At 65.9% G+C, this 447565-nt stretch carries 440 protein-coding genes, 5 tRNA genes and 3 pseudogenes (3 of these 448 only partly in view); 264 read left to right on the top strand and 184 right to left on the bottom strand.

The window, feature by feature from the left end:
- Window positions 1–29, top strand: partial view of an amino acid transporter gene (locus ACFVTD_RS03925; RefSeq protein ID WP_387558307.1) — the 3' end only. The gene continues 1948 nt to the left of window position 1, outside the view; only the last 29 of its 1977 coding nucleotides appear in the window; its start codon lies off the left edge, out of view; the stop codon is at window positions 27–29.
- Here the strand turns inward: ACFVTD_RS03925 and ACFVTD_RS03920 are convergent.
- Window positions 1–411, bottom strand: partial view of a hypothetical protein gene (locus ACFVTD_RS03920; RefSeq protein WP_387558304.1) — the 5' portion only. 3 nt of this gene lie to the left of the window's left edge; the window shows 411 of its 414 coding nt (coding positions 1–411); it begins with the start codon at window positions 409–411; the stop codon falls past the left edge of the window. The two genes, ACFVTD_RS03925 and ACFVTD_RS03920, sit on opposite strands and share 32 nt — an antisense overlap.
- Before the next feature lie 143 nt (window positions 412–554).
- On the opposite strand from ACFVTD_RS03920, the gene ACFVTD_RS03915 reads away from it, so the two are divergent.
- Both ACFVTD_RS03915 and ACFVTD_RS03910 read left to right on the top strand, forming a co-directional pair.
- Entirely contained in the window at window positions 555–1073 is a 519-nt protein-coding gene (locus ACFVTD_RS03915) for a GNAT family N-acetyltransferase (protein WP_387558301.1), read from the top strand.
- An 82-nt stretch (window positions 1074–1155) separates the two neighbouring features.
- Window positions 1156–1524 (top strand): hypothetical protein, encoded by a 369-nt coding sequence (locus tag ACFVTD_RS03910; RefSeq protein WP_387558298.1) that lies wholly within the window; start codon window positions 1156–1158, stop codon window positions 1522–1524.
- A gap of 38 nt (window positions 1525–1562) precedes the next feature.
- Here the strand turns inward: ACFVTD_RS03910 and map (ACFVTD_RS03905) are convergent, their stop codons facing one another.
- Complete coding sequence (map, locus tag ACFVTD_RS03905; protein ID WP_387558295.1) at window positions 1563–2336, bottom strand: type I methionyl aminopeptidase; 774 nt, start codon at window positions 2334–2336, stop codon at window positions 1563–1565.
- Between the two features lie 139 nt (window positions 2337–2475).
- Between map (ACFVTD_RS03905) and ACFVTD_RS03900 the strand changes: the two genes are divergently transcribed.
- The 4 genes from ACFVTD_RS03900 to ACFVTD_RS03885 are packed head-to-tail and all read left to right on the top strand — an operon-like array spanning window position 2476 to window position 5311.
- Window positions 2476–2826 (top strand): metalloregulator ArsR/SmtB family transcription factor, encoded by a 351-nt coding sequence (locus tag ACFVTD_RS03900; RefSeq protein WP_387558292.1) that lies wholly within the window; start codon window positions 2476–2478, stop codon window positions 2824–2826.
- A complete protein-coding gene (locus ACFVTD_RS03895; protein WP_387558290.1) occupies window positions 2823–3524 on the top strand; it encodes an aquaporin in 702 nt (233 codons plus the stop codon). Before ACFVTD_RS03900 ends, ACFVTD_RS03895 begins: the two co-directional genes overlap by 4 nt.
- Window positions 3521–3931 (top strand): arsenate reductase ArsC, encoded by a 411-nt coding sequence (locus ACFVTD_RS03890; protein WP_387558287.1) that lies wholly within the window; start codon window positions 3521–3523, stop codon window positions 3929–3931. The genes ACFVTD_RS03895 and ACFVTD_RS03890 overlap by 4 nt, the downstream gene beginning before the upstream one ends.
- Before the next feature lie 12 nt (window positions 3932–3943).
- Window positions 3944–5311 (top strand): NAD(P)-binding domain-containing protein, encoded by a 1368-nt coding sequence (locus tag ACFVTD_RS03885; RefSeq protein ID WP_387558284.1) that lies wholly within the window; start codon window positions 3944–3946, stop codon window positions 5309–5311.
- 121 nt (window positions 5312–5432) lie between these two features.
- Here ACFVTD_RS03885 and ACFVTD_RS03880 read toward each other — a convergent pair whose 3' ends face one another.
- From ACFVTD_RS03880 to ACFVTD_RS03865, 4 genes are all read right to left on the bottom strand, one after another.
- Window positions 5433–5870, bottom strand: coding sequence for a hypothetical protein (locus ACFVTD_RS03880; RefSeq protein ID WP_387558281.1), 438 nt, complete (start codon window positions 5868–5870; stop codon window positions 5433–5435).
- Between the two features lie 105 nt (window positions 5871–5975).
- Window positions 5976–6803, bottom strand: coding sequence for an oxidoreductase (locus ACFVTD_RS03875; RefSeq protein ID WP_387558279.1), 828 nt, complete (start codon window positions 6801–6803; stop codon window positions 5976–5978).
- 34 nt (window positions 6804–6837) lie between these two features.
- Window positions 6838–7866 (bottom strand): aldo/keto reductase, encoded by a 1029-nt coding sequence (locus ACFVTD_RS03870; protein ID WP_387558276.1) that lies wholly within the window; start codon window positions 7864–7866, stop codon window positions 6838–6840.
- A gap of 9 nt (window positions 7867–7875) precedes the next feature.
- The gene (locus tag ACFVTD_RS03865) at window positions 7876–8757 is read right to left on the bottom strand and encodes an aldo/keto reductase (protein ID WP_387558273.1); all 882 of its coding nucleotides are present in this window, start codon (window positions 8755–8757) and stop codon (window positions 7876–7878) included.
- An 86-nt stretch (window positions 8758–8843) separates the two neighbouring features.
- Between ACFVTD_RS03865 and ACFVTD_RS03860 the strand changes: the two genes are divergently transcribed.
- A complete protein-coding gene (locus tag ACFVTD_RS03860; RefSeq protein WP_387558270.1) occupies window positions 8844–9731 on the top strand; it encodes a helix-turn-helix domain-containing protein in 888 nt (295 codons plus the stop codon).
- Between the two features lie 142 nt (window positions 9732–9873).
- Here ACFVTD_RS03860 and ACFVTD_RS03855 read toward each other — a convergent pair whose 3' ends face one another.
- Window positions 9874–10254, bottom strand: coding sequence for an STAS/SEC14 domain-containing protein (locus ACFVTD_RS03855; RefSeq protein WP_387558267.1), 381 nt, complete (start codon window positions 10252–10254; stop codon window positions 9874–9876).
- Window positions 10255–10382: 128 nt separating this feature from the next.
- On the opposite strand from ACFVTD_RS03855, the gene ACFVTD_RS03850 reads away from it, so the two are divergent.
- A complete protein-coding gene (locus ACFVTD_RS03850; protein ID WP_387558264.1) occupies window positions 10383–10658 on the top strand; it encodes a hypothetical protein in 276 nt (91 codons plus the stop codon).
- A gap of 39 nt (window positions 10659–10697) precedes the next feature.
- Here the strand turns inward: ACFVTD_RS03850 and ACFVTD_RS03845 are convergent, their stop codons facing one another.
- The 3 genes and pseudogenes from ACFVTD_RS03845 to ACFVTD_RS03835 form a co-directional block, all read right to left on the bottom strand.
- On the bottom strand, window positions 10698–11306 hold the full coding sequence (locus tag ACFVTD_RS03845; RefSeq protein ID WP_387558261.1) for a hypothetical protein: 609 nt from the start codon (window positions 11304–11306) through the stop codon (window positions 10698–10700).
- 277 nt (window positions 11307–11583) lie between these two features.
- Window positions 11584–11670 (bottom strand): annotated as a pseudogene (locus ACFVTD_RS03840) (hypothetical protein); the annotation flags it as partial.
- A gap of 253 nt (window positions 11671–11923) precedes the next feature.
- Entirely contained in the window at window positions 11924–12418 is a 495-nt protein-coding gene (locus ACFVTD_RS03835) for a DUF4188 domain-containing protein (protein ID WP_387558258.1), read from the bottom strand.
- 67 nt (window positions 12419–12485) lie between these two features.
- Between ACFVTD_RS03835 and ACFVTD_RS03830 the strand changes: the two genes are divergently transcribed.
- Complete coding sequence (locus ACFVTD_RS03830) at window positions 12486–13061, top strand: TetR-like C-terminal domain-containing protein (protein ID WP_387558255.1); 576 nt, start codon at window positions 12486–12488, stop codon at window positions 13059–13061.
- A 109-nt stretch (window positions 13062–13170) separates the two neighbouring features.
- On the opposite strand, the gene ACFVTD_RS03825 is transcribed toward ACFVTD_RS03830, so the two are convergent.
- The 8 genes from ACFVTD_RS03825 to ACFVTD_RS03790 form a co-directional block, all read right to left on the bottom strand.
- Window positions 13171–13989: an alpha/beta fold hydrolase gene (locus tag ACFVTD_RS03825; RefSeq protein ID WP_387558252.1), complete on the bottom strand. Its 819-nt coding sequence runs from the start codon at window positions 13987–13989 to the stop codon at window positions 13171–13173.
- A gap of 64 nt (window positions 13990–14053) precedes the next feature.
- Window positions 14054–14695 carry a winged helix-turn-helix transcriptional regulator gene (locus tag ACFVTD_RS03820; RefSeq protein WP_387558249.1) on the bottom strand — a complete coding sequence of 214 codons (642 nt, stop codon included), beginning with the start codon at window positions 14693–14695 and terminating at the stop codon, window positions 14054–14056.
- Window positions 14696–14700: 5 nt separating this feature from the next.
- A complete protein-coding gene (locus ACFVTD_RS03815) occupies window positions 14701–15135 on the bottom strand; it encodes a VOC family protein (protein WP_387558246.1) in 435 nt (144 codons plus the stop codon).
- Between the two features lie 330 nt (window positions 15136–15465).
- Window positions 15466–16461 (bottom strand): sensor histidine kinase, encoded by a 996-nt coding sequence (locus ACFVTD_RS03810; protein WP_387558243.1) that lies wholly within the window; start codon window positions 16459–16461, stop codon window positions 15466–15468.
- Entirely contained in the window at window positions 16458–17129 is a 672-nt protein-coding gene (locus ACFVTD_RS03805) for a response regulator transcription factor (protein ID WP_387558240.1), read from the bottom strand. Before ACFVTD_RS03805 ends, ACFVTD_RS03810 begins: the two co-directional genes overlap by 4 nt.
- 5 nt (window positions 17130–17134) lie before the next feature.
- The gene (locus ACFVTD_RS03800; protein ID WP_387558237.1) at window positions 17135–17914 is read right to left on the bottom strand and encodes a DedA family protein; all 780 of its coding nucleotides are present in this window, start codon (window positions 17912–17914) and stop codon (window positions 17135–17137) included.
- A gap of 8 nt (window positions 17915–17922) precedes the next feature.
- Window positions 17923–18681, bottom strand: coding sequence for a phosphatase PAP2 family protein (locus ACFVTD_RS03795; RefSeq protein WP_387558234.1), 759 nt, complete (start codon window positions 18679–18681; stop codon window positions 17923–17925).
- Between the two features lie 254 nt (window positions 18682–18935).
- A complete protein-coding gene (locus tag ACFVTD_RS03790) occupies window positions 18936–19955 on the bottom strand; it encodes a hypothetical protein (protein WP_387558231.1) in 1020 nt (339 codons plus the stop codon).
- A gap of 465 nt (window positions 19956–20420) precedes the next feature.
- Here ACFVTD_RS03790 and paaA point away from each other — a divergent pair, with 465 nt between their 5' ends.
- From paaA to galU (ACFVTD_RS03735), 11 genes are all read left to right on the top strand, one after another.
- Complete coding sequence (gene paaA, locus ACFVTD_RS03785; protein ID WP_387558228.1) at window positions 20421–21416, top strand: 1,2-phenylacetyl-CoA epoxidase subunit PaaA; 996 nt, start codon at window positions 20421–20423, stop codon at window positions 21414–21416.
- A complete protein-coding gene (paaB, locus tag ACFVTD_RS03780; protein WP_255173088.1) occupies window positions 21413–21790 on the top strand; it encodes a 1,2-phenylacetyl-CoA epoxidase subunit PaaB in 378 nt (125 codons plus the stop codon). Before paaA ends, paaB begins: the two co-directional genes overlap by 4 nt.
- The gene (gene paaC / locus ACFVTD_RS03775; RefSeq protein WP_387558223.1) at window positions 21787–22695 is read left to right on the top strand and encodes a 1,2-phenylacetyl-CoA epoxidase subunit PaaC; all 909 of its coding nucleotides are present in this window, start codon (window positions 21787–21789) and stop codon (window positions 22693–22695) included. The genes paaB and paaC overlap by 4 nt, the downstream gene beginning before the upstream one ends.
- Window positions 22696–22697: 2 nt before the next feature.
- Window positions 22698–23222, top strand: a complete 525-nt coding sequence (paaD, locus tag ACFVTD_RS03770) for a 1,2-phenylacetyl-CoA epoxidase subunit PaaD (protein WP_387558964.1) — start codon at window positions 22698–22700, stop codon at window positions 23220–23222.
- 11 nt (window positions 23223–23233) lie between these two features.
- Complete coding sequence (paaE, locus tag ACFVTD_RS03765; RefSeq protein ID WP_387558220.1) at window positions 23234–24460, top strand: 1,2-phenylacetyl-CoA epoxidase subunit PaaE; 1227 nt, start codon at window positions 23234–23236, stop codon at window positions 24458–24460.
- 29 nt (window positions 24461–24489) lie between these two features.
- Window positions 24490–25281: an enoyl-CoA hydratase/isomerase family protein gene (locus ACFVTD_RS03760; RefSeq protein ID WP_387558217.1), complete on the top strand. Its 792-nt coding sequence runs from the start codon at window positions 24490–24492 to the stop codon at window positions 25279–25281.
- Window positions 25282–26042: 761 nt separating this feature from the next.
- Window positions 26043–26336 (top strand): PqqD family protein, encoded by a 294-nt coding sequence (locus ACFVTD_RS03755; RefSeq protein WP_387558214.1) that lies wholly within the window; start codon window positions 26043–26045, stop codon window positions 26334–26336.
- A gap of 4 nt (window positions 26337–26340) precedes the next feature.
- Window positions 26341–27558 carry a PqqD family protein gene (locus ACFVTD_RS03750; protein ID WP_387558211.1) on the top strand — a complete coding sequence of 406 codons (1218 nt, stop codon included), beginning with the start codon at window positions 26341–26343 and terminating at the stop codon, window positions 27556–27558.
- 45 nt (window positions 27559–27603) lie between these two features.
- Window positions 27604–29175: a polysaccharide biosynthesis tyrosine autokinase gene (locus tag ACFVTD_RS03745; RefSeq protein WP_387558208.1), complete on the top strand. Its 1572-nt coding sequence runs from the start codon at window positions 27604–27606 to the stop codon at window positions 29173–29175.
- Between the two features lie 7 nt (window positions 29176–29182).
- Entirely contained in the window at window positions 29183–30097 is a 915-nt protein-coding gene (locus tag ACFVTD_RS03740) for a nucleotidyltransferase family protein (RefSeq protein WP_387558205.1), read from the top strand.
- Window positions 30098–30155: 58 nt separating this feature from the next.
- Window positions 30156–31046, top strand: a complete 891-nt coding sequence (gene galU, locus ACFVTD_RS03735) for a UTP--glucose-1-phosphate uridylyltransferase GalU (RefSeq protein ID WP_387558202.1) — start codon at window positions 30156–30158, stop codon at window positions 31044–31046.
- Here the strand turns inward: galU (ACFVTD_RS03735) and ACFVTD_RS03730 are convergent.
- From ACFVTD_RS03730 to ACFVTD_RS03685, 10 genes are all read right to left on the bottom strand, one after another.
- Entirely contained in the window at window positions 31043–31510 is a 468-nt protein-coding gene (locus tag ACFVTD_RS03730) for a VanZ family protein (RefSeq protein ID WP_387558199.1), read from the bottom strand. The two genes, galU (ACFVTD_RS03735) and ACFVTD_RS03730, sit on opposite strands and share 4 nt — an antisense overlap.
- Window positions 31511–31812: 302 nt before the next feature.
- Window positions 31813–32418, bottom strand: a complete 606-nt coding sequence (locus tag ACFVTD_RS03725) for an LPXTG cell wall anchor domain-containing protein (protein ID WP_387558196.1) — start codon at window positions 32416–32418, stop codon at window positions 31813–31815.
- Window positions 32419–32588: 170 nt separating this feature from the next.
- On the bottom strand, window positions 32589–34343 hold the full coding sequence (locus tag ACFVTD_RS03720; RefSeq protein ID WP_387558194.1) for a DUF4012 domain-containing protein: 1755 nt from the start codon (window positions 34341–34343) through the stop codon (window positions 32589–32591).
- 122 nt (window positions 34344–34465) lie between these two features.
- Window positions 34466–35779, bottom strand: coding sequence for a UDP-glucose dehydrogenase family protein (locus ACFVTD_RS03715; protein ID WP_387558191.1), 1314 nt, complete (start codon window positions 35777–35779; stop codon window positions 34466–34468).
- A gap of 42 nt (window positions 35780–35821) precedes the next feature.
- A complete protein-coding gene (locus ACFVTD_RS03710) occupies window positions 35822–37258 on the bottom strand; it encodes a sugar transferase (RefSeq protein WP_387558188.1) in 1437 nt (478 codons plus the stop codon).
- A gap of 154 nt (window positions 37259–37412) precedes the next feature.
- Window positions 37413–38549: a glycosyltransferase gene (locus ACFVTD_RS03705; protein ID WP_387558185.1), complete on the bottom strand. Its 1137-nt coding sequence runs from the start codon at window positions 38547–38549 to the stop codon at window positions 37413–37415.
- Window positions 38550–38580: 31 nt separating this feature from the next.
- Window positions 38581–39705 carry a glycosyltransferase gene (locus ACFVTD_RS03700; protein ID WP_387558182.1) on the bottom strand — a complete coding sequence of 375 codons (1125 nt, stop codon included), beginning with the start codon at window positions 39703–39705 and terminating at the stop codon, window positions 38581–38583.
- A gap of 19 nt (window positions 39706–39724) precedes the next feature.
- Window positions 39725–40789, bottom strand: a complete 1065-nt coding sequence (locus tag ACFVTD_RS03695; RefSeq protein WP_387558180.1) for a hypothetical protein — start codon at window positions 40787–40789, stop codon at window positions 39725–39727.
- A gap of 140 nt (window positions 40790–40929) precedes the next feature.
- Entirely contained in the window at window positions 40930–41877 is a 948-nt protein-coding gene (locus ACFVTD_RS03690) for a glycosyltransferase (RefSeq protein WP_387558177.1), read from the bottom strand.
- A gap of 181 nt (window positions 41878–42058) precedes the next feature.
- Window positions 42059–43567 carry a polysaccharide biosynthesis tyrosine autokinase gene (locus ACFVTD_RS03685; RefSeq protein ID WP_387558174.1) on the bottom strand — a complete coding sequence of 503 codons (1509 nt, stop codon included), beginning with the start codon at window positions 43565–43567 and terminating at the stop codon, window positions 42059–42061.
- Window positions 43568–43905: 338 nt separating this feature from the next.
- On the opposite strand from ACFVTD_RS03685, the gene ACFVTD_RS03680 reads away from it, so the two are divergent.
- The 5 genes from ACFVTD_RS03680 (at window position 43906) to ACFVTD_RS03660 (ending at window position 51868) form a co-directional block, all read left to right on the top strand.
- Window positions 43906–44733 carry an MBL fold metallo-hydrolase gene (locus ACFVTD_RS03680; RefSeq protein WP_387558171.1) on the top strand — a complete coding sequence of 276 codons (828 nt, stop codon included), beginning with the start codon at window positions 43906–43908 and terminating at the stop codon, window positions 44731–44733.
- 1704 nt (window positions 44734–46437) lie between these two features.
- The gene (locus ACFVTD_RS03675; protein ID WP_387558168.1) at window positions 46438–47712 is read left to right on the top strand and encodes a MinD/ParA family protein; all 1275 of its coding nucleotides are present in this window, start codon (window positions 46438–46440) and stop codon (window positions 47710–47712) included.
- An 85-nt stretch (window positions 47713–47797) separates the two neighbouring features.
- Window positions 47798–49954 (top strand): acyltransferase family protein, encoded by a 2157-nt coding sequence (locus ACFVTD_RS03670; protein ID WP_387558165.1) that lies wholly within the window; start codon window positions 47798–47800, stop codon window positions 49952–49954.
- 316 nt (window positions 49955–50270) lie between these two features.
- Window positions 50271–50474 carry a hypothetical protein gene (locus ACFVTD_RS03665; protein ID WP_387558162.1) on the top strand — a complete coding sequence of 68 codons (204 nt, stop codon included), beginning with the start codon at window positions 50271–50273 and terminating at the stop codon, window positions 50472–50474.
- Complete coding sequence (locus tag ACFVTD_RS03660; protein WP_387558159.1) at window positions 50471–51868, top strand: hypothetical protein; 1398 nt, start codon at window positions 50471–50473, stop codon at window positions 51866–51868. Before ACFVTD_RS03665 ends, ACFVTD_RS03660 begins: the two co-directional genes overlap by 4 nt.
- Window positions 51869–52340: 472 nt before the next feature.
- Here ACFVTD_RS03660 and ACFVTD_RS03655 read toward each other — a convergent pair whose 3' ends face one another.
- From ACFVTD_RS03655 to ACFVTD_RS03640, 4 genes are read right to left on the bottom strand one after another with little or no spacing between them, the layout of a single operon-like run.
- Window positions 52341–53516 carry an alpha-hydroxy acid oxidase gene (locus ACFVTD_RS03655; protein WP_387558156.1) on the bottom strand — a complete coding sequence of 392 codons (1176 nt, stop codon included), beginning with the start codon at window positions 53514–53516 and terminating at the stop codon, window positions 52341–52343.
- A 23-nt stretch (window positions 53517–53539) separates the two neighbouring features.
- On the bottom strand, window positions 53540–54304 hold the full coding sequence (locus tag ACFVTD_RS03650) for an amino acid ABC transporter ATP-binding protein (RefSeq protein WP_387558153.1): 765 nt from the start codon (window positions 54302–54304) through the stop codon (window positions 53540–53542).
- On the bottom strand, window positions 54301–55260 hold the full coding sequence (locus ACFVTD_RS03645; RefSeq protein WP_387558151.1) for an amino acid ABC transporter permease: 960 nt from the start codon (window positions 55258–55260) through the stop codon (window positions 54301–54303). Before ACFVTD_RS03645 ends, ACFVTD_RS03650 begins: the two co-directional genes overlap by 4 nt.
- Window positions 55261–55264: 4 nt before the next feature.
- Complete coding sequence (locus ACFVTD_RS03640; protein ID WP_387558148.1) at window positions 55265–56179, bottom strand: ABC transporter substrate-binding protein; 915 nt, start codon at window positions 56177–56179, stop codon at window positions 55265–55267.
- Window positions 56180–56391: 212 nt separating this feature from the next.
- Between ACFVTD_RS03640 and ACFVTD_RS03635 the strand changes: the two genes are divergently transcribed.
- The 4 genes from ACFVTD_RS03635 to ACFVTD_RS03620 all read left to right on the top strand — a co-directional run bounded on the left by ACFVTD_RS03635 (window position 56392) and on the right by ACFVTD_RS03620 (window position 60483).
- On the top strand, window positions 56392–57093 hold the full coding sequence (locus tag ACFVTD_RS03635) for a GntR family transcriptional regulator (protein WP_387558145.1): 702 nt from the start codon (window positions 56392–56394) through the stop codon (window positions 57091–57093).
- Window positions 57094–57479: 386 nt separating this feature from the next.
- On the top strand, window positions 57480–57833 hold the full coding sequence (locus tag ACFVTD_RS03630; protein WP_387558142.1) for a hypothetical protein: 354 nt from the start codon (window positions 57480–57482) through the stop codon (window positions 57831–57833).
- A 362-nt stretch (window positions 57834–58195) separates the two neighbouring features.
- The gene (locus tag ACFVTD_RS03625; RefSeq protein WP_387558139.1) at window positions 58196–59596 is read left to right on the top strand and encodes a glutamate decarboxylase; all 1401 of its coding nucleotides are present in this window, start codon (window positions 58196–58198) and stop codon (window positions 59594–59596) included.
- A gap of 17 nt (window positions 59597–59613) precedes the next feature.
- The gene (locus ACFVTD_RS03620) at window positions 59614–60483 is read left to right on the top strand and encodes a class II glutamine amidotransferase (protein WP_387558136.1); all 870 of its coding nucleotides are present in this window, start codon (window positions 59614–59616) and stop codon (window positions 60481–60483) included.
- A 6-nt stretch (window positions 60484–60489) separates the two neighbouring features.
- Here ACFVTD_RS03620 and ACFVTD_RS03615 read toward each other — a convergent pair whose 3' ends face one another.
- Window positions 60490–61215, bottom strand: coding sequence for a hypothetical protein (locus ACFVTD_RS03615; protein WP_387558133.1), 726 nt, complete (start codon window positions 61213–61215; stop codon window positions 60490–60492).
- 245 nt (window positions 61216–61460) lie between these two features.
- Between ACFVTD_RS03615 and ACFVTD_RS03610 the strand changes: the two genes are divergently transcribed.
- Both ACFVTD_RS03610 and ACFVTD_RS03605 read left to right on the top strand, forming a co-directional pair.
- Entirely contained in the window at window positions 61461–63680 is a 2220-nt protein-coding gene (locus ACFVTD_RS03610; RefSeq protein ID WP_387558130.1) for a transglycosylase domain-containing protein, read from the top strand.
- Window positions 63681–64178 carry a DUF2127 domain-containing protein gene (locus tag ACFVTD_RS03605; RefSeq protein ID WP_387558127.1) on the top strand — a complete coding sequence of 166 codons (498 nt, stop codon included), beginning with the start codon at window positions 63681–63683 and terminating at the stop codon, window positions 64176–64178.
- Window positions 64179–64183: 5 nt separating this feature from the next.
- On the opposite strand, the gene ACFVTD_RS03600 is transcribed toward ACFVTD_RS03605, so the two are convergent.
- The 5 genes from ACFVTD_RS03600 to ACFVTD_RS03580 all read right to left on the bottom strand — a co-directional run bounded on the left by ACFVTD_RS03600 (window position 64184) and on the right by ACFVTD_RS03580 (window position 68151).
- Window positions 64184–64642: a cupredoxin domain-containing protein gene (locus tag ACFVTD_RS03600; RefSeq protein ID WP_387558125.1), complete on the bottom strand. Its 459-nt coding sequence runs from the start codon at window positions 64640–64642 to the stop codon at window positions 64184–64186.
- 57 nt (window positions 64643–64699) lie between these two features.
- Complete coding sequence (locus tag ACFVTD_RS03595; RefSeq protein WP_387558122.1) at window positions 64700–65440, bottom strand: class F sortase; 741 nt, start codon at window positions 65438–65440, stop codon at window positions 64700–64702.
- Between the two features lie 34 nt (window positions 65441–65474).
- On the bottom strand, window positions 65475–66227 hold the full coding sequence (locus ACFVTD_RS03590; RefSeq protein WP_387558119.1) for a hypothetical protein: 753 nt from the start codon (window positions 66225–66227) through the stop codon (window positions 65475–65477).
- A gap of 120 nt (window positions 66228–66347) precedes the next feature.
- Window positions 66348–66956: a hypothetical protein gene (locus ACFVTD_RS03585; RefSeq protein ID WP_387558116.1), complete on the bottom strand. Its 609-nt coding sequence runs from the start codon at window positions 66954–66956 to the stop codon at window positions 66348–66350.
- A 130-nt stretch (window positions 66957–67086) separates the two neighbouring features.
- On the bottom strand, window positions 67087–68151 hold the full coding sequence (locus tag ACFVTD_RS03580; protein WP_387558113.1) for a sodium:calcium antiporter: 1065 nt from the start codon (window positions 68149–68151) through the stop codon (window positions 67087–67089).
- A gap of 183 nt (window positions 68152–68334) precedes the next feature.
- On the opposite strand from ACFVTD_RS03580, the gene ACFVTD_RS03575 reads away from it, so the two are divergent.
- Window positions 68335–68847, top strand: a complete 513-nt coding sequence (locus ACFVTD_RS03575; protein WP_387558110.1) for a hemerythrin domain-containing protein — start codon at window positions 68335–68337, stop codon at window positions 68845–68847.
- Between the two features lie 15 nt (window positions 68848–68862).
- Here ACFVTD_RS03575 and ACFVTD_RS03570 read toward each other — a convergent pair whose 3' ends face one another.
- The 6 genes from ACFVTD_RS03570 to ACFVTD_RS03545 form a co-directional block, all read right to left on the bottom strand.
- Entirely contained in the window at window positions 68863–69777 is a 915-nt protein-coding gene (locus ACFVTD_RS03570) for a DMT family transporter (RefSeq protein WP_387558107.1), read from the bottom strand.
- 39 nt (window positions 69778–69816) lie between these two features.
- Window positions 69817–70584: a VOC family protein gene (locus ACFVTD_RS03565; RefSeq protein WP_387558104.1), complete on the bottom strand. Its 768-nt coding sequence runs from the start codon at window positions 70582–70584 to the stop codon at window positions 69817–69819.
- 127 nt (window positions 70585–70711) lie between these two features.
- Window positions 70712–71275: a copper resistance protein CopC gene (locus ACFVTD_RS03560; protein ID WP_387558101.1), complete on the bottom strand. Its 564-nt coding sequence runs from the start codon at window positions 71273–71275 to the stop codon at window positions 70712–70714.
- An 8-nt stretch (window positions 71276–71283) separates the two neighbouring features.
- A complete protein-coding gene (locus ACFVTD_RS03555) occupies window positions 71284–72018 on the bottom strand; it encodes a YcnI family protein (RefSeq protein ID WP_387558098.1) in 735 nt (244 codons plus the stop codon).
- A 122-nt stretch (window positions 72019–72140) separates the two neighbouring features.
- Complete coding sequence (locus ACFVTD_RS03550) at window positions 72141–72728, bottom strand: hypothetical protein (protein ID WP_387558096.1); 588 nt, start codon at window positions 72726–72728, stop codon at window positions 72141–72143.
- A 161-nt stretch (window positions 72729–72889) separates the two neighbouring features.
- Window positions 72890–73096, bottom strand: coding sequence for a hypothetical protein (locus tag ACFVTD_RS03545; RefSeq protein ID WP_141159594.1), 207 nt, complete (start codon window positions 73094–73096; stop codon window positions 72890–72892).
- 217 nt (window positions 73097–73313) lie between these two features.
- On the opposite strand from ACFVTD_RS03545, the gene ACFVTD_RS03540 reads away from it, so the two are divergent.
- A complete protein-coding gene (locus ACFVTD_RS03540; RefSeq protein ID WP_387558092.1) occupies window positions 73314–73985 on the top strand; it encodes a peptidoglycan-binding protein in 672 nt (223 codons plus the stop codon).
- 6 nt (window positions 73986–73991) lie between these two features.
- On the top strand, window positions 73992–76433 hold the full coding sequence (locus tag ACFVTD_RS03535) for a hypothetical protein (protein WP_387558090.1): 2442 nt from the start codon (window positions 73992–73994) through the stop codon (window positions 76431–76433).
- Window positions 76434–76784: 351 nt separating this feature from the next.
- On the opposite strand, the gene ACFVTD_RS03530 is transcribed toward ACFVTD_RS03535, so the two are convergent.
- From ACFVTD_RS03530 to ACFVTD_RS03510, 5 genes are all read right to left on the bottom strand, one after another.
- Window positions 76785–78923, bottom strand: coding sequence for a beta strand repeat-containing protein (locus tag ACFVTD_RS03530; protein ID WP_387558087.1), 2139 nt, complete (start codon window positions 78921–78923; stop codon window positions 76785–76787).
- On the bottom strand, window positions 78920–79408 hold the full coding sequence (locus ACFVTD_RS03525) for a hypothetical protein (protein WP_387558084.1): 489 nt from the start codon (window positions 79406–79408) through the stop codon (window positions 78920–78922). Before ACFVTD_RS03525 ends, ACFVTD_RS03530 begins: the two co-directional genes overlap by 4 nt.
- A gap of 1 nt (window position 79409) precedes the next feature.
- Window positions 79410–80546, bottom strand: coding sequence for a hypothetical protein (locus ACFVTD_RS03520; RefSeq protein ID WP_387558081.1), 1137 nt, complete (start codon window positions 80544–80546; stop codon window positions 79410–79412).
- Between the two features lie 76 nt (window positions 80547–80622).
- Window positions 80623–81102, bottom strand: a complete 480-nt coding sequence (locus ACFVTD_RS03515) for a hypothetical protein (RefSeq protein WP_387558078.1) — start codon at window positions 81100–81102, stop codon at window positions 80623–80625.
- 501 nt (window positions 81103–81603) lie between these two features.
- A complete protein-coding gene (locus ACFVTD_RS03510; protein WP_275179969.1) occupies window positions 81604–82065 on the bottom strand; it encodes an Lrp/AsnC family transcriptional regulator in 462 nt (153 codons plus the stop codon).
- Between the two features lie 160 nt (window positions 82066–82225).
- On the opposite strand from ACFVTD_RS03510, the gene pdhA reads away from it, so the two are divergent.
- From pdhA to ACFVTD_RS03495, 3 genes are read left to right on the top strand one after another with little or no spacing between them, the layout of a single operon-like run.
- A complete protein-coding gene (pdhA, locus tag ACFVTD_RS03505) occupies window positions 82226–83452 on the top strand; it encodes a pyruvate dehydrogenase (acetyl-transferring) E1 component subunit alpha (RefSeq protein ID WP_387558075.1) in 1227 nt (408 codons plus the stop codon).
- A complete protein-coding gene (locus ACFVTD_RS03500; RefSeq protein ID WP_387558072.1) occupies window positions 83449–84576 on the top strand; it encodes an alpha-ketoacid dehydrogenase subunit beta in 1128 nt (375 codons plus the stop codon). The genes pdhA and ACFVTD_RS03500 overlap by 4 nt, the downstream gene beginning before the upstream one ends.
- 5 nt (window positions 84577–84581) lie before the next feature.
- Complete coding sequence (locus tag ACFVTD_RS03495; RefSeq protein ID WP_387558069.1) at window positions 84582–86108, top strand: dihydrolipoamide acetyltransferase family protein; 1527 nt, start codon at window positions 84582–84584, stop codon at window positions 86106–86108.
- Between the two features lie 120 nt (window positions 86109–86228).
- Here the strand turns inward: ACFVTD_RS03495 and ACFVTD_RS03490 are convergent, their stop codons facing one another.
- Window positions 86229–87311, bottom strand: a complete 1083-nt coding sequence (locus ACFVTD_RS03490; protein ID WP_387558066.1) for a DUF1648 domain-containing protein — start codon at window positions 87309–87311, stop codon at window positions 86229–86231.
- Window positions 87308–87697: a GntR family transcriptional regulator gene (locus ACFVTD_RS03485; RefSeq protein ID WP_387558961.1), complete on the bottom strand. Its 390-nt coding sequence runs from the start codon at window positions 87695–87697 to the stop codon at window positions 87308–87310. Before ACFVTD_RS03485 ends, ACFVTD_RS03490 begins: the two co-directional genes overlap by 4 nt.
- A gap of 626 nt (window positions 87698–88323) precedes the next feature.
- Here ACFVTD_RS03485 and ACFVTD_RS03480 point away from each other — a divergent pair.
- Entirely contained in the window at window positions 88324–89304 is a 981-nt protein-coding gene (locus ACFVTD_RS03480) for a glycoside hydrolase family 16 protein (RefSeq protein WP_387558064.1), read from the top strand.
- Between the two features lie 12 nt (window positions 89305–89316).
- On the opposite strand, the gene ACFVTD_RS03475 is transcribed toward ACFVTD_RS03480, so the two are convergent.
- The 3 genes and pseudogenes from ACFVTD_RS03475 to ACFVTD_RS03465 form a co-directional block, all read right to left on the bottom strand.
- Window positions 89317–90114, bottom strand: a complete 798-nt coding sequence (locus ACFVTD_RS03475; RefSeq protein ID WP_387558061.1) for an RNA polymerase sigma factor — start codon at window positions 90112–90114, stop codon at window positions 89317–89319.
- 290 nt (window positions 90115–90404) lie between these two features.
- Window positions 90405–90590: pseudogene (locus ACFVTD_RS03470) on the bottom strand (RNA polymerase sigma factor); the annotation flags it as partial.
- Window positions 90590–90925 (bottom strand): YciI family protein, encoded by a 336-nt coding sequence (locus ACFVTD_RS03465; RefSeq protein WP_387558058.1) that lies wholly within the window; start codon window positions 90923–90925, stop codon window positions 90590–90592. The pseudogene ACFVTD_RS03470 and the gene ACFVTD_RS03465, both read right to left, overlap by 1 nt.
- Window positions 90926–91119: 194 nt before the next feature.
- Here ACFVTD_RS03465 and ACFVTD_RS03460 point away from each other — a divergent pair, with 194 nt between their 5' ends.
- Window positions 91120–92571, top strand: coding sequence for an FAD-dependent monooxygenase (locus tag ACFVTD_RS03460; RefSeq protein ID WP_387558055.1), 1452 nt, complete (start codon window positions 91120–91122; stop codon window positions 92569–92571).
- Here the strand turns inward: ACFVTD_RS03460 and ACFVTD_RS03455 are convergent.
- Complete coding sequence (locus ACFVTD_RS03455) at window positions 92515–93744, bottom strand: acyltransferase family protein (RefSeq protein WP_387558052.1); 1230 nt, start codon at window positions 93742–93744, stop codon at window positions 92515–92517. The genes ACFVTD_RS03460 and ACFVTD_RS03455 overlap by 57 nt on opposite strands.
- Before the next feature lie 433 nt (window positions 93745–94177).
- A complete protein-coding gene (locus tag ACFVTD_RS03450) occupies window positions 94178–94915 on the bottom strand; it encodes an ANTAR domain-containing response regulator (protein ID WP_387558049.1) in 738 nt (245 codons plus the stop codon).
- 143 nt (window positions 94916–95058) lie between these two features.
- On the opposite strand from ACFVTD_RS03450, the gene ACFVTD_RS03445 reads away from it, so the two are divergent.
- Together ACFVTD_RS03445 and ACFVTD_RS03440 are read left to right on the top strand one after the other, a co-directional pair.
- Window positions 95059–95703: an acyltransferase family protein gene (locus ACFVTD_RS03445; RefSeq protein ID WP_387558046.1), complete on the top strand. Its 645-nt coding sequence runs from the start codon at window positions 95059–95061 to the stop codon at window positions 95701–95703.
- A 65-nt stretch (window positions 95704–95768) separates the two neighbouring features.
- A complete protein-coding gene (locus tag ACFVTD_RS03440; RefSeq protein WP_387558043.1) occupies window positions 95769–96236 on the top strand; it encodes an acyltransferase family protein in 468 nt (155 codons plus the stop codon).
- On the opposite strand, the gene ACFVTD_RS03435 is transcribed toward ACFVTD_RS03440, so the two are convergent.
- From ACFVTD_RS03435 to ACFVTD_RS03425, 3 genes and pseudogenes are all read right to left on the bottom strand, one after another.
- A complete protein-coding gene (locus tag ACFVTD_RS03435; protein WP_387558040.1) occupies window positions 96225–97019 on the bottom strand; it encodes a cation transporter in 795 nt (264 codons plus the stop codon). The genes ACFVTD_RS03440 and ACFVTD_RS03435 overlap by 12 nt on opposite strands.
- Window positions 97016–97343 (bottom strand): annotated as a pseudogene (locus tag ACFVTD_RS03430) (ArsR/SmtB family transcription factor). Before ACFVTD_RS03430 ends, ACFVTD_RS03435 begins: the two are co-directional and overlap by 4 nt.
- Before the next feature lie 69 nt (window positions 97344–97412).
- Window positions 97413–98951 (bottom strand): LCP family protein, encoded by a 1539-nt coding sequence (locus ACFVTD_RS03425; protein ID WP_387558037.1) that lies wholly within the window; start codon window positions 98949–98951, stop codon window positions 97413–97415.
- A 202-nt stretch (window positions 98952–99153) separates the two neighbouring features.
- On the opposite strand from ACFVTD_RS03425, the gene ftsW reads away from it, so the two are divergent.
- Together ftsW and ACFVTD_RS03415 are read left to right on the top strand one after the other, a co-directional pair.
- The gene (gene ftsW / locus ACFVTD_RS03420; RefSeq protein ID WP_387558034.1) at window positions 99154–100479 is read left to right on the top strand and encodes a putative lipid II flippase FtsW; all 1326 of its coding nucleotides are present in this window, start codon (window positions 99154–99156) and stop codon (window positions 100477–100479) included.
- Complete coding sequence (locus ACFVTD_RS03415; RefSeq protein ID WP_387558032.1) at window positions 100463–101749, top strand: MFS transporter; 1287 nt, start codon at window positions 100463–100465, stop codon at window positions 101747–101749. The genes ftsW and ACFVTD_RS03415 overlap by 17 nt, the downstream gene beginning before the upstream one ends.
- On the opposite strand, the gene ACFVTD_RS03410 is transcribed toward ACFVTD_RS03415, so the two are convergent.
- On the bottom strand, window positions 101746–101892 hold the full coding sequence (locus tag ACFVTD_RS03410) for a hypothetical protein (RefSeq protein ID WP_387558029.1): 147 nt from the start codon (window positions 101890–101892) through the stop codon (window positions 101746–101748). The two genes, ACFVTD_RS03415 and ACFVTD_RS03410, sit on opposite strands and share 4 nt — an antisense overlap.
- A 308-nt stretch (window positions 101893–102200) precedes the next feature.
- Window positions 102201–102953, bottom strand: coding sequence for an ANTAR domain-containing protein (locus ACFVTD_RS03405; RefSeq protein ID WP_387558026.1), 753 nt, complete (start codon window positions 102951–102953; stop codon window positions 102201–102203).
- Window positions 102954–103174: 221 nt separating this feature from the next.
- Here ACFVTD_RS03405 and ACFVTD_RS03400 point away from each other — a divergent pair, with 221 nt between their 5' ends.
- Both ACFVTD_RS03400 and ACFVTD_RS03395 read left to right on the top strand, forming a co-directional pair.
- Window positions 103175–103693, top strand: coding sequence for a MarR family winged helix-turn-helix transcriptional regulator (locus ACFVTD_RS03400; RefSeq protein ID WP_387558024.1), 519 nt, complete (start codon window positions 103175–103177; stop codon window positions 103691–103693).
- Window positions 103694–103755: 62 nt separating this feature from the next.
- Window positions 103756–104250: a hypothetical protein gene (locus ACFVTD_RS03395; protein WP_387558021.1), complete on the top strand. Its 495-nt coding sequence runs from the start codon at window positions 103756–103758 to the stop codon at window positions 104248–104250.
- Window positions 104251–104399: 149 nt separating this feature from the next.
- On the opposite strand, the gene ACFVTD_RS03390 is transcribed toward ACFVTD_RS03395, so the two are convergent.
- Window positions 104400–104723 (bottom strand): hypothetical protein, encoded by a 324-nt coding sequence (locus ACFVTD_RS03390; protein ID WP_387558019.1) that lies wholly within the window; start codon window positions 104721–104723, stop codon window positions 104400–104402.
- A gap of 303 nt (window positions 104724–105026) precedes the next feature.
- Between ACFVTD_RS03390 and trxB the strand changes: the two genes are divergently transcribed.
- The gene (gene trxB / locus ACFVTD_RS03385; protein ID WP_387558016.1) at window positions 105027–106004 is read left to right on the top strand and encodes a thioredoxin-disulfide reductase; all 978 of its coding nucleotides are present in this window, start codon (window positions 105027–105029) and stop codon (window positions 106002–106004) included.
- Window positions 106005–106028: 24 nt separating this feature from the next.
- Here the strand turns inward: trxB and ACFVTD_RS03380 are convergent, their stop codons facing one another.
- Entirely contained in the window at window positions 106029–106370 is a 342-nt protein-coding gene (locus ACFVTD_RS03380) for a hypothetical protein (RefSeq protein WP_387558013.1), read from the bottom strand.
- 196 nt (window positions 106371–106566) lie between these two features.
- Between ACFVTD_RS03380 and ACFVTD_RS03375 the strand changes: the two genes are divergently transcribed.
- The 4 genes from ACFVTD_RS03375 to ACFVTD_RS03360 all read left to right on the top strand — a co-directional run bounded on the left by ACFVTD_RS03375 (window position 106567) and on the right by ACFVTD_RS03360 (window position 109944).
- Entirely contained in the window at window positions 106567–107181 is a 615-nt protein-coding gene (locus tag ACFVTD_RS03375; RefSeq protein ID WP_387558010.1) for a PAS and ANTAR domain-containing protein, read from the top strand.
- Between the two features lie 244 nt (window positions 107182–107425).
- The gene (locus tag ACFVTD_RS03370; RefSeq protein ID WP_387558007.1) at window positions 107426–107857 is read left to right on the top strand and encodes a hypothetical protein; all 432 of its coding nucleotides are present in this window, start codon (window positions 107426–107428) and stop codon (window positions 107855–107857) included.
- 48 nt (window positions 107858–107905) lie between these two features.
- Entirely contained in the window at window positions 107906–109123 is a 1218-nt protein-coding gene (locus ACFVTD_RS03365; protein ID WP_387558004.1) for an MFS transporter, read from the top strand.
- A gap of 119 nt (window positions 109124–109242) precedes the next feature.
- Window positions 109243–109944: an esterase/lipase family protein gene (locus ACFVTD_RS03360; RefSeq protein WP_387558001.1), complete on the top strand. Its 702-nt coding sequence runs from the start codon at window positions 109243–109245 to the stop codon at window positions 109942–109944.
- Here ACFVTD_RS03360 and ACFVTD_RS03355 read toward each other — a convergent pair.
- Window positions 109913–111043: a flavin-containing monooxygenase gene (locus ACFVTD_RS03355; RefSeq protein ID WP_387557998.1), complete on the bottom strand. Its 1131-nt coding sequence runs from the start codon at window positions 111041–111043 to the stop codon at window positions 109913–109915. The two genes, ACFVTD_RS03360 and ACFVTD_RS03355, sit on opposite strands and share 32 nt — an antisense overlap.
- 113 nt (window positions 111044–111156) lie before the next feature.
- Between ACFVTD_RS03355 and ACFVTD_RS03350 the strand changes: the two genes are divergently transcribed.
- The 8 genes from ACFVTD_RS03350 (at window position 111157) to ACFVTD_RS03315 (ending at window position 116335) form a co-directional block, all read left to right on the top strand.
- Complete coding sequence (locus tag ACFVTD_RS03350; RefSeq protein ID WP_387557995.1) at window positions 111157–111810, top strand: TetR/AcrR family transcriptional regulator; 654 nt, start codon at window positions 111157–111159, stop codon at window positions 111808–111810.
- 157 nt (window positions 111811–111967) lie between these two features.
- A complete protein-coding gene (locus ACFVTD_RS03345; RefSeq protein ID WP_387557992.1) occupies window positions 111968–112510 on the top strand; it encodes an alternate-type signal peptide domain-containing protein in 543 nt (180 codons plus the stop codon).
- Between the two features lie 73 nt (window positions 112511–112583).
- Entirely contained in the window at window positions 112584–113207 is a 624-nt protein-coding gene (locus ACFVTD_RS03340; RefSeq protein ID WP_387557989.1) for a SipW-dependent-type signal peptide-containing protein, read from the top strand.
- Entirely contained in the window at window positions 113197–113841 is a 645-nt protein-coding gene (locus ACFVTD_RS03335) for a signal peptidase I (protein WP_387557987.1), read from the top strand. Before ACFVTD_RS03340 ends, ACFVTD_RS03335 begins: the two co-directional genes overlap by 11 nt.
- A complete protein-coding gene (locus tag ACFVTD_RS03330) occupies window positions 113842–114327 on the top strand; it encodes a hypothetical protein (RefSeq protein ID WP_387557984.1) in 486 nt (161 codons plus the stop codon).
- Between the two features lie 274 nt (window positions 114328–114601).
- Window positions 114602–114976 (top strand): VOC family protein, encoded by a 375-nt coding sequence (locus ACFVTD_RS03325; protein ID WP_387557982.1) that lies wholly within the window; start codon window positions 114602–114604, stop codon window positions 114974–114976.
- Between the two features lie 311 nt (window positions 114977–115287).
- Window positions 115288–115929, top strand: coding sequence for an acetyltransferase (locus ACFVTD_RS03320; protein WP_387557979.1), 642 nt, complete (start codon window positions 115288–115290; stop codon window positions 115927–115929).
- A 100-nt stretch (window positions 115930–116029) separates the two neighbouring features.
- A complete protein-coding gene (locus tag ACFVTD_RS03315) occupies window positions 116030–116335 on the top strand; it encodes a hypothetical protein (protein WP_387557976.1) in 306 nt (101 codons plus the stop codon).
- A gap of 4 nt (window positions 116336–116339) precedes the next feature.
- Here the strand turns inward: ACFVTD_RS03315 and ACFVTD_RS03310 are convergent, their stop codons facing one another.
- Both ACFVTD_RS03310 and ACFVTD_RS03305 read right to left on the bottom strand, forming a co-directional pair.
- On the bottom strand, window positions 116340–117245 hold the full coding sequence (locus tag ACFVTD_RS03310; protein WP_387557973.1) for a phosphatase PAP2 family protein: 906 nt from the start codon (window positions 117243–117245) through the stop codon (window positions 116340–116342).
- A gap of 36 nt (window positions 117246–117281) precedes the next feature.
- Window positions 117282–118466: an MFS transporter gene (locus tag ACFVTD_RS03305; protein WP_387557970.1), complete on the bottom strand. Its 1185-nt coding sequence runs from the start codon at window positions 118464–118466 to the stop codon at window positions 117282–117284.
- Between the two features lie 53 nt (window positions 118467–118519).
- Here ACFVTD_RS03305 and ACFVTD_RS03300 point away from each other — a divergent pair, with 53 nt between their 5' ends.
- The 6 genes from ACFVTD_RS03300 to ACFVTD_RS03275 all read left to right on the top strand — a co-directional run bounded on the left by ACFVTD_RS03300 (window position 118520) and on the right by ACFVTD_RS03275 (window position 125325).
- Window positions 118520–119509, top strand: coding sequence for an ATP-binding cassette domain-containing protein (locus tag ACFVTD_RS03300; protein ID WP_387557967.1), 990 nt, complete (start codon window positions 118520–118522; stop codon window positions 119507–119509).
- A gap of 1 nt (window position 119510) precedes the next feature.
- Window positions 119511–121133, top strand: coding sequence for an ABC transporter permease (locus tag ACFVTD_RS03295; protein ID WP_387557965.1), 1623 nt, complete (start codon window positions 119511–119513; stop codon window positions 121131–121133).
- Complete coding sequence (locus tag ACFVTD_RS03290) at window positions 121130–121654, top strand: GbsR/MarR family transcriptional regulator (protein WP_387557962.1); 525 nt, start codon at window positions 121130–121132, stop codon at window positions 121652–121654. The genes ACFVTD_RS03295 and ACFVTD_RS03290 overlap by 4 nt, the downstream gene beginning before the upstream one ends.
- The gene (gene corA, locus ACFVTD_RS03285) at window positions 121651–122667 is read left to right on the top strand and encodes a magnesium/cobalt transporter CorA (protein WP_387557959.1); all 1017 of its coding nucleotides are present in this window, start codon (window positions 121651–121653) and stop codon (window positions 122665–122667) included. The genes ACFVTD_RS03290 and corA (ACFVTD_RS03285) overlap by 4 nt, the downstream gene beginning before the upstream one ends.
- A 120-nt stretch (window positions 122668–122787) precedes the next feature.
- The gene (locus ACFVTD_RS03280) at window positions 122788–124263 is read left to right on the top strand and encodes an aminotransferase class I/II-fold pyridoxal phosphate-dependent enzyme (RefSeq protein WP_387557956.1); all 1476 of its coding nucleotides are present in this window, start codon (window positions 122788–122790) and stop codon (window positions 124261–124263) included.
- A gap of 21 nt (window positions 124264–124284) precedes the next feature.
- A complete protein-coding gene (locus tag ACFVTD_RS03275) occupies window positions 124285–125325 on the top strand; it encodes an o-succinylbenzoate synthase (RefSeq protein ID WP_387557953.1) in 1041 nt (346 codons plus the stop codon).
- A gap of 365 nt (window positions 125326–125690) precedes the next feature.
- Here ACFVTD_RS03275 and ACFVTD_RS03270 read toward each other — a convergent pair whose 3' ends face one another.
- Entirely contained in the window at window positions 125691–126866 is a 1176-nt protein-coding gene (locus ACFVTD_RS03270) for a serine hydrolase domain-containing protein (RefSeq protein ID WP_387557950.1), read from the bottom strand.
- 305 nt (window positions 126867–127171) lie between these two features.
- Here ACFVTD_RS03270 and ACFVTD_RS03265 point away from each other — a divergent pair, with 305 nt between their 5' ends.
- The 5 genes from ACFVTD_RS03265 (at window position 127172) to ACFVTD_RS03245 (ending at window position 134204) form a co-directional block, all read left to right on the top strand.
- Entirely contained in the window at window positions 127172–129238 is a 2067-nt protein-coding gene (locus ACFVTD_RS03265; protein ID WP_387557947.1) for a PhoX family protein, read from the top strand.
- A gap of 229 nt (window positions 129239–129467) precedes the next feature.
- The gene (locus ACFVTD_RS03260) at window positions 129468–130889 is read left to right on the top strand and encodes an extracellular solute-binding protein (protein ID WP_387557944.1); all 1422 of its coding nucleotides are present in this window, start codon (window positions 129468–129470) and stop codon (window positions 130887–130889) included.
- Window positions 130886–131887, top strand: coding sequence for a carbohydrate ABC transporter permease (locus tag ACFVTD_RS03255; protein WP_387557940.1), 1002 nt, complete (start codon window positions 130886–130888; stop codon window positions 131885–131887). Before ACFVTD_RS03260 ends, ACFVTD_RS03255 begins: the two co-directional genes overlap by 4 nt.
- Before the next feature lie 8 nt (window positions 131888–131895).
- Window positions 131896–132798 (top strand): carbohydrate ABC transporter permease, encoded by a 903-nt coding sequence (locus tag ACFVTD_RS03250; RefSeq protein WP_387557937.1) that lies wholly within the window; start codon window positions 131896–131898, stop codon window positions 132796–132798.
- A 32-nt stretch (window positions 132799–132830) separates the two neighbouring features.
- Window positions 132831–134204 carry a glycoside hydrolase family 32 protein gene (locus ACFVTD_RS03245; protein ID WP_387557934.1) on the top strand — a complete coding sequence of 458 codons (1374 nt, stop codon included), beginning with the start codon at window positions 132831–132833 and terminating at the stop codon, window positions 134202–134204.
- Window positions 134205–134246: 42 nt separating this feature from the next.
- Here the strand turns inward: ACFVTD_RS03245 and ACFVTD_RS03240 are convergent, their stop codons facing one another.
- Window positions 134247–135335 carry a LacI family DNA-binding transcriptional regulator gene (locus ACFVTD_RS03240; protein ID WP_387557931.1) on the bottom strand — a complete coding sequence of 363 codons (1089 nt, stop codon included), beginning with the start codon at window positions 135333–135335 and terminating at the stop codon, window positions 134247–134249.
- Between the two features lie 251 nt (window positions 135336–135586).
- Between ACFVTD_RS03240 and menD the strand changes: the two genes are divergently transcribed.
- Entirely contained in the window at window positions 135587–137338 is a 1752-nt protein-coding gene (gene menD, locus ACFVTD_RS03235; RefSeq protein ID WP_387558958.1) for a 2-succinyl-5-enolpyruvyl-6-hydroxy-3-cyclohexene-1-carboxylic-acid synthase, read from the top strand.
- 119 nt (window positions 137339–137457) lie between these two features.
- Here menD and ACFVTD_RS03230 read toward each other — a convergent pair whose 3' ends face one another.
- The 4 genes from ACFVTD_RS03230 to ACFVTD_RS03215 all read right to left on the bottom strand — a co-directional run bounded on the left by ACFVTD_RS03230 (window position 137458) and on the right by ACFVTD_RS03215 (window position 141784).
- Window positions 137458–138234 carry an amino acid ABC transporter ATP-binding protein gene (locus ACFVTD_RS03230; protein ID WP_387557928.1) on the bottom strand — a complete coding sequence of 259 codons (777 nt, stop codon included), beginning with the start codon at window positions 138232–138234 and terminating at the stop codon, window positions 137458–137460.
- Window positions 138231–139190: an amino acid ABC transporter permease gene (locus tag ACFVTD_RS03225; RefSeq protein ID WP_387557925.1), complete on the bottom strand. Its 960-nt coding sequence runs from the start codon at window positions 139188–139190 to the stop codon at window positions 138231–138233. Before ACFVTD_RS03225 ends, ACFVTD_RS03230 begins: the two co-directional genes overlap by 4 nt.
- Window positions 139191–139225: 35 nt before the next feature.
- Window positions 139226–140179, bottom strand: coding sequence for an ABC transporter substrate-binding protein (locus ACFVTD_RS03220; protein WP_387557922.1), 954 nt, complete (start codon window positions 140177–140179; stop codon window positions 139226–139228).
- Window positions 140180–140368: 189 nt separating this feature from the next.
- On the bottom strand, window positions 140369–141784 hold the full coding sequence (locus tag ACFVTD_RS03215; protein ID WP_387557919.1) for an isochorismate synthase MenF: 1416 nt from the start codon (window positions 141782–141784) through the stop codon (window positions 140369–140371).
- Window positions 141785–141901: 117 nt separating this feature from the next.
- On the opposite strand from ACFVTD_RS03215, the gene ACFVTD_RS03210 reads away from it, so the two are divergent.
- From ACFVTD_RS03210 to ACFVTD_RS03195, 4 genes are all read left to right on the top strand, one after another.
- A complete protein-coding gene (locus tag ACFVTD_RS03210) occupies window positions 141902–142678 on the top strand; it encodes a demethylmenaquinone methyltransferase (RefSeq protein WP_387557916.1) in 777 nt (258 codons plus the stop codon).
- A 3-nt stretch (window positions 142679–142681) separates the two neighbouring features.
- Window positions 142682–144013, top strand: a complete 1332-nt coding sequence (locus ACFVTD_RS03205; RefSeq protein WP_387557913.1) for a geranylgeranyl reductase family protein — start codon at window positions 142682–142684, stop codon at window positions 144011–144013.
- A complete protein-coding gene (locus tag ACFVTD_RS03200; RefSeq protein ID WP_387557910.1) occupies window positions 144010–145110 on the top strand; it encodes a polyprenyl synthetase family protein in 1101 nt (366 codons plus the stop codon). The genes ACFVTD_RS03205 and ACFVTD_RS03200 overlap by 4 nt, the downstream gene beginning before the upstream one ends.
- Window positions 145111–145528: 418 nt before the next feature.
- Complete coding sequence (locus tag ACFVTD_RS03195) at window positions 145529–146368, top strand: endonuclease domain-containing protein (RefSeq protein WP_387557907.1); 840 nt, start codon at window positions 145529–145531, stop codon at window positions 146366–146368.
- 116 nt (window positions 146369–146484) lie between these two features.
- Here the strand turns inward: ACFVTD_RS03195 and ACFVTD_RS03190 are convergent, their stop codons facing one another.
- Window positions 146485–146913, bottom strand: a complete 429-nt coding sequence (locus ACFVTD_RS03190; RefSeq protein WP_387557904.1) for a hypothetical protein — start codon at window positions 146911–146913, stop codon at window positions 146485–146487.
- Window positions 146914–146964: 51 nt separating this feature from the next.
- Window positions 146965–147618, bottom strand: a complete 654-nt coding sequence (locus tag ACFVTD_RS03185) for a trimeric intracellular cation channel family protein (RefSeq protein WP_387557901.1) — start codon at window positions 147616–147618, stop codon at window positions 146965–146967.
- A gap of 60 nt (window positions 147619–147678) precedes the next feature.
- On the opposite strand from ACFVTD_RS03185, the gene ACFVTD_RS03180 reads away from it, so the two are divergent.
- The 5 genes from ACFVTD_RS03180 to ACFVTD_RS03160 are packed head-to-tail and all read left to right on the top strand — an operon-like array spanning window position 147679 to window position 153447.
- Complete coding sequence (locus tag ACFVTD_RS03180) at window positions 147679–148536, top strand: sirohydrochlorin chelatase (protein WP_387557898.1); 858 nt, start codon at window positions 147679–147681, stop codon at window positions 148534–148536.
- A 54-nt stretch (window positions 148537–148590) separates the two neighbouring features.
- The gene (locus ACFVTD_RS03175) at window positions 148591–150336 is read left to right on the top strand and encodes a nitrite/sulfite reductase (protein ID WP_387557895.1); all 1746 of its coding nucleotides are present in this window, start codon (window positions 148591–148593) and stop codon (window positions 150334–150336) included.
- Entirely contained in the window at window positions 150333–151097 is a 765-nt protein-coding gene (locus ACFVTD_RS03170) for a phosphoadenylyl-sulfate reductase (RefSeq protein WP_387557893.1), read from the top strand. The genes ACFVTD_RS03175 and ACFVTD_RS03170 overlap by 4 nt, the downstream gene beginning before the upstream one ends.
- Window positions 151094–152041: a sulfate adenylyltransferase subunit CysD gene (gene cysD / locus ACFVTD_RS03165; RefSeq protein WP_387557890.1), complete on the top strand. Its 948-nt coding sequence runs from the start codon at window positions 151094–151096 to the stop codon at window positions 152039–152041. Before ACFVTD_RS03170 ends, cysD begins: the two co-directional genes overlap by 4 nt.
- Window positions 152041–153447 carry a sulfate adenylyltransferase subunit 1 gene (locus tag ACFVTD_RS03160; RefSeq protein WP_387557887.1) on the top strand — a complete coding sequence of 469 codons (1407 nt, stop codon included), beginning with the start codon at window positions 152041–152043 and terminating at the stop codon, window positions 153445–153447. The genes cysD and ACFVTD_RS03160 overlap by 1 nt, the downstream gene beginning before the upstream one ends.
- Window positions 153448–153538: 91 nt before the next feature.
- Here the strand turns inward: ACFVTD_RS03160 and ACFVTD_RS03155 are convergent, their stop codons facing one another.
- Window positions 153539–153979 carry an SRPBCC family protein gene (locus ACFVTD_RS03155; protein WP_387557884.1) on the bottom strand — a complete coding sequence of 147 codons (441 nt, stop codon included), beginning with the start codon at window positions 153977–153979 and terminating at the stop codon, window positions 153539–153541.
- A gap of 70 nt (window positions 153980–154049) precedes the next feature.
- On the opposite strand from ACFVTD_RS03155, the gene ACFVTD_RS03150 reads away from it, so the two are divergent.
- From ACFVTD_RS03150 to ACFVTD_RS03120, 7 genes are all read left to right on the top strand, one after another.
- On the top strand, window positions 154050–155216 hold the full coding sequence (locus ACFVTD_RS03150) for an RtcB family protein (protein ID WP_387557881.1): 1167 nt from the start codon (window positions 154050–154052) through the stop codon (window positions 155214–155216).
- A gap of 130 nt (window positions 155217–155346) precedes the next feature.
- On the top strand, window positions 155347–156477 hold the full coding sequence (locus tag ACFVTD_RS03145; protein WP_387558955.1) for an ABC transporter substrate-binding protein: 1131 nt from the start codon (window positions 155347–155349) through the stop codon (window positions 156475–156477).
- A 26-nt stretch (window positions 156478–156503) separates the two neighbouring features.
- Window positions 156504–157229: an ABC transporter ATP-binding protein gene (locus ACFVTD_RS03140; protein ID WP_387451104.1), complete on the top strand. Its 726-nt coding sequence runs from the start codon at window positions 156504–156506 to the stop codon at window positions 157227–157229.
- Window positions 157219–158184 carry an ABC transporter permease gene (locus ACFVTD_RS03135; protein ID WP_387557878.1) on the top strand — a complete coding sequence of 322 codons (966 nt, stop codon included), beginning with the start codon at window positions 157219–157221 and terminating at the stop codon, window positions 158182–158184. The genes ACFVTD_RS03140 and ACFVTD_RS03135 overlap by 11 nt, the downstream gene beginning before the upstream one ends.
- A gap of 203 nt (window positions 158185–158387) precedes the next feature.
- Complete coding sequence (locus tag ACFVTD_RS03130; protein ID WP_387557875.1) at window positions 158388–158516, top strand: hypothetical protein; 129 nt, start codon at window positions 158388–158390, stop codon at window positions 158514–158516.
- Between the two features lie 87 nt (window positions 158517–158603).
- Window positions 158604–159866, top strand: coding sequence for a uroporphyrinogen-III C-methyltransferase (gene cobA / locus ACFVTD_RS03125; RefSeq protein ID WP_387557872.1), 1263 nt, complete (start codon window positions 158604–158606; stop codon window positions 159864–159866).
- 87 nt (window positions 159867–159953) lie between these two features.
- Window positions 159954–161420 carry an FAD-dependent oxidoreductase gene (locus ACFVTD_RS03120; protein ID WP_387557869.1) on the top strand — a complete coding sequence of 489 codons (1467 nt, stop codon included), beginning with the start codon at window positions 159954–159956 and terminating at the stop codon, window positions 161418–161420.
- Between the two features lie 74 nt (window positions 161421–161494).
- Here the strand turns inward: ACFVTD_RS03120 and ACFVTD_RS03115 are convergent, their stop codons facing one another.
- Genes ACFVTD_RS03115 through ACFVTD_RS03105 form a run of 3 tightly spaced genes read right to left on the bottom strand, consistent with a single transcriptional unit; the run spans window position 161495 to window position 163868 of the window.
- Window positions 161495–162715, bottom strand: a complete 1221-nt coding sequence (locus ACFVTD_RS03115; RefSeq protein ID WP_387557866.1) for an SRPBCC family protein — start codon at window positions 162713–162715, stop codon at window positions 161495–161497.
- Window positions 162716–162743: 28 nt separating this feature from the next.
- Window positions 162744–163574, bottom strand: coding sequence for a DUF1206 domain-containing protein (locus ACFVTD_RS03110; RefSeq protein WP_387557863.1), 831 nt, complete (start codon window positions 163572–163574; stop codon window positions 162744–162746).
- A gap of 3 nt (window positions 163575–163577) precedes the next feature.
- The gene (locus ACFVTD_RS03105; protein WP_387557860.1) at window positions 163578–163868 is read right to left on the bottom strand and encodes a hypothetical protein; all 291 of its coding nucleotides are present in this window, start codon (window positions 163866–163868) and stop codon (window positions 163578–163580) included.
- A gap of 153 nt (window positions 163869–164021) precedes the next feature.
- On the opposite strand from ACFVTD_RS03105, the gene ACFVTD_RS03100 reads away from it, so the two are divergent.
- Window positions 164022–164561 (top strand): hypothetical protein, encoded by a 540-nt coding sequence (locus ACFVTD_RS03100; RefSeq protein ID WP_387557857.1) that lies wholly within the window; start codon window positions 164022–164024, stop codon window positions 164559–164561.
- 69 nt (window positions 164562–164630) lie between these two features.
- Here ACFVTD_RS03100 and ACFVTD_RS03095 read toward each other — a convergent pair whose 3' ends face one another.
- Together ACFVTD_RS03095 and ACFVTD_RS03090 are read right to left on the bottom strand one after the other, a co-directional pair.
- Window positions 164631–165311, bottom strand: coding sequence for a FadR/GntR family transcriptional regulator (locus tag ACFVTD_RS03095; RefSeq protein WP_387557855.1), 681 nt, complete (start codon window positions 165309–165311; stop codon window positions 164631–164633).
- Window positions 165312–165315: 4 nt separating this feature from the next.
- Window positions 165316–166587 (bottom strand): CynX/NimT family MFS transporter, encoded by a 1272-nt coding sequence (locus tag ACFVTD_RS03090; RefSeq protein WP_387557852.1) that lies wholly within the window; start codon window positions 166585–166587, stop codon window positions 165316–165318.
- 135 nt (window positions 166588–166722) lie between these two features.
- Between ACFVTD_RS03090 and ACFVTD_RS03085 the strand changes: the two genes are divergently transcribed.
- Window positions 166723–168309, top strand: coding sequence for a CHAD domain-containing protein (locus ACFVTD_RS03085; protein WP_387557849.1), 1587 nt, complete (start codon window positions 166723–166725; stop codon window positions 168307–168309).
- Window positions 168310–168322: 13 nt separating this feature from the next.
- Here the strand turns inward: ACFVTD_RS03085 and ACFVTD_RS03080 are convergent, their stop codons facing one another.
- The gene (locus tag ACFVTD_RS03080) at window positions 168323–169759 is read right to left on the bottom strand and encodes a PucR family transcriptional regulator (RefSeq protein ID WP_387557846.1); all 1437 of its coding nucleotides are present in this window, start codon (window positions 169757–169759) and stop codon (window positions 168323–168325) included.
- A 168-nt stretch (window positions 169760–169927) separates the two neighbouring features.
- Between ACFVTD_RS03080 and ACFVTD_RS03075 the strand changes: the two genes are divergently transcribed.
- A complete protein-coding gene (locus tag ACFVTD_RS03075) occupies window positions 169928–171358 on the top strand; it encodes an aminobutyraldehyde dehydrogenase (protein WP_387557843.1) in 1431 nt (476 codons plus the stop codon).
- A gap of 29 nt (window positions 171359–171387) precedes the next feature.
- A complete protein-coding gene (gene gabT, locus ACFVTD_RS03070; RefSeq protein ID WP_387557840.1) occupies window positions 171388–172758 on the top strand; it encodes a 4-aminobutyrate--2-oxoglutarate transaminase in 1371 nt (456 codons plus the stop codon).
- 77 nt (window positions 172759–172835) lie between these two features.
- On the opposite strand, the gene rarD is transcribed toward gabT, so the two are convergent.
- Window positions 172836–173855: an EamA family transporter RarD gene (gene rarD, locus ACFVTD_RS03065; protein ID WP_387557837.1), complete on the bottom strand. Its 1020-nt coding sequence runs from the start codon at window positions 173853–173855 to the stop codon at window positions 172836–172838.
- A 119-nt stretch (window positions 173856–173974) separates the two neighbouring features.
- On the opposite strand from rarD, the gene ACFVTD_RS03060 reads away from it, so the two are divergent.
- From ACFVTD_RS03060 to ACFVTD_RS03025, 8 genes are all read left to right on the top strand, one after another.
- Window positions 173975–174970, top strand: coding sequence for a DNA topoisomerase IB (locus tag ACFVTD_RS03060; protein ID WP_387557834.1), 996 nt, complete (start codon window positions 173975–173977; stop codon window positions 174968–174970).
- A 45-nt stretch (window positions 174971–175015) separates the two neighbouring features.
- The gene (locus ACFVTD_RS03055; RefSeq protein ID WP_387557831.1) at window positions 175016–176476 is read left to right on the top strand and encodes an FAD-dependent oxidoreductase; all 1461 of its coding nucleotides are present in this window, start codon (window positions 175016–175018) and stop codon (window positions 176474–176476) included.
- 46 nt (window positions 176477–176522) lie between these two features.
- Window positions 176523–176915 (top strand): tautomerase family protein, encoded by a 393-nt coding sequence (locus ACFVTD_RS03050; protein ID WP_387557828.1) that lies wholly within the window; start codon window positions 176523–176525, stop codon window positions 176913–176915.
- 132 nt (window positions 176916–177047) lie between these two features.
- Complete coding sequence (locus ACFVTD_RS03045; protein WP_387557825.1) at window positions 177048–178388, top strand: GAF domain-containing protein; 1341 nt, start codon at window positions 177048–177050, stop codon at window positions 178386–178388.
- Window positions 178389–178523: 135 nt separating this feature from the next.
- Complete coding sequence (locus ACFVTD_RS03040) at window positions 178524–180047, top strand: aldehyde dehydrogenase family protein (protein ID WP_387557822.1); 1524 nt, start codon at window positions 178524–178526, stop codon at window positions 180045–180047.
- 39 nt (window positions 180048–180086) lie between these two features.
- Window positions 180087–181109 (top strand): alcohol dehydrogenase AdhP, encoded by a 1023-nt coding sequence (gene adhP / locus ACFVTD_RS03035; RefSeq protein ID WP_387557819.1) that lies wholly within the window; start codon window positions 180087–180089, stop codon window positions 181107–181109.
- Window positions 181109–181516, top strand: a complete 408-nt coding sequence (locus tag ACFVTD_RS03030) for a DUF779 domain-containing protein (protein ID WP_387557816.1) — start codon at window positions 181109–181111, stop codon at window positions 181514–181516. Before adhP ends, ACFVTD_RS03030 begins: the two co-directional genes overlap by 1 nt.
- A 175-nt stretch (window positions 181517–181691) precedes the next feature.
- Window positions 181692–183260, top strand: coding sequence for an amino acid permease (locus ACFVTD_RS03025; RefSeq protein WP_387557813.1), 1569 nt, complete (start codon window positions 181692–181694; stop codon window positions 183258–183260).
- Window positions 183261–183320: 60 nt separating this feature from the next.
- Here ACFVTD_RS03025 and ACFVTD_RS03020 read toward each other — a convergent pair whose 3' ends face one another.
- The 3 genes from ACFVTD_RS03020 to ACFVTD_RS03010 form a co-directional block, all read right to left on the bottom strand.
- Complete coding sequence (locus tag ACFVTD_RS03020) at window positions 183321–183956, bottom strand: DUF2461 domain-containing protein (RefSeq protein WP_387557810.1); 636 nt, start codon at window positions 183954–183956, stop codon at window positions 183321–183323.
- Window positions 183957–184094: 138 nt separating this feature from the next.
- Complete coding sequence (locus ACFVTD_RS03015; protein WP_387557807.1) at window positions 184095–185591, bottom strand: catalase; 1497 nt, start codon at window positions 185589–185591, stop codon at window positions 184095–184097.
- A gap of 7 nt (window positions 185592–185598) precedes the next feature.
- Window positions 185599–186084: a Fur family transcriptional regulator gene (locus ACFVTD_RS03010; protein ID WP_141182171.1), complete on the bottom strand. Its 486-nt coding sequence runs from the start codon at window positions 186082–186084 to the stop codon at window positions 185599–185601.
- An 80-nt stretch (window positions 186085–186164) separates the two neighbouring features.
- Here ACFVTD_RS03010 and ACFVTD_RS03005 point away from each other — a divergent pair, with 80 nt between their 5' ends.
- Window positions 186165–187436: an MFS transporter gene (locus tag ACFVTD_RS03005; protein WP_387557804.1), complete on the top strand. Its 1272-nt coding sequence runs from the start codon at window positions 186165–186167 to the stop codon at window positions 187434–187436.
- 28 nt (window positions 187437–187464) lie between these two features.
- Window positions 187465–188331: a zinc metalloprotease HtpX gene (gene htpX, locus ACFVTD_RS03000; RefSeq protein WP_387557801.1), complete on the top strand. Its 867-nt coding sequence runs from the start codon at window positions 187465–187467 to the stop codon at window positions 188329–188331.
- A 187-nt stretch (window positions 188332–188518) separates the two neighbouring features.
- Here htpX and ACFVTD_RS02995 read toward each other — a convergent pair whose 3' ends face one another.
- A complete protein-coding gene (locus ACFVTD_RS02995) occupies window positions 188519–189010 on the bottom strand; it encodes a YajQ family cyclic di-GMP-binding protein (RefSeq protein ID WP_141159686.1) in 492 nt (163 codons plus the stop codon).
- A gap of 185 nt (window positions 189011–189195) precedes the next feature.
- Between ACFVTD_RS02995 and ACFVTD_RS02990 the strand changes: the two genes are divergently transcribed.
- The 3 genes from ACFVTD_RS02990 (at window position 189196) to ACFVTD_RS02980 (ending at window position 190491) form a co-directional block, all read left to right on the top strand.
- Complete coding sequence (locus ACFVTD_RS02990; protein ID WP_387557798.1) at window positions 189196–189450, top strand: hypothetical protein; 255 nt, start codon at window positions 189196–189198, stop codon at window positions 189448–189450.
- Between the two features lie 165 nt (window positions 189451–189615).
- Window positions 189616–189697, top strand: a tRNA-Tyr gene (locus tag ACFVTD_RS02985).
- Window positions 189698–190065: 368 nt separating this feature from the next.
- On the top strand, window positions 190066–190491 hold the full coding sequence (locus tag ACFVTD_RS02980; RefSeq protein ID WP_387557796.1) for a CBS domain-containing protein: 426 nt from the start codon (window positions 190066–190068) through the stop codon (window positions 190489–190491).
- Between the two features lie 92 nt (window positions 190492–190583).
- Here ACFVTD_RS02980 and ACFVTD_RS02975 read toward each other — a convergent pair whose 3' ends face one another.
- Window positions 190584–191582, bottom strand: coding sequence for a LysM peptidoglycan-binding domain-containing protein (locus ACFVTD_RS02975; RefSeq protein ID WP_387557793.1), 999 nt, complete (start codon window positions 191580–191582; stop codon window positions 190584–190586).
- 342 nt (window positions 191583–191924) lie between these two features.
- Entirely contained in the window at window positions 191925–192659 is a 735-nt protein-coding gene (locus ACFVTD_RS02970) for a potassium channel family protein (protein WP_387557790.1), read from the bottom strand.
- 72 nt (window positions 192660–192731) lie between these two features.
- On the opposite strand from ACFVTD_RS02970, the gene ACFVTD_RS02965 reads away from it, so the two are divergent.
- Entirely contained in the window at window positions 192732–193286 is a 555-nt protein-coding gene (locus tag ACFVTD_RS02965) for an acyl-CoA thioesterase (protein ID WP_387557788.1), read from the top strand.
- 93 nt (window positions 193287–193379) lie between these two features.
- Window positions 193380–193814, top strand: coding sequence for a thioredoxin family protein (locus ACFVTD_RS02960; protein ID WP_387557784.1), 435 nt, complete (start codon window positions 193380–193382; stop codon window positions 193812–193814).
- Between the two features lie 68 nt (window positions 193815–193882).
- Here the strand turns inward: ACFVTD_RS02960 and ACFVTD_RS02955 are convergent, their stop codons facing one another.
- Window positions 193883–194161 (bottom strand): putative quinol monooxygenase, encoded by a 279-nt coding sequence (locus ACFVTD_RS02955; protein WP_387557781.1) that lies wholly within the window; start codon window positions 194159–194161, stop codon window positions 193883–193885.
- A gap of 93 nt (window positions 194162–194254) precedes the next feature.
- Here ACFVTD_RS02955 and ACFVTD_RS02950 point away from each other — a divergent pair, with 93 nt between their 5' ends.
- Complete coding sequence (locus ACFVTD_RS02950; RefSeq protein WP_387557778.1) at window positions 194255–195931, top strand: AMP-binding protein; 1677 nt, start codon at window positions 194255–194257, stop codon at window positions 195929–195931.
- On the opposite strand, the gene ACFVTD_RS02945 is transcribed toward ACFVTD_RS02950, so the two are convergent.
- Window positions 195928–196509 carry a hypothetical protein gene (locus tag ACFVTD_RS02945; RefSeq protein ID WP_387557775.1) on the bottom strand — a complete coding sequence of 194 codons (582 nt, stop codon included), beginning with the start codon at window positions 196507–196509 and terminating at the stop codon, window positions 195928–195930. The genes ACFVTD_RS02950 and ACFVTD_RS02945 overlap by 4 nt on opposite strands.
- 146 nt (window positions 196510–196655) lie before the next feature.
- On the bottom strand, window positions 196656–197642 hold the full coding sequence (locus tag ACFVTD_RS02940; RefSeq protein ID WP_387557773.1) for a DNA-3-methyladenine glycosylase family protein: 987 nt from the start codon (window positions 197640–197642) through the stop codon (window positions 196656–196658).
- Between the two features lie 156 nt (window positions 197643–197798).
- Here ACFVTD_RS02940 and ACFVTD_RS02935 point away from each other — a divergent pair, with 156 nt between their 5' ends.
- Window positions 197799–198209 carry a VOC family protein gene (locus ACFVTD_RS02935; protein ID WP_387557771.1) on the top strand — a complete coding sequence of 137 codons (411 nt, stop codon included), beginning with the start codon at window positions 197799–197801 and terminating at the stop codon, window positions 198207–198209.
- Window positions 198210–198230: 21 nt separating this feature from the next.
- Here the strand turns inward: ACFVTD_RS02935 and ACFVTD_RS02930 are convergent, their stop codons facing one another.
- Window positions 198231–199418, bottom strand: a complete 1188-nt coding sequence (locus ACFVTD_RS02930) for an SLC13 family permease (protein ID WP_387557768.1) — start codon at window positions 199416–199418, stop codon at window positions 198231–198233.
- Window positions 199419–199477: 59 nt separating this feature from the next.
- On the opposite strand from ACFVTD_RS02930, the gene ACFVTD_RS02925 reads away from it, so the two are divergent.
- The 5 genes from ACFVTD_RS02925 (at window position 199478) to ACFVTD_RS02905 (ending at window position 204791) form a co-directional block, all read left to right on the top strand.
- The gene (locus tag ACFVTD_RS02925) at window positions 199478–200863 is read left to right on the top strand and encodes a cystathionine beta-synthase (protein WP_387557765.1); all 1386 of its coding nucleotides are present in this window, start codon (window positions 199478–199480) and stop codon (window positions 200861–200863) included.
- A 67-nt stretch (window positions 200864–200930) separates the two neighbouring features.
- A complete protein-coding gene (locus tag ACFVTD_RS02920; protein WP_387557762.1) occupies window positions 200931–202094 on the top strand; it encodes a cystathionine gamma-synthase in 1164 nt (387 codons plus the stop codon).
- 51 nt (window positions 202095–202145) lie between these two features.
- A complete protein-coding gene (locus tag ACFVTD_RS02915; protein ID WP_387557759.1) occupies window positions 202146–202652 on the top strand; it encodes a winged helix-turn-helix transcriptional regulator in 507 nt (168 codons plus the stop codon).
- Window positions 202649–203995, top strand: coding sequence for an MFS transporter (locus ACFVTD_RS02910; RefSeq protein ID WP_387557756.1), 1347 nt, complete (start codon window positions 202649–202651; stop codon window positions 203993–203995). The genes ACFVTD_RS02915 and ACFVTD_RS02910 overlap by 4 nt, the downstream gene beginning before the upstream one ends.
- Window positions 203996–204020: 25 nt before the next feature.
- Window positions 204021–204791, top strand: a complete 771-nt coding sequence (locus ACFVTD_RS02905; protein ID WP_387557753.1) for an SDR family oxidoreductase — start codon at window positions 204021–204023, stop codon at window positions 204789–204791.
- A gap of 33 nt (window positions 204792–204824) precedes the next feature.
- Here the strand turns inward: ACFVTD_RS02905 and ACFVTD_RS02900 are convergent, their stop codons facing one another.
- The 4 genes from ACFVTD_RS02900 to ACFVTD_RS02885 are packed head-to-tail and all read right to left on the bottom strand — an operon-like array spanning window position 204825 to window position 209309.
- A complete protein-coding gene (locus ACFVTD_RS02900; RefSeq protein WP_387557750.1) occupies window positions 204825–206000 on the bottom strand; it encodes an acyl-CoA dehydrogenase family protein in 1176 nt (391 codons plus the stop codon).
- Entirely contained in the window at window positions 205997–207490 is a 1494-nt protein-coding gene (locus ACFVTD_RS02895; RefSeq protein ID WP_387557747.1) for an APC family permease, read from the bottom strand. Before ACFVTD_RS02895 ends, ACFVTD_RS02900 begins: the two co-directional genes overlap by 4 nt.
- Window positions 207487–208698, bottom strand: a complete 1212-nt coding sequence (locus tag ACFVTD_RS02890) for a glutathionylspermidine synthase family protein (protein WP_387557744.1) — start codon at window positions 208696–208698, stop codon at window positions 207487–207489. Before ACFVTD_RS02890 ends, ACFVTD_RS02895 begins: the two co-directional genes overlap by 4 nt.
- Window positions 208699–208700: 2 nt before the next feature.
- The gene (locus tag ACFVTD_RS02885) at window positions 208701–209309 is read right to left on the bottom strand and encodes a Tat pathway signal protein (protein WP_387557741.1); all 609 of its coding nucleotides are present in this window, start codon (window positions 209307–209309) and stop codon (window positions 208701–208703) included.
- Between the two features lie 179 nt (window positions 209310–209488).
- Between ACFVTD_RS02885 and ACFVTD_RS02880 the strand changes: the two genes are divergently transcribed.
- The 6 genes from ACFVTD_RS02880 to yidC all read left to right on the top strand — a co-directional run bounded on the left by ACFVTD_RS02880 (window position 209489) and on the right by yidC (window position 215231).
- Window positions 209489–210142 carry an MOSC domain-containing protein gene (locus ACFVTD_RS02880; RefSeq protein ID WP_387557738.1) on the top strand — a complete coding sequence of 218 codons (654 nt, stop codon included), beginning with the start codon at window positions 209489–209491 and terminating at the stop codon, window positions 210140–210142.
- A 407-nt stretch (window positions 210143–210549) separates the two neighbouring features.
- On the top strand, window positions 210550–212562 hold the full coding sequence (locus ACFVTD_RS02875) for a DEAD/DEAH box helicase (protein WP_387557735.1): 2013 nt from the start codon (window positions 210550–210552) through the stop codon (window positions 212560–212562).
- Between the two features lie 300 nt (window positions 212563–212862).
- A tRNA-Thr gene (locus ACFVTD_RS02870) sits at window positions 212863–212934 on the top strand.
- 61 nt (window positions 212935–212995) lie between these two features.
- Window positions 212996–213069: transfer RNA gene (locus ACFVTD_RS02865), tRNA-Met, on the top strand.
- A gap of 290 nt (window positions 213070–213359) precedes the next feature.
- Window positions 213360–214310, top strand: coding sequence for a hypothetical protein (locus tag ACFVTD_RS02860; protein WP_387557732.1), 951 nt, complete (start codon window positions 213360–213362; stop codon window positions 214308–214310).
- 132 nt (window positions 214311–214442) lie between these two features.
- Window positions 214443–215231, top strand: a complete 789-nt coding sequence (yidC, locus tag ACFVTD_RS02855; RefSeq protein ID WP_387557729.1) for a membrane protein insertase YidC — start codon at window positions 214443–214445, stop codon at window positions 215229–215231.
- Window positions 215232–215238: 7 nt separating this feature from the next.
- Here the strand turns inward: yidC and ACFVTD_RS02850 are convergent, their stop codons facing one another.
- A complete protein-coding gene (locus tag ACFVTD_RS02850) occupies window positions 215239–216138 on the bottom strand; it encodes an SDR family oxidoreductase (protein WP_387557726.1) in 900 nt (299 codons plus the stop codon).
- Window positions 216135–216587, bottom strand: a complete 453-nt coding sequence (locus ACFVTD_RS02845; RefSeq protein WP_387557723.1) for a nuclear transport factor 2 family protein — start codon at window positions 216585–216587, stop codon at window positions 216135–216137. The genes ACFVTD_RS02850 and ACFVTD_RS02845 overlap by 4 nt, the downstream gene beginning before the upstream one ends.
- Before the next feature lie 92 nt (window positions 216588–216679).
- On the opposite strand from ACFVTD_RS02845, the gene ACFVTD_RS02840 reads away from it, so the two are divergent.
- From ACFVTD_RS02840 to ACFVTD_RS02825, 4 genes are all read left to right on the top strand, one after another.
- On the top strand, window positions 216680–217339 hold the full coding sequence (locus ACFVTD_RS02840) for a helix-turn-helix domain-containing protein (protein ID WP_387557720.1): 660 nt from the start codon (window positions 216680–216682) through the stop codon (window positions 217337–217339).
- A gap of 64 nt (window positions 217340–217403) precedes the next feature.
- Window positions 217404–217958 carry a dihydrofolate reductase family protein gene (locus ACFVTD_RS02835; protein ID WP_387557718.1) on the top strand — a complete coding sequence of 185 codons (555 nt, stop codon included), beginning with the start codon at window positions 217404–217406 and terminating at the stop codon, window positions 217956–217958.
- Between the two features lie 71 nt (window positions 217959–218029).
- On the top strand, window positions 218030–218686 hold the full coding sequence (locus ACFVTD_RS02830; RefSeq protein WP_387557715.1) for an SDR family oxidoreductase: 657 nt from the start codon (window positions 218030–218032) through the stop codon (window positions 218684–218686).
- A 21-nt stretch (window positions 218687–218707) separates the two neighbouring features.
- The gene (locus ACFVTD_RS02825) at window positions 218708–220279 is read left to right on the top strand and encodes a Na+/H+ antiporter (protein ID WP_387557712.1); all 1572 of its coding nucleotides are present in this window, start codon (window positions 218708–218710) and stop codon (window positions 220277–220279) included.
- Window positions 220280–220285: 6 nt separating this feature from the next.
- Here the strand turns inward: ACFVTD_RS02825 and ACFVTD_RS02820 are convergent, their stop codons facing one another.
- Window positions 220286–221497 carry an ROK family protein gene (locus tag ACFVTD_RS02820; RefSeq protein ID WP_387557709.1) on the bottom strand — a complete coding sequence of 404 codons (1212 nt, stop codon included), beginning with the start codon at window positions 221495–221497 and terminating at the stop codon, window positions 220286–220288.
- A gap of 96 nt (window positions 221498–221593) precedes the next feature.
- On the opposite strand from ACFVTD_RS02820, the gene ACFVTD_RS02815 reads away from it, so the two are divergent.
- The 5 genes from ACFVTD_RS02815 to ACFVTD_RS02795 all read left to right on the top strand — a co-directional run bounded on the left by ACFVTD_RS02815 (window position 221594) and on the right by ACFVTD_RS02795 (window position 226530).
- Window positions 221594–223309 (top strand): glycoside hydrolase family 13 protein, encoded by a 1716-nt coding sequence (locus ACFVTD_RS02815; protein ID WP_387557706.1) that lies wholly within the window; start codon window positions 221594–221596, stop codon window positions 223307–223309.
- Complete coding sequence (locus tag ACFVTD_RS02810) at window positions 223309–224250, top strand: aldo/keto reductase family oxidoreductase (protein WP_387558952.1); 942 nt, start codon at window positions 223309–223311, stop codon at window positions 224248–224250. Before ACFVTD_RS02815 ends, ACFVTD_RS02810 begins: the two co-directional genes overlap by 1 nt.
- Window positions 224251–224415: 165 nt before the next feature.
- Entirely contained in the window at window positions 224416–225279 is an 864-nt protein-coding gene (locus ACFVTD_RS02805; RefSeq protein WP_387557703.1) for an HpcH/HpaI aldolase/citrate lyase family protein, read from the top strand.
- 27 nt (window positions 225280–225306) lie between these two features.
- Window positions 225307–226248, top strand: coding sequence for a DUF2797 domain-containing protein (locus tag ACFVTD_RS02800; RefSeq protein ID WP_387557700.1), 942 nt, complete (start codon window positions 225307–225309; stop codon window positions 226246–226248).
- A 57-nt stretch (window positions 226249–226305) separates the two neighbouring features.
- Entirely contained in the window at window positions 226306–226530 is a 225-nt protein-coding gene (locus ACFVTD_RS02795) for a DUF3188 domain-containing protein (protein WP_387557697.1), read from the top strand.
- On the opposite strand, the gene ACFVTD_RS02790 is transcribed toward ACFVTD_RS02795, so the two are convergent.
- Window positions 226520–228208 (bottom strand): SulP family inorganic anion transporter, encoded by a 1689-nt coding sequence (locus ACFVTD_RS02790; RefSeq protein WP_387557695.1) that lies wholly within the window; start codon window positions 228206–228208, stop codon window positions 226520–226522. The genes ACFVTD_RS02795 and ACFVTD_RS02790 overlap by 11 nt on opposite strands.
- Entirely contained in the window at window positions 228205–228585 is a 381-nt protein-coding gene (locus ACFVTD_RS02785; protein ID WP_387557692.1) for an ArsR/SmtB family transcription factor, read from the bottom strand. Before ACFVTD_RS02785 ends, ACFVTD_RS02790 begins: the two co-directional genes overlap by 4 nt.
- Window positions 228586–228717: 132 nt before the next feature.
- On the opposite strand from ACFVTD_RS02785, the gene ACFVTD_RS02780 reads away from it, so the two are divergent.
- From ACFVTD_RS02780 to ACFVTD_RS02755, 6 genes are all read left to right on the top strand, one after another.
- Entirely contained in the window at window positions 228718–229179 is a 462-nt protein-coding gene (locus tag ACFVTD_RS02780) for a MaoC family dehydratase N-terminal domain-containing protein (protein WP_387557689.1), read from the top strand.
- A 2-nt stretch (window positions 229180–229181) separates the two neighbouring features.
- Window positions 229182–229619 (top strand): MaoC family dehydratase, encoded by a 438-nt coding sequence (locus ACFVTD_RS02775; RefSeq protein WP_387557686.1) that lies wholly within the window; start codon window positions 229182–229184, stop codon window positions 229617–229619.
- Window positions 229620–229629: 10 nt separating this feature from the next.
- Window positions 229630–230904: an MFS transporter gene (locus tag ACFVTD_RS02770; RefSeq protein WP_387557683.1), complete on the top strand. Its 1275-nt coding sequence runs from the start codon at window positions 229630–229632 to the stop codon at window positions 230902–230904.
- Between the two features lie 51 nt (window positions 230905–230955).
- A complete protein-coding gene (locus tag ACFVTD_RS02765; RefSeq protein ID WP_387557680.1) occupies window positions 230956–232023 on the top strand; it encodes a UDP-N-acetylmuramate dehydrogenase in 1068 nt (355 codons plus the stop codon).
- Window positions 232024–232060: 37 nt separating this feature from the next.
- Complete coding sequence (locus tag ACFVTD_RS02760) at window positions 232061–233164, top strand: winged helix DNA-binding domain-containing protein (RefSeq protein ID WP_387557677.1); 1104 nt, start codon at window positions 232061–232063, stop codon at window positions 233162–233164.
- 152 nt (window positions 233165–233316) lie between these two features.
- On the top strand, window positions 233317–234294 hold the full coding sequence (locus ACFVTD_RS02755) for a type IV toxin-antitoxin system AbiEi family antitoxin domain-containing protein (RefSeq protein ID WP_387557674.1): 978 nt from the start codon (window positions 233317–233319) through the stop codon (window positions 234292–234294).
- 57 nt (window positions 234295–234351) lie between these two features.
- Here the strand turns inward: ACFVTD_RS02755 and asd are convergent, their stop codons facing one another.
- The 13 genes from asd to ACFVTD_RS02690 all read right to left on the bottom strand — a co-directional run bounded on the left by asd (window position 234352) and on the right by ACFVTD_RS02690 (window position 246669).
- Window positions 234352–235482: an aspartate-semialdehyde dehydrogenase gene (gene asd / locus ACFVTD_RS02750; RefSeq protein WP_387557671.1), complete on the bottom strand. Its 1131-nt coding sequence runs from the start codon at window positions 235480–235482 to the stop codon at window positions 234352–234354.
- 104 nt (window positions 235483–235586) lie between these two features.
- Window positions 235587–236003 (bottom strand): hypothetical protein, encoded by a 417-nt coding sequence (locus ACFVTD_RS02745; RefSeq protein WP_387557668.1) that lies wholly within the window; start codon window positions 236001–236003, stop codon window positions 235587–235589.
- Complete coding sequence (locus ACFVTD_RS02740) at window positions 236000–236650, bottom strand: hypothetical protein (protein WP_387557665.1); 651 nt, start codon at window positions 236648–236650, stop codon at window positions 236000–236002. Before ACFVTD_RS02740 ends, ACFVTD_RS02745 begins: the two co-directional genes overlap by 4 nt.
- Window positions 236651–236673: 23 nt before the next feature.
- Window positions 236674–237654: a hypothetical protein gene (locus ACFVTD_RS02735; RefSeq protein ID WP_387557662.1), complete on the bottom strand. Its 981-nt coding sequence runs from the start codon at window positions 237652–237654 to the stop codon at window positions 236674–236676.
- A 113-nt stretch (window positions 237655–237767) separates the two neighbouring features.
- Window positions 237768–237986 (bottom strand): NF038396 family protein, encoded by a 219-nt coding sequence (locus ACFVTD_RS02730; RefSeq protein WP_387557659.1) that lies wholly within the window; start codon window positions 237984–237986, stop codon window positions 237768–237770.
- 4 nt (window positions 237987–237990) lie between these two features.
- Entirely contained in the window at window positions 237991–238575 is a 585-nt protein-coding gene (locus tag ACFVTD_RS02725; RefSeq protein ID WP_387557656.1) for a dihydrofolate reductase, read from the bottom strand.
- Window positions 238572–239375 carry a thymidylate synthase gene (locus ACFVTD_RS02720; RefSeq protein ID WP_387557653.1) on the bottom strand — a complete coding sequence of 268 codons (804 nt, stop codon included), beginning with the start codon at window positions 239373–239375 and terminating at the stop codon, window positions 238572–238574. The genes ACFVTD_RS02725 and ACFVTD_RS02720 overlap by 4 nt, the downstream gene beginning before the upstream one ends.
- A 9-nt stretch (window positions 239376–239384) precedes the next feature.
- On the bottom strand, window positions 239385–239882 hold the full coding sequence (locus ACFVTD_RS02715; RefSeq protein WP_387557650.1) for a DUF1648 domain-containing protein: 498 nt from the start codon (window positions 239880–239882) through the stop codon (window positions 239385–239387).
- Window positions 239883–239884: 2 nt separating this feature from the next.
- On the bottom strand, window positions 239885–241531 hold the full coding sequence (locus ACFVTD_RS02710) for a hypothetical protein (RefSeq protein WP_387557647.1): 1647 nt from the start codon (window positions 241529–241531) through the stop codon (window positions 239885–239887).
- A gap of 77 nt (window positions 241532–241608) precedes the next feature.
- Window positions 241609–242577: an NUDIX domain-containing protein gene (locus tag ACFVTD_RS02705; protein WP_387557645.1), complete on the bottom strand. Its 969-nt coding sequence runs from the start codon at window positions 242575–242577 to the stop codon at window positions 241609–241611.
- An 11-nt stretch (window positions 242578–242588) separates the two neighbouring features.
- Entirely contained in the window at window positions 242589–244838 is a 2250-nt protein-coding gene (locus ACFVTD_RS02700; RefSeq protein ID WP_387557642.1) for an RNA degradosome polyphosphate kinase, read from the bottom strand.
- 130 nt (window positions 244839–244968) lie between these two features.
- Window positions 244969–245937 carry a mycothiol synthase gene (gene mshD, locus ACFVTD_RS02695; RefSeq protein WP_387557639.1) on the bottom strand — a complete coding sequence of 323 codons (969 nt, stop codon included), beginning with the start codon at window positions 245935–245937 and terminating at the stop codon, window positions 244969–244971.
- 33 nt (window positions 245938–245970) lie between these two features.
- Window positions 245971–246669: a response regulator transcription factor gene (locus ACFVTD_RS02690; RefSeq protein WP_133345752.1), complete on the bottom strand. Its 699-nt coding sequence runs from the start codon at window positions 246667–246669 to the stop codon at window positions 245971–245973.
- A 339-nt stretch (window positions 246670–247008) separates the two neighbouring features.
- Between ACFVTD_RS02690 and ACFVTD_RS02685 the strand changes: the two genes are divergently transcribed.
- The 6 genes from ACFVTD_RS02685 (at window position 247009) to ACFVTD_RS02660 (ending at window position 252440) form a co-directional block, all read left to right on the top strand.
- Window positions 247009–247776: a permease gene (locus ACFVTD_RS02685; RefSeq protein ID WP_387557635.1), complete on the top strand. Its 768-nt coding sequence runs from the start codon at window positions 247009–247011 to the stop codon at window positions 247774–247776.
- A gap of 173 nt (window positions 247777–247949) precedes the next feature.
- Complete coding sequence (locus tag ACFVTD_RS02680) at window positions 247950–248558, top strand: FABP family protein (RefSeq protein WP_387557632.1); 609 nt, start codon at window positions 247950–247952, stop codon at window positions 248556–248558.
- A 41-nt stretch (window positions 248559–248599) separates the two neighbouring features.
- Entirely contained in the window at window positions 248600–249337 is a 738-nt protein-coding gene (locus tag ACFVTD_RS02675; protein WP_387557629.1) for a flavodoxin family protein, read from the top strand.
- Window positions 249338–249359: 22 nt separating this feature from the next.
- Window positions 249360–250442 (top strand): YgfZ/GcvT domain-containing protein, encoded by a 1083-nt coding sequence (locus ACFVTD_RS02670; RefSeq protein WP_387557626.1) that lies wholly within the window; start codon window positions 249360–249362, stop codon window positions 250440–250442.
- Window positions 250442–250867, top strand: coding sequence for an ankyrin repeat domain-containing protein (locus ACFVTD_RS02665; RefSeq protein ID WP_387558949.1), 426 nt, complete (start codon window positions 250442–250444; stop codon window positions 250865–250867). The genes ACFVTD_RS02670 and ACFVTD_RS02665 overlap by 1 nt, the downstream gene beginning before the upstream one ends.
- A gap of 52 nt (window positions 250868–250919) precedes the next feature.
- Complete coding sequence (locus ACFVTD_RS02660) at window positions 250920–252440, top strand: DHA2 family efflux MFS transporter permease subunit (protein WP_387557623.1); 1521 nt, start codon at window positions 250920–250922, stop codon at window positions 252438–252440.
- Here ACFVTD_RS02660 and ACFVTD_RS02655 read toward each other — a convergent pair.
- The 5 genes from ACFVTD_RS02655 to ACFVTD_RS02635 all read right to left on the bottom strand — a co-directional run bounded on the left by ACFVTD_RS02655 (window position 252402) and on the right by ACFVTD_RS02635 (window position 256447).
- Window positions 252402–253118, bottom strand: a complete 717-nt coding sequence (locus ACFVTD_RS02655; protein WP_387557620.1) for a GNAT family N-acetyltransferase — start codon at window positions 253116–253118, stop codon at window positions 252402–252404. The two genes, ACFVTD_RS02660 and ACFVTD_RS02655, sit on opposite strands and share 39 nt — an antisense overlap.
- A gap of 27 nt (window positions 253119–253145) precedes the next feature.
- Window positions 253146–254171 (bottom strand): ATP-dependent 6-phosphofructokinase, encoded by a 1026-nt coding sequence (locus ACFVTD_RS02650; RefSeq protein WP_387557617.1) that lies wholly within the window; start codon window positions 254169–254171, stop codon window positions 253146–253148.
- A 184-nt stretch (window positions 254172–254355) separates the two neighbouring features.
- A complete protein-coding gene (locus tag ACFVTD_RS02645; protein ID WP_141159747.1) occupies window positions 254356–254613 on the bottom strand; it encodes a PspC domain-containing protein in 258 nt (85 codons plus the stop codon).
- Between the two features lie 3 nt (window positions 254614–254616).
- Window positions 254617–254874, bottom strand: coding sequence for a hypothetical protein (locus ACFVTD_RS02640; RefSeq protein ID WP_347885419.1), 258 nt, complete (start codon window positions 254872–254874; stop codon window positions 254617–254619).
- 1 nt (window position 254875) lies between these two features.
- Window positions 254876–256447 (bottom strand): PspC domain-containing protein, encoded by a 1572-nt coding sequence (locus tag ACFVTD_RS02635; protein ID WP_387557615.1) that lies wholly within the window; start codon window positions 256445–256447, stop codon window positions 254876–254878.
- Between the two features lie 125 nt (window positions 256448–256572).
- On the opposite strand from ACFVTD_RS02635, the gene ACFVTD_RS02630 reads away from it, so the two are divergent.
- Together ACFVTD_RS02630 and ACFVTD_RS02625 are read left to right on the top strand one after the other, a co-directional pair.
- Window positions 256573–257910, top strand: coding sequence for a PspC domain-containing protein (locus ACFVTD_RS02630; RefSeq protein WP_387557612.1), 1338 nt, complete (start codon window positions 256573–256575; stop codon window positions 257908–257910).
- Window positions 257907–258611 (top strand): response regulator, encoded by a 705-nt coding sequence (locus tag ACFVTD_RS02625; RefSeq protein ID WP_387557609.1) that lies wholly within the window; start codon window positions 257907–257909, stop codon window positions 258609–258611. The genes ACFVTD_RS02630 and ACFVTD_RS02625 overlap by 4 nt, the downstream gene beginning before the upstream one ends.
- 122 nt (window positions 258612–258733) lie before the next feature.
- Here ACFVTD_RS02625 and ACFVTD_RS02620 read toward each other — a convergent pair whose 3' ends face one another.
- A complete protein-coding gene (locus ACFVTD_RS02620) occupies window positions 258734–259951 on the bottom strand; it encodes a pyridoxal phosphate-dependent aminotransferase (RefSeq protein WP_387557606.1) in 1218 nt (405 codons plus the stop codon).
- 279 nt (window positions 259952–260230) lie between these two features.
- Between ACFVTD_RS02620 and ACFVTD_RS02615 the strand changes: the two genes are divergently transcribed.
- The 9 genes from ACFVTD_RS02615 to rplL all read left to right on the top strand — a co-directional run bounded on the left by ACFVTD_RS02615 (window position 260231) and on the right by rplL (window position 266768).
- Window positions 260231–260303, top strand: a tRNA-Trp gene (locus ACFVTD_RS02615).
- 82 nt (window positions 260304–260385) lie between these two features.
- Window positions 260386–260670 carry a preprotein translocase subunit SecE gene (gene secE, locus ACFVTD_RS02610; protein WP_056388913.1) on the top strand — a complete coding sequence of 95 codons (285 nt, stop codon included), beginning with the start codon at window positions 260386–260388 and terminating at the stop codon, window positions 260668–260670.
- 114 nt (window positions 260671–260784) lie between these two features.
- Window positions 260785–261603, top strand: a complete 819-nt coding sequence (nusG, locus tag ACFVTD_RS02605) for a transcription termination/antitermination protein NusG (protein ID WP_387557602.1) — start codon at window positions 260785–260787, stop codon at window positions 261601–261603.
- A 128-nt stretch (window positions 261604–261731) separates the two neighbouring features.
- Window positions 261732–262163, top strand: coding sequence for a 50S ribosomal protein L11 (gene rplK, locus ACFVTD_RS02600; protein WP_018760472.1), 432 nt, complete (start codon window positions 261732–261734; stop codon window positions 262161–262163).
- A gap of 179 nt (window positions 262164–262342) precedes the next feature.
- Entirely contained in the window at window positions 262343–263050 is a 708-nt protein-coding gene (rplA, locus tag ACFVTD_RS02595) for a 50S ribosomal protein L1 (protein WP_159631352.1), read from the top strand.
- A 125-nt stretch (window positions 263051–263175) separates the two neighbouring features.
- A complete protein-coding gene (locus tag ACFVTD_RS02590; RefSeq protein ID WP_387557599.1) occupies window positions 263176–264312 on the top strand; it encodes a GNAT family N-acetyltransferase in 1137 nt (378 codons plus the stop codon).
- A 7-nt stretch (window positions 264313–264319) separates the two neighbouring features.
- Window positions 264320–265438, top strand: a complete 1119-nt coding sequence (locus ACFVTD_RS02585; RefSeq protein ID WP_387557596.1) for a GNAT family N-acetyltransferase — start codon at window positions 264320–264322, stop codon at window positions 265436–265438.
- A gap of 293 nt (window positions 265439–265731) precedes the next feature.
- A complete protein-coding gene (gene rplJ / locus ACFVTD_RS02580) occupies window positions 265732–266313 on the top strand; it encodes a 50S ribosomal protein L10 (protein ID WP_347885426.1) in 582 nt (193 codons plus the stop codon).
- Window positions 266314–266390: 77 nt separating this feature from the next.
- Window positions 266391–266768 (top strand): 50S ribosomal protein L7/L12, encoded by a 378-nt coding sequence (gene rplL, locus ACFVTD_RS02575; protein WP_018760467.1) that lies wholly within the window; start codon window positions 266391–266393, stop codon window positions 266766–266768.
- Window positions 266769–266851: 83 nt separating this feature from the next.
- Here rplL and ACFVTD_RS02570 read toward each other — a convergent pair whose 3' ends face one another.
- Both ACFVTD_RS02570 and ACFVTD_RS02565 read right to left on the bottom strand, forming a co-directional pair.
- Entirely contained in the window at window positions 266852–267349 is a 498-nt protein-coding gene (locus tag ACFVTD_RS02570; RefSeq protein ID WP_387557592.1) for an aminoacyl-tRNA deacylase, read from the bottom strand.
- The gene (locus ACFVTD_RS02565; protein WP_387557590.1) at window positions 267349–268548 is read right to left on the bottom strand and encodes an acetyl-CoA C-acetyltransferase; all 1200 of its coding nucleotides are present in this window, start codon (window positions 268546–268548) and stop codon (window positions 267349–267351) included. The genes ACFVTD_RS02570 and ACFVTD_RS02565 overlap by 1 nt, the downstream gene beginning before the upstream one ends.
- 250 nt (window positions 268549–268798) lie before the next feature.
- Between ACFVTD_RS02565 and ACFVTD_RS02560 the strand changes: the two genes are divergently transcribed.
- From ACFVTD_RS02560 to ACFVTD_RS02520, 9 genes are all read left to right on the top strand, one after another.
- A complete protein-coding gene (locus ACFVTD_RS02560) occupies window positions 268799–269287 on the top strand; it encodes a hypothetical protein (protein WP_387557587.1) in 489 nt (162 codons plus the stop codon).
- Between the two features lie 310 nt (window positions 269288–269597).
- Window positions 269598–273107: a DNA-directed RNA polymerase subunit beta gene (gene rpoB / locus ACFVTD_RS02555; RefSeq protein ID WP_387557584.1), complete on the top strand. Its 3510-nt coding sequence runs from the start codon at window positions 269598–269600 to the stop codon at window positions 273105–273107.
- A 104-nt stretch (window positions 273108–273211) separates the two neighbouring features.
- Complete coding sequence (locus ACFVTD_RS02550) at window positions 273212–277111, top strand: DNA-directed RNA polymerase subunit beta' (protein WP_387557581.1); 3900 nt, start codon at window positions 273212–273214, stop codon at window positions 277109–277111.
- Window positions 277112–277510: 399 nt separating this feature from the next.
- Window positions 277511–277885, top strand: coding sequence for a 30S ribosomal protein S12 (gene rpsL, locus ACFVTD_RS02545; RefSeq protein ID WP_009358312.1), 375 nt, complete (start codon window positions 277511–277513; stop codon window positions 277883–277885).
- A 1-nt stretch (window position 277886) separates the two neighbouring features.
- Entirely contained in the window at window positions 277887–278357 is a 471-nt protein-coding gene (rpsG, locus tag ACFVTD_RS02540) for a 30S ribosomal protein S7 (protein WP_003803829.1), read from the top strand.
- Window positions 278358–278426: 69 nt separating this feature from the next.
- The gene (gene fusA / locus ACFVTD_RS02535; RefSeq protein ID WP_387557578.1) at window positions 278427–280541 is read left to right on the top strand and encodes an elongation factor G; all 2115 of its coding nucleotides are present in this window, start codon (window positions 278427–278429) and stop codon (window positions 280539–280541) included.
- A gap of 253 nt (window positions 280542–280794) precedes the next feature.
- Window positions 280795–281985: an elongation factor Tu gene (gene tuf, locus ACFVTD_RS02530; protein ID WP_141159762.1), complete on the top strand. Its 1191-nt coding sequence runs from the start codon at window positions 280795–280797 to the stop codon at window positions 281983–281985.
- A 101-nt stretch (window positions 281986–282086) separates the two neighbouring features.
- Window positions 282087–282212, top strand: a complete 126-nt coding sequence (locus tag ACFVTD_RS02525) for a hypothetical protein (RefSeq protein WP_387557575.1) — start codon at window positions 282087–282089, stop codon at window positions 282210–282212.
- A 106-nt stretch (window positions 282213–282318) separates the two neighbouring features.
- Entirely contained in the window at window positions 282319–283569 is a 1251-nt protein-coding gene (locus tag ACFVTD_RS02520; RefSeq protein ID WP_387557572.1) for an Nramp family divalent metal transporter, read from the top strand.
- Window positions 283570–283573: 4 nt separating this feature from the next.
- Here the strand turns inward: ACFVTD_RS02520 and ACFVTD_RS02515 are convergent, their stop codons facing one another.
- A complete protein-coding gene (locus tag ACFVTD_RS02515; RefSeq protein WP_387557569.1) occupies window positions 283574–285025 on the bottom strand; it encodes a GH1 family beta-glucosidase in 1452 nt (483 codons plus the stop codon).
- Window positions 285026–285423: 398 nt separating this feature from the next.
- Between ACFVTD_RS02515 and rpsJ the strand changes: the two genes are divergently transcribed.
- From rpsJ to map (ACFVTD_RS02400), 23 genes are all read left to right on the top strand, one after another.
- Window positions 285424–285732, top strand: coding sequence for a 30S ribosomal protein S10 (gene rpsJ / locus ACFVTD_RS02510; protein WP_003803825.1), 309 nt, complete (start codon window positions 285424–285426; stop codon window positions 285730–285732).
- A 17-nt stretch (window positions 285733–285749) separates the two neighbouring features.
- Entirely contained in the window at window positions 285750–286400 is a 651-nt protein-coding gene (rplC, locus tag ACFVTD_RS02505) for a 50S ribosomal protein L3 (RefSeq protein WP_141159765.1), read from the top strand.
- Window positions 286401–286404: 4 nt separating this feature from the next.
- Window positions 286405–287025, top strand: a complete 621-nt coding sequence (gene rplD / locus ACFVTD_RS02500) for a 50S ribosomal protein L4 (protein WP_387557564.1) — start codon at window positions 286405–286407, stop codon at window positions 287023–287025.
- The gene (rplW, locus tag ACFVTD_RS02495) at window positions 287022–287327 is read left to right on the top strand and encodes a 50S ribosomal protein L23 (RefSeq protein ID WP_011692807.1); all 306 of its coding nucleotides are present in this window, start codon (window positions 287022–287024) and stop codon (window positions 287325–287327) included. The genes rplD and rplW overlap by 4 nt, the downstream gene beginning before the upstream one ends.
- Before the next feature lie 29 nt (window positions 287328–287356).
- Window positions 287357–288196, top strand: a complete 840-nt coding sequence (rplB, locus tag ACFVTD_RS02490; RefSeq protein WP_387557561.1) for a 50S ribosomal protein L2 — start codon at window positions 287357–287359, stop codon at window positions 288194–288196.
- 12 nt (window positions 288197–288208) lie between these two features.
- Window positions 288209–288490, top strand: coding sequence for a 30S ribosomal protein S19 (rpsS, locus tag ACFVTD_RS02485; protein ID WP_003803803.1), 282 nt, complete (start codon window positions 288209–288211; stop codon window positions 288488–288490).
- Window positions 288491–288528: 38 nt separating this feature from the next.
- On the top strand, window positions 288529–288894 hold the full coding sequence (gene rplV, locus ACFVTD_RS02480) for a 50S ribosomal protein L22 (protein ID WP_009358304.1): 366 nt from the start codon (window positions 288529–288531) through the stop codon (window positions 288892–288894).
- A complete protein-coding gene (rpsC, locus tag ACFVTD_RS02475) occupies window positions 288895–289725 on the top strand; it encodes a 30S ribosomal protein S3 (RefSeq protein WP_387557558.1) in 831 nt (276 codons plus the stop codon).
- Window positions 289726–290142, top strand: coding sequence for a 50S ribosomal protein L16 (rplP, locus tag ACFVTD_RS02470; protein ID WP_043454603.1), 417 nt, complete (start codon window positions 289726–289728; stop codon window positions 290140–290142).
- 2 nt (window positions 290143–290144) lie between these two features.
- Entirely contained in the window at window positions 290145–290474 is a 330-nt protein-coding gene (gene rpmC, locus ACFVTD_RS02465; RefSeq protein WP_387557555.1) for a 50S ribosomal protein L29, read from the top strand.
- A complete protein-coding gene (rpsQ, locus tag ACFVTD_RS02460; protein ID WP_387557553.1) occupies window positions 290471–290776 on the top strand; it encodes a 30S ribosomal protein S17 in 306 nt (101 codons plus the stop codon). Before rpmC ends, rpsQ begins: the two co-directional genes overlap by 4 nt.
- A gap of 962 nt (window positions 290777–291738) precedes the next feature.
- Entirely contained in the window at window positions 291739–292107 is a 369-nt protein-coding gene (gene rplN / locus ACFVTD_RS02455) for a 50S ribosomal protein L14 (RefSeq protein ID WP_003803789.1), read from the top strand.
- 3 nt (window positions 292108–292110) lie between these two features.
- Window positions 292111–292473 carry a 50S ribosomal protein L24 gene (gene rplX / locus ACFVTD_RS02450; RefSeq protein ID WP_015937845.1) on the top strand — a complete coding sequence of 121 codons (363 nt, stop codon included), beginning with the start codon at window positions 292111–292113 and terminating at the stop codon, window positions 292471–292473.
- Complete coding sequence (gene rplE, locus ACFVTD_RS02445; protein WP_018769138.1) at window positions 292473–293054, top strand: 50S ribosomal protein L5; 582 nt, start codon at window positions 292473–292475, stop codon at window positions 293052–293054. The genes rplX and rplE overlap by 1 nt, the downstream gene beginning before the upstream one ends.
- An 82-nt stretch (window positions 293055–293136) precedes the next feature.
- Complete coding sequence (rpsH, locus tag ACFVTD_RS02440; protein ID WP_018769139.1) at window positions 293137–293535, top strand: 30S ribosomal protein S8; 399 nt, start codon at window positions 293137–293139, stop codon at window positions 293533–293535.
- Window positions 293536–293553: 18 nt separating this feature from the next.
- A complete protein-coding gene (gene rplF, locus ACFVTD_RS02435) occupies window positions 293554–294090 on the top strand; it encodes a 50S ribosomal protein L6 (protein ID WP_387557548.1) in 537 nt (178 codons plus the stop codon).
- 2 nt (window positions 294091–294092) lie between these two features.
- Window positions 294093–294476, top strand: a complete 384-nt coding sequence (rplR, locus tag ACFVTD_RS02430) for a 50S ribosomal protein L18 (RefSeq protein WP_141159771.1) — start codon at window positions 294093–294095, stop codon at window positions 294474–294476.
- The gene (gene rpsE, locus ACFVTD_RS02425) at window positions 294473–295189 is read left to right on the top strand and encodes a 30S ribosomal protein S5 (RefSeq protein WP_387557545.1); all 717 of its coding nucleotides are present in this window, start codon (window positions 294473–294475) and stop codon (window positions 295187–295189) included. The genes rplR and rpsE overlap by 4 nt, the downstream gene beginning before the upstream one ends.
- 2 nt (window positions 295190–295191) lie before the next feature.
- Window positions 295192–295398 carry a 50S ribosomal protein L30 gene (gene rpmD / locus ACFVTD_RS02420; protein ID WP_009358731.1) on the top strand — a complete coding sequence of 69 codons (207 nt, stop codon included), beginning with the start codon at window positions 295192–295194 and terminating at the stop codon, window positions 295396–295398.
- Window positions 295399–295884: a 50S ribosomal protein L15 gene (rplO, locus tag ACFVTD_RS02415; RefSeq protein WP_013601817.1), complete on the top strand. Its 486-nt coding sequence runs from the start codon at window positions 295399–295401 to the stop codon at window positions 295882–295884.
- A gap of 210 nt (window positions 295885–296094) precedes the next feature.
- The gene (gene secY / locus ACFVTD_RS02410) at window positions 296095–297405 is read left to right on the top strand and encodes a preprotein translocase subunit SecY (protein WP_387557541.1); all 1311 of its coding nucleotides are present in this window, start codon (window positions 296095–296097) and stop codon (window positions 297403–297405) included.
- A gap of 5 nt (window positions 297406–297410) precedes the next feature.
- Entirely contained in the window at window positions 297411–297980 is a 570-nt protein-coding gene (locus ACFVTD_RS02405; RefSeq protein ID WP_387558946.1) for an adenylate kinase, read from the top strand.
- Between the two features lie 69 nt (window positions 297981–298049).
- Entirely contained in the window at window positions 298050–298877 is an 828-nt protein-coding gene (gene map, locus ACFVTD_RS02400; protein WP_387557538.1) for a type I methionyl aminopeptidase, read from the top strand.
- Between the two features lie 105 nt (window positions 298878–298982).
- Here map (ACFVTD_RS02400) and ACFVTD_RS02395 read toward each other — a convergent pair whose 3' ends face one another.
- From ACFVTD_RS02395 to ACFVTD_RS02385, 3 genes are all read right to left on the bottom strand, one after another.
- The gene (locus ACFVTD_RS02395; RefSeq protein ID WP_387557535.1) at window positions 298983–300332 is read right to left on the bottom strand and encodes an ABC transporter substrate-binding protein; all 1350 of its coding nucleotides are present in this window, start codon (window positions 300330–300332) and stop codon (window positions 298983–298985) included.
- 76 nt (window positions 300333–300408) lie between these two features.
- Complete coding sequence (locus tag ACFVTD_RS02390; RefSeq protein ID WP_387557532.1) at window positions 300409–301329, bottom strand: carbohydrate ABC transporter permease; 921 nt, start codon at window positions 301327–301329, stop codon at window positions 300409–300411.
- Window positions 301326–302285, bottom strand: a complete 960-nt coding sequence (locus tag ACFVTD_RS02385) for a carbohydrate ABC transporter permease (protein WP_387557529.1) — start codon at window positions 302283–302285, stop codon at window positions 301326–301328. The genes ACFVTD_RS02390 and ACFVTD_RS02385 overlap by 4 nt, the downstream gene beginning before the upstream one ends.
- Before the next feature lie 224 nt (window positions 302286–302509).
- Between ACFVTD_RS02385 and ACFVTD_RS02380 the strand changes: the two genes are divergently transcribed.
- The 8 genes from ACFVTD_RS02380 to ACFVTD_RS02345 all read left to right on the top strand — a co-directional run bounded on the left by ACFVTD_RS02380 (window position 302510) and on the right by ACFVTD_RS02345 (window position 307753).
- Window positions 302510–303445, top strand: a complete 936-nt coding sequence (locus ACFVTD_RS02380; protein ID WP_387557527.1) for a P1 family peptidase — start codon at window positions 302510–302512, stop codon at window positions 303443–303445.
- Window positions 303446–303616: 171 nt separating this feature from the next.
- A complete protein-coding gene (gene infA / locus ACFVTD_RS02375) occupies window positions 303617–303838 on the top strand; it encodes a translation initiation factor IF-1 (protein WP_009358723.1) in 222 nt (73 codons plus the stop codon).
- 71 nt (window positions 303839–303909) lie between these two features.
- Window positions 303910–304023, top strand: coding sequence for a 50S ribosomal protein L36 (gene rpmJ, locus ACFVTD_RS02370; RefSeq protein WP_009358722.1), 114 nt, complete (start codon window positions 303910–303912; stop codon window positions 304021–304023).
- A gap of 184 nt (window positions 304024–304207) precedes the next feature.
- Window positions 304208–304582 (top strand): 30S ribosomal protein S13, encoded by a 375-nt coding sequence (gene rpsM, locus ACFVTD_RS02365; protein ID WP_003803743.1) that lies wholly within the window; start codon window positions 304208–304210, stop codon window positions 304580–304582.
- 54 nt (window positions 304583–304636) lie between these two features.
- Window positions 304637–305038 (top strand): 30S ribosomal protein S11, encoded by a 402-nt coding sequence (rpsK, locus tag ACFVTD_RS02360; protein WP_009358720.1) that lies wholly within the window; start codon window positions 304637–304639, stop codon window positions 305036–305038.
- Window positions 305039–305168: 130 nt separating this feature from the next.
- Window positions 305169–306179 (top strand): DNA-directed RNA polymerase subunit alpha, encoded by a 1011-nt coding sequence (locus ACFVTD_RS02355; protein ID WP_013601812.1) that lies wholly within the window; start codon window positions 305169–305171, stop codon window positions 306177–306179.
- A 69-nt stretch (window positions 306180–306248) separates the two neighbouring features.
- Window positions 306249–306827: a 50S ribosomal protein L17 gene (gene rplQ / locus ACFVTD_RS02350; RefSeq protein WP_387557525.1), complete on the top strand. Its 579-nt coding sequence runs from the start codon at window positions 306249–306251 to the stop codon at window positions 306825–306827.
- A 32-nt stretch (window positions 306828–306859) separates the two neighbouring features.
- Window positions 306860–307753, top strand: coding sequence for a tRNA pseudouridine synthase A (locus tag ACFVTD_RS02345; RefSeq protein WP_387557522.1), 894 nt, complete (start codon window positions 306860–306862; stop codon window positions 307751–307753).
- A gap of 69 nt (window positions 307754–307822) precedes the next feature.
- On the opposite strand, the gene ACFVTD_RS02340 is transcribed toward ACFVTD_RS02345, so the two are convergent.
- A complete protein-coding gene (locus ACFVTD_RS02340; protein ID WP_387557519.1) occupies window positions 307823–309484 on the bottom strand; it encodes a sensor histidine kinase in 1662 nt (553 codons plus the stop codon).
- A 250-nt stretch (window positions 309485–309734) separates the two neighbouring features.
- Between ACFVTD_RS02340 and ACFVTD_RS02335 the strand changes: the two genes are divergently transcribed.
- Complete coding sequence (locus tag ACFVTD_RS02335) at window positions 309735–310517, top strand: response regulator transcription factor (protein WP_387557516.1); 783 nt, start codon at window positions 309735–309737, stop codon at window positions 310515–310517.
- 3 nt (window positions 310518–310520) lie between these two features.
- On the opposite strand, the gene ACFVTD_RS02330 is transcribed toward ACFVTD_RS02335, so the two are convergent.
- The 19 genes from ACFVTD_RS02330 to ACFVTD_RS02240 form a co-directional block, all read right to left on the bottom strand.
- Entirely contained in the window at window positions 310521–311003 is a 483-nt protein-coding gene (locus ACFVTD_RS02330; RefSeq protein ID WP_387557513.1) for an Hpt domain-containing protein, read from the bottom strand.
- 94 nt (window positions 311004–311097) lie between these two features.
- Window positions 311098–311982, bottom strand: coding sequence for a type II secretion system F family protein (locus ACFVTD_RS02325; protein WP_387557510.1), 885 nt, complete (start codon window positions 311980–311982; stop codon window positions 311098–311100).
- 6 nt (window positions 311983–311988) lie between these two features.
- Window positions 311989–312921: a type II secretion system F family protein gene (locus ACFVTD_RS02320; protein ID WP_387557507.1), complete on the bottom strand. Its 933-nt coding sequence runs from the start codon at window positions 312919–312921 to the stop codon at window positions 311989–311991.
- 10 nt (window positions 312922–312931) lie between these two features.
- A complete protein-coding gene (locus tag ACFVTD_RS02315; protein ID WP_387557504.1) occupies window positions 312932–314410 on the bottom strand; it encodes a CpaF family protein in 1479 nt (492 codons plus the stop codon).
- The gene (locus ACFVTD_RS02310; RefSeq protein ID WP_387557501.1) at window positions 314410–315603 is read right to left on the bottom strand and encodes an AAA family ATPase; all 1194 of its coding nucleotides are present in this window, start codon (window positions 315601–315603) and stop codon (window positions 314410–314412) included. Before ACFVTD_RS02310 ends, ACFVTD_RS02315 begins: the two co-directional genes overlap by 1 nt.
- Entirely contained in the window at window positions 315600–316355 is a 756-nt protein-coding gene (locus ACFVTD_RS02305; RefSeq protein WP_387557498.1) for a Flp pilus assembly protein CpaB, read from the bottom strand. Before ACFVTD_RS02305 ends, ACFVTD_RS02310 begins: the two co-directional genes overlap by 4 nt.
- A gap of 26 nt (window positions 316356–316381) precedes the next feature.
- Window positions 316382–317302, bottom strand: a complete 921-nt coding sequence (locus ACFVTD_RS02300) for a pilus assembly protein TadG-related protein (protein WP_387557495.1) — start codon at window positions 317300–317302, stop codon at window positions 316382–316384.
- Window positions 317303–317340: 38 nt separating this feature from the next.
- Window positions 317341–317730: a TadE/TadG family type IV pilus assembly protein gene (locus ACFVTD_RS02295; RefSeq protein ID WP_387557492.1), complete on the bottom strand. Its 390-nt coding sequence runs from the start codon at window positions 317728–317730 to the stop codon at window positions 317341–317343.
- Between the two features lie 87 nt (window positions 317731–317817).
- Window positions 317818–318048 carry a Flp family type IVb pilin gene (locus tag ACFVTD_RS02290; RefSeq protein ID WP_387557489.1) on the bottom strand — a complete coding sequence of 77 codons (231 nt, stop codon included), beginning with the start codon at window positions 318046–318048 and terminating at the stop codon, window positions 317818–317820.
- 259 nt (window positions 318049–318307) lie between these two features.
- Entirely contained in the window at window positions 318308–318940 is a 633-nt protein-coding gene (locus tag ACFVTD_RS02285) for a type II secretion system F family protein (RefSeq protein WP_387557486.1), read from the bottom strand.
- 261 nt (window positions 318941–319201) lie between these two features.
- Window positions 319202–320143: a type II secretion system F family protein gene (locus ACFVTD_RS02280; RefSeq protein ID WP_387557483.1), complete on the bottom strand. Its 942-nt coding sequence runs from the start codon at window positions 320141–320143 to the stop codon at window positions 319202–319204.
- 4 nt (window positions 320144–320147) lie between these two features.
- Complete coding sequence (locus tag ACFVTD_RS02275; protein ID WP_387557481.1) at window positions 320148–321611, bottom strand: CpaF family protein; 1464 nt, start codon at window positions 321609–321611, stop codon at window positions 320148–320150.
- Window positions 321608–322807 carry a CpaE family protein gene (locus ACFVTD_RS02270; RefSeq protein ID WP_387557478.1) on the bottom strand — a complete coding sequence of 400 codons (1200 nt, stop codon included), beginning with the start codon at window positions 322805–322807 and terminating at the stop codon, window positions 321608–321610. The genes ACFVTD_RS02275 and ACFVTD_RS02270 overlap by 4 nt, the downstream gene beginning before the upstream one ends.
- Entirely contained in the window at window positions 322804–323583 is a 780-nt protein-coding gene (locus ACFVTD_RS02265) for a Flp pilus assembly protein CpaB (RefSeq protein ID WP_387557475.1), read from the bottom strand. The genes ACFVTD_RS02270 and ACFVTD_RS02265 overlap by 4 nt, the downstream gene beginning before the upstream one ends.
- Before the next feature lie 54 nt (window positions 323584–323637).
- Window positions 323638–324684 (bottom strand): pilus assembly protein TadG-related protein, encoded by a 1047-nt coding sequence (locus ACFVTD_RS02260; RefSeq protein ID WP_387557472.1) that lies wholly within the window; start codon window positions 324682–324684, stop codon window positions 323638–323640.
- On the bottom strand, window positions 324672–325079 hold the full coding sequence (locus tag ACFVTD_RS02255) for a TadE/TadG family type IV pilus assembly protein (RefSeq protein ID WP_387557469.1): 408 nt from the start codon (window positions 325077–325079) through the stop codon (window positions 324672–324674). The genes ACFVTD_RS02260 and ACFVTD_RS02255 overlap by 13 nt, the downstream gene beginning before the upstream one ends.
- 109 nt (window positions 325080–325188) lie before the next feature.
- Window positions 325189–325383: a Flp family type IVb pilin gene (locus ACFVTD_RS02250; RefSeq protein ID WP_387557466.1), complete on the bottom strand. Its 195-nt coding sequence runs from the start codon at window positions 325381–325383 to the stop codon at window positions 325189–325191.
- A gap of 593 nt (window positions 325384–325976) precedes the next feature.
- Window positions 325977–326171, bottom strand: coding sequence for a Flp family type IVb pilin (locus tag ACFVTD_RS02245; RefSeq protein WP_387557463.1), 195 nt, complete (start codon window positions 326169–326171; stop codon window positions 325977–325979).
- Between the two features lie 279 nt (window positions 326172–326450).
- Window positions 326451–327056, bottom strand: coding sequence for a prepilin peptidase (locus ACFVTD_RS02240; RefSeq protein ID WP_387557459.1), 606 nt, complete (start codon window positions 327054–327056; stop codon window positions 326451–326453).
- A 355-nt stretch (window positions 327057–327411) separates the two neighbouring features.
- Here ACFVTD_RS02240 and rplM point away from each other — a divergent pair, with 355 nt between their 5' ends.
- The 3 genes from rplM (at window position 327412) to glmM (ending at window position 329975) form a co-directional block, all read left to right on the top strand.
- The gene (gene rplM, locus ACFVTD_RS02235) at window positions 327412–327855 is read left to right on the top strand and encodes a 50S ribosomal protein L13 (RefSeq protein ID WP_043454696.1); all 444 of its coding nucleotides are present in this window, start codon (window positions 327412–327414) and stop codon (window positions 327853–327855) included.
- A 38-nt stretch (window positions 327856–327893) separates the two neighbouring features.
- Complete coding sequence (gene rpsI, locus ACFVTD_RS02230; protein ID WP_159631395.1) at window positions 327894–328397, top strand: 30S ribosomal protein S9; 504 nt, start codon at window positions 327894–327896, stop codon at window positions 328395–328397.
- A gap of 216 nt (window positions 328398–328613) precedes the next feature.
- A complete protein-coding gene (gene glmM, locus ACFVTD_RS02225; protein ID WP_387557454.1) occupies window positions 328614–329975 on the top strand; it encodes a phosphoglucosamine mutase in 1362 nt (453 codons plus the stop codon).
- Window positions 329976–330069: 94 nt separating this feature from the next.
- Here glmM and ACFVTD_RS02220 read toward each other — a convergent pair whose 3' ends face one another.
- The 4 genes from ACFVTD_RS02220 to coaA form a co-directional block, all read right to left on the bottom strand.
- Window positions 330070–330732, bottom strand: a complete 663-nt coding sequence (locus ACFVTD_RS02220; RefSeq protein WP_387557451.1) for a methyltransferase family protein — start codon at window positions 330730–330732, stop codon at window positions 330070–330072.
- A 267-nt stretch (window positions 330733–330999) separates the two neighbouring features.
- Window positions 331000–331389 carry a large conductance mechanosensitive channel protein MscL gene (mscL, locus tag ACFVTD_RS02215; protein ID WP_387557448.1) on the bottom strand — a complete coding sequence of 130 codons (390 nt, stop codon included), beginning with the start codon at window positions 331387–331389 and terminating at the stop codon, window positions 331000–331002.
- Between the two features lie 90 nt (window positions 331390–331479).
- Window positions 331480–332340: a D-alanyl-D-alanine carboxypeptidase family protein gene (locus tag ACFVTD_RS02210; protein WP_387557445.1), complete on the bottom strand. Its 861-nt coding sequence runs from the start codon at window positions 332338–332340 to the stop codon at window positions 331480–331482.
- A 5-nt stretch (window positions 332341–332345) separates the two neighbouring features.
- Window positions 332346–333341, bottom strand: a complete 996-nt coding sequence (gene coaA, locus ACFVTD_RS02205; protein ID WP_387557442.1) for a type I pantothenate kinase — start codon at window positions 333339–333341, stop codon at window positions 332346–332348.
- A 104-nt stretch (window positions 333342–333445) separates the two neighbouring features.
- On the opposite strand from coaA, the gene glmS reads away from it, so the two are divergent.
- From glmS to ACFVTD_RS02165, 8 genes are all read left to right on the top strand, one after another.
- Entirely contained in the window at window positions 333446–335338 is a 1893-nt protein-coding gene (glmS, locus tag ACFVTD_RS02200; RefSeq protein ID WP_387557439.1) for a glutamine--fructose-6-phosphate transaminase (isomerizing), read from the top strand.
- Window positions 335339–335478: 140 nt separating this feature from the next.
- Window positions 335479–335826: a holo-ACP synthase gene (locus ACFVTD_RS02195; RefSeq protein WP_387557436.1), complete on the top strand. Its 348-nt coding sequence runs from the start codon at window positions 335479–335481 to the stop codon at window positions 335824–335826.
- Window positions 335827–335841: 15 nt separating this feature from the next.
- Window positions 335842–337425: an NAD(P)H-hydrate dehydratase gene (locus ACFVTD_RS02190; protein ID WP_387557433.1), complete on the top strand. Its 1584-nt coding sequence runs from the start codon at window positions 335842–335844 to the stop codon at window positions 337423–337425.
- Window positions 337426–337494: 69 nt separating this feature from the next.
- The gene (glgX, locus tag ACFVTD_RS02185; protein ID WP_387557430.1) at window positions 337495–339753 is read left to right on the top strand and encodes a glycogen debranching protein GlgX; all 2259 of its coding nucleotides are present in this window, start codon (window positions 337495–337497) and stop codon (window positions 339751–339753) included.
- Window positions 339750–342080, top strand: coding sequence for a malto-oligosyltrehalose synthase (treY, locus tag ACFVTD_RS02180; RefSeq protein WP_387557427.1), 2331 nt, complete (start codon window positions 339750–339752; stop codon window positions 342078–342080). The genes glgX and treY overlap by 4 nt, the downstream gene beginning before the upstream one ends.
- Window positions 342077–343864, top strand: coding sequence for a malto-oligosyltrehalose trehalohydrolase (treZ, locus tag ACFVTD_RS02175; RefSeq protein ID WP_387557424.1), 1788 nt, complete (start codon window positions 342077–342079; stop codon window positions 343862–343864). The genes treY and treZ overlap by 4 nt, the downstream gene beginning before the upstream one ends.
- Window positions 343861–344901, top strand: a complete 1041-nt coding sequence (gene mgrA / locus ACFVTD_RS02170; RefSeq protein ID WP_387557421.1) for an L-glyceraldehyde 3-phosphate reductase — start codon at window positions 343861–343863, stop codon at window positions 344899–344901. Before treZ ends, mgrA begins: the two co-directional genes overlap by 4 nt.
- A 162-nt stretch (window positions 344902–345063) precedes the next feature.
- The gene (locus ACFVTD_RS02165; protein WP_387557418.1) at window positions 345064–346149 is read left to right on the top strand and encodes an inositol-3-phosphate synthase; all 1086 of its coding nucleotides are present in this window, start codon (window positions 345064–345066) and stop codon (window positions 346147–346149) included.
- 189 nt (window positions 346150–346338) lie between these two features.
- Here ACFVTD_RS02165 and ACFVTD_RS02160 read toward each other — a convergent pair whose 3' ends face one another.
- The 4 genes from ACFVTD_RS02160 to ACFVTD_RS02145 all read right to left on the bottom strand — a co-directional run bounded on the left by ACFVTD_RS02160 (window position 346339) and on the right by ACFVTD_RS02145 (window position 352050).
- Window positions 346339–347298: a DUF559 domain-containing protein gene (locus ACFVTD_RS02160; RefSeq protein ID WP_387557411.1), complete on the bottom strand. Its 960-nt coding sequence runs from the start codon at window positions 347296–347298 to the stop codon at window positions 346339–346341.
- A 216-nt stretch (window positions 347299–347514) separates the two neighbouring features.
- Entirely contained in the window at window positions 347515–349191 is a 1677-nt protein-coding gene (locus ACFVTD_RS02155) for a formate--tetrahydrofolate ligase (RefSeq protein ID WP_387557409.1), read from the bottom strand.
- A gap of 104 nt (window positions 349192–349295) precedes the next feature.
- Window positions 349296–350561, bottom strand: a complete 1266-nt coding sequence (gene mshA, locus ACFVTD_RS02150) for a D-inositol-3-phosphate glycosyltransferase (RefSeq protein WP_387557406.1) — start codon at window positions 350559–350561, stop codon at window positions 349296–349298.
- A 76-nt stretch (window positions 350562–350637) separates the two neighbouring features.
- Window positions 350638–352050, bottom strand: a complete 1413-nt coding sequence (locus tag ACFVTD_RS02145; protein WP_387557403.1) for a 6-phospho-beta-glucosidase — start codon at window positions 352048–352050, stop codon at window positions 350638–350640.
- A 90-nt stretch (window positions 352051–352140) separates the two neighbouring features.
- Between ACFVTD_RS02145 and ACFVTD_RS02140 the strand changes: the two genes are divergently transcribed.
- From ACFVTD_RS02140 to tsaD, 6 genes are read left to right on the top strand one after another with little or no spacing between them, the layout of a single operon-like run.
- The gene (locus ACFVTD_RS02140; protein WP_387557400.1) at window positions 352141–353232 is read left to right on the top strand and encodes a carbohydrate kinase family protein; all 1092 of its coding nucleotides are present in this window, start codon (window positions 352141–352143) and stop codon (window positions 353230–353232) included.
- Window positions 353233–353288: 56 nt separating this feature from the next.
- Window positions 353289–354530: an alanine racemase gene (gene alr / locus ACFVTD_RS02135; RefSeq protein WP_387557396.1), complete on the top strand. Its 1242-nt coding sequence runs from the start codon at window positions 353289–353291 to the stop codon at window positions 354528–354530.
- Entirely contained in the window at window positions 354527–355114 is a 588-nt protein-coding gene (gene tsaE / locus ACFVTD_RS02130) for a tRNA (adenosine(37)-N6)-threonylcarbamoyltransferase complex ATPase subunit type 1 TsaE (protein WP_387557393.1), read from the top strand. The genes alr and tsaE overlap by 4 nt, the downstream gene beginning before the upstream one ends.
- A complete protein-coding gene (gene tsaB / locus ACFVTD_RS02125; RefSeq protein WP_387557390.1) occupies window positions 355108–355779 on the top strand; it encodes a tRNA (adenosine(37)-N6)-threonylcarbamoyltransferase complex dimerization subunit type 1 TsaB in 672 nt (223 codons plus the stop codon). Before tsaE ends, tsaB begins: the two co-directional genes overlap by 7 nt.
- Window positions 355780–355823: 44 nt before the next feature.
- A complete protein-coding gene (gene rimI / locus ACFVTD_RS02120) occupies window positions 355824–356294 on the top strand; it encodes a ribosomal protein S18-alanine N-acetyltransferase (RefSeq protein ID WP_387558943.1) in 471 nt (156 codons plus the stop codon).
- Entirely contained in the window at window positions 356291–357382 is a 1092-nt protein-coding gene (tsaD, locus tag ACFVTD_RS02115; RefSeq protein ID WP_387557387.1) for a tRNA (adenosine(37)-N6)-threonylcarbamoyltransferase complex transferase subunit TsaD, read from the top strand. The genes rimI and tsaD overlap by 4 nt, the downstream gene beginning before the upstream one ends.
- A 90-nt stretch (window positions 357383–357472) precedes the next feature.
- On the opposite strand, the gene ACFVTD_RS02110 is transcribed toward tsaD, so the two are convergent.
- The gene (locus ACFVTD_RS02110) at window positions 357473–358624 is read right to left on the bottom strand and encodes a glutamate--cysteine ligase (RefSeq protein ID WP_387557384.1); all 1152 of its coding nucleotides are present in this window, start codon (window positions 358622–358624) and stop codon (window positions 357473–357475) included.
- A gap of 374 nt (window positions 358625–358998) precedes the next feature.
- Here ACFVTD_RS02110 and ACFVTD_RS02105 point away from each other — a divergent pair, with 374 nt between their 5' ends.
- The gene (locus ACFVTD_RS02105; RefSeq protein ID WP_387558940.1) at window positions 358999–360447 is read left to right on the top strand and encodes a glycoside hydrolase family 3 N-terminal domain-containing protein; all 1449 of its coding nucleotides are present in this window, start codon (window positions 358999–359001) and stop codon (window positions 360445–360447) included.
- A 29-nt stretch (window positions 360448–360476) separates the two neighbouring features.
- Complete coding sequence (locus ACFVTD_RS02100) at window positions 360477–361295, top strand: shikimate 5-dehydrogenase (RefSeq protein WP_387557381.1); 819 nt, start codon at window positions 360477–360479, stop codon at window positions 361293–361295.
- A gap of 6 nt (window positions 361296–361301) precedes the next feature.
- Here ACFVTD_RS02100 and ACFVTD_RS02095 read toward each other — a convergent pair whose 3' ends face one another.
- Entirely contained in the window at window positions 361302–362540 is a 1239-nt protein-coding gene (locus ACFVTD_RS02095) for a methyltransferase domain-containing protein (protein ID WP_387557378.1), read from the bottom strand.
- A gap of 54 nt (window positions 362541–362594) precedes the next feature.
- Here ACFVTD_RS02095 and ACFVTD_RS02090 point away from each other — a divergent pair, with 54 nt between their 5' ends.
- The 3 genes from ACFVTD_RS02090 (at window position 362595) to groL (ending at window position 365229) form a co-directional block, all read left to right on the top strand.
- Complete coding sequence (locus ACFVTD_RS02090) at window positions 362595–362975, top strand: hypothetical protein (RefSeq protein ID WP_387557375.1); 381 nt, start codon at window positions 362595–362597, stop codon at window positions 362973–362975.
- A 272-nt stretch (window positions 362976–363247) separates the two neighbouring features.
- Complete coding sequence (groES, locus tag ACFVTD_RS02085; RefSeq protein WP_003805290.1) at window positions 363248–363541, top strand: co-chaperone GroES; 294 nt, start codon at window positions 363248–363250, stop codon at window positions 363539–363541.
- A 77-nt stretch (window positions 363542–363618) separates the two neighbouring features.
- Window positions 363619–365229 carry a chaperonin GroEL gene (gene groL / locus ACFVTD_RS02080; RefSeq protein ID WP_387557372.1) on the top strand — a complete coding sequence of 537 codons (1611 nt, stop codon included), beginning with the start codon at window positions 363619–363621 and terminating at the stop codon, window positions 365227–365229.
- A 64-nt stretch (window positions 365230–365293) separates the two neighbouring features.
- Here groL and ACFVTD_RS02075 read toward each other — a convergent pair whose 3' ends face one another.
- Window positions 365294–365896 carry a dihydrofolate reductase family protein gene (locus ACFVTD_RS02075; RefSeq protein ID WP_387557369.1) on the bottom strand — a complete coding sequence of 201 codons (603 nt, stop codon included), beginning with the start codon at window positions 365894–365896 and terminating at the stop codon, window positions 365294–365296.
- A gap of 57 nt (window positions 365897–365953) precedes the next feature.
- Between ACFVTD_RS02075 and ACFVTD_RS02070 the strand changes: the two genes are divergently transcribed.
- Window positions 365954–367477 (top strand): ATP-dependent DNA ligase, encoded by a 1524-nt coding sequence (locus ACFVTD_RS02070; protein ID WP_387557366.1) that lies wholly within the window; start codon window positions 365954–365956, stop codon window positions 367475–367477.
- Between the two features lie 14 nt (window positions 367478–367491).
- Here ACFVTD_RS02070 and ACFVTD_RS02065 read toward each other — a convergent pair whose 3' ends face one another.
- Window positions 367492–368466: a DUF389 domain-containing protein gene (locus tag ACFVTD_RS02065; RefSeq protein ID WP_387557363.1), complete on the bottom strand. Its 975-nt coding sequence runs from the start codon at window positions 368464–368466 to the stop codon at window positions 367492–367494.
- 117 nt (window positions 368467–368583) lie between these two features.
- Between ACFVTD_RS02065 and ACFVTD_RS02060 the strand changes: the two genes are divergently transcribed.
- The 4 genes from ACFVTD_RS02060 (at window position 368584) to ACFVTD_RS02045 (ending at window position 375827) form a co-directional block, all read left to right on the top strand.
- Window positions 368584–370656, top strand: coding sequence for an acyltransferase family protein (locus ACFVTD_RS02060; protein WP_387557360.1), 2073 nt, complete (start codon window positions 368584–368586; stop codon window positions 370654–370656).
- A gap of 226 nt (window positions 370657–370882) precedes the next feature.
- On the top strand, window positions 370883–372394 hold the full coding sequence (gene guaB / locus ACFVTD_RS02055; RefSeq protein WP_141159834.1) for an IMP dehydrogenase: 1512 nt from the start codon (window positions 370883–370885) through the stop codon (window positions 372392–372394).
- A 111-nt stretch (window positions 372395–372505) separates the two neighbouring features.
- A complete protein-coding gene (locus ACFVTD_RS02050) occupies window positions 372506–373927 on the top strand; it encodes an HNH endonuclease (RefSeq protein WP_387557356.1) in 1422 nt (473 codons plus the stop codon).
- Window positions 373928–373967: 40 nt separating this feature from the next.
- The gene (locus tag ACFVTD_RS02045) at window positions 373968–375827 is read left to right on the top strand and encodes an ABC transporter ATP-binding protein (RefSeq protein WP_387557353.1); all 1860 of its coding nucleotides are present in this window, start codon (window positions 373968–373970) and stop codon (window positions 375825–375827) included.
- A 12-nt stretch (window positions 375828–375839) separates the two neighbouring features.
- Here the strand turns inward: ACFVTD_RS02045 and ACFVTD_RS02040 are convergent, their stop codons facing one another.
- Window positions 375840–376445 (bottom strand): hypothetical protein, encoded by a 606-nt coding sequence (locus tag ACFVTD_RS02040; RefSeq protein ID WP_387557350.1) that lies wholly within the window; start codon window positions 376443–376445, stop codon window positions 375840–375842.
- 110 nt (window positions 376446–376555) lie between these two features.
- On the opposite strand from ACFVTD_RS02040, the gene ACFVTD_RS02035 reads away from it, so the two are divergent.
- The 7 genes from ACFVTD_RS02035 (at window position 376556) to ACFVTD_RS02005 (ending at window position 387541) form a co-directional block, all read left to right on the top strand.
- Window positions 376556–377692, top strand: coding sequence for a GuaB3 family IMP dehydrogenase-related protein (locus ACFVTD_RS02035; protein WP_387557347.1), 1137 nt, complete (start codon window positions 376556–376558; stop codon window positions 377690–377692).
- 100 nt (window positions 377693–377792) lie between these two features.
- Window positions 377793–379532, top strand: a complete 1740-nt coding sequence (locus ACFVTD_RS02030; protein ID WP_387557344.1) for a glycerol-3-phosphate dehydrogenase/oxidase — start codon at window positions 377793–377795, stop codon at window positions 379530–379532.
- Window positions 379533–379570: 38 nt separating this feature from the next.
- On the top strand, window positions 379571–380059 hold the full coding sequence (locus ACFVTD_RS02025; RefSeq protein WP_387557341.1) for a PTS sugar transporter subunit IIA: 489 nt from the start codon (window positions 379571–379573) through the stop codon (window positions 380057–380059).
- Between the two features lie 76 nt (window positions 380060–380135).
- Window positions 380136–381017 (top strand): SURF1 family protein, encoded by an 882-nt coding sequence (locus ACFVTD_RS02020; protein WP_387557338.1) that lies wholly within the window; start codon window positions 380136–380138, stop codon window positions 381015–381017.
- Window positions 381014–381520 carry a DUF3817 domain-containing protein gene (locus tag ACFVTD_RS02015; RefSeq protein ID WP_387557335.1) on the top strand — a complete coding sequence of 169 codons (507 nt, stop codon included), beginning with the start codon at window positions 381014–381016 and terminating at the stop codon, window positions 381518–381520. The genes ACFVTD_RS02020 and ACFVTD_RS02015 overlap by 4 nt, the downstream gene beginning before the upstream one ends.
- A gap of 102 nt (window positions 381521–381622) precedes the next feature.
- Window positions 381623–383212 (top strand): glutamine-hydrolyzing GMP synthase, encoded by a 1590-nt coding sequence (gene guaA / locus ACFVTD_RS02010; RefSeq protein ID WP_387557332.1) that lies wholly within the window; start codon window positions 381623–381625, stop codon window positions 383210–383212.
- A gap of 129 nt (window positions 383213–383341) precedes the next feature.
- Window positions 383342–387541, top strand: a complete 4200-nt coding sequence (locus tag ACFVTD_RS02005; protein WP_387557329.1) for an AAA family ATPase — start codon at window positions 383342–383344, stop codon at window positions 387539–387541.
- Between the two features lie 11 nt (window positions 387542–387552).
- Here ACFVTD_RS02005 and ACFVTD_RS02000 read toward each other — a convergent pair whose 3' ends face one another.
- From ACFVTD_RS02000 to ACFVTD_RS01990, 3 genes are all read right to left on the bottom strand, one after another.
- On the bottom strand, window positions 387553–388281 hold the full coding sequence (locus ACFVTD_RS02000) for an RcpC/CpaB family pilus assembly protein (protein WP_387557326.1): 729 nt from the start codon (window positions 388279–388281) through the stop codon (window positions 387553–387555).
- 110 nt (window positions 388282–388391) lie between these two features.
- Window positions 388392–388664: an FmdB family zinc ribbon protein gene (locus tag ACFVTD_RS01995; protein WP_387557323.1), complete on the bottom strand. Its 273-nt coding sequence runs from the start codon at window positions 388662–388664 to the stop codon at window positions 388392–388394.
- A 110-nt stretch (window positions 388665–388774) separates the two neighbouring features.
- Window positions 388775–389395, bottom strand: coding sequence for a 5-formyltetrahydrofolate cyclo-ligase (locus tag ACFVTD_RS01990; protein ID WP_387557320.1), 621 nt, complete (start codon window positions 389393–389395; stop codon window positions 388775–388777).
- A gap of 105 nt (window positions 389396–389500) precedes the next feature.
- Here ACFVTD_RS01990 and galU (ACFVTD_RS01985) point away from each other — a divergent pair, with 105 nt between their 5' ends.
- From galU (ACFVTD_RS01985) to ACFVTD_RS01970, 4 genes are all read left to right on the top strand, one after another.
- Entirely contained in the window at window positions 389501–390406 is a 906-nt protein-coding gene (galU, locus tag ACFVTD_RS01985) for a UTP--glucose-1-phosphate uridylyltransferase GalU (protein WP_387557317.1), read from the top strand.
- Between the two features lie 4 nt (window positions 390407–390410).
- Complete coding sequence (locus ACFVTD_RS01980) at window positions 390411–391031, top strand: GNAT family N-acetyltransferase (RefSeq protein WP_387557314.1); 621 nt, start codon at window positions 390411–390413, stop codon at window positions 391029–391031.
- Between the two features lie 105 nt (window positions 391032–391136).
- Window positions 391137–392054 (top strand): hypothetical protein, encoded by a 918-nt coding sequence (locus ACFVTD_RS01975; protein ID WP_387558937.1) that lies wholly within the window; start codon window positions 391137–391139, stop codon window positions 392052–392054.
- Between the two features lie 124 nt (window positions 392055–392178).
- Window positions 392179–392251, top strand: a tRNA-Ala gene (locus ACFVTD_RS01970).
- 41 nt (window positions 392252–392292) lie between these two features.
- Here ACFVTD_RS01970 and ACFVTD_RS01965 read toward each other — a convergent pair.
- Together ACFVTD_RS01965 and ACFVTD_RS01960 are read right to left on the bottom strand one after the other, a co-directional pair.
- A complete protein-coding gene (locus ACFVTD_RS01965) occupies window positions 392293–393030 on the bottom strand; it encodes an esterase/lipase family protein (protein WP_387557311.1) in 738 nt (245 codons plus the stop codon).
- Window positions 393031–393063: 33 nt separating this feature from the next.
- Window positions 393064–393456 (bottom strand): nuclear transport factor 2 family protein, encoded by a 393-nt coding sequence (locus ACFVTD_RS01960; protein WP_387557308.1) that lies wholly within the window; start codon window positions 393454–393456, stop codon window positions 393064–393066.
- Window positions 393457–393618: 162 nt separating this feature from the next.
- On the opposite strand from ACFVTD_RS01960, the gene ACFVTD_RS01955 reads away from it, so the two are divergent.
- Together ACFVTD_RS01955 and ACFVTD_RS01950 are read left to right on the top strand one after the other, a co-directional pair.
- Window positions 393619–393771, top strand: coding sequence for an LPXTG cell wall anchor domain-containing protein (locus ACFVTD_RS01955; RefSeq protein WP_387557305.1), 153 nt, complete (start codon window positions 393619–393621; stop codon window positions 393769–393771).
- 100 nt (window positions 393772–393871) lie between these two features.
- Window positions 393872–394627, top strand: coding sequence for a Pr6Pr family membrane protein (locus ACFVTD_RS01950; protein WP_387557302.1), 756 nt, complete (start codon window positions 393872–393874; stop codon window positions 394625–394627).
- On the opposite strand, the gene corA (ACFVTD_RS01945) is transcribed toward ACFVTD_RS01950, so the two are convergent.
- Window positions 394605–395600, bottom strand: a complete 996-nt coding sequence (gene corA, locus ACFVTD_RS01945; protein ID WP_387557299.1) for a magnesium/cobalt transporter CorA — start codon at window positions 395598–395600, stop codon at window positions 394605–394607. The genes ACFVTD_RS01950 and corA (ACFVTD_RS01945) overlap by 23 nt on opposite strands.
- On the bottom strand, window positions 395601–396092 hold the full coding sequence (locus tag ACFVTD_RS01940; protein WP_387557296.1) for an Lrp/AsnC family transcriptional regulator: 492 nt from the start codon (window positions 396090–396092) through the stop codon (window positions 395601–395603).
- Between the two features lie 170 nt (window positions 396093–396262).
- Between ACFVTD_RS01940 and ACFVTD_RS01935 the strand changes: the two genes are divergently transcribed.
- The gene (locus tag ACFVTD_RS01935; protein WP_387557293.1) at window positions 396263–397507 is read left to right on the top strand and encodes an MFS transporter; all 1245 of its coding nucleotides are present in this window, start codon (window positions 396263–396265) and stop codon (window positions 397505–397507) included.
- A 21-nt stretch (window positions 397508–397528) separates the two neighbouring features.
- Here ACFVTD_RS01935 and ACFVTD_RS01930 read toward each other — a convergent pair whose 3' ends face one another.
- Both ACFVTD_RS01930 and ACFVTD_RS01925 read right to left on the bottom strand, forming a co-directional pair.
- Entirely contained in the window at window positions 397529–398032 is a 504-nt protein-coding gene (locus ACFVTD_RS01930) for an Lrp/AsnC family transcriptional regulator (protein WP_387557290.1), read from the bottom strand.
- A 139-nt stretch (window positions 398033–398171) separates the two neighbouring features.
- Window positions 398172–399407 (bottom strand): MFS transporter, encoded by a 1236-nt coding sequence (locus tag ACFVTD_RS01925; RefSeq protein ID WP_387557287.1) that lies wholly within the window; start codon window positions 399405–399407, stop codon window positions 398172–398174.
- Window positions 399408–399504: 97 nt separating this feature from the next.
- Here ACFVTD_RS01925 and ACFVTD_RS01920 point away from each other — a divergent pair, with 97 nt between their 5' ends.
- Together ACFVTD_RS01920 and ACFVTD_RS01915 are read left to right on the top strand one after the other, a co-directional pair.
- On the top strand, window positions 399505–400479 hold the full coding sequence (locus tag ACFVTD_RS01920; RefSeq protein ID WP_387557284.1) for a LysR family transcriptional regulator: 975 nt from the start codon (window positions 399505–399507) through the stop codon (window positions 400477–400479).
- 78 nt (window positions 400480–400557) lie between these two features.
- Window positions 400558–401508 carry an N-acetylglucosamine kinase gene (locus tag ACFVTD_RS01915; RefSeq protein ID WP_387557281.1) on the top strand — a complete coding sequence of 317 codons (951 nt, stop codon included), beginning with the start codon at window positions 400558–400560 and terminating at the stop codon, window positions 401506–401508.
- On the opposite strand, the gene ACFVTD_RS01910 is transcribed toward ACFVTD_RS01915, so the two are convergent.
- Entirely contained in the window at window positions 401505–402524 is a 1020-nt protein-coding gene (locus ACFVTD_RS01910) for a pirin family protein (RefSeq protein ID WP_387557278.1), read from the bottom strand. The two genes, ACFVTD_RS01915 and ACFVTD_RS01910, sit on opposite strands and share 4 nt — an antisense overlap.
- A gap of 237 nt (window positions 402525–402761) precedes the next feature.
- Between ACFVTD_RS01910 and ACFVTD_RS01905 the strand changes: the two genes are divergently transcribed.
- The 6 genes from ACFVTD_RS01905 to ACFVTD_RS01880 all read left to right on the top strand — a co-directional run bounded on the left by ACFVTD_RS01905 (window position 402762) and on the right by ACFVTD_RS01880 (window position 408552).
- Entirely contained in the window at window positions 402762–403862 is a 1101-nt protein-coding gene (locus ACFVTD_RS01905; RefSeq protein ID WP_387557275.1) for an ABC transporter ATP-binding protein, read from the top strand.
- Window positions 403862–404581, top strand: coding sequence for an ABC transporter permease (locus ACFVTD_RS01900; protein WP_387557272.1), 720 nt, complete (start codon window positions 403862–403864; stop codon window positions 404579–404581). The genes ACFVTD_RS01905 and ACFVTD_RS01900 overlap by 1 nt, the downstream gene beginning before the upstream one ends.
- Window positions 404578–405324: an ABC transporter permease gene (locus ACFVTD_RS01895; protein ID WP_387557269.1), complete on the top strand. Its 747-nt coding sequence runs from the start codon at window positions 404578–404580 to the stop codon at window positions 405322–405324. The genes ACFVTD_RS01900 and ACFVTD_RS01895 overlap by 4 nt, the downstream gene beginning before the upstream one ends.
- A complete protein-coding gene (locus tag ACFVTD_RS01890) occupies window positions 405321–406283 on the top strand; it encodes an ABC transporter substrate-binding protein (RefSeq protein WP_387557266.1) in 963 nt (320 codons plus the stop codon). Before ACFVTD_RS01895 ends, ACFVTD_RS01890 begins: the two co-directional genes overlap by 4 nt.
- A 141-nt stretch (window positions 406284–406424) precedes the next feature.
- A complete protein-coding gene (locus ACFVTD_RS01885; protein WP_387557263.1) occupies window positions 406425–407645 on the top strand; it encodes a pyridoxal phosphate-dependent aminotransferase in 1221 nt (406 codons plus the stop codon).
- Window positions 407646–407697: 52 nt separating this feature from the next.
- On the top strand, window positions 407698–408552 hold the full coding sequence (locus ACFVTD_RS01880; protein WP_387557260.1) for a polyphosphate kinase 2 family protein: 855 nt from the start codon (window positions 407698–407700) through the stop codon (window positions 408550–408552).
- 48 nt (window positions 408553–408600) lie between these two features.
- Here ACFVTD_RS01880 and ACFVTD_RS01875 read toward each other — a convergent pair whose 3' ends face one another.
- Window positions 408601–408819 carry an exodeoxyribonuclease VII small subunit gene (locus tag ACFVTD_RS01875; protein WP_387557257.1) on the bottom strand — a complete coding sequence of 73 codons (219 nt, stop codon included), beginning with the start codon at window positions 408817–408819 and terminating at the stop codon, window positions 408601–408603.
- A complete protein-coding gene (gene xseA, locus ACFVTD_RS01870; protein ID WP_387557254.1) occupies window positions 408816–410168 on the bottom strand; it encodes an exodeoxyribonuclease VII large subunit in 1353 nt (450 codons plus the stop codon). The genes ACFVTD_RS01875 and xseA overlap by 4 nt, the downstream gene beginning before the upstream one ends.
- A gap of 161 nt (window positions 410169–410329) precedes the next feature.
- Between xseA and ACFVTD_RS01865 the strand changes: the two genes are divergently transcribed.
- Both ACFVTD_RS01865 and ACFVTD_RS01860 read left to right on the top strand, forming a co-directional pair.
- A complete protein-coding gene (locus ACFVTD_RS01865) occupies window positions 410330–411181 on the top strand; it encodes a hypothetical protein (RefSeq protein ID WP_387557251.1) in 852 nt (283 codons plus the stop codon).
- A gap of 9 nt (window positions 411182–411190) precedes the next feature.
- A complete protein-coding gene (locus ACFVTD_RS01860; protein ID WP_141159869.1) occupies window positions 411191–412270 on the top strand; it encodes a 4-hydroxy-3-methylbut-2-enyl diphosphate reductase in 1080 nt (359 codons plus the stop codon).
- Window positions 412271–412346: 76 nt separating this feature from the next.
- On the opposite strand, the gene ACFVTD_RS01855 is transcribed toward ACFVTD_RS01860, so the two are convergent.
- Entirely contained in the window at window positions 412347–413573 is a 1227-nt protein-coding gene (locus ACFVTD_RS01855) for a DNA recombination protein RmuC (protein WP_387557248.1), read from the bottom strand.
- A 90-nt stretch (window positions 413574–413663) separates the two neighbouring features.
- Here ACFVTD_RS01855 and ychF point away from each other — a divergent pair, with 90 nt between their 5' ends.
- The 7 genes from ychF to ACFVTD_RS01820 all read left to right on the top strand — a co-directional run bounded on the left by ychF (window position 413664) and on the right by ACFVTD_RS01820 (window position 423956).
- On the top strand, window positions 413664–414749 hold the full coding sequence (gene ychF, locus ACFVTD_RS01850; protein ID WP_387557245.1) for a redox-regulated ATPase YchF: 1086 nt from the start codon (window positions 413664–413666) through the stop codon (window positions 414747–414749).
- A 61-nt stretch (window positions 414750–414810) separates the two neighbouring features.
- Window positions 414811–416463 (top strand): cryptochrome/photolyase family protein, encoded by a 1653-nt coding sequence (locus ACFVTD_RS01845; protein ID WP_387557242.1) that lies wholly within the window; start codon window positions 414811–414813, stop codon window positions 416461–416463.
- A 66-nt stretch (window positions 416464–416529) separates the two neighbouring features.
- Complete coding sequence (locus ACFVTD_RS01840; RefSeq protein WP_387557239.1) at window positions 416530–418290, top strand: ABC transporter family substrate-binding protein; 1761 nt, start codon at window positions 416530–416532, stop codon at window positions 418288–418290.
- Between the two features lie 270 nt (window positions 418291–418560).
- Window positions 418561–420249: an ABC transporter substrate-binding protein gene (locus ACFVTD_RS01835; RefSeq protein WP_387557236.1), complete on the top strand. Its 1689-nt coding sequence runs from the start codon at window positions 418561–418563 to the stop codon at window positions 420247–420249.
- A gap of 125 nt (window positions 420250–420374) precedes the next feature.
- Window positions 420375–421304: an ABC transporter permease gene (locus tag ACFVTD_RS01830; protein ID WP_141181986.1), complete on the top strand. Its 930-nt coding sequence runs from the start codon at window positions 420375–420377 to the stop codon at window positions 421302–421304.
- Window positions 421294–422238 (top strand): ABC transporter permease, encoded by a 945-nt coding sequence (locus ACFVTD_RS01825; protein WP_387557233.1) that lies wholly within the window; start codon window positions 421294–421296, stop codon window positions 422236–422238. Before ACFVTD_RS01830 ends, ACFVTD_RS01825 begins: the two co-directional genes overlap by 11 nt.
- Before the next feature lie 11 nt (window positions 422239–422249).
- Entirely contained in the window at window positions 422250–423956 is a 1707-nt protein-coding gene (locus ACFVTD_RS01820) for a dipeptide ABC transporter ATP-binding protein (protein ID WP_387557230.1), read from the top strand.
- Window positions 423957–424041: 85 nt separating this feature from the next.
- Here the strand turns inward: ACFVTD_RS01820 and ACFVTD_RS01815 are convergent, their stop codons facing one another.
- A complete protein-coding gene (locus ACFVTD_RS01815; RefSeq protein WP_387557227.1) occupies window positions 424042–424920 on the bottom strand; it encodes an SGNH/GDSL hydrolase family protein in 879 nt (292 codons plus the stop codon).
- A 270-nt stretch (window positions 424921–425190) separates the two neighbouring features.
- Between ACFVTD_RS01815 and typA the strand changes: the two genes are divergently transcribed.
- A complete protein-coding gene (typA, locus tag ACFVTD_RS01810) occupies window positions 425191–427119 on the top strand; it encodes a translational GTPase TypA (RefSeq protein WP_387557224.1) in 1929 nt (642 codons plus the stop codon).
- A 126-nt stretch (window positions 427120–427245) separates the two neighbouring features.
- Here typA and ACFVTD_RS01805 read toward each other — a convergent pair whose 3' ends face one another.
- On the bottom strand, window positions 427246–427485 hold the full coding sequence (locus tag ACFVTD_RS01805; protein ID WP_387557221.1) for a hypothetical protein: 240 nt from the start codon (window positions 427483–427485) through the stop codon (window positions 427246–427248).
- Window positions 427486–427622: 137 nt separating this feature from the next.
- Between ACFVTD_RS01805 and fdxA the strand changes: the two genes are divergently transcribed.
- The 3 genes from fdxA to ACFVTD_RS01790 all read left to right on the top strand — a co-directional run bounded on the left by fdxA (window position 427623) and on the right by ACFVTD_RS01790 (window position 430642).
- A complete protein-coding gene (gene fdxA / locus ACFVTD_RS01800; protein ID WP_013601705.1) occupies window positions 427623–427949 on the top strand; it encodes a ferredoxin in 327 nt (108 codons plus the stop codon).
- Between the two features lie 14 nt (window positions 427950–427963).
- Entirely contained in the window at window positions 427964–429103 is a 1140-nt protein-coding gene (dapC, locus tag ACFVTD_RS01795) for a succinyldiaminopimelate transaminase (protein ID WP_387557216.1), read from the top strand.
- 252 nt (window positions 429104–429355) lie between these two features.
- On the top strand, window positions 429356–430642 hold the full coding sequence (locus ACFVTD_RS01790) for a citrate synthase (RefSeq protein ID WP_387557213.1): 1287 nt from the start codon (window positions 429356–429358) through the stop codon (window positions 430640–430642).
- Between the two features lie 204 nt (window positions 430643–430846).
- Here ACFVTD_RS01790 and galE read toward each other — a convergent pair whose 3' ends face one another.
- The gene (gene galE, locus ACFVTD_RS01785) at window positions 430847–431860 is read right to left on the bottom strand and encodes a UDP-glucose 4-epimerase GalE (protein ID WP_387557210.1); all 1014 of its coding nucleotides are present in this window, start codon (window positions 431858–431860) and stop codon (window positions 430847–430849) included.
- A gap of 101 nt (window positions 431861–431961) precedes the next feature.
- Here galE and ACFVTD_RS01780 point away from each other — a divergent pair, with 101 nt between their 5' ends.
- Both ACFVTD_RS01780 and ACFVTD_RS01775 read left to right on the top strand, forming a co-directional pair.
- A complete protein-coding gene (locus tag ACFVTD_RS01780; protein WP_387557207.1) occupies window positions 431962–432570 on the top strand; it encodes a TetR/AcrR family transcriptional regulator in 609 nt (202 codons plus the stop codon).
- 114 nt (window positions 432571–432684) lie between these two features.
- A complete protein-coding gene (locus ACFVTD_RS01775) occupies window positions 432685–433296 on the top strand; it encodes a hypothetical protein (RefSeq protein WP_387557204.1) in 612 nt (203 codons plus the stop codon).
- Window positions 433297–433324: 28 nt separating this feature from the next.
- On the opposite strand, the gene ACFVTD_RS01770 is transcribed toward ACFVTD_RS01775, so the two are convergent.
- Window positions 433325–434188, bottom strand: a complete 864-nt coding sequence (locus tag ACFVTD_RS01770) for a hypothetical protein (RefSeq protein WP_387558934.1) — start codon at window positions 434186–434188, stop codon at window positions 433325–433327.
- 16 nt (window positions 434189–434204) lie between these two features.
- Entirely contained in the window at window positions 434205–435233 is a 1029-nt protein-coding gene (dapD, locus tag ACFVTD_RS01765; protein WP_387557201.1) for a 2,3,4,5-tetrahydropyridine-2,6-dicarboxylate N-succinyltransferase, read from the bottom strand.
- 51 nt (window positions 435234–435284) lie between these two features.
- Between dapD and dapE the strand changes: the two genes are divergently transcribed.
- Window positions 435285–436421, top strand: coding sequence for a succinyl-diaminopimelate desuccinylase (gene dapE, locus ACFVTD_RS01760; protein ID WP_387557198.1), 1137 nt, complete (start codon window positions 435285–435287; stop codon window positions 436419–436421).
- Window positions 436422–436514: 93 nt separating this feature from the next.
- Here the strand turns inward: dapE and ACFVTD_RS01755 are convergent, their stop codons facing one another.
- From ACFVTD_RS01755 to ACFVTD_RS01740, 4 genes are all read right to left on the bottom strand, one after another.
- On the bottom strand, window positions 436515–437366 hold the full coding sequence (locus tag ACFVTD_RS01755) for an amino acid ABC transporter permease (protein WP_387557195.1): 852 nt from the start codon (window positions 437364–437366) through the stop codon (window positions 436515–436517).
- On the bottom strand, window positions 437363–438010 hold the full coding sequence (locus tag ACFVTD_RS01750) for an amino acid ABC transporter permease (RefSeq protein WP_141181978.1): 648 nt from the start codon (window positions 438008–438010) through the stop codon (window positions 437363–437365). Before ACFVTD_RS01750 ends, ACFVTD_RS01755 begins: the two co-directional genes overlap by 4 nt.
- A 62-nt stretch (window positions 438011–438072) precedes the next feature.
- Complete coding sequence (locus ACFVTD_RS01745) at window positions 438073–438975, bottom strand: glutamate ABC transporter substrate-binding protein (protein ID WP_387557192.1); 903 nt, start codon at window positions 438973–438975, stop codon at window positions 438073–438075.
- Window positions 438976–439025: 50 nt separating this feature from the next.
- The gene (locus ACFVTD_RS01740; protein WP_387557189.1) at window positions 439026–439781 is read right to left on the bottom strand and encodes an amino acid ABC transporter ATP-binding protein; all 756 of its coding nucleotides are present in this window, start codon (window positions 439779–439781) and stop codon (window positions 439026–439028) included.
- Window positions 439782–439884: 103 nt separating this feature from the next.
- Here ACFVTD_RS01740 and ACFVTD_RS01735 point away from each other — a divergent pair, with 103 nt between their 5' ends.
- From ACFVTD_RS01735 to ACFVTD_RS01720, 4 genes are all read left to right on the top strand, one after another.
- On the top strand, window positions 439885–440667 hold the full coding sequence (locus tag ACFVTD_RS01735; RefSeq protein ID WP_387557186.1) for a TIGR00730 family Rossman fold protein: 783 nt from the start codon (window positions 439885–439887) through the stop codon (window positions 440665–440667).
- A gap of 43 nt (window positions 440668–440710) precedes the next feature.
- The gene (locus tag ACFVTD_RS01730) at window positions 440711–441160 is read left to right on the top strand and encodes a DivIVA domain-containing protein (protein ID WP_387557183.1); all 450 of its coding nucleotides are present in this window, start codon (window positions 440711–440713) and stop codon (window positions 441158–441160) included.
- Window positions 441157–442410 carry a hypothetical protein gene (locus tag ACFVTD_RS01725; protein WP_387557181.1) on the top strand — a complete coding sequence of 418 codons (1254 nt, stop codon included), beginning with the start codon at window positions 441157–441159 and terminating at the stop codon, window positions 442408–442410. The genes ACFVTD_RS01730 and ACFVTD_RS01725 overlap by 4 nt, the downstream gene beginning before the upstream one ends.
- A 233-nt stretch (window positions 442411–442643) precedes the next feature.
- Window positions 442644–442811 carry a DUF3117 domain-containing protein gene (locus tag ACFVTD_RS01720; RefSeq protein ID WP_009357720.1) on the top strand — a complete coding sequence of 56 codons (168 nt, stop codon included), beginning with the start codon at window positions 442644–442646 and terminating at the stop codon, window positions 442809–442811.
- A gap of 57 nt (window positions 442812–442868) precedes the next feature.
- On the opposite strand, the gene ACFVTD_RS01715 is transcribed toward ACFVTD_RS01720, so the two are convergent.
- The gene (locus ACFVTD_RS01715; protein ID WP_141159894.1) at window positions 442869–443501 is read right to left on the bottom strand and encodes an O-methyltransferase; all 633 of its coding nucleotides are present in this window, start codon (window positions 443499–443501) and stop codon (window positions 442869–442871) included.
- Between the two features lie 229 nt (window positions 443502–443730).
- On the opposite strand from ACFVTD_RS01715, the gene sigE reads away from it, so the two are divergent.
- The 3 genes from sigE (at window position 443731) to ACFVTD_RS01700 (ending at window position 445666) form a co-directional block, all read left to right on the top strand.
- The gene (gene sigE, locus ACFVTD_RS01710) at window positions 443731–444345 is read left to right on the top strand and encodes an RNA polymerase sigma factor SigE (protein ID WP_387557177.1); all 615 of its coding nucleotides are present in this window, start codon (window positions 443731–443733) and stop codon (window positions 444343–444345) included.
- 7 nt (window positions 444346–444352) lie between these two features.
- Window positions 444353–445192 carry an anti-sigma factor gene (locus tag ACFVTD_RS01705; protein ID WP_387557174.1) on the top strand — a complete coding sequence of 280 codons (840 nt, stop codon included), beginning with the start codon at window positions 444353–444355 and terminating at the stop codon, window positions 445190–445192.
- A gap of 69 nt (window positions 445193–445261) precedes the next feature.
- A complete protein-coding gene (locus tag ACFVTD_RS01700; protein WP_387557171.1) occupies window positions 445262–445666 on the top strand; it encodes a Sec-independent protein translocase TatB in 405 nt (134 codons plus the stop codon).
- 7 nt (window positions 445667–445673) lie between these two features.
- Here ACFVTD_RS01700 and ACFVTD_RS01695 read toward each other — a convergent pair whose 3' ends face one another.
- Entirely contained in the window at window positions 445674–446831 is a 1158-nt protein-coding gene (locus ACFVTD_RS01695; RefSeq protein ID WP_387557168.1) for an Mrp/NBP35 family ATP-binding protein, read from the bottom strand.
- A 64-nt stretch (window positions 446832–446895) separates the two neighbouring features.
- Window positions 446896–447565 carry the 3' portion of a DUF1003 domain-containing protein gene (locus tag ACFVTD_RS01690; protein ID WP_387557165.1) on the bottom strand. It continues 23 nt past the right edge of the window, so 670 of the gene's 693 nt are visible here — the last part of the coding sequence; its start codon lies off the right edge, out of view; the stop codon is at window positions 446896–446898.

Below are 447565 nucleotides of genomic sequence, written 5' to 3'. Positions count from 1 at the left end.
CCCAGCGGCCCTGGGTCCACGTGGGCTGATACCCGGCTGGCTGATGTGCGGCACCGAGGCCGCAACCCGGGCTGCGTCCGCCAGGCTGGCAGGCGCCTTGTCGCGGAAGGCGGCCTCGGCGTCGTCCTCCCACACGCCGGCGGCCAGCACCACCACGTGCACCATGTCGCCGTAGGAATCGTTGCAGGCCAGGATGTCGCCGGGCACCCTGTGCGCCTCCGGGCCGGCTGACGGCCAGGGCTGGAAGACCACCCACCAGCCCTCGCCGTCCTGGTCGGGGAACAGGTAGCCGCTGGCCGGCTGAAGGGCGCGGCCGTTCAGCCCCCGGCCGCCGTAGCCCTCCACGGCCCCGGCTGCCGCGGCGAACTTGACCCTGCCGCGGTCTTCGGGCGACTCATCCCACCGCATCATTCCGCACTCCCCGGATCCGCACTTTCCCTGCCTTAATGAAAGGTCCGGGCGGGCCCGTCCGGGGCTTGGGAAGCCGTTTCTTGACGCATTATTTACGGCCCGCCGCACCAAGGCTCCGCAGGTCAACGCCCATAATGGGACCCATGGACAGCCCCGTAACCATCCGCCCCATGTGCCCCGACGACTGGGACGCCGTCCACGCCATCTACGCCGCCGGCATCGCCACGGGGGAAGCGACCTTCGAGAGCGAGCCGCCCACCTGGGAAGCGTTCGACGCCGTGCGGCTGCCTGAGCACCGGATGGTCGCCCAGGATGCGGGCGGGGTTTTGGGCTGGGCCGCAGTGTCCCGGGTCTCCTCGCGGGAGGTGTACCGGGGCCTGGTGGAGCACTCCATTTACGTGGCGCCGCAGGCGCAGGGCCGGGGTGTGGGCCGGCTGCTCCTGGCCCCCCTGGTCGACTCCACGGAGGCAGCCGGGATCTGGACCATCCAGTCCAGTATCTTTCCGGAGAATGCCGCCAGCCTGGCGCTGCACCGGAAGCTGGGCTTCCGCGTGGTGGGCACGCGGGAGCGGATCGCACGGATCAATACCGGCCCCAAGGCGGGCCACTGGCAGGACACGCTGCTGCTGGAACGCCGCAGCGCCGTGGCCGGGACCGAGTAAAAGCACTTCCCGAAGTCCGCTTCGGGCCTGGTTCCGGTGCCTAGACTGGACCTATGCGGGTATTTAACCCTTGGGGCTCCCGGTGAGCCTGCAGGCGATGTCCGTGGGTGCCTTGCTGTCCGCCCTCGTGGCTCTGTTCCTGCTGCTGCTCGTGCGGAGGGAGCGGCGCGTAGGAGTTGTGGCCACGGGAGCAATTGCGGCCTTCCTGATGCCCATGGCCTGGAATTCGATCCTGAACTGGACTGGAGCGATCAGCCAGTTCTCCCACGACCTGCCGTTCCCGCCGTTTCCCATCAGCTGGCAGGACACAGGAACCGGGGTGTTCACCCTGGCCGGTGCGGCCGTCGCCCTGATGGCCGGGCCGTGCAGGCGGGACGCGGCCCGGAGCGTGGCAGGGACGGCGGCCCTCACCGCGCTCGCCGCCCTGTTGGTGGATATCTACCTGTACTGAACCGAAGCACTGCCAAACCCGGGCCAGCCGCCCTTGACCTACCGCGAAGGCAGGGTCAGGATCTCGGCGCCGTTCTCGGTGATGGCGATGGTGTGCTCGGTGTGCGCCGTCCGGCAGCCGGTGGCGCTCCTGAGGGTCCAGCCGTCGTCGTCCGTCACCAGCTCAGCCGTGTCAGCCATGATCCACGGCTCCAGCGCCAGCAGCAGCCCCGGCCGGAGCTTGAAGCCGCGGCCGGGCCGGCCCATGTTGGGAACATGCGGGTCCTGGTGCATGGTGGAGCCGATGCCGTGGCCGCCGAACTGGGTGTTGATGGGGTACCCGGCGTCGGTGAGGACCCGGCCGATGGCGTAGGCGATGTCGCCGATCTTGGCCGCCGGCCCGGCGGCGGCGATCCCGGCAGCCAAAGCGCGTTCCGTCGCTTCGATCATCGCGACGCTCTCCGCCGGCCGTGAATCACCCACGATGAAGCTGATTGCGGCGTCCGCGGCTATCCCGTCCTTGACGACGGCGAGGTCCAAGGTCAGCAGGTCGCCGTCGGCCAGTTCGTAGTTGTGGGGGAGTCCGTGCAGCACGGCATCGTTGACGCCGGTGCAGATGTAATGCCCGAAAGGGCCCCGGCCGAATGACGGCGCGTAATCCACGTAGCAGGATTCGGCCCCGGCCTCGGTGATCATCTCCTTGGTCCACTGGTCGATGTCCAGGAGGTTGGTGCCCACGGTGGCGCGGCTCTTCATGGCCTGCAGGATGTCCGCCACCAGGGCGCCGGTGACGCGGGCTCGGGCCACTTCGGCGGGGTTCAGGATCTCGATCATGGGGCGCCCTTCGTGTCCGGTAAAACCTACGGGCCATCCTATTTCCCGTTTCCCCGCTGACCGCAAGGGGATGCGCGAAACGGTGGAATTTGTGCGGGTTGCCAAAGACATAGATGGGTGTAAATATTTATCTGTGTCTATGTCTTTGGAATTGACCCCTGTGGAAGCGGTGGCGTGCTGCGCGCCGCTGGCCCGCGAACCCCTCACCGAGCCGGAAGCGGAGGGGATCGCCCCGTTGCTGAAGGCGCTGGCCGATCCGGTGCGGCTGCGCCTGATGTCCCTGGTGGCCTCGCATGAGGGCGGCGAAGCGTGCGTCTGCGACCTCAATGACGCCTTCGAACTGTCCCAGCCCACCATCAGCCACCACCTGAAAATCCTGCACGAGGCCGGGCTGCTGGACCGCGAGAAGCGCGGCGTGTGGGTCTACTACCGCGCCCGGAGCGAGGCGCTGCAGAACCTCGCCGCCCTGATCGGCGGGCAGGCCGCGTGAACGTCCTGGGCCGCCGTGTTGCCGCGGAGTTCGTGGGCACCGCGTTCCTGGTCATGGCCGTGGTGGGCTCGGGCGTCATGGCCTCGCGGCTTTCACCGGACGACGCCGGGCTGCAGCTTCTGCAGAACAGCCTCGCCACGGGTGCCGCGCTGGTGGCGCTGATCGTGGCACTCCAGCCGGTGTCGGCGTCCTTCAATCCCGTGGTGACCCTCGTGGAGCGGGCGCTGGGCACGATCGACACCCGCACGGCGGCAAGCCTGGCCGGGGCCCAGCTCCTGGGTGGCCTGGCCGGCACGGTGGCGGCGAACCTGATGTTCGGGCTGGACGCGGTGACGGTTTCAGGGCACGTCCGCACCGGTCCCGCGCTCTGGCTGGGCGAGGTGATCGCCACGATTGGCCTGCTGGTGGTCATCTTCGGCAGCGTCCGGTCCGGCCGGGCAGACCGGGTGGCGTTCGCCGTCGGCGGGTACATCACGGCCGCGTACTGGTTCACCAGCTCCACCAGCTTCGCCAACCCGGCAGTGACCATCGCCCGGACGGTCACGGACACCTTCGCCGGCATCGCTCCGTCGTCGGCCCCTGCCTTTATCCTCGCCCAGCTCCTGGGCGGCGCCGCCGGGTACGTCCTGGTCCGGTTCCTTCACCCACCCACTGCAACTCCCGCCGTCGTACCGGCTGACCGAAAGGTGCTCTCATGAGCCAGAAGCCCTCCGTCCTGTTTGTCTGCGTCCACAACGCCGGCCGCTCCCAGATGGCCGCCGCATTCCTCACCAGCCTGTCAAAGGGCGCCATCGAGGTCCGCTCCGCCGGGTCGCAGCCTGCGGAGAAGGTGAACCCGGCCGCCGTGGAGGCCATGGCCGAGGTGGGCATCGACATGTCCGCGGAGATCCCCAAGGTCCTCACCACCGAGGCGGTCAAGGACTCCGACGTTGTGATCACCATGGGCTGCGGCGACGAATGTCCTTACTTCCCGGGCAAGCGCTACGAGGACTGGGTGCTGGAGGACCCGGCCGGCAAGGGCGTGGACTCGGTGCGGCCCATCCGCGACGAGATCAAGGGCCGCGTCGAAGCCCTGATCGCATCCCTTATCCCTGCGCAAAGCTGAATCGAGGACAGCATGACATCATCGGAATCCCTGCCGGTAGCCGTGATCGGCGCCGGTCCCGTGGGCCTGGCCGCCGCCGCGCACCTGCTGGAACGCGGGCTGGAACCGCTGGTCCTCGAAGCCGGTCCCACCGTGGGCGCGGCCATCCGGCAGTGGGGGCACGTCCGCGTCTTTTCCACCTGGAAATACAACCTCGATGCCGCCTCGGTGCGGCTGCTCGAGCGCAACGGCTGGGAAGCGCCACGGCCTACCGCCCTTCCGTATGGGGCGCAGATTGTCGCCGAGTACTTGGAGCCGCTGGCCGCCACACCAGAACTGAAGGACCGGATCCGGACCGGCTCCCGCGTTGTCGCCGTCACCCGGCAGGGCATGGACAAGGGCCGCAGCCAGGGCCGGGACAGTGCCCCGTTCCTCCTGCGCATGGAGCACGACGGCGGCACGGTCACCGAGGTGCTGGCCCGCGCCGTCATCGATACGTCCGGTACCTGGAGCACGCCGGCGCCGCTGGGATCCTCCGGGCTGGCCGTCCCGGGTGAGGCCGAGGCGCGTGCCGCCGGGCTGGTTACCGGCCCGCTGCCGGACGTTGCCGCCGGTGGCTTTGCAGGCCGCCGCACGCTGGTCATCGGTTCCGGGCATTCGGCCGCCAACATGGTCCTCGACCTGGCGCGGGTGGCACGCGCCAACCCCGGGACCGAGGTCCTGTGGGCCATCCGTGCCGCCACCCCGGCCCGGGCCTACGGTGGCGGCGACACCGACCAGCTCCCTGCCCGCGGCCAGCTCGGGGCCCGGCTCCGCACCGCCGTCGAGAGCGGGGCGGTGCAGCTGCTGGCCGGCTTCCACACCGCGTCCATCGACGTGCAGGGTGGCGCCGTGACCGTGCACGCCGCCGACGGCCGCAGCGTTGAGGTGGACCGGGTCATTCCCGCCACCGGGTTCCGACCCGACCTGGCCATGCTGTCCGAGCTCCGCCTGGACCTTGATCCTGCAGTCGACGCACCCAAGGCCCTTGGCCCGCTGATCGATCCGGACTTCCACAGCTGCGGCACGGTCCCGGCCCACGGCGCCCGGATCCTCGAGCAGCCGGAGAAGGACTTCTACCTGGCGGGCATGAAGTCCTACGGCCGCGCGCCTACGTTCCTCATGGCCACCGGGTACGAGCAGGTCCGCTCCATCGCCGCCGCCCTGGCCGGAGACACCGAAGCCGCGGACGCCGTCGAACTTGAACTTCCGGAAACCGGCGTCTGCTCCACATCCATTCCGGACGACGCCGGGGATGCTGCCGCGGACGCCTGCTGCTCCGCTCCGGCGCCGGTGCCCGTGACCATCGGGTTCGCCACCGGACTGCAGCACGGCCGCAGCAGCGAAACCATTTTGGCGTAGGTGCGTTCCAGCCCAGTTACTCCCGGGCGCCCGGGTTCACAGCCCGGGACACACCGTCCGCCGCGGCGCGTCCCTCACGGAGCGGACCGGTAACTGGGCGGGAACGCACGGTGAATCGGGCTTAGCGGGCTGACGGGTCCCCGCCGTCCAGGCCAATGGAACGGCCGCGGGCGAAGTGGGCGTTCGCGATCTCGTTGACCTCGCGGACGCTCTTGCCCGGATTGGCCAGCCGGAGCCACTCGTAGTCCCATTCCTGCATGTCCCGCACGCGGCTTGTCCGTTTGTGGGCCCGCATCTGGGCTGTGAGTTCCTCGCCGCTGGGCACCCGGGGCGGAGCCGGGGGCATGGCAGGTTGCGGCCTGGGTGGGGGTACCGGGGCTGGCCGTGCCGGGGCATTGGCCGAGCGGACCAGCGCCACAGTCAGCGCAACCACCCCCGCACAAATCAGCAGCACCCACCAGTACTGGATGATCAAGGCCACGATGATGAGGACGAAGAAGGGCGCGCACCCGATGGCGCTGCCGCCTCCGCTGCGTGACCGACGCCGTTTCGCTGCCATGGGTGGTTCCTCTTGCGAAGTGATTATTAGGAGTCCACTCTCGCACCGGACCCGCGTCCTGTCATGAGTACCCGGTACTCGATTTTGACGCCCCTCTGGCAGCGCCTAGCCGATGTCAGTGCTGGTGCTCAGTTCCTGCCACTGGTCCAGCTCGGCGCGCTGGGCATCGGCCACCATGCCGAACGCGCCGAAGGCGTCCGTGCCCAGGACCAGCAGGCCCGGCGGGTTGGGGGAATCGACGACGGCGAGGATCGCCTTGGCTGCCTTGTCAGGGTCCCCGGGCTGGTTGCCGTGGGCGGTGTCCACTTCCTTGCGGCGCTTGCCGGCCGTGTCCGCGTAGTCCCCGATCGCCGTCGCGGACTGCGTGAGCGAGCGGCCCGCGAAGTCCGTGCGGAAGCCACCGGGCTCGATGGCGGTGACGTTGATGCCCAGGGGCTTCAGTTCGTTGCGGAGCGATCCGGACATGCCCTCCAGCGCTGCCTTGGTGGCCGCGTAGTAGCCCGAACCGGGCGGGGTGATCCGGGCGCCGATGGAGGAGATGTTCAGGATGGACCCTGACTTGTTGGCGCGCATGCCGGGAACCACTGCCTTGATCATGTCCACGGCGCCAAAGAAGTTGGTGTCGAACAGGCGGCGGATGTCGGCGTCGTCGGCTTCCTCCACGGCGGCGCGGTAGCCGTAGCCGGCGTTGTTCACCAGCACGTCGATGCCGCCGAACTTCTCCTCGGCTGCCTTGACCGCGGCTGCGATCTGCGCCTTGTCCGTGACGTCCAGGGCCAGGGGGAGCGCGGTGTCCGGGAAGCCGGCGGTGATGTCCTGGATGGCGTCAACGTTCCGGGCGGTGACGACCGCGTTGTGCCCGGATGCGAGCACGGCTTCGGCGAGTGCCCGGCCAAGTCCGGTGGAGCAGCCTGTGATGAGCCACGTTGCCATGGGTGTTTCCTTTCGTAGGGTGACGTCAGGGCACTTAGTGCCGGTGCCGCCGTCGTGCGTGTGCTGTCAGTTCATGGGTGCCGTAGCTGTTGTCATCCGGGTTGACGGTGACGCCGGGGGCCACCAGCTGGTCGATGCGGTCCAGTACCTCGGGGGCCAGGTGCGTGTCCGCGGCGGGGAGGTAGGACTCGAGCTGTTCCATGGTGCGCGGGCCAACGATGGCGGAGGTGACGCCGGGGTGGTTGATGACGAACGCGATGGCCATTTCGATGAGTGTGACCCCGGCCCATTCGGCCACCTGCGCCAGCTCTTCCACGATGTCCAGCTTGCGCTGGTTGGCAGGCTGGGTCATGTCGAACCGGGCAGTGGGCCGGCGGGATGAGGTGGGCCGGGACGGGGAGTCCTTCCGCCACCGGCCGGAGAGCCAGCCGCCGGCCAGCGGGCTGTACGTGAGCGTGCCCATCCCGTGGCGCAGCACTGTGGGGAGGACGTCCTCCTCGATGCCGCGGGTGAGGATGGAGTACGGCGGCTGCTCGGTCACGAACCGCTCCAGGTTGCGTTCGCGGGAGGCCCACTGCGCCTCCACGATCTGCGAGCCGGAGTAGGACGACGAGCCGAGGTAGCGGACCTTCCCCTGGCGGACCAGGTCGGTGAGGGCGCCCAGGGTCTCCTCCACATCGGTGTCGGGGCTGGGCCGGTGCACCTGGTAGAGGTCGATGTAGTCGGTGTTCAGCCGGCGCAGCGAGTTCTCCACCTCGCGCATAATCCAGCGCCGGGAGCCGCCGCGCTGGTTGGGGTCCTTCTCATCCATGGGCATGAAGAACTTGGTGGCCAGGAAGACGTCGTCGCGCCTTCCTGCAAGAGCTTCGCCCACGATCTCCTCCGAGGCGCCGCCGGAGTACACGTCGGCGGTATCGATGAAGTTGATGCCGGCGTCCAGGGCGCGGTGGATGATGCGGGTGGCGTCGGCGCGGTCGTCATTGCCCCACGGGCCGAACATCATGGCGCCGAGGCAGAGGGGGCTGACCTGCACGCCGGTGCGGCCAAGCGGGCGGTATTCCATTGTTTCTCCTTAGGCTTCCGGGATGGCCATGGCGAACCGCTCCGGGCGGGCCACATCAGGGTCCGGTCCGCTGCGGACACCGGTATCCAGGGCGTCGATGGTGGCGAGCTCCTCCGTGGACAGCTCGAAGCCGAACACGTCGAAGTTCTCCGCGATGCGCCCCGGGTTGGTGGACTTGGGTATGGCAGAGCGGCCCTGCTGCAGGTGCCAGCGCAGCATCACCTGCGCGGGCGTCTTGCCGTGGGCCTTCGCGACGGCGGCGATGGCCGGGTCCCGCATGACGTTTTTCCGGTTCTCGCCCCAGCCGGGGTAAAACGTGATCCCGCCGATGGGTGACCACGCCTGGGTGAGGATGCCGTGCTCCGCGTCCGCCGCCTGGACTTCCCGCTGCTGGAAGTAGGGGTGCAGTTCGACCTGGTTGACGGCCGGGACCACGCCGGTTTCCTGGAGCAGCTGCTGCAGGTGGTGCGGCATGAAGTTGCTGACGCCGATGGCCCGCACGCGCCCGTCCGCCAGCAGGGTTTCCAATGCCTTGTACGCGGCGATGGTTTTTTCCATCCGGTCCGGGGCGGGCTGGTGCAGGATAAGCAGGTCCAGCTGTTCCACGCGGAGCTTGCCTACGGCCTTGTCCCAGGCATGGAGTGCTTCGTCGTAGCCGTAGTCGCTGACCCACACCTTGGTTTCGATGAAGACGTCTTCGCGCGGCAGCCCGGACCGGCGGATGCCTTCGCCCACCTCGCGCTCGTTGCCGTATGCGGCGGCGGTGTCGATGTGCCGGTAGCCCAGCTCGAGCGCGGTCTGGACGGCCGCCGTCGTCTCTTCCGGGGGACTCTGGAAAACGCCCAGGCCCAGTGCCGGCATGCTGACGCCGTTGTTGAGTTTCAGTTCCATGCCTCCACGCTATTTCGGCGGGCGGGATTGTGGGAGGGCTTGCCAGTCCCTCCTTCCCTCCCAGGGCCGGGGCGTAGCGTGAGGGCATGACCAACAGCGACGATGTGCGGAAATTCCTGACCACCCGCCGCGCCCGGCTCACCCCGGACGGCGCGGGGCTGCCCGCGTACGGCGGCACCCGGCGCGTGGCCGGGCTCCGGCGGGAGGAGGTGGCCATGCTCGCGGGGATGAGCGTTGATTACTACATCCGGCTGGAGCGGGGAAACCTCTCCGGCGCTTCGGACAGTGTCCTCAAGGCCCTGGCGCGTGCGCTGCAGTTGGACGAGGCCGAGACGGCGCACCTTTTCGACCTGGCCCGGGCAGCCTCCGCGGCGCCGCGGGTGCGGCGGAAGCGGAGCCCGCAGGCGGTGCGGCCCAGCGTGCAGCGGGTCATCGACGCGATTACGACGGCGCCGGCCTGGGTCCGGAATGACCGCGGCGATGTGCTGGCCGCCAACGAGCTGGGCCGGGCCCTGTATATGGAGATGATGGCGGATGCGGTGGCCCCGCCCAACAGTGCACGGTTCACCTTCCTGAACCCGAAGGCGCGGGAGTTCTTCCGCGACTGGGAGCGCAGCGCGGACGACATCGTGGCAGTCCTGCGCTCCACCGCCGGGAAAAACCCGTACGACAAGGACCTCTCAGACCTGATCGGCGAACTCTCCACCCGCAGCGAGGAGTTCCGCATCCGCTGGGCCCGGCACGACGTGAAGTACCACCGCACCGGGCGGAAACGGCTGCACCATTCCATCGTGGGGGACCTGGACCTGACCTACGAGGCCCTTGAGCTCCCCGCCGATCCTGGCCTGCGGATCAACATTTACACGGCCGAGCCCGGCACGCCCTCGGAGGATGCGCTCAAGGTCCTGGCGAGCTGGGCTGCGACGCAGGGGGCTGTGGCGGCAGCGCCCGAGGTGCGCGTCCGGGAGAGCTGAACCGCTTTCGGGCTGCGCATCTGCATTTTGGCTGCGCGTATTCCCTGCCGTGGCCCACATTCCGGCCGCGCCACGGAATGTGTGCGTCACAGGCGGTTTTGCGCGTCGAGGACAGCAAACGCGCACGACGGCGGCGGCCGGCTCACACCAGCGGCGCATCCTCCTTCAGCCACGCCATCGCCTCGTCGATTGACGTGAAGTAGCGGGTGGGGTGGGCCGGCTTGTGCCGTCCCATGTAGAAGTCGGCCAATGTTTGGTCGACGGGGGAGGTGCCAAGCACCGCCGCGCACTTCACCGGCCAGGTGCCGGCAAAGGCCTTCAGGGCGGCCTGGTCGATCCATTCCAGGCCGGTCATTTCGACCAGCATCGGAAGGGTGCGGCCTCCGCTGAGCACCCGGGCCCGGTGCATCAGCGCCCTGGCGTCCCGCTCCGTGACCACGTCCCCGGGGGCCCACTTCAGGTGCAGCATCGCTCCGGAGAGTTCGATGGTCCCGGTGACGTCTGCATCCCCTTGGTCTTCCATACCGTCTACTGTGATGGCTTTTTAGCACGAGCGCCACCGGTGAGACGCCCAGGCGCCCCGGACGGCGGCACGCAGGAAATGAGGGGTGGAGTAGGCTCAGTTGAACCACCGCCTGAGGGGGCAGACGCATGGGACACGAGCCGCTGGGTGACCTCACCGAACGGGTTGCCGCACAAAAAGCCAGGGACGAACGCGTTGACAAGGTGTTCGGTTCCTGGGCAAGTGTCATCGCGGCGGTCCTGGTCATGGCGCCTTCGATCTACCGGCTCTCCAGCGGCCCGGTGCAGTGGTACGACGTCGTTTCTGTGATCGTGGGTACCGGCTTGATCGGCTTTCACGCGGTGCGGCTGCTCCGGCTCCGTCGCACCGCTGCGGACGCCCAAACCCGACGCGCAAATTCCTGAAGGCTACCCACATAAGCGCCGCGCCCGGTTTGTGGCGAGTCACAAGGGATTTTGCGGGTCGAGAACAGCAGAACGCGTACGACGCCGGGCCACACCTGCCGCCGCCAGCTTCCGTTCCAGCATTCCCGCCGCACTAAGTTCCGCCCAGTCCCACCGCTCCACGCGGAATCCCAGAGAACGAAGCCGGTTTTCGCGTCTCTTCTCCGCCAGCACTGCCTCGGACGTGGTCCTGCCCTTGAGGAACTCGGGTTTGACGTACTTCTCCTCGCCGTCGAACTCGCCAATGATCCGCGAGTCCTTCCAGTAGAAATCCGAGTACCCCACGAGCCCGGCGGCGTCCGTGAAGCGCTGCTGGAGGAGTGGGGGTTCGAAGCCGGCCACGTGGATCAGCGCGCGGCTCCAGGACTCGCCCGCTGAAGCGGACGCGGGATCGGCAAAAGCGATGGCCGCCCGGATCCGTCTCGCCGCCGCGGCCGAGTAGAAGTTCCCGATGCCCGCCTCCAGTTCAGCCTTGGTCAGGGCAGGCAACTGACGGGCCACGTCCGGCCGCAGTACGTGGTCCAGCGGTGCTATGGCTTCGGCGAAGGGGCTGAAGGCGGCCAGGTCCAGGACAGTCCGGACGCGGTCGGTGACCAGGAGCCTCCACATTGCATGCCCTCAGGCCCGACCGGGCAGCGAAGTGGCGGCTGACTCCGGCACGTGACCTGCCGCCGTCGTTCTTCAACGTGAGGGCCTGAACCGGGTGGTTCTGCCCGATGAATGGGATGTCCCACACGCTGGCTGAGGAGTGCCGGGCGAAAATGGTGGGTTTTTCAAACGTTTCCGCGGCGGCCTGGACCCGGACGCGGTACTGCTGCCAGGGCTTCAGCTCCCGCCATGTTGGTCCATCGACATACACGCCGTGCCGGACCCGGACCAGGGTGCCGGACCGGACGCGCTTGGCCAGGTCGTTGGCGCTGAGCCCATGCAGGATGCGGTCCCGCGAGAGCAGGAAGGGCGGGAGATCGGTCATGCATCAACGGTGGCGTGCAGAACGCATCACGGGAACGGCAGGCGGCGGCTATGTGGATAAGCAGCCGACCGGGCTGGCCAGCTGTGACGTCCCCATCAGGGACGCGCATCTGCCCTGCCGACGCGCATCGACCTTTTCGCACCCCATATTTGGGCCCCGGAAGGGAGCGCCTGCGTCGAGGATGATTCCGCGCGTCGAAAACCGAAGCCGGCGCGCAGCACCAAACCCCCGCCGAAGAGGCCGGCCCTCTACACTAGGCGGCCCGTTCGCCGGTGCGGCCCATCCGCTGCCTGGCGGTGTTGGTCCCGGGGCCGATCGGGAGATGGTTCGTCGCCTTGGCAAGCCCAAAGACCGGCATTCCGCTGTAGACGACCTCGACGCCGGCGGCCGGCACCTGGTACGTCTCATGCCAAACGCCAACGTCCCCGGTCCCGGCAAGTTCCTTCATGAAGCGGCGCCAGGGCTCAAGGTGGGGGGCGTCCCGGTCGGCTGCAAACTTCCGCAGATGCTCCGGACTCTCCCAGTAGCTGACCATCACGGTGGTGCGCCCCGCCCACTGGTGGTAGCCCAGCATTCCCGCCTCCGGGACGGTAGCGAGGTGTTGAAGCATTCGCCCCATGGCGGCGCCCACCCTCCCGACGGTCCCGAGCTTCCACCACCGGTTGGCCCGCATTCCGATCAGGAAGACCGTTACCGATTCCCGTGCGGGATCGGCGGTGTACCGGCCTGGAAATACCTGCTGCGCCATGGGAGCTCCCTTAGTTCGGTCATTTCATAACAACGTTACAAAACAAGGTTATGAAACAATTGGATCCATGGCAAGACCTGTAGTGCATAACGATTCCCTGCGGCAGAACCTCTTGGAGGTCACCGCCGAGTTGGTGGACCGCGCCGGTCCCGAGCGGGTGACGTTGCGGGACGTGGCCGCGGCGGCAAGGACCTCCACCACGGCCGTGTACTCACTGTTCGGCGGGAAAGCCCAACTCCTCACGGCGGTGGTGGAGGACGGGTTCCGCTCCTTCGGCGATTCGCAGCGCGCAGCCGCCGCCGGCGGCCTCCAGGGGCTTGGTGACGCCTACCGGACCTGGGCCCTGCACCACCCGGCTCTTTACCGGCTGATGTTCGGCGGCGCCTTGGCTGCATACGTCGATTGCCAGCCGGACCCCGACGCGGCCATGGATGCCATGCAGCCCCTGAAGGACGCCGTCGCTTCTGCGCAGTCCGCCGGCACCCTGCGTGAGGCACCCGTGGACCTGATCGCGGCCGCCATCTGGGGCCAGGTCCACGGCCTTGTGAGTCTTGAGCTGGCGCAGGTTGGACCGCCCGACGCCGATTGGGCCGGGGTGTACATGCAGGCCCTGGACGCCGTCGGGCGCGGATGGGCCGCCTGACGGTTCCCAAATAGCGCCGGCGGCCTCAGGCAGGAAAGCACGACGGCGGGGCGCGCCGGCAAAGAGCCGCGCGCCCCGCCGTCGGCAACTCCAAGGCCGCTGGGGAGCTTTAGTTCGCGCGGAAAAAGGCCCTGAGCTGGGTGGCGATGGCAGTGGCGGAGACCTGGTGGGTTTGGCCGTCGAGGACGCGGTGCTCGCTGCCGGGAATGGCGGCCGCGATGGTCTTTTGCCCCTGCGCCATGGGGTCCGCGGCTTTCCCGCCCACCATGACCAAGGTGGGCACGGTGATGGTATGGAGCCGGTCCACCGGGGCCACGAAGTTGTTGGTCACCCGGGTTTCGTAGGGCAGGGTGTTCGCCGCCGCGAGCTGCTTCTTCCACACCCCCGGCATGAGGCGCAGCATGTAAGGGAGGAACGCCGGCGCCCCCACCATCTTGACCAGGAAGTAGGACACTGCGCTGCCGCGCTTGCCGTCCCGGAGCAGGGCCTCGAGGTGTTCGCGGTGGCTCCCGGGTGTCCCGTCCGCGCCTTGGACGCCGGTGTAGGGCGCCTCATACGTGGCCAGTCCGCGCATCGGGACTCCCGCTGCGGCCGCCTCGAGGGCCAGGGCCGCGCCGGAGGAGATGCCGTAAACGTACGGGTTCCCGCCGGCCTCGGCAAGCACCGCCTGGAGGTCCTCGATCTCGCGTTCGGTGGCGTACGGCAGGGTCTCTCCGCTGTCACCGCGCCCGCGGCGGTCGTAGAAGTACACCGTGAAGGCATCCTTCAACTCGTTCGCCAGGGCGCGGGAGGGGCCGAACGTACGGCCGCAAAAGGCCCCGTCCACCAGGACCAGGCTGGGCCCGGTCCCCATCCGCTCGACGCTGAGGGAGGTGCCGTCGGGCGAGCGCGCGGTGAAGACTGTGCCGGTTTCCTGGGTTTTCGTCATCGAGGTGCTCCATTCAGTCGCGGGTCACGCGGGAGGGTCAAGGCTGTCGGCTCAGGCTAGCGGGTCAGGCCGCCAGATGGAACGTGTCCGCGAAGCGGTGGAGGAGGTTTCCCTGTCCGCTCAGCACCTGGACCAGTCCGCTCTCGAGGGCGCTGTCTGGTGCGATTTCGCCGGCGATGAGCCGCCGGATCCCCGGTCCGCTGGCGAAGACGAGGTCGGCCGCGCCATCGCCGCGCCGGACATCCAGGCTGGGGCCATCCACCCGGATCAGGAGTTCGGTGGAACCGAGATGCGCCGCGTAGGCGGTGGCCGGCAGGGTTGCGGCCACGTCCGGCCGGAATGTGGTGCGCAGGTCCATGGTCATCGACGCCGGAGTGATGATCTGCTCCTCGCGCGGATCACCCATGGCCTTGAATCCCCACGCGCCCAGCGCGAGGATCACAGGTTCGAGCTCCCGGCCGTACGGCGTCAGTTCGTACACGATCACCCGGGAGCGCGGTGCCCGCCGGATGACGCCGGCAGCCTGGAGTTCCTTGAGCCGCGCGGCCAGGATGTTGGTCGGGATCCGGGGGAGCCCGGCGGCGAGCTCCCCGTAGCGGCGCGGCCCCACCAGCAGGTCACGGACAATCAGGAGGGCCCACCGCTCGCCCACGATCTCCATGGCCTGCGTAATCCCGGAATACTGCCCGTAATCGCGTGCGGCCATGAACCTCAGGCCTGCTGGTTCATGTAAGCCTCAGGGCCCTGCTGGGCGGCTGCCGGGTCCATGTAGCCGAATTCCAGGATGTTGCCGTCGGGGTCCGTGAGCTGGCGCTGGTACATGAAGCCGTAGTCGGAGGCGGGCTGCGCTTCGGTGCCGCCGGCCGCGAGTCCGCTGGTTACGGTGGCGTCCACTGCGTCCCGGCTGTCCAGGAAGATCGCGGTGGTGGCCGACACCGTCGCGGAGGGGTCGCCGATGGGCCGCTCGCTGAAGGTCTGGAAGAACTCGCGGACCAGGAGCATGAAGTAGCTGTGGTCTTCCTCCACCACCACGCAGGCCGCATTGTGGTCCGTGAAGAGCGGGTTGATGCTGAACCCCACCGCCGTGTAGAACGCCTTGGCGCGATCCAGATCGGTCACCGGCAGGTTGACGAACATCGAAGTCATGATGGTCTCTTTTCAAGGGTTGGTGCGGATAGACCTGATACTTGCAAAAAACAAGTGGACCGTCAATACCCCAGTTCCCCGCCTGCGCTTCCCACCAATGCGGCTGCCTTCTCGCGACGCGGATACTCCCTCCCGACGCGCATATTCCTTGGCGCGACTCGCATATGGGTCGCGGAGGGGAAGCTGCGCGTCGAAAACGGAGCTGCGCGTCGATGAGGAGTGTGAGCCGCGGAGGGGAAGGTGCGCGTCGAAAACGGCAGTGCACGACGGCGGCAGGCACCTGAGTGGTCAGTGCACGACGGCGGCACGCACCTCAGCAGTCAGCCCCGGTCAGTCCCGGGCCAGGGGGAGCGCCAGCCGCATGGTGGTCCCCCCTGGTCCGGTGCGGGCAACCTCCACGGTGCCGCCGGCCGCGGTGGCGATGTCCCGGACCAGCGCCAGGCCAATCCCGAAGCTCCGCCGCCCGCCCCGGTCCAGACCAGGGGCGCGGACAAACCGGTCAAAGATCCGCCCCGGGTCCACGCCGGTGATGCCGGAGCCGGTATCGGCCACCAGGATCACCGCCCGGGACGCGTCAACGGAGCAAGTGATGCCCACCCGGCCGCCGGCAGGCGTGTGGGCCAGGGCGTTGTCTGCCAGCGCCAGGACAGCGCGGCGCAAAGAACCAGGGTCAACGCGGACCATCGCCGGGCCACTCCCGGAGAACTCCACCGCGACACCCTGCTGCCGGGCCAGGTCCTGCAGGCTTTCCGCAACAGCCTCGGCCACCGAAGCAACGTCCACCGGCTCGGCACCGGCAGAAGGACCGGCGGAAGAGCCAGCGGGAGCGGACGCCGTCGCGGCCAGCAGCAGCTCGTTGACGATCCCCGTCAGCGTGGCGGTGTCTTCCCGGATCCGGGCCAGGGCCTGCGCCGGTTCGGACTCGGGCTCGGCCTTGCGCTGCGCCAGCTGGATGCGGGTGTCCAGGATGGCCAGGGGCGTGCGGAGTTCGTGGCTGGCGTCCTGGACAAACCGCCGCTGCCGGGCCAGGGCCTCGCCCAGCGGCCGGATGGCACTGCGGGCACTGACCCAGCCCACCACTCCGGCCAGCACAATCCCGGCCAGTCCGGCCAGGATCATCCCCTCGATCAGGTCCCTCGAATCGAGGTAGGTGTACGCCGGGGATGTGGGTACCGAGGGGTGCGCCAGCTTATTCATCAGGAACACGGTGGCGGCGGCGAGCAGCACCAGGACCAGCACGGCCACGCCGGCACTGATCCGCAGCGCCACCTTGAGCGACGCGCGGCGGAGGGTGTCGCGGTCCGGATCAGAAGGGCCAGAGGTCATGACGGGTCGCCAATCTGGTAGCCCACGCCGTGGACGGTGCGGATCACTGTCCGGGAAATCTTGCGGCGCAGGTGGTGGACGTAGGTATCGATAACACCCGGCTGGTCCGTGGACTGGAAGTGCGCGGCGAGCAGCTCATCGCGGGTGAACACCCTGCCTGGCTCGGCCGCGAGCGCCGCCAGGACTTCGGCTTCTTTGGCCGTCAGTGTCACCAGGTCCCCGTACAGGGAGCGGACAGAGCGCGACGCCGGGTCGAAATCCCAGGTGCCGATCCCCACCGGTCCCGCGGGGGTGCTGAAGGTCCGGGTCAGGGCCCGCAGGCGGGCAGCCAGCTCGCCGGCGTCGAACGGTTTGGCCATGTAGTCGTTGGCGCCGGCGTCCAGGCCGCGGACCTTCTCGCCGGTCTCGCCCAGCGCGGTGAGGACCAAAATGGGGGTGCCGATGCCTTTGGAACGGAGCGCGGCGATGACGGCCAGACCGTCCATGATGGGCAGGCCGCGGTCAATGACCATCACGTCCCAGGGCTGCGTGAGCCCCAGATGCAGGGCCTCCTGCCCGGTGACCGCCAGCCGGACCCGGTAGTCGGGCTCCAGCAGTTCGGTAATGAGCGGACCCAGGGCGGGGTCGTCCTCGGCCAGGAGCAGGGAGAGCCGGTCCGCAGGTGTCATGCAGCCTATTCTTTCGTGCCGCCGTCCCGGCGGGAGGTGCCGGCTGCCGTGTCGAGCCCTGGTGCGGCCGTGGCAGCAAAGTCCGTGCCGTCGTCGTCCGCTGCCTGCTCCCCGGCATCAGCGCCGGCGCGGCGTTTCCGACGGCGGTGCTTGAGGTATTCGATGCCCCACGGCACCACGGACACCAGCACCATGACCACGGCGATGACGTCGATGTTCTTGGCGATGACCTCGTAGTGGCCCAGCCAGGTGCCCAGGAGCGTGACCGACGCGGCCCACGCCAGGGCGCCCACGATGTTCCACAGCGTGAACTCCTTGTGCCCGTACCGGGCGGTCCCGGCGGTCAGCGGCGCGAAGGTCCTGATGATGGGCACGAAGCGGGCAAGGACGATCGCAGCGCCGCCGTGCTTGTGGAAGAAGTTCTCCGTGGCGGTGAGGTGCGCGGTCTTGAGGACCTTGGCGTCGTCCTTGAACCACCGCCGGCCGAATTTGCGGCCCAGGATGAACCCCACCTGGTCGCCGGCCACCGCGGCGCCCGTGACCACGCCGATCAGCACGGGCAGCGCCAGGTTCAGCTGCTGGTGCAGGAGCCCGGCGGTGAACAGCAGCGAATCGCCAGGCAGGAACGGGAACAGGACGCCGGATTCGATGAAGACCATCGCGGCGATCACTCCCAGCGCGGCCGGGCCGAACCCTTCCAGGAGGCTGGCCGGGTCCAGGAGGGAGGGCGGTCCGCTTGCGGTGGCGACGCCGGAAATGGCGTGGGCGGCAAGAATCGTGTGCACGGGGGTCCTTAGTGTCGGCTGGCAGGGGCGGACAGGGCGGCGGGAAGGCGGTCCAGGAGCCGGGGGCCGAAGCGGTTCCAGAGCCCGGCGAGGAGGACCACCGCGGCGGTTGCCGCCAGGAAGGAGGCAACCACATCGGTGGGGTAGTGCACCCCTACATATACCCGCGACCACGCAACAATCACGGGCAGGGCTGCACCGGCTGCGGCCACGGGCTTGGACCAGCGGGTGCCGCGGCTCAGGAAGTACACGGCGAAGGCCAGGGCCACGGCGAAGGAGACGTGGCCGCTGGGGAAGCTGTTGGAGCCGGTTTCCGGGGCCAGGGGATCGTAGAGCAGGCCGGGGTTGGGCCGCTGCCGGGCGATGAGGAGCTTGAAGGCCTCGCTGGCCACCCAGCCCGAGCACGCGGTGAGCCCGAAAGCGATGGCCTTGGGCAGGTCGCGGCGCATCAGCCAGAGGGCCAGCGCGATGACGGCGATGATGGCCAGGCCCGCCACGGGGGCGAACAGGGTGTTGATCACCATGGCGACGGCGGTCAGCGCGGCCACGTGGTGCTGGCTGAGGTCCTGGTCCACGTGGAGTTCGGCCGCAGTTTCACCGGGCGTGAGCTGCACCGCCAGGCCCAGGGCGACGACGGCGGCACACAGCAGCGCGCCCAGCAGCAGCCAGTGGCGGGGCTGGGGGAGTGCGGGGAACCGGGTGCCGGCAGTTGCGCGGGTGCCGGGGGCGGCTGCAGTCTCATGGCGGTCACGGGCGGGCTGATACACGGAAGTCCTTCGGCTGGTCCTGCGGCGGACAGGGTTCTGTCCTGGTCTCTGTTTCAATCCTCCGTGGCCGTTCCTAAGAAAGGCTTAAGAATCGGGTGCCCCGCCGGTGCGCGCTGCAGCCTCCGGCGCGGGTGCGGGGTGCTGGCGACGCGCAGATTCCCCTCCGAGGCGCAGATTCCCTGGCGAACCGGATATTTGGGGTGCGCAGGGGAACTTGCGCGTCGAAACCGCAGCTGCGCGTCGAAAGTCCCGGGTCAGTTGGCCACGACGAACGGAACCACCGTCACCCCGGAGTTCGTCGAGCCCAGCTTGTTGTCCCGGCATGACGAGCGGAGGTGCAGCTTGTGTACACCGTTGGCCAGGGTCCTGGTGTCGATCGCGAGGGGCGCCGAACCGAACGACCTGCCGCCGTAGGGGGCCGCCGAATCCCAGAGCACTATTCCGGGGTTGGGCGGATCCGCGTGGAAGTCGGGGTCGAGGGAGATGAAGGAGTGCGTTACCGGGAGGGAGCCGTTGGGGTGGGTGGTCAGGCCCACGGCGGGCGTCCAGACCCCTGACACCGGGCCATCGGGAATGGGGACGCTGCGGACCGAGGCCTCGCAGTAACCGGAGTGGGTGTACCAGCCCTTGCCGCGCAGGAACGGGTACCGGGCGGCGTCGGACCGGGACTTTCCGTTCTGGATGTCGGTCTGCCAGTTGAGGCTCGCCCGCATCTCGTTGCCGCTCGGCTCCGGCACGAACGCGCGGAGGTGGACCTCCTGCAGGCCCGAATGCTTGAACGCTGAGATCGGCCGCGAGAACGTCAGCCAGCGCTCGCAGGTGCCGGCGCACACGAAGTCGCCGCCGCCCGTGCTGGACGGGCCCGGGCAGCTGAAGTTGGCGGCCGCGGACCGCAGGTAGCACTTTTGGACCGCGGTTTCGCCGGTGGGCGTGATGAACACCATGGAGACGTAATTGGCCGTGCCGGGGTTGTCGTGCAGGATTACCCGCACGTTCACCGTGAAGTTGCCGGAACTGATGGTCTCGCGCTCGGGGATGCAGGCGCCAAGGTGGACGTGGCCGTTGTTGGTGATGGAGTTGTTGGCCTGGTCGGCGTCCGGCATCCACCAGGACTGGGCGTCCACGAATTGCCGGGTTTCTGAGTAGGCGGTGCCGTCGGCGGGAGGTGCCCCGATGCACGGTCCGGCTGCGGCTTGGGCTGTGTTTACGCCCAGGGCTGGCATGGCGACGCCCGCCAACGCAACGGCAACAATCAGGGCCAGGAACCGTCTCATGACGATCCACCTTCCAACGGTGTCTGTCGCTATATGGGGATGGCGCGCCCGCGCTGTACTGTCGCCGGCATAGGGACGCCGGACCGTGAAAACTTCCGCTGCTGTCAGGGCCAAATAAGGCGTGGTCATTGTATGCCCGGGATCAGAGGCAAACCAGAGTTGACAGTAGTCCCGGCGCCCCACCGTGCGGAGGGAATTGGCGGTGATGCACGACGACGGCTCCTCCCAGGTGCCCCGCCCGCGACGCGCATATTCCTCTCAGCCGCTCAGGTTCCTTTTCGAGCCGCATATACGGGGGTCACATAGGAAGGTGCGCGTCGAAAGGGAAGGTGCGCGTCGAAAATGCAGAAGCACGTCGAAAGAGGGACCGCCACGCTTGACGCCCGCGCGCGCTCCCGCATATCCTGAACGAACGGTCGGTAAATAATTCCGAGACGCCCGACAGGTCTTTGCATAGGAGCAACCATGGCAGCGCAGAACTTGCAGTCAGTGCCGGCTGAGCTAACCCCGGAAGAGGACGCCGCAGGCCAGGCCCACTTCGACCGGATCATCGCCGAGGACTCACGGATCGAGCCCCGCGACTGGATGCCGCCGGCCTACCGCAAGACCCTCCTGCGCCAGGTCTCCCAGCACGCGCACTCCGAGATCATCGGCATGCAGCCGGAAGCCAACTGGATCTCAAGGGCCCCCAGCCTGAAGCGCAAAGCCATCCTCATGGCTAAGGTGCAGGACGAGGCAGGCCACGGTCTCTACCTTTACAGCGCCGCAGAGACGCTCGGACAAAGCAGGGACAAGATGATGGACGACCTCATCGCCGGCAAGGCCCGCTACTCCAGCATCTTCAACTACCCGGCCCGCACCTGGGCGGACATGGGCGCCATCGGCTGGCTGGTGGACGGTGCAGCCATCTGCAACCAGGTCCCGCTGTGCCGCGCCTCGTACGGCCCCTATGGCCGCGCCATGGTGCGCGTCTGCAAGGAAGAGTCCTTCCACCAGCGCCAGGGGTTCGAGATCCTCCTTGAACTCTCCAACGGCACCCCCGAACAGAAGCAGATGGCGCAGGACGCCGTGAACCGCTGGTACGCCCCGGCGTTGATGATGTTCGGCCCGCCGGATGACGATTCCCCCAACTCCAAGCAGTCCATGGCCTGGAACATCAAGCGGTTCAGCAATGACGAGCTCCGCAGCCGGTTCGTGGGCATGATGGTGGAGCAGGTCAAGGTCCTGGGCCTCACCCTCCCGGACGACCAGATCCGCTTCAACGAGGACACCAGGAAGTGGGAGCACGGGCCCCTGGACTGGGACGAGTTCCACGAGGTCCTGGCCGGCCGCGGCCCCTGCAACGCCCAGCGCCTTGAGCGGCGGAGGGCAGCGCACGACGACGGCGCCTGGGTTCGCGAGGCAGCGGCGGCTTACGCAGCAAAACAGTCAGCAAAGATGCAGAAGGAATACGCAGCATGAGCCCGCACGGCAACCCGGAAACCCCCGCCAGCTCGGCCACCGAGATCAACCGCGAAGCCCCCAAAGCCAGCCCGGCCCCTGACCACCACGACCGCTCCACCTGGGGCCTCTGGGAGGTCTTCGTCCGGTCCAGCCGCGGCCTGAGCCATGTCCACGCCGGCAGCCTGCACGCCCCGGACGCCGCCATGGCCCTCCGGAACGCTCGGGACCTCTACACCCGCCGCAACGAGGGCGTGTCCATCTGGGTTGTCCCGGCCGACGCCATCGCCGCCAGCGACCCCGATTCAAAAGGTTCCTTCTTCGAGTCCCCGCAGGGCAAGGACTACCGGCACGCCACCTACTACACCAAGAGCGAGGGAGTGAAGCACCTGTGAACGCCCCCACCACAGGCCACGGCGACATCTCCACCGGTGTGGCCGGCGGCGACTCCAACGCCTCCGCCACCCGGATCACCCCCGGCAACGCCCTCCGCCCGGAGGACATCGCCCTCGAGGTCAAGACCGGCCTGGCCAAGCCCTCCGAGGATGTGGCCGAGTACGCACTGCGGCTCGGCGATGACGCCCTGATCCTCGCGCAGCGCCTGGGCCACTGGATCTCCCGCGCACCGGAGCTGGAGGAGGACATCGCCCTGGGCAACATCGCCCTGGACCAGCTGGGCCACGCCCGCAGCTTCCTCACCTACGCCGGCGCCGGGATGCCCAAGGAGGACGGCACCCCGAAGTCCGAGGATGACCTGGCGTACTTCCGCCGCGAGCACGAGTTCCGCAGTGTCCAGCTGTTCGAGCAGCCCAACGGCGACTTCGCGGCCACCATCGCCCGCCAGTTCGCGGTGAGCTACTACCAGTACGAGCTGTACCGCCGCCTCACCGAATCCACTGACGCCACCCTGGCCGCCATCGCCGCCAAGGCCGTGAAGGAAGTGGACTACCACCGCGACCACAGCACCCAGTGGGTCCTGCGCCTCGCCGGCGGCACAGAGGAGTCCCGCACCAGGATGATCCACGGCCTGCGGACCATGTGGCCGTACGTCAACGAACTGTTCCAGGACGACGAACTGACCGAAAGGCTCGCCCAGGCGGGCGCCGCCGTCGCGCCTTCCAGCCTCAGGGACGACTTTGACCGCCTGGTCGCCGACGTCCTCAAAGAGGCCGAGCTGGAAGTCCCGGACGTGCCACCAGCCCCGGGCGGCGGCCGGCTTGGCAAGCACTCGGAGTACCTGGGCTACATCCTCGCGGAGATGCAGGTGCTGGCCCGCGAACATCCCGGAGCGAGCTGGTGACCGTGTACATCTCGGACTTCGAAAGCCGGACCAGCACTCCGCAGCAGGACGCGTGGGACATCGCGGCCACCGTGGTGGACCCGGAGATCCCGGTACTCACCATCGCGGACCTGGGCATCCTGCGGGACGTGCAGGTCACGGAGACCGGACAAGTGAAAGTCACCATCACCCCCACATACTCGGGCTGCCCGGCCATGGACGCCATCCGTGACGACCTCTACAAAGCCTTCGAAAATGAGGGCTACGAGGACGTGCACGTGGACCTGGTCCTGGCCCCGGCGTGGACCACGGACTGGATGACCGAGGCCGGCAAGCAGAAGCTGCAGCAGTACGGCATCGCGCCCCCGTCAGGGAACAGCAAAGCCGGCGGCCACTCCGGCCCCATCCGGCTGAGCCTGGCCGTGAAGTGTCCGCAGTGCAGCAGCCTCAACACCAAGGAACTCACCCGCTTCGGTTCCACGTCCTGCAAGGCGCTGTATGTGTGCCAGGACTGCAAGGAACCGTTCGACTACTTCAAAGTCCTGTAAGGAAGCCCCCCATGCCTGTTGTCCGCCAGACCGCCGCCGAAGAGGCTGAGGTGACCGGCCGCCGTCGTCCGTCCTTCCATTCCCTTGCGGTGAAGGAGGTGCGCCGGCTCACCGACGATGCCATCGAGGTCAGCTTCCATGTGCCGGCCGAGCTCGCCGGCAAGTTCGACTACCTGCCCGGCCAGTACGTGGCCCTGCGCACCACGCTCGCGGATGAGTCCGGCGAGCCGAAGGAGATCCGCCGCAGCTACTCCATCTGCGCCGAGCCGCGCAGCTTCGCGGACGGCACCAGCGAAATCCGTGTGGCCATCAAGAAGGACCTGGGCGGGCTGTTCTCCACGTGGGCCAACGCCGAGCTGAAGGCGGGGGACACGCTGGACGTGATGAGCCCCATGGGCGCGTTCGTGTCCAAGCACGGCCGGGACGGGCAGGCCGTGGAGCAGAACGTCATGAACTCCATGAACCATCCCGAAGAGTTGGCGGGGGAGCCGGGGAACTTCGTGGCCATCGCGGCGGGGTCCGGGATCACCCCGGTGATCGCCATCGCCCGGACGCTGCTGGCCGCCAACCCGGACACCCGGTTCGACCTGATCTACGCCAACAAGGCTGCCATGGACGTGATGTTCCTCGAGGAGCTGGCGGACCTGAAGGACAAGTACCCGCAGCGGCTGGCCATCCACCACGTGCTGAGCCGTGAGCAGCGGATCGCCCCGCTGCTGTCCGGCCGGATCGACGCCGAGAAGCTGCAGCAGCTGCTGGGCACCGCCCTGCACGCGGACGATGTGGACGAGTGGTTCCTGTGCGGGCCGTTCGAGCTGGTGCAGCTGTGCCGGGACACCCTGGCCGAGCGCGGCGTGAAGCCGGAGAACGTCCGGTTCGAGCTGTTCACGTCGGGCAAGCCGGACCGCCCGGAGGGGCAGGCCGGCCGTCCCGTGGTGGTGGATGAGTCCAAGGAGACGTACAAGATCACGTTCAAGCTGGACGGGCTGCAGGGCGAGGTGGCCAGCCCCACCCACGCGCGCGAGTCCATCCTGAACGCGGCCCTGCGGGTCCGCCCGGATGTGCCGTTCGCGTGCGCCGGGGGAGTGTGCGGCACCTGCCGGGCCAAGGTGGTCACCGGCAGCGTGACCATGGACGAGAACTACGCGCTGGAGCAGGATGAGCTGGACAAGGGCTACGTCCTGACCTGCCAGAGCCACCCCACCAGCAAGGAAGTCACGGTCGACTTCGACGTCTAAGTTTGTTTTCGCCCCGATGAAGGAGCCCCATGATTTCCCTTTCCATCAGCAACGGCATCGCCGAGGTAGTGCTGGACGCGCCGCACAAGCTGAACTCGCTGGATGAGCAGGCGCTGCGGGATTTAGCACAGGCGTACGACGACGCTGCTGCCGCCGCCTCACGCGGTGAGGTGCGGGCACTGCTGCTGAGGGGAGAGGGCCGGGCCTTCTGCGCGGGCCGCGACATCGCCGGGGTCACCCCGGAGAACGACGACGCCGCGGCGTACCTGGGCGGGCTGGTGGAGCCCTTGCTGAAGAAGATGGCCGCTTTCCCGGCACCGACGTTCGCGGCCGCCCAGGGCGCGTGCCTGGGCGTGGGGCTGGGGCTGCTGCTGGCCACGGACGTGGTGTACGTGGCGGAGAACGCGAAGTTCGGGTCGCCGTTCGCCAAGCTGGGGGCCACGCTGGACTCTGGCGGGCACTGGTACTTCACGGAGCGGCTGGGCATGCACCGGACACTGGACCTGATCTACACCGCGGACCTGATCTCGGGCGCCGAGGCCGTGGCCCAGGGGATGTTCAGCCGTGCGATGCCTGCCTCTGATCTGTTGGACTCCACGCGGGCGATTGTTGGCCGCGTTGCCGCCGGTGCCACCGGCGCCTTCGTTGCCTCGAAGGAGTTGGTGGCGCACATCCGTGACCAGCGGCTTGGCCTGTGGGAGGCCATGCAGCAGGAGAACGAGGAACAGGCACGCCTCTGCAAAACCGAGGATTACGCGGAGGGTTTCCGGGCATTCCAGGAGAAGCGTGAGCCGAAATTCACGGGAATTCCGCTGGTGTAATTCGCCTTTATGAAGCCTTGCAGAATTCTTGAGTGAACCTTGCAAGACCGTTTCAGAAATCTTTATTTGCGTTCGTAAGAGTAGGCGAAGCCGGGCAAACCGGCCGATGCGCCCTGCCGGTCTCAAGTAGGCAGCCGCATCCGGAAACCTACTCTGGGGGCACAATTGGCTGAGGTTTTGAACGAGGAAGTCAGTAAGGAAGAAAAGGGCGGCATAAGCCGGCGCCGGGTCGCCGCGGGTGTCGCGTGGTCCCTTCCGGTCATCGCTACGGCCATCGCGGCTCCAGCAGCAGCAGCGTCCGGGCCAACGCCCACGCCTACCGCAACTCCGGCAACTGGCTTGTTTACTTCCGGGACCCAAAACATGACGTCGACGGTAAGTACTGCCCATGACCGGACAGGAATGGTAGTACCGGCTCTTCTGAGCCTCAAGAACCTCACCGGCGTCACTGGTCAGGTCAGGGTTGTACTTACCATCACACCGCCATCGTCAGCTGCACCTGCAATTTCCTTCTCCACAGTCAGCGTAGGGTCTTCGACTCTGGCCATTACGCGGCCGCAGAGTAACGCAGCGGAGTTCAGCGCTACGCTGCCCTCGGGTGCCACCACTCTCGATTTTGCTTTCAGCGGTTACAGCTACGCAGGCAAGAAACAAGATTCAGGCACTTACACGGTCACCACCGTTACTACCTACGTCCAAAACGGAATTTCCACCCAAATGCCGTCCGCCCCGAGCACCACGATCGTTCTGCCGAAGGCTGGGTGACCACAAGCATGGTCTGGAAACGTGGCGGCTTGGTCGCCGAGGTCTGTACTAAACCGCGGGCGCGCGTCGCACTTCTGCACCTCGACGCAACGCAGCCCGTGGTCCTGGAGGGAACAGCTGCGGTGATCTGGGATCTGATTGATGGCCAGCGCAGCGAGCAGGAGATCTTCTCCGAGCTTGAGGCCACCTTCGAGGATCAGTCAGGACAGATGCAGGCCCAGGTGGAAGGCTTCCTGGCAAGCCTCGAAGCACAGCGCCTGATCGAAGCCGCACGCGGCGTTTCCCACTGACGGCATGACAGCCGCGGGAACCACGGAGAGCGCAGGGCTGGCCTGGAAGCAACGCCTCCTCGAGGAGTTGGCAAGGGGGAGCGATCTGCTGTGCCTGGAGGTTTTGGGGCAGCCGTTCGTGGTCCGATGGGGCAGTGCCGTCACGTGGCAGCAGCGGGTCAGCATGAGCTCGGCGTGGGCTCGGTGCACAAGCAGCCGTGAGCCTCTGCTGCCGCCTGCACCTGTGGAAGCGCAGGTTGGCAGGCCGTTCACGGCGTCGGTCGCCTGCACGTCCACGCAACGCGGCGACGGAACATTCCAGCTCGCGGCAGCTTCCTTCGAGGAGTTGGCGGAAAACCTTACGTCCCGGCTCACGGTAGCCGCCATCCTGGCCAACGCCGGTGAGCTGACCATGCTCCACGCGTGCGGGGTGGCAGATCCTGCTTCCGGGGCCGTGGTGGCGCTGGTGGCCAAGTCGGGAACGGGAAAGACCACGGCCGCCTCCGTGCTCGCCAGGACTTATGGCTATGTCACGGATGAGACGGTGGCTATTGCCTGGGACGGGTCGGTGGTTCCTTATCCCAAGCCGCTCTCAGTCAAGCAGGAGGCCGGCACCCCGAAGCGCCAGGCGTCCCCGGATGAGTTTGGGCTGCAGCCGGCCCCGGCCATGCCCTTCATCCAGTCCATCGTGCTGTTGAACCGGGTCCAGGGGAAGCGACCAGTGGCCCCGGTGCTGAAACGGGTACCGCTGGCCGACGCTTTGCTGGCCCTGATCCCCGAATCGTCCTCCCAGGCAGAATTCGTGGATCCGCTGCAGTCGCTCTGCCGCCTCATCGAGAGCGTCGGGGGAGTGTGGCAGGTGACCTATTCGGAGGCAGCGGACCTACCGGCCGCCATGGAACCGCTGTTCCAGCTGCAGCCTACGTCGGAGTCGGAGTGGGAACCCGCGGCACTGGAAACTGCCCAGGAAGCGCCTCTCCCGGCCGGCAGCATCCGGCGCAGGGCCCCCAAAGACGCGGTGAAGATCCGCGGCGACCTGCTGGTCATGCTGGACAAAGAGATAGTGCGCCTGACCGGGGTCGGACCCGCCATCTGGGAGGGCTGCGCTGGCCCGGTGAGGCTGGACCAGCTGACTGACGACGTAGCGAAGGTGCACGGCGAACCGGAAGGCTACCGGGTCGCCGTCGCGCAAGCCGTAGAGCAACTCACCGCCGCGTCGATCCTGGAATGCGGCGAACACTGAACCGCCTGCACGGGCACCTCAAGAACCTGAGCTTAAGGAACCACTATGAGCACAACCACCACGCCCCCTGAGGCGTCCCCGGGCCTGGATCTGGCAGACTACCTGACTATCCTGCGGGTGTACTGGAAGGCCATCGTCGCCTTCACGCTGCTGGCCACCTTGGCGGCAGCGGGATGGACCGTCCTCCAGCCAAAGATCTACTCCTCGGATTCCAGCGGCATAGTGGTGACTCCGGGTTCGGACAACGTGAGCCTTGCACTTGCAGGCGACAGCCTGGCCAAGGCCAAGGTCAAGAACTATGAGTCCGTAGCGAAATCCCGGCTGGTCGCGGACCGGGTCATTCAGGCCCTGGAACTGAAGACAACTGCCGATGCACTTCTGGGCAGTATCAGCGTCAAGGTTCCGCTGGACACGGCAGAAATCAGGGTCACTGCGCAGTCCACGGACCCGGCAACGGCGCAGCGGGTGGCCGACGCCTGGGTCAACGGCCTCGCCGCCCAGGTAGAGGCCATTGAGACGGCGCCTCCCACCGACGTTGCCGGACGGGCCAGTGCTGGTGCAACGCCCGAGGCCGGCCCGCAGGCGAGTGCAGCGACGGCCGTCCGGGTACTGCCGCTGGGCAAAGCCGTCCTGCCTACCAGCCCCACGTCGCCCAACACCAAGCTCAACCTCGCGCTTGGCGCCCTGGTCGGGCTGGCCCTGGGTGTGGCCTATGCGCTGATCCGCCGGCACTTGGACCGGCGAATCAGGAAGGCTGCCGACATTGAGCGTTTGTTCGGCGTCCCCGTGATTGGCACCCTCCCGGTAGACCACCGTTTGGATGGGAAGAGCACCATCGTAGACGCCGGCAACGCCGCGCAACTCCATGATGCCGGCGGCGCCATGGCCGAGACTCTCCGCGAGCTGCGCACCAACCTCAGTTTCCTGGACGTGGACCAGCCGCCACGAATCATCGTCGTTACCAGCTCGATGCAGGCAGAGGGCAAGTCCACGGTGACGGCCAATCTGGCGGTCACAATGGCCGCAGCAGGCGAAAACGTCGTGGTGGTCGACGGCGACCTCCGCCGGCCCACGCTGGTCGACGTCTTCAACCTGGTTCCGGGAGTCGGGGTCACCGATGTGCTCACTGGGACCGCCAAGCTCGCCGACGTCCTCCAGCCCTGGGGTGCCCTGCCCAACCTCTCAGTCCTGGGATCGGGCCGCATCCCGCCGAACCCCAGCGAGCTGCTGGGTTCCCGCGCCATGAAGAACATGCTCACCACCTTGGCCAAGGATGCTGTGGTCCTGATCGACGCACCCCCGCTGCTTCCCGTGACGGACGCTGCTGTTCTTTCTCGCGCCGCCGACGGCGCCATCCTCGTCATCCGGACCGGCAGGACCACGCAGGAGCAGCTGAACCAGTCCTTGGGGAACCTTGAGAAAGTCAAGGGGCGGGTCCTCGGGGCCGTTCTCAACTATGTTCCCATCAAGGGGAGGGACGCCTACTCCTACTACGGAACATATTCCTCGGCGCCCGCGCTGGCATCTGTCGAACCTGAGCCCGTCGACGATTGGCAGGACGCGGATACCCGTGACGTAGGGGACGCCATTTCCGTCGGTCGCAGGGCCAGAATCTAGAAGTCCCATGGCATTCGCTGGCGACGAAACCCAACTCAGGATCCAGGAGGGCGTGCTCCTCGGTCACGCTCTCGTGGCATGCCTGGCGGACAGTGTGGGCATCAGGGTCTTCTTCATCAAGGGTCCAGCAAGCGTCATCCAGGGGCTGCGTGAAGCCAAAATATCGGCAGACGTGGACGTTTTCGTGGACCCGGCTCGTCTCGGGGAACTGATCCAGGACCTTTACGAACGGGGCTGGCGGAGGCGCCCGTCGGATCCAGACAACATCACCTTCCCCAAGCACTCGGTGACCCTTGATCACCCAGAGTGGCCTTGTTGCATTGACGTCCACTTCCGCTTTCCAGGAATGGAAAAACCGCACAGGGACTCCTTCGAGTATCTGTGGCAACATACCGTCAGCATGGAACTCGCAGGGCAGCAATTGAGGGTCCCTTTGAAGGAGCTTGGAATCCTGTTTTTGGCGCTGCACGCCTTGCGGTCGCCCGAGCTGCCCGCATGTCGCCAGGAGCTTCAGTACCTCGGGGGCGTCGTTCGGCGGGAATCCAAGTCGGAGCCCCTCCTGGAGCTCGCTAGGGCCACAGGTGCCCTGGCCGCCGTCCGGCCCTTCGTTGAAAGCCTTCTTCCCGAATCAGTGTCCCCTGCTTGGCCGGCACCCTCCCAAGAGTGGCGCAACCGCGTCGCGGCGCAGGCGCCCGGGAGCGCGCGGCTCTTGGCTATCCTGCAGGCGCCTTGGACCGAGAAACCAAGGATGCTGTGGGGGGCGCTCTTCCCAACGCGGGAGGTCTTCCTCAGTGGAAACATCTACGCAGACATGTCCATGTCTGGACGACTCCGACAACATCGCAACCGGTGGTGGCGCTTCGTCCGTGCCCTCCCGCGCATCATGCGAAGCCTCCGCAAGCTTTCGGCCAGCGGTGATTAAGCGGTCCTAATCCGTATCCAATTGCCGGTTAACCCACCAAATTTGTTAAGGTTCAGCTATGACTACGGGGAAAGCTATCACCAAAGCCGTCATTCCTGCTGCCGGATTGGGAACACGCTTCCTGCCCGCCACAAAGGCAATGCCGAAGGAAATGTTGCCGGTGGTTGACCGCCCGGCCATCCAGTATGTGGTGGAGGAAGCGGTGGATGCAGGCCTCACGGACCTGCTGATGATCACGGGCCGCAACAAGCGCGCCTTGGAAGACCACTTCGACCGCGAGCCCGGCCTGGAGGCCGCTCTCGAAGCCAAGGGGGACAAGGACAAGCTGGGCATGGTGGAGTACGCCTCCAACCTGGGCCCCATCCACTACGTCCGCCAGGGCGAGGCCAAGGGCCTGGGGCACGCAGTGCTCTGCGCCCAGCAGCACGTGGGGGACGAACCGTTCGCCGTGCTCCTGGGTGACGACCTCATTGACGAGGCAGAGACCCTGCTGTCCACCATGATGGAGGTGCAGCAGAAGACCGGTGGTTCGGTGATCGCTCTGATCGAGGTTGATCCGTCGCAGATCAGCGCCTACGGCTGTGCTGACATCTCGGTTGTTGAAGGCGAAGACTACGTCCGCGTCAACAGCCTGGTGGAGAAGCCAGCCGTCGGCGAGGCCCCGTCCAACCTGGCTGTGATCGGACGCTACGTGCTGCACCACTCCGTATTCGGTGTCCTGGAGAACACCGAGCCTGGCCGCGGCAACGAGATCCAGCTGACTGACGCCCTCCAGACCCTGGCTGCCGGCGAGGGCGATGGCTCCGGCGTCTACGGAGTGGTCTTCAAGGGCCGCCGTTACGACACCGGTGACAAGCTGAGCTACCTGAAGGCCGTCATCACCCTCGCGTCCGAGCGCGTGGAGTTCGGTGAGGACCTGAAGACCTGGATGAAGAGCTTCGTCGGCTAAGTTCTCGCTTTAGCGCTTCTGAGAGGCCTGCTGCCGAAGGCGGCGGGCCTCCCTTTTTTCGTGGCCAGTGTGGCCAGCAGGGCGCCAATGACAGCGCCTGACGTGTTGGTCACAATATCTGACGGGCTTGCAAAACGGTCGTGAAGAAAAAGCAGCTGCCCCAGCTCAATGCAACCGGAAATCAACAGCCCAAACGCGCCGATTTGCCACCATTGTTTTGCCGGAAATGCAAGGGCAGCTACAAACCCAACCGGTATGAAAAGGGCAACGTTGGCTGACGCTTCCACGAATTTGTAATTGAACAAGCTAGGCACGCCATGCCGGTGGAGAAACTGCAGGACGGCTGAGAGCTGTCCAGCAACGGGCTGATCCACGGGGGTCGGCCAGAAAGCGATCAGCGCCAGGGGCACCACCATGGCCGCGAGGATAAATTGCCACAGCCGGTGGTTGTGAAGGTGTTTCAAAAAGGGCCTCAGGACGTCCGCAGAAGGGCCAGTGCGGCTGTGGCCAGGGCGCAGGCCGCGAGGAGAACCAGGAGGGCGTAGGCCATCACCTGTGGCCGGGGGAGTGGCACGGAAAAGTCGTACTCTCTCGGTGCTTTGCGCCAATGTCTCCCCATAGCCCTAATAGTTACCACAAAAGCATTGGTGACCGATCTTGTTGAACTCAAGGTTGCGGGCACCCACACCGTCCCCAAAGCAAAAGGTGGGTGCATCTCCGTTTCCGGAGATGCACCCACCTTCGTTGGTAGTAAGAAGCCTTATGCCTAGGCGGAAACCTCAGCCTTGGCGCGGCGGCGAACCACCACAACGGAGGTCGCACCGGCGGCCAGTGCGCCTGCGCCCACCAGGGTCCACAGGATCAGGCCGGAGTCGGCGCCGGTGTTGGCCAGGCCGCCCGTGTTTGCCAGCGGTGCGCTACCGGCAGCCGCGCCGCCGGTGTTTGCCAGGGAAGCAGCCACGGTAACCGTGACGGGGCCAACGGTCACACCGGAGGTGTTGCCGGTGGCGGTGATGGAGTAGGTCCCAGCCTCGTTGATGGCGATGGGCAGTGCGACAGCGCCCTTTGCGTCAGCCTGAGCGGACAAGGTCTGTGCCTCGGCCACGACGTTGATGCGGGCAGCAACTGCGCGGCTACCGGCAATGTTGGCGCCGTTGGACGCAGGGGCCTGGCCCGGCGTGACGCGGATGGTCAGCGATTCCCCTGCAAGGAACCCCTGGCCGCGGAAGACGAACGTCTCACCCGGACCTACGGTTCCGTCGGAAACGGCTGCCTGCGGCGGAAGAGCCGGGTAGGTTGCGGCCATGGCCGGCGCGGAACCGATGAGTACGATGGAGCCCGCGAGTGCGAGTGCGGCGAGTGTTTTCTTCATGTGTGTCCCCCCGGAGACTTTTAATTTTTGATACCCGATTTTGGGGAGATGCCCCCTCCGCACGAGACCGTGTGCAGAACTACGGATAGATATCCCAGATAGAAGATACCATCCCGATTCGGTAGTAACCAACCTCAATCCAGTCGGTTTACATAGTGTTAACGCAGCCGTCACTGGCCTTGATCGCAGGGCGCATTTTCGGTGGGCAGGATAACGTCCTTTACTTGCTGGACAGTGGGCGTGACAACCACGTTAGGTTCCGTGTGCTGGACGATCTTTCCGAAAGTGAAGTCCACCGTTTTGCTTTCGCCAGGCGCAAGTTGCTGGGCAACAACACCGACTGGCCTGTTCGCGTGGATGTAAGGGGCGAAGGGAGTTTTTTGGCCGTCAACGGTGGCTGACTCAACGTTTGCCTGTGCAGGGCCGTAGGCAATGATGTTTGTTTGGACAGTACCTGGTGTAATTCCGAAAGCACCTGCACCCGTGACGTACGCCGGAAGGGAAGTGGCAGCATCAGCAGGTGCTGCGTTGGTGCTGGAGACGCGTACAGTTGTCTGCTCGTAGCCGTTTGCTGGACATTCCTTGATGAGCTTTACGGTGCGTTTGACGTAGTAATCCATCTTGGCGCCCGTCCCGTCGTTGAAGTAGACCCCAAACTGGGCGGGAGAGACACTTACACCTGAGATAGAGCCGCTGAGATCGTATTTAGTCAAGACTGATTGTTCGCGTGAATCGGCAGACCAGACTAAAACACGCCTTTCTTCGGCGCCCCGGAAGATCCCCGCCAAGAGTCCTTTGGTTTCGCCCTTTCCGGTTGACAGGGCTGAAAAAACTTCTTTGGCTACACCAGCGAAGTATGCATCCTGAAGTTTCGGTTCTGGAATTTTGGCGTAGACGTCGGAAAGTAGCGTTGGTACGACGTTAGTTGCCGTAAGCCGAGTGGGCAGCCCAGCGTTTGCGGCCAGGGACACATCTGGTCCATCGATCTGTATGGGCCCTGTGGCTTGAAGAATGTAGCTCAAGACGACCGGATCAATAGATACGACTCCGTCTACTTGCTGAGCGGTCTTCCTTTCCCACATGGTCTTAGCAGTGGCGGCGGCAGTAGGGAAATCAGGGGTGAGATTCACGTCCTGCATGTACTTGCCCAATCGGCCTGTATAGATCTGCTGTTGTTGAGGATCGACAGATATTGGCGGGGTCACTGTCCCGACGGAGCCAGCGCTGCTCTGTGAGCCAAGGGATAACTTTCCATTGCTGAGCGTGATGACGGCGAGGGCGCCGGGTATGCCGCCCGATGCCCGAGCCTCCGCATTGTTCTGAATCATGAGGAGGTAGTTCTTCGTGTTATCCGCTCCAAGCATCCCAGGCGCAATGCTTACTGCGTCCGCCACAGTACCGAGCAATTCATTCGCCTGCTTCAGTTCGTCCCTCGCTGTATTGAGAGGTTCAGCAACTTGGGGCAACAGTTGGCTTGCATTAATTCCTTCTAATCGCTCAGCCGACGCACGGACGGTGTGCGCCGATGACACCAGACTTGGTGCAGCAGCCTTGAATTGCACAAGGCTGGCGCCTGACGAACTAGGCAGTAGGGCATCCCAGTTGACAGTTTCATATACATCCATAAGGGGCGCCAGCCCAAGATTTGCGAGATCATCGGCGGACCTCGAAACTTCCGCAACGGCGCCAAAGTTTGGACCCAGCCAAGGCGCACTAGAGGCGAGGGTCCACAGGGGATCTTCGGCGGCTCTGCGAGCATTTGATGTGTGAGTTCGAAGGTTGGAAAGTGTGGTCGCCGCTGACTCATGCTCCGAAGCCAAGACCTGTCGCTTCAGTTGAGGAATAAGACTCGATGCAGCATCCAACTCGGCCTTGATCGCAGCTGCCCTAACTCCTAGCCATGCAACACCGGCGCCAAGGATCACGAAGACGACGATTATAGGCAGCCCAATCTTGAGAATCCGGCGAGACCTACTCCTGGCGTGGTGGTCCTTGACGGGACCTTCGTCTGAGGCAGAATTTTGTGGGGTTGAATTCTCCGTCCTCATTAAGGTCGGCCGAGCCCACGGTACGTCCAGCCGGCGGCACGCCACTTACTGGGATCCAAAACGTTCCGGCCATCCAAAATTTTGCAAGTGGAAACCAATGCTGCTGCCTCGTAGGGATCCAGATCACGATATTCCTGCCACTCAGTGAGAAGAAGAACGGCGTTCGCACGTGTTAGAGCAGATTCCGTGACGTGCTCATAGTGCAACTCAGGGAATCGACGTGCGGCATTAGCTAGAGCCTCGGGGTCTGTGACGGTTACTACGGCACCTTGCAGTTGGAGTTGGGCGGCAACGCTGAGGGCAGGTGAGTCACGTACGTCGTCGCTTTCGGGTTTGAAGGCAGCACCCAGCACGGTAATCCTCTTACCCAGGAGCGAGCCGTCGCACAACTCGCGCGTGAGCTCCACGACTCGGCTTCGGCGTCGCATGTTGATTGCGTCCACTTCACGGAGGAATGTGAGCGCTTGGTCAGCACCGAGTTCGCCGGCGCGCGCCATGAATGCACGGATGTCCTTGGGGAGGCATCCTCCGCCAAAGCCTATGCCAGCGTTCAGGAACCTTCGCCCGATTCGGTTATCCATTCCAATTGCATCCGCCAGAAGTGTCACGTCGGCGCCTACTGCATCACAGAGCTCAGCCATGGCATTGATGAACGAAATCTTCGTTGCCAAGAATGAATTGGCGGCAGTCTTTACCAGTTCTGCTGTCGGCAGATCAGTGACCAACCGGGGCGTCCCAGCTTGGATCGAAGCGGCATAGACTTCGTCAAGCTTCTGAACTGCAGGGTGTTCCTCGGAGCCCCCCTCGATGCCGTAGACCAATCTATCGGGGCTCAGAGTGTCAGCAACGGCATGTCCCTCCCGCAGAAATTCCGGGTTCCACAACAAGTGTGCAGCCGGTTCGCTTTCTTCAACGACCTCTGCCAATCGCGTGGCTGTACCAACCGGAACGGTTGACTTTCCGACCACAAGATCACCAGGTGACAGGTAGGGTACAAGACCGTGTAGAGCGGCGTTTACATAACTCAAGTCCGCTGCATTTTCACCCTTCTTCTGTGGCGTGCCAACACATATGAAGTGAACGTGACTTCCCTCCGCAGCTGAAAGTTCGGTCGAGAAAGTAAGTCTGCCGGTGGTTTGCACTTCGGCCAGAAGCTCTTCGAGGCCTGGCTCGTAGAACGGGGCCTTTGCGCCCGCGAGGTCCTTGATCTTCGTTTCATCCACATCGATTCCGACGACGTCATGGCCTAGCTTGGCCATACACGCCGCATGCACGGCCCCGAGGTAGCCGCATCCGATAACTGAGATTCGCATGATGTAGGTCCTATTCCTGATGAGAAGCTGTTATGGCGAAGGTTAGTATGCGCCAGTGCTGCGAAAAACGGCCCTGACAGTTTTGAGAATGATTACGAGGTCGCCAGCCAGTGACCAGTTTTCAACATAATAGAGATCCAGCCGAACGGAATCCTGCCAAGAGAGATTTGATCGCCCGCTGACCTGCCATAGTCCGGTCAGCCCAGGCTTGACTAGCAACCGCCTACGCACGTCCTGCTCATAAGCTTCTACCTCACGAGGAAGAGGAGGACGCGGGCCAACCAGGCTCATATGCCCTGAGAATATATTGATGAGTTGCGGAAGCTCGTCGAGGCTATACTTTCGCAATATCTGACCCACCCGAGTAACGCGGGGGTCGTTTTTCATTTTGAATAGAACCCCGTGACCTTCATTCTTTTCGGATAATCCTTCTAGTCGAAGTTCGGCGTCGACAATCATCGATCTGAACTTCAACATTTTAAAATGCTTTCCCTCAATCCCAACTCGCTCCTGCTTAAACAGTGCTGGCCCCTCGCTGTCTAACCGCACCATTAGCGCCAAGATGGCCATTAGCGGGGAAACTAGGAGTATCAGGATTCCAGAAACGCAAATATCGAAAAGTCTTTTGGCTACGCGTTGTCCACCCTCGAGGGTTGGAGTCGTCACGTGTATCAGTGGGAGTCCAGCCACCTGCTGAGTGTGGATTCGTGGACCTGCGATGTCCGTAAGAGCCGGAGCCATGATGAGTCCGACGTTCTGAGTGGCAAGCTCCCAGCCCAGCTGACGTAGCGTCTGCGGATGTAACTGCACGCCCGCCGAGACTGCGACAGCATCGGCCTCACACTCATGGATGGCAGCAAGGATTGAGGACACTTCAGTTGATCCACCCAGAACCGGGAGTCCTGAGTCCCTGTGCCAGCCTCCCCGGTCAGCAGTTCCTGGCGAGTACGCCGCCACAGGCATATAGCCCGCATTTTTGGCGCGCTCCAATGACGCTGATAGGTGTGAGATTGCGCCGGGGCCGCCAATCAGCATCAAACGAGACATGCTTTCGCCCTTTGCACGATTTACGTTTAAGTGCTGTCGTAGTAGCCAGCGCGCCACTAGCAAGCCAAACAAGCCGACCGGCAAAGCTATTCCTACGTACCCGCGGGCCGTATCAATGCGAAGGACGTACGAAACAATTGCAATAAGTCCGAAAAGCCAGAGAGAAGCGGCAGTAACACGCTTATATTCGTCAGGCCCGGCGCCCAACACACGACTGTGGCGGCTGTTCCATGCCCCAAGCATGAGCCACCAGGCAACGGCGATAATAATCGAAAAAAAGAGGTATTTTGTTTCGTGGCTACTTTGATCTTGACCAGCTTCAAAGCCAAATCGAACTACGTAAGCTCCGGCGACAGCCCACAAAATTACAAATGCGTCAACTACCTTTAAAGTGCGAGATGTTCGCACTCGCCAATCAACCAAAGCCCCCAAATTTCAATTCCTATATCTCGTACTGATTTACGCGCTGGCAAAAGTAATAGAGTACCTACACTTAGGGCGCCGAGGTATTGACAGCGTCCAAAGCCTTTCTACTGCAACTCCCAAGTTCACTATGAACCAGCGGTTGATTGCAACAGGGCTTCCCTTAGTGCGTCACTCGGTACAAAGCTTGTGACTTCAGGGGTAGTTCGACAAGTTCAATGAGAGCCTTCTCGTACGCGGCGCATACACCCTCCCATGAGTAGTGTTCCTTGGCCCGTGTGAGAGCTGCTGCAGAAATTTCTTCCTGTCGTTCAGGATCCTGCATGAGCCGTGAAATCCCGTCAACAATTGCTTCGGCCTTGGGGGACACAAAGAGGGCGCAATCTTCGAGGACCTCGCGGTTGTAGACGGTGTCCCTAGCGACCACGGGTGCGCCGCATGCCATCGCTTGGACGAGTGCTGGGTTAGTGCCGCCAACACTGTGTCCGTGAAAATATGCGCCCGCGTGCTGCCACAAGGAGTGAAGCCTCGCATCGTTACTCACGTGCCCTAGCCAGGTGAAGTTTGGTTGGCGTTTGGCCAAGGCTTCTGCTCGCGAATCCAGTTCGCCTCCATAGCCCGTGGAACCGACAAGGACAACCGGCCAACACTTGGCGAGTTCCTCAGCCGAGGCAAGAAATTCAGGAATGGTGTTTTCAGGAACAAACCTGGCGACGGCAAGAACGTAACCTCGGTGGGTGAGACCAGGTTCAATTGGAAGATGCCCCGGGAAGTCGCCGCCGTACGGTATAAATTCACCGTCTACTTTGAACTCCTCCAGCCACCGCTGCCCGATAGCCTTTGCATCGTAAACCATTCGGGTGCCGTGGCGCGAGGTCAACCGAGCACCTGCATGGAATACACGCTTTGCCACGCGACCCCATTTAGCACGATCCCATTCAATTCCATCGACATTCACAAGCGTTGGTATACCGCGGAGCCGAAGCAACGGCAAAAAATAACCATTAGCCGTATTCATAACCAATGCGACATCAGGCTTTTTGACTATTGTGTGCAGAGAGGCCGTGAGCCCGTATGAGAGCGTGCTTACAGACTTTGTCTCGATACCAGGGGTGACTACAGTTCGCACGCGTGAGTCTTTAGCAGGATCATCGTCTTTGGTAGCGTTAGTTCGGCCGTAGACTGTCACGTCCCACCCTTGTTCGACCAGGTAGGGCGCTAGTCGCCGCACGGCGGTTTCAAAGCCCCCGTAGTAACTCGGGTAGCCGCGCGTCCCAATTATTGCCACTGATCGTTTCATAGCTTCTCCCCTATGGTCTGCAGACATATTTTCAGGCCGAAACATTCGGATTGAGCCTTGAAAGAATAAACTCTGCCTTGTCTTTCCAAGTATGCTTCGTCGGGATGTTTCCGTGTTCCCGAGCGATTCTTGACTTCCCGTCGATCATTGCCTTCAACCACGAGGCATGATTTTCGGGGGCAACCACGTATACGGATTCAAGTTCACGTTGTCCGGCGCCGGCGACGGGCGTTGAGAGAACTGGAAGATGCGCCGCTCGGTATTCGTACGTCTTGATTACGTCGCCCCCAACCTCAAACTCACCGACGTTGTGGGGAACCCAACCAATATCGAAGGTCTTCAGTAGTTGAGGTACGTTCTCGTAGTGCACGTCCCCGAGAAGTTTGACGTTCTCGAGGGCTTCGAGGGCTGGCCTGTAGTCCTTGTCTAATATGGGTCCGGCAAACACAAAATCAACATCAGGAAGATTCTTCGCACACTCTTCCACGAGCTTTAGATTGACGCGCTTTCCGATTTTGCCGACGTAACCCACCGTCACCCGGCCACTAGCAGTAGACATTTGCTCGAAGCGACCGGGATCGACCCCATTTGTGAGAAGGACAGCGTCAGATCGGCCAAATCTATGAGCGAGGTCTAACGTTCCTTCGGCATTGGCTGTTACCAGTTCGGCATGTTCGAAGATGTTCCTGTAACCCTGCTCGACATGGCTCCGAATCGACTGAAATGCATAATGCGTTGTCCAGTCGTCCAGTAGGTCGACCGCTATTGTCCCGTGATTCTCGCGCAAATCGTCCCATACGTTAGAAATGCCCACGAGTGGGTTCCAGATTATCGATGGAACCTCGGGGACTGGGTTAGGGAGAACGTAAGCGTTTCTTGACTGAACCCACCAAGATCGACGATCGTGGACTTTCGGGACGTGCCATGAGTAGGAGTCGACAGCTCTCGTGTTTGGTGCTGGATCTTTACGGCGGGTCTTGCCAGTCAACGGCCTGAGTAAATGGGGCTCCGGCCGAGACAAAACCGCAACGGGTCCGCAACCAGCGTTGAGTCTTGCAAACCACTCGATGAGATGGCCGTCGCGCGTCCGGTAGCCCTCAGAGAGAAGCTTTAACTGGCCGTGCATAGGAAAAGCCAGAAGAGAATCATTATTCATGCAGGTAGAGCCTTCTTCTTCATATTTGGGCGTAGCTCTTGAGAACTCGAAGATGCCTAGCGCCATCCATTTTCGTAGATATGTCCCGTCGAGAGTAAAAGGTTAGCCAGGCAAACCAGGCGACATAAGTTAGTAGAGAAATGATGGCCGCACTGATTGTCCCGTAAGCTCCACTAAAGGCAATATTCCCTATCACATTCACAGTGGCAAGAACAAACACAGCTACCAAAGTGTACGTAAAATCATTCGAGGTCATTATTTTAACGTATGCTGGTGCGGCCCAAACCATGAATAGGCCGGAAAGAGTTATTGCAACAGTCATTAGCGGCGAGACATCATAGCGGCCACCCGAAAGAAGGTTGCTTCCGACTTGAACGGCTGGCACTATTAAAATTGTCAGGACGAAAGTCAAGCCGTAAAACCTTAGCCGTGTCGGGCCGGCAGTTCCTGCGAAGGCTTTGCCTAAAGTGCGCGCGATGTATGCGTTCGAGAGGGATCGGTAGACCCTGTCGGCAAGACCGTATGCGAGAGCGTATGAGGCCAAATTTAGAGGTGAAACTAGGGGCTCAAGGACGAGGCGATCTGCACTAGCAATCACCCAGAGGCCCATATTGATGGCGCCGACGGAATGTCCGGTGGAATCTTTGCTGCGATCTAGGCGCCCAGAGAAGCGATTCGGCCAGAGAAGAAGAGAAGCTAAGTTTCCTGCAAGGACGCACAGCATCGCGCCGATAAAGCTTGCCGTACTGGAAACGAATAGCACTGCAAGCAAGGCCGGGGGGAGTAGAGCCCGGAGAGCCAGCAGGCACAAGTACCGGTTAAATCGCCCGAGGCCTATTTCGAATGACGTACTAGCTTCAGCGGCGATAAACGAAATCATGCAAACGCCCGCGATGACTCCCTCGACCAGAGACTCACGGAGGTTGCCGATGTACGCCGACGTTCCAATGGCTGCCACAAGTGAGACGACAATCTCGCTTTTTTGGAAGTGAACTCGCGCGATACCCTCCGCGGCGCTCTTGGCCACCCGCGTTCCTGTCCCCGTCCCGACAACGGCGTTGCCAATGGCCCAGACTGCAGTCACGACTGCGTAGTGTGCATAGTCCTCGGTGGGGAGCCCTCGAGCCAGTAGGGCAACGCTAGCCAGCGCCGCTGCTGCTGTTGCTCCTTGAGCGATCAGGGACTGATGAAATACCGCCCGCGCAAGCCGTCGAAGGAGGCGCATTAGGTCCCGCCTGCGTTGGCAGCCTGGTCTATCAGGAGTATTAGTTCTCTAGCTGCCGCCTGAGGCGTCAGGACTTCGGAAAACCTGGCTGCTCCTCGCCTGCCGTCATCGCTAGAAGCAAGCGTCCGAATTTGCTCTGCAACGTGAGCCGCCGTCATTGGGCTGCAAAGCGGAGTAAATGCCCCTTCAGCTATTTCCTCAATGGCTGGCGTCGGCGTGGCTAGAACAGGCGTCCCCCACTGTAGCGAGTCAATCAGTTTTGCTGGCAGTTGAAACTGGGCGCCGCTGTTACCCTCGGTGATGGGTATCACTGAGACGTCCACGTGAGAATATGCCACATCTAGGGGCGTGTCCGATTCCAATTCCACCCAGTTGCAGTCAGTAGGTTCTGGGGTTCCTAGTCCACAGTTCTCGAAGGTTACGAGTGTCATGTTCCTGTCGTAACGCATCAGCTCTAGCAGTAAGCCGCTGCCCTTGTGCGGACGCAAAGTTCCGAAGGAGCCGAACTTCACTGTCGCCGAATTGGCTGACACCTTACGCAGGGGCTGCTGCGTGCTAGTGCGTACATGCGGAATTCGACTGGACGGTTGAAAGGATTGCGGATAGACCGTAGCCAATGCGTTCGAAGAAAATGTGTAACCACTAGCGCTCTGGGCAATTGCATGCTGACTGCGACGAATCCGGCGGGGGTTCGTGCGCCGCCAAGGGTGGAGTCGAAGTCGATTGGTAAGAGAACGCTTTGCAAACGCTTCTGCCAGTCCTGCGTCATCATCGTCTAAATCCAGAAAAATAATCGCCTTTGGATCATTTTGAGTGACAAATTGAGTCGCTTTGTCTAAGGGTGCAATACCTTTAGCCGCCCACACAATATTTTGTGCAGATGGGTCCCGCCGGAGTTGATGTTTTAGTTCTTTTCGCCAATTTTTCGATAGTCGAATGATAGGCACATTAAACTGTTTGGCACCTTTCCAAACGGGGCCGGATCCAAAAGCGAGAAGCGTAGATGGGCCCAATTCATTTGTAACCAAGAGGAGCGATATTGCTCGGCCTAACGCATTCGAGGATATGTCGTGGCCTATAACAATGAAGTTGTACCTGCGATGATCGGCGTCAGACTGAGGTAATCCACTATCCACGGTTGATACCTGGGAACGCCTTTGCCGGCCGGAGCTCTTCGCTTTGGTTTGCGGCGGCCTCCGTTGGAGGCATAACTGTTGCGGACTGGGACTGCTTTCGATGGCTTTGGGTTTTAGTGGCTTTTAGTCTTTGCACCGAGGAAGAGTCGGATTCATTGTGACTATAGTAGGTGTAGGAATAAGCATCCGGTCCCTTCACGGGGACGCGGTTGAGAACCACGCCCAGGACGTTGGCGCCCACGAGTTCCAGAGCAGCGATTGACTTATCTAGATCTTGCCGCCGAACCGTCTGCGAACCAACTACAACCACAACCCCGCCCACGTGTTGAGCGAGCACTGCCGCATCGGTCACGGGCAAGAGGGGAGGAGCGTCGATCACCACGAAATCGAATACTTCCTCGAGCCCGGTAATGAGTTGTTTCATATCATGCGAACCTAGCAATTCGCTGGGGTTCGGCGGAATCTGTCCGGCGGTCAGCACATACAAGCTCTCTTCGCCCCATTTCTGCAACATGTCGTTGATGTCAGCAGCGCCAACGAGGACTGTGGTAAGTCCGGCGCCTCTTTCGAGGCCCAAATACTCGTTGACCATCGGCCTGCGGAGGTCTGCATCTACGAGACAAACTGTTTTTCCGGCTTGTGACAATGCGATAGCCAGGTTTGTCGCAGTAGTGCTCTTGCCCTCACCTGGTAGGGAAGATGTGACTAGAACGGTCTTAGCGTGGCCGGTGACATTGGCAAATTGGAGATTGGTTCTCAACTGACGGAAGGATTCCGCACGGGGACTCTGAGCCGATGCCTGGGTAAGGAGCGGTCTTTTCGTGGCATCTTGGTCGAAACTGATACCACCCAGCAAAGGCGCGTTCGTTACGTGCCGCAGGTCAGATTCGCCACGTATTCGAGTATCGAAGTTCGTCCGCAGGACGGCGCTACCTGCCCCCAAGGCGAGCCCAATTATCAGCCCCAAAAGGAGATTCACCTTAGTATTCGGGGCCGAAGGCGTAAGGGGTGCAACAGCGGGCTTGATCACGGACAGACTTACGGGTGATGAGCCGCCAGTTTTTGGTTTTTCAAGGGAATCCACGGCTTTGATCATGCTGTCAGCTACTGCTTGCGCTATGGCCGCAGCCTGTACGGCCGACGTGTCGGTCACGGCAATGTTGATTAGTACCGTATTGGTTTCGGTAGTAGCCGTTACCTTTTGCGCCAACTTCTCGGAGGTTAGGTCTAGGCCTAATGAATCTATAACCGGCTGCAGAACGACCGGTGAGTCTACAGTCTTAACGTAAGACTGGACTCTTGCCTGACTGAAGGTATTCCCTTGTTGGAGTTCCTGGACTGAGCCGGAGCTTTGAATAGCGACAAAGAGTTGGGTTTCTGACGTGTACGTCGGTGACGTGAGCGCGGAGATTGAACCGCCGACAAGAAGGCCCATCAACATCATAGCAGTGACAAGTATCCAGCTACGACGAAGAATGCGGAGGTAGTCGCGAAAATCCAAGGCCTGGGTCCCCCTGTTATCGATGGCAGGAGGGTACGGTGCAGCGGCCCCCCAAGAGCAGCATTAGTTGTGTGGTGATGCCAAGTGTACCTGTCGTGATCGGTGCACCGTTACTCGCCCGGGCTACTTTCGTTCATCACGGGCAGTTTTATCAGGCGGTCCATCTTCCTCGAATACAGGCGGAAGCTACACGGCAGGAAATGCAGGGACCACCGGACCTCGCGGAAGGTTTCCAACTTTGCACGCCTCACGGATTTGATGCCGCAACTACATGTTCATCATGGGTAGTATCGGGACTTGTAACAAGGATGCTGCTCTGCCGGAGGTACAGAGGAATAATGTCGGAATGGCTCGAACTCGGCACGGACAACTACGTATTGGTAACTGAAGGATCCCTGCTGAACACGGGCCTGATCGTCGGCGCCGAACGTGCCATGGTCATCGACACCGGATGCGGCCCCCGGCAGGGACGCGAGATTCTGGATGCCGTCCGGGAGAAGACGGGCATGCCCCTCGTGGTCGTCAACACCCATGCCCACTACGACCATTTCTTTGGTAACGCAGTCTTCGCCGAAGCCGGCGTTACCGAATTCTGGGCGCACCAGAACTGTGCCGCGGAGATTGACCAGCGCGGTGACGTGCAGCGCCGACTTGTCGGAACGCTGGAACCTGAGATGGCGGCTGGTAAAGGTGAGAACGTCGATCTTGTCGTTCCCAACGCAATCGTCAAAGATCAGCCCGTCCTGGTGGATCTCGGTGGGCTGACGGCTACCCTGTTCTACCTTGGCCGTGGCCACACCGACGGCGATCTCCTGGTGGGAACACCCACCACTCTCTATGTGGGTGACTTGGTGGAACAAGGTGCCCACCCCTCCTTCGAAGACTCTTACCCCGAGGAATGGGCGGACGCCCTCCGGCACATCTCCGCGCTGCGCCACCGTTACGAGTTCTTGATTCCTGGCCATGGTCAGCCCTGCAGCGACCAGTTTGTTAAGACCATGGCCAACACCATGACCACCGCCGTTCGCCAAGCCCGCCAGTCCATTCGCGATGCCCCCAACGACGCCACCAAGGCCATCCCGGTGTTGCCATATGGCCCGGAACAGTCACGCTGGTTCATCAAGCGCCTTCAGGACTACTGGCGCAGCAGTCAGAACGGTTCGTAGTACTAGGGCTTCATTGAGTCGTACCCGGAGGAACGAAATCGTCAGGGAACACGCGGCAGTGAGAGAGGCTCGATCCAATGATGGCTCGAGCCTCCTACCTAGTGGATACCACGCATTGGCAATCCCGTATTTGGTGGCTCGCTTGGATCCTCTGAGACTTCTGATGCATAAGGTTTGGGGTGACGATGGCTTTCTCACCTAAATGCGTATATGTCCGCCGTGAAGGACATATGCCCGGAGACAATGCTGATCGGTCACCCGCTCGCGCAGCTGAATAGCGGACCGCAACCGAAGCGGCGCAAAACGTCTGCACCGTACTGGGGATTGGTCAGTTTGGGCCAGTATTACCAGGGAACAGAAACAGGTATCTATTACTGGGGTGATGCGAGCCCCCAGATCCTACCTTGGTCTCATGATGATGCTTTTAAATGACAGGCGACATCGCCGCTTGCCAAAGCGCGAAACCTTGGGGGTGATTGCCGACACCGCTCTGTCGGTGGCTGTTGCAGCGGTGTTGTTGCCCGCGATTGGGGTCGGCGCCGCGGTAAAGAACCTTCCGTTCCGGAGGAATGCAGACCTCCGTCTCACGGAGCCAACCGACTTCTACCTAATTAGCTAATACTTTCACCGTCGTTGGGATTTTGTCCCTACATGGCAAGCGGCATGGCAGATGCTGTCCAGCCCGCAAAAATGGTACAAGACGCCGCCCGGGCGTCTCGATGAATACCACGAACGACGGGCGGTGGGCGGCGTGAACGCGCACCTTTCCGCATACGGCCTGCCGGTCCTGGATCCCCGCCGCATAACGGACTTGGGGAGGAAGCGGAGAGTCTGCCGGGGGCGCTGGACTTCGTGGCCTCCCATCTTGAGCTGCTGCCGGACCGGCAAAGGCGATCCGCGCAGCCGACGGCGCAGCCATGGACCGTGTGCTCAGCTTGAAAGTCACCTCCACCATGGGGGCACAATGCAGTTGGCCGCGCTCGCCGAGGCACTGGAGCCCCCGTTCGCGGCGGCGACTGGCCCACACTGGATGTCATGCTCCAAGTACTGGTACCCGCTGCGGCCGCCGTGGTAAATGACCTGGTGCACCCGTTATGCAACGCGTTTTGACGCAACAGTTTCGGTTGACTCAATTTGTCAAAGGCATTGACTCGTGATTGGGTAGGTCGGGATGGGGATGGAAAGACTGCTTACCAATGGAGGATTTTGTGGCTTTTTCGGACTACGCCCTGGCACTGACCGCACTGCTCGGCACTCTGCTGGTTCCCATCGCAGTCGCGTATCAAATGCTGCGGCTTAGGCGCCGCGCAATCCAGATACCCATCCGATCCGCATCCGCACCTAGAGAGTAGTCAACGCTGACCGTGCCATACGTCGACATCAACCCCCACAAGGCACGTCCCAAGTGGGTAAGTTACATCATCCTTGCCGTTCTCCTGGTACTCACCGCAGCAGTCGTGTCCGCCGCGCTGATGCACCACTGACCAGCGGATACTGGGCGAGGCCTCCTGCCGGACCCCCTAGACTTACTGGTTGAACCAGTGCCGCAGAACCGTTTGCCGAAATGTCCGGGGGACAGACATGCCAGATCCGGCGGATCAGAATGCAGGCGCCCAAGCAGAGGATGCAGGGCAGCCGCAGCTGCGCCGACGCCGCGACCTTCGTCGCGCCGACGGCGCAGTTCAGGATGCCTGGACAGGAACCATGCCAACCGTAACGCCCCCCTCCAATTCGAACGATGCCGGGAAGCCGGTTACGCGCCGTACGTCCTGGACAGAGGCCGCAGCAGCAGCCGACGCCACAAAGCCGTCCCGCATCCCGGCTGCCGCGGCTCCGGCGGCTGATTCTTCGCTTGTTTCGTCTCCTCCGGCGCCGCCGACCGCTGCGCCCATCGTCTCCGTGGATTCTGTTCCTGCTTCCACCTCCGGTTCGGGGTCCGCTTCAGGCGGCGTGGCTGCCGAGTCCGCCGTGCCGCCGTCGGACGCTCCTGCCCAGCCGTCCTTCCGCCGCAGCCGGCCCACCGTGGCCGATGCGATCGCCGATGCGCCGATGCCGGACTTCATCAGCTCGCCCGGCCTCTTCGTCAAGGAGCAGAAGCCGCGGCCGGTTGGGGGCATCCGCGGCGCCCTGTACAAGCTGAGTGGCGGCGCCTGGAACCTGGGCCCCGGCCCCAAACAGCGCCAGGAGGACGAGCTGGCCCGCCGGATCTCGCGCCAGCTGCAGGGCAGCTACAACACGGCGATTCTGAGCCTCAAGGGCGGGATCGGCAAGACTTCCACCACGGTTGGTGTGGGTTTGACCCTTGCCGAGTACCGCGGGGATGCGCCGTGTGCCATTGATGCTAACCCGGACTCGGGTGACCTGGTGGAGCGGGCACTGGGCGAGGGGATCTATCAGCAGGCAAGCCCGCGGACCATTACGGACCTGCTGGAGAACATCGAGTCCATTGACTCCCTGACAGCCCTGGCCCGGTACATGCACCATGCGGGCAGGCTGCACCTGATCGCTGGGGAGCAGGACCCGGAGGTCTCGGATTCGTTGACGGCCGAGGAGTACCTGCGGATCCGCAAGCTCATCTCCAGCTACTACTCCGTGGCATTGACCGACTGCGGCACCGGCGTGACCCACAATGCGATGAGCGGGATCCTCCAATCGGCCGACAACCTGGTGATCGCTGCCGGTTATGCGGTGTCGGGGGCCAAGCGTGCCCGCAGCACCTTGCACTGGCTGGCCAGCCACGGCTACGAGGACCTGGCACGCAACGCCATCGTGGTGATCACGGACAAGGACGAGGTGTCCTCCCGTGTGGACAAGGACGCCATCGAAGAACACCTCTCCGGGATCTGCCGCGAACTCATTGCGGTGCCGCACGACCGAGGCGTGGCCGATGGTGACCTGGTGACCCTCGACGTCCTGAAACCGGAGACGCGGCGGGCTTACAAGGAGATCGCCGCGGCAATCGTTGACGGGTACCGGTAGTAGCCAAACCTTCCCGCGTGGTGCATGACCGGATATATCTAAGCGGTACAATAGCCCGCGAAGGTCTCAAACATATGGGGGAATCGTGGCTCTATCCACGCTCGGCATCAGTCGTGCGCGCAAGCAGAAATCTGGCGTTCAAAAGGCCGGGCTTAGGCGCGACATTCAAGGATTGCGGGCACTCGCTGTAGCGGCGGTCATCGCGGACCACCTCTTCCACTGGCCATCCGGCGGATTTGTCGGCGTAGACGTCTTTTTCGTCATCTCCGGCTTCTTGATTACGGGTCTCCTGCTGCGCGAGTACGAGCGAACCGGGCACATCTCCTTCAAGAACTTTTACCTGCGGCGCATCAAACGTATTCTTCCGGCGTCCACGGCCGTACTTGTTGCGACCCTCGTCGGGTCGTACTTCGTTTTCAGCAACTCAAGGTTCATGTCTGCGTTGTGGGATGTTGTGTGGGCCTTGTTCTTTGCCGGTAACTGGCGCTTCGCAAGTGTAGGAACGGACTACTTCCAAGCCGGCGGCCCAGTTTCCCCTATTCAACACTTCTGGTCTCTGGCAGTTGAAGAACAGTTCTACTTCGTGTGGCCATGGTTGATGCTGCTGATCTTCTTGCTGTTTGCGCGTTCTGCCAGGGCAAAGGCTCATGCGAGGACCGCTGTTGGGGCCGTCATGGTTCTGCTGTGCGTTATTTCCTTTGCTTGGGCTATGTGGGAAACGGCCCATATGCCTACGCAAGCGTACTTCTCAACGTTCTCCCGTGCATGGGAGCTCGGTGTCGGTGCGCTGATAGCTGTAGTGTCGCCGCTCCTTACACGGCTTCCGGGCGCCCTGCGTCCTGCCTTGTCGTGGATCGGGTTGGCCGGGATTGTCGCGTCGTTGGCATTGATCAACTCGGGGTCGCCGTTCCCCGCCCCGTCGGCGGCGCTTCCGGTCTTTGCCACTGCTCTGGTTATCATCGCAGGCACCGGCGGCGAGCAGCGGTACTTGTCCCCCCTGACGAACCCCGTCAGTCAGTACCTGGGGGACGTCTCGTATTCCCTTTACCTCTGGCACTTCCCGATCATCATTTTCTCGGGGGCGCTGTTCGACTTGAACAACCCAGTCGTTCTCTTGCTTACTCTCGCTGCAATTGTCCTGACCTCGCTGTACGGCTACCACTTGATTGAGGACCCCATAAGGAAGTCCTCCTGGCTTAGCGGTGACCGGCGAAAGAAGAATAAGGCTCCTGTTACGCATGCCTACAAGCTCACTTCGCTCAGCCTTCTCGCGGTCGTTACCGCGGCTGTTGTGAGTTCCGTTTTGGTTCAGCCACCAGCGCCTGTTGCTGCTAGTATCCCGCGGCCGGCTCCGGCAGCAACGGCAAGCTCGGCGCGGCTGGCTAGTACATCTGGCCCAGAGACCACACGTCTTCAGACCGAGATTGCTGCAGCTTTGGCTTCTCCTGAGTGGCCCGCATTGACGCCTTCGATGGATGACGTAATCTCGGGGCCGCAGGCCCCATCTGATATCGCTGCATGCGGCAAGATGGGAGCAGTAGATCCGCAGTCCTGCACATGGGGTGGGCCATCGGCCACCAAGACCGCTGTCGTCATTGGGGACTCTGTCGCCATGACGTATGTCGGTGCGCTGCGCGAGGCGCTGAAGGATAGGCCGGAATGGCAGTTGAAGACGTACGCCGCCTTCGGCTGCACGTTCACTGAGACCCGAATTGCCCACTCTGACGCTGCCCTGATGAACGCTTGCCCCGCGAGGAAAGACCAGGCTGTCGCTGCTATCAACGAACTCAAGCCCGACCTGGTGTTTATCACGAACACGTATGAACCCAGAATCGGGCTGGACTCTAAGGCGCCGCTCACACCTAAGGACTGGTCGGACAGCACCCGCGCATTGGTGCAGAAGTTCAGCGGTTCGGCTAAGAAAGTGGTTTTCCTGTCTCCGCCGCCGTCGGACGTTGACATCAAGTCTTGCTACACACGGGTAAGCCGTCCTGGGGATTGCGCGAGTAGCGTGACCGGGCAGTGGGTTGATGTGGCAAACGTGGAAGGCGAGTTAGCTAAGTCCTTCGGAGGGGCGTTCGTGGATTCCCGCGAATGGTTCTGCAGCGGCCAATCAGCGATGTGTCCTGCATATGTTGGAAAGACGCCGACCAAGGTGGACAAGGTGCATATGGCGCCTGATTATGCGGTTAAGATTGGCCCGGCCCTGGCTGAGGAACTTGTTCGCCTGCAAATCCTTTGAGAACCTCGTGCAGATGTCTTCCCTGGGATACTTAGGGCATGACTTCTGGGGGAAATATGAAGCAGCGCGTTCTTACATGGGCTGCTGTCGCGTTCATGGTCCTTGCGATCCTTTTGGCTATCGAGTCGGGGAGCACTGTTGACCCGCTGCCGGTTCCGATGATGGCGTTGGGGTCTATAGCTTTTGGCATTATCTCTATTGCTGGGTGTGGGCTACCGGGTTACCGAAAGCCGAGGACCGGAGTGAAGGCCCCTCGTTCGCTGAGGGGCCTTCAATGCTTTAGTGCTGCTAATCAGTGTGCCCTTAGACTGGGGTGATGAAAACTGGGGGAGGCATGGGGCCTTGGAGTGCCTCTGAAAAGCTGTCGCTTGCACTTTTTATCTTGTCCGGAGTGGTCTTCTTTGTAGCGGGCGGCGTGCCGGACCCATTCCTTTTTGAAGCTCTTGCCTTGGTCTCGATCGCGGTCGCCGCGGTAGTGCGATTCTCCGAGGCGACCCGAGGCAAGGATAGTCCCGAATGATGAAGCTCGATCCTGTTGCCCTCCGCTGGGCTCTCGGTACAGGCTTGGCAACTGTCCCGTTGACGGTCTGCGCCGTAATTACTCCAGGAACCGCCATTGGCATCTTGGCGGCTCTCGGCTACCTCTGCACCTTCGCCCTCCGTGCGCGGGCATTTGTATCCGTCCAATTCGCAATGGCGGCCGGCGCTCTTATGGCGGTGCCGGTCCTACGACTGACGGCAGAGTCGAACAGCCTGAAACTTGCGGTGCCAGCCGTTGTCCTGATCACCGCTGCTGCCGTCGTGATACGAGTGCGGCCGCGTATGCCAGTCGGTCTTGTGTCGCTGCTTGTCGTCTTCCTTGCGCTGGATGCCTGGGCTACAGCCCGTGTTCCTGACCCTAATGAATGGTCCTTCTGGCTTCTCAGCGTCGCGGTCACATTCGCTGGACTCGTGTTCGCGTCCGCCGCAGCGAGGCTTGACGCATGGTCGGCCCTGGCTGCGGTACTCATCCTGCTGACGAGTGCCGAAGCCGTGCTCGCGATGTTTGAGGTTAGGTTCCTCCACGAACCGATCTGGCGTGGCGGACGCATCCTCTCGGATGGCAGCTCAGCCTGGATCCGGAATGAGCTAGTGGCGTCCATACCCAGGGCTCAGGGAACGTTCGGCCACCCTCTACCGCTGGCATTCTGCTTGATCCTAGGCGCAATCGTGCTCGTGCGACTTAGGGCGTGGAACAGTGTCCTGCGCTTCCTGCTCCTCCTCGTTCTGGCCGGCGGCGTCTTCGTGTCAGGTAGCCGTAACGCGATCATCCTCTTCCTGGGGCTTTCACTGCTGGCGTTCATCCTGCCATCATTCCTGGCACGAATGAACGTCGTTGGGCCTCTCGTGACCGTGGGGGTCATCCTCGCGTTCCCATTCCTGCTGGACAAGTTTGACGAGCTCGCTGGCTCGGGATCTGTAGACCACCGACTCGGAGCCCTAAGCGCCGTCCCCAACCTCATGTCAGAGTCCCGTTCCTTCACATCTGTACTAATCGGAGACGGCAGCGCCGCGTCACCCCGGCTCTACTCGCAGGGCTTGCTGCAAACCGATGGTTTCGCGGCGGTGGACAACCAGTATGTGCTGACGCTTGCGCAGAACGGTTTCATCGGGCTTTTGATCCTGATAATTGTCTTGATGGTGGCCTTCCTCCGCGGGTCGGCTACCGTGCGTCTGCTGCTTATCGCCGTAGCCGCTTCGGGAATGATCTTCGACATATTCGCGTGGCCCGCTGCCGGATTCTTGGTCTGGTTCGTGGTGGCGGCAGCATGGGCCAGAGTGCCCGACCACGCGCCCGCATCAAAGAAGCAGGCTGCCGCTCTCACGGAGTCTTCCCGTGACCAGCGCCGAGTACTCGCCCAGCCCGTGCGCTAGAGCAACACGAGCCGGGCAGCAGCCTCTAGTAGGTCACCGAGCCGCCAAGCACGCCGAGTTCAGGACGGCACTGGAGATTGTCCCCGTGCCCCGCCTGTGGCCGCCCCATACAGGCGGATAAAGGCTTCGGCGCCGCCCCATTCGCAATTGGCGTGGAGGCGCTGGATCCTATAGCCGTTGCCCGGCTGCAGGGCGGCGTTCTTCGCGCGGTCCCCCAGAGCTTGCATGGTCCGCGTTCAGGCTCACGAAGGCCCGCAGTCCTCCGGCTCCCTCTGACACATAGAGCGCTAACTGAGCGGTTTCCCGGACGGGCGGTGGATGGCCTGGCGCCCCGGGGAGGAGAGTTTCGAAGACCTCGCGTGAAGTGGCTGTCCACCGAAAAGAATGCGGCCGCCGTCGTACCTCTAATGCTCACCGCACTTAAGGTGCCCACCCGAATGAACGGGGCGGGCACCTTTCGTGGAGCCCGAGATTAGACGTGCAGGCTCTCAGCCGGGGCAGGCTGGGCCGGCGCCGCGAAGATGGTGCCGTTCAGGTCCCCAACGGAAGCCTTGCCCACAAACCCCATGGCGCCCTTGAACTCCTCCTGCAGGATGCTGAACACCCGGTCCACGGCCGGTTCCCCGCCGGTGGCCAGGGCGTAGGCGAAGGGACGCCCGGCGAGGGCGGCTTTGGCGCCCAGCGCGACTGCCTTGACGATGTCGTGGCCGCGCCGGATGCCGCCGTCCAGGTAGATCTCCGCGCGTCCTCCCACCGCGTCCACGATGGAGGGCAGGACGTCGATGGTGGCGGGCTGGGAGTCGAACTGCCGGCCGCCGTGGTTGGAGACGAAGATGCCGTCCGCGCCCTCATCCACCGCCCGCGCCGCGTCCTCGGCGTCCATGATGCCCTTGATCACCAGGTTGCCCTTCCACTCGGAACGGAGCCTGGCGAGGTCCTCCCAGGTGGCGCCCGGGTTCTTGTTGGAGGCCATCCAGTTGTTCATCTCATCCATGCGCAGCGGTCGGCCGTTGATCTGGTAGTTCCCGTAGGTCATCTTCCGGCCGGTGAGCCACCGCCACACCCAGGCCGGGCGGGTGGCGGCGTTGAAGTAGTCCGCCACCGGCGGCCGCGGCGGCATGGACAGCCCGTGGTGAAGGTCCCGTTCGCGCTTGCTGGAGGACCCGACGTCGCCCGCCACCACCAGCGTCTCGACGCCCACGGCCCGTGCCCGGCTGATGTAGCTGGCGGTCTCCTCCGGGTCCTTCCAGAACGCGATCTGCGCCCACAGGTTGTCCGGCGCCACCTTGGCCACCTCTTCCAGCGAACAGCCGGCCCAGGCACTGTGGATGAAGATGGACCCCGCCCGGACCGCTGCCCTGGCAACGGCCGGGTCCGAACCCGGGTGGAAGATGGTGAGCATACCCATCGGCGCCACCATCAGCGGCATCGCCAGCTCATGGCCCAGCACCGTGGTGGACGTGGTCAGGCCCCGGAGGTCCACCATGGACCGCTGGCGGAGCATCAGGGCATCAAAGCGGTCCTCGTTGGCGCGCATGGTGGTCTCGTCCAGTGCACCGCCCTCCAGGTAATCCGAAATCATCCTGGGAAGCTGCCTCCGGGACGCTTTGCGGTAGTCGTCAATGCTGACAATCCATTTGTTTCTCAAGGGTCCTGCTCCAATGCGTTGGGCTAGATGACTTTTGCCAGGAATTGTTTGGTGCGTTCATGTTTGGGTTCGCGCAGGACCGTCCGCGGGTCGCCCTGTTCCACGATGCCGCCGCCGTCCATGAAGATCAGGTGGTCGCCCACTTCCCGGGCGAAACCGATCTCGTGGGTGACCACGATCATGGTCATCCCGGCGTCCGCGAGCTTGCGCATGACGTCCAGGACTTCGCCCACCAGTTCCGGGTCCAGGGCCGAGGTGGGCTCGTCGAAGAGCATCAGCCGCGGCTCCATGGCCAGTGCCCGGGCGATGGCCACGCGCTGCTGCTGGCCGCCGGAGAGCGATGCCGGGTATGAGTGGGCCTTCTCGGACAGGCCCACCCGTTCCAGGAGGATCTTTGCCCGGTCCTGGACGGCCTTCCGGCTCTCCTTCTTCACCCGGACCGGTGCCTCGCAGATGTTCTCCAGCACCGTCATGTGCGGGAAGAGGTTGAAGCCCTGGAACACCATGCCGATGTTCTCGCGCATCTTCGCCGCCTCCGCGTTGTTCTGCGCGTGCAGCCGGCCTTTCCTGACCTTCACCCCCACCGGCTGTCCCTCCACAAGGATGTAGCCGCCGTCGAGCGTTTCCAGCTGGTTGATGCAGCGCAGGAACGTGGACTTTCCGGAGCCGGACGGCCCGATGATGCAGGTGACGCTGCCCCGGGGAATGGTGAGGTCAATGCCTTTGAGGACCTCGAGGTCCCCGAAGCTCTTGGTGACGCCCTGGGCCTCGATCATTACCTCGGTCATGGCTGGACCTCCTTGGGGGTGATGCCGGGGCTTACCGGTTTGGCTTTGCGGCGCCGGGTGCTGCGGCCCGGCGTGATGCCGCCGCGGTTGAAGTGCCGTTCGATGAAGTACTGCCCCAGGCTCAGGATGCTGGTGACCAGCAGGTACCACATGCTGGCGGCGATGAGCAGCGGGATGGTCTTGAAGTTGGCGCTGTACACCAGCTGCGCGGAGTACAGCAGTTCCGGGAACGCCAGGACACTGACCAGGGAGGTGGTCTTCAGCATGGAGATGGTCTGGTTGCCGGTGGGCGGGATGATGATCTTCATGGCCTGCGGCAGCACAATCCGGGACAGGATGGCGAACCGTCGCATGCCCAGGGCCGTGGCCGCCTCGGTCTGGCCGCGGTTGACGCTCAGGAGCCCGGCTCGGACGATCTCCGACATGTACGCGCCTTCATTCAGGCCCAAGCCGAGGATGGCCGCCATGAACGGGGTGATCAGCACGTTGGCGTCCACCGAGAAGAACTCCGGCCCGAACGGAACACCCACCGCGATGCGCGGGTAGATGGCGGCGATGAAGCCCCAGAAGAGCAGCTGGACGAACACCGGCACCCCGCGGAAGAGCCACACCAGGAACGCCGCGGTGCCGGCCACAATGGCGTTGGGCGCCAGCCGGGCCAGCGCCAGCAGGACGCCGACGACGATTCCCACGGCCATGGAAATGGCCGTCAGTCCCAGCGTCCGCAGCAAGCCCGTGAACAGCCGCTCCGAGGTAAACCAGCCAAAGACCACGTTCCACTCGAAGCGCGGATTGGTGACCAGGGAGTAGCCCACCAGGAAGATCGCTGCCAGGACGATCGCGGCGGTCAGCCACAACCCTCCGTGGCGCTGGTGGGGACGGCCCATGAGGAGCTGCCGGTCCAGTGTTTCGCCGGGCGGTGCCTTGGCGTCCGGTTCCGTGGCTGTGTTGGCCATGGTGCTACTGCGCTTTGTTGAAGGCGAAGTCAGAGATGGCACCGCTGCCTACACCCCACTTGTCCAGGATTTCCTTGTACTTGCCGCTCTTTGCCAGCGACTGCATGCCGAGCTCGATGGCCTTCTCCAGGCCCGCGCCCTTCTTGAAGCCGATGCTGACGGGGGAGACGTCCTTCTCGCCGAGCAGTTCGATCTGGCCGCCCTGCTTGATGGCGTAGCCCAGGGTGGGTCCGTCAATGTAGACGGCGTCAATGCGGCCGGCGGTCAGCGCAAGGTTGGGGGCCTGCATGTCCGGATAGGTCATGGCCTCAATGGCCGGCTGGCCGGCGTCCGTGCACGCCTTGGAGAGGGCGGGCAGGCGCTTGAGGTCCTGGAAGGAACCCTTCAGCACGCCCACGCGCTTGCCGCAGAGGGTATCGATGGTGAGCTTCTGCGGGTTGCCGGGGGCCACGCCGATGCCGCTGCCGGACTGGTAGTAGTCCACGAAGTCCAGCACCTTCATGCGTTCGGTGGAGGGGGACATCTGGGAGATGGCCATATCGAACTTGCCGGCCGAAATGCCGGGGATGATGCCGTCGAACGGGCCGCTCTTGACCTCCGTCTTCAGGCCCAGCGTCTGGCCCAGGGCCATGGCGATTTCGGGGTCAATGCCTTGGATGGTGGTCCCGTCCGCGGCCATGAAGTGCAGGGGCGGGGAGCTCTGGCTCATGGTGACGGTCAGGGTTCCCTTGTCCTTCGTCTCCTTGGGGAGGGCTGCCGCGGCGGCTTCGTCGACCTTGACGGCCTCCGCGGAGCTCGAGGGTTTGGGGGCATCGGACTGGGAGGAAGAGGACATGCTCGGATTGGAGCACCCGGAGAGAAGCACGCTCGCCATGGACACTGCGGCGACGGTCACCATCATCGATCGGAACTGAATCATCTACACGCCTTCGGATTTGGGGGAATGGGGTTGGCGGCGTCAGGCCTCCAACCCTGGAAGGGGCAACAGCTGCTGTGTGTTTTGGATCACTTCGCTGTCCGGTATCATGTACCGTACATCATGCACGATTTTCCGCCAATACCTTTTTCGCGGTCATTGTTTTGTGACGAGGGCTCTCTCGCCGTGGCTGCCAGTTCGCATAGGATTCCGAAATGAACGCCGCTTCGCCTGAAGAAGAAGTACTCATCCCCGGCCGGCCAATGTTGGTGGACCAGGTGTTCGAGGCCATCCTGTCCCTGCTGCTGGATGACAAGATCTCCACCGGATCGCCGCTCAGCATCGACGGGCTGGCCAAGCGCTTCAAGGTTTCCTCCACCCCCGTCCGGGAAGCCCTGGCACGGCTGGAGACCACCGGCATGGTCCGGCGCGAAGCCCTGCGCGGCTACAAGGTGGCCCCCGAACCGACCGCCAGCGACGTCGCCGCGCTCCTGACGTCCCGGCAGATACTGGAGCCGGCGTGCACCAGCATTGCGTGCACCAACTCAACCGAGGAGCTGGTGGCGGACCTGGAACGGTTCCACCACGATCTCGAGGCCTCCCGTCACGGCGGCGACACCTTCGCCGGGTACCGGGCCTACTGGCAGGCGGACGAGAACTTCCACCGGCGCATCGTGGAAGCCACCGACAACGAGTTCCTGCTCCGGGCCTACGGCTCCATCGAGGGGCACATCCAGAGGTTCCGGCTGCTGGTGCATAACGACATGAGCGGGGACCACACAGTGCAGGAGCACCAGGCCATCATCGACGCGTTCAAGGCCGGGGATGCCGTGGCTGCGACGGCGGCGATGAACAGGCACATCGAGGGGATCAGGTCCCGCTCGCTGAGCCTGGCGAAGTTCGGGCAGCAGGGCTGACCGGCGGGCGAAGCCGGGTGTCGGCTACCGGGCCCAATGCCGTCTGACCTGCAGGAACACCGTCCGAGCCGCCCCGCCGGCAGGTATCAGGGGGTGGAAGAATCAGGTACTCAATTACTGGTCACATATGCCGGCCGGGAGCCTAGCCTTCATCCATGCTGACGACCGTGTTTAGGATTTTTCGACCTGAGCCAAAGTGTAGGTTTTGCGGCGGACCCCTCCCGCACACTCCCACTGCGGAATTTTGCTCCCGCGACTGTTACGACAGTTACCAATTCATAAACCGCCATCCCGCCGGCGGGCAATAGCCATACCTCGTGGCCAGGGATTCGGTCTTGGGCGCTGCCGGACGGAAAGCTGGCGCCGGCTGGGATTATGCTCGAATCATGGCGATGCAGGAATCCCCGGTAAAGACCGTCAAGGTCCGCGACAAAGGACCGTGGCGGCGCCGGATGTGGATGTGGATCGTTGCTGCCGGGCTGGACGTGTACATCCTCGGTTTCGTCCTCGGGCTCCAGCCATCGGGTCCCCTCTGCGGCAGCCCGCTGCTGCGCGAAAGCCATGCGGCCGAACTCATAGGCCTGCAAAAGGCGGGCATTGGGGCGGCCGCTGTCTGCTATAAGAACATCGACGCGGACTCCGTCCCCGTCTGGACCCTCATGGCCGTGGGAGTCTTTCTGGTCATGGCCGGAGTTGCCGTACGGATTGTCACCATCCGGCGTTCCGCCAGCCTGGACTGAGCCGCGCGGGCAGACGCAGCAGCGCCTATGTGGGTGTGCGCCGTGCGAAACGCGGGCGTAAAAAAATCGTCAAGGTTTCCGGCCCAAAGCCCGGAACCCGGCTGAGCCGGCCTACCACGGGGTTACCTTGGATGCAGTGCCGCCGCCTCATCATCCCCCAAATTTGAGGCGGCGGCACCTGTCTTTTCTGCTGACGTATCTGGCCCGCGATTGGTGCGTGCCGCCGTCGTACGTCCTGACGCGCCCATGCCGCAGCCTCTGAGGCCGTTCCCAGCCGGTGCATGAATAATACGGAGTGCTGGCAACAGCGGAAGTGACACGGCAGGCGAACGCCTGCGACGGCGACGGGCAAAGGAGCGGACATGGCCAGGCCACACCGGAGCGGACAGCACGAACCCGAATCGAGCGTGGAGCTGAACCCCCTGTTCAGCCGGCCGGGGGAGTCCACCATCTTCCCGCGCTTCACCATCCCGGACGGCGAATCCCTGCCCGGCACCGCCTACCAGGTGGTCCACGACGAGGTGATGCTGGACGGCAACTCCCGCCTGAACCTGGCCACGTTCGTGGGGACCTGGATGGAGCGCGAAGCCTCCCAGCTGTATGCCGAAACGTTCGACAAGAACATGATCGACAAGGACGAATACCCACAGACAGCCCTGATCGAAACCCGGTGCTGGCGGATGCTCGCGGACCTGTGGAACGCACCTGACCCGGCCGCCGCCGTCGGCACCTCCACCGTGGGCTCCTCCGAAGCGTGCATGCTCGGCGGGCTGGCGCTCAAGCGCCGGTGGCAACACGGCCGTCGTGCCGCCAAAAAGCCCACCGACGCACCCAACATTGTCCTCAGCTCAGCCGTGCAGGTGTGCTGGGAAAAGTTCTGCAACTACTTTGAGGTGGAAGCACGGTACGTGCCCGTCTCCGCCGAGCATCCCGCCCTGGACGGGCACGGCCTGGAACGCTACGTGGATGAGAACACCATCGGCGTGGTGGCCATCATGGGCGTCACCTACACCGGCGCCTACGAAGCCGTGGAGCAGATCTCCGCCGCGCTGGACGCCATCCAGGCGGACACCGGACTGGACGTCCCCATCCACGTGGACGGCGCGTCCGGGGCCATGGTGGCTCCGTTCCTGCAGCCGGACCTGGTGTGGGACTTCCGGCTCCCCAGGGTGGCCTCCATCAACACCTCCGGGCACAAGTACGGGCTGGTGTACCCGGGCCTGGGCTGGATCGTGTGGCGGGACGCTGACGCGCTGCCCGAGGACCTGGTGTTCCACGTCAGCTACCTGGGCGGCGATATGCCCACCTTCGCCCTGAACTTCTCCCGTCCCGGCGCCCAGGTGCTGCTGCAGTACTACCTGTTCCTCCGGCTGGGCTTCGCCGGCTACCGGTCTGTGCAGGCCAGCTGCCGCGACGTCGCCCTGTACCTGTCGCACGAGATCGGCGCCATGGACGCCTTCACCCTCTGGAGCGACGGGTCCGACATCCCGGTTTTCGCCTGGCAGCTCACCGACGGCCACACCCAGAACTGGAACCTGCACCACCTCTCCGAACGGCTGCGGATGAACGGCTGGCTGGTCCCGGCCTACCCGCTGCCGGACGGGCTCAGCGACATCACCGTGCAGCGGATCGTGGTCCGCAACGGCTTCACCCGCGACCTCGCCGCCAGCTTCTTGGCCGACCTCCAAAAAGAAGTGGCCTACCTGGATGCCCTGGCCGGGCCCATGCCCACGGAGCAGCAGAAGGAAGCGTTCCACCACTAATTTGTGAGGAGGGTTCTGTGTGCCGGTTGTTCGGGTTGCACGCGGGGTCCCGGCCCGTCGGCGCCACTTTCTGGCTGCTGGATGCCCCGGACAGCCTGGCTGAGCAGAGCAGGCGGGAGCCCGACGGCGCGGGCATCGGCACTTTTGCGGGCGACGGCGGGGCGCGGGTCAGCAAACGGCCGCTCGCCGCATGGGAGGACCACGCCTTCGCCCGGGAGGCCAGGGAGCTAAGGAGCACCACCTTCCTGGCCCACGTCCGGTATGCCAGCACGGGCGCGCACACCCTGGTGAACACCCACCCCTTCGAGCAGGACGGGCGGCTTTTCGCGCACAACGGCGCCTTCCACGGGCTGGACCGGCTCGACACGCGGCTGGCCGAACTCGGGGTTGCGGGGCTGGTGCAGGGCCAGACCGACAGCGAACGGCTCTTCGCCCTGATTACGGCGGAGAGCCGCCTGGCCGGCGGGGACGTGGCCGAAGGAATTGTGCGCGCGGTGGGCTGGATCGCCGTCGAACTTCCCGTCCTGGCCCTGAACCTGATCGTCACCACCGCGACCGATCTTTGGGCGCTCCGCTACCCCGCAACCCACCCGCTGTTCATCCTGGAACGCGACCCGTCAGCCGAGCCGGCTCCGGCGGCCCCGCTTGACGCGCGGAGCCACCGGATCCACTCGCGAAGCACCGAACTGTCCGGCTCGCCGTCGGTCCTCCTCGCCACCGAACCCATGGACCACAACCCCGGCTGGCGGCCCTTGGCGCCGGGGGAGCTGGTGCACGTTGGCCCGGACCTGGCGGTGACCTGCACCGTTCCGTTCCCGGACCAACCCGCCCACCCGCTCACGCTCGCCGACCTGGACCCGTCCGCCGCGGCGTCGCAAACGTCCTGACGCGGCTTAGGTGCTGGGCGTTGCCGCCTTCTTTGCCAGCGCCTCGGCCATCTTCTGCACCTTGGGGCCGTAGCCGCCGTTCAGTGCGGTGTCCTTGATCTTGTTGGCCTGGGCGTCCAGGTCCGCGGGGGCGGCGTTCTTGAGCGTGGTCAGGTCAGCCTGGAGGTTCGCGGGGAGCTTGGCGAACAGCTTCGGATGGGCGATGAGCTGGTCGGCCACCTTCTGGAGCCCGGCGCCCGGGTTGCCCGAGCTGAACGCGGTGCGCAGCTCCTGGCGCAGGCCGGCGATTCCGGTGACGGTCTTCTCCAGCGTTTCGGCGCGCTTCTGGACCTCGGGTCCGTAGCCGCCGGAAAGGGCGGTGGTCTTGATCTTGTAGGCGTCCTTCACCCGGTCCGCCGCCGGGGCGTCCTTGAGGGTGGTCACGTCCGCCTGGAGGGCGGCGGGCAGCTTGGCGAACAGCTGCGGGTGGTTGACCAGGGCTTCGGCAGCCTTCGCGGCGCGGTCCCCAACGGCCTGGGGGCTGTCAACGTTGATGCCCAGGAACGCCTGCAGTCCACCGGCGCCCTTCCCCGCCTTGGCCAGGCCGGTGGCTGCGGCAGAGGCGGTAGCTGTGGGACTGGGGGAGGCGGACGCGGCGCTCACGCCTGCAACGGCCATGGCGCCGGCGGCCAGGAGTGCTGCGGCTCCGACGCCGATGCGGGCCTTCATTGACGGGATTGATGGGTTCACCACGGTGTGTCCTTCCGAATCTGCGCGTGCATCCCCGCTCGACGGCGCGGACCGGCACAGGATCACTGTAAGACCGGAGGCTGGGGAAATGCTGAATGCGGACCACCCCGGAGATGCCGGATCATGGTCAGTGGCAGGGGAAGAGTAGGGTGAAAGCCTGAGTGATGACCACCTGTGAGGCGCGGGGAGGAAAGCCGCCCCGGCAGGGTACCGCTGCAGAATTCGATGCCGAGAACCGGAGACCCCGCATGTCCAAGGAAGTTCCTTCCCCCTCCACGTCCGCCCCGTTCCGCGCCCTGAACCTGTTCCGCGCAACGGGAATTACGCTGGGCCGGTTCACGGGCTTCCTTGTTGTCAGTGCGCTGTGCGGTGCCCTTCTTGCCGGCCTGATGATGCCGGCCGCCGCCGTCACCGAGACGGTGGTGGCGGGCGGATCCTCCGCCTTGACCAGCAACCTTCCCAACGACGTGTTCTCCGCGCCCCCGGCACAGATGACGCGTGTGCTGGCGGCGGACGGATCGCAGATCGCCACCCTGTTTAACGAGAACCGCACACGGATCTCCCTGGACCAGATGTCGCCCAACATCAAGGACGCGATCGTTGCCATTGAGGACTACCGCTTCTACCAGCACGGCGGAATCGATCCCGAGGGCATCTTCCGGGCCTTGGCGGTCGACGTGGCCGGTGGGCACCAGGGCGCGTCCACGCTGACCCAGCAGTACGTCACCAACATGCTCAACGAAAACCTGATCGCCCAGGGCAAGGACGCCCAGGTGGTGCTCAACGGGCAGAAAGGGGTGGAGCAGAAGATCCAGGAGATGAAGCTGGCGATCGGCCTCGAGGAGAAGTATTCGAAGGACCAGGTCCTGGCCGGGTACCTGAACGTGGTGGGTTTCAACGCCAACGCCTACGGCATCCAGGCCGCGAGCCAGTACTTCTTCTCGGTGGACGCCAAGGACCTCACCCTGCCCCAGGGAGCCCTGCTCGCCGGCCTGGTCAACGGCCCGTCACTGTACGACCCCACCGTGCACCCCGAAGCCGCCAAAGCCCGGCGCGACCTGGTGCTGGACGCGATGCTGCAGCACGGCTACATCGACCAGCAGCAGCACGACGACGCCGTGAACACCCCCATCCAGCTCAAGGTCAACCCGCCCAAGCAGGGCTGCGCCTACGCTCCCCAGGCGCAGTATTTTTGCGACTACGTGATCCACCAGATCGAGAACGATCCCGCCTACGGCGACACCGTGGACCAGCGCGACCAGAAGATCATGGCCGGCGGCCTGACCATCAAGACCACCCTGGACCCCCGCCTGCAGGGACCCGCTCAGGCCCAGGTGGACGCCACGGCCGGCGCGAACCCGGACAAATGGGGCGCCTCGCTGGTGACCATCGAACCGGGCACCGGCAAAGTCCTGTCTATGGCACAGAACTCACGGAAACTGCCCGGCCAGGGCGCCGGTTTTGTTTCCGACTACAACTTCAACGTGGACGGCAGTGACGCGGCCGGGAACAGCCTGGGCGGTGTGGGCGGCATGCAGCCCGGCTCCACCATGAAGCCGGTCACCCTGGCGGCGTGGCTGGGCGAAGGCAAATCGACCAACCAAATTGTCGATGCTTCCAAGCGCCGGTACGGCATCTACTACCCCTGGAAGACGACGTGCCATCCGGTCCAGGGCTGGTTCGACAGCACCGTGCGGGACTCGTCGGACCTGCAGAACGATGAGCCCAACTGGTACCGGCCCATGACGGTCCGGGAAGGCATCTACCAGTCCATCAACACGGCCACCTTCGCCTCCCTGGCCGGGCTCAACGATTTCTGCGACGTCCAGCGCGCCGCGGATGCCATGGGCCTGCACCTGGGCAGCGGAAAGGACGAAAAAATCGACCTGTCCACCCTGGGCAACATCCTGGGCAGCCAGAACGTGGCACCCCTGACCATGGCCAACGCCTTCGCCACGTTCGCCGCCAACGGCGCCTACTGTGCCCCTATCTCCATCACGGAAGTTGACGACGCCCAAGGCAAGAAGATCGGCGGCCAGGCGTCCTCCTGCCAGGCCGGCGCCCTGAAACCGGACGTTGCCAAGGCCGTCACCAACGTCCTCCAGGACGTCCTGACGAAAGGCTCCGGCCTGCTGATCCCGCAGAAACTCGGGGTCCCGGATGCCGCCAAGACCGGCACCAACGAGTGGAACAACCAGACGTGGGTGGTGGGCTACACGAAAGGCCTGGCCACGGCGTCCTTCTTCGGCGACCCCTTCAACGGAGGCCCGACCAGGCTGGGACGCAACATCACCGTCAACGGGAAGTTCTATCCCGCCGTGGACGGCGCCTACATCGCCGGGCCGCAATGGGCGCAGTACATGCAGGGCGCGGTGGGCCTCTACGACCACGGCAACTTTGACGCCCCGCCACAGAACCTCATCAGCGCCCCCGGCGCCCCCGGCCCCCAGCAGACCAAGGCCAACTGAATGGAAAAAACTCCGCCGCGGTCAGCCCTGCTGGACCGGACCTTCCGGGTTTCCCTCATCCTCAAGGGACTGGACGGGGTCCTGGAACTGATCGGCGGGGTCCTCCTCCTGCTGGTCACGCCCGCGCAGATCAATGACCTGGTCCGGTTCCTCACCCAGCACGAACTCGCCCAGGATCCCAACGACCTGGTGGCCAACACCCTGCTGCACCTGACCGCGAATCTCTCGGGATCGGCGTCGTTGTTTGGCGCCGTCTATCTCCTCCTGCATGGCGTGGTGAAAATTGTCCTGGTGTGGGCTGTCCTGAGGGAGAGGCTGTGGGCCTACCCGTGGATGATCGCGTTCCTGCTGGTGTTCATCGCGTACCAGGCGTACCGGATCTCGGTGGCGTTCACCTGGGGCATGATGCTCCTCACCGCGTTCGACATCTTCATCGTGTGGATCACGTGGCGGGAGTACCGGCTTCGGCGGTCCCGGAACAGGATGCCCGTAGGCTGACCCGCTTACTTGACTGTCAGCGTTCCGTGCATGCCGGAGTGGTACGTGCAGTGGTAGGGGTAGCTTCCCGCCGTGGCGGGGGCGGCGAAGGTGGTGCTGGTCCCGGGTTTGAGCACGACGTTGAAGGAGCCGTCGTCAGCGGTCACGGTGTGGGCTTCGTTGTCCATATTCATGACCGTCACACTTCCGCCGGCGGGGACGCTGTCCGGTCCGTCGTAGGCGAAGGACTTGATATGGATGGTCAGGATTGGGCTCGCTCCGGTGGACCCATGCTCCGCCATCGTGGTTCCGCTTGGGGATGCCATGGGCGAACCTCCCATGCCGGCCATGGATGCGTGCGTGGAGGCCGGCGTCTCCGGTGCGGCGACGGACCCTCCTCCACTGGTTCCACACGCGCTGGCCCCGAAGATAGTTGCGGCGCCGATCAGGGCCAGGGCCGCGCGCTTAGTTGGTGTCGACTTCATGATGTTCCCTCTCGGGGATGAGTGGCGCTTTCGGCCTGGACTGGGAGCGGCTTCGAATTATGCGGCGTGGCTGGAGACCAAATGCGCGTAGACAACGGTGTTGTCGAGGTACTCCCTCGTGGCCGGGTCGTAGCCCCCGCACGTGATCAGGCGTACCTCGGGCCGGTCTGCGTTTTGGTAAACCTTCACTGTTGGGAACGTTGATTTGTGGTAGACATCCACCCTGTCCACAGTGAAGACCGCGGCGGTGTGGTCCGCGCGGGTAACGGTGATGGTTTGGCCCGCGGTGAGTTCGTGAAGCCGGTAGAACAGTCCAACGTCGCTGGTGGTGCTGTTGACGTGGCCCAGGATCACCGCCGATCCCGTCTGGCCGGGAGTGGGTAAATCCTGGTACCAGCCAGCAGGAGAGCCCGGTTCCCCCGAGGGCGTCTGGACTTCCCCGTTCGCTTGCTTTCCCACGGGAGCCACAGCCGCGTCCACTCCGATGGAGGGCACCTCCACACGCACCGGGACGGATGCCGGCAGGGGGGCATCCGGAGCGGTAGGAGTGGCCGCGGCCGACGGGACTGGCTGTACCGGCGCAACGGGGGGCGGCCCGGTTGGGGACGCCGGCCCTGAAGCGCCGGCGTCCGCGGGCGGCGCTGCGGCTGGTGGGCTGGAAACTGCTGCGGGTTCCCCCGTGCCTGGGGGTTCGGCGTGGAGGCCGAGGCCGATGGTGGTGATGCCACCGGCCAGGAGCAGGGCGGCTGCCGCGGACGCGATGACGCGTCCGCGGCGGCTGCTGTTCCGGGGTCCCATCAGGTCCCTGCTTGTTCCCGCTGTTCTGCCCGGCCTAAGCAGCCATCTTGCGGCGGAGTGCGTACGCGCCCCCGGCTGCGAGGACCAGGCCGCCGCCGGCAGCGAGGAGGCCAAGGTCGGGTCCGGCCGGGGCGGGGGCGGTGATGCCGGTGCCGGGGGCTCCGGCGGGCATGGCCTTCAGGGAGCCGCACAACGCCGGGGAGGTGGCGGCCAGCGGCAGGGAGGGCACCAGGTCGCTGGGAGCCTTCTGCGCTGCCTCGGGCAGCGTGGCCGGGTCGAGGCCGTGGACCACGACGACGGCGGTTCCGGCCTTGAGCGAATCAGCGGTCTTGGCGTCCAGGGTGAAAGTCCGGTTGTAGGTGTATGAGGCGCCCATGCCTGCGACCTTCAGGTCCGTTCCGGCCGCGGGGCTGGTGTCCCCGCTGGTGGAGAGGGTGGCGCCGATGCCGCCGTAGGCAGGTGCGCCTTCGGTGGTGCTGATGACGCCGTCTTTGTTGGTGTCGGCGGACATGTCAGGGCACGTCCCCTTGGCACCGATGTGGATGTGCTGCACGTGCGGGTACGGGTTTCCGTTGAACATGGCCGCGAGTCCGGAGACTTTCTCCGTGACGGTTGCCTGGTCACCGTTGACGGTGACCATGACGGTTCCGGAGGCATTGCTGCCGTTGATAGCGGCGAGGTTCGCCTGGTACATGGTGGCGTTGTCAGCGGCAAGGGCCGGGCTGGTGGAGAGTGCGAAGGCGCCCAGGGCAAGAACCGGGGCTACCAGGAAAGCGGATTTCTTCATGACATTTCCTCCATTGGAAATGGACGCTCCCCTGATGGGCCCGCCCATGACTGTGACACTGATGATTCGCTGTGCTCCTCGTCACGGATGGGAAGGTGGGCGTCTTTTGCCCCTCCCTGGCTATTCGGACCAGCAGGCCAGCACGGCGGTGGCTATCTGGTACGCGAAAGCGTCGCGGGAAACGTCGTGGGGGCCCAACCTGGCCGGGAGGGCTGCCGCGTCCACAGTCAGGACGAAACTGTCCTTCGTAAAGACCGCGGAGGAAGGCGTCTGGAACGCCGGAAACCCCAGGTTTGCCAGCCCCTCAATCGGCGCAGCCCCGGCAGCCTGTTGCTGCAGCCCGTCAAAAAAGGTGCGGGCAGCTGCCGGATCGGACGTTTCCTTGACCGAGAGCAGCAGGTGCCCGGACGGGAGCGCATAGGTGCAGGTGTAGAGCTTGTCCGCCCATGAGTCCGTGGTGGGTGGCTCGGATGGAAGGGACAGGGCCTTGACAATATTCGTCTTGGTCTCGTCGCCGCATACCATGGTTGCGGCCGACGAGGGGCCGTCCGCCGCAGCACCGGCAGTTGCCTGCGGCGAAGCGGACGGACTGGCTGAAGGTCCTTCGGACGGCGGCTTTTCGGCGCCGGCCGCGGCGCAGCCGGACATGACCAGGGCCAGGAACGTGGTCAGGGCAATGACCTGTGTCCGGCCCCTGTTATGCGCTCGCGGACTGCTTTGTGGACTCATGGCTGCACCTTCCGAACGTTCCTGCACTAGCCTGACCCGGCCGTACCTACCAACTGTTCGTAACGGCAACCCCTCTGGACCGGTCCCGGCCCGTGCTACCGGGCCCCGGATTCGACGCCGGATCCGGCGGTCAGGACATAGTGGCGACGGCGAACAGTCCGGCCACGCCGGCCAGGTACAGGACCAGGACCACCAGTGAGTCCGTCCCCATGCCCAGGCGCTTCTTCTTCGGCCGGAACAGCAGGCCGAGCAGGTACGTGAGGGTCAGCAGGATGGCCAGGGCGGTGAGGTAGATGTCCGTGGCCTGGGCCTGCGGCAGGACCGGTTTGCCGGTGATGAGGACGGCCACCAGGAACAGGACCGGGAGGAAGGCGTTGCCGCCGAAGATGTCGCTGAACGCCAGCTTGTAGTCGCCCTGTTTGACGGAGGCCAGGCCGGTGGAGATTTCCGGCAGGGACGTGGCCAGGGCCAGGAAGGTGGCGCCGAAGAGGACCCCGGAGAGGCCGATGTGCCCGGCAATTGCGTCGCCGCTGCGCTCCAGGACGACGCCCGCACCCAGGGTTGCCAGGGCCGCCACGGTGAAGATCAGGGCCGACTTGGCGGTGCTGATGTGTCGGTTCTTGTCCGTTGACTTCTTCTTCGAGTGCCCCTTCGGCTGGTCCTGGCCCCCGGGTGCGTCGCCCTGCTGGTGCCACGGCAGCCCCTTCTGGGAGCGCTGGACCAGGATCAATCCGAGGATCCAGATCACGGCGATCAGCACCGCGGCAGGGGTCAGGTGCAGGGCCACCAGCGAACCCGGCATCTGGCTTCCCGCGATCACCACGCCCAGGACCGCGACGACTGTGACGGCTTCGATGACGAGGGTCAGGGACGCGGCCTTGTAGCTGAGCGGATCCGTTCCCCTGGTTCCGAACACGTCCAGGATCACCAGCACCACGGTCTGGATGGCGATGCCGCCCAAGATGTTGCCCACGGCCACACCGATGTTGTTGGACAGGGCCGCGCTGACCGTGATGGCGATCTCCGGCAGGTTGGTGGCGATGGCCAACAGGATCAGCCCGCCCAGCGCCGACCCCAGATGCAGTCGGTCATCCAGGATGTCCGTCTGCTTGGATAGCTGGATGCCGGCCACCCAGATCACCGCCGCCGCACCGGCGAAAATCAGGAGCAGGACCGCCAGGGGCAGCGCTTCCATATCTTTTGCCTCCTCTTGGGCTTGTGCAGCGGTTTCAGTGAAGCCGTACCCACCTGGGGGCCCTTTGCGGTGGTTATTTGCTGGGAATCCGCTGGGAAGGCTGCCTTTGGGATGTTGAGCTGGTGGCGCACCCGCTGATTGGGTAAGGGGTAGGGCGTAGCCACCCACGCCGAAAGGACAACCATGGACATCGTTGAAGTGATTTTGAACGACCACCACGAGCAGCGGCGCCTGTTCGCCCTGCTCGATGAAATGCATGCCAGTGAAACCTCCAGCCTGGACGCGGTGTGGAAGCGGATGCGCATCCTGCTGGAGGTCCATGCCAAGGCGGAAGAAGAACTCTTCTACCCGGAATTGCTGGAACTGGGGAAGGGGGCCGGCGGAAAGGACTCCGCCGAGGACGAAACCGAGGACGCCATCCACGACCACAACGAAATCCGGGACGCCATCAGCGAGGTGGACCGGCATAACGCCGGGACGCCTGAGTGGTGGGAGGCGTTGGCGAAAGTCAACGAGGCCAACGGCGACCACATGGCAGAGGAGGAACGGGAGGGCCTGACCGACTTCCGGCAGCACGCGTCCCTGGAGCTGCGCCACCGCCTGGGCCTGGCGTTCGCCATTTTCGAGTCCGAGCACGCCGGCGGGATCGAGCCCCACGACGTCAGCCCCGAGGAATACATCCGCGAGCACGAATAAGGCCCCCGGCTGCGGTTACCGCTTGACCGCCGGTTCCGCCGGCGCCTTGACGGTGGCCAGCAGGATGACCCCGGCCACGGCGGTGGCTCCTGAGACGAGGAACAGGACAATTGCCAGCGGCGGGGCCGCGGCAGCCTCGCCCAGGATGGTGACGCCGATGGCAACCGCTACCAGCGGGTCGATGACAGTGAGGCCCGCGACCACGAGTTCCGGCGTGCCCCGGGTGTGGGCGTTCTGGACCAGGAAGCTGCCGGCCAGGGCCGCGACGACCAGCCCCGCCAGGCAGGTCAGGGAGAGCCACTCGAAGTCGCCCTGGAACAGCCGGGCGATCACGGTCTTGGCCAGCGCCGCGACGAACCCGAACAGGATCCCGGCGCCGGCCGTAAACACCACGGCCCCCGAGCGGTGCCGCCAGAGCGCGTAGGCCACAGCGACGCAGGCCAGGACCACCGCGAGGACGATCAGGATGGTGACCAGGTGCCGGTCACTGATCTCCACGTCCTCCGCGGAGAACGCTGCCACGGCCACGAACACGCCCACACCGCCGACGCAGAGAGCGACGGCGGTGAGGGCCCGGCGTCCTGGCGGCCGGCGGTTCATCCGGGCGTTGGCCAGGGTGGTAACCACCAGGGCCACCGCGCCGATGGGCTGCACCACGATCAGGGGCGAGAAGCGGAGACTGGTGAGCTGGAGCAGGATGGCGGCGCCCAGCATCGCCGTCCCGGCCAGCCACGCCGGTTTGCGGAGCAGGGCCTGCAGCCGCCCGCCGCCCATGCTGCCCGCCGCACGTCCCGCGGCGGCCGGCTCTTCTCCCACGGCCCGGTGCTGGAACAGGGTTCCCAGGGCGAGCAGGACGGCACCCGCGGCGGCAATGGGAATCCCCAGCCAGTGGGTGGACGTCAACGCGGACACGGCCGCGGCCTGGATCATGGACAAACCCTACCCATCCGGCCGGCGGAAACCCGGAACTTACCGCTGGGCAATCCTGAAGAGCGCACCGGTGGGGTCCGTGAGGGCGGCGATGCGCCCAAACGGGGTGTCCTCGGCCGGATGCACCACCTTGCCACCCAATGACGTGGCGATGTCTACGCCGGCGTCGGTGTTTTCGATGGCAAAGTAGGTCTGCCAGTTGGCGGGGACACCTTCGGGCAGGAAGTTGGAGGCGTCCATGATTCCGGCCCGTGAATCCCGCCCGGATCCCAGCGTGGTATAGCGGAAGTCCTCGGTGTCGCTCATGACGTCGGTGTCCCAGCCAAAGACGTCCTGGTAGAACTTGACGGACGCCGGGTAGTCGCGGGTATGGAGTTCGTGCCAGTAGGGGGTTCCAGGTTCGCCCGTGGACTGGAAGCCGGTGTGGCCACCGAACTGCCAGGCCCCAATCGCGGCCCCGCCCGCATCCCCCAGCATCGCCATGTGGCCCTGCTCGGGAACCTCCATGGGCGGCATGAACACCTGGCCGCCTGCCGCCACGGCAGCGTCGGCCGTCTTCTGGATATCCTCCACCCGCAGGTACGTTGTCCAGACGTCCGGGTATCCGAAGTCGGGGTCGTTCTTCATCATCCCGGCCACCATCGAGCCGTTGGCGAACGCCGTGATGTAGCCCCCGTACTTCTCCTGGTCGCCCTCCTCGTAGGTCCAGCCGAACAGGCGGGTGTAGAACTCGCGGGACCTTTCCGGGTCGGAGGTCATGAGGTCGATCCAGCAGGGATCACCGTTGGCAATGGTGGGCTTGGGCATAGGGACTCCTCGGATGTGCGGGGTGTGGACCGGGCAAGGCCCACCCTAACGCTGCCCGCGCCAAAAGCCGAGGGGCCGCCGGCACGGCCGCAACCATCGTTGCGGCCGTGCCGGTGGCCGGCCGTTTTTAGGCCTCGTCCTCCAGGTTCCGCAGCCGGCGCCTGATCAGCAGCCCGGCCACCACCAGGCCGATGACCAGGACGGCGCCGACTGCCCCCGTCACCAGCAGCGGCCCCGGAACCCCCGCAGTGGCTGAGGCAGGGCTGGCAGCCGGTGTCGCTGGCGGCGCGGCATTCGGGCCGCCGGCGGTGAAGGTGAACGTCCCCTCGATGGGGTGGCCGTCGGAGGAGACCACGCGCCAGACCACCGTGTACTTGCCCTGCGGGGCGCCCGGCTTGACCGCCTGGCTGACCTGGTTGTCAACGATCTGCACCGGCCCGTCCGCCTGGTCCGCGCCGGTGGCGTCCTCCACCCGGACAATCGAGTTGATGGCGATGGGGGTGTGGTCGAAGGTCAGCTCCACCGTGGCGGGCATCGCGCTGACCGTTGACCCGTTGGCCGGGTTGCTAGACTCCAGGGAATCGTGCGCCTGGGCAGGCGCGGAAAAGAGCAGCAGGAGCGCGGCGGTGGCCAAGGGAAGGAGCATGCGCGCCGGCCAGGCCGAACTGGGGCGGAGCGACGTTGTCTTCATGGGTCGCCCTACTTGCCGGCGTGGCGGGTGCGGCGGCCGGCGAGGACCAGCCCCAGTGCCGCGGCACCGAGCACCAGGCCTGCCGCGCCCAGGACCACGCCCCACACGGACGCCGCATTGTTGGCATCCTGGGCGGTGCGGGTGACTGCCTCGGTGCTGGGTGACGCTGATGCCGTGGCGGCGGCAGCGCCGTCGTCGGCCGTTGTCACGAAGGAGGGGGCGGGATGCTTGGGTTCCGGCTGCCCTTCGGCGCTCTCCTCGTCCCACTTCACCACGCTGCCGTCGGTGTACGTCTGGGCGGCCTTCAAAGTCACCTTCGTGCCCGCGGCGGGGAGCCGGCCCACCGACAGCGAGAACGCCTGGTACTGGTTCTGGCCCAGCTGGTGGGCTTCGTCGGCGGTCCAGACCACGGAGGTGGGCGCCTTGGTGACGGTGGCGCCGGCTACGGTGACGGGCTTGGGGAGATCGCCGGTGACCACCTGCGCGGTCCAGCCTTCCACGGGCTTCACGGAGACCGAGGTGAAGGGGGTGTCGGTGGGCAGGGAGACCTCGAGCTTGGTGGTCTTGGCTGTGGGGGACTCGTTGGGGACGTTGAACGTCAGGTGGGAGTAGCCGTTGGCACCGGTATCATCCGGGGTCACGCTGACGTGCGCGGACGCGACGGTGGCGCCCGCGGCGACGATTCCGGCGGCTGCAGCGCCGGCGGCCAGGGTCTTGAGGGTACGGCGGTATGAGGTGTTCAAAGCAAAGCCTTCCAAAGGGTGCGCCAAAAAGGGGCCGCGGGTGCGGCGGCGCGGAAAATTGACAGCGCGGTGTGCCCCTGACCGTTTTCGGGCCTGGGACTGCGCAGAGATTTGGCAGCCGCTTAGAGTGCGGCGTGGAAGGCCGGCGGCCCGCGGAGGGCGGGCAACCGCAGGTTCCGCCAGCGGAAGGGAATGACGACGGCGGCCGGCGCGGCAATGCGCGGCCACTCCGGGATGGCAAGGGAAGCCAGGATCCGGACCAGTGGGCGCAGCCACGCGGCAAGCGCCCACACGGCCGCCTCACCTTTGGCCAGGACCAGCGCGGTGGCCACCGTGGCCACCGCGTGCAGGGCCAGCATCAAAGCCCCGGGCACGGCGTCATGGCCGGGCATCAGGGCGCCGGCCGCGGCGGCTGGGAACGCTTCGTGGACGTGGGCGCCGTCAGCCGGGGTGAAGGGCGCCGAAGCGGAGAGCGCATCGAAGGCCCAGTGCAGGACCAGTTGGCTGGACGCCAGGAGCCCGATCATCGCCGGGGCGTTGATCTTCGTTTTCGAAAGGATCGTTACCGGCGCCAGCACCAGTGCCACGATTCCGGCCAAGATCGCCGGCTGGGGCAGCACGCCGCCGGCTACTACGTGTGCAGCCGCGGCCAGGGTCAGCATGGCCGCGGTAAAGGCGATGGCACGGGGGAGGCGGAACGGAGCATTCATGCCGGTCGCCGCCCTTCCTCTTGCTGTTGCCACCCTCAACTGTAAGGAATGACCGGCAGCGGCAGGTAATCAGCAGGGAAGCTATGTGGATGACGGCTGCCGACAACGCAGGAAAGCCCCTGGCCGGGGCCAAGGGCTTTGCTGTGGACTTCGGGTGCGCGCTACTCCGCGAGCTTGGCGACCGATTGCGCCCAGGTGAAGAACTTGTTGGTGCCCAGATCCTTGACGGTCTTGATGTTCAGGGCTTCTTTGAGCTTCTGGGCGTCGCTTTCGGACAGTCCCTTCAGCGCCTCGACCGGCGCTTTCGCGAGCTCGTCGATGCCCTTGTCAATGTATTCCTTGTCGAACTTCGAGTTGATTCCAGTCATGCTGTCCTCCTGCTGTCCGGTTGGGGCGTCATTGTGCCGGGGGGCACAATCGCCATTCAACCACGCCGGCCGGTAGTCCGCGTGGGTTTGTGGCGTTGACCTGCAGATCCATTGTGCGTGACAGCTTCGCAATACTACTAATCATGCTTACTATTGGTGGGCGCGGGCTGTCCGCTGGGGGCAGAGCACCCCGCGCCGCACCGGAGGTCTCACAAGCATGGACAACGAACTGCGTCCCCTCACCGATGAAGAACTGATGTCCGAACAGGCCACCGCGCTGCCGGACAAGGAAGTCGCGTCCGTCCTGGACCTGAACGCGGACCTGGACCTGGGCATCAATGCTGCGGCTCCAATCGACCTGGCCGTGGCCGCCAACGCGAACGTGGCGGCGCCTATCGATGCCGCCGCGTCAGCCAACATCCTGTCCTACGGGTCTGACGCGCAGGCCCTGTCCAGCCAGGACGCAGCGATCGACCAGGGCATCACTGCTGACGCCAATGCCGACTCCATGCAGGACAGCGTGATCGGCCAGGGCGACGGAACCACCGACACCGGCAGCACTGACGCCGGAACCGCGGATGGGACGGCCGGCGCTGTCACCGATCCCACCAGCACCGGAGGGCTCACCGACGCGGCAGGCGCCCTGAACGGCAACCTGCTCAACGTCGACGTCAACCTCGATGCCGACGCCGCCATTGCCGCCCCCATCAACGGTGCCGTTGCCGCGAATGCCAACGTTGCGGCCCCAATCGATGCGGCTGTGGCAGCAAACATCGGCTCCATCGACAGCCAGGCGTACGCCATCTCGGACCAGAGTGCCACCATCTCGCAGCACATCGACGGCGCCGCGGACGCAACCGCCGGCCAGCAGTCCGACCTGCAGCAGTAAGCCACCATGACCCAGACCCACGGCGGGCCGCCTTCCCAGGCGGGCCCGCCGTCGTCGGACCCTGCCCTTCCCCAGGACCCGCCGGGGCGCACCATCACGACGTCGGGTGCCCACCTTCCTGCCCTGGCCGACGGCGTGCAGTTGCTTGGCCCGGCGGAAGGCTCCGGCTACCGCGAGCCGCCGGCGCTGGTGCGCCGGGCCGACGGCCAGACCCTGCAGTTGACCCGGCTCCTGTACCTGGTGCTGGAAGGCGCCGACGGCACGCGCGACCTGGAGGCCATCGCCGGGTGTGTCAGTGCCGGTTCCGGGCGCCTGGTCAGCGCGGACAACGTCCGCACACTGATGGACTCCCAACTGCTGCCGATGGGCCTGCTCCGGCTCGCCGACGGCAGCCAGCCCGAGGTCAAAAAGTCCAACCCGCTGCTGGGCCTGCGGTTCCGCTACATCGTTTCCGATCCCGAGCGGACCCGCAGGATCACGGCACCTTTCGCCGTGCTGTTTAACCCGCTGATCGTGGTTGGCGTGGCGGCTGCGTTCCTTGCCGCCTGCTGGTGGGTGCTCATGGTGAAGGGCCTGGGTTCGGCTACGCATGAGGCCTTCGAGCAGCCGGCCCTCCTGCTGCTGATCCTCGCGGTGACCATCCTCTCCGCGGGGTTCCACGAATTCGGGCACGCCGCTGCCACCCGCAAGGGCGGCGCCACCCCTGGGGCCATGGGCGCCGGGCTGTACCTGCTGTGGCCCGCATTCTTCACCGACGTCACCGATTCCTACCGGCTGGGCCGCGGCGGCAGGATCCGCACCGACCTGGGCGGGCTTTACTTCAATGCCATTGTTGCGGTGGCCATCATGGGCCTCTGGTGGGCCACCGGTTTTGACGCGCTCCTGCTGGTGGTGGTCACGCAGATCCTGCAGATGGTACGGCAGCTGATCCCGCTGGTGAAATACGACGGCTACCACATCCTGGCCGACGCCACCGGGGTACCGGACCTCTTCCAGCGGATCAAGCCGACCCTTCTGGGGATCCTTCCGTGGCGGTGGGGAAACCCCGAAAGCCGGGTCCTGAAGCCGTGGGCGCGCGCTGTAGTCACCCTCTGGGTCCTAGTCACCGTGCCGGTGCTGCTATTCAGCATGGTGATGATGGTCCTGTCCCTGCCGCGGCTGCTGGCCACCGGGTGGGCCAGTGTGGGCAAACAGCAGGAAGCGCTCTCGGCATCGCTCGCCGGCGGGGATTTCCTGGGCGTGGCCGTGCGGGCACTGGCCATGATTGTGGTGGCCGTCCCGGTGCTCGGCGTGCTGTACATCGTCGTGCGGCTGCTGCGGCAGCTGGTCACCGGGCTGTGGCAGAAGACGCGCGGCAAGGCTCTGCAGCGTGCCGCGGCCATGACCGCCGTCGCCGTTTTGCTGGGCGGCCTCGCCTGGGCATGGTGGCCCGACGGCGGGACGTACCGCCCGGTGCAGGCCTACGAACGCGGGACGCTGGGTGACGCCACCGGGGCCATTCTTCCCCAGCGGCCGGAAAGGACAGTGTTGCGGGAGGGCGCCAACGGCCGGACGGTTGCATTGTGGCCGGCCGGTGCCGCCAAGCCCACGCGGGACAACCCGCAGTTGAGCATGGTGCTGGTCCCCACCGGCAAGGCGGCGTCGGCCGGCACCTCATCCGGCGGGACTGCTGCCGGGCCTGCCGCGCCGTCCTGGGTGTTCCCGTTCGACCGGCCGGCTGCTCCCGAGGGCGACGGAAACCAGGCGCTCGCCGTGAACACCACCGACGGCTCCGTCCAGTACAGCGTGGCATTCGCCCTCGTGTGGGCCGAGGATGGCCAGCCTGTCACTACGACCAACGAGGCCTACGCCTTCGCTAACTGCTCGGGCTGCGCGGCGGTGGCCGTGGGGTTCCAGGTGGTCCTGATCGTGGGGCAGACGGACGTGATCGTCCCGCAGAACCTGTCCGCGGCGGCCAACTACAACTGCCTGGACTGCCTCACCTACGCCCTGGCCAGCCAGCTGGTCCTGACGCTGGACGGCCCGCTGGACGGGGACAGCCAACGCCAGCTTGAGGCGCTCTGGGCCCGGATTGCCGACTACGGGCGGAACCTCCAGGATGTTCCGCTTTCCGATATCCAGGCCACGCTCAACGGTTACAAGGATCAGATCACGGCCATCGTCAAAGGTGCGTCGGTGACTTCAGCTTCCACGCCTGCACCCTCTGTTTCGGCCGATCCCAGCCCTGGCCCTTCTTCGTCCGGCGCGGTCGTTGAACCGTCCGGCCCGGCGACGGACCCTGCCGGTGGCCCCAACCCAGCCCCGACCTCCGGTGCCACCGGGCCGACGGGACAGTACACGGAAGGCCCGGCGCCGACGTCGTCCGTTGCCTACCCCACCACCGAACCCACTGCCGGCTCCGGGTCTGGGGCCACGCCCGTCCCGGTGCCCACGTCCAGCGCGGGCTGACTGGGCCACCGGGGGCCTGCAGGAGGTCAGCCTGGTGGCACGATTACGACAGCCACCATCATTGACGCCCCGGATATTTGGGCGTCTGCGTGGAACCTGCGCGTCGAAACCGAACTTGGGAGTAGAACTTGTCTTAGGAATGAACAACATACTCTGGGCAAAGGAAAGTCGATCATGGTCAACGGTGGACAGTTAGGGGCCAACGTCGGGGTATTGGTGGCCGTGGGCGTCGCCCTGTACATCGTCCTGGTGGTCCGCCGGCGGAAGTGAAGCTTCCTTCATACGCGCGGGTCGCCCTGCAGCAGGGTGGACTGCAGGGCGACCCTAGGCTTCGGGTTTTTGGAGAACCGCTCAGAAGCCGGACTGGTTAGTTTCGTCGAATGCCGTAATAGGTAATGCAAATCCGTTTCCGGCTAGGTCTGTGAGATTTGCCGATGGCGTATACGACGGCTTTGTGATGGCAACATTCTGCAATGTGCTGCCCGTTGCCGAGTTGCCGAACTTGATCGTCAGAATCTTTCCGGTTGGGTCCAGTGTCAGCGTCGAAGCGCCGCCCGATCCATTGCCGTTGGGTCCGAACGTCGCATTGGCGCTGACGTAGTTGGCCTTCAGGGCGATAGTGCCGATATTGAAGTCGTTGCAGTCGCCGGTCGCGAAGCTGAGACCGTCATTCGTTGAGTTGTCGATCAACGTAACGGTGCCGTTGAACGTTGTGGCACTGCTGGTGCCCGAGCAGAACTTGGCCGGATCCAGGGCTTCGAAGAACTGTATTGTCACGGTGTCGCCCTTGTCCGCCTGATTCAGCTTGGAGCCTCCGCTTCCGTTGGCCAGGGTGACGCTCCTAACTGTGGGTCGCAAAGTGTCCTTGGTGACGGGCACAGAAACTGTGATGCTGTTGCCGGCGGCATCGGTGGTGGTCGCCGTTGCAGTAACCGTAACGACAGGATTGGTGGAGCTGTCCTTAATTGCAGACAGATTGAGGGGCCCGGTACCCCAAGAAGTGCCGGCCGCTGTTCCAGGAACGGTCGTGATGCCGTCCGTCACGCTCACATTTACGGGCGAGCCGGAATCGGTAGTGCCGCTGAAGACATAGTTGTTGACGTTGCCCGCCAGTATATTCTGCGGCTTGTTGAGAGTCAGGGAGACATTTGTATCCCTGATGTCAGAGGTTGTCGCCGGGCCGCTGGTGTTTCCAGCGCCGTCCGTGACCGTAACCGTATAGGTGACGGAGCCGTCCACCATCCCTGAAGTAAAACCGAGGTTGAGGGTGAGCGACCATGGACCGTCGATCGTTGTTGCCGTCCCCTGCACGGCGGTGCCTGCAGAGTCCTTCGCGATTACCTTAACGGTTGAACCAGCCTCAGCGGAACCTTTCACGAGCACGTTATTGAGGTTTCCGCTGAAGACGTAGGGCGGCACGCTCAGGCCCGTAGCTGCAGCAGGGGCCGCAGTGTCCTTAACGCCCGTAGCCGTCCTGGCGGAGCCGACGTTGCCTGCGGCGTCCGTGGCCGTGGCCGTGTACGTCACCGTTCCTTGGTTCAGGCTGCTCAGGTTGACGGTGATGGACCAGGCCCCGCTTCCGGAGGCGGTGGCCGTGCCCGGAACGGAGTGCCCGGCGCCGTCGCTGGCCGTGAGGTTGATCGTGGCCCCCGCTTCGGCGGTGCCGCCCACCGTCACCCCGGAAACCGTAGCCGCATTGGCGTTGGGAAGCGGGGTGGTGAAGGCAGGTGCCACGGGCGCCTGGGTGTCGATCTTGACCGCCTGGTTCTGGGCGGACCCGGCGTTGCCCACCTTGTCGGTCGCGAAGTAGGACACCGTATGCGTCCCGTCTCCTGCCACCGGGATGGTGGCGACGGCGCCGTTCACCGTCTGCTTTGCGCCGCCGTCGACCGCGTACGTAATGGAGGCGACGCCCGAACCGCTCGTGCCGTCGTCGGCCGTGATGGTCACCGTAACCGGGCTGGTGTTGTTCCAGCCAGCCGCGTTGGGGGAGGGCGAAAGCGTGGCTGACGCAGTCGGCGGGGTGGCATCGCTGCTGATGCCGTTGCTGCGCGGGCTTTCGCCGCCGGTCCAGAGTGCGATGGCCGGGGTGACGGTGTAGTACCAGGTGCCGCCCGGGACGTTCTGCTCCGTGCAGGTGAGGGTGGTGACGGTGCCCGCGCAGCCCCCGGTGGCCGGGATGGCAGTCCCGCCGGTGGCTGCGGAATAGCGGGCCACCGTGTACCCGGTGGCGGGCCGGCCGTTGACGGTGGTGCCGTTGGCCCAGGTGACCGAGAGCGCGGCGCCGTTGGCGGTGACGGCTGGCTTGGAGCCCGGCGTCAGGGCGTCGGCGGCTGCTGCGGCGTTGTTGCTGCTGGTGGTGGCGGCCCAGAACGCGTAGGCGGCGGTGCCCGAGCCGAGCAGGAGGAGGACTGCGGTGATGATCCAGGCCAGCCTGCGGGATGGGCGGCGGCCAACGAAGAGGGACGCGTTGCGGGCTGCGAGGCTCATTTGCGGACCTCCGCCGTCACAGGAATGCTGAACGTTGCGCCCTGGCAGGCTGCGAGCGAGGTGGTGTCCATGGTGGCCGCTCCGGGGAGGGTGATGAGGGCTGACGAATTCGCGGCAACGGAGGTTGCGGGGGTGAGCGGGGCGGCGGTCCCCGTGAAGCGGACGCCGGTGGTGGTGCATCCGGGGTGCGCTGCATCCGCCCTGGCCGGCCCGTTGCCGGTGACGCTGTAGACCTGCACCGAATACGGGTTGGGGTTGGTCAGCCGGAGGACGACGTCGGCGCTGCCGCCAGGGTAGAGGGCCGCCTTGGGGTTGTCGCTGGCGACGAGGGCGTCCACGGTGACTGCCTGCATGGTGCCGGCGGCTGCCGATCCGCTCCCGGCACCCGTGCCGCTCCAGAAGGCGTAGGCCGTTCCGGCGCCGGCGGTCACCAGGACTCCAGCGAGGGCAGCCGCCTTGAGGCCGCGGCTTCTTGTGGGTGTCATCTCAGTTCCCCTGTCCTGATCCTGAGTAGCTGAGCTGGAGGGTGGCGCCTTTGCAGCCGTCCTGGTTAGCGGACGTGTCCAGCATTCCCACGCGCGGCCAGGTGGTCTGGGCGACGTTGAGCCCCTGGAGGGAGCCGCCCGTGGCCGGAACTGCCAGCGGGTAGGGGCCGCTGTACTGGGTGACGGTGAAGTCGGCCGGCGTGCACGGCAGGTTGCTTGCCACGGCGGCCGCGCTCCGGGTGACACCCGCGACGGCGACGGAAAGGTTGGTCAGCGACAACGGCTTGTTGATGGGGTTGCTGATCTGCAGGTTCAGGCCGGCCGAGGTGCCAGGGGACAGGCTGCCGGGGAGGGTCCCGGAGATGCCGAACTGCTTGATGGTGGAGTCCAGGACCAGCTGGACGTTGGCGTAGGCGTATTGCGTCTTCCCGGTGGAGTCCTTGCCGCTCCCTACCAGGTACAGGCTGGAGGTTCCTTTGGGGGAGTCACCCGTGGTGGCCACCTGGAGAGTAGCGGAGTTCTCGGTGGCCGGGCTGGGAGAGAACGAGGCCGTGGCACCCGCCGGCAGGCCGCCCAGGACGCTGAAGGTGATGGGCCCGCTGAGGTTGGTTCGGCTGAGCTGCAGCGTGTAGACCGCTGTGGCGCCGGGCGGAATACTGACGGAGTCCGGCGTGGCAGTCATCGAGAAGGAGCTGGAGATCTTGTAGTTCACCGTGAGGCTGGCGGTTACGCTCCCGGAGACCTTACCGCTGGTTGCGGTGATGGTGATTGGGCTGGTGCCCGCCGGTGTGGTTGCGGCGGTGGTGGTGTTCAGGGTGGCCGTAGTAGGGCTGCCGGAGTTGAGGGCGATGGACGACGGCGAGAAGGCACCGCTTGCCCCGGCCGGAAGTCCCGCGGCGGCCAGGTTCACCGCGCCGCTGAATCCGCCGGTGGGGGTCAGGGTCACGGTGTAGCTGGCCGATTGGCCCTGCTGGACGGACTGGCTCGCGGGGGAGACCTGTACCGTGACGCCTGGCTTTGGATTGTTTGCCGCTGCGATCAGCGACCCGGCGCCCAGCAGCATCAGCAGCAGTGCCGCGACCGCTGCCCTGATGCCGATCCGCCTGCGACGCTGCGCCTGCCCGTCCTGCTCGTGCACCCTGTGCCCCTCTTTCCTCGGTGCAAATGACGGCAAGCCGGGGGCGGATTCGCACCGCCCCCGGCCCGCTGCTGGATTACTGGCTGTCCACGCTCACGGTGATGGTGGCACCCTTGCAGGCATCCTGGTTGACAGCAGGATCGTCGTTGAGAGTCAGGGTTCCAGTGCCCAGAGCCGCGGCGGCGTCACCCCCGACCACAGTGGTCGTAGTAGCCTTTCCGGTCGAGTCCGTCGGAACGGTAGCCGTGAACCAGTCGGGTGAGCAACCTGCGTTGCTGGTGCCCGAGACGTGCGCACCACTCAAGGTGACAGGGGTGCTGCTGGTGTTCTTCGAGTTGTCCGCCGTGTAGGTGATGGTCTTGGGGCTGCCCGGTGCAATGTTCGGGTCAACCGTCAAGTTGATGGTTACCGGCGTTGTGCCCTTCGCTGCGGCCGCAGTTCCGGAACCGGAACCCGTGGTGCTCCAGTAGGCGTAAGCGGCGCCGCCGCCGGCTGCCAGCAGCGTCGCGGACAGGGCAACAGCGGCGATCTTGTTCTTCTTGGTCATCTTGCGCATGGAGAAGCTCCTTGAATGTGTGGTTGAGAACCCGTTCCCCCATTGGCGGCTCCATCCAGGTGCCTTCCGGTGGATCGATGACCCAATGTTTGCCGGAGCGAAACAGGCGCAACAACAGGTACCGGTACCCGTGTTTCTGAAACCTCAAGAAGTCCACTACTCGGTAAGCGCTGCCACTACCTGCGTTCTCGGCGCTCCATTGCCCCGGAAGATTCTCCGCATATGGCGAGAACCCGGGACACGCGGGGCCAAACCAAGTAGTCGCCATTGGCCGTCTTTGGGTTCAGCCCGAGCAGCCCTGTGGAGCGCTCACATTGAGCCAATCTTGCGTATCCAGAGAACCCGTTTTCGACGTGCAAAACCGTACGTGACGCGCACCTTCCCTGGCGCACCAGACATGTGCGCATCGAAAAGTAACCGGCGAGTCGGAGGTGAATCTGCGCGTCGGTGGCCACGATGCGCGTCGGCGGCGGGGCTCGCCGCGAGTGCGGACAGCCAGCCCTACCGCGTATCCACGTCCTCGAACACCAGGAAAGTCTGCGTATCCAGGACGCCGGGCATGGTCTGCAGTTGGTCGAAGATCACCCGGCGCAGGTCGATGTTGTCCACGGCCCTGACCAGCAGGATCACGTCGAAGTCGCCGCCCACCAGTGCGATGTGGTGCACCTCGGGGATGGCGCCCAGCTGGTCCCGAAGTTCCCGCCAGGAATCCTGCTTCAGCTTCAGCGTCACGTAGGCCGAGGACTTCAGCCCGGCCTTGATGGGATCCACCAACGCCGTGAACCGCGTCAGCACCCCGTCTCCGGTCAGCCGGGCGATACGGGAGTAGGCGTGCGCCCGCGAGATGTGCACATTCTCGGCCACCTGGGTCACGGACATCCGGCCATCCCGGGTGAGTTCGGCAATGATGCGGCGGTCAATCTCGTCCAGCGGAACTTCGGCAGCAGCATCCTTGCCCGGCATTTTGTCCACGGCTCCCGTCGGTAATCCACGTCACAGTTACAAATCGTCTCCCATAGTAGGCGCTTTGAAGCAGCTTCTCCACGATTTGAGGAGGTGCTGGATACGAAACCGCCATCAGGACCATACTGGGAGCGAATAGTGGCTAACGAAGGACGGACCAATGACGATCTCCGCAGACCACACTGCGCCGGACACCACCGGCCCCGCAGCAGCAGAAAATGCTCTGACGGAGGCTGTGAAGAAGTTCGGCATCACGGTGGAGGACTACATGCTCCCCGCCCGGCACCAGATCCAGATGGTGGACCCGGACGGCCGGCTCAAGCCCGAAGGCGAACAAGGCACCCAGCCCGGCCACGAATACCCCGTGCCCGGCGACAAGGAACTCCTCGAAGCATACGAGCAGCTCGTCGTCGGCCGCCGCGTCAATGACCAGAACTCCGCCCTGGTCCGGCAGGGCCGCATGGCCGTCTACCCCTCCAGCCATGGCCAGGAAGCCTGCCAGGTGGCCGCCGCCCTCTGCCTGTCCGACGGCGACTGGATGTTCCCCACCTACCGCGACGCCGTGGCCGTGATGACCCGCGGCGTGGACCCCGTCCAGGTGATGACCATCTTCCGCGGCGACTGGCACGGCGGCTACGACCCCCTCAAGTACAAGGTGGGCATCCAATGCACCCCGCTGACCACCCAGCTGCTGCACGCCGTCGGGGTTGCGCACGCCGCCAAGCTCCGCGGTGAGGACACCGTGGTGCTGGCCATGTGCGGCGACGGCGCCACCAGCGAAGGCGACTTCCACGAGGCCCTGAACTTCGCCGCCGTCTTCCACCTGCCCGTCATCTTCTTCGTGCAGAACAACAAGTACGCCATCTCGGTGCCCCTGGCGCACCAGTCCGTGGCGCCGTCGCTCGCGCACAAGGCCGTGGGCTACGGCATGGCCGGTGAACGCGTGGACGGCAACGATGTCGTCGCCCTCCTGGCCGTCCTGGACCGCGCCGTGAAACTCGCCCGCGAGGGCTCCGGGCCGTTGCTGGTCGAGGCGAACACGTACCGGATGCAAGCCCACACGAACGCCGACGACGACACCCGCTACCGGGAAAGCGCCGAGGTTGCCGAGTGGCGGGCCAAGGACCCCGTGAACCGGATGCGCACGTACCTGACGGACCGGGGGCTGCTGGACGATTCCGCTGGAGAGCGGATCCGTGAGCACGCGGAGGCAGTTGCCGCGCAGCTGCGCGAGGGCCTCGGCGAGGACGTCCCGGTGGACCCGCAGGAACTCTTCCGCCACGTGTTCGCGGTGCAGACCCCGCAGCTGCAGGAACAGTCCGCCATGCTCGCCGACGAGCTGGCCCGCGACGCAGCAGCTACTGAATCGAAGGAGGCCGGCAAGTGAGCCCCACCATCACCACCTCATCCGAGGCCAACGGCAACGTTTCCGCCGCCACCGCCCGGGCGGCCGCCTCCGCTGCGGCGTCCGCAGAGGCCGCCGGCCCGCAGCCGGTCACCATGGCCAAGGCCCTCAACACCGCGCTCGCAGACGCCATGTCCGCAGACTCCTCGGTCCTGGTATTCGGCGAAGATGTGGGCATGCTGGGCGGCGTCTTCCGCATTACCGACGGGCTCACCGCCACCTTCGGTGAGCAGCGCTGCTTCGACACCCCGCTGGCCGAATCCGGCATCGTGGGCATGGCCGTGGGCATGGCCATCAACGGCATGCGCCCGGTGATCGAGATGCAGTTCGACGCGTTCGCGTACCCGGCGTTCGAACAGATCGTCAGCCACGTGGCCAAGATGCACAACCGCACCAAGGGCATGGTCAAGCTGCCCATGGTCATCCGCATCCCGTACGGCGGCGGCATCGGGGGAGTGGAGCACCACTGCGATTCCTCCGAGTCCTACTACGCCCACACCGCCGGCCTGAAGGTCTACACCCCCGCCACCGTGGCGGACGGCTACCGGATGCTCCGCGAAGCCATCGACTCCGACGATCCCGTGGTCTTCATGGAACCCAAGAAGATGTATTGGACCAAGGACTCCGTGGACCTGACCGAGCTCCGGCACCTTCATGAGGACGGGCGTTCTGCGGACGGCACGACGGCGGGACGCACCTCGGAGGGGAGGGCCGCCGTCGCGCGTCCAGGCACCGACGCGACGCTGATTGCCTACGGTCCGTCCGTGCCCACCGCTCTTGCCGCGGCCGAGGCCGCGGCGCTGGAAGGACGCTCGCTGGAAGTGATCGACGTGCGGACCATCGTGCCGTTCGACGATGCCACTGTCTGCGAGTCGGTGCAGAAGACCGGCCGGGCCGTGGTGATCGCTGAGGCACACGGGTTCGCTTCTGTGTCCTCCGAGATCGTGGCCCGGGTGCAGGAACGCTGCTTCCACTACCTGGCCGCACCGATCCGCCGCGTGACCGGGTTCGACGTCCCGTACCCGGCGCCCAAACTCGAGAAGTACTACCTGCCCGGCGTGGACCGCATCCTCGACGCCGTTGACGACCTTCAATGGGAGGACTGATTTCTGTGAGTGAGCCGCGTGTGTTTTTACTGCCCGACCTGGGCGAAGGCCTGACCGAGGCTGAGCTGGTGGCCTGGCACGTCTCTGTTGGTGACTCCATTGAGGTGGACCAGCCGATCGCCGAGGTGGAGACCGCCAAGTCCGCCGTCGAAGTTCCCTCTCCCTACGCCGGCATCGTGGCCGAGCTGCACGGGAAGCCGGGGGAGACCCTCGATGTGGGGAAGCCGCTGATCTCGGTGACGCCCGTTGGTTCCCTGGGGCCCGACACGGATGATGCCGCCCCCGCCCCTTCGCCGGACGACCATGCTGCAAGCAGCATGCCGTCCGGCTCCGACATGCCCGATGCCACTCCCGGGGCGGCATCATCCGCGCCTTCAGCGTCTGTCGCGGCAGCCGAGACCTATCGGGAGGAAGAGAAAGCCGGCTCCGGCAATGTGCTGATCGGGTATGGAACTCCGGGCGGGCATGGCCAGGCTCGGCGCACCCGTGCCCGGAAGGCCGGCGTCGCGCTCGCTGAACCTGCTGAGCCCGCCAATACCCAGCTGTCCAAGGAGGACGAGCTTGCGCTCCTGCGCACCCGCGTTCCCGGGAAACTTGGTGCCGTGATCTCGCCTCTGGTGCGGCGGATGGCGAAGGAACACGGCGTGGACCTTGGCGGCCTCTCCGGCTCCGGCGACAGCGGGCTGATCATGCGCCGCGACGTTGAAGCGGCGCTGAAATCGGCAGCACCTGAGGCCGCACCCGAGGCCCCACACATTGAAGCGCCCGCGCCGGTGCCGGAGCCTGTTGCAACGTCCGCCGGCCCGGCCACGGACGCCCGCACCGGACTCGCGATCTCTGCCCGCACTCCGGTCCGCGGCGTGCGCAAGGCCGTGGCCGCCAACATGGCCCGCAGCCGCTCCGAGATCCCGGAAGCAACCGTATGGGTGGACGTTGACGCCACCGCGCTGATGGAGCTGCGCGAGGGGCTGAAGGCCAACGGCGCCGACGTCCCCGGCCTGCTCGCGTTCATTGCCCGGTTCGTCACCGCGGGGCTGAAGAAGTTCCCGGAACTGAACACGCGCATCGAGACGACGGACGACGGGTCGCAGGAGATCGTGGCCTTCGACGGGATCAACCTTGGCTTCGCGGCGCAGACCGACCGCGGCCTGGTGGTGCCCTCGGTCCGCGGGGCCGAGAAGCTCAGCGCCAGGGAGCTGGATGCGGAAATCCGCCGGCTCACCCAGGTGGCCCGCGACGGCAAGGCGACCCCGGCTGAGCTGGGCGGCGGAACGTTCACGCTGAACAACTACGGCGTGTTCGGCGTCGACGGTTCAGCGGCGATCATCAACCACCCGGAGGTGGGCATCCTCGGGGTGGGCCGGATCATCGACAAGCCGTGGGTGGTCAACGGGGAGCTGGCCGTCCGCAAGGTGACCGAACTGACCCTGACGTTCGACCACCGGGTCTGCGACGGCGGCACGGCCGGCGGCTTCCTCCGCTTCGTGGCGGATGCCATCGAAAACCCGACGTCCCTCCTGGCCGACATCTAACCCCGCGGACGTTTTCGACACGGAAAACCTCCACCGAGACGCAGAGAGGCTGGCGCTTCCCATATTCGGGCTGCGCCAGCCTCATCCCGCGTCGAAAACGAAGTGGGTGCCGAAATCTCCTCAGGCCGCGAACCGGAGCGCGATCACCAAACCAATCAGCGCCACCACGCCGGCCAGCAGCATCGCCGCCCTGGGGTCGCCGAAGTTCAGGGTCCATCCAATGCCGAACCTGCGCGGGACCACCAGGGCCGGGTCCTCCCGATTGATGTAGATAACCCCACCGCGCCAGAACTTGTCGTCGTCGCGGTGGGTGAGGCCGGTGTCCTCCCCGTTCCCGCCACGGTCCCTGTTGTTCCTGGCCAGGACGGCGATGGTTGCCGCCACCGAGGCCAGCACCGGGATCACGATCACCAGCGGTGCCCACCGGGAAACGGTCCCCGTCCACATCAACAGCGACGATCCCATCAGTCCTAGGTCGATCATGGCTACCAGCCCCAGCAGGGCCTTGGCGCCAAGTGACATGTAGTGCCGGGCCCAGCGAGAGGACCCAATGGGGTGGGCCGGGTCAAGATCGGGCCTGCTGCGGACGACGGCCGCCGCAATGCCTCCCAGCAGGCCGGTCAGGCCAAGCTGCAGGAAGACCAACGAAAAAGCGGAGCCAACCGACTTCACTTCAATCCTGTCCGGGGCGCCGTTGGCGCCATAGTGCACCGCGAGGTCCTGCGGCATCGACGGGTACATCAGGATGCCAATAACCGCCGTCGCGGCTGTGACGGCCACGGCCGGTGCCAGCCAGAGCCAGGGAAACCGTGGGGGATTGGTCCTCAGCTCGGTGTCCACCGCGATGCCCTGATGCAGGCCCTGAAACCAGTCGCCAGCGAGTTTCGCCGCGCGGATCTCTTGGTGGGCAAGGAAGAAGCAGCCATACCAGGTACCCACCAGCACCAGCACCGACAGCGGCAGCAGCAACGGCAGCCCGGTCACCGCGACGCTGGCCACGCCGGCCACGGCAACCATGCCCCCGCAGAGCAGGACCCGCCGCCGGTACAGGCGCGACTGCGCCGCAACCACGGGATCGGCAGCATACTGGGCAGGGATCCGGACCCCGAACGGAACCGTGCCGCTGGTGACCGACGGCAAGACCAGCGCCAGCAGCAGCACCAGGCCCAGCAACACCAGGCCCAAAATCACGGAAACAATCATGGCGTGCCCTCCTGCTGTGTAGCGCCAAAGGAATCGAGCAATGTCCGGCAGGCCTTGAGTACCTCATCTGTGGAGATTCCGCGGGCCACGGCCTCGGCCAGGAGGGTCCTCGTCCTGGCGGTCCAGTCGGCCGGGAGCTGGTCCGTCGCCGGCGCGGTCACCACCGCACCCGTGCCGCGGCTGAGGCGGATCAGGCCTTCCTGCCGGAGGAGATCGTAGGCCTTGTTGACGGTATGGAAGTTGATGCCGAAATCGGCGGCGAGCGTGCGGGTAGGGGGCAACGGGCTCCCGTCCGCCAAGGAACCATGGGCGATCGCCTCCACGATCTGGTCCCGGATCTGCTGATAGATCGGGACGTCAGCCGCCAGGTCCACGCTGAGGATCATGGCACCCACCCCTAACCTTTGTTCTATTAGTTATAGAACAAAGCTGAGTCCTTTGCTAGGGCCGCCCGGCCCACTATGGCCAGCCACCGCCGTCGGGCGTCAAAATTCTTCCAAGTGGGGCCTTTACGCCCTGGCCGCACGTTATTAAAGTGGAACGCGTCATAGTCCGGATGGGCGCCGGGGGCGTCCGGGAAGGGGGATTGCGCATCACCGCTGACCGATACCAGAAGACAAGTGACCACTACGTTCAAGGCCCCTCCTAGGAGGGGCCTTCCCTTTGCCCGGCAGCTGCGCGGAGCGTCCCTACCTGCAGTGGTACGCCAAACCCTGGCCCGGGCCAATTGTAGCGACGCAGCCGTTTCTGTGGAGACGGCCGGCGCAAAAACAGGTACCCCGGCCGTGCGCCCCGAGCCAGTTTCCGGAAACCTGAGTACCTAATACTCATGACCGGTCGCCGAGACATTCGTAGTCTGGACCGGACTAGGGATGGGATGCCACAAACGGTTCTCCCGTCGTCGCAGAATCCAGGGGGAGGACAGTAATGCAAACGCCCGTTGCGGAGCCGATCGCCGCCTGGATTACCCAGCGGTAGAATCCAATAACTCTGAGCGGACGGAGGCAGGCCCATGGCGACTTTCGCACATCACGCCCGCAGTCTTGTCCTTGTCACGGTGGTTGCTTTGACGGCCGTTGCCTGTGGCGATCTCAACACTCCTGGAAGCTCGGGGCCGGGTTCCGGAAGCGCGGCCTCCGATCCCGCCGATCCAACGACGGGCGCGTCCTCCGCCGCCCCCGAGGTTTCGCACAACGTAGAGCCTCCGGTTGCCTCCGGCACCCCGGCAGCCGCAGACCCCTCAGCGGCTTCAGAGGCCATGCCCACCGCCGATCTTCCTGGGTGGAAACAGGTCTTTACGGAGGACTTCACCGATGGAGATGTTGGCTTGGGGACATTTCCCGGTCCCGTCTACGCCTCACGCTGGAGCGAGAACTACGCGGACGGGACACCGGACACCGCTGCACAGCAGCAGCCCAAGGACGCAAGGACCTCCGGGTACTACCCGTCGAAAGTCCTGAGTATTCATGACGGTGTCCTGGACATGTTCCTGCATTCGGAAGACGGGGTGGCCATGGGGGCTGCGCCGTCGCCCAAACTCTACGGAGCCGACCAGCGGCCCTACAACAGCCTGGTCTACGGACGGATTTCCGTACGCTTCAAAGCCGACGTGTTGCCGGGATTCAAGTTGGCCTGGCTGCTGTGGCCGGACAGCAAGCAGTGGCCTGAGGACGGAGAGATCGACTTCCCGGAAGGGGACCTGTCAAAAGTCATCTACGCTGCGGTGCATGGTGTGGAGGCGGGTGAACACAAATTCGACGTCTTCCGCCCCAACCAGCCATACGGGGACTGGCACATTGCCACCACGGAATGGCGGGCCGACGGCATCGAGTTCTTCCTTGACGGAAAATCCCTTGGCGTCTCTACGAGGTTCGTCCCGACCAAGCCAATGCACTACATCCTGCAGACCGAGGCCTGCTCCCCGAACTGCCCGCTGCCCGAAACGAACGGCCATGTCCTGGTGGACTGGGTATCCATCTGGGAAAGGGTGTAGCAGCGCGGGCGGTCAGGCAAGTCCGGCAATCCGCGCGCGGAGGAACTGCTGTTCCACGTCGTTGTCTGTGAGGATCAGTGCCTCCTCAAACGCCACGCGCGCCTCCTCGGCACGGCCAAGCCTGACCAGGAAATCGCCCCGGGCCGCGGCAAGGTACGGGTACCCTGCCAGCTGTGGTTCCGCACCGAGCGCATCCAGTTCAGCCAGGCCTTCGGCATATCCCGCGGCAAAGCCCAGGGCAATTGCGCGGTTGAGCCGGACCACGGGGGAGGGCCACCGTTCCATCAGCAGGTCATACAGTCCCAGGATCTCCTGCCAGTCGGTTTCGGACCAGGACGCGCTCTCATCATGCACGGCCGCGATGGCCGCCATGAGGGCGAAGCGGCCCGGCGGCCGGGCAGCTAAAGCTTCCCGTAGGAGCGCTACGCCTTCATTGATGGACTGCCGGTCCCATGCGGACCGGTCCTGGTTTTCAAGCAGGACCATGTCCCGGTGCCCGTCCAGCCGGGCGGCCGTACGGGCTTCGGCAAGCAAGACCAGGGCCAGGAGCCCGGCGACATCGGGATCAGCGGGAAGCAGGACGCGCAGCATCCTTGCCAACTCCAGTCCGCGTTCGGCGAGGTCGCGCCGCATCAGCTTCGTTCCCGATGGAGCCGTGTGCCCGGTGGTGTACACCAGGTACACCACCGCCAGCACCCCGTCCACGCGCTCGTGCAGCTCGGAGGCCGGCGGCACCCGGTATGGGATATGGGCCGCCGCGATCTTCTTCTTCGCACGGGTGATGCGGGCGGCCATAGTGGATTCCGGCACGAGGAAAGCCCGCGCCACCTCGGCCTGGACAGCCCGCACAACAGCCGCAGCGTAAGGGCCACACGGGCCTCAAGCGCCAGGGCGGGGTGGCAGCAGGTGAAGATCAGCCGGAGCCGGTCGTCCGGAATGCCACCGGGCTCGAAGTCCGGAAGACCGCCGGGCTCGAAGTCCGGAAGACCGCCGTCGTACTCCTCCGGCTCAAGCAGCTTGGGCAACGACCGTTGAACCGTAGCTGCGCGGCGGCGCATATCCAGGGCCCGGTGCCGGGCCGCCACCGTGAGCCAAGCCCCCGGATTCCTGGGGATCCCGCTCCCGCCCCAAGTGGACAGGGCCCTGGCATAGGCGTCCTGGACAGCCTCCTCGGCGGTGTCGATGTCGCCCGCCACCCGCACCGTTGCCGCCAGTACGAAGGCCCACTCCCGGCGGTGCGCGTCCGCCACCGCTGCAGCAACCTCCGCGCTGGCGGCCTGTGGCATCAGTTGGCCACCCGGACGGGCCACACCTCGACTCCGACGCCGGCGGGAACCTCCTTGGCGATTTCAAGTGCCTCGTCCAGGTCGGCTGCCTCGACCAGGTAGTAGCCGCCCAAGGTTTCCTTCGACTCGGCGAACGGGCCGTCCGTGACCAGGAATCCGCCGGCCCCGTCGCGGCGGACCGATGTGGCAGTGGAGGAGGGGTGCAGGGCAGCTCCGCCGAGCAGGGACGGGCCGCGGCGCTGCTGGAACTCCTGGTAGCTGGTGCTGATCGATTCCCCTTCGGCCTGCCGTGCCACCGATTCGTCCTGGTAGATGAGGATCAGGTACTTGGACATGTCATGCTCCCTTTCTGGTGTGGTCGGGGGCTCCCTGGTGTAGAAGCTCCTACCCATACAACGCACAGCGGAAGCGGAAATCGACAACAGCACACCTTCCATTTCCAAGGTACCCCGCCAACGGGGCCTTGCCGCAAGGCCCCGGGAGTGCCGCATACTGGCGGTCGTATACCGGACGCAGGCGGGGGAGCGAGATGCACGACGTAGTGATTGTGGGGTGCGGGCCCACGGGCCTGATGCTGGCGGGGGAACTGCGGCTGGCGGGGGTTGACGCAGTGGTCCTGGAGCGGCGCGAGTCCCAGGAACTGGCCGGTTCCCGAGGTGGCGGTATCCACTCGCGCACCATCGAACTGCTGGACCAGCGCGGCATCGCGGACCGGTTCCTCGCCGCAGGCAAGACGGTCCAGACGGCATCCTTCGGCAACACGCCGCTGGACCTGGGCGGCCTGCCCACCCGCCACCCGTACACCCTGGCGCTGTTCCAGAACCACATTGAGCGGCTGCTGCTCGAGTGGGTGCAGGGACTGAGCGTGGAGATCCGGCGCGGTGTGGAGGTCACCGGAGTTTCAGCGGACGACGACGGCGCGGAGGTCCAGCTGGCCGGCGGCGGACCAGTGCGGGCCCGCTACGTTGTGGGCACCGACGGCGGGCGCAGCGTGGTACGGCGGTCCGCCGGCATCCCCATGGTGGGCCCGGACGCTACCCGGAGCAGCCTGATCGCGGAGGTGAAGGCGGCCGGGGAACCGGGCCAGCAGGGAAAGGTGGACGCGCGCGGTATCCATGGGTTGTACCCGTTGGGCGGCGGCATGGTCCGGGTGGTGGTCACCGAAGCGGCCCTGGGACCGGCCACCGAGCCCACCCTGGCAGACCTGCGGGAGGCCTTGACGGAGGTCTTCGGCACCGACTTCGGCGTGCACAGCCCCACGTGGCTGTCGCGCTTTACCGATGCCACCCGGCAGGCGGAGGCATACCGGAAGGGCAGGGTGCTGCTGGCTGGGGACGCCGCCCATGTCCACTCACCCACGGGCGGGCTTGGCATCGGCCTGGGGCTGCAGGACGCCGTCAACCTCGGCTGGAAATTGGGGCAGGTGGTGCGGGGCGAGTCCCGCGAGGACCTGCTGGACACTTACCATGCGGAGCGGCACCCGGCGGGGGAGCGGGCCCTGAAGTACACTATGGCGCAGTCCCTCTTCCAGAAGGCCGATCCGCGGCAGGAAGCCCTGCGTGACCTGCTCGGCGAGGTGCTCCGGGTCGACGGCGCAGGGACGCCCATCGCGGCGCTCGTCACCGGACTCGACGTCGCCTACCACCCCGGCCCGGGCCACCCGCTCCTGGGCCGCCGGATGCCGGACCTGGACCTGGCCACCGCTGCCGGACCGGCCACCGTGTACGGGCTGCTGCACACTGCCCAGCCGCTGCTGCTGGAGTGTGGCGGCCCTGCGCTGGAGTCCGGCGCGTGGGCCGGGCAGGTCCAGCACATCAAAGTGAGGTACGACGCCGCGTGGCAGCTTCCCGTGCTGGGAGCGGTTGCCGCGCCCACGGCAGTCCTGGTCCGGCCCGACGGCTACGTGGCGTGGGTGGGGCAGGGTTCAGCGGACGGGCTCACCGAGGCCCTCGGTCTGTGGTTCGGCGGCGTGGATCAGTAAAGAGCTGCTGTAGCCCTCTTGCCGGCTGGGAGGGGCCGGGTGGACGACCGCCGGCGCAGCCTGTCCGGTTCCAGCGGCACGGTCCTCCGGCTGCAGGGAGCGGAGCACGGCCTTCTTTAGCCTGGAGGTGAAGCGCCGTTCAACGAACCGGTGGATAAGCCACGCAAGACTGACGCTGAAGGCCAGGGCGACGGCAAGGGTCGGCCATGTACCCAATGACCCACGCAGGCTCTTGATGATCCACCATCCCCACATCTCGTGCACCAGATACAGCGGGTAGGTCAACGCTCCCGCGACGCCCATCCAGTTCCACCCACGATGGCGCAGCGGTGTGGTTGTTGCCAGCGAGACGACGGCAACAAAGCCGAGAATCACCAGCCATGCGGTCTCCGGCGGAAGTGGGTGGCCTGTGCTTTGGGACATGGCAGGCAGAAACCTGTCAGCGGTCTGGTGGCAGCCCAGCAGGGTGTTCACGCCGATGGCCAGCCAACGAAGGAGGCTGTGACCCTGTGTGTGAACAAGGTAGAGGCCGATTCCCACAGCGAAAAGCGGCGAGAAGTCCGGTATCAGCAGCGTTTCGAGCAGCTTGGAGTCCGACTGGATGGCCAGCATTCCCAGAAGTGGCCACAGGAAAACGAAGGCCAACAGCCGTTGGTGCGTCATCCCCCGCCAGATAAAGAACGCAATAGTGATGTAGAACAGCAGTTCGACCCAAAGCGTCCAGAAGACGCCGTCGAGCGAACTGACGCCAACGGACTGTTGGAGCATAGACAGGTTCAGCAGTGCGTCTGTCCACGTGACTCTGTTCATGTCCCCGTGGGTTACGGCCAGCAGTAGGAACGCGGCCAGGATGACCGCCGTCCAGTAGGCAGGAAACAGCCGGGAGACCCTGGAGGCAACGAACTGCCCTACCGACCGGCCGTGGGCCGACATGAGGATGACGAAGCCGCTGATGATGAAGAAGAGCTGGACGCCCATTGCGCCGTAGGCGGTCAGTCCCGAAAGCCTGGGAAAGACCTCCCGGGAGGGAACACCCCAGAACAGATCTCCGAAGACGGCTGTGTAGTGGTAGGCCACGACGCCCAAGGCAGCCGCAAGCCTGAGGCAGTCGAGGAGGAGGAGCCGCGGACGGACCGGCCCGGACGCAAAAGGGGCAGGCTGGGATGGGGGCATGGGCGCGCGGCTTTCTGGACATCGACTCGGAGCGAAGCGATATTATCAGCCGCGCCGTGGTTCGTTTCCAATGGCGGCCTGGAGTGATTTTGTGTTGCTTCCCCCACGCCGCAGAGCCACCCGGCGCCACGGATGCATTAATTGGGGGAAATTGAGCAAAAACTGCGGGACTTCCCCCTATTGCCGGCAGGGCACGGTTTGTTAGCCTGAAATCCGGGTCAGGCAGGCGGCCTCTCTGTTGCCGCTCAAGGAGACCCGCCTTCAACGCCACCCCGCTCTCGCCGGGACATTGGCCTCCCCTCCTGGGCATGCAACCGTCCGCAAGCTGACGCGGATGTGGCCCAGGGTATCCAATTTTCGGGGGTGGGCCACATCCCGTCGTTCAATCCGGGGGCCAGCAGCGTCGCTGGCCCCCGGGCCATCCACCACGGCGTCAGTCGTCGAAGTACGCCTTCACATCCCCGGGGCCTGAGAAACGGTTCACCAACGCTTCGGCAATCTCGTTTAGCTTTTGGTTGCGGGTGTTGGAGGCGCTGCGCAGCAGCTCGAAGGCATGGTCCTTGCCGCAGTTGTTTTGGGCCATGATGATGCCACACGCCACGTCGATCACCGTTCTGGTGTCCATCGCCGACTTCAGGTTCTCGGCGCGCTGGTCCGCAGAGGCGATCCGGACGGCCAGCCGGAGTGCCTTACCCGCCATCTCGCCGAAGCGCACCCCGTCGGCGACCGCCTGCCCACTGAAGAGTCCGCTGACCGGGGCGAAGAAATCAAGGACCGCGCCGGCGTCGTCATCCAGTCTCATTGGAATGCCCAAAGCGCTGGCGATGCCGGCGGCCGCAAGGGCGCTGCGGTACTCAGGCCACCGCGGGTCGGATGACACGTCACCGAGGAGGACAGGCACGCCGCTGTCCAGGGCGTCGATGCACGGGCCGTCGCCAAGGCTCTGTTCGATCCGGTCAATCACCACGGCCCTGCCGCTGCTGCCGCCGATGGTGGCTGTCCGCTTGCGCCGGTGCAGCGTGACGGCACATTCAATGGGCATCCCCGTGGTGGTGGTCATGGTGGCCGCCGCAAAAGCGGTGAGGTCGTCGAGGACGGATTTGATGTCCTCCATTCCGGCAATGAGGTCCACAAGTTCCTCGAGGTCACCCGCGTTTTCCTGGTCCACCATATGTTCAATCTAGGAGCGCCGGACAGCTGCCACAAGGGCGCCCGGACCACTCCGTTGCCAGCAGGCTCCCAGCCGCCACCCAGCGCAGTTATGGAAACGTTATATATGCTTGCTTAGTGGTTTTTAGGTCAAGCAGCGGAAATTTGTCAGCACCAGCCGGCCCGGCAGCACCCCAGACGGGGCTCCTGGCCGGGCGCAAGCACGCCCTGGACGGGCTGAGGATCATCGCCGTGGCCGGCGTGTTTTTCTTCCATACGGCCACCGAGTCGATGCCGGGCGGATCCATCGGCGTGGATGTGTTCTTCACGCTCAGCGGCTTTGTGATCACGCTGCTGATCATGAAGGAGCGGATCGCCACCGGCCGGCTGCACCTCGGTATCTTTTACGCCAAGCGCCTGGCCCGGCTGTGGCCCGCGCTCCTGGCGCTCTGCGCAGTGATTGTCACCGCGGGCCTTCTGTTCCCCGCCTCCGGCTGGGGCGGCCAGGCAGGGTTCGTCCTTCCCGCCGCCGCCTATGTGATGAACCTGGCCCACTTCGGCATGTTCGGCGACTCCATCGCCGGTGAAACCCTGGGCCCCACTTGGACCCTCGCCGTCGAGGAACAGTTCTACCTGGTGTGGCCGCTGCTCCTGCTGGGGATGCTCCGGTTCTGGAAGGTCCGCACTGCTGCCTTTGCGACCGTGGGCCTGGCGGCCGCTTTCGTGCTGAACCGCTTCCTGCTGGTCAGTGCGGCCAGCCGCTGGACCGCATCTACAACGGACCGGACACCCGGGCCGACGAGCTGCTGATCGGCTGCGCCCTGGCCCTGCTGTTCGCTGCGGTCCGCGAGGGTTCCCGGCTGCACCATTCCCTGGTGTCGGCTGCCCGCTGGGGTGCGCCGTTGGCAGGTGCCACCCTGGTGGCCGCCTTGTTCCTGCTGAAGGAACCCGACACCCCCGGCGCCTGGTTCAACACTTTCTGGACCGTGGGCCCCACGGTGCTCGCCCTGGTGTCGGCCGTCCTCATCGGCTCGCTGGTCCTCCAGCCGGCCGGGTTCCTGTCGCGCATCTTCAGCCATCCGTGGCTGGCCCGGCCCGGCCGCGACCTGTCCTACGCCATGTACCTCTGGCACCTGCCGGTGTACCTGCTCCTGATGCCGCTGATCCCGGCGCTGCCCCTCCGCATCGCGCTGACGGCCGTGCTGACAGTGCTGCTGGCATACGCCTCGTTCCGCTGGGTGGAGCGGCCGCTCCGGCTCTGGGCGAACCAAAAGCTGGAACCCGTCGTCGTCCGTTCCACCCCTGAACAATCCAAGGCACCCGCGACAGCGTCAGTCGGCTAGGCCCACGCCCCTCCTGTCTCCGCCGGCCCGGAAGTCAGCCCTTCCTGATGGGCGGCAGTCCCAGCTGCGTCCTGCCCCTGACGCAGGTGCCTGGGTGGAGGTGGAACAGTCCGGGCAACAGCCCTCCTGCAGGTCGCCGGCGGCATCCAACCGCTGCGGCACGGCGCAGCACGCGTCTCCGCGCCAGGCGTTGATTCCCTCGCGGACGGCGATCCCAGCGATCACCAGCGCTGCGCCGGCGTCGGCCCACCACCAGCCCAGGGTGCTGTTCAGGAGCAGGCCGACCAGCAGCACGGCCGAAAGGTACGTGCAAAGCAGGGTCTGTTTGGAGTCGGCCACCGCTGTCCGGGACCCGAGTTCGCGGCCGGTCCGGCGCTGCGCCCAGGACAGAACTGGCATGATGGCCAGGCTCAGCGCCGCGATGACGATGCCAGGCAGGGAATGCCGGGCCTCGCCGCCGCCGGCCAGGGACCGGATGGAGTCCGCGGCGACGAATGCTGCCAGTGCGAAGAACGACACGGCGATGATCCGCAGGGTCAGGTGTTCGCGCCGTTCGGGATCCTTGGCGGAGAACTGCCACGAGAGCGCCAGCGCCGAGGCTACCTCGATGACCGAGTCCAGGCCAAAGCCGATCAGCGCGGACGAATCAGCCGCCCCTCCTGCCCACAACGCCACGATGGCCTCGACGATGTTGTAAGTGATGGTGGCTGCGGCGAAGAGCCTGATCCGCCGGTTCAGCACCCGCCGCCGGTCCATAGCGGCTGCCATGTGAGGGGCCGTCATGCGAAGCACTCCCCGTCGGGGGCACAGCAGGCCGGATCAACGGCCAGGACAACGTTCAGCAGGTCCTTGATGGCGTGCCCGATCCGGGCGTCCGCAAGCTCATACCGGCTCCGCCGTCCGTCCGGCACTGCAACCACCAGCCCGCAGCCCCGGAGGCAGGCCAGGTGGTTGGACATGCTTTGCCGGGAAACCCTCCAGGCTGTCCGCCAGGTCGGACGGATAGGACGGCGCCTCCGCGAGGGCCAGGAGCACGCGGGCGCGGGTGGGGTCGGAGACTGCGTAGCCGAAGCGGGCCAGCACCGGGGCGTGGGTAAGGGTCTGCATCTCCCCAAAGTACAGCCGTGACTGTATTCAGGCATAAGTGGATTCCCGGGAACCCTTCCCGTAGCCGGTTTAGTAGCCGCCGGGGTTGGCTGACTGGCAGGTCTGGTCGCTGCCGGTCTGCGCCACCACGCTGCCGGAGGAGTCGGCGGATGACGGCGGCGCGGCGGGCTTGCTGCCGGACGCGAAGTCCGTGCCGGCGTACAGTTGCACGCCCTGGATGTTGGCAACCTGCTGGACGCTGCTTGCCGGCAGGCCGAACAGTGCGGCAACGTCAGCCGCCACGTCCTCGAAACCGGCGGAGTAGTACACCATGGTCTGGCTGGTCGCCTGTGCGGGCAGCTGGGTGAGCTTGGTGAATCCGGCGTCGGACAGCATCCCTGCGATCGCCTTGCTGCGGCCGGTCACGCCGGTGCCGTTGGCGACGGAGACGGGCTGCAGCGACTTGTCATATGCCGGGGCGGCGGGCGTGGCCGGCCCCTCCGTGGGTGCGGCCGGGGCAGGCTGGCTCAGGTCCGCGCTGTTGCGCAGGGCCTTGAAGAAGTTTGACGCCGCGGGTTCGTCCAGGGCCAGCCGGTTGGGGTCCTGGGGCGAGGGGACCGTGGGCGTGGTGATGAAGTTGATGTTGGCCGGGTCGATGTTCTTCAGCCGGTTGGCGATGGTCAGCAGCGACGGAACGGACGACAGGCCGGAGTCCACCGTCAGGTTCTTGGTGATGGTGTCCGCGATGGTCAGGACCTTCTGCGGGTTGCCCAGGGTGCCCTCGGACTTGAGCTTGCGGCTGAGTGAGGCAAGGAAGCCCTGCTGCGCCTGGATGCGGCCCAGGTCCCCGCCGTTGGCGAAGGCATGCCGTGTCCGCAGGAACGCCAGCGCCTGGTCACCTTGCACCTGGGAGGTGCCGGCCGGGAGGTTCAGGTGCGAATCGGGATCGTTGACGGCCTGGGTCACGCAGACCTCCACGCCGCCCACCGCATTGGACAACTCCTTGACGGCGTTGAAGTCCGCCATCATGAAGTGGTCCACCTCAAGCCCCGTCAGCTTGTTCACCGTGTCCACCGCGCAGCCGATCCCGGCCTGGGCCATGGCGCTGTTAATCATGGCGCTCTTCTGCTCGGGATAGGTCTGGTTGGTCTTGGAATCCGTGCACGACGGGACGTCCACCATCAGGTCGCGCGGGAAGCTGACCACGTTGACGTGCTTGTTGTCCGCCGAGATGTCCAGCAGCATCATCACATCGGATTGGCCGTAGCCGGACGACTGGTCCGCAGTGCCGTACTGGCTGTTGTTCCCGCTGCGGGTGTCCGAGCCGAGCACCAGGATCTGCAGCCGGTCGGTGCTGTCATTCACGGCACCTTCGGTGCGCTGCCCTCCCGCGGACAGCTGCGAGGTGCTGATGTTGGACTGCAGGCGCCAGGCCCAGTAGCCGCCGAACGCCAGGACGCCAAGGAGCAGCACCGACACTACAGCGGTGATGGCTTTGACCCAGCGGGGGGCGCGGCGGAAAGGCCGACGGCGGCGCGAACTGGCGGCGTACAGCTCGCCTTGGCCGGGGTAGGCGGCGGAGCTGGTGGCTTCCTGTTCCGGGCCGGGGGATTTCTTGGAACCGAACACGACAAAATGACCTTCGGGAGGGGACAGGTTTCCGATACGCTACACGCCGAAGCTGGCAATTCGCCCAGAACCGTGCCCGTGGCGGGTGTCCCGGCGCTTCCGCCGCGGTGCGGGGGCGTACTCTTTCTTCTCGGCGGTATCCGCCCCGGCGATGGGCCCGGCCGTGGGGAAAGCCCGGGTGTGCAGGCTGAGGAACGGACAAATGGATACAGGACAAGAACAGCGGGAAACGGGCCGGCCTGCCCGGCGCGGGTTGGGCAAACTGGCGGTCTGGCTGGAGGACGACTCCCCGGGACGCCTCCGTCCGTTGATCCTGGCGGTGGTCCTCACGCTCTCGGCGATCGGACTCGTCGAGGTGGCATCGGCGTCGTCCGTGGAATCCGTGGCGGCAGGAAACAACCCGTACGACCTTCCCCTCAAGCAGGCCATGTGGACCGTGGCCGGCGTGGTGATCATGCTGGCGCTGGCGCGCATGTCCGTGCGGCGGATCCGGTGGCTGGGCTGGCCGCTGCTGATCGGCTCCCTGTTCGCCCTGGTGCTGGTGTTCACGCCGCTGGGCATGTCCGTGAACGGCAACCGGAACTGGCTCAGCGTGGGCGGCTTCACCGCGCAGCCGTCCGAATTCGCCAAACTGTCCCTGATTGTGTGGGGCGCCGGCATCCTGGACCGGAAGCAGGCCCTGCTGGGGCAGTGGAAGCACGCGGTCATCCCGCTGGGGCCAGCCGGAGCACTGATCATGGGCGTCGTGGCCCTGGGGCACGACCTCGGCACCACCATGATCATCATGCTGATCCTCGCCGCCACCATGTTCTACGGCGGCGTGCGGATGAAGGTGTTCTCCGTGGCCGGGCTGATCTGCGTGGCAGCCGCCCTAGTGCTCGCGGCCACCAGCGGCAACAGGATGGGGCGGATTTCCTCCTGGCTGGGCATGGGCTCCGACGAGGACGCCCAGGGCATGGGCTACCAGGCGCAGCACGGCGCTTACGCCCTGGCCTCCGGCAGTTGGTTCGGCGTGGGCCTGGGCCAGAGCCGGCAGAAATGGAACTGGATCCCGGAAGCCCACAACGACTTCATCTTCTCCATCCTGGGCGAGGAACTGGGCTTTGCCGGTTCGCTGCTGGTGCTGGGCCTGTTCGCCATCCTGGCCATTGCCGTGTTCAAGACCATCGCCCGCACCACGGACACCTTCTCCCGGATCGTCGCGTGCAGCATCATCACCTGGATCCTGGGCCAGGCGGTCATCAACATCGCCATGGTCAGCGGGCTGCTGCCGGTGATCGGCGTGCCGCTGCCGTTCATTTCCTACGGCGGCTCGGCCATGGTTTCCTCCCTCGCTGGAATCGGGGTGATCCTTGCCGTGACGCGGCCCGAAGGAACCGTTTCCCCCGGCCACGGCGGAAGCAGCCTGCGCAGGGGCAGGCTGGGCCGCGCCCGTTTGCGCGGTGCCCGGCCGGAGGGCGCCAGGCCAAACAGTCCAGTGGCCGGCCGTGCCGCGAAGCAGGTCCGGGAGCATGCCCACCAGCGCTAGCGCCGCCGGGAGGGGTCCCGCGGCGCCCATGACCGCCATCCGGTTCATCCTGGCCTTCGGGATCATCAGCGCCTTGATGGACATGGTGTACGAGGGCGCCCGGAGCGTCACCGGCCCGTACCTCGGCGCCCTGGGCGCGTCGGCGCTCCTGGTCAGCGTTGTCACCGGCGCCGGCGAGGCAGTGGCCCTGGTCCTCCGCCTGGTGTTTGGCCGGCTTGCGGACCGGCCCGGGCTGCGGTGGGCGCTGGCAATCGGCGGGTACGCCCTGACGGCCGTGTCCGTGCCGCTGCTCGGACTCACCGACGCGCTGTGGATCGCCTGCCTCCTGGTCCTGGCGGAGCGGCTGGGCAAAGCCGTCCGGAGCCCCGCCAAGGACACCATGCTGGCCGAAGCGGGATCCGCGATGGGCCAGGGGAAGGCGTTCGCGCTGCACGAAGCCCTGGACCAAGTGGGGGCCCTGCTGGGGCCGCTGCTGGTGGGGGCGGCACTGGCCCTTTCGGGCAGCTACGGTCCAGGGTTCCTGCTGCTGGCCGTCCCCGGACTGGCGGCCATGCTGATCCTCTTCCGGCTGCGGCGGAGGGTCCCGGACCCTGCCCTCTTCGAGCCGGCGGACGCCCTGGCCGCCGGTCCACTTCCCGATGACACCGGCCCTGTGCCGGGCGCTGCCGGCGCTGTGTCCGGCAAGGCCGCCCCCATGCCCCGCCAGTACTGGCTCTACGCCGCCTTCAGCAGCCTGACCATGTTCGGCTACGCCACGTTCGGGCTGCTCTCATTCCACCTGGTGGCCACCGGCCTCCTGCCTCCCGCCATGGTGCCGGTCCTCTACGCAGCAGCGATGGGAGTGGACGCGCTCGCCGCCTTGGCCTCTGGCTGGCTCTTTGACCGGGTGGGGTTGAAGGTCCTCCTGGCCCTTCCCGTCCTGGCGGCTGCAGTGCCGTGGCTGGGTTTCAGCAACAACACGGCGCTGGCCGTGGCCGGGGTGCTGGTGTGGGGAGCGGCCATGGGCGTCCAGGAAAGCACCATGCGGGCCGGCGTTGCCGGGCTGGCTCCGGTCGCCCGCCGGGGGAGTGCCTACGGGATGTTCACCGCGTGCTACGGCCTCGCGTGGCTGGCCGGAAGCTTCCTCATCGGGTGGCTCTACGAGTACTCAACCGTTGCCCTCGCCGTCACCGTCACGGCGGTGCAGGCTGCCGCCATGGTGATCTTCGTCGTCGTCCGTCCCCACGCCGGACGTCCGGAACTGCACTCTTCGGGAACCGGGTCCCCCTAGGCAACCGCTCCGGCGATCTCCGGGCACTCAGTGCAGCGGACGTCCGCAACCAGGGAGCCGGCGTCGTCCTTTTGGAAGTGGGTGACGTGATTGGTGGTCCTGCCGCAGGTGGGGCAGAAGCTCTGGCTTTGTTTAGTCCACATGCATGAATAATACGGAACGCCGTGATAAACGGAAGGTTGAGGACCAAAGTATGTGGATCCCCGCATGCCCTGTGACCGGATCTTGACCAAACCCGCTGGCGATTCTTCAGGGAACGCTGAGATTCGCCGCGTAGCTTGGGCGCATCAGGCAGTAGGGAAGGAGCGCAGGACAATGACCCTCACCGATTACATCGTGGCTCTCGGCGGCATGCTGGCTTCACTCGGATGTGCAGGACTCGTGGCCGCCGGCTTGATCAAGGCGCGGGCGCGGCACCAGGCGTAACCCGGGCCTGGCCCGGGGCGGCCAGCTACGCGATCGCCGGGGGGTCGAAGCGCGTTCGGGGTGCGCCGCTGGGCATGGCCTTCAGGATACTGTCCGCCACGCTGCGGACCTTGAGGTTGCGGGTCCTCGACGTTCCCGCCAGCCTGCTGAACGCCTCCGCGTAGGAGCAGCGGTTCTGCGCCATGAGCACGCCGCAGGCAACGTCGATGCTGGTGCGGCTCTCCAGGACCTGCTTCAGGTTGTCGCCGGCGCGGATCACGCCGTGGACGTCCAGGGCCAGCTTCAGGCTGCGCGATGCCACTTCGCCGAACCACGAGGCTTCACTGGTGACCCTGGGGGTGAAGGCGTGATTGGCAGGATCCAGGAACACCAGGGCGGCTGAGGCGCCCGGTTGCAGTTCGAGGGGGAGGACCAGGGCTGCGCCGAAGCCGTGATCCAGCAACCTCCTCCGGTAGGCCTGCCAGCGCGAGCCCGTCTGGCTCACCACCGTGGGCGCGGCCAGGGCGGTGCCCAGTGCGGCCGGCCCGTCCGAGTACTCGTCCTCCGAGGCCGCAAGGGCCGCCGCCTCCGGGGTGCTTCCCCCGGTGCTTGTGCAGCCGCGCTGCCGGTACACCACCGCGGCACACTCGACCCCGGTGTTTGCCGTACCGCTGAGCCAACGGGCGCCCGCGTACGCAAGCCTTTGCAGGGATGCTGCTTCATCGTCAGCCCCGGTCATCAGGTCCAGCAGGAACCCCTGCCGGTCGGGCCCCTCATTGTTCGCCGGGCCAACAGCCACCCTGCACCCCCGTCCGCCATTACCCCAAAGGCCGTGCTGCCGGGGATTGCATAAAACCTATTGGTCCGGGCCGGGACGGGGCACGAGTAGCCAGTACTCTACTTTTCCCCGGGAGCTGCCGGAGATACCTGTTCGTTTCCTGCGGGGAGGTGGGCGGGCGGCAAGTGGGCTACCATTGGTTTGTTAGACGGCCAAGCAAGTAGGATATCGAAGGAATTCGCATGAACCCGCATGGTGCAAGCGAAGGCTACTGGTACCCAGCTGCGGGGGGTGACCGGCCCGGAGCCGTCGACGTGATCAATGCCCTTCGGGAGTTCCGGACTTCGGAGAGCGCCATGAGAAGGCGCACCCGGTCCTCGGCCGCCATGGGGGAGACCGACCTCCTGGCGCTCCGGTACCTGATCGACGCCCAAGCAGCAGGCGTTGGCATCCGGCCCACGCAGCTCGCCGCCCGCCTGGGCATCACCTCCGCCTCAATGACCAGTCTCGTGGACCGGCTGGTCGCCGCCGGCCATGTGATTCGTGAACCCCACCCCTCGGACCGGCGGGCCGTCATCCTTCGGCCCACCCCGGGAGCCGACGAAGAGGTGCGACACAACCTCAACCAGCTCCACAAGCGGATGCTGGAGGCTGCGGAGTCGCTGACGCCCGAGGAAATCACCGCGGTGATGAACTTCCTCTTGCGCATGCGGGAGGCTGTGGACGCCGTTGAATCCAGCCCCGTTGCCGGACTCCGGTAGACAAGACAGTAATCCTAGTTAGACTAGCTACATTGTTTGGTAACTATCGGATGGCGGATCGCATGACTGCAGTACTTGAACCTCAGGCAGCGGGACAACCCATCCCTGTCCAGGCCCACGACGACATCCAACTCCAGGTCGCACCACCGGCCTTGCCGGAGCCCGCGGCATCAGAGCTGCCGGACGGGCCCGCCGGGCCGATGGAGCTGGATGACCCGGCCGCGCCCTTCCACTGCGGGGTGGCCATGACCGCCGGACCCGTCCCCATCGCAGCTCTGGGGTGGGCGCCGCTCGAGCTCGGCTCGTCGGAATGGTCCTGCACCTGCGGCTACACCATGGACAGCGCGCCCGCCGGTGACCCGCTCGAATCCGTCCGGCTGGCCTCGGCCAGGGTGGAGAGCCTGCAGTGGGAACTTGACGCCGCCCAGGAGCAGTTCGAGAACGCCCTCAGGATCGCCTCGAAGCGTGGCGCGGAAGTGGAGGCCCTGGGTAGGGCCGCCGGCCTGAACGCGGCGGAACTCCGGGACGTCCTCGCTGGCGGCGCAGGCCTGCTGTAAGCCCCAAGTCTGGGAAAGCCCCTAACAGACCTGAAGTGCAGCCATCCGTCTACTCAGATGCAGCTGCACTTCGGGTTGTTGGAAGCGGAAGAAAAGCGGTGGTGGCCAGCTCTGGCCCGAATAGTGGGCGCGGCGAGCGGCCGGGAGTCCTATGCGGCCAGCCGTACCGGAGCGGTACGCGGATGGCGGCGGTCAGCCAGCACGCTGATGGTGCAGGGTGCCTGTTCTGGATCGATCCTCGCGGGCAGCTGCCTGGTTTCGGAAGCGGCTTGGAGCATTTCCAGCGCCTCCTCATCCACCCAGGCGCCGGAGACATCAAGCTCCAGGTCCAGGCCTGCCCTCAGGGAGTTGGCACGCTTTGCCACTACATAGAGGGCGTTGACGCTGTGGACGGTGATATGCCCCTTTGCAATCACCTGGGCCTTGCTGTGGTCCAGATCAACCCGGACCACGATGTTCAGCTTAGAGTTCAAGATGTAAAGCCTTCCCCGGCATTGGCTGCGACGCTGCAGCTTCTTGCATGACCTATTTGCTTAAGCCTCAACCAGATTAGGCAACCAATGTGATGTGCGCAACACAGTGACGTTTGTTACATCGAACTCAGTTTCCTCTCATTTACGGGAGCAGCGCGTCACCCGCTTCGTCGTTCTTGGCCCCGACCACCGGACGAATGGAAGAATCAGACCTAGTAACCACGGCACGAACCAACAACCGACCCGGGCTCCTGGCCGCGCAGCACGCGGATGCCCAGTAGTACCGCCACCGAAGGACACGCAATGAGCAAAGAACAGCTGATCATCATCGGCTCCGGCCCCTCCGGCTACACCGCCGCCATTTATGCCGCCCGCGCTGGGCTGAACCCCCTGGTGCTGGCCGGTTCCGTCACCGCCGGCGGCGCCCTGATGAACACCACCGAGGTGGAAAACTTCCCGGGCTTCCCCAGCGGCGTCCAGGGCCCGGAGCTGATGGACGGGCTGCAGCAGCAGGCGGAAAAGTTCGGCGCACGCATTGAGTACGACGACGCCACGTCAGTTGACCTCACTGGTCCCGTCAAGCGCGTGGTCACCGGCGGCGGGGAGACGTACGAGGCCAAGGCCGTCATCCTGGCCACCGGCTCCGCCTACAAGGAACTTGGCCTGCCGGAGGAAAAGAAGTTCAGCGGCCACGGTGTTTCCTGGTGCGCCACCTGCGACGGGTTCTTCTTCCGCGAGCAGGACATCATCGTGGTGGGCGGCGGTGACTCCGCCATGGAGGAAGCAACCTTCCTGACCCGCTTCGGAAAGTCCGTGACCGTCGTCGTGCGCAAGGGCGAACTCCGGGCCTCCCGGATCATGGCCCAGCGTGCCAAGGACAATCCTAAGATCAGCTTTGCCTGGAACTCCGCCGTCACGGCCATCCACGGGGACGGCAAGGTCACCGGCGTGACCCTGACGGACACCCGGACCGGCGAAACCCGGCACCAGGATGCCACCGGCATTTTCGTGGCCATCGGCCACCTGCCCCGCACTGACTTGGTGGCCGGGCAGGTGGAGCTGGACGACGAAGGCTACATCAAGGTTGACGCGCCCACCACGTGCACCAACCTGCCCGGCGTCTTCGCCTGTGGCGATGCCGTGGACCACCGCTACCGGCAGGCCATCACCGCAGCCGGCACCGGCTGTGCGGCAGCCCTGGACGCCGAGCGCTTCCTGGCCGCACTGGAGGACGCCGCCAGCATCGCCACGGCGCTGGTGGAGGAACCGACCCACAGCTGAGTGCTGTGCAGCGGGCTCCCCGGGTCAGACGACTTCGGGGAGCCTTCCTGTTAATACGGAAACGGGGGCCGCGGACCAGCGCTCGCGTTCGGGCTCGTACGAGATCACCATGGACGCGTCGCTCTCGTCTGCCTCGTCGATGGCCAGCAGCAGCGCGTCCTCCATGTGCCTGGCGTATTCCAGTCGTTCGGGCAGGGAACCCTGCAGCCCGCCGTCGTCAATCAGCACGTGGCCCTTGCCGTCCACGATGACTTTCAATGAATACCCGCTGTCCTCATGAAGGGACCCCCGGGTGGATGAAATTTCAGTGACCCGGTCTGCCCGGACCAGTCCGTTGCCCAGCGTGCGGATCCACACTTCACCCATGAAATGACCTCCCCTTGGCAGTGGGCGCAGATGATCAGCGCCCCATAGGGCGAACGCTACTCCTTCGTGTGCTGCTTGTGACCCCCGTATTTTTTACGAACATTCCTCCCAGGAAAACCGCATGCCGGGCCGGTGCTGTTGACCTATGCTGGGTGTCGCCAGCCCACCTGGGGTTAACCGACTTTGGGAGGAACTTATGTGGTCGAAACTTGATACGTATCTCTTTCCGCTCCGGCCATCGGCAACGTGCCCCTCGGGCACCTTCATGCTCCACGTCCCCTCCGGGAAGATGGAGTGGTCTGAAGGCATGTTCGGTATCCACGGCCTGAAGCAAGGCGAGGTGGTGCCCACCCTGGAACTCTTCATGGCCCACAAGCATCCGCAGGACCGGGAGACTGTCCGCGCTCTCTGGAGAAATTTGCTGGACGGCGGCGGCCAAGGCGCGCTCCTTCACCGGGTCATTGACGTCCGGGGCAAGGAGCGGCGCGTCTTTTCCGCCGTCCAGGCCGTTGCCGATGCTTCGGGCCAGGTCGAGTACGTGAGCGGATTCATGGTGGACGTCACCCAGAGCCTGCGCATCGAGTCGCAGCATGCGGCAGAGGAAGCCATCGAGGGTGCGTACGGGTATAAGGCCGTGATAGAGCAGGCGAAGGGCATTGTCATGGCCCTGCGGGGCGTGGACGGGCCGGCGGCGTTCCAGGTCCTGGCCACACGGAGCCAGCACGCCAACGCCAAACTGCATTTCGTTGCAGAAGAACTGGTGACCGCCGCGGCAAACGGCAAGGCCGATGAACTGCTGGCGGGCTACTGATTCCGCGTGGAGGCCGTCTTCACGGCGTTGCTCCTGCCCCGGCCGGTGGGACCTTCGGCACTTCCCGCCGTCGCACGCCCTGCGCGACTCTGGTTGCACGTCCGCTGGCGCCCAGCGGCCCCAACCCCGCATCGATTGCTGAGTATCTGCCGTTTTGAGCGCCCATAACGGCAGGTACGGAGCAATCGATGCCGGATCACGGGCCTTCCGGCAGGGGAGCCAGGCAACCGGTGAGGAGGGTGGCATGGCAGGCAGGACCGGCGCGGGCCGGAGCGGCAACCTGGGCTCCGCGATCGTCAACGCCCTGCTGCTTTACGGGATCAACATCTGGCCCGGATGGCAGGTTCTGCCGTTCCTGACGGCTGACATGGCCCGGGTCCTGGATCTGGTCAATGCCTCGTTGATCGCCGGCATCGTGGTGAACGTCGTGTGCGTGGTGATCCGCTCCAGGGCGCTGCTGGCACTGGGAAACCTGGTGGTTATGGGCATCGGGGTGGCGGCCATCCTGCGCCTCTGGGACGTCTTCCCCTTCGACTTCGGCACAGCCTGGTCCGGCTGGCCCGTCCTGGTGCGGGTCTTCCTGGTCCTTGGAATCGTGGGGTCGATCATCGGCGGCATCGCTGAGCTGGTGAACCTGTTCCGCGCCCTTGCCGGGCTGGAGCCGCGGGCGCGCTAAGGGCCGGCGGTACCGCAGGGCCATCGGGGCGGCCCTAGGATAAATCTGATGACTTCCCCGGATGACCCCAAGCCCTTCAGCCTGCGCAGCATTGCGGTGGCCGCCTTCGGCCCCACCTTGCTTTTCGGAATCGGGCAGGGCGCCATCCTTCCGGTGGTGGCGTTGTCCGCCCGCGACCTGGGTGCCTCGGTGGCGGTCGCTGCGCTGATCGTCACCCTGATCGGGCTGGGGTCCTGGTTCTTCAACCTGCCGGCGTCCCTGGTGACCCTGCGCTTTGGCGAACGCTGGTCCATCGTGGGGGCCGCCGTCGCCGCCGGCCTGGCCCTGGCGGCCGCCGCCACGTCGTCACTGGCACCGAACGGACTGTTGCTGCTCGCCGTGGCGATGACCGTCGTCGGCATGTCCGGAGCGGTGTTTGGCCTGGCGCGGCAAAAGTACCTCACCGAGGCGGTGCCCGTGGCCTTCCGTGCCCGTGCGCTGTCCACGCTGGGCGGGGTGAACCGGATCGGTGTGTTCATCGGCCCGTTTGCGGGGGCTGTGGTGATGCAGTTCTTCGGCATCGCCGGCGCCTACTGGGTGGGTGTGGTGGCCATGGCGGCCGCCGCCCTGCTGTCCCTCACTATCCCGGACCTGACGACGCCGGAGGTCCGCACGGGTGCCGACGCCGGGCCCCAGCCCACGCTCCGCAGCGTCGCGGTGTCCCATGCGGGCGTGTTCCTTTCGCTGGGGGTGGGCATCCTGCTGCTCAGTGCGCTGCGGTCCTCCCGTCAGGTGGTGATCCCGCTCTGGTCCGACCATCTGGGCATGGACGCCACTTCCGCGTCCCTGATCTACGGGCTGTCCGGCGCAATCGACATGCTGGTGTTCTACCCGGCCGGAAAACTCATGGACCGCAAAGGCCGGCAGTGGGTGGCCGTACCCTCCACGCTGCTTATGGGCACCGCGCTGCTCCTCATCCCGCTGACGGGTTCCTTCGTGGGGCTGCTGCTGGCCGCCCTGCTGATCGGGTTCGGCAACGGCATCAGCTCCGGGCTGGTGATGACCCTTGGTGCCGATTTTTCACCGGACCGGGGCCGCGGGCAGTTCCTGGGCCTCTGGCGGTTCATGGCTGACGCAGGCTCCACCGGGGGACCGGTGCTCCTCTCCGGGGTCACCGCCCTCGCGTCCCTGGGCCCGGGCATCGCTGCCACGGGCGTCCTGGGGTTCGCGGCGGCGGCCGTGTTCGCCGTCGTGATTCCCCGCCTGAAGCACCGCCGCAACTACTAGTTGCTCCATCAGATATGGTCCCTTAACCGGGGCTTTGGCGACCATATCTGATGGAGCAGCAGGGCGTGTTTGCGCGGCCGGTTGGTGGGTAGGCCGCGCGGCGAGGCTATTCTCGACTCATGAGTGATCCCGGCGCCGCTGCCCGCATCAGTCCGCTGCAGAAGGCTGTGTGGTGGGCGCAGGACTATGTGTACGCCGCAGGCTGGCAGGTCCGCGGATTTTTCTCGCGCGTCCAGCCGGCGTCCTTCCGTAACGGGACCCGGGCACCCGTGGTGATCATTCCCGGTGTTTACGAAAACTGGCAGTTCATGATGCCGCTCATCCAGGCCATCCACGACGCCGGGCACCCGGTGCATGTGGTCACGGTGCTCCAGCGCAACAAGCTGAAGGTGCCGGACGCCGCCAAACTGGTGGCCCAGCACCTGGAGGAGGCGGGGTTGCGCGATGCCATCCTCGTGGCCCACAGCAAGGGTGGACTGATCGGCAAGTACACGATGCTGTCCCTGGACCCGGAACACCGGATCGACCGGATGATCGCTGTGTGCTCGCCGTTTTCCGGCTCGCGCTACGCCCGGTACATGCTGCTGCCCAGCCTGCGGATCTTCTCGCCGCGGAACGCCCTGACCCTCCAGATGTCCCGAGAGTTGACCATCAACAGCCGCATCACGTCCCTCTACGGGCCGTTCGATCCGCACATTCCGGAGGGGAGCGTGCTGCCCGGGGCCACCAACATTGAGCTGCCGGTCGCCGGGCATTTCCGCATCCTTGGGGACCCCGCGACGGCCCGCATCATTGTGGAGCAGCTGAACCTTCCGGACTGACAGTGTCCGCCGCGTGGCCCGGTGCTGTTGCTGCGTGCGGCGCTTCTGCGGCGATGTGCCGGGCAATGAAGGCCGCGTCCCTGCCCACGCCGTTCACCATCGAGGAAGCCAGCGACTGCTGGAAGGTGGCCCCGAGGAAATACAGTCCCCGCGTTTTAGCGATGCCGCGTACCTGCTCCGGCTGCCCGTCCGGGCCGAACACGGGCAGGTCAATCCACGCCAGGTCCGGCCGGAATCCGGTGCACCAGATGACGTTGGTGATTTCAAGGGTTCTGCCGTCGGCGAGCAGCGGGCGGCCGTCAATGGCGCCCTCCGTCCTGGGCACGCGTTCGACGCCGGCACGCACCAGGTCACGGTCCTTCACCCTGACCAGTGGCCCGCTGTGGGCGAGGATGTGCGGGAGGGCTTTCCGCCCGGCGGGCGTGTTGAGGTTCAGGACGTGTGAAAAGGCGAAGAAGACGGCGAGGCTGAGCGGGCGTGCCGCCACGGCGTCGATAGGCCAGGGGATCTGGCCCGGGTGCCGGCCGGAGAGGTACGTCTTGCGGGTGGACGCGAGTTCAAGCGCGACCTCGGCTCCTGAGTTGCCTGCCCCGACCACCAGGACGGGGCCCGGTGCCAGGTCTTCCGGGCTCTGATAGCTGGCCGCCGTGAGTTGCCTGATGGCCGGGCCGAGCTGCCCGGCGAAGGCCGGCACCTTTGGCTTGCGGTCCCAGCCCGGGGCGACCACCACGTTGTCCGCCTCCAGGCGTTGGCCGTCAGCTTCGATGGTGAAGCTGTGTCCGTTGTGGCCGAGGCGCGTGACCCTGCGATTTGTCCTGACGGGCAGGTTGAACGTCTGCGCATAGCTGCTGAGGTAGTCGGCGAATTCTTCACGCGACGGGTAGGACCAGGGCGGGGCGGGATAGCGGCTGCCGGGAAAAGCGTCGTACCGGGCCGGGGTGAAGAGCCTGAGGGAGTCCCAGCGGGAGCGCCAGCTGTCCCCGGTCCGTGGGTTCTCATCGAGGATGACGTAGGAGCGTTTCAGTCGCGACAGGTGGTAGCCCATCGCCAGTCCTGCCTGGCCTCCGCCGATGACCACGGTGTAGAAGTGCTCTGACATGATGCCTGCCCTTCCGCCCGTGGTCCGCTGGGTTTGCGCCTTCTCTGCGGTCCCGGGGCGCCTGCTACAATTCATCCGAATGTCATTCGGATGAATTAAGGGTAGGTCCGGCGATGAGTGGAGTCAATGCCCCTTCCCGCGGCTACCACTCGCCGCGGCGGAGGGAACAGGCGGCAGCCACCCGCGGCATAGTGCTCGCTGCGGCACGCGAGCGTTTCGTGGAGGAGGGTTACCGCTCCACCACCGTGGCGGGCATTGCGCGGCGGGCCGGGGTCGCCGTCGACACCATCTATGCCACCATCGGGCGGAAGCCGGACCTTATGCGGGAAGTGGTGGAAACGGCAATCTCGGGCACCGGCCAGGCCGTGCCCGCTGAGCAACGGGACTACGTGATCCGCCTGCGGGAGGCCAACGGGGCAGCCCGGAAAATCTCGATCTACGCCCACGCGTTGGCCCGCATCCAGCCCCGCCTGGCGCCGGTCTATCTTGCCCTCCGCGATGCCGCCGGCACCGATCCCGACTGCGCGGCGCTCTGGTCCGAGATCTCCGAACGGCGGGCCGCCAACATGCTGAAGTTCGTGGAGGACCTTGCCGCCACCGGCGAGCTGCGGACGGACCGACCCGCCGCCGAACTTGCCGATGCTGTCTGGAGCATGAACGGGCCCGAGTACTGGGTGCTGCTGGTGGGCCAGCGCGGGTGGGAGCCCGGGCAGTTCGCCGAGTGGCTGTCAGATGCGTGGTGCCGGCTGCTGCTGCGCGCTCCGTGAGCTGTGAATCGGATAGAAGTGCAGGTCAGACCTCGGTTGAACTTTCAAATACCTTGAGCCTTTGTTGACTCTTTACCCCCTCGCTTCCTGAGGTTGGGCGTGCAATGTGGTCCCCAGTTAGACCACAGCACACCAACCAAGTCTGAGGGGACACATCATGAAGAACAGCACGCTGGTCAAGGGAACCGCTGCCATCGCCGTCGGCGCTGCACTGCTGCTGGGCGGCGGGGGCACGCTGGCCGCTTGGAACGATCAGGCAACCGCAGCTCCGGGTAGCATCGTCTCCGGCGATCTGAAGGTTGGTCTGAACAGCGCTCCAGGCGTTTGGACTGACCGTTCGGGCACCGACATCACATCAAAGATCAAAGATGGTACCTACCTCGTAGTTCCAGGCGACCTGCTTACCTTCAAGCAGGATCTGGATGTCACGCTCACAGGGGCCAAGATGGCCGCAAATATCACTGCAAGTGGTGCAAATGCGACTAACGGCTTTGTTGGAGACAGCGTCACTGTCTCTGCTCCGACCTTGACTGTGGGCGCTGATCCTGTAGCCAATCCTCTGACGACGTCGAAAAAGGTCACGGCAACAATTACTTTCGCCTTCAAGTCGACAACGACGGATCGGGTCGACGTCAACAAGACCTACAACTTCAACAACGTTCAGTTCACCTTGTCCCAGGTGCTGCCGGCTGGTGCATAGTTCGAATTGGCGGGTGCCTGAACAGTCACCCGCCAATGAGGACCGAAAGTGATAACAGGACCAGGAGGGGACCATGCGCACGAAGCGCAGGCTGCAGGCGGCAGCTTTGGTCGCCGTCGCGGTGGTCCTGGGCTTGTTCGCCGTCCAGGGGACCTATGCGCTCTGGAATGCTGTGGCGTCGGCGTCTCCGGGCACCATCACGTCGGCGTCATTCGACACAACGCTCCAAGCCGTCAACACCGGCGCGACGACCAACATGACGCTTGCGGACGGGAGGACGGCGGCAACTTTGACACTGTCGCCCGCTGGGGTCCTTGGCCCCGGCACCTCGGTCTACGGCGGGGTAGTGGTCACCAACAACACCAATGCCGGCGGCCAGTTCAACACCGCCATCACGGCAGGGCCGCCGAGCGTGGCAAACCTCAACGGGGGATCACTCGCTACCTACATCAGCGTCAACGCGAAGGTGGCAGCCTCGTCCGCGGATTGCAGCAACGCGGCCGGCTTCGCGGCTATCAGTGCGGCAGGGCTGGTCTCGCCCACAGTGGCCAAGGGCGGGTCAACGGTCTTCTGCTTCCAGGTCAGCCTCAGTTCCAGCGCCCCATCATCAGTGAACGGACAACCACTGAAAGGACAAGCAGTGACTATCCAAACCACGCTCACGGCACGTCAATGCGGGGTGCCCAGTGGCTGCTGACCTGACCGAACGCCTTCTCGGCGGCGCAGCCGAACCGTCGAAGCAGCGGACCGCGGCTAAGGCGGCCATCCCGAGAAGTGGAAGCAAACGCAAAACTGCGTGGGCCGCCGTCGGACGCTTCCTGAGCATGGCCGCCATGCTGGTGGCGCTGTTCGCAGCCCTGGTCCTCATCGTGGTACCGGTGGCCACCGGCTCGCAGACCTACACGATCCTGACCAAGTCCATGGTCCAGAAGTACCCGCCGGGTACGTTCATGGTGATGAAGCCCGCGCCGTTTGACGAACTCAAGTACGGCGACGTCATCACCTTCCAGCTCTACTCGGGCCGGCCGGACGTGGAAACGCACCGGATTGTCGGCTTCGGTTCCACCCAGCAGGGCGAAAAGACCCTGATCACCAAGGGCGACAATAACGGTGCCAACGATCCCGAGCCGGTCCGCGCCATCCAGGTCAAAGGCAAGCTGTTCTACGCCGTACCGTACGTGGGATTCGTGGCGAACTTCCTGGGGAATTCAGACCGTGGGACGTGGACAGTGGTCGCTGCGGTGGCGCTGATCGGCTATGGGGCCATCACGGTGTACACGTCCCTACGCAAGGACCGCAAGCGTGATGACCAGGCAGCCGAGGCTGCATAGATGGCACGGTTCCGGGATCTTCCAGGTGCGGCGCTGGCCGTCGGGGCCTTCGTGTTTACGGTGCTGCTGGGTGGTGGCGTTGCCTCGGCGTCGGCGCTTTGGCAGCAAAGCGCGACGGCGACCATGACCGTCACCGCATCCGGGACCTGGTCCGCGCCCGTGTTCAGCACGACCGGATGTGTGGCAGGAGATACCGCCAACAAGACCATCCAGCTGAGTTACTCCAGCTCGTCCGAGGTGCCGTCGAAGATTACGCTTTCGGCTGCCGCCTCGGGTGGCGCCTACGGCACCAGCGCGGACCTGACTGGTCCCTTCAATACTTCCGGCAGTTTCACGGTTTCCGGTGACTCAGCAATCTTCAGCCAGATCACCAGCAGCTCTGCGACGGTCAAAGTGGTCGCTACATTCACCACTGGTACCCAGTCCATCGTGGTCAACGTCCGCCTTGATACAGGGACCGGAAACAGGAAGGTCTACTGCGCCTGAGCCTTCCCCGCCGGCTCGGCGGAAGAAGGTGCCGCTGCATCCCCCATGCAGTGGCACCGTCTCCTGCCGAGCTGGTTCCCGGGATCTTGGCGACGCGCAAAGGCATCTCCGACCGGCATCGTCCGTGACGCTCCTGGGATGTGGGCCGCACAAGGGAATAAGCGCGTCGAGCAAGGAAGAGCGAGTCGCAGGGGGCTGCGGGCCGCGGCATTGAAGAGACGCGTCGAGGAGGGAGATCCGCTTCGCAGCCCCGCCCGGTCCGTACACTGGCACCATGTCATGCCGCATCAGTGAACTGGTCCTGAACTGCACCGACCCGGAGGTCCTCGCCCGGTTCTGGAGCGAAGTCCTCGGTTATGTGGAGCTGGACCGGGAAGACGGGGCGATCGAGATCGGGCCGGAAACCGGGTTCGGCGGAATGCAGCCCACCATCATCCTGAGCTCCAGCAGCAACCCGCGGGCGGGCAGGCTTCCGCTGCATATCGACGTCAACCCGGTGGATCGGGACCAAGCCGCGGAACTGGAACGGCTGCTGGCCCTGGGGGCCCGGCCGGCCGACGTAGGACAGGCCGGCAGCGAGCAATGGCACGTCCTGCAGGACCCCGAAGGAAACGAATTCTGCCTGCTGCGCAAGCGGCTCGAGCCCTAACCAAGGGACTGCCGCGCGCTGGAAAAGCGGGGATGCCTGGTGGAGCCCACTTCTAGACGCCGCCCAGGCACCAAGAACTATCCACCGCCACCATCAAGCGCGGGCACCCCAAATCCTCAAGGTTGGCTCAAGACTTCCCGGCAATAGGCCTGCCATGCTACGGAAACGGGTGCCCTCCTGCACTCTTGCGCGGCCGGGCCTTTTCTGCCGCGCGAGTCCGGCATAGGGTTTGGGGACAGCCAGTATCAAGCAGCGGGTGAACGGGCCGAAGGACATTCCTGCAACGGAGCAGGGGCTGGAAGAGGCACACATTGAGCGAGTTGATGTTGCTGGCCATGGGTGGACTGGCCAGGGAAGTGCTGGCCGCCGTCCGGAACAGCGGGCAATACGACGTCCTGGGGATCCTGGACGATGACCCGGAACTGCTGGGCACTACCATCGGCGGCGCGGTGGTGATGGGCGCGCTCGCTGACGCGCCTGCCTTCACCAAAGCACTCTTTACCGTATGCATTCCCTGCGGGCGGGACCGAGAAGACCTGGTGGACCGGCTTTCCCTCCTCGGCGTGCACGAGGACCGGTACGCCACCGTGGTGGACCCGGACGTCCGCGTCCCCAAGGATTCCCGGATCGGAACTGGCAGCATTGTGATGCGGAACGCCACCATCGCCCCGCAGGCCCGCATCGGCCGGCACGTGCTCCTGAAGCCGCACGTCAACGTGGGGTACCGCGCCAGCGTGGATGACTTCGCCACGCTGCATCCGCGCGTCTCGGTAGGCGAAGGCGCGCGGATTGGACGGGCGGCCCACCTGGGCATGAATGCCGGGGTCGGCGACGGGGTGGCAGTGGGGAACTACTCCCGCGTCGAGATGCGCTCAGCCGTGATGCACAACGTTCCGGAGCACGAAACGTGGGCCGGCGTGCCCGCCCGCCGGGAGGCCGCACCCAACGATTAACCCGGACTATGGACCCTTACGGGGCAGGCATGGAAACGCTACATTGTAGCTACTCGCGGGGGCGTTGTCCGTTCCCTGCCACCGTTACTGAGGGAACAACGTGGAACTGTTCAGCGATAAACCGGCACTCGCCGCGGCCGCCCTGACCAGGCTTGTTGCCGCGGACATCGAAACCAAGGGCCGCCCCGCCGGCAGCCTGCAGGCGTACCTCAGCGACCTCGTGGTCCGGAACGGCCCCAGCATCGTGGAGGAGTTGGCCATTGAGCTGGCACGTCAGCACCTGGCCACGCTCGACCGGCTGGCCAAGGCCACGGGCCGGCCCGCCGCCCGGTACCTGGATGAGATTGAGCTTGCCGCAGCCATGGAGGAAAGCAAGGGAAGGGATTCCGGAGACCCCCGGCGGTGAGCGGCTACCGCCTGGTGGCGTCCCGGCGTCGTGCGGCAAACGCAAACAGCGACGTTGTGGCCACGGTGGCCAGATACCCCGCGATCACGATCAGCGAGATACCGGCCCAGAAATAGTTGGTGGTGCTGGATTCCTGCCACGGGCTCGGTGCGATCCGGATCAGCGAATAGACCGCAACTCCGGCCGAGGCCAGGCCGATCAGCACCGGCAGGGTGAGCCAGATCCGGGCAGAACCAATATGGTCTCCGAACCCGTCCCACTCGTTCCACGACCCGCGCCGCAGGATCAGCCAGCCCGCAGGAATCATGAAGGCGCCCACCAGCAGGAACGCGGCCACCACGTCGGCCGGCCGGTGCCACTGGTTGATCAAGGTGGACACACCGGATGCGATGGCGAAGGAGCCGCCAATAAAGCCGGCCATCGGGCGCCAGCGGGGTGAGGCCATGAGGAACACCGCCGCCGCAGCGGACGCGGCCAAAGTGGTGTGGCCGGAGGGCAGCGAGTTCAGCTCCAGGGTCAGGACCCCCTTATCAGGCCGCGGCGGCAGCAGGTCCTTCAGCACCTGGGTAGCCACGTTCGCTGTGATGCAGGCGGCCACGGCAATCCCGGCTTCAGCCCAGTGCCGCCGGATCACGGTGACAAACAGGACCACGACGGCGGCCATCACCAGTGAAATGGTGGGCAGCCAGTCGAGGAACTGGGTGGCGGCCTTGCCGGCAGGTCCATGGATCTGCACCGCTTCCACCAGCGCGGACTCATCGATGAACTGGCCGGTGGTGGTCTGGACGAAGAAGTAGTAGGTGGCAACCAGCCCGGCGATGCACGCGACGGTGGACAGCACGAACAGGAACGCCGAGCCGGGGGCAGGCCGCGCCGGGGTCCTGGTGGGGAGTTGCCGTGAAGAAGTCATCGACGTTAAGCCTGACACAAAAAGCTGGCAGGCCGCTCAGGCGGGAGGGTTGACCGGGTCCAGCCGGGGAACGGCAGCGGCGGCCACCAGCAGCGCCAGTGCGCCGAGCCCGAACGGCAGGGCCGTGGCCGTGGCGATGGCCCCCACCAGCAGGGGTCCGCCGGCATCCCCGAGTTCGCGCCCCAGCTCTGCCGAGCCCATGGTCCGGCCCATCCGCTCCGGCGGGGTCGTGTCCGCCAGGTGCGCGAACCCCAGCGGGGTGGCCACGCCAATCCCGCACCCGATCAATGCAGCCGCGAAGAAGATGGTGACCACTCCCGGAGCGGCCGCCACCAAAGCGATGCCCGCGGCAACCAGGAGCAGGCCCGTCGTCGTGCCCTTGTTGTCGGTGACGGCGTGCCGGTCCCGCAGCCTTCCGATCCACGGCTGCGTCAGCACCGAGCCCAGTGCCACCACGCTCACCGCGGCCGTGCCGGCGAAGGCATCCATGCCATGGCGGGTGGCCAGCGCGGGGAGGAAACCGACGGCGGCACCCAGCGCCCCGGTCGATGCGGCAAGCACCAGCGTGGGGACCAGGAAACGGCGCTCGCCCACCTGCCGCGCCAGGTCCATCACGGTGTACCGCTTCCGCGGCAGCGGTGCCAGATGCGGTACCGACACCAACACCCAGACGGCAGTGGCCGCCGCCAGCGCGGACAGGGTCCCGAAGAGCAGGGAGAACCCTCCGGCCAGGATCAGCCCTGCGCCCAACGGGGGCCCAATGATGTAGCCAAGGCTCTTCCAGGACCCATAGCGGCCAAAGTAGGTGCCCGCCTTTCCGCCGCGGGCCATCCTTGCCACCATGGCGGACGACGACGGCGAAAAGGCGGAGGCCGCGGCTCCCTGTCCGAGCCGGGCCAGGGCGAGGACCAGCGGGTCGGCTGCGCCGAGGCCAACCAAGGACATTGCGGCGAAGGCGAACAGGCCGCCGACGATGACGGGCTTGGCGCCAATGCGGTCGCTCAGGGCGCCGAACACGGGTTTCAGGAACACCTCGGCCACGTCGTAGAGGGCCAGGAGGATGCCGAGGTTGAGCAGGGTCAGGCCGATGTTTTGGCTCTCCGCGCCCAGCCCCGCCGCGATGCTGTGGGCCCCGAAAGCCGTGACGAATCCCGCCCCGTACAGTGGGGCCGTTGCGTGGCGGGTGGCCTGCGCGCCTGGCAGGGCACTGTCGGAGCTCATAGCTGGGACTTTAGTACCTTCACAAAGTTGTGAAAACTTCGAAGACTTGAATCATGAACACCGTTGTCCAGACAGCGAACCTGCATAAACATTTCGGCCAGGTCCGGGCCCTCGACGGATTGGACTTGGAAGTCCAGCGCGGCGAAATCCACGGCTTCCTGGGCCCGAACGGCGCAGGAAAATCCACCACGCTCCGCGTCCTCCTGGGCCTGGCCAAAGCCACCTCCGGGTCCGCCACGGTCCTGGGGCTCGAGCCCTGGACCCAGGCCGTGGAACTGCACCGCCGCCTGGCCTACGTCCCCGGCGACGTCCGGCTCTGGCCCAACCTGTCCGGCGGCGAAACCATCGACTTGCTCTCCCGGCTGCGCGGCGGCACAGCGGACGGAGCCGCGTACCGCCGCCGGAAAGACCACCTGTGCCAGGTCTTCGACTTCGATCCGGCCAAGAAGGGACGGGCCTCCTCCAAGGGCAACCGGCAGAAGGTTGCGTTGATCGCAGCACTGGCCACCGAAGCCGAGCTGTACCTCCTGGACGAGCCCACCAGCGGCCTTGACCCGCTCATGGAGGAAGTGTTCCGGCGGGAGCTGCTGGCCGCCGTCGAACGCGGCGCCACGGTGCTCCTATCCAGCCACATCCTCTCGGAGGTGGAGGTGCTCTGCCAGCGCGTGAGCATCATCCGCGCCGGCAGGATTGTCGACGGCGGCACACTGGACTCCCTGCGGCACCTCACCAGGTCAGAGGTTTCCTTCGCCGCGGACGGGCTTGACCCAGAGGCCCTGGCCCGGCTGGGTGCGGTGCATGACCTGGCGCTCGACGCCGGGCGGGTCAGGTTCAGTGCCGATTCGGACCGGATCGCAGAGGTACTGCCCGCGCTGGGTGCCTTGGGTGTGCAGGGCCTGACGATCGTCCCGCCGTCGCTGGAGGAGCTGTTCCTGCGGCACTACGGCGACGCCCCGGCCGCCGAAGGGGCCCAAGCCGGCGCCCCCGGCGAAGATCGTCACGGTTCCCGGCGGCACCTGCTCGGCGCGAGGGGGCGGGGCTGACATGGGCGTCCTCCTGGTCCTCTGGGGCCAGCGCCTGCGCCGGGACCGCTGGCAGCTGGCAAGCTGGGCCGTGGCCATCGGGGCATTCGCGCTGTTCGCGGCCGCAGCCGTCACCCAGACCTACGGCAACGTGGCCAGCCGCACCGAGATCCTGCAGGTGGCCATCGCTACGCCCGCCATCCTGATGCTGCGCGGCCTTCCGCGCGGAGCGGACCAGGGAGCCTTCACGTTCTTCCTGATCTTCGCATTCCTGGCCCTGCTGGCCGGCCTGATGAGTACCTTCCTCGCCGTGCGCCACACCCGCGCTGACGAGGAGGCCGGCGCCGCCGAACTCGTCGCCGCCACCCCCGCGGGCCGGCTGCTGCCCTACACCGCCACGCTGCTGCACGGCATCACGGCCAACATCCTGGTGGCGCTCGCAGTCTTTGCCGGGTTCGCCGCCCAGGGCCTGGACCCGCAGGGTTCCCTGACCGCCGGAGCCGCAACGGGCGCCGTCGGCTTCGCCTTCCTGGGCGTGGGACTGCTCGTGGCCCAGTTCATGGGGACTTCACGCGGGGCGAACGGTGCCTCTGCCGCGCTGGTGGTCCTGGCCTACGTGCTCCGCGGGATCGGGGACGCCACCGGAACGCCCGGAGCGTCCGGGACCACCATGACCGAAGGCGCCGCCAGCTGGTTCTCACCCATCGGCTGGGGCCAGCAAACCTTCGCCTACTCCGGGAACCGCGCCTGGCCGCTGCTGCTGGTAGTGGGGCTCGGCGTGGCCTGCCTCGCGGCGGCGTGGCTGATCATGGGCGCGCGCGACGCCGGGGCGAGCGTCTGGGATACCCGGCCGGGACGGCCCGGGGCCCGGGCCGGGCTGCGGAGCCCCGCGGCGCTGGCCCTCCGCCTGCAGTCAGGATCGATCATCGGGTGGGGGCTCAGCGGCCTGGCCCTGGGGCTGTTGGCGGGATCGCTGGGGAAGGCGATTGCCGCCGTCGACACCCCCGACACGAACATCACCGCGGTGCTGCGGGCCATGCTCCAGTCGCAGGGAACCTCGCTGACCCAGCTCATGGTCTCCGTGCTGTTCATGATGGCCGGGGTCCTTGCCGCGGCATGCGCACTGCAGGCGGTGATCAGGCTGCGGCAGGAGGAAGCCGCCGGGACCGCCGAACTGCTGCTGTCCGCTCCGGTGGGGCGGGTCCGGTGGCTTTCCGGGTATCTGCTGCTGGGCGCGGCCGCCGTGGTGCTGGTGGTGGGCCTGGCCGGGGTCGGGGCGTGGGCGACGCTCACCGGCGCCGGAGATGCCTCCATGCCGGCCGATGCCCTGTGGCAGACCGCCCTTGCCCAGCTGCCGGCGGCCCTGATCTACCTCGCAGTGCCCGCCCTGGTGTTCGTCCTGTGGCCTTCCGCCACCGTCGCCGCCAGCTGGGGGCTGCTGGCCCTGGGCGTCATGCTGGGTATTTTCGGCGGCATGCTGGGCATCGACCAAAGCCTGCGGGACCTGTCCCCGTTCACCCACACGCCCGTGCCGCGCGGGGACGCGACAGACTGGAGCGGAGCATGGTGGATGCTGGCCATTGCCGCGGTTGCCGCTGCGCTGGCAGTTGTGGTGATGCGGCGCCGGGAGGTGGGTTCGGCATGAGCGCCGACGCCGGGGTGGCCGCCCTGAGCGAGCTGCCGGGCGATCCCGCGGCCACGGGCACCGCCACGCCCACCGCGGCTGCCGCCGAACGGACGGCGGCCGCGTTCGCCGCTGCGGGGTTCCCCAAGATGCCGGCCCGGACGCTGTTGGCGCTGGTGTCCTCGGAACAGGGGAGCCTCACCGCGGCAGAGCTTTCGGAACGGCTGGGGGCCAGTGCCGCGGCAGTCTCCGGCGCCGTGCGGTACCTGCAGACCGTGGGCTTCGTGCACCGGATCTCGCAGCCGGGAAGCCGCCGCGACCTGTACGCCCTGCATGAAGACGAGTGGTACGTGGTGTCCATGCGGAACAGCCCGGTTTACGAAAAGCTTGCGGCCCTGACGGACGCCACCGCCGAAACGCTCCCGGAAGGATCCCCGGCACGGGCCCGGGTGGCGGACATGGCGCGGTTCTACCGGTTCCTCAACTCACGGATGCCGGCCCTGCTGGACGACTGGGAACATGAGCGGGAGGCGGCACCATGACCATTATCGACAACGCGGTCTACGTGAACGGGCTCCGCACCGAGGACCCGGAAGACCTCGACGAGACGTACTTCCTGCTCCGGCAGCGCGAGGGGATGGCCTGGATTGGGCTCTACCGGCCGGACGCGGAGGAACTGCAGTCCGTGGGCGAGGAATTCGACCTCAACGCCCTGGCCGTCGAGGACGCGCTCGCCGGCCACCAGCGGGCCAAGCTGGAGCATTACGGCGAGTGCTTGTTCCTGGTGCTTCGGCCCGCAAGGTACCGGGACGACGTGGAAAAGGTGGACTTCGGCGAAATCCACGTCTTCGTGGGCGATGAGTATGTCGTCACCGTCCGGCACGCAGAATCCCCGGACCTGGCCAAGGTCCGCCGCCGCATGGAGGCCATGCCGGAGTTCCTGGCCCTGGGCCCCGACGCGGTGCTCTACGGGATCCTGGACCAGGTGGTGGACGAATACGAACCCGTGGTGGCGGGCCTGGAGAACGACATCGACGAAATCGAGGACGACCTCTTCGGGGCCGATCCCGACGTGTCCCGCAGGATCTACGAGCTGTCCCGCCAGGTCATCACCTTCCAAAGGGCCACCAGCCCGCTCGCCGGGATCCTGCAGGCACTGATCGCCGGAACTCCTGACCGCGACCAGGCAACGGAACTCCGGGACCACTACCGGGATGTCCTGGACCACGTCATCCGGCTCAACGAACGCGTTGCCTCCTTCCGTGCCCTGCTGCAGAACGCCCTGGCCGTCAACGCCGCCCTGGTGGCCCAGCGCCAGAACGATGAAATGCAGCGCATGACAGAGTCCAGCTTTGAACAGAATGAACAGGTCAAACGCATCTCCTCCTGGGCTGCCATCCTGTTCGCACCCACCCTGGTGGCGTCCATCTACGGCATGAACTTCAGCAACATGCCCGAACTGGCCTGGACCTACGGCTACCCCTATGCGCTGGGCCTGATGGTGGCCATGGGCCTGGTCCTGTACCTGGCGTTCAAGCACAACAAGTGGATCTGAACCCGGCACGGAGGGGGTTCCAAGCTTCGTGTCCTACCATGGGCTAGAAATCCTAAGCTTGCTTATTAGTTGGGTGGCTTTGCAAATCTTTGGGATCCGCCTACCGAAAGAGAGGACAGCATGGACCACAACGAAGCACCCCTGTTGGACGCGCTTGCCGAGTACCACCGCCTGGACCGATACGGGTTTACCCCGCCCGGACATCGTCAGGGGCGCGGTGCGGATCCCAGGGTCCGGGATATCCTCGGGGCCGACACCTTCCGCGCCGATGTCCTCGCCTCGGCCGGCCTGGATGACCGTTCGTCCTCTGGCGGCTACCTGAAGAAGGCGGAGCAGCTCATGGCGGATGCAGTGGGTGCGGACCAGGCGTTTTTCTCCACATGCGGCAGCTCCCTGTCGGTGAAGGCGGCGGTCCTGGCCGTGGCCGCGGGCAAGGGCGACCTGCTGGTCAGCCGGGACGCGCACAAGTCCATCACCGCCGGGCTGGTATTTTCCGGGATCCAGCCGCGCTGGATCCCGCCCCGCTGGGATCCCCAATTGCACATCGCGCACCCGCCGTTAGCCGCGGATGTGGAGGAAATGTGGGAGCGCTATCCTGACGCCGCAGGGGCGCTGATCGTCAGCCCCACTCCGTACGGGACCTGCGCGGACATTGGGGCCATCGCCGAGGCGTGCCACCGCCGCGGGAAGCCCTTGATCGTCGACGAGGCGTGGGGCGCGCACCTGCCCTTCCATGACGGCCTGCCCACCTGGGCGATGGACGCCGGCGCCGATGTCTGCGTGGTCTCGGTGCACAAGATGGGTGCGGGCTTTGAACAAGGCTCCGTTTACCACGTCCAAGGCGACCTGGTGGACCCCGCCCACTTGTCCGAGTGCGCGGACCTGCTGATGACCACCAGCCCCAACGCCATCCTGTATTCGGCCATGGACGGCTGGCGGCGGCAGATGGTTCAGCACGGATCCGAGCTCTTGGGCAATGCCCTGGACCTCGCCACCCGGCTGCGGCGGGACCTTGATGGACTTCCCGGGATCCACGTGCTTGAGGACGAGCTCCTGGCCGCCGAATCCTCGCACGACCTGGACCGGCTGCAGATCCTGATGGACCTCTCCGACCTCGGCATCAGTGGCTACCAGGCGGCGGACTGGCTGCGGGAGAACTGCCGCATCGACATGGGCCTCAGCGACCATCGCCGCATCATGGCCACCTTGTCCATGGCAGACGACGACGCCTCGGCCCGGCGGCTCATGGACGCGCTGCAGGCCCTCATCAAAGCAGCCCCCACCCTTCCTTCACCTGCCCGGATCGACCTGCCCTCGCCGTCGGACCTGGAACTCGAGACCGTGGTCCTGCCACGCGACGCCTTCTTCGGGCCCCGCGAGGATGTTCCCGCACGGGAAGCGGTGGGGCGGGTGGCCGCGGAGCAGATCACTCCCTACCCACCGGGGATCCCCGTCATAGTGCCGGGGGAGCGGATCAACGAAGCCGTCATCGAGTACCTGGAATCGGGCCTGAAGGCGGGCATGGTGCTGCCGGACCCCGCAGACCCCTCGCTGGGCACCATTCGGGTGGTGCGGGAGCGCCCGGACCAACCCTGACTCCGGCGTACAGTAAACAGCATGCCCAACCCCGGTTCCCCGCCTGCCCCTGACGGCCCGCCCCCGGCAGTTCCGCCACTCGAAGAGCTGTTGGCGGGAGCTTACGTGGTCACCCTGCCCATGCGGGTGAAATTCCGCGGCATCATGGAACGCGAATCCCTCCTGCTGCGCGGTCCCGTGGGCTGGGGCGAGTTCTGCCCGTTCCCGGAGTACGGCGACGCCGAGGCCTCGCGCTGGCTGGCCGCCGCCATCGAGGCGGGATGGCACGGGTTCCCGGCCCCGGTGCGGACGTCGGTTCCGGTCAACGCCACGGTTCCGGCCGTTGCCGCAGACAGGGTCCCGGAGGTGCTGGCACGGTTCGGTCGGGTGGACGCCGTCAAGGTCAAGGTGGCGGAGCAGGGGCAGTCACTGGACGACGACGTTGCGCGGCTTCACGCCGTCCGCTCCGCTTTGCCGGACGCTGCCATCCGCGTGGATGCCAACGGCGGGTGGGACGTGCCCGGCGCGGTGGAGGCCCTGATGCGGATGGCAGCGGTGGGCCTGGAATACGCCGAGCAGCCGGTGCCGTCCATCGAGGGCCTGGCCGAAGTCCGGACCCGGCTGCGGCACGCCGGCACGCCGGTGCTGATCGCGGCGGATGAGAGCGTCCGGAAGGAAACCGATCCCCTCCGGGTGGCCCGGGCCGGCGCGGCGGACCTGATCGTGGTCAAGGTGGCGCCGCTTGGGGGAGTGCGGCGTGCCCTGGACATCGTGGCACAGGCCGGGCTTCCCGCCGTCGTCAGTTCCGCCCTGGACACCTCCGTGGGCATCCGCGCCGGTCTGGCCCTGGCCGCCGCGCTGCCCGACCTGCCGTACGCCTGCGGCCTGGGCACGGTGTCGCTTTTTGAATCCGACGTCACGCTGGATCCCCTGGTGGCCGACGACGGCGCCATCCGCCTCCGCGACGTGACCGCCGACGCCGGGCTGCTGGAGCGGTTTGCGGCGTCCGCGGACCGGCGGGACTGGTGGCTGGCCAGGCTCCGCCGGGTCCACGCCCTCCTCGCCCCATCGACTGCTCCGTAGGATTGTCGGAGAGCTGCAGGGCTTTTATCATGGTTTCACCGGTTCCTCCCTGCACCGAACAGGGACGTTACTTAAGGTCGCGAGTGCCATGGTAAAGAAACCTTTCTGGCATCAGGCGGAAGAATCAAGAAAGCCGGAAAAGCCCGGGGAGCATCACCGGATGCATCTGGCGGAATGGCTGAGGCGGGAAGACGAGGGCATTGAGCGCGCGTCCAGCAGTATCTTCCTCAGCAGCCGTGACCGGCCGCTTGCGCCGGAAAGGACCTGCATCCAGGGGCACGAGATCCTGCCGGGGGAGGACCACTGCTCGCACGGGCATCCCGTGGGTTAGGTGGCCGGCCAGTTGATCGGGGATTGATGTTTCCTCACTTGGCCGAGGCGCACAGCCGGTCCAGGGCTTCGTTGAGGGTTGATTCGATCTGGCCGACAAGGAGTTCGCGCTTGTTCTGGGTGGACTCATCCTCCAGCTCAGTGGGGAGCGGCGGGGTGGTGATGGTCATCGCGGCCTGGTAGCGCCCGTCGCTGCTGCTGACCGCCACAGTCTGGTAATCCCAGAAGAGGCCCCTGCCTACGTAGCGCGGCTGACTGGAGCAGCCGTCTGCGTGTTCCCACAGACCCAGACCGTACGGTGCGGTGACGGTCTTCGCCTTCATCTCGGCCAACGACGCCCCAGAGATTGCCCGGCCCTGGAAGAGGGCGGCCATGAAGTGGTTCATGTCCTCCACCGTCGATACGGCGCCCACGGCCGGCGAGCCGGCATTGAAGATGTTGTCCGTGGTATCGATCCGCTCACCCCGCAAAGTCACGTAGCCGTGCAGAAGACCGGACTCGTTCGGGGAGACGTGGTCCAGGGTGGTGCTCTTCAAACCAAGCGCGCCAAAGATCTCCTCACGCATGACGGTGGCAAAGGGCTGATGCCGGAGTTCCTGGACCAGCAGGCCGAGCGCGAGGTAGTTCGTGTTCGAGTACTTGAAAGACCCCACGCTTGACTCGGTCCATGGCAGGGTCCCGGCCAGCTGCAACCCTTGCTCCATGGTCAGCGTGCGGGAGAGGACCGGGCGGAAGTCAACGTCGCGGGGCAAAGCGTCGTTGGCCTCCGGCATGCCCGACGTGTGGCTGAGCAATTGCCTGACAGTGATGGGACCTGGAGGCTTAAGCGCGGTGGTAAACCCGGGGATGACATCATTCACGGGGTCGTCGAGGCCGATGAGGTGGTCGTCGACGAGCTTCAGTACCGCCACAGCGGTCATCGTTTTAGTGACGCTGGCGATCTGTACACGGTCAGATGGCTGCGCCGGGGTTCTGGTCTCAAGGTCGCGCATGCCGATGGCCTTGGACCACTCACCGTCAGGCCATTTGACCTGGACGACGGTGGCCACTGCGCCGTCGTTCATGAACAGCCGCACCTGGTTCTCCAGTGAACTGAAGGGGCTGGGGTAGCTTGAAGAAGGGACGGGCTCGTCTTGAGTGTAGGTACAGCCGGTCACCGCTAGGACGGCGGCGATGACCGCCCGCCGCCAGGCAGGCCTGTTCGTGCTCATGCCGGGTCAACCGCCCTGGACAGGGTGACAATACTGGGGCCGTCTGCGGCGCCGCGTCCGGCCAGACCTGCGGCGGCGCCGTCCGCCCAGCATTCCAATTTTAATTCCTCCCGGCGGGAAGGGAAAGCAGTTTCGGGAAGTTCACCCAAGCCCTGGATTGGGGCGGTACCACCGGCGGTAACCGGCGGAAACGTTCCCGCAGGTCACGGGCGGTTAACGTTAACTTCATCAAATGGATGGGTTCCGGTAGGACGCGGCTGGAAGGGTGGGCGGGCACCCCAGAGAGATTCCTTGGAAGGTTCCCCATGTCTGAAACTGCCCGCAAGTTCACCCTGCTGCCCATGCTCGGCCATACCAAGGGCAAGCGCAGCCCTGTCACCTGTGCGCTCAAGTGCGACAACGCCTGCGCCGGCGACGTCTGCAACACCAGCTCCAACAGCTACTTCCGCGACATCGCCTCCGCAACCCTGTCCCGCCGTGCCGCCCTGGGCCTGGGTGCCGCCGGTGCGCTCGCCGTCGCCCTCGGTTCAGCCGTGAGCTCCGCCGAGCCTGCCTCCGCCGCTGGCCTGTCCAAGGCCGCCAAGGAAGGCTTCGGCAACTCCAAGCTTCAGTTCACTGCCATCAAGCCGGTCGACAAGGCCGTTGATGCCTTCACCGTGCCGGAAGGCTTCACCTGGCAGCCCATCATCCGCTGGGGCGACCCGCTGTTCAACGATTCCCCGGAATTCGACCTGGACAACCAGACCGCAGCTGCCCAGGCACGCCAGTTCGGCTACAACAACGACTACACCGACATCGTGGAAATCCCCGGCAGCAAGGGCCGCCGCGCGGTGCTGTTCACCAACCACGAGTACACCAACGAAAACATCATGGTTCCCGCCGGCTACGACGCCAAGGAAACCCGCGCCATCGGCCGCGCCGCCCACGGCCTGGCCGTGGTGGAGCTCGAACGCAAGAACACCACCAAGCCGTGGAGTTACGTCAAGGGCGCGCCGCTGAACCGCCGCTACCTCTCCGACACCACCTACGAACTGACCGGCCCGGTTGCCGGCTCGGCACTGGTCAAGACCGTGGCAGACCCCTCCGGCCGCGCCATCAAGGGCACGTTCGGCAACTGCTCCGGCGGCACCACCCCCTGGGGCACCATCCTCTCCGGCGAGGAGAACTTCAACGGCTACTTCGTCGCTGGGGGCACATCGGCCGGCGACAAGCGCTACGGCCTGACCGCCAAGCCCACGGCACGCCATTGGGAACTGGACGACCCCCGCTTCGACACCCGCAACCCCGGGTACGAGAACGAGTCCAACCGCTTCGGCTGGATCGTCGAAGTGGACCCGTTCGACCCAACCTCCACCCCCAAGAAGCGCTCCGCCATGGGCCGTTTCAAGCACGAAGGCGCCAACGTGATCGTGGCCGAATCCGGCCACGTGGTGGCATACATGGGCGACGACGAGAAGTTTGACTACCTCTACAAGTTCGTCTCCAAGGGCAAGTACGTCGAAGGCGACCGCAGGAACAACATGAACCTGCTCTCCGAGGGCGACCTCTACGTGGCCAAGTTCACCGGCAACTCACCCGCCACGGAAATCACCGGCACCGGCGCGCTCCCCTCAGACGGCGCGTTCGACGGCACCGGCGAATGGCTGCCGCTGGTGGTCGGCGGCAAGTCCGCCGTGGCGGGCATGTCCGTCGAAGAGGTCCTGGTGTACACCCGCCTGGCCGCGGACAAGGTGGGCCCCACCAAGATGGACCGCTGCGAGGACGTCCAGCCCAGCCTGCACACCGGCAAGGTCTACGTGGTCTGCACCAACAACTCCGACCGCGGCACCGGCACCAAGGAAGGCGCCACGGAGGTCAACCCGCGCACGCAGAACCGCGACGGGCACATCGTGGAAATCACCGAAACCGGCGACCAGACCTCCACCAAGTTCAACTGGACCCTCCTGATGGTCTGCGGCGATCCGGCGCAGGGCGACGTCACCTACTTCTCCGGCTACCCGGCGGACAAGGTCTCGCCCATCTCCTGCCCGGACAACGTGGCCTTCGACACCGTGGGCAACCTCTGGATCTCCACCGACGGCGCGCCCTCCGGCATCGGCTACAACGACGGCCTCTTCAAGGTCACCCTGGACGGCGCCGAACGCGGCAAGGTGGAGCAGTTCCTCTCCGTCCCGCGCGACGCAGAAACCTGCGGCCCGGTCATCCACGACGACGAGCGCACCGTGTTCGTCTCCGTGCAGCACCCGGGCGAGGAAGGTACCTTCGAGGCTCCGCACTCCTTCTTCCCGGACTACGTCCCGGCAGGCACGACGCCGGCCCCCGGCCAAGTGCGCGCGCCCCGTCCCGCAGTGGTCCAGGTGTTCCGCGGCTAATATTCGGGACCTCCGGTGATTGAGCCTGTCGAAATCTGACGCGCCATCACCTTTGGCCGCTTTTCGCTGAACGCCCGCCCATCTTCCGCCCCTTCCGGGGGAACGGTGGGCGGGCGTTTGGGCTTTAGTGCCCGCCTCTCCCAGCTCCCAGATGCCTCCGGATGTGATGCTTGACACGTGTTAGGTCGGTCATCTACAGTTCCTAACACGTGTTAGGAAGGAAAAGGACATGACCGGAGCCATCAACGGGCACCTGCGGGAGATCACCCGCCGTACCGCACTGGGTGCCCTGGGCGCGGGAATCATCGGAGCTACCGTGGCGTCGTGGCCGCGGCTCTCCGGAACGGACATACCGGGCCGCGGGGACAACAGCCTCAGCATCGCCATCATGGGTACCGCAGCGGACGCCGCCGCCCGCCAGCGCGCCATCGACGCATTCACCCGACTCCACCCGGAAATCCGGGTCAAGGTCCAGGCAATCCAGGCCGTGGACTGGAAAGACTTCTTCACCAAGATCCTCACCATGGTGGCCGCCGGCACCCCGCCGGACGTGGTGTACGTGGCCACCGAGGGCGCCCAGCTGTTCGCCGAAAGGCTGGCCCACCCGCTGGACGAGTACATCCGCCGAGACGCCGCGGACATGCGCGAATTCTTCGATGACGTCCACCCCAGCCTGGTGGAGGCCTTCATGTACAAGGGCAGCCTGTACCAGCTCCCCATGGACTGGAACGCCGCCAACATGTACTACAACACCGCCGCCTTCGCGCAGGCAGGCCTGGATCGGCCCGCGGACGACTGGACCCACATCGACTTCCGCAACAGCCTCGCCGCGATGCGCAGGGCCCGGACCTCTGATTTCACGCCCTACTACTGGACCAACCGGCTCTTCGGCGGCGTGGTCCCGTGGCTCTACGCCAACGACACCAGTTTCCTCAAGGAGACCAGGTCCGCGGGCGGCGAATGGCTCTGGGACGGCTTCTACGCCGACGATCCCTCCCGCAGCCTCCGCTCCGGCGGCTACCAGTGGCTGGAACCCAACGCCAACGACGGCCGCGTGTTCGAGTCCTTCGACTACCTCCGCGGCCTGGTCAAGGACGGACTGGGCGTCCGGCCCGAAGAAGGCGGCGGCAGTTCCCTGGTGGGCCTGTTCGCCTCCAACCGGATCGGAACCACTCCCGCGGGCGGCTACTGGGTGCAGGGCCTGCACGAGGCCGGGATGGGCGCCAACGACTTTGACGTCCAGTTCTTCCCGCGTTGGAAGACCCAGCGCCACCAGTTCGGCACCGCCGGCTACGCGATCATGAAGACCGCCAAGGACAAGGACGCCGCCTGGGAATGGATCAAGTTCAGCTCCAGCCGCGAGGCCATGGAACTGATCTTCCCCAACCCGATCACCACTCCGGCGCGCCGCTCCATGGTCAACGAACAGCTGTACGCCGGCAAGGGGCCCGCCCACTGGAAGGTCTTCTACGACACCCTGGACCGGTTCCCCACCACCGGCCCCATCCCGGCACCACCCCAGCAGGCCGCCGTCGAAACGGCCCTGATGAAGAACGTATCCCTTGCCGTCAGCGGGGACGAGCAGCAGCTCAAGCAGGCCCTCGCATCCATGCAGCGCGACCTTGAACTTGCCCTGAGGAGGCAGTCATGAGCACCACCACCCCGCCCCGGGAACGGCCCAAGCGGGCAGCCGGCCGGGCAAGTACGACGACGGCCCGCACCCACGGCGCCGGCGGCACCAGCGGTGCCGCCACCGCGGGCGGCCGCAGCGGCTCCAGGCACAACCAGCGCTGGCTGGCCTGGATTTTCCTGGCCCCCACCATCCTGGGCATGGGCCTGTTCACCCTGGTTCCCATCGTGGCTTCGGTTGTTCTGGCCTTCTTCCGCTGGGACATCATTTCGGCCCCCAGCTTCGTGGGCTTCGACAACTTCTCCGAAGTGGTCCAGGACCCCACCGTGCGGGTGTCCTTCCTGAACACCATCGTGTTCGTGGTGGTGGCCGTGGCACTCCAGCTGGGGCTGGCCCTGGCGCTGGCGGTCATGGTGCAGGAGAAGATGCCGGCGTGGCTGCGGGTGTTCTTCCGGTCCGCGTTCTTCTTCCCGCTGATCCTGTCCGCCGCGTCGGTGTCCATCTTCATGCGGTACCTCTTCAACGAACAGTTCGGCGTGGTCAACTGGTTCCTGTCCCTGGTGGGCATCCCCGCCGTGCCCTGGCTGACCACCCCGGGCGGATCGGCCGCCGTCGTGATCCTGGTGTACGTCTGGCAGAACTTCGGCTTCTCCTTCCTCCTGTTCATCGGCGGACTGGCCTCCATACCCGTCGAGACATATGAGGCGGCGGCAATCGACGGCGCCACCGGCTGGCGCAAGCACCTCCACGTGACGCTGCCGCTGTTGAGCCCCACCACCCTGGTGGCCTCGGTCATGGCCATCATCAGCGCCCTGCAGGTCTTCGACCAGCCCTACGTCCTGACCCGCGGCGGCCCCGGAGACTCCACCCGCACCGCCGTCATGGTCATCTTCGAATCGGCCTTCCAGCGGCTCGAATTCGGCCAGGCATCCGCCATCGGCGTGCTGCTCACGCTGATCATCATGGCCATCACGGCCGCACAGTTCCGGCTCAGCAAACGATTCGTCTTCTACCAGTAAGGCCAGCCATGACAACCACAACTGACCACGGCCTGGCCGGACACTCGCCCCGGCTCTCCCAAGGCCTCCCCGTCACCACGCCCAACCGGAAGAAGTTCAACTGGAGCTTCGCCGTCCGGACCCTCCTGCTCCTGCTCGCCGCTGCGCTGACCCTCGGGCCGGTGCTCTGGACCCTGTCCACGTCGCTGCGGTCACCGTCGGAATCGTTCAAGCTGCCGCCGTCGTTCATTCCCTGGAACCCGGACTTCACTTCCTACGGGGAAGTATTCAAGCAGCTGAATATCTTCCTGCTGGTCCTCAACAGCGCCCTGGTCACGGGCGTGATCGCGGTGGGCCAGATGGTCTCCGCCGCCCTGGCCGGCTATGCGTTCGCGCACCTGAATTTCCGTGGACGCGGCGCGCTGTTCTCAATCGTGCTGGCCACCATGATGGTGCCCGTGCAGGTGACGATCGTCCCCGTCTTCATGCTGATCCGCGGCATGGGCCTGTCCGACACCCTGCTCGCACTGATCCTCCCGGCCATCCCGACGGCGTTCGGCACCTTCCTGATGCGCCAGTACTTCATGGGGCTGCCGGCCGAACTGGCCGAAGCCGCCTCGATCGACGGCGCCAGCCCGTGGCGGACCTTCCGTTCGGTGTATGCGCCCCTGGCGATGCCCGGCATGGCGATCGTGGGAATCCTGGCGTTCAACTTCCACTGGAACGAGTTCTTCCGCCCGCTGATCCTCACCATTTCCGAACAGAACTTCACCCTCCCGCTGGGCCTCGTCTCACTGCAGGGCAACCTGGGCACCGGCAGCATCTCGGTGGTGCTCGCCGGGGTGGTCCTGTCCATGATTCCCGCGCTGGTGGTCTTCATCTTCGGCCAGCGCGCCCTGCAGGACGGCCTCACGGCCGGAACCGGCAAGTAAACCTCCCTCTCCCAAGCCCGAAAGGCCGTTCCATGACCTCCCCGGACCTCGCCGCCGTCCCATTCGATGCCGTCGCCGCCGCTCATCCCGACCCCGCCTTCCCCCGCTTCCACCCCCGCCCGGCGCAGGGCTGGATCAACGACCCCAACGGCATCAGCTTCATCAACGGCCGGTACCACGTGTTCTTCCAGTACAACCCGGACTCAGCCCGGCATCACAGGATCGCCTGGGGACACGTGAGCTCAGCGGACCTGGTCCGCTGGGAGGAGCACCCCGTGGCGCTCCGCCCGCAGGACGGCGGTCCCGACGAGTACGGCTGCTGGACAGGGGTGGTGACGGACGACGACGGTGTTCCCACCGCTGCGTACTCCGGCGTCCGCAGCGACGGGGGTCACTCCCAGGTGGTCATCGCCCGCGGCTCCCAGGACCTGGTGGATTGGAACCAGACCGGCCACGTGGCGGCCACCATGCCCGACGACGGGCTGGTCACCGCCGTGCGGGACCCCTTCATCTTCCACTTCAATGGCAGGCGCTACGCCATGCAGGGCGCCGGACTGGCCAACGGACACGCCGCCCTGCTGCTCTACACCGTGGACGATTTGTCCGACTGGAAGTACCAGGGCATCTGGCTGACCTCCGAGAACCCGGTTGCCGCCACGTTTACCCCGGCCGAGATCTGGGAGTGCCCGCAGCTGGTGCAGGTTCCGGACAGCTCCGGCGCGGAGACGTGGCTGATGATGTTCTCGCTCTGGCTCGCGGGCGACTCACACGAGCACGCCAACGGGGTGGGCCACCTGGTCGGGTCACTGGCCGAAGACCCGGCCACGGGGCTGCCCGTCTTCACGCCGCGGACCGGTGGAAAGTCCGACCTGGGCCGCGACTTCTACGCCCCGCAGGTGGTGTCCCTGGCGGACCGGGCCCTGCTGTGGGGCTGGGCCAACGAAGGCCCGGGGCGGGACGGGCGCCGCGGCCGCAGCCAGGACGAGATCGACGCCGCCGGCTGGGCAGGAGTCCTGACCTTCCCGCGCGAGCTGTCTGTAGTGGACGGCGCCTTGGCGGTCAGCCCGGCCCCGGAAATTGATGCCTACCGCGGAGAGTTGCTGGCCCGCCGCGCGTCCGGGACGGTGCCTGTGCCGGCCTTCGCCGAGGCTATGGTGAGGGCAAGCATTGAGGGCCCGGTGGAACTGCTCCTGGTAGGGAACGGAAGCCGGCAGATGGTCTTCAGCGGAAGCATTGCTTCGGGCGAGGAACTGCGGGTGTTCGTGGATGCATCGTTGGTGGAGGTGTACCGGAGCGGCTCGGTAGCCACTACGCTGCGTGCTTATCCGGCAGCGGGGGAGGAGTGGCAACTGAGCCTTCCCGCAGGGGCAACAGCGGACGTCTGGACCCTGGCCGGGCCCGCGTAGCCCGCTCCACACCGGTCCGGTAAGTCCAGGCTGGCGGCGCGGTCAGCGTCCGGCCGGGACCGGGCCGGTGGACTCCCTGGCCACCAGCCGGCACGGGACCAAAGTCTCGGGCGCCGCGCCGGAGACGGCAGCGGCAGCCGGGCCGCCGCCGTCGGACGCTCCCTTCGGCGCCGACCCCACCTCGGCGAGCAGGGACGTCATGGCCGCAGCCCCCATTTCCCGGAGCGGCAGGGCGATGGTGCTCAGTGCCGGGACCATGGCCTTGGCGATGCGGAACTCATCGTCATACCCCATGACGGACACGTCCTGCGGGACGCTGAGGCCCAGCCGGTAGCAGGCCAGCACCACGCCGATGGCAAGGCGGTCGTTGGCGCACAGGATGGCGGTGGGCCGGCCGGCCGGTTCCACGCCTTCGAGGAGTTTCATGGCGCCGTGGAAGCCGGCGTCGATGTCCCAGCCCACCTGGATGACGCGGTCCCCGTTGACAGGCCTCCCCGCGATGCTGAAGGCCTCGCGGTAGCCCTCGATCCGGCGGGGCGCCGCGGGGGTCAGGGAGTCGCCGGCGAGGAATGCGATGTCACGGTGGCCCAGGGACATCACGTGCTCCGCCGCTTCCCGGCCGCCGCGCACTTCGTCAGGAATCACGGCCGGAAGCCCTGCTTCCGGCCGGTCATCGAAGCAGTTGGCAAGGATCGACGGCACACGTGCCATGTTCGCGGGCACGTGCAGCGGCCGCAGGCCCACAGTCACGTACATCAGCCCGTCCACCTGGCGGTCCAGCAGGGTTTCCACGGCGCTCTCATCGCGCGACTCGTCCAGTTCGGTGTCCATCACCACTGTCACAAAGCCGTGTTCCCGGGCCACTGCATCCGCGCCGGCGATGATGTTGCCGTCGAACGGGCTGGTGACCACCTGGTCGGACACGATTCCGATAATGCGCGACTGCTGGTTGCGCAGGCTCAGGGCGATCTTGTTGGGGGAGTAATTGAGCGCAGCCGCTGCTTCCCGGATCCGCTGCTGGCTCTCGAGGGCCACGTTCCCGTCGCCGCGGCCGTTGAGCACCAGCGAGACGGCACTGCGCGAGACGCCTGCCAGCTTGGCAACGTCGAGGGCGGTGGCCTTGCGCTTCATTGGCGGTCCTTTGGGTGCTGAAATCTCTTGCTTGGGTGCAGTTTACCTAACTCGTGTGAGCTTCCGCGCTCTCCCGACGCCCCACCACCTTCCGCCCCTTTTTCGGGAACGCCCCATCACTTTTAGCTCCCTTTTCGGGAACGCCCCATCACCTTTCGGGCCTATGAAGGCGGGAGGTGATGGGGCGTGTGGTGGATTGGGGCGGGAGGTGATGGGGCGTTGGAGGATGGCAGACTGGGTTGGTGACTTCGTTGAACGAACCAGCCCCGGAGACCCCCGGGCCGGGCAGCCCTGACGCCCCCGACGCTGCGCTGGGCGCGATCGCTGCGGCGCGGATCGCCGTCGACGTCCTGCTCGACGGCGGCGTGCGGCACGTGGTGGTATCGCCGGGGTCGCGGTCGGCCCCCATGGCCTACGCCCTCGCCGAAGCCTCAGCCGCGGGCCGGGTGGACCTGCTGGTCCGCATCGACGAGCGCTCTGCAGGCTTCACCGCACTGGGCCTGGCCCTGTCCAGCGGCTCGCCCGCAGCCGTCCTCACCACGTCAGGGACCGCCGTCGGAAACCTGATGCCCGCGGTGATGGAAGCCAACCACGCCGCCGTCCCGCTGATTGTTCTCTCAGCAGACCGTCCCGATGAGCTGCGCGGGACCGGCGCCAACCAGACCACGGTGCAGCCGGACCTCTTTGGCGAGCACGTCCGGTTCGCCGCCGATGTTCCCGCGGGCAGCAACCCCGAACGGGCCATCCAGACCGGACTTTCCGCAGCCACCGGCGCATTCCCGGACCTTCCGCCGGGCCCCGTCCAGCTCAACCTCGCGTTCCGCGACCCTCTGGTTCCCGCCCCCGGGGACCGGCTGCCCGACGCCGTGGAGCGGCAGCGCTACCGCGTGGGATCCGAGCCGCTGGTCATGAACCTGCCGCCGGCCCCGGACACGCTGCCCGAGCGGCGGACGGTGGTGCTGGCAGGGCACGACGCCGGTCCGGTTGCCGAAGCCTTCGCCCGCGCCCACAACCTGCCCCTGCTCGCCGAGCCTTCTTCCAACTCCCGCTTTGGTCCCAATGCCGTCGGCCCATACCGGCTGCTGCTGGAACATTTCCGGGCCGGTTCCGCGCAGCCCATCGAGCGGGTGGTGCTGTTCGGCCGACCGACGCTTTCCCGTCCGGTGGCTGCGCTGCTGGCCAGTGCCGACGTCGAATCCGCCCTGTACCAGCCCGTCCCGGTGGCTTGGTACGAGCCGGGGCGCCGCACCGAGCTGCCGTTGGAAAACCTTGCGGACCTGGCCGGGTTCGCCGGCCGTGGCGGCTCCACCTGGCTGGACACCTGGCTGCTGGCGGGATCGGCCGCGCAGCACGCGCTGGACCAGGTGGTGTCTGCGGAAGCCGCCGCAAAGGGACCGTCAGTGGCCGCGCTTGTCTGGAAACACTCGCGCGGCCAGCTGCTGCTCGGTTCCTCCAACGGCATCCGGGACGTTGACCTGGCGGGGCTTCCCGCCGCAGATCCAGCCGCTACCGTATACGCCAACCGCGGCCTGGCCGGCATCGACGGCACCATCTCCACCGCCACCGGCATCGCCCTCGGCGGCCGGCAGCAGACTACCGTCCTGCTGGGGGACGTGACCTTCCTGCACGACGCCGGCGGCCTCCTCCTCGGTGCCGGCGAAGAACAGCCGGACCTGAGGATCGTGGTGCTGAACGATTCCGGCGGCGCCATCTTCAGCCTGCTTGAGCACGGGGGAGTGGAGGAAGGCGGCCGCTACGGAGACGCCGTCGAGCGCCTCTTCGGCACCCCGCACTCGGTGGACATTGCGGCACTCGCGGCGGCGTACGGCGTCGGACACTCCCTGGTGGGTACGACGGCGGGACTCGCCGAAGCGCTGGCCCATCCTGTGCAGGGGCGCAGCATCCTGGAGGTCCGCACGGACCGCCGGTCGCTGCGGCAGCTCCATGCGCGGATCAAGGACGCCGTGACCGCCGCCGTTCAGGGTGTGCTCTCCGGGCAGTAGCTGCCGACGCGCAACATCCCCTGCCGACGCGCAAAGTACCTCACAACGCAGAAATGCCCTGCCGCTGCCGGAATACCGGTAGCGACAGGGCATTTGCGCGTCGAACGTGAGTAACCGTGTCAGAGCACGCGGCCCAGGAACTCCTTGGTGCGGGCATGCTGCGGGTTGGCGATGATCTCGCGGGGATCGCCCGATTCCACCACCACGCCGCCGTCCATGAACGTCAGCGTGTCACCCACCTCACGGGCGAAGCCGATCTCGTGGGTCACCACGATCATGGTCATGCCGGACTTGGCGAGGTCCTTCATCACGTTCAGGACATCGCCCACCAGCTCCGGGTCCAGCGCCGACGTGGGCTCATCGAAGAGCATGAGCTCCGGCTCCATGGCCAGCGCACGGGCGATGGCCACGCGCTGCTGCTGGCCGCCGGAAAGCTGGGACGGGTAGTGGCCGGCACGGTCGCCGAGCCCCACCCGGTCCAGCAGCTCAAGCGCCCGCTTTTGGGCGGCAGCCTTGGACTGGCCCTTCACGTGCACCGGCGCCTCCATGACGTTCTGGAGCGCCGTCTTGTGCGGGAAGAGGTTGAAGCGTTGGAAGACCATGCCGATTTCGCGGCGCTGGGCGGCGATTTCCTTGGTCTTGAGGTCGTGGAGCCTGCCGTTGACCTCGCGGTAGCCGATCAGCTGGCCGCCAACGGAGATCCGGCCGGCGCTGATGGATTCCAGGAGGTTCACGCACCGCAGCATGGTGGACTTGCCGGAACCCGACGGCCCGATCACCACCGACACTTCGCCCTGGTTGACGGTCATGTCGATGCCCCGGAGGACATGGTGGTGCCCGTAGTACTTGTGGAGGCCCTCGATCTTGACCAGCGGCTTCTCTGCTGTGACGGTCATCGTGCACTCTCCTCGGGGAAGTCCGTCTTCATGGACCGCGTGGCATCGGCGCCGGCGCCGGCTGCTTTGGCGGCGGCCGGGTTTACTGCCGCCGGGGCGAGGTTGTCCACGCCCTTGCCGTAGTAGGCCTCGATGAAGTGTTGGCCGACCATGAGGATGCTGGTGATAACCAGGTACCAAATCGCGGCCACGATCAGCAGCGGAACCGGCAGATAGGTCCGGTTGGCCAGGGCGTTCGTGGCGAACGTCAGGTCCAGGGTGAACGGAACGGCCAGGACCAGCGAGGTGGTCTTCAGCATGCCGATCGTTTCGTTGCCGGTGGGAGGAACGATCACGCGCATAGCCTGCGGCAGGATGATCCGCCACATGATCTTGCCCTTGGCCATGCCCAGTGCCTCGGCCGCTTCCTGCTGGCCCCGGTCCACGGACTTGAGGCCGGCCCGGAAGATCTCAGCCAGGTAGGCAGACTCGTTCAGGCCCAGGCCGAGGATCGCAGCGACGGTGGCGTTGACCACGCTCGCCGTATCCAGGCTGAAAAGTTCGGGTCCAAACGGAACGCCGGCACTGATCTTGGGGTAAAGGACTGCGATCAAGCCCCAGAACACCAGCTGGGTATAAACCGGGGTGCCGCGGAAGAACCACACCCAGACCCAGCTGGACCACCGGAAGATCGGATTGTCTGACTGCCGCATGAACGCCAGCAGGATGGCCAGGACAATGGCCAGGACCATCGATGCGACCGTCAGCAGGAGGGTCCAGCCCACGCCCTGGACCACTTTCACGTCCAGGATGTAGGTGCCCACAATGTCCCAGCGGAAGTTGGGGTTGGTGAACAGGCTCTGCAGGAAAATTGCAACGAAGGCGAGGATGATGACGGCGCTGACCCACCGGCCGGGGTGGCGCACCGGCACTGACTTATTCAGTACCGGTGCGTCCCGGTGTTGATGGTGTTCCATGTGCACACCTGACTTGTCGTCGGTAACGCGAAAACTCAAGACTTGACCGCCGGGTTGACCTCGGACTTGGTGATGGCGCCTTCAGAGTTGCCCCAGCCGTCCAGGATCTTCTTGTAGGAGCCGTCCTGCATCAGCTTGGTGACGGTCTTCTGGATGACGTCGGCCCAGGCGGTGTCGGCCTTGGCCACGGCGATGCCCTGCGGAGCGGAGTCGTAGACGTCGCCGAGCTTTTCCAGCTGGCCGTTGGTCTGGGTCAGCGCGTAGCCGATGATCGGGGAGTCCGCGGCCATGGCGTCGATGCTGCCGTTGACCAGGCGCGTGGTGACATCCGTCTGGTTCTTCAGGGTGACGATGTCGATGGGCTTCTTGCCGTCAGCAACGCACTTCTTGTTGCGGTCGGAGAGGTCCGGGTCTTCCTGGACGGTGCCGGTCTGCACACCGATGGACTTACCGCACACATCGTCCAGCGAGAACTTGTTGGGGTTGCCCTTCTTGACGGCCCACGCCGTGCCTGCGTTGAAGTAGCTGACCATGTTCACGGCGCCCAGGCGTTCCGGGTTGATGGTGAACGAGGAGATGCCCAGATCGTACTTGGGGCCGAGGGCCGGGAGGATGCCGGTGAACTCCGCGGTCTGGACCTGGACCTTGAGTCCCAGGGTGGCGCCGATGGCCTTGGCGATGTCCACGTCGTAGCCGACCGGAGTCTGGCCGTCCGGACCCAGGAATTCGGCCGGGGCGTAGCTGGTGTCGGAGCCGACCGTGATGGTGCCCTTGGACTTGATGGCGTCCGGGACCATGGCGGCCAGGGCATCGTCCTTCTTGACCGTGGTGGGATCAAAGCTGGCGCTGGCGCTGCCCGAAGAAGTGGCCGCGCTGGAGGGACCCGTTTCCGAGGCGTTCGTGCATGCTGAGAGGGCCAGGGCGCTGATGGCGATCATGGTGGCAGCGGTCAGCTTGGAGGTGCCCAGGAGGGTACGGGGAGTCTGCATTTCTTACCTTTTGTTGCAGGGGCTATGAGGTACTAACGCGGCTTATAGTGTAACGCTCAACAAGAGAGGTACGTCACACGCAACTAAGTTTCACTATTGGATAACTGTAGCGGTGGCAAAATCAAGCCTTCCAGAAGAGCATGTGTCTGTCATCCCAGACTCGCTGCCCGGGAAGGCGCGAAAAGAACGTCAGCTGTTGATGCCCAGGGACTCCAGCATCGGCCGGAACTTGGCCCAGGTCTCCGCCAGTTCGGCCTCGGGCTGCGAGCCGTCAACGATGCCGCACCCGGCATACAGCCGGACGGTTTCAGGGGACTCGATGACCGCCCCGCGCAGGGCGATGCCCCACTCCCCGTTGCCGGCTGCGTCCAGCCAGCCCACCGGACCGGCGTACGGTCCGCGGTCCAGGTGCTCCAGTTTGCGGATCAGTTCCCCGGCCACGAGGGTGGGCGTCCCGCAGACCGCGGCGGTGGGATGCAGTGCATTGATCAGGGCCAGGCAGGTTGGCACATGGCCTTCCACCTCGGTGAGCTCGGCCTTGACGTCGGAGGCAAGGTGCCAAACGTTGGGCAGCTCCAGGATGAAAGGTTCGTCATGGGCGTTCATAGCCTCGGAGAACGGCGCCAGCTGCTTGGTCAGCGACTGGATGGCAATCTCATGCTCATGCCGTTGCTTCTCCGAGCCAGCCAGGACGCGTGTGGCGTAGTCCATCGGCGGCCCGTCCTCGCCGTGCGCATCGCGGCGGTCCAGGGTGCCGGCCAGCACGCGGGCCTGGGCGGTGCGACCCTCCACCTGGATCAGCATCTCGGGCGTGGCCCCCACCAGTCCGTCCACGCCGTAGGTCCAGCATTCGCGGTACCGTGCGGCCAGCTCGCGCAGCACATCCGCGGCATGTACGCCGGAAGGAATAGTTGCGACGACGTCCCGTGCCAGCACCAGCTTTTCCAGGGCGCCCGTCCGGATTTCGGCAACACCGGCGGCCACGGCTTCCATCCAGGCTTCCTCGCTGAGGGAACCGGTGTGCAGCGTCGCGCCGGCAGCCAGGGGGAGGGGGCGCACGACGGCGCCACCCGCCGCGCCGGGCACGTCACCAACCGACGCGTCCCCGGCGGAGCCTGCTGCCGGCGTCGTGCCTTCCGAAGCCGGCGCACCGGCGGAACCGCCGCCCACCCAGCGGTCCAGCGCGGCGAGGGCCGTCTCTTCGGTGAGCGGGCCGCCGTCGAACGTCAACTGGGTGAGCCAGGCCTGGTTGTCCCGCACTCCCACCACGATCTCCGGCACGATGAGCCGTGATTCATGGGCCGACGTCTTGGAGAACGCGAAGGAACCGAAAGCCACCGGGCCGGTGCCTGGCAGCTCCACGGAATCCGCCACCTCGGCCTCCAGGACCAGGTGCCGCCACCAGATGTCCGCCTCCAGGAACCGGTCCGGTCCCGTGGCGGTGAACCGTGCGATCTCGCCGAAGCCTGCCAGGCCGGCTTCGCGCCTGGTCCAGCACAGGACATCGTCACGGACCAGAAACGCAGGAAGTCCCCCGGGGAATTCTTTTCCATCCAAGGGGACTGTCAGGCTTGTCAGGAGACCGGTGCCGAGCGTGCTTGTCATGATGGATCAACAGTACCCCCGACAGTAATCCGCAGTACTTCGCAGTAACTTTCCGCCCCTGGCCGCGTCGAATCCGTACTGGTCAGCGCCGTCAGGAACATTTGAGACAATGTCATGGTGAACCGAGCATCCTTGGATAAGCGTCCGGACGAAGTAGCCACAATGTTTGACGACGTCGCACCGAAATACGACGTCGTCAACGATGTCCTCTCCATGGGGCAGACCCGCCGCTGGCGGAAGATCGTGGTTGATGCCATGGAAGTCTCGAAGGGCCAGCGGGTCCTGGATCTTGCCGCCGGAACGGGTACCTCCAGCGAGCCATATGCCGACGCCGGCATAGACGTTGTGGCCTGTGATTTCTCCCTGGGCATGCTCAAGGTGGGCAAGCGCCGCCGCCCGGACATCAACTTCGTCGCCGGGGATGCCACCAACCTCCCGTTCGCGGACAACACCTTCGATGCCAGCACCATTTCCTTTGGCCTGCGCAACGTGAACGAGCCCAAGAAGGCGCTGCAGGAGATGCTGCGGGTCACCAAGCCCGGCGGCCGCGTGGTTATCGCCGAGTTCTCCCAGCCCGTGGTGCCGCTGTGGCGCACCATGTACACGGAGTACCTGATGCGCGCCCTGCCCGCGATCGCCACGAAGGTTGCCTCCAACCCGGACGCGTACGTCTACCTCGCCGAGTCCATCCGCGCCTGGCCGGACCAGGACCACCTGGCCGCCTGGCTGCAGGAGTGCGGCTGGGAGAAGGTCACCTACCGCAACCTCACCGGCGGCATCGTGGCGGTGCACCGCGCGTTCAAGCCGGCCGATTCCTCGCCCGACGGCGCTGCTGCCGCCATCGCCGCGCACAAGGGCCCCGTGGCCAAGCTGCGGCGCAACACCGCGCGCTGACCTGTGAAGGTACTGATTGTCGGCGCGGGTCCGGCCGGATCCACTGCCGCGTACTACCTCGCCAAGGCCGGCCTTGAGGTCACGGTCCTGGAAAAGACGGCGTTTCCGCGCGAGAAGGTCTGCGGCGACGGACTGACGCCCCGCGCCGTCCGCGAAATCCAGAAGCTCGGCCTGCCGCACCCTGAGAACGACGGCTGGCGGCGCAACAAGGGGCTGCGCCTGATCGCCGGCGGCCGCACCATTGAGCTGCCCTGGCCCGAGGTGTCCGACTTTCCGCAGTATGGGCTGATCCGCACCCGCCTCGGCTTCGACGAGGAACTCGCGCGGCACGCTGAAGCCGCCGGCGCCACTATCCTTGAGCGGCACAGCGTCACCGAGGCCCTCCGCAACGAGGCCGGCCGCGTGACCGGCGTCCGCGCAGCGCTCCTTGACGAGTCCGGGCGCAAGACGGGGGAGACGCGCGAGTTCAGTGCCGACGTCGTCCTCGCTGCCGACGGCAACTCCACGCGCACCGCCGTGTCCCTTGGGATCCAGAAGCGCGACGACCGCCCGCTGGGTGTCGCCGTCCGCACCTACTTCACCTCGCCACGGACCAACGACGACTGGATGGAAGGCTGGCTGGAGCTGCCCGGCCGCGAAGGCAAGCTGCTGCCGGGCTACGGCTGGGTGTTCGGCGTGGGCGACGGCACCTCCAACGTGGGCCTGGGCATTCTGAACTCCTCCAAGGAATTCGGCAAGCTGGACTACAAGCAGGTCCTGCGCGAGTGGACCGCAGGCATGCCCGCCGACTGGGGCTTCACGCCGGAGAACCAGGTGGGCGAAATCCGTGGCGCGGCCCTGCCCATGGGCTTCAACCGCACCCCGCACTACGCGCCCGGCCTGCTCCTGCTGGGCGACGCCGGCGGCATGGTCTCGCCCTTCAACGGCGAGGGCATCTCCTACGCCATGGAGTCCGCCCGGTTCGCCGCCGAGTTCATCATCGACGCCTCGTCCCGCACGGCTGCTTCGGGCGGAACGTACGACGCCGACGCGCACCTGGCGCGGTACGCGGACTACGTACGGGACCAGTGGGGCTCACACTTCACCCTGGGCCGGGCCTTCGCCGCGCTGATCGGCAAGCCGGCCATCATGAAGCTGGCCCTGCGCACGGGCATGCCCATCCCGGTCCTGATGCGGTTCGTGGTCCGGCTCCTTGCCAACCTCACCGACCCGTCGGCGAAGGGCTTCGAGGACCGGGTGATCCGCGTCCTGGAATCACTGGTTCCGGCCACATCCAATACCCCGTCAGCTCCGAACCAGCGGTATCCGCAACAAAAAGTTAGGGTTAACCCGTGACCAACTCCGCAGACCACAGCTGGACGCACGCCGGGCACGGCCTGCCGGACTCCGAACCCAGCCTCAACACCACCGCCATCGCCACGGGACTTCAGCTGCCCGCAGGCTTCGCGGCCATCGCGGAGGACCCCGAACTCGGCCCTGCCATCACCACCAACCTGGCAAAGGTGGAGAAGAAACTCCGCGAAGCCATCGCCAACTCAGACCCCCTGGCGGACGCGACGTCGCGCCACCTGGTGGAGGCTGGCGGCAAGCGGATCCGGCCCCTGCTGACCCTGCTCTGCGCCCACCTCGGGGACGCGTCGCTGCCCGCCGTGGTGCAGGCTGCCGTCGTGGTTGAACTGACGCACCTGGCCACCCTGTACCACGACGACGTCATGGACTCCGCCCCCTTCCGCCGCGGCGCCCCCACGGCGCACGAGGTGTGGGGCAACTCCGTCGCGGTCCTGACCGGTGACCTGATTTTTGCCCGCGCCTCCATCCTGGTGTCGGAGCTCGGAGGCCGCGCACTGGGCATCCAGGCGCGCACCTTCGAGCGGCTGTGCCTGGGCCAGTTGCACGAGACCGTGGGCCCGCGGCCGGACGAGGATCCGGTGGAACACTACCTTTCGGTCATCGCGGACAAGACCGGCTCGCTGGTGGCCGCGTCCGGCCAGTTCGGTGCCATCTTCTCCGGCGCCGACGAGGCCTACGAGGACGTCCTGGTGGAGTACGGCGAGAAGGTGGGCGTGGCCTTCCAGCTAGCCGACGACGTCATCGACGTGACTGGAGTGAAGGTCAAGTCCGGCAAGTCCCCCGGCACCGACCTGCGCGAAGGGGTGCCCACCCTGCCGGTGCTGCTCCTGCGCAAGGCCGCTACGGATGGCGACCAGTCCGCCGTCGACCTCCTGAAACTGATTGACGGCGACCTGTCCTCCGACGAGGCGCTTGCCGCCGCCGTGGCAGGACTGCGCGAGCACCCTGTCACCGCGGATTCCTGGGTGGTGGCGCGGCAGTGGGCCAAGGAAGCCATTGAAGCCCTTGCTCCGCTGCCCGAGGGCGTGGTCAAGGAATCGCTGTCCAACTTCGCGCTGGCCGTGGTGGACCGCGCCAGCTGATTGTCGTTCGCTTAGGGCCCGGTACCTCTGGTTGATCCAGCCGCGAGGTGCCGGGCTTTTTTGTTGTGTCGATTTGGCCGTCGCAGCTGGGCTTAACGGGATAGCCCCGGTCCGCAACAACCGAAGTTGCTGTGAACCGGGGCTATCTCTCCGTTCGCATCAGACCCGCCGGAGGCGTTTAGCGGATCCGTGAATAGCTTATGACAGGTTTGTCACAATGCGCAAGTCCCGTGTAACTGCTCCTGTCAAAGATTTTTTCCTGCCTCCGCCGCCGTCGTGGGGCACATTGAGGGCCGTACCCTGCGGGCAGGGCTGAACACTCGGCGGGTCCGTGTCGAAGTGCCCCGCGACGGCACGTTCTCCACATGGCGCTGCCCGGAACTAGCGCCTCCAGCGCGGGTCGGGTGACCTCTAAACCATGGATATCGAGGCTTTTCTTCACCACCGGGGAGGGGCGGCCCGGGCGGCAGCACTTCACCGGGCCGGATTCCCCAGGACGCGGGTGGACAAGTTCCTGGTAGAGGGCCGCATCGTGCGGGTCCGGCGTGGTGTTTATGGCCTGCCAGCGGAGGCCGGCGTGCTCGGCCTTGCGCTGCAACACAATGCGCTCGTGACCTGCCTTTCCGCTGCCCCCGTTTATCGGCTGTGGACATTGGAGAAGGCGGGCGTGGTCCATCTGTGCCCTGGGCACAAGAAGACAGTGCCCGGCACCCTTGCTCACGGCCGGATCCGCCACCCGGTCCATCCCCGGCTGCCGGTGGCAGGCCTGGCGGACGTCCTCATCCATGCCCTGCACTGCCTGCCGGAACTGGAGGCGCTGGTAATGGTCCAGTGCGCCACGCAGCGGGGAGATGTGACGGTGGACTTCCTGCGGCGCAAGCTTCCCGGAAACCGCAACGCCCGCGCCCGGTCAGTCCTGGATCACGTCATTCCCCGGGCCGACTCGCTCCTGGAGGTCTTGGCCAACTACCACTTCCACAGGGCCGGCCTCCATGTCCGGCGGCACGTGGAGCTCCCGGGCGTGGGGGAAGTGGACTTCCTGATTGAGGATTGCCTGGTAGTGGAAACCGACGGGGCCACCCATCTGGAGGCAAAGCAGGTCAAGAAGGACAGGTCGCGGAACAACGCCACTGTGGTTGGCGGACGTCTCTGCCTTAGGTACAGCTATGCGGATGTGGTCCACCATCCCGAGCGGATGGTGGACCAGATCTTGGCAGTGCTGGAACAGTGCCGGCGGGGAGCCTTCAGCGTGCGGTGAGTCCGGCAGTTTTGGGGCACTTTGGGCCTATGGCTCGGCGCAACGGGCTGGGATCGCGGCGTGTCCGTGCCAAAGTGCCCCAGGACCGCGGCCGCGAAGCCCAAGGGCGGGAAGGCTTACTCTTCCTCTTCGTCCTCGAACGCCCACTCGAACATGTCGAAGACGAACTCGGAGAAGGTGCCTTCCTCGGACTTCCACTGGCCGCGGGCGTTGTTGCGGCGGTACACAATGGGGTCCGGGATACCGAGGTCGCCCACGCGGAAGCCCCAGGTGTATTCCTCTTCCTCATCCTCGAGGAACATGAGGAAACCTTCGTCGTCGACTTCGAGCTCGTCGGGATCCCAGAAGTAGTGGTAGGCCTCCATCAGGTCCTCGCAGCCGCCCAGGGCCAGGTAGAACTCGCGCAGGACCAGGGGGATCTCGAACTGGTGGTCGGCCAAGGCCTTGTCCAGCTCCTCGGGGGTCAGGCCATCGGCTTCCTGCCATTCATCCTCGAGATACTTCGGAACAAGCGCACGGAACTTCTCGAGGAACATGTCAGTCATGCTCATATCCTAGCTAATCCAGGGGCTCCCAAAATGACATGGAAACCAACGTCACAGCCCCGAATCGCTTGGCCGGCGGTGCCAGCCGCGGACGGCCAGCGGCGCCTGCCAGGAGCGCCGCCAGGCCAGGACGCGGAACGTGAAAACCAATGCCGCGATGCCGGCGGCGGTCAACACGTTGAACACGCCCAGGACCCACAGCGCGGCGGTGAACGAGGCACCCACGAACGCGGGCAGTGCGTAGATGTCCTTGGGGTTGAAAAGCTCCGGCACCTCATTGGCGGTGATGTCGCGAAGCAGTCCGCCGCCCACGGCCGTCGTCACCCCGAGCAGCACGGAAGCCACCGGGTTGAGGCCGGTGGCGAGGGCCTTGACCGTGCCGGTCATGCAGAAGAGTGCCAGGCCGGCGGCGTCGAACAGGGTCAGGAGCGACGTGTAGCGCTGGACGCTGGAGAAAAGGAAATACACCAATGCCATGGCCAGCAGTGGCGGCGCGAGGTACGCCGGATTGGTGAAGGCAGCCGGGACGATGCCCAGGACGATGTCGCGGATCACGCCGCCGCCCAGGCCCACCAGTGAGGCCAGCAGCAGTGATCCCACGATGTCGATCTGCTTCCGTGCCGCCAGCAGTGAGCCCGAAACGGCGAAGAAGAACACGCCCAGCAGATCCAGCCACACCGGGGAGTTGTCAAAGGCGAATGTCATGGGGCGTCCTGCGGTTTCAAAGAGGGCGGACAGGGCGGCTCCAACGTTACGCTAGCCCCTATGAACAGCCCCATCATGATCGCCTGTGCCCATGGGACGTCCAACACACAGGGGGCCGCACAGGTCAACGCCCTGCGTGCCGCCATCGCGGAACTCCGGCCAGGCCTTGATGTCCGTGAGGCCTATGTCGATGTCCAGCAGCCGGACCTGGTGGACGTGGTGGCGGGGCTGCCCGCGGACAAGGCTGCGGTGGTGGTGCCGCTGCTGCTCAGCGTTGGCTACCACGTGAAGGTGGACATTGCGCGTGCGGTCAAGAGCCGCCCCGGCAGTGCCGCCGCCGCGCCGCTGGGGCCAGACCCGCGCCTCGCCGCCCTGCTGGACCAGCGGCTCCGCGAGGCCGGCACCACCGACAACGACGTCGTCGTCCTGGCTGCCGCGGGCTCGTCGAATCCCAATGCCGCGGTCAGCGTCGAGGAACTGCTGGACCAGTTGCGGCAGCTCCGGTCCAACCGGATGGTGGCCGCCTATGGCGCCTCGGCCCAGCCGTCAGTGCCCGACGCCGTCGCGATGCTCCGCGGGGAACTCGCGGGGGGTGCCGGCGCGGGGGAGTCCGCGGGGGCTGTCGACGTCGGCGGCCGGGTGGTGGTTGCCTCCTACCTCCTCGCGCCGGGCTTCTTCCACGACCAGCTGGGAAAGGCGGGGGCCGACGTCGTAACCGAACCCCTGCTGCCGTCCCGCGTGCTCGCCGAAATCGCGCTGGACAGGTACGACGCCGCCGTCGCCGCCATGGATGAAACGCCCGCGGAAGCACCCGCTACGGCCCCCCTTGGAACGCCAAACGAGACACCCGGAGATGCACAGCGTGGTGGCTTCTTCAAGGCCCTCCGGCGTTTCGTGACGAAATATTTCCCTAGGTGACTTAGCGTTTCCGGGCCTTTGTGACGCTATTCGAGGGCGCCCTACAGTCGTTGCATGACTGATACAGCTCTAGCCGGAGCGTCCGCGGACTCCGCTGCCCCCAAGCGCCCCGCCCGCCCGTCCCGTCCCGCCGCGAAGCCGCACGGCCAGTGGAAAGTGGACGGCAAGACGCCGCTGAATGCCAACGAAACCTGGAAGCAGGAAGACGACGGCCTGAACGTCCGCGAGCGTATCGAGTCCATCTACGCCAAGGAAGGCTTCGACGCCATCCCCAGCCAGGACCTGCACGGCCGCTTCCGCTGGTGGGGCCTGTACACCCAGCGCAAGCAGGGGATCGACGGCGGCAAGACAGCCACCCTGGAGCCGCACGAGCTCGAGGACAAGTACTTCATGCTCCGCGTAAGGATCGACGGCGGCGCGCTCACCACCGAACAGCTGCGCGTCATCGGCCAGATCTCGGTCGACTTCGCCCGTGACTCCGCCGACCTCACCGACCGCCAGAACATCCAGCTGCACTGGATCCAGGTGGAGGACATCCCCGAGATCTGGAACCGGCTGGAGTCCGTGGGCCTGTCCACCACCGAAGCCTGCGGCGACGTGCCCCGCGTCATCCTGGGCTCGCCCGTGGCCGGCATCGCCAAGGACGAGATCATCGACCCCACCCCGCTCATCGCCGAGCTGGGGGAGCGGTTCATCGGCAACCCGCTGCTGTCCAACCTGCCGCGCAAGTACAAGACGGCCATCACCGGGCACCCCAGCCAGGACGTGGTCCACGAAATCAACGACTGCGCGTTCGTAGGCATAGAACACCCTGAACTGGGCGCCGGCTACGACCTCTGGGTGGGCGGTGCGCTGTCCACCAACCCGATGCTCGGCAAGCGCCTCGGCGCGTTCGTGAAGCCGGAGCAGGCCGCCGACGTGTGGCTCGGAGTCACCAGCATCTTCCGCGACTACGGCTACCGCCGCATGCGCACCAAGGCCCGCCTGAAGTTCCTGCTGGCCGACTGGGGTCCCGAGAAGTTCCGCCAGATCCTGGAGGACGAATACCTGGGCTACAAACTGGCCGATGGTCCCGCCGCGCCCAAGCCCGCCACCCCCGGCGACCATGTGGGAGTGCACGAACAGAAGGACGGCAAGTTCTTCATCGGCGCCACCCCGATCGCGGGCCGGCTGTCCGGCTCGAACCTGGTCAAGCTGGCCGACACCCTGGAAGCCCGCGGCTCCTACCGGCTGCGCACCACCCCGCACCAGAAGCTCGTGGTCCTGGACGTCGAGAAGGACCAGGTGGAGCCGCTGGTGTCGGAGCTGGACGCCCTGGGCCTGTCTGCCCGCCCGTCCGTGTTCCGCCGCGGCACCATCGCCTGCACGGGCATCGAGTACTGCAAGCTGGCCATCGTCGAAACCAAGGTGACCGCCGCCAGCGCGGTTGCCGAGCTGGAACGCCGCCTGGCAGACCTCGCGGATTCGGGTCAGCTCCCCGCCGCACTGTCCCTGCACATCAACGGCTGCCCCAACTCCTGCGCCCGCATCCAGACGGCGGACATCGGCCTCAAGGGCATGATGCTGCCAACGCCCGACGGCGATCCCTCCCCGGGTTTCCAAGTCCACCTGGGCGGCGGGCTGGCCAACAACCACCGCGAGGAAGCCGGGCTGGGACGCACCGTCCGCGGCCTGAAGGTCTACGTCGAGGACCTGCCGGACTACGTGGAGCGCGTAGTCCGCCGGTTCGTGGCCGACCGCGCCGAGGGCCAGACCTTCGCCGAATGGGCCCACGCAGCAGACGAGGAGGCACTCCAGTGAGTAAGCACGCACTTGGAATCGACCCGGTGGTTGAGCCTGTCGAAACCCCGGTCCCAACGAGCCTCCGCTCCAAGGAAGAGCTCAAGGCCCTTGCCGAGGCCGGCGCTGCCGAGCTCGGCTGGGACGCACCTGCCCGCGACGTGATCGCCTGGGTGGAGCGCAACTTCGACCTGCCTGCGGTGGCCGTCGCCTGTTCCATGGCCGACGCCGTCCTGCCGGCACTCGTCGCGGACCAGATGCCCGGCGTCGACGTCCTGTTCCTGGAAACGGGCTACCACTTCCCGGAAACCTACGCCACGCGGGATGAAGTGGCCGCGAACCTCCGCGTCAACGTGGTGGACGTCCTTCCCGAGACCACGGTGGAGCAGCAGGACCGGCTCCTCGGCAAGGACCTCTTTGCCCGTGACGCTGCCCAGTGCTGCGCCCTCCGCAAGGTGGCTCCGCTGCAGCGCACCCTGGCCGGCTACGAACTTTGGTTCACCGGCGTCCGCCGCGACGAAGCCCCCACCCGGACCAACACGCCGCTGGTCACTTGGGACGAGAAGAACGGCCTGGTCAAGGTCAACCCCATGGCTGCGTGGACGTTCGACCAGCTGGTCCAGTACTCGGACGACAACCTTTTGCCCGTCAACCCGCTCCTTTCGCAGGGTTACCCCTCCATTGGCTGCCAGCCCTGCACCCGCAAGGTGGCGCCCGGCGAGGACCCCCGCGCCGGCCGCTGGGCTGGTTCCGACAAGACAGAATGCGGACTTCACGTATGAGCACATCACTAACCGAGGAGACCACCCAGGTGACTGACTCCGCCGTCTCAACGCGCCTCTCCAGCCTGGACACCCTTGAGTCCGAAGCGATCCACATCATCCGCGAGGTTGTGGCCGAGTTCGAGAAGCCTGCGCTGTTGTTCTCCGGCGGCAAGGACTCCGTGGTGATGCTGCACCTGGCCACCAAGGCGTTCTGGCCGGGCAAGGTCCCGTTCCCCGTGCTGCACGTGGACACCGGCCACAACTTCCCCGAGGTCATCGACTTCCGCGACCGCACCGTTGAGCGGCTTGGCCTGAAGCTCGTGGTGGGCTCCGTGCAGGAATTCATCGACCGCGGCGAGCTGGCCGAGCGTGCCGACGGCACCCGCAACCCGCTGCAGACCGTCCCGCTGCTGGACGCCATCCAGCAGAACAAGTTCGACGCCGTGTTCGGCGGCGGCCGCCGCGACGAGGACAAGGCCCGCGCCAAGGAGCGCATCCTGAGCCTGCGCGACGAGTTCGGCCAGTGGGATCCGCGCAACCAGCGCCCCGAGCTGTGGAACCTGTACAACGGCCGCCACACCGTGGGCCAGCACGTCCGCGCGTTCCCCATCAGCAACTGGACCGAGCTGGACATCTGGCGCTACATCGAGCGCGAGAACATCGAGCTGCCCGGCCTGTACTACGCCCACGAGCGCGAGGTCTTCGCCCGCGACGGCATGTGGCGTGCAGTGGGTGAAGTCTCCCAGCCGCGCCCCGATGAGGACGTCATCACCAAGACCGTCCGCTACCGCACCGTGGGCGACATGTCCTGCACCGGTGCCGTGGAGTCCAGCGCCTTCACCGTGGCCGACGTCGTGGTCGAAGTTGCCGCCTCCACCCTGACCGAACGTGGCGCCACCCGTGCGGATGACCGCATCTCCGAGGCCGCCATGGAAGACCGCAAGAAGGACGGGTACTTCTAATGACCACCGAAGCAGTTCTCCCGGCGGACCTGGAAACAGCCCTGCCCACCACCCTCTTCCGTTTCGCCACGGCCGGATCGGTCGACGACGGCAAGTCCACGTTGGTGGGCCGTCTCCTCCACGATTCCAAGGCGATCCTCGCTGACACCCTCGACGCCGTCGCCCGCACCTCCGCGGACCGTGGCTTCGGCGGCGAAAAGGGCGGGATCGACCTGGCCCTCCTCACCGACGGCCTCCGCGCGGAGCGGGAACAGGGCATCACCATCGACGTGGCTTACCGCTACTTCGCCACGGACCAGCGCAGCTTCATCCTGGCCGACTGCCCCGGGCACGTGCAGTACACCAAGAACACGGTGACGGGCGCGTCCACTGCGGATGCCGTCGTCGTCCTCATTGACGCCCGCAAGGGTGTCCTGGAGCAGACCCGCCGGCACCTGTCCGTGCTGCAGCTGCTGCGCGTGGCGCACGTGATCGTGGCCGTGAACAAGATCGACCTGGTGGACTTCAGCGAGTCCGTGTTCCGAGACATCGAAGCCGACGTGCAGCAGGTTGGCCGCGAGCTGGGCCTCGGCTCCGACGGCATCAGCGACCTGCTGGTCATCCCGGTGTCCGCACTCGACGGGGACAACGTGGTGGAGCGCTCCGAGCGGACCCCCTGGTACACCGGACCGGCGCTGCTGGAGGTCCTCGAGACCCTGCCCGCCGCCGACGAACTGGAAAGCCACCTGGAGAGCTTCCGTTTCCCGGTGCAGCTGGTGGTCCGGCCGCAGGGTGCCCTGGCTCCCGACGCCGTGGCCGCCGGCCTGGATGTGGAGGCCTACCGTGACTACCGCGCTTACGCCGGCCAGATCACCGAGGGTTCGGTCAAGGTGGGGGACCAGGTCTCCGTGCTGACGCCGGGCCAGTCCCCGCGCACCACCACGGTGGTGGGCATCGACTTCGCCGGGAAGTCGCTGGAGGAAGCTGCCGCGCCGCAGTCCGTGGCCATCCGCCTGGCGGACGAGTTCGACGTCGCCCGCGGTGACACCATCGCCGCCGCTGGCACCGTCCGCGAAGCCTCCGCCGACCTGTACGCGGCCCTGTGCTGGCTTTCCCCGAAGCCGCTGCGCGAGGGCCAGAAGGTCCTGGTCAAGCACGGTACCCGCACCGTCCAGGCGCTGGTCCGCAACGTTTCCGGCAAGCTGGACCTGGCCACCTTCAAGCTTGAGGGTGCCTCCAGCCTGGAACTCAACGACATCGGCCACGCGCAGCTCCGGCTCGCCGCGCCGCTGCCGCTGGAGAACTACCTGCACCACCGCCGCACCGGAGCGTTCCTGGTGATCGACCCGCTGGACGGCAACACGCTGGCCGCCGGCCTGGTCAAGGACCACCCGGGCGACCACGAGGACGAGCGCTACAGCATCTAGTCATCACCGAAATCGCTGGAACGCTGCTAAATCGCCGGAAAACTACGGCGTCCCCGCAGCGTTCCAGCGATTTCGCGTTTTCGGCGAAGCCTCAGCGGCGGGGCGCCTCGAGGATCGCCTTGAGCTTCTGCAGGTCCTTCCGGGTTTCCCGCCGGATCATTGGCTCCATGACCAGCCCCGCCAGCCGGGAGAAACCCGAGGGGCTCCCGCTGTTGAGCAGGGACATCCGTGTGCCGCCGCCGTCGTCCGTCCAGGTGTAGGTGGTCTGCATGGGGAAAGGGCCCTGGGCCGTGCTCATCACCAGCTTTTCGCCGGGGACGTACTCCACGAACTCGTAGGTGTACTTGAGCTCCCGGCCCAGGAACTTCGCGGCGAAGGCGACCCGGAAGCCAACGTCCAAAGGGCCCGGGCTGAGCCGCTGCGAGCTGTGGATGTTCACGTACCACTTCGGCGCGTTGTCCGGGTTGGCTGCGTACTCCGCCACATCGGCGCGCGGCCTGTTGATGACTATCTCGGTCAGGACGTTCACCATGGTTGCGTCTCCTCGGTAGAGTGCGGGAATAGCCTGCAACCACGTTAGCGGTGGTACCTGGGAGGCGGACATGGAGACCATCAACCCGAAGCTCCTCAACTGGGCGTCCATCCTGGACGAGAAGACCCGCGAACAGGCCGTGATGACCGCAAGCCTGCCGTTCATCTACCCGCACCTGGCGCTCATGCCGGACGCGCACCTGGGCAAGGGCGCCACCGTGGGCTCGGTCATCCCCACCCTCCGGACAATCATCCCGGCGGCGGTGGGCGTGGATATCGGCTGCGGCATGATCGCGGTGCGCACCCAGTACACCGTCAAGGACCTGCCGAAGGACCGGAAGAGCCTCCGCGAGGACATCGAGCGGGTCATTCCGCTCTCCGCCGGGCACAACAACAAGCAGATGCTGCCGACGGCGGAACCCCGCCTCTCCGAATTGCGGCGCCTTGCCGCCGGCGCGGGTTTCGACCCGGCCGCGTACGTGCCGGCATGGGAGCTCCAGCTGGGCTCCCTGGGCTCGGGCAACCACTTCATCGAAGTCTCCGCAGATGAGCACGACGGCGTGTGGCTGTTCCTGCATTCGGGCTCGCGGGGCATCGGCAACAGGATCGCCCAGCACCACATCCAGGTGGCCCGGCAGGTCACCCGGAAGCACCAGATCCACCTGCCGGACCCGGACCTGGCCTACCTGGACGAGGGGACGCCCCAGTTCGAGCGGTACATCGCCGAGCTGCGGTGGGCCCAGCACTTCGCCCTGCTCAACCGGGAAGAAATGATGGACCGGGTGGCTTACCAGTTCAGCCGCTGGGTGGGTGGCCCGGTGCGTGAGCTTGAACGGATCAACTGCCACCACAACTTCACCGAGCAGGAGACGCACTACGGCAAGCCGGTGTGGGTGTCCCGCAAGGGTGCCATCAAAGCCGGCCACGGCGATCCCGGACTGATCCCCGGGTCCATGGGGACGGCGTCGTATGTTGTGCAAGGCCGCGGCAACCCGGCGTCGCTGAACTCGTCCCCGCACGGGGCCGGCCGCGAATACTCCCGCAACGCCGCGCGCAGGACCTTCACCCTGGAAGAACTGAAGCGGGCCATGCGCGGCATCGAATTCCGGGCATCCGAGGCCTTCATCGACGAAATCCCGGCCGCCTACAAGCCGATCGACCAGGTCATGCAGGACGCAGCGGACCTGGTCACGGTGCGGCACAAACTGCGGCAGCTGGTCAACGTCAAAGGGAACTGAATCCGCGAAACCCGGCGGCGGTGCGGCGAAATATGACGCCGGATGAACGTGCGTGACCCCCCGTTTCCGCGTCATTGAACGGGTTTGGGCCACTCCCTATGGTGAAACAATGACTAGTTCCAAGCCCGGGATGACCCGCATCGTGGCAGGCGAAAGCGCGGTTCCCAAGCGCAAGCGTGCCATCGAAGCTGCCCTGGCAATCGGGCTGGTCCTCCTAATCGCCGTCGGCGCCATTGTGGCCTCGAACGTGTCCCGCAACACCGAGGCCCAGGCCGCGGAGACAAGCCCTGCGGCCGAGCTGAAGCTTGGCTACTTCGGCAACGTCACGCACGCCCCGGCCCTGGTGGGCGTCAAAAAAGGATTCCTCCAGCAGGCCCTGGGCAGCACCAAGCTCAGCACCCAGACCTTCAACGCCGGACCGGCCGCCATCGAAGCCCTGAACGCGGGAGCCATCGATGCCGCCTACATCGGCCCCAACCCGGCCATCAATTCCTTCGCCAAGAGCCAGGGCGAGTCCGTCCGGGTAATTGCCGGGGCTGCAGCGGGCGGTGCCCAGCTGGTGGTCAAGCCGGAGATCACCTCCGCCTCGGACCTCAAGGGCAAGACCCTCGCATCGCCGCAGCTGGGCGGCACCCAGGACGTCGCGCTCCGCGCCTGGCTTTCGAAACAGGGGTACAAGACCAGCGTGGACGGCAGCGGCGACGTCGCCATCAACCCCACCGAGAACGCCCAGACGCTCAAGCTGTTCCAGGACGGAAAGCTCGACGGCGCGTGGTTGCCCGAGCCGTGGGCCTCCCGCCTGGTGCTCCAGGCCGGCGCCAAGGTGCTGGTGGATGAGAAAGACCTGTGGGACGGCACCGGGACCGGCAAGCCCGGAGAGTTTCCCACCACCATCCTGATCGTCAACCAGAAGTTCGCCGCAGACCACCCGGACACCGTCAAGGCCTTGCTCAAGGGCAACGCCGAATCCGTGGCCTGGCTCAACTCCGCGCCTGCCGATGAGAAAGCGAACCTCATCAACGCCGCACTGCAGGAATCCGCCGGTGCAGCATTGCCCAACGATGTCCTCACCAGGTCGCTGGCAAACATCACCTTCACCCTTGACCCGCTGGCCGGCAGCTACCCCAAGCTGTTGCAGGACGGCGTGGATGCGGGAACCACCAAGAAGGCCGACATCAACGGGCTCTTCGACCTCCGTGCGCTCAACCAGGTCACCGGTGGCGCCGACAAGATCTCCTCGGCCGGCCTCGGCCAGGACTGACCCACCCACTACCTAAGGACGCCACCATGCCAGTCGTACTGGAACACCTGGGCAAGCGCTTCGGCGACGGCGCCCCGGTACTGGACGACGTCAACGCCAACATCAAGCAGGGCGAGTTTGTTGCCCTCCTCGGTGCCTCCGGCTGCGGCAAATCCACCCTCCTGAACATCATCGCGGGACTGGAAGCGCCGACGTCGGGCGCACTCGAAGTGCCAAGCGACGGCGCGGCCTTCATGTTCCAGGACGCTGCGCTCTTCCCGTGGCTGACTGCACGGGAGAACATCGAGCTGGCCCTCAAGCTCCGCGGCGTGGGCAAGGCCGAACGCCGCACCAAGGCCCAGGAACTCCTGGAACTGGTGCACCTGGGCTCGGCCGGGGACAAGCGCCCCCACGAACTCTCCGGCGGCATGCGCCAGCGCGTTTCCCTGGCCAGATCCCTGGCCCAGGACCGGCAGCTGCTGCTCATGGATGAGCCGTTCGCGGCGCTGGACGCCATCACCCGCGACCTGCTGCACGACGAGCTGGAACGGATCTGGAAGGAAACCGGGCGCACCATCGTCTTCGTGACCCACAACGTCCGCGAGGCCGTCCGCCTGGGACAGCGCGTCCTGCTCCTTTCCTCCCGTCCCGGACGGGTGGTCCAGGAATGGTCCGTCACCGAGGAACACCGAACCGACGCCGGGCTCGCCGGCCAGCTGACCGGGGTCATCACTGCCCGGCTGCGGGAGGAGATTCGCCGCCATGCCAAGTAACCCACCCCTGGTTGAGGAGGAGCCGGTGGTTGAGCCTGTCGACACCACACCCGCTGAAACCCGTCACGTCCATGCCGCTTTGACCCGGACGTCCAGTGGCAACGAGGACCTGCGGGAGCTTGAATCCGGCCTGGACTCGCTGCAGTCCGACGCCGACCGGAAACACCGGATCGACTGGAGCCGGATCCTCCTGCCCGTGGCTGCCCTGGTGGTCCTGGTGCTGGTCTGGCAGTTCTACGTCTCGCTGGGCGTCAAGCGCCGCGACCTGGTGCCCGGTCCGCTGGACGTCCTCAGCCAGCTGGGCGTCCTCTGGAGCGACGGCAAGCTGCAGGAGTCCGTCTGGACGTCACTTCAGCGGGGCGTGGTGGGCTTCCTCATCTCGGTGGCCATCGCCACGCCGGTGGGGCTGCTCCTGGCCCAGGTGGCGCCGCTGCGGCGAGCCTTCGGCCCGCTGATCTCCGGCCTGCAGGTCCTGCCCTCGGTGGCCTGGGTCCCCGCGGCCATCATTTGGTTCGGCCTTACCGATGCCACTGTCTACTTCGTGGTGTTCATGGGCGCCATCCCCTCCATCATCAACGGGCTCATCTCCGGCGTGGACCAGATCCCGCCGCAGTACCGCAGGGTGGGCACCGTGCTCGGCGCGTCCCGGCTCCAGATGGCACTGCAGATTGTCCTTCCGGCCGCGCTGCCGGGCTACCTCGGCGGCCTGAAGCAGGGTTGGGCCTTCTCCTGGCGTTCCCTCATGGCCGCCGAGATCATCGCGGTGGGCGGCACCATCGGCTTTGGCCTGGGTTCGCTGCTGGACCAGGGCCGGACCCTTTCGGACATGGCCGTGGTCATGGCTGCCATCCTCCTGATCCTGGCGGTGGGAATCCTGATTGAGCTGCTGGTCTTCGGCCCCATCGAGAAGCGGCTCCTCCGCAGCCGGGGCCTCCTGTCCGGCAGCACCCGCTAGCCCCCGCCGGCACCCAACCATTGCAGAAAGCCCGACGGCGACCTCCCGCCGTCGGGCTCTGCCGTTCCCTGACGCTGCCCCGAACCATCGCGGGGCACTTCGACACGGACACGCCGGGAAAGCAGGCCATTGCGACGCCGAAGCCCGCCAAAGTGCCCCACGACGGGGCCCGAGGCAGCAGAGAAGAGTGGCAGACTGGCACCATGACCGACCGGGTGGAGTTCACCGCCCCGCTGGGAGTCCTGGGCCGCGCCGTCGAGCGCCTCATCCTGGCCCGGTACCTGGAACGGCTGATCCGGGACCGCGGCCGTTTCCTCGCCGGCAGCACCTGAAAACCCTTTGTGACGCAGCGTTACCTTACGTGAACTGGTGTTGCTGACCCTTTGTGGGCCGATGTGACGCCGCCCTACCGTTGATCCATGGCAATTCAGGACATCTACCCCACGGCGCTGCGGCTGCTTGGCCGCCCGGTGCTGGTGGTGGGCGGCGGACCCGTCGCTGCCCGCCGCGCCAAGGGACTGCTCGACGCCGGTGCCCTGGTCACCGTCGTGGCCCCGGTTGCCTCGCCCGCGCTGCAGGAAATGGCCGACGCCGGCCTGCTCACCTGGGAAGCGCGGCCTTACCGCTCCAGCGACATCGACGGCGCCTGGTTCGTCCAGACCGCAACGGGCACCCCGGAAGTGGACGCCCAGGTATCGGCCGACGCCGAGGCGCAGCGGATTTGGTGCGTCAACGCCTCCAACCATGAAGCCTCCGCCGCCTGGACCCCCGCCGTCGCGGTGGTGGACGACGTCAAGATTGCCGTCAACGCCGGGGGAGACCCGCGCCGCGCCATGGCCGTCCGCGATGCCGTGGCTACCGCCCTGGAAACGGGGGACCTGCCGCTGCGCCGCCGCCGCGCGCACCGCGGGTCAGTCGCCCTTGTTGGTGGTGGCCCCGGCGATACCGGCCTCATCACCGTCCGCGGCCGCCGGCTCCTGGGCCAGGCCGACGTCGTCGTCGCCGACCGCCTCGGCCCCCGCGAACTGCTGAACGAACTCGCCCCGGATGTCCGCGTCATCGAGGTGGGCAAGACCCCCGGCCACCACCCCGTGCCGCAGGCCGGGATCAACCGGATCCTCGTCGAGGAGGCCCTCAAGGGGCACCGGGTGGTCCGGCTCAAGGGCGGCGACCCGTGCGTCCTGGGCCGCGGCGGCGAGGAAGCCGAATACTGCCGGCAGCACGGCGTCGAGGTTGAGGTGGTGTCCGGCGTGACGTCCGCGATCTCCGTGCCCGCCGCCGCCGGCATCCCTGTCACCCACCGCGGCCTGGCGAAGGGCTTCAGCGTAGTCACCGGTCACGAAGAACTGTCCGAGGTCCCGGCCCGCCCGGACCACACGATCGTCCTGCTGATGGGCGTTGGCCAGCTCCGTGAGTCCGCGTCCGCGCTGGGCGAAGCAGGACTGCCGCAGGACACCCCTGTTGGTATCGTGGAAAACGGCTATTTGCCGGACCAGCGCGTCACCATCGGCACGCTCGGTTCCATCGCCGACCAGGCCCAGGCGGCCGGCGTCGCAAATCCTGCCGTGATCGTCATCGGTGACGTGGTGCGCGTGAGCCCGTTCGCGCCGTCGCACTTCAAAACCGCTGACTACAGCACCACCACCCCGAACAGCCCCCGCAAGACCGCCCTCACCACCTGAAACCCATCGATTGCTCTGTAAACGCCGTTATGAGCCTTCAAAGCGGCAGTTACTCAGCAATCGATGCAGAAGAAAAGGAACACAGCCGTGTCATCCAGCACTACCGTAGGATCTGCTGCGCGTCCGCTGCGCGTCGCCGTCGTGGGCTCCGGCCCGGCCGGTGTCTACGCCGCCGACATCCTCACCAAGAGCGAAGCCGTCAAGAGCGGCGAGCTGACCGTCAGCATCGACCTCTTTGACCGCTACCCGGCACCCTACGGGCTGATCCGCTACGGCGTGGCCCCCGACCACCCCCGCATCAAGGGCATCGTCAATGCCCTGCACAAGGTGCTGGACCGCGGCGACATCCGCTTCTTCGGCAACGTGGACTACGGCACGGACCTCAACATCGAGGACCTCCGGACCCACTACGACGCCGTCATCTTCGCCACCGGCGCCATCAAGGACGCGGACCTGAACATCCCCGGCATCGAGCTGGAAGGCTCCTTCGGCGGCGCCGACTTCGTCTCCTGGTACGACGGCCACCCGGATGTGCCGCGCGAATGGCCGCTGGATGCCAAGGAGATCGCAGTCCTGGGCAACGGCAACGTGGCCCTGGACGTGGCCCGTGTCCTCTCCAAGCACGCTGATGACCTCCTGGTCACCGAAATCCCGGACAATGTCTACGCCGGCCTGAAGAACTCCCCGGTCACCGACGTCCACGTCTTCGGCCGCCGCGGCCCGGCCCAGGTCAAGTTCACCCCGCTGGAGCTGCGCGAGCTGTCCCACTCCAAGGACGTGGACATCATCCTGTACGCGGAGGACTTCGAATTCGACGAGGAATCGGACCGCCAGATCCAGACCAACAACCAGACCAAGACCATGGTGGGCACGCTCACCAACTGGATCGCCGAGCAGCCCGAGGACCTCTCCGAGCTGAAGGCTTCCCGCCGCCTGCACCTGCACTTCCTGCACAGCCCGGTGGAGATCTACGACGACGCCGAGGCCCCCGGCAAGGTGGCAGGCATCAAGTTCGAGCGCACCGAACTGGACGGCACCGGCAACGCCCGCGGCACCGGCGAGTTCGTGGACTACCCGGTGCAGGCCGTGTACCGCGCCATCGGCTACTTCGGCTCCGCCCTGCCGGACGTCGAGTTCGACCACAAGAAGGGCGTGGTCACGAACGACGGCGGCCGCGTCCTGGATGCGTCCGGCCAGCATGTGCCAGGCCTCTACGCCACCGGCTGGATCAAGCGCGGACCGGTCGGGCTCATCGGCCACACCAAGGGCGACGCCCTGGAGACCGTCACGTACCTGCTCGAGGACCGCGAAAACCTTCCGGTCGCCGAGGCACCCGCCGAGGATGCCGTCACCGAACTCCTCCATGCCCGCGGCGTGAAGTTCACCACCTGGGAAGGCTGGCTGGCACTGGACGCCCACGAGCTGGCCCTCGGCGCTGCAGCTACCGAGGCCGGCGGCTCGCACGGCGTGGAAGTGAAGCGTGAGCGCGTCAAGGTGGTGCCGCGCGAGGACATGGTTTCCATTTCCCGTGACGGTGTCGCCGCCGAGGTCTAGGACCTGACGAATGGAACCGCGGGACCTACGGGTCCTGCGGTTCCGCATTTAAAAGTCGGCTTAACCCGGCTGGGCTATTTACCCGCGCCGCCGATGGCCATCAGCTCCAGCCGCCGCAGGCTTTCCCGGTTCCGGGCCGAAATGATGGGATCGCGCAGGACCTTGGGGATCAGCTTGCCGGGCCCGTGGATGGCGTCTTCGGCAATGGTCACCAGGCATTGGCTGCCCCGGTCCTCCAGCGTGATTTCCACCTTGGCCTCGCCCATGGGCCAGCCCCGCGCCACGAGTTCCAGTGACCGGCCCGGCTCGACGGCGGTCACCCGGGAGCTGTCGTCGATCACCAGAGGCCATGCACCCACCGAGTGGTGGAGGTTGGACCCAACCCGGGGCCATTCGGCGTCCACATCCCTAATCCGGGACGCGCCCACCACCCAGCCCGAGTACAGCCAGCCGTCGGCGATGACGCGCCAGACGTCGGCTGGGGGGCACTTGAACTGCTGCGAGACGGTGGACATGGCGTTCCCTTCGGTTGCGGTGGTGCGTCCCTGGTCTCCCGTGGAGGGATTTCCGGGATGTCCAGAGTGGGTGGGGCGTCCGACGGCGGGAGGTGCGGGCCGGCGGGCGGCCCGGTAGGACGGCTTCCGCAGGCGCCGGGTCCATCCGTAGGCCTGCGCGCCCGGCGGCTGGTGCCCCAGGGGATCGAAACGCAGGGGGATATCCGTGGGAGTGGCACCGGCCTGCAGCCGCACTTCACCGCATTCCCGCCAGCGGCCGCCCGGCGTGGTCCAGTGCAGTCCCAGCACCCATTCTCCGGACGCAAGCGAACCCGGTGGGAGGCTCCGCGTCCGCAGGCCCAGCAGGACGGGGCCCCGGCTTCCCCGGTAGGGCATGAGCGTGGTCATGGCCGCTCCTGCCACATCCAGCCGCGGCATCAGGATGTACCGGCCCGGAAGTCCCCAGCCGGTGGAGGCAAACAGGACATCGGCAGGGCCGGCCGCAGCATCGCCGGCGGGGGAAACCCGGAGGGCCAATCCTAAAATGTCCGGGAGCTGCTGCGGCAGCCCCAAGGACCGGGAAAAGCGGGCCACCACCTGGTCGGTGCCCGGCGAGTCCAGCCAGTCGATGCCGCTGGGGCCACCCGGGTAGCCGGTCCTGGTCACCGTTCCGGACAGCCCCAGTCCTTGCGGATGGATGGGCCGGTCTGGCCTGGCCAGTTTCAGGACGCGGAAGAGGGCAGCGAAAGCCCGGCCGGCACTGTCAGTGACGGCGGGAACAACGCGCGGCTGCTGGGTCATACTTCCTTCCTACCCACAAATCCCGGAACTACATGCGGCCAAAGCGGGCGCGGATCAGCGCGAAGATCCCGTACGCGATGAAGCCGGCGCCGATCGCCACGAGCAGGGTGGGCCCAAACGGGTGGTGCTGCAGCGCTTTGAGGCTGCCGTCCAGCCCCGTGTTTTCCTCCGGGCTGTGTTTTGCGGCGGCAATAATGAACAACAGCCCGGTGAGGCCCAGGGCAACGCCTTTCGCCACGTGGCCCACGGCGCCGAGCGAATCTATGACCCTGCCCCGCCGTGTTCCATTGAAGTGGAACAGCTCCTCTTTCTTGAACCCGCGGGAGACTCCCTTGACCACGAAGTAGACGCCGATGCCGATGATGGTCAGCCCCACCGCAACCAGCACCCACAGTCCCAGCGGCTGGTCCATCAGTGCCGCGCTGAAGTCACGGGTGCTGTCGCCGGAGTCGCCGCGCAGGCCCAAGGCGAAACCCGCGAAGCTGAGCCCCACGCTGCCGTAGGCGATGGCCAGAGAGCCGGAGGAAATGAGTTTCGCGATCCGGTCTTTGCGTGGTTCGCCACGCATCCGCAGTGTGGCCTCGCTGGCCTGCCACAAGGCAAGGCCCAGGCAGGCCGCCACGCAGGCCCACATCACCAGTGGCCCCCAGGGGTTGTCCGCCAGCCGGGCGATGGCGCCGGTGGGTTCGGCATCACCCGGATGGCCGAACGCGATGGCGATGGCGATGGCGCCGAGGATGACGTGGAGCAGTGCCATGACGGCAAACCCGGCGCGGGCCAGGACATCCAGGACCTTGTGGTTGGACGCCTCCTCGACAACGTCCGCTGCCTGGCTGAGGGTGGATTCGCCGTCGGACATGGCTCAGCCGTTCATGGGCCCTTCGGCCCGCAGCTTCTCTGCTCCGGGTCCTTCCACGTGCACGGTGCAGCGGACCACCAGCTGCCCGGGGGCATTGTCCAGTTCCACCAGGGAATCGTCCGCGCTGAGGACGGTGAACACCTCCGAACCCGCTACGACGCCGACACCCTTTGCCTTCGCCGTTTCCCGGGCATTCCCCAGTGCCTCCCGCTGCAGGCCGGCCACGTAGCCGCCGTCACTTTCACGGGCGGGGTCCCCGAAGGCCCAGCCGAACAATGTCCCAGTGTTTCCCATGGCGACGATATTACGCGGTTGGCCCCGTCCGGGACGGGCTTTCGTAATATTAGTAAGTGTGCTTACCATAGGCGGACCATACCTCGATGGAACGCGGCACGCTAGGTCCGCAGCGCAACTGCAACCCGTCCATAAACGTTAGGAATGCACATCATGGCAGGAAATCTCATTGCCCGTTCAGTTCACGACCTGACGGCGGCAGCATGGTTTGGCGGATCCCTGATGGGCGCCATCGGGCTCAATGGGGCGGCAGCCCAGGCCAAGGATCCGGCCGAGCGCACCCGGCTTTCCAGCGCCGGCTGGATGAAGTGGGCACCGTTCCAGACCGCAGCCTTCGCCTCCCACCTGGTAGCCGACCTCGCCATTGCCTGGGAAAACAAGGGCCGCATCGCCAAGCAGGAGGGCGTGGCCCGGGACACCGTCATCAAGACGGCAGTGACCGTGGTGGGTGCCGCGGTGACCCTCTACTCGGGCATCCTGGGCAAGAAGGTGGAGAAGCTCGCCGGTGAGGGTGCAGAAGGCGCCACCGAGCCGCACGGTGCTGCCTCGGACGAGCTGAAGAGCGCCCAGCAGCAGCTCAAAGCCCTGCAGTGGGCCATCCCCGGCTTCGCGGCCCTGGTGATCATCCTCGGCGCCAAGCACGGCGAGATGCAGCGCCCCAAGAACATCCTCGCGGGCCTGCGCCGCGACTAGCACCACCCGTCAGCGCACAGCGGACGACGGCGGCCCGGCACCTTGGTGCCGGGCCGCCCCCATGTCCGGCTACTCCGCCAGCCACTCCGCGCACGAGTTGAGGTTTCGGTTCACGCTGGCCACGGCAGCGTCCTCGTCCCGCTGCGTGATGGCGTCCAGCAGGGTTTCGTGGCCGTCACGGGGGAGCCCGTTGAAGCCGGGGCGGCCCTGCTGCTTGAGCAGGTCCTGGTGGAACACGGTGCCGAAGCTCGCATAAAGCTCGTGCAGCAGGGGATTGCCCGATGCCCTGGCGACGCCCTCATGGAAGCCCCAGTCTGCGTCCGCCCAGGCTTCGAAGTCCCCAGTGGTCCAGGCTTGGTCCCGGGTGGCGAGGAGGGCGCGGAGGGAGGCAACGTCGTCGTCCGTTGCATTCCGGGCGGCCAACCGGGCAGCCTGGGTGTCCAGGCCCAGCCGGACCTCCAGGATGTGCTGCTCGGTATGGTCCTGGTACATGCGGCGCGCGGCGCCGGACATCTCGCTCGTGGCACGCACGTAGGTGCCGTCGCCGCGCCGCACTTCCAGCATTCCGCTGTGGGACAGGGCCTTGATGGCTTCGCGGAGGGTGCCGCGGGAAACGCCCAGCCGGGCCATGAGCTCGGGTTCGGGTGGAATGCGCTGGTTCAGCGGCCACTCGCCGGTGTGGACCATCCCGCGCAGTTTGGCCGTGACCTCGGCGGCGAGCGGAGGACGGACCGAAGGGCTCAGCGTCATGGGATTACTTCCCTCCCGCATTCTTGCCGGACATCGCGGGGCCCGTGATCAGGTGGGACACCACGATCTGGGCCACGGCCAAGGCCAGCAGCAGCGCCAGCGGCAGGGCCCAGCCCCCGGTGGCGCTGTGCAGCAGGCCCATGCCGAACGGACCGGCCGTGGCCAGCAGGTAGCCGGAGGACTGGGCCAGGGTGGACAGCGCGGTGGTTTCGGCCGTGCTGGTTCCGCTCCGGCTGATCATCACCATGACGAGTGGGAAGATGCCCAGGCCAAAACCGATCAGGATGGCTGGAACGGCCGCGAGTGCCACGGGAAGGGACAGCAGCGCCGCGATCCCGGCGGCCATGACGATGCTCACCAGGTAGAACGCCGGACGCAGCATCCGCGGCCTGGCCCCGATGGCGATGAGCACCATGCCGGCCGGCACGGAGACCAACTGCATGAGGCCGAACATCAGCCCGCTGTCCGATGCGCTCAGGCCCATGGTGGTGAGCATGTAGGGGAACCAGCTCAGGAGGGCGTAGGCCAGCAGGGCCTGCAGGGTGAAGATGGCGGTGAGGAGCTGGCCCTTCCGGGTCCGCAGCAGCGGCCAAGGGGACACATGGCCGGCCGTGGTCCGGACGGTGGCGCGGTGGGCGTGCAGGGCTACCGGCAGGAAGCCCACGAAGGCGGCAACGGCAGCGAAGCCCACGGCTCCGACGGCGGCGGACGGCGACCCCAGTGCATGCGCCAGCGGGACCACTGCCACCGAGGTCAGGGTGCCGCCGGTGGTCATGGTCACCGTGTAGACAGCGGTCATCAACGACGTCCGGGAGGCGAAATGCTCGCGGATAAAGGACGGCATGGCCACGTTGCAGATGGCCAGGCCCGACATCCCCACCACGCTCCCTGCCACCAGCATGCCGGTGGCAGGGATCCCGCGCAGCATGAGCCCGCTGGCCAACAGTGCCAAAGACAGCAGGATGGCCTTCTCCACGCCCAGCTTGCCGGTCAGCCAGGATGTGGCGGCGCCGGCCAGTGCGAAACACAGGGTGGGTATCGAGGGAATGATGGACGCCACCAGCGCCCCGTAGCCGAGCACCGCCTGGAGATCATGCAGCAGCGCGGAGGCCCCCGTGATGCCGGCGCGCAGGTTCAGTCCAATCAGGACCAGCGCAACGACGCCGAAGACGACGGCGGAACGCGGCTTGGCAGGGATGCTGGCGGCGGCTGCGGCGGCAGGCGCCGTGGGCGCCTGCGCTGGCGCGGGCGGGGAGGCGGGGGGAGTTGCTGGCATGCCTTTCACCCTAAAGGTTAGACGTTTGATGTTTGTGCTTTTGTGGCCCATCTCTCCGTCGTGCCCATGCTGGAATAGACTGCCAACGGATGGTCGGAGGGCCCGGCGCAGGCCGGGCAGTGCGGAAGGACGGCTGTGGAAGCTTCCCGGGGACTCGAGATTGAGAAGAAGTACGACGTCGACGCCGGCGCCGTGGTGCCCGCCCTGGAGCAGGCCGCCGGGGTGGCACGGGCCGGAGCGCCGCATACCGACCTGCTGGAGGCCGTCTATTTCGACACCCCCAACCATGCCCTGGCCGCACGCCGCATTACGCTCCGCCGCCGCACCGGTGGGAAGGACGCCGGATGGCACCTGAAGCTGCCGCCGGGCGGAGACCAGGCAGCAGGGGAGGGCCCCCAGCAGCGAACGGAACTGCACGCACCCCTTGGCCGGCCCGATGCCGTCCCCGACGCCCTGCTGACCCACCTCCAGGCGTACCTCAGGGGTGCCGTTCCGTTGCCCGTGGTGCGGCTGGACACCCGGCGCACCACCTACCCCCTGTATGGGGACGACGGTGTCCACGTCGCCGACCTCGCCGATGACCACGTCACCGCTGAGCGGCTGGCGGGCGGGGGCAGCGCCGCGCGGCAGGAATGGCGCGAGTGGGAGCTGGAGCTGGTCCATGGGAAGCCTGACCTTTTCGGCCCCGTAGAGGAACTGCTCACCGCTGCCGGAGCCAGGCCGGCCGGGCATGCTTCGAAGCTGGCCCGTGCCCTGGGTCCTTCAACCAAGGCCGGAAAGCGTGCCGCCGCAGGTGACGCTGCCGCCGACGCCCAAGGCGCCCCCGCCCTGCTGGCCGGAAAGCGGGCCCCTGCGGCCGCCGTCGTCACCGTCTACGTGGCGCAGCAGGTCGACGCGATCCTGGCGGGCGACGGTGCCGTCCGGCTGGAAGAGCCGGAAGCGGTGCACAACATGCGCTCCGCCACCCGCCGCATCCGCTCGGTCCTGGCATCCTATGCCAAGCTCTACCGGGCAGGGCCGGTGCGCAGGCTGCGGAGTGAACTGAAGTGGCTGGGCCAGTTGCTCGGCCAGCCACGCGATGCCGAGGTACTGCGGGCGCAGCTCCGCGAACAGCTGGGAGGATTGCAGTCCGCAGACGGCGTGGAAGCGGCCACGGCAAAGGTGGAACAGCGCACGGGCGCTGACTACGACGCCGCGTACCGCCTCCTTCTGGAAGCCCTGGGAACGGAGCGCTACTTCCAGCTCCTGGACATGCTGGAGGATTTCCGCGACAACCCGCCCGTGCGCGCCAACTCGGTGGCGCCGGGACGGCGGGCGGCCGCGAAGGCGGTGGACAAGGCCGCCAAGCGGTTGCAGCGCTCCCGCAAAGCGGCCAAGCGCGCACGGCGCGGTAGGGAACAGGAACTGGCGCTCCACCGCGTGCGCAAGGATGCGAAGCGGCTGCGCCACGTGGCCGAATCGGCAGCCCTGGTGCATGGCAAGCGTGCGGGCAAGGTGGCCAAGGCCGCGCACCGGCAGCAGAAGGTCCTGGGCCAACACCAGGACGCCGTCGTGGCCCGCGACCTGCTGGCCGCCATCGCCGTGGAGTTCGGCGAGCCCGCCACGGCGGGCATCTACGCGGAGCTGCTCAGCCTGCAGCAGGAACGGATCGGGGCGGCGCAGGCCGGGTACCGGAAGGCCTGGAAGAAGTCGCGCGACCTGCTAAGCCACGGAGTGCTCTAGGGCTGCCCCGGCCCTATTTGCCCTGCCGCGCCGAGAGGCGGGCCACCGCCAGGGCCAGCCAGAGCTGCACCCGGTCCGCCGTGACAGCGGGGTCGTAACCGGTCAGCTCGGTGATCTGCGCCAGCCTGTACCGGACAGTGTTGCGGTGGAGGGTGAGTTCCTCCGCCACCGCAGCCACCGAGCCGTTGTTGTTCAGGTAGCTTTCCAGCGTGGCCATCAATTCGGACCCGTGCGAGGCGTCGAACGAACGCAGGGGGTTCAGGGACTCATGCGCCATATCCGCCAGCGGCACATCCTCGCTGGCCAGCAGCAGCGACGTCAGGCTCAGCCGCTCCGGCTCGTTGACCGGCAGCCCATGGCTGGCGGCGTCCCGGGCTTCAAAGTAGCTCCAGCGCAGGCCGTTCGGCTTGGTGTATGCCCCGCCGATGCCGATCGTGGCATGGATGCCGGCTTCGGCGAGGTGGTCGCTGAGCCTGCGTGCCAGCGACGGCGCCGTCCCGCCGTCGTCATTGACCACCAGCACCAGGTCCTTGCCCACGACGGCGGCAACGGCCTTCTCCAGCTCCTGCGGTACCGAGGTGCTCCCCAGGGCCTTCCCATGGGCGGCCGAGACGGCCAGCAGCACCACGTTCTTGCGGGTGCTGTTCACCCCCACGCCAGCGAGCCGGCGCTGCGCCTCGCTGGTCTCCAGGGCCCCGTGGATCACGTCCTCCAGCACCTGCCCGCACAGGGCGCGCTGGGCCTGGCGCTGCTTGACCATGTTGTTCAGCTCCACGCTGATCAGGTTCTGCGCGTAGCCGATGATGCCCGTGTCCTCGAACGGCTGGCGCACCCACAGCGTGCAGGCGTCACGCCGTCCCGTGGGGACGGGATAGCTGGCCCAGGTGTCGGCCGACGGATGGGTAGTGCTGCTGTTGTACAGCTGGGCCGTGAACTGGGTCAACGCAATGTCAGTGCGGAGCATGCCGCCGAGGTTCTTCAACAATTCCGCGAGCCCGCCGCCGGTCAGCAGCGCCCGGGCCAGTACCTGGTGCCCCGCGATCAGCCGTTCCAGCTTGGCGTAGTGGTCCGCCGACTGGGCATCCGCCACCAGCTTGGTGATGGCGATGAACGGCGTCTCGTACGGCACCTCCACCACGGGCAGCCCCCAGCGGTTGGCCTCGGCCAGCAAGGCCGGTGGCACCGCCTCATGCGACAACCCCACGCCAAACCCGATGCCCACCGCTCCCGCCCGCTGCACCTGCCGCACAAAGCGGCGCTGCTCCGGGGCGGAACGCAGGCGCAGTCCCGTGGTGAGCACCAGCTCGCCGCCGTTGAGGAACCGTTGAGGATCCTCCAGTTCGGTGACGGCAACCCAATTAATGTCCTGGTTCCAGGTTGTCTCCGCCACCCCGGCCTTGGCCAGCTTCAGGGAGGACACGCCCACCAGGGCAGCGAGGGAAATGGCCATGAAGCAAGGATAAACGTGAGCTGGGCAACCGCACTAAACCCCCCAAACAAGGGTGTGCAGGTGGCTATTCACCCCGCTTGGGCGCTGGCATAGGCTCGAGGCAGTTCCATCCATCCGTCCCGGGTTCCGTCCGGCCGCCGATGGCCCTTACGAAAGAGGTTGCACACCGTGGTCCAAACCTTGCAGAACTTCATCAACGGGGAGTTCGTCACCCCTGCCGGCACTGCCCTGCTGGATGTGGTCAACCCCACCAACGGCGAAGTGGTGGCCCAGGCCCCCGTTTCGGTGCAGGCCGACGTGGACGCGGCCATGGCGGCCGCCAAGGATGCCTTCCGGACGTGGAAGCACGTGACCCCGGGCCAGCGCCAGCTGATGCTGCTCAAGCTCGCCGACGCCATCGAGGCCAACAGCGACGAACTCGTCGAAGCCCAGCACCGCAACACCGGCCAGGTCCGGTCGCTTATCGCCTCCGAGGAAGTGGCCGCTGGCGCCGACCAGCTGCGTTTCTTCGCCGGTGCCGCCCGGATCCTGGAAGGCAAGTCCGCCGGGGAGTACTTCGAGGGGCACACCTCCTATGTCCGCCGTGAACCGATCGGCGTGGTGGCCCAGGTGGCCCCGTGGAACTACCCCTTCCTGATGGCCATCTGGAAGATCGGGCCCGCGCTCGCGGCCGGCAACACCGTGGTCCTCAAGCCTTCCGACACCACCCCAGAATCCACGCTGGTCCTGGCCCGCCTGGCCGGTGGGATCCTGCCCGCGGGCGTCCTGAACGTGGTGCTGGGCACCGGCGAAACCGGCGCCATGATGGTGGAGCACAAGGTCCCCGGCCTGGTGTCCATTACAGGCTCGGTCCGTGCGGGAATCGCGGTGGCCTCGGGTGCCGCCAAGGGCCTCAAGCGCGCGCACCTGGAGCTCGGCGGCAAGGCCCCGGCCATCGTGTTCGCCGACGCAGACATCAAGAAGAGCGCCGCGGCCATCGCCGAGTTCGCGTTCTTCAACGCAGGCCAGGACTGCACGGCCATCACCCGCGTCCTCGTGCAGGAATCAGTGCACGACGACGTCGTGGCCGCCATGGTGGAGCACACCAGGACCCTTCACACCGGCTCGCAGAACGACGAAGACAACTACTTCGGCCCGCTGAACAACGTGAACCACTTCAACGCCGTGACCTCCGTGGTGGAGAACCTGCCGGCAAATTGCCGGATCGAGACCGGCGGCCACCGTGCGGGGGAGAAGGGCTACTTCTTCGAACCCACGATCATTACAGGCGCCAAGCAGACGGACGACGTGGTCCAGAAGGAAACCTTCGGGCCCGTCATCACCGTCCAGAAGTTCAGCACCGAGGAAGAAGCAGTGGAACTTGCCAACGACGTCGACTACGCCCTGGCCTCCAGTGTCTGGACCACCAACCACGGCACCGCCATGCGCCTGAGCCGCGACCTGGACTTCGGTGCCGTCTGGATCAACACCCACATCCTGCTGACCGCCGAAATGCCGCATGGCGGCTTCAAGCAGTCCGGCTACGGCAAGGACCTCTCCATGTACGGCGTGGAGGACTACACGCGCATCAAGCACGTGATGTCCGCCCTCGACTCCTAATTCCGCTCCCACCTGTAAGAAAGAACATCATGACCACCACCGCATCAGACATCACCTTCCGCCTGGAGCAGAAGCGCAACGTCCAGGCCGACTTCCCGGGCCCCAAGTCCGTGGCACTGACCGAGCGCCGCAAGTCCGTGGTGGCTGCCGGCGTCGCCTCCAGCGTCCCGGTCTACGTTTCCGACGCCGACGGCGGCATCATCCACGACGTCGACGGCAACTCCTTCATCGACCTCGGCTCCGGCATCGCGGTGACCAGCGTTGGCGCGTCCGATCCCGCCGTCGTCGGTGCCGTCAAGGAAGCCGTGGAACACTTCACCCACACCTGCTTCATGGTCACCCCCTACGAAGGCTACGTGGCCGTCGCCGAGCAGCTGAACCGGCTCACCCCGGGCGACCACGAAAAGCGCACCGTCCTCTTCAACTCCGGCGCCGAGGCAGTGGAGAACGCCATCAAGGTGGCCCGCCTGGCCACCGGCCGGGACGCCGTCGTCGCTTTCGACCACGCCTACCACGGCCGCACCAACCTGACCATGGCACTGACCGCCAAGGCCATGCCGTACAAGACCAACTTCGGCCCGTTCGCGCCCGAGGTCTACCGGATGCCGATGAGTTACCCGTACCGCGAGGAAAACCCCGCCATCACGGGTGCCGAAGCCGCCAAGCGCGCCATCACCATGATCGAGAAGCAGATCGGCGGCGACCAGGTGGCCGCGATCATCATCGAACCCATCCAGGGCGAGGGCGGCTTCATCGTCCCGGCCGAGGGCTTCCTGCCGGCGCTGGCCGCCTGGGCCAAGGAGAAGGGCATCGTCTTCATCGCCGACGAAGTGCAGTCCGGCTTCTGCCGCACCGGCGAATGGTTCGCCGTCAACCACGAGGGCATCGTCCCCGACATCATGACCATGGCCAAGGGCATCGCCGGCGGCATGCCGCTGTCCGCGATCACCGGCCGCGCCGACCTGCTGGACGCCGTGCACCCCGGTGGCCTGGGCGGCACCTACGGCGGCAACCCGGTGGCCTGCGCCGCCGCGCTGGCGTCCATCGGCTCCATGGAGGAGTACGACCTGAACGCCCGTGCCAAGCACATCGAGTCCATCGCCATGGCGCGCCTGCAGGAACTGCAGTCCGAGCTGTCCACTGCCGGAACCGGCGTGATCGGCGACGTCCGCGGCCGTGGCGCCATGCTCGCCGTCGAACTTGTCCAGGCCGGGACCAAGGAACCGAACCCGGAGCTGACCAAGGCTGTTGCCGCCGCCTGCCTGAAGGAGGGCGTCATCATCCTCACCTGTGGCACCTACGGCAACGTCATCCGCCTGCTTCCCCCGCTGGTCATCACCGATGAACTGCTCGCAGACGGCCTGGATGTCCTCGCCGCCGCCATCAAGGCCAACGCCTAGCCGGGACAGTTTTACCCGGAAAACCCAGGAGGGCGGGCCCGCAGCTGCGGGCCCGCCCTCCTGGGTTTAAGCGTCGGTCAGGCCGCCTGCCGGATCGCTGCCCTGCGGGCCAGGGAGTTCCTGCGAGTGGTCCGCAGCATGTCCACGGTCAGCAGCAGCAGGGCCAGCCACACCACCCCGAACCCGATCCAGCGTTCAACGGTCATGGCCTCCCGGAACACCAGCAGCGCCACCAGGAACTGCAGCACGGGGGCGAAATACTGGAGCAGTCCGATGGTGGTCATGGGCAGCCGCCGTGCCGAGGCGCCGAAGAAGAGCAGCGGGACGGCGGTGATCACACCGGATGCCAGCAGCAGCCAGAAGTGCCCCGCCCCCTGGGAGGTCAGCGTGGAGCTGCCGCTCGCGGCCAGGACCACCATGGCGACGGCTGCCAGCGGGGCCAGCACCATGGTCTCCACGCTCAGGCTGGTGATGGCGTCCACTTTCGACCCCACCCGGTTCTTCACGAACCCGTAGAGGCCAAAGCTGAATGCCAGGGTCAGGGCAATCCAAGGCAGCTTCCCGTAGGAGTAGGTGAGCACGCCCACCGCCACGAAGCCGACGCCGACGGCGGTCCACTGCAGTGGCCGCAGCCTTTCCTTCAGGACCAGCACTCCCAGCAGCACCGAGACCAGCGGGTTGATGAAGTACCCCAACGACGTTTCCACTGCCTGCCCCGTCGTCACGCCGTAGGTGTAGGTCAGCCAGTTGATGGCGATCAGGAAGGCCGCCAGCGCCAGGGAACCAAAGACGCGCCGGTCCCTAAGCGCCACCACGAGCACGCCCCACGACCTGGTCACGGTGATCAGCAGGGCGCAGAACAGCAGGGACCACACCACACGGTTGGCCACTATCTCGACGGCGCCCGCCGGCATCAGGATGAAGAAGTACAGCGGGAGCATCCCCCACAAAACGTACGCGCCGATGCCGAACAACAGGCCCGCCGTGGACTCCTTGCTTGCCGGAGCCGGCGACTTTGCCGCCTGGGCCTGTGCCGCCTGCGACGGCGGCGCTGTGGTGGGAGCAACAGGGGCGGCGGGGGACGTTCCTTCTGGCATGGGCACGAAGTCCATAACAGCAGGCTCCTGGCAGGTATTCCAGCAGGTGGGCACGTATTCCGGAAAATAGTCAGTAGGCTTGCTTTCATGACACGCGTCCGTTTCCCGGAGCCCGCCCCGTGAGGCTCCGCCGCAGCAACGCCTCGGGCCGCGGCTACCGCAGGGTTGCCGCCGGCAAGGGCTTCAGTTACCGGGACCTGGATGGCTCCACCCTGCCGCCGGGTCCCCTCCGGGACCGGCTGGAAAGCATCGGCATCCCGCCGGCCTGGACCGACGTCTGGATCGCCCCCTTCGAGAACGGGCACATCCAGGCGACCGGCGTGGACGCCGTGGGGCGGCGCCAGTACATCTACCATCCCGAGTGGCGCGAGCGGAAGGACCGGGTGAAGTTCGACCGGTCCCTCCAATTGGCCGAATCGCTGCCCGCCGCCCGGAGGCTGGTCACCATGGACCTGCGCAGTGAAGGCTTCTCCCGGGAGCGCGTCCTGGCCGGGGCTTTCCGGATGCTGGACAGCGGATCCCTCCGGGTGGGGTCCGAGCGGTACACGAACGAGAACGGCAGCCGGGGCCTGGCCACCCTGCTGTGCGCCCACGTCCAGGTGCGCAAGGGCCGGATCCTGCTGCGCTTCCCGGCCAAGAGCGGCAAGGACTGGGAATCGGAAATCCGCGACCCCGATCTCGCCGTCCTGCTGCGCCTGCTCAAGCGCCGTGGCCCCAACGCCCGGCTCCTGGCCTACAAGGAGGGCAGGACCTGGCGGCCGGTCACCAGTGCTGACATCAATGCCTACGTGAAGGAGCGGACCGGCTCCGATTTCACGGCCAAGGACTTCCGGACACTCCGCGGCACGGTGGCGGCGGCGCAAAGCCTGGCCCGCACGGGTGTCCAGCGCACCGTTGCCAAGCGGAAGCGGGCCATCAGCCGCGCCATGTTCGAGGCCGCCGAAACGCTGGGCAACACTCCCTCCATCGCCCGCAAAAGCTACGTGGACCCGCGGGTGGTGGACCACTACCACGACGGCGAAACCATCGATCCGAAGCGCCTGGACTCGGCGGAAGCAGAACTCAGGGCGCTCCTGTACCGCGAAGGCAAGGTGGTGGCCCTGGCCGCCAACTAGAATGGGGGACTGTGCGCTGCACCAAGCGGCGCACCCTCATGAAACATGAGCAGGACCAGTTCAGAAGGGTTCCCGGTGTCCAATCACAGCGAAACCGCCGCCAACCGTCCCCTCCGCGTCGCCATCGTCGGCGCGGGACCGGCAGGAGTCTATGCTGCGGACATCCTCACGAAGTCCAGCGGGGTAAAGGAGGGCGACTTCCAGGTCAGCATCGACCTCTTCGAGGCCTACCCGGCGCCCTATGGACTGATCAGGTACGGGGTTGCGCCGGACCATCCCCGGATCAAGGGCATCGTCAACGCCCTGCACAAGGTCCTGGACCGCGGCGACATCCGCTTCCTGGGCAACGTGACCTACGGCCGGGACCTCACACTGCACGATTTCCGGGCTTTCTATGACGCCGTGATCTTCTCCACGGGTGCCATCAAGGACGCGGACCTGGACATTCCGGGCATCGGCTTGCGCGGCTCCTTCGGCGGTGCCGACTTTGTGTCCTGGTACGACGGCCACCCGGACGTGCCGCGGGAGTGGCCGCTGGAGGCGAAGGAAATCGCGGTGATCGGCAACGGCAACGTGGCCCTGGACGTGGCCCGCATGCTGGTCAAGCACCCCGAGGAGTTGCTCACCACGGAGATCCCGGACAACGTCTACCAGGGCTTGAAGTCGTCCCCCGTCACGGATGTGCACGTCTTCGGCCGCCGCGGACCCGCCCAGGTCAAGTTCACCCCGCTGGAGCTGCGGGAACTGAGCCATATGGACGACGTCGACATCGTCCTCTACCCCGAGGATTTTGAATTCGATGACGCCTCTGACGAGGCCATCCGCACCAACAACCAGGTCAAGACCATGGTGAACACCCTCACCAACTGGCTGGTGGAGGAGCACGCGGAGTCGGACAACCCCTCCTCCCGCAGGCTGCACCTGCACTTCCTGCACAGCCCCGTCGAAGTGCTCGACGACGGCACGGGCAAGGTGGGCGGCATCAAGTTCGAGCGCATGCAGCTGGACGGGACGGGCAACGCCAAGGGAACGGGGGAGTACATCGAGTACCCCGTCCAGGCCGTCTACCGGGCTATCGGCTACCACGGTTCTGCCCTGGATGAACTGGAGTATGACGCCAAGCGGGGCGTCATCCCGAACGAAGGCGGCCGGGTTCTCGACGCCGAAGGCAACCCCGTTCCGGGCATCTACACCACGGGCTGGATCAAGCGCGGCCCCGTGGGCCTGATCGGCCACACCAAGGGCGACGCACTGGAGACCATCGGCTTCCTGCTGGAGGACCGGTTGAACCTCCCGGCGGCCAAGAACCCGGACCCCCAGGCCATCATCGACCTGCTCGAAGAACGCGGCATCGAATTCACCACCTGGGAAGGCTGGAACAAGCTCGACGCCCACGAGGCGGGGCTCGGTGCCGCCTGGACCGGACCCGAGGGGCTGGACCACGTGGTCCGCGAACGCATCAAGGTGGTGCCGCGCGAGGAGATGATCCGTATCTCCCGCGGCTGATGACCTTTTTCCGGGAGGTTATGCCGGGCGGTGGTAGGTTGCTCCCATGCCCAGCTCTTTGATTGAGGTTCGACGCAGCTACACTCAGGATCAGCAGGTTGCCTTGATCGACGCGGTCCACGGGGCGCTTGTGGCCGCGTTCAAGATTCCGCAGGAAGACCGGTTCATCCGCATACTCTCCTACGAGCCGCACGCCATGGTGAATAGCCTGGCTGCGGGAGTCGCCGACGACTACACGCGGGTGACGGTCGACTGCTTCGCCGGGCGTTCGATCGAGGCAAAACGGAGGTTCTACACGGAGATCGTCGAGCGCCTCGAAAAGCTCGGTATTGCACGAGGCAATGTTTCCATCCTCCTTCGCGAGAGCCCGCCTGAAAACTGGGGCGCCGGCGGGATCGCGGCCTGCGACTACGACCTTGGCTTCAACATCAACGTTTGAAGGCCCGGGGCACTGCAGGGCACCAACCGGGCCAGGGACCGACGGCCGATGACATGGGGGTGCTGTCCGGCTATGCTGGCTGGGCCACCCTCCAGCCTGCCTCGCCGGACAAGACTCCGGAACGGGAGTTCGATGACGAACCTGCTCCACCCAGAACCGCGCCAGCGTGCCGCGCTGGCCGGCCACGAGCGCCTGGGATCGGACCCGGACGCGCCGGCCCCCGAGATCCCCGGGCTGCGCAACCTCATCAGGGAGTCCTGGCAGCGCTCGGCGGGCTTCAAGGCCAACCCTGACAATGCGGCGGCGCCGCTGGCCCTCGACTGGGACGAGCTGGAGGACTACCGCCGCCAGCACCCACTGGCAGCGATCATGCCGGTCATCAACAAACTGCTGGTCCAGCCCAGCCATGACAGCGGGCTCCTGGTTGCGGTGGGCGACGAGGTGGGCCGGCTGCTGTGGGTGGATGGCGACCCCACCCTGCAGCGCCGCGCCGAAGGCATGATGTTCGTTCCCGGCGCGGACTGGTCCGAGGCCAGCGTGGGCACCAGCGCACCCGGCACCGCCCTTGCCCTGGGCCGGGGGATCCAGATCGCCGGCGCCGAGCACTACCAGCGGACGGTCCATCCTTGGAGCTGCACCGCCGTCCCCTTCCACGACCCCGACTCCGGTGCCGTGCTCGGCGTCGTGGACATTACCGGAACGGCCACCGCGGTGGCTCCCCACACGTTGTCGCTGGTGGAGGCCACCGTGGCCGCCGCCCAGGCGCAGCTGCGGGTGGAGCGGCTGCAGCTTGCGGCGGAGCTTGCCAGGAAACCTGTCCGGCGACGGTCCACGGATGCCGCCGGACGCAACGGCGGTGCCACGGAAGGCAGCCTCTACCGCAACAGCCTGCAGCTGCTGGGGCGCGACCAGGCCCTGCTCAGCCTGGGTGGCAGGACCGTTTCCCTGTCCGCCCGGCACAGCGAGATCCTGGCCCTGCTGAGCGCGCATCAGGAAGGGCTCAGCGCCGAGGAACTCTGTTCGCTGCTGTACCCGGGGGAGGGCTCCACCATCACGCTGCGGGCCGAGATGGTCCGGCTCCGCAAGGTCATCCAGCAGCTGAGTCCCGACGCCGTCCCAGGCTCCCGCCCTTACCGTCTCCCGCTGGACCTGGTGCCGGACACCGGCCAGGTGCTCAGCTGCCTGCAGCGCGGTGCGCACCGCATAGCCCTGGAGATCTACCGCGGCGAGGTCCTGCCGCGCTCGGAGGCCCCGGGCATCCTCGACCTCAGGAACAGGGTGTCCTCCCTGCTCCGGGAAGCGGTCCTCACGGACGGCAGCGCCGAGTCCCTGCTCAAGTACGCTGCGCTCCCGGAGGCGAGGGACGACGTCGTCATCCGCCGTGCCGCGCTCCGCCTCTTGCCGCCGCGCTCACCCAAGCGGGCCGCCGTCGTGGCCGACCTGGAACGGCTGGAAGCCGAACTCCGCGCCTGAAAGCCGGCCCAGCGGCACCTGTTGTGACCTGCGTCGCATCGTTGCAACCTTGCTGCAACCTCCCCGCTCCTACGCTGGCTTCATCGGCGAGAGCCCTTATGGGCCAGCCTTCTGCACAGCAAAGGAGCTAAGCACATGACCGTTTACGCACAGCCGGGAACCGACGGTTCGAAAGTCACCTTCAAGGACCGGTACGAGAACTGGATTGGCGGCGAATGGGTGGCCCCCGTGAAGGGCCAGTACTTCGAGAACATCACCCCGGTGACCGGCAAGGCGTTCTGCGAGGTGGCCCGCGGCACCGCCGAGGACATCGAACTGGCCCTGGACGCGGCACACAAGGCCGCACCCTCGTGGGGCAAGACGTCCGTGGCGGAACGGGCCGCCATCCTGAACAAGATCGCCGACCGCATCGACGAGAACCTCGAGATGCTCGCCGTCGCCGAAACCTGGGACAACGGCAAGCCCGTCCGGGAAACCCTCAACGCCGACCTGCCCCTTGCCTCGGACCACTTCCGCTACTTCGCCTCCGCAGTCCGGGCCCAGGAGGGCAGCCTCTCCCAGCTCGATGACAACACCACCGCCTACCACTTCCACGAACCCCTCGGCGTGGTGGGACAGATCATCCCCTGGAACTTTCCCATCCTCATGGCGGTCTGGAAGCTCGCGCCCGCGCTCGCTGCCGGCAACACCGTGGTGCTCAAGCCCGCGGAGCAGACGCCGTCGTCCATCCTGGTGCTGATGGAGCTCATCGGAGACCTGCTGCCGGCCGGCGTCGTCAACGTGGTCAACGGCTTCGGCGTCGAAGCCGGCAAGCCGCTGGCCTCCAGCTCCCGGATCCGGAAGATCGCGTTCACCGGTGAGACCACCACCGGGCGGCTGATCAGCCAGTACGCCAGCCAGAACCTCATCCCCGTCACCCTGGAGCTGGGCGGCAAGAGCCCCAACATCTTCTTCAACGATGTTGCCCAGGAAGACGACGCCTTCTATGACAAAGCCCAGGAGGGCTTTGCGCTGTTCGCGTTCAACCAGGGCGAGGTCTGCACCTGCCCGTCACGGGCGCTGATCCAGGAGGACATCTACGACTCCTTCATGGCCGACGCCGTGGCACGGGTGGAAAAGATGATCCAGGGCAACCCGCTGGACACGGACACGCAGGTGGGCGCCCAGGCTTCCAATGACCAGCTGGAGAAGATCCTGTCCTATATCGACATCGGAAAGCAGGAGGGCGCCAAGGTGCTCACGGGCGGTGCGCGGGCCGAACTCCCCGGCGACCTCGCCGGTGGTTTCTACGTCCAGCCCACCGTGTTCGAAGGCCATAACCGGATGCGGATCTTCCAGGAGGAAATCTTTGGCCCCGTGGTGGCCGTGACCCGGTTCAGCGACTACAACGACGCCATGGGCATCGCCAACGACACCCTGTACGGACTGGGCGCCGGCGTCTGGTCCCGCAGCGGCAACGTTGCCTATCGGGCGGGCCGCGAAATCCAGGCCGGCCGCGTCTGGGTCAACAACTACCACGCCTACCCGGCAGGTGCCGCCTTCGGCGGCTACAAGTCCTCGGGCATCGGGCGTGAGAACCACGCCATGATGCTGGACCACTACCAGCAGACCAAGAACCTGCTGGTCAGCTACGACGAAAACAAGCTGGGCTTCTTCTAGGCCAGCCAGTACCACTACATCGACGCAAGGATTTCGCCAATGACGACGACAATGCAAGCAGCAGTAGTAACCGAATTCGGCACCGACCTGAAGGCCAAGGACATCGCCATCCCCCAGCCGGGGCCCGGACAGGCGCTGGTCAGGGTCCTGACCACCGGCGTCTGCCACACCGACCTCCACGCCGCGGAAGGCGACTGGCCGGTCAAACCATCCCCACCGTTCGTTCCCGGCCATGAGGGCGTGGGCGAAGTGGTGGCCCTCGGCGAAGGTGTTACCGACATCGCCATCGGTGACCTGGTGGGCAACGCCTGGCTGTGGTCAGCCTGCGGCGACTGCCAGTACTGCCGCACCGGGTGGGAAACGCTTTGCGAGGCCCAGCAGAACGGCGGCTACAGCGTGGACGGCTCCTTCGGCGAATACATGCTGGTGGACTCGCGGTTCGCGGCCCGCATACCGGCGGGATCCGACCCCGTCGAGGTGGCGCCGGTGCTGTGCGCCGGCGTCACCGTCTACAAGGGCCTGAAGATGACCGAGACCCGGCCGGGGCAGTGGGTCACCATATCGGGCATCGGCGGCCTGGGGCACATAGCCGTGCAGTATGCCGTGGCCATGGGGCTTCGTGTCGCCGCCGTGGACATCGCCGACGACAAACTGGCCCTGGCCAAGGCCCATGGCGCCGAACTCACGGTCAACGCGCTGCACGAGGACCCGGCCGAAGTGATCCAGCGGGAAACGGGAGGCTGCCATGGGGTGCTGGTTACGGCGGTGCACCCGTCGGCGTTCGGGCAGGCCATCGGCATGGCCCGGCGCGGCGGAACCATCGTGTTCAACGGGCTGCCCCCGGGGGACTTTCCTGCTCCGATCTTCGAGATTGTGCTCAAGGGACTGACCGTCCGCGGTTCCATCGTGGGCACCCGGCAGGATCTTGAAGAAGCCCTGGACTTCTATGCCCGCGGAAAGATCCATCCCACGGTGTCCGTGCGGGAGCTGTCCGAGGTCAACGCGGTGTTCGACGAGATGAAGCACGCCAAGATCGACGGCCGCGTGGTGCTGAGGTTCTGATGCCCGCTGAAGGGTTGGCCGCCGCCGTGACGCTGCCCGGGGAAGACTTTTCCCGGGTGGCGCTCACGCCCGCTGCCGTGGACCTGCTCCGGATGCTGTGGGACAGGCACGGACCGCTCATGTTCCACCAGTCCGGCGGCTGCTGCGACGGGTCGTCGCCCATGTGCTATCCGGCAGGGGACTTCATCACGGGTGACTCGGACGTGCTGCTGGGGCTGTTCGACCTGGCGGACGGGCTGCAGCCCCGGCCACTGGAATTCTGGATGTCCCGGGAGCAGTTCAACTACTGGAGCCACACCCACCTGACCGTCGACGTCGTACCGGGCCGGGGCAGCGGATTTTCCGTTGAAGCGCCTGAGGGTAAACGCTTCCTGATCCGGTCAATACTGATGGATTGGCCGTCCTAGGAAGTTCGACCAACAACGCCTCGGGGCTCTCCAATCGGAGGGCCCCGAGGTCGTTCGCAGAAGAATATTCGGCCGTAAGGGCGTCTCACTATTCGGGACAATTGGGACCGTCCAGTGGATGGACAGTATCGTTGATAGGTCTGTTTCCCTCACAAACCAGGATTGTGACCCCCAAATGAACCTTCTGCGGACAAAATCCATCGAGCAGTCGATCGCCGACGCCGATGAGCCCGGACGCAAGCTCAAGCGTTCCCTCAGCACCTGGGACCTCATGATCATGGGTGTCGCCGTTGCTGTCGGCGCCGGCATCTTCTCGGTCGGCGCCAAGGCTGCCGCCAACTTTGCCGGTCCCGCCGTGACGCTCTCCTTCGCGATTGCCGCGGTCACCTGCGCGCTGGCCATCATGTGCTACGCCGAGTTCGCCACGGCCATTCCCGTGGCCGGCTCCGCCTACGTCTTCACCTACGCCACCATGGGCGAACTCCTTGCCTGGATCATCGGCTGGAACCTGATCCTCGAACTGTTCACGGCCGCTGCCGTGATCGCCAAGTACTGGGGCATTTACCTCAGCAAGGTTTTCGCGCTCACCGGCCTGGACGTCCCGCCGGCCGTCTCGCTGGGCGGCGTGGACCTCTATTGGGGCGCCTTCCTGATCGTGGCCATCTTCACGGTGCTGCTGGTGCTGGGCACCAAGCTTTCCGCCCGCGTGGGCAACATCTTCACCCTGATCAAGATCGCCGTGGTGCTGTTTGTGATCGTGGTGGGCTTCACCTACGTGAAGTTCGAGAACTACACGCCGTTCGTTCCTGCAGCTGAGCCCACGGCCGGCAACGGCGCCGCGGATGTCCTGAAGCAGTCCTTCTTCGGTTTCCTGACCGGCGCCGCCCCCGCCCAGTACGGCACCATGGGCATCTTCGCCGGTGCCGCCCTGGTGTTCTTCGCCTTCATCGGATTCGACGTGGTGGCCACCTCCGCCGAGGAAGTGAAGAACCCGCAGAAGACCCTGCCCCGCGGCATCTTCGGCGGCCTGGCCCTGGTGACGCTGCTCTACATCCTCGTGTCCCTGGCCCTCACCGGCATGGTGTCCTACACCCAGCTGGCAGAAGCCAAGAGCCCCACCCTCACCACCGCCTTCGAAGCCGTGGGCGATACCTCGGCCGCCAAGGTCATCGCTTTCGGTTCCCTGGTGGGCCTGACCACCGTGATCATGGTGCTCCTCATGGGCCTGTCACGCGTGGTGCTGGCCATGAGCCGCGACGGCCTGCTGCCCCGGGCGCTCTCCAAGACCAGTGACAAGCGGTCCACGCCCGCCCGCCTCCAGATCATCTGCGGCGCAGCCGTCGCGCTGGTGGCAGGCCTGACCAACGTGGACCTGCTCGAGGAAATGATCAACATCGGCACCCTCTCGGCGTTCGTCGTGGTCAGCCTGGGCATCCTGGTGCTCCGCAAGAAGCGCCCGGACCTGAAGCCCGCGTTCCGCGTCCCGTTCGGCAAGGTGGTTCCTATCGTCTCCGCCGTGCTGTGCCTGTACCTGATGACCAACCTCGCCGTGGAAACCTGGATCTTCTTCGGTTTCTGGCTGCTCCTGGGCTTGGCCATCTACTTCGCGTACGGCCAGCGCCACTCGCGGCTCAACGAGCGCTTCGCCAAGGCGAACGCGTCGGTCAACGGCGCGCCAGCGGCCACCGGCGCGTCCGCTTCCGCTGTGGAGCCCGACGACGAAGATGAGCTGAGCCGGACCTGACGGTCGGCCGCACCAGCTCCTGAACTGCCCGTCCGGCTCCTGCCGGGCGGGCAGCCGCGTTTAGGGCGCCGCGTACCGGCCAACCCATTCCACGAGCGGCCTCAACTGCCGCCACCGTTCCGCGATCTGGTCCTTTGCGGCCGTTGTTGAGACCCATTCCGGCTGGCCCACCTCGACACCTGCGGACAGTGATTTGTGCTTGAGCAGTTCGGCGCGGGGATGGTCCTTGTCGAAACCGCGCGGGACGGTCTTCAGCTTCTCGCCCTCAATGGCAAAGCCCGCCCCTGCTACGGCATCCACAATCTCCTGTAGAGCGGCGCCGCTGGCGGAAGCGTCGGCTGCCGCGCGGAACCGCGCCAGCTGGGCAGGCGTATGGGAGTGGTAGCCGCCGCCGATCAACAGGCCATCGGCATTGACCTGGATATAGAAGCCAACGCCTTCCTGGCGTGCGGCAAACGCTCCCTGGGCGGTTTTGTATGGTGACTTGTCCAGCGAAAAACGGATGTCCCGGTTGGGGCGGAAGAGCTTGGCAGGTCCGAACTCGGGCTCCAGCTCGGCGAGCAGGAGGGTGAGCGGCTCCTTGACCGAGGCGTCATACGTTGCCTTGTGTTCCAGCCACCAGTCGCGGTTGTTGTTGTCCTCCAGCTGCGCGTAGAAGCGGAAGGCTTCCGGGGGAATGCCTGCGAAAGTGTTCATTTACGGAGCCTAGGGCCGCCGGCCCCGATCGGCCAGATCCCCCGGGCCGTATGTGCACAACCGGGGCCGGACAGCAGAACACCCCGCCACGGAAGACCGTGGCGGGGTGTTCTTCAATTCAGCCGGCAGGAGGCCTGACTAGCCGATCTTGTTGGCGGACTCAGCGTCCGAAGCCGGAGCCGACGGGGCTGCACCGGCACCGAGGTTGGCGCGCAGCTTGGCGCCCAGCTCGGCGTCGACGTTGGTCCAGTACTGGATGGCACGTTCCTTGATGTCGGAGCGCTTCACGCCGCCCACCGCACCGGTGATGGTCTCCAGGAAACGGGCCTTTTCACCTTCGTTGTAGACCTCGCGGTACAGCGCGCCGGCCTGCACGAAGTCGCCGTCCTCGGCGTGGAGGGAGTGCGCGGCGAGGGTCAGCTCGCCGTCGTTCTCCCAGCCGCCGGCCGGGTTCTGCGGCTCCACGGCAGCCGGGCCGCCAAAGGTGTTGGGGGCGTAGACCGGAACCGAGGGGGCGTTGAAGAGGAAACGTCCCTGGCCGTCCTGGCTGTAGTTGTTGACCTGGTTCTTGGGCTGGTTCACCGGGATCTGGGCGTGGTTGGTGCCCACCCGGTAGCGGTGTGCGTCCGCGTAGGAGAAGATGCGGGCCTGCAGCATCTTGTCCGGGGAAGCGGCAATGCCGGGCACGAAGTTCGACGGCGCGAAGGTGGCCTGCTCGATCTGCGCGAAGTAGTTCTCCGGGTTCTTGTTCAGCTCCATGGTGCCCACCTTGATCAGCGGGTAGTCCGCGTGCGGCCACACCTTGGTGAGGTCGAACGGGTTGAAGCGGTAGGTCTTGGCATCCTCGTACGGCATGACCTGCACGTGCAGGTCCCAGGACGGGAAGTTGCCGGCTTCGATGTTCTCGGACAGGTCGCGGATGTAGAAGTCCGCGTCGGAGCCGGCAAGCTGCTCGGCCTGCTCGGAGCTCATGGAGTTCACGCCCTGGTTGGACTTGAAGTGGTACTTGACCCAGAAACGCTCGCCCTCGGCGTTGATCCACTGATAGGTGTGCGAGCCGTAGCCCTGCATCTCGCGCCAGGAGGCGGGCAGGCCGCGGTCACCCATAAGCCAGGTGACCTGGTGGGCGGACTCGGGGGACAGGGTCCAGAAGTCCCACTGCATGTCGGCGTCGCGCAGGTGGGTGCCCGGCAGGCGCTTCTGGGAGTGGATGAAGTCCGGGAACTTGATGCCGTCGCGGATGAAGAAGACGGGGGTGTTGTTGCCCACGAGGTCATAGTTGCCCTCGCTGGTGTAGAACTTCACGGCGAAACCGCGGGGGTCGCGCCAGGTGTCCGGGGAACCGTTCTCGCCGGCCACGGAGGAGAAGCGGATCAGCATCTCGGTCTCGACGCCAGGCTGCAGGAACGCGGCCTTGGTGTACTTGGAAATGTCCTCGGTGGCCTTGAACGTGCCGAATGCGCCGCCGCCCTTGGCGTGCACTACGCGCTCCGGAACCCGCTCACGGTTGAACTGGGCGAGCTTCTCCACCAGGTAGTGGTCAGTCAGGATGATGGCACCATCGGCACCAACTGACTTCGAGTGTGCGTCGGACGTAACCGGTGCACCTGACTGGGTTGTGGAAACGGCAGTCATTGTTCTCCTATTTCTCTTTTTCTTGCGAGGGACTGTGGGGAGGAAGCTGTTGGGCCTGCTGGCATTCCTGGCAGATGCCCTGGTACATGACGTCCGCAATCTGGATGGTCATCGGCTTGGCGTCCGGGTTCCAGTGCGGTGTAAGGCAGGGGGCGTGGCCGACGGCGCAGTCCACGTCCTCCACGCGGCCGCAACTGATGCAGATGGCGTGGTGGTGGTTGTCGCCCACCCGCGTTTCATAGAGTGCGGGGGAGTGCGGCGGCTCGAACCGGCGCAGCATGTGCAGGTCCGTCAGGTCGCCGAGGACTACGTAAACGGACTGGGCCGTGAGTTCCGGCAGTTCCGTCCGGGCGGCCGCGAGGATGCTTTCGGCAGGGGAGTGGGGGTGGCGTTCGACGGCGGCGAGTACAGCGAGCCGCTGCTTGGTCACCCTGCGTCCGTGGGCGCGCAGGGCCGCAGCCCACGCGTCCTGGCCGTCAAAGTGCTCCGTCATGGCTCCATTGAAACACTTATTATTACTAACTCACAATAAGGCTCGGCTTACCTTCTCTCGCTGACCGCTAATGTTGCGGGGTGGGGAAAATACTTGCCGATGTCACGCCGCTCAAGGAAAGCCCCGCATTCCGCCGGCTGTGGCTGGGATCGGCGGTGTCCGCCGTCGGCAGCCAGCTGACCCTGGTGGCGGTGAGCCTTGAGGTGTACCGGCTGACGCAGGACAGCTTCTATGTGGGCCTGCTGGGGATCTTCGCGCTGGTGCCCCTGGTGATTGGCGGGCTGATGGGCGGCTCCATCGCCGACGCGCACGACCGCCGCCGCATCGCCCTGCTGGCCTCCACGGTCCTCTGGCTGACCACGGGACTGATCGCCCTGCAGGCCTGGGTGCAACTGGGCAGCGTATGGGTGCTGTACCTGCTCGTGGCACTGCAGAGCGGTGCGCAGGCCATCAACCAGCCGGCCCGCAGCGCCATCATCCCCATGCTGATCCGGAAGGAACTCCTGCCGGCAGCCAACGCGCTCAGCATGCTGTCCCTGGGACTGGCCATGACTGCCGGTCCCCTCCTGGCCGGCGTCCTGGTGGCCTGGCTCGGGTTCGGCTGGACCTACACCATAGACTTCGCCAGCTTCGCCTTCGTCCTGTGGGCTGTATACCGCCTCCCGCCCATGCCGCCCGCCGGCACCCGCAGCAAAGTGGGAATCCGTTCCGTGGTTGAAGGTTTCCGCTTCCTGGGCACCCGCCCCAACCTCCGGATGACCTTCATCATCGACCTTGTCGCCATGATCCTGGCCCAGCCGCGGGCCCTGCTTCCTGCCGTGGCCGCCCTCATGATCGGCGGCGGCGAGGCGACCGTGGGCATCCTGCTGGCGTGCACCGCCGTCGGGGCCTTCCTCGCCGGCCTGTTCTCCGGGCCGCTGGGCAGCGTGCGCCGCCAGGGGACCGCCGTCGTGGTTTCCGTGATGGGCTGGGGCGCGTCCATCGGCGCGTTCGGCCTGGTGGTGCTCCTCGCGGGGCCCGCCCCCGACGGTGCCATGACCTGGTGGCTGCTGCCCGCCGCCGCCTGCTGCGCCCTGGCCGGGATCGCCGACTCCATCAGCAGCGTCTTCCGCAACACCATCCTGCAGGCCGCCGCGCCCGACCACCTGCGCGGACGGCTGCAGGGCGTCTTCATCGTGGTGGTGGCCGGCGGCCCGCGGATCGGGGACCTGCTGGCCGGCGGCGCGACTAAGCTTTTGAGCGAGGGCTGGGTCCTGCTGGTTGGCGGTGTGCTGTGCATCGCGGGGGCGTGGCTGGCGGCGAAACTGCAGCCCGGTTTCCGGAAGTACGATGCCCGGAACCCGGTGCCCTAGCAAGCCGTTCCTTAAGCAAGGAGGAAACGTGCACAACCATCACAACGGCCTGAAGACCGCGGCGCTGTTCGGCGTGCTGTGGGCGGTGCTGCTGGGCCTGGGCGGACTGATCGGTGTGGGGACCCGCAGTTCCGCGCCCATCTGGATCATGGCCCTGGTCGGCGTCGGCACCACGTTCTACGGGTACTGGAACAGCGATAAAATCGCCATCCGCTCCATGCAGGCCTTCCCGGTCACCGAAGCCCAGGCGCCGCAGCTGTACCAGATTGTCCGCGAGCTCTCCATGCGCGCCAACCAGCCCATGCCGCGGATCTACGTCTCGCCTACGATGAACCCCAACGCCTTCGCCACCGGCCGCAACCCGCAAAATGCTGCCGTCTGCTGCACGGAGGGCATCCTTCAGCTGCTGGACCCGCGCGAACTCCGCGGCGTCCTGGGCCACGAGCTCATGCACGTCTACAACCGCGATATCCTCACCTCGTCCGTGGCGGCCGCCGTTGCCGGCGTGATCACCTCGGTGGGCCAGATGCTGCTGTTCTTCGGCGGCGGCGACCGGCGCAACGCCAACCCGCTGGCCATGATCGCCATGGCTTTGCTGGCACCCTTCGCGGCGTCGCTGATCCAGATGGCCATCTCCCGCACCAGGGAGTACGACGCCGACGAGGACGGTTCGCAGCTCACGGGAGATCCGCTGGCGCTCGCCTCAGCCCTGGCCAAGATCGAGCGCGGCGTCAGCATTGCCCCGCTGCCGCAGGACCAGCGGTTGGTCAACGCCTCGCACCTGATGATCGCCAACCCGTTCCGCGGCGGTGCCATGAACAAGCTGTTCGCCACCCACCCGCCCATGCGCGACCGGATCGCCCGGCTGGAACGGATGGCGGGCCGGCAGCTGTAGCCGGGACCCCGCCGTCGGAGGCCCTTCCGGCGACGCGCGCCTGATGTGACGACGCGCAGCTGCCCTGCCGACGCGCGAATTCGCCCGTGACGCGCAAAAAGGCTGGCGCACCCCGAATTTGAGGTGCGCCAGCCTTTCTGCGTGTCGTCCAACGTATCGCGCGTCGAAATACGACGGCGGGGGAGGACTAGCTGCGGAAGTTCACGAACTGCAGGTCCGCTTCCTCGAAGTCCTTCAGCAGGGCCATGGTGGCCTGCAGGTCGTCGCGGGACTTGGAGGACACACGCAGTTCGTCGCCCTGGATCTGCGACTTGACCGACTTGGGTCCTTCGTCGCGGATGAGCTTGTTGATCTTCTTGGCCAGGTCCTGGGCAATGCCCTCCTTGATGGAGGCTTCCAGGCGGTACTCCTTACCCGAGGCGTAGGGTTCCCCCTCGTCCAGGGACTTCAGTGAGATGCCGCGCTTAATCAGCTTGGACTGGAATACATCCAGGACGGCCTTGACGCGCTCTTCCGAGTTGGCCTTCATGAGGATCTTCTCGCCGCTGAAGTCGATCTCGGCGCCAACGCCCTTGAAGTCATAGCGCTGGGCGATTTCCTTCTGGGACTGGTTGAGCGCGTTGGCGACTTCCTGCTTGTCCACTTTGCTTACGACGTCGAACGTTGACTCGCCTGCCATGACTCTCCTTTGTTGATGGGAGCCCCGTGCGGATACAGGGCCTGGATCACTGGCATCCAGCCTAATACGGATGTCCGCGCCGGTGGGGGCCGCCCATTCACAGTTCCCTCTCAGCGGACGCACCGCGGGAACGAAGGACGGCTGGGGAGAGTTGGACCAGATGTACCGCAGTTGAAGGGAACACCATGCACCGCAAAGCCGCCCGTTACGTTACCCGCACGACGACCGCAGCAGCAGGGGCGGTCGCAACGGCGGCGTCATCGGTGGCCGCCGCTGCCGTGGCGGCCTCCATTGTCTTCAGCCCCGTGGCCGACGCCTCGTCCCGGATGGATGGCGTGCGTGCCGACCTGCAGCGGGCCGTGCAGCTGAACCAGATCACCGAGGAGCAGGCCCTGAGCTTCGAAGCGAAGTTGGCGGGACGGATCCTGGGGGAGGCCTGAGGGGCGAAATTCCGCGCCGTTCAGGCTGTTTCGCGGCGGCCGCATCCCCGATTCGATTCTTAGCCGGAAGTTCTGTAAAGTGTTCTTGCCCGCGGTTACTGAAGCGGAAAGGACCGGAAACGTTCCTTCCCAACACTGCATCGGCGGGTACTTCTTTTGAAGTTCGGCAGATTACCCGAGCGGCCAAAGGGGGCTGACTGTAAATCAGCTGGCAACGCCTACGGGGGTTCGAATCCCTCATCTGCCACCCAAGGAGAAGCCTCCGGAACCACCAGGTTCCGGAGGCTTTTTCGTTGCCGCATCGGACGCCCCATCACTTCCTGCCCCAACTCCGGGGACGCGCCATCACTTCCTGCAGGGAATCCGCCAACCCGCCATCACCCCGGCGTAGCCCGCTGACCGCGGGGCACTTTAGCCGCGGCAGGACGCCGTCGTGCTTCCCTAGGTGGTGGGGCGATGGTGGGAAAGCGGCCAAAGGTGATGGGGCGTTTAGAAGGACGCCAAGCAGGCTCTATCCGCCGTCGACACCATGGTGGTGCGGGCGTAATCTGGCAGCATCGGCGCACGTGCCCCGATGCCCTGCGTCGATATTTCCCATCGATGAAGGAGGATTCAGTGAGTGCCGTACGTGAATTCATGACCACTGATGCGCGATGTATCAGGGAAAACGAGTCCCTTGTGGACGCGGCCCGCATGATGATGGACCTCGACTGCGGGGCGCTCCCCATCTGCGGTGACGACGGCAAGTTGAAGGGCATGATCACCGACCGCGACATTGTGCTCAAATGCGTCGCCGCCGGCCGCGACCCCGGCCAAATGATGGCCCGCGACCTGGCCTCCGGCAAGCCGTACTGCGTTGATGCCGACGCCAACATCGACGAAGCCATCGGCATGATGGAGGAGCACCGGATCCGCAGGCTCCCGGTGATCTCGGACCACAAACTGGTGGGCATCATCAGCCAGGGCGATATTGCCCGCAACTACTCCGAACAGCGCGTGGGCGAACTGGTGGAACACATCTCCGAACGCCACACCGTGTAGCGCATCATCCCCTGGTCCGCGGATCCAGGCCCTGAAGGTCCGGACCCGCGGACATGCCGGGGATTCACGGGGCAGCAGCACCAGGCCAACCTTCAGTTCAGCGCGATCAGGAGCATGGTGCTGGTACCCGGAATGCAGGTCTGCAGGATGGCCCGGGGGAAGCCGCCGAAAACCGCGATGACATCATTGGTGGTTCCCGGATTCGGGACCGTGCCGCGTCCGGTCACCGTGTACGTTCCATAACCTGGGATGCTCACCGTCTCACCCACGCCGATGCCCGAGAACCGGGCCCACCCGCCGCAGAAATCATGCTCGGTGATGAACAGCGAGAAGCCGTCATTGGGGGTGTAGTGGATCGGCCCGATGCACGCGTCCACCATGGACTGACCGCCCGAACCCGCCACATAGATGGTCCGGACCGCAGGAGCAGCCGGGACGACGGCGGGTGCCGGGGCGGGTGCGGAAGCAACAGCCGGTGCCGGGGCGGCCGCGGGAGCCGGAGCAGGTGCCGGCTCGGCGACGGCGACGGGCGGACCGGTCAACAGAAGCGTTTCGCCCGGGTAGATGATGCTGTAGGCGCTCAACCCGTTGGCGGCCAGCATCGCGTTCATGTCCACGCCATGGGCGGCCGCGATCGCCCCCACGGTGTCTCCCGGGACCACCGTGTACAGGTTGGGGTCGCCGGCAGGCGCGGGGGCAGGTGCCGGCTCAGGCGCCGGAGCCGGAGCGGGAACAGGTTCCACTGGTGGCGCAGGGGGCGCCTCCGCCGCCGGTGCCTCCGGCTGGGCCGCGACTGCGGGAACTGCCGCGGCACCGGGCCCGGCCGCATCCTTAGGTTCGGCTGCGCTGCTGGGCGACGGCGGCGGGGCGGCCTCCGCCACCTGGGCCGCCGCCGTCGTGCTCCCGTCAAGGGATGCCGGGGGTGCTGCAAGGGCGCCGACGCCCACGGCCGCCACCACCGCGGCGGTGGCCATGCCGGCCCATAGTTTGTTGCTGATGACCGGGTGGCCGGTGGTGAGGTCGGTCCGCGGTTCGTCGGTGGCGAAGCTTCTGCTCACGCCGTCTGGGGAGGGGATTGTTGGCTGTTTCATGGGTTGCCCATCAGGTTTCGGTCCAGGCCTTGGCGGTGCGGGTGCACGCCGGGGCCCTGGACGGATCGAGATGCCATTGCGCCGCCGGCCCCGGCAGGTGCCGGAGCCAATGGCGGCGCAGTATGGAGTCATCCGCACACCCAGAAAATGCGGAGCTCCGCGTGAAGGCAGGAGCGTCCGGAAGCCACCCGGTGGACCTGCCAGTGCATGTTGGTCCTAGGAATCCCGAGTCTAGGAACCATGCCGAGGGCCGGGCACCAGTAGGGATTACCCGACTTTTATGGCCCGCTACTCGCCCGGAACGGGACTGCTACTCGACGCCGGGAGCCTGGATACTTGCCGCTACAACGGCCGGTGTTCCCGCAGTTCCGCGATCTCCCGCCGCAGCAGGGCGATCTCGTTGACCAGCTCGGCCACTTCCAGCCGTACCGGTTCCTCCACTGCCTCCGCCACCGATTCGGCCGTGGCCTCAACCCGCTGGACCAGCCAGGACGCAATGGACGCGGTCACCACACCGAGAACCGCGATGCCGCTCATCATGAGGGCTGCCGCCACCAGCCGGCCGATGGTGGTGATTGGGTACATGTCCCCGTAACCCACGGTGGTGATGGTGGCCGTGGCCCACCACAGCGCGTCGCCAAACGTCGTGATCTTCGCCCCGGGTGCCCACTGTTCCACGTCCAGGGCCGCCAGGGCCCCCACGAACACCAGCAAAGCCGCGGACGCCGCAACGTAGGTGACCACCCGGCCGCGCAGCGTCTCGCCCACGGTGCGGTGCAGCACCGACAGCAAGGTCACCAGGCGCAGCAGCCGGAGGGGCCGGAAGAACGGCAGCGCAACAATCACCAGTTCGTGCAGGTTCCGGACGAACCACTGCCTGCGGTTCTCCGCCAGCCACAGGTTCGCCACGTAGTCCAGGACGAAGACGCACCACGTCACCCACATCACGCCTTCAAGCCAGTCTGCTCCGGCCCCCTCGATCCGGCCGATGACCTGCCAGGCGTACGCGGCCAGGAATACCAGCGCGGTCGCCATGAGGGGCCACTCCGCCAGGGCCCGGTAGCGTTGCTGCGTCATGCACGAAATCCTACGGCGGATGAGCTGGCGAAGGCCCTGCCGGAAAATGTTACCCATGGGTAACATGGGGGCATGCACCTCCTCCTGAGAACCCTCCTCCTGCTCCTCCGCTCCGGCCGCCGTCCGCAGTTGGCGGTGTGGGATCCGGCCTCCCTGCCCCTGCGTGTCCTGCCGACGGACATCGACATCGCCATGCACGTCAACAACGGCATGTACCTGTCCCTGATGGACCTGGGCCGGTTCGACCTCATGGTGCGCAGCGGCGTCTGGAAGCGGATGCGGCGCCGCGGCTGGAGCCCGGTGGTGTCCGCGGAAACCATTTCCTTCCGCAAGTCGCTGCAGCTGTGGCAGGAGTACGCCATCGAGACCCGCATCATCGGGCTGGACACCAAGGCGATCTTCTTCGAACAGCGGATGGTGGCCGACGGCGAAATCTACGCCCGTGCCTACATCGCCACCCGTCTGGTCACCAAGGGCGGTCCGGTCAGCCAGGACGAAATCCTCGAGGAGTTCGGGACCCCGCCGGCGGACCTGGTGCTCCCCGAATGGATCCATGAATGGCGTGCCTCCAGTGCCCTCCCCGGCAGCCGCACACCGGCCCCGCACCTGTGGGATGCCACCGCCTGACCCGGCCGGCCGCCGTCGTCCTTCCCGGTATTCCCAATGACGCGGGGAGCGAACAACCGCGACAGTCCCGGGCGGGACGCGTACCGTAGACACATGGCTACCCTTGACATCACAGGTGAACAGTTCGCATCGACGATTGAAGGAAACGACATTGTCTTGGTCGATTTCTGGGCAGAATGGTGCGGTCCCTGCAAGCAGTTCGGGCCCACCTACTCCACCGTCTCCGAGAAGCACCCGGACGTCCTCTTCACCAAGGTGGACACCGAAGCGGAGCAGCAGCTCGCGGCGGAGGCCAACATCACTTCCATCCCCACACTGATGGCCTTCCGCGAAAAGGTGCTGGTGTTTTCCCAGCCCGGCGCGCTGAACGCCCAGCAGCTGGAACAGGTGGTTGACGCCGTGAAGGCGCTGGACATGGACGAGGTCCACGCCCATGTGGCCAAGCAGCGCGAAGAAGCGGCAGCCGCGGCGGCCAAGCCTGCCGGCCAGGGCGGCCCGCAGGACGGCACCCAGATCCCCGACTTCTAAAAACCGGTTAAACGCAGAATGCGGGACCTCCCTCCGGAGGTCCCGCATTTGTTGTTTAACCGGGTGCGCTAGGCGCGTTCCACCTTGACCGGTTCGGCCAGCAGCGCGCTCAGCGACTCGTTCAGGTCCTGCACGGCGATGCCCTTGGAGTGCCTGTCCAGGTCCTCCTCGGAGGCCCACTGCTCGGTCAGGACCAGCTTCTCCTCGGTGGCTTCGGTCAGTTCGTACTGGATGCAGCCTGGCTCCTTCACCACCTCGTCGATGGCGATTTCCAGGGCCAGCTTGACGCGGTGTAACTCGCCGTCGTTGGGGATGAACGTTGCTATCAGGTCAATGGGTGCACTCATGGATTTCACAATACCGGGCGCCCGGGAACCAACCTGCAGCGTTGCGGTGCCGGCATCCTTCTCCTGCCGGGATCCTGTTGGTAGCGTGCCATCATGCGTGCTTATACAGCCGGGGACACTGACGTCCCGCTCCTGGAGGAAACCATCGGCGCGAACTTCGAGCGGGTCGCCGCCCGGTTTCCCCTCCACGACGCCCTCATCGAGGCCGCACCCGTGCCGGGCGCCGACGCCCGCCGCTGGAGCTATACCAAGATGAACGACGACGTCGACCGGCTGGCCCGCGCGCTCCTCGCCCTGGGTGTTGCCAAGGGGGAGAGGGTGGGCATCTGGAGTCCCAACTGCGCCGAGTGGACGCTGCTGCAGTACGCCACCGCCAAGATGGGTGCCATCCTGGTCAACGTCAACCCGGCGTACCGCAGCCACGAACTGGAATTCGTGGTCAAGCAGAACGGCATGCGCATGCTGGTCACGGCGCCGTCGGACGCCAACAGCGATTACGTGGCGATGGGCCGCCAAGCCCTCCTTACGTGCCCGGACCTGCAGGAGCTCGTCTTCCTTCCGGACCACGGCCTTGAGGCGCTGAAGGCCGGCAGCCCCGAACGCGATGCGGAGCTGACGTATGCCGAGCTGCTGAAGCGCGCTGACGACGTCGGGCACTCGCACCTGGTGGCCCGCATGGCCGAACTCAACCCGCACGATCCCATCAACCTGCAGTACACCTCCGGCACCACAGGCTTCCCCAAGGGCGCCACGCTGACGCACCACAACATCCTGAACAACGGTTTCGCGATCGGCGAACTGCTGGGCTACACCGAGCATGACCGCGTGGTCATCCCGGTGCCGTTCTACCACTGCTTCGGCATGGTGATCGGCAACCTGAACGCGCTGAGCCACGGTGCCGCGACTATCATCCCGGGGCGTGGCTTCTCGCCCGCCGCGACACTTGAGGCGGTCCAGGACTTCAACGGCACCTCGCTGTACGGCGTGCCCACCATGTTCATCGCCGAGCTCGCACTGCCGGACTTCGGGTCCTACGACCTCTCCACCCTGCGGACGGGGGTGATGGCGGGTTCGCTGTGCCCCATCGAGGTGATGAACCGGGTCATCGCAGAGATGAACATGGTGGACGTAGCCATCTGCTACGGCATGACCGAGACCTCGCCGGTGTCCACCATGACGCGCAAGGGCGACACGATGCAGCAGCGCACCGAGACCGTGGGCCGCACCATGCCGCAGCTGGAGAGCAAGGTCGTGGACCCTGCCACCGGGGAAGACCTGGAACGCGGGCAGATCGGCGAACTCTGCACCCGCGGCTACGCCGTCATGGCCGGATACTGGAACCAGCCGGACAAGACCGCCGAGGCCATCGACGCGGAAGGCTGGATGCACACCGGGGACCTGGCCCGCATGGACGACGACGGCTATGTGGTGGTGGAAGGCCGGATCAAGGACATGGTGATCCGGGGTGGCGAGAACATCTACCCCCGCGAGATCGAGGAATTCCTCTACACCCACCCCGACATCCAGGACGTCCAGGTCATCGGGGTCCCGGACACCCGGTACGGAGAGGAACTGATGGCCTGCATCATCCTCAAGCCGGGTGCCGGCCCGCTCGATGCCGACTCCCTGGCAGAGTTCTGCCGCGGGCGGCTGGCCCACTACAAGATCCCGCGCTACGTGGAGGTCCGGGAGAGCTTCCCCATGACGGTCTCCGGGAAGATCCGCAAGGTCCAGATGCGCGAGGAAGCGGTGGCCCGGCTGGGGCTTTAGGCGTCCCGGCGGCGGCCCGTGCGGCCCCGGATGGCCACCACTGCGGCAATGGCCACGGCTGCCAGCGAAGCCATTACCAGGACCGCCCTTCCTTCCCAACCCGCCGGGGAGAGCGTGCGGGTGCTGCCCGCGCCGGTGCCCTCGTTGGCGGGGATGTTCCATTCCTCCCGGGAGGGAAAGATCCCTGCCGGCAGCTGCACCTCGCGCAGCTCCCGCCGGGCGGCGAGCCGCTCGCGGACCTCCGGGTTCGGGGCCGGTTCCAGGTTGTCAGCGGCGATGGCCGTGGGGTAGTCGATGATGTAGGGCTCACCGTAAAACGCAGAGGACGCCACGGACTCCACCCAGGTCGCGGGGGGTGCCGCAACTCCTCGCGCGGCGAAGGCTGAAAGCAGCGTGTCCCGGATCTCTTCCAGGCTCCTGCCCTCGGCGTCCCGCGACACGTCGAAGATGGCCAGCTGCAGCCTGAGCTTCTCCTCTGCGTCCGGGTCCTGGGCGTCCGGATCCAGGACTGCGGGATCCTGGGACGTTCCCGGCACGGCCTCGGAGTTTGCGTTGGTGCTGCCTGTTTCGGAGCTCATGGGATCCTTTCGGTCGACGTTGCCTGCCAGCCTGGTGTGCCGTCCAACCGGACGGGTGTGGCACACCGCTGGGTACCCTATACCTGGCTCCGTACCCTCCGGCGCGGAGATCAAGCGGTTCCAGGCGGCTGGAAGTGCCGTGCAGGTCAGTGCCCCCGGTGGTCCTGGATGGTCATTCGCGGGCCGAAGGTGGGTTTGCGGTAACCGGTGCTCTGGATCATCCGGACCACGCGCTGCCGGTGACCGCGCCAGGGCTCCAGCAGCCTGAGCATCCCGGCGTCGTCGGTCCGGCGCCCGGTCAGGGCCGCCCCCACGTACGCCGCCAGGTGGTAGTCGCCCACCGAAATGGAGTCCGGGCAGCCGTGGGTGCGCTGGACTACCTCAGCCGCGGTCCACACCCCGATGCCGGGGATAGCCTGTATTTTCTCCGCCGCCTGGGCAGCGGGCAGCGCCGCCAGGCGTTCAAGCGCGACGGCGGAGCGCAGCGCACGCATGACAGTGGCCGAACGCTGGGGGCCCACCCCTGCCTTGTGCCACTCCCAGCTGGGAACCTGCAGCCACTGCGCCGCTGTCGGCGCCACCACGAGGCCGGCCGGCGTCGACATCCCGGCCCGCGGTGCCGGGGTTCCGTAGCGGTGCACCAGGTAGCGGTAGCCGCGGCGGGCCTCGATGACCGTCACCTTTTGTTCGAGAATGATCGGCACCAGCTGGTCCACCATCCGCCCGCTTGACGGCAGCCGGACCGCCAGGGCACGGCGGCGGGCCTCCCGCACCATGCGCGGCAGCGTGGCATGGAAGGCCGGTTCATCGAAACCCTGCCAGTCGTCATCGGCCCCCAACAGGCGGGGCGCCGCCTTCACGGCCGCTGCGGCGCCGGGCCCCCACGCCTGGATGTCCACCAGCGGGGCGCCCGCTTCTCCGCCGCCCGCCGGGGCAAGCCGCATGGTTGCCGGGCCCTCCGGCGTCGTAAACGCGTTCCAGATGACGTCCCCCTGGACGCAGAAGGAAGGATCGCTGTTGCCGCGCAGGAGCGGGCCGAGGGTCCGGGAAAGGCTGTAAGGACCATCCGGATACCACCGCAGGGACACGTCCGCCGCGGCGGCCAGCCGGGGAGGTGCCTCTGTGATCGTCATGCCTTCCATCGTCCCACGGACCGCCGACAGCGGCGGGACCATCGGCCCTTCTGCGTTCCCCGGCCCCGGAATAGGATCACCGCGGGTGGCACCCCGGGCACCCCGGTGCACCAGGCACGCAACCCACGGGGAAGCACAGGAACACGGAGGGCAACCATGGGCGGCGTAGTACATTTCGAGATTCCAGCGGACGACCAGAAGCGGGCGAGGAAGTTCTACCAGGAGGCGTTGGGCTGGCGGATCGAACCGGTGCCGGGCATGGACTACAGCATGGTCATCACTACGGACATGGACGACGACGGCCAGCCGGCGGCCGCGGGCGCCATCAACGGCGGGATGATGGCCAGGGAAGGGCAGGTCACCGCCCCGGTCATCACCGTAGACGTGCCGGACATTGACGCCACGCTCAAGAGCGTGGAGGCACTGGGCGGCTCGGTGGTCATGCCAAAGAACGAGATTCCGGGGATGGGCTTCACGGCCTACTTCAAGGATCCCGAGGGCAACGTGATGGGCCTTTGGGAGAACCTCCCCGGCGACGGAGGCGGCGGCCAGGCCGCCGGAAGCTGATCCCGGGCAAGTCCTGCCGGCTCAGGGCATCCCGGACACGGCCCACAGGGCCAGCACCGCGAGCGGCACGGTCAGTACCACCGCCACCAGGCCCGCGGCGGCGAAACCGCCCCACTTAATGGGGACATTCAGTACCCGGAGCCGCTCATGCCACAGCAGCGTGGCCAGCGAAGCCCACGGCGTCACCAGCGGGCCCAGGTTCACCCCGACCAGCAGTGCGGCGAGCCTGGCAGGCGATCCCGCCACCGGTTCCAGGGCCAGGTAGGCGGGAAGGTTGTTGGCCGCGTTTGCCGCGCCGGCGCCCAGTCCTGCCAGCTGCAGCAGCGCGGGCAGGCTGTCCCCGGTCCCGGCCACACCCGCCAGCAGCGGCGTCAGCCCATGGGCGTGCAGGGCTTCCATCAGCATGAACAGCCCTACCGTCAGCATCAGCGGCCGCCAAGGGACCATGGACCACCGCAGGGCCGATGGCCGCCGCCGCAGGAAGACGGCCAGGAGGACGGCCGCGGCGGCAAGGGCCGGGTACTGGACCGGCAGTCCGGAGACGAGCGCCGGCAGCAGGACCAGCAGGGTCACCGCAGCCGCTTTGAGCAGGGTGCGGTCGCGGACGGGACGGGCAGGCTGGGGCCCGTAGGTTCCGCGCAGGTCCCGCCGGAACGCGAGCCACAGCAGAACCAGGGGGACCAGCAGGCCCACCAGGGCCGGAGCCCACACCAGTCCGGCGAAGCGCCACGGGCTCAGGCCCAGGCGGTCCTGGGCCAGCAGGTTGGTCAGGTTGGACACCGGCAGCAGCAGGGACGCGGTATTGGCCAACCAGATGCTCGTCAGCGCGAACGGCAGCGGCGGGATCCTGGCATGGACGGCCAGCAGCACCACCACGGGCGTCACCAACACCGCCGTCGTATCCAGGGACAGGAACACCGTGGATACCGTGGCCACCGCCACCACCAGGAGCCACAGCAGGAAGACCCGGCCCCGGCCGAGGGCGGCCAGGCGGTCGGTCACCACGCGGAACAGCCCTGCCTCGTCCACCAGCTCGGTGACCAGGGACATGGCCAGCACGAAGGCAAGGATGGGAATGGTCCGGGTGGCCAGGTCCCCAAATGCGGGCAAGGGGAGTACGCCGAAGGCCAGGGTGGCCACGCCGGCGGCCAGTGTTGCGCCGGGCAGCAGGTAGCTGCGGGCGGCTTTCAGCCATGCGAACTGCTTCACCGGCCTATCCTCCCACCCGGGGCAGGGATCGGCGTGCAGGAAGCGGTAGCTTTGTACCTATGAAGTACGCCCAGTCCATCCTGGACCTCATCGGCAATACCCCGCTCATCAAACTCAACCACGTGACCGAGGGCATCAAGGCCACCGTCCTGGTCAAACTGGAGTACCTGAACCCCGGCGGGTCCATCAAGGACCGCATCGCGGCGCAGATGATCGAGGACGCCGAACGGGACGGCAAGCTGAAGCCCGGCGGCACCATCGTGGAGCCCACGTCAGGCAACACCGGCGTTGGCCTGGCGCTCGTGGCGCAGCAGAAGGGCTACAAATGCGTCTTCGTGGTCCCGGACAAGGTGGGCGAGGACAAGCGTGCCGTGCTACAGGCCTACGGCGCCGAAGTGGTGGTCACGCCCACCTCCGTCCCGCCGGACAGCCCGCAAAGCTACTACGGTGTCTCGGACCGGATCACCCGCGAGACCCCGGGAGCCTTCAAGCCGGACCAGTTCTCCAATCCTGCTGCGCCGGGCAGCCATTACAAGACCACTGGTCCCGAGATTTGGCGGGACACCGACGGGAAGGTCACCCACTGCGTCATCGGCGCCGGCACCGGCGGCACCATCACCGGCACCGGTCGGTACCTCAAGGAGGTATCGGCTGACAGGCCGGAGGCCGACGGCGGCGTGGTCCGGATCATCGGCGCGGACCCGGAAGGTTCGGTCTACTCCGGCGGCACCGGGCGCCCCTACTTCGTGGAGGGCGTCGGTGAGGACATGTGGCCGGCGAACTACGACAAGACCATTCCCGACCACGTCATCGCGGTCTCCGATGCAGACTCCTTTGCCATGACCCGGCGCCTTGCGCGGGAGGAGGGCCTGCTGGTGGGCGGTTCCTCCGGCATGGCCGTGGTAGCCGCGCTGCAGGCGGCCAGGGACCTGCCCGAAAGCGCCGTCGTCGTGGTCATCCTGCCCGACTCTGGCCGCGGCTACCTGGCCAAAATCTTCAACGACCAGTGGATGCGCTCCTATGGGTTCCTTTCCGGCGGGGAGGAAACGTCGGTGGGGGAAGTCATCAAATCCAAGAACGGCGAGCTGCCGGACCTGGTGCACATCCACCCCAACGAGTCGGTCCGCGACGTCATCAACATCATGAACGAATTCGGCGTCAGCCACATCCCGGTCCTCTCCCAGGAACCGCCGGTGGTCATGGGCGAGGTCCTCGGCGCCGTGGATGAGCGCACCCTGACCGCCAAACTGTTCCGCGGCGAGGCGAAGCTGACGGACAAGATCTCCGAACACATGGGACCCAAGCTTCCCGTGATCGGCTCACTGGAAACCATCTCCGCGGCCAGGGAACTGCTCTCTGACACGGACACCCTGATGGTCACGTTCGTGGGCGCGCCCGTGGGCATCCTCACCCGGCACGACCTGCTGGCCTACCTCAGCAACTAATATGCGCTGGTTGGGGTTGCCGGAACCCGGTTTTCGGCAAGCTCACCCACCCTTTGGAAGGAGCATCATGACCGCCTCTGAACACCAAGGTTTCAACACCCGCGCCGTGCACGCCGGCCAGGCCTTCGAGCCCCGCACCGGGGCGGTGGTGCCGCCGCTGCACTTCAGCTCCACGTACGCCCAGGACGGCATCGGTGGACTGCGCAGCGGCTACGAGTACGGCCGCGGCGGCAACCCCACCCGGGACGCGCTCCAGGAGCAGCTCGCGGCGCTGGAACTTGGCACCCATGCTTACAGCTTCAGCTCCGGGCTCGCCGCGGAGGACGCCCTCATCCGGGCGCTCACCCGCCCCGGCGACCACATCGTCCTGGGCAACGACGCCTACGGCGGCACGTACCGGCTGATCAGCCGGGTGCTGGGGGACTGGGGGATCGGCAATACCCCCGTGGACATGGCCAACCTGGACCGGGTCCGCCACGCGGTCGCCGCGCACAAGACCCGGTTCGTCTGGGTGGAAACGCCGTCCAACCCGCTGATGAAGATCACCGACATCGTGGCGCTCGCCGACATTGCGCACGACGCCGGGGCCCTCCTGGTTGTCGACAACACCTTCGCGTCCCCCTACCTCCAGAACCCGCTTGCCCTGGGTGCCGACGTCGTGGTCCACTCCACTACCAAATACATCGGCGGCCACTCCGACGTGGTGGGCGGCGCCGTCGTGGTCAAGGACGCGGAACTGGCGGAAAAGATCGGCTTCGTGCAGTTCGCCGTCGGCGCCGTGTCCGGACCCATGGATGCCTTCCTGACCACCCGTGGACTGAAGACCCTGGGTGTCAGGATGGACCGGCACAGCGAGAACGGGCAGGCCGTGGCCGAGTGGCTGCTGGAGCGCCCGGAGGTTGAGGCCGTCCTGTACCCGGGCCTGCCGGGCCACCCGGGCCACGAACTGGCCAAGAAGCAGATGCGCAAGTTCGGCGGCATGGTGTCCGTCCAGTTCAAGGGCGGCGAAGCTGCTGCCCGCAAGGTGGCCGAGTCCACCTCCGTGTTCACCCTGGCGGAATCCCTTGGCGGGATCGAGTCGCTCATGAACTACCCGTCCGAGATGACCCACGCCTCGGTCAAGGGCACGGAACTGGCCGTCCCCGTGAACCTGCTGCGCCTGTCCTGCGGCATCGAGGACAAGGAAGACCTGATCGCGGACCTGGACCAGGCCTTCTCGAATATCCCGTAACAGGAGGCGGACCTCTAGCTTTCTTGAAGAAAGTCAGCTAGCGTTTCCGTTATGCCCCTTCGATCCGACTGGTCCCAACGCACCTGCAGCATGGCCCGCGGCCTGGACATCCTGGGTGACCCCTGGTCCATCCTGGTCCTGCGCGAGGTCTTCTTCGGCAACGGCCGCTTCGACGCCATGAAGAGCCGGCTGGAGGTGGCGGACTCGGTGCTCACCAAACGGCTGGCAGGCCTGGTGGAATCGGGGCTGCTCGAGAAGAAGGCCTACGACGACGGCGGCCGCACCCGCCAGGAGTACGTCCTCACTCCCAAAGGCGAGGACGCCCTCCCGGTCCTGAACGCGATCACTATCTGGGCGGAAAAGCACCTGCCGGCACCCTCCGACCAGGCGCACCTGTATGTCATCCACTCAGGCTGCGGCAAAGCCACCAGTTCGGCAGATACCTGCACCGAATGCGGGGATCGGCTCACCGCGGCGAACACCAGCTGGCACAGCCGCTCCCGGTCCGAACTGCCCATCCGGCTGTCCACCGCCGCAGGGAACGGAACGGCCGCATGAGCGCCCTGCCCGGCAAGACAGCGGACACGGCAACGCAGCACACCCCGCGCGGACCGCACCGCCGCCTGCACCCCGCCTGGATCGTCGCCGCCGTCGCCTTCCTGGCGCTGGTGGGCGCGGCAGGCTTCCGGGCTGCCCCCGGCGTCCTCATGGTCCCGCTCCAGCAGGAGTTTGGCTGGTCCACCACGGTCCTGTCATCTGCCGTCAGCATCAACCTGGTCCTCTTCGGCCTGACCGCACCGTTCGCCGCGGCACTCATGGAACGCTTCGGCATCCGGGCCGTGACGGCAACCGCCCTGGTCCTGATCGGCATGGGCAGCGCCCTGACAGTCCTGGTGAACCAGTCCTGGCAGATCCTGCTGACCTGGGGCCTGCTGATCGGGCTCGGTACGGGCTCCATGGCCCTGGTCTTCGCCGCCACCATCGCCAACACGTGGTTCACCAAAAGCCGCGGACTGGTGATCGGCATCCTCACCGCCGGCAGCGCCGCCGGACAGCTGGTCTTCCTGCCCTTCATCGCCATGCTCGCGCAGGACCCCGGCTGGCGGCAGGCCTCGCTGCTGATCGCCGCCGGCGCGCTGGCCGTGGTCCCGCTGGTGCTGAAGTTCCTCAAGAACTCCCCGGCCGACGTCGGGGTGCTGCCGTATGGTGCTGCACCGGTGGACGTCGAAGCCGGCGAGGCCGCAACCGTTCCGGCAGAAGGGCCCCGCACCAACGCCGCCGTCCGAGCCCTCCAGGTGCTCCGGCGGGCCAGCAAGGTCAGGACCTTCTGGGCGCTCGCGGCCGGCTTCGCCATTTGCGGCGCCACCACCAACGGCCTGATCGGCACCCACTTCATCCCCTCCGCCCACGACCACGGCATGCCCGAAACCACCGCGGCCGGCCTGCTCGCCGTCGTCGGAATCTTCGACATCATCGGGACCATCGCCTCGGGCTGGCTGACGGACCGGTTCAACCCCCGCGTCCTGCTGGCCGTCTACTACCAGTTCCGCGGGATTGGCCTGCTGGTGCTTCCGCTGCTGCTGAACGCCGAAGTGCAGCCCAGCATGATCGTGTTCGTGGTGATCTACGGGCTGGACTGGGTGGCCACCGTTCCGCCCACGGCAGCCATCTGCCGCGAAACGTTCGGAGCGGACGGCAGCGTGGTCTTCGGGTGGGTCTTTGCGGCCCACCAGCTGGGCGCCGCAGCGGCAGCCATCGCCGCCGGGGCCCTCCGTGACGCCACCGGACATTACACCTACGCCTGGTTTGGCGCCGCCGCCATGTGCACCATCGCCGCCGTCATCAGCGCCACCATCCGCCGGCACAACAGTACGCGGGAAGCCGAGCCCGCGACGGCCTGAAACGGGCCGCCGCTAGGCTGGTCGGATGGAACCCGTTGCGCCCGTCCCTGCCCGCCCCGTCGCCCTGGTCACCGGAGTGGGCCGGCTGGCCAGCATCGGTGCCGGCATCGCCCGGCAGTTGGCGGCGGACGGCTGGGACCTGGTCCTGTCCTACTGGGCGGAGTACGACGCCCGCATGCCCTGGGGGAGCGAGCCGGAGGACGTGGTCCGGCTGACCGCGGAGCTTGAGGCGATCGGCGCCCAGGTCCACATCTTGTCCGCGGACCTGCAGGATCGGGGTGTCCCGGACAGGCTGGTCTCAGAGTCCGTGGCGCTGGCCGGGCCATTGCAGGGCCTGGTGCTTAGCCACGCGGAATCCGTTGACTCCGGTGTGCTGGACACCACCGTCGAATCCTTCGACCGGCACTTTGCCGTGAACACCCGCGCCAGCTGGCAGCTGATTGCCGGCTTCGCGCGCCAGGCGGCGGACGACGGCGGCGCAATCGTTGCGCTGACCAGCGACCACACAGCATTCAACCTTCCCTACGGCGCCTCCAAGGGGGCGCTGGACCGGATCGTCATTGCCGCGGCCCGCGAGCTGGGCCCCCGGGGGATCTCAGCGAACGTCCTCAACCCGGGGCCGGTGGATACCGGCTGGATGAGCCCGGAGGTCCGGGAAGAGCTCACGGCGCAGCAGCCAGGCGGCCGCCTCGGCACCCCGGCCGACGTCGCCGGAACCGTGGCCTTCCTGCTCTCGCCGGCTGGCCGCTGGGTATCCGGCCAGCTGATCAAGGCCGACGGCGGCTTCTCCGCGTAGCCTCTTCCGCCCGGCGCACGTCCCAACCCGCGCTTAGTGGAAGGCGCCCAGGCCCGTGATGTGCCGGCCAAGGATGAGGGTGTGCACCTCGTCGGTCCCTTCATAGGTCCGGACCGATTCCAGGTTCGCGGCGTGCCGCAGTGGCGAGTAGTCCGTGGTGATGCCGTTGCCGCCCAGGATAGTCCGTGCTTCGCGGGCGATCCTGATGGCCTCGCGGACGTTGTTCAGCTTTCCCAGCGAGATCTGTTCCGGCCGGATGGTCCCCGCGTCCTTGAGCCGGCCCAGGTGCAGGGCCAGCAATGTGCCCTTCTGGATCTCCACGAGCATGTCCACCAGCTTCTCCTGGGTGAGCTGGTAACCCGCCAGCGGCTTGCCGAACTGCAGCCGCTCCAGCGAGTAGTCCAGCGCTGCCTCGTAGGAATCGCGTGCGGCGCCCATGGCACCCCAGGCGATCCCGTACCGGGCCTCGTTCAGGCAGGTGAACGGGCCGCGCAGCCCCCGCGCACCCGGCAGCAGGGCCTCCGGACCCAGCCGGACGTCGTCGAACACCACGTCGCACTGGATGGAGGCGCGCATGGACAGTTTCTGTTTGATGGGCGTGGCTGTGACGCCCGGGGTTCCCGCCGGCACCAGGAAGCCGTGCACGCCGTCGTCCGTCATGGCCCACACCACCATGATGCCGGCCGCGGAGGCCAGCCCGATCCAGCGCTTGGCGCCGTTGAGCACCCAGCCGGCGTCATCCCCGCTGCCATCCTTAATGGCGTAGGTGGCCATGGAGGCAGGGTCCGAACCGGCTGTTGGCTCGGTCAGGGCGAAGCAGCCGATGACCTCGCCGGCGGCCATCCGGGGCAGCCACTGCTGCTTCTGCTCCTCGGACCCCCAGGCGTGGATTGCGGTCATGGCCAGCGAACCCTGGACGGACACGAAGGTGCGGATGCCGGAGTCGCCGGCTTCCAGCTCCATGGCCGCGAGGCCGTATTCCACGGCGGACCGGCCCGGGCAGCCGTAGCCCTCCAGGTGCATGCCCAGGACGCCGAGCTCGCCCAGTTCCGTCGCCAGCTCCAGGGGGAAGACGGCGTCCTCGTACCAGCGGGCTATGTCCGGCTTGATGCGCTGCCGGGTGAAGTCGCGGACCTTCTGCCGGAGCTCCAGTTCCTCCGCTGAGAGGAGGGAATCGAGGTCCAGGATGTCGGATGGGTTGGTGCTCAACGCTTCACCTCGAAGTAGGCGCGGGTGGCGGGCACGAACCGGCAGGCGGCGGCCAGGACGACGCCGAGGGCCAGCAGCACCACGCCGCTGGCGAAAGCGCCGCCGACGCCGAAGATCTGGGTGTCGCCGTAGGCCGGGTCCCACATCTGGACTGCCGAGACGAAGAAGGCGGCCGTCAGCAGCAGTGCGCCGGCCAGGGGAAGGATGCCGCGGAACCAAAGGTTGCGGGCCGAGCCCCGGAGCGTTCCGCGGAAGTACCAGAAGCAGGCAAAGCCGGTGAGGGCGTAGTAGAACGCGATGAACAGGCTGATGGCACTGATGGAGTCGGCTAGGAGGTTTTCGCTGAGGAAGCTCATGGCCACGTAGTAGGCCGCGGCCGCACCGCCCATCACTTGGGTGGAGAAGCCGGGGGTCTGGTTTCGCGGGTGCACCTCGGCGAATTTGGGCGGCAGCGCGCCGTGGACACCCATGGACAGGGTGCCGCGGGCGGTGGGCAGGATGGTGGTCTGCGTGGAGGACAGCACAGAAGCCAGCACGGCGACGACGATCAGCCAGCCCCAGGGCCCCAGCACCACGTCCTTCATGGCCAGGAACACGTCGTCCTTGTTGGCTTCGTTGCCCAGTCCGATGCCTTCGGAGCCCACGGTGGCGTACATCATCACCAACAGCGCCACCGAGACGTAGATGGCCACCAGCACGAAAGCCGAGATGACGGCGCCCCGGCCGGGAATTGTGGACGGGTCCTCGGTCTCTTCGTTGACGGCCAGGCAGGTGTCCCAGCCCCAGTAGATGAACAGGGCCAGGAGGGCCCCGTGCACCACGGCACCGGGATCGGAAAAGGCGCCCACCGGGTTGAACCATTCGAAATCGAAGGCCTGGCCCTCGGGCGCCCCGCCCACGATCCGCATGACGATGGCCAGGGCGAAGATGCCCAGCGCGATGTACTGCACGTAGGTCAGGACGCGCTGGACGTGCTCGCCCAGCCGGATCCCGCGGTAGTTCACCAGGGTCATCAGCACGATGAACAGCAGGCCGGTTCCGGTGACCAGCAGTTTGTTCTGTGCCAGTGATCCGTCACCCACCAGCAGCCACAGGTACTGGCCGGCCACCTGCGCCAGGTTGGCCAGGACCACGATCCCGGCCAGCGCCACGCCCCAGCCGCCCAGCCAGCCCGCCCACGGGCCGAAGGCCTGCCGGGACCAGGTGAAGGTGGTGCCGCAGTCCGGGATGGCACTGTTGAGCTCCCTGAAGGCGTAGGCAATGAACAGGACCGGGACGAAGCCCAGCAGGAGGATCAGGGGAGTGTAGTTGCCATTGACGGCAACAATGAGGCCCAGGGTGGCGGCCAGCGAGTACACCGGCGCGGTGGAGGCAAGCCCCAGCATCACCGAATCGCCCAGGTCCAGGATGCCGGCCCGCAGTCCCTTGGCCGGGACGGGGGCGCCGTTCCCGCCGCCGTGGCCTCCCGCCGTTGTCATGTCCGTGCTCATAAGGTGATTCCTGCCTTGGTGGAGCCGGCCACCGCGGAAAGCGGAGCCGGCGCGTCGATGGTGTTGGGGACGAAGCGGCAGAAATAGTCCGTGACCGGCCCGTCCGATTCCCGGATGCCGCAGCCCACGGATTCGCCGTCCACCACCCACAGGCCCAGGACGGGACGGTTGCCGTCGAAGTCGGGGAGCGGGTGGTACTGCTGGTAGCACCATCCCTCCCGACCGTAGCCGCCGGGCTGCTCCAGTTTGATGCCGTCCGCGTGGATGCGAATGTTGTCGCCTTCGCGGCCGTGCAGGGGCTTGGCAACCCACTCCTTCAGCGGACCCGGGTCCGTGAGGTAGGCCGGCAGCAGGTTGGGGTGGTTGGGGTAGAGGTGCCACAATGCCGCGAGCAGGGCCTTGTTGGAGAGCAGCATCTTCCAGGCAGGTTCCACCCACCGCGGGTTGTGGGCGCGCTCCAGCAGGCGGGGGCCGAACTCTTCCCTCATCATCAGCTCCCAGGGGTAGAGCTTGAAGATGGTGCTGATCATGAAGTTGTCCAGGTCCACGAACCGGTTCAGGTTGGGGTCCCACCCTATATCGGACATATTGATGCCGATGGTGGTCCACCCGGCCTGGCTGGCGACGTCGCGCATGTAGGCGGCGGTCATCCAGTCCTCCCCGGACTCCTCCACCTCCGAATGGGCCACGTGCAGGGTGCTCATCCCGGTGCGGTACTGGAATTTCTTCCACTGCCGTATCAGTGCCTCGTGGATACCGTTCCACTGGTCTTTTTCCGGATGGACATCCTGCAGCCAAAACCATTGCGCCACGGCGGCTTCGATCAGCCCAGTGGGCGTGTCCGCGTTGTATTCGAGCATCTTGGCCGGCCCGCCCTGGCCGTCGTAGATGAAGTCGAACCGGCCGTAAACGTCCACGTCACCGGCCTGCAGGGATGCGGCGGCCAGCTCCAGGGCCTGGGGACCGATGCCGATGCTGCCCATGGCGCCGGTGGCAAGGAACTTGGCCGCCTCCAGGCACATCCGGTGCATATCCTCGGCCACCACCTCGAGGGTCTCCACCTCGTCCATGGTGAACTCGTAGTACGCCGACTCGTTCCAGTACTCGATGCGGCGCCCGTCATCCATGGTGGTGGTGGAGAAGACCAAGCCCTGCTCTTCAATCTTCTGCTTCCAGCCCGTGCGGGGCTCGCTCAACAGCCTCTTCACGCCTAGCCTCCCGAAACCTTGCCGCCGCCACCGCTTGAGCCGCTCTTCGCGCTTGAACCGAACCCGCCGCGGCTCACCGTGCCGCCCTTGCTGCTGTAGCCGGTGGACGCCTTGGCGCCGCTGGGGATGGTGCTCGAGTAGCCGGGCGCGGTGGACCTGTTCTGGCCGATGGCCGGAACGCTGGCCCCGCGGGAGTAGAAGTACCAGGCGTAGATGCCGCCGCTGCGGCCCGCGGAACTGTCACAGCTGTTGTCCGCCACGCGCTCGCCGGTTTCTTCGTTGAAGCAGACCTGGGCGTAGTCGGGGTCATCCTCGTTGCTGGCCACCACCGCCGTAATGGTGCCGGCCAGCAAGGCGGTCACGCCCAGTCCCACCACCACGGTGCGCCGCTGGGAGCGCTTCTTGCGGGCTGCCGCCTGGTTGAGCTGCTTTTCCCGCTCGCGGGCAAACGGATCCACGGGGGTGACGGGTTCGTTGAGGAGCTCGGGACGCAGGTCCGGCTTGGGTACCTGCCAGGGCGGTGGCTTGGCGGTGCCGCCGGTGTCACTGCCGCCGTTGTCCGCCGGCCCGTTTTCCGGTCCCTCTTTTGGGTCTTTCTGGTTCGAGTCCACGGCGTCCCCCTCAATTGGTCGCGCGATTCGGGCGCGGCACTGCACCCCCAAATGCAAGTCTCGAATCAGCGTAGTCCCTGCAGGAACGGCCTGCGAGCAGAATTACCGGCGCCGGCGGGGGGAGACCTGCCCATTGCGGCCGCGTGGGGCTCCGTGCAGGAAAACCCTAGACTGATCCCATGGAATCCGGTTCTGTCCTTGCCGTCTGCCGTGTCCACCAGCTCCTGGGGGATGCGGGCAGCGTGGGCGTCACGGCCATCGACAAGCGCCCGGCCGATGGTCCCGTCAAGGTGCACAAGCTGGGCCTGCGCGGGGACATCCAGGCCAACAGGGCCCACCACGGCGGGGAGGACCAGGCCGTTTACGCCTATTCCCAGGCCGACGCCGACTACTGGGCCGCGGCCCTGGGGCGGGAGCTGCCCCCGGGCTTCTTCGGCGAGAACCTGCGGGTCGCCGGCATCGAGGCCACGCACGCGGTCATCGGGGAGCGTTGGCGGGTGGGCTCCGGCGTCGAACTCGAAGTCACGTCGCCGCGCACGCCCTGCGCCACGTTCCAGCGCCGGATGAAGGAACCACAGTGGGTGAAGCGCTTCACGGACGAAGGCCGGGTGGGAACCTACCTGCGCGTCCTCCGCACCGGCAGCGTCCAGGCCGGCGACACCATCGAGCGCACGTTCGTCCCGCGCCATGGCGTGACCATCGGCAGGTGGTTCAGCGAGCCGGACGCCGACCTCGTTGCGGCCCTGCGCGGGGCAGAGGCCGACGGCGAGATCCGGCTCCAGGACGAATACCACACCAAGTTCGAGGTACTGCTGCGGCGGCTGGGACGGTAGCATCGCTGCCCCGGGTGGCACCCGGGCGGGCTGTGTGCGCAAGCTCACCCGCCGTCGTCGGCCGTTCAATTACCGTTGCACGGCGGACGTGCCCTACACTTGAAATATCCCCCACTCCGGAAATCCCTTATTCCTGCCCAATTTTTGAGGCAGGACTGGCAAGTGTTGGGGCCCGCGCAAGCGATGCGGGCATTTTCATAGGGAGAGCCGGCTAAAGAAAACGCTGTACAGACTGCTGGGATAGCAGCCAAGAGATGCAGCGAGAAGTCCTGCCATGGGATTGCGAAAGCGCCGGACTTCTGTGACCGGCCGGTCAACGTTTGCCCGGCACCATCGGCACGTGTACTGCGGCTCCGCTCACCTCGGGTAGTGCCGCCTGGCCCCCTATGGATGAGGAATAAATCCCTATGCCCGAAAACCAGAACGAAACCACCGCTGTTATCGAGGACGCACCCGTGGCTGCCGCAGAAGCTCCCGTAACCGCTCCCGCCGCCGCGGACGCTGACGAAAACACCGTCAAGTTCGCCGATCTCGGCATCGACGGCCGCGTCCTGGCCGCCCTGCAGGATGTTGGGTACGAGAAGCCGTCCCCCATCCAGGCAGCCACCATCCCGCTGCTGCTTGAAGGCCGCGACGTGGTGGGCCTGGCGCAGACCGGTACCGGCAAGACTGCAGCATTCGCAGTGCCGGCACTGTCCCGCCTGGCTGAACTCCACGACCTCAACGGCCCCTCCCGCAAGACCCAGGCCCTGGTCCTGGCCCCCACCCGCGAGCTGGCCCTCCAGGTTGCCGAGGCCTTCACCTCCTACGCCAAGCACATCGATGACTTCACCGTGCTGCCCGTCTACGGCGGCTCCGCCTACGGTCCCCAGCTCGCCGGCCTGCGCCGCGGCGCCCAGGTGGTTGTGGGTACCCCCGGCCGCGTGATCGACCACATCTCCAAGGGTTCCCTGGACCTGTCCGAGCTTCAGTACCTGGTGCTGGACGAGGCCGACGAGATGCTGCGCATGGGCTTCGCCGAAGACGTGGAGCAGATCTTCCAGCAGACCCCCGAGGACCGCCAGGTGGCACTGTTCTCCGCCACCATGCCGGGCCAGATCCGCCGGATGTCCAAGCAGTACCTGAACGATCCCGCCGAGATCTCGGTCAAGACCAAGACCACCACCGGCAACAACATTCGCCAGCGCTACCTGCAGATCATGGGTCCGCAGAAGCTGGACGCCCTGACCCGCATCCTCGAGGTGGAAGAGTTCGACGGCGTCATCGCCTTCGTGCGCACCAAGATGGCCACCGAGGACCTGGCTGACAAGCTGAAGTCCCGCGGTTTCCAGGCTGCCGCCATCAACGGCGACATCCCGCAGCAGCAGCGTGAGCGGACCGTCGATGCGCTGAAGGAAGGCCGGATCGATATCCTCGTGGCCACCGACGTCGCCGCCCGTGGCCTGGACGTGGAGCGCATCAGCCACGTCATCAACTACGACATCCCGCACGACACCGAGTCCTACGTGCACCGTATCGGCCGTACCGGCCGCGCGGGCCGCAACGGTGACGCGATCCTGTTCATGACGCCGCGCGAGAAGTACCTGCTGCGCGCCATCGAGAAGGCCACCCGCCAGCCGGTGGAGCAGATGCACCTGCCCACCGCCGAGACCGTGAACACGCTGCGCCTTGGCAAGTTCGCCGACCGGATCACCGAGACCCTCGCCTCCGAGGACGTGTCGATGTTCCGCGACCTCATTGCCTCCTACGAGGAAGAGCACAAGGTGCCGGCAGCAGAAATCGCTGCGGCACTGGCCGTCATGGCCCAGGGCGGGCAGCCGCTGCTGGTCAAGGAACTGCCTGCTGCTCCCGAGTTCCAGAAGCGCGAACGCTCCAAGGACGGCTTCGGCTCACGCGGCCCCAGCCGCCAGCTGACCGAAGGCAACGCCACCTACCGCATCGCGGTGGGCCGCCGCCAGCGCGTCATGCCCGGCTCGATCGTGGGTGCCATCGCCAACGAGGGTGGCATCTCCTCCGCGCAGATCGGCGGCATCGACATCCGTTCGGACCACTCCCTGGTGGAGCTGCCCGCGGACCTGAGCCAGGAGCAGCTGCGCGCCCTGTCCCGCACCCGGATCGGCGGTGAGCTGATCCACCTGGAGCTGGACAACGGCCGCCGTCCCTCCGGCGACCGCGCCGCCTACCAGGGCAACCGCGGCGGCAACTTCAAGGGCAACGGCGGCTTCAAGAAGGAGTTCCGCAAGAACGACGGCGAGCGGTCCTCGGCTGACCGCGGCGGCCGTTCGTACAGCGAGCGTTCCTTCAGCGACCGGGGCCAGTCCGGGGACTCCCGCTTCGGCGGCCACGGCGACGGCTCCCGCAAGCCCCGCCACGGCGGCGACAGCGGACACCGCGACTTCAACCGCAAGGGCAAGTGGTAAACACTTCCGCGCGTTGAGCAATTGACGACGACGATGGGCCGGCTTTCAAGCCGGCCCATCGCCGTTTAACCCGAAGCCGGATGTGGGGCTGGACACATTCCGGCCGCGGAATGTAGTCAACGTGCCCTTGAAAGGTGCTTCCCGGCGTCGGCCGCTGTCCTGCCTTGGCCCGTCCAGCCCCGGAATTCCGCGGAAAATGCCGCTGTGGTGGTCCCGGGAGAGGGCGCCAACCCAGGTGCGGGGAGGCCCTGGCCGTCGATTTGTTGGTGCGGAAATCTTCCGGTAGAGTATTTACTCGTTGCCCCCCTAGCTCAGTGGTAGAGCGCGTTCTTGGTAAGAACGAGGTCACCGGATCGATTCCGGTGGGGGGCTCTGAATGAGGGCCTGCGTCAAGGCGGTTTTGACCGGCTTGACGCAGGTTTTTCTCATTCGTGGCGGTGTAGCTCAGTTGGTTAGAGCGCACGACTCATAATCGTGAGGTCGGGAGATCGAGCCTCCCCACCGCTACAGGCTAAGCCCCTGGATCGTAACGGTCCGGGGGCTTTTCTGTTTAACCTTCCCAAGCCGCGCCGAAAGCCTGCCGCCTCCGGTGCTGTCACCGATTGGCACAGCACGTTCGGTAGAAGGTAACGTTTAGGTCACCGGTTGGCACACACGCGTGGGCAAGCGTTCCAAATTCCCTTGCGTGTGCTAAGTCCCAGGCCTTTGCGCCTTGCATTCCGCAGACCGCGATCCTGTTCCGGCAGGGACTTTCCGATGTCCTTGCCAACCGCACTCCCATGAAGAGGCTTTTTTCCATGCGCAGAAACAGTCTGCTCACTGCCGCCACCTTGTCGGCTCTGTTGGCAACAACGGCATGTGGTGCCGTCAGCGGCACCGCCAACCCAGCGGCTCCGTCCACGCGCTCCGCCTCCGCCGGACTCGAAGCCACCGCCGGCGCGGCCGGTGCCACGTCATCCGACCAGGTGGGCGCCTCACAGCGGATGGCCGCCGAAAGGGTTGCAGCGGCAGCCCGGGCCCAACGGGAAGCCGCTGACGCTAAGAAGGCCCAGGACGCCGCTGCTGCTGAGGCAGCGGCAAAGGCAGCCGCCGCGGACGCGGCGGCCAAAGCCAAAGCGGATGCTCCTGCCACCGCCGGCGCCCCGGTCCAGGCCCAGGCTGCGGCTCCCGTGCCCACAACCGCCTCACCACAGCACGCCGCCGCGCCCGCCGCCCCGGCACCCGGGGCACAGCCGGGCGCCGAGCGGATTGTCCCCACCACCTACACGACGGCCTACACCTGGTTCGACAACACCCCTGCCGGGTCGGCAACCATCAGCCACCCGGTGCTGCACCAGTCTGCCGGCGGCACCGGCACCTTCGAGGACCCCATCACCATCGCTGTGGGACATTCGTTGGCTTCCGGTCATGACGTCCTCGACTTCCCGGCGGGTACCCGCATCTACCTCCCGGACGTCCGCCGCTACTTCATCGTGGAAGACACCTGCGGCGATGGCAATGAGCCCCAAAGCGGACCGTGCCACCAGGGCGCCAACGCGAACGGAACCAACTCCACCATCTGGATCGACATGTGGATCGGCGGCCAGGGCGCCAGCGCCGGAGCCGCGGATGACTGCGCCAGCCGGGTAACCAACGTCAACACCGCCGTCTTCAATCCGGCCAGCAACTATGCCGTGGCGCCGGGCGCCGGAGTCATCCATGACGGCAAATGCGATGCCGGCTATGGAAACGCGCTGGTAAAGAAGTAGCTGGGGGACGCCGGAACCGGACGGAGCAGCGGGCCCGGGCCAGCGGCATCCGACGTCCTCCGGCCTGCTGCCGACCCGTGACAAGCGGGGCCATCGGCAGTAGCTTGGCAGCAACTGCGGATGGGGGGGTCGGTGGACGTTTTCACTGCTGTCATGGAGCCGTTCCGGTGGCTCGTTTCCGTCATTATGGCGGCGTTCCACGGCTGGCTGGCAGCGGCGGGGATGCCGCCGGGGGACGGCTGGACCTGGACGCTGTCCATCATCGGGCTGGTGCTCGTCATCCGCGCGGCGTTGATCCCCGTGTTCCTGGCGCAGGTCAGGGCCCAACGCCGGATGCGTCTGCTGCAGCCGGACCTGCAGGAGCTCCAGGAGCGGTTCAAGGGCAGGACGGACCCGGCGTCGCGGCAGGCCATGGCGCAGGAGCAGATGGCCCTGTACAAGAAGCATGGCACCAACCCGTTCTCCGCCTGCCTGCCGCTGTTGATCCAGGCGCCATTCTTCCTGGCCCTGTTCCAAGTGCTGTCCGGACTCTCCAGCGCGTCGCCGCGGGGCGAAGGCATCGGGGCCCTGGACCACGGGCAGGTGGTCCAGTTCGCGTCCGCCGGCATTTTCGGGGCGCCGCTCTCGGCGTCCCTCGTGCATGGTGGTGGTGACCCCGCCGCGGTGGCCGTCCTCGCCGTCGCCATGATCCTGGTGATGATCACCTGCCAGTTCCTCACGCAGAAAATCGTGGCGTCACGGACCATGGCGGGGCAGGACACGGAGAGTCCGTTGATGCGCCAGCAGCGGATCCTCCTTTATGTCCTGCCGTTGATCTTCGGCGTGGGCGGGATCTTTTTCCCCATCGGCGTCCTGGTCTACTGGACAATCTCCAACCTCTGGACACTGGCCCAGCAGTTCCTGGTCTCGCGCCGGCCATAAGGGACGGTCAGTGGCCGGCCAACGCCTGCGACTGCTCCTTCAGGTATTCGGTGACCGATTTCGGGTTGATCCCGCGCTGGCGGAGGGGCTGGTCATCCCAGGTGGCCTCCTCGATATCCGAGGACAACCCCGCGCCCAGTGCGGAAGCCATGGCGTCGTTCCTGCGTTTCAACATGAGCGTGGCCATCCGCGCCACGGGGCGGGGCATGCGCTGCACCTTGAGGGGGTGGTGCACCATCTCGCCCGCGAGCCCAATGATCTCCTTCTTGGTTAAGGGCTCGGGTCCGCCCACGTCGATCTGTGCCGGCGGATCGGGCTCCAGTGCCACGGCGGCGAGGAGGGCAGCGACGTCCCCGGTGGACACCAGCCGGCGCCGGTTGTCGCCCCTGCCGATGACGGCTGCCTTTCCGGCCGCGAGGTCGAACCGCGCGGCGCGGCTGAGCTGGACTTCCTGCAGGCCGTCGGCGCGGACCACCACGGTCCGCATGGGGGAGTTCGCCAGGCGTCGTTCAACGGCGAGCTTGGCCTGTTCCAGCGGGGTCCGGAGGCTGGCGCTGCCGATCGGGAAGGACAGGTAGACAAAACGCTGCACGCCGGCGGCTTCCGCGGCATCGACAAGATGGCCCATTCCCACCTCGTCGACGTCCCGGATGGTGGCCGTACTGGTCCCCGCGAACCGGCGGCTGATCGCCGTTGCCGTTGCAATGACGGTATCGACGCCTTCGCACGCGGGCTGCAGGGTGGCGGCCTCGGTGAGGTCGCCGCGGACGATCCCGGCGCCGATCGCCCGGAGCGGTGAATCGTCAGTGGCGGGCCGGACCAGGCAGCGGACGTCCTGTCCGGATTCACGCAGCAGCCGGGCCACCCGGCCGCCCAGGTCGCCCGTTGCCCCGACCAGGAGGATCATGGCCGCGCTCCTTCCGGGGCGGTCCCGGAGATAGCCTGGACGGCGCTATTCACGTCTTCCGTGTCCTTGTCCACCGGTTCCAGGTAGAACCTGACCGCCGCAATCCGGTCGCCGCGGACGGTGAAGATTGCCACGCCGGCCTGCTCGACGGCGCTGCCGTCCAGGCGGGTGCCGCCGGATCCCCATTCGACCCATACATTGCCGGCGGGGCCGGTTGCCGAGTCCAGCACTGTCACGGTCATGTCGGGGATCCCCGCGAACAGTGCGGACCAGTTCTTCCGCACCTGCGCGCTTCCGGTGAAGCTGCGGGCCGGGTGGTTGGGAGTGATATTGACGTAGTCGTCTGCGAACTCGGCCAGCATGGCATCGAGGTCGCGCCGCTGTGTCGCGGAAAACATTCGGCGCACAGGGCCGTCGGGGAGGCGGTCCACGCCGTCTGGCGTGTCCATGGAAATGCTCCTTGGTGCCTCGCGGGGCGAGGCTGTGACCTGTTACATTGATTTCAATACAGTTAGCTGTATTGATTGGAGTTTAAGACCGCATGCACAGCCCAGTCAATGCCTCCGGGAAACGTCCCGCCAAGCGAACGTACGACGCACGGCGGCGGCGGCAGCTCGCTGCGGAGTCGCTGCACAGCGTCCGGATACACGCCAGGGAGCTGTTCCTCACCCAGGGATTCGGGGCGACGACGATTGCGCAGATTGCCCGCGCTGCCGGCGTCTCGGCCGAGTCGGTCTACAAGAACTTTGGCAGCAAGGCGGGGTTGGTCCGCGCCATCTACGAAGAAAGCCTCCTCGGTGCCGGCGGTCCGCCGGCCGAGCAGCGCTCCGATCTCGCCCAGGCCACGGAAACGGATCCCGTACGCCTGATGGAGCGGTTCGGCCGGTTCACCACGGAGGTCAGTCCGATCGGCGCCCCGGTCTACCTGCTCATCAGGGACGCGGCGGCCAGCGGGGACGCCTCCATGGCGGCATTGCTGCAGGACGTGGATGAGGCCCGCTACCGCCGGATGCTGCACAATGCCCGTCAGCTGGTGGGCAGGGGGCTCCTCAGGCCCGGCCTCACCGCGGCCGAGGCTGCCGACGTCATGTTTACCTCCACCGCGGCCGAACTCTACGAAACCCTGGTGATCAAGCGGGAATGGTCCGCCGAACGCTACGGCACCTTCATCGCCAGGACCCTGGCGGCGAACCTGCTGTGACCCCCGGCCGCCAAACCTCAGCGCGCCCCTGTTCCCCGCGGGATTCCCCCGGCAGAATGGGCCCATGGCGAAGCTGATCTACTCCGCAATCATGTCCCTCGACGGCTACACCGCAGACGCGGACGGCAACTTCAACTGGTCCGCGCCGGACGAGGAAATCCACGCTTTCGTCAACGACCTGGAGCGGGATGTGGGCACCTACCTCCTGGGCCGCCGGATGTATGAAGTGATGTCCGTCTGGGAAACCATGGACACACAGGATGAGCCGCCGGTGATCCAGGACTACGCCCGCATCTGGCAGGGGGCGGACAAGGTGGTCTACTCAACCACGCTGGACACCCCCACCACTTCGAAAACCCGCCTGGAGCAGCAGTTCGTCCCGGAAACCGTGCGGGACCTGAAGAAGCACAGCGACCGGGACATCAGCATCGGCGGCCCCACGCTCGCGGCGCACGCCCTCAAAGCCGGCCTGGTGGACGAGTGCCAGCTGTTCATCAACCCGGTGGCTGTCGGCGGCGGCCTGCGCTTCCTGCCGGACGGGCTGAAGGCGCAGTTGGAGTTGGTGGACCAGCGGCGGTTCGGCAACGGGGTGGTGTACCTGCGCTACAGCGCCCGCTGAACAGGGGCCAAAGGCCCTGCTCAGGGCCGAATGGCTTCTGACTTCAGCCGCGGTGCGGGCAGAATGGGTGCATGACTCGCATCGCCATTATCGGCGGCCACGGAAAAGTGGCCCTCCTCCTGTCCGCACTCCTCACCGGCGAGGGCCACTCCGTCACCTCGTTCATCCGCAACCCGGACCACGCGGCCGACGTCACCGGAACCGGTGCCACGCCGATGGTCCTCGACGTGGAAAATTCGACGACGGAGGCCATCGCCGGCGCCCTGGCCGGCCATGACGCCGTGGTCTGGTCGGCCGGTGCGGGCGGCGGCAACCCGGACCGGACCTACGCGGTGGACCGGGACGCTGCCATCCGTTCGATGGACGCCGCGGCCCAGGCCGGCGTGGACCGGTACGTCATGGTTTCCTACTTCGGTGCCGGCAAGGACCACGGGGTACCGGAGGACAACAGCTTCTTCGCGTATGCCGAGGCCAAAGCGGCCGCGGACGAGTACCTGCGTGGCACCAGCCTGGCGTGGACCATCCTTGGCCCCGGCGCGCTGACGGACAAACCCGGGACCGGACTGATCGACGTCGACCCTTCGCCCGATGGGGCCCGGGACACCTCCCGGGCCAACACGGCCATCGTGGCGGCCGCAGTGCTGGACCTGCCCCAGACCGCCGGCCGGACCATCGAATTCCGCGACGGCACCCTGCCCGTCGCCGCAGCACTGGAACCGCGCGCGTAGCCGGCTGCGGGGACGAGGCTTATGGACCAGCTCGCACTCATCGTCGGACTGCTCCTGGCCACGGTGGTGGCAGTGGGCCTGGGGGACAGGCTCCGGCTGCCATACCCGGTACTGATGCTGATCCTGGCGGCGGCGCTGACATTCATTCCGGGCTTCCCCGACCTGGAAATTGAACCCGGACTGATCCTGCCCATCTTCCTGCCGCCGCTGCTGTTCGCCACCGCCCAGCGGAGTTCGTGGGCGGTGTTCCGCGTCCGGTGGCGGACCCTGATCATGCTCGCCGTGGCACTGGTGGTGATCAGCACCGCCGTGGTGGCCGGTGCGGCGTGGCTGATGATCCCCGGCATCGGAGTACCCGCCGCGATCGCGCTCGGCGCCATGGTGGCGCCCCCGGACCCGGTGGCGGTGGACTCGGTGGCGGGCCGGGTGCACATGCCCCGCCGCCTCATCTCGGTCCTCCAAAGCGAGGGGCTCTTCAACGACGCCGCCGCCATCGTCATCTTCCAGGCAGCCGTGGCCGCCGCCGTGGGAGGCACGAAGGTGGGGCCCGACGTCGTCCTCCAGTTCCTGATGGGCGCCGCGCTCGCCGTGCTGGTGGGCGTGGCCATGGGCTGGCTCATCGCGCTGGTCACCCGGCTGGTCACATCCATGGTGGCCCGCAGCGCGGTGACCCTGGTGGTCCCCTTTGCCGCCTACATCCTCGCCGAGGAGGTGCACGCCTCCGGCGTTATTGCCGTAGTGGTTACCGCCCTGGAAATGCAGCGCCATACCCGTCCGCAGGACGCCGCGGAGCGCGTCACCCGGAATGCCTTCTGGGACGTGGTGGAGCTGCTGGTGACCGGCCTCGCGTTCGGCCTGGTGGGGCTGGAAATCCGGCACGTCATCCGTGATGAGGGAACGGAGATCTTCGGCATGATCGGGGTAGCCGTGGTGGTCTGCGTGCTGGTTTTCGCCGTCCGGTTCCTCTGGCTGGCGGTCCTGGCTCTGGGTGCCCGGAAGCGGAAGAACCTCCTGCAGCCAACGTCCCTGAAGGAAGTCCTGATCCTTACCTGGTGCGGCATGCGCGGCCTGGCCACGCTGGCGTTGGCACTGGCGCTGCCGTTGACCCTGGCGGACGGCACGCCGTTCCCGGGCCGGGACTACCTCCTGGTGATTGCGTGCGCGGTGCTGCTGGCCACGCTGGTCCTTCCCGGCCTCACCCTGCCGTGGCTGATGCGTGTCCTGAAGGCATCAGAGGATGGGACAGCCGAACGCGACGCCGTCCGGCTGCTGGCCGCACGCGCCCAGGAAGCCGCCGTCGCAGCCCTGAAGCGGAACGACCTCATGGCGGACCTGCCGCCGGAGAAGGTGGCGCTGGTGAAGGAACGGATGCAGCGCCTCCGCGCGGAGCTGACAGACGGCAGCCTGCGGAACGAACCCCTCGCGGAAAAGCGCCGGCGCGGCCGGGAACTGGCCATCGCCGTGCAGACCATCGCGCTGGACGCCGCCCGGCAGGAAGTGGTGGCCGCCCGCAACGAGCCGGACATGGATCCCGAGGTTGCGGACCGGGTGCTGCGGCAGCTGGACCTGCGCACCATGGTCATGCCGGAGTAGGAAACCTCAAGCCGGGGCAGCAGCTGCTGCCAGCACCAGGTCCAGCGAGTTCTTCTCCACGTAGTCCAGGGCGCGGCGCACCGCGCCCACGGTCACGATTGAGTCGCCCAGCGGGGATACCGCAACGCGTGCCGGGGTTGCAGTGAACTCCTCCAGGCGCTTGCTGATGGGCGCGAGGAGCACGTGCGCGGAATCGGCCACTCCGCCGCCGATAACCACCAGTTCAGGATTGAGCAGTGTGGACACGGTGCCCACCACCCGCGCCATCCGGTCCGCGAGCCGGTCCAGTATGTCCAGCGCCACGGCATCGCCCTGGTCCGCAGCCGCGAAAACCTGCTCAGCCTCCACCCGTCCTGGCTGGAATGCGCGGAGGGTGGTCGGGGCGGCACCGGCCAATGCTTCCGCAGCCCAGGTGCGGGCCAGGTGGGCGATGCCGTAGGTGTCACCCACGCCTTCCACCAGGTTCAGGTACGCGAGTTCGCCTGCACTCCCACGGGTCCCATGGACCAGCCGTCCGCCCTCCACGATGCCGGAACCCAGCCGCTCACTGGCGAGGATCACCACGACGTCGTCGACGCCTGCGGCTGCCCCCTGCCACCGGTCGCCCAGGGCCGCGAGGTTCGCATCGTTCTCGAGCAGGACGGTCCACCTGCGGGCTTGCTTAAGTGCCGGCCGCAGCCCCAGGTCGAACAGTCCCCAGAACTTTTGCGTGGCCACCACCTCGCCGTGCCGGTCCACGGGCGCGGCGACCCCGGCGCAGACGGCCAGCACCCGTTCCGGTTCCGTTCCGGCCGAGCGCAGTGCGGCCAGGGCAACGCCGTCAATGAAAGCGATTCTTTCCTGCGAACCCACCTCCCCGGCCTGGAAGGGGCGGCTGGACCGTCCCAATGTCTTGCCCCGGAGATCGGAGACCACCACGGTGACCTTGGAATAACCAATGTCCATACCCAGCACCACGCCGGCCCGCTCATTGAGCTCGAAGCGCCGGGCCGGGCGGCCCTTCAGGTACCCGCCGAACTCGCGCTGGTTCTCCAGTTCCAGGATCCAGCCCCGGCGGACCAGGTCCTCGCAGACGGCGATGGTGGTGGCCCGTGTCAGTCCTGTGGCGGCCATGACGTCGGTGACCGTCACGGCCTCCGAAGCGCGCATGAACTCCAGGACCGCGCCGGCACTGACGCGACGCAGCAGCTGGGGTGTGGCCGGAACCGGTTCAGGCATGCTGTTGACCTTCCTGTCCAAAGCACCAGATAATACTTGAGGAAGTAAATTTAGACTCAATATAAATGTAGCCGTACTGAAGAAAAGGGTCAGTCCTTGTCCACAACCGCCACTCTGGCAACCCTGTCCGACTCTGACCGTCTGGCCGATCCCAACTGGTGGCGCCAGGCCTCCGTCTACCAGATCTACCCCCGCAGCTTCGCCGATTCGAATGGCGACGGCATCGGCGACCTGAAGGGCATCACCGCCAAGGTCCCTTATTTGAAGACGCTGGGGATCGATGCCGTGTGGCTCAGCCCGTTCTACCCGTCCGCGCTCGCCGACGGCGGCTACGACGTCGACGATTACCGCGACGTCGACCCCAAGCTGGGCACGCTGGCAGACTTCGACGAGATGGCCAAGGCACTGCACAGCGCCGGCATCAAGCTGATCGCGGACATCGTCCCCAACCACTCCTCCAACCGCCACAAGTGGTTCCAGGAGGCCCTCGCTGCGCCCAAGGGTTCCCCGGCCCGCGACCGCTACATCTTCCGTGACGGCAAGGGCCCCAACGGCGAGTTCCCGCCGTCGGACTGGGACTCCGTGTTCGGCGGACCGGCCTGGGAGCGCATCACCGAACCCGACGGCACCCCCGGCCAGTGGTACATGCACATCTTCGCCAAGGAACAGCCGGACCTGAACTGGTCCAACCGCGAAATCCGTGACGACTTCCTCAAGACTCTGCGCTTCTGGTCCGACCGCGGCGTGGACGGATTCCGCGTCGACGTGGCACACGCCCTGACCAAGGACCTCACCGAGCCGCTCCTCTCCAAGCTTGAACTCAGCGCCGCCAACACCGGCGTGGACGGATTCGACGACGGCACCCACCCGTTCTGGGACCGTGACGAAGTGCACGAGATCTACGCCGAGTGGCGCGAAGTGTTCAATGAGTACAACCCGCCGCGCACCGCCGTCGCCGAAGCCTGGGTGCACGCCACCCGCCGCGCCCGCTACGCCAGCCCGCAGGGCCTGGGCCAGGCCTTCAACTTCGACCTCCTGCAGGCCGACTTCGACGCCGCAGAATTCAAGGAGATCATCACCCGCAACCTCGCCGAGGCCGCTGCCACGGGTGCCTCCTCCACCTGGGTGTTCTCCAACCACGACGTCGTCCGGCACGCCACCCGCTACGGCCTGCCCCAGGTTGCCAAGGAAAAAGCCGGGGCCAAGGGCCAGGACGGCAAGGACTGGCTGCTCGCCGGCGGCCCCAAGGACCAGCTTGACGTTGAGCTTGGTGAACGCCGCGCCCGCGCCGCCACCTTGCTGATGCTGGCTGTCCCCGGCTCCGCGTACCTGTACCAGGGCGAGGAACTGGGCCTGCAGGAAGTGGCCGAGATTACCGAATCGGAACGCCAGGACCCGTCCTTCTTCCGCAACAAGGGCGTGGAAATCGGCCGTGACGGCTGCCGCGTCCCGCTGCCCTGGAATGTTGAAGGAACGTCCTTCGGCTTCGGCGACGGCGGATCCCACCTGCCGCAGCCGGACTGGTTCAGCACGTACGCCGTCGAGGCCCAGGACGGGACGGAGGGCTCCACGCTGGAGCTCTACCGCAAGGCCCTGAAGCTGCGCCGCGAACTGCTTACCGACGAGGACTTCGAATGGGTGGAGAACGCCAACCCGGACGTCCTGCACTTCAAGCGCCCCAACGGATGGCAGTCCGTGACCAACTTCGGGAACACCGCCGTCGACCTTCCCGCCGGCACGGTCCTGGTCAGCAGCGGCCCACTGGAGGACGGCAAGCTGCCGGGCAACACCACCGCGTGGCTGCGGGACTGATGCAGGAAGTCATCTACGGATGCATGGGACTGGGCGGCAGCTGGTCTGGTGAGCCGCATGGCGCTGACCATGTGGACCAGGCCGCTGCTGCCGTCCAGGCCGCCCTCGATGCGGGCATCACCCTGTTCGACCACGCGGACATCTACCGCAGCGGCAAGTCTGAGGCCGTATTCGGCGAGGTATTGGCCGCTACCCCCGGCCTGCGGCGGCGGATCCGGCTGCAGACCAAGTGCGGCATCCGGCTGAACGAACGAGGGCTGCAGACCCACTATGACCTCAGCCGGGACGCCATCCTGGAGCGGGTCAACGGCAGCCTTGAACGGCTCCGGACCGACTACGTGGACATCCTCCTGCTGCACCGCCCGGACCCCCTGGCAGACCCGGCGGAGGTGGCTGCCGCCGTCGGCCAGCTCATGTCCGAGGGCAAGGTCCGGCAACTGGGTGTGTCCAACATGTCCGCTGCGCAGATCGAGGTGCTGCAGGACCGACTGGAAACCCCCGTAGTGGCCAACCAGCTGGAAATGAGCCTGCTGAAGCGGGCGTGGCTGGAAAGCCAGGTCCTGGTCAACCATCCGGAACACCTGGACTACAGCTTTCCGCACGGCACGCTGGAGTTCTGCACGCGCAACAACATCACCCTGCAGGCGTACGGATCGCTGGCCCGCGGCATCTATACCGGCGCTGAACCGGAAAGCCCCACGTCAGCCGAGGCCGCCACCGCAGAACTCGTGGCGGAACTGGCAGGGACCTACGGCTCCTCCGGCGAGGCCGTCCTGCTGGGTTGGCTGATGAAGCACCCGGCCGGCATCGCGCCGGTAATCGGTACGGTCAATCCGGACCGGATCCGGGCCTGCGCGGACGCCGCCCGCGTGGCCCGGGCCCTCAGCCGCGCCGACTGGTACAAACTCTGGGTCACCGCACGGGGCAGCAACATCCCCTAAGCGCCATCGGGCTGGCAGTAGGTGCCGTTACGCTGCACCAAAACGACGCCTACTGCCAGCTGCTTTACCCGCCAAGCCAGTCACAACGCGTTTAGTTCGTATTGATCCTCACAAGCGGGCCGTTTTCTTCGCCGTGCCGCGCGCAGGCCGGATACTGTAGAAAGCATGACGTCTACCATCGCCGCCGAAACCGTTAGGCCGGAACGGAATATCCCCGCCGAGATCGCCCGCTCCTGGCTGCTGGTCAATGCCATGAAGCCCGAGCTCTTCGACCAGTCGGCCGTGTCCCGGGCCGATTCGATCATCCTGGATATTGAAGATGCAGTGGACCCGTCGCAGAAGGACCAGGCCCGGAACAACGTCATCGACTGGCTGACCGCCGGCGGCAAGGCCTGGGTCCGGATCAACGACGCCACCAGCCCGTTCTGGGCCGATGACCTCGCCGGCCTGCGCGGCACCCCGGGGCTCCTGGGCGTCATGCTTGCAAAGACCGAATCCGCGGACCAGGTGACCGAAAGCTTCCACCGCATGGATGGCAAGACCCCCGTGATCCCGCTGGTGGAGTCCGCGCTCGGCATCGAGGAAGCCAACCACATCGCCAAGGCCCAGGGCGCGTTCCGCCTGGCCTTCGGCTCCGGTGACTTCCGCCGCGACACCGGCATGGCCGCCACCCCCGAGGCCATGGCGTACCCGCGCGCCAAGCTCGTCGTCGCCAGCCGCGTCGGCAACCTGCCCGGCCCCATCGACGGCCCCACGGTGGGCACCAACCACCCCATCCTGCGCGAACAGACCGGCATCACGGTCATGATGGGCATGACTGGCAAGCTGTGCCTGGCCATCGACCAGACCCCTGTGATCAACGAGGTCATCAGCCCCACGCCGTCGGACGTCGCCTGGGCCACCGACTTCATGAACGACTTCGAAGCCAACGGCCGCGTCATTCGTGACGGCTCCGACCTGCCCCGCCTGGGCCGCGCCGAGAAGATCATGAAGCTCGCGGTAGCCTTTGGGGTGCAGCCCGCGCTGTAGCGCCGACCCACCACTTCAGGAGACCCCGTGACCGATACCCGCTATCTGGTCCACGGGGTCTTTTGGGATGGTCCGCCGGTCCCAGCCCCAGCAGCCGACGCCGGTGGCCCGGTCCTGCGCCTCCAATCAGCTGACGGGGACTTCCGCGAGTTCAGCCTCGGGCCGGGCACCCGGCTCGGCTTCCAAGTGGTGGAACCCGGCAGGTTCTGCCTGGGCCACGTCCAGGTCCAGTCAGCCTCCTCCCGGCGCCACATCCTGTGCGGCTCCGCCGCCCCGGCCGTGCGGGGCAAGCAATGCGAGCGGTGCTTCGTCCTGGACGAGTCACGCCTGATGCACGACTTCCACCGCGGCGGCAGGGTAACCCCCGGGCTGCGGGAGTACCTGATGCAGGAACACTGGCTCTACGTCGCCACGTTCGCGGGAGGCACCACCAAAGTGGGAACGGCGTCCGGGCCGCGGAAATGGAACCGCCTGGCAGAGCAGGGCGCCGCCGTGGCGAGGTATGTTGCGAGGGCTCAGGACGGCCGCGTCGTGCGGATCCTCGAGGACCTGGTGACCGCCGGCGTCGGCCTGACCCAGCAAGTGCGCTCGACTGCCAAGACGGAGGCTTTGCTGCAGCCGCTCCCGGCCGACGAGATGGACGCCGTCAATGCCCGGGCCGCCGGCGACGTGCGGGCCCTGCTGGCGGCCACCGCCGTCGACGGTTTTCAGGCTGTGGAGGAACGGTGGCTCAGGCCCGCGCATGCCGAAGCCCTGTACGGAAGCGGGCCCCGCCACGCTTACCCGCACCCGTTGGACCAGGGCCGGCACGGCTTCCACGTCGCGGCCCTGAGCGGGGCCAACGTGCTGGCCCGGCTGGACGGCACGGACGCCGAATTCGTGGTCAACCTGTCCCAGTTGGCCGCCCGGACCATCGTGCTGGGGGAGTACGCCTCGGAGGTGCCAGCGGTGCAGGAACCGTTGTTCTGACGTCCGGGGTCCCGCGGCCGGCCGCCGGGGGTGCTGCGGACTGGGTAGACTTGGACGGTGCTGAACGAATTCTGGGCCACGGCGCCCACCCGCTACAAAGTCCTGGTCTTCAGCGCGATGGGACTGATCGCCGTCGGTATCATCCTCAACTTGGTGGGCAACACCAGCGGCAACCAGGCACTGGCCATGGCGTCCCTGCCCCTCATCGGGCTGGGGCTGGTCCTCCATGTCGTGGGCATCGTGGTGCGCGGCCAGTCGATCCGCAGGAACCTCAGGCGCTAGCTGCCGCCGCATTCCGCAGGACGTGGCTGCGGGCGTGTTCCACCGCATCGGGCAGCTCCTCGAACAGGTGCTTGTGGTGCCGCAGGGAACGGATCACGCCCACGTTGGTCACCAGGTCAAGATGGTCCGGCCGCACACCCTTGAGCAGGACGGTGATGCCGCGCAGCTCCAGTGCGGAAATGACCTCCACCAGGGCATGGGCGCCGGTGGCGTCGAGCATCCGCAGCTGGGACAGCCTGATGATGGCCACCTGCACGTTCTTGACCTGGCTGATCTCCTGGAGGATGCGTTCGGCAGCGCCAAAGAACATTGCCCCATCCAGGCGGAAGAGCGCGATGTGGCCGTCCCCTTCAACCGGGGGACCCGGAATCTCCTCGCGCTGGACACCGCTCAGCGAGGCAAAGGTCCGCAGCGCGAAGAGGGCCGCCGCGGCCAGTCCAATCTGGATGGCAACGATGAGGTCGAAGGCCACGGTAATGATGGCAGTGAGCACAAAAACGGCGGCGTCTGCCTGGGTGGAACGCAGGATGGCGGTGACGGTGCGCCGGGAGACCATCCGCACGGCCGTGACCATCAGGACCCCGCCCAATGCGGCCAGCGGGATGCGGCTGACCATTCCGGATGCCAGGTACGTGATGCCCAGCAGCACCACCGCGTGCACCGCTGCGGCCAGCCGGGTCCTGGCTCCGGACCGCACGTTCACCGCCGTCCGCGCAATCGCGCCGGTGGCGGGCATCCCGCCGAACAAGCCGGCCGCGATGGAAGCCAGGCCTTGTCCCATCAGCTCGCGGTCGGGGCCGTAGGCGCCGGTGGGCCTGCCGTCCGGCCCGGCCATCCCGGCGGCCACCCGCGCCGAGAGCAGGGATTCAATGGCGGCCAGGACTGCGACAGCGACGGCGGGCATCGCCAGGCTGCCCAGTGAGGCCGGATCCAGGGCGGGGAGGGTCGGTGCCGGGAGGGAGTGCGGCAGCGGACCGATCCGCGGGACGTCCAGCTGCAGGAATTCCGCGGCGGCCGTTGCCAGGAGGACTGCCAGCAGGCTGGCTGGAAGGGCGCGGAACAGTTTTTGCACCAGGACCATCACGACGGCGACTCCCGCCACCAGCGCGAGGGTCAACAGGACCGTCGGGGTGGAGGCGCCCGCTGCCGCCTCCACCGCGGCCAGGAGGGTATTGTGGCCGGGAGTTCCGGACGTGCCGGTGGCCAGCGGAACCTGCTGTAGGAAGATGATGGCGGCAATGCCCAGCGTGAAGCCCTCCACCACGGGCCACGGGATGAAGGCCACGGCCCGGCCCAGGCCACTGAATCCCAAAGCGCAGACCAGCAGGCCGGCCATCAGGGATAGAAGGGCGACGCTGCCGATGCCATGGACCGCCACCACGGGGGCCAGCACCACCACCATGGCGCCCGTGGGCCCGGACACCTGTACCGGAGACCCGCCCATGACGGCCGCCACCAGGCCGGCCACGATCGCCGTGATGAGCCCTGCCTCGGCGCCCACCCCGGAACTGACGCCGAAGGCGAGGGCCAGCGGCAACGCCACGATGCCCACGGTGATCCCTGCCAGCAGGTCGGTGCGCCACGTGCCGGCAACTCCGGCGTAGTCCTTCCGCGACGGGAGGAACCGGGTGAGGCGCCCGACGGCCGTGGCAGGGGCTGTGGTCGGGTGTGCGCTCACGAGGCCGCCCCGCCGGCCAGGTGCTCCGCCGGCAGCTGCTGTGCCAGCCGGAGCTGTTCGTTGGAACCGGCCAGGCTGTCCAGCAGGAACGTCCGGGCGATGGCCAGCAGCTGCGCGACACCCGGGTGGGCGAGTTGGTATGTCACGGCGTTGGCGGTGCGTACGGAGGTCACCACTTTGTGCTTCCGCAGGGTGGCCAGGTGCTGGGAGAGGTGGGAGGCTTCCAGCCCGGTCTCTGCGAGGAGATAGCTCACGGGAGCAGACTCCTGCGGTGCGGCGGCCAGCAGCTCAAGGATCCGGATCCTCGCCGGGTGGGCCAGGCCTTTGAAGAGGTTCGCTTTGATCTCATAGAGGGGTGCGTGGGCGGAAGACAGCATCCGGGGTGGCGCTCCTGTGCGCGATGGCCGGCCGGGCACGAGGGACGGACGGCGGATTGATGGAATGATGAAATCATCATATCAGTGCGGTGCGGCCATTTGGAAGGGTGTGGCAACGATAGGCTGGAATCCATGACTATCAATCCGGACCTGCAGGGCCGCAGCTACCCTGCCGCAGAGGTGTACGACGTCGGCCGCGAGAAGATCCGCGAGTTCGCCCGGGCCGTCAAGGCGACCCATCCTGCGCACTTCGACGTGGACGCAGCCAAGGCCCTGGGCCACGCAGACCTGGTGGCACCGCCCACCTTCGCTATCATCATCGCCCAGCGCGCCGACGCCCAGCTCATCGAGGACCCGGAAGCGGGCATCGACTTCTCCCGCGTGGTCCACGCAGACCAGCGCTTCACCCACCACCGCCCCATCGTTGCCGGCGACCGGCTCGTCGCCGAACTGCATGTGGACGGCGTCCGGGCCATGGGCGGCGGTGCCATGATCACCACCCGCTCGGAGATCTTCGCCCTCGGTGCCGATGAAGCACGGGAACCCGTCACCACCACCACGTCATCCATCCTGGTCCGCGGAGAGGGACAGTAACCATGAGCCCCAGCTTCAACGAACTCAGCGCCGGGCAGGAAATCGGCAGCCGCACCATCGAGGTCACGCGCGCCGACCTGGTCAAGTACGCAGGCGCCTCCGGCGACTTCAACCCCATCCACTGGAACGAAACCTTCGCCACCGGCGTGGAACTTCCCGGCGTCATCGCCCACGGCATGTTCACCATGGGCTCGGCCGTCCAGCTGGTGACCGACTGGGCGGGCGACCCCGCCGCCGTCGTCGACTTCCAGACCCGCTTCACCAAACCCGTCCTGGTCACCGACACCACCGGGACTGACCAGCCCGGCGCCACCATCGAGGTCAGCGGCACCATCGGAAAGCTCGACGCCGACGCCGGTACCGCGCGCGTCGACCTCACCGTGGTCTCTGCCGGGCAAAAAGTCCTGATGAAGGCCCAGGCCCTCGTCAAGTTGTCTTGAGCTGCACCTTTTGACCATTCCCGCGGGAACCGCCGCAACTGCCGCCCAGGTCTCGTCGTGGCGCAATGCCGTCGTGGTGGCCTACGGCGCCAGCGGCCTGGCCTTTGCCTCTTGGGTGTCCCGGCTGCCGGCCATCCGGGACGCGCTGGACCTCACCCCGGGCAACATTGGCGTCATCCTGCTGTGCATGACGCTCGGATCCTTTGCCTCAGTCTCCGCATCCGGCCTGATCGTGCTGCGGCTGGGCTCCAAGCGGACCATCCGGACCGGCAGCATCATGGTGGGTGCAGGGCTGCTGACCGCGGGTTTTGGCACAACCGTGCTGGCAAGCCCTGTGGCAACTGCCATTGGCCTGGCCATCATCGGGCTCGGCACCGGCAGTTGGAACACGGCATCCAACGTTGAAGGCGCCGCAGTCGAGCGCGCGGTGGGCCGGCACATCATGCCGCGGCTCCACGGCGCTTTCAGCCTCGGGACGGTGGCCGGGGCGGGGCTGGGTGCCCTCGCGGCCGCAGTGTCCCTCCCCGTGTTCTGGCACCTCGCGGCGGCAGGAACGGTGGTGGCAGTTTCGGTGGCGACGGCGGCGTCCTGGTTCCGTGCCGACATCATCCCGGTAGCGGGGGAGCGCAGCTACTCCCCGGACACCTTCGAAGATCCCAGCACCGGGCCCATCCCCGTCATCACTGCCGGCTCCCAGGCGGACGCGCCGCTGGACAACAAGCGGAAGATCGCCCAGGCGTGGCGGGACCGGCGGACCCTGCTCCTGGGTGTCCTGGTCCTCGGCCTGGCCCTGGCCGAAGGCGCGGCGGGGGACTGGGTGGCGCTGGCACTCGCAGACGGGCACGGGCAGAGCGACGCTGCCGGCGCCGCCGGTTACGGCCTCTTTGTCACGTTCATGACCATCGGGCGCTTCGCCGGGACGGTGCTGCTGGACAAGTTTGGCCGGGTCCCCGTGATGCGCTGGTGCGCAGCCATGGCTGTGCTGGGCCTGGGCACCTTCGTCTTCGCACCAGTGCCGTGGCTTGCCTACGTGGGGCTCGCGCTGTGGGGCCTGGGAGCATCCCTTGGCTTCCCGGTGGGCATGTCCGCCGCAGCCGACGACCCCACGATGGCTGCCGCCCGGGTGTCCGTGGTGTCCACCATCGGCTATGCCGCGTTCCTGTGCGGGCCGCCGCTGCTGGGGCTGCTGGCCGAGCACGTGGGCATCCTGCATTCTCTGCTGGCCGTGATGGTAATGCTCGCGGTGAGCTTCGTCCTTTCTCCTGTGGCCCGGAAGCTGGCCTGAGCGTACTGCGCGTCACTGCGCCCGCACAGTATCTTCAAGTAACGTGGACGGGTGACTTCCACGCTCCTTTCCTCCCTGACCACCTCCGCCGTCGGCGGCCCTGCCGGCAAGTACATCGAGGCCCGCACCGAAGCTGAGATCATCGACGCGGTCCGCTCCGCGGATGCGGCCGGGGAACAGGTCCTGATCGTCAGCGGCGGATCCAACCTCCTGGTCTCCGACGACGGGTTCCCCGGGACGGTCATCAGGATCGCCTCCGAGGGGTTCACGGTCAACGCCGAGGACTCCTGCGGGGGAGTGGCAGTGGTGGTACAGGCCGGCCACAACTGGGACAAACTGGTAGCGCACGCGGTGCTGCACGCCTGGTCCGGTATTGAGGCGTTGTCCGGTATCCCCGGTTCAACGGGGGCCACGCCGGTCCAGAACGTGGGTGCCTATGGTGCTGACGTTTCCCAGACCATCGCCGCCGTCCGCACTTGGGACCGGAAGCGGAGCGCCGTGCAGACCTTCACCAATTCGGAGTTGAAGTTCGGCTACCGGGACTCCATCCTCAAACAGACGACCGTTAACGGTTCGCCCCGGTACGTGGTCCTCACCGTCGAGTTCCAGTTGCCTCTTGGCCGGATGAGCGCGCCCGTCCGGTACGCCGAGCTGGCCCGGGCCCTGGGGGTGGACGTGGGACAGCGCGCCTACGCGAACGACGTCCGCCGCGAAGTCCTGCGCCTGCGGGCCTCCAAGGGAATGGTGTGGGACGCCGCGGACCGGGACACGTACTCCACCGGGTCGTTCTTCACCAACCCCATCGTGCCGGCCGGCGTCGCGGACAAACTGCCGGAAAACGCTCCGCGGTACCCTGCCGGGCAGGACGGGATGGTGAAGCTCTCCGCAGCGTGGCTGATCGACCAGGCAGGCTTCGGGAAGGGCTTCGGACTGGAGGACGACGGCGTGGCCGGCGGCCGGGCGTCGCTGTCCACCAAGCACACCCTGGCCATCACCAACCGTGGCTCCGCCAGCGCCGCCGACATGGTGGCTGTCGCGCGGGAGGTGCGGGCCGGCGTCGAACGCCACTTCGGCATTTCGCTGCACCCCGAGCCGCTCCTCATCGGCATCGAACTCTAGTCGTCCCCCAAGGCCGCGCCCGGCCTAGGATGGGCGCATGGCTGAATCTGGTGCCCTGCGCGGGGGCAGGATGGTTGGCAGGCTCCGGCTGGCGTCGCAGCGGCTTGCCGGGATGCAGGCCACGTCTGTGCCGGAGCTGGTCCGGTGGATGACCGCCATGCAGGCCCAGGACCTGGCCGCGGCGCTGTGGGCGGTCGGGGCACGGGTGCCCGGCGCGGGAATTTCCCAGGTGCGTGCCGCCATCGATTCCGGAGCTGTCGTCCGGTCGTGGCCCATGCGCGGGACGCTGCACCTTGTGGCGCCGGAGGATCTGCGCTGGATGCTGGACCTCACTGCCGAACGGCTCACCAGGAGCATCGCGGGCCGTCACCGGCAGCTGGAGATTACGTGGGCGGACGTGGAGAAGGCCCGCGACCTGGCGCTGGACCGCATCCTGGCGGACGGCCCCATCAGCCGCGCCGCACTGTTCAGGGTGTTCGACGACGGAGGCCAGGCGACGCAGGGCCAGCGCGGGATCCATCTCCTGGGTTCGCTCTGCCGTCACGGCTGGCTGGTCCTGGGGCCCCTGGCCGGAAACCAGCAGCTGATTGCGGGGTTCGACGAATGGATCCCGGTATCGAGGAGCCTGGAACGCGAGGCGGCCGTGGCGGAGTTCCTGCTGCGTTATTTCCGCAGCCATGGGCCGGCCACCCTCCGTGACTTTGCCTGGTGGACCCAGCTGCCGCTGACCGAGGTGCGGGCGGCGTTCGAGCATGTCCGGGGCGGGCTGGTGGAGCTGGAGCTGGAGGGGACCAGCTACTGGCTGTCCCCGGAGGTGGCGGTCCTGCTGGAATCCGGTGTGCCAGGGGCGCGGTCCGTCCATCTGCTGCCCGGTTTCGACGAGTTTGTCCTGGGCTACACAGACCGCAGCCTCGTCCTGGCGCCGGAGCATTTCGACCTGATCGTGCCCGGCGGGAACGGTGTCTTCAAGAAGACGGTGGTGGTCGGGGGCAAAGTGGCCGGCACCTGGGCGCTACAGGGAACGGGGCCGGGTGCCGTCGTCGTACCCGGGCTCTTCGATGAAGCCCGGCCGCTTGGCCCTGCCGCACAGGCAGCCCTGGCCAAGGCCGGCCGGCGCTACACGACGTTCCTGGCCACCTGACGTGCATCCAGCCCCCACATAACCGGCCCCGCCCCGCATAACCGGTCCCGGGCAGCAACGGTTGTGCGGGCAACGGCCGCTCGTACCGCGGGCCATCCACATAGCAGCGTCCCGTGCTTCCGCTGCCGGTGTCCGCCGTCGACCCTTGGACAATGAATTCCGGTGATTTGCAGGCCCTCGTCGACCATCGCTGGCCCAAGCAGGTGGTGGCGTCAACCCGCCAATTGGCGGCTGCCGGGCTGGACGACCGTGTGCTGACTGCGGCCGTGAAGAGCGGTACCGTACTCCGGTTGCGGCGGGGAGCCTACGTCCGGAGCGGGAACTGGCATGGGCTCAAAGAATGGGACCGGGACCAGGCCCGGCTGATGGCCCACTTCGAGTCCACCCACGGCCGGTCCCGGTACAGCCACGTGAGCGCGGCATTGTTGCGGGGGCTTTTTGTCTGGGAAGGCGGGCCCGCCGTGCACGTGACAACCCAGTACGCCAACTCGAAGGCCAACGCGGGAAGTGACGTCCGGACCCACAGGCTGCCGCTCGCGGAAGCTGAGAAGGCTTCGCTGTGGACGCCCGACGGGCGGGAAGTCCTTACCACCAGTGCCGAGCGGACCGTGCTGGACTGTGCACGTATCCTGCCCTTGGACAAGGCAGCCGTGATCGGTGACCACGCGCTGCGCAAGGGCGCGTCCATCGAGGCCATGCGGCAGCTGCTGAACCACAGTCGAGTGGTCCGCGGCGGCAGGCGGGCCTGGGACCTGCTGGCTGTCCTGGATGTCCGGTCCGAGTCCCCGGGGGAGACCCGGACCAGGCTGATGCTGCATTCTCTTGGCTTGCGCATGTTCGAACCGCAGGTCGGGATCACCACCCGCGAGGGCCTGTTCCGGGCGGATTTCGCGGACCGCGACGCCCTGGTGATTATCGAGTTCGACGGAGCCGCCAAGTACACGGACTACAAGCCGGCGGCTGATGTGCTGCTCGCGGAGCGGCGCCGGGAGAACGCACTGCAGGAGTTGGGCTGGGCAGTCTTCCGGATCAATTGGCAGCAGCTGAACCGGCCGGGAGAGCTGCGGCAACGGCTGTACGCATTCCTGGCGCGCCATGCCCGGACGCAAAAGCGGCCCTTGCCCGCATAACCGGTGCGGGGCAGCAACGGTTATGCGGGAAAGGGCCGCTCGTGAGGCAGCTGAAAGTTACAGGTTGCCGGTGGCGATGTTGAGCATGCGGCGCAGCGGCTCGGCGGCACCCCAGAGGAGCTGGTCTCCCACCGTGAAGGCGCTGATGTACTGCGCGCCCATTTCCATCTTGCGGATGCGGCCCACAGGGATGTCCAGGGTGCCGGAAGCGGCCACAGGCGTCAGGTCGGCCATGGAGGCTTCCTTGGTGTTGGGCACCACCTTGGCCCACTGGTTGTCCTCGTCCAGCAGCTTCTCGATCTCGGCGACGGACAGGTCCTCGCGGAGCTTCAGGGTCAGGGCCTGGGAGTGCGAGCGCATGGCGCCGATCCGGACGCAAAGGCCGTCCATGATGATGTGGTTCTCCTCGGAGGTGCCGAGGATTTTGTTGGTTTCCACCCCGGCCTTCCACTCTTCCTTGGACTGCCCGTTGCCCAGGTCCGCGTCGATCCAGGGGATCAGCGAGCCAGCCAACGGGACGCCGAACTGGGTGGCGTCGATGTCGGTGCGCTGGTGGGCCAGGACCTTGCGGTCGATCTCCAGGATGGCCGACGCCGGGTCGTCCAGTTCCGTGCTGACCTCGGCGTTGAGCGTACCGAACTGGCTGAGGAGCTCACGCATGTGCCTGGCGCCGCCGCCGGAGGCAGCCTGGTACGTCATGGAGGTGCCCCATTCGACCAGGCCGTTCTTGAACAGGCCGCCCAGGCCCATGAGCATGCAGGAGACGGTGCAGTTGCCGCCGATGAAGTCCTTGGTGCCGTTAACCAGGCCCTTGTCGATGACGTCACGGTTGATCGGGTCCAGCACGATGATCGAGTCATCGTTCATGCGCAGGGTGGAGGCGGCGTCGATCCAGAGGCCGTCCCAGCCGCGGCTGCGCAGCTCCCCGTGGACCTGCTTGGTGTAGTCCCCGCCCTGGGCGGTGACAATAATGGGCAGCTTCGCCAAAGTGTCGAGGTCGAACGCGTTCTCGAGCTTGCCGGCGCCGTCAGCGAAGGACGGCGCGGCACCTCCCGCGTTGGAGGTGGAGAAGAACACCGGGTTGATGTTGGCGAAGTCGCCCTCGTCCTGCATGCGCTGCATCAAGACGGAACCGACCATGCCGCGCCATCCGACCAGGCCGACGGAAGGGGTAGCTGCTGTAGTCATTGGTCCAGTTTAGACTTCGCAACAGGCAGGACGCAGTCGGTTACGTCACGCCCCGCCGGGCCCACCCGTCGAGGTGGCGGGCGCCTCGTGCCTGCCATGCGGGTTCATTCACTGAGGGGTCCTGCTCCGGGTTCCGGTGCATGCCGTTCCTTCCGCAATTTCTTGGCCCGGTATTCGTCCCTTGCCATGCGGAAGGTATACCAGGCGCCGAAAATGCCGAATGCGGTGAGGACCAGGGCGCCCCAGAACGGCTGGCCGCCGTCAGGTAGGGGCCTCAGCAGTATTACCAGCGAGAGAAGGGCCAGGAGCGCCATGACGCCTGTCAGGATTCCCATGCCCCACCAGGTTTGGACCTGCACGTGGCCACGGCCTGGAGAAAACCCGATTTCATCGGCGGGGTAGCTGTGCAGTTCGCCCGTGTCGGTAGTTCGCAGCACCCGTTTTTCACCCCGTGCAAGCGCAGCCTTATGCTCGGCGTGGACGGCATCGTTGCGCCGCTCACGGTCACGGTCGAATGTCACAGTGAGTCCTGTCGGATGGTGCGTAGGCGGTGAAGGAGGCCGGCGTCGTCCACGCCCCTGGTTTCAGCAATGTCCGGCTCGGTGGGTGTGGAGATACCAGTGGTCCATAGTCCGCCGCCGCCATTTTTTACGTAGAGGGTTCGGCCGGTGGGATCCTCCCGGCGGCGAATAGTGGCGCCGCCCTCCGGGTTGCTGTCCAGGTGCTGCTTGATGACCATGAGGTTGGCCTCGGCGGCGGTAACGTTCGGCCGCTGAGCCATTGCCCACCACGTGAAGTAGGCGCGGGGCTGGAACAGCAGATGGATGTCGTCATTTTCCATGAAGACCACGCTGTCGCCCCCGTCGGCCGTCAGCAGCGAGATCTCAATGCGGCGAACGGCGGAGGAGAGCAGGGCAGCGACGGCGGCAGTGGGGCCTGATACGGAGAGGAGTCCGTCATTTTCGGCTTTGGCCAAGCCTCTTGCTATCAGGGACGATGCGCCGGCGCTCACCATGTCCGTGTTGTCCAGATAGCCGTCCACTCTCAGTGCTTCAGCGCTGTGGAACGAGGCGTCCCCGCGCTGGAGGCTTGCAAGGGTGACCATCTCAGCAAAGCCATATCCGATCGCATCGGGGATGGTGGCGGCTTCCGTCGTTGTCTCAGTCATCGTGGACACCTCTCGTTGTGGGCTCAGAATCCAAAGAAGTCGCCGACTTTTTCAGCGGCGTCTCCAGCGCCTTCCCAGACTTCCTTGGCACCGTCAGCGATGGAACCGCCGATGGCATTGACGGTTTCTTTGACTATCGGAACGTTGTCATAGATGGCCAAGGCTCCGGATGCAACCATTGCTGCCGTTCCGACGGGCGGGGGAGCGAAACTCACAACTCCCAGACCAGCTTTGATTCCGGAGTAGAAGGCGGCCTCTACATCGCCTTCCTTGGCGTTGTTGACGGTGTCCAAAACGTCAAGGCCTACTCCGATTCCGCCTAGGGCCCTGCCACCAAATTTGAAGAACTCGGCCGCCTTGCCACCCTCGGCGAGACGCAAAGCGGTATCCCACCTGCCGTCGAACAGTTCCGATGAAGTGTTGAAGTACTGGCTCAGCATATTGGTGTTTTGGAACGCTTTTGCCACGCTCTGGAAATCCCTGGAGAACAGGAACTCGCCGAGGTTATCCGCCTTGCCGATGAAATGGGGAAGATCGAACAGTCCCGCCCGGAGGTTCGGCAACGCTTTGGTCAGGTTGTAGATATCCCAGCCGCTGCGGAAAGGGGAGTTGGGATCAGTGAGCCAGCCCGGTCCCCAGGGATCGTTGCTGCCCTGCCCCGGGATTGGACGGCGGGGGCCGTCGGTGCCGCCCGGCGAACCTTCGCCGGGTCCACCACCGAAGCCGGAGCCGGTGGTGCTGGCCTTCTCCTGCTCATTAGCATTCTGAAGCAGGACTTTCGACTCCTGCTTCAAGCGCGAGACGGTCTGCTGAAGGAGGGTCCGGTGGTTGCTGTTCCAGTCAGAGCGGAACCGCTGGGCGTCCGCGCCCTTCCAAGCCGGGTTGTTGTTGATCTGGCTGCTCAGCTGCGTCGACTGCTGCTGCAGCAGGTCGGCCGTCTTGTTGAACTGCTGCGCGAGGGCCCGAAGTTGCTCGACGTCGGCGCCCCACAAAGTTCCTGCCACCAGGATTCCCCCCAATATTCATTCAACAGCCCCCAGAGTGCTGCGTGCCCCAGCCTAGGCCAGGACAAGACCGCCCGCGATGGGGTGGCCTCCCCATGCCGCTGCAGTGAGCGTCAGCCCTGGTCCGACTGCTCCAGCACCGCTGCCTTCCGCGCGCGGAGCGCGAAGAACGAGCCGAAGGTGAAGACCTGCGTGACCACCACCAGCACGATGGCCCCGGCGATCTTGTTCCCGCCCAGGATCATGGTGAGCCCCACGATCGCGGAGAGCAGTGCCAGCAGGGGCAGCAGCATGTAGCCCAGGACGAACAGGGTTTCCGGTTTCTTCAGCATGTTCCTAGCCCTCGGTCCGTGACCACTTGGTGAATCGGTAGCGTGTGCCGTTGGCGGCCGTCAGCCACCCGTCCGGCGGGACGGAGGCTGTAGCCTCCCAACTGGTGCCGAGCTCCGGGGCGAAAGTGTCGCCGTCGGCCTTCACATCGATGGTGGTGACCACCGCAACGTTGGCGAGGTCCGTGGACTGGCGGAAGACGTCACCGCCGCCCAGGATCCAGACGGTCTCGCCGCCGTCGACAAACTGCGACTCAAGGAGCGCGTCATCCAGGGAGGGAACCACGACGGCGCCCTCCGCCTCAGGCGTGTCGGCCCAGCTTTTCTGCCGCGTAATGACGATGTTCGTGCGCCCGGGCAGCGGCCGGTACTTGTCCGGGAATGACAGCCAGGTCTTGCGGCCCATGATGACCGGGTGCCCGGTGGTGAGCCGGGTGAAGTGCTTGAGGTCCTCTGGCAGGTTCCAGGGCATGTCCCCGTCCTTGCCGATGACGCCGTCGGACGTCTGGGCCCACACCAGCCCGACGCCGGTGATGGAGGCGGCCAGTTCCTCCGTGAAGGACTGGGGATCGGTGAAGTTTTCGGTGCTCATACGGCGATCGGAGCCTTGATGGTGGGGTGGTGCTGGTAGCCCACCACTTCGAAGTCTTCCAGCGTGTAGTCGAAGATCGAGGCCGGTTTCCGGGTGATCTTCAACTGCGGGTATTCGTAGGGCTCGCGTTCCAGCTGCTTGAGGACCTGGTCCATGTGGTTCTCGTAGATGTGCACGTCACCGCCGGTCCAGACGAACTCTCCCGGTTCGAGGCCGACCTGCTGAGCGATCATGCAGGTGAGCAGCGCGTAGGAGGCGATGTTGAAGGGGACGCCAAGGAACATGTCAGCGGACCGCTGGTAAAGCTGGCAGGAGAGCTTGCCGTTGGCCACATAGAACTGGAAGAACGCGTGGCAGGGCGGGAGGGCCATGTCGTTCAGTTCGGAGACGTTCCACGCGGACACAATGTGCCGGCGCGAGTCCGGGTTCGACTTCAGGTTCTCGATGAGCTCGGCGATCTGGTCGATGTGGCCGCCGTCCGGAGTGGGCCAACTGCGCCACTGCACGCCGTACACCGGGCCCAGGTCGCCGTCCTCGTCCGCCCATTCGTTCCAGATGGTGACGCCCTGGTCCGTCATCCACTTGATGTTGGTCTCGCCGCGCAGGAACCACAGGAGTTCCACCGCCACGGACTTGAAGTGGACCCGTTTGGTGGTGATCAGCGGGAAGCTTTTGGAGAGGTCAAAGCGGATCTGGCGCCCGAAAACGCTGGTGGTTCCGGTGCCGGTGCGGTCCGATTTATGGGTGCCGGTGGCCAGGACATCGCGCAGGAGGTCTTCATAAGGCGTTGGGATGCTCACGCCCCAAGTCTACTTTGAGCGTGGCCCCGGGTGCGGAAGCAGCGCGGCGGCGGCTGAGACCGCTCGGAAGACCAGGCCAATGCCGATGAACATGAACAGCACTGTGGGGATCCAGATGGAGGCGGCCCCGTCCCACCCCAACCACCCGCGGATGCTGAGCCAGCCGATCAGGGCGGTCAGCGCCGGGGCAAGTTGGGCAACGACATCTTTCCCTGCACCAATGTCCCTGGCGCCTGCAGTGCCGAGTGACCTCGACAGTGCAGGGAGGAACCGGTGAAGCAGCCACAGGAAAGCCACGCAGCCAAGGCCGGTGAGGAGGGGTGCGAACACCGTCCACGCTGTCTTCGGAGCAAAGCGGTCGGGTGATCCGCTGCCGTCCCAGTGCACGGGTACAGGGTCAGGCATCCCCGGATAGAGCGCTGCCCCGGTCACGGCAGTAAGCAGCAGCGCCAGCACTGAAGCGGCGAACCAGTCGGCGGCTCTCCGGGTCTTGACGTCCCGGCCCATGGTCAGCCGCCTGCCTGGCGGGTGTCGTTCTGGCGGATTTCGGGGGAAAGCGCAGGGGGTTGCGGGAGCCCGGGCGTCCGCGGGAGGGGCGGGGCAGCACCCTGGACGGGGATTACCGCGATCCCCACGGCGGCAGCGGCCAGGAGAGCCCCGACGGCGGGAGCAGCCTGCCAGAAGGCATCCCACCGTTCCGGACCGAGTGGCGACGCCCGGTTCAGCTTGGGTCCGGCGCTCATCAGAAGGACCCCGGCCTGGCCTGCCAGGAACGCGGCCTGCGTCCGCACCACACGGTGCACCGTGATGGCACGCAGTGCGACATCCAGTCCCAGGACCGGCCCAGGGACGCTGTTGCGACGGCGGACAAGCACCAGGGGAACCCCGGACGCGACCACAACCGCGGCGCTGCTCCACGCCGTCACCGGCCAGGACTGCTGCGCGCCCAGTTCACCCTGCGGCCCGGCAACAAGGAACAGGACAGCCAGGAGAATGGTCGCAGCGGCAACCAGGGTGCAGGCCAGGGCGGATGAGACCGGTTGGCGGGGCCAGTGCAGGGGCTCGTCCGGGGTCCCGTAATTCCGGTGCACCAGCACTTCGCCGAGCGACACAACGGCCAGGATGGCGCCGGCGGAAACAGCTGCGAAAAGCGCGGGATTCCCTGTGAGGGTTCCCGGGACGAAGATTGCCGCGGGTACGGGCACGAACGCTGCCAGCCCCATCGCGGCACCGATGGACACCGACAACCGGGCGGCGGGCTGGGCCTGCGCGCCGGCGCCCCGGCGGGATGCGGGCCGTCCGGAGAGGCTGGGCGGTGCCCACAGCAGCATCATCAGCAGCACCGCCAGGTTCAATGCCCCGGCCGGGTTGAACCAGTTCGGGGGGCCAACGGCCGGATCGGGGCGGGCTGCATGGTTCCCTGCGATGGCCGCCAGCCCGGACGCAATTGTCGCCACCGTTCGGAGCAGGCGGTTTATGGTGATGGCCCGCAGGAGTCTGTCCTGTCCGGGCGCCAGTCCGTTTACGGGTGCCCGGCGGCTGGTCAGCATCAGCACTGCGAGGGTGCCGCCGGCCAGGACGAGCAGCGCCCCGCCCAGGTACATCGCCAGATCCATGCCGGCTATGCGGCCCTCCCCTCCGAACGTGGCATAACCGCCGGCACCATCCGGACGCGAACCGTAAGGGCGGGCTTCAAAGCCCGGCAGCGTGGACGTCCACACGATCTGGGTGGTGGACAGGAGGAAGATCACCGCCACCGTCCAGGCGAGGGGACGCGACACCAGTGCCCGGAGCGCGGGCGGCCTTCCGCCCTGCGCCAGCGGCCGGGCGAGTGCCCGGGGATAGGTTGCCTGCCCCAGCACATATGTCGCCAAGCTTCCGAGGACAGGCCAGGCGAGGGCCGGGGCGATGTCCACGGGCCCCGATGATGCCCCGGGTAGTGGCAGGATGCCCGCATTCGCAGCGGGAAGCAAAGAGCTCGCCATCCATCCGATGACGCCGGTGCACAACGCATGCCGGGACGCTGCGGCGGAAATGTCCCGGCCCCGGCGGATCAGGAAACGAAGCAGGAAGTACACTCCGCCAATAAGCAGGAGCGGCCACAGGACAGTTGCCGGTGGAACATCAAAGGCAAGAGTGGTGGTGGCAGCCGGCACGTTATCCCCCCAGAACTGTGCATCGTTCCCCTAAGTCAAGGGGTATGCGGGTCCAGGGTCAAGCGGGCGTGGAGCCCTCAGTCGTCAAAGGGCTTGAACTGCTCCACCGCCACAACCCGCCTCTTCCCGCCGTTGGCCACATGGCACACCACCAGTTCGCCGGGCGAGAGGTACGGTTCGTGGGCCGGCAGCAGCTTGGCGAGGTGTGAGGGCATGTGGGCCGCGAGTTGCTTCAGTACCGTCGGCAAAGCGGGCCGGTGGGTGCAGACCACCACAGGCCGTTGCTTGTCCACCAAAGACTCGATGACGGCGGCGGTCTTCTTGGGGCTGCGCTGGTGCTTGTGTTCGGTCAGGCCCTCCGCCAGCTTCACCTTGGCCCCGGTGGCCCGCGCGTAGGGGGCGACGGTGGCAACGCAGCGCAACCAGGGGCTGCTGACCACCCGCATCGGCTTCCACGCCTGCAGGAGCCGCCCCACGGCCTGGGCCTGGCGCGACCCGGTGGCCGCCAGCGGACGCTCACCCTCGGCCTTGCTCCACGATGCGCGCGGCTTGGCTTTGGCATGGCGGAGCACCAGCAGGGGCCAGGTATCCAGCTCTCCTCGACCGTGCGCGTCCTGCAGGTACGTAAGGGGTACGACGTCGGACGGGTTTGACAGCAGGCGGGCCGCCTTTTCGGGGGCGCACCACATGACGCTGTCCACTTCCTTGCCATCGGGAAGCAGGGTGTCACCATTGACCCTGACCGCCCAGTAATGGACTACCTTCAGGCCCGACGCCACGTGGTAGTGGATGGGTGGCAACGGTATGCCCAGGGGCGCTTTGAGGCCGATCTCCTCCCACACCTCACGGACGGCGCACTCAGGGACAGTCTCGCCGGCGTCGATCTTTCCTTTGGGCCATGACCAGTCGTCATAGCGTGGCCGGTGGATCAGCAGGACTTCCAGGCCGTCCCGACCGGCACGCCAGGGAATGGCGCCCGCCGCCGTCACGGCAATGGGTTCCCCCGGGTGGTCAGTCTGGTCTTCTACGAGTGCATCGCTCGACAACGCGGCGGCCCTTATCGCCGGCTCAGGCTGCGTTGCCGCGGCCGGGATGCCAGCAGCCAGGACTGGACGTCTTCGAGCGGCTTCCCGTCCTCGGACAGGTGGTGCCGTGTCCAGCGGCCCTCGTTGTCAAGATGCCAGCTGGAGGTCTCCGGATCCATGTAGCGCTGCAGGAGGTCCAGGACGTAGGTGATGTCGTCCGCGCTGGCCAACTGGACCAGGGCCTCCACCCTGCGGTCAAGGTTGCGGTGCATCATGTCAGCGGACCCGATGTAGACCACGGGGTCCCCGCCGTTGGCGAAGGCAAACACCCGTGAGTGCTCCAGGAACCGGCCCAGGATGGAGCGGACCGTGATGTGCTCGCTGAGGCCGGGAACGCCGGGCCGCAGCGAACAGATGCCGCGGACCACCACGTCCACCTTCACGCCCGCCTGGGACGCGCGGTACAGGGAATCGATGATGGCTTCGTCCACCATTGAGTTCACCTTGATCTGCACGTGCCCGGGAATTCCGGCACGGGCATTGCGGATCTCGGTTTCGATGCGGTCAATGAGGCCGGACCGCACCGAACGTGGTGCCACCAGCAGGCGCTTGAAGGTCGACTTGGGCGCGTAGCCGGAAAGCTGGTTGAACAGCTTGGAAAGATCCTGCCCCACCTGTTCGTCGGCGGTCAGCAGGCCCAGGTCCTCGTAGTACCGGGCGGTGCGCGGGTGGTAGTTGCCGGTGCCGATATGGCAGTAGCGGCGCAGGCCGTCCACTTCCTGCCGGACCACCAGGGACAGCTTGCAGTGCGTCTTCAGGCCCACGATCCCGTACACCACGTGCACGCCGGCCTGCTCGAGCTTGCGGGCCCACGAGATGTTGGCCTGCTCATCGAACCTGGCCTTGATTTCCACCAGGGCCAGGACCTGCTTGCCGGCCTCCGCGGCATCGATCAGGGCATCCACGATGGGGGAGTCTCCGGAGGTCCGGTACAGGGTCTGCTTGATGGCCTGGACCTTCGGGTCTGCCGCTGCCTGCTCCAGGAACGCCTGCACGGAGGTGGAGAACGAGTCGTACGGGTGGTGCAGCAGGATGTCCCGGCGCCGCATCGCAGCAAACACATTGGCGGCCTTGGACGTTTCGGACTCGTTCAGGTACCGGGAGGTGTGCGGGACGTGCTTGGGGTAGTGCAGGTCCGCCCTGTCGATTCCGGCTATGACCGACAGGCCCCGCATGTCCAGCGGCGCCGGCACCGAGTACACCTCGGACTCCTCGACACCCAGCTCACGGATCAGCAGCGCCCGGATGTTGGGGTTGATGTCGTTGGTGACTTCCAGCCGGACGGGCGGCCCGAACCGGCGGCGCAGGAGTTCCTTCTCCAGGGCCTGCAGGAGGTTCTCGGCGTCGTCTTCCTCCACCTCCACGTCTTCGTTGCGCGTGACGCGGAAGGTGTGGTGCTCCAGGACCTCCATGCCGGGGAAGAGCTTGTCCAGGTGGACGGCGATGACTTCCTCAAGCGCGATGAACCGTGCCACCCGGCCGGGCACCGCACCGGCGCGGGGGCCGTCGATGGAAATCAGCCGCGGCAGCTGGTCCGGGACTTTGACGCGGGCGAAGAGCTCCTTGTCGCTCACGGGGTTCCTGACCACCACGGCGAGGTTCAGCGACAGGCCCGAGATATACGGGAACGGGTGCGCGGGGTCCACGGCCAGCGGCGTGAGGATGGGGAAGACCTTTTCCGCGAACATGACGCTGAGCTGCTGCTGGGCGGCGTCGTCCAGTTCCCCCCACTGCATGACATGGATGTGCTCGTACGCCAGCGCGGGCCGGATCTGCTCGGCGAAAACCTGTGCATGCCGCTGCTGGAGCCGGTGGGCTTCTTCGCTGATCCGCTCCAGCACCTCGACTGGGCTGAGCCCGGCAGGGGAGGGGACGGCCAGCCCGGTGGCGATGCGGCGCTTCAGGCCTGCCACGCGGACCATGAAGAATTCGTCCAGGTTGGAGGCGAAGATGGACAGGAAGCTGACCCGCTCCAGCAGGTGGAGGGTGGGGTCTTCCGCCAGTTCCAGCACCCGGGAGTTGAAGGCGAGCCAGCTCAGCTCGCGGTCCAGGAAACGGTCCGGCCGGATGTCGCCCTCGGGCTGCAGGTTCGGGGCGAATTCGGGGATGTCGATGCGGTCCTGCGTGGCCCTGGATGCCGGTACCTCGGAGGAGCCGAAGCGGGCCCGGACAGGCACCGCAACATCCTGGGACGTGGCTGTTCCGGACGGTTCCGGGTTCATGGCTTCTCCTTCAGCTGGCGCTCCGGTGCCGGCGCTTCCGCCCCGCGCGGCTCCATTTCAACCTTACAAGCATTCGCCGGCCCCACGGCCCCTGTTTTACGCCGCGCCAAGGATTGATCGGGCCTCCCGGCTACGCGCCGGCCGGGCCGTACATGACATCCATGTCCCAGCGGCTGAAACCGAGCCGCCGGTACAGCGCTACGGCCGGAGCGTTGTCCGCATCCACGTACAGCATCACGCCGTTCAATCCCGCGTCGCGGAGGTGCTTGATGCCGGCGACGGTCAGGGCCTTGCCCAGTCCCATGCCCTGCGCCTCCGGTGCCACACCCACCACGTAAACCTCGCCGATCGCAGGGTGCTCACCATGCCGGGGGTGGACCTTGGTCCAGTGATACCCGAGCAGCCGGCCGTTCCGGTCCTCGGCGAGGAGGAAGCCGGACGGGTCGAACCAGTCCTCCGCCATGCGCGCCTCGAGGTCGGCCCTGGTGAGGCTGCCCTGCTCGGGGTGGTGGGCAAACGCTGCCCGGTTGGCGGCCAGCCACGCCTCTTCATCCTTGCCCGGAACGAACGTACGGATGGCTACCCCGTCCGGAAGGCCGGCGTCGGGCAGGTCCGCGCCCGCCGTCGTCATCCGCATCTTCCACAACTCGCGCACCGGCGCGTAACCGTAGCGGGCTGCGAGGTCGGCGGCGGCTTCATGGTTTCCATGCGACCAGGCATTCAGCCCGCTGAAGCCCCGGACCTCCTTGAGCGCGCCCACCAGACGGTCCGCCACACCCTGGTTCCGGTAGGAGGGGTGCACGGCGATTTCCAGGATGCCGCTGCCGTCCGGCTCATCAACCACGACGGCGAACCCCGCCAGGTCCTGGCCGGTCGCCGGATCGGAGTCCTCGTCGGGAGCGTAGAGGGCCAGGGTCAGCAGGCTGTGCACGGCCGAATCACCGGCGCGCATCGTCACCAGGGTTTGTTCCGAAATGGAAGGATTGCCATCCGATTCTTCCGCCGCGGCCAGGAGGTCACGGCAGTCTTTCATCAGTTGCTGGTCCACTCCGCCCCGGACGACATGGACGGGCCACTTCTGCGGATGCGCTGGAGTCATGAGCCAAGGCTATACGCCTGCGGCGGCCCAGGCTCAGGCTTCGGTGAGTTCATCTTCCTGCTGCCGGACCAGCGTGAGGCGGTAGCCGACGTTCCTGACGGTGCTGATCAGGTTCTCGTGGTCCGCTCCGAGCTTGGCCCGCAGGCGACGGACGTGGACGTCCACGGTGCGCGTGCCGCCGTAGTAGTCGTAGCCCCACACCTCGGTCAGCAGCTGCTGCCGGGTGAAGACGCGGCCAGGGTGCTGCGCCAGGTACTTCAGGAGCTCGAACTCCTTGAAGGTCAGGTTCAGCGGTGCCCCGTTGACCCGGGCCGTGTAGCTTGCCTCATCAATGACGACGCCGGCGGCACGGATTTCGCTGGGCGCGTCCTCCTGCTCGGGCACTGCCCGGGCGACGGACAGCCGGATACGGGCCTCCACCTCGGCGGGGCCTGCGGAATCGAGGACGATGTCGTCAACAGCCCACGCGGAGGACACCGCCGCCATGCCGCCTTCGGTCAGGATGAGCACCAGCGGGGCGCTCAGGCCTGTGGCCTTCAGGAGCTGGGTGAGGGAGCGGGCGCCCACCAGGTCCTTGCGGGCGTCCAGCAGGACAATATCGCAGGGGTCTGTTTCCAGGAGGGCCGTGGGCTCCGCGGGGAGGATATGGACCCTGTGGTTCAGCAGCTCGAGGGCAGGCAGGATGTCCACCGAAGAACCGGTGCTGTTGGTCAGTAACAGGATGTGCGACATTGTTCCTCCAAGGGCTGTCCGCGCATCGTTGGGCGACTGAACCGGATTCTCACCGGCCGGTACTGGCTCCTGCGGAAGGTTTTGGACCGTCAGCACGCCGCCGGCCAGCCACCTCAGCAGGGAGCGTAGCTGAACTTTGAGTATACCCGGCGGCCCCTTCCTGGCCACAGATTCGGGGCGGGGGCCGGTACGTTTTGCGACATATCCAGTTCACATAAGGCAGGATTGGACCAGGGCGCACCCGCCCTGCCGTGAAGGGGCAGACCTGCCTTCCGGCCGACCGCCAGGATGGGAAAACAGCGCAGTGAGTGCACCGACGAAGCACAGGCCGGGCCACGCATGACGGCGGAACTGCAGGCCCCCGCGCGTTCGCTCGGCTCCTGGACCGTCGGCATCGTCGGGATCGCCGGCCTCATCGCCATCATCGCCGGGGTCTACGCCTCGCCGGAGGCACTTGTGGTGGTGGGGATCGTGATCGCCGTGGCGGTGGGCATTGGTTGGCCGCACTTCCTCCGCATCCCGGCCAAGAAGACCCTCGCCGCCGTCATCGCCCTGCCGGGGGCAGGCGCCGCCGTAGCCGCCGCCCTGGTGCCGGCACCCGGATACCTGGACTGGACGCCGGGCTTTGTGGCCCTGGGAATGATGGCGGTGTTCGTGGTGCAGCTCATCCGCGGTACCGGGCAGGCGCAACGGCTGGAATCAACCCTGGGCTGCTGCGCCGGTGTCCTGCTGTCCTGCCTGGGGGCAGGATGGATTGCCGGCTCCCGGTTCAACGGTGTCCGCGAGATGCTCCTGGTGGCGGCGATCAGCGCGGCAGTTGCCCTGCTGGCCGGGCTCATCCGTTGGCCGGACAGCATTGTTGCCCCGCTCGGAGTGGTGCTCGCCGGCCTGGCCGGTCCCCTGGCAGGGCTGGTTCTGTCGGACATCGCCGTGCTGCCCGCGGCCGTCTTCGGCGTGGTTGTCGGTGCGGTGCTGGCGAGCTTCCGGCGGCTGGCCACCCTCCGCGGCGCTCCGCTGAACATCCTCGCAGCCCTGGGCATGGGACTGGCCCCGGTCTCTGCTGTTGGATCCCTCGCGTACTTCATAGACAAACTACTCATCTACTAACGGGTTAGGATGGCACCATGTCCGTACTTGCTTTTGAAATCTTCTTCCTTGTCCTGCTCGGCATCGCGAGCCTGTCCATGGCCTGGTTCGCCGGCTTCGTGGTCTACCGCCTCTTCAAGGGCCAGCAGTAGCCACCCCTTTCCCGGGACCGGCCGTAGCTGGAGGTAATACCAATGCCCATTGAGATTCCTACAGACCTGACCCCCGAACTCGTGCCCCTCTCCTGGCTCATCGGTGAGTGGGAGGGCCGTGGGCGGCTCGGCAGCGGCGACGAGGATTCCGAACACTTCCTGCAGCACGTCTCCTTCACCCACAACGGCCTGCCGTACCTGCAGTACCGTGCCGAAAGCTGGCTGACCGACGACGAAGGCACGCGCCTGCGTCCGCTCACGGTCGAGACGGGCTTCTGGGCGCTGGAACGCAAGCAGCTCGATGCCGACGGCGGCCCCGGGCTGGTGCCGGCAGACATCGTCCCGGTGCTGAAGAGCGCCGACGAAGTCGAGGCGCTGCGCAACAAGGACGGCGGCTTCGATATCTCCGTGTCGATTTCGCACCCCGGCGGAATCTCGGAGCTGTACTACGGCCAGATCAAGGGGCCGCAGATCCAGCTGACCACCGACATGGTGATGCGCGGCAGCCACTCCAAGGACTACAGCGCAGCCACCCGGATCTTCGGACTGGTGGACGGCAACCTGTTGTGGCGCTGGGACGTTGCCACCGGGGGTGACGCAGGAAAAGGGCTGGAAGCGCACGCCTCCGCGTTCCTGCACCGGGTCTCATGACCAGATAGGGTCCACCGGACCCAAAAGAGGGGAGCGGCACCGTGGAAGAAAGCACCGTCGAAACAGCAGGAGCGCCGGCTGATTACAGCGACCTGAAAGCTGTCTTCTTCAATGGCACACTGAAGAAGTCGCCCCAGACGTCCAACACGGACGGCCTGATCCGCATCAGCCGCCTGATCATGGAAAAACACGGCGTCAGCACTACGGTGATCCGCACGGTGGACCACGACATCGCCAGCGGCGTCTACCCCGACATGACCCAGTACGGCTGGGCCACCGACGAGTGGCCGCAGCTCTACCCTGCGGTCAAGGAAGCCGACATCGTCGTGGTGGCCGGCCCTATCTGGCTTGGAGACAACTCGTCCCAGACCAAGAAACTGATCGAACGGCTCTACGCCCACTCCGGTGAACTCAACAGCAAGGGCCAATGGGCGTTCTACCCCAAGGTCGGCGGTTGCCTGATCACCGGCAACGAGGACGGAATCAAGCATTGCGCCATGAACGTCCTCTACAGCCTGCAGCACATCGGCTTCAGCATTCCACCGCAGGCCGACGCCGGATGGATCGGACCCGTGGGACCCGGACCGAGCTACCTCGATGAAGGCTCCGGTGGACCGGAAACTGACTTCACCAACCGGAACACGACATTCATGACCTGGAACCTCCTGCACCTGGCCCGGACGCTCAAGGACGCCGGCGGCTATCCCGCGTACGGAAACCTGCCCGGCGAATGGGCTGCCGGGACAAGGTTCGATTTCGAAAATCCGGAATACCGCTGACCTCCAAGGACTTCTACTTCATATGACTACGCCCAGCCCTTTGTTGTCGCGCCCCGGTGCCGTCGAGGCCACCGGCCCCGACGCCGGAGTCGCCGCGCACTACGGCGAGCCCCTGCGTGAGCAGCGCGCCCTTGCCGCCGGAACCGCCGTCGTCGACCTTTCCCACCGCGGCGTGGTCACCGTTGCCGGGCCGGACCGGCTGAGCTGGCTCAACACCCTGTCCTCGCAGCAGGTGGCAGCGCTGAAACCGGGCGAATCCAGCGAACTGCTGCTCCTCAGCGTCCAGGGCCGGATCGAGTTCGACGCCCGTGTGGTCGATGACGGGGAAACCACCTGGCTGATCGTCGAGGCAGCAGAGGCTGCCCCGCTGGCCGAGTACCTCAACCGCATGAAGTTCATGCTGCGGGTGGAGATCGCCGACGCTTCCGCGGACTGGGCCGTGCTGGGCAGCACGCGGGCCGTGCCGGAATGGGCAGGGCACCGCGCATGGCAGGACCCGTGGCCGCACGTTTCCGCGGGCGGCTATTCCTACGCCACCGTCTCCGAGGAGGACCACCCCGGCCTTGAACGGCCCTGGTTCGAGTACCTCATCCCCGCAGCCGGGTTCGAAGACGCAGTTGCCGGCCGGACCTTGGCCGGTGTGCTCGCCGCAGAGGCCCTCCGGGTGGCCGCGTGGCGACCCCGGATCGGCGCCGAAACGGACGACAAGACCATCCCGCATGAACTGGACCTGCTGCGCACCGCCGTGCACCTGGCCAAGGGCTGCTACAAGGGCCAAGAGACGATCGCCCGGGTCCACAACCTGGGGCACCCGCCGCGGCGGCTGGTGTTCCTGCAGCTGGACGGTTCGCAGCACACCCTGCCCGCTGCCGGCAGCCCCGTTATGGCCGGGGAACGGAAAGTGGGGACCGTGACCTCTGTGGCGCAGCATTACGAGATGGGGCCGGTGGCCCTGGCAGTCATAAAACGTTCCGTGGCCCCGGATGACATACTGACGGTCCTGGACGGCGATGAGCCATATCCGGCCGCCCAGGAACTCATCGTCGCCCCTGACGCCGGCCAGGTTGTGGGGCGCCAGACCGGATTCCTGAGGGGGCCACGCTGATAACCGAGAACACTACGCCCGTCCACGTTGGGGCGGAGGCAGCGGGAGGGCGCGACGACGATGCGCTAGCTTTGGCGCATACGCTCTTCCAGGCTGCCCGTGAAGGGAACGCGGCGCTGCTTGGTCCCTACCTTGAGGCAGGAGTACCGGCCACCATGACGAACGCCGCGGGCGACTCCCTGCTGATGCTCGCCGCGTATCATGGCCATGCCGGCACCGTAGAGCTGCTGCTGCAGCACGGGGCCGACGCCAACACCGCCAACGACCGGGGCCAGACCCCCCTCGCCGGAGCGGCATTCAAGGGCTACACGGACGTGGCCCGGGTCCTTCTGGGCGCCGGAGCGGATCCGGACGCCGGTGCGCCGTCGGCGCGGGCCGCCGCGCAAATGTTTGCCCGCACGGAGATCCTGGACCTGCTGGGCTGATCTTCCCGGGTTTCCGCCCGGGGACCAAACAAAACTCCAGAAGGATGACCGAGTGGAAAACGTAGAAAAGCCGTGGCCGGCGCTGTGGTCCCTGGTGATCGGATTCTTCATGATCCTGATCGACAGCACCATCGTCTCGGTGGCGAATCCCCGGATCATGGAGGGTTTGCACGCCGACATCAATTCGGTGATCTGGGTAACCAGTGCCTATCTGCTGGCGTACGCCGTTCCGCTGCTCATCACGGGCCGCCTCGGTGACAGGTTCGGTCCCAGGCGGTTGTACCTGCTTGGCCTGGTGGTGTTCACCTCGGCCTCGCTCTGGTGTGGCCTGGCGCAAAACGTGGAAACCCTGATCGCCGCCCGCGTGGTGCAGGGGCTCGGCGCGGCCGTCATGACGCCGCAGACCATGGCTGTCATCACCCGCATCTTTCCGCCGGACCGCCGCGGCTCTGCCATGGCCATCTGGGGTGCCACGGCCGGCATGGCCACGCTGGTGGGGCCCATCCTGGGCGGCGTCCTGGTGGACGGCCTGGGCTGGGAGTGGATCTTCTTCATCAACGTGCCGATCGGCGTCGTCGGTTTCATCCTGGCGATGCGCAACGTCCCCACGCTGAGCACCCACCCGCACCGCTTCGATATTCCCGGTGTCCTGCTGAGCGCCGTCGGGCTCTTCCTACTGGTCTTCGGCATCCAGGAAGGCGAAACGTACAACTGGGGAACCATCACCGGGCCCATCAGCGTGTGGGGCCTCATAATTGCCGGCCTTGTGGTCCTGGCCGGCTTCGTGGCCTGGCAGCGCTTCAACAAGGGCGAACCGCTCCTGCCGCTGGGCCTGTTCCGGGACCGGAACTTCTCCCTCGCCAACCTCGGTATCACCATGGTGGGCTTCACCGTTACGTCCTTCGGCCTGCCGCTGATCTTCTATTACCAGCTGGTCCGCGGCCTGACGCCCACCCAGTCGGCCCTCCTGATGGTACCCATGGCGCTGATCTCGGGCGGCATGGCACCGGTGGTGGGCAAGATCGTGGACCGGGTCAATCCGAAATACCTGGCCGCCGGCGGCCTGACGCTCATGGCCGTCGCCCTGGTCTGGAACGGCCTCCTCATGCAGCCGGACACACCCATCCTGCTGTTCCTGTTGCCCAGCGCTGTCCTGGGCTTCGCCAATGCCGGCATCTGGGCACCGTTGAGCACCACCGCCACCCGGAACCTGCCCCCTCGCCAGGCCGGCGCAGGCTCCGGCGTGTACAACACCACCCGGCAGTTCGGCGCCGTGCTGGGCAGTGCGGCCATCGCCGTCCTGATCCAGTCGCGGCTCGCCGCCGAACTTCCGTCCGGCGGTCCTGCAGCATCAGCCGGTGAGGGTATGGCCATGGGCGGCACCCTGCCCGGGTTCCTGCAGGCAGGGTTTTCGACGGCGATGGCCCAGTCGATCCTGCTGCCCGCCGCCGTCGTGCTCGCCGGTGCGGCAGTGGCCCTGTTCTTCGCCAAGCCCAAGCCGGTCCCGGACTGGGCCGCCGCGGGCAGTCCGGCGTCAGCGAAGGTGGACGCTGGTCTGGATTCCGCCGGCTGACAGGCCCAGCTTCCGGGCCAGTGCCAGGCAGCCGGTGTTGCTGACATCCGCGCGCCACTGCAGCGTCAGCCCGGCAGCCAGGGCCTCGTGGGCAGCGATGGAACCGGCCAGTGCGCCCAAGCCGCGGCGGCGCCACTGAGGGTCCACCAGCACTCCCATGTTGGCCAGCAGGCCTTCCCACTCGCCGTAGGCACCGCAGGCCAGGGGCACGCGCCTGCCGTCCAGTTCATGGACGATGGTGTAGCGGTTCTCGAGGTCGGACAGGCCCACCTCATTCACGTCATCCGGCGGGCACCTGCCCTCCAGCTCGATCGCCTCCGGGTTCCCGTGCGACACCGTCAGTTCCTCTGATGGCTGCTGGAGCGGAAGGTCGTCGGCAAAGAACAGTGCTGCGGCGCCCAGCCCGTGGCCGCCCTGTTCCCTGGTCAGTTTCAGGAGGGTGACGTGCTGGGCCATTTCCTCGTCGGGGATGTCTGCAGCGGCGTCGATGACGCTTCGGGGCCCCACTAAAGCCGAGCTTCCGAACAGCCGCACAAATTCGACGGTCCGGGCCGTTTCGTCGGCGCGGACAATCCGTTCCCCGGATGCCAGGGCATCACCGAATGCGTCGTCGTCAAGGCCCAGCCGGCGCGCCCACGCCAACTGGATGATGGCCGCTGAGCCGGGATCGAGTGTCATGGTCCCAGCCTAGGGCGGCCCAGTGGCTCAGCCGAACAGGACCGCGGCCTCGTCGTACCGGTTTTGCGGGACGGTCTTGAGCTGACCCAGGGCCTCCTCGAAGGCGACATGCTGGATGTCGGTGCCCTTCAGCGCCACCATGGTGCCCCAGTAGCCTTCCACAACGGAGTCGATGGCGGCCATGCCCAGGCGGGTGGCCAGGACCCGGTCGAAGGCCGAGGGGACACCGCCGCGCTGGATGTGGCCCAGGATGGTGGCGCGGGTTTCGATGCCGGTGCGTGCTTCAAGTTCGGGCGCCAGCTGGTCGGCGATGCCGCCCAGGCGGGGACGGCCGAAGGTGTCCAGGCCGCGCTCGGAGTGCGGGGACTCCATGTGTTCGGGAACGAAGCCCTCGGCCACCACCACAAGCGGTGCGCGGCCGCGGGCATGGGCTTCCTTCACCCATTCGGTGATCTGCTCGATGCTGACTTTTTGTTCCGGGATGAGGATGGCGTGTGCGCCGGCGGCCATGCCGGCATGCAGGGCGATCCAGCCCACGTGCCGGCCCATCACTTCGGCGATCATGCAGCGGTGGTGGGATTCACCGGTGGTGCGGAGCCGGTCGATGGCCTCGGTGGCGATCTGCACCGCGGTGTCGAAGCCGAAGGTGTAGTCGGTGGCGTCGAGGTCGTTGTCGACGGTCTTGGGAACTCCCACGATCTTGAGGCCGGCGTCGGTCAGGCGCTTGGCGGCAGCCAGCGTTCCCTCGCCGCCGATGGCGATGATGGCATCTATGCCCAGCCGGTCCATGTGGGCTTTGATGGCCTCGGGGCCGCCGCCGTTTTCGAACGGGTTGGTGCGCGAGGTACCCAGGATGGTGCCGCCCTGCTTGGCGATGCCGCGGACCATGGTGCGGGGGATGTCGATGATGTCGCCCTCCACCACGCCGCGCCAGCCGTCGCGGAATCCGACGAATTCCTGGCCATGGACGGCGATGCCCTTCAATACCGCGCCGCGGATCACGGCATTAAGTCCGGGGCAGTCGCCACCGCTGGTGAGGATTCCAATTTTCATGTTCGGCTCATCCCTGGGAAGAAGGTTAACAGGCAGAGCGCCACGCTGAGCTCACCTAGAAGTGTAGTGGGGTGTGTGGGGTACGACACAAACCGGTTACATTGGGCCGGCCGCCGCGAACACGGCAAGGCCCCTGCCCCCCGGAGCATGACTCCCCGGGGGCAGGGGCCTGAAAGGGTGTCGGTCAGGGCCGGTTGAGCGACCGCCGGTCCAGGAAGGTCTGCAGCAGGATTTCATTGCGCTGGTCCGGGATGATGATCCAGGCCAGGAGGTAGAAGACCACAGCTGGTCCGGGGAGCAGGCACAGCAGCAGGAAAGCGATGCGGACATAGGCCACGTCGACATTGAGCTGCGCCGCGATTCCTCCGAGTACTCCACCAACCCAGCGCTGCGGTCCGCGCTTCAGGCCGAAGCCCCTGACAATGCTGAAGAACTTATCCATGGTTCAAGACTTCCCTGTAGTTGGTTGGTTGTCACGTTTCCGGGCTGAGAGCAGGCCGCCCACCACCAGGGCCACGCCGGCACCGATCATGAGGCCGATCAGGACGTAGGTGCCGTTAAGGGCGACGATCCCCAGCTGGGCCACGATGATCAGCGCCGCCAGCGCCAGGACGATCAGTCCCCACACCACCGTCCCCACCCTGGCCGGTGCCGGGCCGGCGGTGTCCTGGCCCGCCGTCGTCGGAATGTTGCTGTTGTCCATGTCAGTTGCCTTCCTGGATCGTGACGTTGCTGAAGGTGCCGTCGATCTGCACCACCAGGTGGTTGCCGGGCCGGTCGGTGTTGTAGCTGCTTTGGCGGGTGGTGGTGCCGCCGCGCTGGCCCCCGCCCTCATTCAGGTTGCCCATGGTCATGTCCGCCTTGATGTCCACCGGCACGTTCTGCGGAATCACTACGGTGACGTTGCTGGCGGTGATGTCCAGGGGGACAACGACGTCGGATGTCAGGGGGGCGGTTGGGGACAGACCCGTGAGGTCCACGGTTCCGCGTCCGGCGGTGATGTCGATCCCGCCGCGTGCCTCTTCGATGCTGGCCGGGTTCCAGTCCACTTGCTGGAACCGCATCCGGCCGTCGTCCAGGGTGTTGTAGATACCCCCGGTGACCAGTGCGATCACGGCGAAGAGGCTCAGGATGCCGGACGTCCGGCCGCGGAAGCCTGCGACCAGGATGCCCAGGCCCAGGACCGCTGCGGCGCTGGCCCACACGATGGCGTTGGCGGAGCCGCCCAGGTTGATGACGTTCGCGGCGTCGAGGGCCTTCAGTCCGCCACCCACCACCAGGGCGGACCCCGTTGCGATGGCCACACCGGGGGCGCCGGGACCGGACGGCCGGGGCTTCGGCGGCCGCGGCGGAACCCACGGCGTGGGATAGCTGCCGGCGCCGGGCCCCCCGCTGCCGGGACCGCCGGGAGCCGTGCCCCCGGCGCCGCCGGAGCGGGGAACCGGTGGCATGGTTCCGGCCGGGCTGTAGCTGCCCTGGCCGTAAGGGCCTCCCGTTGCGCTGCCGGGATCCGCCGCGCCCGCGGTGCTGCTGCCATAAGGCGGCGCTGCAGCCGCAGTCGTTCCGGATGCGGTGCCGGCGGAGAAGGCCGCCGTGTGGGCCGTGCCGGTACTCCCCATCGGAGAGGTCCCGCCAGGCGCAGCAGTGCCGTGGCCGGCCATGGTGGGGTGGGCCTTGTTGCGCTGGGCGAGGTAGTAGATCAGGTAGATGGCGCCGCCAACCCAGAAGAGGGTCCACAGCAGTCCGCTCAGGCCGTTGTGGCTCCAGCCCCAGAAGCCTCCGCCCAGGCCGGTGAGGCCCAGGATCGTGGCGATGAGGGAACCTGTCATGCCGCTGGACCAGCGGCCCGCGCCGGCTTCCTGGACATGGATCCTGCCGTCAGGTTCCGGGAGGAAGGCCCAGGCCAGGCCGTACAGCAGGACTCCGATGCCTGCCAGGAGGGTCAGGACAATGAAGACACCGCGGATGATGATGGGGTCAACGCCCAGCCTGTGCGCAATGCCGCTGCAGACGCCGCCGACCCACCGGTCGTTGCCCCGGTAGATGCCGTTGCTGCGGATCCAGCCGAAGAAATCGGTGGACGGAGCGGGCGCCGGGCCGCCCTGGTACGCATCGTTGGGCGAAGGTTCTGCCGGCGGGGCTGTGGCGGCGCCGGGAGGCGTTGCGCCGGTGGACGGCAGCGGCTCGGTGGGCTGCCCGTTGTCCATGCCGGGCTGCTCCTTGGGAAGGGGCTCGGCAGGGTGTTCGTCGTCGGGGGAGGGGGTCTGCGAGTTCATACTTCGATCCTGCCGTCCACGCCCGGCAGCGCTCTACTGGGGGAAACCCTGAACCGTCCCTGAGCTGTCCCCGGGAAGTGGCCGAATGCGGTCCGGGCAACCCTGATCCATGTTTGGATTGACCCATGACATCCCTTCCGGTGCGGCCGCCCCTGGCACGGAGCAGCGACCGTGTCATCGCCGGGGTGTGCTCCGGCCTGGCTGCGCACCTGGGCTGGCCGGTGCGGAACGTCCGCCTCGGCATGGTCCTGGCGTCCTTCGCAGGCGGTGCCGGCCTCGTCTTCTACGCATGGCTCTGGATCATGGTGCCCACCGCGGATGAGGCGGCCCGCCGCAATGCCCGCCGCCCGTCGTCGCCCATTGCCCCGGCGGTGAGCCAGCCCACCCAAAGGACCGCTGCCGGCGACGGAACCCCGGCAGGTGCCGCGGGTCCCGTTTTGGACGGTGGGGGCGCGCCGCAGGGCGCCCCTTGGTTCCGGGCGCGCGGAATGCGGTACGGCAAGGAAATCCTGCTGGGCTGCGGGCTCCTGCTCGTCGCCGGCATCATGATCGCCCAACTGCTGGGCGTTGACGTGTCCCTGGGAACGTTGATCCCGGCCGCCGCGGTGCTGGGCGGCGCCTCTATCGCCTGGATGCAGCTGGACGAGACCCGGCGGGCAGGGCTGGTGGACAAGACCAAGGCGGACCAGGCCGGTGGATGGGGCCGCCTCGCTGCAGGCCTGGCGCTGGTGGTGGCCGGGGTCCTGGTGATGGTGTCCGGCTCGGGTTCGTGGGAGCAGACGTGGCTCGCGCTGCTGGCCTCGGTGGCCGTCCTGGGCGGGGTGGTGCTGGTCCTGCTGCCGTGGGCGCTGAAGTTTTGGCGTGACCTCGAGGCCGAACGCGCCGGCCGGATCCGGGAGACCGAGCGTGCCGAGATTGCCGCCCACCTCCACGACTCCGTGCTGCAGACCCTGGCCTTGATTCAGCGGCGCGCGGGCAACGAGCACGACGTCGTCCGCCTGGCCCGTGCCCAGGAACGCGAGCTGCGCGGCTGGCTATTCCAGGACCCCGGCCGCGAAGGCGGGCAGCTTTCAGACCGGATCAAGGCCATTGCCGGCGAAGTGGAGGACCTGCTCGGAAATGCCGTGGAGGTGGTCACCGTTGGCGACGCCCCCATGACCGAGGCGTACGAGGCCCTGGTCCAGGCAAGCCGGGAAGCCATGCTCAATGCATCACGCCATGGTGGCGGGACGGTCTCGGTCTACCTTGAGGCATCGGATGGGCTGGCCGAGATCTTCATCAAGGACAGGGGGCCGGGCTTCGAGCTGGGGGACGTACCGGCGGACCGGCTCGGAATCCGGGAATCGATCATCGGCAGGATGAAACGGCATGGCGGCTCGGCTGCCATTCTCAGCACCGGCGACGGCACGGAGGTCCGGCTCCGGCTGCCGGCTGCAGCAGAACACGCGGAAGGAAAATCATGAACACGACCCAAGGGACAGGAGCGCAGGGGGCCGGTGGCGGAAGCGCCCGGCCGGCCAACTCCGCACGGGTGGTCATCGTGGACGACCACGCCATCTTCCGGTCCGGCCTCAAAGCGGACCTTGACGCCAGCATCCAGGTGGTGGGTGAGGCTGCCACCGTGGAGCAAGCCATCGCCGTGATTGCCCAGCAGCGCCCCGACGTCGTCCTTTTGGATGTCCACCTCCCGGGCGGGCTGGGCGGCGGCGGCCGGGAAGTCATTGCCGCCTCCGCCCAGCTGCTGTCCAGCACCCGGTTCCTTGCCCTGAGCGTGTCCGACGCCGCGGAGGATGTGGTCGCAGTGATCCGGGCCGGCGCCCGCGGCTATGTCACCAAGACCATCTCCGGCGCCGAGATCACCGACGCCGTGTTCCGCGTTGCCGGCGGTGATGCGGTCTTCTCGCCCCGGCTTGCCGGTTTTGTCCTGGACGCCTTCGGCACGGCCCCCGCGGACATTGCCGACGACGAACTCGACAAGCTCTCAGCCCGCGAACTCGAGGTCATGCGGCTCATCGCCAGGGGCTACAGCTACAAAGAGGTGGCCAAGGAGCTCTTCATCAGCATCAAGACCGTGGAAACCCATGTTTCGGCGGTGCTGCGGAAGCTCCAGCTCTCCAGCCGCCACGAACTGACCAAGTGGGCCGCGGAGCGCCGCCTCCTCTAAACGCCCCATCACCTCCTGCCCGTAAATCGGCAACATCCCATCACATTTCGGGCCTTAAACAAGAACGCCCCATTACTTGGTGATGGGGCGTTCTTGTTTTTCCTGCGAAAGGTGATGGGGCGTTACTGGGCCTTGCCCAGGAAGTCCTGCAGGCGCTGCACGCCCGTGGCGAGGTCGTCGTCGCCCAGGGCGTAGGAAAGGCGCAGGAAGCCGGACGGGCCAAACGCCTCACCCGGAACCACTGCCACCTCAACCTCGTCGAGGATCAGCGCAGCCAGCTCGGCGGACGTCTGCGGCGTGGCTGTGCCGGACACAGTGGGGAACTCCTTGCCCAGCAGCGCACGGACGTCCGCGTACACGTAGAAGGCGCCCTTCGGCGTCGGGCATTCCACGCCGTCAATGGCGTTGAGCCCGGCAACGATGGCCTTCCGGCGGCGGTCGAAGGCCACCTTCATCTCGTCGACGGCGGTCAAGGGGCCGGACACGGCGGCGAGGGCGGCAATCTGCATGATGTTGGACACGTTGGACGTGGCGTGCGACTGCAGGTTCGTGGCCGCCTTGATGACGTCCGCGGGTCCGATCATCCAGCCAACCCGCCAGCCGGTCATGGCATAGGTCTTGGCGACACCGCTGAGGATGACCACCTTGTCGCCCAGTTCGGGGGCGGCGGTGGCGATGGACGTGAAGGGCACACCGTCGTAGGTCAGGTGCTCGTAGATTTCGTCCGTAACCACCCAGAGGCCCTTGGCCGCGGCCCACTTGCCGATCTCCGCCACCTGCTCGGGGGAGTAGACAGCGCCGGTGGGGTTCGACGGCGAGACGAACAGCAGGATCTTGGTCCGGTCCGTCACGGCTGCTTCGAGCTGGTCGACGGTCACCAGGTAGTCCTGTTCGGGCCCGGCAAAAACCTCCACCGGGACGCCGCCGGCCAGCCGGATGGCTTCGGGGTAGGTGGTCCAGAACGGGGAGGGCACGATGACCTCGTCGCCCGGGTCCACCAGCGTGGCGAAGGTGTTGTAGACAGCCTGCTTGCCGCCGTTGGTGACCAGCACCTGTGACGGATCCACGGAGTAGCCCGAATCGCGCAGGGTCTTCTCCGCGATGGCCTTCTTCAGTTCGGGAAGCCCGCCTGCGGGGGAGTAGCGGTGGAACCTGGGCTGGGACGCCGCCTCGATGGCCGCCTGGACAATGTAATCAGGGGTGGGGAAGTCGGGTTCGCCCGCACCGAAGCCAATAACCGGTCGGCCTGCTGCCTTCAGCGCCTTGGCCTTGGCATCGACGGCCAGGGTTGCGGATTCGGCAATTGCGGAAATGCGTTGGGAAACGCGGGCGGAAGGCATTGGCAGGTCCGTTCTTCGCTTGCAGCCCAGGGGCTGGAATGTGGGATTCGACGAGTTCTACTCTATGCTGTTCACCGGACCCTCCGGGGTGCCGGTTTTGATTTATGACTGCCATGCGCAGCAGGGTCTGGACCGGCCAACGGATGGGCCGGAAAACGGGCTGGTTTTACCTACGCGAAGTTCTTGCGTAGACTGGTTCACCGGTGTTGAAACACGGATGATGGCGTGCGCCCCAGTTCAAGCTGGTGGTTGGCCATCAAAGAGTGCAATTCACTCCATAGGGTAGTGGCGCAATTGGTAGCGCAGCGGTCTCCAAAACCGCAGGTTGCAGGTTCGAGTCCTGTCTGCCCTGCGCAAGCTGCTCCGGGCGAAAGCCCGGAGCAGGCGCAGCAACCATGGTTCTGATCAGGGCCGGGTAATCCACCATTGCAAAGATGAGCGAGGACCAGGTGACCGAAACAGCTGCCAGCAGCTCCAAGGGCCGCCCAGCTAAGAAGGAAGCCAAGGCAAACTTCTTCGCCCGCATTGCACTCTTTGTCCGCCAGATCATCGGCGAACTGAAGAAGGTTGTTGCCCCAACCCGCAAGGAACTGATCAACTACACGCTCGTGGTGCTGGTGTTCGTGGCCATCATGATGGTCATCGTCAGCCTGCTGGACATTGGTTTCGGAACCGCTGTCAGCTGGATCTTCGGCGGCACCGGCCCCAAGGACAGCTAAGGCTGAACGGTCCGCAGGCTGCGTGCTTCACCCGGGTGACCGGAAGGAAGCGCCGGCGTGCGGAATTGAGCCATTTAAATAGGCATGTTAGGCAATGAGGAAGCAGGAGACCAAGTGTCTGAGCAGGAGCTCGAGGTAACCGAGACTGGGCTGGAAGAATCCCCGGACGTCACGGCAGAAGCCGGTGAAGAGTCCGAGGTTGAGTCCTCCGCGCCCGAATCCGACGACGCCGCCTCCGACGCAGCAGTTGCTGACGAAGCCGACGCTTCAGGCGCCGATGGCGAAGAGGAGCCCGCAGACGCCCTCGCCGCCGCTGCAGCCACCGCCGCCGCTGATCCGGCTGAGGAGTTCAAGGCCAAGCTGCGCCGCCAGGAGGGTGACTGGTACGTCATCCACTCCTACGCCGGCTACGAGAACCGCGTGAAGGCCAACCTTGAAACCCGCATCCAGACCCTGGACATGGAAGATTACATCTTCGAAATCCAGGTCCCGATGGAAGAAGTCGTGGAGATCAAGAACGCCCAGCGCAAGGTGATCAACCGCGTCCGCATCCCCGGCTACGTCCTGGTCCGCATGGACCTGACCGACGCCTCCTGGGGCGCCGTCCGCCACACCCCCGGCGTCACCGGCTTCGTGGGCAACGCCCACAACCCGGTCCCGCTGCGCCTGGACGAGGTCTTCTCCATGCTCGCCCCTGTCTTCGAGGAGGAGCAGGCCGAGAAGGGCAAACCGGTCAACAAGCAGAACCAGGCACCCGTGGCCGTGGACTTCGAAGTCGGCGAGTCCGTCATCGTCAAGGAAGGTCCGTTCGAGACCCTCCCCGCCACGATCTCCGAGATCAAGCCCGAGTCCCAGACCCTGGTGGTGCTGGTCTCCATCTTCGAGCGCGAAACGCCGGTCACCTTGGCGTTCAACCAGGTCACCAAGATCTGAAAATCCTAGATTTCGTCCCGGCGCCGCCCGCTTAGCGGTACCGGAACGGCCGGCCGCCTCGCCATGGCGGCCAAAAACCTGAGGCACGCTCCTGTGCCCCAGGACGTTATTGAGAGAAGGACCCTACATTGGCTCCCAAGAAGAAGGTCACCGGCCTCATCAAGCTGCAGATCCAGGCAGGTGCCGCCAACCCGGCCCCGCCGATCGGTCCTGCGCTTGGCCAGCACGGTGTCAACATCATGGAATTCTGCAAGGCGTACAACGCTGCAACGGAAGCCCAGCGCGGCAACGTCATCCCCGTGGAAATCACGGTCTACGAGGACCGTTCCTTCACATTCATCACCAAGACCCCGCCGGCTGCAGAGCTCATCAAGAAGGCTGCAGGCGTTGCCAAGGGTTCATCCACCCCGCACACCGTCAAGGTTGCCAAGCTGACCCAGGCCCAGGTCAACGAGATCGCCTCCACCAAGATGGAAGACCTCAACGCCACCAGCCTCGAAGGCGCAGCGAAGATCATCGCCGGCACCGCCCGCTCCATGGGCATCACCGTCGAGGGCTAACAGCCCTTACCGCTGTCCAGCGTCGGGTTGATTGACGACGACGGGCCGCACCGCCGGGACACCGGCACCAAAAAAATTGAAATGTTGGCCGTCCGGGCCGGATAACGAACCGGATCGCCGACTGTGGCAGGGCCCAGCGCGGTCCGCAGACCACAACTGCACAAGGAGAAATAAGCAGCATGGCAAAGCGCAGCAAAGCATATGAGGCAGCAGCCGCCAAGATCGACGCGGAGAAGCACTACGCACCGTTCGAGGCAGTAACGCTGGCCAAGGACACCAACCCGTCCAAGTTCGACGCCACGGTTGAGGTCGCCTTCCGCCTCGGCGTTGACCCCCGCAAGGCTGACCAGATGGTCCGCGGCACCGTCAACCTGCCCCACGGCACCGGTAAGACTGCCCGCGTCCTGGTCTTCGCCACGGGCGACAAGGCTGAGGCAGCTATCGCAGCCGGCGCCGACTTCGTTGGTTCCGACGACCTGATCGAAAAGATCGCCGGCGGCTGGACCGACTTCGACGCCGCCGTAGCCACCCCTGACCTCATGGGCAAGGTTGGCCGCCTCGGTAAGGTCCTGGGTCCGCGTAACCTGATGCCGAACCCGAAGACGGGCACCGTGACCCCCGACGTCACCAAGGCCGTCAACGACATCAAGGGTGGAAAGATCGACTTCCGCGTCGACAAGCACTCCAACCTGCACTTCATCATCGGCAAGGTTTCCTTCGACGCCATCAAGCTGGCCGAGAACTACGCAGCAGCACTGGAAGAGGTCCTCCGCCTCAAGCCGTCCGCCGCGAAGGGCCGCTACATCCAGAAGGCCACCGTTGCCACCACGTTCGGCCCGGGCATCTCCGTGGACCCCAACGTCACCAAGGTGCTCACCGAGGCATAGTCCTCACTGAAGTTCCTGCTTCCGGATTGACTCCGGAGCAACCAAAGACCGTCCCGGCGCCAAGGTGCCGGGACGGTCTTTTTTGTGCCTGCCCCACAGTGGCCCGTGCTGCCTATGCTGGCTGCATGGACCATGTTGAGCGAACCGGCCCCGCACTGCCGCCGTCATTCCCGTCCTGGGCGATTGCCGCCGTCGCCATTCCTCCACGCGGCCAGGGCCGCCACGCTCCACCGCCGGCGGACTTCCTGGCATGCCAAGCGATGAAGGAGGCCCACTCCTTGGAGCTGTGGGGAAGCCTGGAGCGCTGCCTTACCTTGGACGAAGCGCTGGAGTACTTGCGCGGGAACGAGTACGAAGAACGGCGGCTGTTCCTGGCCCGTGCGGGCGGGGAGCCGGTGGGGCTGTGCTCCGTGACGCTGCCCCTGCGCGAGAACCTGGCCACGGCGGGAATCGATGTCCTGGTGGTGCCTGGTCGGCGGCGCAGGGGATTGGGGCGCCGCCTGCTGGAGCATGCCGAAGCTGTTGCCCGCACCCGCGGCAGGTCATCCCTGGAGGGCTTCCATGAAGTTCCCTTGGGCGAAATACGCCAGGGCACACGCATGGTCACTGCGAAATCCGGGGCAGGGCAACTGCCGGCGGATGACCCTGCAACCGCCTTCGCGCTGGCGTCGGGGTACCAACTGGAGCAGGTGGAACGCTCCAGCAGGCTGGAGCTGCCCGTAGCCGCGGACCGGTTGTCCCAGCTGGAGGGGGACGCCGCAGCCCACTCCACGGACTACGTGCTGGCCTGCTGGGATGACCACTGTCCAGAGAAGCTCGTTGCCGGTTACGCCGGATTGAGGGCGCGGATGAGCACGGACGCGCCCTCCGCCGGCATGGACTGGGAACGGGAGGACTGGGATGTCCAGCGCGTGCGCCGCGATGAAGAAGCCCAGCTCCGCAGCGGTGTTCAAACTTCCGTGGCGGGAGCCCTGCACCGGCAAACCGGCGAACTGGTGGCGTACACGGTCCTGACGTGGCGGCCGCAGGTGCCGGAGTCGCTGATCCAGCAGGACACCCTGGTGGCGGCGGAACACCGCGGCCACCGGTTGGGGATGCTGACCAAGGCGGCCAACCTGCGGCGGGCCCGGGAAAAATGGCCGCAGGCGCGCTCCGTCCTGACATGGAATGCCAGCGAAAACCAGCATATGCTGGCGATAAATACCGCCCTTGGATTCAGGCCCGCCGGCTATGAAGGTGAGTGGCAGAAACGGCTGGGATGATGCCCGAATGGCAATAGACGTGAAGATCGAGCAGCTCTGGATTCCCGACTCCCTGGACACCCCGGATGCTGCGGACTTCCTTGCCGCGGTGGAAGTGGGCCGCAAGGTGCGCATGCAGACGTGGGGCAGTGACGATCTTGCGTACGGACCCGAGGAAAAGCTGCTTGAGTTTGCGGACCCGTATGAGCGCCAGTTGATCCTCGTTGCCAGGGTAGAAGGCGCGATCGTGGGCACGGTTGATATCGCGCTGCCCCTGACCGACCACCTGGACCTTGCCGAGCTCACCCTGGACATCCTGCCCGAGTTCCAGCGGCAGGGGGTGGGCCGCCGGCTGCTGGAGGCCGCCGAACAGCTGGCCCGGGGGGAGGGCCGCACCATGATCCTGGTGGACACCAACCATCCGGGGGCATCCCTGCATGAGTTTGAACGGGCCCAGCTGGTTCCCGGCTCCGGGCAGGGCTTCGTGCCGCTGGAGAGCCGCGAGGTCGAGTTCGCGCAGAAGACCGGCTACACGCTGCAGCACATCGAGCAGTTCAGCTCCTGCCTCCTGCCCCTGGACACCAAGCTCGTGGCCGACCTCCAGGCTGAGGCCGAGGAGGCGAACAACGGCAGGTACCGGCTGCACCACTGGACGGACCGCTGCCCCGACCGCTGGCTGGAGGCCGTGGCGGCGCTGGAAAACCAGGCGGGCGCCGACGTGGACCCGTCGCTGGACATGCCGGTTGAACAGGACATGGTGTTCGACGGCGGCATCCTGCGTGAAGCGGAGGACGTCGCCATCGCGCAGGGCCGGAGAACGGTGGTCACCGCCGTCGAGCACATCGCCACGGGGGCGCTGGTGGGCCTGACCACCATCACGGTCCTCGCGCACCGGGCGGACGTGGTGTTCCAGGACGATACCCTGGTCCTGCAGGAACACCGGGGCAACAAGCTCGGGCTGCTGATCAAGGTGGCCAACATGGAACGGCTCAGCGAACAGTTCCCGGACGCCCGCATCATTTACACCTGGAACGCCCCGGAGAACCGGTACCTCCTGACGGTCAACAAGCAACTGGGGTTCCAGACGGCCGGGGTGACGGGCATCTGGCAAAAGGAGCTTCCAACGCTGCACACCAGCACCAGCTGAGCCCCGATTTGGTGGACGGGCAGCGCCTCGCGTAAGCTGGGAGTACCAAAGACCGTCGGTTGTTGGAAATCCACTCTCCTGAACATGGCTCAACTCTGCAGTTGTGCGCTGGAGGCCACAGTGGCTTTCCGGACGAAGGACCCTCAACGCAGGGCGGCCGGCGCAGGTGAACGAAGCAAAGCTCCACGGCAACGTGTCGAGCCAAGCCCCGTGCATCTGCGCGGGGCGTTTTTAGTTTTAGCTCTCTTGAGCGGGGACCGTCGAATACCGGCACTATCCCCGGAAGGAGGGTTATGGCAACGCCTACCAAGGTTTCAGCAGTAGCTGAGATCACTAACGATTTCAAGGAATCGAACGCCGCTGTCCTGACCGAATACCGCGGGCTCACCGTTGCACAGCTCAAGCAGCTGCGTGTTTCTCTCGGCCAGGACACCAAGTTCGCGGTCGTCAAGAACACCCTGACCGCCATTGCAGCCAAGGAAGCCGGCGTCGAAGCATTCGACGGCCAGCTTGCCGGCCCCACTGCAATCGCGTTCATCAAGGGTGACGCAGTTGCCGCTGCCAAGAGCCTGACGGATTTTGCCAAGGCCAACAAGCAGCTGGTCATCAAGACCGGTTACTTCGAGGGCAAGGCGCTGGACGCCACCGAGGTCGCCGCACTGGCTGCCCTCGAGTCCCGCGAGCTGCAGCTCGCCAAGGTTGCAGGCGTCCTCAAGGCACCTGCCGCCGCAGCTGCACGCATCATCGACGCACTGCGCCTCAAGCTTGAAGAAGAGAACGGTGCACCGGCAGCTGCCGAAGCGCCCGCCGCTGAAGAAGCCCCTGCCGCTGAAGCTGACGCTGCCGCCGAAGCTCCCGCTGCCGAAGAGAACTAATTCTCTTACCCCCACCAGACTCCGGTGTCCGTCCGGCCCAGTGCCGCCCGGACACCACAACAGGAAGGACGCCTACCATGGCGAAGCTCAGCAACGAAGAGCTCATTGAAGCTTTCAAGGAACTGACCATCATCGAGCTCTCCGAGTTCGTCAAGCTCTTCGAAGAGACCTTCGAAGTTACCGCTGCTGCTGTAGCTGTTGCCGGCCCCGCCGGTGGCGGCGCCGCTGAAGAGGTTGAAGAGAAGACCGACTTCGACGTCATCCTCGAATCTGCCGGTGACAAGAAGATCGCAGTCATCAAGGAAGTTCGCGCCATCACCTCCCTCGGCCTCAAGGAAGCCAAGGACCTGGTTGACAGCGCCCCCAAGGCTGTTCTCGAAGGCGCCAACAAGGAAGCTGCCGAGAAGGCCAAGGAGCAGCTCGAGGCTGCAGGCGCCACCGTTACCCTCAAGTAACAACGCCTTTTCCTTCGGAAACCCCGTCCACTCCGGTGGGCGGGGTTTCCTGCTTTAACGCGCCCGATCGATTCCGGGTCCGCTTAGCCGGGATCGCTGATGTCCGCCACCACGGCGCCCAGGGCGGCGGTCAGCGCGTCGGCGTCGACGAATGCGCTGTACCCATGCGCACCGGCGCCCATGGAGATGCGCCGTCCAGTGATGGTGGCGTCGGCATAGACAGGCCAGGCCGTGGTGCTGCCAAGCGGGGTGATGGTGCCCCGCTCGTAGCCGGTGGCCTCCAGTGCAGTGTCCGCGGGCGGCAATGACAGCTTGTTCACGCCCACCAAGGCACGGAGCTTGGGCCAGGAAATCTGCCGGTCACCGGGGATCAGTGCGAAGAGGAACGTACCGTCCTTGTGCTTCACCACCAGCGATTTGACGATGTCCGCCGGCGTGATGCCCAGGATGCCCGCGGCCTCTTCGAGGCTCTTCGCTGCGGGCCGTTCCACCACGTCTACGTCCAGGCCACGGGCTGCGGCGTCGGCCAGGAACCGTTCCCGTCCGACGCCGTCCGCGCCGTTTCCGGATGAGGCCGCCATCAGTCGCGGTACAGCAGGAGAGCTTCGCCCTGCCCGCCGCCGCCGCAGAGGGACACCGCAGCCTTGCCGGTTCCACGCCGCTTCAGCTCGTGTGCCGCGTGGGCCGCCAACCGGGCGCCCGAGGCGCCGATCGGATGCCCCAGGGCGATCGCGCCGCCATGGATATTGCACTTCTCCAGCGGGTAATCCAAGTCCTTGAGGGACTGCACGGCCACCGACCCGAAGGCTTCGTTGATCTCGATGAAGTCGAGATCGGCGGTGCTCCACCCTGCTTTGCCGAGGGCGTTCATGATGGCGTTGGAGGGCTGGGAATGCAGGGAATTGTCAGGGCCGGCCACCTGTCCAGGCTTCCCGACAACCGCCAGGTATTCCAGCCCGTGCTCCTCCGCATAGCCGCGTGAGGCCAGTACCAAGGCGGCGGCGCCGTCGGACAGGGGAGAGGAATTGCCTGCGGTGATGGTGCCGTCGGTGACGAACGCGGCGCGCAGGCCTGCCAGCGACTCGATCGAGGTGTTGGGGCGGACACCTTCGTCGGTGTCCACCACCAAGGGTTCGCCCTTGCGCTGCTTGACGCTGATCGGTGCGATCTCGCCGTCGAACGTTCCGTTCTTGGCCGCAAGCGCAGCGCGCTGGTGAGATTGGGCCGCGACATTGTCCTGCGAGGTGCGGTCGATCCCCAGCGAGAGGTTCCTCGTCTCGGTGGACAGTCCCATCGATTCCCCGTCGAAGGCATCGGTCAGGCCGTCATGGGCGGCTGCGTCCAGCGCCTGGATGGAACCGTAGGTCCAGCCCTGGCGGGATCCGGGAAGCAGGTGCGGTGCACGGCTCATCGACTCCTGGCCGCCGGCAACCACCACGGCGGCCTCGCCCGCCCGGATCATCCTGGCGGCATCGATCACCGCGGTCAGGCCGGAAAGGCAGACCTTGTTCACAGTTACCGCGGGGACGTTCCACCCGATGCCGGCCCCGATGGCGCTCTGCCGCGCGGGGTTCTGGCCCGCACCTGCCTGCAGGACCTGGCCCATGATGACGGTTTCCACGTCGGCCGCGTCGACACCGCTGTTTTCCAGTGCGGCCCTGATGGCATGCGCACCAAGATCCACTGCCGTGAGGCTGGACAGCTGGCCGTTGATCCGGCCCTGCGGAGTCCGTGCCGCCCCGAGGATGACAACGTCGCTGTTGCCGGGAGAGTTGCCCATGGTTACCACTTTCCATCCGGTTTTGATCTAAGCCACCAAGGCTATCGTGAGCCTGGTCACCCAACTATTCAAACGCCAAAGGCGCTATGTGCATTCCAGTCCTGCGGCAGGACAGGGCAGGGGAGAGGTCCCCATCGCCGGGGTTAGGCACGACGGCGGACGCTTGCGTAGGGTGGACGGCGAGGCTTTGCAGGGGACACGCCTTGCATGGGGACACCGGGTCCGGAGCCGGGACGGACGGAGCGACATCGTGAAGAAAGCACTGGCGGCGGCTATCGCCGCGGCGGTTCTGTCGGGAGGCAGCCTGGCGGGCTGTTCGGTATCTACGCCGGCGCCGGCGGAATCCACCGGTTCCACAACGTCTACGTCGAGCCCGGGCAGCGTCACTAACAGCGGCACCCCTGCCGCCTCCACAGGCGGGGGAAGTTCCGCATCTGCGGCCGGAGGAACCAAGGCCGCCTGCGAGCTCTTCAACAAGTTGGTGGCGGACTACGCCGCAGTTTCCCCCACCGACCCGCAGGGCTACGAAGACGTCTACTCGAAAGCCCAGGACGCCAAGGACACCGTTTCCGGGGACCTGAGGGGGCTCTTCGCCTCGCTGAGCCTGCTGGCCATCGACCACTCGTCGGCTGCAGAATCCGGCGGCAAGCCCGCCAAGGAATCGGAGGACGCCGTGCGCGACGCCGTCTTCGCGAACGCCGGAACCTGCACGGCGGAGGGCGTGACGCTGCGCCTCTAGGCTGCGCCGGACCTATCAGTTCGGAGCCGGGGGACAAGGTGCTTGCATTCCGGCAGGAAGTGGGGTAGACACGTAGGTTGTTTTGCCGTATCGTAGATATTTGCGTCTTCCCTGTTTACCTTCAGCCTTCATATAGCGGTGGGCTTTGCCTGGCAGCTGGCAATCAACGTGCCGTAACAACGGTCACAGCATAGTCAGTCCGGGCCCCGGGTCATATAGCGGAACCGGATGGTAGCGCTGCGGAGTCACTTCGCAGGGTGCACAGCGGGGGAGATCTGAAAACGCCTGAAGGTCTGTGGAAGGATCCCTCTTGGTCGCCTCGAGCACCTCTAATAACGAAACCGCTAACACTGCCGACAGCACTGATGGTGCCACTCGCCGGCTCTCATTCGCAAAGATTCACGAACCCCTTGACGTTCCGAATCTGCTTGCCCTGCAGACGGACAGCTTTGACTGGCTGGTCGGCAACGAGCGCTGGCAGGCACGCGTGGCAAAGGCTGTCGAAGAAAACGATCTCAGCGTCGCCACCACGTCCGGACTGTCGGACATCTTCGAAGAGATCTCCCCGATCGAGGACTTCCAGGGCACCATGTCCCTGAGCTTCTCCGATCCGGAGTTCGCTGACCCCAAGTACACCATGGCAGAGTGCAAGGACCGGGACGCAACGTACTCGGCTCCGCTGTACGTCAAGGCCGAGTTCATGAACAACAACACGGGCGAAATCAAGCAGCAGACCGTGTTCATGGGTGACTTCCCGCTGATGACCGAGAAGGGCACCTTCGTCGTCAACGGCACCGAGCGTGTCGTCGTCTCCCAGCTGGTCCGTTCGCCGGGCGCCTACTTCGAGCGCGCTGCCGACAAGACCAGCGATAAGGACATCTTCACCGCCAAGATCATCCCGTCCCGCGGTGCATGGTTCGAACTCGAGATCGACAAGCGCGACCAGGTCGGTGTCCGCCTCGACCGCAAGCGCAAGCAGTCCGTCACTGTGCTGCTGAAGGCCCTCGGCTGGACCGAAGGCCAGATCCTCGAAGAGTTCGGCCAGTACGACTCCATGCGGGCAACCCTGGAGAAGGACGCCACCGAAACCCGCGAAGACGCCCTGCTGGACATCTACCGCAAGCTGCGTCCGGGCGAGCCGCCCACCGTCGAGGCTGCCCAGTCCCTGCTGGACAACCTGTACTTCAACTCCAAGCGCTACGATCTGGCCAAGGTTGGCCGCTACAAGATCAACCGCAAGCTTGGTATCGACCGCTCCCTTGGCGACAAGGAAGCCTCCGTCCTGCACGTTGAAGACATCGTCGCCATGATCAAGTTCCTCGTCGCGCTGCACGCCGGCGAGAAGACCATCAAGGGCACCCGCGATGGCCAGGAAGTGGACCTGCGCGTCGAAATCGACGACATCGACCACTTTGGCAACCGCCGCATCCGCGCCGTCGGCGAGCTCATCGAGAACCAGGTCCGCACCGGCCTGTCCCGTATGGAGCGCGTTGTCCGCGAGCGTATGACCACCCAGGACGTCGAGGCCATCACGCCGCAGACCCTGATCAACATCCGCCCCGTGGTTGCAGCCATCAAGGAGTTCTTCGGAACCTCCCAGCTGTCGCAGTTCATGGACCAGAACAACCCGCTCTCGGGCCTGACCCACAAGCGCCGCCTGTCGGCCCTTGGCCCCGGTGGTCTGTCCCGTGACCGCGCCGGCATGGAAGTCCGTGACGTGCACCCGTCCCACTACGGACGTATGTGCCCCATCGAAACCCCTGAAGGCCCGAACATTGGCCTGATCGGTTCGCTGGCTTCCTACGGCCGCATCAACCCGTTCGGTTTCATCGAGACCCCGTACCGCCTGGTCAAGGACGGCGTCGTCTCCGACGACGTCCAGTACCTGACGGCAGACGACGAGGCCGAGGTCCTGATCGCCCAAGCCAACGCGCCGCTGGACGAGAACAAGAAGTTCGCCGAAGAGACCGTCCTGGTCCGTGCCCGCGGTGGTGGAGGCGAGCCCGTCCTGGTTCCGGCCGAGGACGTCGAGTTCATGGACGTTTCCCCGCGCCAGATGGTGTCCGTGGCTACGGCCCTGATCCCGTTCCTGGAGCACGACGACGCCAACCGCGCACTCATGGGTGCCAACATGCAGCGCCAGGCTGTGCCGCTGGTCCGTTCCGAGGCCCCCTTTGTGGGCACCGGCATGGAGCGCGCCGCCGCCGTCGACGCCGGTGACGTTGTCATCGCGAAGAAGGCCGGTGTGGTCACCGAGGTTTCCGCCGAGCTCGTCATCATGCTCAACGACGACGGCACCGAGACCAACTACCGCATCAACAAGTTCGCCCGTTCCAACCAGGGCAACTGCTACAACCACCGTGTCCTGGTCAACGAAGGCCAGCGCCTGGAAGTTGGCGGCATCATCGCCGACGGCCCGGCGACGGACCAGGGCGAGCTCGCACTGGGCAAGAACCTGCTCGTGGCATTCATGTCATGGGAAGGCCACAACTTCGAGGACGCCATCATCCTCTCGCAGCGCATCGTTGCCGAGGACGTCCTTTCCTCCATCCACATCGAGGAGCACGAGATCGATGCCCGCGACACCAAGCTTGGTGCCGAGGAAATCACCCGTGACATCCCCAACGTGTCCGAGGAAGTCCTGGCCGGACTGGACGAGCGCGGCATCATCCACATCGGTGCCGAGGTTGAGGCAGGGGACATCCTGGTCGGAAAGGTCACCCCGAAGGGTGAAACCGAACTGACTCCGGAAGAGCGGCTGCTCCGCGCCATCTTCGGCGAGAAGTCCCGCGAAGTCCGCGACACCTCCCTGAAGGTTCCCCACGGCGAGTCCGGCACCGTCATTGGCGTGCGCGTCTTCGACCGCGACAACGACGACGAGCTGCCCCCGGGCGTGAACCAGTTGGTCCGCGTCTACGTGGCCGCCAAGCGCAAGATCACCGACGGCGACAAGCTGGCCGGCCGCCACGGCAACAAGGGTGTCATCTCCAAGATCCTGCCGATCGAGGACATGCCCTTCCTTGCCGACGGCACCCCCGTTGACATCGTCCTGAACCCGCTGGGTGTCCCGGGTCGTATGAACGTGGGCCAGGTGCTCGAGACGCACCTCGGCTGGGTTGCCAAGACCGGTTGGAAGATCGAAGGCGAGCCCGAGTGGGTCAAGCAGCTGCCGAACCTGCCGCGCGAGAGTGGTCCCACCACTGTTGCCACGCCGGTGTTCGACGGCGCCCGCGAAGAGGAAATCACGGGCCTGCTCGATTCCACCAACGTGACCCGCGACGGTGACCGCCTGATCAACTCCTCGGGCAAGACCCGCCTGTTTGACGGCCGCTCCGGCGAGCCGTTCCCGGATCCGATCTCGGTCGGCTACATGTACATCCTGAAGCTCCACCACCTGGTGGACGACAAGATCCACGCCCGCTCCACCGGCCCGTACTCCATGATCACCCAGCAGCCGCTGGGTGGTAAGGCACAGTTCGGTGGCCAGCGCTTCGGTGAAATGGAAGTGTGGGCGCTCGAAGCCTACGGCGCCGCCTACACGCTCCAGGAACTCCTCACGATCAAATCCGATGACATCCACGGCCGCGTGAAGGTCTACGAAGCGATCGTCAAGGGCGAGAACATCCCCGAGCCGGGCGTTCCCGAATCCTTCAAGGTCTTGATCAAGGAAATGCAGTCGCTGTGCCTGAACGTGGAAGTCCTTTCCACGGACGGAACCACAATTGAAATGCGTGACTCTGATGACGCAGTCTTCACGGCTGCGGAAGAACTGGGCATCGATCTGTCTCGCGCAGAGCCCAGCTCCGTAGAAGAGGTTTAGCAGGCGGGCGTACGACGACGGGTGACCACCCGCCGTCGTACCCCACCTCCCTCATCCCGCACCAAGACTTCAGAATTTAGAGAACAAGAGAGAACAGGGACCATATGTCCAGCGAATCCTCCTTCGGCCTCATGCAGATCGGCCTCGCCACCGCGGAAGACATCCGCGGCTGGTCGTACGGCGAGGTTAAGAAGCCGGAAACCATCAACTACCGCACGCTCAAGCCCGAGAAGGACGGCCTCTTCTGCGAGAAGATCTTCGGCCCGTCCCGCGACTGGGAATGCTACTGCGGCAAGTACAAGCGCGTGCGCTTCAAGGGCATCATCTGTGAGCGCTGTGGCGTTGAAGTCACCCGCGCCAAGGTCCGCCGTGAGCGCATGGGCCACATCGAACTGGCCGCTCCCGTCACGCACATCTGGTACTTCAAGGGTGTTCCGTCCCGCCTGGGCTACCTCCTTGACCTGGCCCCGAAGGACCTCGAAAAGGTCATCTACTTCGCTGCCTACATGATCACCAGCGTCGACGAGGCTGCCCGCCACGAGGAACTGCCCAACCTGCAGGTTGAGCACGACATCGAGAAGAAGCAGCTGATCGACAACCGCGACGCCGACATCGCCGCGATTGCCCGCGACCTGGAAGGCGAAATTGCCCGCCTCGAGGGCGAAGGCGCCAAGGCTGCCGACAAGAAGAAGGCCCGCGACTCCGCCGACCGCCAGATGGCCAACGTGCGCAAGCGTGCCGATGCCGACATCGAGCGCCTCGAGCAGGTCTGGGACCGCTTCAAGAACCTGAAGGTCGCCGACCTCGAAGGTGACGAAGGCCTGTACCGCGAACTGCGCGACCGCTACGGCATGTACTTCGAAGGCTCCATGGGTGCCGAGGCCATCAAGAAGCGCCTCGAAAACTTCGACATGCAGGCCGAGTCCGACCTCCTGCGCGACGTCATCGCCAACGGCAAGGGCCAGCGCAAGACCCGCGCCCTGAAGCGGCTCAAGGTGGTCAACGCATTCCTGACCACCAACAACAGCCCGCTCGGCATGGTCCTCGACGCCGTCCCGGTGATCCCGCCGGAACTGCGCCCCATGGTCCAGCTGGACGGTGGCCGCTTCGCGACCTCCGACCTCAACGACCTGTACCGCCGTGTGATCAACCGCAACAACCGCCTCAAGCGCCTGCTTGACCTGGGTGCTCCGGAGATCATCGTCAACAACGAGAAGCGCATGCTTCAGGAAGCTGTTGACAGCCTCTTCGACAACGGCCGCCGCGGCCGTCCGGTCACCGGGCCGGGCAACCGTCCGCTGAAGTCCCTGAGCGACATGCTCAAGGGCAAGCAGGGCCGTTTCCGCCAGAACCTCCTCGGCAAGCGCGTCGACTACTCCGGCCGTTCGGTCATCGTCGTCGGCCCGCAGCTGAAGCTGCACCAGTGCGGCCTGCCCAAGCAGATGGCCCTGGAGCTCTTCAAGCCGTTCGTGATGAAGCGCCTGGTTGACCTCAACCACGCCCAGAACATCAAGTCGGCAAAGCGTATGGTCGAGCGTTACCGTCCGCAGGTCTGGGACGTGCTCGAAGAGATCATCACCGAACACCCGGTGCTGCTCAACCGTGCACCTACCCTGCACCGCCTGGGCATCCAGGCGTTCGAGCCGCAGCTTGTTGAAGGCAAGGCAATCCAGCTGCACCCGCTGGTTTGTGGCGCGTTCAACGCCGACTTCGACGGCGACCAGATGGCAGTCCACCTGCCGCTGAGCCCCGAAGCCCAGGCTGAGGCCCGCATCCTGATGCTGTCCTCGAACAACATCCTGAAGCCCTCTGACGGACGCCCGGTCACCCTGCCTTCGCAGGATATGATCATCGGCCTGTACCACCTGACCACCAAGCGGAAGGGTTCCGCCGGCGAAGGCAGGATCTTCTCCTCCGTTTCGGAAGCCATCATGGCCTTCGATGCACGCGAGCTGCACCTTAACTCGCAGGTCAAGATCCGGCTCGAAGGATTCGTCCCCTACGCCGGCTGGGAAGCCCCGGAAGGCTGGGAGCCCGGTCAGCCGGCACTCGTCCAGACCTCCCTGGGCCAGGTTGTGTTCAACCAGACCCTGCCCGAGGACTACCCGTGGGTTGAAGCCGTTGCCGACAAGGGCGAACTGTCCCGGATCGTCAACGACCTCGCCGAGCGCTACCCCAAGGTCGTCACCGCGGCAACGCTGGACAACCTGAAGGATGCCGGTTTCTACTGGGCCACCCGTTCAGGCGTCACCGTTGCCATCTCCGACATCGAAGTTCCTGCTGCCAAGCCGGAAATCCTTGCCGGGTACGAGGAACGCGCCGCCAAGATCCAGGGCCAGTACGACAAGGGCCTGATCGACGACGACGAGCGCCGCCAGGAACTGATCGAGATCTGGAACAAGGCAACGAACGACATCGCCTCCGTGATGCGTGAGAGCCTGTCCCCGATGAACACCATCAACCGCATGGTGTCCTCCGGTGCACGTGGTAACTGGATGCAGGTCCGCCAGATCGCGGGTATCCGTGGCCTGGTGGCCAACCCGAAGGGTGAGATCATCCCGCGTCCGATTAAGTCCTCCTACCGCGAGGGCCTGTCGGTGCTGGAATACTTCATCGCCACGCACGGTGCCCGTAAGGGCCTGGCCGATACCGCACTGCGTACCGCCAACTCGGGTTACCTGACCCGCCGCCTGGTGGACGTCTCGCAGGACGTCATCGTCCGTGAAGAGGACTGCGGCACCGAGCGTGGCCTGGTCACGCCCATCGCCGTTGCCGATTCCAATGGTGAGCTGGTCCTGGACGAGAACGTCGAGAACAGCGCCTACGCACGTACGCTGGCCGTCGACGTCGTGGACTCTGAGGGCAATGTCCTCGCAGCCGCCGGCACCGACTGCGGTGACGTTGTGATCGCCGAGCTCTTCAAGGCAGGCATCACCGAGGTCAAGGTCCGCTCCGTGCTCACCTGTGAGTCCAGCGTCGGAACCTGCGCCCTGTGCTACGGCCGTTCGCTGGCCACCGGCAAGACCGTGGACATCGGCGAGGCCGTGGGCATCATCGCCGCACAGTCCATCGGTGAGCCCGGTACCCAGCTGACCATGCGTACGTTCCACACCGGTGGTGCTGTGTCCGCGGGCGGTGGCGACGACATCACCCAGGGTCTGCCCCGTATCCAGGAGCTCTTCGAAGCCCGTACTCCGAAGGGTGTTGCCCCGATTGCTGAAGCAGCCGGACGCATCACCATCGAAGAGTCCGAGCGCCAGATGCGCCTGGTCATCACCCCGGATGACGGAACGGAAGAGATCGCCTACCCGGTCCTCCGCCGTTCACGCCTGCTGATCGAAGACGGCGACCATGTCTCCGTTGGCCAGAAGCTGATCAACGGCCCGGTGGACCCCAAGCAGGTCCTGCGCATCATGGGTCCGCGTGCGGCACAGAAGTTCCTCGTGGACGAAGTGCAGGGCGTGTACCGCAGCCAGGGCATCGGTATCCACGACAAGCACGTCGAGGTTATCGTCCGCCAGATGCTGCGCCGCGTCACGGTCATCGAGTCCGGCGAATCGGACCTGCTGCCCGGCGAGCTCGCCGAGCGCAGCCGCTTCGAGGACGCCAACCGCCGTGTTGTGTCCGAGGGCAAGACTCCGGCTTCCGGACGTCCTGAACTCATGGGCATCACCAAGGCGTCGCTGGCCACCGAGTCCTGGCTGTCCGCAGCTTCCTTCCAGGAGACCACCCGCGTCCTGACGCAGGCGGCCATGGAAGGCAAGAGCGATCCGCTGCTCGGCCTGAAGGAAAACGTCATCATCGGTAAGCTGATCCCGGCCGGCACGGGCCTCCCGCGCTACACCGAGGTCACCGTGGAGCCCACTGAGGAAGCAAAGGCCAACCTGTTCACCGGCCCCAGCGCGTTCAGTGACTTCTCGTACGACACCCTGGGCGGTGACGGAGCTCCCGAGTTCCACGCCATCCCGCTGGATGACTACGACCTGGGCAACGACTTCCGGTAACCACTGAGGGTTAACGCCTGACCAAGGGATGGTCCCGCACCGCAAGGTGGGGGACCATCCCCGCTTAACCACCGGGGAGAGGCCCCGATTAAGGCATGGAGCCCGTCCATGCTAGACTTGTTAACAATTGTTATTGTGGCAGTGGATGAGTGCGCCGGTATCAGCTGAGAAGCTGGACCAGAGCGACGTTTCCGGTTTGCAGGGTTCTTGTGCAACGTATGCCACATTTTTGCATGCCTAGGGAACTGCAGGAATGTATGTTTCGTGCTGGTGTGCGATCCGACTATTAAGGCTTCGCCTTCGCCGCCATGGAGATTCCCTTCAGGGCCCGGGCGGCGGGGCAACGCAACAAGAGAGTGGCCGGAAACAGCCACTCCGGATAAAACGGAGAACACGAGAGTGCCTACGATTAACCAGCTGGTCCGCAAGGGCCGCACGCCTAAGGTCTCAAAGACCAAGGCTCCCGCGCTTAAGGGCAGCCCCATGCGCCGCGGTGTTTGCACCCGCGTCTACACCACCACCCCGAAGAAGCCGAACTCGGCTCTGCGTAAGGTGGCACGTGTGCGCCTCAACGGCGGCGTGGAAGTTACCGCCTACATCCCCGGTGTTGGCCACAACCTGCAGGAGCACTCCATTGTGCTCGTTCGCGGTGGTCGTGTGAAGGACCTCCCGGGTGTCCGCTACAAGATCGTCCGTGGCGCCCTCGATACCCAGGGTGTGAAGAACCGTAAGCAGGCCCGCAGCCGCTACGGCGCAAAGATGGAGAAGAAGTAATATGCCTCGCAAGGGTCCGGCCCCCAAGCGGCCGCTCGTTTCGGATCCGGTATACGGTTCCCCGCTGGTAACCCAGCTCATCAACAAGGTGCTCGTTGACGGCAAGAAGTCCACGGCAGAGCGCATTGTCTACGGTGCACTCGAAGGCGCACGCGCCAAGTCCGGCGGCGACCCCGTTGCAGCCCTGAAGAAGGCCATGGACAACGTCAAGCCTTCCCTCGAGGTCCGCTCCCGCCGCGTCGGTGGCGCCACCTACCAGGTTCCGGTTGAGGTCAAGCCGGGCCGCTCCACCGCACTCGCCCTGCGGTGGCTGGTTGGCTACTCCAAGGCCCGCCGTGAAAAGACGATGACCGAACGTCTCCAGAACGAAATCCTGGATGCGTCCAACGGTCTCGGTGCCGCTGTGAAGCGTCGCGAAGACACCCACAAGATGGCCGAGTCCAACAAGGCCTTCGCACACTACCGCTGGTAATACTCCCCGGACGCCGCCGGCTCAACCGAGCCGGCGGCGAACGTGTAGTCCATCCCAAAAGGAGACCCCGTGGCACAGGACGTGCTTACCGACCTTAGCAAGGTCCGCAACATCGGCATCATGGCCCACATTGATGCCGGCAAGACCACCACCACCGAGCGCATCCTGTTCTACACGGGTGTGAACCACAAGATCGGCGAAACGCACGACGGCGCTTCGACGACTGACTGGATGGAACAGGAAAAGGAACGCGGCATCACCATCACGTCTGCCGCCGTGACCTGCTTCTGGGAAAACAACCAGATCAACATCATCGACACCCCCGGCCACGTGGACTTCACGGTTGAGGTTGAGCGCTCCCTGCGCGTCCTCGACGGTGCAGTCGCTGTCTTCGATGGCAAGGAAGGCGTTGAGCCGCAGTCCGAGACCGTCTGGCGCCAGGCTGACAAGTACAACGTTCCGCGTATCTGCTTCGTCAACAAGATGGACAAGCTGGGTGCTGACTTCTACTTCACCGTAGACACCATCATCAGCCGCCTCGGCGCCAAGCCGCTGGTCATGCAGCTGCCCATCGGTGCCGAGAACGACTTCATCGGCGTCGTCGACCTGCTCTACATGCGTGCCCTGGTTTGGCCGGGCGACGCCAAGGGTGACGTGACCATGGGTGCCAAGTACGAAATCCAGGAGATCCCCGCGGACCTCCAGGCCAAGGCCGAGGAGTACCGCGCAAACCTCGTGGAGACCGTCGCCGAGGCTTCCGAGGAACTCATGGAGAAGTACCTCGAAGGCGAAGAGCTCACTATCGACGAGCTCAAGGCCGGCATCCGCAAGATGACCATCAACTCCGAGCTGTACCCCGTGTTCTGTGGCTCCGCCTTCAAGAACCGCGGCGTCCAGCCCATGCTTGACGCAGTTGTGGATTACCTGCCCAACCCGCTCGACGTTCCCCCGATGATCGGCCACGATCCCAAGGACGAAGAGAAGGAACTGACCCGCAAGCCCTCCGCCGACGAGCCCTTCTCGGCTCTCGCGTTCAAGATTGCGGCACACCCGTTCTTCGGGCAGCTGACCTTCATCCGCGTGTACTCCGGTCACGTGGAATCCGGTGCCCAGGTGGTCAACTCCACCAAGGGCAAGAAGGAGCGCATCGGCAAGCTGTTCCAGATGCACGCCAACAAGGAAATGCCGGTTGACGCCGCTACTGCTGGCCACATCTACGCAGCCATCGGCCTGAAGGACACCACCACGGGCGACACCCTGTGCGATGCTGCCAACCAGATTGTCCTGGAGTCCATGAGCTTCCCCGAGCCCGTGATCTCCGTGGCCATCGAGCCCAACACCAAGGGTGACCAGGAGAAGCTCTCCACGGCCATCCAGAAGCTCTCCGCTGAGGATCCCACCTTCCAGGTGTCCCTCAACGAAGACACCGGCCAGACCATCATCGCCGGCATGGGCGAGCTCCACCTGGACATCCTGGTGGACCGCATGCGCCGCGAGTTCAAGGTTGAAGCCAACGTTGGCAAGCCGCAGGTTGCTTACCGCGAAACCATCAAGCGCGCAGTCGAGAAGCACGACTACACGCACAAGAAGCAGACTGGTGGTTCGGGCCAGTTCGCAAAGGTCCAGATCGCCATCGAGCCGCTGGACACCGCCGAAGGCGAGCTGTACGAATTCGAGAACAAGGTCACCGGTGGCCGCGTTCCGCGCGAATACATCCCGTCTGTTGACGCGGGCATCCAGGACGCGCTGAACGACGGCGTCCTGGCCGGTTACCCGGTTGTCGGCATCAAGGCCACGCTGCTTGACGGCGCGTACCACGATGTTGACTCCTCGGAAATGGCGTTCAAGATCGCCGGCCGTATGGCTTTCAAGGAAGCTGCACGCAAGGCGAACCCTGTCCTGCTTGAACCGCTGATGGATGTCGAAGTACGTACCCCTGAGGAATACATGGGTGACGTTATCGGCGACCTCAACTCCCGCCGTGGCCAGATGCAGTCCATGGAAGATGCAGCCGGCGTCAAGGTTGTGCGGGCCCACGTTCCGCTGTCCGGCATGTTCGGCTACATCGGTGACCTGCGCTCCAAGACCCAGGGCCGTGCTGTGTACTCCATGACGTTCAACAGCTACGCCGAGGTCCCGAAGGCAGTTGCCGACGAGATCATCCAGAAGTCCCGCGGCGAATAGTCCCTCCGGACTCTCGCAGCGAAAACCTCGGTTGCGCTGTCCGCCCAGGACAGCGCGGCCGGTGCAGGTGGCCGGCCCGGACGGAGCGATCCGGCTGGTCCCGGCCCCTGCACGAACAGGCTCAGGGGATTAGTATTAGTTCCTGAATCTGCAATTTCACCAATCCAAAGCCCCCCAAGTAGACTTGCCTGAGTTCTACCGCGATAAGCGCGGCTGGAGGGCAAGCTATTTGAAAACGTTCTAGGAGGAACCTGTGGCAAAGGCAAAGTTCGAGCGGACTAAGCCGCACGTCAACATCGGCACCATTGGTCACGTTGACCACGGTAAGACGACGCTGACGGCCGCCATTTCCAAGGTGCTGTACGACAAGTACCCGGATCTCAACGAGAAGCGTGACTTCGCGTCGATCGACTCTGCACCCGAAGAGCGTCAGCGCGGTATTACCATCAACATCTCCCACGTGGAGTACCAGACCGAGAAGCGTCACTACGCACACGTTGACGCCCCCGGCCACGCTGACTACATCAAGAACATGATCACCGGTGCTGCCCAGATGGACGGCGCAATCCTCGTGGTTGCCGCTACCGACGGCCCGATGGCTCAGACCCGCGAGCACGTTCTGCTGGCCCGCCAGGTTGGTGTTCCCTACCTGCTGGTCGCCCTGAACAAGGCTGACATGGTCGACGACGAAGAACTGCTCGACCTGGTCGAGATGGAAGTTCGTGAGCTCCTGAGCTCGCAGGGCTTCGATGGCGACAACGCTCCGGTTGTCCGCGTTTCCGGCCTGAAGGCCCTGGAAGGCGACCCCGAGTGGGTCAAGTCCGTTGAGGACCTGATGGCTGCCGTCGACGAGTCCGTTCCGGACCCCGTACGTGACCGCGACAAGCCGTTCCTGATGCCGATCGAAGACGTCTTCACCATCACCGGCCGTGGCACCGTTGTTACGGGCCGCGCCGAGCGTGGAACCCTCGCCATCAACTCCGAGGTCGAGATCGTCGGCATCCGCCCGGTCCAGAAGACCACGGTTACCGGTATCGAGATGTTCCACAAGCAGCTCGACGAAGCATGGGCCGGCGAGAACTGTGGCCTGCTGCTCCGTGGCCTGAAGCGCGACGATGTCGAGCGTGGCCAGGTTGTCGTCAAGCCGGGTTCCATCACCCCGCACACCGACTTCGAGGCCAACGTCTACATCCTGTCCAAGGACGAAGGCGGACGTCACAACCCGTTCTACTCGAACTACCGCCCGCAGTTCTACTTCCGTACGACGGACGTTACCGGCGTTATCACCCTGCCCGAGGGCACGGAAATGGTTATGCCTGGCGACAACACTGAGATGACCGTTGCGCTCATCCAGCCCATCGCTATGGAAGAGGGCCTCGGCTTCGCTATCCGCGAAGGCGGCCGCACCGTTGGTTCGGGACGCGTTACCAAGATCATCAAGTAGTACTTGCTGAACTGAAGGACAGCCCCGCTGCAGAAGCAGCGGGGCTGTCCTTTTTCGTTAACGGCCCCCTGATACTGTTGCAGCACTGAAAGGAGGCCATCATGGGCTGGCTTATCTTCCTGGTCATCGCGGTAGCCGTCGTGGCCGGGGTGTTCTGGGTCAAGCGGAACTTCCGGCATGAAATCGACCGGGCAAAGCGGATCAACAGGGCAAACAGGAACCAGTAGCGCCGCAGAGCGCTGGGAATGACAGGTGTGCCTTAGTCCTACTTTTCGGTTCGCCTAAATTAGGGGTATCCTCGTCGTACTGACGCCCCAACGACGAGGACACCTGATGGCTGTTTCAACACTGGCGGCTGGACCCGCTTCCACCAAGGGCTGGTCGCGCCTGCTGCTGCTCGGCCCCGCCTTCGTGGCGGCCATTGCGTACGTTGATCCCGGGAACGTTGCGGCGAACCTGACGGCCGGGGCGAACTTCGGTTACCTGCTTGTTTGGGTGCTGGTGGCCGCTAATGCCATGGCCGTGCTGATCCAGTATCAATCCGCCAAACTGGGCCTTGCCACCGGCATGAGCCTGCCGGAACTCCTCGGCAAGCGCCTAGGAACCGGGCAGCGGCGCGCCTATTGGGTGCAGGCGGAGATCGTTGCCGGTGCCACGGACATGGCGGAAGTCATTGGCGGCGCCGTCGCCCTCAACCTGCTGTTCGGCCTTCCGCTGCTCACGGGCGGAGTGATCGTCGGACTGGCGTCCATGCTGCTGTTGGGACTTCAATCGCACCGCAGCCAGAAGTCCTTCGAACTCGCCATCCTGACCCTGCTGGGCGTGATCGCCGTCGGCTTCGTTTCCGGGCTTTTCGTGGCCCCACCGGACGCGGGCGGGGCCCTCGCCGGCCTCGTACCACGGTTTGAGGGAACCGACACCGTCCTGCTCGCCGCCAGCATGCTCGGGGCCACCGTCATGCCGCACGCGATCTACCTGCACTCAGCCCTGGCCCGGGACCGCCACGGCTTCTCCGAAGATCCCGCGGTCAGGACGCGGCTGATCAGGGCCACCAGGGTGGACGTCGCCGGCGCACTGCTGCTGGCCGGCATCGTCAATATAGCCATGTTGCTGCTGGCCGCCACCAGCCTCCGCGGGGTGGAGGGGACGGACACCATCGCCGGCGCGCACGCGGCCGTGACGTCGGCACTGGGGCCGGTTATCGGCGTCGTGTTTGCCGTGGGCCTCCTGGCCTCCGGCCTGGCGTCCACCTCGGTAGGGTGTTACGCAGGGGCCACGATCATGGGCGGCCTGCTGAAAGTGCGGATTCCGCTGCTGGTCCGGCGCACTGTCACCCTGGTACCGGCGCTGCTGGTCCTCGGCGCCGGCATTGAACCCACGCTGGCCCTGGTCCTAAGCCAGGTCCTCCTGAGTTTCGGTATCCCGTTCGCCCTCATCCCGCTGATCCGCCTCACCGGGAGCCGCAAGGTCATGGGCATCCATGCGGACTCTGCAGCGCTCCGGATTGCGGGCTGGACCAGTGCCACATTGATAGTGGGCCTGAACTGTGTCCTGATTGTCCTGACGGTGCTGGGGCGCCAGTGACCCTCTAGGGGTGTTCCGGCTGGTCCTGCCGGCCGCCGCGGGCCCGGGACAGCGCCTGGTACCAGTAGAAGGAACGCTTTGGAGTCCGCTCCAGCGAGTCGAAGTCCACGTGCACCAGGCCAAAGCGCTGGGAGTATCCGGCGGCCCACTCGAAGTTGTCCATCAACGTCCAGACATAGTAGCCCCGCAGGTCCACGCCTTCGGCAACGCCGCCGGGAGAGGTGGCCTCAAGGGCTGCCCCGAGATGGGTGGCGAGGTACTCCACCCGGTCCGTGTCCTCCAGGGTCTCCGAAACACGGTCCGGTTCCGGGAAGCTCGCGCCGCCTTCGGTGATGTACACCGGTGGGAGGGACTGCCCGTACCGGTCCCGCATCTCCTGCAGCAGGACTCCCAGATGCTCCGGTGCCACGGGCCAGCCGAATCCTGTACTGCCGTACTCCGGGTAACCCGCCTCGTGGAAGGGCAGCTTCGCCAGCTCCTGGTGCATGTCCGCGGGTACGGGGGTGATGCCAGGGCCCAGGGCCACTTTGACCGGGAAGTAGTAGTTGAGGCCGTAGAAGTCCAGCGGCTGGTGGATGGTCTTCAGGTCGGCGTCGGAAATCCTGCCAATGGAGCGCAGCCACGGCCTTGCATACAAAGGTAGGGATGGGTAGCGCCCCAGCAGGACGGGATCGGCGTAAAGCCTGTTCATCAGCAGGTCGTACAGATGTGCCACCAGCCGGTCGCCGATCTTCCAGGTCGCAGGCCTGACGGGGGAGTGCAGGTTGGTCAGGCCGACACCGCCCGCTACACCGGCTGCCCGCAGGGCCTGCACGCCCAGCCCATGGGCCAGGAGCTGGTGGTGGATGGCGGGGAGGGCGTCGAACATCAGGCGGCGTCCCGGCGCATGGACTCCCAGTGCATAGCCATTGAGGGTGACCGACACGGGCTCGTTAAGAGTCACCCACTGGTCAACACGGTCGCCAAACCGCTCGCCGGCGGCCCGCGCATACTCGCCGAACCTCTCAGCGGTATCCCGGTTGAGCCAGCCGCCGCGGTGTTCCAGCGGCAGCGGGGTATCCCAGTGGTACAGGGTGGCCATGGGGGAGATGCCGGCCTCAAGGAGCTGGTCGATCAGGCGGTCGTAGAAGTCCAGGCCTTCAGCATTGAAGTTGCCCTGGCCATCAGGCTGGATGCGTGGCCAGGAGAGGGAGAACCGGTAGGAGTCAACGCCCAGCTCCTTGAGCAGTCCAACATCTTCCGGCAGCCGGTTGTAGTGGTCGCACGCCACCGCGGGGGAGTGGCCGTCCACGATGGCGCCGGGTTTCTCGGCGAAAGCGTCCCACCCCGAGGGCCCACGGCCTCCTTCCGCCAGGGCGCCTTCGATCTGGAACGCCGCGGCGGCGACGCCCAGGGTGAACGACGGCGGCACGCGCCCGGCCAGTTCCGTCACCGATTCAGTGCCTTCCAGGGTCATGCCCCTATCATCCAGCCGGTTTCGTGCCACTGCAATGGGACCTATGGGCGCCGCCCGGAGGCCAATTCGCATCTGCCGCAGATTTCCGGCATACTAGATGAGTTGTTCAAGCGCTTCTTCGCGTCCCGATCCGGATAATGCCGGGTGCAGGGTCCAAGTTGAAGACCAAACATAACCCACCCCCAATGGAATTTGCGGATTTGTATGCGTGTTCAGCGCGACACGCCCGACCGCGGGGGTCGGTTGCGTCGGCAGGTTGAGGAACCCGGATTCATCCGGATTCAGCTTGTGCGGCGGATGGTGGTTACGACCTCAAATGCTTCGGCAGCCATACAACGAGAAAGTGAACAGGGCAGCCCTAAACCGGGGAAGCACAGACTGAAAGAGAGTCAGGCGACATGGCGGGACAAAAAATCCGCATCCGGCTGAAGTCATACGACCACGAGGTCATTGACGTTTCAGCACGGAAGATCGTTGAGACGGTCACGCGCGCAGGCGCAACGGTAGTTGGCCCCGTGCCGCTGCCGACGGAGAAGAACGTTTACTGCGTTATCCGCTCTCCGCACAAGTACAAGGACAGCCGCGAGCACTTTGAAATGCGCACGCACAAGCGTCTTATCGACATCATCGATCCCACGCCGAAGGCTGTCGACTCGCTCATGCGTCTCGACCTGCCGGCTGACGTGAACATCGAAATCAAGCTGTAGGGAGGTGCTGAGAGACTATGACCGCAACCCGTAACGTAAAGGGCCTGCTGGGCACGAAGCTCGGCATGACCCAGGTCTGGGACGAGAACAACAAGCTCATCCCCGTCACTGTGGTCCAGGCAGACTCGAACGTCATCACCCAGCTGCGCAACGCAGAAGTTGATGGCTACGTCGCCGTTCAGATCGGCTACGGCCAGATCGATCCCCGCAAGGTCACCAAGCCGCTGGCTGGTCACTTTGAAAAGGCAGGCGTCACGCCTCGCCGCCACGTCGTTGAACTTCGTACCGCAGATGCTGCCGAGTACGAGCTGGGCCAGGAGCTCTCCGTAGAGCTCTTCGAAGCCGGCCAGAAGATCGACGTCGTCGGGACCACCAAGGGTAAGGGCTTCGCCGGTGTTATGAAGCGTCACGGCTTCCACGGCGTTGGAGCTTCCCACGGTGCCCACAAGAACCACCGTAAGCCCGGTTCAATCGGTGGCGCATCCACCCCGAGCCGCGTCTTCAAGGGCATGAGAATGGCCGGCCGCATGGGCGCCGTTCGTCACACCACGCTGAACCTCACCGTTCACGCGGTCGACGTCGAGAAGTCGCTGCTCCTGATCAAGGGTGCCGTTCCCGGTGCCCGCGGCCAGGTCGTCTTCGTACGCACCGCCGTGAAGGGAGCCTAGTTCAATGGCTAACACTGTCCAGGTTGACCTGCCTGCAGAGATCTTCGACGTTCAGACCAACGTGCCGCTGCTGCACCAGGTTGTCGTTGCCCAGCTCGCTGCTGCCCGCCAGGGAACCCACAAGACCAAGACCCGCGCTGAAGTTTCCGGTGCAGGACGCAAGCCGTTCAAGCAGAAGGGCACCGGCCGCGCCCGTCAGGGTTCCATCCGTGCTCCGCACATGACCGGCGGTGGCATTGTCCACGGTCCCACCCCGCGTGACTACAGCCAGCGCACCCCCAAGAAGATGATTGCTGCTGCACTGCGCGGCGCACTCTCTGACCGGGCCCGCAACGGTCGCATCCACGTTGTCGCAGAACTGGTTGAAGGCACCAAGCCGTCCGCCAAGACAGCACTGGCAACGCTCCGCGGTGTTTCCGACCGCAAGAACCTGCTGGTCGTCATCGAGCGCGATAACGACGTTGCCGCACTGTCCGTGCGCAACCTCGCCGGCGTTCACGTTCTCTACGCAGACCAGCTGAACACCTACGACGTTCTCGTCTCCGATGACGTTGTCTTCACCAAGGCTGCATACGAAGCATTCGTTGCCGCCAAGGCAGCTAAGAACGAGGAGGATGCCAAGTGAGTGCAGCCACCATCAAGGATCCCCGCGACGTCGTGCTTGCACCCGTCGTGTCGGAAAAGAGCTACGGCCTGATCGACGAGGGCAAGTACACCTTCCTGGTGGACCCCCGTTCGAACAAGACCGAGATCAAGCTGGCCGTGGAGAAGATCTTCTCCGTCAAGGTCGAATCGATCAACACCATCAACCGTGCCGGTAAGCGCAAGCGCACCAAATTCGGATGGGGCACCCGCAAGAACACCAAGCGTGCGATTGTCACCCTCAAAGAAGGCACCATCGACATCTTCGGCGGTCCGCTCGCGTAGCGGAGACCACTTTAACGAGGAAATAAATTATGGGAATCCGTAAGTACAAGCCGACTACCCCGGGCCGTCGTGGCTCGAGCGTAGCGGACTTCACCGAAATTACGCGGTCGACGCCGGAAAAGACGTTGGTACGTCCGCTGCCCAAGAAGGGCGGCCGTAACAACTCCGGTAAGATCACCACCCGTCACAAGGGTGGCGGACACAAGCGCCAGTACCGTCTGATCGACTTCCGTCGCCACGACAAGGACGGCGTCAACGCCCGCGTTGCCGAAATCGAGTACGATCCGAACCGCACGGCTCGCATCGCCCTCCTGCACTACGTTGATGGCACCAAGCGTTACATCATCGCCCCCAACAAGCTCGCCCAGGGTGACGTTGTTGAGGCAGGTGCCGGTGCTGACATCAAGCCCGGTAACAACCTGCCGCTGCTCAACATCCCGGTGGGTACTGTCATCCACGCAGTTGAACTGCGCCCGGGTGGCGGTGCCAAGATGGGCCGCTCCGCCGGCGCATCCATCCAGCTTGTTGCCAAGGAAGGCCGCTTCGCCCAGCTGCGTCTGCCCTCCGGCGAAATCCGCAACGTTGACGTGCGCTGCCGCGCAACCGTCGGCGAGGTTGGCAACGCCGAGCAGTCGAACATCAACTGGGGCAAGGCCGGCCGTATGCGGTGGAAGGGCGTTCGCCCGACCGTCCGTGGTGTCGCCATGAACCCGGTTGACCACCCGCACGGTGGTGGTGAGGGTAAGACGTCCGGTGGACGTAACCCCGTCAACCCGAACGGTAAGCGGGAAGGCCGCACCCGCCGCCCCAACAAAGAGAGCGACAAGCTTATTGTGCGTCGCCGTCGTACTGGCAAGAACAAGCGATAGGAGCCTGGAAACATGCCACGCAGCCTGAAAAAAGGTCCTTTCGTTGACCAGCACCTCTTTGTGAAGGTAGCCAGGGAAAACGAAAAGGGCACCAAGAACGTCATCAAGACCTGGTCCCGCCGTTCGATGATCATCCCCGACATGCTCGGACACACGATCGCCGTACACGACGGACGCAAGCACATCCCGGTGTTTGTCACTGAGTCGATGGTCGGGCACAAGCTCGGCGAATTCGCTCCCACGCGGACATTCCGCGGCCATGTCAAGGACGACCGTAAGGGCAAGCGCCGCTAGGCGCCTGCGTTTACGTCAAAGACGAGAGAAGGAAAGCAATGGAAGCCAAGGCAATTGCGCGCCACATCCGCGTAACGCCTATGAAGGCCCGGCGCGTCGTCAACCTTGTTCGTGGATTGCAAGCGAATGAGGCTCTGGCAATTCTGAAGTTTGCCCCGCAGGCAGCTTCGGAGCCGGTATTCAAGGTAGTTCAGTCAGCAATCTCCAACGCCCGGGTCCTCGCGGACCGCGACGGCGTGGCGTTTGACGAAGGCGACCTCATCATCAGCGAAGCGTTTGTTGATGAAGGCCCGACCATGAAGCGGTTCCAGCCGCGTGCCCAGGGTCGTGCATTTCAGATCAAGAAGCGCACCAGCCACATCACCGTGGTAGTCGCTACCCCGGAGAAAGAGGAGGCTCGCTAAGTGGGACAGAAAGTAAACCCGCACGGGTTCCGACTCGGCATCACCACCGATCACGTATCGCACTGGTTCGCTGACAGCACCAAGGCGGGCCAGCGGTACAAGGACTTCGTTCGCGAAGACATCCGCATCCGCCAGCTCATGTCTACGGGCATGGAGCGCGCCGGTATCGCCAAGGTCGAGATCGAGCGTACCCGTGACCGTGTCCGCGTGGACATCCACACGGCCCGCCCGGGTATCGTCATCGGCCGCCGTGGGGCAGAAGCTGACCGCATCCGCGGCGAGCTCGAAAAGCTCACCGGCAAGCAGGTCCAGCTGAACATCCTCGAGGTCAAGAACCCCGAGATGGAAGCCCAGCTTGTGGCCCAGGGCGTTGCAGAGCAGCTGACTTCCCGCGTGGCATTCCGCCGTGCGATGAAGAAGGCCATGCAGTCCGCACAGCGTGCAGGTGCCAAGGGCATCCGTATCGCCTGCTCGGGCCGCCTGGGTGGCGCTGAAATGTCCCGCTCGGAGTTCTACCGCGAAGGCCGTGTGCCCCTGCACACCCTCCGCGCGAACATCGACTACGGCTTCTACGAAGCCAAGACCACCTTCGGCCGCATCGGCGTGAAGGTCTGGATCTACAAGGGTGACGTCACCGCCAAGGAACTGGCCGCACAGGCCGCTGCTGCACCGTCCCGCGGTGGCCGTGGCGACCGTCCCGGCCGTCCGGGTGGCGCTGACCGCGGTGACCGCCGCCGTCGTAACGACCGCCCGGCCGCTGACGCAGCTCCTGCTGCCGAAGCACCGGCAGTTGAAACAGCACCTGCTGCTGCAGAAGGAGGACAGGCTTAAATGCTTATCCCACGTCGAGTAAAGCACCGTAAGCAGCACCACCCGGGTCGTTCCGGCGCTGCCACGGGCGGTACCCAGGTCTCCTTCGGTGAGTACGGCATCCAGGCACTGAGCCCGGCATACGTCACCAACCGTCAGATCGAGTCCGCTCGTATCGCCATGACCCGCCACATCAAGCGTGGCGGTAAGGTCTGGATCAACATCTACCCGGACCGTCCGCTGACCAAGAAGCCGGCCGAAACCCGCATGGGTTCCGGTAAGGGTTCACCGGAATGGTGGGTCGCCAACGTCAAGCCGGGACGGGTTCTCTTCGAACTCTCCGGTGTCAATGAAGAGGTAGCTCGCGAGGCCCTGCGCCTGGCAATCCACAAGCTGCCGTTGAAGGCACGCATTGTGCGTCGCGAGGGTGGTGAATAGAAATGGCAGTAGGATCCAAGGATCTGGCTCCCGCACAGCTGGACGGTTTCGACAACGAGCGTCTCGTTGAAGAACTCCGCAAGGCCAAGGAAGAGCTGTTCAACCTGCGTTTCCAGTCCGCCACCGGACAGCTGGAGAACCACGGCCGCCTGCGTGCAGTAAAGAAGGACATTGCACGCATCTACACCGTTCTCCGCGAACGCGAGCTGGGCATTCGTGCCGAGGTTGCCGCACCGGTTGTGGAAGCCAAGGAAGAGAAGAAGTCCAAGAAGGCTGCAACCAAGAAGGCCGACAAGGCTGAAAAGGCTGAGACCGAGGAGGACGCCAAGTGAGTGAAAAGGACCAGAACGTGACCGAAACTGCTACCGAAGCCAAGGCTGGGCAGCGCGGTTACCGCAAGACCCTTCGCGGCTACGTGGTCTCCGACAAGATGGAAAAGACCATCGTTGTCGAGGTTGAGGACCGCGTGAAGCACGCACTGTACGGCAAGGTCATCCGCCGTACCTCCAAGGTCAAGGCACACGACGAAGCGAACACCGCAGGTGTTGGCGACCTCGTGGTCATCGCCGAGACCCGTCCGCTGTCCGCCACCAAGAACTGGCGGCTCGTGGAAATCCTCGAAAAGGCCAAGTAGCACCTGCTGCTTTGCTGGAAGCCTCCGCTCCCTTTCCGGGAGCGGGGGCTTCCTCGTTTAACTCACTCCCGGAACCAGGCAGTTGTTGGGCCCAGCGCACGACGCCGGCGCCTGGACTGGCGGCGGAGTGGCACCCCGGTGGGCCGAAAGGCTGTCGTGGGCGCAGCCGTCGTCCGCCCACTGCGACGCGCGCTCATTTCCAGCCGCTTTTCCGACGGCGCCCCATCATCTCCTGCCCCCTTTTCGCGAACGCACCATCACGTGCTGCGAAAGGATGGTGGATTCTGAAGGGTTGTTGGGCAATTTCCTGCGTTAGGTGACGGTGCGTCGGCAATATTCATGCGGGAGGTGACGGTGCGTTGAGGACAGCGGACGACGGCGGGACCAGGATTGGCGGGGGAGTGGCGCCTTGGGAGGGTCGTAAGAATGCCCTGCCTGACGCCGTCGCCCGCCCCACCCGGACGCCCCATCACTTCCCGCCTGCTTCTCTGCGACGCCCCATCACCTCCTGCCCCCTTTACGCGAACGCACCATCACGTGCTGCGGAACCATGGCAGTTGCTGATGGGGCGTGGGCCATAATCTTGCGGGAGGTGATGGCGCGTCGTGGCATGGCACCTGGGTGGGGCAAACGGCTGCCCTGCGCGCCGCCGTCGTCCGTCTTGCGGGGCAGGGGACGGTGGTGATATGGGGACCAGCGGAAAACGTGCTAGGATATTGAGTTTGTATGGCGCCTTTCGTGCGCCATCATCAACCTCGTAAACAAGCGTGCCACAGCATAGTGCCCCTGTGCGCCCGGGATCCGTCCCGGACCGGGTGGGAGCAACTGCTTCTGGCACGGGCGTTTAGGCCTGGTCTGGCAAAATCCAGGCAGGTCAAGAGACACCCCGATCAACCGTTCCGCAAGGCTCATTCCGTAGCAAGACCACGGCCTGAGAACCGGCGCGACGCAAGGAGTAAATAGTGATTCAGCAGGAGTCGCGACTGAAGGTCGCCGACAACACGGGTGCTAAGGAAATCCTTACCATTCGCGTTCTCGGTGGATCCGGCCGTCGCTACGCAGGCATCGGTGACGTCATTGTCGCCACCGTCAAGGATGCAATCCCGGGCGGCAACGTAAAGAAGGGCGATGTTGTCAAGGCAGTCATCGTCCGTACCAAGAAGGAACGCCGCCGTGCGGATGGTTCCTACATCAAGTTTGACGAGAACGCAGCTGTGATCCTGAAGAACGACGGTGACCCCCGCGGTACCCGTATCTTCGGACCGGTTGGTCGTGAACTCCGTGACAAGAAGTTCATGAAGATCGTTTCTCTGGCTCCGGAGGTGCTCTAGTCCATGGCTGCAAAGATCAAGAAGGGTGACCTGGTTCAGGTCATCACTGGCGCCAAGGCTGAGCGCGGCGGCGACCGCGGCAAGCAGGGCAAGGTTCTGCGCGTCTTCACCGACACCAACCGCGTGCTGGTTGAGGGTATCAACCGCGTCACCAAGCACACCCGTGTTGGACAGTCGCAGCGCGGCACCAAGACCGGCGGCATCGAGGTCGTAGAGGCCCCGATCCACATTTCCAACGTGGCCCTGGTTGACCCGTCGACCAAGAAGCCGACCCGTGTGGGCTTCCGCCTCGACACTGTGGAGAAGAACGGTGTCAAGAAGACCGTCCGTATCCGCGTGTCCAAGAGCTCCGGGAAGGACATCTAATGACTGAGACTCTCGAGACTCCGGCAACGAAGATCGTTCCTCGTCTGAAGACCAAGTACGCCGAATCCATCAAGGCAACGCTCCAGGATGAATTCAAGTACGAGAACGTGAACCAGGTACCCCGCCTGGTGAAGGTTGTTGTGAATATGGGTGTTGGAGACGCCGCCAAGGACTCCAAGCTGATCGACGGCGCTGTCCGCGACCTCACCCAGATCACCGGCCAGAAGCCGCAGGTTACCAAGGCCCGCAAGTCGATCGCACAGTTCAAGCTGCGCGAAGGCATGCCCATCGGTGCACACGCAACCCTGCGTGGCGACCGCATGTGGGAATTCGTGGACCGCCTGGTCACCCTGGCACTGCCCCGTATCCGCGACTTCCGCGGCCTGAGCGGCAAGCAGTTCGATGGCAACGGCAACTACACCTTCGGTCTGACCGAGCAGGTTATGTTCCACGAAATCGACCAGGACAAGATCGACCGCGTCCGCGGTATGGACATCACGGTTGTCACCACCGCCAAGACCGATGACGAAGGCCGCGCGCTGCTCAAGGCGCTGGGTTTCCCGTTCAAAACCGAAGCTTAATTAACTACGTAAAAGGTCCGGCCGCTCCGCTCCCCAGGGAACGGAACGGCGGAAACCGTTACGAGGAAGGGCATGAGCCCACATGACAATGACAGATCCTGTCGCAGATATGCTTACGCGCCTGCGTAACGCAAACTCGGCATACCACGACTCCGTGTCTATGCCTTACAGCAAGCTCAAGGCACGCGTTGCCGACATCCTCAAGGCCGAAGGTTTCATCGCCGGCTGGAAGGAAGAGGACGCTGAGGTTGGCAAGAAGCTGACCCTCGAACTCAAGTTCGGTCCGAACCGCGAGCGTTCCATCGCCGGTGTTCGCCGCATCTCCAAGCCGGGCCTCCGCGTTTACGCGAAGTCCACCAACCTGCCCCACGTGCTCGGTGGCTTGGGTATCGCAATCCTGTCCACCTCTTCCGGCCTCCTGACTGACAAGCAGGCCGGCAAGAAGGGCGTGGGCGGCGAAGTCCTCGCGTACGTCTGGTAACGGGAAAGGAAGAGAATAATGTCACGTATTGGACGTCTCCCCATCACCGTTCCTGCCGGCGTTGAGGTCAAGGTTGACGGCTCTGTCGTCAGCGTCAAGGGTTCCAAGGGGGAGCTGACCCACACTGTGGCCAGCCCCATCGAGGTTGCCCTGGATGACAACACCCTGACCGTCACCCGCCCGAACGACGAGCGCGCCTCCCGTTCGCTCCACGGCCTGACCCGCACCCTGATCGCCAACATGATCCAGGGCGTCACCGCAGGCTACGAGAAGAAGCTTGAAATCGTCGGTACCGGTTACCGCGTTCAGGCCAAGGGATCTGACCTTGAGTTCGCTCTCGGCTACAGCCACCCGGTCAGCGTTTCGGCTCCGGCCGGCATCACCTTTGCAGTAGAGGGACCGACCAAGCTCTCTGTCTCAGGTATCAACAAGCAGCAGGTCGGCGAGGTTGCTGCCAACATTCGCAAGCTGCGGAAGCCGGACCCCTACAAGGGCAAGGGCATCCGTTACGCCGGCGAAGTCATCCGCCGCAAGGTCGGAAAGGCTGGTAAGTAACCATGGCCATCTCCATTAACAAGAAGCGTACGAACAAGAGCAAGGCTGCTGGTCGCAGCCGCCGCCAGCTTCGTATCCGCAAGCGCATTTCCGGTACGGCTGCCCGCCCCCGCCTGGTGGTCAACCGCTCCGCACGCCACGTATTTGTCCAGGTTGTCGACGACACCATTGGCCAGACCGTAGCGAGCGCGTCCACCCTGGAAGCCGACCTTCGTGCATTCGACGGTGACAAGACCGCCAAGGCCAAGCGCGTTGGCGAGCTCGTTGCCGAACGTGCCAAGGCTGCCGGCGTCGAGGCTGTTGTCTTCGACCGTGGTGGTAACAAGTACCACGGCCGGATTGCCGCCGTCGCTGACGGTGCACGCGAAGGTGGGCTGTCACTGTGACCGAAGCAAACAAGGAAAAGGACACTGTGTCTGCAGATCAGAAGGCCCCCGAAGCCGCAGCTGCTGAGACCACTGCTCCCGCTGCCGACGACCGCCGTGGTGGCGCCCGTCGTGGCGAGCGTGGCGACCGTGGCCAGGGCCGCGGCGACCGCGGTGGCCGTGGCGGCCGCGACGGTGGCCGTGAAGCCGAAAAGAACCAGTTCGTAGAGCGCGTTGTCACCATCAACCGCGTTTCCAAGGTCGTCAAGGGTGGTCGTCGCTTCAGCTTCACCGCACTGGTCGTCGTTGGTGACGGTAACGGCATGGTTGGCGTGGGCTACGGCAAGGCCAAGGAAGTTCCCGCTGCTATCGCCAAGGGCGTTGAAGAGGCCAAGAAGTCCTTCTTCCGCGTTCCCCGCGTTGGCAACACCATCCCGCACCGCGTTCAGGGTGAAGCCGCTGCCGGCGTCGTAATGCTGCGTCCGGCCTCGGCCGGTACCGGTGTTATCGCCGGTGGTCCGGTCCGTGCAGTACTGGAGTGCGTGGGCATCCACGACATCCTCTCCAAGTCGCTCGGTTCCTCCAACGCCATCAACATCGTCCACGCGACCGTTGATGCCCTGAAGCGCCTCGAAGAGCCGGCATCCGTGGCAGCACGCCGCGGCCTGCCGCTGGACGAGGTAGCCCCGCAGGCACTGGTGAAGGCCCTCCTCAGCCCGAAGGCAGGTGTCTAGTCATGGCTAAGAACCTGGTCCCCTCCGACGCTCAGTTGGAGATCACTCAGATCAAGTCCGCCATTGGCGGCAAGCAGAACCAGCGCGACACCCTGCGGTCCCTCGGCCTGAAGCGGATCGGACACACCGTTGTCCGCACCGCCGACGCCGTGACCGTTGGAATGCTCAACACGGTTCCGCACCTGGTAAAGGTAGAGGAGGCGAAGTAAATGGCAGAGAACACTGCTGATAAGGCACAGGCTGCTGAGAAGCAGAACGCCCTGAAGGTTCACCACCTGCGTCCCGCTCCGGGTGCCAAGACCGCCAAGACCCGTGTGGGTCGTGGTGAGGCATCCAAGGGTAAGACCGCCGGTCGCGGTACCAAGGGTACGGCTGCCCGCTACCAGGTGAAGGCTGGCTTTGCCGGCGGCCAGTTGCCGCTGCACATGCGCCTGCCCAAGCTGCGTGGCTTCAAGAACCCGTTCCGGGTCGAGTTCCAGGTGGTAAACCTGGACAAGCTCAACGAGCTGTTCCCGGAAGGTGGCGCAGTCACCGTGGAGAATCTGGTCGAAAAGGGTGCCGTTCGCAAGAACCAGCCCGTCAAGGTGCTGGGCACCGGCGACATCACAGTCAAGGTTGACGTCACCGCCCACGCATTCTCGGCCAGCGCCGCGGAAAAGATCGCTGCAGCAGGCGGAAGCACCACCGCCCTGTAAGGGACGGCGCCAGCTGTTGAACTCCCGGTATCCGAGGGCTTCCGCCCCGGATGCCGGGAGTTTTCCATATCCGCCGGGCGAACAATCCCTGCCATCGGGCGCATGCACGGGGGACCGGATTGTTCGCGCGGCACATTGAACCGTTAGACTCGGATGTCGGGATTTATCAAATTCCTTCACCCCACCCTTATTGACACCACAGGAGGACGCTTGCTTAGCGCATTTGGCCGGGCCTTTCGCACGCCTGATCTGCGACGCAAGTTGTTGTTCACGCTGGCAATCATCACCATCTTCCGCTTGGGTGCTTTCATCCCCTCGCCAGGTGTGAACTACCAGAATGTCCAGCAATGCTTGCAGAACGGTCAGACCGCCGGCGGGCTGTACCAGCTCGTCAACCTCTTCAGCGGCGGCGCGTTGCTCCAGGTGTCCATCTTCGCCCTGGGCATCATGCCTTACATCACGGCCAGCATTATCGTGCAGCTGCTCCGGGTGGTCATTCCCCGGTTCCAGCAGCTGTACGAAGAGGGCGCGTCGGGACAGTCCAAGCTGACCCAGTACACCCGCTACCTCACCATCGCGCTGGGCCTGCTCAACGCCACCACGCTGGTGTCCCTGGCCCGCTCCGGGCAGCTGCTTCCCGGCTGCCAGCTGCCGGTGATCCCGGACACCAGCATCATCACCACCATCCTGATCATCATCACGCTCACGGCCGGTACCGGCCTGATCATGTGGATGGGCGAGCTCGTCACGGAGAAGGGCGTGGGCAACGGCATGTCGCTGCTCATCTTCACCTCCATCGCCGCCCAGTTCCCCACCTCCCTGGGTGCCATCTGGACCTCGCAGGGACCCGGAACCTTCTTCCTGGTGCTGGCCGTCGGCCTCCTGACCGTCGCCCTGGTGGTGTTCGTCGAGCAGTCACAGCGGCGCATCCCTGTGCAGTACGCCAAGCGGATGATCGGGCGGCGCACCGTGGGCGGCACCAGCACCTACATTCCCATCAAAGTGAACATGGCCGGCGTTATCCCGGTGATCTTCGCTTCTTCCATGCTCTACATTCCCGGGCTGATCGCGCAGTTCAACCAGCCCCGGAACGGCGAGCCCATGCAGCCGTGGGTTGAGTGGATCAACAACAACCTCACCCGCGGAGACCACCCGATCTACATGGCGGTTTATTTCCTCCTGATCGTGTTCTTCACCTACTTCTACGTCGCGATTACCTTCAACCCTGAAGAAGTCTCAGACAATATGAAGAAGTACGGCGGCTTCATTCCAGGTATCCGCGCCGGCAGGCCGACCGCTGACTACCTGCAGTACGTGCTCTCACGGATCACTCTGCCCGGTGCCCTCTACTTGGGCTTCGTGGCACTGATTCCGCTGGTGGCGCTCGTGCTGATCAACGCAAACCAGAACTTCCCGTTCGGTGGCACCTCGATCCTGATCATGGTGGGCGTTGGGTTGGAGACCGTAAAGCAGATTGATGCGCAGCTACAACAACGTCACTACGAAGGGCTTTTGCGATGACGAGAATGCTGATTATTGGACCTCCCGGTTCCGGAAAAGGAACGCAGGCGGAGCGGATTTCAGAACGCCTCGGCGTTGTGGCCATCTCCACCGGCGACATCTTCCGGGCCAACGTTAAGGGTGAAACCCCCTTGGGCCTTGAGGCCAAGAAGTACATGGACAACGGCGACTTCGTGCCGGACAGCGTGACCAACAAAATGGTCCGCGACCGGCTGAACGAGTCCGACGTCGAAAACGGCTTCCTGCTGGACGGCTACCCGCGCACCACCGCGCAGGTTGACTACCTTGACGAGATCCTCGCCGACGGCGACGAGAAGCTCGACGTGGTCCTGCAGCTGACTGCCGACGACGAAGAACTGGTACACCGCCTCCTGGGCCGTGCCAAGGAAACGGGCCGGAGCGACGACAACGAAGCCGTCATCCGCCACCGCCTGGACCTGTACCACGAGCAGACCGAAGCTGTGGTGGCGAAGTACGCCGACCGCGGCATCCTCACCAAGGTCGACGGGATCGGTCCCATCGACGAAGTCACCAACCGCGTGATGCAGGCCATCAAGGCCGCTCAGGCAGCCTGACCAGGCGCCCGGTTTTCGAGGCTCCTCCCGGCATCCGGGGGGAGCCTCAGCCATTTGAAAGGACACACCATGGCCTTCGGCCAGCCCCGCATCGAATTCAAGAACAACGCCCAAATGCGCACCATGCACGAAGCCGGCCTGGTCCTCAGCCGTGCTTTGGATGCCGCCGTTGCCGCCGCGGTGCCCGGGGTCACCACCAAGGACCTTGACGATGTCTTCGCCGCCGTCCTCAACAAGGCAGGTGCCAAGTCCAACTTCCTGGGCTACCACGGCTTCCCGGCCACCATCTGCACCTCGGTGAACGAGGAAGTGGTGCATGGCATCCCCGGCAGCCGGGTCCTTGAGGACGGCGATATCATATCCATCGACGGCGGCGCGATCGTCAACGGTTGGCACTCGGATTCGGCGCGCACTGTGATCGTGGGAACGGCCGACCCGGAGGACCAGCGGCTCTCCGACGTGACCCAGGCCGCCATGTGGCGCGGGATCGCCGCGCTTGCCAGCGGTTCGCACGTGGGTGACATCGGTGCCGCCATCGACGACTACGTCTCCTCCGTTCCCGGCAAGCCGCTCGGCATCCTGGAAGACTACGTGGGCCACGGCATCGGCTCCGAGATGCACATGGCGCCGGATGTCCTGAACTACAGGACCAACCACCGCGGCCCCAAGATCAAGCCGGGGCTGTGCCTGGCCATCGAACCCATGTTGGTCCGGGGCAGCATCGACACCGCGGTCCTGGAGGACGACTGGACCGTGGTGACAACTGACGGCAAGCGCTCCTGCCAGTGGGAGCACTCGGTGGCGGTCCACGAGAAGGGCATCTGGGTACTTTCAGCGCCCGACGGCGGCGCGGAGCACCTGGTGCCCCTCGGCGTTACCCCGGTGCCCATCCCTTAGGGACACGCACATCTGCCTGCGACGCAAAAAATCCCTGTCGACCCCCAAATAATGGGGTCGACAGGGATTTTGCGTATCGCCGGCGCTTTTGCGGGTCAGAAACCGCTAGGACTTCAGCTTCGGCTTCACGTCCTTGTCGTAGATGCCCTGCAGGGTGGTCTTCAGGTCCGTCATGGTGGACTTGACGTCGCCCTGCTGGGTGAGGATCTTCGCTGCGGACTTCGCCATCTCCTGGTCGGCGCCCGGCAGGAACACCCTGGCGTTGTCCTGGACCTTGGTCGCCGCGAGCTGGTCCATGGCGGTCTTGATCTGCGGTGTCTTGGCCAGGACCGCCGTCATGTCAGCCGACTTGCGGGTGGGCATGTAGCCGGTGGCGGCGGAGAACTCCGCGGTGCTCTCCGGCTGGGTAACGAAGTCCAGGAACATACCGGCGGCCAGCTGTTCCTCCTTGGTGATGCCGCTGGGGATGCCCAGGCCGGCGCCGCCCGTGGGGCAGACGTTGGTCTGCGCTTTCGGGCCGCCGGGGAGGAAGCCGACGCCCACGTTGAACTTCGCCGATTTCAGGATTCCCAGCAGCGAGCCGGTGGAGGAAATGGTGGTCGAGGTCAGCCCGGCGGAGAAGTCGTCCGCTGCTTCCTTGGAGGACACGCCTGCCCACTTGTCCTTGTAGATCGAGTCCTGGGCCCACTGCAGGGCGGCCACGGAGTCGCTGGAGTCGCAGGTGATGTCCCACTCCTTGGACCAGCCGCCGCCCCAGCCCCAGAGCATGTTCTGCAGCGTCCAGCCTGCGTAGCCGGCCAGCGCGGGGTAGATGTAGGCGTACTGGGCGCCGGAGCTTGCCTTCAGCTTGGGGGCCCACTCAGCGAATTCCTGCCAGGTCTTCGGTGCACGGTCCGGCAGCCCGGCCGCGGCGAAGTGATCCTTGTTGTAGTAGAACAGCGGAGTGGACCGGCCGTAGGGGAGCGCCCACTGCTTGCCGTCGTACTTGTAGTCGTTGACCAGCGACTGCTGGAAGTCGTCCATCTTCATGTTCAGCTGCTTGGTGAGGCTGTCCACGGGAATGATGCTGCCGTTGGTGTAGTAGCGGAACCACCACACATCGGAGAGGACAACCACACCGGGGAGGCCCGATTTGGCCGCCTGCGCGGTCTGGAACTTCTGGGCAATTTCCTCGTAGTTGGCCCCTGCGGTGACCAGGTTTACGGTGATGCCGGGGTTCTTGGCCTGGAACTTCCCGATCAGGCTCTTCTCAACGTCCTGTGACTGGCCCGGGTGGCTGGACCAAAAGTCGATCTTTGCTGCCGGCTTCACGCCGCTGAAGTCGATGTCGGCTGCCTGGGAGGTGGCTTGGCCGCCGCCGGTTGTCGAGGGTCCGCCGCATGCGGCCAGGGCAGCGGCAGAGGCGGTGACCCCTGCCAGGCCCAGGAAGTGCCTCCGGTCCAGGTGAAGTGTCATGACAGTTCCTTTCGGTTGTGGCCTGCGGAAGGGTTGGAGTACTAAAAGGTTGGAAAGTACGACGGCGGCCGGCGGCTTAGCCGGTCACGCTGCCCTGGGTGAGGCCCGCCACGATGTAGCGCTGCAGGGCCGCGAAGATGATCAGGATGGGAACGATGACAAGGACGGCGCCGGCCATGAGGACGCCCCAGCCGGCAGCGTTGCTCTCGTTGTTCTGCAGCAGGGTCAGGCCCACCGGCAGCGTCATGGTTTCAGGCCGGTCCGTGATGATGAGCGGCCAGATGTAGTCGTTCCATTCGGTCACGATGGTCACCAGCGCCACGGTGGCGATGGACGGCACGGACACGGGGACCACGATCTGCCAGAGCCGGCGCCAGTGGCCGGCCCCGTCCATCTCGGCCGATTCCAGGATGGAGGCCGGCAGGGTCCGGAAGTGCTGCCGCAGCAGGAAGGTGCCGAAGGCGGTGCCCAGGCCGGGGAGGATGATGCCCCACAGGGTGTTCTTGCCGCCGATCCCCGCGATGAGGATGAAGTTGGGCAGGATGGACACCTGCGGCGGCACCATGAGGGCCACCAGGATCAGCAGGAAGATGAAGTTCCGGAACGGGAAGCGGACAAAGACCAGGGCGTACGCCGTCAGGATGGCCAGCAGCACCTTGATGGTGGCCCCTGCCAGCGTGACGATGGTGCTGTTCAGGAAGAACTGTCCGAAAGGGACCGTGGTCATGGCGGTCCGGTAGTTCTCCAGGTTCAGGGTTTCCGGAAGGATCTTCAGGTCGGTGGTGACAATCTCGCCGGACTGCTTGAAGGAGCTGAGCACCATCCACATCAGCGGCAGGAAAACCACCAGGGTGGCAATGATCAGGGGCAGGTAGCCGCCCACCACGGTCTGGACCAGGTTCCGGCGGGAGAACGGCCGGTCCCGGCGGAGGCCCGGATCCGGGGTGGAGACGGCGGGAGCTGTGGGGTCCGGGCTCACCGGTGAGAGGGATGTCACGAGTAATGGACCTTTCGTTCCACGAACCTCAGCTGGAGCACGGTGATCACCAGGAGGATGGCGAACAGGACTACGGAAATGGCTGCCGAGTAGCCGGCCCTATTGTAGGCACCGAAGGCCTGGAGGTACGCCTCGTAGATCAGGGTGCTGGTGCCGGTGCCAAGGGGCGTCATGATCCTGATGAGGTCGAAGGCCTGCAGGGAGCTGAGAAGGGTGGTGATGAGGAGGAAGAACGTGGTGGGGGACAACAGCGGAAGCGAGATGCTGACGAACCGGCGGAACCCGTTGGCGCCGTCAAGCGATGCCGCTTCCATGACTTCCGTCGGCAGGGACTGTAGCCCGGCAAGGTAAACCACCGCGCAGTAGCCCAGGTTCTTCCAGACGTACACCAGGATCACCATCACCAGGGACAGCTGGGGATCGTTGATCCACTGCGGACTCTGCTGGCCGATGCCGCGGAGCAGCCAGGCCAGGACGCCGTAGCCGGGATCGAAAATGAACAGCCACACCAGGCCCACGCCGACGCCCGAGAGGACGTAAGGGGCAAAGACCGCGGAACGTGCGAACGTGGTGCCCCGGACCTTCGCATTCAGGGCCAAGGCCACAAGCAGTCCCAGGACCATCGAACCGCCCACGGTGACCAGGGTGAATACCGCCGTGGTGCCCAGGACTTTCGGTGCGTCGTTGCTGGTGAAGAAGGTGACGTAATTGCCCAGGCCCACCACGGTGGCCGAGGGCGAACCCAGCGTCCAATCCAGGGTGGAGTAGTACATGTTGCTGAACAGCGGCCGGTAGGTGAAGACGGCGATCAGCACCAGGTTGGGCAATGCCATGGCAAGGAAAACAAAGAAATCGCGGCGGCTGCGTGCGGTCCATCGTCTGCGAGGTACCTTGGCGGGACCAGCTCCGGGGTCAGTGGGCCTGGTGGAGGGGCGCGGGGAGAGTTGACGTGTCATGCGGATCTCTCACGGGTTTCGGAGCCAGCTTGTGGCCGGTCTCGCGGGTAAGTGGAATCAAGCCATTACTTCACCACATTGTTGGTAGGCGAAACCCCTGAAAAAGCCCTTCTCCTCGAATAGTTAACAAAGGCTTCGTTGCCCATTAACCCTGTGTTGTTTGCAGTCTCGCATAAAGTTTGTCCCTGCGGCAGGGGCGCGCCAGCAGAGGGGACAATAGGGGCATGGGAACCATTACCGATGTTTCGGGGATCCGCGTGGGCCACGTCCAGGAGGACACCGACGGCTGGCTGACGGGCGTCACCGTTGTCCTGCCGCCACCGGGCACGGTGGGCTCGGTGGACGTCCAGGGCGGCGGTCCGGCCACGCACGAGACCGATGCCCTGGACCCCACCACCCTGGTCCGCACTGTGGATGCCGTCGTCCTCACCGGCGGCAGTGCCTATGGGCTGGCGTCTGCCGCCGGCGCCCAGCGCTGGTGCGAGGAGAACGGCCGCGGCTTCGCCGTCCCCGGGGGAGTGGTGCCCATTGTCCCCGCCGCCGCCATCTTCGACCTGGGCAGGGGCGGGAACTTCTCCGCACGGCCGACGCCGGAGATGGGCTACGCCGCAACGGCCGCCGCTGCGGCACAAAGGGAAGGGCACGACGTCGGACGCGGCAACGTGGGCGCCGGCACCGGCGCACTCATTGGCAGGGGGCAATACAAAGGGGGCGTGGGAACGGCGTCCATCACCCTTGATAACGGCGTCGTAGTAGGGGCACTGGCCATCGTCAACGCACTCGGGCTCCCGTTTGGCACGACGGCCCAGCCGGCCGGGCCCAGCCAGGGCACACCGCCGATGAACACCACGCTTGTCGTCGTCGCCACCAATGCGGTTTTGGACGTTGCCGAGTGCAAGAGGACTGCGTCTGCATCCCATGCCGGGATTGCCCGGGCCTTGAATCCAAGCCACACCCTGGCCGACGGCGACACCGTTTTCTGCCTGGCAACCGGTGCCATGGCACTCGACCGCTCCGACGAAGCTGCCCGGCAGGTCAGCCTCATCACGCTCCAAAGCGCGGCAGCCGACGTCGTCCGTTTTGCCATCCTCGACGGTGTGGCCGCAGCTGATCCCGTAAGCACTCCCGCGGGTGAATATGGTGCGTACCGCACCGCGTAGGCTACTATGGCCGATTTAACTTTTACCGGCCAACAGGGTAGTGTTGTTTGTTGGTTGTCTGGACTGCCACCCCCTTTTGGGCCTGGAGACGGCAATCGATCCAACAAAAACGTTCGCGGTCATGCCCGGTGCAATCCGGCGGGGCTGCGGCAACAACAGTTAGCGGAGGGTATGGCCAAGAAGGACGGGGTCATTGAGATCGAAGGCGTTGTGACCGAGGCGCTGCCTAACGCGATGTTTCGCGTTGAGCTCACCAACAAGCACATCGTTCTGGCACACATCTCTGGAAAGATGCGTCAGCACTACATCCGGATCCTCCCCGAGGACCGCGTAGTGGTGGAGCTGAGCCCGTACGACCTCACCCGTGGTCGTATCGTCTACCGCTACAAGTAAATTGCTGGGCGGCTTCAGTGAACGCTGAACGCTGCTCCAGTTGACCAAACTGCTACACGCAAAGGAATGCCATGAAGGTCAAGCCGAGCGTCAAGCAGATCTGCGAAAAGTGCAAAGTGATCCGCCGTAATGGCCGGGTCATGGTGATCTGCGAGAACCCGCGCCACAAGCAGCGCCAGGGCTAATTTCCTTCCCTGAAGGAAATCCTGGGTTGCTAACCCACGCAAGTAAATAAAGGCAGCACAAGCTGATCTGGAACATTGAGCTCGAAAGAGTCCGGACAGCTAACCCCCGGTCGGAGGCTGGGGCCGCACGGAACGTGCGGGTGTACTGCCTACGACCTCCGGTTTATCAAGGAGTACTGCCACTATGGCTCGTCTCGCTGGCGTAGACATTCCCCGCGAAAAGCGGCTGGAAATTGCGCTTACTTACATCTACGGCGTGGGCAAGACCCGTGCACACGAAACCCTGGCTGCCACTGGCATCAGCGCTGACGTCCGCGTCAAGGACCTCACTGATGCACAGCTGGTTGAGCTGCGTGACTACATTGAAGGCAACTACAAGGTTGAGGGTGACCTTCGCCGCGAAGTAGCAGCAGATATCCGCCGCAAGGTTGAAATCGGCAGCTACGAAGGCCTGCGCCACCGCAAGGGCCTGCCCGTACGCGGTCAGCGTACGAAGACCAACGCACGTACCCGCAAGGGCCCGAAGCGTACCGTCGCCGGCAAGAAGAAGGCCCGTTAAAATCCCCGCCCGGGATTTACGGACTTTCCCCAATAACTTTCTGTAGGAGAAAAAATGCCCCCGAAGACTCGTGGCGCGGTTCGCAAGCCGCGTAAGAAGGACAAGAAGAATATCGCGCTTGGCCAGGCGCACATCAAGAGCACCTTTAACAACACCATCGTTTCCATCACGGATCCGACCGGCGCTGTTATCTCCTGGGCTTCCTCCGGTGAGGTTGGCTTCAAGGGCTCGCGCAAGTCCACCCCGTTCGCTGCCCAGATGGCTGCCGAAGCCGCTGCCAAGCGTGCGCAGGAGCACGGCATGCGCAAGGTAGACGTTTTCGTCAAGGGACCGGGTTCCGGACGCGAAACCGCCATCCGTTCGCTGCAGGCCGCAGGCCTCGAGGTTGGCTCCATCCAGGACGTCACCCCCGCAGCGCACAACGGCTGCCGCCCGCCGAAGCGCCGCCGCGTCTAATTCTTTTCCGCAGCAGGAGCTTGCCCGGACCAGCGATGGTCCGGGCAAGCCCAGCGCGTTAAGTCTTCAGACCGAATTTCCACCACCTGTGTTGCGTCATATAGCGGATGCTCGCCGAAAGGAAACCTAAGTGCTCATTGCACAGCGCCCCACCCTCTCCGAAGAGGTCGTCTCCGAAAACCGTTCGCGTTTCATCATTGAACCGCTGGAACCGGGCTTCGGCTACACCCTCGGAAACTCCCTCCGCCGTACCCTGCTCTCCTCCATCCCCGGTGCTGCCGTAACCAGCATCCGGATCGATGGTGTGCTGCACGAGTTCACCACGGTTCCGGGTGTCAAGGAAGATGTCACCGAGATCATCCTTAACATCAAGAGCCTCTCGGTTTCCTCCGAGCACGACGAGCCCGTCGTGGCTTACCTGCGCAAGCAGGGCCCCGGAGTCGTCACCGCCGCGGACATCGCTCCGCCGGCCGGCGTCGAATTCCACAACCCGGATCTGCACATCGCCACGCTGAACTCGAAGGGCAAGTTCGAACTCGAACTGACCATCGAGCGCGGCCGCGGCTACGTTTCGGCAGCTCAGAACAAGTCCGGCGACGCAGAGATCGGCCGTATCCCGGTTGACTCCATCTACTCGCCGGTACTGAAGGTTACTTTCCGCGTGGAAGCAACCCGTGTTGAGCAGCGCACCGACTTCGACAAGCTGATTGTCGACGTCGAGACCAAGCAGGCCATCGCCCCGCGCGATGCCGTTGCTTCCGCAGGCACCACCCTGGTGGAACTGTTCGGTCTGGCCCGTGAGCTGAACACCGCAGCTGAAGGTATCGAGATCGGTCCGTCGCCCACCGACGCTGCCCTGGCAGCCGACATGGCACTGCCGATCGAGGATCTGGACCTCACCGTCCGTTCCTACAACTGCCTCAAGCGTGAGGGCATCCACACCGTGGGTGAACTCGTTGCCCGCTCCGAGGCTGACCTGATGGACATCCGCAACTTCGGTGCCAAGTCCATTGACGAGGTCAAGGCAAAGCTGGTTGAACTGGGCCTGTCCCTCAAGGACTCGCCTCCCGGTTTTGACCTCGCAGCACGCGCCGCAGCAATCGAAGAGGACGACGCCGCCTTCGGCGACGACGAACTCTAAACCAGACCTTGGCCGTCCGGGCTGCACCATGGTGTGCGGCCCACGGCTTCCACATGAGGAGATACAATTATGCCTACCCCCACTAAGGGTCCGCGCCTCGGCGGCGGTCCGGCTCACGAGCGTCTCATGCTCGCGAACCTGGCCTCATCCCTGTTCGAGCACAAGCGGATCACCACCACGGTGACCAAGGCCAAGCGCCTGAAGCCGTACGCAGAGCGCCTGGTGACCTTCGCCAAGCGTGGCGACCTCGCATCCCGCCGCCGCGTGCTCGGCCTGATCAGCAACAAGGGCGTCGTCCACGAGCTGTTCACCGACATCGCCCAGGCTGTGGAGAACCGCGACGGCGGCTACACCCGCATCACCAAGATCGGCAACCGCAAGGGCGACAACGCTCCCATGGCTGTCATCGAACTGGTCCTCGAGCCGGTTTCCGCCAAGCAGGCCGTTGTAGCCGAGGCTACCCAGGCTGCTGCCAAGGCTGCTCCGGCCGCCGAGGAAGCTCCCGCTGAAGAGGCTCCCGCCGCTGAGGAAGCTGCTGCAACCGAAGAGGCACCTGCCGCTGAGGAAGCTGCAACCGAAGAGGCTCCCGCCGCTGAGGAAGCTGCAACCGAAGAGGCTCCCGCTGCTGAAGAGAAGGACGCGAAGTAATTCGCTGATTCCCTTCGCATAGACTTAGGTCTGTGAACCACCAAAAACCCGCGGCCCCCGTTCCAGGGGGCGGCGGGTTTTTGCGTATCCGGCTTGATCTTTCGTACGACGGCGGCCCGTTCAGCGGGTGGGCGCTGCAGCCCGGCCTGCGGACCGTCCAGGGCGTCCTGGAGGAGGCCATCGAGCTCCTGGTCCGGCGCCAGGTGCGGGTCACCGTTGCGGGCCGGACCGATGCCGGCGTGCATGCCCGCGGCCAGGTGGTCCACCTGGACCTCACTGAAGCCGAGTGGCTGGGACTGCCGCGCGGGCACGACGTGGATCCCGCCGTCGCGATGCTGCGGCGCCTCCGCGGCACCCTGAACCGTTCGCTGGGGGACCTGCACGGAGCCGTGGAAGTGCATTCCGTCGCCCTGGCTCCTGCGGGCTTCGACGCCCGGTTCTCCGCCCTCTGGCGGCGCTACAGCTACCGCATCGCGGACGGGCCTGCCCTCTGGGATCCGCTGGAGCGGTACTTCACCTTATGGCACAAGAATCCGCTGGACGTGGACCTGCTCAACGACGGCGCCTCCCGGCTGCTGGGCTTGCAGAACTTCCTGTCCTTCTGCAAGCCGCGCGAGGGGGCCACCACCATCAGGGAACTGCAGCGGTTCGAGTTCCGCCGCGGCGAGGACGGCGTCATCGTGGCCACCGTCCAGGCGGACGCGTTCTGCCACAACATGGTGCGCGCACTGATCGGCTCCGCTCTGTATGTGGGGGAGGGTGCTGTGCCGCCGGGCTGGCTGCACGAGCGGCTGCTGCTGCAAAAGCGGGACGCGAAGTCCGTCCTTGCCGCCCCGCATCCGCTGGTGCTGGAGGAAGTGGCCTACCCCTCGGACAGCGAGCTGCTGGCCCGCGCCGAACAAACCAGGGCCGTCCGCGAGCACTGACCACTCATCGACTGCTCCGTATCTGTCGTTTTCGGGCGTCAGAACGACAAGTGCTCAGCAATCGATGCGTTAGAACGACGGCGGGGGACCCTCTGCGGGGAGGGTCACCGTGAACGTGCTGCCTTGGCCTTCGCCGCTTTCGCACATGATGGTGCCGCCGTGGCGCTCCACGATCATCCGGGTGATGGAGAGGCCCAGGCCTGCTCCGGGGATGGCCGCCTTTTGCGCCGACTCGGTGCGGAAGAAACGGTTGAATACCTTGGTGACGTCGTCGTGGGACATGCCCATCCCGGTATCGGTGACGCTCAGCCGCACCCACTGCCTGTCCGCCGTCGCGCTGATGCTGATCGTTCCGCCATCCGGTGAGTATTTGATGGCGTTCGAGACCAGGTTGTCCAGCACCTGCCCGATCCTCAGGGGGTCCGCGTAGGCCCACAGGGGCGACGGGACGTCGGCGGCGATTTCTACGTGGGACCGCTGCGCCGAGGCCAGGGCTGAACTGAGGCTGGTCTCCACCAGGCTGGCGAGGTCGGTCCGCTTCGGGTGGACGTTCAGGGCGGTGGAAGCGGTAAGGTCGGCCACCAGTTCCAGGAGCCGCTCCGCGTTCCGCTGGACCACCAGCAGCCGCTGGGCCAGGTGGGGTGGCAGGCTGTCCGCCTCCTCCAGCACCAGGTCCACGTTGCCGATGATCGAGTTCAGCGGGTTCTTGAACTCATGCGAGACGTTGGAGATGAGGTCCTGGTTGGCGGCGAGGGATTCAACCCAGCCCGTGACGTCGGTGTAGACCACAACGGCCCCGGTGAGCCTGCCGTCCTCGCTGACCAATGGACGCGCCGCCGTCGACACGGCGCGCTGATCCGGGCCTTCACCTGCCCAGACCAGGTAGTCGGCGAAGGATTCCCCTGCCATGGCGCGGCTGATGGGCCGGCGGTCAGGGGAAAGCAGGGTGTGCCGGTCCTGGCCGAAGATGAGCTGGTGCCCCTGGCCCGGAATGGCCTCGTCGGCGCCCGTGGCACGGCGGAAGTTGCGCTGGCGGCTGTTCGAGACCAGGAAGTGGCCGGAACGGTCGACGGCGGCGATTCCGACGTCGGTGGCGTCCAGGACGGTTTCGAGCAGCTTCTCCCGTTCCCGGCTTGCCGCCAGGAGGTTCCGGAGCTCGCGGTCCTTCTCCGCCAGTTCGCGCTGCTGCAGGCGCAGGTTCACGCTCGCGAACCGGATGGCAAGGGAAACGGCGAGCATCATCACGGGAAAGAGAACCACGGTGGTGAGGTCCGATGCGGTGACGGCGGGCAAATGGCCTATGGCTGTGGGCGCCATGATGAGGAACGGCCCCAGGAAGCTGAGCACCAGGCTGCTGCGGGCCAGCATTCCGGATGCGGAAAGCCAGATGACCGGGAAGACCACCAGGACCGCCAACCCCGGCAGGAGCGGTGCCGCACCGTTGCGCATGAGACCGATGGCTACGAAGTCCAGGACCGGGATCAGCAGGTAGGGCCTGTGCGGCAGGCGTTCCCAGGGAACCAGGAAGCAGGCCAGGAACAGGAGTCCGTGCAGGGCCAGGCCGGCCCCGTACCACGGGCTGCCCAGGAGTGATGGCCACGCGGAGGGCGTAATCAGTGCGATGACGGCCACTACGACAGTCAGGGGGAGCTGGCACAGTACCACTTGGGCGCGTGGTCCCAGCCGGCGGAAGATGCGGCCGGGCCCGCGGTGGAACAATGCCTCAGCCATGTGTCTGACTCGTACCCCTTCCCAACTGGATCGCAGGCCCCGAGGGGTCTTTGAATTGCTTTCCGTACCCGCTTCTTACCCTTTCCCGTCCATACTGCACAGCTCTTGTCATAATAATTGACTTTTCAATTTTCCGGGCGAATACAGATGTGATCAGGAAGGCTTACTAGTAGCGTATAAATGGTTGGAGCGGGAATGGCATTGGCGCTGGGCCAATGGGGGGCCATCTCCGCCTGGCGCAGGGATAGCAATGGACGATCTTGGTGTAGCTGTAGTAATCGAAGATGACGCGGATGTACGGAACCTCCTGGAAGGCGTACTGACACAAGCGGGCTTCGAAGTGCATACAGCTGTTGATGGGCGGGCCGGGGTTGAGGTGGTCCGCAGCAAGCAGGCCAACGTTGTCACGCTGGATATTGGCCTGCCGGATATTGATGGGTTCGAGGTTCTGCGGCGAATCCGGAATTTCAGTAATGCGTACGTGGTGATGCTGACGGGACGGACGGAAGAACCGGACCTCCTGTCGGCGCTGAATGCCGGTGCGGACGACTACATCGCCAAACCTTTCAGGCCCCGGGAACTCCGGGCCAGGGTGGCGGCGATGATGCGCAGGCCCCGGCATGAGGTTGCGGGGGAGCAGCCGTCCACGCCGCACTGGGGACAGGCCGCGGCTCCTGCCGTGAACGCCGACCCTGGGGTGCTGCGGCACAACGGGCTCCTGCTGAACCACCGCACACGCACGGTGGAGGTTAAGGGCGAGCCGCTGGGACTGACCCGCAGCGAATTCGACCTGCTGCACGTCCTGCTCAAGGGCGGCGGCGCCGTGTGCACCAGGGCTGACCTGGTACGGGCCGTGCGGGGCGACTTTTATGACCACGACACGTACATCAGCGAGGCGGATGAGCGGGCCGTGGAGGTGCATGTGGGAAACCTGCGGCGCAAGCTCAAGGAGGACCAGCTGTCGCCGCGCTGGCTGCAGACCGTCCGCGGGGTGGGCTACCGGCTCGCACCGCGCCGGCCCGATGACGCCTGAGCGTCAGCCCTTCTCCAGGATGTAGGTCGACTGGAGCTCGGATACCGTCCGGGCTCCGTCCTTCGCCACCCCGGCCATCATGGCCTGGCCCTGGACAAAGTCGCCCTTCCGGATGAGGCCTTCGAGGACTTCGGCGAGCCTGGCCAGCCGGACACCGCCCACCATGGCGGAGCTGATCTTCAGGCTGATGACGGCGTCCAGGGCAGAGGCCTCGTCCCCGGTGTCCACCGCCGTTCCAAGCCGTGCCAGGCGCAGGTCCCACATGGCGGCATAGTCGCGGGCGAAACGCTGGGCCAGCCCTGATCCGGCAAGTTCGTCTTCGAGTTCCGCCAGCACGGCGGCGTCAATCAACGGCAAGAGCGCAGCCGCTTCGAGTGAGAGGGCCGTGCGTGCGGCCTGTCCGGGAGCGGCAGGCAGCGGGACGCCGGCCAGCGGGGAGTCCACAGCGGGGCTCTTTCCGCTGGAACCGGGATCCTGACTCTGCATTGTTCAAGGCTACTTCCTGGAAATCCTTCGGCGTTCAATTTCTTATCATTCTGTGTAAACCTTGAGGCAACCTTGCCGTCGCCCTGCGTATCGGTTATTGTCCGCTAAACGTCATCACCGTGTTGATCACTGCCGGTCCCAGAATGGCGATGAAGAGAACCGGGAAGATGAAGAACAACAGCGGGAAAAGGATCATGACCGGCAGTTTCATGGCCTTTTCCTCGGCCCGCTGGCGCCGCTTGACGCGCATCACCTTCGCCTGGACACGCAGGACCCGGCTGATGGCGATTCCGTACGTGTCAGCCTGGACCACTGCCTGCACGAAGCTCCGCAGCTCAGGGATGTTGGTCCGTTCCGCCAGGGCGATGTAGGACTCGCGGCGGCTGCGGCCCACCTGCATGTCCTGCAGGGTGCGGACCAGTTCCTCGGCCAGCGGGCCCTTGCCGTTCTCGCCCGCGCGGGCCATGGCGCCTTCGAAGCCGAGCCCAGCCTCCACGGAGATCAGCATCTGGTCCAGCGTATTGGCCAGTTCAAGCTGCATGGCCTTTTGCCGTTCCTGGCCCTTGCTGTACAGGAGCAGGTCCGGGATGAAGTAGCCAAGGACCAGGACGAAGATCCCGGCGAGCTTCATGATCGGCGAGTTGCCGATGGAGGTCAGGTAGAGGCCAACCGCCGCACCTGCCACGCCGAGCCCCAGCTTGGACCCCAGCACCTTTCCCAGCGGCATGGTGGCGGGCCGGCCGGCCAGGGACAGGAGCCGGTCCAGGAAGGCCACATAGGCCGGGGGAGTGAGCCGCCGGCCCAGGGATTCGAGCAGTCCCCGCTTGGAGGCGGGCGCCACGGCGACGGACGGGGCACCGCGGGAGAGCAGGTCGGTGACCGCGACGCGGCCCTGCTTGTCCACGGTGAGGACGGACCAGGCCACCGCCCCCAGGGGGATGCAGACCAGCAGGACGGAGAGCAGGACGATGAGGTTCATGGGTCCTCAGAACTTCAGGTCGATGATCTTGCGCATCCACAGCGCACCGATGGTCATCAGGACAAAGGACGCACCGATCATTATCCAGCCCAGGGGATGGGTGAACATGGCGTTCATGTAGTTGGGACTTACGGCCAGCAGCATGGCCACGATGCCGAACGGCATGGCGATCAGGATGTAGGCGGAGAACTTGCCTTCCGCGGCCAGGGCCTTGATGTGGCCCTTGATCTCCGCGCGCTCGCGGATGGTTTCGTTGACCTGGTCCAGCACCTCGGCGAGGTTGCCACCCACCTCGCGGTTGATCTGGATGGCCTGCGAGATCCACACGAAGTCCTCGTTCTTCATCCGGTCGGCGGTGTCGTTGAGGGCCGCGAGCAGGTCGCGGCCAAGGCTGGTCTCGGTGATCACCCGGCGCATCTCCTCGGAGGTGGGCTTCTGCGATTCGGTTGCGGCGGCGTCGATGGCACGGAGGATGCTGTGCCCTGCTCGCAGGCCGCCGGAGAGCAGTTGCAGCGTGTCGCCCAGCTGGCTGTCGAAGGCCGTGCGGCGCTTGCCGGCCAGGAATCCGAGGACCAGTTTGCCCACGAAGGGTGCCAGCAGGGCGAGAAGCAGTCCCATGACGGGGCCAACCGTGACCAGGCCCACCAGCATGCCGACGCAGGCGCCGATCCCCACCAGGAGGAAGAACTCGGCCTGGCTGAGCCGCAGGCCTGCGTTCTCCAGTTCCGCTCGGGTGAAGAGCTTGACGTTCCGGCCGGCGAGGAGTCGTTCGAAGGACCTGACTGCGGACAAGGCCACGCGGGTCAGCGAGGACGGCGGCTCGGGTTCAAACGGGCGACGGCGGTCCAGCGGCACCGTGGGGGCGCTCGGCAGGAGCACGGCCACGCCCAGCAGGCAGATGGCTGCGAGGAGGATGACGCTTCCGATGGCGATGATCATGGCCGCGTCCCTATTTCGCGCCCGGGCCCAGCGGCGTGGCAAACACCGCAGGGGACACATGGATGCCGAGGTCCTCGAACCGGTCAATGAAGCGGGGGCGAATGCCGGTGGCCACCGGCCGGCCCATGAACCGGCCCTGCGCGTCCACGCCCGCCGAGTAGTCGAAGACGAAGGCGTCCTGGAGGGTGACGATGTCGCCTTCCATGCCCTGGACCTCCGTGACGTGGGTGATGCGGCGGGAGCCGTCGCGGAGCCGGGAGATCTGGACGATGAGGTTCACGGCGGAGGCGATCTGTTCCCGGATGGCGCGCAGCGGCAGGTCCATCCCCGCCATCAGCACCAGGGTTTCCAGGCGGGCCACGGCATCGCGGGGCGAGTTGGAGTGCACGGTGGAGAGGGAGCCGTCGTGGCCGGTGTTCATGGCCTGGAGCATGTCCAGCGATTCACCGCCGCGGACCTCGCCCACCACGATCCGGTCCGGGCGCATACGGAGGGAGTTGCGGAGGAGCTCGCGGATGGTGACTTCGCCCTTGCCCTCGGTGTTGGGCGGGCGGCTTTCCAGCCGGACCACGTGCTCCTGCTGGATCTGCAGTTCCACGGCGTCCTCGATGGTGACGATCCGCTCGTCGTGCGGGAGGAAGGAGGATAGGACATTCAGCAGCGTGGTCTTGCCCGTGCCGGTACCGCCGGAGACGATGATGTTCAGCTTCGCCTTGACGCACGCGTTCAGGAGCTCGGCCATCTCCGGCGTCAGGGTGCCGAAGTCGATGAGGTTGCGGACGGTCAGCGGGGTCTTGCTGAACTTACGGATGGTCAGCGAGGAGCCGCCGACGGCCAGCGGCGGAATGACCGCGTTCACGCGGGAGCCGTCCTCCAGCCGGGCATCCACCAGCGGGGAGGATTCGTCGATGCGGCGGCCCACCTTGGAGACGATCCGTTCGATGACTTTGCGTAGGTGCTCCTCGGAGCTGAAGCGCGATTCGGTGAGCGTCAGCTTGCCTTTGCGTTCCACGTAGATCTGGTCCATGCGGTTGACCATGATTTCGGTGACGGCGGGATCGTCAAGGAGGCGCTGGAGGGGGCCGTAGCCCAGGACGTCGTCGGCAACGTCCTGGACCAGCCGGGTGCGTTCCTCGGGGGTCAGCGGCACCTGTTCGGCGTCGACGATGCGGGTGAGTTCCTCTTTGGCGGTGCTCCGCAGCTCCCGTTCAGTGACGGCGGCGTCGTTGAAGCGCGTTCCCATGCGTTCGAACAGGGCGGTGGCCGCCCTGTCCTTCATGGCCGCGAAGACGTCCACCTTGGGTGCGCTGGGCACCAAGGGGGTGCCGGCGTCGTGCGTTGAATGCACGACGGCGCCGTGTGCCGGCTGGTGCCGCTCCGTGCTTTCCGCGGGGGTCGGCGAAGGCGCGGGTGCCGGGGGCTCGAGCAGCGCGGTTCCGGCTGCCTGGCTGCGCGCCTGGACCGCGTTGATGCGTTCGGAGAGTTTCATCAGATGACCACCCTTCGGTGAAGTTTCCGCTGGGCCTGTGTGCGCCATGCCGGGTTGAAGCGCTCCACGAGCTGGCGGAGGCTTTTGACGGCGGGGTCCTTCTTGGAGTCCTGGAGGACGGGGATGCCGCGGTTGGTGGACAGGGCCACGGCGCGGGAGCGGGGGATGCTGACGTCCACGGGCGCGCCGATGGTGGATTCGACGTCCCTGACGTTCAGGCCGGATTTGGCGTCGGCCATGTTGAGGACCACGTGGCGGGATTCGGGCATGATGTCCAGCTGGCGCAGGACTTCGAGGCCGGAGCGGAGGCCGCGGAGGCTGGGGATGTCCATGGCGCTGACCCAGACCACGTCGGTGCACTGTTCCATGGCGGCGAGGCCGATTTCCGGCATGCCGGGGGCGGTGTCGATGACCACGTACTGGAATTCCTGGGCCAGTTGTTCCAGCAGGTGGCCGATCTGTTCCGGGGTGATGTGGTCCGCGTCCACGGGGTTGGGCGGGGCGCAGAGCGCGTAGATGCCGGCCGGGTGGACCGTGAGAAATGCTTTGAGGACCAGCGAGTCTTGGGCGGCGGCGGGGGTGACGGCGTCCGTGACAGTGTGCTGCGGGTTGAGGTAGAGGCCGGAGGCGACATCCCCGAACTGCAGGTCCAGGTCCACGATGACCACGCTCATGGGCGCGATCTGGCCCAAGCCGATGGCGATGTTGGTGGCCAAAGTGGTCTTGCCAACGCCGCCCTTGGGGGAGAAGACACCGATGACCAGGCCGCTGCCGCTCTCTGCCTGCTGTGCCTCGGGGCCGCGGTTGCGGGTGGCGAAGGACTGGCAGGCGCGTTCGAGCAGCACCCTGATTTCCGCGGCGTCGGCCTGCGGGCTGAGGATGTCGCGGATGCCGGCGCGCATGGCGTAGAGGAGGTAGTCGGGGTCCACGTCGCTGACCAGGACCAGGCTGAGGCCGGGGAGCTGGACGTCGAAGACCTTGGCGAACCGCAGCCCTTCTTCATACGGCACGTCAGGGCCGATGATCAGGACCTCGGGCTGTTCCTGGTTGAGGAGGCCGAACAGTTCCGCCGGGCCTGCGGGGAGGATATCGCTGGCGATGGTCTGGACGGTGCCGCGCAGTCCATGGGCGACGGCGGCGCGCAGCTTCTGGTCGAAGTCGCCGTTGGGGGAGAGGAGGACGAAGCGGCTCATTTGTACACGTTGTCCTTCCTGGCTGTTGCGGGGCCGCTGTCTGTTGCATCCAAGGGCTCCTTGGTGAGCCAGAGTTCGCCGTTGATGGAGGTGAAGATGATCTTGTTGGCGTCGACGTCGTTGACGGCGACGGTCACCATGAAGGATCCCTGCGGGAGTGTGGTGTCCTGCGGGTTGGTCCCGTCCGTGGGCTTGGCGCTCGGCGTTGCCTGGGGCGCGCGTTGGACGGCGGTGACCAGTGCCTTGCGGATCGTGAGCTGGGTGGTGGGGTCACCCGCTTTGGCCTTGTCTGCCCCTGATGCGAAAATCAAGGCGATGCCAACGTGGTCACCGGCCTCTAGTCGGCCGCCCACCACACGCTTGGCCTCCAGCTCGAAGGTCACTTCCTGCAGGCCTGCCGGCACCTTGGCGGCGCTGTTGCTCTTGACGTCGGCGGGGGCAACGAGGCGCTCGGCGAGGAGCTGTTCGCCGGGAACCAGATCCACGGCGGCCACCTTGCCAGCGGAGTCGTCAAGGTTTTTGAGGGCGGTCTTGGAGACGGCCGTGGCCGGCACCTGCTGCACGGTTACGGATGCCCTGACAACGTCGAGGGAAGAACCGGCCGGTACGGCCTTAGCGACTACCAAAACGCTGGTCGGATCCATATCCTTCATTGCGCGCTGGTCGGCGCCTTGCGCGTAGGAGACCATGAGGACCGCTCCGATGATGGCCAGCACTACTGCTGCTACACCGGCCAACATACGTGACTTCACTGACTGCTCCTGGATCTTGCTGACGGCTATGGGGTGAGACGGACGATTGAAGCCCCGTAGTTGGGGACGCTGCCGAGTTCAAAGGCCTGGGCCAGTGACACGAACTTCACGAAGTAGCCGCGGATCGTTTTGTTTTGTACGTTGCCGCCTGTACTCCAGTTGATATCGGCAAAGTGATAGCCCGTGACGTGGAAGGCTGCGAACCCTTTCACGTAGTACTTGCCAGAAGAACCTGTGCCGGTTGCAAGGTCATAAAGCGGTAAGAGAACCGTTTGGTCGTTCATCTGGCTGAAGTCTGCGGCTGTGCAGATTGTCGGCGCACTTGCGCCGGGATCGCTTGCGAACCAGATCCCCGAGTTGCTGGATTGGCCTGCCGTCATGGTGATGGAGCACTTGGTGCCCGAAGTCGTGATCCAGCCGAATCCCCCGGGCAGGCCCCCACAACCGTTCACTGACTGCTCCAGGACCTGCACGTTGCCCGTCGTTCCACCAGTGGGAATGTCAAGCTTGCAGTAGGCGATGGCCAGTGGAAGGATCGCCGGGCCCTTGGACGGCGTGCCCCATTGCGCTGAACCGCTAGCGTTTACTTCTGCAGAGGAGATTCCCAGCGCTCGCGCGAAGAACAAGGACACCTGGTTAGGGGTTTTACCGGCTTCCTGTGAACCGGCAGTTACGGCCACAGTTCTTGCTGTGGGGTCGATAGCGACGGATTTCAAGTTGGTGAGACTGTCATTCGCATTTCGGTTTGCGAGACCGGCGGCAAGCGACGAGGTGCTGACGCAGTCGGCGTCAGACGTTGATTTGGCACATTTTTGGGCTATAGCCAAAGCAGCGGCATCGGCTCCATTGTGAAGCTGGACGCGCTCTGCGTACATCATCGACACATCCACAGCTATAGCGGCGGAACCCAGGAGCGCAACAAGCATGATGGCGACGATTACGCTCACCGCGCCCCGTTCGTCGGTTCGATTACTGTTGGCCTGACTTAGCCGCCGCACAGCATTGCTCCTCGGCCGGTCATCGAAAAGGGCCCTGCTATTCCTGTCATGGTGGACAGCGAGTAGGTGATAGTGACAGTCATGCGGTTGCCCGACGCGCACGTTGTCGTCCCGGTGTCGAGGTTTTTGAAAATGACGTTGGAATCTGTCAGCGCTGGATTCAGCGAGACAGCAGTGTTTTTGGCTGCCGTACGTGATGCAACAGGATCGTTGGACAGGGCCATAACGCGCACCGCTTCTCGGGCGGCCGCCGATAGTGAGGCTTGGGCGTTGTAGGCGCGGCTGAATTCTACGATGCCCAGCAGGAGCATGACCAGCACGGGTACAACGATTGCGAACTCGACAGCAGCAGCACCACGTTCGGATGCCCTGGACATAAGTAGACCTTTCGAGAACCAACCACCCCTGAGGCATCGTGGTTGGCGGCGGCCCAGAGCTGCCGCCAACCCACCCTTCAGGTTAGCTTAGGGAGCAGGAGTGCAGCTGGCAGCGACATTACCCGCGCGAGCTACAAAGGTTCCTTTGCTCACAGAGCACTGAATCTGAGTGAACGTGTCCTGCATGGTCCCGCCGAGGAGGGTGACTGCAGCAATGATGACGACGGCGATGAGGGCGACCATGATGCCGTATTCGACGGCGGTTGCGCCCTTTTCGCTGCGAAGGCGGACGGAGAGGTTCGTGTAAAGAGAAAGCATTTTGACTCCTGAGCGAGACGGATTGGCTGGCCCAGCACCAGCGCTTCAACGAAGTTAGCAACGCTTGATCCGACTTTGACCCGATCTTGCAACATCCTGCGCAAAGCCTTTACGCCGTGCACACTTCCTGCGCATTTGCTTGGTTATTACTGGGCTGAAGCTGGGCTTTCCGTACTTCCAGGCATGCAAAGGACCCCCTCGGTTCTGGGTGCCGAGGGGGTCCGGTTTTTGGCGCCGGTAGGCGCATCGCATTGTTTTTTCAGACGCGGCTGAAGGCCTCGATGATGTTTATGGCCGCGGGCCCCAGCAGAACGATGAACAGCACGGGAAAGATAAAGAAGATGAGGGGAAACAGGACCTTTACCGGAAGCTTCATCGCTTTTTCTTCTGCACGCTGCCGACGTTTCACGCGGGCATCCTTGGCCTGTGCGCGGAGGACTTTGGCGATGCCGATACCGTATTTATCGGCCTGCACCACGGCCCTTACGAAGCCCTTCAAGTCCGGCACTGAAGTTCTGGCCGCCATCGCTTCGTAGGCTTCGTGCCGTGGCCGGCCAACCTGGATGTCCTGCAGGGTGCGTACCAGCTCCTGGGCCAAAGGTCCTCCGCCATAGGAGCCAGCCCGGGCCATTGCCGATTCAAAGCCAAGCCCAGCTTCCACAGAGATCAGCATTTGGTCCAAGGTGTTGGGCAGTTCCAGTTCGATCGCTTCCTGCCGCTTGATCGCCTTGTTGTAGACCAGCAGGTCCGGAACAAAATAGAAGAAGATGGTCATGAAGATCGCCACAGCGACATTCATCGAAGTAAACGAGTTGGTGAGTACGACGATTCCTGCCAGCGCACCGGCTAGGGACAGCAGCGGTTTTGAGACGATCAACTTGTCCAGCGGCATGGACGCCGGCCGCCCGGCCAGTGACAGCCAGTGGTCCAGTTTGGCCTCGTAGCTGCCCGGGGTAAGCCTTTTGGATATTCCCAGGAGGATCGGGGCCTGCTGTGCGGCGTCGCGACCTCCAACGCTGAATCCGTGGGCAAGGTTTCCCCGGATGGCGAGGGCCCCTTTTCGGTCCAAGGTGGCCCATGACCACACGAAATAGGAGAGAGGCAGGATAACCGTGGCGATAATCAACCAAGCGATTGGAGTCATGTTCGATCCTTAGAACTTGATCTTGACGATGCGGCTCATCCAGAAGCCGCCGATGATGAACATCAGTGCACTGAGGCCCAGCAGGAACCAGCCGATCGGTTTCTGGACAAAGACGTCCAGGTAGCCCGGGTTGACCATTCCGACGAAGAATGCGACCCCAACCGGCAACGCCATGAGGATGTATGCGGACATCTTCCCTTCCGCGCTGAGTGACCGCACGTGGCCTTTGATTTCGCTGCGCTCACGTATCGTGCCGGCCACCTGATCCAGGACCTCCGCGAGGTCTCCGCCGACTTCACGATTTATCTGGATGGCCTGCCCAATCCACCGGAAGTCTTCGCTGTCCATCCGACTGGCGGAGTCATCGATCGCTTCCCGGGCATCTTTGCCGATTCGTGTTTCGTTGACGATCCTGGTCAGTTCCTCTGAGGTGGGCGACTCGGACTCGTTCGCTGCGGCTTCGATAGCCCGCATCACGCTGTGGCCGGCACGCAACCCACCTATCAGCATTTGAATGGTGCCAATCAGCTGACCATCGAATTTGCTCCGGCGCTTGTCCCTTCGAAGTGTGAGCACCAACCTGGCCACGAACGGCGTCGCGATTGCCAGTAGGATTCCGAAGCCGAGGTTGGTGGCGAGGCTGGACAGCAGGCCAACAGCTACGGTCACTGCTGCCACGAAAGCGCTGAATTCTGCGGGCGTCATTTTCACGCCGGCGTTGTAGAGAAGTTCGCGGCTGTAGGGGCCGCCGGACTTCCCGATCACGCCACCCATCGCATTGGCCGCTGATTCGGAAAATCTTGACAGTGCGGACGGGTCCGGCTGTCCGTCAGGCCTGCGGCGTTGGATTGGAATCGCGGCATACCGAGGCTTGAGGACAACTATCACCAGGACTAGCAGGGCGCCGAAGCACAGGCTGATGGCGCCGGCGAAAACCAGGGGCGAGTCCATGGGCCTACCTCCGTCCGGCCGGAACTGCGGCCCCGAACACAGCTGGGGAGACACCAATGCCGAGCTCGTGGAACCGGTCAAGGAACCTGGGGCGGATGCCCGTGGGAATTGGTTTGCCCAGGAATCTCCCGTGCTGGTCAACACCGGCTGAGTAGTCGAAGAGGAACGCGTCCTGGAGGGTGACAATGTCACCTTCCATGCCTTGGACTTCCGTGACGTGCGTGACCCTGCGGCTGCCATCACGCAGGCGGGTGACCTGGATGATGAGGTCCACTGCCGAGGAAACCTGTTCGCGGATAGCCCTCAGGGGCAGGTCCATCCCAGCCATGAGGACGAGGGTCTCCAAACGGGCGATGGCGTCCCGGGGAGAATTGGCGTGAACCGTTGAAAGCGATCCGTCATGGCCTGTGTTCATGGCCTGCAGCATGTCCAGGGACTCGCCGCCCCGGACCTCGCCGACGATGATGCGGTCGGGACGCATGCGAAGGGAGTTACGGACAAGTTCCCGAATTCCTACAGCGCCTTTTCCTTCAATATTCGGCGGCCGGCTTTCCAGGCGGACCACGTGCTCCTGCTGCAACTGGAGTTCCACCGCATCCTCGATGGTGACGATGCGGTCGTCTTCGGGGATGAAGGATGACAGCACGTTGAGCAGGGTGGTTTTGCCCGTTCCGGTTCCGCCGGAAACGATGATGTTCAGCCGGGCCTGGACACACGCACTGAGCAATTCAGCCATCTCAGGGGTCAACGAGCCCCAGTCGATGAGGTTCCGGACCGTAAGGGGTACGTGGCTGAACTTCCTGATGGTCAACGAAGGCCCGTTAACCGCCAGGGGAGGAATGATCGCGTTGACGCGCGAACCGTCCTCAAGCCGGGCGTCCACCAGCGGCGACGATTCATCGATGCGCCGGCCCACCCTGGAAACGATGCGGTCGATCACTTTCCGGAGGTGGTCGTCGGAGCTGAATTGCGATCCGGTCAGGCTCAAGTGGCCGTTGCGTTCGATGTAGATTTGGTCGTACTTGTTGACCATAATTTCCGTCACTGACGGGTCTTCGAGCAGCTTCTGCAGGGGACCGTACCCCATGACTTCGTCCGCAATTTCACGAATAAGCCTGCGGCGTTCTTCGGGCGAAAGTGGCACCTGCTCGTCGTCGATAACTGCCGAGAGTTCATCAACGGCTATTGTCCGCAATTCCTCGTCCGACGACGACGTGTCGCCGAAGCGCGTGCCGAGACGGTCGAAGAGTGCCAGGGCAGCCCTTTGTTTGAGCCCGGCAAGCGCATCGATAGGCGGTGCCGTGACGTTGCCACCCAGCGGCGAACCTGGAATCGGGGCGCCAACCGGGGCAAAGGATGTGCTTTCAAGTTGGGCGCCTGTCTTCGACATTTCAGAGAGCGTACGGCCGTTGGCGTTTGACCCGTCGGAATTGCCTTGGGAGCCAGCGAGCCTATCTGAGAGTTTCATGACACAACCACCCTTCGGTGCAGCTTGGTGCGTGGGGACGATACCCACTCAGGATCAAACCGATCTACGAGCTTCTTCAGCCCTTTGGCCGCAGCATCCCTGGTGGTCGCTTGGAGGACCGGAATGCCGCGGTTCGTTGAAAACGGGAGCGTCCGGGAGCGCGGGATGACAGCGTCGACAGGGACGCCCACGGTTGCTTCCACATCCTGCACGGACAGACCGCTTTTGCGGTCCGCAAAGTTGAGGATGGTGTGCCTTCCCTGCGGCATCAGTTGCAGTTCCTTCAATACTCCAAAGCACTTTCGCAACCCGCGGACACTGGGGACGTCCATCCCGCAGACCCAAACCCCGTCGGTGGCCTGTTCCAGCGTGGCGAGCACATGCTCGCCCAACCCCGGAGCGGTATCCACCACGACATATTTGAATTCACTGGCCAGTTGCTCGAGCAGCCGGCTCACGTGCTCGCCGGTGATGTAATCGGCTTCGGCCGGAGTCCGGGGAGCGCATAGTGCGTAGATCCCGGCAGGGTGAACGGTCAGGAATGCCTTGAGGACCATGGAGTCCTGGGAGGCAATGCCGTGAACGGCATCGGTGATGGAGTGCTCGGGCTCGAGCAGCAAACCGGATGCAACGTCTCCGAACTGGAGGTCCAGATCCACAAGGACGACGCTCATGGGCGCGACTTTGCCCAATCCCACCGCGAGGTTGGTGGCGACTGTCGTCTTGCCAACTCCGCCCTTCGGTGACATGACGGCGATGACGCGGCCCCGTTCCTGCCCTGGGTCGGTAGGCAACGACATTCCCCGCCGCCGGCTGGCAGATGCCAGGCAGGCCCGTTCGAGCAGTACCCGTAGGTCGTTCACCTCGATATCAGGCCTCAACACGTCCCGGATACCTGCGTGCATGGCACGGAGCACGAGCTCAGGGGAGGGCTCCGCAACCAGGAGCAGGCTGATCTCCGGATACTGGAGGTCAAATACGGTGGCCAATTTCAGCGCGTCTTCTTCGCTGACGCCCGGCCCCAGGATAAGTACTTCAGGCGGTGCCCCTGTCAGCTGCCGGAATACGTCCTCCGGCCCTCCCGAAAGAATGGCTGGGCTAAGTGTTTCCAGGTCCCCATGGAGGGCAGTTGACACCGCCTCCCGCACGCGGGACTCGAAGTCCCGCACCCCGGTTATGGCTACAAAGCGACTCACCGGTACAGCCCACCAAAGGTTGTCACAGGAGGCTGCGCCTTGGTGCTCTTGTCGGTCTGCTTCGAGAGCCACAGTGTGCCGTATTCCGCCCCGAAGACCATCTTTGCGGCGTCGGCGTCGCTTCTGGCCACCGTCACGAAGGCAGAACCATTCGGCATGGCCACCGTTGAGTCACCCGAGGAGTTGGAGGTGTTGTTCTTGCTGTCATCGGGTGCGGCTTTTTGGACTGCTGTGACCAGCACATCGTGGAACAGCAGGCCGGTGGACTGCTTCCAGCCCTTCACTTCAGCTGGGACATTGGCATCGGCGGGGATGTTGTCGTCAGTCTTGAACGAGCTGTACACCGTAACCATGTCGCCGGCTTCCAGGCGGCCGCCCAGGATCCGCTCCGGGGCCAGGAGGAATGTAACCTCCTGCATGCCGTCCGGCACCGGCACGGTGCCCGGTACCAGTTCCTTGGGGTCCACCAGCTTTGCTGCAAGCAGCTGTTCGCCGGGTTGCAGGGCGGACGCTGTCACCCGTCCACTTTGGCCATCCAGGCTTTCCAGTGCAGCTGCCGGCACGGCAGACTGCGGAAGCTCTTCGACCTTGACCTTGCCGCCCAAGTCTTCAACCTTGGTGCCGGCAGGGACGGACTCCTTGGCGACGAGAACTTTCACGGGGTTGAGCCCCTGCGCAGCTCTAGCGTCGGCGCCCTGGACATAGACGACCAGCAGGGTAGTTCCAATGATTGCCAGCACCAGTGCTGCAATGCCTCCCAGTAGGCGAGATTTCACTGTGGGTACTCCTTTGCAATGGGTTTGTTCGATTAGCGGTAACGTCCCGCATGTTTAGTTCTTGAGGTACACCTGGGTGCCGCCGTAGTTGGGAATGGTGTTCGTAGACAACCCCTCGGCGAGGGACACAAAGCGAGTGAAGTACCCCTGAATGGCACGGCAGTTTCCACTGCAGGATGGCGCTAGCGGGTCGAGGTCCTGGACGCTGCCGCTGAACTTGTAGCCAGTGACCTTGAAGGCCAGGAAGCCCACGATCGTGTATTTGGTGTTGTTGCCGTTGTTGAGCGAGACAGCTGATGAAAAGACGGGAACCAGGACTGTGGTGCCCTTGATGGTTGACGGCATGGTGGAGCAGACGTTTGGCAAGGAAATGCCAGGCTTGCTGCCGACGATGGCGGTACCCGCATCGATTGTGGCGGAGCAGTCAGTGCCGGCGTCCAGCCAGCCGAAGCCGCCCGGTGCATAGCCGTTTTGGGCTGCGCAGCCTGGGTAAGCGGGTGTGTTCTCGTCGTAGCGAAGCGTGAGGTGGTTAGGGATCGGATCGCCGGTGAACGTTCCGGTGGAATTGAACTCTGACAGTTGTGAAGCGGTGAGGTTCTTCTTGAAGACGCAGTCGCTGATGGTCCAGGGGAAGCTCGTTGCCTCGGAAACGGCGCCCCACGAGGCTTCTGCTGAAGCTTGGATTTGTGTGGTGTTGAATCCCATGACGCGTGCAAAGAACAGCCCAAATCCGTCAGTCGACGATCCCGCTGCCCGGGCTTTGGTTTCTACGTGCACGGTTGTCGAGTTGGGAAATGTGACTGTGGATCCGCTGGTGCCGTCATTGGCGTTGCTGTTGGCGAAGAGGTTCCCGGTTCCGGACGAATCCCCGCAGGAGCCTTTGGCACACTGATTCGCAACTGCCAAGGCCGCCGAGTCCGCTCCGTTCTGCAACTGGGCCTTTTCGGCGTACATTGCTCCGACATCCACGGCCAGGGCGGCAAACCCGAGGAGGACGACCAAAACAAGTGCCACAACAACTGCTGCCGCGCCTCGCTCATCCCCTTCTCCTCGGGTGGTCCGTTGCTCAACCTGCGCTCGCTTGCGATCTATCCGCCGCATCTCATAACTCCTACTCCTGTGAGGGTCATCGGAAAGATGCCCGGGGCGCCGAAGAAGCCGGCATCCAAAAAGCCGGAGAGTGAAGGCAAAGTGACCCTGGTGGTCACTGTCACGTTGGCGTCGGCCGCGCAGCTGGCCGCATTGTTCGTTACGCCAACGGGAAGCCCGGAAAGCGACGGTGCGGCGGCGAGGGTAGTCCCTGTCACGTTCAGACCTGGGTCTTTGTAATGGATGGCGGCGTAGCGTGCGCCCTCCCTCGCAGCCTGGGTCAGGGACACCTGCACATTCAGCACCCGGCCAAATTCGATTGTTCCCATCACTACGAGAAGCAGTAGTGGCAGTAGCAGCGCCATCTCAACGGCGACTGCGCCGCGCTCTTTTCGTTTCGCTTTCAAAACCGTCTCCCAGGCCGATCTGCGAGGATTACCGTGTGTGTAGGTTCGTTTTAATGGAGTCGGCCGGCTCTCGGTTTTCCACCATGAGAGCCGGCCAACGCGGCTTGGGCTAGAGGCCGGCCGTGACGCCCTGGAACATGTTCCGGATGGCGACGCCGAGCGGTCCGATAGCGACGATGACCACCACTGCGATAAGGGCGACCATGATGCCGTACTCGACCATCGTTGCTCCCTTTTCTTCCCGGGTGAAGCGATCCTTGACGCCGGCGATGAAAGCAGTCATCGAGACCATGAGAGAAGTCATTGTATTTTCCTTAATTCGTGAAATTGGACTTGCTTCTGATTTCAACGAATTTCCAGCTGCCCCCGTAAAAGTTTTTAGCGGCTGGACTTCGCTAAGAAGAGATTGTCACTGGAGGCCATAGGCAACAATGCGTAGTAGTACTCGTCTTTTTATGGATGCGGCAAAAAGAAATACTCGAATACGCGGCGAAGTACTCAGGCGCCTTCTGCGGGTAGCAGCCCGACTACTTACGCCAGTGAGCTCCTGAGCCGGCCTGGGCTGCGAAGGGACCGGACGCGGGCTGGTGGGCGGGGCAGAACGAAGATCGGTGTTCTGACGGATACAAGGTCGAAAGTGCCCAGAGTTCCGCGAGGTTGAATGTCGGGCACCCACCACGGCGAAAGCGCCCAAGGCGTGGCCTCGCACTTCCCGAAAAGGTGAGCCGGGAACAAGAACGAGAACAAGCATGCCTTGGGCGCTGAATCCCTGCGGGAACAGGGCGCTGGCGGTACCGGAGGACCGCGGAGTTGAACGCGTGGTCGAAACTGGACGGCCTTACGGACACTGGCTACGAGCCAGGCCAGGTTGCGTGCCGGCCATCAGTCAGGGATGTACTACAGGCCGGCCGTGACACCTGCGAACATGTCGCGGATTGCGGTGCCGAGAGGTCCGATAGCAACGATGACCACCACTGCGATGAGGGCGACCATGATGCCGTATTCGACCATCGTTGCTCCCCTTTCATCCCGGGTGAAGCGATCCTTGACGCCTGCGATGAAAGCCGTCATTGAGACCATGAGAGATGTCATTGTATTTTCCTTAATTCGGTGAAATTGGATTACTTTTGATTTCAACGAATTTCCAGCTGCCCCCATAAACTATTTAGCGGCTGGGCTTCGCTAAGAAGAGAGTGGCACTGGGCGGCATGGGCAACAAGGCGTAGTGGTACTCGTCTTTTTAGCGATGCGCCAAATATAAGTACTCGAATCTGCTGGCCAAGTACTCAACTGCCGCATGACGTATCCGGCCGACTACTTGGAGTCATGCCTTGGCGGAGCTGTTGATGTGGTGCGAGCGCGACGCCGGATCTAAATGAAGAACAAAGTCATGGCCATTACGGCACCCAGCATGGAGGGGCCGTGGGGCACTTCGGTGGCTTTGTTCCGGCCTTTCCTCCCTACGACAATCACCGTGACGACGCCATTCAGGATGAAACCGAGCAGACCTCCGTACAGGAGGTGGCTCCAACCTAGGTACCCCAGGTAAAGGCCGACGGGCGCTGCGAGCTTCACGTCGCCCATCCCGATGCCGCCGGGAGAAATAAGTCCCAAAATCAGGTAGCCGGCGAACAGGATGACAGCTCCCAGGACTGCCCGGAAGAAATTGTCGGATTGCTTATTGACTATCCCCGGCAGCAGTAGCAGTACAAGACCGCCGGCGAGCAGTATCAACACGAGGGGGTTTGGCAGCAGGTGGAGTGCTACGTCGATCCTTGCCAGCTGGACGCCCAGGACGGCAAGGAAGAGGAATGCCGGGAGGCTCAGCGTGCTGCCCAAATGCGCAGCGAAGGCGGCGCACGCGACGGCGGTTACTGCCCCCGTCGTAATCCCTGCCTGGAGGCGCGGCGCCTGACCAAGCCTGGGAAGCAGCCTCGCGATCAGTCGCTCGGCGATGGGGGAGAGGGTGGCTCCCAAAAGCGCCGCGCCTACTACCAAGAGCACTGCGTTAGGGTCCCAGTTCCCCGCTGACAACACTGCATCCCCCTGCGTTGGGTTGGGCCGGCACGGCCCCAGCGGCCTCCGGTTACCTCATTTTGACCCCGAACCACCTGACGCGCTAATCTTGGTAGTCGTTGTGCGTGTCCTATTCCGATGGTGCGTGCCCGCTTGAGGATCCGGTTGCAGGATAACTACTCAACGTGCACATTCGGAACTTCAGGATGACTGGTTACATGGAGCCCTCACCTCTGTTCCGGTAGCGCGCAGACAGTAGGTGCGCGAGCTAGCGACACCTAAACAAGAACGCCAGAACAAGAACGAGGCAAACACCGTGCGTACGTACACCCCGAAGCCCGGCGATATCAACCGCCAGTGGCACGTCATTGACGCCACCGACGTTGTCCTTGGTCGTCTTGCAAGCCAGACCGCAATCCTGCTGCGCGGCAAGCACAAGGCCACTTTCGCATCCCACATGGACATGGGCGACTTTGTCATCATCATCAACGCCGAGAAGGTAGCCCTGACCGGCGCCAAGCTGGAGCAGAAGCGCGCATACCGCCACTCCGGCTACCCGGGCGGCCTGACCTCCGTCAACTACGCGGAACTGCTGGAGACCAACCCGGTCCGCGCCGTTGAGAAGGCCATCAAGGGCATGCTCCCCAAGAACTCCCTCGCTGCCCAGCAGCTGGGCAAGCTGAAGGTGTACCGCGGTGCAGAGCACCCGCACGCCGCCCAGCAGCCCAAGACTTTCGAAATCACCCAGGTCGCCCAGTAGTCCTGGCCACCAAACAACTTATCTATACAAGGAGAATCGTGGCTCAGAACGAAGAGACCACCGAGGTCGTAGAGGCCGAGGAAAACCTGACCAGCTACACCTCTGAGAGCTCAGCTGCTGAAGCTGCTCCCAAGAAGGAGCGCCCGGCCCTGACCGTTGCCGGCGCAGCTGTCGGCCGCCGCAAGGAAGCCGTTGCACGCGTCCGCGTTGTGCCCGGCTCCGGCAAGTGGACCATCAACGGCCGCGAGCTGGCGAACTACTTCCCGAACAAGCTGCACCAGCAGGACGTCAACGAGCCCTTCAAGATCCTTGATCTCGAAGGCGCCTACGACGTCATCGCCCGCATCCACGGTGGCGGCATCTCCGGCCAGGCCGGCGCCCTGCGCCTCGGCATCGCCCGTTCGCTGAACGAGATCGACGTCGAGAACAACCGCCCGACGCTGAAGAAGGCCGGTTACCTGTCCCGCGACGCCCGTGTCATCGAGCGTAAGAAGGCCGGTCTCAAGAAGGCCCGCAAGGCACAGCAGTACTCCAAGCGCTAAATCCGCTTGCCCGCGGCGCTTTTTAGCGCTCGGCTCCACAAGCGCCAAACCCGCTTGCACAGTAGCCCGTCCCACCGGTTGGTGGGGCGGGCTTCTGTCGTTGTGGGACGACTCTTGCATGCTTTTGTCCGCGCTGGACACCCCGAAATTTGGCGGGACGCAAGCCGCTGGCCAGCCGTTTCAAACCCCGGCAACGCCATCCTCTACACTTGACCGGTGTCTAGATTATTTGGAACAGATGGTGTCCGGGGGCTGGCCAACGGCCTGCTGACAGCAGAACTGGCCCTGCAGCTGGCCCAGGCGGCCGCCGTCGTGCTCGGCCATGACCGCGCCGCCAACGGCGCGAGGCCCCGCGCCGTGCTGGCCCGAGACCCGCGCGCCAGCGGTGAATTCATCGCCGCCGCCGTGGAAGCCGGCCTCTCCAGTTCAGGTATCGACGTCTATGACGCCGGTGTCCTGCCCACCCCCGCCGCTGCCTATCTGGTGGCGGACCTGGACGCCGACTTCGGAGTCATGATCTCCGCCTCCCACAACCCTGCGCCGGATAATGGCATCAAGTTCTTCGCCCGGGGCGGCCAGAAGTTGCCCGACGAGGTGGAAGACGCCATCGAGGCCCAGATGAGCAAGGAAGCCGTTCGTCCCACCGGCGCCGACGTCGGCCGCATCCAGCGCTTCTCGGACGCCGAAGACCGCTACATCGTCCACCTGCTCCGCACCCTGCCGCACCGCCTGGACGGCCTCACCGTGGTGCTGGACTGCGCCAACGGCGCCGCCAGCGGCTGCTCGCCCCAGCTCTTCAAGGACGCCGGCGCCCACGTCATCGTCATTGGCGCAGATCCTGACGGCCTGAACATCAACGATGGCGTCGGTTCCACCCACCTGGGCCCGCTCAAGGACGCCGTGATCAAGTACGGCGCCAACCTGGGCATCGCCCACGACGGCGACGCTGACCGCTGCCTGGCCGTGGACCACGAGGGCAACGAGGTGGACGGTGACCAGATTATGGCCATCCTCGCGGTCGCCCTCAAGAAGGCCGGCAAGCTCAATGACGATGTCCTGGTGGCTACCGTCATGAGCAACCTGGGCCTCAAGATCGCCCTCCGCGACGCCGGCATTACCATTCTAGAAACCGCTGTAGGGGACCGGTACGTACTGGAAGGCATGCGCGACGGCGGCTACAACTTGGGCGGCGAGCAGTCCGGCCACGTCATCTTCTCCGACCACGCGACCACCGGCGACGGCCTCCTCACCGGCCTGCAGCTCGCCGCGCAGGTGGCCCTGACCGGGAAACCGCTCAAGGAGCTTGCCACGGTCATGACGAAGCTCCCGCAGGTACTCATCAACGTCAGGGGCGTGGACCGCAGCCGCGTCAGCAGCAACGACGTGCTGGCCCAGGCTGTCGCGGCAGCGGAAGCCGCCCTGGGTGACACCGGCCGCGTCCTGCTCCGCCCGTCCGGCACCGAGCCCGTTGTGCGTGTCATGGTGGAGGCGGCGGACGAAGAAACCGCACAGTCCATCGCCGAACATCTCGCGCAGGTGGTCCGGACCGAGCTCGCCCTGGAGCTCGCGTCGAACTAGCAGTCAAAAGAGATGTGGCCCGCCTCCTGATTGGGAAGCGGGCCACATTTGGTTTGGTGGACCTGCCAAGCGGTCCCTGAGACCTGTAGCAGGGTCAGAACAGACCGGGGACAAACCGCGCGGTCCGCAGCTTGTATGCGGCATATTCGGGCACATTATTCGCCAGCAGTTGCTCCTCCTGGATCGCCCGGTATGCCTGAACGGCTGCCAGTGCCACAAGGATTGCCGTCTTCAACAGAGTGGGGCTGAAGCACACTGCCCCGATCAGGGTGATCATCTCCCCAACGTAAAGAGGGTTGCGGATCAGCCGGTAGGGGCCGTGCTGAACGAGGGTCCTGACCTGGGGCTCTACGCCGAAACTCTTACCGAGCGTCATCAGGGACCAGACGGTGAAGACCATCCCCAAGGTCATGAGCCCCACCGCAAACGACGCCAGACCTTCGGACACTTCCGACCCACCGGCAAATGCGAGCAGGAACGGCAGGAAGGTTCCAACGTAGGCCGCGACTGTGGGAGCAATGCGTCCACTCCGGGCGCTTGCGGAACTCCTGGTCAAAAGGAAGTAGACCGCCATCAGATAGAAGACAGTCATCAGTATCTGGTAGGAGACGTGCAACCCGGTGACAAAGGCAGAAGTTGAAGCGACCTTCGAGCCCGAAAACAGTGCGGAGACCGCCCACAACAACAACAGTGCCATGATCGGGACCAGGATTACCCGTTCAATATCAATTGACGTTGACTGCTGGCGAAGTTTCATCAAGAGCCTTCCAGAGAGATGCAGACCCAACATCTGCAGCCACGGTCCCGCGGCCTCCCCAATGAGGCTGCGGTGCACTGAGCCTAATAGGCCAAAGGGACCTATGGCCGAAATTTCCCATAAATTGCCCCGATCCTGAGCAAAATCCGCAGGTACCCCAACATCAGGGGCCGTGACCGGCGCGGAATGGGGCGCCTCAAACTAGAAGTTAAAGAATTGTGGCCCGGCTCCTGGAAAGGAAGCGGGCCACATTTGGTTTGGTGAAACCTAGACTGCGCGGTCCCGGAGCGAATCGCGGATTTCGGTCAGCAGGGCGATCTGCGGGTCTTCGGCAGATTCTTCCTTGACATCGGGGTTGATGCCAAGCCGGCGGTTGCGCCGCTCGATCATGTGGTTCATGGGCAGGACCACCACGAAGTAGATGGCGGCAGCGATGAGGACGAAGGAAATGATGGAAGAGATGACCCGGCCGTAAAGGAAGCCGTTCCACTGCATTTCCTCGATGCCCTTGGCCTGGAAGAGAAGGCCGATCAGCGGTGTAAGCAGGCCCTCCACGATTGATGTGACAACAGCACCGAACGCGGCACCCATCACAACGGCGACGGCAAGGTCTACGACGTTGCCCTTCATGATGAAGTTCTTGAATCCTGTCAGCATGGGACCCAACCTAGCCCAACTCCGTTAACCCTGTGTGAACCCTGGCGCACTTTGTACCGCGTGTTGGAACCAAGGCCGTGAATTATCCGTTTAGGCGTAGCCAGGTGCCGCTTCCAGCCCGAAGTATTCCTCCAGCGTCCCGATCCCGCGGTTCAGCATGTCCGTGGCCGCCTCGACGCCTACGTACCGTAGGTGCCACGGCTCGTAGTAGTAGCCCGTGATGTGGTGCAGCATCCACGGGTACCGCACCACGAAACCGAACCGGTACCCGTTCGCCTTTACCCACGTGGCGGCAGGCTGCTCTGCGAAACACGGCTGGAAGCTGCAGGCACCCCCGCCGTCCCCGATGTCGAACGCCCATCCCGTCTGGTGCTCCGAGTGGCCCGGCCGCGCACTGGCGGTGTCGGCGTCGGCCTGTCCCCGTGCGGCGACATACCCGTTGTACGTGGTCACCTGCGTGCTGTACGAGCGGTAACCGCTGGCCAGGACAATGGCCACGCCGTCCTGTGCGGCTGCCGCGAACATCGCCTCCGCCGCCGCAGCGGTGGTGCTGTTCAGCAGGGAAGCCTCACCGGCGGCAGAAATGGCGACGGCGGGTCGCACCAGGTCGGCCGGCACATAGTCCGCGGGTTGCAGCGCCCGGTGTTTGTTCACGATCACCCAGGGGCTGGCCGGATCATCAAGCGAAAACCGCCGCGCCAAAGTGGCCGACGGCGACGGTGTGGGGGACGGCGCCTCAGGTGCCTGGCCCACCGTGGCCGCGTCCGCCGTCGGGCCCGCTGATGCGGTGGCGGCCGCAGGGGAGGGGGACGGAGAGGCAGCAGCGGACGACGACGGCGCCACCGCCTTGGGTGCCTCGGGCGTGCAGGCTGCCAAGACAGTCAGCCCAGCCCCGGCAGCGAGGAAGCGCGTGAAGCTGCGCCGGCTAGGGGATCCGCATTCGTAGCACACCTGTGCTACACCTTCCGGAGCAGCATGCGGCGGATGGAGTGGTCGGCCTCTTTGGTCAGCACCAGCTGCGCCCGGCCGCGGGTAGGCAGGACGTTCTCCTCCAGGTTGGGCTCGTTGATCCGCTTCCAGATGTCCCTGGCGGTCTCCTCCGCCTCATCGTCGGAGAGCGTGGCGTAGCGGTGGAAGTAGGACTCCGGCTGCGCGAACGCGGTGCTCCGCAGCTTCCGGAACCGGTCCACGTACCACTCCTCGATGTAGGAGGTCTTGGCATCCACGTAGATGGAAAAGTCGAAGAAGTCGCTCAGGGCAAGGCCCTGGCGGCCGTCATGCCGGGGGCGGGCCGGGGCCAGCACGTTCAGTCCCTCCACGATCAGCACATCCGGGCGGCGGACCACCACTTCCTTGCCGGGAACGATGTCGTACGTGACGTGCGAATACCAGGGCGCCCGCACTTCCTCGGCGCCGCCCTTGATCTCACTCACGAACCGCAGCAGCGCCCGCCGGTCGTAGGACTCTGGAAAGCCCTTGCGGTCCAGCAACTGCCGGCGCTTGAGCTCGGCCAGCGGGTAGAGGAAACCGTCCGTGGTGATCAACTCAACGTTGGGGGTGCCCGGCCAGCGGCGCAGCATCTCGCGCAGCACGCGGGCGATGGTGGACTTGCCCACGGCAACGGAACCGGCCACGCCGATCACGAACGGCGTGCGCTGGGTCTGCTCGCCCAGGAACGTCGTGGTGGCCGCGTGCAGCTGCCCGGCGGCCTCCACATACAGGTGCAGGAGCCTCGACAGCGGCAGGTAGACGTCACTGACCTCCTTGATGTCCAAGGGGTCGCCGAGCCCGCGGAGGCGCAGCACGTCCTCTTCATTGAGGGGCTGTTCCATCTGGGCTGCGAGCCGGGACCAGGTTTGCCGGTCCAGCTCCACGAACGGCGAGGCACCCTCCCCGTTCGCTTCATTGCGTTGCGAAGTCACGGTAAAGATTCTGCCCCGCTCCCGGCCCATCGCGAAATGACGCCCCTGCTCAGCGCGGCTACACCCGCCACGGAGGCGCCGCACCGCGTCCGCCGGTTTAGAGCAAGTGGTATACGCCCGATAGTCTTGTGCCTATGTGTGGAATCGTGGGTTACGTAGGCCGTTCGGTTGACGGTGCAAATAATGGTCACAGTGCGTTGGATGTTGTCCTTGAGGGGCTGCGGCGCTTGGAGTACCGCGGTTATGACTCTGCCGGTGTGGCTGTGGTGTCCCAGGGGGCCATCGAGTCGCGGAAGAAGTCCGGGAAGCTGAGCAACCTGATTGGTGAGCTGGAGGCCCGGCCCTTGCCGGAGACCCTGACCGGTATCGGCCACACGCGGTGGGCGACGCACGGCGGCCCGACGGACCGCAACGCGCACCCGCACCTGGCCGATGGCGGCAAGCTCGCCGTGATCCACAACGGCATCATCGAAAACTTCGCCGAGCTCAAGCTCGAGCTGCAGGAGAAGGGCGTGACCTTCCTGTCCGAGACGGATACCGAGGTCGCTGCCGCGCTGCTGGCCGACATCCTCCGCAACCAGCTGGGCGGGGACACCGCCAACGGCGGCCTGACCAAGGCCATGGAGCTCGCCTGCCAGCGCCTCGAGGGCGCCTTCACGCTGCTGGCCGTGCACGCGGACCAGCCCGACGTCGTCGTGGCCGCCCGCCGTAACTCACCGCTGGTGGTGGGCCTGGGCGAGGGAGAGAACTTCCTGGGCTCGGACGTGTCCGGGTTCATCGACTACACCCGCCGCGCGGTGGAACTGGGCCAGGACCAGATCGTCACGATCACCGCCGATTCCGTGGAGATCACCGATTTCTATGGCAACCCCGCCTCCGGCAAGGAATACCACGTGGACTGGGACCCGGCCTCGGCGGAAAAGGGCGGCTTCTCCTCGTTCATGGAGAAGGAAATCCATGACCAGCCCGACGCCGTGGCGCAGACCCTGCTGGGACGCTCGGACATCCAGGGCAAGCTGACCCTGGATGAGCTGCGGATCGACCCGGAACTGCTGAAGCAGGTCAACAAGATCATCGTGCTGGCCTGCGGCACCGCCGCGTACGCGGGCATGGTGGCGAAGTACGCGATCGAGAACTGGTGCCGGATCCCCACCGAGGTGGAGCTCGCGCACGAGTTCCGTTACCGGGACCCGATCCTGGACGAGAAGACCCTGGTGGTCTCCATCTCCCAGTCCGGGGAGACCATGGACACCCTGATGGCCGTCCGGTACGCCCGGGAACAGGGCGCGAAGACCATCTCGATCTGCAACACCAACGGGTCCACCATTCCGCGTGAGTCCGACGCCGTGCTGTACACGCACGCCGGCCCGGAGATCGCGGTGGCCTCCACCAAGGCGTTCCTGGCCCAGATCACGGCCGCGTACCTGCTGGGCCTGTACCTGGCGCAGCTGCGCGGGAACATCTTCTCCGGGCAGATCAAGGACGTCCTGGCGGACCTGAACAAGATCCCCGCCAAGATCCAGGCCATCCTGGACAAGGCAGAGCCCCTGCGGGAACTGGCCCGGTCCATGGCGGACGAGAAGTCGGTGCTGTTCCTGGGCCGGCACGTGGGCTACCCAGTGGCCCTGGAAGGTGCGCTGAAGCTCAAGGAAATCGCGTACATCCACGCCGAAGGCTTCGCAGCCGGTGAGCTCAAGCACGGCCCCATCGCCCTGATCGATGAAGGCCAGCCCGTGTTCGTCGTCGTCCCGTCCCCGCGCGGGCGTGACTCGCTGCACTCCAAGGTGGTCTCCAACATCCAGGAAGTCCGCGCCCGCGGCGCCCGGACCCTGGTCATCGCCGAGGAAGGCGACGAAGCCGTGAAGGCCTACGCCGAGTACGTCTTCTACGTCCCGGAGACGCCCACCCTGCTCATGCCCCTGCTGACCACCGTCCCGCTGCAGATCTTCGCCGCGGAACTCGCCGCAGCCAAGGGCTACGACGTGGACCAGCCCCGCAACCTCGCCAAGAGCGTCACCGTCGAATAAACCCAGTAGAACGCAGACCCCGGGCCACAACGGCCCGGGGTTTGCGTGTTAAAGTCCAGCTTTTGCGCTCATGGCGGACAGCCCGAATGACCGGCGTGCGCCCGCCTTCCTGCCGCAGCCGCCACCGTAGAATGGCACCCATGATCGTTGGCATCGGGGTAGACGTAGTAGACATCGAACGGTTCGGGCGGCAGCTGGATCGGACGCCGGGCCTGAGGGACCGCCTGTTCGTTTCCGCGGAACGGGAACTGAACACCCGCTCCCTGGCCGCCCGGTTCGCCGCCAAGGAAGCGGTGGCCAAGGTCCTCGGTGCGCCCGCCGGCATGAACTGGCAGGACTGCTGGATCGGCCTCGACAGCAACGGGCCCACCGTCCAGGTCAAGGGAACGGTCCTTGCGGTTGCCGAGGCCAAGGGCGTCAAGCGCTGGCACCTGTCCATCAGCCACGACGGCGGCATCGCCACGGCCACGGTCCTGGCCGAAGGCTGACCAGGCCCCCGCCGCATGATCAGCGCCTACACCGGAAAGCAGGTCCGGGCCGCCGAGGAGCCACTCCTGGCCACCGGCCTGGGGGACGTGCTCATGCAGCGCGCCGCACACGGCCTGGCCAACGCCGTCGTCAATGAACTCAAGGCACGCGGCACCCGCCTGAACGGCGCCCGCGTGGTGGTGCTGGCCGGCAAGGGCAACAACGGCGGCGACGGCCTCGTCGCCGGCGCCTTCCTGGCCGCCCGGGGAATGCGCACGACGGCGGTGCTCACCGGGGACGCGGCCCATCCGGCAGGCCTGGCCGCACTGGAGCGCGCCGGCGGCCGGGCGCAGCGGCTCACCGACGCGGCACTTCCGGAGCTGGCTGAAGAAGCCGCCCGGGCCGACGTCGTCATTGATGCCGTCCTGGGAACCGGCGCCAAGGGCGGGCTGCGGGGGAGTGCCGCGGCCCTTGTCCAGGCTGTCGCTGACGGGCACCGCCGAGGCTTTGTGGTGGCGTGCGACCTTCCCAGCGGCGTGGATGCGGACACCGGCGAGGCCGCCGCGCCCGTCCTGCCGGCCGACCTGACGGTCACGTTCGGGGGAGCGAAGGACGGCCTGCTGGCCGACCCCGGCGCCGACTACGCGGGCCGGGTGCTGGTGGTGCCCATCGGGATCGAGGAGCACCTGCCCGAGCCCTCCCTGCGCCGGCTTGAGGACGCTGACCTTGCCCGGCTCCTGCCGCACCCGTCCCGGCGGGCCCAGAAGTACTCCCGCGGCGTGCTGGGCGTGGTGGCCGGTTCGGAGGACTACCCCGGCGCGGCCATCCTCGCCTGCCAAGGCGCCCTGGCCGCGGGAGTGGGCATGGTCAGGTACCTGGGTCCGCCGTCCGTGGCCGACCTGGTCCGCCAGTCGTGCCCCGAAGTTGTCTGCAGCACCGGGACCGTGGCTGAAAACCGCGTCCAGGCCTGGCTGGTGGGCTCCGGCATGGGGCCCCACGACCACGAACAATTGACCCGCGCCCGGGACGCCATCGCATCGGACCTTCCCGTCGTGGCCGATGCCGGCGCGCTGCCTGCGCTGCCTGCCATGCTCGCCCCGCATGTGGTGCTCACCCCGCACGCCGGTGAGCTTGCATCGCTGTTCCACCGCATGGGCCACCCGGAGGACCGGGAGGCGGTGGAGGCCGGAACGCTGGCAGCGGTGCGCAATGCGGCGGAGCGCACCGGAGCCACCGTCCTGCTCAAAGGAGCCACCACCCTCGTCTCCGCGCCGCGGGGCGCCACCTTCAGCCAAGCGGACGGCACGCCATGGCTCGCCACCGCCGGGAGCGGGGATGTGCTGGCCGGCGTCATTGGTGCTCTGCTCGCCCAGGCGGGGGACGACGTCGGGCGCTTAGATGAGGTGGGCATCGGCGCCGATGCGCGGTGGGCCGCCATCGCAGCGCTGGGTGCTGCGCTGCACGGCAAGGCCGGGAGGGCGGCGTCGGAGGCCGTGTCCGGCGGGCCGATCACCGCGGGACGTGTTGCGGCGGCCCTACCCGAAATTTGGGGTAAAGTCAGCATGCTTAGTAACTATGGAGCCTGGAAACGTAATAGTCACAGCCAACCACTACGGTAGGCATTAGTTCGCACCAGCAGCAGGGGCGTTCCAATGCCGTCTGCTGCTGACCAAATAATGAGGAGCACGATGGAAGTCTGGCCTGGAACTGCCTACCCGCTGGGAGCTACCTTTGACGGCACCGGCACCAATTTCGCTTTGTTCAGCGAACGGGCGGAGCGGGTCGAACTCTGCCTCCTGGCCGATGACTTGACCGAAACCAAGATCGAGCTGACCGAGGTGGACGGCTACGTGTGGCACTGCTACCTGCCCCACATCCAGCCCGGCCAGAAGTACGGCTACCGCGTGCACGGCCCGTACGACCCCGCCGCCGGCAACCGCTTCAACCCGAACAAGCTGCTGATGGACCCCTACGCCAAGGCCATCCAGGGACAGATCGACTGGGATCCGGCGCTGTTCTCGTACGAATTCGGCGACCCGGACTCCCGTAACGACGCCGATTCCGCGCCGCACACCATGCACGGCGTGGTCATCAACCCGTTCTTCGAATGGGACGGCGACCGCCAGCTGAAGATCCCGTACCACGAGTCCGTGATCTACGAAGCCCACGTCAAGGGCCTCACCGAACTGCACCCGGAGATCCCCGAGGAGCAGCGCGGCACCTACGCCGGCGTCTCGCACCCCGCCGTGATCGAGCACATGAAGAAGCTCGGCGTCACCGCCATCGAGCTCATGCCGGTCCACCAGTTCGTCAACGACGGCACCCTGGAAGAGAAGGGCCTCAACAACTACTGGGGCTACAACACCATCGGCTTCTTCGCCCCGCAGAACACCTACAGCTCCACCGGCGACGTGGGGCACCAGGTCCAGGAATTCAAGGCCATGGTCCGCGACCTGCACCGTGCCGGCATCGAAGTGATCCTCGACGTCGTCTACAACCACACGGCAGAAGGCAACCACCTCGGCCCCACTCTGTCCTTCAAGGGCATCGACAACCAGGCCTACTACCGCCTGGTGGACAACGACCTCAAGCACTACATGGACTACACGGGCACCGGCAACTCGCTCAACGTGCGCCACCCGCACTCCCTGCAGCTGCTCATGGATTCCCTGCGCTACTGGGTCACCGAGATGCACGTGGACGGCTTCCGCTTCGACCTCGCCTCCACCCTGGCCCGCGAGTTCTACGACGTGGACAAGCTCTCCACCTTCTTCGAACTGATCCAGCAGGACCCGGTAGTCTCCCAGGTCAAGCTGATCGCCGAGCCGTGGGACGTTGGGCCCGGCGGCTACCAGGTGGGCAACTTCCCGCCGCAGTGGACGGAATGGAACGGCAAGTACCGCGACACCGTCCGTGACTTCTGGCGCGGCGAACCCTCCACCCTGGGCGAGTTCGCTTCCCGCCTGACCGGTTCGGCAGACCTGTACGAGAGCTCTGCCCGGCGCCCGGTGGCATCCATCAACTTCGTCACCGCCCACGACGGCTTCACCATGCGGGACCTGGTCTCCTACAACGAGAAGCACAACGAGGCCAACGGCGAAGGCAACAACGACGGCGAATCCCACAACCGTTCCTGGAACTGCGGCGTGGAAGGGGACACCGACGACGAGAAGGTGCTGACCCTGCGTGCCCGGCAGCAACGGAACTTCATCGCCACGCTGCTGCTCTCCCAGGGCGTGCCCATGCTGCTCCACGGCGACGAGCTGGGCCGCACGCAGCAGGGCAACAACAACACCTATTGCCAGGACTCCGAACTCAGCTGGGTGCACTGGGAAGCCATGGACCAGCCGCTGGTGGAGTTCACCGCATTCGTCAACAAGCTCCGGCATGACCACCCCACCTTCCGCCGCAGCCGCTTCTTCGACGGCCGCCCGGTGCGCCGTGGTGAAGGCGAGAAGCTGCCGGACATCGTCTGGCTGAAGACCGACGGCACGGAAATGCTGCCGGAGGACTGGGGGAGCGGCTTCGGCCGGACCATTGGCGTGTTCTACAACGGTGACGGCATCCAGGAACAGGACTCGCGCGGCCGCAGGATCACCGATGACAGCTTCCTGATGGCCTTCAACGCCCATGACGACGCGGTGGACTTCTGCGTCCCGTCCGACGAGTACTCGCAGTACTGGGAGGTCCTGATCGACACCGCCGCGCAGGCCGACGCCTACGAGCCGCTCAAGGCCGGGGCCACCCTGACGCTGGACGCGAAGTCCATGGTGGTCCTGCGCGCCTACTCCGGCCCCGAAGCGGAAGTGGACCTTTCGGCAGCCGCGTCCCTGGCCTCCATGGCCGAGCACGAGGAAGCCCAGGAGGAGATGGTGGAGGCCCAGACCAAGGCCGCGGAAGCCAGCGAGGCAAGGGCTACGGGCGCCGACGAGGACGCCAAGGCATGAGGACCCCGGTCTCCACCTACCGCTTGCAGATCCGCGGCAGCTTCACCCTGTTCGACGCCGCCGAGAAGGTCCCGTACCTGAAGGACCTCGGGGTGGACTGGGTGTACCTCTCGCCCATCCTCACCGCGGAAAAGGGCTCGGACCACGGCTACGACGTGACCGACCCGTCCGCCGTGGATCCGGACCGCGGCGGCCCGGAAGGCCTGCTCGCCCTCTCCAAGGCTGCCCGCGAACACGGCATGGGCGTCCTGGTGGACATCGTGCCCAACCACGTGGGAGTGGCCACCCCGGTGCAGAACCCGTGGTGGTGGTCTTTGCTCAAGGAAGGCCGCGGATCGCCGTACGCCGAAGCGTTCGACGTCGACTGGGACCTGGGCGGCGGCAAGGTCCGGCTCCCCATGCTGGGCTCGGATGACGACCTGGACAAGCTCGAGGTCAAGGACGGCGAGCTCCGCTACTACGACCACCGGTTCCCGCTGGCCGATGGCACGTACAGCGAGGGTGATTCCCCGCAGGACGTGCACAGCCGCCAGCACTACGAGCTGATGGACTGGCGCCGAGCCGACGCCGAGCTGAACTACCGGCGTTTCTTTGCGGTCACCACCCTCGCCGGCATCCGGGTGGAAGAGCCGTCCGTGTTCGAGGAAGCCCATGCCGAGGTGGGCCGCTGGTTCACCGAAGGCCTGGTGGACGGGCTCCGCGTGGACCACCCGGATGGCCTGGCCGACCCCGCCGGCTACCTCCGCTGGCTCAAGGACCTCAGCGGCGGCGCGTACGTCCTGGTGGAGAAAATCCTGGAACCGGGCGAGGTGCTTCCACAGGATTTTGCCTGCGAAGGGACCACCGGCTACGACGCACTGGCTGACGTGGACCGGGTCTTCGTTGACCCGGCCGGGCAGCCGGAGCTGGATGCGCTGGACGCTTCCCTTCGGGGTACCTCCGAGCCAGCCGACTACGCCGAGATGATCCGCGGTACCAAGCGCATGATCGCCGACGGCATCCTGCGCTCCGAAGTGCTGCGGCTGGCCCGGCTGGTCCCCGAGTCCCACGGGATCACGGTGGACGAGGCAGCCGATGCCATCGCCGAGGTCATTGCGTCCTTCCCGGTCTACCGGTCCTACCTGCCGGTGGGAGCCGACGTCCTCAAGGAAGCCTGCGAGTCCGCCGCAGCGCACCGGCCGGACCTCGAAGTAGCGGTGGGAACCCTCCTTCCGCTGCTGCTGGACCCCGCCAACCCCATCGCCGTGCGTTTCCAGCAGACCTCCGGCATGGTCATGGCCAAGGGCGTGGAGGACACCGCGTTCTACCGCTACACCCGCCTGGGCACCCTGACCGAGGTTGGCGCCGAACCCACCGAGTTCGCGGTGTCACCGGAGGAATTCCACCAGCGGATGCAGCGGCGCCAGCAGGACCTGCCGCTGTCCATGACCACCCTGTCCACCCACGACACCAAGCGCAGCGAGGATGCCCGGGCCCGGATCTCGGTCATCGCCGAACTGCCGCAGGAGTGGGCCGATACGCTGGCGACGCTCCGCGGACTGGCGCCGATTCCGGACGGACCGTACGAGAACCTTCTGTGGCAGGCGATCGTCGGTGCGTGGCCTGCCAGCCGGGAGCGGCTTCAGGGCTACGCCGAAAAGGCGGCCCGGGAAGCCGGCAACTCCACCAAGTGGACCGATCCCAACGAGGACTTCGAGGCCAAGGTCAAGGCTGCCGTTGATGCAGTGTTCGACGACGCTAAGGTGGCCAAGGTGGTGGCCGATTTCGTGGCCCGCATCGATGCCTACTCGGCCGCCAATTCGGTGTCCGCCAAGCTGGTCCAGCTGACCATGCCGGGCGTCCCGGACGTCTACCAGGGCAGCGAGTTCTGGGAACGGTCCTTGACCGACCCGGACAACCGCCGCCCCGTGGACTTCGCTGCACGGCAGGCAGAACTGGCAAAGCTCGACGCCGGTACGTTGCCGGACGCGGGCACCGAGGCCAGCAAGCTTCTTGTCACGTCGCGGGCGCTGCGCCTCCGCCGGGACCGGCCTGAGCTGTTCCAGGGGTACACCCCGCTCGCTGCGACCGGCGCGGCCGCCGGGCACGTGCTCGCGTTTTCCCGCGGCACCTCGGCGGCGTCGCCCGGCGCGGTGACCTTGGCTACCCGGCTCCCCGCCGGCCTGGAAGCCGCCGGCGGGTGGCGGGACACCGCCGTCGACCTTTCCGTTGCCATGCGCGACGAACTGACCGGTGCCAGCTACGGTCCGGGGCCGCTTTCGGTGTCGGAGGTGCTGGGTACCTACCCCGTGGCCCTGCTGGTCCCCGTGGATGGAGAAAAAGCATGACCCTGGTCAACGCAGGACCCGAGCGCTTCGATGTGTGGGCGCCGGACGTCTCATCGGTGGTACTGCTGGCCGGCGGCCGGCAGTACCCCATGCAGAAAAAGGACACGGCGCCCGGCTCCGAAGGATGGTGGACCGCGCCCGACGCCCCGGCCGACGGGGACGTGGACTACGGCTACCTGCTCGACGGGGACAGCACCCCAATTCCGGATCCGCGGTCGCGCCGGCTGCCGGACGGTGTCCATAAGCAGTCCCGCACCTACGATCCTTCCGCCTATGCGTGGCAGGACTCAGGCTGGGGTGGCAAGGACCTGCAAGGTTCTGTGATCTACGAACTCCATGTGGGCACCTTCACCCCTGAAGGGACCCTCGATGCCGCGGCTGAGAAGCTGGGCTACCTGGTGGACCTGGGAATCGACTTCATCGAGTTGCTGCCGGTCAACGGCTTCAACGGGACCCATAACTGGGGCTACGACGGCGTTCAGTGGTACACCGTGCATGAAGGCTACGGCGGCCCGGCTGCCTACCAGCGGTTCGTCGACGCCGCACACGCGGCAGGACTCGGCATCATCCAGGACGTGGTGTACAACCACCTGGGGCCCAGCGGAAACTACCTCCCCAAGTTCGGCTCGTACCTGAAGCAGGGCGACGCCAACACGTGGGGCGATTCCGTGAACCTGGACGGGGCTGGCTCCGACGTGGTCCGCGAATACATCCTGGACAACGCCGCCCTGTGGCTGCGCGACTACCACGTGGACGGGCTGCGACTCGATGCCGTGCACGCGCTGCGGGACGAGCGGGCCGTGCACATCCTGGAGGACCTGGGCGCCCTGGGCGACGCTATCTCGGCAGAGACCGGGCTGCCCAAGACCCTCATCGCGGAATCGGACCTCAACAACCCGCGCCTGATCTACCCCCGCGATGCCAACGGGTACGGCCTGGCCGGGCAGTGGAGCGACGACTTCCACCACGCGGTCCACGTCAACGTCAGCGGCGAGACCACGGGCTACTACTCTGACTTCGAGTCCCTGGCCGTGCTGGCCAAGGTCCTCAAGGACGGGTTCCTGCACGACGGCAGCTACTCCAGCTTCCGCGGCCGGCACCACGGACGCCCCATCAACGCCTCGCTGGTGCACCCGGCGGCGCTGGTGGTCTGCAACCAGAACCACGACCAGATCGGCAACCGGGCCACGGGAGACAGGCTCTCGCAGTCGCTGTCCTACGGGCAGCTGGCCGTCGCCGCGGTGCTCACCCTGACGTCGCCGTTCACGCCCATGCTGTTCATGGGCGAGGAATACGGGGCCACCACGCCGTGGCAGTTCTTCACCTCGCACCCCGAACCGGAGCTCGGCAAGGCCACCGCGGAAGGGCGCATCAAGGAATTCGAGCGCATGGGGTGGGATCCCGCCGTCGTGCCCGATCCCCAGGACCCCGAAACCTTCCGCCGCTCCAAGCTGGACTGGGCCGAGGCTGCCACGGGTGACCACGCGCGGCTCCTCGAGCTGTACCGGTCCCTGACGGCGCTGCGCCGCTCCCATCCGGACCTGGCTGGGCTTGGTTTCGGTGAGACAGAGGTGTCGTACGACGACGACGCCGGCTGGCTGCGGTTCCGGCGCGGGTCTGTCGAGGTGCTGGTGAACTTCTCCGACGCCAAGGTCCGGCTGGACGGTTCCGGCAGCGTACTGCTGGCTACCGACGACGGGACCGGGCTGGACGGCGGGGCCCTGGCCATGGCGCCCTGGAGTGCCGCGATCATCGCAACCCAACAGGAGGGACAGAACGCATGACCTACGCAGCAGCGGACAACCGCTACGAAACCATGCCCTACCGCCGGGTGGGCCGCAGCGGGCTCAAGCTCCCGGCCATTTCCCTGGGCCTGTGGCACAACTTCGGCGACGACAAGCGCTTCGAGGAACAGCGGGACATCCTCCGCCGTGCGTTCGACCTTGGCGTCAACCACTTCGACCTCGCCAACAACTACGGGCCTCCGGACGGCTCCGCGGAAACGAACTTCGGGCGGCACCTCCGGGACGACTTCAAGCCGTACCGCGACGAACTGGTCATCTCCACCAAGGCCGGCTACTACATGTGGCCGGGCCCCTACGGGGAATGGGGTTCCCGGAAATACCTGCTCTCCAGCCTGGACCAGTCCCTGCAGCGGATGGGCCTGGACTACGTGGACATCTTCTACAGCCACCGCCCCGATCCCGAGACACCCATGGAAGAAACCATGGGCGCCCTGGACTACGCTGTCCGGTCCGGCAAGGCACTGTACGCCGGGATTTCCTCGTACACCCCCGAACAGACCCTCGAGGCCGCCCGCATCCTCAAGGAACTCGGCACGCCGCTCCTGATCCACCAGCCCAGCTACTCCATGCTGAACCGCTGGACCGAGGACGGCTCGCCCAACCTGTACGAGGTGCTGGACCAGGTGGGTGCCGGATCCATCGCCTTCTCGCCCCTGGCGCAAGGGATGCTCACGGACCGCTACCTCCACGGCATCCCCGAAGACTCCCGGGCGGCCAAGGCACGTTTCCTCTCCGAGGACTCCATCACGGAGGAGAAACTGGACCGGGTCCGCGGACTGCGGAAGATCGCCGAAGGCCGCGGGCAGTCCCTCGCACAGATGGCCATTGCCTGGATCCTGCGCGACCAGCCCAAGGGTTCACCGGTCACCTCGGCCCTGGTGGGCGCGTCGAGCGTCCGGCAGTTGGAGGACACCCTGTCCGCCATCAACAACCTCGACTTTTCAGACGACGAATTGACCGCCATCGATGAGTTCGCTGTTGAGTCCGATATCAACCTCTGGAAGCAGGACGCCTAAGGCACCTGTTTTCATTACACAGCGGGACCGGCGGAACAACGGCCGGTCCCGCTGTGTTGGGTAGTATGAAATGGCGCCGCGCGGCGCCAAGCCAGCCGGCCGCCGTCGTCCACTACTCGGAGGCCAACCAGGCCGGCTGACGTTTGTCCCCAAAGGAGTTCCGTGTCTTCACATCCCATCCGTGTTGCAATCGTTGGCGTGGGCAACTGCGCCGCCTCGCTGGTGCAGGGCGTCCACTACTACAAGGATGCCGACCCGGCCGAAACCATCCCGGGCCTGATGCACGTTGAGTTTGGCCAGTACCACGTGGGTGACGTTGAGTTCGTCGCAGCCTTCGATGTGGACGGCAAGAAGGTCGGCGTTGACCTTTCCGATGCCATCCTGGCCAGCGAGAACAACACCATCAAGATCGCCGACGTCCCCCCCACCGGCGTCACCGTCCAGCGCGGCCACACCCTGGACGGGCTCGGCAAGTACTACCTCGAGACCATCGAGCAGTCCACCGAAGAGCCAGTCGACGTGGTCCAGGCCCTCAAGGACGCTGCCGTTGACGTGATGGTCTGCTACCTGCCCGTGGGTTCCCAGCAGGCCGCCGAGTTCTACGCCCAGGCCGCGATCGACGCCGGCGTGGCATTCGTCAACGCGCTGCCCGTGTTCATTGCCGGAACCAAGGAATGGGCTGACAAGTTCACCGCCGCCGGCGTCCCGATCGTGGGCGACGACATCAAGAGCCAGATTGGCGCCACCATCACCCACCGCGTCATGGCCAAGCTGTTCGAGGACCGCGGCGTCACCCTGGACCGGACCTACCAGCTGAACGTCGGCGGCAACATGGACTTCAAGAACATGCTGGAGCGTGACCGGCTGGAGTCCAAAAAGATCTCCAAGACCCAGGCAGTGACCTCCAACGTGGAAGCCGAACTGGCTGCCAAGGACGTGCACATCGGCCCGTCCGACTACGTCCAGTGGCTTGATGACCGCAAGTGGGCATTCGTTCGCCTTGAAGGCAGGAACTTCGGCGACGCCCCGGTGTCCCTGGAGTACAAGCTGGAGGTCTGGGATTCCCCCAACTCCGCCGGCGTGATCATCGATGCGATCCGTGCCGCCAAAATCGGCCTGGACCGCGGCATCGGCGGCCCGCTGCTCTCCGCCTCCAGCTACTTCATGAAGTCCCCGCCGGAGCAGTTCAACGACGACCTCGCCCGCGAGAAGGTCGAAGCCTTCATCCGCGGCGACCTGGAGCGCTAAACCGCCATTTCCCGGTGCCTGACGCTCCCTCACCCTCGGGTGGGGGAGCGTCCTGCGTTAACGCCCAATCACTTCCGGCCGGTTTTCCCGGGACCCCCATCACCTTTTTCCGGCTTTTCCAGGACGCGCCATCACTTCCCGTCCCCTGAGGAGGCCGCGATTTTGGGCGCGGTGATGGTGTTTTTTTGTTCACCCGTTTCCGGCAAAACCAGCTGAGTAGGAATGGTCAATCCACGCCGTACGAAGGTGCCGTTTGATTGCCGCTATAGCTCGTTGAAAACCGTCCGTGGCATCGTCCTTGGTGAATACCAGAACCGTCCACCCAGCTGATTCGAAGGCTTTGTCGCGCCGTCGATCACTCAGTCGCTGAGCCTCAAGAAGATGGTGACCGCCGTCGTACTGGACTGCAAGGCGCCGGTGACGGTAGCCCAGGTCGGCAGTAGGGGAAGCTGCATCATTCGGTCGAAGTGCGATTTGCAGGTCAGGTTCTGGCAGGTTCGCGTCAAGCTTGGCCAGCCGCAGCATCGATTCCGGTGCCGAATCAGCGCCGACCCTCATCAACTCCAAAGCTTCCCGGGCACGCACGACCCCCTGAAGATTAGGGTGCCGGCTGACCAAAGCGCTGAGACCCTCCAATGTGTCAAAGGGCCGTGACCTGGCTTCAAACTCCGCTCGAGGGATGCGGATGATTTGGTCTCCAAGGCAGACCAGCTCAGCCAGCGACAGCCGCCGGGCCAAGTCGAGCCAGGTTCGGGAACGGGTGCTGATGCGGATACCGTCGACAGTTTCGATTTCGTCTGCGCTTGCTATGACCCTATGGGCAACCACACCTTTCCGGCGCACCTGCGGTAAATGCTTCGGTTTGCTCATATGCAGTTCAGTTGAGTCCGACAGCCACGCGGGGAGCAGTTGGCAGTGCAAACGTGCAGCTGTGACGTGTGAAATCCACGCGCCTGGCGAAACTTCCGAGAGAACCCGTGCCGCGGCTTCCAGCTCGAAGCTCCAAGTCGACGGGCGGTACAACTGCCTGCTGACGTGGACCAGGTCATCCTTCCGCAGCCGCTTCGCTGACACACCGGCAGCCACCGCCGAGCCGTATGTGAACGGAGTGCTTGCCAGGGTCGACGGGAGATCAGTGCGGTTATGCATGCTGGCATTCTGGCGTAGAAGGCCGGACCACTGCAGGAGTTATCCACAGGAACCGACTTGGATGGTTCCAAGGTGGTCGGGCGTTGGTGGGAAGTAGGCGGGAGGTGATGGCGCGTTGGTGGGTTGGGGGCGGGAGGTGATGGCGGGTTCTTGAAAAGTAGGCGGGAGGTGATGGGGCGTTGGTGGAAAGTGGGCCGGATGTGATGGGGCGTTGGGCTAGGTGAGGCCGACGGGGTTGCCGTCCGCGTCGACGTCCATGCGCAACGCAGCCGGGACGGCCGGCAGGCCCGGCATGGTCATCACGGCACCCGTCAGCGCCACGATGAACCCCGCTCCGGTCTTGGGCAGCAGGTCGCGCACGTGGATGGTGAACCCCTTGGGGGCGCCCAGCCGGGCGGCATCGTCAGTGAATGAGTACTGGGTTTTGGCCATGCACACTGGCAGCGAACTCCAGCCGTTCCGCTCAATGTCGGCCAGCCGCTTTAATGCAGGCACGGAGAAGTCCACGCCGTCGGCGCCGTAGATTTCCTGGACGATGGTCCTGATCTTGTCCTCCACCGACAACCCCAGCGAGTAGAGGTGCCGGAAGCTGTTGGGGCCGGCCACGGCCTCGGCAACCAGGGCAGCCAGCTCATCACCGCCGTCCCCGCCGCCGCCCCGGCCCCACACGTCGGCGACGGCCGCCGGGACACCTTCGGCCGCGCACCAGGCCAGCAGCCAGTCAAGCTCCTCGGCCGAGTCGGATGAGAACCGGTTGATGGCAACCACAGGTGTGACGCCGAACTTTTCCACGTTGTGGATGTGCCGGCGGAGGTTCACCACGCCTGCTTCCAGTGCGGCCAGGTCCGGCTGCGTCAGCTGGGCCTTGGCCACGCCGCCCTGCATCTTCAAGGCGCGGACCGTCGCCACCACCACGACGGCGGAGGGTGCCAGGCCCCCGATCCTGGCCTTGATGTCCATGAACTTCTCTGCCCCGAGGTCTGCGCCGAAGCCCGCCTCGGTCACCACGATGTCCGCCAGCCGGCGGGCGGTCTGCGTGGCAATGAGCGAGTTGCAGCCGTGGGCGATGTTGGCGAACGGGCCGCCGTGCACCAGCGCGGGGGTAGCGGCGATGGTCTGCACCAGGTTCGGCTTGATGGCTTCCTTCAGCAGCAGGGTCAGGGCGCCCTGGACCCCCAGATCGGCTACCGTGACGGGTGTCCGGTCGTACGTGTACCCGAAGGTGATTCTGCCCAGGCGCTCCCGAAGGTCGGCGATGTCCGTCGCCAGGCAAAAGACGGCCATGATTTCCGATGCCACGGTGATGTCGAAACCGTCCTGCCGCGGCACGCCCTGGGAGGGGCCGCCCAGGCCGATCACCACCTCCCGCAGGGCACGGTCGTTCATGTCCAGCACCCGCTTGAAGGTCATCCTGCGCGGATCGATGTTCAATGCATTGCCCTGGTAGATGTGGTTGTCCACCAGGGCCATCAGGGCGTTGTTGGCCGATGTGATCGCATGGAAGTCGCCGGTGAAGTGCAGGTTGATCTCGTCCATGGGCAGCACCTGTGAGTAGCCGCCGCCGGTGGCACCGCCCTTCATGCCGAGCACGGGCCCCAGGGACGGTTCCCGCAGGGCGATCATCACCTTGTGGCCGGCACGGGCCAGCGAGTCTGCCAGCCCGACGGTGGTGGTGGACTTCCCCTCGCCGGCGGGGGTGGGAGACATGGCCGAGACTAGCACCACTTTCCCGGCCGGCGGAGGCGCGTCGAGGCGTGTGGGGTCGATCTTTCCCTTGTAGCGGCCGTACTGTTCCAGCGCCTCAGGGTTGATTCCTGCGGCAGCCGCGATCTCTGCGATGGGCCGGATCCGCGCAGCGCGGGCAATCTCGAGGTCAGAGGGGAGAGCAGACATCCTTGTCCTTTCCTGCACCGGCCGGCGCCGAATACCTGCCCCTAAGCTAACAGCACGCAGCTCCAACGGCACGCGGTTCCGGCGCCGCCAGGGAAAAGGGGATTTCAGGACGCGGGAACAGCCGGGGCCAGGCGGCGGACCGCGAAGCTGTCGACGGCGGCATGGTAGCTTTCGAGCGTGATGGCGGCAGTGCGCTGCCAGCCGGAGTTCTGGGCCCGGATGGCGGCGGCGCGGCCCAGGTCTTCGCGGGTGGCGGGGTCGTCGTAGAGGGCCTCGAGGGCATCGGCCCAGTCGGCAGCGTGGTGGCCGTCCACCAGGAGCCCGGTCCGGCCGTGGAAGATGGCGCGGGACAGGCCGCCGACCCGGGTGGCCACCACGGGCGTTCCGCAGGCCTGGGCCTCGAGTGCCACGAGCCCGAAGGATTCGCTGAACGACGGCATCACCACAACGTCGGCCGCACGGAACCAGGACGCCAGCTCAGGTGCCTTCACCGGCGGAAGCTGCGTGACGACGTCGTCCATTCCCGCCTCCGCCACGAGACAACGGAGGTTGAACTCCTTGTTGCCGCTCAACGCGCCCAGGATGGTGACGCGCAGGTCGATGTCCGGGCGGCGTTTCCGCAGCAGCGCGGCGGCCTTGACCAGGACCTGCGGGCCTTTCAGCCGCTGGATGCGGCCGGCGAACACGAGGTGGAACGTGTCCGGGCTGACGCCGTGCCCGGCCCTGGACCGTGCCCGAAAGGCCGGGGTGAACGTGGCCAGGTCCACCCCGGGCGGGGCGATGTCGATGCGGTCGTAGGTGGCCCCATAGTGGGATACGAGTTCGGCGGCCTCGGAACTGGTGTTGGCGATGAGCCTGGCCGCGCCGTCCACGATGCGGTGCTCGCCCAGTTCGCGGCGCCGGGGCTCGGGCTGCTCGCCGGATTCCAGCAGCAGGTTCTTGACCTTGGCCATGGTGTGCATGGTGTGAACCAGCGGCACGCCCCACAGTTCGGACAGCTCCAGCCCGGCGATCCCGGACACCCAGTAGTGGGAGTGGATGACGTCGTACCGGCCGTGTGGCTGGCGGCGGCGGATCTGTTCGATTTCCGCGACCATGGCGTGGAGCAGCCCGGGGAGCTCTTCCTTGGGGATCTTCCTGGGCGGGCCGGCCAGGACGTTGTGGACGCACACCCCGGGGTCGGGATGCTCGACGGCGGGCTGGTCGGCTGAGGTGGCGCGCGTGAAGATCTCCACCTCCACGCCCGCCTCCGCCAGCGCCGATGCCAGCTCGCGGATGTAGACGTTCATGCCGCCGGCATCACCGGAGCCGGGCTGTTCCATGGGGGAGGTGTGGAGGGAAAGCAAAGCGACCCTGCGGATCAGTGCCACGGGACCTCCTTCCGGCCGCCGGCGCGTGTCAGGGGAGCCGGCTCAGTGCGCATCCGATAAAACATTACTCCTTCCCCTAACGCCCACCGCCCTCCCACATCTTCCCCAGCTCAGGAAACGCCTGCTCGTAGCCGGCCATGAGCTTCACGGCCAGGTCTGGCGAATCGATGAGCGGGTGCCGGGCAAAGGCTTCGACGGCGGCCTCCCGGTTGCCGGTGCCCGCGGCCAGGACAACGAGCCGTTCCACCTCCTTGACCCGCCGGAGCAGGCCCAGCTGCGGACCCGCGGGTGCCTGTTGGGGCAGCGGGACGGCGCCGGCCGGGGTGACGGTGCAAGGGACCTCGACGACGGCGTCCGCCGGCAATCCGGGAATGGCAGCTTGGGGCGGCGCCGGGGCAGCGCCGGCGGGCCCGGGTGCCGGGGTTGCCGGCAACGCGTTCACGGTGTTGAGGACCAGCTGGGTGTCGGCGCATCCCGCCAACGCCTGCATGGCCGCCAGCGCCACCCGTTCGTAGCCGCCGCCGGCCAGGTCCTCCTCGTTCCGGGGTTCACCGTCGTGCCGGGCCTCGGCCAGGTACCCTTCTTCGCGGGAGCGCCGCGCCGCCTCCCACAGCCGGTATGCGTCCGGGCCGGCGGCGGCCAGCTGCGGGTACAGCTCCTGCTGCTGGCTGTGGATGGTCTGTCCCCGGGTGCGTGCCATGGCCTGCATTGCCTGCCGGGCGGCCCCGCCCTGGTAGTAGTAATACAGGTATTCGTTGGGGAGCAGGCCAAGGCCGGCAAGGAACCGCTGCGGGAACAACCGGCCTTCCTCGAAGGACTGCAGCGCCGCGGCGTCCGCGAGCAGGCCCGGCAGCCTATCCCTTCCGCCGGACTCCAGCCGGTACAGCCAGCCCAGGTGGTTCAGCCCGTAGTAGCCCACGCCGTCGAGCCGTCCGGCCGGCAAGGGCACACCGGCAGCACGCGCCGCCCGCTGCACCAGCCCTCCCGCGGAGTCGCAGATCCCGATCACCCGGTTCCCCAGGGCAGGGCGCAGCGCCTCGGTGACTATTCCGGCCGGATTGGTGAAGTTGACCAGCCATGCGTCGGGGCAGTGCTCCCGCATCAGCGTGGCAAGGCCCACCATGTGCGGGATGGTCCGCAAGGCGTAGGAGATACCGCCGGCGCCGGTGGTCTCCTGGCCCAGCAGCCCGAGGTCCTGCGCCACCGTCTCATCCGCCACGCGGCCTGCCGTGCCGCCGGGCCGGATTGCGGCGAACACCATGGCGGTCCCGGACAGGCCAGCGGAAAGATCCGTGGTGGCCTGTACCGGAAGGGATGCGCCCCGGCCGGCGGGCATACTGCGCAGCACGGCGGCAACGGCCTCAAGGCGTGTAGGGTCGACGTCGTGCAGCACCAACTCGGTGACCAGCCCGGAGAAGGGCCCGGACACCAGCGCCCGGTAGATGAGCGGCACCCGGAAACCCCCGCCGCCGGCAATCAGAAGCCGCATGCATGCAGTCTAGGACGAACCTCCGACACGCTGTCCAGACCGTTCCCTATGCCCCTACCGGAGCCCTGCCACGCGGCGTATCCTGCGCTCATGGAAGCGATGCCAGCCCGCCCCTTCGATCCGCTGGCCGCTGTCCGCTCGCCGGTGGAACCTGGATTCGACCTCCTGCTTGCCGGGACCGTCTTCCAGGACATCATCTTCACCGGCCTCCCGCACGGGCCCGAACCCGGCACGGAGATCTGGAGCGACGGCATGGGCAGCTGCCCCGGCGGGGTGGCCAACCAGGCCATCGCCGCCGCCCGGTTGGGGCTGCGCACCGGTCTGGCGGCGGCTTTCGGGGATGACGGCTACGGTGACTTCAACTGGAAGATCCTCTCCAGCCAGGAACACGTGGACCTCAGCCTCTCCCGCCGCGTCCCGGGTTGGCACTCGCCGGTCACCGTGTCCCTGTGCGTTGACCAGGACCGCTCCATGGTTACCCACGGCCACTCGGCACCGGTGACCAACTCCGAGCTGATCGGCAGTCCGCCCCAGGCGCTCGCCGGCATTGCGGAGGTCGGCATGGAAATCGAACCGTGGGCCCGGGCGGCCCACGGCGCGGGAGTCCGCCTGTTCGGGGACGTTGGATGGGATCCCAGCGGGGAATGGGCGCCCGTGCGGCTGGAAAACCTGCAGTACTTCTACGCCTTCCTGCCCAACCAGCGCGAGGCGATGGCGTTCACCGGCAAAGACAATCCGTGGAGTGCCCTGTATGCACTCGCGGACCGCGTGCCGGTGGCGGTGGTGACCCTGGGCGCGCAGGGGGCCATGGCCGTGGACTCGGAAACGGGGGAAGAGGAGTGGGTCCCGTCGCTCCCGGTCAAGGCGCACGATCCCACCGGAGCCGGTGACTGCTTCGACGCGGCGTTCATAGTTGGCACCCTGGCCGGCTGGCCGCTGGGGGACAGGCTGCGGTTCGCCAACCTGTGCGCCTCCCTGGCCGTGCAGGAGGTTGGCGGATCGCTGGCCGCCCCCGGCTGGGGGGACATCGCCGACTGGTGGAAGCGCGCCAACGCCCGTCCGGAACGGCAGATGAGCCAGTGGCTCAGGCGCTTCGGATTCCTCGCGGACATCATCGAGGACGTGCCCTTGGCGGCACAGCGCCGGGCGGCAGCGACCATCGCGCATCTCTCCGACGCCTGAGGGCCGGCGGACGCCCCGATTATTCGGCCTGAAGTGCCCGCACTAGAATCAGTTAGGTGAGCTACCCCGCAACAACCGGTGAATTCAGCGCTGCCTCCGGGCCGGACCCCCGCCACGAGCGGTCCGCCGTGATCGACCTGGAGGCGATCCGGCACAACGTCCGCCGGCTGGCCGCCGCCGCTTCCCCCGCGAAAGTCATGGCCGTGGTCAAGGCCGACGCATACGGACACGGCGCTGTCCCCGTGGCCCGTGCGGCGCTTCAGGCGGGCGCGTCCTGGCTGGGCGTGGCGCACATTTCCGAAGCCCTTTCGCTGCGTGCGGCCGGCATCGAGGCGCCCCTCCTCGCCTGGCTGCATACCGCGGACAGCAACTTTGGCGCCGCCGTAGCTGCCGGCGTCGACATTGGCTGCTCCGGGTGGGAGCTGGAACGCATTGTTGCTGCGGCCCGTGAGCAGGAACGCCCCGCCCGGATCCACCTCAAGGTCGATACGGGGCTTGGCCGCAACGGCGCAACCCCCGAGGCCTGGGACCGCCTGGTGGGGGAGGCCGTGGAGTACCAGGACCAGGGGCTGCTGCGCGTGGTGGGCATCTTCTCCCACCTGGCCGTGGCTGATGAGCCGGAGCGGCCCGAGACGGATGAGCAGGTGGCCGCATTCCGGGAGGCCCTTGCCATTGCCGAGGACGCGGGCGTGGATCCCGAGGTCCGGCACCTGGCCAACACGCCGGCTACCCTTTCGCGGCCGGATACCCATTTCGATATGGTCCGCGTGGGCCTGGGCATTTACGGGCTTTCCCCGTTCGAAGGCCAGACCTCCGCCGAGCTCGGCCTCCGCCCCGCCATGACCCTGCGGACACTGGTGTCCCAGTGTAAGGAGGTACCCGCGGGGCAGGGCGTCTCCTACGGCCTGCACTACCGCACCAGGGAAGCGAGCACGCTGGGACTGATTCCGCTTGGCTATGCCGACGGCGTCCCCCGCGTCGCCACCGGCGGCCCCGTCCGGGTGGCCGGGAAGACCTACCCCGTGGTGGGCCGGATCGCCATGGACCAGATGGTCATCGACCTCGGCCCGGAGGCATCCGGCCCGGCCCTGCAGGGCGCGGAAGCGGAGCTGTTCGGGAACGGCGCCGACGGCGGCGGGCCCACCGTTGACGAGTGGGCACACGCCGCCGGGACCATCAATTACGAGGTGGTGACCAGGATCAGTCCGCGCGTTCCCCGCCGCTTTATCAACGAACACGAACCTGTTGGCAGCGGCCCGGCCCTGGCGGGCGTCCCCGGCAAGGCAGGAGCGGCATGAGCACGACCGAAGAACTGCCCGCCAACTGGGAAAAGACCTACACGGCGACGACGGCGGAACAGACCCACGCGTTCGGCGCCCGTTTGGCAGGGGTGCTGCAGGCCGGGGACCTGCTGGTGCTGTCCGGCGAGCTGGGTGCCGGGAAAACCACCTTCACCCAGGGTCTCGGCGAAGGCCTGGGCGTCCGCCCGGGCATCATCTCGCCGACCTTCGTCCTGGTCCGCATCCACCCCAACCTGCCGGGCGGCCCCCGCCCGGGCGGCCCGGACCTGGTGCACGTGGACGCCTACCGGCTTGGGTCGGCGGCGGAAATCGATGACATCGACCTCGAAAACACCATGGATTCAGCAGTGACGGTGGTGGAGTGGGGACATGAGCGGGTGGAGCACCTGAGCGACAGCCGGCTGGAGATCGACCTGCACCGTGCCATCGGGCTCGGGACTACCCCGGTGGCCACCCCGGGAAACCTGGACTTCGACGCCGAAGACACCGACGAGCCCCGGACCATCGTCATGCGTGGGTACGGTCCACGCTGGGCGGAGTTTCCCGAACTGGCCGGACCCGACGAGGGAGCGGCATGCTGATCCTGGCTATTGACACCTCCGCCGTGGCCAGCGCAGCGCTGGTTAGCGATGACGCCCCCGAGAGCGTGCTGGCGAGCTTTGCCACTGAGGACACCCGCAGCCACGCTGAGGTGCTCGCCCCCGGAATCGACGCCATGCTGTCCGAAGCGGGCGTGACCGGACAGGATGTGGACGCCCTGGTGGTGGGGGTTGGTCCCGGTCCGTTCACCGGACTCCGCTCCGGCATCGCCACAGCCCGCACCCTGGCCTTCGTATGGGGCAAACCCCTGCACGGCCTGGTGAGCCTGGACGCAATGGCCCTCGAAGTCGCCGAGTCCACCGCCGCCGTCGCCGGGTTCCTGGTGGTGACTGACGCACGCCGCAAAGAGGTCTACTGGGCCCGGTACAGCCTGGATGACGGCCAGCTGCCCGTGCTGGAGGACGGTCCCCACGTCGGTTTTGCGTCCGACCTCCCTGACCTGCCTGCGTTCGGCGCCGGCGCGGGACTCTACGCCGACGTGCTCCAGGCCCACCCGGATTTCGCTGCGGAGCAGCCCGATGCCCTGTACCTTGGCCAGTTCGCCCTGGCCCGGCTGGCGTCGGGACACACCCTGCTGGACTCCACCCCCCTCTACCTGCGCGAATCCGACGCCCAGGTCCCCGGACCACGGAAGCGGGCATTGTGAGCAGCACCCCGGACCCACGCACGGCAGACGTCACCGTCCGCGACATGACGCTGGACGATGTGCCCGCCGTGGGCGTACTGGAACACAAGCTCTTCCCCATTGACGCGTGGCCCGTCCAGATGTTTCTGGACGAGCTCTCCCAGCCGGAGACCCGCCGCTACCTGGTGGCGGAGACCAGCGACGGCATCGTGGGCTACGCCGGCGTGATGTGCATCGAGCCCATCGCTGACGTCCAGACCATCGCCGTCGTCCCGGAGCATGAGGGGCGGGGCATCGGCAGCACGCTGCTCACACAGCTGATCGACGAGGCCCGGCGCCGCGGCGCGGCCGACGTCCTGCTCGAGGTCCGGGCCGACAACCCGCGGGCACAACAGCTCTATGTGCGGTTTGGATTCGAACAGATCCATGTCCGGCCCCGCTATTACCGCGACGGCGTGGACGCCCTCATCATGCGGCTCCAACTGCCCGCGGCACACCCTGACCGATACGAAGCAACGGAAGGAGGCCAGGCATGAACCGCTCGCAGCCCCTGGTGCTGGGCATTGAATCATCCTGCGACGAAACCGGTGTGGGCATCGTGCGCGGCACCACGCTCCTGACCAACACGGTCTCGTCCTCCATGGACGAGCACGTCCGCTTCGGCGGGGTCATCCCCGAAATCGCCTCCCGCGCCCACCTTGATGCCTTCGTCCCCACCCTCGAACAGGCCCTGGCCGACGCCGGCGTGGCCTTGGAAGACGTGGATGCCATCGCCGTCACCTCCGGGCCTGGGCTCGCCGGCGCCCTGATGGTGGGTGTGTGCGCTGCCAAGGCGCTCGCCGTGGCCACCGGTAAGCCCCTGTTCGCCATCAACCACCTCGTGGCGCATGTGGGCGTCGGTCTCCTGGACGACCGCGCCACCGGCCGCAGGCAGGAGCTGCCGGAGAACCTGGGCGCCCTGCTGGTCTCCGGCGGGCACACCGAAATCCTGCGGATCAACAGCATCACCAGCGACGTGGAGCTCCTGGGCTCCACCATCGACGACGCCGCGGGCGAGGCCTATGACAAGGTGGCCCGCATCCTGGGGCTGGGCTACCCCGGCGGACCTGCCATCGACAAGATGGCCCGCACCGGCAACGCCAAAGCCATCCGCTTCCCCCGCGGCCTGACCCAGCCCAAGTACATGGGCACAGCCGATGAGCCCGGCCCGCACCGGTACGACTGGTCGTTCAGCGGCCTGAAGACGGCCGTGGCCCGGTGCGTGGAGCAGTTCGAAGCCCGCGGCGAAGAGATCCCCGTGGCCGACATTGCAGCGGCGTTCCAGGAAGCCGTAGTGGACGTGATTTCCTCGAAGGCGGTCCTGGCCTGCCGGGAGCACGGCATCAAGGACGTCCTGCTGGGCGGCGGAGTGGCGGCAAACTCCCGGCTGCGTGAACTGACCGGGCAGCGCTGCGCCTCTGCCGGCATCCGCCTGCACGTTCCGCCGCTGGACCTGTGCACGGACAACGGCGCCATGGTGGCCGCCCTCGGCGCGCAGCTGGTGATGGCCGGCGCCGAACCCAGCGGCATCGGCTTCGCCCCGGACTCCTCGATGCCCGTCACCTCGGTCTCACTCCCGGCCTGACACCCGGCAAACCCTCCGGATGCTCCATCAGATATGGCTCCTAAACCGTCGGTTTAGGAGCCATATTTGATAGAGCAAGTGGGGGGCGGGTCAGGCGGTGGGGCCGTTGCGCATCTGCTTGACCAGGTCCAGCACCACGGCCTGCAGGTTCCCGCCGTTCTCCGCTGCCACGCGGCGCTGGCGTTGGTACCCGGCGCCGCGGCGGATGATTTTCTCGACGTCGGCCAGCTCGTCGGAGCAGCGCAGCTTGGCCGCGACCGGTTCAAGCCGGTTCAGGGTTTCCAGCAGGTGGTCGGTGACCAGCTGCTCCTTGCCCGCGGCATCCAGGATGATGATGGCGTCCAGGCCGTACCGGGCAGCGCGCCACTTGTTCTCCTGGACGTGCCACGGCGGCATGGTGGGGATGGTGCCCCCGTTGTCCAGGGTGGTGGAGAACTCGTCCACCAGGCACTGGGTGAGCGCCGCAATGGCCCCCACTTCCTCCAGGGTGGCCAGGCCGTCGCAGATGCGCATCTCGATTGTGCCGAGGGCGGGCACGGGCCGGATGTCCCACCGGATCTCCGAGATGGTGTCGATGACGCCTGTGGTGAACATGTCCTGCACGTAGGACTCGTACTCTTCCCAGGACTTGAACTGGAAGGGCAGCCCCGCGGTGGGGAGCTGCTGGAACATCAGGGCCCGCTGGGACGCGTAGCCGGTGTCCTCGCCGCCCCAGAACGGGCTGGACGCGGAGAGCGCCTGGAAGTGCGGGAAGTAGTTGACCAGGCCGTCCAGGACGGGGAGGGCTTTGTCCCGGCGGTCCAGCCCCACGTGGACGTGGACGCCGTAGATGACCATTTGCCGGCCCCACCACTGGGTCCGGTCGATGAGTTTGGCGTAGCGTTCCTTGTCCGTCACCGGCTGCAGCTGGGGCGGGCTGAACGGGTGGCTGCCCGCGCAGAACAGTTCCACGCCCATGGGATCTGTGATTTCACGGACGGCAGCGACGGACCTGCTGAGGTCCTCCTTGGCCTCGGCGGCCGTTTCGCAGATCCCGGTGACCAGTTCCACCGTGTTCAGCAGCAGTTCCTGCTTGATGTGCGGGTGTTCGTCGTCTTCGTTGAGCTCCGGGTGGCGGGAGGCCACGCCGCGGAGCACCTGGTTGGCCACGGAAGCGAGCTCGCCCGTCTTTCCGTCCACCAGGGCAAGCTCCCACTCAACACCGAGGGTTGACTGCCTCGATGACGCGAAGTCGATCTTCACACGTTTCCTTACTGTCCGGTTTGCCGCTGGCTGAAGCCGCTCACAGGCTGCTGCCGGCAGGGGAACGGGTGGTTCAAGTCTAGTGCAGGGGTAGCATCGTACTGATGGCACCGTTCCCCCTGCGTCATAGTCCTGCCAAAACCTTCCCCCTCCTCCTGGCCCTGTCCGCACTGGCGCTGGCCTCCTGTTCTCCTTCCCCCAGCGCGGCACCAACGTCGTCCTCCGCGCCGCCCACCGGGGCGTCGCCGTCCGCGTCGGCAAGTACGACGCCGGCGCCTCCTTTGGCGTCCCCGTCACCTGATCCGGGTTCCCGGCCTTTGGGGTGGGGCCCGGAGCAGCGCGACCAGGACGCTGCGGCGGCAGCCGTCGCGGCCATGTCGCCGGAACAGAAAGCCGGGCAGGTCCTGCTCCCGTTCTTCAAGGGCAACCAGGTGGAGGCCCAGGCGGCGCTCATCCAGCGCCTGCACCTGGCAGGGTCCATCATCATGGGCGACAACGTGCCGCGCGACCCGCAGGGCCAGGTGGACGTGCCCGCCATGGGCGCCGTCAACCAGCGGCTGCAGCAGGCTGTTGCAGCGGACGGCCGGCGCTGGCCGGGGATCATGGGTGTGGACCAGGAAGGCGGGGCGGTGGCACGCCTGGGGCAGCCCCTCACCGAGTGGCCCGCTCCCATGAGCTACGGGGCCGCCGGCAACCTGGACCTGACGCGCAAGGCCGGCAACGGCCTGGCAAGCGAGTTGGTGCCGCTGGGCTTTGACCTGGACTTCGCCCCCGACACGGATGTGACTGTCGGACCCACGGACCCGACCATCGGCGCCCGCTCCATGTCCGCAGACCCGGGTGCGGCAGCCGCCCACGGAACCGCCTTCTCCCAGGGAATGCTGGAGGCCGGCGTGCTCCCCACCGTCAAGCACTTTCCCGGGCACGGCTCGGTAACGGCGGATTCCCACCTCAGCCTCCCCGTCCAGCCGGCCGGCCTCGACGTGCTGCGGGGCCGGGACTGGAAACCCTTCGAGGCCGCTGTCGCCGCAGGACTCCCCATTGTCATGACCGGACACATTGCCGTGCCCGCGCTGGAACCCGGCGTCCCGGCGTCGCTCTCTGCCCCCAGCTACTCGGCGCTCAGGGGTTTGGGCTTCAAGGGAGTGGCCGTGACGGATGCCCTCAACATGGGCGCCGTCGAGAACCAGTATCCAGCCGGCGCTGCTGCAGTGAAGGCACTGGCTGCCGGTGCCGACCTGCTGCTGATGCCTGCGGACGTGGAGCAGGCGCACGCCGCCATCGTCCAAGCCTTGGGTGCCGGCACGCTTCCCGCCGCACGCCTGGATGAGGCAGCGCAACGCGTGGCCACCATGATGGTCTGGCATGCCCGCACCGCCCCGCCTGCCGGAACCGCGGGCGCGGGTGCCCCGGCCGGAAGCGGAGCAACGCTGTCGGCCCAGGTCTCGGCGTCGGCTGTTACGGTGGTCTCCGGTCCCTGCAGCGGACCGCTGGTGCCCGGTTCCGTGCGGGTGGCCGGCGGGGGACCGGGGGACCGGGAGCGCTTTGAAGCCGCCGCCGCACGTGCCGGGCTTGCCGTGGGATCAGGGCCGCTGGTCAACCTCATCGGATTCGGCGGAAAACCGGCCGGCGGGGACATCGCCGTTTCCCTCGACGCTCCCTGGCCGCTCCAGGGGTCCACGGCTCCGGTGAAACTGGCGCTGTACGGCCGTACCGATGCCGCCTTCGACGCCGTGGCCGCCGTGCTGGCAGGGAAAGCGACGGCGCCGGGGAAACTGCCCGCCGCCGTCGGATCCTTCCCGGCCGGAACCGGCTGCCCGTAACCAAGGCCGAACGCGGGTTTAATGGTCAGGTGCCCATTCTGAATAAAGACATGACCCTCTGCATCTCGCTCTCGGCCCGTCCCAGCAACAACGGGACCCGGTTCCACAACCACCTCTACGGGCAGCTGGACCTGAACTGGATCTACAAGGCCTTCGCGCCCACCAATCTCGAACAGGCCATCGCCGGTGTCCGCGGCCTGGGCATCCGTGGCTGTGCCATTTCCATGCCGTACAAGGAGGACGTCATCGCACTCGTGGACGAGCTGGACCCCTCCGCCAAGGCCATCGACTCCGTGAACACCATCGTGAACACGGACGGGCACCTCAAGGCGTACAACACCGACTACACCGCGATCGAACAACTCCTCGCCACCAATGCGGTCCCCACGGACTATTCGGTGCTGGTGCAGGGCGCCGGCGGCATGGCCAAGGCCACTGTTGCAGCCCTCCGGAACGCCGGCTTCCAGGACGTCACGGTGATCGCCCGCAACGAGGCCGCCGGGCGCGCGCTGGCGGACCAGTACGGTTTCCAGTGGCGTGCAGCGCTCGACGGCGGGACGGCTGACCTGATCATCAACGTCACCCCGCTGGGAATGGCCGGCGGGACGGACGCGGACACCGTCGCTTTCCCGGCGGAGGCCATCGACGCGGCCCGCCTGGTATTCGACGTGGTGGCACTGCCCGCCGAGACGCCGCTGGTCCGCGCTGCCCGTGCGGCCGGAAAACCAGTCATCACGGGGGCCGAGGTAGCCACTATCCAGGCGCTGGAGCAGTTTGTCCTGTACACGGGCGTGAGGCCCACCCCGGACCAGGTACGGGCCGCCGAGGAGTTCATGCGCGCCCAGTAGGGACGGCTAGGCTGGCTCCACCACGATGGCCACCCGGTCCTCGCCGATGCGCGTCAGGACCAGGGTGGCCGTCCTGCCGCCTTTCTTCGCATTCTTTCCACCGGGCAGCAGCTGCTTCCGCAGCTCTTCGGGGGTGACCGCCGTACCGCGCTTCTTGATGTCCAGCACGGTAATGCCCTCCTGCTTCACCCAGGCCTTGAGCGCCTTGACGTTGTAGGGCATGACCTGCAGGACCTTGTAGGCCCTGGCGAACGGGGTGGCCAGCAGTTCCGGGGCGCAGATGTAGGCAATGTGCTCATCCACCAGGTGGCCGCCGAGCTGCAGCGCCACGTCCGCCACCAGCCCGGCCCGGATCACGGCCCCGTCAGGTTCGTACAGGTAACCCTCCACTGGGCCCACCGGCGCTGACGGGCCTGCGCCGAAGTCCTCGGCGCTGGTCAGCTCGGCAGGTGGCTGCGGCCCCAGGACCAGCGCGGCGCGGCGGACTCCGGGCCGGCGCACGGCGTTGAACCACAGGGTCACCTCCGTGACGTCGCCGGCCACCGATACCCACTGCGCCTCGCAGCCCGCGGGCACGGATTCGTGCGGCATGCCCGGGCCCATCTTCACGCCCACTGCCTTGCCCTGGGCAGCCAGTGATTCCACGAAGGACAACGGCGGGGAGAAGGCCTCGGGGTCCCAGATCCGCTTGGTGCCGGAGGTGGAGGTGACCCGCCGGGCCGGGTCCAGCCAGACGCCGTCCACCCCGTCCAGCGGAACCGATTCGGCATCCGCGTGCACCACCGTGGCGTTGGGGAAGGGAATGAGGTTCACGGTGGCGCAGGCCGCGGTGGTTTCGTCCATTTCGACGGCGGTGACGTTGATATCGAGGGAGGCCAGCGCCAGGGAATCGGCGCCCAGCCCGCAGCCCAGGTCCGCCACGTGGCTAATCCCGGCGGCGGCGAACCGCTGGGCGTGGTGGGCGGCCACGTTCAGGCGCGTGGCTTGCTCCAGGCCTGCCTGCGTGAAGAGCATTTGGCGGGCGAATTCGCCGAATTTGGACTCCGCCTTGGTGCGGAGCCGTGATTGCGTCAGGACGGCGGAGACGAGCCCTGCAGGGTGCCCCGCCTTCCGGAGCGCTGTATTGAGCTCGAACGAGTCCTCGTCCCGGTAGGGGCCCAGCGATGCCAGCAACTCCCAGCCCTCGGGGGTCAGCAGTGGTGCGATCTGGTCCTGTGCCATCTGGTCCTGGGGATCGTGAGCCATGGGTTCCAGCCTAGTGGAGGAGCGGGCAGGCGCGATGCGGATACTGTTGAATCCATGGATGAGAGCGCAGCCCCCCGCGAGCCCGATAACCACGAATCAAGGAACCGCGGCCCGGCCAGGTTTGCCCGTCCCGTCCTGATTGCCGCCGCCGTGGTGGGCGTGGTCTGCATCGCGCTGCTGGTGATCATCTTCCTGCTGGACACGTTCAATGCCACCGTCTATTCCGTGGGCGGCAATGACATCGGAGACAACAGCCAGGAGTCGAGGGACATCCGCGGGCTGTATGACGGCGCGCGGGCCGGAAGCATCTTCTTCCTCGTTGCTGCACTGCTCGCCGCAGCAGTGTCCGGCTGGGTGCTGTACCGGGGACGGAACCAGGGTGACGGCGATACGGACGGCGGCGAGGACGTGGACTTCGAGGACCTGGGCCGCTGACGGCCCGGGCCCATGGGGAACGGGACGCCGGCCCTCCCTGCTGCCCGCCGTCGTCGGACGCTAAAAGGGTGTACGCCCATGACGAAACGTTGGCACTCACCTTGACCGAGTGCTAACCCTTGCCTAGAGTCTTCATTAGCACTCTCCCTAGGAGGGTGCTAACACATGAAGAGCTGCCAGCCAGGCTGCTGCCGGCACCGCGACGACGGTTTGCCAGCTACGGCGGAAAGCTTTCCAGTCCACGAATTTGCTGACGAAAAGGAGAGGTCCGAGTGTCGGTCTCTATTAAGCCTCTTGAGGATCGTATTGTTGTCCGCCCGCTCGAAGCCGAGCAGACCACGGCTTCCGGCCTGGTCATCCCGGACTCCGCACAGGAGAAGCCGCAGGAAGGCGAAGTTGTTGCAGTAGGCCCCGGCCGCTTCGAAGATGGCAACCGCGTTCCCGTTGACGTAGCCGTTGGCGACGTCGTCATCTACTCCAAGTACGGCGGAACCGAAGTCAAGACCGGCGGCACCGAGTACCTCGTACTGTCCGCCCGCGACGTCCTGGCTATCGTCGTCAAGTAACTCTTCGGATCCCCGTGCTGCCGGCCATGCTTATGCTGGCCGGCAGTGCGGGGTTCTGTCTTTGAAAGGACAAAACCATGGCAAAGCAGCTTGCGTTTGACGACGCTGCCCGCCGGTCCCTCGAGGCCGGTATCGATAAGCTCGCGAACACCGTCAAGGTGACGCTCGGCCCGCGCGGCCGCAACGTCGTCCTGGACAAGAAGTGGGGCGCCCCCACCATCACGAACGACGGCGTCACCATCGCCCGCGAGGTGGAGCTGGACGATCCCTACGAAAACCTTGGCGCACAGCTGGCCAAGGAAGTAGCCACCAAGACCAACGATGTTGCCGGCGACGGCACCACCACCGCCACAGTCCTGGCCCAGGCGCTGGTCAAGGAAGGCCTGCGCAACGTTGCAGCCGGCGCTGCCCCCGGCCAGATCAAGCGCGGCATCGAGGTTGCGGTTGAGGCCGTGGCTGCCCGCCTGCTGGAGAACGCCCGCCCGGTCGAAGGCACCCAGGTGGCAAGCGTTGCCGCCATCTCCGCCCAGAGCGAAGAAATCGGTGAGCTCCTCGCCGAGGCCTTCGGCAAGGTGGGCAAGGATGGCGTCATCACCATCGAAGAGTCCTCCACCACCCAGACCGAACTGGTCCTCACCGAGGGCATGCAGTTCGACAAGGGCTACCTGTCCCCGTACTTCGTCACCGACGCGGAGCGCCAGGAAGCAGTCCTCGAAGACGCACTCATCCTGATCAACCAGGGCAAGATCTCCTCGATCCAGGAATTCCTGCCGCTGCTGGAAAAGGCACTGCAGAGCTCCAAGCCGCTGTTCATCATCGCCGAGGACGTCGAGGGCGAGGCCCTGTCCACGCTGATCGTCAACCGCATCCGTGGCACCCTGAACGTCGTGGCCGTCAAGGCTCCCGGCTTCGGCGACCGCCGCAAGGCGATGCTGCAGGACATCGCCACCCTCACCGGTGCGCAGGTTGTCTCCCCGGAACTGGGCCTGAGCCTGGACACCGTTGGCCTGGAGGTGCTGGGTACTGCCCGCCGCATCACCGTCACTAAGGACAACACCACCATCGTGGACGGCGCCGGTTCGGCCGAAGACGTGGCAGCACGCGTAGCCCAGCTGCGCGCCGAGCTGACCCGCACCGACTCCGACTGGGACCGTGAAAAGCTCCAGGAGCGGCTGGCCAAGCTGGCCGGCGGCATCGGCGTCATCAAGGTCGGCGCTGCCACCGAAGTTGAGCTGAAGGAAAAGAAGCACCGCATCGAGGACGCCGTGTCCTCCACCCGCGCTGCCCTCGAAGAAGGCATCGTGGCCGGTGGCGGTACCGCCCTCATCCACGCCCTCAAGGCACTGGACGAAGACGCTGCCGTGAAGGCCCTCGAAGGCGACGCCGCCGCAGCTGTGGGCATCGTCCGCCGCGCACTGGTGCAGCCGCTGCGCTGGATCGCCCAGAACGCCGGCTTCGACGGCTACGTTGTCACCTCCAAGGTTGCCGACCTTGCGACCAACAACGGGTTCAACGCCAAGTCCGGCGAGTACGAGGACCTGATCGCCGCGGGCGTCATCGACCCCGTCAAGGTCACCCGTGCAGCCCTCCGCAACGCGGCCTCCATCGCCGCCCTGGTTCTCACCACCGAGACCCTGGTCGTGGAGAAGCCTGCCGAAGAGGACGAGCACGCAGGCCACAGCCACTAGCGGCTCACCTGCAACAAGAGGCCGGTCCAGCACTGCTGGGCCGGTCTTTTGTGTTTCTGGACCGTTAGCCGGTCCCCATTTCTGCCGTTTCCACCCCGCCGGCAGGCTCATAGACCAGTGACACCGCACCCTTGGGGAAGCTTTGGGCCGGTTCCGCCAGCGTGAAGGTGGAGGGCACGGTTCCGGTGTCAAACAGGCGCTTGCCCTGGCCCAGGACCACGGGGTACAGCCAGAGGTGGAGCCGGTCCAGCACGTTGGCCGCCAAGAGGGACCGGATCAGGACGCCGCTGCCGAACATGTGGATCTGCCCGTGCCCGTCCCGGAGGCCGCCAGCCGACGCGGCGTCCGGCAGGACAGTGGTTCCGGCCCAGCCCGGGTCCGCCAGTGTGCTGGAGACAACGAACTTGGGCACGCGGTTCAGGGCGTCGGCGATGTCGCCGTACTGGCGGGGCCAGTAGGACGCGAAGATGTCGTAGGTCTTCCGGCCGAGGAGCAGGGCATCCATCCTGCTGATCTCGGCCGCTATCGAGGCACCGGCTTCGTCGTCGGACACCGGCGCCTGCCAGCCGCCGAAGGAGAAAGCCCCTTCGGGGTCTTCTTCACGGCCGCCGGGCGCCTGGTAGACGCCGTCGAGGGTGATGAACAGATTCGCCACGATGAGTCCCATGCGTCCAGTCTGCGAGTGCACCCATGCGCTGTCCAGAGCCCGTGGCAGGATGGTGCCATGCTGCTCCTCGAGCTCGTGGAAACCACTCAAACCGTCGCTTCGACCCGCTCCCGGCTGGCAAAGGTGGATGCCCTGGCGCACCTGCTGCGCCGGCTGGAACCCGCGGAGATCCCGACGGCGGTGGGCTTGCTCAGTGCCAAACCCCGGCAGGGCCGGGTGGGGGTGGGCTGGAGCGCGGTCGCGGCGGCCAAGGAAGAACCGGCAGCGGAGCCAAGCCTCACCGTGTCGGATTTCGATGCCGCGCTGGACCGGCTCCTGGCAACAGCGGGCAGCGGGTCGGGCGCGGAACGGGCCGCCATCCTCGGGACGCTCATGGCCGCCGCCACCGAACCGGAGCAGTCCTTCATCGCCGGCGTCCTGCTGGGGGAATTGCGCACCGGTGCCCTGGAAGGAGTGCTGACGGACGCCGTCGCCCGCGCTGCCGAGCGGCCCGTCGACGCGGTGAGGCGTGCTGCCATGCTTTCCGGGGACCTCGGCGGGACCGCCCTCCTGGCGCTCACCGGCACCCCGGCTGAGCTCGACGCCGTCGGCCTGGTGGTGGGCCGGCCGGTTCAGCCCATGCTCGCTGCCACCGCCGGCAGCGCGGGCGCAGCCCTGGAAGCCACGGGAGAGGCTTCGGTGGAATTCAAGCTCGACGGCGCCCGCATCCAGGTGCACCGGTCCGGCAGCGATGTGCGCATCTTTACCCGCAACCTTGCGGAGGTCACGCATCGCCTGCCCGAGGTGGTGGACCTGGTCCGTCGGCTGCCGGTGCAGGACGTGATCCTCGATGGCGAAACGCTCGCCCTGGACGAAGAGGGTGCCCCGCGGCCCTTCCAGGAAACCATGTCCCGCTTTGGCGCCGACGCGGTCCGGGAAACCCTGCTGCATCCCTGGTTCTTCGACGTGCTGCACATTGACGGACGCGACCTGCTGGACGAACCGCTGGCCACCCGCATCGATATCCTGGAACGGGTGGCCCCCGCACACCGGATCCCCGGGGAAGTGACCGCCGACCCGGCCGTCGCTGAACGCGTTTCGCAGGATGCCCTGGCCGCCGGCCACGAGGGCGTGGTGGTGAAGGCGATCGGCTCGGCCTATGCTGCCGGCCGGCGCGGATCCAATTGGGTGAAGGTGAAGCCGGTGCACACCTATGACCTGGTGGTGCTGGCCTGCGAATGGGGCTCGGGACGCCGCACAGGGATGCTGTCCAACCTGCACCTTGGGGCCCTGGATCCCGGCGGGGAGTTCGGCGAACCCGGCGGCTACGTGATGGTGGGCAAGACGTTCAAGGGCCTCACCGATGAGCTGCTGCGCTGGCAGACCGAACGGTTCCAGGAGCTTGAGGTGCGGCGCACCGCCGGCACCGTCTGGGTTGAGCCGGTGACCGTCGTCGAAATAGCCATCGACGGGGTGCAGCAGTCACCGCGCTACCCCGGCGGGATCGCCCTGAGGTTTGCCCGGGTCAAGCGCTACCGGGAGGACAAGGCCCCCGCTGAGGCAGACACCATCCAGACCCTGCGTGCCTTGCTGCGGCCGTAGCGAAGACCCGCGGATCAGGCCTGGCGCCGGGAGCCGTTGCGCTGGCGTTTCAGGCTGCGTGCCACGCCGTCCGGCAGGCGCCTGGTGATCCTCCGGTAGAAGAGGAGGACGGCAACGGCGGCCACAACGATGCCCACGAGGTTGAGCAGCAGCTGGAGCGCGGAGCCTGCGGCCTTCTGGTATTCGCCCAGCACCAGGGCTACTGCCACGTAGCCGGCAGCCGGCACGGTGGTTACGGAGATGAAGACGCCGATCAGAGCGGCCGAGCGGCGTCCGATGATGGACAGCATGCCGGCGATCCCTGCCAGCACGGCCACAATCAGTGAATACGGCCCGGGGTGGTAGATGAACTCCACTGCCGAGCCTTTATCCAGGGCGTCGCGCGGGAAGAGCCCGAGTGGAACCGAAAGCCATGCCGTGAGTGCCGCCAGCAGCATGGCCACGGGAAAACCGACAGCGAGGGCGACGGCGGCGCGGCGCCCCAGCCTCCATTGCCTGGTGGCCAGCGAGACGGCAAGGGCGGCCAGTGGTCCGAACTCGGGCCCCACGGCCATGGCGCCAACAATGGCAATGGGGGAGTCGGTCACGATGCCGATGCCGGCGAGTTGGGTGGCCAGCACCAGGAAGGCAAGGAAGTTCCAGGTCAGGCGTGAATCCTCGCCGGTCTGCCGGGTGACGTCATCCCAAATCACTGCGTCTGCGCCGTCCCCGGGAGCGGCACGCTCAGCCTGGTCAGCGTTCTTGGACAACACGAATTCCGGGGTGGCCATGGAAATTGAACCCACATCCGGAATCTTCAGGACTTCGAGTTTTTCGAGCAGTTCCTCCACGGACTCCCGGGCAACCAGCACCTCGATGACATCGCCGTCCGGCACGACGGCCGCACCCTGGACCAGCGCCACTTCCGCCGTTCCCTGCTGGTCGCGGCAGGCTTGCACGGTGACGGCGGACAACTCCCCGGGCACGCAGATCCGCAGCTGGACAACCACCCCTGCTCCCTTCGCCGATTGGGGCCAGCTTAGCCGGAACACCAGCGTTGATTCGCCGATGCGGGCGGCGTTGGCTAGGCTTGATGCTTTGGCTGGCGGGCGTTGTGAGGGGTTCTAGTGTCGGTAACGGAAGCCCCGAAGGCACCCGAATCCGGCCCCGCTGCCCGCCAACGCAAGTCCACGTTCCGGCCCGAAGTCCAGGGGCTCAGGGCTCTGGCTGTCCTGATGGTGGTGGCCTACCACGTCTGGCTGGGCCGGGTGTCCGGCGGCGTCGATATCTTCCTGCTGATCTCGGCCTTCCTGCTCACCTTGTCGTTTATCCGGAAAGCCGAGTCCGGCAATTCCTTCAAACTGCTGGCGCACTGGCTGCACCTGTTCAAGCGGCTGCTGCCCGCCGCCGTCGTGGTGATCCTCGGGGTGCTGGCCGGCACATGGCTGATCCTGCCGCAGGGCCGCTGGCCGCAGGTACTGGACCAGGCCTGGGCGTCCCTGCTGTACAGCCAGAACTGGCTCCTCGCGGAGTTGTCCGTGGACTATTACGCACAGGACCACGCCGGTGCCAGCCCGCTGCAGCACTTCTGGTCGCTGTCCATCCAGGGGCAGGTCTTCATCCTCTGGCCGCTGGTCTTTGCCGCCGCCGCTTCCGTCCTGGCAGGGCTCCGCCGCGTTCCCCGCCTGCGCTGGGTGACGTACCGCGGCCTGCTGGCAGTGGTTTTCGGGGCAGTATTCGCGGTGTCACTGGCCTACTCCGTTGACCAGACAACCACCAACCAGGCCTACGCCTACTTCGACACCCGCGCCCGGCTCTGGGAATTTGCGCTGGGTTCCCTGCTGGCTCTGGCGCTGCCGTACCTGCGCCCCGGACGCGTGGTGCGCGTTGCCCTGGGCTGGGCCGGACTGGCCGCGATGATTTCCTGCGGGCTCGTCCTGACCGTTGACCGGTCCTTCCCGGGGTACGTGGCACTGTGGCCCACGCTGGCTGCCGCCGCGATCATTGTTGGCAGGCAGACGGGCAGCCGGTTCGGCGTGGACCGCCTCCTCAGCAGCCGTGCCGCCGTGGCCCTGGGCGACAACTCCTACGCCCTTTATCTGTGGCACTGGCCCATCCTGGTGCTGGTGCTCGCGGCCACCGGCGTGGAAGCGCCGAACCTCACGCAGGGCCTCGGCATTGTCGGGGCCGCCATCGTGCTCGCCGTCCTGACCACGCGCTTCGTGGAAAAGCCGTTGCGGGACTGGCACTGGCCCAAGCTCCGCACGTGGCGGACCGCCGTCGTCGTTGTGGCCTGCGGCGCCGTCCTGGCCGGGCCCGTCGCGGTCTGGCAGACGTCTCTCACTGCTGAGGAAAGCGCGACGGCGGCACAACCGAGGGAGCTCACGCCCGGGGCGTTGGCGCTCACTCCGGAGAATGAAAACTTGCCTGCTCCAAGGGCCCGGACCATCCCCGGACCTACCGCGCTCGACAACGACTGGGCCGGCATCGACTCGGCCTGCACCGGCGCCAACGCCACGGACGACCCCATCCTGGAAGGCTGCCGTCAGGAGCTTCCGGAAGAGCCGGCCACCAAACGCATCGTGGTCTTGGGGGACTCCCACGCCCAGCAATACCTTGCCGCCCTGGCGCCGGTGGCGGCCGCCCGTGGCTGGGAGATGGTCACGCTGCTGATGCCCGCCTGCCGGTTCGGTGCCGAATCGGAAACCCGGAACGCTGAATGCAATGCATACAACCGGGCCAGCTCCGCCTACGTCCTGGCACACCTGCCGGATGCCGTGTTCACCGTGGCGTCGCTGACCCATGAGGAGGCCCCGTTCGAAACCGAGGTTCCGGGATACCTTGATGGCGTGAAGCCGTTCGCGGACGCGGGGATCGAGATCGTGGGCATCCGGGACAACCCGCGGTTCACCTTCAACATGCCGCAGTGCGCCCAGCGGAACGGGGCCGCGGCGCCTGCGTGCAACCCCCCGCTGGCCGAGTCCCTGGTTGAGCCGTCGCCGCTGGAAAATTACCGGGGCAAGCTTCCGGGGCTCCACCTGTTGGACATGAGCGACTTCATCTGTGCCCGCGGCGTCTGCCCGGCCGTGGTGGGGAATGTGTATGTCTACAAGGACGATAACCACCTCACCAGGACCTACGTCGAGTCCATGATTCCCATGTTCGAGCAGCGGCTGCTGGCTGCCACCGGCTGGAGCTGAGCCATCCCGGCTGCCGGGCCGTGGGTGGGGTTGCTCACATTGGCGGCGTGGAATAGGGGGATCGGCGCCGAGGTTCTAATATTTACTCAACACTTTCTGCCCCCGGAACGCCGCCCTGTGCGGTGCTCCCGCAGGACCGTCTGCACAGGCCAGTTCCGTAATCACGGGCTGGTCATCGGCTGCAACCCCTACCCGTGACCCAGCAACCAAGGTAAGAGGCGCACTCATGACCGAGCCCGAACACAATCCCTTTGGCTTTATCGGCCTGACTTACGACGACGTCCTGCTCCTGCCCGGGCACACCGACGTCATTCCCTCCGAGGCCGACACCTCCTCGCGGATCTCCAAGCGGATCACGGTCCAGACGCCGCTGCTCTCGGCCGCCATGGACACCGTCACGGAATCCCGGATGGCCATCGCCATGGCCCGCCAGGGCGGCCTGGGCGTGGTGCACCGCAACCTGTCCATCGCCGACCAGGCTGACCAGGTGGACCGGGTCAAGCGGAGCGAGTCCGGGATGATCACCAACCCGCTGACCATCCGCCCCGAGGCAACGCTCCGCGAGCTCGATGACCTGTGCGCCCACTACCGCGTGTCCGGTCTTCCCGTGGTGGATGAAGACAACCGCCTGCTGGGCATCGTCACCAACCGCGACACCCGGTTTGTGCCCGAATCCGATTTCCCGCTCCGGCTGGTCAGCGACGTCATGACCAAGATGCCCCTGGTCACCGGGCACGTAGGCATCAGCCGCGAGGAAGCCTCGCACAAGCTGGCTACCAACAAAATCGAGAAGCTCCCGCTCGTCGACGAGCAGGGCCGACTCAAGGGCCTGATCACCACCAAGGACTTCACCAAGGCCGAGCAGTACCCCCTCGCCACCAAGGACGATGAGGGCCGCCTCCGCGTGGGTGCCGCCATCGGCTTCTTCGGTGACGGCTGGGAGCGGGCCATGACCCTGGTGGACGCCGGCGTGGACGCCCTCTTCGTGGATACGGCCAACGGCCACTCCCAGGGTGTCCTGGACATGATCCGCAGGCTCAAATCGGATCCCGTCGCCGCGCACGTTGACATCATCGGCGGCCAGGCTGCCACCCGCGAAGGCGCCCAGGCCCTGATCGACGCCGGTGCCGACGGCATCAAGGTGGGCGTTGGTCCCGGGTCCATCTGCACTACCCGCGTGGTAGCCGGCGTTGGCGTCCCGCAGATCACGGCCATCTACGAATCCGCCAAGGCTGCCATTCCGGCCGGCGTTCCCCTGATCGCCGACGGCGGCCTGCAGTACTCCGGCGACATCGGCAAAGCCCTGGTGGCAGGTGCGGACACCGTGATGCTGGGCTCGCTCCTGGCCGGCTGCGACGAGTCCCCCGGCGACCTGATCTTTGTCAACGGCAAGCAGTTCAAGTCCTACCGTGGAATGGGCTCGCTGGGCGCCATGCAGTCGCGCGGCAAGAACACGTCCTACTCCAAGGACCGCTACTTCCAGGCCGACGTCTCCGGTGACGACAAGCTGATCCCCGAAGGCATTGAAGGCCGGGTGGCGTACCGTGGTCCGCTGTCCTCCGTGGCATACCAACTGGTGGGTGGCCTGCGCCAGACGATGTTCTACACCGGCGCACCGACTGTCCCCGAGCTGAAGGTCCGGGGCAAGTTCGTACGGATCACCTCTGCCGGTCTGAAGGAATCGCACCCGCACGATATCCAGATGACCGTCGAGGCACCGAACTACGGCTCGCGCTAAACGGCAGATTGAATATAGAGGAGGCAAGGTTTTTCGACCTTGCCTCCTCTTATTTTTCTCCGCGGGTTGTTCCCGTCCTTGAATGTCGGACCCCCGCTGGATGATGTCGGTATGGAATTCAGCGGTGGTGTCGGGGTGGTTTTGGAGGGTGTTCGTGCCTCCGTTGCCGCCTTGGATGCGCTGGAGTGGGAGGACGCTTCCCTGGCTTCCGGCGACGCCGTGGGTGTTGAGGTTGATGTGTTGCAGCGGCGGTATGAGATCCGGCTGGAACGGTTGGAGGTTGCGGCCCGGCTGGAAGCGCAGCTGGCTGCGGTGAAAGCGCAGGATGCCGCCGAGTCGGTTGGGTTTCAGGAGGCGCTGACGCCGCCGGACGCCTCCGTTACGGACTGCACCTATGTGCGGATGTCGGTGGTGGAGGAGATCGCCGGGGTCCTGACCATCAGCTCCGCGGCCGCGGGGGCGTTGGTGGAGCAGTCACGCCGGATCTGTTCCCTCCCGCTGGCCTTCCACGCCCTGGCCTCGGGCGCGATGTCGTGGCAGCACGCCCGCATCGTCGCGGACGAGACCGAAGGCCTTACCCCTGAGTCCGCGGCTGCGTTGGTGGCGCATTTCTTCGACCCGGCCGCACCCCACCCCGCCCGGGGTGCCGCCCCGGGGGAGCTCGTTCCGTCCCGGTTCCGGACCAAGGTCCGTGGTTGGCGGGAACGCCACCACCCCGAATCGATCCAGCAACGCCACGCCAAAGGGGCGGCTGACCGGAGGATGGAATACACCCCCGACACGGACGGCATGGCCTGGCTCTCCCTCTACCTCCCCGGCGACACCGCGTGCGCGATCTGGAACCGCACCACCGCCACCGCCCGCGGACTCCAAGGCCCCAACGAACCCCGCACCCTCACCCAACTCCGCCCCGACATCGCCGCCTCCCTGCTACTCGGAGCTGGTAACCCTGCCGAAGTCGGCAAGGTCCCCACCCCGCGGGCCGACGTACTCGTCCTGGTGCCGGTACTCTCCATGCTCGGGACGACGGATGAGCCGGCCGAACTCGACGGCTTCGGACCCATCCCGGCGTCCATGGCGCGGAGGCTGGTCGCGGACGGCGCCGACTCCTTCTACCGGGTCCTGGTCGACCCAAGGGACGGGGCACCCCTGGAAATCGGCCGGAAAAACTACCGGCTCACCGGCCCCATCAAACACTGGATCAGGCTGCGCGACGGCAAATGCACCTTCCCCGGCTGCACCAACAAGACCCCTGACAACGACACCGACCACCTCCAAGCCTGGGAACACGGCGGCGCGACCAACGTCAGTAACGTGGCCCAGCTCTGCCCGAAACATCACCGACTCAAACACCGCAGTCAATGGACACCCGGCCCGGCCAACAAGAACGAACCACCCGGCTGGACCTCACCGACAGGACGGCATTACAACCCAGAACAACAGGATGCAGAACCAACCCACTGGCCACCAGGAGTCTTGCCAGGGCAAAGAAGCATTCTGGAGGAAACACTCGTGCTGCGTCTCGCTGGCTAGCGGCCGCTCTTCACGTCCAGTGCGGCACTAGGCTGATTCCATGTCCCAACCGCGCCATCCGGCGGAACTGACCCCTAAACGCGACCCGCAAAAGCGGCTGGCACTGCGTCCCTATGCCAAGGCCGTGGCCCAGGTTCTCCGGGTGAGTTTCCGTGCATCCCCGGGCGCGGTGGTCATGAAGGTGCTTGGCTCCCTCATCTCGGCCGTACTGCCGCTCGTGACCACATTCTTCGCGTCCCTGACCACCACGGCGTTGGCGGCAGCATACGCGGGCGACAGCGCGGCGGGGCGCTTTGCGATCGTGTACGTCGTCGTCACTGCCGCGCTGGGTCTCTTTTGGGGCGCCTTCAACAGCATCGACCGGTATATCCAGCAGTTGATGAGCTTCAAAGTGGGGGCCATCGTCGGTGACCAGATGTACGAGCGCTTCCTTGCCCTCGAATTCTGGCGGTACGACGACAAGGAGACAGTGGACCTCTACGACCGTGCCAAGCGGTTTTCGGATTCGTACGCCCGGGTCCTGGATCGAATCGCGGCCATCTTCACGCAACTTGTCTCGGTCATCCTGGCCATCGGTGCCCTGTTGCTTGTCAGCTGGTGGATCGCCGTCATCGTCCTGGTGGCCATCGTCCCCAGCGTGTACCTGCAGTTCAAGCTGTCGCGGGAGCAGATCGCGCACTGGAACACGCAGGTGGACTCACGCCGCCAGCGCCGAATGATCGAGACAAACTTGCTCAGGCCGCAGCACATTGCCGAAATGCGCCTTTATGGCATCGTCGGTTTCCTCATGGACCTTCGGTCCCGCCTTCGCGATGCGGACGAGCGCCGCCGGCTGGACTACCAGCGCCGCTACATTCCACGGCAGCTGGCCGCGGACGCGCTGCAGTACGGTGCCGAGGTGGTGTCACTGATTTGGGTTGTGGGGCAGATTATTGCCCGTGCCGCCCCGGTGGGCCAGTTCCTCTATGTGCAGCAGATCGTCAGCCGTGCCTTGTCCACGGCCAACAACCTGGTGTCCTCGCTGAGCTCCATTGACGAGGACCTCGCCAACCTGAAGGACTACGAGCTGTTCATGGCGATGCCCGTGCACTCCGAACACGCTCCGCCGCTGCTGGAGGCCCCGCGGGAAATTGAGCTGAAGGACATCCGCTTCACCTACACCGGAAGCGACATCGAGGTCATCCGGGGCATCAGCCTCACCATCCGCCGGGGCCAGCACATAGCCATCGTGGGGGAGAACGGTGCAGGCAAGTCCACGCTGATCCGAATCCTCGCCGGGCTTTACCGGCCCGACTCAGGCCAGGTCCTGCTCGACGGCGTGGACCTCGCCGCCGTCGACGTTACCTCCTGGCACCGGCACCTGGCCGTGCTCAGCCAGGAGTTCCTCAAGTACGAGTTCGCCACGGCGGCCGAGAACATCTATTTCGGGGACGTCGACTCTGCACGGGACGATGAACGCATCCGCAGGGCCGCTTCCGACGCCGAGGCCCTGGAATTCATCAACAAGCTGCCCAACGGCCTGGACAACCACGTCAGCAATTGGATGGAGGATCCACGCGGGCGAAAGGGGAGCGGTCTTTCGGGAGGCCAGTGGCAGCGCCTTGCCATGGCCAGGAACTTCTACCGGGACGCGTCCTTCATGGTGATGGACGAACCCACCTCCGCCATCGACGCCCTCGCCGAGCACCGCATCTTCACGCGGCTCTTTGCGGACCGCAGCAGCACCATCATCGCCATCAGCCACCGGCTCGCCACCATTGAGAAGGCGGACGTCGTGTACATGCTGGAGGACGGACAAGTGGTGGAGCAGGGCACGCACAAGGAGTTGGTGGCCCTGCGCGGCCGTTACTTCAGGATGTTCGAATCGCAGCTGACGGTTGATGAAGCTGAAGAAGTGTGACGCAGCTGTCCATCATGGCTCCACAACTGTGGTTCGCACATGCGCCAGACTTGGCCTCGGCGGCACGCTGCTGAAGCCGAACGTGACGGCGGGCCGGATGGGAGCCAGCGCCCCGGCGTCGGATCCTTCCCAGCTGACGACGACGGTGGTCACGTGGTGCAGGTCCGTCACCCCGTAGAACTCCGTCCTTCCACTGCCGGCAGTTCCGTAGGTGCGGGCGCCGGGAGCGGCGAGCGCGGCAAACGGATTGACCGCGGCGAGCCACCGGGGATGGACGGCCAGGTGCCGGGGCACTGCCCGCAGGGCAGCTCCCAGTAGGGTACGCGGTCCGGTGGAAGCCCGGATGGCCAGCGGGCCGGCGTCGACCGTCAACGTGTGATCGGTGAGCGTGGCAGCAACGTCCAGCACCCGCACTTCATCAAAGGTGTAGGTGGCGGCAATGAAGCCGGCCACCTCGTGTGTCGATGCCAGCAGCAGTCGGTGCCCGGAGGGTTGTTGCAGCATGACATCGGCGAACGACCCAAAGGGGGAGTCCTGCCAGATCCCGACGACGGCGCGCAGCCCGGAAGTAGTGCCAATCCCGGCGATGTGCCCGTCAAATGTCCAGCGGCTGCCCATCACGCCACTGTAGCGGGAAGCTCGTCGCTCACAGCGGCCTGTAAGCCAGCACTGCCCTTCTGGATCCGGCCCGGGCAAGGCCAGCGGACCTGCTGGGATAACCTAGAGCAGTGACTTATGAGATCGAGATCGGCCGTGGCAAGCGTGGGCGTCGTGCCTACTCCCTGGATGACATTGCAATCGTCCCCAACCGTCGCACCCGCGACCCCAAGGACGTCTCCGTCTCCTGGCAGATTGACGCCTACCAGTTCGGGATGCCGGTGATCGCGGCGCCGATGGACTCGGCCATGTCCCCGGCCACCGCAATTGCCCTCGGCAAGCTGGGCGGCCTTGGCGTGCTGGACCTGGAGGGCCTGTGGACCCGGTACGAGGATCCGCAGCCGGTCCTCGATGAGATTGCAGCGCTGGAGGACGAGACGAACAGCCCCGCCGTGACCGGCCGCATGCAGGAGCTGTACCAGGCTCCCATCCAGCCGGAGCTCATCACCTCCCGCCTGGCTGAGATCCGCGAGGCCGGCGTTACCGTTGCCGGGTCTCTGACCCCGCAGCGCACCCAGGAACACTACAAGACGGTCCTGGCTGCCGGCGTCGACATCTTCGTCATCCGCGGCACCACCGTTTCCGCCGAGCACGTCTCCAAGGACCATGAGCCGCTGAACCTGAAGCAGTTCATCTATGAACTCGACGTCCCCGTTATCGTGGGCGGCGCCGCGGGCTACACGCCTGCGCTGCACCTCATGCGGACCGGCGCCGCGGGCGTCCTGGTCGGCTTCGGCGGCGGCGCCACCACCACCACCCGCCGCGCCCTGGGCATCCACTCGCCCATGGCCTCCGCCATCTCCGACGTCGCTGCGGCCCGCCGCGACTACATGGACGAGTCCGGCGGCCGCTACGTCCACGTCATTGCCGACGGCGGCATGGGCACCTCGGGCGACATCGTCAAGGCAATCGCCATGGGCGCCGACGCCGTCATGCTGGGCAGTGCCCTGGCGCGGGCCGAAGAAGCACCGGGCAAGGGATGGCACTGGGGCCAGGAAGCGCACCACACCGAACTGCCCCGCGGAGACCGCGCCAACGTTGGCACCGTCGGCCCCCTGGAAGAGGTCCTCTTCGGGCCCGGCCACCACACCAACGGCACGTCCAACCTCATCGGCGCCCTGCGGCGCTCCATGGCGACCACCGGATATTCCGACCTGAAGGAATTCCAACGGGTCGACGTCGTGGTGTCGCCTTACGCCGGCAACTAAGGCTCCGCGGCAGGGCGGTCCGGCGGCCCGCCCTGCCCAAGCGCGCCACTAGCAAGTAGTGTGGGTTTACTACCGGCACAAGAGGCACTGGAGGCGTTCAATGAAGAGTGTTCCTGTAAACGGCGGGGTCCTTGGCCCCGAAGCCAGGGAAGCATCCATCCAGCGGCTGCGCGCCACCACGGAACCAGGCCAGGAACTGGACATCCTGATTGTGGGCGGCGGCATCGTCGGCACGGGAGCCGCCCTTGACGCCGTGACCCGGGGGCTGAGCGTCGGCATCGTCGAGGCAAGCGACTGGGCGGCCGGTACATCCTCACGGTCGTCGAAGCTCATCCACGGCGGCTTGCGCTACCTGGAAATGCTGGACTTCGCCCTGGTCAAGGAGGCCCTGCAGGAACGCGGGCTGCTCCTGTCCGAAATTGCACCCCACCTGGCCCGGCCGGTCCCGTTCCTGTATCCGCTGACCAAACCCTTCATCGAGCGGCCCTATGTTGGTGCCGGCATCGCCCTCTATGACGCCATGTCAGTCTCCGCCGGCCACAGCCGCGGCGTCCCGTTCCACAAGCACCTGAGCCGCCGCGGCACCCTGCGCGCCGCGCCCAGCCTTAAGGACGACGCCTTCGTCGGGTCCATCCGGTACTACGACGGGCAGGTGGATGACGCCAAATACTGCGCCAACCTAATCCGTACCGCTGCCTATTACGGCGCCCATGCCGTGAACCAGATGAAGGTGGTGGACTTCCTCCGCGAAGGCGAACGCGTGGTGGGGGCCAAGGTGGAAAACCGCGAGGACGGGACCCAGTTCAGCATCCGCGCCAAGCAGGTCATCAACGCCACCGGCGTGTGGACCGACGAAACGCAGGCCATGGTGACGGACCGGGGCCAGCTGAAGGTCCGCGCTTCCAAGGGCATCCACCTGGTGGTGCCCCGCGACCGCTTCCAGTCCACGGTGGGCCTGATCCTGCGCACCGAGAAGTCCGTCCTGTTCGTCATCCCATGGGGACGGCACTGGATCATCGGTACCACTGACACGGACTGGCATCTGGACAAGGCCCACCCTGCCGCTTCCAGCAAGGACATCGACTACGTCCTGGAACACGTCAACCAGGTGCTTAAGCGGCCCCTGACCAGGGAAGACGTCGAAGGAGTCTACGCAGGGCTGCGGCCACTGCTGGCAGGTGAAAACGACTCCACCGCCAAGCTCTCCCGCGAACATGTCGTGGCGCACCCCGTGCCGGGCCTGGTGGTGGTGGCCGGCGGAAAATGGACCACGTACCGGGTCATGGCCAAGGATGCCGTGGACGAGGCCACCCGCACCATGGACGAGCGGGTGCCGCCGAGCTGCACCGAGACCATCCCGCTGCTGGGCGCCAGCGGTTTCCGGGCGGCCTGGAACCGCCGGAACCGCACGGCGGAGGAATCGGGGGTCCACGTGGCGCGGATCGAGCACCTGCTCAACCGGTACGGCTCCATGACGCCCGAAGTCCTGGCGATTATCGAGCAGAACCCGGAGCTGGCGGAGCCCCTCCCCGGCGCCGACGACTACCTGCAGGCAGAGGCGGTCTACGCCGCAAGTCATGAAGGTGCCCGCCATGTGCAGGACGTCCTGACCCGCCGCACGCGGATCTCCATCGAGTCCTGGGACCGTGGAGTGTCGGCCGCCCCCGTTGTCGCTAAACTGATGGGTGACGTCCTTGGCTGGAGTGACACGCAGCGTGAAAACGAAGTCCGCCACTACCTTGCCCGCGTGGAGGCCGAACGCCTCAGCCAGCAACAGCCGGACGACGAATCCGCAGACGCCGCCCGCCTGGGTGCGGAAGACATCGTGCCCTTGCGTTGAGGGGCCGTTCGCCCTACTGCTGACCGAAGGGATACGCCTTGGCGGAACCACTGGACCCGTATGACGCCCATCTGACCACCGCCGACATGGTGATCCTGGAAATGGAGGCGAAGGACAAAACCGACGCCACCAACCAACTGGCAGAGCGGCTCTACGCCGCCGGGCGGATCTCGGATCTTGACGGGTTCCTGAAGAACGTCAACGCCCGGGAGCACCAGCTGGCCACGGGGCTCCCGGGCGGCGTGGGCCTGCCGCATGCCCGCAGCGAATTCGTGTCGCAAACCTCCATCGCAGTGGGCATCACCAAGTACGGCCACGCGCTGGACTTCGGCGCCGCCGACGGCCCCGCCACCGTCATCCTGCTGATCGCCACGCCGGCCAGCTCGTTCTCCGACCACCTCGAAGTCCTGGCCACCCTGGCCCGGTCACTCTCCAAGGAATCGTTCCGGGAGTCGCTGCGGCGCGCGTACGACGCAGAAGTAATCGCGGAGCTCATCAACTCCAGCCTGGTGTTCTTCGACCACTAGCAAATCCGCGGTCCCCTCCGGGCCGGACGCCTTTGGCGTTTAGTTGTTCTACAGAAGTACGAAGTACGGTTAAGACGTGTGGAAAACAGCCCTTAAGCCCCGATGGATCGCAGGCTTCATTTTCGCGATCGCTCTCTCCGGGGTCTTCGTGCTGCTGAGCCAGTGGCAGTTCGGCCGTTCCACCCAGCCCGAGGTTCCGGTCAACCCCGCCACCGAACAGGTCCAGCCCCTCACCAGCACCCTGCAGCCCGGTGACTTCTTCCACGGCAGCGTAGCCGACCAAATGGTCAAAGCACAGGGGACGTACAGCCCTGACAAGCAGGTCCTGGTTCCCGGCAGGCTCCACGATGGAAAGACCGGCTACTGGGTGGTTTCAGCCTTCGCCGTCAAGGATGCCCCGGCCCTGACCGGAGCAGGCGCCTCGCCGCAGACCTGGATCCCCGTGGCACGTGGGTGGGTCGCGGAACCAGGGGACGCGGCAGCACCGCCGTCGGGCATTGTTGAACTGACCGGGCGGCTGCTGCCGTCCGAAGCGCCGGTGGCCGGGAAGGCACCCAAAGCGGGAGAGGCCTCAGCTGTTTCCGTGGCCGAGCTCATCAACTACTGGGAGGTGAGCAGCTATCCCGGTTTCGTCTCCGCCACCGCGGAAGTGGTGGGTGGCGAGGACGTGAGTGCCGCCGCGGTACCCGGGAACCTCCTTCCGCTGGACATCGGCCCCCAGCCACCCGCCCAGCACATCAACTGGCTCAACCTCTTCTACTCCATCGAGTGGGTTGTCTTCGCCGGCTTCGCCCTCTTCATCTGGTGGCGCCTGGTCAAGGACGACTACCACCGGGACCTCGAGGAAGCCCTTGACGACGACGGCGACGATGCCGGGCACGACGAAGAATCCCAGCTCCCACAGCAGGACGAGCAACCCCAGCAGCCTGACCAGCACCAGCAGAAGGTACAGCCATGATTGATCCCAAACCGGCCACCCCCTCGTCGCAGGCATCCGGCAAGACCTCCGGAAAGAAGCGCCGTTTCGGCGGCACAGAGGCCCAGATCCGGTCCGCCCTGAAGTTCTACAAGGTCATGGCCTACCTCACCGGCACCATGCTGCTCCTGCTGTGCGCCGAACTGGTGGCCCGGTACGGCTTTGGCCAGTACCTTTTTGCCGGCGGCACCAACGCGGTCACCGGCCAGCCGTTCGGCTTCGGATTCGCCGAGGCCGAGCCTGCGGGCGTGCTGAACGGCGTCAACATCTCCGTCACCGTGCTGATCGTGCACGGCTGGATGTACGTGGTGTACCTGATCTCCAACTTCCGGCTGTGGTCCCTGATGCGCTGGCCGTTCCTGAAACTGGTCCTGCTGGCACTTGGCGGCGTGGTGCCGTTCCTGTCCTTCATCGTCGAAAAGAAGTTCCACGCCGAGGTGGAGGCCGAGCTGGCCGCCAACCCGCAGGCTCCGCAGCGCTACTGAGGCGGCCGGCCCACAGCCGGCCACCCGCCGTCGGACGTCTGCTCCGTCACAGCCGGGCCTCTCAAGGTGCGCCGGTGCAAGGGCGCAAAGTAGGCTATTACGGTGACTACTCCCACTGCATCCCAGACTTCCCAGAAGCCGGTGCTGGTTGTTGATTACGGTGCCCAGTACGCGCAGCTGATTGCCCGCCGCGTCAGGGAAGCGAATGTGTATTCGGAAGTGGTTCCGCATACCTGGTCCACCGAGCAGCTCCTGGCCAAGAATCCTGCCGCCATCATCCTCTCCGGCGGCCCTTCCAGTGTCTATGCCGACGGCGCCCCTTCCGTGGGTGCCGACCTGTTCGAAGCCGGCGTCCCCGTCTTTGGCATCTGCTACGGGTTCCAGGCCATGGCCAACGCCCTGGGCGGCAAGGTGGACAAGACCGGACTGCGGGAGTACGGCTCCACCGAAACCACCATCCTGGGTGATGCCCGCTCCGTCCTTGAAGGCATGCCCCAGCACCAGAAGACCTGGATGAGCCACGGCGACTCCGTGCACCGGGCCCCGGAGGGCTTCGAGGTCCTGGCGACGACGGCCGGGGCCGAAGTGGCGGCCTTCGCCAACGAGGAAAAGGGCCTTTTCGGCGTGCAGTGGCACCCCGAGGTCAAGCATTCGGCTTACGGCCAGCAGGTGCTGGAGAACTTCCTGTTCAACTGCGCCAAGCTCGAAGCCAACTGGACCACCGGCAACATCCTCGAAGAGCAGGTGGAACGCATCCGCGAGCAGATCGGCGATGCCCGGGTGATCTGCGGCCTCTCCGGCGGCGTCGATTCCGCCGTTGCCGCCGCCCTGGTCCAGCGCGCCGTGGGCGACCAGCTCACCTGCGTGTTCGTGGACCACGGCCTGCTGCGCGAAGGCGAAGCGGAACAGGTTGAACGCGACTTCGTGGCCGCCACCGGCGTGAAGCTGTACGTAGCCAACGAACAGGAACGCTTCCTCTCGGCCCTGGCCGGCGTCAGCGACCCCGAGACCAAGCGCAAGATCATTGGCCGGGAGTTCATCCGCGCCTTCGAGGAAGCGGAACTGGCCATCATCGCCGAGGCAGCAGCCCACGGCGAGAAGATCAAGTTCCTGGTCCAGGGCACGCTTTACCCGGACGTCGTCGAATCCGGCGGCGGCGAGGGTGCCGCCAATATCAAGAGCCACCACAACGTGGGCGGCCTCCCCGAGGACCTGCAGTTCGAGCTCGTTGAGCCGCTGCGCGCACTGTTCAAGGATGAGGTCCGTGCAGTGGGAGCCCAGCTCGGCCTGCCGCAGGAAATCGTTGGCCGCCAGCCGTTCCCCGGCCCGGGACTCGGCATCCGGATCGTCGGCGACGTCACCAAGGAGCGGCTGGACCTGCTCCGCAAGGCCGACGCCATCGCCCGCGCCGAACTGACCGCAGCCGGACTGGACAACGAAGTCTGGCAGATGCCCGTGGTCCTGCTCGCGGACGTCCGCAGCGTGGGCGTCATGGGCGATGGCCGCACCTACGGCCACCCGATCGTGCTGCGCCCGGTGTCCTCCGAGGACGCGATGACCGCCGACTGGTCACGCCTGCCGTACGACCTGCTGGCACGCATCTCCAACCGGATCACCAACGAGGTGGACGGCGTCAACCGCGTGGTGCTGGACGTCACCAGCAAGCCGCCGGGAACCATCGAGTGGGAATAGCATCCTAGTGGCCGGCCTCCGTCAGCGGAGGCCGGCCACTGCTTTTTCGCAGCGAATTCCTCCGCTATTTCCCGTGCCCCAGTGTTGCGGTCTCTCAAGTCCGGCGCCGGAGCGGCTACTCTCGAAGCTATGCCGGTATGGTCCAGGGCGTCACGTGCAAACGCAGAAAAGAAGGCAGAAGTGTCAGTTGGTCAAGGCCACCCGGAAGGCTCGGAAGAGCTTCGTAAATGGCTGTCCGGGCTCAAACCCGTCACCGGCGCGGACACGATGCTGCGCTTCACCAAGACGCCGGAAGGTTCCATCGACCTCACTTCGGCGCACCCCTCAGGCCTCGCCCAGCTCATGGCCGGGCGCCGCACACGCCTGTCTACCCTGATCCGTGACCGGCAGCAGTATGTGGTGGCCGCCAGGGCGTCGCGCAACATCCGGTCCAAGATCTTCGAACTGGCCAATGACCGCGGCATCGACGCCGGGTACCTGTCCGCGGGCACCGTGGTATGGACGTCCGCCGTCGGCGGCAAACCCCAGCGCGTCTCCGCTCCGGTCATGCTGACCGCCATCTCCCTCACGGTCCGGCCGGGAGAGGATGACTTCGAACTGCAGCTCACCGAACAGGCCCAGATCAATCCCGCCCTGGTGAGGCACCTGAAAAACATCCACGGGATCGTGTTCGACGTCAACGCCGTGACCCGCCTGGCCTACAGCACCGCCCGGTTCGACCCCCAACCTGTCCTGGACCGGCTGGCCACCCTGATCCGGCCCATCCACGGAGCTGAAACCCAGCACAACCTGCTGGTCTCCACCTTTGCCGACCTGTCGGGCAACCTGGACGACCCCTGGATCAACGATTCCAACCCCATCGTCTCCGCGCTGGCCACCGCGGCCGGCGGCGAAGTGGTGGACGTCGAGGAGCCGGACCCGTCCCGCTTCCCGCATCTGGACAACAGGCACCCCAAAGACGAACTGCTGCTGCTGGACGCCGATACGGACCAGCAGTACGTGGTTGACGCCGCCCGGGCCGGCGACTCCCTGGTGGTCAGCACCCCGCCGGGAACCGGCCAGACCCAGACCGCCATCAATACCATCGGCGCGCTGGTGGATGCCGGCAAAACGGTGCTGGTGGTGGGCGACCGCCGCGCCAGCCTCAACGAGGTGTCCGGACACCTGGAGTCGCTTGGACTGGAGTCCATCCTGTTCCAGCTGACCGGAAACGTCACGGCCCAACAGCTCAAGGGCCAGCTGGTCCGGGCGATTGTCCGCAACGAAAAGTCGCTGGAACCGCAGCTTGGAAACCTCCACACCACCCTGACCGAACACCGGCATGCCCTGATGGACCACGTGGCGTCGCTGCACAACGTCCGCGAGCGGTGGGGCTGCTCGCCGTACCAGGCCATGCAGTCGCTTGCCGAGCTCACCTCCATCCACCCTGCCCCGGCCACTACCGTCCGGCTCAAGCGAAGCGTCCTGGACAGCATCCGGGACCGTGAAGAACTGGCCGGCCGCCTCCGCCGCGCCGCTGAACTGGGCAGCTTCAGCAAGGCCGCCACCACCAGCCCCTGGCACGGCGCCAGGCTGCTGACCCGCAAGGAAACCGAGGAAGCCCAGGACCTGGTCCGCTCCGTGGCCAAGAGCCTTCCCGCCCTGCGCGACCGCATGGACGCCGTTGCCGAGCACGCCGAAATCCGCCTGGGGGAATCCTTCGCGGAGTGGGGCGAACAGCTGGAACTGCTGGTGGCCGTCCGCGGCAGCCTGGACAAGTTCACCCCTGACATCTTCGACCGGCCGGTGACGGACCTCATCTCCGCCACGGCCCCGTCGGCCTGGCGGCGTGAGCGTGGCATCGAGCTGACCGCCATGCAGCGCTCCAGGCTGCGCCGGGTGGCCAAGGAGTATGTGCGCCCGGGTGTCCACATCGCCGACCTGCATTCGTCCCTGGTTCTCGTTCAGGAACAGCGTGCCCTCTGGGCTGGCTACGCCACCACGCAGCGCCATCCCGCCGTTCCTTCCGGCTTGGCCGAAATGAACGCCATGTACCGGTCCCTTGACCAGGAACTGGCACAGCTGGGCGAGGCGCTGCGGCACACCGAGGATGGCGGGGCTCTTTCCACGGTTCCCTACGCGCAGCTGATGGGCCGGCTGGAACGCCTCGTAGCGGACACCGATACGCTCAAGACCCTGCCCGAACGCACACTCCTCATCGAGAACATGCGCGAACACGGCCTGGGCGAACTCCTGGCCGACCTCGCCGAACGGGAAGTTCCGGAACGATCCGTTGCCGCGGAGCTGGAGCTGGCCTGGTGGCAGTCCGCCCTGGAAGCGATGATCAGCGGAGACGACTACCTGGCCATGTCCGACGGCGACGCCCTGCGCCAGCTGGAGGCGGAGTACCGGCTGGCCGATAACGCCCACATTGCCAGCGGCGCCGCGCGCCTGCGATGGGACCTCGCAGAACGCTGGCGCGCAGCCATCGCTGCCCAGCCGCGCCAGGCAGACCTCCTGCGCAGCCTGCTCAAGGACGGCCGGGTTTCCCTGCCTTCCCTGACTGCCCAGGCACCCGAGCTGATCGGCACCCTGGTCCCGGTCTGGTCGGTCAGCCCCTACCTGATGACCGGACTCCTTCCGGCCGAACAGCATTTCGACGCCGTCGTCATCCTCGACGCGGAAGCCACCTCCCTGCAGGCCGTCCTGCCGTCCATCGCCCGGGCACGGCAGGTGATTGCCTTCGGCGATCCCCGCATTGCCACGCCGCGGACGTTTACCGTAGGGGTGGAGCGGCTGGCGGCTGGAGAGTCTGCCCACCACCGCGTCGAGAGCGCCTTCACCGCGCTCTCCGCCGTGCTGCCGGTATGGCGACTCAAGGTGGTGTACCGCGCAGTGGACGAGGACCTGGTCCTGCAGCTCAGCAAGAACTTTTACGACGGCGGCCTCCGCCGGCTGCCCGAAGGCCAGTCAGCCACGGGCCTGGACCGGTCCCTGCTGGTGGAATACCTGCCGGACGGCACCGGCCTTCCCAGCGCCGACCACGAGGGCGTGGAGTCCGTGGTGGCCGAGGTCAACAGGGTCGTGGAGCTGGTGTTCGAGCACGCCCGCATGCGTCCGCGGACCTCCCTGGCGGTTGTCACTGCCAGCCTGCGGCACGCCGCCAGGATCGGCGAGTCCATCAGGCTCCAGCTGTCCAACCAGCCTGGACTTGCCGGGTTCTTCGGCGCCGGCCCGGAGTCCTTCCGCGTGGTGGACCTGGAACGGGCCCAGGGCCTGGTCCGCGACCACGTCATCTTCTCGCCCGGATTCGGGCGGACCCCGCACGGCCGTGCTCTCCACAATTTCGGACCGCTGTCCGCTGAAGGCGGCCGGGAGAAGTTCGCCCTGGCCATGACCCGGGCCCGCCGTTCCCTGCACGTGCTGACCTGCTTCCGGCCTGAAGACCTGGACCACACCCGGCTCACGCACGGCGCGGTGGACCTGTACGCGCTCCTGGACCGGGAGATCTCCGGCAACACGGACCTTGGGACCCCCGCGTCCCGCGCTGCCGCCAGCGAACAGGCACTTGGCGCCGACCCGTTGGTGGCGGACCTGGGTGACCGCCTGCGTGCCCGTGGTGCCAGGGTCTGGCACCAATACGACGGTGCCATTGACGTGGTTGCGGCTGCGGACCCCCTGAACACCATGGGCCAGGATGATTCCGACATTCCGCGGCCCGTAGCCATCGAGTCCGACGGGACTGCGCAGTACCGCACCATGAGCGTGCGTGAACGCAGCAGGTTGCGTCCGCAACTGCTGGAACGCCTTGGCTGGCGGTACATGCCGCTGTGGACCATCGAGGTGTTCACGGACCCCTCGTCCTGCGCGGACCGCATTGCCAGCTACCTGGGCCTGGAAAAGATGGTGCTGCCGGGGCGCGCCAGCCAGTCCGTGGGATTCCTTGACGATGACGTTGACCAGGCGCTCAATGGAATTGACTCGGCGCCGGCCGCGGGACTTTCCTACCTGCCCCGGGATTCCGGCGCAGCACGGGACAGCGACGGTGGACGCAAGGGGACAGACCCCATGACTGGGGAAGAGAAGCCTGCAGGCGGCAGGCCCGAGGAGAACGGCGGCGAGGAAGACATGCGCCAGGACGAGAACGTGGACGGGCAGCCGGAAACTGCTGCCGATGGAGAAGCTCCTGCCGGGACGCTCCCGGCAACCCCGGTCTCCAAAGCGGTTTCGGGAGGGTCCGGAGCGGTCCTCCCCACCAAGGCAGCGGAGGACGATGCCCGCAGCTGGGGTGACCGCGAAGACGACCACGACGCGTGGCTGAAGGAACAGAAGCCGCCGCACTGGGGCTGACCGGCACCAGGTCACTGCGGGCCGACCAGGACAAAGAACAGCCTGCCCTGGGTGGAGGCCCCGGCCAAGCGGGACGATTGTTCGGCGGTGGCTGCCACCACGATGAGGCCGTCCGTCTCCGTGGTACCCAGCCATTGTCCGCTTTGGCCACCCTTGTTGGAGGTCCACAGGACGGGGACGGCTGACGCCAGTACCTCGGAGGGTCCTTGTTGGTCGAACCCGTTGGCTGACGTGAGCACCACATTGACCAGCTGGCCGGGAGAGACCAGTTGGATGGACGAAGCGTCGGCCATTCGCAGTGGGACTGCGGCAGATCCAGGTGGCGCACCTGCCAGGAGCCCGGGGCCTACCAGCTGGGCATCGGACAGGAGCTGGCCCTTACGCATTGGCGCGGCCAGCTGCTTTCCCTTGGCGGCGGCCGCATCCAGGAGGAAGCCATCTGCGACCATGCCCGGCGGCACCTGGACCCGCGCGACATCCGCTTCGGCCACCGCTGTGCCCGCAGGCAGGTCGCGGGCAGCGGCCAGTGCGGTGGCTGTGGGGAGCGGAGCGGGAGTGAGCTGCTGGACGGTGATGGCGGCGGCTGCGCACAGCAGCAGGGCAGCGGCCAGCCTGCGGTTGCGGCTCAGCCAGGCGCCGAGCCGGGCTGCAGGCTGACGTTTCCTGGGGTTGCGGCCGACGCCGCCGGCATTCGGGGGATACCTGAGGCCGGCGCGGCCGCGGCGGGGAAGTATGGGCATGCGCCCACGCTAGCTATCGGCGCAACCGCCCGGGAGCCGGAACGGCGGCTATGTGGACAAAAACGGCCGGCGCTGGAACGCGCCGGCCGCCGTCGTGAAGGCTACGCCGTTTAGCTTGCGGCGGCTGCCGGCGCCGCCGCAGCGGGGGCAGCTGCGGGTGCGGCCGGAGCCGCAGCCGGAGCTGGGGAGACGGAGCTGCCCTTTGAATCGCGGGAGTCCGTGCGGTAGAAGCCTGAGCCCTTGAAGACCACGCCAACGCTGTTGAACTTCTTGCGCAACGTGCCTTGGCATTCGGGGCAGGAAGTCAGGCTGCTGTCCGAAAACGACTGGACGATGTCGAAGGCGTGGCCGCAGTCCTTGCAGGCGTAAGCATATGTTGGCACTGGTGCTCCTCCTCTTGGGCAAACGATAGGTCCCGTGCTGCCTCGTGGTAAACCATTAGCAGTCGCAGGGCCTGAGTGCTAATTCTATCACTGCGCCGCCAGCCCTGGGCTCAGGCCGCCCCAAGCAGGGGCCGGTGACCTGCCGGCGAAAGAACGGCCGGAACGGGCCGGTCGAACTCCTCTGCCGGGATGCTGCCGGCGGGCAGTAATTCATCGTCGTAGATAACAGCGGACAGCGGGATTTCCTTCCCGGCTGTGGCCAGGTGCCCCAGGAATTTGTCGTAGTACCCGCCGCCTTGGCCGATTCTGTTGCCGGCAAGGTCCACGGCCGTGGCCGGAATGAAAAGGACAGACGCTTTCCCCGCGGTTTCGGGTCCGTGGCGCTGGCCCGTGGGCTCCAAAATGGGGGCATACTTGCTGCGTTCGAAGCCGGTGTCCGGTGTCCAGAACACCCAACTCAGCTCCCGCGCGGGTTCGCACACGGGCAGCAGGACCTTGTGCCCGCTGCGGTACAGGGCGTTGATCAGCGGCAGCGTTGGTGGCTCCTGCCCCACGCCAAGGTAGACACACGCGATGCCGGGGCGGCCGTCCGTCACCGTTCCCGCCCACGCATCACCGTGGGTGGCCAGTGCCAGGCCCGCCGCTTCAAGCTGCGCCGGCGCGAGGCCTGCCCTCCTGCGGCGATGACTGGCCCGGATTTCGTCCTTAACGGCGTTAGTCTCCTGCAGCATGGTGTCCTTCCTGCGTTGCCCGGTGGTCCGCAGCCTGAAGCCCGGGTGCCGGCCTGTGGCGCTGGTGGTTACGGAAATACTTGACGCTGACGTTAGATTAGTCCGGTGAACACCAGTAATCCCAGAGTCCGCAAAGCCGTCATTCCCGCAGCTGGCCTGGGCACCAGGTTCCTGCCTGCCACCAAGGCGATGCCCAAGGAAATGCTTCCCGTCGTGGACAAGCCTGCCATCCAATACGTCGTGGAGGAAGCCGTCCACGTGGGCCTGAGTGACGTGCTGATGATTACCGGCCGCAACAAACGGGCCCTCGAAGACCACTTCGACAGGGTGCCATCCCTCGAATCGACCCTTGAGGACAAGGGCGATACCGAGAAGCTCGCGTCCATCCAGGCAGCCAGCCAACTGGGTGACATCCACTATGTGCGGCAGGGCGATCCGCACGGACTGGGGCACGCAGTGCTCCGGGCAAAGCAGCATGTGGGCAATGAGGCCTTCGCTGTCCTGCTGGGCGACGACCTCATCGACGCCCGCGACGAACTCCTTAGCACCATGATCGACGTGCAGGCCCAAACCGGAGGGTCCGTCGTCGCCCTCATCGAAGTGGAACCCTCCCAGATCAGCGCCTACGGATGCGCCGACGTCCAGGAGATCGACGGCGAAAGCTACGTCCGGGTCAACCGGTTGGTGGAGAAGCCCTCGCCCGAGGAAGCACCGTCCAACCTTGCACTGATCGGCCGGTACGTCCTGCACCCCGCAGTGTTCGACGTCCTTGAGCACACAAAGCCGGGCCGCGGCGGCGAAATCCAGCTGACGGACGCCCTGCAGGAACTGGCGTCCGGTGACGGCGAGGGACACGGAGTCTACGGCGTGGTGTTCCGGGGCCGCCGCTACGACACCGGCGACAAGCTGAGCTACCTCAAGGCCTGCGTCCAGCTGGCCATCGACAGCGAGGACCTGGGCCCCGGCCTGCGGGAATGGCTGCCGGGCTTCACCGCCGGCCTTTCCCGGTAGCGCCGTGCGCACTGGACCTATCTGGCCGGTCACCCTCGAATGCGGCGACCTGGTCCTGCGGCCCATCCGGTACCGCGACAAAAAAGAGTGGACCGAAGTGCGGTACCGGAACAGTGAGTGGCTGGCACCGTGGGAGGCCTCCAACCCGGACCCGGGCGGCGGACTCCCTGACTACCGGCACATGGTCCGGTCACTCAATATCCAGGCCGCCCAGGCCACCGCACTTCCCTTCCTCATCACCGAGCGGAGGCCCGAATTGCGAAGCCCGGCCATCGTAGGCCAGCTCACAGTGTCCTCGATTGTCTGGGGCTCGGCCATGATGGCCACCTTGGGCTACTGGGTAGACCAATCCCGGGCCGGACGGGGGATAGCCCCCACCTCCGTGGCACTGGTAACGGACCACTGCTTCCAGGGGCTCGGCCTGCACCGGATGGAAATCAACATCCGGCCGGAGAACGGCCCCAGCCTGCGGGTGGTGGAAAAGCTGGGATTCAGGGACGAGGGCTACCGGCCCCGCTTCCTCCACATCAACGGCAAATGGGCCGACCACCGATCGTTTGCGCTGACCTCCGAAGAGGTCCCGGAGGGCCTGCTGGGGCCATGGCTGGGATCGCGCCGGTCATAAATCCAACGGATTGCCTACGCGGACACGACACACCGCGGCTAATGCGGCCTGAGCAGGCATGATGCTCATACGGTTTTGAGTGTGGACTTCCCCCTTAGCAGCTCAGTGATCCTTGTGGTTGCCGTCGCGCTCTGGATTGTATGGGTTGCCCCCTACGTCCTCCGGAACCGCCGGCACCAGCTCCAGCCCGCCGTCGATTTCCTGGCAGACGCCCCCGCCGATGAGAGGCCGGACCCCCAGCCCGGCCTGGTCCTGAACGTCGCCGCCCAGCAGGAGAAAGCCATGGAACCCAGGAAGAGTGCCGCATCCGCTGCCGGCACTGCAAGCACCCAGCCTGCGGCACCGTTCCGCATCCGCTATGGCCGGACTTCCTTGGCCCTCGTGGGGCTGCTGTCACTCGTCACCGCCTTCGTCTCCGGCGTGATTCTTCTTTTCGGCATCGGTTCACCCGCCCTTCCGCTCACCTGCACCCTGCTGACGGTTGCATCCGTGGCACTGCTGCGCTGGCTCGCCGTCCGCGACCGCAAGGCGAAGGTGGACGCCGCCTTCCGTTCCGCGATGAGCGCGCCCGCGCGCCTTCCGCGCACCGCCGAGGCAGTCCCGCCGAAGCCCGAGAGTGCCCCTGCACGGCGTGACAGCCCGCTTTTCGACGCCGAGGCAGGGGAGCCAAAGGCCAAACCCCTGACCGCCGTGGAGCTGCGGGAAGCAGCCCTCGCCGTCGCCATGGCAGCCGGCGACACCAGTGCAGCCGCGCCCGCACCTGCCGCTCCCGTGAGCACCCCCTGGGAGCCTGTGGAGGTGCCCAAGCCGGTCTATGTGGAGGCCCCCAAGGCCGAGCGCCCCGACCCAAAGCCGCTCGAGCTGCCGGAAGCACCAAAGGCAGTGGGCAAGCCCTCGCTGAAGAAGGGCGCCACTTCCGCTCCGGCCGCTGAAGCTGCCTCCGCAGTGGAAGCACCGCAGCTGTCCAAGGCGCAAAGCGCCCTCAGCAACCTCGACGACGTTCTGCAGCGCCGCCGCGCATAGGGGTTCCGGGGCGCCGTCCCAACACCCCTCCGCCCCAATTGGCGTTGGGCTACGAAAATTTGTAGCCTAGGGACACCGGTTCCGCACCGTCGGGTAACAACCCGCAAAACGCGGACACACCCCCGGGGCTATAGCTCAGTTGGTAGAGCGCTTCGTTCGCATCGAAGAGGTCAGGAGTTCGAATCTCCTTAGCTCCACAATTTTCCAGATCAATCGGGGCAGCGCTCTTATCAAGCCCTCAGACGGCTGAGCGGCCACGACTGGACGCGCCCAGGTCCTCAAGGATCACGTCAGCAATGACATCCGGACGGTTGAAGAGCATAAAGTGGTCCGTGTCTACGTCCCGAACATCTGCCACTGCCTCCCGGGCCCAGGCCCTTGCTTCTGCGCCTGTCAGGTTGTCCGTGGCGCCGAGCAGCACTGTGGTGGGGATTTCTGTCCATGCCTGGGCCGGGACAGGATCGCTGCGGGTCTTTTTCGTGGCAAACCTGCGCGGATGGTCCTTTAGGAAAGCGCGCACGTCGTCCGGAAGTCGTACCCCTGCGTCATCTTCATTGAGCCACCAGTCACCATCCAAGGCGTTCCGGCCGTGTCCGTCGTAAAGCATGTGATCCATCGCATCCACCCAGCCCGCATCCCGGACTTCGGGCTGCAGCTTAAGGGGAGGGGATGAGACATACACGAGACGGGCCACGTTCTTCATGCCGTGGGCAGCAATGCCCACAACGTCACAACCGTATGACCAGCCGACAACAACGGTTGGTGCGTTAATTGAAGCGATGGCTGCCCGCACCTCCTCAGCGTCCGCAAGCAATCCAGCGTCCGGTGAGCGGTGCGATGGAAGGTCGGGTGTAACCACCGACAGGCCGGGCTGGCTTTCGAGTTCCCGCCGGACCCACGCCCAGTCTTCCGGAACACCCCACATGCCGTGGACCAGAACGACGCCCTTCGGCGTGACACCAAGGCTGTCATCCATGCCAGGTCATTCCCGTAGCGGTCTGCCAGGGGCTCAGGACCAGAATTCTGATGCCTGGCCGGTGTCCTCCGCGATTTCCAGTGCTTCGGCCACCTTGCCGCCGGAGATGGTGAAGACGATGACCGACCGCTGGTCAAGCGACCTGCCATCGCGCTCGGCGTGGTTGGACTGCACTCCGACGGTGTATCTGTCGCCCGCGGCAACATCGTCCAGGGTGAGTTTGAGTGACCCCTGGGACCGTGAGAACAGTTCGCCGAAGTAGGCCAGGATCTCTCCGACGCCCTTCTTGTCCCCGGACAGGCCGCCGGTTCCACTGGTATGCCAGACGGCGTCATTGGTGAACAGCTCCCTGAGCGTGTCCATGTCGCCTGCGATGAATGCTTCATAGCCGCGCCGCACCAGTGCGACGTCTTCCTGTGCTCCCATTTCACACACCTCTGTCATCGTTGTGGGAATTCGGCGAGGCCACTTTAGGCCTGCGGCAGCACCTTGTCGAGAGGCGAACGGCCTCTAAAAGCAGGCAGCCTCCGGCGCGAAACGCGGCTCCTGATGAGGGCCTGTCGAAATTTGGCGGCCTAGAGTGGGTCCATGGGAATCATCATCGGCCTTCTGGTCATCTGGCTCATCCTGTCCGTCGTCGGGTTCGTCGTCAAAGGCCTCATCTGGCTCGCGATCATCGGCCTGGTCCTGTTCGTCGCCACCGGCGTGTGGGGCTGGCTAAAGCGCAAAACGAACGCCTGACCAACATCCGCCTGCCCAACCAGTAATTGCGGTCCGGCAGGCGGATGACCCGGCCAAAAGACCCTAGCCCCCTGGCGGCGGGCCGCTTCATGCTTTTCCAATGAGCCGCAGGGAGCCAGCAGCCGGTCCTGGGGCGGTTCTTCCGCCCATCCGCAGGAATATTGCCGCCAACCGTGCCCTGCACCCCGACCGCCCCTGGATCCGGGCCGCTCGTATCGCCGTCGGGATTTTCGTACTCGCGGCGCTGGTCCAGAAGACCTTTGACGCCACCCTTCCCGGGAACGACGTGGATATCGCCCAGCTGTTCTCCGAGTTCACCGTGCAGGGCAACCTTGCCCTAGGGCTTGTCCTGATATATTCCGGTGTCCGCGCGCGGAGCCGGCTTCCCCTGTGGTGGGACCACCTCTTCGGCGCGCTGGTCCTGTACCTGGTCATGACAGGGATTATCTACGTCGTGCTGGTGGCTCCGCCGGGGGAGCCTTGGTGGAGCTGGGACCTGTACTGGCCCCAGATGGTCCACCACCGCCTCGCTCCGCTGGTCACCGCGCTGGACTGGCTCCTGGTCACCAGGACCGTCCGCGGGACGTGGTGGCGGCCCCTTGCATGGTTGGACTACCCAGTGGCCTTCTTGGCGTTCTCCTGGATCCGCGGGGGCATCGACGGGTGGTACGTCTATGATTTCCTGGACCCAACGCTCGACGGCGGCTGGCCCAGGGTGCTGGCAACCACCGGCCAGGTGCTGGCCGCGTTCCTGGCAGTTTCGGTCCTGTTGCATGGCGCGGGCAACGCGCGGGTGGTGCTGGCAGCCGGAAAGGCTGCCCGGGCCAGAGTCCCTAGATCCAGCCCTTCTTTTTGAAGATTCCGTACATGAGGGCTCCGGCGGCGACCATGAGGATCAGGGCGTAGGGGTAGCCGGCGGCCCAGTGGAGTTCAGGCATGTTGTCGAAGTTCATCCCGTAGATGCCGGCGACGAAGGACGGCGCGAACAGGATTGCCGCCCAGGACGAGATCTTCTTGACTTGTTCGTTCTGCTCGGCGCTGGCCTCGTTCTGCCGGTTGGCGGTCAGGGTTCCGTCCAGGGTCAGGGCGTTCTGCAGCAGGTCCCGGAACGAGTCGGCCCGGGAAATCACCCGCTCCACGTGGTCCTCCACGTCGCGCAGGTTGTGCCGCAGTTCGGTTTCCACCTCGTACTTCTCGAAGCCTTTCTTCAGCTGGTCCAGCATCTCCGGCAGGGGATGGATGGCCCGCTGGAACTGGATCACTTCCCGCGCCAGTTCGTAGATCCGGCGCGACACCGAGGAATCGCCGCTGAACAGCTGGTCCTCGATTTCGTCAATGTCATTTTCGAGGCCGGCCACCACCGGTGCGTAGTCATCCACCACACGGTCCAGCAGGGCGTACAGGACAGCTTCCGGCCCGTGCTGGAGCAGGTCCGGCCGTGCTTCCAGCCGTTGCCGGACCCGGGCTACGCCTGCCGTTTCCGCATGCCTCACCGTCACGACGAAGTTTTTCCCGGTGAAGACGTGCAGTTCGCCGAACTCCACAGTCTCGTCCACGTCCAGGTATCTTGCGGGCCGCAGGACGGTAAAGAGGTTGTCGTCGTACCGTTCAAGCTTAGGGCGCTGGTGGGCCGAAACGGCGTCCTCCACTGCGAGGGCGTGGAGGCCGAATTCGTTGGCGACGGCAGTCATCTCTTCCGCCGTGGGCCGGTACAGTCCGATCCAGGCCATGCCGCCGTGCCTGGCGAGGGTCTCGAAGGTCTGTTCAAGGCTTTCGGGCTCGGCGTGGCGGACGCCGTTGACGTAGACGGCGTTATCGATGATGGTCATTCAGGAAATCCTAGCCGGGGCAGCGGCACTGCTCAGACCGCTGATGAGGGGTTCGGTCCGGTACGGGATGTGGGTGTGCAGGGCCAGGACGGTTTCTGTCCGGATGACCCCCTTGATCCTCAGGACCTGCCGGAGGGACGACTGCAGGTTGTGGGTGTCGGTCGCTACCACCCGGCACCAGACGTCGCCGCGGCCGGATATTTCGTGGACTTCCAGGACTTGAGGAATGAGGCGCAGCGCTGCCACCACACCGTCGAGCTCGCGGTGTGAGACTTCAATCGTCACGAATGCCACCACGTCGTAACCCACCGCCTCAAGGTCAACCTCGCGGCCGCCGGGCCGCAGCACGCCGGCGCGGAGGAGGCGCCGCACGCGCGACTGCGCTGTGTTGCGGGCGATGCCCAGGGAGTCGCTGAGCTCACCGATCTGGATCCGGGGATCCCTGATGAGGGCCAGGAGGATCTTCAGGTCCGTGGGGTCCAACTTGTTCAAGATCGTCACTCTCCATCATGCCGGGATGCATATGTTGACTATTTTGCTCAATTATCCACCTGATTTTGGGTGTATAGCTCAGCCCTGCCTCACTCTTGAAGCATCACAGTTGTATCCGCGCCGGGCTCCCACGAGGACTACCCGCCGCGGCGGACCCCTAAGGCGGCACAATGACGGTCTTCAGCGAACTGCGCATGCGTCCGGCGACGGCCATGCCCAGCGGATGGAATGCATCCACCACTGCGCGGCTGGTGATCTCCGGGGCAGTCATCTTCATGCTCCTGGTGGGCGCCAACCTTGCCACCCCGCTGTACCCGCTGCTGCAGGCCAACCTGGGACTGTCCAGCCTGGAAGTGACCGCAGCGTTCGCCAGCTATGTCCTGGCGCTGGTGGGAACACTGCTCCTGGCCGGCCACTGGTCCGACCACATCGGCCGCCGGGCGGCCCTCCTGGTCGCCGTGCTGACGGGACTGGCGGGCGGCTGGATCTTTGCCCAAGCCCACTCGCTGGCCGCCCTGTGCGTCGGCCGGGCCCTTCAGGGCGCGGCAGTTGCGCTTGCCACAGGAGCCAGCGCGGCCGCCCTGCGTGAACTGCTGCCGTCCCGGCCGGAGTGGGCTTCGCGCTTCACGCTGCTGGCATCGTCAGGGGGAGTGGCGGCCGGCCCGGTGATCGGCGGCCTGCTGTCGCTGCTTCCCGGCGCCACCACGGCTCCCTATGTCGTCCATTCCCTGGTGCTGGCCGGGCTGCTGGTGCCGCTGTACCTGATCCGTGCGCGCCCGGCCATCATGGTTCCCGCGGTGTCCCGGCCGCTGCATGCCCTGGCGCCGCGCCGGCCCTCCGTGTCGCGTCAGGCGAGGGGCCCCTTCTGGCTGGCCTCCGGCGTAGGCTTCCTCAGCTTTGCCGTGTTCGGCTTTTCCCTCTCACTGGCTCCGGGCTATTTCGCCCAGGTCCTGGGCACCGACTCACGGCCGTTGATCGGCGTCCTTGCAGGCCTGCCGCTTGGTGCGTCGGCCCTGAGCCAGCTGGTGACCGTGCGCGGCCGGCAGACGGTACCGGCAGGCCTTGCGGTTCTGGGCGTCTCCGTGATCCTGCTGGGTGCCGCAGGGGCCTGGCATAGCCCGGTGATGCTGGTCAGCGCCGCCATCGCCGCGGGGGTGGGGCAGGGACTCGCGTTCCGGACCGTCTTCAACGATGTGGCTGCCAGGGTGGAGCCGGCCCGGCACGCGCAGATCATCAGCACCGTCTACGTGATCACCTATCTGGGAAGCGCGGTGCCGGTCCTGGGGCTGGGCTGGGCAAGCGCGGCGTTTGGGATGGCAGCGGCCGTGCAGGGCTTTGTCCTGCTGTGCGGCGCGGCGGCCCTCGTGCTTGCCGCCGCCACGATGGTGCAATCGGCACGGCGGCAGGTTCCCTGAGCGGACCGACCGCTCCGGATGCTAGTCCGGAAGCGGTCCGTGGTTGCCCTGGATGTGTTCGAAGACGAGCGTGGTTTCGGTGTGGCCCACCACGGGGTCGGTGGCCAGGTTGTCGAGGACCCAGTCGCGCAGGTCCTCGGTGCTCCCGACGGCGATGTGCAGCAGGTAGTCGACCGAACCTGAGGTGTGGAATGTGGAGAGCACGGCGGGCAGCTGCGGCACGCGGGCGGTGAAGCGGTCGATCTGGTCCCTGTCGTGGGCGCGGAGCCGCACCGCAACCAGTGCCTGCACGGACCTGCCGATGGCTGAGAGGCTCAGCTTCGCCTCGTAGCCCTGGACGATGCCACGCTCCGACAGGGCCCTGGTCCGCATCAGCGCGGTGGACGGGGCGATTCCCACCATTTCGGCGAGTTGCTTGTTGGAGATCCTGGCATCGGCCACCAGGGCCGCCAGGAGCCGTTCGTCAATGGCGTCCAGCGGCTCCAGGTGTGCCCCTGGCCTGGGGTTCCGGGCATTCGTACTCACAGCGGTTCCTTCCACGCGGTCCTAGTTCATCCTAGACCGCAGAATCGTCGCATCCCGCGCAGCCGGCCCGCGTCCTGCCGAACATCCTGACACTCCGGAGACTCCTCGGAGCCGGTTAATTCGCCGGCAGGTTATGGCTTTAGGGGGTGCGTGCTGCCCGGGGATGGACGACGGCGACAGTTGCGGCGGTCAGGCACGCCAGGACCATGACGGCCCCGGCAAGGGCGCTCCACCCCCAGGCCTGGAAGACCAGGCCCCCGGCCCAGCCCAGCAGGCTGGAGCCGAGGTAGTAGGCCAGGTTGTACAGTGACGCAGCCTGCGCCCGCCCTGTACTGGCGATGGCCCCCGTCCAGCCCGAGCCGATGCTGTGGGCGGCAAAGAAGCCGCCGGTAAACACCACCAGCCCGGCCAGGATGAGGACCAGGGACTGGGTGAGGGTCAGGGCCAACCCGGCCAGGGCAAGTGCAAGTCCTGCCAGCAGCACGTTCCGGCGGCCGAACCTGGTGGTCATCCCCGCGGCCCAGCGGGAGGAGAACGTGCCGGACAGGTACGCAAGGAAGATCAGGCTGATGACCGTTGCCGGGAGCCCGAACGGTGCACCGGACAACCGGAAGCCCAGGTAGTTGTAGACGGCCACGAATCCGCCCATCATCAGGAACGCCTGGGCGTACAGGGCCAGCAGCCTGATGTTCCGCAAGTGGCCGCCGAGTGTCCGGACCGCCTTGCGGAAACCGGAGGCCTGGGCCGGAACGAACCCACGAGCCGGGGGTACCAGGACAAGGAACGCGACGGCGGCAACGGTCGCCAGGAGGGACACGGCCAGGGCTGCCGACCGCCAGCCCCAGAGCTCCCCAACCGGCCCGGCGACCAGCCGCCCGGACAGGCCGCCCAGCGTGGTGCCGGCAACGTAGCTTCCCGCGGCAAGGGCTGCGTGAGCTTTGCTGACTTCCTCGTTGAGGTAGGCGATGGCGATGGCGGGAATGCCGCCCAGGGCCATTCCCTCCAGGAGCCGCAGGGCCAGCAGCATGGTGAAGCTGGTGGCTATGGGCACCAGCAGTCCCAGGACGGTGGCGGCGGTGATGCCCCACATCATCGCCTTGACGCGGCCGATCCTGTCCGCCAGGAAGGACCATGGGATCACCGTGGCAGCCAGGCCGACGGTTGCAAGCGAAATGGTAAGGGCGGCTTCGGCGGCGGTGATGTGCAGGTCCCGGGCCAGGAGGGGGAGGACCGCCTGGGTGGAGTAGAGCTGGGCAAAGGTGGCCACACCCGCGCAGGACAGGCCCGCAAGGATCCGCCCATACGCCTTGGATCCCTTGGCATGGCCGGTCCACAGGGGCGACGCGTCAGTTCCGGCGCTTGCGTTCTGGGGCATCCCGCCAGCGTAGTCCCGGCAAATGAATGCCTCCAATGCATCTTTTATGCCAAAGTGATAGCAGATATGGATTGTTTTCGGCTGGAAGGAACTGGAGATGGAGCCGGACCGGAAACAACTGGCGCAGTTGCTGCCGCTGCTGCCGGTGCTTGCGGAGCTGGGCCGGACGGAGCACGTGACGGAAACGGCGGAACTGCTCGGAGTACCCCAGTCAACGGTGAGCCGCGCGCTGGCGAGGGCCAGTGCCGCCGTCGGCACCGAACTCCTGGTGAGGGACGGCCGCGGCGTCCGCCTGACGCCCGCCGCCCGCACGCTGCTGCCGTACGTCGAGCAGGCGCTCGCAGAGTTCCAGGCCGGACTGGACCTGGTGCGGAACGAGTCCCAGGTGGTCCGGGGCACGGTATCGGTGTCTTTCCAGCACACCTTTGGCGAGGCCACCCTGCCGCTGCTGATCAGTGCCTTCCGGGCGCGGCATCCCGGGACCGGATTCAGCCTCAGCCAGGGTGCTCGGGATACCTGCCTGGACAAGTTGTCAGCGGGGGAGGCGGACCTCGCCCTCACGGCACCCGTGGCGCCGCCGGGCAAGAACCTCGACTCGGCGCCGCTGTACCGCGAGCCGCTGCGCCTGGTGGTGCACCACGCCCATCCGCTCGCCCGGCAGCGGATGGCCCGGCTGGCCGACATCCGAACGGAGCCCGTGGTGGTGCTCGGACCCGGCTACGGGCTGCGCTCCCTCACCGACGCGCTCTTCCGCGAGGCCGGGTACCGTCCGCGGATCGCCTTCGAAAGCCAGGATTCACACACCGTCCGCGGCCTGGTCTCCGCCGGCCTTGGCGTCAGCATCCTGCCGCCGGGCGACGATGCCCCCGGCCGGACCCCGCGTCCGGAAACGGGGGACCTGGGGTGGGTGGAACTTCCGCTGGACTCCCCGCTCGCCTTCCGGGAAGTCGGCGTGAGCTGGCGGCGCAGGAAACCTGAGAGCGAGCCGGTCCCGGCCCGGCTTTTCCGGGAGATGGTGGTGGGGGAGGGTCCCGGATTGCTGGCCGGGCTGGTCAGCAGGGCGGGCCGCTGAGCGGGGAGATGCCCGACGGCGGGAAGCTGGCTTCCGGTGCCGGGGCACCTATCAGCATGGGGCAAGTACCCTTGTGACGTGACAAACACCCAGAACCCCTCTGCCACTTCTTTTGACCACGCGGCAGGTTCCCCAGCGAGTCCACTTCACGGCATCACGATCGGGCTGGACATCGGCGGCACCAAGACGCACGGCATCCGTTTCGAGGACGGCCGCCCCGTGGCCGACGAATCGGCCGGAAGCTCCAACGTCCAGAACGTCAGCCGGGAGCAGGCCGCACGCAACCTGGCGGACCTGTTCGCCAGGATCGGCGGAGGCGCCGTGGACCGGGTGTACGCGGGCTCCGGCGGCATCGATACCGACGAAGACGCCGCCGCGCTGGCCGCGCTGATCCAGCCCCTGGCCCCCGAAGCACGCGTCACCGTAGTCCATGACTCCCGCCTCTTGCTGGCCGCGGGGCGCGCCACCACGGGAGTGGCGGTCATTGCGGGCACCGGCTCCGCCGCCTGGGGACGCAACGCCGGCGGCGGCGAGGCCAGGGCCGGCGGATGGGGCTACCTGCTGGGGGATGAAGGCAGCGGCTACTGGCTGGGCAGGGAAGCGGTACGGCACAGCCTGCGCAGGATGAACCAGGGGCTGCCCGTCGACCAGCTCACGGCGGCACTCCTGGCGTCCTGCGGGCTGGACCACCCCAACAAGCTCATCGCCCTGTTCCACTCACCGGACACCGGCAGGCGCTTCTGGGCGCAGCAGGCCAGGCACGTCGTGGAAGCCGCAGCCGCCGGGCACCGGGACAGCGCAGCGTTGCTGGAGCAGGCCGGGCACGACCTCGCTGCCTCGGCCAGCCAGGTGCTGGGCCAGTTGAAAATCGAGGGGCCAGTGATTCTGGGCGGCGGGCTGGGCATGAACGTGGCACCCCTGCAGGAGTCCTTCCGCCGGAACCTTGCCGAAACCGGGGTTACGGACGTCAGGGTGCTGGACCAGGAACCGGTATTCGGCGTATTGCAGTTGGTGTCAGAACCCGCCTAGCCCACGGAACGCTTCCGCGGCGTCAGCCGGACGCCGGGGAGCGGGGGAGCCGGGATGCGGCCGGCCTCCGCCCCGGCATCCGGTCCGTGTCCGGGGACCAGGCCGTAGCGGGCTGTGGCTGTTTCGGCGTCCGGCAGGCCGGCCTGCGCTTCCCAGTCGTCCCTGGCCCTTTCCACCTCGTCATGGGTGCGGCCCACGAAGTTCCACCACATCAGCAGTTCCTCGGCGAACGGCTCACCGCCGATCAGCAGGAACCGGGTACCGGGGACTGCCACCACCCTGAGTTCGCTGCGGCCGGTGCCCAGGTAGCCCAGCGGCCCCGGCGGCAGGTCCTGTCCATCCACCGCCAGGCCGCCGTCGAGCACCAGGACGCCGTGCTCAAAGCCGGGGTTCAACGGCAGTACCGCTGCCCCTTCGCAGAAGACGTCAGCACCGACGATCGGGGAAAACACTGTTGCGGGGGAGGCCACCCCTGCAAGCTCTCCCACCATGACCGTGGCCGTGAAGCCCGGCCCGGAGGCGTGCGGCAGCTCGCGGTGCTGCTCGAATGCGGGTTCCCGGTGCCGGTCCCCGTCAGGAAGGGCCACCCACAGCTGCAGGCCCCGTTGGAGCGGCAACTCACCGCCGTCGGCAGGAAGCACTGCGAACTCGGAGTGCGAGACGCCGTGGCCGGCTGTCATGATGTTCAGCTCCCCGGGACGCACCACCACGTCACTGCCCACGCTGTCCCGGTGGTGGATGTGCCCTGCCAGCGGCCAGGTGACCGTCTGCAGCCCGATGTGCGGATGGGGAAGAACGGACATCGCGGTCCGGTCCGGGCCGAAACTGTCCAGGAAGCACCACGCACCGATCGTGGGAAGGCCGCGCTGGGGCAACGTGCGCTTGACGTTCATGGCCCGGACCCCGCCCAGCGGGACTTCACGTTCTGGCCACAGCTGCAGGCACGGGCCGGACATCCCTCCTTCGGGCGCGGGCGGGCAAACTTCCTGTTGCGGCGAAACTTCCAAGTTGGTCACGCTTCCACTGTAGGCCCGGCCGCGGCGCCCTGGCAGGAGGGGCCGTGCGTCTGGATCCAGGGGCACCCATCCACCCCGGCAGGGGTTCCGAATGGTTACAGTAGGGATTCCTTTGCACGGATTGGGGCCCCAGCTGCTGAAGCCTGACCCTGTTTGGGTTACCGTAACTATCAGGGTGCTTAGGCAGTGTCGCGGTGCTGGGAACAGCCCGTCCAAGAGAACAGGTAAGTCCGCACCATGGACCAGGCGATGATCGAGTTCCAGAGCGTTACCAAGCAGTATCCGGGCGGCCAGCCTGCTGTGGACGGGTTGTCCATGTCCATCGCCAAAGGGTCTGTCACCGTTTTCGTGGGCCCGTCCGGCTGCGGAAAGACAACGTCGCTCAGAATGATCAACCGGATGGTGGAACCCACGTCCGGGACCATCACCGTAGAAGGCCGCGATGTCACCTCCGTACCGGCTGCGGAACTCCGCAGGTCCATGGGGTACGTGATGCAGTCGGCCGGCTTGCTGCCGCACCGCTCCGTCCTGGATAACATTGCCACCGTCCCCCGGCTGAACGGGGTCTCGAAAGCGGATGCCCGCAAGCGCGCCCGGGAACTCCTGGACGTGGTGGGCCTGGCGGGGTCCCTGGGCGGGCGCTACCCGTCGCAGCTTTCCGGCGGCCAGCAGCAGCGCGTCGGCGTGGCGCGCGCCCTTGCCGCAGATCCGCCCGTGCTCCTCATGGACGAACCGTTCAGCGCGGTGGACCCCGTGGTCCGCGACGAGCTGCAGCAGGAACTGCTGCGGCTGCAAAAGGACCTGGCCAAGACCATCGTCTTCGTAACCCACGATATTGACGAAGCCACCATCCTGGGCGACAAGGTCGCTGTCTTCGCCACCGGCGGCAAGCTGGCCCAGTACGCCTCACCGGAGGAAATCCTGCGGGCGCCGGCGAACCAGTTCGTGGCCTCTTTCGTTGGGCGCGACCGCGGCTTCCGCCACCTCGGCTTCTCCCCGTCCGACGGTGTGGCCCTCCACCCCGTGCCCACGATCATCAGGGCTCCCGGAGGGTATGAGTCGGATTCCAGCGCAGCCGGCGGCTGGCAGCTGGTGGTGGACGCGGATAAGCGCCCCCTGGGTTGGTCGGCGCCGGGGACCGAAACCGAACTTGTTCCCGGCGGTTCGCTGTTCCGCCCCGGAGAGAGCCTCCGCCGCGCCCTGGACTCTGCCCTGTCTTCGCCGTCCGGCCTTGGCGTCGCCGTGGACGCCGACGGCGTGGTGCTGGGCGTGGTCCGCGGCGGTGAAGTCCTGGCACTGATCGAAGAAGCACGCCAAGTGCGGCAGGCTGCTCTCTGATGGAATGGTTCCTGGCCAACACCGGCATGATCCTGGAGCGCGGCGGACAGCACCTGGTGCTGGCGCTCGTTCCCATGGTCCTGGGGCTGGTCATTTCCATCCCGCTTGCGCAGGTGGCCCGGCGGAACAATGCGCTCCGCTCCGTGGTGCTGACGGCGTCTTCCCTGCTGTACACCATTCCGTCCCTGGCGCTGTTCATCATCCTCCCCACCATCCTGGGGACCAGGATCCTGGATCCGCTCAACGTGGTGGTGGCATTGACCATCTATGCCGTTGCGCTGCTGGTGCGCGCGGCCCTGGACGCCTTCGACTCGGTGGACGCGGACATCAGCCAGGCCGCGCAGGCCATGGGTTTCAAACCGCTGGCCCGGTTCCTGCAGGTGGACCTCCCGCTCTCCCTGCCCGTCATGTTCGCCGGCCTCCGGGTGGTATCCGTCAGCAACATCTCGCTGGTCAGCGTTGCGGCCCTGCTGGGTGTCGGCAATCTGGGAATGCTCTTCACGGACGGGCTCCAGCGGGACTTCGTCACCGAGGTGGTGGTGGGCATTATCGCCATCCTGGTCCTCGCGCTGCTGATGGACGCCGTCCTGGTCCTCCTGGAACGAATCCTCACACCCTGGGAGCGGGCAGGGAAGCCACACAGCCACGGGGCACAGGGCGTCCCCGCCGGAACACCCGAAGCCCAGGGGTCTGCTGCCGCAGTGGGTGAAGCAGCATGAGCAACGTATTCGCCGATACCTTCGAGTGGCTGGCCGACCCGCTGCACTGGTCCGGGAGCATGGGCATCCCCGCCCGGCTGGGGGAGCACCTGCAGTACACCGGCCTGGTCATGCTGATCGCCACCGCCATTGCAGTACCCGTCGGGATGTTCGTCGGCCACACCGGGCGGGGCCGGGTGGCTGTCGTCGCGCTCGCGGGCGCCCTGCGGGCCCTGCCCACCCTGGGACTGTTGATCCTGTTCGTGCTGCTGGCCGGCATCGGGCTGATGCCGCCCGTCTGGGCCCTGGTGATCCTCACGGTCCCGCCGCTCCTGGCCGGAACCTATGCGGGCATTTCCAGCGTCGACCGGAACGTTGTGGACGCTGCCAGGGCCATGGGCATGACCGAACTGCAGGTCCTGTTCCGGACAGAACTGCCCAACGCCCTCACCGTCATGTTCGGCGGTTTCCGGACCGGCGTGCTGCAGGTGATTGCCACCGTCTCGGTGGTCGCCTACATCAACCTGGGTGGCCTGGGCCGGTATCTCTTCGACGGACTGGTCCTCAGCGACTTCCCCCAGATGCTGGGAGGTTCCCTCCTCATCGCAGTGCTGGCCATCGCCGTCGACCTTGTCCTGTCCCTGTTCCAGAGGCTGTTCCTGACACCAGGGGCCTCGAAGCTGTCCTTCCGCAGCCAGGAGGCTGCGGTTGATCTCACAGACCCCGTTGTTGCGGAGACTGTTGTACAAGGAGGTAAGTCATGAAAGATAGCCGTCCCCAGCGCCTCGGCAGGCGGGCGTTCAGCGGCCTTGCCGCCGGGCTTGGCCTGGCCGTGGCGCTGTCCGCCTGCGGGGGATCGTCCGATCCGTTGAAAAACCCGCCGCCCTCCAGCGCCGGCGCTTCCGGGGGTGCCGCCTCATTGGTGGTGGGCTCCGCCGATTTCCCGGAGAGCCAGATCATTGCCGAGTTGTACGCCGGCGCCTTGAATGCCAACGGAATCACCGCTACCACCAAGCCGAACATCGGCTCCCGGGAGGTCTACTTCAAGGCCGTCCAGGACGGTTCGGTGGATGTGGTGCCGGATTACAGCGGCAACCTGCTGCTCTACGTCAACAAGGAGGCCACGGAAGTCTCCGCCGGTGACATCGCCAAGGCGTTGCCGGGCAAGCTGCCGGATGGCCTGGGCGTCCTGGACGTGTCCAAGGCCGAAGACAAGGACGCCATGGTGGTCACCAAAGCAACGGCCGAGAAGTACCAGCTGAAGTCCATTGAGGACCTGGCCAAGGTCTGCAGCCAGATTGTTGTAGGCGCCCCCGCCACCTTCGCCGAGCGCGCCTACGGCCTGCCCGGGCTGAAGAAGAACTACAACTGTGAGCCCAAGAAGCTGGAGCCCTTCAGCGACGGCGGCGGCCCGGTGACGCTCAAGGCCCTCCTGGAGGACCAGGTGCAGGTGGCCGATATCTACACCACCACGCCGTCCATCGCGGACAACGACCTCGTGGTGCTGGACGATCCCAAGAACAACTTCATCGCCCAGCAGGTCCTGCCGCTCTACAACAAGGCCAAGATGACGGACAAGGCCAAGCAGGCACTGAACTCGGTGTCCAGCACCCTCACCACCGATGACCTGATCAACCTGAACCGGGCTGTCAGCGGCAGCCAGAAGCAGGATGCCAAGACGGCCGCAGCCGCCTGGCTGAAGGACAAGGGCATCGTTAAGTAAGGCTTTTCGCCTCCCCTTAGGCGAGGGGAACTTCGGCGATGACGACGGCGGCTGCCGGACTTTCGAAGGTCCGGCAGCCGCCGTCGGCCGTGTGGCGGATGTCTCAACAGCCATTCATCCTTCCTGTGGCATATTTGAGGGATGGCAGAATTCAGGCAGTCCACGAAGCTCAACAACGTCCTTTACGACATCCGTGGACCGATCCTCGAAGCCGCCCAACAGATGGAGGCGGAGGGCCACCGGATCCTCAAGCTAAACATTGGAAACCCGGCACCGTTCGGATTCGAGGCGCCCGACGCCATCCTGGTGGACATGATCCGCCACCTGCCGCACGCCCAGGGCTACAGCGATTCCCGCGGCATCTTCTCCGCCCGCACCGCAGTCTCGCAGTACTACCAGACCCGCGGCATCCAGAACATCCACGTTGACGACATCTACCTGGGCAACGGTGTCAGCGAACTCATCACCATGTCCCTGATGGCGCTGCTCGATTCAGGGGACGAAGTGCTCATTCCCACACCGGATTACCCGTTGTGGACGGCCTCCGTGGCGCTCGCCGGCGGCAAACCGGTGCACTATCTCTGCGATGAAGAGTCCGGTTGGCAGCCCGACCTGGAGGACATGGAAGCGAAGATCACGCCCCGCACCAAGGGGATCGTGGTCATCAACCCCAACAACCCCACCGGCGCCGTCTACCCGGAAGAGACGCTGAAGCGAATTGTGGCCCTTGCCGAAAAGCACGGCCTGGTGATTTTCGCCGACGAGATCTACGAAAAGATCCTCTATGAGGACGCTGTCCACGTAAACCTCGCCGGGCTGACCGGCGACCACGTCCTGTGCCTGACGTTCAGCGGATTGTCCAAGGCGTACCGCGTCTGCGGCTACCGGGCAGGCTGGATGGCCATTTCAGGCCCCAAGAAGGACGCCGCCGACTACCTCGAAGGCATCAACCTGCTGGCCAACATGCGCCTGTGCGCCAACGTCCCGGCGCAGCACGCCATCCAGACGGCATTGGGCGGTTACCAGAGCATCAACGACCTCATCCTTCCGGGCGGCCGGCTGCTCGAGCAGCGCAATAAGGCCTACGACATGCTTAACGCCATTCCCGGCGTCAGCACGCAGCAGGCCAAAGGCGCCCTGTACCTCTTCCCGCGGCTTGACCCCGAGGTCTACCACATCCGGGATGACGAGAAGTTCGTCCTCGACCTCCTGCGGGAACAGAAGATCCTGGTCTCCCACGGCCGGGCCTTCAACTGGGTGCGTCCGGACCACTTCCGCATGGTGACGCTGCCCAACGTGAAGGACATCGAAGAAGCCATCGGGCGCATGGGGGACTTCCTAAGCAGGTACCAGGGGAACTAGCCTGTGCTCACGGGCCACGGGGCCCGTGTATCCCCCTTCGGAGAGGAACCCCATGGCCCGCGTCGTTGGCTTCGACCAGCATCCCTCTGACACGCTGCGTGTTGGAAAGGGATTTTCCCTGGCATCGGTTGACCCGGATGCCACCCCGGGCTACAGCGGCAACAAGGCTGATGGTGAAGCGTTGCTGGCTGAGATGGACGGGAAGCTCTCGGAGATGCAGGAACAGCTGTTCGCCGAATCACGGGGCGGCGGCAAGAAGCGGATCCTCCTGGTCCTGCAGGCGATGGACACGGCGGGCAAGGGCGGAATCGTCAACCACGTCATGGCCACCATGGACCCCCAGGGTGTCCAGTTCAAGGCGTTCAAGGCCCCCACCGAGCAGGAGAAGTCCTACGACTTCCTGTGGCGCATCGAAAAGGAGGTTCCCGCAGCCGGCATGGTGGGGATCTTCGACCGCTCACACTACGAGGACGTCCTTATCCACCGCGTCCACAACTGGGCCACTCCGGAAGAAATCAAGCGGCGCTACCGGGCCATCAATGAATTCGAGGCCCGGCAATCCGACGCCGGCACCCGGATCATTAAGGTGATGCTCAACATCAGCAAGGATGAGCAGAACGCGCGGCTGCTGGCGCGCTTGGACAACCCTGCCAAGCACTGGAAGTACAGCAGTGGCGACTTGAAGGAACGGGCCTTCTGGGATGACTACATGGCGGCCTACCAGGCCGCCTTCGACGAGACCAGCTCAGCCGTTGCCCCGTGGTACGTGGTTCCGGCCAACAAGAAATGGTTCGCCCGCATCGCCGTGCAGCAGCTGGTGATGTCGGCGCTGTCCGATTTTCGGCTGGAGTGGCCCAAGGCTGAATTCGACGTTGATATCGAAAGGGAACTCGTCGCCCGTTCGTGACGCCCAGGTTCTGGAGCCGCAGCAATAATCCCAGGTCTTGCGGGCTGCTCAGAGCGGCTGGTCGCGGGCAGCGGCCAGCCGCTTCCGCGCCCCCTCAAGCCACTCCTCGCACCGGGCGGCCAGTGCCTCGCCGCGCTCCCACAGCGCGAGGGATTCCTCCAGGCTTGCTCCGCCCGCTTCAAGCCTGCCCACCACGGCGATGAGCTGCTCCCTGGCGTCCTCGTAGCTCAGGCCTGAGACGTCCGGTTCGGGTTTCTGTTCAGTCATGCGTTCTCTTCCACTTCCTGGTGCTGGTCTGGGTTGCCCGGGTGCAGTGCCCCGGTGGGCCGTGCGGGTCCGTCGGAGGTGGCGCCGAAGCGGCCCTCCGCCACGCGGATGGACAGGGCGGCGCCCGCCGGCGCTTCCGCGGGCCTGCGGACCACGGCGTGGCCGGCCTCGGCGATCCGGGCGGCCTGGTCCCCGGCGAGTTCGACGACGGCGTACCCCCGGTCCAGGGTCTTCTGCGGCGAGAGCGCGCGCACCTGGGCTTTCAGGTGCTGGAGCTGGTCTGCTGCCCGCACCACCGTGGAGTTCACGGCAGCGGAGGAACGCCGCAGCAGGCGCTCGATTTCCTCGGCGCGGACGGAGACCATGCCCTCCGGCGCTGCCATGACCGGCCTTGAATGCAGTGCCGCCAGCCGGTCCGACTCCCGGTCCAGCATCCGTTCCATGGAGCGCCGCAGCTGTTCCCGTGCCTGGCGCACGCCGGCGAGCTCCTCGGACACTTCGGGGACGATCCGCTTGGCGGCATCCGTGGGGGTGGAGGCGCGGAGGTCGGCAACGTAGTCCAGCAGCGGGCGGTCCGCCTCGTGGCCAATGGCGCTCACCACCGGTGTTTCGGCCGCTGCCACCGCGCGGACAAGGTCCTCGCTGTTGAAGGGAAGGAGGTCTTCGAGTGCCCCGCCGCCGCGCGCGATGACAATGACGTCCACCTCCGGCCGTGCATCCAGCTCCCGCAGGGCGCGGACCATCTGGGCCACGGCTGTGTTGCCCTGGACGGCAACTTCGCGGATCTCGAACTCCACCGCCGGCCAGCGCAGTGCCGCGTTGCGGAGGATGTCCTTCTTGGCGTCCGAGTCCCGTCCCGTGATCAGGCCGATCCGGTGCGGGAGCATGGGCAGCCGCTTCTTGCGGGAGTCTGCGAACAGGCCCTCCGCTGCGAGGGCCTGGCGCAGCCGCTCAATCCGGGCCAGCAGGTCGCCCAGGCCGACGGGCCGGATGTCCCGGACCTGCATGTTCAGCCGGCCGGTTTTCAGCCAGAATTCCGGCTTCAGCAGCGCCACGACCCGTGAACCCCGCTCCAGTGGGAGGTTCTGCCGCTCCAGGACCTTGGTCCAGACGGAAGCGGGAAGCGATACCTCGGCATCCACGTCGCGGAGCGTGATGTAGGCGTTGGTGCCGCGGCGGTTCAGCTCAATGACCTGCCCTTCCACCCACGCCGACGGGGTCCGGTCGATGTGGGCCTTCAGCTTCTGCGAGAGCAGCTGCAGCGGCCACGGGTTGTCCGGACTGGTTTCCGCCGCGGTGGCAGGCAGGGTGGTGGCTGCAGTGCCTGGCAGGGATGCCTGGTCAGACATGCGGACGCCGTTGGGAGGATGGTACTGCGGGCATGCGGTCCTTTATCTGTTGGGCGCGGTCAATCAACCTTATCCATAAGGTGTAGCACCGGGGGCTGACAGGGACAGCCCCGCCACCCTGCCTAGGATGGGTTGAGGCCCCCAACCCCGAAGGACCTGTTGTGCGCACTTTTGTTTCTGCCCTCGCCACCGTGCTGGGCATCCTCCTGGCGGCTGTTGCCGTTCCCGCCATCTGGGTGGACCGCAACATCGTCCAGGAAGATGGATTCGTCCACCTTGCTGCTCCGCTCGGCAAGGACCCGGAATTCCAACGGAAGCTGGCCGCGGCGGCGGTGGGGACGATCGACACCGGATCTGTTCCTGGTTTCCTCTCTGGACTGGTGGAACCGATGCTCGAGAAAGCCGCGGAATCGTTGACCGGCCTCCCCGGCTATCCGGCAGCGTGGGAGGAAACCCTTCGCAGGAGCCATCGCCTCAGCTTCGCCGACCCTGCCGCGGCGTTGCAGGACGGAGCGTCGGCCTCGTCGCTGACCCTCGACGTCGCCCCGTTGGTAGCCCTTGGCTCGGAGGAGATCAGCCGGGCCACGCGGCTTCCCCTCAACCCCCCGGAACAGACGCTGATTAATGTGGGCCAGCCCGCGCAGCGGGAGTGGACTGAGCGGCTGGCCACCTATGCGCCGATGGGCTACGTCCTGGCCATCGGCTCGGCGGTGGCCTTCCTGCTGGCCCTCGTCGCGGCGCGCCGCCGCTGGACCGTGCTGGTGGCCGCAGGGCTCGGCGGCCTGTTGGTCGCAGGGCTATGGGGGTTTGGCGTACAGCTTGGCTCGTCCCGTGCCCAGGCCACCGACACCGGCAACGCGATAGCCAACATGTTCCGCGACGAGTTCCTTGCCGCCGCCGGCGCAGACTTCCAGTCGTGGATCGCTACAACCGCCGTTGCCGGCGGCGTCCTGGCGGCAGCCGGTATTGTGACGTTGTTCGCAGCCCGGAAACGGAGTGGGGCCAGCCGGTAGCATGGAGCCATGACCACCTCGGCTGTATCCCTTTCGATGCCATCCATACCGCGCAGGCGCCGCTCCCCGGAGGAAGTAGCTGCTGCGGCTCCCGTGAACGGCACCAAGAAGGTACTGCTGGCCGCTCCCCGGGGTTACTGCGCCGGTGTTGACCGCGCCGTGATCGCCGTCGAAAAGGCCTTGGAACACTACGGCCCGCCCGTTTACGTCCGCAAGCAAATCGTCCACAACGTCCATGTGGTCAGCTCGCTGGAGGAAAAGGGCGCCATCTTCGTGGATGAAACCGATGAGGTGCCCGAGGGCGCCCTGGTGATCTTCTCAGCCCACGGCGTTTCCCCGGCAGTTGTCGAGTCCGCCGAAACCCGGGGTCTGCGCACCATTGACGCCACCTGCCCCCTGGTCACCAAGGTGCACAAGGAAGCCGTCCGCTTCGCTAAGGACGATTTCGATATCCTCCTGATCGGCCACGACGGCCACGAGGAAGTGGAAGGCACCTCCGGGGAAGCGCCCGAGCATATCCAAATCATCAACGGCCCGCATGAGGTGGACCAGGTCACCGTCCGGGACCCCGAAAAGGTCATCTGGCTTTCGCAGACCACGCTGAGCGTGGACGAGACCATGGAAACCGTCCGGCTGCTCAAGGAACGGTTCCCCACCCTGCAGGATCCACCCAGCGACGACATCTGCTACGCCACCACCAACCGCCAAGTGGCCATCAAGAAGATCGCGCCCAAGGCCGACCTGGTGATCGTGGTGGGTTCGGCCAACTCGTCGAACTCCGTCCGGCTGGTGGAGGTGGCTCTTGAATACGGCGCCAAGGCGTCCTACCGGGTTGACTTCGCCAACGAGGTGGACGAAGCCTGGTTTGAAGGCGTGGCCACCGTGGGAGTCACCTCCGGAGCCTCCGTTCCCGAGGTCCTGGTGCAGGACGTGCTGCGGCTGCTTGCCGACTACGGATACGGCGCCGTGGAGGAAGTAGTCACGGCTGAGGAAGACCTCCTCTTCTCGCTTCCCAAGGAACTCCGGGCCACCCTGAAGCAGGCCGGCGACGTCAGCCGGGCCCTGGGCGGACGACGGCCCCGCAGCTAGAACCGCCACCGCATTTCCAATGGAGTGGGCCGGGCAGCCACATGGCTGCCCGGCCCATCCTGCATTTCGGCGGGTGTCAGGCTGCTTCCCCGTCGCCCTGCAGCTCGGGTGCCACCAGCGCCCGCGGTTGCACCTCCACGAGTGGAGGCGCAACCAGGCCTGTTTCCTCCAGGCTGTTGAGCTTCCTCGCGGTGGGCAGGACCCTGGCTTCCAGCGTCCCCACCATGGCGTTGTAGCGGTCCACGGACGTCTTCAGCGAGGATCCGAGCTTGGTGACGTTCTCGCCCAGTGTGCCCATCCGGTCGTACAGCTGCCGGGCGAGTTCGAAGAGTTCGCGCGCACTGTCAGTCAGGACGTCCTGGCGCCAGGTGAATGCCACGGACTTCAGCACCGCCAGCAGGGTGCTCGGCGAGGCGAGGACGACATTTCGGGACAACGCGTGGTCCAGGAGCCCGGCATCAGCTGTCAGCGCCGCCGCCAGGATGGACTCGGCCGGAATGAAGCAGACCACCAGTTCCGGCGAGTTACCGGGGATGTCCCAGTACTTCTTGGTACCCAGCGCGTCCACGTGGGCCCTGAGGGCCTTGGCGTGTGCCGCCAGGAAGGCCTGCCTGTTGCGCCCGTCGCCCGTCGACTGCGGTCCGGCCGGGCCCCGGCTGGGGTCCACCGCGCCCAGTTCCTGCGCCTCAAGGTAGGACGACAACGGAACCTTGGCGTCCACCACCAGCTGCTTTTCGCCCGGCAGCTGCACCACCAGGTCCGGCCGGACCGCCGAGTCATGGGCGGCGCTGTGCACCTGTTCCACGAAGTCGACGTGGCGGAGCATCCCGGCGGCTTCCACCACGCGCCTGAGCTGCACCTCGCCCCACTGGCCCCGGGCGCTGTTGGAACGCAGCGCCGATTCCAAAGCGTGGGTGGAGCGGATGAGCTGTTCATCGGAAAGCCGGGCCTCCTGCAGCTGCTGGGCCAGCTGGCCGTACTGCTCCACCCGGTCCCGCTCCAGCAACGCAACCTGCTGCTGGACGGCGGACAGCTTCTCCGCCACGGGCGCAAGGGCGCGCAGCACACTCCCGTCCTGTGTCCTGGCCTCTCCCAGCTCGCGGTTCTGTGCCGCCAAAAGCCGCCGCTCGGCGTCGGCCGCTGCAAACTTCGCCGTGACCTCTGAAAGGCGCGACGAGACCTGGTCAAAGTCCGCCTCCAGCGCATGGGAATTGCGGTGAAGGGAGAAATAGGTGGCTGCGGCGCCGGCAAGCGCACCCAGCAGCAGCATGAAGAGGGCCAGAATCAAGGCAAAAGCATCCATGGCTTCACTGTTGCACGGGGGTCTGACATTCACGGGCAGTGACATTCCCCGGTACGGTCCACGGCGGCCCGGCGGGTAGAATCAATGCTCGTGGCTCTTACTATTGGCATCGTCGGACTGCCCAACGTCGGCAAATCAACCCTCTTCAACGCGCTCACCCGCAACCAGGTCCTGGCCGCGAACTACCCGTTCGCCACCATCGAACCCAATGTCGGCGTCGTGAACCTCCCGGACCCCAGGCTGCAGAAGCTCGCCGGGATCTTCGGCTCGCAGCGCGTCCTGCCCGCCGCCGTTTCCTTTGTCGACATCGCCGGAATCGTGAAGGGCGCATCCGAGGGGGAGGGGCTGGGCAACCAGTTCCTGGCCAATATCCGCGAAGCTGAAGCCATTGCCGAAGTTGTCCGGGTCTTCGACGACCCCGACGTTGTGCATGTTGACGGCAAGGTGGATCCCCGGTCCGACATGGAGACCATCAACACCGAGCTGATCCTTGCCGATCTGCAGACCATCGAAAAAGCCATCCCGCGGATCGAAAAAGAAGTCAAGATCAAGAAGCGGGAAGCCGCCGAGCTCAACGCCATCAAGGCCGCCCAGGCGGTGCTTGAGCGGGGCGACACCATTTACTCGTCCATCAAGAGCGACAAGCTGGAGATGGAGCACCTCAAGGAGCTGGGCCTGCTGACCGCCAAGCCCTTCATCTACGTGTTCAATGCCGACGAAGGCATCCTGGGCAGCCCGGAAAAGCAGGATGAACTGCGCGCCATGGTGGCCCCGGCCGACTGCATCTTCCTGGACGCCAAGCTCGAAGCCGACCTCGTGGAGCTGGACGAGGAAGAAGCCCGCGAGATGCTCGAGATGAACGGCCAGGACGAATCAGGCCTGGACCAGCTGGCACGCGTCGGCTTCCACACCCTGGGCCTGCAGACCTACCTCACCGCAGGCCCCAAGGAAGCACGCGCCTGGACCATCCGGCAGGGGGACACGGCACCGCAGGCGGCCGGCGTCATCCACTCCGACTTCCAGCGCGGCTTCATCAAGGCCGAAGTAGTCTCCTTCGACGACCTTGTGGACGCCGGATCGATGGCTGAGGCGAAGTCCCGCGGCAAGGTCCGCATTGAGGGCAAAGAATACGTCATGGCCGACGGCGACGTGGTGGAGTTCCGCTTCAACGTCTGATCCGGGCGCAACCGGGCATGGCGCCGCAACCCTACTCCGGCGCCTGCCATAGGGTTGCGGTATGACTGCCGGCCCGCTCCTGCGCCTCGTGCTGCCCCACCAGCTCTTTGAGCAGCAGCGGGATGGTGCGGACCAGGAGGCCGTCTTTGTGCTCATCGAGCACGACCTCTACTTCCGCCAATACCGGTTCCATTCGCACAAGCTGGTCCTGCACCGGGCGTCGATGGCCGGGTTCGCCCGCAGCCTGCGTGCCGTGGGGCACGACGTGGTTGTGCTCCACAGCGACCCGGCGCGGACATCCCGTATCCAGCTGGCCGAGGTCATCCGGCAGCGCCGCCCCCGGCGGGTGACCTGGTTCGACGTCGTCGATGACTGGCTTGAGAAGGACCTCGAAGCCGCGCTCAATGATGGCGGCTACACAATGCGCAGCCAGGACGTGCTGGAGACGCCGAATTTCCTCACGTCGAGGGCACAGCTGGATGCCTGGTTCGCGGACAATCCGGCCCGAATGCATGACTTCTACGTCTGGCAACGACGGCGGCTGGGCATCCTGGTGGAAAACGGCGCCCCCATCGGCGGGAAGTGGTCATTCGACGCGGTCAACCGAAGGAAGCTTCCCCGCGGCTACACCCCGCCCGCTGTCAGCAGGTTCAGGGGCCACCCGGTACTCCAGGTGGAGGGGACGTTCAACTTGGATGCGCTGGCATCGCCAGGCGGCGGGCAGGAGCCCCGCGCTGACGCCGCTCTCGACGTCGAACCCGCCATCGCCTGGGTTGCCCGGGAGTTTCCGGATGCCCCTGGCGACCCCCACCTTTTCGCGTGGCCGACCACCGCGGAAGAGGCCCGCAGGCACCTGCGGGAGTTTGTCGAAGAACGCCTCGCAGGTTTCGGCCCCTATGAGGACGCCATTTCCGCCGCTCATCCGTTCATCAACCACGGCTTGCTGACCCCGGGCCTCAACATCGGCCTTCTCAACCCGGGCGATATCCTGCAGGCCGTCCTGGACGGTGCGGATGAAAACACGCCGCTCGCCTCCCTTGAGGGCTTCGTGCGCCAGGTCATCGGCTGGCGGGAGTACATGCGCGCCACGTACCGGCTGCGCGGCCGCCGGATGCGCACCGCCAACCTGCTCAACCACCGGAACCAGCTGGGATCCGGCTGGTGGCATGCAAGTACGGGGTTGCTGCCTGTGGACCTGGTGATTTCCCGCGTACTGGCCACGGGGTACGCACACCACATCGAACGGCTCATGGTGCTGGGGAACGCAATGTCCCTGCTCCGGATCCATCCTGACGACGTCTACGAGTGGTTCATGGAGATGTTCATCGATGCCTACGACTGGGTAATGGTGCCCAACGTCTACGCCATGAGCCAATTTGCCGCCGGGGCGGACATCACCACAAAGCCCTACGTGTCAGGCAGCAACTACCTGCGGAAGATGTCCGATCTGCCGCCGGGGGAGTGGATGCCTGACTGGGATGCGCTGTACTGGACATACATCCAGGACCACCGCCCCGTTTTTGAGCGGAACCCGCGCTCGCGGATGGTCGTTTCCCTTCTTGACCGGATGGAGCCGGGTGTGCGGGAGGGCCATCGGCGAAGAGTGCGGGCGCTGCTCACACGGCTCGCGGCGGACAGGTTGGTGCAGGTGCCCCCTCTTGCGTCGGGAGGGGGCGCGGACCCGGGTACCGGGACGCAGCACCAAGTATCCTGAGTAGGCAGGGCGTGATCGCAGCGGCCCCAGTCCCCTCCGGAGAGGGAAAAACCACGAGGAGGCGGCATGCCGGTCAGGCGTCTGATGCAGTTGGTCACCGCCGCGTTGGTGGCAGCCCTGGTCCTGTCCGGGTGTTCGGGCGGCAGCGCCCCGTCCGTGGTGGTGGGGGAGGCGAAGCGCGGCGGCAGCGTCACCGTGGCCGAAGTCAACGCGTTCTCCTCGTTCAACCCCTACAGCGCCGGCGGCAATACCGACATCAATTCCAAGATCGGTGCCATCACGCACTCCGGCTTCTATTATCTGGACGACAGCTCCAAAGTGGTCCGCAACGACAAGTTCGGGCACTTCGAGAAGGTCTCGGACCAGCCCCTCAAGGTGAAGTACACGGTCAACGAGGGCGTGAAGTGGTCGGACGGGGCCCAGATCGGAGCGGCAGACCTCCTGCTGGCCTGGGCCTCAGGCTCGGGATATTTCGACGACGTCGATCCCGCCGCGGGCAAGGGCACCAAATACTTCTCCGTTGCCTCGGACACCACAGGCCTGGCGGGCACCCTGTTCCCCGAAATCGGTTCGGACGGCCGGTCCATCACCATCGAGTACGCCGCGCCCTACGCAGACTGGGAAGTGGCGTTCGACGTCGGACTCCCGGCCCACGTCGTCGCTGCAAAAAGTGGACTCAGCGACGAGAAAGACCTGGTCAATCTCCTCAAGGACACGCCGCGCGGCAACCCGGATAAGCCGGCGTCCCACCCGGCACTGAAGAAGGTCAGTGACTTCTGGAACACCGGGTTCGACACGAAATCCGTTCCCGACGACCCCGCGCTCTACCTCTCCAGCGGCCCCTACATTGTCCGCGACATCGTTCCGGGCGTCTCCATGAAACTGGTCCGGAACCGGGACTATGTGTGGGGTGCCGAACCCTGGCTCGACGAGATTAACGTGAGGTTCACTGGGGCCGTCCCGGCAGCAGTCGATGCCCTGCGCAGCGGCCAGGCGGACATCATCTCGCCCCAGCCCTCGGCGTCAACGGACAGCCTCCTCAGCGGCCTCTCCAGCCAGGGCATCACCGTGCAACGCTACAAGCAGTCCGGCTACGACCACCTTGACCTGAACTTCACCGGGACGTTCTCCGACAAGGACACCCGGGAGGCTTTCCTGAAGACTGTGCCGCGGCAGGCGATCGTGGATGCCGTGGCGGGAACCCAGGACACCACGCCATTGGATTCGCAGGTGTTTCTCCCCGGGCAGCCGAAGTACGACGACACCGTGAAAAACAACGGGTCCGCCGACTACGCCAAGGTGGACATCGATGGGGCAAAGAAGCTCCTGAAGGACGCCACGCCAAGCATCCGCATCCTCTACAACCGCGACAATCCGAACCGGGCTAAGGCATTCGGCTTGATCCGCGATTCAGCCGCGCTGGCGGGATTCAGGGTGGTCGACGGCGGACTGGCAAGCACCGAGTGGGCAGCGGCGTTGAGCCGGGGTGGCTATGAGGCCGCCCTCTCAGGGTGGATCGGGACCGAGGTGGGCGTCAGCAGGGTGCCGCAGATCTTCCGCACCGGGGCAGGCAGTAACTTCACGGGATATTCCGACGGCGCCGCGGACAAGATCATGGAGCAGCTCGCCACCACGACGGATCTCGGCAAGCAGGACGAACTCCTGGCCGAGATTGACAAGCACGTTTGGGAAGACGCCTACGGATTGCCGCTCTACCAAACCCTGGGTACCACGGCCTTCAGTTCCAGGGTGGCAGGCGTGAAGAGCAGCCCCGGTCCGCTGGGTGTCTGGTGGAACGTTTGGGAGTGGCGGCTGTCCCAGCCATAGTCCGGCCCCGTTTGGGGTCCTTTGGCACTTGCGCCGCCGATTCGCCGTCCGGCCTACCGCCGAGTAGCATGTGACGTGCCTAACTATCCACACGTGACCAAGGCTTTCGACTGCGCCGGTCACGGTTTGGCAACGGAGTACCAATATCTGGACTTTGTGCGGTTAGGCTAACTCGTATTGTGTAGGTCTCGTCACAGTGATTAGCTGCGTCCGGCCTGCGGGGAAGCACAAGATTCCCCTATATCTCTCCCACAACTCATAGGAGGCGGAATGCGTTTTACGCGCACTTCCAAAGCACTGGGCATCGTGGCGGTCGCCGCGCTTGCCCTGACCGGGTGCGGCGCCGGCGGCGGCGGCAGCACCGACGGGTCCAGCAACGCAGCTGGCGATCCGAACAAGGTCATCACCGCCTACAGCAACGAGCCACAAAACCCGTTGCTGCCGGCAAACACCGGAGAGGTCTATGGCGGCCGAGTCGTCAACCTGCTCTTCGAAGGTCTCCGCAGCTACGACGCGAACGGCAAGGCGATCAACGCTCTGGCCGAATCCATCGAGTCACCCGACGCGCAGAACTGGACCATCAAGGTCAAGCAGGGCCAGAAGTTCACCAACGGGGAGGCCATCACGGCCAAGACCTTCGTTGACTCCTGGAACTTCGCCGCCAACTCTAAGAACCTGCAGCAGAACGGCTTCTTCTTTGAGTCCATCGAGGGCTACCCGGAAGTATCCGCGGTAACGTCCTCGACAAGTGCGGACGGCAAGAAGACCACCACTCCCGCGCCGACCGCTGACACCATGTCGGGCCTGAAGGCGACGGATGACTCAACCATCACGGTCAAGCTCGCCCAGCCGGAGGCCGACTGGTCCCTGCGCCTTGGTTACTCCGCCTTCTACCCCATGCCCTCCGCAGCCCTGAAGGACCCCAAGACCTACGGTGAGAACCCCGTGGGCAACGGTCCCTACAAGTTCGAGAAGCAGGGCTCCTGGGTCCACGACCAGTCCATCTCCCTGGTCAAGAACGCCGACTACAACGGCACCCGCCCCGCCAAGAACGGCGGTGTGACCTTCAAGTTCTACACGGATCCGGGCCCCGCGTACACGGACCTGCAGTCGGACAACCTGGACATCACCGACGTCCTGCCGTCCAACGCCCTGAAGACCTACGTCAACGACTTCCCGGACCGCAACGCCACCAAGGCTGTTGCCACCGACTCCACCCTGAACATCCCGGGTTACAACCCGAACTTCCAGGGAGAAGCAGGCAAGCTGCGCCGCCAGGCACTGTCCTACGCCATCAACCGCGAGGAAATCGCCAAGGTGGTCTTCAACGGCACCCGCACCCCGGCCAAGGCTTTTGCACCGCCGGTCATTGACGGCTTCAAGGAAGGCCTCAAGGGCAGCGAAGTCCTGAAGTTCGACGCCGCCAAGGCAAAGGACCTCTGGGACCAGGCCAACAAGATCAAGCCGTACGACGACTCCAAGCCGCTCCAGATCGCCTCCAACACTGACGGTGGCAACAAGGAATGGATCGACGCCGTGACCAACGGCTTCAAGAACAACCTGGGCATCCAGGCTGAAATCCAGCCGTTCGCCAAGTTCGCTGAAGTCCTGAACCTCCGCAAGTCCCAGCAGCTGCCCGGCCTGACCCGTGCAGGCTGGCAGGGTGACTACCCGTCGCTCTACAACTTCCTGGGTCCGGTCTGGGGCTCTGACGCTCCGTCGAACTACGAGAAGTACTCGAACCCCGAGTTCGACAAGCTCCTCAAGGAAGGCCTTGCCAGCAAGACCACCGACGAGGCAAACGCCAAGTTCAACCAGGCACAGGAGATCCTGTTCCAGGACCTGCCCGGCCTGCCCCTGTGGGACCAGGCTCGTCCGATCGTGTGGAGCAACAACATCACGAAGGCCGAGACCGGCTGGAACGGTGAAATCCTCTACTACGGCATCACCGCCAAGTAGGCCCAGATCTAACTTGCCGTCAGGCTGATGGGGGTTCCGGTCACGTCCGGGCCCCCATTGGCTTGCAAGCGGCAGGAAGGCATTCATGAACGCGTTTCCCCCCTTACCGGAAGGCAGGTAATCCTGTGATCCGGTTCATCCTGCGCCGACTCCTCCAGGTGATCCCTGTCTTCCTCGGCACTACCCTTTTGGTGTATTACATGGTGTTCGCCCTGCCGGGTGATCCCATCGCCGCGCTGTTCGGCGACCGCCAGCCCCCGCAGTCCGTCATCGACACCCTGCGCACCCAGTACAACCTGGACCAGCCCTTCTGGGTCCAGTACGGCCTGTTCCTTAAGAACCTCTTTACGTTCAACCTCGGCAACGACTTCACAGGCCAGCCCATCGCGGCAAGCCTCGCCCGTGTCTTCCCGGTGACGGCGATGCTCGCTATCGAGGCCTTGGCCATCCAAGCCATCTTCGGCGTTGCATTCGGCGTGTTCGCCGGCCTGCGCCGCGGCGGCTGGTTCGACTCCACTGTCCTGGTCGCCTCACTGGTGGTCATCGCAGTCCCCACCTTCGTCCTGGGCTTCGTTTTCCAGCTCGTGTTCGGCGTCCAGCTTGGCTGGGCAAAACCCACCGTGGGTGCCAACGCCAACTGGGTCACCCTGCTGTTGCCGGCGGTTGTCCTTGGACTCGTGTCCTTCGCTTATGTCCTCCGCCTGACCCGTGCATCGGTCAGCGAGAACATGAACGCCGACTATGTGCGGACTGCCACCGCCAAGGGCCTTTCCCGGCCGCGCGTGGTGGTGGCGCACATCCTGCGCAACTCGCTGATCCCGGTAGTGACCTACCTGGGCGCGAACCTTGGCGGCCTCATGGGCGGTGCCATTGTTACTGAAGGCATCTTCAACGTTCCCGGCGTCGGCAACAAGCTCTACCAGGCTGTCCTCCGCAGTGAAGGCCCCACCATCGTCTCCATCGTCAGCGTTCTGGTGCTGGTGTTCGTGGTGGCCAACCTGCTTGTCGATCTCCTGTACGCCTGGCTTGACCCGAGGATCCGCTATGACCAGTAATAACAGCCACTTCGTGGCCCCCATCGACGAAACCCCGCTGCAGGCAACTGACGCCGTGAAGGCGGACCAGGCCCCGCTCAGCCTGTGGGCAGACGCCTGGCGCAAGCTCCGGCGTCGTCCGTTGTTCATCATCTCGGCACTGCTCATCCTTGCCCTGATTGTGGTTGCGCTGTTCCCGGGCCTCTTCACGTCTACGCCCCCCAACGAGGGCTGTGAGCTCGCCAATTCCGAAGGCGCCCCCACGGCCGGGCACCCGTTCGGGTTCACTTTCCAGGGCTGCGATGTCTACTCCAGGGTTATCCACGGCACGCAGGCGTCGCTTTCCGTGGGCCTGCTTTCCGTCCTCTGCGTCCTGGTGATCGGTGTGACGCTCGGCGCCCTCGCCGGCTACTACGGTGGCTGGATCGACGCCGTTCTTGCGCGCCTGGGTGACATCTTCTTCGCCCTGCCGCTGGTCCTGGGTGCACTGGTGATCACGCAGCTGCCCCTTTTCCGGGAGAACAAGAGCGTGTGGACCGTCGTGTTCGTCATCTCGCTCCTTGCATGGCCGCAGATGGCCCGCATCACCCGCGGTGCCGTCATCGAAGTACGCAACGCAGACTTCGTTACCGCTGCCCGCGCGCTGGGTGTTTCCAAGTTCGGCGCCCTGATCCGCCACGTCCTGCCCAACGCCCTGGCCCCGATCATCGTCCTGGCGACGCTGGAACTGGGCGTGTTCATCGTGGCCGAAGCCACCCTGTCCTTCCTGGGCATCGGCCTGCCCCAGAGCATCATGTCCTGGGGTAACGACATCGCCGGCGCGCAGGCATCGATCAGGACCCGGCCGGAAATCATGCTCTACCCGGCCGCGGCGCTGTCCATCACGGTGTTGAGCTTCATCATGCTGGGTGACGCCGTGCGTGACGCCCTGGACCCGAAGAGCCGTCAGCGATGAGAGATAACAAGATGACCAGTCCAGACGTCCGTATTGATGAAGCCGGTGCCACCGGTGTAAGGCCGCTGCTCGAAATCCGCGACCTCGCCATCACCTTCAAGACCAGTGGCGGTGAGGTCAAGGCAGTGCGTGATGCGCACCTGACCATCATGCCCGGCGAAACAGTGGCCATCGTGGGGGAGTCGGGCTCCGGCAAGTCCACCACCGCCCTGGCCGCCATCGGCCTGCTGCCCAACAACGGCAAGGTGTCCGGCGGCCAGATCCTGCTCGATGGCGAGGACATCGCCCATGCCACCGAGCAGCGCATGATCGAGCTGCGCGGCAACACCATCGGCATGGTCCCGCAGGACCCGATGTCCAACCTGAATCCAGTGTGGAAGATCGGTTACCAGGTCCGGGAAACACTGCGGGCGAACGGGCGGCCCAACGGCCCGGACGATATCGCCAAAGTGCTGTCCCAGGCGGGGCTTCCGGATGCGAAGCGCCGGGCCGGCCAGTACCCGCACGAATTCTCCGGCGGTATGCGCCAGCGTGCCCTGATCGCCATTGGCCTCTCCTGCCAGCCGCGCCTGCTGATTGCGGACGAGCCGACGTCGGCCCTCGACGTCACGGTCCAGCGGCAGATCCTGGACCACTTGGAGACCATGACCAAGGACCTGGGTACCTCAGTGCTGCTGATCACCCACGATCTTGGGCTGGCCGCCGAGCGTGCCGACAAAGTCGTGGTGATGTACCAGGGCCGCGTCGTTGAAGCGGGCCCGTCACTGGAACTGCTGCGCAACCCCCAGCACCCGTACACCAAGCGGCTCGTCGAGTCCGCCCCCTCCCTTGCCAGCCGCCGCATCCAGGTGGCCAAGGAACAGGGCGTTGAGACGTCGGACCTGCTGGCACCTGCCGCCGAATCGGTGAAGCCGGATACTTTCCTGCAGATCCAGGACCTGCGGAAGGTCTATAAGCTCCGCTCGGGGCTGGGCAAGGCGACCGACTTCGCGGCTGTTGACGGCGTAAGCTTCGACGTCCGGCGGGGAACCACGACGGCGATCGTGGGGGAGTCGGGTTCCGGCAAGTCGACGGTGGCCAAGATGGTCCTTCAGCTTGAGAAGCCGACCCAGGGCAGGATCCTGTTCGACGGCGTCGACACCTCTGCCCTGAAGCCTGCCGAACTGTTCAAGTTCCGCAGGCGTGTCCAGCCGATCTTCCAGGACCCGTACGGCTCCCTCGATCCGATGTACAACATCTACCGCACCATCGAGGAACCCCTCCGGGTGCACAAGATCGGGGACCAGGCCAGCCGGGAAAAGAAGGTCCGGACCCTCCTGGACCAGGTGGCGCTGCCGCAATCAGCCATGCAGCGGTACCCCAACGAGCTGTCCGGCGGGCAGCGGCAGCGAGTCGCCATTGCGCGGGCCCTGGCGCTGGACCCCGAGGTCATCATCTGTGACGAGGCGGTCTCCGCGCTGGACGTGCTGGTGCAGGCACAGGTGCTGAACCTGCTCGCCGACCTGCAGGCCAACCTCGGCCTGACGTACCTGTTCATCACGCACGACCTCGCGGTGGTACGTCAGATCGCTGACCACGTGTGCGTCATGGAAAAGGGCCGCCTGGTGGAGACCGGATCCACGGACGAGGTCTTTGAATCGCCCAAGCAGGAGTACACGAAGGGCCTGCTGAACGCCATTCCGGGTGCGAAGCTGATGCTTCCGCCCGAAGTGGCATAGCTGGAGTCTCTTCAGAATGGCTGGAGCCGGGACCTTCGGGTCCCGGCTCTTCCCATGTGCGCCGGAGGCGGAAAGGCGGCGACTGTCAATCCTGGAACGTGCTGCCGGCTGCGGGCACGGCAGCGAAGGCTCCCTGCTCCGCGGAAGTATTGCGGCCGAGTCCAAGTTCCCGGAGCCTGCCGGCAAGGATTCCGCCCAGGGCCTGGCGGCCATCCGGGTTCATATGCACCGCATCGGCGAGGTCCTTCGCGAGCCCGTATCTGGTGAGCCAGTCTCCTGTGGAGATAAACGGCAGTCCGTTGGCTCCCGCCACCGCACCCAAGACGGCGTCAACCTCGCTCCGGCGGCCGCCGCCGTCGTTCGCTCCGCGCGCCAAGGTGCCGATCATCGCCAGCCGAGTGCCGGGATAGCGGGTCCGCAGTTCAGTGATCAGCCGTTCGGCATTCCGGACGATCTGCGCGTTGCTTGCGCCACCGGCGGCATCGTTTCCGCCACCCTCGACCACAATCATCGCCGGAGTGCCGGAGGGGAGGAGCCAGTCGCCGCGCTGCAGGGCGTCTATGTAATTGCCCGTGGCACCGTTCGCCGCAACATAACCCGTGCCGCCGCGGCCGCAGAAGTACACGTTGTACCCGGCGGCAGCGAGGCCCAGGCGGGGCCAGCCGTCAACGGGTTCCGACTGCGAATCCCCGATCAGCAGGACGGTGCCGGCGACGTCGGGCACCACCGCTTCCATCCGTCCGTTGGCCGCGTTCAAGACCCGGGCGGTGGCGGCCACGGCAGGTTTGGCGCTGCCGGCCGGCCCGGCGGCCACCTGGCCTGCGGCTGCCCGTGACATCGCTGTACCGGAGGGTGCGCCGTCCCCGGTGTTGCCGAAGATTCCCGCTGCCGCGACGAGCGCGGAGACCCCGGCGGCGGCAGCCCAGGCGAAACCACGCAGGGTGCTGGCCTTTGCAGGGGGCATCGTTGTCTCCGGCGTGCTCAATGGATGGGCTGTGTCACAGACATCATGCCATGCACCGGGATGTGGAGTGAACTTGGTCACACCCGCTGTGGAACGGCGGCTGATATTGGCTCAAGCAGCGGCGGCCCATCCCGCCGGAATTTAGGCCAACAAATAACTCAGCGGCTAGAATAGAGGAAGGCGCCCTGTGCCAAGGGCCTTGTCCATCGTGCGTTCCAGTTGGAAATGTCGCGATACAACAGCTGACTCCACTGAATCGAGCCTTTACGCATGTCTGAAACCACCACCAACACCGCGGTAGCCACTGCATCGCGCAGTGACCTCCGCAACGTCGCGATCGTGGCCCACGTTGACCACGGCAAGACCACCCTGGTCGACGCCATGCTCAAGCAGACCAACTCCTTCGCCGAGCACAACCACGTCGAGGACCGGGTCATGGACTCCGGCGACCTGGAGCGCGAAAAGGGCATTACCATCCTGGCCAAGAACACCACGGTGGCCTACAACGGTCCGTCCTCCAACGGCGAGACCATCACCATCAACGTCATCGACACCCCCGGCCACGCTGACTTCGGTGGCGAAGTGGAGCGCGGCCTTTCCATGGTGGACGGCGTCGTGCTCCTCGTCGACTCCTCCGAGGGCCCGCTGCCCCAGACCCGCTTCGTGCTGCGTAAGGCCCTGGCCGCCCACCTGCCGGTGATCCTTCTGGTCAACAAGACCGACCGCCCCGACGCCCGCATCGACGAAGTTGTCCACGAGTCCATGGACCTGCTCCTGGGCCTCGCTTCCGACCTCGCCGACGAGGTGCCGGACCTGGACCTGGACAAGGTCCTGGAAGTTCCCGTTGTGTACGCCGCCGCAAAGGTCGGCCGCGCCTCCCTTGAGCAGCCGGCCAACGGCTCCGCCCCGGACAACGAGGACCTCGAGCCACTCTTCAAGACCATCATCGAGCACATCCCGGCGCCCACGTACAACCCCGAGGGTGTCCTGCAGGCACACGTCACCAACCTGGACGCTTCCCCGTTCCTGGGCCGCCTCGCGCTGCTCCGTATCTACAACGGCACCCTCCGCAAGGGCCAGCAGGTTGCCTGGGCCCGCCAGAACGGTGAGCTGAAGACCGTCAAGATCACCGAACTGCTCGCCACCAAGGCACTGGAGCGCGTTCCGGCCGAGTCCGCCGGCCCCGGCGAGATCGTTGCCGTCGCCGGTATCGAGGACATCACCATCGGTGAAACCCTCACCGACGTCGAGAACCCCCAGCCGCTGCCGCTGATCACCGTGGACGATCCCGCAATCTCCATGACCATCGGTATCAACACCTCCCCGCTAGCCGGCAAGGTCAAGGGCGCCAAGGTCACTGCCCGCCAGGTGAAGGACCGCCTGGACAAGGAACTGATCGGTAACGTCTCCATCAAGGTGCTGCCCACCGAGCGTCCCGACGCCTGGGAAGTCCAGGGCCGTGGCGAGCTGGCCCTGGCCATCCTGGTGGAGCAGATGCGCCGTGAAGGCTTCGAGCTGACCGTCGGCAAGCCGCAGGTGGTCACCAAGACCATCGACGGCAAGGTCCACGAGCCGATGGAGCACATGACCATCGACGTGCCCGAGGAATACCTGGGCGCCGTAACCCAGCTCATGGCAGCTCGCAAGGGCCGCATGACCAACATGGCCAACCACGGCACCGGCTGGTGCCGCATGGAGTTCATCGTTCCGGCCCGTGGCCTGATCGGTTTCCGCACCCGGTTCCTCACCGACACCCGTGGCGCCGGCATCGCCGCCTCCATTTCCGAAGGCTACGAGCCGTGGGCCGGCCCCATCGAGTACCGCACCAATGGTTCCATGATTGCCGACCGCGCCGGTGTTGTTACCCCGTTCGCCATGATCAACCTGCAGGAACGCGGCTCCTTCTTCGTGAAGCCCACGTCCGAGGTCTACGAAGGCATGATCGTGGGCGAGAACTCCCGCGCCGACGACATGGACGTCAACATCACGAAGGAAAAGAAGCTCACCAACATGCGTGCCGCTTCCTCCGACACCTTCGAGAACCTGACCCCGCCGCGCGAACTCACCCTTGAAGAGTCGCTCGAATTCGCCCGCGAGGACGAGTGCGTCGAGGTGACCCCGGAAGCCATCCGCATCCGCAAGGTCATCCTGGACACCAACGAGCGCGCCAAGGCCAACCGCGCCCGCGCCAAGGCCTAGTAACTCCGCAGGTCCACGGAACGCCACCGGTATTTTGCCGGTGGCGTTCTGCTTTAACGGGCCAGAGGGCGCAGCCAACCGGCGGCTCAAAGTGCGGGGACAGTCCCAGCGCAGCGGGAGCTGGCGTCAGTGGGTTGCGGCGCGGCGCGGGGGAGCGGGCGGGACTTCCTTCGCGGCCACCACAAGCCCGAGGGGAATGACGACGTCGGCCTGCCGGGTTCGGACGGTGCAGGAACCGGCGTCGCACGCCAGCAGGTGGCCCAGGGCATCCGTCAGGCCGCCTTCAATCCGGTAGCGCACCACCACCCGGGTTCCGGGCTCAGCTGAGGCAAGGAAACGCGCTGGCGCAGGTACTGGCTGACTCACCAGTTCATACTAGGCCGCCGGCTAGGTTAGCGGGAAAGGGCTGGGAGATAATAGGCTCAGATGTCAATAGTCCGGCCGTACTGCCGGATGCAAGAGCCGGCGGGGAAGCCGGAACCCAACGTGGAGAGGCCAGGGACGTGACGTACGTAATCGCGCAGCCGTGTGTGGATGTTAAGGACAAGGCATGCATTGAGGAGTGCCCGGTCGACTGCATCTATGAGGGCGAGCGTTCGCTGTACATCCATCCGGACGAATGCGTCGACTGCGGCGCCTGCGAGCCGGTGTGCCCGGTTGAGGCCATCTACTACGAGGATGACACTCCCGAGGAATGGGCCGACTACTACAAGGCCAACGTCGAATTCTTCGACGACCTCGGCTCCCCGGGCGGCGCGGCAAAGATCGGCAACACGGGCAAGGACCACCCGATGATCGCCGCCCTGCCGCCGCAGAACCAAGACCACTGACGCGGACGGGAAACGTGACCGCTGCAGTGAATTCGTTTGGACTGAACCTGCCCGACTACCCGTGGGAGGCCATGGCGCCCTACGTGGCCAAGGCATCGGAGCACCCGGGCGGGGCCGTTAACCTTTCCATCGGCACGCCGGTGGATCCCACGCCGCAGCTGGTCCAGGATGCCCTGATGGCCGCCGCCAACGCCCCCGGATATCCCACTGTCCACGGCACGCCGGCGCTTCGGGAAGCCATCGCGGGCTGGTTTGAACGCCGTCGCGGCGTGACGGGCCTGGACCCCAAAAACATCATGCCTACAGTGGGTTCCAAGGAACTCGTTGCGTGGCTCCCGCTGCTGCTGGGCCTGAAGCCCGGAGACGTCGTCGTACGCCCCAAGGTGGCCTACCCCACTTACGATATCGGCGCCACCCTCGCCGGGGTAACCTCGGTGGCCACGGACAACCTGGACGAGTTGGACGACGCCACGCGTGCACGCGTGCGCTTCATCTGGGTGAACTCACCCGGCAACCCCACGGGCAGCGTCCGCGACGCTGAATCATTGAAGGCCCTGGTGGTCCAGGCCCGTGAAATCGGCGCCGTGGTGGCATCGGACGAATGCTACGCAGAGCTCGGCTGGGGCGACTGGGACGTCCAGCGCGGCGGCCGGCGCGTCCCCAGCATCCTCGATCCCCACGTTGCCGGCGGCTCGCACCAGGGCCTGCTCGCGGTGTACTCGCTGAGCAAGCAGTCCAACCTGGCGGGCTACCGCGCAGCCTTCGTTGCCGGTGACCCGGACCTGATGCCCAACCTGGTCAACAGCCGCAAGCATGCCGGCATGATCGTGCCCTACCCCGTCCAGGAGGCCATGCGGGTGGCGCTGGGGGATGATGCCCACGTCGAGGCCCAGAAGGACCTGTACCGGGGCCGGCGCGAACGCCTGGTGCCCGCGCTGCTGGACTTCGGCCTGGAGATCAAGGAGTCCGACGCCGGCCTTTACCTGTGGTCGACGGCAGGAGAGGACACCTGGGCCACGGTGGCCCGCCTGGCTGAACGCGGCATCGTGGTGGGGCCGGGCGTCTTCTACGGAGACGCCGGCAACGGCTATGTCCGCGTGGCCCTGACTGGGTCCGACGAGCGGATCGATGCCGCTGTTGCACGGCTGGCCTGATCCGGCTCCCAGGGATACGTAATAATCGTGTGACTCGCCCCACATCCGGCGCATTTTAGGCCGGATGGGAAGCCTGCGGATTAGTGACACCCGCCAAGGAGCGGTACTTTTTAAGTTGACGATCAATGGTGGCTTTCTACAAGAAGGCAGCCCGGGTGTTGGAACCTGTCTTCTCAGGCTCGAGTGCACGGCTCACCTGATGTTGGATCAAGCTTTCGACAGAGGCCGAAGACGCCTCATGAAGGGGACTCCATGACTGAGACCAACAATGCTGCGACCCTGCTCCACGCAGGTGGCGAGCTGAAGCTCCCGCGCATCCAGGTTGTTGAAGGGAACGAAGGTTACGACGTCTCCAAGCTGCTCAAGCAGACCGGTGCCGTGACCTTTGACCCCGGCTTCATGAACACCGCAGCAACCACCTCCGCCATAACCTACATCGATGGCGATGCGGGCATCCTGCGCTACCGCGGATACCCCATCGAGCAGCTGGCGCAGCACTCCAGCTTCCTTGAGGTGTCCTACCTGCTGATCTACGGCAACCTGCCCACGCCCACTGAGCTGGACGAGTTCGACCAGAAGATCCGCCGCCACACGCTGCTGCACGAGGAGCTCAAGGGCTTCTTCGGCGGCTTCCCCCGTGACGCGCACCCCATGCCGGTGCTGTCCTCGGCCGTGTCCGCGCTGTCCACCTTCTACCAGGACTCGCTGGACCCGTTCAACGCCGAGCAGGTGGAGGTTTCGACCATCCGCCTGATGGCCAAGCTGCCAGTCATCGCCGCCTACGCGCACAAGAAGTCCATCGGCCAGCCGATGCTGTACCCGGACAACTCCATGAACCTGGTGGAGAACTTCCTGCGCCTCAGCTTCGGCTTCCCCGCCGAGCAGTACGAGCTGGACCCGGTCATCGTCAAGGCACTGGACCTGCTCCTGATCCTGCACGCGGACCACGAGCAGAACTGCTCCACATCCACCGTGCGCCTGGTGGGCTCCTCCAACGCCAACCTCTTCGCTTCCGTCTCTGCCGGCATCAACGCCCTCTTCGGCCCCGCCCACGGCGGCGCCAACGAAGCCGTGCTGAAGATGCTCCGCCAGATCCAGGCCGAGGGCCTTAAGCCCGAGGATTACATGGAGAAGGTCAAGAACAAGGAAGACGGCGTCCGCCTCATGGGCTTCGGACACCGCGTCTACAAGAACTACGATCCGCGCGCCAAGATCGTCAAGGCCACGGCCCACGAGATCCTCAGCAAGCTCGGCGGCAACGACGAACTGCTGGACATCGCCATGCGCCTGGAAGAGAAGGCGCTCAGCGATGACTACTTCATCCAGCGCAAGCTTTACCCGAACGTGGACTTCTACACCGGCCTGATCTACAAGGCCATGGGCTTCCCCGAAAAGATGTTCACTGTGCTGTTTGCCATCGGCCGTCTGCCGGGCTGGATTGCACAGTGGCGTGAAATGATCAGCGATCCGAACACCAAGATCGGCCGCCCGCGCCAGCTGTACATCGGCGAACCGGAGCGCGACTACCCGGCCCGCTGATAGCCGCCTGTTGAACGCACCATGCACGACGACGGCCGCCCACCTTCCAGAGGTGGGCGGCCGTTCCGCGTTTAATGACCATCGATTGCTCCCCACCGGCACCCTAGCCTCGCAAGCTCGGCCAGGGAACCCTGCCGGCGTGGGCCCACTGCCCTTTTGGGGGTCAAAAGGGCGGTTACGGAGCAATCGACGGGGGAGGCGGGGTCAGGAGGCGTAGCCCTGGGGGTTGTTCTTCTGCCAGCGCCAGTGGTCCTCGCACATCTGGTCCACGGTCTTGGTGGTGGACCAGCTCAGGTCTGCCAGGGCCGAGGTGGCATCGGCCCAGAATGCCGGAAGGTCCCCGGCGCGGCGGCCGGTGATCTCGTAGGGGATGGGCTGGCCCACTGCCTTTTCGAAGGAGCGCAGGACCTCCAGCACCGAAGAACCCTTGCCGGAGCCCAGGTTCCAGCGGAAGACGCCGGTGCGGTCCGCGATGTGGTTCAGCGCGGCCACGTGCCCTTCGGCCAGGTCCACCACGTGGATGTAGTCGCGCAGGCAGGTACCGTCCGGGGTGTCGTAGTCGCCGCCGAAGACCATGAGCTTCTCGCGCCGGCCCACGGCCACCTGGGCAATGAACGGGACAAGGTTGTTTGGGATGCCCTGCGGGTCTTCGCCGATGCGGCCCGAGGGGTGTGCGCCCACCGGGTTGAAGTAGCGCAGCAGTGCTATGTGCCAGCGGGAGTCAGCGGCGCCGAGGTCGGAAAGGATGTCCTCGATCTGTTCCTTGGTGCGCCCGTAGGGGTTGTTCGCACCGATCTCCATCTTTTCCACGTAGGGGATGGGGTTGTGTTCCCCGTAGACGGTAGCCGACGAGCTGAAGACAATGGACCGGACGTCGTGCCTGTCCATGACGCGGACCAGGTTCAGGGTGCCTACCAGGTTGTTGAAGTAGTACTTCAGCGGCTCCTGCACTGACTCGCCCACGGCCTTGAGCCCCGCAAAGTGGATCACGGCGTCAATGGCGCTGCCGGCAAAGACCTTCTCGACGGCGGCCTCGTCCACCAGGTCAACGTGGTGGAACTCGGCGGCCTTGCCGCTCAATTCTGCCACCCGCCGCAGCGATTCCTCGCTGGAATTGATCAGGTTGTCGATGACGACCACGTCGTGGCCGGCTTCCTGCAGGGACAGAACAGTGTGGGAACCGATGTAGCCGGTGCCCCCCGTAACCAAGATTTTCATGCCTCAACGCTATCCCACGCGCAGCGTTGGCCGCCGCCGTGTCCCGGATGGCGGGCGGCTTGTGACCGGACAGAAAAAGCACAAGTGTGCTAATAAGGATGGTGCCCAAAATTGTAGACGCCGGTGCCCGGCGGCAGGACGTTGTCCAGGCGGTTCTCCGCATCATCGCCGTGGACGGGCTCGAACGCGCGTCGCTGCGCGAAGTGGCTGACGAGGCCGGCCTTGCCGTCGGTTCCGTGCGGCACTACTTCGAGGGCAGTGACGAGCTTCTGGCCTTCACTTTCGGCACCGTGGTGGACCGCATCGTTGGCAGGCTCGAGGGCCTGCTCCCGGCTGTGCTCGGGGCTGCGCACGCCACCCCCGGCCAGCGGGAGGCGGTTTTAACGCTCTTGGGCGGGATGCTCCCGCTGGATGAGGAAACCGCCGTGGAGGCCTGCGCATGGCTCGCCTTCAAGAACGCCGCACGCATCCGGCCCTTCCTGGCGGCGGAAGCGGACCGCAGTCACCGCGAAGTGGCGGCCATTGTGGGTGCATTGGTGGCAAACCTGCTTCCGGACGACGAACCGCAGGAGAACCTCGTCCTGGAGGCGGAGCGGCTTCTGGCCACGCTGGACGGGCTGTGCATGCACGCGCTCCTGCAGCCCGGCTGGATGACGGCGCAGATGTGCCGCGACGTGCTCGAACGGCACCTGGACGGGCTGGCGCGCTAAGCGATCAAAAGCCCGTCCAGCACTACCGCGAACTGGCAGCGGGAATAGACTGAAGCCGGGTAGGCCGGGCCGGAATGTGAGGCCCGGTACCGGGAGGCCAGGAAAGGACTTTGGATGCAGCACGCAGGCGGTTCAGGGTGGCAGATCACCACCGACACATCCGGACCGATGATGATTGCTCTTTTCGTCCGGGACGCTGCCGGCCTCAACGGGGTGGGGCGTCCCATGCTGTCCCATGCGGCACCCAAAGTCCGCTCCGCGGACCACAGCCACTTGACCGCCGATGTTGGCGGCCTCGGCGCGCTGAAGACTGAATGGGAGGCCTGGTGGGAGCAGCTGCTCAAGGCCCACCCGCACACCGCACCCGAACTTTCGCCGCCCGATTTCGAAGCGTTCGGAAACTCCCCGGCCCTCCAGCGGGTCCTGCAGGCGCATTTTGGCTCCGCCCTCACCTGGGCCCGGGAGCGCCGGAGCGAGTATGCAGAGCTCGAAGCGCAGCGGGTGGCCAGCGGAACCGACCAGCTGATCGGGGACATGGTGGACGACCGGCTGATGGAAGTGGGCCGGGACGCCCGGGATTTCACGCTGACCATCATCGAGTTGCCGCTGGACGAGCAGCGGGCGTGGTACCTGGAACCGGACAAGATCATCATGAGCCACGAGCTGATGGGCCAGCCTGAGCTGTTCCGCAGCTATGTCCAGCCGGTGCTGGAGATCCTGGTCTGAACCCCGGGCGGCGGGACGACGGCGCCCCTCACGTGCCGGCGTCGTCCTTCCGGACGGTGATGCGCACCTGCCCGTCCTGGGCACCCGCTGCCTGCCAACCGTCGCCGCCTGGCCGGTCCCAGGTGCGGCCGGCCACTTCCACCTTGGTAACGGCCAGGTCCTTGGCGTTGGCAACTGCCCACTGGGCAACCGACCACCCCAGGGACCCGTCGGCGTCCACTACCAGGGTGTCGCCGTCCACCTGCGCCTCGACGCCGCCGTAGGCCTGGTCCAGGTCCGTCACCACCGTGGCCGAGTTGCCACCGGCCGTGGGGGAGCGAAGCGTGCACTGCACAGCCGCCGGCGTCTGGCCTGTCAGCCCGGAAGCGAATGCCCGGCCCATCTCTTCGTGCTGGGCATAGGCTTTGGGGTAGGCGGACCGCTGGACCTGCTGGGCAGCGTCCGTGATATCCAGCGTCTCGTAGCCCGGGATCTTCACCAGCGCATCATAGAAGGCGTTGACCGCGTAGTAGGGGTCCATGATCTGGGCCTCGGTGCCCCAGCCCTGTGACGGTCGCTGCTGGAAAAGCCCCCGCGAGTCCGGGCCGGCCTGGTCGCCGTGACCGATGTTGCGCAGCTTGGACTCCTGCATGGCAGTGGCCAGGGCGATGGTGGCAGCGCGCGCCGGGAGGCCCCGCCGGACGGCGGCCGCTGTGATCAGGGCAGCGTTGGCCGCCTGGTCCGGCGCCAGTTCCCCCGTCCGGTCGCCGGCTGTGGCAGTGCAGCGTTCCGAAACGAGGGTCTCGGAACGCTGCACGAAGTACACCGCTGTATAAATGCCGCCCGCAGCTAGCGCCAAAGTCAGGAGCAGCACCGCCAGGCGGCGCAAACCGCGCCTGCGCGACACAGACATAGGTGCCACGAGGGAACTAGTTGGCGTGCAGGGCGTCGTTCAGTTCCACGGTCTGGCCCTTGCGGGGCAGGGCCTCCACCGCGCCCGTGGTGGAGTTGCGGCGGAAAAGCAGGTTGGGGACGCCCGAGAGTTCGGCGGCCTTGACGATCCTGGTGGTGTCCTCGCCCACCTCGTCCTTGGGGCCCGGCACGCGGACGCGGGTGCCGGCCGTGACGTAGAGGCCTGCCTCGACCACGGAATCATCGCCGATGCTGATGCCCACGCCGGAGTTTGCCCCGAGCAGGACACGCTCGCCGATGGTGATCTTTTCCTTGCCGCCGCCGGACAGGGTGCCCATGATGGAGGCTCCGCCGCCGACGTCGCTGCCGTCTCCGGTCACGACGCCCGCGGAAATGCGCCCCTCCACCATGGAGGTGCCCAGGGTTCCGGCGTTGAAGTTTACGAAGCCCTCGTGCATGACGGTGGTGCCGGCGGCGAGGTGCGCACCCAGGCGGACCCGGTCGGCGTCGGCAATCCTGACCCCGCTGGGCACCACGTAGTCCACCATGCGGGGGAACTTGTCGATGCCGTAGACGGTGACGGCGCCCCGGCGGCGGAGCCGGGCGCGGGTGAGTTCGAAGCCTTCGACGGCGGCGGGACCGAAGTTGGTCCACACGACGTTGGGGAGCTTGCCGAAGATGCCGTCCAGGTTGACGGTGTTGGGCTGGACCAGGCGGTGCGAGAGAAGATGCAGCCGCAGGTAGGCGTCCGCGGTGTCGGCGGGGGCTTCGTCGAGGTTGATCTGGACGAAGACCACCTTCTGCTCCGTGCCGCGGTCCTGGTCTGCGCCGTTCTCGGCAATGGCAGTCAGGGCATCGTCGGCATTCTCCACCGAGCGGAGGTCCTCGGCGGCAACGCCGAGAGCCGGTGCGGGGAACCAGACGTCCAGGACAGTTGCTTCACCGCCGGCGGTGGCGATGGTGGCCACGCCGAAGCCATAGGCGGAACGGTCATCGGCGTTGGAAGTCAGGGTTTCGGGCACGGCGGAGGAAGCGGTCTCAGTCATGTGCCCCAGTCTATCGAGGGCGGGGCCGGCGGTTCGAACTAGACTGGCTTCGTGACTGCTGAAACCGCCCCCGAAGCTTCCGTTCCCACCCTTGACCTGCGCCAGGACGTGGCGCTGCTGACTGCGGCAGTCATGGACATCAACAGCGTGTCCGGCAACGAGAAGCGGCTCGCGGACGCCGTCGAAGCCGCGCTGCGCGGGATTCCCCAGCTGGCCGTGGTCCGGGACGGCGACGCCATCGTTGCCCGCACGGAACTGGGGCGCAGCGAACGGGTCATCCTTGCCGGGCACCTGGATACGGTGCCGTTGCCCCTGACGGAAGGTTCAAGGGGTTCCGTCCCGTCCAGCTGGGAGTCCGGAGTTCCGGGTGAAGGGATCCTCTATGGGCGCGGTGCCACGGACATGAAGGGCGGCGTGGCGGTCCAGCTCGCGCTGGCAGCCGGACTGTTCGACGACGGCGCGCAGCCGAAGCGGGACGTCACCTTTGTGTTCTACGACCATGAGGAAGTTGAGGCCGTGAAGAGCGGACTGGGACGCCTGGTCCGGAACCACGGCGATCTGCTGCAGGGGGACTTCGCCATCCTGCTGGAGCCAACGGACGGCACGGTGGAGGGCGGCTGCAACGGGACCAGCCGGTTCGAAGCGAGCACTGCCGGGGAGGCTGCCCACTCTGCCCGGGCCTGGATGGGCAGCAACGCCATCCACGCGGCGGCCCCCATCCTGGCGCGCCTGGCCGCCTACGAGCCGCGGACCATCAACGTTGACGGGCTTGACTACCGGGAGAGCCTCAATGCGGTAAAGATCAACGGCGGCACGGCCGGCAATGTGATTCCGGACCGCTGCGTGGTGGAGATCAACTACCGGTTTGCACCGGACAAGACCCCGGACCAGGCCGAAGCGCATGTCCGGGAACTGCTTGCAGGCTTTGACGTGGTGCGCACCGATGCCGCCGCCGGCGCACGTCCCGGCCTGCAGCACCCGGCTGCCGCCTCCTTCGTGGCGGCCGTGGGAGCCGAGCCTAAACCCAAGTACGGCTGGACCGACGTCGCACGCTTCAGCGAACTGGGGATACCGGCAGTGAACTTCGGCCCGGGGGACCCCCTGCTGGCGCATAAGGACAACGAACACGTTTCCGCCGAGGCCATCCGTACCTGCCTGCGTGCCCTGGAGGAATGGCTCGCCGGCTAGGAATGCTGGCCGGCGGCGAAGGAACACGGCTACGGAAAGGGCCCGGAACCTGACGGTTCCGGGCCCTTTCGCGCTGGCAATGCCGGCAGCTGGCTAAACCTCGGCGGGAACTGCGGCAGCGGGTGTGACTGCTGCGCCGGGCTTGCGGGAGAGCCTGCGTTCCAGCCATTTGGCGATGGCTGCCAGGATCAGGCACATCCCCACGTAGAGCACGGCGGCCACGATGGCTGCCGGGATGATCGGGGACCCGTACTGGATCTGGCTGCCGAAGTACTTCGCCTGGAAGAGGATCTCGTTGTACGTGACGATGAACCCCAGGGCCGTGTCCTTCAGGATGACCACCAGCTGGGAGATGATGACCGGAAGCATGGACCGGACGGCCTGCGGCAGCAGGATGCTGGTCATGACCTTGCTCTTGGGCAGGCCAATCGCGTAACCGGCCTCGCTTTGGCCGCGCGGCAGGGACTCGATGCCGGCACGGAACACTTCCGCGAGGACGGAGCCGTTGTACAGGACCAGCCCTGCCACCACGGCAGTGAAGGGAGTGATTCCCTGGACGCCGATGGTCGGCAGGCCGTAGTAGAAGATCATCATGAGGATCAGCAGCGGAACCGCGCGGAACAGTTCGGTGAAGCCGTAGCAGGGAGCGCTGATCCAGCGGCGGTCCGACAAGCGGCCAAATGCCAAGAGGATGCCGAGGACCAGGCTGAGGACTGCCGCGGTGCCGAAGGCGGACAACGTGGCACCGACGGACTGGGCAATCGTCTGCTGCACCAGCGGAAAGGTGAACAGCTGCCACTTCTTCGCGTCGAACTGCCCGCTTTCGGCGAAGCGGAGCAGGACGAACCCGACGATCAGCAGGATCACGATGGCGGTGACGACGCCGAGGATCCGGTACCGGCTGCGTGCCTTGGGGCCGGGGGCGTCAAAAAGGATTGAACTCATCGTGCAACCTTCCACTTCTGTTCAAGCTTTCGCTGCAGCGCGGAAAGGATGAAGACCAGGATGATGAACACGAGCGCCACCCACAGGAGGCCGGTCATAGCCGGCTCGCCGCGTTCGGAGAGGTTCGCCCGGATGGCGCCGGCTTCAAAGACGGAGAAGCCGGCGGCGACGGTGGTGTTCTTGAGCAGGGCGATGAATACGCTGAACATCGGCGGGATGACAGCGCGGAAGGCCTGCGGCAGGATCACGAGCGTCAGGGTCTGGGTGAAGGGGAGCCCGATGGCGCGGGCTGCTTCGGCCTGTCCGACCGGGACGGTGTTGATGCCGGAACGGACAGCCTCCGCCACATAGGTGGCGGTATACAGGCTCAGGCCGATGATGGCGGCGGTCGTAAAGTCGATCGGCACCAGGCCCAGCTTTGGGTAGCCGAGGGCGAAGAAGAAGAGGACCAGGGTCAGCGGGGTATTGCGCACCACGTTGACGTAAAGCGTCGCGGTCGCACGCATGGCGGGCACCGGGGAAACGCGGAGCGCAGCCACAACGGTACCAAGGATCAGGGCGAAAATCGCCGAGAAGAAGAAAAGTATGAGGGTGTTCCGGAAGCCCGTGATGAAGAGATCCGAATTGTTCAGCAGCGTATTCACAGAATCGTCGCTTTCGACAGTGGAAGAGGGGGCGGCTGCATGGCCGCCCCCTCGACTTTGGTTTAGTAGTTCTCTACCGCGGGCTGTTCGACCTTGGTGCCCGACTGGCCCAGCGTCTGGTCGTAGATCTTCTGCCACACGGAGTTACCGTCGGTGAACGTCTTGTTCATGAACTGGCGGAGCGCGGTATCGCCCTTCTTCAGGCCGACTCCGTACTTTTCGGTGGTGAACGGCTGGCCAACGACCTTCAGGCTGTCCGGCTCCTGGGCAGCGTAGCCGAGCAGGATGGCCTGGTCGGTGGTGACGGCGTCAACCTGGCCGCTCTTGAGCGCCTCGACGCACTGCGAGTAGGTATCGAACTCGGTGGTCTTGGTGCCCGGGAAGTTTGCCTTGATGTTCTGGATCGGCGTGGAACCCGTGGCCGAGCAGACGTTCTTGCCCGAGAGGTCCTTCTCGCTGTTGATGCTTGAGTTGTCCTTCTTGACCAGCAGCCCCTGGCCGGTGACGAAGTACGGCCCGGCGAAGTCGATCAGCTGCTTGCGCTTGTCCGTGATGGAGTAGGTGCCCACGTAGTAGTCGATGTCGCCGTTGGTGATGGCGGACTCGCGGTTGGCGGACGGGATGGGCTTGAACTCAATCTTGTCCTTGCTCATGCCCAGCGAAGCTGCCATCCACTTGGCGATCTCGATGTCGAAGCCCGTGTATTCACCGGTGGCCGCGTCTTTGAAGCCAAGGCCCGGCTGGTCCTGCTTGACGCCGATGCGGACCTTGCCGCTGGACTTGATGGCGTCGTAGGTCGGGCTGCCAGTGAGGGAGACGTTGTCGGCAACCTTGTAGGGAGCCTCATCCGTGCCGGAGGAAGCAGTTCCGCCGCCGCCGGAGCCGCCGCACGCGCTGAGGGAAAGAGCCAGCGCCGCAGTTGCCGCGACGAACAGAGGCTTCTTCCGGGTAAAGAAGTTTTTCATGGGGATACCTTTCATTGAGCGGCCGCGCTGGGGCAGCCGGTGCGGTGTGCTTAGTGGGTCAGGAGCTTGGACAGGAAGTCCTTCGCGCGGCTGCTCTTCGGGTTGGTGAAGAACTCCTCCGGCGTCTCGTCCTCCACGATCTGCCCGTCGGCCATGAACACCACGCGGTCGGCCGCCTTGCGGGCAAAGCCCATCTCGTGGGTGACGACGATCATGGTCATGCCTTCCTTGGCGAGCTGGACCATGACATCGAGGACCTCGTTGATCATTTCGGGGTCCAGCGCCGAGGTGGGCTCGTCGAAGAGCATGACCTTCGGCTTCATGGCCAGTGCACGCGCGATGGCGACGCGCTGCTGCTGGCCGCCGGAGAGCTGGGCGGGGAGCTTCGGAGCCTGCTGCCCGACGCCCACGCGCTCCAGCAGCGCCATGGCCTCTTTCTCGGCCTCAGCCTTCGATGCGCCCTTGACCTTGATCGGTCCGAGGGTGACGTTTTCCAGGATGGTCTTGTGCGCAAACAGGTTGAACGACTGAAATACCATCCCGACGTCGGCCCGCAGCTTGGCCAGGGCCTTGCCTTCGGCGGGAAGCTCCTTGCCGTCGATGGTGATGGAGCCGTCGTCGATCGTTTCCAGGCGGTTGATGGCCCGGCAGAGGGTGGACTTACCGGAGCCGGAGGGCCCGATGACCACAACAACCTCGCCCTTGCGGACCTGGAGGTTGATGTCCTTCAGAACGTGCAGCTGGCCGTAATGCTTGTTTACGGCGTTCAGGGAGACGAGAGCATCGCCGGGCACATGAGTAGTCATAGAAAGAATCTAGCGAACAACAGTGGGTTATGACGCCAATCACCACAAGTTCCTGCTGATCGTGATTCAAGAGATACCTCGCATTGGAGGTTAGCCTAGGGGAATGAGCATCAACGCAGATCCGGCCAAGAATTCCCAGCCGCGCCGCAAGGGGCCCCTCGAGCTGCGGCGCAAGCAGGCAGCAGTGGAAATGTCGGACCAGCACCTGCTCGATACCAAGGGCCCAGGCCAGTTCGTCCATACCGACCCGTGGCGGGTCCTGCGGATCCAGAGCGAGTTCGTCGAAGGCTTCGGTGCGCTGGCAGACATTGGAAAAGCGGTCAGCGTCTTCGGCTCGGCCCGCACCAAGCCGGGAAGCCTGTACTACGAAATGGGCGTGCAGGTGGGCCGCAAGCTCGCCGAAGCCGGGGTAGCCGTGATCACCGGCGGCGGCCCCGGGTCCATGGAGGCGGCCAACCGGGGAACCGTGGAAGGCAACGGCGTGTCGGTGGGCCTTGGCATCGAGTTGCCGTTCGAGCAGGGCCTGAACCAGTGGGTGGACCTGGGGATCAACTTCCGCTACTTCTTCGCCCGCAAAACCATGTTCGTCAAATATGCGCAGGGGTTCATCGTCCTGCCCGGTGGCCTGGGCACGCTGGATGAGCTGTTCGAAGCCATGGTCCTGGTCCAGACCCGGAAGGTGACGTCCTTCCCCATCGTCCTGCTCGGTGTCGACTTCTGGGGACCGATGATCGACTGGATCAGGGGCACGCTGGTGGCTGAAGGGATGGTCTCCGAAAAGGACCTGGACCTTATCCAGCTCGTTGACGACCCGGCCGAGGCCGTGGACCGGGTACTGCATGTGGCAGTGACCCCGTCGTTGAACGGCGAACAGCGGCCGGAATAGCCGCCGGCGCCGCCCTGCCGCACGGGTCTGGCACGATGGGACCGTGAGCTTCTTTCTGGTTTTCCTCGCCGTCGTGCTGGTTGCGGCGGTTCTATGGGCCGGCCTGGGCCGGCGCTCCCGCAAGGCGGGCGGGGCCGGCCTGCCGGCCCTGCTGCACGGATTCGACGAGCCGCCGGCGAACCTTCCGCCGGTGCTGCTGCCGGAGCGCGCCGTTCCGGAGGACGTGACCCGGATCCGGTTCTCCCTGGGCCTGCGCGGCTACCGGATGGACCAGGTGGACCAGGTCCTGGACGAACTGCGGGACCAGTTGGCGGCACGGGATGCGGAACTGGTGGAGCTGCGCGGGCGGCTGGCCGCTGGCGAACGGCATCCAGAACAGGGTGACGACGACGGTACCCCGGTCCCAGCCACCGCCCCCGAAGAGCCTGGTGTGGGAGGGGATGGGAACCGGGCAGCCCAGGAGGACGCAGCCCCGGTGAAGGGCGGCCAGTGAGCACCGTGGCCCGCCGCAACCCGCTGGCCTCCGCCGGAACTGTGGTCCACCGGGCTGCCGACGCCGTCCGCAGCTGGCCATGGTGGCTCCAGGTCACCGCGCTGTACGGCATCTCCCGGCTTGCCTCCGCCTGCATCTTCATGGCCGCGGCGCTCCATCAGGGTCCCAACCCGTGGTTCCCACCCAAACCGGACTACTGGAACTTCATCAATATTTGGGATGCCCGCTGGTACGGCCAGGTCATCGCCAACGGCTACCCATCGATCCTTCCCACGGACGCAGCAGGCAACGTCCAGGAAAACACGTGGGCGTTCTATCCGCTCTTTCCTTCACTGGCGGGCGGACTCAGCCGCCTCACCGGGATGGACCCTGCCGCCTCGCTCACCTTGATTGCCATGCTGTCCGGGTGGGCGGCAGCCCTGATGGTGTATGCACTGTTCCGGCATAAAGCCTCCCATGCCCAGGCGATGTGGGGCGTCGCATTCTTCTCGGTCTTTCCCGTCTCCGCCGTCCTGCAGGTCCCCTACGCGGAGCCGCTGTCCCTCCTGCTGCTCGCGTGGGCCCTCCTGCTGGTGGTGCGCCGCCAGTACCTGTGGGCCATTCCGGCGGTGTTCCTCCTGGGCCTGTCCCGGCCGGTCGGCGTTCCCTTCGCCGCCATGGTGGGGCTGCTCCTGGTCTTCCGCGCCGCCGCGTACGTCCGCGGGCGGCGGCATGAGGGTCCCGGCGGCGGCCACTCCGCCCGGGACCTGGCGGCACTCACTGGACTGGCCGCCGTCGCCGGCTTGTCAGCCTTTGCGTGGCCGGCCGCGGCGTGGCTGGCAACCGGCGACCTGCAGGCGTACACCAAGACGGAAACCGTATGGCGGGGCCAGGACCTGGTGCCGTTCAAGCCCTGGTTCGACACCGGTGTGGAACTTTTCGGTCCCGTCCTGGGCATTGTCGCCCCGCTCGTCTTCGTGGCGCTGTTCGGCGTGATGCTGTACCTGCCCCCGGTGGTGCGGCTCGGCGTCGAACTCCGGCTTTGGTGCGCCTGCTACATGGGTTACCTGCTGGCGTTCCTGCACCCACAAACCAGCACCTTCAGGATGCTGCTGCCACTGTTTCCGCTGGCCCTGGGTGCCGTGTTCCTGTCCCGGTCCAGGGCCTACCGGGGGACGGTGGTGGCCATGTTCCTGCTGCTGCAGATCGTCTGGATCGTGTGGTTGTGGGCCTGGGCGCAGCTGCCCGGCGGAGGGGATTATCCGCCGTAGCAAAACGGGCTTTAATGCAGGTCAGGGCGGGAATGACACGTTGACGGAAATGTCCATCGATTAGCTACGTGCGGGTAATTCCGCGATAATGATAGGTAAGCAAGGACAAAAGCATTCAGAAAACGCGCAGCACTGGCGGTGGTGGCAACACCCCGTCGTCGCGGCCTGATCGACATGCGGACACAGCCCGCCCGGGCTGATTAGTCCTGGGACAAAATGGAGGGGAATTCCTCATGGCGGCTATGAAACCACGCACCGGCGACGGCCCAATGGAAGTCACCAAGGAGGGCCGCAGCCTGATCATGCGGGTCCCGCTCGAAGGCGGCGGGCGCCTGGTGGTCGAACTGAACGCTGCCGAAGCAGCCAACCTCAAGGAGTGCCTGGTAGGCGTTACCGAATAGTCGTGCCGGCCAGGGTGCGCAGCCCGCGGGCTGCGCACCCTGGCCTTTAGGCAGCACTTATTTCTTGACCGCCACCAGCAGGCCGTCCCCGGTGGGAAGCATGGCGGACGCCAGCCTGTCGTCGTCGCGGATTGCCTTGCCCACCTGCCGCAGCGTCACCGTGTTGGGCTCGCGGCCGGCAGGGTTGGCTACCTTGTCCTTGTCCAGCGCATCGTTGATCACCAGCAACCCCGAGCGCTTGAGCAGCCGGATGGCTTGTTCCACGTAACCCGGCAGCCCGGGCTTGTCCGCATCGATGAAGACAAGGTCGTAAGCGCCGTCCGTAAGCCGCGGCAGGACGTCGCCCGCGCGGCCGGAAATGGTGCGGGTCCGGTTGGCGGGGCTGCCGGCCTCCGCGAACGCTTCGCGGGCAGCGCGCAGGTGCTCCACGTCCACATCGATGGTGGTCAGGACGGCATGGGCGCCGAGGCCGCGCAGCAGGCAAACACCCGAGACGCCCGCGCCGGTGCCGATCTCCACTACGGTCTGGGCTTTGGAGGCAGCGGCCAAGACCGTGAGGACAGCGCCCACGCCGGGGCTGATGGCGCTGACCCCTAATTCAAAAGAACGTTCCCGGGCCCGAAGCATTACCTCATCCTCAGCGGGCAGATCTTCTGCATAGGACCAGCTGCTGGACTTGTCGGCGCTCATGAATAATCGCTTTCTGGGCGTGAAGGGGGAATGTCTCCCCAAGCCTACTGTGTCCGGCCGTGACGGGTGGGAAAGCAGCCGTTGCGCCGAGCGCTGAAGTTTCCAGGTAATCAGGAAATTCCCAGCCAAGTTTGACATGATTGATATCCGCTCATCCAAAAGGTGACCGGCGCCGAATCAGAGATGTCAACAGTATCCGGGCGTTAGCATTCCACGAGGGGAGTGGACGATGTCATCTTCAGTAGTGGCACCTGTCCCTGCAGTAAACAATCCCGACGATGAGTGGGTCCGTCCCACCTGGGAAGAAGTGGTCACCAACCACTCCGCGAAGGTGTACCGGCTGGCCTACCGCCTGACCGGAAACAAGTACGACGCCGAGGACCTCACCCAGGAGGTCTTCGTCCGCGTGTTCCGTTCGCTGGAGAACTTCAAGCCCGGAACCCTCGACGGCTGGCTGCACCGCATCACCACCAACCTGTTCCTTGACCAGGCCCGGCGCAAGACCCGCATCCGTTTCGACGCGCTGGCAGAGGACGCGGAGTCCCGGCTGCCCGGCCGTGAGCCGGGACCGGAGCAGAGCTTCGAGCTGAACAACCTCGATCTTGACGTGCAGGCTGCCCTGGAAGAGCTGCCCCCGGATTTCCGTGCCGCCGTGGTCCTGTGCGACCTCGAGGGGCTTTCCTACGACGAGGTTGCTGAGGCGCTGGGCGTCAAGCTGGGCACCGTCAGGTCGCGCATCCACCGTGGCAGGACCATGCTCCGCGAGAAGCTGGCCCACCGCGACCCGCGCCCGCAGCAGTCCCGCCGCAAGCTTTCGATGCCGCGCATCGCCGGCATCCTCTGATCGGCACATGAGGTCCCAGTTTCCCTTTGGCGGCAGGCATCAGCGCACCGGCAGCCACCTCGAGGCCTGCCAGGAGTGTGCCGCCACCGTACGCCGCGAACGGCAGTACCTGGAGCGCCTCCGCGATGCTCCCATCCCGCCCGCCAGCCAGGACCTGACGGCCCGGCTGCTGGCCCGCACCCACGAGCTGGCCGCCCAGCCGCCTGCGCCGGCGCCCCAAAGCGGCACTTCGCGCCTGGCTGCGCGGGCGCTGGCGCTGACGGCGGGTGGAACCATGGCCGCCGCCGGTGTGCTGGCCGTGGGGGCGTTCACGGCAGCGGGGGACCCCGCGCCCAGCGAACAGGCCGGACCCGAGGCCGCGTTCTCGCATGTCTCGTCCCAGACTCCCGCTGATGGGAGGACGTTGAGTGCTGCCCAGCTGGCCACCCTGCGTTCCGAGGGATGGGCTTGTCCGGACCTCCAGGCCATCGGTTTCCACCTGGAAGCCGCGCGGGCGCTGGTGGTTGACGGGGAGCCCGCAGTGGAACTGCAGCTCACTGACGGCGCCCACCACGCCACGGTCACGGAACAGCACCCGGCCAGCCATGCTGCCGGTCCTGCGCACGCGTGGGCCACGTCCCCGGCGTCCGCCACCTACCGGGCCGCCGGCCTGACCATCACCTACCGCTCCGACCTGCCCGCGGACCAGGCCGACGACGCCATGCCGATCCTCGAACGGCTTGCCGATTCCGCCGTGGAGGGGGTCGCGGCATCCGTGCCGGAGCAGCCCGCAGGCCAGGCTGCGGAACCCCTGGATGCACGGCTGGAGCGCGGAATCAACAAGATCGCGGCCCTGTTCACCCAATGACACGGACTGTTCATCCGTCCGCCGGGTGGGAATCGTCACTCGCAGCCCGGAGAGGGTAATCTTCCTAAAGTGTTTGGAATCAACGGCCCGGAGTTCATTCTTCTGCTGATCATCGGTGTGCTGGTGATCGGCCCCAAGCGGCTGCCGGAATATACGCAGAAGCTGGCCAACCTGGTCAAGGAAGTCCGCCGGATGGCCAACGGTGCCCGGGAACAAATCAAGGAAGAAGTGGGAATCGACATCGACGATGTCGACTGGAAGAAATACGATCCCCGCCAGTACGATCCCCGCCGCATCATCAAGGAAGCACTGCTCGACGACGACACCAAACCGGTCAGCGCAGGCGCCCCGGCCGCGGTGGCTGCAGTCTCCGGCGCCGCAGCCGCAGCCGACGCTGCACCCAAGCGCCCGGAAAGGGTAGTGCAGAGGCTGGCCCCCGGCGAGGCTGCACCCTTCGACACCGAAGCCACCTAGGGACGGGTTAGCGCGGCTGCAGCCCCAGCTTCATCCCGGCAAGGCCGCGCGGAGCGGCCGCAAGCCTGCCGGCGATCCCCGCCAAGGCGGAAGCCGCCGGGGCCCCGGGCTTGCCAAGGACGATCGGAACCCCGGCATCCCCGCCCTCGCGCAGTTCGATGTCCAGGGGAATCTGTCCCAGCAGCGGAACGTCCACCCCTACGGTGGCGCTGAGCCGTTCCGTGAGTACCGACCCGCCGCCGCTTCCGAAGAGCTCCATCCGGCCGCCGTCCGGCAGCTCCAGGTAGGACATGTTCTCGATGACGCCGGCAATCTTCTGCCCCGTCTGCGTGGCGATGGCACCGGCCCGTTCGGCGACGTCGGCCGCGGCCGCCTGGGGCGTGGTGACCACCAGGATTTCGGCCTTGGGCAGCAGCTGGGCGACGGAAATGGCGATGTCACCGGTACCCGGCGGAAGGTCCAGAAACAGGGCGTCCAGGTCGCCGAAGTAGACGTCCGTGAGGAACTGCTCCAGGGCACGGTGCAGCATGGGTCCCCGCCATGCCACCGGCTGGTTGCCGGTGACGAACATGCCGATGGAGATGACTTTTACCCCGTGTGCAACGGGGGGAAGGATCATGTCGTCCACCTGGGTGGGTTTCTGCGTGATGCCCAGCAGGGCGGGAACCGAGAAGCCGTAGACGTCGGCGTCCACGATGCCCACCCGGAGGCCCCGGGCGGCCAGGGCGGTGGCCAGGTTGACCGTTACCGAGGACTTGCCCACGCCGCCCTTGCCGCTTGCCACGGCATAGACCTTCGTCAGGGAGTCCGGCTCGTTGAAGGGAATCCTGCGCTGTCCGCCAGGGCCGCGCAGCTTTTCCTTGAGGGCGTCCCGTTGCGCCTGGTCCATCACCTTGAGCTGGACGTTGACGGCGGTCACGCCGGGTACGGAGGCAAGGGCCTTCTGTGAATCGGCCGTGATGGTGTTCCGCAGCGGGCAGCCCGCAATGGTGAGCAGCACCGCCACGGTGACCTTGCCGTCGTCGGCCACCTGGACGGAATCCACCATGCCCAGTTCGGTGATGGGGCGCCGGAGCTCCGGATCGATGACCGTTGCCAGGGCGTCGTTGACGGCCCGGACCAAGGGTGAGGAGCCCGTGGTTGCGGGATCGGTGGGGGCGGTCATGGCAGGAGCCTCGGCTTTCTTGCGGTAGCAGCGGCGGCCCGGCCGGTGGCGGGCGGCCTGGTGGTCATTGGGCAGAGTGGCCCGGTTTGACCCGGGGAATCTGCTGGGTGCGCGGGTTGCGCTGCCTGTCCCGCTGTTCACGCAGTTTGTCCTTGACCTTGTCCCGCGGGGACTCGTGCGAGCCGGGCCCGGAGTCCTCGTGGGTCCGCAGTTCCTCCTGCGCTTCCAGGAGGTCTTCGAGGAGGGAGCGCAGCTCGGCCCGGACATAGTCGCGGGTGGCTACCTCGCGCAGCGCGATCCGCAGGGAGGCCAGCTCCCGGGTCAGGTACTCGGTGTCAGAGAGGTTCCGCTCGGCGCGCTGGCGGTCCTGCTGCAGCGAGACGCGGTCGCGGTCATCCTGCCGGTTCTGCGCCAGCAGCAGCAGCGGCGCAGCGTAGGAGGCCTGCAGCGACAGCATCAGGGTCAGTAGGGTGAAGCCAAGGTCCCTGGAGTCGAACTGCCAGTCAGCGGGCGCCCAGGTGTTCCATCCCAGCCAGAAGATGCAGAAGATGGTCATATAGACCAGGAACTGTGGCGTTCCCATGAACCGGGCGAACGCCTCGGTGGCGTGGCCGAACGCATCGGGGTCGGGACGGAACGTGGGCAGGATCCGCTGCCTGCCGCTCAGGGGTGTATCCAGGCTGCCTTTTGATTCCGCTTTGGCCGGGTTGCGCTGGTTGAGGTTCTTGGGAGCG

The sequence above is a fragment of the Pseudarthrobacter sp. NPDC058119 genome (assembly GCF_042884655.1).
Classification (GTDB): Bacteria; Actinomycetota; Actinomycetes; order Actinomycetales; family Micrococcaceae; genus Arthrobacter.
The sequence above is the reverse complement of the archived record's forward strand: the minus strand, read 5'-3'. Positions and strand labels throughout refer to the sequence as shown.

What these genes read in the sequence shown, in the direction of transcription:
- ACFVTD_RS03915 (WP_387558301.1), top strand. Translation starts at nt 555, where the DNA reads ATGGACAGCCCCGTAACCATCCGCCCCATGTGCCCCGACGACTGGGAC.
- map (WP_387558295.1), bottom strand. Translation starts at nt 2,336, where the DNA reads ATGATCGAGATCCTGAACCCCGCCGAAGTGGCCCGAGCCCGCGTCACC.
- ACFVTD_RS03900 (WP_387558292.1), top strand. Translation starts at nt 2,476, where the DNA reads ATGTCTTTGGAATTGACCCCTGTGGAAGCGGTGGCGTGCTGCGCGCCG.
- ACFVTD_RS03890 (WP_387558287.1), top strand. Translation starts at nt 3,521, where the DNA reads ATGAGCCAGAAGCCCTCCGTCCTGTTTGTCTGCGTCCACAACGCCGGC.
- ACFVTD_RS03885 (WP_387558284.1), top strand. Translation starts at nt 3,944, where the DNA reads ATGACATCATCGGAATCCCTGCCGGTAGCCGTGATCGGCGCCGGTCCC.
- ACFVTD_RS03880 (WP_387558281.1), bottom strand. Translation starts at nt 5,870, where the DNA reads ATGGCAGCGAAACGGCGTCGGTCACGCAGCGGAGGCGGCAGCGCCATC.
- ACFVTD_RS03875 (WP_387558279.1), bottom strand. Translation starts at nt 6,803, where the DNA reads ATGGCAACGTGGCTCATCACAGGCTGCTCCACCGGACTTGGCCGGGCA.
- ACFVTD_RS03870 (WP_387558276.1), bottom strand. Translation starts at nt 7,866, where the DNA reads ATGGAATACCGCCCGCTTGGCCGCACCGGCGTGCAGGTCAGCCCCCTC.
- ACFVTD_RS03865 (WP_387558273.1), bottom strand. Translation starts at nt 8,757, where the DNA reads ATGGAACTGAAACTCAACAACGGCGTCAGCATGCCGGCACTGGGCCTG.
- ACFVTD_RS03860 (WP_387558270.1), top strand. Translation starts at nt 8,844, where the DNA reads ATGACCAACAGCGACGATGTGCGGAAATTCCTGACCACCCGCCGCGCC.
- ACFVTD_RS03855 (WP_387558267.1), bottom strand. Translation starts at nt 10,254, where the DNA reads ATGGAAGACCAAGGGGATGCAGACGTCACCGGGACCATCGAACTCTCC.
- ACFVTD_RS03850 (WP_387558264.1), top strand. Translation starts at nt 10,383, where the DNA reads ATGGGACACGAGCCGCTGGGTGACCTCACCGAACGGGTTGCCGCACAA.
- ACFVTD_RS03845 (WP_387558261.1), bottom strand. Translation starts at nt 11,306, where the DNA reads ATGTGGAGGCTCCTGGTCACCGACCGCGTCCGGACTGTCCTGGACCTG.
- ACFVTD_RS03835 (WP_387558258.1), bottom strand. Translation starts at nt 12,418, where the DNA reads ATGGCGCAGCAGGTATTTCCAGGCCGGTACACCGCCGATCCCGCACGG.
- ACFVTD_RS03830 (WP_387558255.1), top strand. Translation starts at nt 12,486, where the DNA reads ATGGCAAGACCTGTAGTGCATAACGATTCCCTGCGGCAGAACCTCTTG.
- ACFVTD_RS03825 (WP_387558252.1), bottom strand. Translation starts at nt 13,989, where the DNA reads ATGACGAAAACCCAGGAAACCGGCACAGTCTTCACCGCGCGCTCGCCC.
- ACFVTD_RS03820 (WP_387558249.1), bottom strand. Translation starts at nt 14,695, where the DNA reads ATGGCCGCACGCGATTACGGGCAGTATTCCGGGATTACGCAGGCCATG.
- ACFVTD_RS03815 (WP_387558246.1), bottom strand. Translation starts at nt 15,135, where the DNA reads ATGACTTCGATGTTCGTCAACCTGCCGGTGACCGATCTGGATCGCGCC.
- ACFVTD_RS03810 (WP_387558243.1), bottom strand. Translation starts at nt 16,461, where the DNA reads ATGACCTCTGGCCCTTCTGATCCGGACCGCGACACCCTCCGCCGCGCG.
- ACFVTD_RS03805 (WP_387558240.1), bottom strand. Translation starts at nt 17,129, where the DNA reads ATGACACCTGCGGACCGGCTCTCCCTGCTCCTGGCCGAGGACGACCCC.
- ACFVTD_RS03790 (WP_387558231.1), bottom strand. Translation starts at nt 19,955, where the DNA reads ATGAGACGGTTCCTGGCCCTGATTGTTGCCGTTGCGTTGGCGGGCGTC.
- paaA (WP_387558228.1), top strand. Translation starts at nt 20,421, where the DNA reads ATGGCAGCGCAGAACTTGCAGTCAGTGCCGGCTGAGCTAACCCCGGAA.
- paaB (WP_255173088.1), top strand. Translation starts at nt 21,413, where the DNA reads ATGAGCCCGCACGGCAACCCGGAAACCCCCGCCAGCTCGGCCACCGAG.
- paaE (WP_387558220.1), top strand. Translation starts at nt 23,234, where the DNA reads ATGCCTGTTGTCCGCCAGACCGCCGCCGAAGAGGCTGAGGTGACCGGC.
- ACFVTD_RS03760 (WP_387558217.1), top strand. Translation starts at nt 24,490, where the DNA reads ATGATTTCCCTTTCCATCAGCAACGGCATCGCCGAGGTAGTGCTGGAC.
- ACFVTD_RS03750 (WP_387558211.1), top strand. Translation starts at nt 26,341, where the DNA reads ATGACAGCCGCGGGAACCACGGAGAGCGCAGGGCTGGCCTGGAAGCAA.
- ACFVTD_RS03745 (WP_387558208.1), top strand. Translation starts at nt 27,604, where the DNA reads ATGAGCACAACCACCACGCCCCCTGAGGCGTCCCCGGGCCTGGATCTG.
- ACFVTD_RS03740 (WP_387558205.1), top strand. Translation starts at nt 29,183, where the DNA reads ATGGCATTCGCTGGCGACGAAACCCAACTCAGGATCCAGGAGGGCGTG.
- galU (WP_387558202.1), top strand. Translation starts at nt 30,156, where the DNA reads ATGACTACGGGGAAAGCTATCACCAAAGCCGTCATTCCTGCTGCCGGA.
- ACFVTD_RS03725 (WP_387558196.1), bottom strand. Translation starts at nt 32,418, where the DNA reads ATGAAGAAAACACTCGCCGCACTCGCACTCGCGGGCTCCATCGTACTC.
- ACFVTD_RS03715 (WP_387558191.1), bottom strand. Translation starts at nt 35,779, where the DNA reads ATGCGAATCTCAGTTATCGGATGCGGCTACCTCGGGGCCGTGCATGCG.
- ACFVTD_RS03705 (WP_387558185.1), bottom strand. Translation starts at nt 38,549, where the DNA reads ATGAAACGATCAGTGGCAATAATTGGGACGCGCGGCTACCCGAGTTAC.
- ACFVTD_RS03700 (WP_387558182.1), bottom strand. Translation starts at nt 39,705, where the DNA reads ATGAATAATGATTCTCTTCTGGCTTTTCCTATGCACGGCCAGTTAAAG.
- ACFVTD_RS03680 (WP_387558171.1), top strand. Translation starts at nt 43,906, where the DNA reads ATGTCGGAATGGCTCGAACTCGGCACGGACAACTACGTATTGGTAACT.
- ACFVTD_RS03675 (WP_387558168.1), top strand. Translation starts at nt 46,438, where the DNA reads ATGCCAACCGTAACGCCCCCCTCCAATTCGAACGATGCCGGGAAGCCG.
- ACFVTD_RS03665 (WP_387558162.1), top strand. Translation starts at nt 50,271, where the DNA reads ATGAAAACTGGGGGAGGCATGGGGCCTTGGAGTGCCTCTGAAAAGCTG.
- ACFVTD_RS03660 (WP_387558159.1), top strand. Translation starts at nt 50,471, where the DNA reads ATGATGAAGCTCGATCCTGTTGCCCTCCGCTGGGCTCTCGGTACAGGC.
- ACFVTD_RS03650 (WP_387558153.1), bottom strand. Translation starts at nt 54,304, where the DNA reads ATGACCGAGGTAATGATCGAGGCCCAGGGCGTCACCAAGAGCTTCGGG.
- ACFVTD_RS03645 (WP_387558151.1), bottom strand. Translation starts at nt 55,260, where the DNA reads ATGGCCAACACAGCCACGGAACCGGACGCCAAGGCACCGCCCGGCGAA.
- ACFVTD_RS03640 (WP_387558148.1), bottom strand. Translation starts at nt 56,179, where the DNA reads ATGATTCAGTTCCGATCGATGATGGTGACCGTCGCCGCAGTGTCCATG.
- ACFVTD_RS03635 (WP_387558145.1), top strand. Translation starts at nt 56,392, where the DNA reads ATGAACGCCGCTTCGCCTGAAGAAGAAGTACTCATCCCCGGCCGGCCA.
- ACFVTD_RS03630 (WP_387558142.1), top strand. Translation starts at nt 57,480, where the DNA reads ATGGCGATGCAGGAATCCCCGGTAAAGACCGTCAAGGTCCGCGACAAA.
- ACFVTD_RS03625 (WP_387558139.1), top strand. Translation starts at nt 58,196, where the DNA reads ATGGCCAGGCCACACCGGAGCGGACAGCACGAACCCGAATCGAGCGTG.
- ACFVTD_RS03610 (WP_387558130.1), top strand. Translation starts at nt 61,461, where the DNA reads ATGTCCAAGGAAGTTCCTTCCCCCTCCACGTCCGCCCCGTTCCGCGCC.
- ACFVTD_RS03605 (WP_387558127.1), top strand. Translation starts at nt 63,681, where the DNA reads ATGGAAAAAACTCCGCCGCGGTCAGCCCTGCTGGACCGGACCTTCCGG.
- ACFVTD_RS03600 (WP_387558125.1), bottom strand. Translation starts at nt 64,642, where the DNA reads ATGAAGTCGACACCAACTAAGCGCGCGGCCCTGGCCCTGATCGGCGCC.
- ACFVTD_RS03595 (WP_387558122.1), bottom strand. Translation starts at nt 65,440, where the DNA reads ATGGGACCCCGGAACAGCAGCCGCCGCGGACGCGTCATCGCGTCCGCG.
- ACFVTD_RS03590 (WP_387558119.1), bottom strand. Translation starts at nt 66,227, where the DNA reads ATGAAGAAATCCGCTTTCCTGGTAGCCCCGGTTCTTGCCCTGGGCGCC.
- ACFVTD_RS03585 (WP_387558116.1), bottom strand. Translation starts at nt 66,956, where the DNA reads ATGAGTCCACAAAGCAGTCCGCGAGCGCATAACAGGGGCCGGACACAG.
- ACFVTD_RS03580 (WP_387558113.1), bottom strand. Translation starts at nt 68,151, where the DNA reads ATGGAAGCGCTGCCCCTGGCGGTCCTGCTCCTGATTTTCGCCGGTGCG.
- ACFVTD_RS03575 (WP_387558110.1), top strand. Translation starts at nt 68,335, where the DNA reads ATGGACATCGTTGAAGTGATTTTGAACGACCACCACGAGCAGCGGCGC.
- ACFVTD_RS03570 (WP_387558107.1), bottom strand. Translation starts at nt 69,777, where the DNA reads ATGATCCAGGCCGCGGCCGTGTCCGCGTTGACGTCCACCCACTGGCTG.
- ACFVTD_RS03565 (WP_387558104.1), bottom strand. Translation starts at nt 70,584, where the DNA reads ATGCCCAAGCCCACCATTGCCAACGGTGATCCCTGCTGGATCGACCTC.
- ACFVTD_RS03560 (WP_387558101.1), bottom strand. Translation starts at nt 71,275, where the DNA reads ATGAAGACAACGTCGCTCCGCCCCAGTTCGGCCTGGCCGGCGCGCATG.
- ACFVTD_RS03550 (WP_387558096.1), bottom strand. Translation starts at nt 72,728, where the DNA reads ATGAATGCTCCGTTCCGCCTCCCCCGTGCCATCGCCTTTACCGCGGCC.
- ACFVTD_RS03545 (WP_141159594.1), bottom strand. Translation starts at nt 73,096, where the DNA reads ATGACTGGAATCAACTCGAAGTTCGACAAGGAATACATTGACAAGGGC.
- ACFVTD_RS03540 (WP_387558092.1), top strand. Translation starts at nt 73,314, where the DNA reads ATGGACAACGAACTGCGTCCCCTCACCGATGAAGAACTGATGTCCGAA.
- ACFVTD_RS03535 (WP_387558090.1), top strand. Translation starts at nt 73,992, where the DNA reads ATGACCCAGACCCACGGCGGGCCGCCTTCCCAGGCGGGCCCGCCGTCG.
- ACFVTD_RS03530 (WP_387558087.1), bottom strand. Translation starts at nt 78,923, where the DNA reads ATGAGCCTCGCAGCCCGCAACGCGTCCCTCTTCGTTGGCCGCCGCCCA.
- ACFVTD_RS03525 (WP_387558084.1), bottom strand. Translation starts at nt 79,408, where the DNA reads ATGACACCCACAAGAAGCCGCGGCCTCAAGGCGGCTGCCCTCGCTGGA.
- ACFVTD_RS03515 (WP_387558078.1), bottom strand. Translation starts at nt 81,102, where the DNA reads ATGCGCAAGATGACCAAGAAGAACAAGATCGCCGCTGTTGCCCTGTCC.
- ACFVTD_RS03510 (WP_275179969.1), bottom strand. Translation starts at nt 82,065, where the DNA reads ATGCCGGGCAAGGATGCTGCTGCCGAAGTTCCGCTGGACGAGATTGAC.
- pdhA (WP_387558075.1), top strand. Translation starts at nt 82,226, where the DNA reads ATGACGATCTCCGCAGACCACACTGCGCCGGACACCACCGGCCCCGCA.
- ACFVTD_RS03490 (WP_387558066.1), bottom strand. Translation starts at nt 87,311, where the DNA reads ATGATTGTTTCCGTGATTTTGGGCCTGGTGTTGCTGGGCCTGGTGCTG.
- ACFVTD_RS03485 (WP_387558961.1), bottom strand. Translation starts at nt 87,697, where the DNA reads ATGATCCTCAGCGTGGACCTGGCGGCTGACGTCCCGATCTATCAGCAG.
- ACFVTD_RS03480 (WP_387558064.1), top strand. Translation starts at nt 88,324, where the DNA reads ATGGCGACTTTCGCACATCACGCCCGCAGTCTTGTCCTTGTCACGGTG.
- ACFVTD_RS03465 (WP_387558058.1), bottom strand. Translation starts at nt 90,925, where the DNA reads ATGTCCAAGTACCTGATCCTCATCTACCAGGACGAATCGGTGGCACGG.
- ACFVTD_RS03460 (WP_387558055.1), top strand. Translation starts at nt 91,120, where the DNA reads ATGCACGACGTAGTGATTGTGGGGTGCGGGCCCACGGGCCTGATGCTG.
- ACFVTD_RS03455 (WP_387558052.1), bottom strand. Translation starts at nt 93,744, where the DNA reads ATGCCCCCATCCCAGCCTGCCCCTTTTGCGTCCGGGCCGGTCCGTCCG.
- ACFVTD_RS03450 (WP_387558049.1), bottom strand. Translation starts at nt 94,915, where the DNA reads ATGGTGGACCAGGAAAACGCGGGTGACCTCGAGGAACTTGTGGACCTC.
- ACFVTD_RS03435 (WP_387558040.1), bottom strand. Translation starts at nt 97,019, where the DNA reads ATGACGGCCCCTCACATGGCAGCCGCTATGGACCGGCGGCGGGTGCTG.
- ftsW (WP_387558034.1), top strand. Translation starts at nt 99,154, where the DNA reads ATGGATACAGGACAAGAACAGCGGGAAACGGGCCGGCCTGCCCGGCGC.
- ACFVTD_RS03415 (WP_387558032.1), top strand. Translation starts at nt 100,463, where the DNA reads ATGCCCACCAGCGCTAGCGCCGCCGGGAGGGGTCCCGCGGCGCCCATG.
- ACFVTD_RS03410 (WP_387558029.1), bottom strand. Translation starts at nt 101,892, where the DNA reads ATGTGGACTAAACAAAGCCAGAGCTTCTGCCCCACCTGCGGCAGGACC.
- ACFVTD_RS03400 (WP_387558024.1), top strand. Translation starts at nt 103,175, where the DNA reads ATGAACCCGCATGGTGCAAGCGAAGGCTACTGGTACCCAGCTGCGGGG.
- ACFVTD_RS03395 (WP_387558021.1), top strand. Translation starts at nt 103,756, where the DNA reads ATGACTGCAGTACTTGAACCTCAGGCAGCGGGACAACCCATCCCTGTC.
- trxB (WP_387558016.1), top strand. Translation starts at nt 105,027, where the DNA reads ATGAGCAAAGAACAGCTGATCATCATCGGCTCCGGCCCCTCCGGCTAC.
- ACFVTD_RS03380 (WP_387558013.1), bottom strand. Translation starts at nt 106,370, where the DNA reads ATGGGTGAAGTGTGGATCCGCACGCTGGGCAACGGACTGGTCCGGGCA.
- ACFVTD_RS03375 (WP_387558010.1), top strand. Translation starts at nt 106,567, where the DNA reads ATGTGGTCGAAACTTGATACGTATCTCTTTCCGCTCCGGCCATCGGCA.
- ACFVTD_RS03370 (WP_387558007.1), top strand. Translation starts at nt 107,426, where the DNA reads ATGGCAGGCAGGACCGGCGCGGGCCGGAGCGGCAACCTGGGCTCCGCG.
- ACFVTD_RS03365 (WP_387558004.1), top strand. Translation starts at nt 107,906, where the DNA reads ATGACTTCCCCGGATGACCCCAAGCCCTTCAGCCTGCGCAGCATTGCG.
- ACFVTD_RS03360 (WP_387558001.1), top strand. Translation starts at nt 109,243, where the DNA reads ATGAGTGATCCCGGCGCCGCTGCCCGCATCAGTCCGCTGCAGAAGGCT.
- ACFVTD_RS03355 (WP_387557998.1), bottom strand. Translation starts at nt 111,043, where the DNA reads ATGTCAGAGCACTTCTACACCGTGGTCATCGGCGGAGGCCAGGCAGGA.
- ACFVTD_RS03350 (WP_387557995.1), top strand. Translation starts at nt 111,157, where the DNA reads ATGAGTGGAGTCAATGCCCCTTCCCGCGGCTACCACTCGCCGCGGCGG.
- ACFVTD_RS03345 (WP_387557992.1), top strand. Translation starts at nt 111,968, where the DNA reads ATGAAGAACAGCACGCTGGTCAAGGGAACCGCTGCCATCGCCGTCGGC.
- ACFVTD_RS03340 (WP_387557989.1), top strand. Translation starts at nt 112,584, where the DNA reads ATGCGCACGAAGCGCAGGCTGCAGGCGGCAGCTTTGGTCGCCGTCGCG.
- ACFVTD_RS03330 (WP_387557984.1), top strand. Translation starts at nt 113,842, where the DNA reads ATGGCACGGTTCCGGGATCTTCCAGGTGCGGCGCTGGCCGTCGGGGCC.
- ACFVTD_RS03325 (WP_387557982.1), top strand. Translation starts at nt 114,602, where the DNA reads ATGTCATGCCGCATCAGTGAACTGGTCCTGAACTGCACCGACCCGGAG.
- ACFVTD_RS03310 (WP_387557973.1), bottom strand. Translation starts at nt 117,245, where the DNA reads ATGACTTCTTCACGGCAACTCCCCACCAGGACCCCGGCGCGGCCTGCC.
- ACFVTD_RS03305 (WP_387557970.1), bottom strand. Translation starts at nt 118,466, where the DNA reads ATGAGCTCCGACAGTGCCCTGCCAGGCGCGCAGGCCACCCGCCACGCA.
- ACFVTD_RS03300 (WP_387557967.1), top strand. Translation starts at nt 118,520, where the DNA reads ATGAACACCGTTGTCCAGACAGCGAACCTGCATAAACATTTCGGCCAG.
- ACFVTD_RS03295 (WP_387557965.1), top strand. Translation starts at nt 119,511, where the DNA reads ATGGGCGTCCTCCTGGTCCTCTGGGGCCAGCGCCTGCGCCGGGACCGC.
- ACFVTD_RS03290 (WP_387557962.1), top strand. Translation starts at nt 121,130, where the DNA reads ATGAGCGCCGACGCCGGGGTGGCCGCCCTGAGCGAGCTGCCGGGCGAT.
- corA (WP_387557959.1), top strand. Translation starts at nt 121,651, where the DNA reads ATGACCATTATCGACAACGCGGTCTACGTGAACGGGCTCCGCACCGAG.
- ACFVTD_RS03280 (WP_387557956.1), top strand. Translation starts at nt 122,788, where the DNA reads ATGGACCACAACGAAGCACCCCTGTTGGACGCGCTTGCCGAGTACCAC.
- ACFVTD_RS03275 (WP_387557953.1), top strand. Translation starts at nt 124,285, where the DNA reads ATGCCCAACCCCGGTTCCCCGCCTGCCCCTGACGGCCCGCCCCCGGCA.
- ACFVTD_RS03270 (WP_387557950.1), bottom strand. Translation starts at nt 126,866, where the DNA reads ATGAGCACGAACAGGCCTGCCTGGCGGCGGGCGGTCATCGCCGCCGTC.
- ACFVTD_RS03265 (WP_387557947.1), top strand. Translation starts at nt 127,172, where the DNA reads ATGTCTGAAACTGCCCGCAAGTTCACCCTGCTGCCCATGCTCGGCCAT.
- ACFVTD_RS03260 (WP_387557944.1), top strand. Translation starts at nt 129,468, where the DNA reads ATGACCGGAGCCATCAACGGGCACCTGCGGGAGATCACCCGCCGTACC.
- ACFVTD_RS03255 (WP_387557940.1), top strand. Translation starts at nt 130,886, where the DNA reads ATGAGCACCACCACCCCGCCCCGGGAACGGCCCAAGCGGGCAGCCGGC.
- ACFVTD_RS03250 (WP_387557937.1), top strand. Translation starts at nt 131,896, where the DNA reads ATGACAACCACAACTGACCACGGCCTGGCCGGACACTCGCCCCGGCTC.
- ACFVTD_RS03245 (WP_387557934.1), top strand. Translation starts at nt 132,831, where the DNA reads ATGACCTCCCCGGACCTCGCCGCCGTCCCATTCGATGCCGTCGCCGCC.
- ACFVTD_RS03240 (WP_387557931.1), bottom strand. Translation starts at nt 135,335, where the DNA reads ATGAAGCGCAAGGCCACCGCCCTCGACGTTGCCAAGCTGGCAGGCGTC.
- ACFVTD_RS03230 (WP_387557928.1), bottom strand. Translation starts at nt 138,234, where the DNA reads ATGACCGTCACAGCAGAGAAGCCGCTGGTCAAGATCGAGGGCCTCCAC.
- ACFVTD_RS03225 (WP_387557925.1), bottom strand. Translation starts at nt 139,190, where the DNA reads ATGGAACACCATCAACACCGGGACGCACCGGTACTGAATAAGTCAGTG.
- ACFVTD_RS03220 (WP_387557922.1), bottom strand. Translation starts at nt 140,179, where the DNA reads ATGCAGACTCCCCGTACCCTCCTGGGCACCTCCAAGCTGACCGCTGCC.
- ACFVTD_RS03215 (WP_387557919.1), bottom strand. Translation starts at nt 141,784, where the DNA reads ATGACAAGCACGCTCGGCACCGGTCTCCTGACAAGCCTGACAGTCCCC.
- ACFVTD_RS03195 (WP_387557907.1), top strand. Translation starts at nt 145,529, where the DNA reads ATGGATATCGAGGCTTTTCTTCACCACCGGGGAGGGGCGGCCCGGGCG.
- ACFVTD_RS03190 (WP_387557904.1), bottom strand. Translation starts at nt 146,913, where the DNA reads ATGACTGACATGTTCCTCGAGAAGTTCCGTGCGCTTGTTCCGAAGTAT.
- ACFVTD_RS03185 (WP_387557901.1), bottom strand. Translation starts at nt 147,618, where the DNA reads ATGACATTCGCCTTTGACAACTCCCCGGTGTGGCTGGATCTGCTGGGC.
- ACFVTD_RS03180 (WP_387557898.1), top strand. Translation starts at nt 147,679, where the DNA reads ATGAACAGCCCCATCATGATCGCCTGTGCCCATGGGACGTCCAACACA.
- ACFVTD_RS03175 (WP_387557895.1), top strand. Translation starts at nt 148,591, where the DNA reads ATGACTGATACAGCTCTAGCCGGAGCGTCCGCGGACTCCGCTGCCCCC.
- cysD (WP_387557890.1), top strand. Translation starts at nt 151,094, where the DNA reads ATGAGCACATCACTAACCGAGGAGACCACCCAGGTGACTGACTCCGCC.
- ACFVTD_RS03160 (WP_387557887.1), top strand. Translation starts at nt 152,041, where the DNA reads ATGACCACCGAAGCAGTTCTCCCGGCGGACCTGGAAACAGCCCTGCCC.
- ACFVTD_RS03155 (WP_387557884.1), bottom strand. Translation starts at nt 153,979, where the DNA reads ATGGTGAACGTCCTGACCGAGATAGTCATCAACAGGCCGCGCGCCGAT.
- ACFVTD_RS03150 (WP_387557881.1), top strand. Translation starts at nt 154,050, where the DNA reads ATGGAGACCATCAACCCGAAGCTCCTCAACTGGGCGTCCATCCTGGAC.
- ACFVTD_RS03145 (WP_387558955.1), top strand. Translation starts at nt 155,347, where the DNA reads ATGACCCGCATCGTGGCAGGCGAAAGCGCGGTTCCCAAGCGCAAGCGT.
- ACFVTD_RS03140 (WP_387451104.1), top strand. Translation starts at nt 156,504, where the DNA reads ATGCCAGTCGTACTGGAACACCTGGGCAAGCGCTTCGGCGACGGCGCC.
- ACFVTD_RS03135 (WP_387557878.1), top strand. Translation starts at nt 157,219, where the DNA reads ATGCCAAGTAACCCACCCCTGGTTGAGGAGGAGCCGGTGGTTGAGCCT.
- ACFVTD_RS03130 (WP_387557875.1), top strand. Translation starts at nt 158,388, where the DNA reads ATGACCGACCGGGTGGAGTTCACCGCCCCGCTGGGAGTCCTGGGCCGC.
- cobA (WP_387557872.1), top strand. Translation starts at nt 158,604, where the DNA reads ATGGCAATTCAGGACATCTACCCCACGGCGCTGCGGCTGCTTGGCCGC.
- ACFVTD_RS03115 (WP_387557866.1), bottom strand. Translation starts at nt 162,715, where the DNA reads ATGACCCAGCAGCCGCGCGTTGTTCCCGCCGTCACTGACAGTGCCGGC.
- ACFVTD_RS03110 (WP_387557863.1), bottom strand. Translation starts at nt 163,574, where the DNA reads ATGTCCGACGGCGAATCCACCCTCAGCCAGGCAGCGGACGTTGTCGAG.
- ACFVTD_RS03105 (WP_387557860.1), bottom strand. Translation starts at nt 163,868, where the DNA reads ATGGGAAACACTGGGACATTGTTCGGCTGGGCCTTCGGGGACCCCGCC.
- ACFVTD_RS03100 (WP_387557857.1), top strand. Translation starts at nt 164,022, where the DNA reads ATGGCAGGAAATCTCATTGCCCGTTCAGTTCACGACCTGACGGCGGCA.
- ACFVTD_RS03095 (WP_387557855.1), bottom strand. Translation starts at nt 165,311, where the DNA reads ATGACGCTGAGCCCTTCGGTCCGTCCTCCGCTCGCCGCCGAGGTCACG.
- ACFVTD_RS03090 (WP_387557852.1), bottom strand. Translation starts at nt 166,587, where the DNA reads ATGCCAGCAACTCCCCCCGCCTCCCCGCCCGCGCCAGCGCAGGCGCCC.
- ACFVTD_RS03080 (WP_387557846.1), bottom strand. Translation starts at nt 169,759, where the DNA reads ATGGCCATTTCCCTCGCTGCCCTGGTGGGCGTGTCCTCCCTGAAGCTG.
- gabT (WP_387557840.1), top strand. Translation starts at nt 171,388, where the DNA reads ATGACCACCACCGCATCAGACATCACCTTCCGCCTGGAGCAGAAGCGC.
- rarD (WP_387557837.1), bottom strand. Translation starts at nt 173,855, where the DNA reads ATGCCAGAAGGAACGTCCCCCGCCGCCCCTGTTGCTCCCACCACAGCG.
- ACFVTD_RS03055 (WP_387557831.1), top strand. Translation starts at nt 175,016, where the DNA reads ATGAGCAGGACCAGTTCAGAAGGGTTCCCGGTGTCCAATCACAGCGAA.
- ACFVTD_RS03050 (WP_387557828.1), top strand. Translation starts at nt 176,523, where the DNA reads ATGCCCAGCTCTTTGATTGAGGTTCGACGCAGCTACACTCAGGATCAG.
- ACFVTD_RS03045 (WP_387557825.1), top strand. Translation starts at nt 177,048, where the DNA reads ATGACGAACCTGCTCCACCCAGAACCGCGCCAGCGTGCCGCGCTGGCC.
- ACFVTD_RS03040 (WP_387557822.1), top strand. Translation starts at nt 178,524, where the DNA reads ATGACCGTTTACGCACAGCCGGGAACCGACGGTTCGAAAGTCACCTTC.
- adhP (WP_387557819.1), top strand. Translation starts at nt 180,087, where the DNA reads ATGACGACGACAATGCAAGCAGCAGTAGTAACCGAATTCGGCACCGAC.
- ACFVTD_RS03030 (WP_387557816.1), top strand. Translation starts at nt 181,109, where the DNA reads ATGCCCGCTGAAGGGTTGGCCGCCGCCGTGACGCTGCCCGGGGAAGAC.
- ACFVTD_RS03025 (WP_387557813.1), top strand. Translation starts at nt 181,692, where the DNA reads ATGAACCTTCTGCGGACAAAATCCATCGAGCAGTCGATCGCCGACGCC.
- ACFVTD_RS03020 (WP_387557810.1), bottom strand. Translation starts at nt 183,956, where the DNA reads ATGAACACTTTCGCAGGCATTCCCCCGGAAGCCTTCCGCTTCTACGCG.
- ACFVTD_RS03015 (WP_387557807.1), bottom strand. Translation starts at nt 185,591, where the DNA reads ATGACTGCCGTTTCCACAACCCAGTCAGGTGCACCGGTTACGTCCGAC.
- ACFVTD_RS03010 (WP_141182171.1), bottom strand. Translation starts at nt 186,084, where the DNA reads ATGACGGAGCACTTTGACGGCCAGGACGCGTGGGCTGCGGCCCTGCGC.
- ACFVTD_RS02995 (WP_141159686.1), bottom strand. Translation starts at nt 189,010, where the DNA reads ATGGCAGGCGAGTCAACGTTCGACGTCGTAAGCAAAGTGGACAAGCAG.
- ACFVTD_RS02990 (WP_387557798.1), top strand. Translation starts at nt 189,196, where the DNA reads ATGCACCGCAAAGCCGCCCGTTACGTTACCCGCACGACGACCGCAGCA.
- ACFVTD_RS02975 (WP_387557793.1), bottom strand. Translation starts at nt 191,582, where the DNA reads ATGAAACAGCCAACAATCCCCTCCCCAGACGGCGTGAGCAGAAGCTTC.
- ACFVTD_RS02970 (WP_387557790.1), bottom strand. Translation starts at nt 192,659, where the DNA reads ATGACGCAGCAACGCTACCGGGCCCTGGCGGAGTGGCCCCTCATGGCG.
- ACFVTD_RS02965 (WP_387557788.1), top strand. Translation starts at nt 192,732, where the DNA reads ATGCACCTCCTCCTGAGAACCCTCCTCCTGCTCCTCCGCTCCGGCCGC.
- ACFVTD_RS02960 (WP_387557784.1), top strand. Translation starts at nt 193,380, where the DNA reads ATGGCTACCCTTGACATCACAGGTGAACAGTTCGCATCGACGATTGAA.
- ACFVTD_RS02955 (WP_387557781.1), bottom strand. Translation starts at nt 194,161, where the DNA reads ATGAGTGCACCCATTGACCTGATAGCAACGTTCATCCCCAACGACGGC.
- ACFVTD_RS02950 (WP_387557778.1), top strand. Translation starts at nt 194,255, where the DNA reads ATGCGTGCTTATACAGCCGGGGACACTGACGTCCCGCTCCTGGAGGAA.
- ACFVTD_RS02945 (WP_387557775.1), bottom strand. Translation starts at nt 196,509, where the DNA reads ATGAGCTCCGAAACAGGCAGCACCAACGCAAACTCCGAGGCCGTGCCG.
- ACFVTD_RS02940 (WP_387557773.1), bottom strand. Translation starts at nt 197,642, where the DNA reads ATGACGATCACAGAGGCACCTCCCCGGCTGGCCGCCGCGGCGGACGTG.
- ACFVTD_RS02935 (WP_387557771.1), top strand. Translation starts at nt 197,799, where the DNA reads ATGGGCGGCGTAGTACATTTCGAGATTCCAGCGGACGACCAGAAGCGG.
- ACFVTD_RS02925 (WP_387557765.1), top strand. Translation starts at nt 199,478, where the DNA reads ATGAAGTACGCCCAGTCCATCCTGGACCTCATCGGCAATACCCCGCTC.
- ACFVTD_RS02920 (WP_387557762.1), top strand. Translation starts at nt 200,931, where the DNA reads ATGACCGCCTCTGAACACCAAGGTTTCAACACCCGCGCCGTGCACGCC.
- ACFVTD_RS02915 (WP_387557759.1), top strand. Translation starts at nt 202,146, where the DNA reads ATGCCCCTTCGATCCGACTGGTCCCAACGCACCTGCAGCATGGCCCGC.
- ACFVTD_RS02910 (WP_387557756.1), top strand. Translation starts at nt 202,649, where the DNA reads ATGAGCGCCCTGCCCGGCAAGACAGCGGACACGGCAACGCAGCACACC.
- ACFVTD_RS02905 (WP_387557753.1), top strand. Translation starts at nt 204,021, where the DNA reads ATGGAACCCGTTGCGCCCGTCCCTGCCCGCCCCGTCGCCCTGGTCACC.
- ACFVTD_RS02895 (WP_387557747.1), bottom strand. Translation starts at nt 207,490, where the DNA reads ATGAGCACGGACATGACAACGGCGGGAGGCCACGGCGGCGGGAACGGC.
- ACFVTD_RS02880 (WP_387557738.1), top strand. Translation starts at nt 209,489, where the DNA reads ATGGAATCCGGTTCTGTCCTTGCCGTCTGCCGTGTCCACCAGCTCCTG.
- ACFVTD_RS02875 (WP_387557735.1), top strand. Translation starts at nt 210,550, where the DNA reads ATGCCCGAAAACCAGAACGAAACCACCGCTGTTATCGAGGACGCACCC.
- ACFVTD_RS02860 (WP_387557732.1), top strand. Translation starts at nt 213,360, where the DNA reads ATGCGCAGAAACAGTCTGCTCACTGCCGCCACCTTGTCGGCTCTGTTG.
- ACFVTD_RS02850 (WP_387557726.1), bottom strand. Translation starts at nt 216,138, where the DNA reads ATGATCCTCCTGGTCGGGGCAACGGGCGACCTGGGCGGCCGGGTGGCC.
- ACFVTD_RS02845 (WP_387557723.1), bottom strand. Translation starts at nt 216,587, where the DNA reads ATGGACACGCCAGACGGCGTGGACCGCCTCCCCGACGGCCCTGTGCGC.
- ACFVTD_RS02840 (WP_387557720.1), top strand. Translation starts at nt 216,680, where the DNA reads ATGCACAGCCCAGTCAATGCCTCCGGGAAACGTCCCGCCAAGCGAACG.
- ACFVTD_RS02835 (WP_387557718.1), top strand. Translation starts at nt 217,404, where the DNA reads ATGGCGAAGCTGATCTACTCCGCAATCATGTCCCTCGACGGCTACACC.
- ACFVTD_RS02830 (WP_387557715.1), top strand. Translation starts at nt 218,030, where the DNA reads ATGACTCGCATCGCCATTATCGGCGGCCACGGAAAAGTGGCCCTCCTC.
- ACFVTD_RS02825 (WP_387557712.1), top strand. Translation starts at nt 218,708, where the DNA reads ATGGACCAGCTCGCACTCATCGTCGGACTGCTCCTGGCCACGGTGGTG.
- ACFVTD_RS02820 (WP_387557709.1), bottom strand. Translation starts at nt 221,497, where the DNA reads ATGCCTGAACCGGTTCCGGCCACACCCCAGCTGCTGCGTCGCGTCAGT.
- ACFVTD_RS02810 (WP_387558952.1), top strand. Translation starts at nt 223,309, where the DNA reads ATGCAGGAAGTCATCTACGGATGCATGGGACTGGGCGGCAGCTGGTCT.
- ACFVTD_RS02805 (WP_387557703.1), top strand. Translation starts at nt 224,416, where the DNA reads ATGACGTCTACCATCGCCGCCGAAACCGTTAGGCCGGAACGGAATATC.
- ACFVTD_RS02785 (WP_387557692.1), bottom strand. Translation starts at nt 228,585, where the DNA reads ATGCTGTCTTCCGCCCACGCACCCCTCTATGAGATCAAAGCGAACCTC.
- ACFVTD_RS02780 (WP_387557689.1), top strand. Translation starts at nt 228,718, where the DNA reads ATGACTATCAATCCGGACCTGCAGGGCCGCAGCTACCCTGCCGCAGAG.
- ACFVTD_RS02775 (WP_387557686.1), top strand. Translation starts at nt 229,182, where the DNA reads ATGAGCCCCAGCTTCAACGAACTCAGCGCCGGGCAGGAAATCGGCAGC.
- ACFVTD_RS02760 (WP_387557677.1), top strand. Translation starts at nt 232,061, where the DNA reads ATGGCTGAATCTGGTGCCCTGCGCGGGGGCAGGATGGTTGGCAGGCTC.
- ACFVTD_RS02755 (WP_387557674.1), top strand. Translation starts at nt 233,317, where the DNA reads ATGAATTCCGGTGATTTGCAGGCCCTCGTCGACCATCGCTGGCCCAAG.
- asd (WP_387557671.1), bottom strand. Translation starts at nt 235,482, where the DNA reads ATGACTACAGCAGCTACCCCTTCCGTCGGCCTGGTCGGATGGCGCGGC.
- ACFVTD_RS02740 (WP_387557665.1), bottom strand. Translation starts at nt 236,650, where the DNA reads ATGACTGAGACAACGACGGAAGCCGCCACCATCCCCGATGCGATCGGA.
- ACFVTD_RS02730 (WP_387557659.1), bottom strand. Translation starts at nt 237,986, where the DNA reads ATGCTGAAGAAACCGGAAACCCTGTTCGTCCTGGGCTACATGCTGCTG.
- ACFVTD_RS02725 (WP_387557656.1), bottom strand. Translation starts at nt 238,575, where the DNA reads ATGAGCACCGAAAACTTCACCGATCCCCAGTCCTTCACGGAGGAACTG.
- ACFVTD_RS02715 (WP_387557650.1), bottom strand. Translation starts at nt 239,882, where the DNA reads ATGGGCCGGGACGTCAAGACCCGGAGAGCCGCCGACTGGTTCGCCGCT.
- ACFVTD_RS02700 (WP_387557642.1), bottom strand. Translation starts at nt 244,838, where the DNA reads ATGAACCCGGAACCGTCCGGAACAGCCACGTCCCAGGATGTTGCGGTG.
- mshD (WP_387557639.1), bottom strand. Translation starts at nt 245,937, where the DNA reads ATGACTCCAGCGCATCCGCAGAAGTGGCCCGTCCATGTCGTCCGGGGC.
- ACFVTD_RS02690 (WP_133345752.1), bottom strand. Translation starts at nt 246,669, where the DNA reads ATGTCGCACATCCTGTTACTGACCAACAGCACCGGTTCTTCGGTGGAC.
- ACFVTD_RS02685 (WP_387557635.1), top strand. Translation starts at nt 247,009, where the DNA reads ATGACGGCGGAACTGCAGGCCCCCGCGCGTTCGCTCGGCTCCTGGACC.
- ACFVTD_RS02680 (WP_387557632.1), top strand. Translation starts at nt 247,950, where the DNA reads ATGCCCATTGAGATTCCTACAGACCTGACCCCCGAACTCGTGCCCCTC.
- ACFVTD_RS02670 (WP_387557626.1), top strand. Translation starts at nt 249,360, where the DNA reads ATGACTACGCCCAGCCCTTTGTTGTCGCGCCCCGGTGCCGTCGAGGCC.
- ACFVTD_RS02655 (WP_387557620.1), bottom strand. Translation starts at nt 253,118, where the DNA reads ATGACACTCGATCCCGGCTCAGCGGCCATCATCCAGTTGGCGTGGGCG.
- ACFVTD_RS02650 (WP_387557617.1), bottom strand. Translation starts at nt 254,171, where the DNA reads ATGAAAATTGGAATCCTCACCAGCGGTGGCGACTGCCCCGGACTTAAT.
- ACFVTD_RS02645 (WP_141159747.1), bottom strand. Translation starts at nt 254,613, where the DNA reads ATGGATAAGTTCTTCAGCATTGTCAGGGGCTTCGGCCTGAAGCGCGGA.
- ACFVTD_RS02640 (WP_347885419.1), bottom strand. Translation starts at nt 254,874, where the DNA reads ATGGACAACAGCAACATTCCGACGACGGCGGGCCAGGACACCGCCGGC.
- ACFVTD_RS02635 (WP_387557615.1), bottom strand. Translation starts at nt 256,447, where the DNA reads ATGAACTCGCAGACCCCCTCCCCCGACGACGAACACCCTGCCGAGCCC.
- ACFVTD_RS02630 (WP_387557612.1), top strand. Translation starts at nt 256,573, where the DNA reads ATGACATCCCTTCCGGTGCGGCCGCCCCTGGCACGGAGCAGCGACCGT.
- ACFVTD_RS02625 (WP_387557609.1), top strand. Translation starts at nt 257,907, where the DNA reads ATGAACACGACCCAAGGGACAGGAGCGCAGGGGGCCGGTGGCGGAAGC.
- ACFVTD_RS02620 (WP_387557606.1), bottom strand. Translation starts at nt 259,951, where the DNA reads ATGCCTTCCGCCCGCGTTTCCCAACGCATTTCCGCAATTGCCGAATCC.
- secE (WP_056388913.1), top strand. Translation starts at nt 260,386, where the DNA reads ATGAGCGAGGACCAGGTGACCGAAACAGCTGCCAGCAGCTCCAAGGGC.
- rplA (WP_159631352.1), top strand. Translation starts at nt 262,343, where the DNA reads ATGGCAAAGCGCAGCAAAGCATATGAGGCAGCAGCCGCCAAGATCGAC.
- ACFVTD_RS02590 (WP_387557599.1), top strand. Translation starts at nt 263,176, where the DNA reads ATGGACCATGTTGAGCGAACCGGCCCCGCACTGCCGCCGTCATTCCCG.
- ACFVTD_RS02585 (WP_387557596.1), top strand. Translation starts at nt 264,320, where the DNA reads ATGGCAATAGACGTGAAGATCGAGCAGCTCTGGATTCCCGACTCCCTG.
- rplJ (WP_347885426.1), top strand. Translation starts at nt 265,732, where the DNA reads ATGGCAACGCCTACCAAGGTTTCAGCAGTAGCTGAGATCACTAACGAT.
- rplL (WP_018760467.1), top strand. Translation starts at nt 266,391, where the DNA reads ATGGCGAAGCTCAGCAACGAAGAGCTCATTGAAGCTTTCAAGGAACTG.
- ACFVTD_RS02570 (WP_387557592.1), bottom strand. Translation starts at nt 267,349, where the DNA reads ATGGCGGCCTCATCCGGAAACGGCGCGGACGGCGTCGGACGGGAACGG.
- ACFVTD_RS02565 (WP_387557590.1), bottom strand. Translation starts at nt 268,548, where the DNA reads ATGGGCAACTCTCCCGGCAACAGCGACGTTGTCATCCTCGGGGCGGCA.
- ACFVTD_RS02550 (WP_387557581.1), top strand. Translation starts at nt 273,212, where the DNA reads ATGTCCAGCGAATCCTCCTTCGGCCTCATGCAGATCGGCCTCGCCACC.
- rpsG (WP_003803829.1), top strand. Translation starts at nt 277,887, where the DNA reads ATGCCTCGCAAGGGTCCGGCCCCCAAGCGGCCGCTCGTTTCGGATCCG.
- ACFVTD_RS02525 (WP_387557575.1), top strand. Translation starts at nt 282,087, where the DNA reads ATGGGCTGGCTTATCTTCCTGGTCATCGCGGTAGCCGTCGTGGCCGGG.
- ACFVTD_RS02520 (WP_387557572.1), top strand. Translation starts at nt 282,319, where the DNA reads ATGGCTGTTTCAACACTGGCGGCTGGACCCGCTTCCACCAAGGGCTGG.
- ACFVTD_RS02515 (WP_387557569.1), bottom strand. Translation starts at nt 285,025, where the DNA reads ATGACCCTGGAAGGCACTGAATCGGTGACGGAACTGGCCGGGCGCGTG.
- rpsJ (WP_003803825.1), top strand. Translation starts at nt 285,424, where the DNA reads ATGGCGGGACAAAAAATCCGCATCCGGCTGAAGTCATACGACCACGAG.
- rplC (WP_141159765.1), top strand. Translation starts at nt 285,750, where the DNA reads ATGACCGCAACCCGTAACGTAAAGGGCCTGCTGGGCACGAAGCTCGGC.
- rplD (WP_387557564.1), top strand. Translation starts at nt 286,405, where the DNA reads ATGGCTAACACTGTCCAGGTTGACCTGCCTGCAGAGATCTTCGACGTT.
- rplB (WP_387557561.1), top strand. Translation starts at nt 287,357, where the DNA reads ATGGGAATCCGTAAGTACAAGCCGACTACCCCGGGCCGTCGTGGCTCG.
- rpsS (WP_003803803.1), top strand. Translation starts at nt 288,209, where the DNA reads ATGCCACGCAGCCTGAAAAAAGGTCCTTTCGTTGACCAGCACCTCTTT.
- rplV (WP_009358304.1), top strand. Translation starts at nt 288,529, where the DNA reads ATGGAAGCCAAGGCAATTGCGCGCCACATCCGCGTAACGCCTATGAAG.
- rplP (WP_043454603.1), top strand. Translation starts at nt 289,726, where the DNA reads ATGCTTATCCCACGTCGAGTAAAGCACCGTAAGCAGCACCACCCGGGT.
- rpmC (WP_387557555.1), top strand. Translation starts at nt 290,145, where the DNA reads ATGGCAGTAGGATCCAAGGATCTGGCTCCCGCACAGCTGGACGGTTTC.
- rplX (WP_015937845.1), top strand. Translation starts at nt 292,111, where the DNA reads ATGGCTGCAAAGATCAAGAAGGGTGACCTGGTTCAGGTCATCACTGGC.
- rplE (WP_018769138.1), top strand. Translation starts at nt 292,473, where the DNA reads ATGACTGAGACTCTCGAGACTCCGGCAACGAAGATCGTTCCTCGTCTG.
- rpsH (WP_018769139.1), top strand. Translation starts at nt 293,137, where the DNA reads ATGACAATGACAGATCCTGTCGCAGATATGCTTACGCGCCTGCGTAAC.
- rplF (WP_387557548.1), top strand. Translation starts at nt 293,554, where the DNA reads ATGTCACGTATTGGACGTCTCCCCATCACCGTTCCTGCCGGCGTTGAG.
- rplR (WP_141159771.1), top strand. Translation starts at nt 294,093, where the DNA reads ATGGCCATCTCCATTAACAAGAAGCGTACGAACAAGAGCAAGGCTGCT.
- rpmD (WP_009358731.1), top strand. Translation starts at nt 295,192, where the DNA reads ATGGCTAAGAACCTGGTCCCCTCCGACGCTCAGTTGGAGATCACTCAG.
- rplO (WP_013601817.1), top strand. Translation starts at nt 295,399, where the DNA reads ATGGCAGAGAACACTGCTGATAAGGCACAGGCTGCTGAGAAGCAGAAC.
- ACFVTD_RS02405 (WP_387558946.1), top strand. Translation starts at nt 297,411, where the DNA reads ATGCTGATTATTGGACCTCCCGGTTCCGGAAAAGGAACGCAGGCGGAG.
- map (WP_387557538.1), top strand. Translation starts at nt 298,050, where the DNA reads ATGGCCTTCGGCCAGCCCCGCATCGAATTCAAGAACAACGCCCAAATG.
- ACFVTD_RS02395 (WP_387557535.1), bottom strand. Translation starts at nt 300,332, where the DNA reads ATGACACTTCACCTGGACCGGAGGCACTTCCTGGGCCTGGCAGGGGTC.
- ACFVTD_RS02385 (WP_387557529.1), bottom strand. Translation starts at nt 302,285, where the DNA reads ATGACACGTCAACTCTCCCCGCGCCCCTCCACCAGGCCCACTGACCCC.
- ACFVTD_RS02380 (WP_387557527.1), top strand. Translation starts at nt 302,510, where the DNA reads ATGGGAACCATTACCGATGTTTCGGGGATCCGCGTGGGCCACGTCCAG.
- infA (WP_009358723.1), top strand. Translation starts at nt 303,617, where the DNA reads ATGGCCAAGAAGGACGGGGTCATTGAGATCGAAGGCGTTGTGACCGAG.
- rpmJ (WP_009358722.1), top strand. Translation starts at nt 303,910, where the DNA reads ATGAAGGTCAAGCCGAGCGTCAAGCAGATCTGCGAAAAGTGCAAAGTG.
- rpsM (WP_003803743.1), top strand. Translation starts at nt 304,208, where the DNA reads ATGGCTCGTCTCGCTGGCGTAGACATTCCCCGCGAAAAGCGGCTGGAA.
- rpsK (WP_009358720.1), top strand. Translation starts at nt 304,637, where the DNA reads ATGCCCCCGAAGACTCGTGGCGCGGTTCGCAAGCCGCGTAAGAAGGAC.
- rplQ (WP_387557525.1), top strand. Translation starts at nt 306,249, where the DNA reads ATGCCTACCCCCACTAAGGGTCCGCGCCTCGGCGGCGGTCCGGCTCAC.
- ACFVTD_RS02340 (WP_387557519.1), bottom strand. Translation starts at nt 309,484, where the DNA reads ATGGCTGAGGCATTGTTCCACCGCGGGCCCGGCCGCATCTTCCGCCGG.
- ACFVTD_RS02335 (WP_387557516.1), top strand. Translation starts at nt 309,735, where the DNA reads ATGGACGATCTTGGTGTAGCTGTAGTAATCGAAGATGACGCGGATGTA.
- ACFVTD_RS02330 (WP_387557513.1), bottom strand. Translation starts at nt 311,003, where the DNA reads ATGCAGAGTCAGGATCCCGGTTCCAGCGGAAAGAGCCCCGCTGTGGAC.
- ACFVTD_RS02325 (WP_387557510.1), bottom strand. Translation starts at nt 311,982, where the DNA reads ATGAACCTCATCGTCCTGCTCTCCGTCCTGCTGGTCTGCATCCCCCTG.
- ACFVTD_RS02320 (WP_387557507.1), bottom strand. Translation starts at nt 312,921, where the DNA reads ATGATCATCGCCATCGGAAGCGTCATCCTCCTCGCAGCCATCTGCCTG.
- ACFVTD_RS02315 (WP_387557504.1), bottom strand. Translation starts at nt 314,410, where the DNA reads ATGAAACTCTCCGAACGCATCAACGCGGTCCAGGCGCGCAGCCAGGCA.
- ACFVTD_RS02310 (WP_387557501.1), bottom strand. Translation starts at nt 315,603, where the DNA reads ATGAGCCGCTTCGTCCTCCTCTCCCCCAACGGCGACTTCGACCAGAAG.
- ACFVTD_RS02295 (WP_387557492.1), bottom strand. Translation starts at nt 317,730, where the DNA reads ATGTCCAGGGCATCCGAACGTGGTGCTGCTGCTGTCGAGTTCGCAATC.
- ACFVTD_RS02290 (WP_387557489.1), bottom strand. Translation starts at nt 318,048, where the DNA reads ATGCTTTCTCTTTACACGAACCTCTCCGTCCGCCTTCGCAGCGAAAAG.
- ACFVTD_RS02285 (WP_387557486.1), bottom strand. Translation starts at nt 318,940, where the DNA reads ATGCCGCTGGACAAGTTGATCGTCTCAAAACCGCTGCTGTCCCTAGCC.
- ACFVTD_RS02280 (WP_387557483.1), bottom strand. Translation starts at nt 320,143, where the DNA reads ATGGACTCGCCCCTGGTTTTCGCCGGCGCCATCAGCCTGTGCTTCGGC.
- ACFVTD_RS02275 (WP_387557481.1), bottom strand. Translation starts at nt 321,611, where the DNA reads ATGAAACTCTCAGATAGGCTCGCTGGCTCCCAAGGCAATTCCGACGGG.
- ACFVTD_RS02260 (WP_387557472.1), bottom strand. Translation starts at nt 324,684, where the DNA reads ATGCGGCGGATAGATCGCAAGCGAGCGCAGGTTGAGCAACGGACCACC.
- ACFVTD_RS02250 (WP_387557466.1), bottom strand. Translation starts at nt 325,383, where the DNA reads ATGACTTCTCTCATGGTCTCGATGACTGCTTTCATCGCCGGCGTCAAG.
- ACFVTD_RS02245 (WP_387557463.1), bottom strand. Translation starts at nt 326,171, where the DNA reads ATGACATCTCTCATGGTCTCAATGACGGCTTTCATCGCAGGCGTCAAG.
- ACFVTD_RS02220 (WP_387557451.1), bottom strand. Translation starts at nt 330,732, where the DNA reads ATGAAACTTCGCCAGCAGTCAACGTCAATTGATATTGAACGGGTAATC.
- mscL (WP_387557448.1), bottom strand. Translation starts at nt 331,389, where the DNA reads ATGCTGACAGGATTCAAGAACTTCATCATGAAGGGCAACGTCGTAGAC.
- coaA (WP_387557442.1), bottom strand. Translation starts at nt 333,341, where the DNA reads ATGGGCCGGGAGCGGGGCAGAATCTTTACCGTGACTTCGCAACGCAAT.
- glmS (WP_387557439.1), top strand. Translation starts at nt 333,446, where the DNA reads ATGTGTGGAATCGTGGGTTACGTAGGCCGTTCGGTTGACGGTGCAAAT.
- ACFVTD_RS02195 (WP_387557436.1), top strand. Translation starts at nt 335,479, where the DNA reads ATGATCGTTGGCATCGGGGTAGACGTAGTAGACATCGAACGGTTCGGG.
- ACFVTD_RS02190 (WP_387557433.1), top strand. Translation starts at nt 335,842, where the DNA reads ATGATCAGCGCCTACACCGGAAAGCAGGTCCGGGCCGCCGAGGAGCCA.
- glgX (WP_387557430.1), top strand. Translation starts at nt 337,495, where the DNA reads ATGGAAGTCTGGCCTGGAACTGCCTACCCGCTGGGAGCTACCTTTGAC.
- treY (WP_387557427.1), top strand. Translation starts at nt 339,750, where the DNA reads ATGAGGACCCCGGTCTCCACCTACCGCTTGCAGATCCGCGGCAGCTTC.
- treZ (WP_387557424.1), top strand. Translation starts at nt 342,077, where the DNA reads ATGACCCTGGTCAACGCAGGACCCGAGCGCTTCGATGTGTGGGCGCCG.
- mgrA (WP_387557421.1), top strand. Translation starts at nt 343,861, where the DNA reads ATGACCTACGCAGCAGCGGACAACCGCTACGAAACCATGCCCTACCGC.
- ACFVTD_RS02160 (WP_387557411.1), bottom strand. Translation starts at nt 347,298, where the DNA reads ATGCATAACCGCACTGATCTCCCGTCGACCCTGGCAAGCACTCCGTTC.
- ACFVTD_RS02155 (WP_387557409.1), bottom strand. Translation starts at nt 349,191, where the DNA reads ATGTCTGCTCTCCCCTCTGACCTCGAGATTGCCCGCGCTGCGCGGATC.
- ACFVTD_RS02145 (WP_387557403.1), bottom strand. Translation starts at nt 352,050, where the DNA reads ATGCGGCTTCTGATTGCCGGCGGCGGGGGTTTCCGGGTGCCGCTCATC.
- ACFVTD_RS02140 (WP_387557400.1), top strand. Translation starts at nt 352,141, where the DNA reads ATGGAAGCGATGCCAGCCCGCCCCTTCGATCCGCTGGCCGCTGTCCGC.
- tsaE (WP_387557393.1), top strand. Translation starts at nt 354,527, where the DNA reads ATGAGCACGACCGAAGAACTGCCCGCCAACTGGGAAAAGACCTACACG.
- tsaB (WP_387557390.1), top strand. Translation starts at nt 355,108, where the DNA reads ATGCTGATCCTGGCTATTGACACCTCCGCCGTGGCCAGCGCAGCGCTG.
- rimI (WP_387558943.1), top strand. Translation starts at nt 355,824, where the DNA reads ATGACGCTGGACGATGTGCCCGCCGTGGGCGTACTGGAACACAAGCTC.
- tsaD (WP_387557387.1), top strand. Translation starts at nt 356,291, where the DNA reads ATGAACCGCTCGCAGCCCCTGGTGCTGGGCATTGAATCATCCTGCGAC.
- ACFVTD_RS02105 (WP_387558940.1), top strand. Translation starts at nt 358,999, where the DNA reads ATGTCGCCGGAACAGAAAGCCGGGCAGGTCCTGCTCCCGTTCTTCAAG.
- ACFVTD_RS02095 (WP_387557378.1), bottom strand. Translation starts at nt 362,540, where the DNA reads ATGGCTCACGATCCCCAGGACCAGATGGCACAGGACCAGATCGCACCA.
- ACFVTD_RS02090 (WP_387557375.1), top strand. Translation starts at nt 362,595, where the DNA reads ATGGATGAGAGCGCAGCCCCCCGCGAGCCCGATAACCACGAATCAAGG.
- groL (WP_387557372.1), top strand. Translation starts at nt 363,619, where the DNA reads ATGGCAAAGCAGCTTGCGTTTGACGACGCTGCCCGCCGGTCCCTCGAG.
- ACFVTD_RS02075 (WP_387557369.1), bottom strand. Translation starts at nt 365,896, where the DNA reads ATGGGACTCATCGTGGCGAATCTGTTCATCACCCTCGACGGCGTCTAC.
- ACFVTD_RS02070 (WP_387557366.1), top strand. Translation starts at nt 365,954, where the DNA reads ATGCTGCTCCTCGAGCTCGTGGAAACCACTCAAACCGTCGCTTCGACC.
- guaB (WP_141159834.1), top strand. Translation starts at nt 370,883, where the DNA reads ATGACCGAGCCCGAACACAATCCCTTTGGCTTTATCGGCCTGACTTAC.
- ACFVTD_RS02050 (WP_387557356.1), top strand. Translation starts at nt 372,506, where the DNA reads ATGGAATTCAGCGGTGGTGTCGGGGTGGTTTTGGAGGGTGTTCGTGCC.
- ACFVTD_RS02045 (WP_387557353.1), top strand. Translation starts at nt 373,968, where the DNA reads ATGTCCCAACCGCGCCATCCGGCGGAACTGACCCCTAAACGCGACCCG.
- ACFVTD_RS02040 (WP_387557350.1), bottom strand. Translation starts at nt 376,445, where the DNA reads ATGGGCAGCCGCTGGACATTTGACGGGCACATCGCCGGGATTGGCACT.
- ACFVTD_RS02030 (WP_387557344.1), top strand. Translation starts at nt 377,793, where the DNA reads ATGAAGAGTGTTCCTGTAAACGGCGGGGTCCTTGGCCCCGAAGCCAGG.
- ACFVTD_RS02015 (WP_387557335.1), top strand. Translation starts at nt 381,014, where the DNA reads ATGATTGATCCCAAACCGGCCACCCCCTCGTCGCAGGCATCCGGCAAG.
- ACFVTD_RS02005 (WP_387557329.1), top strand. Translation starts at nt 383,342, where the DNA reads ATGCCGGTATGGTCCAGGGCGTCACGTGCAAACGCAGAAAAGAAGGCA.
- ACFVTD_RS02000 (WP_387557326.1), bottom strand. Translation starts at nt 388,281, where the DNA reads ATGCCCATACTTCCCCGCCGCGGCCGCGCCGGCCTCAGGTATCCCCCG.
- ACFVTD_RS01990 (WP_387557320.1), bottom strand. Translation starts at nt 389,395, where the DNA reads ATGCTGCAGGAGACTAACGCCGTTAAGGACGAAATCCGGGCCAGTCAT.
- ACFVTD_RS01965 (WP_387557311.1), bottom strand. Translation starts at nt 393,030, where the DNA reads ATGGATGACAGCCTTGGTGTCACGCCGAAGGGCGTCGTTCTGGTCCAC.
- ACFVTD_RS01960 (WP_387557308.1), bottom strand. Translation starts at nt 393,456, where the DNA reads ATGGGAGCACAGGAAGACGTCGCACTGGTGCGGCGCGGCTATGAAGCA.
- ACFVTD_RS01955 (WP_387557305.1), top strand. Translation starts at nt 393,619, where the DNA reads ATGGGAATCATCATCGGCCTTCTGGTCATCTGGCTCATCCTGTCCGTC.
- ACFVTD_RS01950 (WP_387557302.1), top strand. Translation starts at nt 393,872, where the DNA reads ATGAGCCGCAGGGAGCCAGCAGCCGGTCCTGGGGCGGTTCTTCCGCCC.
- corA (WP_387557299.1), bottom strand. Translation starts at nt 395,600, where the DNA reads ATGACCATCATCGATAACGCCGTCTACGTCAACGGCGTCCGCCACGCC.
- ACFVTD_RS01935 (WP_387557293.1), top strand. Translation starts at nt 396,263, where the DNA reads ATGACGGTCTTCAGCGAACTGCGCATGCGTCCGGCGACGGCCATGCCC.
- ACFVTD_RS01925 (WP_387557287.1), bottom strand. Translation starts at nt 399,407, where the DNA reads ATGCCCCAGAACGCAAGCGCCGGAACTGACGCGTCGCCCCTGTGGACC.
- ACFVTD_RS01920 (WP_387557284.1), top strand. Translation starts at nt 399,505, where the DNA reads ATGGAGCCGGACCGGAAACAACTGGCGCAGTTGCTGCCGCTGCTGCCG.
- ACFVTD_RS01905 (WP_387557275.1), top strand. Translation starts at nt 402,762, where the DNA reads ATGGACCAGGCGATGATCGAGTTCCAGAGCGTTACCAAGCAGTATCCG.
- ACFVTD_RS01900 (WP_387557272.1), top strand. Translation starts at nt 403,862, where the DNA reads ATGGAATGGTTCCTGGCCAACACCGGCATGATCCTGGAGCGCGGCGGA.
- ACFVTD_RS01895 (WP_387557269.1), top strand. Translation starts at nt 404,578, where the DNA reads ATGAGCAACGTATTCGCCGATACCTTCGAGTGGCTGGCCGACCCGCTG.
- ACFVTD_RS01890 (WP_387557266.1), top strand. Translation starts at nt 405,321, where the DNA reads ATGAAAGATAGCCGTCCCCAGCGCCTCGGCAGGCGGGCGTTCAGCGGC.
- ACFVTD_RS01885 (WP_387557263.1), top strand. Translation starts at nt 406,425, where the DNA reads ATGGCAGAATTCAGGCAGTCCACGAAGCTCAACAACGTCCTTTACGAC.
- ACFVTD_RS01880 (WP_387557260.1), top strand. Translation starts at nt 407,698, where the DNA reads ATGGCCCGCGTCGTTGGCTTCGACCAGCATCCCTCTGACACGCTGCGT.
- ACFVTD_RS01875 (WP_387557257.1), bottom strand. Translation starts at nt 408,819, where the DNA reads ATGACTGAACAGAAACCCGAACCGGACGTCTCAGGCCTGAGCTACGAG.
- xseA (WP_387557254.1), bottom strand. Translation starts at nt 410,168, where the DNA reads ATGTCTGACCAGGCATCCCTGCCAGGCACTGCAGCCACCACCCTGCCT.
- ACFVTD_RS01860 (WP_141159869.1), top strand. Translation starts at nt 411,191, where the DNA reads ATGACCACCTCGGCTGTATCCCTTTCGATGCCATCCATACCGCGCAGG.
- ACFVTD_RS01855 (WP_387557248.1), bottom strand. Translation starts at nt 413,573, where the DNA reads ATGGATGCTTTTGCCTTGATTCTGGCCCTCTTCATGCTGCTGCTGGGT.
- ACFVTD_RS01845 (WP_387557242.1), top strand. Translation starts at nt 414,811, where the DNA reads ATGACTGCCGGCCCGCTCCTGCGCCTCGTGCTGCCCCACCAGCTCTTT.
- ACFVTD_RS01840 (WP_387557239.1), top strand. Translation starts at nt 416,530, where the DNA reads ATGCCGGTCAGGCGTCTGATGCAGTTGGTCACCGCCGCGTTGGTGGCA.
- ACFVTD_RS01835 (WP_387557236.1), top strand. Translation starts at nt 418,561, where the DNA reads ATGCGTTTTACGCGCACTTCCAAAGCACTGGGCATCGTGGCGGTCGCC.
- ACFVTD_RS01825 (WP_387557233.1), top strand. Translation starts at nt 421,294, where the DNA reads ATGACCAGTAATAACAGCCACTTCGTGGCCCCCATCGACGAAACCCCG.
- ACFVTD_RS01820 (WP_387557230.1), top strand. Translation starts at nt 422,250, where the DNA reads ATGACCAGTCCAGACGTCCGTATTGATGAAGCCGGTGCCACCGGTGTA.
- ACFVTD_RS01815 (WP_387557227.1), bottom strand. Translation starts at nt 424,920, where the DNA reads ATGCCCCCTGCAAAGGCCAGCACCCTGCGTGGTTTCGCCTGGGCTGCC.
- typA (WP_387557224.1), top strand. Translation starts at nt 425,191, where the DNA reads ATGTCTGAAACCACCACCAACACCGCGGTAGCCACTGCATCGCGCAGT.
- ACFVTD_RS01790 (WP_387557213.1), top strand. Translation starts at nt 429,356, where the DNA reads ATGACTGAGACCAACAATGCTGCGACCCTGCTCCACGCAGGTGGCGAG.
- galE (WP_387557210.1), bottom strand. Translation starts at nt 431,860, where the DNA reads ATGAAAATCTTGGTTACGGGGGGCACCGGCTACATCGGTTCCCACACT.
- ACFVTD_RS01775 (WP_387557204.1), top strand. Translation starts at nt 432,685, where the DNA reads ATGCAGCACGCAGGCGGTTCAGGGTGGCAGATCACCACCGACACATCC.
- ACFVTD_RS01770 (WP_387558934.1), bottom strand. Translation starts at nt 434,188, where the DNA reads ATGTCTGTGTCGCGCAGGCGCGGTTTGCGCCGCCTGGCGGTGCTGCTC.
- dapD (WP_387557201.1), bottom strand. Translation starts at nt 435,233, where the DNA reads ATGACTGAGACCGCTTCCTCCGCCGTGCCCGAAACCCTGACTTCCAAC.
- ACFVTD_RS01755 (WP_387557195.1), bottom strand. Translation starts at nt 437,366, where the DNA reads ATGAGTTCAATCCTTTTTGACGCCCCCGGCCCCAAGGCACGCAGCCGG.
- ACFVTD_RS01745 (WP_387557192.1), bottom strand. Translation starts at nt 438,975, where the DNA reads ATGAAAAACTTCTTTACCCGGAAGAAGCCTCTGTTCGTCGCGGCAACT.
- ACFVTD_RS01740 (WP_387557189.1), bottom strand. Translation starts at nt 439,781, where the DNA reads ATGACTACTCATGTGCCCGGCGATGCTCTCGTCTCCCTGAACGCCGTA.
- ACFVTD_RS01735 (WP_387557186.1), top strand. Translation starts at nt 439,885, where the DNA reads ATGAGCATCAACGCAGATCCGGCCAAGAATTCCCAGCCGCGCCGCAAG.
- ACFVTD_RS01720 (WP_009357720.1), top strand. Translation starts at nt 442,644, where the DNA reads ATGGCGGCTATGAAACCACGCACCGGCGACGGCCCAATGGAAGTCACC.
- ACFVTD_RS01715 (WP_141159894.1), bottom strand. Translation starts at nt 443,501, where the DNA reads ATGAGCGCCGACAAGTCCAGCAGCTGGTCCTATGCAGAAGATCTGCCC.
- sigE (WP_387557177.1), top strand. Translation starts at nt 443,731, where the DNA reads ATGTCATCTTCAGTAGTGGCACCTGTCCCTGCAGTAAACAATCCCGAC.
- ACFVTD_RS01705 (WP_387557174.1), top strand. Translation starts at nt 444,353, where the DNA reads ATGAGGTCCCAGTTTCCCTTTGGCGGCAGGCATCAGCGCACCGGCAGC.
- ACFVTD_RS01695 (WP_387557168.1), bottom strand. Translation starts at nt 446,831, where the DNA reads ATGACCGCCCCCACCGATCCCGCAACCACGGGCTCCTCACCCTTGGTC.